Source organism: Lentzea sp. NPDC036955 (assembly GCF_055608005.1).
The window spans coordinates 559,231-1,020,603 of the sequence record NZ_JBVJRC010000001.1; the positions used below are offsets into that span (position 1 = coordinate 559,231).

Here is a 461,373-nt window from a genome sequence, read left to right on the forward strand (position 1 = left end):
GACGTGCTCCAGGCCGTGCGCGGCGACCAGCGGCACCAGCTCCCCCGGTTCGGACACCACGACCACCTCGTGCCCGCGGTCGCGCACGGCCGCGGCGAGCTGGAGCGCGTTCAGCTGGGAGCCCCCGAGCTCCATGCTGTGGGGGTAGACGACGACCCGCATGCTCACCTCTGCCGGGAACCTTCCGCGACGCGCAGGCCGATGGCGCCGGCCACCACCGCCGCGCGGGCCTGCCACGAGTGCTGCTCGGCGAAGCGCTGCCGGCGCGCGGGGTCCTGCGGCGCCCTGAGCGCGGTCAGCACCGCGCGGGCGAGCTCGACCGGGTCCCCCACCGCCACCACGTCGGGCGACTCGGCAGCGAGCCGGAGCGTCGCGGGCAGTGCGCTGCCGACGACAGGGCGCCCGGCAGCGAGGTACTCCAGCGTCTTCAACGGGAACGAGGCGCGGTTGAACGCCGTGTCCGCGTACGGGGTGAGCCCGACGTCCATGCGCCGCAACCACTTCGGCAGCTCGGCGAACGGGACCGCGCCGGGGTGGTGCACGTTCGGGCGGGCGACGAGGGCGGGGAACCGCTCCGGCTCCCACGCCGGGTCGCGCGGTCCGACGAGCAGCAGCCCGATCCCGGTGTCCGCCACGGCTTCGAGGTACCGGATGTCGATCCGGTCGGTCAGCTGCCCGACCACACCGGCGACCTCGTCCGGGAACCCGTCGGGCAGGCCGGCGGGGACGACGGACTCGATGCCGCGGTAGGCCGCCGTGTCGCAGCCGTTCGGCACGACCACGGGGTCCGCGCCGAGCTCACGCCAGCGCGCGGCCAGCTCCGGTGTCACCGCGAGCACCACGTCCGTGCGGGCCAGTGCCGCCTTCTCCTGCGCGCGCAGCCGGGACGCGTCCTGGTTCATCAACGCGGCACCGGAGACCCAGTCGTCGGTGCCGTACAACACGTTCAGCGCGTCCCAGCGGCCGAGCACGTCGTCGAAGGAGCACGCGATGACGGCGTGCGGCCTGCGCGGGAGGCGCTGCTTCACCTGGGCCCGCACCAGCGGCCACGTGGTCGCGCGGATGCCGGGCCTGGTGAGGCCCGGCAGCGCGATCGGGGTCAGGCGCGTGACGCCGGGGAGGGCCTCGCGCACGGAGGGACGCCACGACCGGCGGGTGCTGCCGATGCCCCGGTACCGCTGGGGCGTCACGGGTGAGACCGGCGGGTCCACCCACAGCACGTCCGCGTGGGCCGTGAGAGCTTCGGTGAGCTGGCGTTCGGAACCCCGAACGCCGTCCCACGTCACTCCCGAGAACAGCACGACCAGCGGTCGTGGCGTCACTCAGATCAACTCCTGTGTCAGCTTCCCGGGGTGAACACGACGTCCACCCAGTAGTTCGCACCGCCGAAGGTGTCACCGGGGAAGCCCGTGCCACCGCGGAACACACCGTTCGGAGATGCTGCCGCGGCCAGCGGCGGACTGCTGACCGCCGACCGGTTGAAGTACCCGGCGTCGGCGGAGTAGCGGCCGACGGTCGTCGTGTACGAGGCCACGTACGTCTGGCCGGCGGTGATCGGCACCGGGGTGTCGAACACGAGCGTCTGCCAGCCGGTCGCCGTCTCGTTCACGAACGTGCCCGTCGCGAGGCTGGTGCCGTTCGACGCCCACAGCGACCCGGTGTGCGTGCCGGTGTTGCCCGCGCCCTTGTAGAACTTGACGCCGGACACCTGGCCGTTGACCGCCGCGGTGAACCGCACGCCCAGCTCGTAGGCGTTGTTGTCGTTGGACGACGTCACCGCGGGCAGGGCGGCGGCGCTGAACAACGAGCACGGGCAGGTCGCGGCCGAGGTCGTCGTGAACGACCACGTGGCCGGGCTGGTCGTGGCGTTGCCGTTGACGTCCAGGATCCGCAGCTCGGCCGCGTACTGCGTACCCGGTGCGAGCGGGGCGTCCGGCGTCCAGGTCACCGTCTTGCCGTCACCGGAGACGGCGAACGCGCCGGAGGTGCCGGCCCCACCGGGGTCCTTGAGCGAGAGCTGCGCCGACGCCACGTCGACCGGCTCGTTGAAGGTGGCGGTGACGGTGGTGTTCAGCGCGACACCGGTGGCTCCCGGCGCGGGCGTCCTGGCGGTCAGGATCGGCGGCGTGCTGTCGCCGTTCGCGCCGTTGCGCCAGATCACGTCGACCCAGTAGTTCGTCGAGTTGTACGTGCCGGTGGGGAAACCACCGCCGGTGCCGTAGCGGTACACGCCGTTCGGGCCGTCCACACCGGACTTCAGCGCGTGCAGCGAGTAGTAGTCGTGGCTGGAGTTGAAGCTGCCGTTGGTGGCGGAGTAGCGGCCGTTCGGCGCGTAGTAGGACACCACGTAGGTGGTGTTCGCCTGCACGTCGACGGGCTGGTCGAACGTCAGCGTCTGCCAGCCGCTCGCCGTCTCCCCGTTGAACGTGCCGGTCGCGAGCCGCTGCCCGCTCGCCGACCACAGCGAACCGGTGTGCGTGCCGGAGTTGCCGAAGCCCTTGTAGAACCGGACGCCCAGCACCTGGCCGCGGCCGTCGAAGCGGATCTTGGTGCCCACCTCGACCGCGCCCGTGTCGCTCACCGCGTTGACGGCGGGCGCCGCGAAGTCGTCCCACACCGTGCACGGGCACGTGGCGCCGCGCGGGGTACCGGTGGTGAAGGACCACAGCGTCGGGCTCGGCGTGTTGCCGGACAGGTCGGTCGCCTTCCCGGACACGTCGTAGGTCGTGCCCGGCAACAGCGGGTTGTTCGGCGTGAAGGTGGCCTTCATGCTGTTGGCCGCCACCGAGATCGTGCCGGACACACCGCCGTTGGGGCCGTTGACGAGGATCTGCGCCGAGCTCGGCGTCACCGGCTCGTCGAAGGTGATGCTGACCGCCGGGGTCAGCGAGACGCTGCCCTGCTGGTTCAGCGGGTCCGTGGACAGCGTGCCGGGGGCGCGGGTGTCCGGACCGGGGTCGAGCGCGAAGATCGGGTCGACCCAGTAGTTGGCGTTGCGGTAGCTGTCGGTCGGGAAGCCGGACGACCCGCCGCGGAACACGCCGTTCGGGTTGCCGGAGACGCCCTTGGCCGCCGACAGCGGTTCCAGGCCCACCGCCGCGCTCGTGAAGTAGTCGGCGTCACCGGCGTAGCGGCCGTTGGGCGCGAAGTACGACGCGACGTAGGTGGTGTTCGCCGAGACCTGCACGGCGGTCGGGAACGTCAGCGTCTGCCAGCCGGTCGCCGTCTCCGCGCCGAACGTGCCGGTGGCCAGCCGCTCACCGCCGGCCGACCACAGCGAGCCGGTGTGCACGCCGGTGTTGCCGGTGCCCTTGTAGAACCGGACACCGCGGACGTACCCGTTCACGCTGGACTGGAACTTCACGCCGAGCTCGATCGCGCCGCCGTCGTTGGTCGACGGCACCGCCGGGGTGGCGTTCTCCGTCCAGATGGTGCACGGGCAGTCGCGGGCGAGCACGGTGACGTCGCGGCTCACCGCGGCCGAGAGGTTCGCGGAGTCGTCGACCGCGCGGACCTTCAGCGTCTTGGGACCGGCGGCCGAGAAGGTGTGCGTGTAGTTCCACGACGCCGTGCCCGCGGTCCAGTTGGCCGGGTGCCAGGTGGCGCCGTTGTCGACCGAGACCTCGACGCCGGCGACGCGGCCCGACGAGTCGATCACCGTGCCGTTGAACGTGTAGCCGGTGCCGACGGTCGGCGAGTTCGTGGTGCCGAACGCGACCGACGGCGGTGCGGTGTCGGTGCTCGCGGTCGTGGCGAAGAGGTTCGGTTCCAGCGTGGTGGGCTGGACGCCCATGTCCGCCAGCAGGTTCACCGTCGCCTGCTTGATCCGGATGTCCGAGGTCGGCTCGTCGGTGCGGAACGCGTGCTCGTCCTCCAGGCCCCACGCCCACTGCACGGTGCCCGCGCCGAAGACCAGCGCGCCGGAGGAGTGCCTGTACAGCGTCAACGCGTGCGTCTTCGTGCCGCTCCTGTAGAGGTCACCGTGGTTCTGCAGGACGTACTGGCCGTCCATCGTCACCGTCGTGCGCGACAGCTGCGCCACGCCCGGCGGCTGGAAGCCGTTGTCCTCGACGGAGTCCCACTCGTAGCCCAGGGTGCCCGGCTTGAAGGAGTAGGCGCCGGTCGTCATGGACGCGAGCGGGGTGTTGCGCCACAGCCGCATCTTGCCGTAGGCGGCGGGGACGACCAGGGAGTCGTCGCGGCGGCCGTTGACCGTGAAGATCTGGCCCAGCAGGGCGTTCTCCGGGTTCGCGCCGTTGGGCGAGGTGGTGAACCGCGGGTCGCGCCAGGTGCCGGTCCACTCAGGGCTCGGGTCGATCTTGGCGCTGGCCTTGGTCTCCTTGTAGGTCACCACGGTCCGCCAGTCCGTCGGCGAGGAGCCGAGGCTGGGGGCCCAGCGGTGCTTCCAGAAGACCTCGTTGCCGGTCATGAACGCGAGGTGCACGCCGGCGGCCCGTGCGTTCTCCACGGCGGTGCGCTGTTCCCTCGACCAGTACTCGTCGTGGCCGACGGCCATGAACACCTTGTGGTTGAGGATCAGGTTGCCGCGGCGAGCGGTGTCGGCGTTCGTGGTGTAGCTGACGTCGTAGCCGTTCTTCTCCAGCCAGGTCAGCATCGGCACCTCGGCGTTGAAGATGAAGTTCTCGTCACCGGTGTTCGCGATCGGGCGGTTGTAGCTCACCGCGTAGGCCGAGCCGCCGTCACCGGGACCGGAGCCGTAGTAGAGGCTGTTGCCGCCGTAGCGGTTGTAGGCGTGCCAGGTGGCGTCGGAGGTCTGGAAGAAGATCTTCGACCGGCTGGAGTCGTCGCGGATGACGAACGCGATCTCGTTCTCACCGCCGGTGTCGTTGCGGTGCAGCACGGCGTAGTAGAGGCCGGACACGGTGTCGGAGGGCACGTCCCAGGTGAGGGAGACGGCCCAGTTGCCGCAGTCGACCAGCGCGACGGCCGAGTCGGGCAGGCAGTCGACCGGCTGGCTCTGCGGGGTGGTGCGGTCGAGCTGCTTGACCAGGCGGGCGCCGGCACCGCCGTAGTAGCCGAGGCGGAAGATGTCGATCCGGTAGGACAACGCGTCCGTCTTGACCTTGAACTTGACCTGTCCGCCAGGAGTCGAGCTGATGTCGGTCGTGTAGCCGACGATCGAGTCGTCGAGCGAGTTGAGCGACCAGTTCGCGTCACCGGTCCTGGTGTTCTCGCACGCGACCTTGTTCACCACCGGTGCGTCGCACGGCGCTGCCTGCGCGGCCGGGGCGAGCACCACGGCCGGCACGACCACAGCGGTGGCCAGCACCGCTGCGGCTGTCACTTTCGCACCCATTGATCTCAGGCGACTCCTGGGATCGGACAAGGACATGGGCGTCTACCTCTTCTTCCTGGTTGCTGCCCCAGACGATGGTTGCCACGAGCACACCGCCGCCGCACCTCCAACCGGCTCTCCCACCAGCCCAGGGCGACTCTCCACAGTGAACTTCGGGACGATACCTGCGTTCGTTACAAGGAATTCCGCTGAGCGGCCCAACGGTCGCGATTAGTCCGATCAGCGGAATCACTTGTGTCACAACGCATTGACGGGGAGCGATCAACTACCGGCAGCTGACCAGGACCAGGCTGACGACTGTGCACTGTGTACTCGCGGCGTCATTGCCCGTGTTCGGGTCGATCGGGTCCGAACCAGTGCGGGCCGCGCGGAACTCGTAGTCCAGCCCGATGTTCAGCAGCCGCACCGGGACCGAGAACGCGAGCTTCGTGCTCGCACCGGGTTCGAGGCGCGGCACCGGGCAGGCCACCGTGTTGCCACTGGCGGTGCACGTGCCGTTCACCCCGGTGATGCCCGGCGGCAACGTCGTGGTCACCACGCCGCTGAGCAACGCGTTCGGGCCGTGGTTGGTCACGTCGACGGTGAAGTCGATGCGCGGCACCAGGATTCCGAGCCGGGGCGTACCGGTGACCTTGGCCACCTGCAGGTCCGCTTCCGTGTGGACGGTCAACTGTGGACCGTCCACGGGGAACGTCGCGTAGTTGCTGCCGGACAGCTGCGCCTGGAGCGTGCCGGTACCGCCGACCGCGTCCTGCTTCACCGCGAGGGTGAACGTGACGGTCGCGGACTGGTAGCCGCCGAGCGCCTCGGCCAGTGCCGCGCGGTAGCCCGTCGGGCCACTGGGTCCGGTCAGCGTCGTGCAGCTGGCCGCACCGGTGCAGCCCACCAGGGTCGTGTACTCCGCGATGGCCCGCGGGGCGCCGAACAACCTGGCAGAGGGCTGCAGGACCGTGAAACCGTTGATGTTGGTGAGCTTCACCGTCACCGTGAACTGCTCGCCCGGTCGCACCACGGCCGCGCTCGAGGTCAGTTCCACCTCGGGCGGGGCCGCCGTGGCCGGCACCGCCGCAGCGGCGCCGAGCAGTCCGGCGATCGTCGTGATCGCCAGCGTTCGCCGAAACATCGTTCTCCTCCGGCTCGTCGTTGTTCCAGACCGATCCACTCCCCTCCCCCCGGAGGCCTTGGGCACCTCAGTACGCGCCGTGGCCGCCGAAGACGGCCCTGAACGTCTTCCACAGGATCACCGCGTCCAGGGCGAGGGACCAGTCCTCGACGTAGCGCAGGTCCAACCGCACCGACTCCTCCCAGGAGAGGTCGCTGCGCCCGCTCACCTGCCACAGCCCGGTCAGCCCCGGCTTGACGAGCAGCCGGCGCCGCACGTCGGAGGAGTACCTCGCGCTCTCCTCCGGCAACGGCGGGCGGGGGCCGACCAGCGACATGGCGCCGGTGAGCACGTTGAGCAGCTGCGGCAGCTCGTCGATCGAGTAGCGCCGCAGGAACGAGCCAACCTTGGTGATGCGCGGGTCCTTCTTCATCTTGAACAGCAGTCCGTGGCCCTCGTTGGCCGCGGCGAGCCTGGTGCGCAACGCGTCGGCGTCGGTGACCATCGTGCGGAACTTGATGATCGTGAACGGGACGCCGTCCTTGCCGACGCGCTTCTGGCGGTAGAACACCGGACCGCGGCTGTCGATCATCACGAACGCCGCGACCGCGAACATCAGCGGTGCGAGCAGGAGCAGCAGGAGGAACGCGCCGACCTTGTCGACGACGCCCTTGACGAGGCGGCGGAACCCGGTCAGCGCCGGTTCGCTCACCCGGAGCAGCGGCATGCCGAGCACGGCGCTCATGTGCAGGCGAGGACCGGCGACCTCCATCAGGCCCGGCGAGACGACCATCTCGGTGCCGGAACCCTCCAGCGCCCAGGCGAGCTGCTGCAGCCTGCGCGGAGTCCAGTAGGCGTCGGGGGTGACGGCGACGATGCGGTAGCCGCCGCGGCGGACCTGGTCGGCGAGCTCGCGCAGCTGGCCCACGACGGGCACGCCGTCGACGTCGGGACCGACGCGGCCGCGGCCGTCGAGCGTGCAGACCGCGTCCACGCGCCAGCCCAGGTGGGCCATGCGGCGGGTGCGGTGGATGAGGTCCTCGACCGTTTCCAGGTTGCCCGCGGCCAGGACGGAGAGCATGAACCTGCCTTCACCGCGACCGCTGTGCAGCGGCCGGCGCAGGAGGTAGCGCAGGGGGAAGGCCACCAGGGCGATGGCGGGCACCACGACGAACACCCACAGGCGGGCGCCGGGGATGTCGACGGCGAGCGCACCCAGACCGAGTGCGACCACCGCCCCGAACAAGCCCCGGCCGAGCCGCCGGAACTCCTCGGCCCCCTGACCGAGCACGGCCGGCGTCCAGACCCGGTTGAGGGTGAGCGAGCCGACCACGACGACTACTGTGAGTATGTCCAGCAGGGCAAGGGAAAGCGGGCCGAAGGCGGCGTGCCGCGAGTGCATGACGGCGCCCACCGCCACGACGACCAGCACCGTCGTCAGCACGTCGGCCGTGATGACGGCGTAGCGGTAGCGCGTCTCCCACCGTGCGATCGGCGGGTGCGTCTGTCTGTGTTCGTGGCTGCGTTCAGGACTGAGCGTCGAGCCCCGCCCGTGCACAGCGTCACGGGCAGAGCGGACCTGCTCACTCATCGTTGTGATCTCCCCGGCTCAGCGGTGATTCCGGACGTGCAGGTGCGCAGGTCACCCCGAGGACCTTTGGTGCTCCGCGCAGACCGCACAGCCCCTCCCACAGGGCGGTGCCGGAAATCCCGGAGCTTGCAAACCGTGATTCGCCCGCTCCGGCGTCCGCGTTACAGGCTGTGGAAAAAAGTTTCCTCCGCGCCCGAATGGCGGACGTGACGTGCGTCTCACCATCTGGAAACCGAGCAGCCACAAGACGATTGGCCAAGTCCACAACGGACACAAATGTCACGCGCGGTATGAGCCGATGGTCGGAAAAAGGTCTTCAGACTCTGGTGCTTCGACCTGTTTTGAGCGTTGTATTACCGCCGAACGGAGCAATCACCTACGGCCGAACGGAAATGCGCACCTCTTCCCGGCCGACCACCACCACGTCACCCGCGCGCAGCTGCGCACCCCTGCGCAGCTCCACGGCACCGTTGACGTGGACCTCTCCGTCCTCGATGAGCTCCTTCGCGTGCGCGCCGTCGTCCGCGAGCTGGGCCAGCTTGAGGAACTGCCCTAGCCTGATCGGCTCTTCCGAGATCTCCACCGTCCGCATGAGCCGCATCATCCCAGTAGGGCCGTCCCCACTGCTCGCTCGGGGGCGCGCACCAGGGCGAACGGGTGACGTCGTTGACAGGCTCACGGTCATGAAAACTTCGTGGGGGTACACCGCCTGGTTGGCGGTGTCGGGACTGGTCGCGGTGGGCATCACGGCGTTCGCCGCGAGTGCCTACGTCACCCTGGACGTGGCGCAGGCGCGGCCGGAACTGCACGGGCCGGTGCATTACGGCCTGCTTGTCGCGCACATCTTCACCGGAACGGTCGCGGTCCTCGCGGGCGTCTCGCAGTTCTGGCCGCGGCTGCGGGCCAGGCACCCGCGGGTGCACCGGGTGCTGGGCCGCGTGTACTTCGGCGCGGTCCTGCCGTCGTCGGTGCTGGGCGTCGTGTGCGCGCAGCTGTCGTTCTACGGGCTGGCGTCCTCGGGGCCGCTGGCGCTGCTGTCCGTCCTGTGGTTCGCGAGCGCCGTCCTGGGCCTGCGGACGGCACGGCGGCGCCAGTTCGGCGCTCACCGCATCTGGATGATCCGCGGGTTCGCGCTGACGGGCGCCGCCGTGACCGGCAGGCTGTGGGGACTGCTGCTCGGCGGCCTGCTGCCCGAGGCGGACGGGCTGCTGGTCTTCGCCACCGCGAACTGGCTGTCGTTCGTGGTGAACCTGCTGGTCGCCGAGTGGTGGATCCAGTCGCGGGGCTACACCCGCGCCTTGCCCTCCACGGCCGACAGGCCGAGCATCTCGAGCAGGTCGGCGCAGTCCAGGGCGTCGGTCGCGTGACACGCCACGGTGCGCGCGGCCTTGCTGTTCTGGATCGTGCTGTGCTCCTTCTCCGCAGCCTTGGCCTCGGCGAAGGTGCCGGTGTCAGGCTCAGCCAAAGGGGTACGCGCCCAAGTCATGTCGTGCCTGCTTCCGCATCGGGGGATGTGGTCATCATGACAACGGGATCACCGAAACACCAGAACTAGTGCTTTCCGTAATCGATCGTCCACGGAGCGTGCAAAACGCGAAAACGCTTTCCGCGGCTGTTTTTGATCAATTACCGGGAATCAGCGCCCGTACCTGAGCACGGACTCCACTTCGGTCACGAATGCGACGAGGCGCTCGTCGTCCACGTCGTCGGGCGTGGGACCGTCCACGGCGAGCCGTTGCAGCGCAACGGATGCCGCGGCGTTCTCCCGCGCCAGCCGGCGGAAGCCGAACGTCGCCTCGTACGCGGTGACCGCGGTGGCAAGTGCCGCAAGGGTTGTGGCCGCGAAGCCCCACACCGCGCGGCGCGGTCCGTCCGCCATCCCGGCTGCGGCCGCTGCGGCGGCCGCGATGAACAGCGCGGCGGCGATCGCCACCGTCCACGTGCGAGCGCTGGAGTACCGCCTGCGGCCGCGTTCGAAGTGGTCGAGGCGGTCGGAGAACCGGTGCCGCAGGTACGCCTCGACGAACTGGGCCTGGCGCTGCTCGTCGCTCATGTCCGCACCACCTCGTGCTTGCGGTCGCTGACCGCGGCCTCCAGGTCCGCCACCCGGTCCTGCCGCTCCTCCTGCGTGCCGGGAGCGGGAGCGGCGAGGTGGGCGAAGTACAGCGCCCGCAACCGTTCCGCGCGGGCACGGGCGGTCAGGTACCTGTCGAGCGACTCCCGCTTGCGCGCCACGATCGTGATCGCCGCGGCGAACGCGCCACCGGCCACCACGAGCACACCGGGCCACGGCGTCTCGTTCAGCCACGTCTGCAGCGCGCCGAACACCGTGGTCGTGAGCCCGCCGGCGATCGCGAGGACCGCGAGCAGCCGGTAGCGGTTCTGCTCCGCCTCCGCCTCCGCGTCGAGCTCGTGGAACACCGGCGCCACGACCTGGTTCGCGTCGTGGATGGCGTCGGCGAGCAGCGGGTAGGCGACCACGAAACCGGGGTCGACGAGCGGGCGCGGTTCCGGTGCCCGGTAGCGGACCCGCGGCCAGATCCGCGGCGGCATGACGGGCTTCTCCTCGCCCAGCAACCGTTCCAGTGCGGTGACGACCTTGCCGGGTCCCTCGTCGGCGTGGACGACGGAGACCTTGCCGCTGCGCACCAGCACGGCGAGGTCGCCGGTCAGGTCACCGGTCGCGATCCGGTCGGCCAGCCCGCCGGTGCCCGCGACGACGAGCAGCGGGTGGTCGCCGCTGAGGTGCTCGACGACCTCCTGCTCGCTCTCGCCGCCGACGACGAGCGCGACGGTGGCCTTCTTGCCGCGGATCGCGTCCACCACGCGGAACAGCACCGGTGTGGCGTCCGTCCACTCCGAACCGGGGACGACGACGGCGACGCCGTGGTTGGGTTCCAGCGCGACCTGGTCACCGGTGGGGGTCTCGGTGCGGTCGTGCACCTTGCTGGAGGGTGCGACGCCGACCACGACGGGCCAGCGCCCCTCACAGGCCTGCAGGGCCAGGCCCAGCAGGTGGACCACACCCCTGTCGGTGCCTTCGGTGACGAACACGGCGCCGTTGCGCGCCGCGATCACCACCACGGATCTGAGCACCGGCAACAGCTTCGCGGCGAGATCCGTCTCGATGTCCGCTGTGGAGCCGAACACGGGGATCACCGCGCGGCCTCGGGGCAGACCGAGGGAACGGGGCCTTATGTCGGCGTCCGGCTGGGACAGCCGGGTGACCGTCGGGCCGCCTGCATTGGGCATGCCGCGCACCATAACGTCGTGATCGACCGCGGACCAGGGCCGTTCAGACGTCCTCGTCGAGCGGGACCTCGCGCTCGGCGTCGAGCGGCGCCGGCTCGACCGGCTCCTGGGGCACCACGTCCTGCTGCTGTTCGGCGCTGTCGGCTTCAGGCACTTCGGGGTTCATGCGGTGCGGGTTCCCCCGTCCAGGCCGGACCACACGTGCCGGCGCACCCGGTCGAGGTCGCTCAGGTCGTCGAGCACGGTCGTGGCACCGGCCGCGGCGAGCTGCGCGGCGGTGCTGCGCCCGGTGGCGACCGCGACGAGCCGCACCCCCGAGTCCAGCGCGGCGCGCACGTCGTGCGGCGTGTCGCCGATCAGCACGACCTCGTCGTCGGCGAACCGGCGGACGTGCCGGGCCCGGTCGCGGGCGAACGCCACCAGCTCGGCCCGGTCGGCGTGATCGTCGCCATAGGCGCTGACGTCCCAGTCGACCAGGTGCGCGAGCCCGAACTCCTCCAGCTTCACCCGCGCGACGCTGCCCAGGTTGGCCGTCAGCACGCCCTGGTGCACCCGCGGGTCGGCGGCGAACGCCTCCAGCGCCTCCCGCGCGCCCGGCAGCACCTCGCCGTGCCCGGTCAGCTCGCCGCGACGGGCCTCGAAGCAGCCGGCCAGCGCCGCCGCGAGCCGCGCGGAGGACTCCGGCGTGTGCTCGATGCCGTGCTGCCGCAGGCACTCGGCGATGATGTCCAGCTCGGTGCGTCCGCCCAGGTCGACGGGGCCGGCGAGGTCCCGCCCGAACGCGGTGCGGAACGCCTCCCGGTACATCAGCCCGCCGAAGCCCCTGGCCGAGATCAGCGTGTTGTCGATGTCCCACAGGACCAGCACGTCGGGACCCGTCACCGGACCGCCACCTCTCCACCCGTAAAATGCCTGCTCATGACCTCGATCGACCCCGCAGAGCTGGAAGTCTGCCTGCGCGTGCTGGCACAGGTCGAGGACCTGCCCGCGGAACACGACGACGCGGTGCGCGTCCGCCTGGCCACCGCCAAGATCTTCAAGGCCGCGAAGAAGCACCGGAAGTCCGAGCGCAGGGCCGCCATCACCGCGAACGACCGCGCGGTGACCTCGCTCACCGCGACCGGCTCACCGGACCGCATCGACGACGAGACCCAGGGCCTGCCGCTGGTCTCGACCGCCGCCGGTGCCACCGCGGGCACCCTGCTGCGCGCCCGGTCCTGCTACACCTGCCGCAAGCGGTTCGTCGAGGTCGACGCCTTCTACCACCAGCTCTGCCCCGACTGCGCCCGGTTCAACCACGGCAAGCGCGACGCGCGGACGGACCTCACCGGCCGCCGCGCGCTGCTCACCGGCGGCCGCGCGAAGATCGGCATGTACATCGCGCTGCGGCTGCTGCGTGACGGTGCCCACACCACGATCACGACCCGGTTCCCCAAGGACGCCGCGCGCCGGTTCGCGCAGATGCCCGACGCCGGCGAGTGGATCGACCGGCTGCGCATCGTCGGCATCGACCTGCGCGACCCCGCCCAGGTGCTCGGGCTCGCCGACTCGGTGGCCGACCAGGGGCCGCTCGACATCCTGATCAACAACGCGGCGCAGACCGTGCGCCGCTCCCCCGGCGCCTACGCGCCGCTGGCCGCCGCCGAGCACGAGGCGCTGACCGGCGACGCCCGCCGCCCCGAGCTGATCACGTTCGGCGGTCACGGCCAGCTGGCCCTGCCCGGCACCGCAGTCCCCGAGGCGCACTCGGTCACGACGCTCGCGTTGATGGCGGGCGGCAAGGAGATCGACGCGGGCGGTCTCGTGCCGGACACGGCGGCGACGAACTCGTGGATCCAGAACGTCGACGAGGTCGACCCGGTGGAGCTGCTGGAGGTGCAGCTGTGCAACTCCACGGCGCCGTTCCTGCTGATCTCCCGGCTGCGCGCGTCGATGGCGAAGTCGTCGTACCGGCGCAAGTACGTGGTGAACGTGTCGGCCATGGAGGGCCAGTTCTCCCGCGTGTACAAGGGTTCCGGCCACCCGCACACGAACATGGCCAAGGCAGCGCTGAACATGTTGACGCGCACCAGCGCCGAGGAGATGCTGCAGGCCGACGGCATCCTGATGACCGCCGTCGACACCGGGTGGATCACCGACGAGCGCCCGCACCCGATGAAGATGCGCCTGGCCGACGAGGGCTTCCACGCCCCGCTGGACCTGGTCGACGGCGCGGCCAGGGTGTACGACCCGATCGTGCGCGGCGAGGCCGGTGAGGACCTGTACGGGTGCTTCCTGAAGGACTACGCGCCCTCGGCGTGGTGACGCACGTGTCCGAGGTACCCGTCGGACGCACCCGAACGAGCTGTTTCGTCAGGTCATAGCGGTATTTGAACACCTGTTCGAGTACTCATTTGTCATGAGGACTGTGTGGCGGGGAGCACTTCGGTTCGGCATGACGACGATGGCGGTGCGGCTGGTGTCCGCGGCGTCCGAGCACCGCGGCAGGGTGCACCTCGTGCACCGCGAGGACAGCGGCCGCGTGCGGCACCAGCAGGTGTGCGGCGAGTGCTCGCTGCACCTGACACCCGACGACATCGGCCGCGGCTACGAGCTCGACGACGGCCGCATCGTGCAGGTGGACCCGCGGGAGCTGCCGGCACCCGAGGAGGGGGTCATCGACGTCCAGCAGTTCGCGCCGGTCGCGGACGTCGACCCGATCTCGTTGCACCGCAGCTACTACGTCGAGCCCGACGACCTGTCGGTGCGCTCGTACGTGCTGCTGCGCGAGACGCTGGAACGCACGAAGACCGCCGCGATCGTGAAGTTCGGGCTGCGCGGCAAGGACACGCTGGCGGCGATCCGGCAGCAGGCGGGTGTGCTCGTGCTGCACACGCTGCTGTGGCCGGACGAGGTGCGCGAGCCGCACTTCGCGTTCCTGCACCGCGACACCGAGGTGCGCACCGGTGAGCTGGCCGCGGCGGCCGCTCTGGTGCGGGCGCAGACCCGGCCGTTCCGGCCGCACGACTACCCGAACTCCCACCACGTGGCGCTGCTCAGGCTGGTCGAGGCAGCCGTCTAGTCAGCGGGCGGACGGGCCGCGTACCGGGGATGGACGCGGGCCGTCCGCCCGTGTCCGCCGGGTGGCGTTGCCGGGGTCCGCCGGTGCCGGCGGCTAGCATCGGCGGTCATGCTCGCCAGTCCGTCGGACCTCGTCGACCTGCTCGAGTGCGAGCACCGCAGCTTCCTGGGGCGTTCGGAGCGGCGGGGTGACCCGGAGGAGCTGCACCGCGCGGCCTCCCGCACGGCCGCCGACGTGCGCGCGGGTGCGGAGATCGTCGAGAACGCCGTCTTCTTCGACGGCGCCTTCCACTGCGCGGTGCCGAGCCTGGTGCGGGTCGGCACCGGCTACGAGCCGTGCTTCGACGGCTCTGAGGCAACTCCCCTGGCCGTGCTGAACCTGACGGCGGCCGCTCTGGCGTTGGGTGCCGAACGCGCGCACCTGCTGGTCAACGGCCGGCGGACGACGTTCCGGGTGGCCGACTTCGCACCGTTGCTGGGCCGTCTGCGGACCAGGCTGGCGAAGCCGGGACCGGCGCCGGCGCGCTCGTGGGGTGACGTGCGGGCGGCCTGCACCGGGTGCCGGTTCGCCCGTCATTGCGCCTCCGGGCGGGAGGAGGCCCGTGACCTGTCGCTCGTGGCCGGACTGCGCGCCGACCAACGGCGGAAGCTGGTTTCGGTTGGCATTGAAACAATCGATGCGCTAGCGGCGACCGAGGAGCGGCCACCCGCCCTGTCCCCCGCGAGCTTCGCCGCGCTGGCCGCGCAGGCCCGGTTGCAGGTGCGGCAGGAGCGCACCGGCGTGACCACCTACGAGGTCGTGGCCCCCGAGGCGTTGCAGACCCTGCCGGAACCGGCGGAGGACGACGTGTTCCTGGAGGTCGAGGGCGACACGTTCCGCACGCCGGGCTGGGAGGGCACGTTCGCGGAGTTCGTCGACCGCACGCCGACCGGCCGGGTCTACCACTTCACGCCGCACGACCTCGCCGGGCGTGCGGCGCGCACCGCGACCAGGGAGTCCGAGGTGGACGAGCTGGTGCGGCGCTGCGTCGACCTGGGTGCGTTGACCCGCCGGGTGCTGCGGGTGTCCACAAGGGAGTACACGCTGCCCGCGCTGCGCCCGTTGCTCGCGGACGACAACCCGACGCGCGGGGTGCGGGACCTGCTGGAGAAGGTGAAGCGGGAGCACGGCGTGCAGACCGCCGTGCGCGACGAGGAGCTGGACGAGGCGGCACGGGAGAAGGCCGCCGAGCGGGCCCGCAGGATGGCGGCGCTGACCGAGCCGCTGCTCGCGGAGGGCCACGCGTTGTTCGCGGCGACCGTCGGCTACCACCGGCGGGAGGCGAGCCCGGCCTGGGGCGACTTCTTCCGGCAGGCCGCGGCGCCGATCTCGGACCTGGAGACGGACTCGAACTGCGCGGTGCCGATCACGCTGCGGGCCGAGGACTGGGTGCCGCCGAGCGGGCGGGTGCGGACGTCGAAGCGGCAGGTGCGCGCGCGGATCGACCCGGAGCGGCCGCACCCGTTCGGCGCGGGCGAGCAGGTCAGGCTGCTCTACCCCGGCAACGTCACGCGCCCGGCCGTGGTGTCCGACGACAACCCGCACGAGCTGGTGCTGACCGAGAGCGCGGCGGCCGAGCACACCGAGCTGCCGCTGGCGGTGCTGCCCGGCAGCCCGGTGCCGGCGAAGCCGAAGGACGAGGCGGTCGCCGAGCTCGCGCAGCAGGCCGTGGAGCTGTTGCCGTTGCTGCCGCGCAGCCCCGGCATCGACCTGATGCTGCGCACGCCGCCCGCGCAGCCGCTGCCGCGCGACGAGGACACGGTGCGGGCGGTGATCAGGGCGGTCGACCAGCTCGACGGCGGCACGCTCGCGGTGCAGGGCCCGCCCGGCGCGGGCAAGACGTACCTCGCGACGAAGCTCGTGGCGCACCTGGTCGACCAGGGCAAGACGGTCGCGGTGACCTCGACGTCGCACAAGGCCGTGGAGAACGTGCTGCGGTCGTGTTCCGGTGACGTGCCGATGGCCAAGCGGCCCAAGGGGAAGCCGGAGGAGGACGTGCCGTGGGACCAGCCGAAGGACAACGGTGCGCTGGCCCGCTGGCGCGAGGAGCACCCGGCCGGGCACCTGGTCGGCGGCACGGCGTGGACGTTCTCCAACGCGGTGATCAAGGCGCAGCCGTTCGACGTGATGATCATCGACGAGGCCGGCCAGTTCGCGCTGGCGGACGCGGTGGCGGTGGGGACGGCGGCCCGCAACCTCGTGCTGCTCGGCGACCCGCAGCAGCTGCCGCAGGTCGTCCAGGGAGTGCACCCGCCGGGGTCGGACGCGTCCGCGCTGGGCCACCTGCTCGGCTCGGCGGACGTCATCCCCGGCCACCTCGGGTACTTCCTCGCGGAGACCAGGAGGATGCACCCCGCGGTGTGCCGCCCGGTGTCCGAGCTGTCGTACTCCGGGCTGCTCCACTCGCACCCGGTGGCGGCGCAGCGGTGGATCGAGGGCGTCGAACCCGGCATCTACCTGCGCGAGGTCGACCACCGGCACAACATCACGTCCTCGGCGGAGGAGGCCGACGCCGTGGTGGACACCGTGCGGTCGCTCGTCGGTCGCACGTGGACGGACAACGGCGAGACGCGCGAACTGACCGACGCGGACGTCCTCGTCGTGGCGCCGTACAACCTCCAGGTGCGGGTGATCCGCCGGCGGCTGGCCGACGCGGGGTTCGACGGGACGCGGGTCGGCACCGTCGACCGGTTCCAGGGCCAGGAGGCACCGGCCGTGGTGATGTCGATGACGTCGTCGTCCACCGTGGACCTGCCGCGCGGCCTGGACTTCCTGCTGTCGCGCAACCGGTTGAACGTGGCGCTGTCCCGCGCGCAGGCGGTGGCCGTGGTGGTCTGCTCACCGCGCCTGCTGGACGCCGACGTGCGCGGGGTGGAGCAGATGCGGCTGGTGGCGGGGTTCATCGCCCTAGCGGAAAACATGAAGGTTTGTTCGTGGTGACACCTCACCGTTGTCAGACGGTGACCTTTCGACTGCCGTCGGTTGCTAGCGTGGCGCGGTTCACCCGGTCGGGTGATTTGTGTTTTGAATGGTTTCCCCGCCACGCATCAACCCTGAGCAGGAGTTTCCGTTGGCAAGACGAGTTCTCGGCGCGTTCGCGGTGACCGCCACCGCGGCTCTGGCGTCAGTGGCGCTGGCCGCGCCTGCCTCCGCACACACCGACGTCGTGGACGCCGGGTGCAACGAGAAGGCCGGCAAGTCCTTCCTGAGCGTCGAGCTCACGAAGTACAACGGCCAGGCCGACAACTTCTTGACGATCACCGTCGACGGCAAGGAGCAGCCCGCTCAGCCGTTCCGCGAGTCGTTCAAGCAGACCTGGACGTTCCCCGCCGACGTCAAGCACGACTTCAAGATCAAGGTCGCCGCGCACGACGATCCCAACAACAAGCACGGCTACTCGAAGACCTACGACCGGTCAAGCACGGCGTGCGTCAAGTACGTCCCGCCGACGACCACCACGACCACGACGCCGCCGGTGACGACCACCACCACGGAGGCGCCCTCGTCCTCCGCCGAGGTGCCGCCGTCGACGACCTCCGCCGCCCCGGCCCCCGGTGGCAGCACCCCCGAGCCGCCGCTCGCCGCGACCGGCGCGTCCCCGACCTGGCTGCTGCTGTCCGGCCTGGGCCTCGTGGGCGCCGGTGCCGCCGCGCTCCTGGTCGTCCGCCGCCGCCGCGCGTGACCCGCTGAAGGGGCGGCCCGCACGTGGCGGGCCGCCCCTTCACGTTCCCAGGCGTCTGCAAGTACCAGTACTTGCAGACGCCTGTGCAGCAAGGGGGGCGGGCGGTCAGAGGGCGAGGGTCTTTTCGGGGCCGTGGCCCGCGCGGATGAAGTACTCCGTGCCGAACGCGTGCGCGAAAGTCTCGTCGTCCAGCGACAGGAAGAACGACTGCTCGGGGATCTGCGAGGCGTGCGCGCGCATGGCGGCCCGCTTCACCCCGAGGTACTCCGCGACGTCCACCTCGGTCGTGATCTCCGACTCAGGCACGGCTCCCTCCATGAGCGGCGGCTCCTCGGCCCCCGACCGCTTCATCGCCTCCCGGAACCGCGTCTCGCTCACCATCGCCTGGTACACGGCGGGCGTGCCGGCGATCTCCGCGGCCCGCATGCCCACCCGGTGCACCTGGATGTGGTCGGGGTGCCCGTACCCGCCGAAGCTGTCGTAGGTGGTGAACGCCTTCGCGTCCTCCTCCCGCAGGATCGCGGCCAGCTTGTGCGCCGCCTCCTCGACGTCCGCGGTCCAGAACGAACCGGGCCGGTCGTTGAGCTCGTCCCCCATCATCCCGGAGTCGCGGTAGCCCAGGAACTCGACGCGGTGCACCCCCAGCAGCTCGGCGGCGGCGTGCGTCTCCCGCACCCGGCGCTCCCACAGCTCCTCGCCCTCGTCGAGGAAGTCGGGAACCTCGCCGCTCTCACCGCGGGTGGCGACGACGAGCACGACCCGGTGGCCCTCGTCGGACGCCTTCCGCATCACACCTCCCGTGACGATGCACTCGTCGTCGGGGTGGGCGTGGAACGTCACCAGTGTTGCCATGGGTAGGACGTTACCCGCGGCGGGCGGCGGTGCTCCCGGCACGTGAAAGGGCGGCGCCTCCCGGAATCCGGTGGGAGGCGCCGCCCTCGGCGAACACGTGGAGCTATCGCAGGGTCAGGTTCCAGGAGTTGATGTACCCGGTGTCACCGGAGTACACGTCCTGGACCCGCAGCTTCCACGTGCCCGCCGCGACCTCGGACGAGGCGTTGACCGTGTAGGTCGCCACCACGTTGTCGGCGCTGTCCGAAGTGGACGAGTTCTTGAGTCGGTAGGCGGTGCCGTCCGGGGCGACCAGGTCGACGACCAGGTCTCCGCGGTAGGTGTGGACGATGTCCACGCCGACCTTGGTGGTGGTGGAGGCGTTGCCCGTCAGCGAGGACGTGATCGAGGACGTGATGGCGGTGCCGCGGTCCGGGATGGCCACGTCGGTGGTGTTCTCCAGGCCGCCCGACGGGGGCTGAGTGGAGTCGATGGCATTGACCGTCTTGGTGGCGTCGGCGAGGCCGGCGCCGCAGCCGCCCGAGCAGGTGCCGGGCAACGGGCGGACGTTGGCCTTGATCAGGTCCTTGACCTGGGCCGGGGTCAGCGACGGCTTCTTCGCGACCAGCAGCGCGGCGAGGCCCGCGATGTGCGGGGCGGCCATCGAGGTGCCCTGGTACGGCTTGTAGTTCTCCGCGCCGGGAACGGTGGTGCCCGCGTTCAGGGTGGACCAGATGCCGTTCTCCGGCGTGGTGATGGTGCCGGGGGTGTCGGTGCCGCGGCGGGTCTCGCCGCCGGGGGCCGCCACGTCGATGCGGGTGCCGTAGTTCGAGTAGAACGCCTTGTTGCCCTCGCGCGAGGTGGCGGCGACGGTGATGACGCCGGTGCAGTTCGCGGGGGTGAAGTTCGCGACGTTCATGTTCGAGTTGCCGGCCGCGACGACGACGGTGGTGCCGCGGTTGATCGCGCCGTTGATGGCGTTCTGGTAGGTCGTCGAGCAGGACGACTGACCGCCCAGCGACATGTTGATGACCTTGGCGGGCGTCTGGTTCGCCGGGACGCCGGTCACGGTGCCGCCGGACGCCCAGGTGATGGCGTCGGCGATGTCGGAGGTGGCGCCACCGCACTTGGCGAGCACGCGCAACGGCTGGATCTTCGCGTCGTAGGCGATGCCCGCGACGCCCTTGCCGTTGTTGGTGGACGCGGCGATGGTGCCGGCGACGTGCGTGCCGTGCCAGGACGAACCTTGGTCCGCGGCGGGCACCGGGTTGCCGTTGGCGTCGGTGCCGCACTCGCCGCGGGCGACCCAGTCGCCCTCGTCGGCCGGGTTGGAGTCGCGGCCGTTGTTGTCACGGGCGCGCGCCGAGTCCGACACGAAGTCGTAGCCCGCGACGACCCGTGCCGACAGGTCGCTGTGCGCGACGTAGCCGGTGTCGATCACGGCGACGGTGACGCCCGCGCCGGTGCTGCTGGCCCACGCACCGGGCACGTTCATGCCCGCGGTGGCCTCGAAGAGGTCCCACTGCCGGGAGTACTCGGTGTCGTTCGGGTCGGCGAACGGCTGCATCAGCAGGTCCGGCTCGACGTACGCGACGTCGGGGTCGTTCCTGAACGCCTGGATGGTGTTCTCGGCGTTGGCGGTCTTCTCACCCAGGTTGACGACGACGGCACCGCTCGACATGCGGCGGTGCACGGACTTGCCCTTCTTCCGCACGTCGTCCGAGGCGGCGGTGTCGGACGTGGCCTCGGCGGTGCCCGGCTTGTAGCCGACGATCAGCCGCTCGAAGGGGCGGTTCACCCGGGTCGAGTCCGGCTGGGACTGGATGGGGGCAGCGGTCGCCGACGGGGCGACAACGCTGAGCACGGCGGCGGACACTGCCGCGGCGCACACGCTCGTGCGTCGCAATCCGTTCACGTGAGGTCCTTCCACGCAGGGCCTTCGCGTGCCGTTGAGGGCGTCAGGGTTCTGAACCGGCTGCGGAGGTGGGGAGGACCGTAAGTCGGGTCGCAGCGGGGAGAACAGGTCTGGCGGAGTCCGAATGACGACACTGGCGTGTTCACGACAGGGCCGCTACCCCGAATGGCGCACAATGTGGCCGTGTTCGGACACTTGGGCGTCGCACCGGAGCTCTCCGCGGTCTACGAGCTGCTGGTCACGGGTGGCAGCCGCACCACGGAGGAGACCGGCGCCTCCCCCGCCGCGCTGGAGCGGATGCGCGAGCTCGGCCTGGTCAGGCACCTGCCCGGCGACGTGTGGCAGGCCGTCGCGCCCGACCTCGCCGTCGAGGCGCTGATCGCCGCGCGCGAGGAGGCCAACCGCAGGGCGCGCGCCGACGTCGGCCCGTTGATGGAGCTGTACCTGCGCAACCGCGACGAGGAGCAGGCCGACAGCGCGTTCGTCGAGGTGGTGTCCGGGGTGGACGCCGTCCGCGAGCTGTGGCACGCCCTGCTGCGCGGCGCCCGCGAGGAGGTGTGCGTGCTCGACCAGCCGCCGTACGTGACGCCGCTGGGCCAGCACGTGGCGCTGGAGGACGAGACCCGCGAACGCGACGTGCAGTGGCGCGTCGTCTACGACCGCTCCGCCGTCGACATCCCCGGCCGCGTCGTGGAGATCATCGACCTGGTCGCGGCCGGCGAACGCGCCCGCGTCACCCCGACGCTGCCGTTCAAGCTCGCGGTGATCGACACGCACGCGGCGGTGCTGCCCGTCGTGAACGGCGACGTGGTCGACGAGGTGCTGCTGATCCGGCCGTCGGCGTTGCTGGACGTGCTGCGCTCGACGTTCGAGCTCTACTGGGACAAGGGCATCCCGTTCAGCCCCGGCGGGATCTACGCCGCGGCGGCCGACGTGGACCCGAACCTGCTGGGCCTGCTGGCCGCCGGGCTCACCGACTCCTCGATCGCGCGGCAGCTAGGGCTGGCGCCGCGGACCGTGCAGCGGCGGGTGCGGCAGCTGATGGACCGGTGCGGGGCGCAGACGCGGTTCCAGGCGGGGGTGCAGGCGATGCGGCGCGGCTGGTTGTGACGACAGCACGGCCCCGGTGCGGTGACCGCGCGGCCGAAACGGGCGCTTCCGGTCATGGCGTCACCGGAAGCGCCCGTTCGATCAGCTGGCGACCTTGCGCGCGGCCACCAGCCGTCCATCCGCGAACCCCTCGACGCGCACCTCGCTGCCGGACGTGGTGAGCGGCACGGTGTGCGCGCCGTCGGTCACGTCGATCGAGGTGGCGGGGCGGCCGTCGACGTAGACGTCCACCCGGTCGAGGTTCGCGGTGTCCAGTGAGGCGGTCGTGCCCGCGACCGCCACCCCGAGCCGGCGCACGGGCTGCTCGGCCAGCAGCTCGGCCGCGCGGTTCAGCAGGTCCACGTTGCCCTGCAACAGGTCCGCGCGCGTGAGCTGGTGCCGGTGCGTCGGGCGCACGCCCAGGTCCTCCACCGGGGTGCCGGCGAGCTTGCCGACGCGCAGGGTGCGGCGGATGGAGACGCGCATGTTCGCCTTGCCGGGCAACGGCTTGTACGGCGTGTCCGGGTCTCCGGGCGCCGGGATGCTCAGCAGGGTGGACAGCAGGCCGTGCGTCCACACGTTCGCGCCGCCCGCGCCGGTGTTGTCGTCGACGCCGAGGATCGGGCCCAGCGCGTGGTCGGCCCAGCCCGCGGCGAAGATGTCGGTCGCGGAGTAGCAGCGGGCGTCGGTGACCAGCACGACCGGGCCGTGGTAGGTCTGGCCCACGGAGTTCGCGCCGTCGACCGGTGTGATCGTGTGGGCGCAGGAGAACGCCTGACCGGTCTCGGTCGAGGAGTCGAGCGAGGGGAACCACGGGCCGAGGTTGATCTGCCCGGTCGGGTCTTCCGCGTGGCGGCGGCAGATGCGCAGGTTCAGCGGCGTGCTGAGGAACTGCACGGGTTCGGGCTCGACGCGGCGCGGGGTCATCGTCTGCAGCAGGAACTCCGCGGCGAAGATGTGGCCGCCGCCGTTGTCGCGCACGTCGACGATCAGGCCGTTCTGCGGCAGCAGGGCCGCGAGCCGCACGAACTCCCGCAGGAACGCCTCCGGGTCGTCCACGCTGAACGTGAAGATCCGCAGGTGCCCGAACGTACCGGACGGCGTGGTGACCGGGCGGGCGCGGAACACGCCGGGCAGGGTCGTCGGCACGTCCTGCTCGCTCATCGCGACGGCACCGCCCGCGGCCTCGGCGGCCACGACCTTGGGCGCGTGCAACAACTTCTTGGCGCGCGCCTTCTCGTCGGAGTCGAGGTCGACGCCCTGCGCGGCGGCGGCCGGCGAGAGCGCGTCGACGTCGGTCATCGGCGGCAGGTTGTCGGTCACCTGCCAGTCCACCCGGACGTCCTCGCTCGTGCCGCCGGCGGTGCGGTGGGTCACGACGACCCAGTCCTCGTCCGGCGGGAGCTGGATCACCAGGGGGCGCAGCGTGAGCGACTCCAGGCCGCGGGCGAGGTTCGCGGCGGTGTTGCTGCCCGCGAAGATCGCGCCGTTCACCGCGACGGCGCGCGCGATCGCGGTGCCGTTCCAGTGCGTCACCTCGTCGCCGACGGCCAGGCCGGTGAACCCGGCGACCGTGCGGGCCACGAGGTACCGCTCGGTGCCGTCCGGGTCGAAGCAGCGCTCCAGCTGGAACGGCAAGAACGCGATCTTGCCGGCGAACGGGGCCGGCAGCAGGTAGTTGGTGTGCAGGTCGCGCACCGAGTGGAAGGTGCTCGACAGCTCGCGGTGGAACTGCCACTCGGGCTCGGCCGTGGCGTCGGTCTGCCGTTCGAGTCTGGCTCTGAGCACCCTGAGCCGTTGCACCGGGTTCACCGCGTGCATGGCGACCTTCAACGGCAGGTGCGCGTAGTTCTGCTCCAGCAGGATCAGCGCCTGGTCCACGACGAGCTTGCGCTGGGCGAGCGTGAGGGTGCCCGCGGTGGCGAGGAACTCGGCCAGGCCGATCGAGTTTGCGACGTTCGGGTGAGCGGTTGCGGTCATGGTGGGGCCTCCTTGCCAAGTAGAGGCTTCCCGAGGTGCCGGGATACACCTTTTTCACCCGGATGGCCGCTAATCGGAGCAGCTTCAGGGACGACAACTGGAGTAGAGGGAGGCTGCCATGCGTCCACGTGCCTTGGAACTGCGCATCCACGGGGTCAACAACACGCCCCCGGCCGCCGTGCTGGCGCTGCCCGAGCACGCCGTCGAGCAGTTCCGCGGCGACCGCTTCGGCAGCTTCTGGCGCCCGGTCCCCGCGAAGCTCGCCGACCTGCCGGCGAACGACCCCGGACGGCCCCGCGCCGACGTCGAGCGCGAGGCCTACTCGTGGGGCGGCATGGCGCGCAGCACACCGGGTGCGCCGGGCAGCGGGGTGGCGTCGGTGGTGGCGAACGTGGCCGGGCGCGTCGGGTGGGCGTTGCTGCTGCCGTTCGGGCTCGCGAACGTCGCGTACTGGAGCCGGGAGATCCCCAGGACGTGGACGGAGGACGACGAGCTGACGGACGTCGAGAAGGCAGCCGGGGGCACCGCGGCGGAAGCCGCGAAGGGCACGTGGTGGAACGCCGGCCGCGGCGCCGCCAGCACCCGGCTGTTCGGGCTCGGCCTGACGGTGCTGCTGGTGCTGTCGGTGGGCGTGGCGGTCGTCGACCTGTACGCGGTCCAGTGCTCGTTCGCCGACACGACCTGCCGCCGGCTGCCGGAGTGGCTCGACCTGCTCGGCGACCCCGCGCAGCACGTCCGGGTGCTCGCCGCCTCCGCGGTGCCGGTGGCGCTGCTGTTCGGGTTGCTGCTGCTGACCTCGTTGTCCCGCAGCAGGTACGAGTCGACGGCCACCGGTGACCGGCAGCCGTTCCGCGCCGGCGTGCTGCTCAGCAGGAGGTCGATGTGGCGGGGCAGCCCGCGGCTGCGCAGGCTGACCCGGCTGCACCTGGCCGCCGGGTTCTGCGTGGTGGTGTTGCTGACCGGCGCGGAACTCTGGCCCCAGGCCGCGGTTTTCCTGGTCACGACGGTGCTCGCCGGGGTGTTGCTGGCGCTCGTCGCGTACCGGGTCGTGCACACGGCGGCGGACTGCCCGGACGCGCCCAGGACCGAGAAGGGCGGCCTGTGGTCGTGGGCCCTCCTGGTGGCCACCGGGGTGGTGCTGGCGGTGCACGGGTTCGCGATCCTCTACGCCGAACCCGCTTTCAGCCGGTCGCTGTGGCTGGCGCGGTGGGGGCCACCCGCGGTGACGGCCTGCCTGCTGGGCATCGCGCTGTCGGGGTGGTCGTGGCGCAAGCGGGAGAAGCGCGTGCCGTGGCTGGCGGGCCTGGCGTTCGCCGCGGGACTCGTCCTCACCGCGGTGTGGCAGCCGCTCGGACTCGTCGCCGTCGTGGCCGGTGCGCTGCTGGTCGGGTACGCGGTGCGGGACAACCGGGAGTGGGAGGCGTGGGGCGGCACCGGACCCGGTGTGCTGCTGGGGTTGTCGCTCACCACGTCGCTGCTGCTCGCGACGGTGCTGGTGCTGACGGTGCGCGGCTGGCTGGCCGGTTCGGAGCCGCTGCGGAAGGTGCCGCAGGCGCCCTGGTTCTCCTGGTGGGCGAGCGGTGCGTTCACGGCGGCGCTCGCGGTGGTGGCGGGCCTGGTCGTGGTGCTGGTGGTGCTGCTCGGGCTGCGGGTGCGCGGGCCCGCCGACTTCGAGCGGGACACCAGCCCGGCGATCCCGGCCGGGCAGGAGGAGCTCGTCATGCGGTGGCGGCACGTGATCGCGAACGCGCACCGGGCCGAGGTCGTGGTGGGCGTGCTGTCCGCGGTGAGCACCGCGGCGGTCGTGCTGGCGGTGCACGTGGCGTTCGCGCGACCGTCCTGGGTGGACTGGGAGGTGCCGGCGTGGGTGTTCGAGCAGGGCGTCACGTACACCGGGCTCGCCGGGGTGGCGCTGGTCGGGTCGTTCGTCGGCGCCGGGGTGCTCGCCAACCGCAGACCGCTGGGGCTGCTGTGGGACCTGATGTGCTTCCTGCCGCGCACCGCCCACCCGTTCGCCCCGCCCTGCTACGCCGAGCGGGCCGTGCCGGAGATCGCCGAACGCGTGCGCGACTGGCTGGACCGGCACCCCGACGAGGACCTGCCGCCGCAGGAGCGCTCGGTCGCCGTGCTCTCCGCGCACAGCCTCGGCGCGGTGCTCGCCGTCGCCGCCGTCTACCAGCTTCCGGAGAAGCACCTCGCCCGCGTCAAGCTGCTCACGTACGGCGTGCAGCTGCGGCCGTACTTCGGGCGGATCTTCCCGGAACTGCTGGGCCCCGGTGTGCTCGGCACCGCGCGCAGCCGCAGGGGCGCGCTGTGGGCGCTGAACCCGTGGCACCGGCAGGACGACGACGAGCCGCGGGCGGAACCCGTGGTCGACGAGGCCGACACGCTGCGGGTGCTGCTGGCGGACCGGTGGGTGAACCTGTGGCGGCGCACCGACCACCTCGGGTTTCCCGTCATCGGGTACGGGCGGCCGGACGGCACGTCGGTCGACCAGTGGGCGGACGAGACCGGCGGCGGTCCCGGCGAGGTGGAAACCCACTCCGGCTACCACCGTTGTGCCGCCTACGCGTCGGCGTTCGAGCGGCTCGTCCCGGCCGACGTGCGCCGGTCACCCGATCGTGGTCAGGTAGGAGGTGGGAACCTGGACCGCAGCTGATCTGAGGAGAAACATGCGCACGACTGTGGCGGCCCTCGTGGGTGCCGCTCTGCTCACCGGCGGACTCGCGGCCTGCTCGGGCGGCACCGACACCGGCTCGACCAGCTCGACAGGGGCTTCCGGCACCACGTCCCCCGCACCGACGCCCGTCGCCGAGGCCGTTCTCGCCGCGCCGGCGGAGTCCGGCGACCAGCCGAAGGGCGTCACCTACACCGTCGCACGGGTGCCGCTGGGCGCGAAGCTCTCCACCTCGTCGTCCGTCGCGAATGGACGGACGACCGTGGAGCTGAAGGTGTCCGGGCTGCTGCCGGACACCCAGTACGGCTCGCACGTGCACACCAAGCCGTGCGGCGCCAAGCCGGCCGACTCCGGGCCGCACTACCAGAACGAGAAGGACCCGGTCACGCCGAGCGTGGACCCGAAGTACGCCAACGCGCAGAACGAGATCTGGCTCGACTTCACGACCGACGCGCAGGGTGCCGCCACGGCCAGCTCGGCGGTGGACTGGGAGTTCCGCAAGGGCGAGGCGAACGCCATCGTCATCCACGCCGCGCACACCAGCACCGAGCACGGCAAGGCGGGCACCGCCGGCGACCGCCTCGCGTGCCTGACCGCGGCGTTCTGACCCCGGCGCCCTGACCCCAGGCGCCCTGACCGCAGCGTCCTGATCCGGCGTCTGCAAGTACTGCCAACTCGCAGTTGGCAGTACTTGCAGACGCGTGCTCAGCAGGGCCAGGTCAGGGTTACGCCGCCGGTCAGCTGAGGTCCTGACACCGGTTCCAGCACCGCCGCGCGGACGAGGTTGAGCACCTCGTACCGGGGCCCGGTGCGGCGGACCAGCCCGCGGACGCTCAGCGCGTGCACGGCGTCCTCGTCCTCCCAGCCGATCCGGTCGACCATCCGCACCAGCACCTCGCGCTCACCGGCGTCCAAAGTGGACAAGGAGCGGCGCAGCGAGTCGCGCAGGTGCGCCGAGGTGGGGTCGAGCGGGTTGGTGCGCAGCCGCTCCAGCAGGTGCTGCGGCGAGTACACCATGAACCACCCGGCGGCGAACTCCAGCGCCGACGGCAGGCCGTCCAGCTCGTGCACCAGCCCCATCAGCGCGGCGTGGTTCGCGGGCTCCGGCCGGAACCCGGGCCGCACCCGGCGCACGTGCGTCACGAGCAGCTGCACCGCGGCGTCGTCGGCCAGCGGTGCCAGCGGGAACACGTGCTCGCCCGGCAGCCCGGTGGGCGCGAGCGCGGTGACGACGATCCGCAGCCGCGGGTGCAGCTCCAGCAGCCGCGGGTCGGGCACGTGGTCGGTGACGAGCAGGGTGTCCGTGCCCGCGTCGATCGCCGGCATGCGCGCGGCCGGCAGCCACAGCACCGACCAGCCGAGCCGGAAGTGCAGCTCGCCCGCGACCTCCAGGGCGAGCCGGGTCTTGCCCACCCCGCTGACACCGGTGACGGTGACCAGCCGGGTGCCCCCGACGAGCAGGTCCGCCAGCGCGCCCGCCTCCGCCTCACGGCCGACGATCGCCGACGACGGCGCGGGTGGCGCCACCGACACCTTGCGGGCCGGCCGTCCGCCCGCCTGCTGGAGATCTGCCCGGCTGGTGTCGTCCAGCCGCAGGCCGTCCGCGAGCAGGCGCACCGTCTCGGCGCGCGGCGACCGGGTGCGGCCGCATTCCAGATCCCGGATGGCCCGCACGCTGAGCATCGCGAAGTCAGCCAGCTGCTGCTGGGTGAGGCCGGCGTGGATGCGGTGCGTGCGCAGTAGTTCCCCGAACTCCTTCATGGTCCGTTCCTCCCTCTCCCGAGTGAGTTTCAGACCTCGCGCGCCTCGGAACATGGGTGCCGGTCCCCCATTTTCCCGTCGCGGGCGAATCTGGGTACTCGGCCCCCATGTGTTCTCCACCCGCACGTGCGAGGTTCGGCCTCGTGACCCCTGCAGCGGCGGAGTTCCTGGAACGCGCCACGGCCGCGTCCCGCCCCGGCGCCCCCTCCGACGACAGCTGGACCGCCGCGTTCGCGCACGCGCTGCGGCCCCTGGTCGACGCCGCGCGCACCGAGGTGGCGCCGCCGTTCGACGCCGCTTTCGCGCAGCAGCTCGGCCAGCGGCTGGTCCGGATCGCGGCCCGCACGCTCGTGCTGGAGCTGAACCAGGCCCGCGGCACGCTGGCAGGTCAGACACCGCAGGAGCGGTTCCTGTCCTTCACCCGCACGCTGGACCTCACGGCGTTGTTCGGCCGCTACCCGGTGCTGGCGCGGATGCTCGCGCAGGCGTGCGAGCAGGCGGTCGCGGCACACCACGAGCTGTCTTCGCGGTTCACCCGCGACCGCGCGGACGTGGTGCGGACGGTGTTCGGCGGGATCGACCCCGGTGCGCTGACGACGATCGAGACCGGGCAGGGCGACCCGCACCAGCAGGGCAGGACGGTGGCGGTGCTGACGTTCGCCTCGGGCGCGCGGCTGGTGTACCGCCCGCGCCCGGTCGAGCTGCACGCGCACTTCACCGCGCAGGTGGCGTGGTTCGCGCGGCGCACCGGCATCCTGTTCCGCTCGCCGCGGCTGCTGGTGCGCGACGGGTACGGGTGGCTGGAGCACGTCGAGCACCAGCCGTGCGCGGACGTCGCCGGGGTGGCGGAGTTCTACCGGCGGCTCGGGGCGCTGCTGGCGCTGCTCTACGCCGTCGACGGCACGGACATGCACTACGAGAACCTGATCGCGTGCGGCGACCAGCCGGTGCTGGTGGACGTGGAGACGCTGTTCCACCCGACGCTCACCATCGCGAGTGACCCGGCCGCGCTCGCGATGGCGCGCTCGGTGCACCGCACCGCGCTGCTGCCGCACATGCTGCTGGGCGACAACGGCATCGTCGACGTCTCCGGCGTGGGCGGCGACCGGGGCGTGCCCTCACCGCTGGACGTCGTGGACTGGGCCGACGCCGGAACGGACCGGATGCGCCTCGTGCGGCGCCCCAGCACGTCCACGGGGGCGTTGAACCGGCCGGTGCTGGGTGATGTGCCCGCCGAGCCCGCCGACTACCAGGACTCGCTGCTGGCGGGCTTCCGCGCGGGCTACGACGCGATTGCCGCCCATCGCGACGAGCTGCTGCGGCTGGTGCGGGAGTGCGCCGAGGACGAGGTGCGGTTCGTGGCCCGCCCGACGCGTCTGTACGGGACGCTGCTGGACGAGTCCACGCACCCGGCGGTGCTGCGCGACGCGCTGGACCGGGACATGGCGTTCGGCGTGCTGGTGGTCGACGACCCGCTGCTGGACGCGCTGGTGCCGCACGAGGTCGTGGAACTCTGGCGCGGCGACGTGCCGTTGTTCGTCTGCAGGCCGGGTTCGCGGGACCTGTGGACCGGGTCCGGGCTCCGGCTGCCGGGGATGCTGCCGGAGCCCGGACTGCACGCCGTGGAACGCAAGATCGCCGGGCTCAGCGAGGTCGACCGGCACGACCAGCAGTGGGTCATCTCCGCCTCGCTGGCCTCACGCCCGCGCCCGGTGTCGCACCGCAGCGGCGCCACCGTCTCCGGCCACGTCGCACCGGTCGACCCGGACCCGGCGCGGCTGCTGGTGGCGGCGTGCGGCATCGCCGACCAGATCCTGGCGCAGGCGGCGACCGGGCCGGACCGGGTGAACTGGCTGGGCCTGGAGCTGGTTGACGACCGGCACTGGACCGTGCTGCCGATGGGAGCGGGCCTGACCAACGGCTACACGGGGGTGGCGCTGTTCCTGGCGGAGCTGGGCGCGCTGACCGGTGCCGCGCGGTACGTCGACTTCGCCTCGGCCGCGCTGCGCCCGTTGCCGGCGCTGCTGGAGTCGTTCGCCGCGTCCCCGGAGCTGGTGCTGGCGGCGGGCGGCGGGCTGCACGGCCTGGGCGGTGTCTGCTACGGCCTGTCCCGGCTGGTGCCGCTGCTCGGGCTCGACCCGGCGCTGCTCTCCCTGGCCGTGTCGCTGATGCCGCTGACCGACACGTCGTTCACGGTCGCCGACGGCGTTGCCGGCTCCCTCGCGGCGATGCTCGCGGTCGGCACGCCTGACTCCCTCGTGCTCGCCGATCACTACGCGACCGTCCTACGTGCCGCGATTTGCCCCGCCAATGGGTTCGCCCGCGGCCATGCGGGAATCGGATGGGCTCTGCGGCGTTACGCGGCAGCGGTGGGCGACGAGTTATCTGATGTGGCAGGACGGACCTTCCTGGAGAGCGACACGACCGACCCGGCCGACACCGGCTGGTGCTCGGGCGTGGCCGGCGTGGCGCTGGCACGGCACGACGAACGCGTGGCCGGTGCGCTGGCCACGCGGGAACCGTTGCGGGACATGAGCCTGTGCCACGGCGAGCTGGGCGTGGTCGAGGCGCTGACGCCCCACCACCCGAACCTCGCGACCCGGCGCACCGCGCTGCTGCTCGGCAGGCTCGACGAACACGGCCCGCAGTGCGCCACCCCCGGTGGCGTCCCGTCGCCGGGGCTGCTGACCGGTCTCGCCGGCATCGGCCACGGTCTGCTGCGGCAGGGTTTCCCGGTGCCCTCCGTCCTGCTGCTCGAACCGCATCACCACACCGGATCGACCGACAACGAGGAGTCCACCAGATGAACGAGTCCCTGCACCGCCCGGCCGACCAGCCCGTGCCGGTCGAGCACGTGATCGGGGAGATGGAGCTCTCGCCGCGGTCGCGGGCGGGTGCGCGAGCGCGTGCGCTGGCCGGCGTGACGCTGGCGGTGGGCGCGTTCGCCGCGATCACGCCGGCGCTGTCGGACACGACGGTGAGCGTGGTCTGAGCCGGGGGTCGCGGGGGCCGGGCCCTGTCCGGGGTCCGGCCCCCGCGCCGTTCCCGGGGCCGGGCACGGCCGGTTCCGGCCGAACTTCCGAGGGCCGCACCCCCTCGCCCACCCGCTCACGCGACGCCTGCCGCGCCTGGCCGCGAGTGATCGCGGAAAGGTCCTTTCCTGATCACCGGGAATTGCTCCACTCCCCCAGGCCGAATACGCCTGAGCAGCCGTTACGGACCACACCACGCGGACGTTAGGGTCCAGCCATGCAGACCCGAGCGCCCCAGGTGGTCGGCCGCGACCGGGAGGTCGAGGCCGTCTCCACGGCACTCGAACGCACCCGCCGCGGGCAGGGTGGCGCTGTGTTCCTCACCGGAGAGGCGGGGATCGGCAAGTCGCGGCTCGCCCGGCTGGCCGCGGGGCAGGCGTTCGACGAGAGCATGCGGGTGCTCAAGGGGCGGGGGACGACGATCGGGCCGATGGTGCCGTTCCGGCCCATCGCGGAGGCGTTGCTGGGGTTGTTCCGGCACGAGCCGCCCGACGACAGCGCGCTGGGCCCCTACAAGCCGGTGCTGGGGACGCTGATCCCCGAGTGGCACGACCGGCAGTCGACCACGGAGTCCGTCGTCGTGCTGGCGGAGGCGGTGCTGCGGCTGCTGACGTCGGTGGCGCGCAAGACGCCCTGCCTGCTGGTGCTGGAGGACCTGCACGACGCGGACGCGGAGACGCTGGCGGTCGTCGAGTACCTGGCGGACAACCTGGAGGAGCAGCCGGTGCTGCTGCTCGCCACCATCCGCAACGACCCCGGCAACGCGCTGGAGCTCGTGCACCAGATCGTGCAGCGCGGGGCCGGGTCGCAGCTGGAGCTCAAGCGGCTCGACCGGCGGCAGGTGCGGGCGATGACGGCGGCGTGCCTGGAGAGCGAGCAGGTACCGGACGAGCTCTGCGATCGTCTGTGGACGGACAGCGCCGGGAACCCGTTCGTGGTCGAGGAGCTGTTGCACGGCATGGTGAGCGGCGGGTTGCTCGTGGCCGGCGCGCGCGGGTGGCAGGTGCTCGGGGAGCTGAAGCTGCCGGTGCCGGCGGCGTTCGTGCGCAGCGTCGCGCACCGCACGGACCGGCTGGGGCCGCAGGGGCGCGAGGTGCTGTCGGTGGCGGCGGTGCTGGGGCACCGGTTCCCGCTGTCAGTGGTGCAGAAGGTGACCGGGCACGACGACCGGGCGCTGCTGAGCCACCTGCACGCGGGGGTCGCGGCGCAGCTGGTCACGCCGGACGAGCCGGCACCGGACTGGTACGCGTTCCGGCACCCGCTGACGGCGGACGCGTTGCTGGCGCAGCTGACGCCGGCGGAGCGCGGGACGTTGTCGGAGCGGACCGCGGACGCGGTCGAGGAGCTGCACCCCGGGCTGCCCGGCGACTGGTGCCCGCTGGTGGCCAAGCTGCGGTTCGACGCGGGTGAACCGGCGGACGCGGGGCTGCTGTTCGCCGAGGCCGGCCGGCGCGCGCTGGGCAACGGCGCCACGAGCTCCGCGGTCAAGCTGCTCGACCGGGCGCACCGGCTGCTCACCGAGTCGGCCGCGCGGGCCGACGTGCTGGACGTGCTGCTGCCCGCGCTGGCCGAGGCCGGGGAGTTCGAGAGGGCGTTCCAGCTCGGCGGTGCGCTCAGCGAGCTGCGCGGGCTGGACGGGCCGCGGCGGGCCAAGCTGCACACCCGCCTCGCGCGCGTCGCCTACCTCGCGGGGCGCTTCACCGACGGCGCGGAGCAGGTGCGGGCCGCGCGCACGCTGCTGGGGCCGGGCGCACCGGACGAGCTGACGGCGCCGCTGGACGTGAACTCCGCCTTCCTCACGCTGAACATCCCGAGCCCCGACCGGATCTCCTCCGCGGCCCGGCTCGCGCACCGGGCGGCGGACGCGGCGGCACGGGCGCGGCTGCCGATGGTCGGGTGCGAGGCGTGGCAGCTGCTCGGGATCATCGCGCGCGAGCAGGACCTCGACGAGGCCAACGCGTGCTTCGACAAGGCGCGAGCGCTTGCGGACGCCCACCGGCTGCCGATCCAGCACATCTACGCGCTCGTGCGCATGGCGGGCAACGACTGGCTCGCCACCGGCAGCACCGCCTCCCTCGACAGCGCGCACGACGAGGCGTGCCGGGCCGGTGCGATCACGGTGGCCTACAACGTCGACGCCATCGTGGCGCTGCAGTCGGTGCTGACCGGCCGGTACACCGAGGCGAGCGAGCAGGTCGACCGCTGCCTGCTGGCCACGGCCCGGTTGCAGCTCAGCGCCCTCACCCGCTACCTGCTCATGGTGCGGGCGACGCTGCACGCGCACCAGGGCAACCGGCCGGCGACCGACCTCGCGGTGCAGGCGTTCGAGCAGAGCGCCAAGGGCGGTGCCCAGGAGGTGCCGCTGTGCTCGGGGCTCGCCAAGGCGTTCTGCGCGCTGCTGGAGGAGGACCGCGCGCTGGCGGTGCGGGAGCTCGACCGGGCGGCCGCGCAGGAGTCGCAGAACCCCACCACGTTCCACCTCTCCGGCACGCACGGCATGCGCGTGCTGCTGGGCGTGCTCGACGGCCGGTTCGGCTGGCCGGAGTACCACGCGCTGGCCGGCGCCTCCCCCGCGCGCATGCGGTGGAACAAGCAGTTCGCCGACCTCGCTCACGCCGTCCTGCTCGGCCGCGACGGCAGGTGCGCCGACGCGGCCGTGGCGTTCGACGAGGCCCAGGACGCCGCCGCGCCGTACCCGATGGCGCGGCACCTGGGGTTGCGGCTGGTCGCGGCCGAGGCGCGGCGGTGGGGCGACCCGGTGACGTGGCTGCGCTCCGCGGAGGAGCACTTCCACCAGGCGGGCAACACCGCCGTCGCCTCGGCGTGCCGCGGGCTGCTGCGCCAGGCCGGTGCGCCCGTGCAGCAACGCCGCAACGGCACCGACCAGGTGCCCAAACAGCTGCGCGGGTACGGGGTGACGGTGCGCGAGTTCGAGGTGTTCGTGCTGCTGGCCGACCGGATGGGCAACAAGGCCATCGCGACGCGCCTGCACATCTCACCGCGCACCGTGGAGAAGCACGTGGCGTCGCTGATCGCGAAGACCGGTCAGCCCGACCGGGAGTCCTTGTCGGCGTACGCGGCGGCGCTGAACCGCTGACGGTCGCGCTTGAGCCGGGCCTCCAGCTCGTGCCGCTTGCCGCCGGCCAGGTCGGTGCGGGCGGCGCGTTCGACGTCGCGGAACACGTCGTAGTACATGTCGTCGTACTCCTCGACGACCTGGAACGTCCACCGTCCCGGCAGGACGTTGCGCCCGACGAGCTCGCGCTGCACCCGGTCGGCGTGCTCGTGGTGGCCCGCCTTGCGCAGCAGCTCGATCGCCTCGTCGAGCATGAAGTCGGCGGTGCCGGTGAGCTGGTGGAAGGAGTAGAGGTGGCCGCGGGCGCGTTCGGTGGTCTCCAACGCGGCGCTGAGCTTGCCGAGCGCCTCAACCGTCTGGTCGTCCATGCCGCACCGGATACCCCGCACGCGTTTGCCTCTACCTTCGCCGGGTAGTCGCTCACTGACCGTGTCCACACAGAGCGAGGTGACCCCGATGGTCGACGTAAGGACACGAACGACCGTGCAGCAGGCCGCATTAGCGGTCGCAGCGGTGTTCGCGCTGGTCGGTGTGCTGGGCTTCATCCCCGGCATCACCACGAACTACGACACGATGACGTTCGCCGGGCACCACTCGGAGGCGATGCTGCTCGGCGTCTTCGCCGTCTCGGTGCTGCACAACATCGTCCACCTGCTGTTCGGCGTGGCGGGCTTCCTGGCCGCGCGCACGGCGAGTGGCGCGAAGGCGTACCTCATCGGCGGCGGTGCCGTGTACCTGGTGCTGTGGCTGTACGGGCTCGTCATCGACAAGACGAGCCAGGCGAACTTCGTCCCGCTGAACACCGCGGACGACTGGCTGCACTTCGTCCTCGGCGTTGGCATGATCGGACTGGGAGTGGCGCTTGGCCGGCGTGCCGCAGTGCGCTGACACAGTTGGCGTAGAAGAAGAGTTCCTGCTCGTCGACGCGGCGTCCGGACGCACCTCGGTGCGTGCCGACGCCGTGTTGGCGCGCCTGCGGGACACGGAGCTGACGAAGTTCCACGCCGAGCTCGCCGGCACGCAGGTGGAGGCGGCGACCGGGCCGTGCACGGACATGACCGCGCTCGGTGCGGCGCTTCAGCAGGCCCGTGACGCCGTCACCGCCGCGGCGCGCGAGGTGGGCGTGGACGTGGTGTCGCGCGGCACCCCGGTCAAGGCGTCGATTCACCCGGTCGTGGCCGACGGGCCGCGGTTCCGGCAGGTGCTCGACCTGTACGCGGGGGTCGTGGACACGTACGAGGCCTCCGGCTGCCACGTGCACGTGGGCGTGCCGGACCGGGAGACCGCGGTCGTGGTCCTCAACCGGGTGCGGCCCTGGCTGCCGACGCTGCTCGCGCTGGCGGCGAACTCGGCGGACCACGGCTACGCGAGCTGGCGGATGGTGCTCCAGTCGCGGTTCCCCGGCTCCGGCGTGCCGCCGGTGTTCACCGGTACGGCCGACTACGACGCGCAGGTGGCCCGGCTGGTCGCCTGCGGGACGCTCGTCGACGCGGCCCAGACGTTCTGGCTGGCCCGGCTGTCGCCGAAGCTGCCGACCATCGAGTTCCGCGCGGCCGACGCGGCGGCGACCGTGCCCGACGCGGTGCTGCAGGCCGCGCTCTGCCGCGCGCTCGTGCAGACGGCCGCGGTGGTGGAGACACCGCCGGTGCGCGACGACGTCTGCGCCGCGGCGGTGTGGACGGCCTCCCGGTACGGGCTGGACGGTCCCGCGGTGGACCCGTGGCGGGCCTGCCGGGTGCCCGCGACGGCGGTGCTGGACGACCTCGTGAAGCACGTGGCGCCGGCGTTGGAGGAGCGCGGTGAGTTCGCGCTCGTGCAAGACCTGATCGCTCGACGGAATGAGACGTGATGCTGCTCCCCTCTGCCCGCGGACCGCTGTCCGAGACCGTCGTCGCCGCGCTGCGCGGTGCTCCGGGCGGCGGCCCGATCCCGTTCACCGACGCCGACCCGTACGGCGAGGACCTCACGATCGCGCTGTACACGTTGTACGAGCTGCACTACTGCGGTTTCGACGGCGTGGACCCCGCCTGGGAGTGGGACCCGGAGCTGCTGAGGCTGCGGGCGCAGGTCGAACGGGTGTTCCTGGACGCGTTGCGGTCCGATGTGGACATGACCGACCTCGACACGGCGCTCGGCGCGTTGCTGGTCGAGCAGGTCCCCGGCAGCGGTGTGTCGCACTTCCTGCGCGACGACGGGACCTGGGAGCAGATGTGCGAGTACTTCGCGCACCGCTCGGTGTACCACCACAAGGAGGCCGACCCGCACGCGTGGGTGATCCCGCGGCTGCGCGGGCGGGCGAAGGCGGCGCTGGTGGCCGTGGAGTTCGACGAGTTCGGCGGCGGGCGGGCCGACCGGATGCACTCGCAGCTGTACGCGGACCTGCTCGAAGGCGCCGGGATGTCCGCGGAGTACCTGCACTACCTCGACGACGTGCCCGCGCCGGCGATCGCGATCGTCAACATGATGTCGCTGTTCGGGCTGCACCGGTCGCTGCGCGGCGCGCTGGTCGGCCACTTCGCCGCCGCGGAGATCACCACGGCCCCGAGCGCCCAGCGCATGGCGCAGGCGTTGCAGCGGCTCGGCGCCGACCCGAGGTGCGTGGAGTTCTTCACCGAGCACATCGAGGCCGACGCCGTGCACGAGCAGATCATGCGCCGCGACGTCATCGGGTCATTGCTGGAGCAGGACCCCGGCCTGACCGATGACGTCGCGTTCGGCATCCAGGCCACGGAGCTCCTGGAGGGCCGGCTGGCCGATCACCTGCTGTCGGCCTGGGGCGCGGGCGAGTCGTCGCTGCGCACGCGCTTGCGGTGGCTGGTGTCGCAGAACGGGTAGCGCTTGCTGCGCCGGCAGGCGCACACCGCGACCACGAACCGGTCGCTGGTGTGCGTCTGCCCGTCCACCTCCAGGCTCACCGGCCCCTCAACGAGCACCGGGCCGTTCGGCACCACCGTCACCCTGCGCACGTTCGGGTCGGTCACCTCGGATCACCACCAGTTCCTCGTCCTGCTGACCGGGTTCGATCAGGCCGTGCTCTTCCAGGAAGCCGACGCGCCCGCGCATCACCGGTCCGAACGGCACCCAGCGGCGCTGCACGACCGACGCCTTCAACCCGTTGTCGCGCAACTGCTGCAACGTGGTCTCCACGCCGCACAGCGCGGAGTGGACCATCAGCGTCATGCCGCCGGGCACGAGCAGGTCGAACATGCGCGCGCACAACGGGTCCAGCAGCTGCCGCCCGTCGAGGCCCGCGTCCCACGCCCGTGCGGGGCCCCTGGCCGCGCCGTCCCGCTCGGCCGGCACGTACGGCGGGTTGGCGAGCACCAGGTCGAACCGCTCACCGGCGACGACCTCCAGCGCGTTGCCCAGCCGCACCCGCAGCGGAAGCCGTTGCAGGGCAGCGTTCATCCGTGCCGTCCACACCGCACGGCGGGAAACGTCCACACCGGTCACCTCGGCGGCACCGGCGCGCAGAGCGGCCAGTGCCAGCGCTCCCGTGCCGGTACCGATGTCCAGGACGCGCGCGCCCGTGGGTATCGCCGCCGCGTTCATCGCGTCGACCAACAGCTCGGTGTCGTCCTGCGGCGCGTACACGCCCGGTGCTCTGAGCAGCCTCACGCGGGTGGAGTTGCCATGAGGAATAGCTTGAAACACCGTGTTTTCCCGCGGTTTTCGCGGGTAGACCAGGGTGTGCTGACGACTGCATTCCGCCTGCTCGCCCGTGCGCGGCGCGCTCGTGCGGTCCACCCGCGCGGCGTGCTGATGACCGGTGAGCTCACCGGTTCCGCGCCGTTCCCGGCCTCCGCCACCGTGATCGCCCGGCTGTCCAAGGGGGCCGGAACCGGGCGCGGCCTGCCGGACGTGCTCGGCCTCGCGCTGCGGATTCCCACCGGATCGGGTGACTGGGACCTGCTGCTGTCCACCACGGGCACCGGCCGGTTCTCCCGGTTGCTGCCGACGCCGGCGACCGGCTGGCAGCGCGCCCGGCTCGGTACGATCCTGCCGTACCGCCACCGGGGCGCGCTGCTGTGGCTCATGGCCGTTCCCCTCGACCCCACCGCGAGCGCACCGGGACGGCCGCCGACGCGGTTCAGCCTGCACGCGAGCGGAACGACCGCGGACTGGCGGCGGGTGGGCGAGGTGCGGTTGCGCGACCTGCGCCACGACGAGCCGGTGCCGTTCGACCCGGTGCTCAACCGGCCGCGGGAGCTGGAGCTGGCGCCGCGCTGGCTCGCCGCGCTGCGCGAACAGGCGTACGCGGGGAGCCGGCGCGGCCGCCGGGTGTCATGACTTGAGCTTGTCGTAGAGCACGTTCAGCACGTCCGACGCCGCCACGGCGGTGAGCGCGGTCGACACCAGCCGGGTGAGCCGCGGTGCGAAGACCAGGCCCGCGGTCAGCCCGCTGGCCGCCCAGACGCCGATGCAGAACGGGCACGTGAGCAGCTCGCCGATCGCGTGCTGCGCGGCGTTGTGCGCCCGCACGGACTCCTTGAGCTCCGCGTGCCCAGCAGGTTCCTCGTAGCGCGTGAAAGGCGCCCGCAGCGGGCTCGTCACGGCCTCCTTGGTCAGCAGCCTGCTCAGCTTGTGCGTCGCGATGGACACCAGCGCCGTGTCCGCGAGGGAGAACCGCTCCGGCAGGCGGACCCCGGCGCGGTGTCCCGCGGCGGAGACGGCACCGACGACGGCGGCATAGGTGCCCATGGCGAGGAGGTAGCCGGGCAGTGGCCGGCTCGCCCCGTACTGCTGCCTGATCCCACCCACGTCCTCGGAGCTCCCGCTGCGGCGGTGTTCGGACAGATCCGGTCGACTCATGAGGCGCGTGTACCCCTCAGGAGTCCGCTGAACCGGGTTCGGTCATCGACCGCATCACCTTGGCCTTGACCGGGTCCGGCGCGACGCGTCCGGCGACCGCCTGCACCTTGTTCCTCACCGACCCGGCCACGACGTGGTCGTCGCCCTTCATGAGCGCGTCGAAGCCCTGCTGGGCGACCTCGGCCGGGTCGTCCTTGTCCCCCGTCGCGACCTTCGTGTCCTGCATCCCGGCGCGGTCGAAGAACTCGGTGTCGGTCGGTCCCGGCATCAGCGTCGTGACGGTCACGCCGGTGTCGCGCAGCTCCTCGCGCAGCCCCTGGGCGAACGAGGCCAGGAAGGCCTTCGACGCCGCGTAGACCGAGTGGAACGGGCCGGGGGCGGTCGCCGCGATCGAGGACGTGTACAGGACCTTGCCCTGCCCGCGTGCGGCCATGTCGCCGACCAGCCGGTGCGAGAGGTGCACGGCCGAGCGGACGTTGAGGTCCACGACCTCCAGGTTGTCGTCCAGGGAGGTGTCGCGCACGAAGTCGCCGCCGACGCCCACACCGGCGTTCACGGCGAGCACCTCGACCGGCCGGCCCAGTGCGCGCACGCGCGACACGAGCGACTCCACGCCCTCGAAAGTCGCGAGGTCGGCCCGCACCGGTTCGACGTGCACACCGCCACTGCGCAGGGCGAGCTGTGCGGCCGTGTCGGTGATCCGCTCGTCCTCGGCGGCGACCACGACGTCGAAGCCGTTGTCCGCGAGCACCTTCGCGAGCTCGTAGCCTATTCCACTCGACGCACCGGTCACCACGGCAAGCGCATTCACAGTTTCCTCCAGGTCGTCGAAACGCGTTGAAATGCGTCGTCAACACCCCGTGTACCCGTGACCGCGCGGTCGATGCGGCATCGGCCGAAAGTCCGATGCAACCTCGGGCGGGGATGCGGTGTCCTTATCGGTAGGTTGGTCGAAACGACATGGGGGACATTCGTGCGCAACATTCTTCTCGCGCCGCTGTGCGCGCTGGTCACGGTTGCCGTGGCGGCGTGCAGTCCGTCAGGTTCGGAACAGGCCAATCCGGAGCTGGCGCCGCGCGGCACGACGATGACCAAGGTCAAGCCGGGCAAGCAGGACCTGACCACCACGATCAGCATCACCGGCAAGGTCGAGATGAACCCGACGTTCGGGCTGGTCGCGCCGGTCGCGGGCCAGGTGCGGTTCTTCGACCTGCAGCCGTCGGGCGCCACGCCGACGAAGGCCACGCGGGTCGCGACGGTGTGGAAGGACGGCGCGCCCAACTACGTCGAGATCCCGGCGGGAGCGGTGTTCGCCGGCCGCCTGGTGGACGACAAGTCGACCGTCACCGCCGGCATGCCGCTCGCCTCGGCCAAGCACGTGGGGTACGCGCTGGTCGGTGACATCGACGGGCAGCAGGCGTACAAGGTCAGCGGCGCGCTCGGCGAGGTCAAGGCGCAGATCAAGAACGGGCCGGGCCCGTTCCCGTGCGCGGTGCTCGGCACGATCGCCGCACTGCCGCAGGGCACCATCCCGGAGAAGCCGGTGCAGACGCCGGACCCGAAGTCGACGCCCGACGCGAACGCCCCCAAGAACCCCGACCAGCAGCAACAACCACAGCAGCAGCCGAGCGCGTCCACCGGCCTGCGGATCGTCTGCACCGCGCCCGCAGACACCAAGATGATCAACGGCGCGGCCGCGTCGATCGAGGTCATCACCGGCAAGTCGGCGCAGGCACTGGTCGTGCCGGTCGAGGCAGTCGCGGGCCAGCAGGGCAAGGGCAGGGTCGACGTGCTCCAGCCGGACGGCTCGCGCAAGACCGTCGAGGTGGAGCTCGGTCTCACCGACGGCAAGGTGATCGAGGTCAAGTCCGGTCTCACCGGCGAGGAGGAGCTCGCGGTGCCGGGCCCGAACCTGCCGGAACCGCAGCAGGGCGGCGGCGACCAGAGCAAGCCGACGGGTCCGTGATGACCGAGTCCGAGACGACCACGACGATGGCGGCCGTACCGCCGCTGCTCCAGCTGAACGGCATCACGAAAGTCCTGAAGGGCCAGGAGGAACCGCGGACGATCCTGTCCGGTGTGGACCTCACCGTCCACCCGGGGCAGAGCGTGGCGATCCTGGGCCGGTCCGGTTCCGGCAAGTCGACGCTGCTGAGCCTGATCGGGCTCTTCGACCGCGCCGACGAGGGGCAGTACCTGCTGCACGGCAACGACATCACGAAGCTCCCCGAACGCAGGGCGGCCGCGTTGCGCAGCGCCGAGTTCGGGTTCGTGTTCCAGCGCTTCTTCCTGCTCAAGCACCTCACCGCGGCGCAGAACGTGGCCATGGCGCTGGTGAACGGCCAGGGCTGGGCCGCGCGCCGCAAGCGCAGGCAGCAGGTGATGGAGGCGCTGGAGCAGGTCGGCATCGCCCACCTGGCCAAGAGCAAGCCCTCCCGGCTCTCCGGCGGTGAGCAGCAGCGCGTGGCGATCGCGCGGGCCCTGGTCCGCAAGCCGCGGGTGATCCTCGCCGACGAGCCGACCGGCGCGCTCGACACCGAGACCGGCAACCTGGTGGTCGAGGTGTTGCTCAACACGACCAGGCAGGGCTGCGGCCTCGTGCTGGTCACGCACGACCACGACCACGCGCGCAAGATGGGCCGCGTGCTGGAGCTGCGCGACGGGCGGTTCAACTGATGTTCTCCGGCAAGCTGCGGTCCGCCCTGATCATCGGCGGACAGGGCATCCGCGCCCGCAAACTGCGCACGTTCCTCTCGATGGTGTCGCTGTTCCTCGGCGTCCTCGCGGTCGTGGCCGTGCAGGCCGGCGCCGCGCTCGCCGAACGCGCCATGCTCACCGACGTGGAGCTGCAGCAGGGCAGGGACGGCACGTTCCAGCTCTACGTCTCCGGCGAGGGCAAGTCCACCTCGGTCGTCGAGACCACGCTGAAGGGCAACTCCCAGGCCGTCGGCATCGTCGGCATGAACGCGGTGATCGGCGAGCCTGGCGTGCGCCCGATCAACGAGGGCGCGACACCGTTCGAGCACGTCGGCCGCGGCGACTTCTACGGCGGCCCGTCGGTGTACTGCGACCAGAACGGCATCTGCACCGAGCAGAAGAAGCAGGAGAAGAAGCCCGACGGCCAGGCCATCGAGGTCCAGGTGAGCGCGCTGACCGGTGACCTCCGCCAGTTCCGGCCGTTCCGCCCGGTCTCCGGCTCCTGGCTGGACTTCGGCACCGCCCCGTCGCTGGCACCGAAGATCGTGCTGAACGAGGAGGCCGCCAAGGGCTTCGACCGCTACAAGGTCCCCGGCGAGATGATGCTGACCGGCGCGACGCACCACGTCTCGCCGCAGATCATCGGCGTGGTGTCCGACGGCATGTACCAGCCCACCGTCTACATGCGACTCGACGAGGTGCGCAACTGGCTGCCCTCGTCGGACAACGTCCAGGTCGACCGCTTCCGCGGCGGCCCCGGCCTGCAGGTCATGCTCGCACCGGGCACCCAGGACCTCCAGCAGCTGCTGACCGCACGCCTGGTCGGCGCGGGCATGCGCTCCGACGACGTCCGCTTCAACGAGATCCAGTCGAAGAAGCGCATGGAGAAGGAGCTGCTGATCATGCGCCTGATCTTCCTGGGCATGGCGGGCCTCGTGCTGCTGATCGGCGTCGCCGGCATCCTCAACGTCGGCCTTGCGACCGTCGGTGAACGCGTCGAGGAGTTCGCGCTGCGCCGCGCGGTCGGCATGTCCCGCATGCTGCTGGCCGGGATCGTGCTCGCCGAGACCCTCTTGACCGGCCTGCTGACCGCCGCACTGGCCATCGGCACCGGCGCGGCGGGCCTCCAGGTGGGCCTGATGCTGTTCGGTTCGAGGTTCCCGTCGCTGGCGGACGTCGCGTTCCCGTGGGAGGCGGGCGTCGCGGGCGTGGTCGCCGGGCTGGTGGCGGGTGTGCTCGGCGGGCTGATCCCCGCGATCCGGGCGGCGCGGATTCCGATCGCCACGGTGATGCGGGCGTGAGCCCGTGGTGGTGACAGACGTGCGGGCCCGATAGAGGCAGGTCCGTTGCCGGCGAAGCCCCGGTCCGCACCAAGGCGGGCCGGGGCTTCGTACTTCCGAGTGCGCGTTGCAGTCGGTCAGGCCTGGTTGAACTCGTCCGGGTTCGGCCCGATCCGCCCGCCGCGGTCCAGGGTGGACAGCGCGGCCAGCTCCTCCTCGGCCAGCTCGAAGCCGAACACGTCGATGTTCTCCCTGATCCGCGCCGGCGTGACCGACTTCGGGATCACGACGTTGCCGAGCTGCAGGTGCCAGCGCAGCACGACCTGGGCGGCGGACTTGTCGTGGCGGGCCGCGATCTCGGTGACCACGGGGTCCTTCAGCAGCTCGCCGCCCTGGCCGAGCGGCGACCACGCCTCGGTGACGATGCCGTGCTCGGCGTGGAACGCCCGCACCTCGGCCTGCTGCAGGTACGGGTGCAGCTCGATCTGGTTGACCGCGGGCACGAAGCCGGTCTCGTCGATCAGGCGCCGCAGGTGCGCGGGCTGGAAGTTGGACACGCCGATGGCGCGGACGCGGCCGCTCTCCCGCAGCTCGACGAACGCCTTCCAGGTGTCGACGTAGAGGTCGCGCTCGGGCGTCGGCCAGTGGATCAGGTACAGGTCGACGACGTCGAGGCCGAGCTTGGACTGCGAGGCGTCGAACGCGCGCAGGGCGGCGTCGTGGCCGTGGTCGGCGTTCCACAGCTTGGTGGTGACGAACACGTCCGCGCGGTCCACATCGGACTTGGTGATCGCCGCGCCGACGCCGGCCTCGTTGCCGTACGCGGCCGCGGTGTCGATGCTGCGGTATCCGGCGTTCAGCGCCTCGGTGACGGTGGGGATGGCCTCCTCGTCGGGCACCTGCCAGACGCCGAAGCCGAGCTGGGGCATGGTCACGCCGTTGTTGAGCTTCACGGTGGTCAAAGCGGTTTCCTCACGGTGGTGTCAGGGGATGAGCGTCGGGGCGGTGCCGCCGTCGACGCGCAGTGCGGCGCCGGTCGTGGCCGAGGACAGGTCCGACGCGACGTAGGTGATGAGGTTCGCGACCTCGTGCGGCCGGATCAGGCGGCCCAGCAACAGGGTCGGGCGTTCGGTGCGGACGAACTCCGCCTCGCCGCCGTCGCCGACCCGGTCGCGGATGAACTCCTCGACGCCGGGCGTCAGGGTCGGGCCGGGCAGCACCGAGTTCACGGTGACGCCGGTGCCCTTCACCGCCTGGGCCATGCCGCGCGCGATGGCGAGCTGCGCGGTCTTCGTCATGCCGTAGTGGACCATCTCGGTCGGGGTGAAGACGGACGACTCGCTGCTCACGAAGATCACCCGGCCCCAGCCGCGCTCGACCATGCGCGGCGTGTAGTGCCGCGAGAGCCGCACGCCGGACATGACGTTGGTGTCGAAGAAGCGCTGCCACTCGGCGTCGTCGATCTCGAAGACCGGCTTGGCGCCGTAGATGCCCAGGTTGTTCACGAGCACGTCGACGTCGGGCACCTGCGCGACGAGGTCCGCAGCGCCCTCTGCGGTCGAGATGTCGGCCGCGACACCGCAGACGTCGCCGGAGCCGTTGCCGCTGAGCTTGCCGACCGCCTCGGCGACCCGCTCCTCGCTGCGGCCGCTGACGACGACGGACGCGCCCGCCTTGAGCAGCGCCTCCGCCGTGGCGTAGCCGATGCCCGCGGTGGAGCCGGTCACAAGTGCCGTGCGTCCCGACAGGTCCATGTCTCTCCCCGGTAGACTTGTTGATGACGATTACAAGCGTACGCAATAGTTGCAGACGCTGTCTATTCGGAGGGGATGTACTTCATGTCACTGGACGACGACGCCGTCCAGGCGCGCGCGCAGGGCTGGCGCACGCTCGCGGCGCTGCACGCGCGCATCGAAGACCGCCTCGAACGAGCGTTGCAGAAAGCACACGAACTTTCCGTCAGCGAGTACACCGTTCTGGACGTCCTCAACCGCCAGGACGGCTTCCACCTTCGGATGAACCAGCTCTCCAACGCCGTCGTGCTGAGCCAGTCCGCCACGACCCGCCTGGTCACCCGGCTGGAGGACCGCGGCCTGTTGCAGCGCTACCTGTGCCCCACCGACCGCCGCGGCATCTACACCGAGGTAACCGAGAAGGGTCACGAGCTGCTCGCCCTCGCCCGCCCCACCCACGACCGCGCGCTGAGCGAGTCGCTGGACGAGGCGGGCGCCACGCCGGAGCTGAAGCCACTCGTTGAGGCGCTCGCCAAGCTGTAGCCGCTCCAGCAAGATCAGCGCATGCCCGCACCGGACCTGCACGCGTTGATCCGCTCCGAAGCCCACCTGGCCGAGCAGCAACGCGCGCTCACCGAGCCCGTGCTGACCGCGCTCCTCGACGCCGGCGTGCACCGCATGATCGCGCCCCGGCGCTACGCGGGCGCCGAGCTCGGGCTGCCGGAGTGGAGCCGGGAGATCGGCGAGCTGTCCCGTGCGGACGCCTCCACCGGCTGGACCGCCATGACGACCACCTCCTCGTCGTCGCTGGCCTGGTACCTCCCGGCCGACGCCGCCGACGAGGTCTTCACCGACCCGCGTGCCCTGATCGCGGGCACCGCGGCCCCGCACGGCCGCGCGGAGGCGGTCAGCGGCGGCTACCGCGTCTCGGGCCGCTGGGGCTGGGGCAGCGCCGTGCCGTGGTGCTCGTGGGTCATCGGCGGCACCCTCACGCCCAAGGGCCCCCGCCTGGCCGTGTACCCCCGCGCCGACGTGACCGTCCACGACACGTGGCACTCCGCCGGCCTGCGCGCCACCGGCTCGCATGAGTTCTCGCTGTTCAACGCCTTCCTCCCGTCCCGCCGCGCCATCTGGCCGGTCGGCACGACCCCCGGCATCGAGGGCCCGGTCACCGCCTTCCCGTTCTTCAGCTTCCTGGCCGTCGGCGTCGCCTCCGTGTGCCTGGGCATCGCCCGCCGCGCCATCGACGAGGTCGAGGCGCTGGCCGTGGAGAAGACCCCGCAGCACACCACCACCCGCCTCGCCGAGCAGACCGGCCTGCAGATCGACCTGGGCCTCATGGAGGCACGGTTGTCCTCCGCCGCCGCGTTCCTGCACGAGACGTTGAGCGCCGTCTGGGACATGGCCGTGCAACGCACGTACGTGCCCGACGACGCCAAGGCGCGTATGCGGCTCGCGTGCACGTTCGCGGCGTCGGAGTCCGCCGAGGTGACGCAGAAAGCGTTCGCCGCGGGTGGCGGCAGCTCGGTGTTCGAGTCGTCGGCGCTGCAACGTTGCTTCCGTGACGCGCACACGGCCGCCCAGCACACCGTGGTGTCGAAGCGGCTGCTGGAGACGTACTCGATGCACCGGCTCGGCCTGGAGCCGGACATGGCGCGGTTCTAGGTCCAGGGCTGGGTAGGCTCACCCGTATGGCCGACACGCAGTACGAAGACCTCCTCCGCCACGTCCTGAAGGAGGGCGTGCGCAAGGAGGACCGCACCGGCACCGGCACCCGGTCGATCTTCGGTCACCAGCTGCGCTACCCGCTCGCCGCGGGCTTCCCGCTGGTCACGACCAAGAAGGTCCACTTCAGGTCGATCGCGTACGAGCTGCTGTGGTTCCTGCGCGGCGACAGCAACGTGCAGTGGCTGCGCGACCACGGCGTGACGATCTGGGACGAGTGGGCCGCTCCCGATGGTGAGCTCGGGCCCGTCTACGGCGTGCAGTGGCGGTCGTGGCCCACGCCCGGCGGCGGTCACGTCGACCAGATCGCCGAGGTCCTCAAGACGCTGCGGACGAACCCGGACTCGCGGCGGATCATCGTGTCCGCGTGGAACGTCGGCGAGATCGCGCAGATGGCGCTGCCGCCGTGCCACGCGTTCTTCCAGTTCTACGTCGCCGACGGCAAGCTGTCGTGCCAGCTCTACCAGCGCAGCGCCGACCTGTTCCTGGGCGTGCCGTTCAACATCGCCTCGTACGCGCTGCTCACGCACATGATCGCCGCGCAGACCGGCCTCGGTGTCGGCGACTTCATCTGGACCGGCGGCGACTGCCACATCTACGACAACCACGTCGAGCAGGTCGAGCTGCAGCTCAGCCGGGAGGCGCGGGAGTTCCCGACGTTGCGGATGGCGCACGCGGACAGCCTCTTCGACTACCGCTACGAGGACTTCACGGTCGAGGGCTACGACCCGCACCCCGGCATCAAGGCACCGGTGGCGGTGTGATCGGCCTGATCTGGGCCCAGGCCGCCGGTGGTGTGATCGGCCGGGACAACGCCATCCCGTGGCACGTCCCGGAGGACATGAAGCGCTTCCGCGAGCTCACCACTGGCGCGGCGGTGCTGATGGGCCGCCGCACGTGGGAGTCGTTGCCGCCCCGGTTCCGCCCGCTGCCCGGCCGCCGCAACATCGTGCTCTCCCGCACGCCCCAGGACGGCGTGGAGACGTTCGCCGACCTCGGTGAAGCGCTCGGCGCGGTCGACGGTGACCTCTGGGTGATCGGCGGGTCGGCGGTCTACGCGGCCGCGCTGCCGTTCGCAGACCGGGTCGAGGTCACCGAGATCCGGGAGACCTTCGAGGGCGACACCTACGCGCCGGCGGTCGGCCGTGAGCCGAAGACCGTCGGCGAGTGGCAGCTCTCCACGTCCGGCCTGCACTTCCGTTTCCTGAGCTTCTGACCCCCTGCTGCTCCGGCATCAGCGGCGGCGGGCACGTGCGTGCCACGCCTCGACGATGAGCTCCTCCAGCTCGTCCACCGGGATGTGCTCCAGCCGCACCAGGATCGCCGGGTAGCCCTGGAAGTGCGGGGTCGTGAAGTACACCGACTCGTCCGCGGCCAGCAGCGCTTCCTTGACGCCCAGGTCCGGCACCCGCGCGGCCAGGATGGGCCCGTCGGGTGCCGACGGGCCCAGTGCCGCGAGGTCGGTCTTGCGCAGCGGCCGTTCCCAGACGAAGAGCTTGTCGCTGACCCGCCAGTCGACGACGCCCTCCCGCACCCGTTCCGTCACGTCCGGCATGGAGGTGGCGATCCTGCGCACGTCGTTCCAGGTGGCCATGGGAGCTCCTACAGGTGGTCCGGCGGACGCTGCTGCTCGGCCAGGAACCGCTCGAACTCGGCGCCCAGTTCGTCCGCGGAGGGCAGATCGGTGTTCCCGACAGTCTGGATGAAGGCGTCGTACTGCCGCTCGAGCGCTTCCACCACCTGGGCGACCTCCTCCGACTCCGCGACCTGCCGGTGGATCTCGGCGTCGGCGGCCTGGGCGGCGTCGATCAGCGCGCCGATGGGCAGCGCGAGACCGGTCGCGCGGGCGACGGCGTCGAGAAGGGTGACCGCGGCGGTCGGGTACGTCGACTGGGCCAGGTAGTGCGGCACCTGGGCGGCGAAGCCCATGGCGTCGTGGCCGGCCTGGCCGAGGCGGAGCTCCAGCAGGCCGGAGACGTTGCCCGGCACCTGCACCCGGTTGAAGAACGGCTGGTACTCCGAGACCAGCTCGGGGCGGGTCGCGTGACCGATGACGTTCAACGGCCGGGTGTGCGGCACGCCCATCGGGATGCCGTGGAAGCCCAGCGTCAGGCGCACGCCCCAGCGGTCGACCAGGTCGCGCACGGCCTGCACGAACGCCTCCCAGCCGCGGTCCGGCTCCGGGCCGTTGAGCAGCAGGAACGGGTGGCCGGCGCTGTCGTGCAGCAGGTGCACGACCAGCTCGGGCGTGGCGTAGTCCTCCCAGTGGTCGGTCGCGTAGGTCATCAGCGGCCGCCGGGAGCGGTAGTCGATCAGGCCGTCGACGTCGAATCGGGCGATGACGCGGCTTTCGAGGGTCTCCAGCAGGTGTTCGGCGAGCAGCCGTCCTGCGGCGCCCGCGTCCATGAAGCCCTCGAAGTGGTGCAGCAGCACCGCACCGGTCAGGTCCGGCACCTCCGAGTCCACCTCGTACAGGTTGTCCGGGTCCAGCACCGCACGCCTCCCAACATCGTTCCCGTGTCCATCAAGCCAACCATGTGGACACCGGACTGATTCCGCACGGGTCGATTACCCCATACGGCCCGACTGAGCGCATCACCCCACGGGTACTCCAACGCGGTGGAGAGGCGCTGGGTGACGCGGGGAGCACTGGTGGCGGTCGTCGTTCTCGCGATCGGCGCGACGATCGGGCTCCTGGGCCAGTTCCGGCCGTTCGGGGACGTGCTCGGCGAGCAGACGGTGGACCGCAGCCAGCCCGCTGTCCTCAAGGCGGTGCGCGACCTCAGCCAGTACCACGCCGCCTCCGGCGAGTTCCAGGTCGTGCTCGACATCGAGCAGGACGTGAAGTGGGTGCCCGCGGTGCTGGCCGGTGAGCGCACGCTGTTCGTGGCGGCCGGGTCGGTCAACGCCTACGTCGACCTCGGCACGCTCGCGGAGGACGGCCTCGTCGTGTCGCCGGACGGGAAGTCGGTCGAGCTGCGGCTGCCGTCCGCGCGGCTGGACAGGCCGAACCTGCACCACGACCGTTCGTACGTCTTCAGCCAGGAGCGCGGCCTGGTCAACCGGTTGAACGCGCTCGTGGAAGTGCCCGACCAGCAACGGTTCTACGTCGCCGCCGAGGCGAAGCTCGCCGACGCGGCGAAGGAGTCGGAGCTGACCAAGCGCGCCGAGGACAACACGCGCACGATGCTCACCGGAATGCTGCAGGGCCTGGGTTTCCAGGTCAGGGTGCAGCCCGGCTGAGAACCGGAACGCGCTCTGCTGCGAACGTCGTACGTGCAGCTCAACGGTTTCGCCGACCCCGCCGGGCACCCGGCCCCACCGGGTTAGGATCCGCTCGTGGACGACGACCTGATGGCCTGGGCTCCGGCGAGCGGTGCCGCGCAGGCACCGGGGATCGCGTTGCCGGGCTACAGCGGTTTCCGCGTGATCGCCCAGGGCGGCGAGGGCACGATCTACCGCGCCCGCCAGGACGGTCTGGGCCGCGACGTCGCCGTGAAGGTCCTCCAGGTCACGGACCCGGCCACGGTGACCCGCTTCCGCCGCGAGCTCGCCATCACCGTGGAGCTGGGCCGCCAGCACCCGCACATCGTCACCGTGCTCGACACCGGCACGTTGCCCGACGGTCGTCCGTGCATCGTCATGGAGTACTACGAACGCGGCTCGCTGCACGACCGTTTGCGCGCCATGGGCCCGTTGCCGGTGCCGGACGTGGTGGCCGCGGGCATCGCCGTGGCCGACGCGCTGGCGTTCGCGCACGGCCAAGGCATCCTGCACCGCGACGTGAAGCCGCAAAACGTGCTCGTGCTGCCCACCTCCTACGTGCTGGCCGACTTCGGCATCGCCCGCGGTGCCGACGCGGGCCACTCCGCGTCGCTGCAGATGGTCAGCTACCGCCACGCCGCACCGCAGATGCTGGAGGGCGGCGCGCCGTCGTTCGCCGACGACGTCTGGTCGCTCGGCTCGACGCTCTTCACGCTGCTGGAGGGCAAGCCGCCGTTCGCCTCCGACAACCCCGACGAGGACACGCTGCTGTCCTACGTCGGCCGGGTGAGCACGGCGGAACCGCGCTCGCTGACCCGGTTCGACGTGCCGGCGTCGCTGGCCGCGGTGATCTCCCGCTGCCTGCGCAAGGACCGCGCCGAACGCTTCTCCTCCGCGCTGGAGCTGCGCGACGCCCTGGTGAACGTGGCCTCCGGCGCCACCCTGGCACCGCTGTCCGTTGTGGACCCCGACTCGACGCAGATGATGGGCGAGCGCCCCGTCTTCTACCCCGAGGGCCCCACCGAGGCACCGGGTTTCGGGCCGCGCGGGGTGAAGGAGGAAGAGCCGGAACCCGAGGAGCCGCAGGAGGAACCCGACGACTCCTGGCAGGGCAGGCTCGCTGACCTCACCTACCGCCGCACCGACCTCCCGCCTCCCCCACCGCCGGTCGTCACGGCACCGCCGGTCGTGCTGCCCACCGTCGACCTGCCGCCGTACGAGCCGCCGGTCGAGCCGATGACCGCCCCGGTCCGCCGCCGCAACCGCGGTGGCGTGCTCGCGGTCCTCGCCGTGGTCGCGGTGGCGGGCGGCGTCACCGCAGGGGTACTGCTCAACCGCGGCCAAACCACCACCGCGGCCCAGCCGACGACCACGACCACGTTGCCCGTGCCCACCTCGGAGTCCCTCGACGCCGGGCCGCCCCCGAACGCCGACCCGAGGTTCGTGCCGGTGCTCAAGCGCGCCGAGTACGAGGGCAGGGCGATCGAGCTGGAGTGGAGCGACCCGAGCGGCGGGCAGGCCGAGTTCGTGGTGATCGACGTGACCGGGGCGAAGCCGCAGGCCGTGACGCGGGTGACCGGCGGCGGCACCACGTACGTGATCGAGGACGGCGGCGGGGTGCGGCGGTGCTTCCAGATCGCGGCGTTCGGCTACCAGGGTGAGCGCGGCAGCTCCTCGAAGGTGTGCGCGGCGAAGAACTGACCGCAGCGCCGTCGGCGACGACGCGCCCGATGTCCGATCGAACCCGAGTGAGCGGAGGCGTCCTTGTCGAGCAGGAACGAGGTGTCGGACGCCGGGGGCCACGTCGTCCAGGCCAGGACCATCAACGGCGGCGTGCACTTCACCGACGCCAAGCCCGCGCCGAACGTCAACGAGATCGGCGTCTACCTCAGACCCGATCGAGCCGAGATCCACTTCAGGGTCGGCACCACCGAGTGGTTCCAGCTCACGATCACCAACCGCACACCGCGCGACCGGCAGCTCTCGCTGCGGTTCGAAAGCGCGAGCACCACGAGCCTGCTCTGGCACCACGAGGACGCCGCGATCCCCGAGGTGCTCACGGTCCCCGCGAACCAGTCGCTCCCGCTGAGGGTGCGGGCCACCTGCACCGCCGCGGCCTCCGCGGGACCCGACGTGCTGAAGGTGTTCGCCAGTGAGCTCGACGCGCGAACCGGTGAGCCGGTCTGGTGGTCGAGCGACCCGCTGCCCGTCCAGATCGGCCGCGCACCCGGTCTGGACGCCGTGCTGGAGCAGCCGGACGACGTGCACGGCTCCGGCACCTACGAGACGGTCGTGACGCTCACCAACACGGGCAACACGAGCCTGGACGGCCGACTGCACCTGAGAACCGAGTTCGACGGCGCGGAGCACCCGGACTGGGTCAACTCCGGCAGGGTCACGATCATCGACGGACCGCGGTTCGACCTCCGTCCCGGCGCGCCGCCCACGGAACTGCGGGTCGCGGTCGTGCTGTCGGACCCACCCCTCCTCGAACGCACCTGGCGGGTGCCGCTGGCCGTGCACGTCGACTGCGACGACCTGCCACCGGTGGACCGCGAGTTCACGCTCACCCAGAGCGGTGAGCTGGACGCACTCAGGGAGTGGGGAAGAACCCCGGACGCCTGGAAGCGGCGCACGATCGTCGTGGGCGCGCTCTCCCTGCTGGTCCTCGGGATCACCCTCGGCGCGCAGCTCGGTGGCCCCTCCGACGGCGCCACGACCCCGTCCGCGCAGCCGAACACGGCCGCGTCGCCACCCGCGGACGCGCAACTCCCCTACTCCCGGATGCCCTGCGAACAGGGGAAGTCCGTGCTGGTGCTCCACTCGCTGGAGGAGTCGGCCGCGGCGGCCGACGTCAAGCTGCTGCTCGACTACGAGACGATGTGGCTCGGGCAGCGCCTTCCCGGCGACAAGCTGCCCACCGGCGCCAAGGTCCAGCTCAGCACCAGGCAGGACACCTGCCCCGGGGTTCTCCGGGGTTCCACCCCGGACAGGGACACGGACGAGCGGTACAGCCGGTTCGTCTGGATGGGCCCCGTGCCGTCAGACCGCGCCCGCGCGCTGTGCGACGACCTCCACAAGGTGCTCTGGAAGAACTGCAGCCCGGTCGGGGTGGCCTGAGCCTCAGCGGCGGCGGAACAGCGGGCGCGGGTCGACCGCCCACAGCAGCCGGCGCCACCAGGAAGCCTTGCGCCGCACCGCTTTCTCCACCTGCCGCGCGAGCCGCCAGCCGTGCTCGGCGCGGGCGGGTCGCGGTGCGAACGCCGCCTCGTCGACCATCGTGGCCAGCCGCGCGCCCGCCTCGCCCCACTCGCGGCCCACGTCGGGTGCGGTGCGGCTCGGGTGCGGGCGCAGACCGGCCAGCAGCAACGAGTCCAGCACCGCGTTCCACGCGCCCACCGGGCCGGCCGCGCGCAGGCGGACGCGGCGGGTGGTGCGGGCGGCGTACAGCGCCAGCAGCAGCACCACCGGGGTGAGCGCCCAGAAGGGGAAGCCCTGCCGGAGCTCGGGTGCGGCGACGTTCTCCTGGCCGACGGCGGACGGCTGGACGAGCGGCGGCACCGACGCGAGCGAGGTCGGGGTCGGCTTGGCGGTGCTGGAGGCGAGGCGGTTGAGGACCTCGCGCTTGGAGGCGGCGCTGGGGCCGCTGCCGTTGCCGGACACCGGGTCGAACGCCACCCAGCCCCAGCCGGTGAAGTAGACCTCGGGCCAGGCGGTGGCGTCGGCGGCGCGCACGATGCGTTCGCCGGACTGCTCCGGCACCGGCTGGAAGCCCACGACCACACGGGTCGGGAGGCCGACGGCGCGGGCCAGGACGGCGTAGGCGGAGGCGAACTGCTCCGCGGTGCCCGCTCCGGCCCCGGCCTCGCCGGGGTTGCCGAAGAGGAACGTCTCCAGGCGGGCGTAGGAGGACCCGACCGGTGCCTCGGCGTCGGGGCGGCGGTTGAGGCGCACGACCTGTTCCAGCGCAACGGCCTTCTCGTACGGGGTGCGCGCGTTCTGGGTGGCCTGCCGCGCGTACTCGGCGAGGGTGAACGGCAGCCGCGGCACGGCGGTGTAGCGGGTGTCGCCGGGGACGGCCGCCTCGGCCAGGTCGGTGTCCGCGGGGGTGTCGAGGATGCCGCGGACGGTGTAGCTGAGGCCGGTGCGCAGGCCGTCGGCCAGCACCAGCGAGCCGGTGTCGGGGTCGACCATGGCGTTGCTGAGCGACACGGACCGCGGTTTTCCGATGCCCGGCAACCACTCGCCGTCGAGGCCGGTGATCGTCAGGTCGACGCTCGTGTCCTGGAACTTGCCGCCGGTCGGGAGGTCCGGGGCGTCGACCACGCCGAGCGGCCCGTAGGTGGAGGCCGCTTCCCAGGAGGCGCCGGAGAACCGGCTCAGGGTCACCAGGCGGACCGGCACCTCGGGGCCGCGCATCCGGAACAGCTCCGCGTCGCCCTGCGCCGCCCACGCGGCGAGCCGCGGCATCGGGTTGGAGATCGCGACGTTCGTGATGGGTGGCGTGACGAGCTTGCGCGGCTCGAAACCGTTGGTGGGCAGCACGATCGTCAACAGCGTGAGCGCGGCCAGCACCGTGGCGAGCACCGCGGGCGGCACGACGGGGCCGCGCCGGTCGATGACCAGCCAGCCCAGCGCCAGCAGCACGACGAGGACGAGCGCGGTGATGCCGTAGCGGTCGGCCTTGCCCGCGGTGAGCAGTGCGGCGGACACGTAGAGGACGGCGGCACCGAGCGCGGGCACGAACAACGCGGTGCGCTGCCTGCCGATCGACAGGACGGTCGCGACGGACACGCCGAACACCAGCAGCAGCCCCGGCACCAGCAGCTCCGGTGTGGCCGGTGCGGGACGCGCGGCGGTGAGCAGCCGGGGCACGGTGTCGAGCAGCACGTGCATCGGGTCGCGGCCGGGCACCGCGCCACGGGCCGCGAAGTAGCCGCCGGCCATCGCCACGGTCATCAGCGCTATCCCCGCCAGCCCGGCGGGAACGAGGCGCCGCAGCGGAACCGCGAGGAACCCCAGCGCGGCGGCGAGTCCGAAGTAGACGACCGCGCCGTCCCAGGCCTGGGCCAGCTGCACCGCGGCGACCAGCAGGACGGCGGCGACCCACCCGTACCTCATCGCGCCACCACCGCGTTCCACTGGCCGACCAGGTCTTCGGCCTTGGGCCCGCTGACGACGAGCACCGACCCGGCGGCACCCGCGGGTTTCTCCTCGCCGACCACGAGCACGGTGCCGAACGCGGCCCGCCCGGCCTCCAGCACGAGCGCGGGACTGGTGTGCCCGCTGACCACCGCCACCACGTCGAGGTCGCGCACGGGCACGGTCAGCGCGCCGTCGAGCGCGGTCAGCTCCAGGTCGGCCAGCGTCGCGAGGAGCGGCGCCGAGTCCTGCGCCTCCTCCAGGTCCGCGCTGCCGGAGGTGGTCATGAGCCGCACCGGGTGCCCCTGCTCCAGCGCCGAGGTGACGAGCGAGGCCGCGACCTCCACCGCCTCCTCGAACAGCGCCGGGTCGCCGTAGGCGGCAGAGCTGTCGTCGAGCAGCACGGCGAGGTGCGGCCGGGCCGGATCGGCGTCCTCGCGGATCATCAACGTGCCGGTGCGCGCCGACGTGGCCCAGTGCAGCCGCCGCAGGTCGTCACCGGGCACGTACTCCCGCAGCCCGACCAGGTCCGTGCCGCCGCGCTCGACCCGTTCGTCCGCGCCGACCTGCCCCCGCCGGGCCCCGGACGGCAACCCGCGCACGGGCAGCACCCGCGGCACGACCCGCACCTGCACGACCTCACCGAGCACGGTCCGCGCCTGCGCGAGCCCCGCCACCCCCTTGCGCCGCAACGTCAACGGCCCCACGTCGAACACACCGCGCCGCTGTGTCGGGATCGCGTAGTCCACCGCCTCGGTGACACCGGGCTTCAACAACGGCACGTCGACCGCCATCGGCTCCCCCGCCACCAGGTCCACGGCGTCGAGCGCGACGGGCCACCGTCCGGTAGTCGACAGCTCCAGCCGCCCGCTGCACCGCGCGAGCCGCGGCACGGTGCGCGGCCGGACCGTGCGGGCCGTCGTCAGCGGGCTGGCGACCAGCACGGACACCGTCGAGGCCACGACCAGCGCCGTCAGCGCCAGGCCGAACCCGGTCATGCCCGCGTACCGCCACCACAGGCCCACGCCGGTCATGGCGAGGCCGAGGACCAGCACGCCGGTGCCGCGCAGGGTGAGCCGGAGCGCCTTCACGCCGCCCACCGCCGGGCGGGGCGGGATGCGGGCGATGCCGGGGGGTGGGAGTTGCGCGCCACCGTTTGGGAGGCGGTGGGGTGGAGGCCGGTGGGGCGGAGCCCGGCGGGGTGGAGTCCGGTGGGGTGGAGCCCGGTGGGGTGGAGCCCGGCAAGCCGGAGCCCGGCGGGACGAAGCCCGGCAAGCCCGAGCCCGGTGCCGCGAAGCCCGGTGCGGCGGAGGTCAGTGGTGCGAAGCCCGCAGGGGCGAAGCCCGCTGGAGCGCAGTCCGGCAAGGCGGAGTCCGTGCGGTGCGCGGTCCGAGACAGCACCTGGTCCGGCGAACCGGACCAGGGCGAGGTGAGCCGTGACCGACGGAGAGCGGCGCCGTGCCGCGCGGGTGAGCGCGGCGCGGGGTGCGAGCGGTCTCATTGCGTCGCGGGCTTGGGGACCGGCACGCGGGACAGCACGTCGGCCAGCACCTCGGACGTCGTCACGCCCGCCAGCACGCTCTCCCTCGTCAGCACCAGGCGGTGCGCCAGCACCGGGTCCGCGATGTCCTGGACGTCCTGCGGCACCACGAAGTGCCGGCCCTTCGAGGCCGCGTACACCTGGGCGCAGCGCACCAGGGTCCGCAGGCCGCGGGTGGACGTGCCGAGGCGCAGGCGGTCGTCGGAGCGGGTGCCGGTGCCCAGGGCCGAGATGTACTGCAGGATCGGGTCGGCCACGTGCAGCAGCTGCAGGCGGCCGCTGAACGCGCTCACCTCGCGCGGTGAGGTCACGGTGCGGACGTCGGTGATGCGGCCGGCGCCGCTGCCGGGGCGCAGCACGTCCAGCTCGTCGGCGACCGCGGGGTAGCCGATGGAGGTGCGCAGCATGAAGCGGTCGAGCTGGGCCTCTGGCAGGCGGTAGGTGCCGTCGAGGTCGATCGGGTTCTGCGTGGCCACCACGAGGAACGGGTCGGGCACGGTGTGGCCGACGCCGTCGATCGTGACGGTCCGCTCCTCCATCACCTCGAGCAGCGCCGACTGGGTCTTGGCCGCGGCGCGGTTGATCTCGTCGGCCAGCACGATGTTCGCGAACACCGGGCCGGGGCGGAAGCGGATCTGGCCGGTCTGCGGGTCGTAGACCGACGTGCCGGTCACGTCGGAGGGCAGCAGGTCCGGCGTGAACTGCACGCGCCGCGACACCCCGCCCAGCGCGCCCGCCACGGCGCGCGCCAGCGTCGTCTTGCCGGTGCCCGGCACGTCCTCCAGCAGCACGTGACCGCCCGCGAACATGGCCACCAGCACCAGGTCGACCACGTCCCGCTTGCCGCGCACCGCGGCCTCGACCGCGTCACCGAGGCGGGTGTGCAGGTCGCGGAAGGCCGAGACCTCGCCCGTGTCGATCACTGTTCCTCTTCCCTTCGCGGCTTGATCCGCAGCAGGAACGCCGCCGCGAGCAGGCCCAGGCCACCGGCGCCCATCGGGGCCGTCTCCACGCCGGCCGGTGCCATGCGCGGGATGCACGACGGCTTGCCGGCGCACTCGTCGTAGGTGAACAGCGTGGTCCGCGCGGCCGAGTCGACCTGGCCGCCGCCGGAGGCCGCGTAGGCGCGCACGACGATCCGGTTGCTGCCCTCGTCCACGTCGATCGTCGCCGACGTGGCGTTGCACGGGATGCCGACCGCGAAGCCGTACGTCACGTTGACGACCTCGCAGCGCCCGTTGTGGCTCGCCCAGTCCGGGGGCGGGGCCATGGTCACGCGGCGCGTCGGGATCGTCCGCGCACCGGTGAGGCCGGTGATCACCGTGGCACCCGCGCTCGGCAACGACGGCGGCGGCGGGGGCGGCGGAGGCGGAGGAGGCGTGGTCGTTGTCGTCGTCACGACCGGCGGCGGAGGCGGTGGAGGGGGCGTGGTCGTCGTCGTGGTGGGCGGTGGAGGCGGGGGCGGGGTGTTCGGCGGCGTCACCGTGAACGCGGCCATGCCCGCGGCACCGGCGGCGGTCGCCGTCGACGCGCGCACCGTCACGTCCAGCCTGCCGTTCGTGCAGAACGTCGAACCCGCGCACGGCAGCGACAGCTCGGCCGTCGTGCCCGCCACCTGGGCCGACTTCGACCCGCCGGTGAACGAGCCGGAGCCCGACACCGTGTAGCCCGCGATCGGCTCGGCCGACGCCGGCGCGGTCCAGCTCACCGTCACGACGAGCGCCGAGGAGCTGCGCGACTTCTCCCGCACGGACACACCGGCGGGCGCACCGGGAGCGGCACCACCCGCGGAAGGCGTCGTGGTGGTGGTCACCGGCGGCGGCGACACCTCGGTCGTCGGGCCGCTGCCGTTCGGGGTGCCGCCGGGGTTGCGCGGCGGCTTCGTCGGCTCGTTCGGGTTCGGCGGCGGGGGCGGCGGCACCGACGGCGGCGGCGAGCGGTCCGGGTCCTTCACCGGCAGCTCGGGCGAGCGGATCGTCAGCGAGCGGGTCGCGCCGTCGGCGTCGACCAGCACACCGGTCGAAGAGCCCGGCACGTTCACGAACAGCCGGCCGTCGTCGAACACCAGCTCCGGGTCGGACCCGCCGGCGGTGCGCACGTCGTCACCGCCGCGCTTGCCGCCGCGGTCGAGCACGATGACCTTGCCGGAGCCCTTGCAGGGCACGTAGACCTTGTCGCGGAACACCGCGGGACGACCGGGCTTCGGGCAGCCCAGCGAGCCGACGTCGACGCGCAGCACGTCGCGGCCCACGACCAGCACGACGACCGACGACGACGGGACCGAGGCGGGCACGAGGTCGAGCGGCGCGAGCTGCGCGGCGATCACCTCGGCGTCCAGTCGGCCGGTCGAGGCGGAGACGTCCTCGCCGGTGCCGTCGCGCACCACGACGCCTCCGTCCAGGCCGAGCAGCGTCACGCCCTGGTCGTGCGGCACGAGCACGGTGCGCGGCCCGGCACCGGTGACCTGGCGGTGCGACCGCTCCTCGAACTTCTCCTCGTCCACCGACCAGTCGAGCGCGCGCAGGGTGCCGCCGTGGTCCACGACCCACAGCACGCCGCGCTCGTCCACCACGGCGTCCGCGAGCGGCTGCCCCGCCTGCCACGTCTGGCCGACGTCGTCCAGCGTCAGCGGGTCGGCGGTGTGCACGGTGCCCGCCGCGCGGTCGACGACGAACACCAGCCCGTTCGCCACCAGCACCTTGCTCGTCGCTCCCGGCGGGGCCTGCCTGCGCCCGGAGGCGAGCAGCGTCGCGAGGTCGATGACGGTGATCTCGCCCGTGCGCCGGTCCAGCACGATCAGGCGCCCGTCCTCCTGGGCGATCTCCAGCTGCGAGTCCGGCCCGCTGATCTGCAGGCGGGTCTGCGGCTTGCCCGACACCGGGTTGACCTGCACGACCTCACCGCGCTGGTCGTCGCCCAGCCAGGTGAGACCGTCGGAGACGTCCACCGAGGTGCGCGAGATGCCCTGCCCGAGCGCGGCGCCCGCGAGCACCAGCACGCCGAGCAGTGCCGCGACGAAGCTCGCCGACTCCCGCCCTCCACCGGAGATGATCCGTCTGATCCGGTGCCACCAAGCCATCGCGCACCCTCCCTCGCCCGCCGGGGATGCTAACCCCCTGCTCTGACAGCTTCGGACGGTGCTCGGTTCCCGGATCGCCCGGTCAGCCACACGGCCGACATGGACAACGGTAATGACGGGGTCTGACAATTCCGGATTCCGAATGGCACTGGACCGAACCGCGCAGCGCGGAAGACCGAACGGATCAACGCGGACACACGGCGGACGCCCTGCCGCGGAGCGCTCTCCTGAATACAGTGGACCCATGGAGATCCCCGGCATGGGACTGGCCAGGCAGGTGCTGGGCACCGCCGTCACGACGACGACCGCGGTGGCCGCGGTCCCCGGCCGCGTGCTCGACCTGATCGGCGAGGTGGAACAGCTCGTCCGCAAGGTCAACGGCACGATCGACGCGGTCGACGCCGTCGTCGCGCGGGCGGACGGCCTGGTGGAGCGCACCGGCAACGTCATAGCCGACGCGGAGAAGGCGGTCGACCAGGTGCGCGCGATCACCGCGAGCGCCGCGGACGTCGCCGAGCGCGCGGGTGGCGTCGTCGCGACGGCCGGGAGGACGGCGGACACCGCCGACGAGCTGATCCACATCTACGAGCCGATCGCGAAGCAGGCCCAGCCGCTCGCGAAGCGGTTCGTCGACGAGCTGTCGCCGCAGGAGATCGAGGCCGCGATCAGGCTGGTCGACGAGCTGCCCGCCCTCACCGAGCACCTGACCAGCGACATCTTGCCGATCCTGGCCACGCTCGACCGGGTCGGACCGGAGGTGCACCAGCTGCTGGAGGTCACGAGCGACGTCCGCCAGGCCATCCTCGGCATCCCCGGTTTCGGGTTCATGCGCCGGCGCGGCGAGAAGAAAGAGGAGGAAGAGGGTGTGAAGGACGGCGAGAACGGGTAGCCGCTTCGACATGACCGGTCTGAGACATGAAGATCAGCTCACGTGGTGGCTGCTGAGCGGCATCTTCGCCCTGCTGGCCGCGGTGAACGTCGGCCTCGCCGTCACCGAGAGCGCGACCTGGCCCTACGCGCTCGCGACCGTGCTGCTCGCCGCGAGCGCGTGGAGCGCCCGGCAGGCGTTCAGGCCCTTCCCGTCTTCTGGTGCGTCAGGTTCGACGCGACCCCGAATCGGAACGCCCGCACCCGATACGTCGCGTTTTTCTCGTCTGGGAGTGTGATCAGCCCGAACGAGGTGACGTCCGGGTCGAGCTGCGCCGCGACGCGGTAGTCCGCCGCACCCGCGGGCCTGAGCTCGATCAGGTACCCCTCCTCGTCGGACGCGTGGTCCTCCCACGTGAACAGGATTCCGTTCGCGTGCTTGACCTCCGCCTTCAGCACGCCCGGCGCCGCCTCCGGTGACGACACCGGGTGCGTGCCCCCGCCGGTCCTGCGCGGTTCCGCCCACTCGTGGCCATCGGTCTCCGGCACCTCCTCCCCCGGTGGCAGCGCGACGTCCACGGTGTCCGTGGCCGGTCCGGTGAACGGCCGGACCCGGTAGTAGAACTGCGTCTCCGGGATCAGGTCCGGGTGCTCGTAGGTGTTCTTGCCCGGCGGCGCGAACTCCAGCACCGCATACTCGCCGTCGGCCGCGTTCGCGTACTCGATGACCTGCCCGGCCGCCCCCGCCTCCGGACGCCAGTGCAGCGTCACGTCGACCGGCGAGGTCAGCTCGGACGTCAGCGCGGGGGCCTGCTGCTCCTGGCCACAGGCAGCCAGGAGCAGCAGGACCGCCAACCACGTGTGCCGTCGGGTCACTTGCGCCAGAACCGGATGTTGCTCCAGACGACCGTGGCAGGTCCTTGGCCGCTGGAGGTCCGATAAGCGCCGAACTTGTCGTAGAAGCTCGTACCCGAGCTCGCATAGGTGTGCTTGCGCGAGCCGTTGATGTACGTGCGGTGCTCGGTCGCCGTGTTGTGCACGGTGTTCACCCGCACGGTCGTGCCCACGGTCGCGCCGGTCGCGATGGTGTCGCCTCCGTGCACGGCGTAGAGCCGGCCGCCGCGTTCCACGGCGAGCATCCAGAACGGTCCCGCGGTGGGCCCTTCCCGGAACGTCTGCTTGAGACTGACGCGGGTGCCGCCGAGACTGGTGATCCGGAAGCTCCCCTCGAACTGCCGCGTGCCGCCGGAGTAGGTGGCGTACCGGCGTTCGGCGCGCTGGTCTCCACTCGCGGTGGAGCAGGTCAGCCGGAACGTCAGGTCGTCGACCGTGCCGCAACCGCGTTCCTGGACGGTGAACGATGGTGAGTAACCGGTCCACGGACCGGTTTCCACCTGGGCCTGCGCGGGCGAACCCGCCACGAGCAGACCGGTTGCCGCTGCGATCCCCGCGACGGTGCGGAGTCGTGTGGACATACCGATTCCTCCTCAAGACGTGCTGAGGACAGCACGTTTTCTCAGGGGGCGGTAGCGGCAGCGTAGCCGATAATGATCGGATGTTCGACCTCCACCGGCTGCGGCTGCTGCGCGAGCTCTCCAGAAGGGGAACGCTCGCGGCGGTCGCGCAGGCGCTGAACTACAGCCCGTCCTCGGTCTCGCAGCAGTTGTCGTTGCTGGAGAACGAGGTCGGCGTGCCGTTGCTGGAGCCGGTCGGCCGCCGGGTGCGCCTGACCCCGCAGGCGGAGATCCTGGTGCGGCACACCGAGGAGGTCCTCACCCGGCTGGAGCAGGCCGAGTCCGAGGTCGCCGCGTCGCTGCACGAGGTGACCGGCACGCTGCGGGTCGCGACGTTCCAGACCGCGGCGCTCGCGCTGATCCCGGCGACCCTGGCGCGGATGCGCGACGAGCACCCGGCGCTGCGGGTCGAGTTCCAGGTGCTCGACCCGGCGGAAGCGCTGTCCGCCTTGAACGCCAGGGACTTCGACCTGGTGTTCGTGGAGGAGTGGCCGGACCAGCCGGAGGCGAGGTTCTCCGGCCTGGAGTACCGGGAGGTGTGCCGTGACCCGATCCGGCTCGCGGTCCCGCGTGGACTGCCCGCCGCCGAGGTCGCCGCGTTCCCGTGGATCATGGAGCCGGCCGGGATGCCGCAGCGGGTCTTCGGCGTGAACTGGTGCCGTCACAACGGTTACGAGCCGGACGTGCGGTTCTCCTCGACCGACGTGCTGGTGAAGCTGCGGTTCGTGGAACGGGGACTCGCGGTCGCGCTGCTGCCGGACCTGGTCTGGTACGACCGCGACGTCACCGTGGACCTGCACGAGCTGCCGGTGCCGCAGTCGCGGCTGCTGTTCACCGCGGCACGGGCAGGGCGAGGTCAGCATCCCGCGGTGCGGGCGTTCCGGGAGGCGCTGGCGCTGTCCACAGCGCCGCTCCGACCCCCGCGGTGATGACGAGCCCGACGGCGCACAGCGAGACCAGGTCCAGGTGCTGGCCGAGCAGCACCGCGCCGGCGAGCGCGGCCGCCGCCGGTTCCAGCGCGAGCACCACGCCGAACGTGCTGGCCTGCAACGTCTTCAGCGCCCTGATCTCCAGCGTGTAGGGGATCGCGGAGGCCAGCACCGCCACGAGCGTGCCCAGCAGCAAGATCCGCGGCTCGAACAACGCCGTGCCCGCCGTCGACAGCCCGTACGGCAGGGTCAGCGCCGCCGCGACGGCACTCGCGCCCGCGAGCCCGCCGGTGCCGAGGCCCAGCGTGGCGATGGTGCGGCCGGCGAGGACGTAGCAGGCCCAAAAAGCAGCGGCGACCAGCGCCAGCACGACGCCGACCAGGTCGAGGCCGGCACCGCTGTGCTCGCGCAGCCCCAGCACCACGACCCCGGCGAACGCGAGCCCGACCCACACGAAGTCCCTGGGCCTGCGGCTCAGGACGGCCGCGAGCCCCAGCGGCCCGAGGAACTCGATCGTGACCGCGACGCCGAGCGGGATGCGTTCGAGCGCGAGGTAGAACGTGCCGTTCATGCCGGCCATGGTCATGCCGAGCACGAGCGTCTCCTGGCGGAACTTCGGCCGCACCACCACTGCCAGCAGCAACGCCGCGATGCCCAGCCGCAGCGCCGTGGCCCCCGGCGCGCCGATCTGGCCGAAGAGCTGACTTGCGAACGCCGCTCCGAACTGCAGGGAGATGACCGAACCGAGGACCAGGAAGACCGCCATGGGCACAGCCTCGTTGACCAGGTCTCTTCGGTACAGCTCAAGTTTTCGAGCGATGTCGTTCGGTTTTTCCGAACGTTTAGACTGGCGGGTGCGATGAGACGCAAACCCTCCTCCCCACTCCCCCAGCGCAACGGCCTGGACGCGGCGCGCCTGAAGCTGCCGCCGGACGGCACGTGGCCGTCGCTGCGCGCGCACCTGGTCGAGCGCCTGCCGCGGGTGGCTCCCGAACGCATCGAGGAGATGCTGCGCGAGGAGCGGATCTGGGGTGTCACGGGCCCGCTGGGCGTCGACGCGCCGTTCGTGCCGGACAGCTACATCTGGTTCCACCGCGACCTGCCGGTCGAGGTGCCGGTGCCGTTCTCCATCGGTGTCGTGCACCGGGACGACGACATCGTGGTCGCCGACAAACCGCACTTCCTCGCCACGATCCCGCGCGGTCAGCACATCATGCAGACGGCGCTGGTGAGGCTGCGCGACGAGCTGGGCCTGCCCGACCTCTCCCCCGCGCACCGCCTGGACCGCGTCACGGCCGGGCTCGTGCTGTTCGTGGCCCGCCGGGAGCTGCGCGGCCGGTACCAGACCATGTTCCGCGACCGGGTGGTGCGCAAGGAGTACGAGGCGGTCGCGCCGGTGCGGCCCGACCTGGAGCTGCCGTGCGTGGTGCGGTCGCGGATCGTCAAGGAGCGCGGCATCATCACCGCGTTCGAGGAGCCCGGCGAGCCGAACGCGGAGACGCACGTGTCGCTGGTGGAGCAGCGCGGTGCGCTGGGGCGCTACCGGTTGCGGCCGCTGACCGGGCGCACGCACCAGCTGCGGCTGCACATGTCCGGTCTCGGCGTGCCGATCCTGAACGACGACTTCTACCCGGTGCTGCGGGAACGCCCGCTCGACGACTTCTCCTCGCCGTTGCAGCTGCTGGCCCGCACGTTGTCCTTCACAGACCCGGTCTCGGGCGTCGAGCGCTCGTTCACCTCGCGGCTGTCGTTGTCCGCCTGGTCATGAGACGTGCGTGCGCACGGCTGGAATGCTGTGCTCCGGCCAGATCTCGCACATCCGCTCGTGCAGCCGCCGTGCGAGCGCGCTCGTCTTCGGGTGCGTCTCGGTGAACGCCGCCACCACCCGCGTGCGGAACATCAACCGGTCACGCGCGGTCGTGGTCGTCCACGCCCAGTCCTCCTCCACCACCCTGGCGAGGTGGTCGGTGCCGTCGCGGTGCAGCCGCCGCACGAGAGCGTCCCCCTGCACCAACCAGCGCACGCACGCGTCCTCCAACGGCGCGGTGAACCCGCGTTCGGCGAAGTAGGCCTGTTCGGCGGCCTCCCACAACGGTGCCGGTGTCTCGCTGACGAGCGCGCACGTCGGAAAGCCGATGCGGAGGTAGACGAGCTCGCTGAGGCCGTCGCCGAGCGCCGCTCCTTCGAGGTCCACGAACCGTGCGCCCCGGTCGGTGTACAGGTCGTTGCCGGGACAGGGATCGCCGTGCAGCAGGTCGAACCCGCCGGTGTCGGTGAACACCAGCTCGTCCTCGGCGCCACCGGTCTCGACTCCAAGGGCGTGGACCAGCCGCAGGAACGGCTCCGGGTCCGGTACCCGCTGGCGTGGCAGCAGACCGGCGTGCCGCGGACCGGTGGACATGTGCAGGCGGGCCAACGCCCGCGCGTAGTCGACCACCCAGTCCTCTCGCGGCGGCTCGGACTGCAACCGTTCGAGCACCACGGTCTGTGCGGCCTCGTCGACGTCGAGGACGCGCGGCACCACGCCGGTGTGCGCGGCCAGCCGCAGCGCGGTGACCTCGCGGGTGAAAGCGGCCGGATCGCCGATGACGCGTTTGACGATCCGGTCGCCGTCAGCCCACACGCTGGACCGCGGGTTGTCGTTCAGCAGCTCCACGGTCCCATCATCCTCAGGCGAGCGTGAGCGCGTACAGCTCCACCCGCGGGTCGTCCGGCAGCGTCACCGACCGCACGGTCTTGGCCGGGTCCAGCCGCAGCGACTGCCCGAACAACCGCACCGGCGGCCCGTCCACGCCCTGGCCCGCCTTGATCCGGTGCGGCATCTCCAGCACCGCGAGCCCACCGCCGGCCCAGTCCGGCACGGTGGCGGCGACCTCGGCGGAGGTGCCGTCGGTGTACCAGACGGTGAAGCCCGCCGACACCGGCCCGTTGTGCGAGGAGCCGACGACGTGCAGCCACGAGAACTGACCGGACGGCAGCAGCAGGCCCTGGCCGCGGGCCTCGACGAAGTTCGCCGCAGTGCCCGTCGGGTCCGGTGCCTGGTAGGTGATGCCGCCCCAGGTCACGGGTCCGGCGGGCGGCAGCAGCGCCTCGTCGTAGCTCCAGCCGCCGCCGTCGAAGTTGCCCGACGAGGACGCGGTGACGGACGCGGTGCCGTCGTGGTTGCGCTCCGGTGCGATGTCCACCGAGCACGCCGAGAACGCGCACAGCGCGGCCTGCTTGACCTCCACGGTGGCCTTGAGCTGCACCGCCTCGACCTTCACCGCCACCTCGTAGGTGCCCACCGGCGTGCCCGCGGGCACGGAGACCGTCAGCGGCACCGTCTTCTGCGTCGGCAGGCCGCGCGAGACGATCGCGAACGGCCGTGCGCCGGTCACCGCCCAGCCCGCGGGCGCGGTCACCTCCGGCCGCACCGTCGTGGCCGACGGTGACTGCGCCAGCACGTCGAGCTGCAGCGTCAGCGACTGCGCCGACTCGGAGGTGGGCATGACGACCTCGGTGCCGCGCAGCGAGGCGTTCAGCGACCGCCGCGAGTCCACCTTGCCGTCGTTGAGCGACGGCGGCTCGTCACCGCGGCTCGTGCCCCACGACGACGGCTTCGCCGACACCTCGTAGGACAGCTTCCCGCCGCGCTGCACCGTGGACCAGTCGACCCATGTCTTGCGCACGTCGCGGCCGTTGAACGACGCCGACTTCACGTACCGCACCGAGTCGGAGACACCGGGCGCGGTCACCGTCAGCGTGCCGCCCTGGGAGCCGTGCTGTCCGATCCGGACGGTCGCGGACGGGAACTGCGGTGACGACAGGGCCAGGAAACCGGAGCCGCTGAACGTCGGGTACAGGCCCAGCGACGAGAACACGTACCAGGCCGACATCGTGCCCAGGTCGTCGTTGCCGGTCATGCCGTCCGGGCCGGTGGTGAACAACGTCATCGCGGCCCGCACGACGGTCGCCGCCTTCGACGGCGTGCCCGTCCACAGGTACACGTACGGCGCCAGCAGGTCGGGCTCGTTGTTCGGGTTGTAGGTCGGCTTGCCGTAGTAGTCGTACGGCTCGGTGATCCAGTCCTGCCGTGCCGTGCCCGCCGGGTCGACGAGCAGCTTGTCGTAGGCGAAGAACGCGTCGAGCCGCTTCTCGGCCTCCCTGCGCCCGCCCATCAGCGAGATCAGCCCGGCCGGGTCCTGCGGCACCAGCCACTGGTACTGGTAGGCGCCGCCCTCGTGGAACTGGTGCGCGGCGTCGACCGGGTTGTACGGCGACAGCCAGGTGCCGGCGGCGGTGCGCGGCCGGAAGTGACCGGTCGAGGCGTCCCACAGGTTGCGGTACCACTGGCCGCGGTCGGCGAACATCCGCGCGTCCGAGCGGTGGCCGAGCCCCTTCGCCATCAACGCCAGCGACGCGTCCGCCGCCGAGTACTCCAGCGTGGCCGAGGCCGGGTGCACGCAGTCGTTGTCGCCGCCCTTGTGCGCGCAGTCCGTGCCGAGCTTCAAACCGGACGGGATGTAGCCGCGCTCGTTGTAGTGCTCGACGCCTGAACGCCCGTTGTAGGGCGAGTCGGCCGGCGGCAACGTCAGCGCGTTCTTGCGCAGCAGCTGGTAGGTCTCCTCCTCGAAGCCCTTCAGCAGCCCCTTCTCCCACGCCTCGACCAGGAACGGCGTGACGGGGTCACCGGTCATGATGTTGGTCTCGGAGGAGGCCAGCGCCCACCGCGGCAACCACCCGCCGTCGCGCCCGCCGGCCACCACGGACAGCGCCACGTCCCTGGCCACCCGTGGTTCGAGGACCTGCAGCAGCTGGTTCTGCGGCCGGTAGGTGTCCCACAGCGAGAAGTTCTGGTACGGCGTGTAGCCCTCGGCGGTGCGCACCTTCCCGTCGAACCCGGTGTACCTCCCGTCGACGTCTCCGGCGACGTTCGGGTGCAGCACGGAGTGGTAGAGCGCCGTGTAGAACGCGACCTGCCGCTCGCGCGTGCCGCCGGTGATCCGCACGGCGTCGAGCTGCTTCCTCCACACCGCCTTCGCCGCGGCCACCGCGGCGTCGAAGTCGAACGCGGGCGCCTCGGCGGCGAGGTTCTTCCGCGCGCCCTCCAGCCCGGTGTAGGACAGGCCGACCTTCAGCACGACGTCGCGGTCGGCCGTGGCGTCGAACGTGACCCACGCGCCGTTGCCACCCGTGCCGGCCGCGTCCCGCGACCCCGGCGTGGGCACGTTCCCCCGCCACGAGCCGAAGGACGCGAACGGCCGGTCGAACGTCGCCGTGAAGTACACGGTGTGCTCGTCCTTGCCCGCGCAGAACCGCCCGTTGCGCACGCGGCCCTCGATGGTCCGGTCGCCGACGACGTGGATCTCGGAGTCGAGCACGGTCTGGTTGGACTTGCCGGTGTTGAACAGGACGTTCGCGGCGCCGTTGGACGGGAAGGTGTACCTCTGCCAGCCGGTCCGCTGGGTCGCCGTGACCTCGGCGTTCACGCCGTACCGGGACAGCCCGACGCGGTAGTAGCCGGGCTGCGCTTGCTCGTCCGAGTGGCTGAACTCGGACTTGTAGGCATTGATGTCAACGTTGTCAACGGACCCGACCGTCGGCATCACGGGCAGCTCGCCCATGACGCCGCACCCCACGCCCGAGAGGTGCGTCTGGGAGAAGCCGTAGATCGACGTGGCCTTGTAGTCGTAGCCGCCCTGACCTCCTGTGTCCGGGCTGACCTGCACCATTCCGAAGGGCACCGACGCTCCGGGGAACGTGTTGCCGAAGTTCTGCGTCCCCACGAAGGGGTTCACCAATGACGACGGGTCCTCCTGCGCCGGTGCCGCCTGCGCAGGAACTGTCAGACCCAGCAACAGCCCGGCTACAACCAGTGTCCGCATGGTCAGTCAGTATTGCCCGATCACCGCCACCCCGGCAGCTTCTGTCGTGTTTTGTCAGCCGGTGCGCAGCCGGCGAACCGCTTCCACCGACACGATCGCTGACAACTCCCCGGCACCGGGGTAAGCAGGAGGCATGCCCGTACAGCTCAACCACACCATCGTCCACGCCACCGACCAGGAGCGCTCCGCCCGCTTCCTCACCGACCTGCTGGGCCTGCCCGCCCCCGTGCGCTTCGGCCCGTTCCTCGTCGTCGAGGTCGCGAACGGCGTCTCGCTCGACTACGTGACCGCGCCCGGCCCGATCGCCGAGCAGCACTACGCGTTCCTCGTGACCGAGGACGAGTTCGACGAGGTCTTCGGCCGCATCCGGGAGCAGGGGCTCGAGCACTGGGCCGACCCGTTCCGCAGCCGCCCCGGCGAGATCAACCGCAACGACGGCGGCCGGGGCGTCTACTGGAGCGATCCGGACGGCCACACCCTGGAGATCATCACCCGGCCCTACGGGTCCGGCTCCTGACGGATCAGGCCCAAAAGGTATAGACCACCTCTTGTGCTCGGAGTGCCTGCCTGCCACCGTGAGAGCGGTAACACAGTGGGCGCGCAGATGCTCGGAGGAGTTGGTCCGCATGTTCTCCACACGCGCCGCCGCCCTGCTCGTCGCGCTGCTGGGCGTCTTCACGCTCGTGCAGCCGGCGACGGCGGCGCCGTTCATCGTCAGCGAGGCGCAGTTCAACCGGATGTTCCCGTCCCGCAACGGTTTCTACACCTACAGCGGCCTGCGGAACGCGATGGGCGCGTTCGGCTCGTTCGCGAACCAGGGCAGTGACACGGTCAAGAAGCAGGAGCTCGCGGCGTTCCTCGCGAACGTCTCGCACGAGACCGGCGGGCTCGTCTACATCCGCGAGATCAACCAGAGCGGTGACTACTGCGACGAGACCAAGCCCTACGGTTGTCCGGCGGGCACCAGGGCGTACTACGGCCGCGGCCCCATCCAGCTGTCGTGGAACTTCAACTACAAGGCCGCGGGCGACTACCTGGGCATCAACCTGCTGAGCAACCCCGACCAGGTCGCCACCAACGCCACCACGTCGTGGAAGACCGCGATCTGGTACTGGATGACGCAGAGCGGTCCCGGCACGATGACCCCGCACAATGCCATGGTCAACTCGCGCGGTTTCGGTCAGACCATCCGCAGCATCAACGGGTCGCTGGAGTGCGACGGCCGCAACCCGGGAACCGTCGAGAGCCGCGTCTCGAAGTACCGCTCATTCACCGGGATCATCGGCGTCACACCGGGTTCGAACCTGTACTGCTGAGGGCAGAAGAGGTCTAGACCCTTGACTGGTCTGGACCATTGATGCCAGGCTCAGCAGCACTGTTCACATCCTTGATCCCTCGGATGCGCTAAAGACTCCAGAGGTGGGTGACCTTGCTGAAAAAACGCATCTTGGCGTCTCTCGCGGCGGGTGTGGTGGCGGCTTCCCTCGCCGTCATCGCGCCGACCGCGTCCTCTCAGGCAGAAGTGTCCGCGCAGGCCTGCACCTTCACGGACTGGGTCCAGGGCAAGTGGTACACCACCGGCTCGATCGTGAGGTTCGAAGGCAACTACTACGTCGCCGAGCACGACAACCCGGGCTACAGCCCGACGGTCTCCACCTGGTACTGGGAGCCGACGGGCTGTGACGGTGGTGGCGGCGGTGGCGGCGGCACCACCTGCAGCAGTGCGACCGACTGGGTGGCCGGCCGGCAGTACTACACCGGCAACATCGTGCGCTACAACGGTTCCTACTACATCGCCGAGCACGACAACCCCGGCTACGACCCGACGGTCTCCACGTGGTTCTGGGAGCCGCACAACTGCGGTGGCGGCGGCAACCCCGGTGGCTTCCCCGTCACCGAGGCCCAGTTCAACCAGATGTTCCCCGGCCGCAACAGCTTCTACACCTACCAGGGTTTCGTCGACGCGGCCCGCACCATCCCCGCGTTCGCCACGACCGGCAGTGACACGGTGAAGAAGCAGGAGGTCGCGGCGTTCCTCGCGAACGCGTCGCACGAGACCGGTGGCCTGGTCTACATCGAAGAGATCAACAAGAACAACGACCTCTGCGACGAGAGCCAGCCCTACGGCTGCCCGGCCGGTACCTACGCCTACTACGGCCGCGGTCCGATCCAGCTGTCGTGGAACTTCAACTACAAGGCCGCGGGCGACTACCTCGGCCTGAACCTGCTGCAGAACCCGTACCAGGTGGCGCAGAACTCCACGACCGCGTGGCGGACGGCGATCTGGTACTGGATGACGCAGCGCGGCCCCGGCACCATGACCCCGCACGACGCGATGGTCAACAGCGCCGGCTTCGGTCAGACGATCCGCAGCATCAACGGGTCACTGGAGTGCGACGGCCGCAACCCGGCGCAGGTCCAGAGCCGCGTCTCGAAGTACCAGTCGATCACCGGCATCATCGGTGTGACGCCGGGCGGCAACCTGTACTGCTAGGACTTGAGCTGTCCTGGTTCGCTGTCAGCTTCACTGCATGACCATGGAGCTGGACGAACTGCTGCACGAGCTGAACGACCAACGCAAGACCTTCCGCGTCACCGTGCGGGGTCTGACCGCTGCGGAGGCCGCGAAGCGCACGACCGCCAGCGAGCTCACGCTGGGTGGGTTGCTCAAGCACCTCACCCGGTGTGAGCGCGGCTGGACGCACATCCTCACCGAGCAGCCCCTGCCCCCGCCCGGGATGCTGGACTTCGACCAGTACACCTGGACGGGCGGCGACTTCGACGCGCTGCTCACGTCTTACGACGAAGCGGTGCGCGCGACCGACGAGGCCGTGCGCACCGCTTCGCTCGACCACCCGGTGCCGTTGCCGTCCGCGCCCTGGGACCCGGACCCGCGCCCGATGTCGATCCGCCGGATCGTGCTGCACCTGATCAGGGAGACCGCGCAGCACGCGGGCCACGCGGACATCCTGCGCGAGTCGCTGGACGGCCAGTCGACCACGGCGTTCCTGTACGAGGACTGAGCACCTGGCCAGAAGCCTCGCCCGCCGTTGCTGCCCAGGCGTCTGCTCAGCCCCGGAAGGGGACTAGCTCGCGAGCTGTTCCTTCACCTGCGCCAGCGACGGGTTCGTGAGCGCCGTGCCGTTCGGGAAGTGGACGGTGGGCACCGTGCGGTTGCCGCCGTTCACGCTCATCACGAAGTCGGCCGCGCCGGGCGTCTCCTCGATGTTGATCTCCGCGTACTCGATGCCCTCGCGGTCGAGCGAGCTCTTCAGGATGCGGCAGTACCCGCACCACGAGGTGGAGTAGACGGTCAGCTGGTCCGGAGCCATCAGGCACTCCTCGTCGAGTCGTCGGACGTCACCGTTGTCAACGTGCGGCGGGAGCGCCTGATGCCGGGATGAGCGCCAGATCACTCCGGCGTGGGCCGCCGCGCTGCTCCGGCGAGGCGGCTTTCGCTCGTTCAGAGCAGCCGCGGCGATCGTCAGACAACCGTCAGGTCAATTCCGCCCGCGGTCGGCGAGCATGGTTCGCGCACCCCCCGAAATCATCCGGAAACGCGATCGGTTCCCATTCCGCCGCCGGTTCCGCACCCCAGGAAAGAAAGGCTGGCCATGCTGAAAACGCTGGCGGCTGCCGCCCTCGCGCTGTCCGCGGTCGTCGTTGCCGCGCCCGCCGCCCAGGCGGTTCCCGACGTCCCCGACTTCGTCACGATCGACGTGGTCACCGTGAACGGTTCCGGCTGCCCCGCCGGTACCGCCGCCGTCGCCTCCGCCGACGACCGCACGGCGTTCACGGTGACCTACAGCCAGTACCTCGCGCAGGCGGGGCAGGGCTCCGCGCCCACCGACTTCCGCAAGAACTGCCAGCTCAACCTGCGCGTCACCTACCCGCAGGGCTTCACGTTCGGCATCGCCCAGGCCGACTACCGCGGCTTCGCCCACCTGCAGGCGGGAGCCACCGGGACGGAGAAGGGGAACTACTACTTCCAGGGCATGTCCCAGACCGCCAGCCGCACCCACACGTTCACCGGCCCGAAGAGCGACAACTGGCAGGCGACCGACCGTGCGCAGGTGGCGGAAATCATTTACGCGCCCTGCGGTGAGGTCCGGCACCTCAACATCAACACCGAACTGCGCGTGAACGCGGGAACCGCGTCGAAGGCGAACAGCTTCATGACGATGGATTCCACCGACAGCAGCGTCAGCACCAAGTACCAGTTCTCCTGGAAGCGCTGCTGACAGCTGCGTCCACCGCCGCCGCCGGTCTTTGTCGGACTCCAGTCGGAAAGGTGCCCCATGCTCAACGCAGTGGCCGCGGCCGTGCTCGCGACGTCGACCATCATCATCCCGCCGGGAGGCGCACCCGGCACCACGCCTCCGCCGGACCACATCACCATCGACGTCGTGACCATCAACGGGTCGGGCTGCCGGGCCGGCACGGCCGCCGTCGCCGTGTCCCCCGACAACAAGGCCTTCACCGTCACCTACAGCGAGTTCATGGCCCAGGTCGGCCCGCAGGCCCTGCCGACCGACTTCCGCAAGAACTGCCAGCTCAACCTGCGCGTCAACGTGCCGTCCGGCTTCACCTACGGCATCTCCTCGACCGACTACCGCGGGTTCGCGCACCTCGAACGCGGCGCCACCGCCCTGGAGCGGGCCAACTACTACTTCCAGGGCATGTCGCAGACCGAGTACAGGCAGCACAACTACAAGGGCCCGTTCAGCGACGACTGGCAGGCGACCGACACGACCGACGTGGCCGCGATCGTCTACCACCCGTGCGGTGAGAAGCGGAACTTCAACATCAACACGGAGCTGCGGGTCAGCGCGGGCACGTCCGACCCGAAGAAGACCACCAGCTTCATCGCGATGGACTCGACCGACGGGTCGATCGAGACGACGTACCACTTCGCGTGGAAGCTCTGCACCCCCAGGACGTGACACCCGGTCAGGGAGCTCCGGGTCGCGCACCGACGCGGCCCGGGGTTTCCGTTCTCAGATCAGGAAGCGGTACGCGGTCGACCCCGGCTCCACGTGCTGGATCTTGAGCGGGGACTCCTTCATCCGCCCCCACAGCAGGTCGTAGTCCTCGCGCCGGCCCAGCTCGATGCACACGAGCGCGGCACCGGTCTCCCGGTTGTCCCGCTTCACGTACTCGAACTGCACGATGTCGTCGTCCTTGCCGAGCACGTCGTCGAGGAACCGCCGCAGCGCACCCGGCTCCTGCGGGAACTCCACCAGGAACCAGTGCTTGAGGCCGCGGTGGATCATCGACCGCTCGACGATCTCGGCGTAGCGCGACACGTCGTTGTTGCCGCCGGAGAGCAGGCAGACGACCGTCGCGTCCGGCGCGACCGAGATCTCCTCCAGCAGCGCCGCCGAGGCGAGCGCGCCCGCGGGCTCGGCGATGATGCCGTCGATCTGGTACAGCTCCAGCATCTCCGTGCAGACCGCGCCCTCGGCGACGGTGAGCAGCTCGGCACCGGAGTCGCGCACCATCGGGAACGTGACGTCGCCCGCGCGCCGCACGGCCGCACCGTCGACGAACGTGTCCACCTCGGGCAGCGTGACCGGGTGGCCCGCCTGCATCGCGGCGATCATGCTGGCCGCGCCCGCGGGTTCCACGCCGATGACGCGGGTGCGCGGGAAGCGCTCCTTGAACCAGGTGCCGACGCCGGAGAGCAGGCCGCCGCCGCCGACCGGGGCGATGACCACGTCCGGGGCGCCACCGAGCTGCTGCACGATCTCCAGGCCCACCGTGCCCTGGCCCGCGACCGTGCGCGCGTCGTCGAACGCCGGCACGAGGGTGGCGCCGGTGTGCTGGGCGTACTCCTTGGCCAACGCCGCCGCGTCGTCGTAGGTGTCGCCGTCGACGATGAGCTGCACCATGCCCTGGCCGAGCGCGGCGATGCGGTCGCGCTTCTGGCGGGGCGTGGTGCGCGGCACGTGCACGCGGCCCTCGATGCCCAGGCGGCGGCACGCGTACGCCATGCCTTGGCCGTGGTTGCCCGCCGACGCGCAGACCGCGCCGCCGAAGGCGAACTCGGTCTGGCAGAGCAGGTTGAAGGCGCCGCGCAGCTTGTACGAGCGGCCGACCTGGAGATCCTCGCGCTTGAACCAGACGCGGGCGCCGGTGCGCTCGGACAGCCGCTGGTTCACCTCCAGCGGGGTCGTGCGAGCGACTCCACCGAGCCGGGCTGCGGCCGCGGACACCTCATCAGCGAAGGACATGACACTACATCTTCCGTGAACGACTCGGGTCTGGCACGCGTACCCCTGGAAGACAGGGAGGTGCCGAATTGTTTCGCCTTGTGGGCGTGTCAGCGCTGCTCATGATGCTCTCCGCGGTTCCCGCGCACGCCCATGGCGCGCCCACCGACCCACCGAGCAGGGCTTTTCTCTGCTCACCGGGCCGGCAGACAGCATCATCCTCGCCGTGCCGGACCGCCATCGCAGCGGGGTTGCCGTCCACGGAGTGGGATGACGTCCGGCTGGCGAACGTCGCCGGGCAGGACACCGCGCGCGTGCCCGACGGCAAGCTGTGCAGCGCCGGGCTGCCGAGGTACGCGGGCCTGGACCAGCCGCGCGCCGACTGGCCGGCCACCCGGCTGACGAGCACGGCGTTCACCTACCGGGCGACGATCCCGCACCAGGGCTCGTTCCGGTTCTACGTCACCCGCGACGGCTACTCCCCGGCCCGGCCGCTGCGGTGGGCCGACCTGGAGCAGTTCCTGACCGTGCCCACTCCTCCGCTGGTGAACGGCGCGTACCGGTTCACGGTGCAGCTGCCGAAGCGAACGGGCCGGCACGTCGTCTACACGGTCTGGCAGAACACCGACACGCCCGACACCTACTACTCGTGCACGGACGTCGAGCTCGCGGCAGCACCCGCGACCGCTCCGGCGCGGAAGCCCGTTCCCGTTGCGTCGAGCACCGAACAACCTCCTTCCGCCGCAACGAGGATCGGGCTGTCGGCGGTGATCGGAGCGGTCGGCGGGCTCGGTGTCCTGGGCGGCTTCCTGTTGTGGCGCAGAAGAATTCTGTGAACGTCCCGGTACCCAACAGGTCTGGACCACCCTTACGATGATCTTCGGGCGCGCAACCCCTGTGAGATGGAGTGTGTGCCCCCATGGCCCGAAAACTGCTGGCGTTGCTGGCGATGCTCGCCGCGGCACTCGTCCCGGTCGCCGTCCCGGCACCGGCCCAGGCCGCCCCGTTCAAGGTGCTGGCGTTCTACAACGGCACGTTCGACGCGGCGCACGTCGCCTTCGTCAACGAGGCGAACCCGTGGCTGACCCGCGCGGGCCAGGAGAACGGCTTCACCTACGAGGCGACGCGGGACTGGAACCGCCTGGCCACCCTCACGCCCGCCCAGGCGCAGGTCGTGGTGTTCCTCGACGACGCGCCCACCGGTGCCGCGGCCCGTGCCGGGTTCCAGCGGTACGTGGAGGCCGGCGGCGGGTTCTTCGGCTTCCACGTCAGCGCGTTCACCCAGAACGCGAACGAGTGGTCCTGGTACCACAACACGTTCCTGGGCAAGGGCAACTTCGTGAGCAACACCTGGGAGCCCACCACGGCGGTGCTGAAGGTCGAGACCCGCACCCACCCGGCGACCCTGCGCCTGCCGGAGCGCTTCACGACGTCGGTCAGCGAGTGGTACAGCTGGTCGCGCGACCTGCGCACCAACCCGGACGTCCAGGTGCTGGCGAGCGTCGACCCGTCGAGCTTCCCGCTCGGCACCGACCCGAACCAGCAGTGGCGCAGCGGCTACTACCCGATCATGTGGACCAACAAGAACTTCAAGATGGTCTACGCGAACTTCGGCCACAACGCCATGGACTACGTGAACAACGTCCCGAGGTCCTCGACGTTCGCCTCCGCCACGCAGAACGACTTCCTGGTCGACAGCCTGCTGTGGCTGGGCGGCGGCACCCGGCAGCCGCAGCCGGAGTGGAAGACCCTCGTCAACCGCGGCAACGGCAAGTGCGTCGACGCCCGCGCCGCCGGTACCGGCAACGGCACCGTCGTGCAGCAGTACACCTGCAACTCCACCACCGCTCAGAACTTCCGCGCGGTGGCCACCACCGACGGCTTCTCCCGGCTGGAGTACCGCAACAACCCCGCGAAGGTGGTCGACGTGAGCGACATGTCCACCGCGGACGGCGCCGGCCTGCACCTGTGGGACTACGTCGGCGGCGCCAACCAGCAGTGGCGGGTGACCACCGGCTCCGACGGCTACTCGACGATCGTCGCGCGGCACTCGGGCAAGTGCCTGTCGGCGCCGACCGGGAACAACGCCGACGGGGTGCAGCTGGTGCAGGCGACGTGCACCGGCTCGGCCGCGCAGAGCTTCCGGATCGGCTGACCGGCCGGGTCGTCAGTCGGCGGTGCCCGGCTGCGGCCTGGCCGTCACGGTGACGCGTTCGGCCGGTCTCCGCGCCGCGGAGGCCGGGCCGGGCGCGGGGAGGAAGCCGTACATGTCGTTGAGCTGGTGCAACGCCGACACCGCGTCCCTCCACACCGGGCACGGCCAGGCGCGGTGGCGCCCGTACCAGGTGTGGCACGACTTGCACCGGTGCTTCTCGTCGGGCTCGTGCATCCGCAGCAGTCCGCGCCACCACGGCAGCGCCGAGCGCAGCTGTTCGCGCAGCTCGACGACCTCGTGCGGCGAGTCCGCCCGCGCGAGCCGGCCCATGGTGCGGTAGACGACGTCGATCACCGCCCGGTGGAACGGTCCCTGCCGTTCAGCGAGCGCCATGACCTGCTGCCTCCCAGGTCGCGGGTACCCCGGTCGCGGTTGAGACTCCCACGGTGGGAGTCTATGTTGGCCCACGGCGGCTTTCAACTGGTGAAAATCCAGTCACCCGCACAGCTCTTTCCGTGGGTGGAAATGCTCACCGCGCGCAACGGGAGGAGTCGGCAATGGCGGGGGAACGGTCCCTGGCTGACAAGCTCAACCACCTGTTCGCCGCTCACACCGCGCGGTCCGGGCAGGAGTACAGCAACGAGCACGTCGCGGCGGCGATCGCCGACACCGGGGTGACCATCTCGCAGAGCTACATCTGGCAGCTGCGCAAGGGCCGCAAGGACAACCCGACCTTCAAGCACCTCCAGGCGCTGGCGGGGTTCTTCGGCGTGCCGGTGAGCTACTTCTTCGACGACGAGGTCACCGACCGGGTCAACGAGCAGCTGCAGCTGCTCAAGGAGGAGCAGTCCAGGTTGAACGAGCTGACCGCCTCCAGCGACGCGCAGCTGATGGCCATGCGCGCGGATGCGTTGTCACCGGACCGGCGCCGGCTCGTCATGGAGCTGCTGGACGTCGTCTACCGGCAGGAACAGGCCGAGCGCGGCGAGGGCTGACCCGTGGCCGAACGAGAGCTGCGCAGGCGCTGCCGCCGGCTGCTGAACGAGCTCGACATCCAGCCGCCGCTGGACGTCGCCGAGCTGTGCCGCCGCGTCGGCAAGCAGCGCGGCAGGCCGATCCGGCTGCTCGCGCACCCGATCCCGGTGCCGGGGCCGTTCGGCGTCTGGATCGCGACCGCGCAGGCCGACTACATCCTGTACCAGCGGGAGACGTCGAAGGCGCACCAGAACCACATCATCCTGCACGAGCTCGGGCACCTGCTGGCCGGTCACACGACCTCCGAGCAGGACGACGGTCTGCTCGCCGGCCTGTACCCGGACCTCGAACCGGAGGCGGTGCGGCGCGCGCTGCGGCGCACCTCCTACGACTCCGCGCACGAACGCGAGGCCGAGACGGTCGCGACGATCATCCTCGAATGGGCGTCGGTGCTGGACCAGGTCGCGCCGCGCAGCTCGGAGGGCCCCGCGCGGCGGATGGCCTCCTCGCTCGCCGACCGGATCGGGTGGCTGTAGTGGAGTACCTGAAGGAGACGCAGGGCATCGTCGCGTTCTCCGCGCTCGCCGTGGTGCTGTACCTGCTGGTGCGCCGCCCGCACGACCCGCGGCTGCGCTCGGTGACCGGTCTGGTGGCCGGCTGGGCGGTCGGCTACCCGTTCGGGCGGGCGGCGGCGAACGGGCGGTGGTTCCTCGGGCTCGACCCGATGGTGTGCCAGCTGGTCCAGCACTCGATGCTGCAGGTCGGGGTGTTCTGCCTGATCTGCTTCTTCCTCTTCTCCGCGCTGGACGACGAGGGTGCGCGCCGGAAGGCGGTGCAGCACCTGGTGCCGCTCGCCGGGTGCATCGCGGTCATGACGTGGGCGGTGCTGTCGATCCCGGACGAGCTGCGGGTGGCGGCGGCGCGCGTGCCGAACTCGCTGGGCGGCGGGCCGACCGGTGTCCTCGCGATCACGGTGTTCTACGCGCTGGGCAACGGCTACCTGCTCTACGGGTTCGCGACGATGTTCGGGTGGGCCCGCCGGTACGCGCGCGGTGCCGAACCGCGGCTGCGCAGGGGCCTGCTGATCACCTCGACCGGCCTCGCGCTGCTGGTGCCCGCCGACGCGATCTTCGTGTCGTCGAACGTCTCGCGCTACTTCGGCGAGCCGCTCCCCCGCTGGCTGCTGACCGCGGCCGTGTGGTTCCTGCTGCCCGGGGTGCTGCTGTGCGTGGTCGGCGTGCTCTACCCGGTCGCGGCGATGCGGTTCGCGGCGACGAGGCTGTGGTTGCGGCACCTGCGCGCCTACCACCGGCTCGGTCCGCTGTGGACGCTGCTGCACCAGTCGTTCCCGGAGGACGCGCTGCACCGGGTGCCGTCGGGGCGGGACGCGTTCTCGTTGCGCGGCGTGCACCGGCGCTACTACCGGCGGGTGATCGAGTGCCGGGACGGCCTGGTGCGGATCAGCCCGTACGTCGCGCAGACGCCGGAGGACCTGCCGTTGGCCGAACGGCTGCGGGCCGGCCTGGAGACGCGCAGGGCGGGCGGGGTGGCGCAGCGCAGGCCGATCGCGCTGGCCGTGCCCGAGCACGACGGGATGGACGCCGACGTCGGGGAGCTGGAAAAGCTCGCGGTGGCGTTGCGCTGAGCTTATGGTCCGGAGGTGGACCTGCCCGTGATGCCTCCGGTGAAGCCGATGCTCGCGAAGTCCGTGCCCGAGCTGCCGCGCGGGGACGGCCTGCACTACGAGCCGAAGTGGGACGGCTTCCGCTGCATCGTGTTCCGCGACGGCGACGAGGTCGAGCTGGGCTCGCGCAACGACAAGCCGCTGACCCGCTACTTCCCCGAGGTCGTGGAGCTGCTGCGGGACGCGCTGCCGCCGCGGTGCGTGGTCGACGGCGAGATCGTGCTGGTCACCCCGGACGGCCTGAGCTTCGACACGCTGCAGCTGCGCCTGCACCCCGCCGCGTCCCGCGTCCGCAAGCTCGCCGCGGAGACGCCGGCGAGCTTCGTGGCGTTCGACCTGCTGGCCCTCGGCGACACCGACGTGACCGGTCTTCCGCTGGCCGAGCGCCGCGCGATGCTGGAGGACGCCGTCCGCGAGGTGCCCGGTGCCTACCTGACACCGTCCACAACGGACCCGGAGGTGGCGCAGGACTGGTTCACCCGTTTCGAGGGCGCGGGCTTCGACGGTGTGGTGGTGAAGGCGCTGGACGGGGTCTACGAACCCGACAAGCGGGTGATGTTCAAGGTCAAGCACGAGCGCACGGCCGACTGCGTGGTCGCGGGCTACCGGCTGCACAAGGACGGCGAGACCGTCGGGTCGCTGGTCCTCGGCCTCTACCGGGACGGCGAGCTGCACAACGTGGGCGTGGCCAGCAGCTTCACCGCGGCCCGGCGGCGGGAGCTGGTCGAGGAGCTGGCGCCCCTGCTCGACCCCGCGGAGCACCCGTGGAGCGCGTGGGCGACGTACGAGGGTCCCGGCATGAACAGCCGCTGGAACCCCGACAAGCAGCTCCAGGTCGTGCTGCTCGACCCGGTGCGGGTGGCCGAGGTGCGCTACGAGCACGTGCAGGGCGGCCGGTTCCGGCACACGGCGCGGCTGGTGCGGTTCCGCCCCGACAAGGAGCCGCGGGACTGCACGTTCGAGCAGCTGGAGGAGGTGCCGCCCGCGGAGCTGGACGCGCTGTTCGGGGAGGCGGAGCGGCGGCGGATGATCGAGCCGTGAAGGTGATCAGGCGGAACGGCACGCACGAGATCGAGATCGGGCGGTCGCGGTTCCTGTGCCACATCGCCCGCGTCACCTCCGACCAGGAGGCGTCCGAGTTCTTCGCCCGCGTCCGCAAGGAGCACTGGCAGGCCACGCACAACTGCACGGCGTTCCGCACCGCCGACACCCAGCGGTCCTCCGACGACGGCGAACCCGCGGGCACGGCCGGTGTGCCGATGCTGGAGGTGCTGACCCGGCGCGACCTGGTCGACACCGCCGTCGTCGTCACCCGCTACTACGGCGGCATCAAGCTGGGCGCGGGTGGTTTGGTCCGTGCGTACGGACGAGCCGTATCCGAGGCGGTCGACGCACTGGGCACGCTGACCCGCGAACGGCACGAGAGCGTGCTTCTGGCCGTCCCGCACGACCAGGCCGGGAAGCTGGAGAACGCGTTGCGCGCGGCCGGGTACCACGTCGCCGACACCGAGTACGGCCACGACGTCACCTTCACCGTGCTGACGAAGGACCCGGACGGCTTCGAGGTCTGGCTCGCCGCGCAGACCGGCGGTGCGGTCACCGCGATCAGGGGCGAGCCGGTCGACCTCGACAGCTAGGCCGTCAGGGCGTCCAGAGCGGACTGGCTCGTGGCGTCCGCGGCGCGGTGCACCACCACCAGCTGGGCCGGGGTCCTGCACCGGCCGCAGCGTCTCGAACCGGGTGGTGATGACGCCGGCGTCCGGGTGGTGCAGCACCTTGTGTCCGCGAGCGTTGACCCTGACCTCGCCCGACGCCCAGAGCCGGGCGAACTGCTCGTCCCCGGCCACGCACTCGGCGATGAGCGCGCCCAGCACCCGGTCGTCAGGGTGCGCGGCCCACGCCGTGCGCAGGTGCGCGACCCCGTCCCGCACGACCTGGTCGCGGTCGGCGTAGAGCGTGCGCATCCGCGGGTCCACCAGGCACACCAGGATCGCGTTCCGCCTGGCTGGCGGCAGCGTGCCGAAGTCGAGGAACAGCCGCGCCATCGCGTCGTTCCAGGCCAGGACGTCGTAGCGGTGGTTGAGGACCATGGCCGGGCGCGGTGCGAGGTCGGCGACCAGCGCGGCGAGCGCCGGGTCCGCGGTGGTGGCGGGCTCGGCGGTACCGCGCGGGCGCTGCCGGGTCAGGCCGTAGAGGTAGGCGCGCTCGTCCGGTGCCAGCCGCAACGCCCCGGCCAGCGCCTCCACCACGTCCGCCGACGGCCGCAGCCCGCGGGCCTGTTCCAGGCGCACGACGTAGTCGACGCTGATCCCGGCCAGCTCGGCGACCTCCTCGCGGCGCAGACCGGGTGTGCGGCGGGAACGGCGTTCGGGCAGGCCGACGGCGCGGGGGTCGAGGCGTTCGCGCCGGGTCCGCAGGAACGCGGCCAGCTCCGCGGTGGTGCTGATCACCCCTGGTCCAACCCGCCGGGTGGGACGGCTGTTCCCAGGAAGCGCCGTCCCTTACCCGCCGCTCGCCGCCGGCCGACCCTGGTCGCACGACGAGCACAGGAGGACCTGATGGCAACCACCCTCGACACCTACCGGCTGCTGGGCCGCTCGGGGTTGCGGGTCTCCCCGCTGGCGCTGGGCACGGCCACGTTCGGCAGCGAGCTGGGCTGGGGCGCCGACCGCGCCGACGCGCGGAAGCTGTTCGACACCTACGTCGAGCGCGGCGGCAACTTCATCGACACCGCGAGCGGCTACGGCGGTTCCGAGCGCCTGCTGGGCGAGTTCGCCGGGGACCGCCGCGAGAGCCTGGTGCTGGCGACGAAGTACGCGACGCTGCGCCGGCCCGGCGACCCGAACTCCGGTGGCGCGCACCGCAAGAACCTGGTCGCGTCGGTGGAGAACAGCCTGCGGCAGCTGCGGACCGGCTACCTCGACCTGCTGCACGTGCACGTGTGGGACTTCGCGACACCGGCCGAGGAGGTGCTGCGCGGCCTCGACGACCTGGTGCGCCAGGGCAAGGTGCTGTACGTGGCGGTGTCGAACACCCCCGCGTGGGAGATCTCGCGCATGCAGGCGGTCGCTGACCTGCGCGGGTGGTCGCCGCTGGTGGCGGTGCAGGTCGAGTACAGCCTGCTCAACAGGACCGCGGAGCGCGACCTGGTCCCGATGGCGCGGGCGCTGGGACTGGGCGTGACGCCGTACTCGCCGCTGGGCGGCGGGGTGCTGACCGGCAAGTACCGCCGCGCCGACCTGACCGCGCCGGACACGACCGAGAGCACCCGCAGGAGCTTCAACGCGGCCCTGGGCATGGTCACCGAACGCGCGCTGGGCATCGCCGGCGTCATGCGGGAGGTCGCCGCGGAGCTGGACCGCACGCCCGCGCAGGTCGCGCTGGCGTGGAACCTGCGGCAGCCGGGCGTGACCGCACCCGTCGTCGGGGCCCGCACCCCCGAGCAGCTGCTCGCGAACCTGGACGCGCTGGCGGTCGACCTCTCCGACGACCAGCTGGCCCGGCTGGACGCCGTGAGCGCGATCGACCTCGGCCACCCGCACGACCTGCTGGCCGGTGAGCACATCCGCGCGGTGACCACCGGTGGGCTGAAGGTCGAGGCCCGCCGCTGAGAACAGCAGCGGCGCGGCTCCCCCGCTCCCGGGAGGGCCGCGCCGCGGTCTGCTGACGAGCTACGTGCAGGGCAAGGCGTCCGGATCAGCCCCCGCCTTGGGCACCCACCGCACGTTCGCGAACGAGGCCTGGAACGTGCCGTCGGTGTAGACGAGGAACGGCGTGTTCACGGTCTCCAGGTCGAGCCCCTTGTCGGAGAAGCAGGAGACCGGGATCTTGACGGTCGCCTTCTGCCCGATCGGGAGGCTGCGGAACGCCTGCGTGGCGTCGAACTCCGCCAGGCACGGATACACGCAGTGCGCGCTGAGGACCGTGCGGTTGGCCGGGGCCTGGTGCACGATCACGTCGAACTGGACGGCCGCGTTGGCGTTGCCGTAGCCGCGCAGGTCGGCTGCGGCCGGGCTCTGCAGGTACACCTGCGCGGGGCCGGTGCCGGTCCACGTCGTCTTGAGCGCGTCCTGCTGGACGTTCACGTCGGACTGCACGACGTTGATCTCGGCGTGCGCGGCCTGGCCGTCGGGGCCGATGACCGTGCCGCCCCAGTTCTCCGCCGACCCGATCATCGACTGGTAGGGCGCGACGTCGGTGCGGTTGAAGACCTCCAGGTCCTCGGTGGCCGTGCCGCCGCCACCGCCGGAGCACAGGGCGCCGGGGCTGGTCTCGTCGAGCTTGCCGACGTTGCCGGTCTGCCAGTCGCGCAGGCCGTAGCCGAGCTTGAACAGCGGCGTCTTCGCGGGCTCACCGGGCAGCGCCGGGCAGGCCTCGGCCGGCCACGAGTAGGACAGCTTGCCGCTGAACCCGTTGTGCTTGCCGCGGATCAGCAGGTCCGCGATGCCCTGACCCTCGGTGCCCGGCAGCCAGGCGGCCACGAACGCGTCGGAGCGGTTGATCTCCTTGTTCATGTGCAGCGCTCGGCCGCCGACGTAGACGGTGATGACCGGCTTGCCCTTGCCGGAGACCTTGTCCAGCACGGCGATGTCCTGCGGGTGCAGGCGCGCGGCCTCGAACGAGCGCTTGCCGAGGTCGCCCACGCCCTCCGCGTACGGGGTCTCGCCGATGACGGCGATGACGGCGTCGAACTGGCTCGCGTCCACGCCCTCCGCGGTCTCGGCGAACGTGACGTTGGCGGTGCCCAGGGTGTCCTGGATGCCCTTGAGGATGCTGGTGGCGTTGGGGAAGTCGGCGTTGGTGTTGCCGGTGCCCTGCCAGGACAGCGTCCAGCCGCCCGTCTGGTTCGAGATGTTGTCCGCGCTCTTGCCGACCACGAGCACCTTGCTGCGCTTGGACAACGGCAGCACGCGCTTGTCGTTCTTCAGCAGCACCGCGGACTCGCGCACGGCCTCGCGGGCGAGCTCCTTGTGCAGCAACGCCTTCTGCTCACCCGCGTGCTCGCGCTGCGAGGGCTTGGGGGCGTCGAACGTGCCGGCGCGCAGCTTGACGCGCAGGATGCGGGTGACGGCGTCGTCGATGCGCGCCATCGGGATCTCGCCGGCCTGGACCTGCGCGATCGTGTTGGTGATGAACGCCTGCCAGTCGTTGGGCACCATGATGATGTCCATGCCGGCGTTGATCGCCTGCGCGCAGCTCGCGTTGGTGCAGCCGGTGACCTGGCCGATGCCGTTCCAGTCGGAGACGAGCAGGCCGTCGAAGCCCATCTTCTCCTTGAGGATGCCGGTCTGCACGTACTTGCTGCCGTGCACCTTGCCCTCGTTGATGACGTCGTTCGTCCAGCTGTTGAACGAGATCATCACCGTCTGCGCACCGGCGGCGAGGGCACCGTAGTAGCCCTGCCCGTGCACGTTGATCATCTTCTGCTCGGTGGACGGGTTGACGCCCTGGTCCTTGCCGCCGGTCGTGCCGCCGTCACCGATGAAGTGCTTCGCGGTGGCGATCACGCCGTCCTCGCCGATGCGCTTCTTCGCGTTGTCCTGCAAGCCCTTGACGGCCTCGTAGCCGTAGGCGCGGGTGATCCGCGGGTCCTCGGAGAAGCCCTCGTAGGTGCGGCCCCAGCGGTCGTCCTCGACGACGGCGAGGGTCGGCGCGAACGCCCAGTCCTGGCCGGTGGCGCGGATCTGCTCCGCGGTGGCCGCGCTGATGTCGCGGACCAGGCACGGGTCCTGTGCGGCACCGAGACCGATGTTGTGCGGGAAGACCGTGGTGCCGAAGACGTTGTTGTTGCCGTGCACCGCGTCGATGCCCCAGATGACGGGGATCTTGGTGCGCGTCTGCTTCGACGCCTCCCAGTAGGCGTCGGCCAGCTTCAGCCAGTCCTGCGGCGTGGCCCGCTTGTTGCCGCCGGGGAAGCTGCCGCCGCCGTTCAGGACAGAGCCGAACCCGTAGGTCGTGACGTCGGCCGGGGTGATCGCGGCGATCTCCGGCTGCGTCATCTGGCCGACCTTCTCGGCCAGCGTCATGTCCTTGAGGATCGCCTTGACGCGCGCCTCGTCCCTGCGGTCACCGTCGAGCTGGCTGTCGACCTTCGGCCAGTCCTTCAACGTCGGCAGGGACTTCTCGATGCGGGCGCACCCGTGCTCGGTCTTGGGCTGCCCGATGACCGTCTGCTTCGGCGGCCGGTGCTGCGCTTCCTGCGCGGTGGCCGCCGACGTCGCGCTGGCGGCGAGCGTCAACCCCAGCACTGCGGCGAGAGTGCTTCTCCAATGCATGCCGCCGATCCTCAACTCCGTGTTACACCCACGTCAATGGGAACGCTCTCATGACTTTGTTCCGGAACGGGCCTGGACGAGGTTCCACTGTCCGGGCTGTGCGTTCGTGTGGGATTTTGGTCGAGGATTTTGAGGTGGGGCGGGTGTGCACGTGCGCGCCCGGACAGCGAACGGCCCCCGGCTCCTTCCGGAACAGGGGGCCGTTGTCAGCCGAAGATCAGCCGGCGAGCGCGCGCACCCGCCGCAGCAACTCGTCCTTGCCCAGCGTGCGGGCGACGGAGTGCAGGTCGGGGCTGCGGGTCGACCCGGTCAGGGCGACGCGGACCAGCTGCGCCGCCTCCTTGATGGAGCCGGGGTAGGCGTCCGGGTTCTTCTTGAACTCCTTGGGGTTCGGCGCGAAGCCGTGCTTGCCGGCCAGCTCGCGGATCTGGCCGAACCACTCCTGCCCGTCCTCGAGGTCGGCGTAGCCGTCCGCGAAGTCCGCGGCGAAGGCCGAGATCAGCTCCGGGGACAGGCCGCCGAGGCGCTCGTCGGTGCGGTCGGTGACCAGCTCGAACAGCGACGGGAAGAAGAACCCGTAGGCGGAGCGGAAGTCGGACCACTTGCGGAGGTCCTTGCGCGGGTTCGAGACCTCCGGGCCGCGCTCGACCTGGAGGGCCGCCAGTGCCTCCTCGCGCGACGACGACAGCACCTCGACCAGCTCGGGGTCGTACGTGGCCGCCCACACCGAGATGCGCTCGACGATCTCCTCGCCGGACAGGGTCGCGACGTAGTCGGCGCAGATGTCGTCGAGCTTCACGAGGTCGACCAGCGGGCCGGCGACGCCGCACTCGGCCAGCATCAGGGGCGACTCGAGGGCCTCGGCCAGGGGCAGCTCGGCCAGGCGGGCGTTGACCAGTCCGCGCAGGTAGTACTGGACGGCCTGCGCCGGGAAGCCCGCCTCGATGAAGTACTCGACGGAGGCCTCGGGGTCCTTGCGCTTGGAGAGCTTGCGGCGGGAGCCGCCCTGCTGCTTCATCAGCGGCGCGATGTGGGCGTACTCGACGCGCTCGAAGCCCAGTGCGTCGAACAGCTGCAGGTGGGTGGGGACCGAGGAGATCCACTCCTCGCCGCGGATCACCAGGTTCACGCGCATCAGGTGGTCGTCGACGGCGTGCGCGAAGTGGTAGGTGGGCAGGCGCGGCGACTGGTCGGAGGCCTTGAGGACCACCACGTCGTTGCGGTTGGCGTCGTGCTCCAGCTGACCGCGGATCGCGTCCACGAACGAGGTGCGCTCCCCCGCCTTGCCCGGCGAGCGGAAGCGGACGACGTACGGGCGGCCGGCGTCCAGGGCCTCCTGGACCTCCTCGGCGGTCTTGTCGCGCCACAGCGCCCAGCGGCCGTAGTAGCCGGTCGGGAGCTTCGTCGCCTGCTGGCGGGCGGTGATGTCGGCGAGCTCCTCCTTCGTGGCGAAGCAGAGGTACGCCTTGTCCTGGCGCAGCAGTTCGCGCACGTAGGTCAGGTAGACCTGCTCGCGCTGCGACTGGTGGTACGGGCCGTAGGCGCCGACGGAGTCCGCCTCGTCGGGCTGGACGCCGAAGTAGGCGAACGCCCGGTTGAACTGGTCGACGGCGCCCTCGACCTCACGGGCCTGGTCGGTGTCCTCGACGCGCACGATGTAGGAGCCACCGGAGTGGGTGGCGATGTCGCGGTCGATCATGCCGACGTACAGGCCGCCGATGTGCAGGAAACCGGTCGGCGACGGCCCCAGCCGGGTGACCTTGGCGCCTTCGGCCAGCCCGCGGGGCGGGTACTGCTCCTCCCAGTGGGACGGCTCGGGCAGGTCCGAGGGGAACAGGGCGTCGACGACGGCACGGTCGAGCATCGCTGAGGGTCTCCAAAACCGGGGAAAGAGAGTCGTCCCAGGTTATCAATGCGAACGACCGGGGAACGCCCTGGGCATGAAGGCAGTCACTTGGCACGGCAAACGCGACGTCCGGGTCGACAACGTTCCCGACCCGGCGCTCAAGGAACCAGAGGACGTCATCGTCAGGGTCACGTCCAGCGGCATCTGCGGGTCGGACCTGCACCTGTACGAGGTGCTGGGGCCGTTCCTCACCGAGGGCGACATCCTCGGGCACGAGCCGATGGGCGTCGTCGAGGAGGTGGGCGCCCAGGTCACCGAGCTCAAGCCCGGCGACCGGGTGGTGATCCCGTTCAACGTCTCCTGCAACCACTGCTTCATGTGCGACCAGGGGCTGCAGTCGCAGTGCGAGACGACGCAGGTCCGCGAGTACGGGTCCGGTGCCGCCCTGTTCGGCTACACGAAGCTCTACGGCCAGGTGCCCGGCGGTCAGGCCGAGTACCTGCGGGTTCCGTTCGGCAACAGCCTGCCGATCAAGGTGCCGGAGGGCCCGTCGGACGACCGGTTCGTGTACCTGTCGGACGTGCTGCCCACGGCGTGGCAGGCGGTCGAGTACGCGGGCGTGCGGGACGGCGGCACGGTCGCGGTGCTGGGCCTCGGCCCGATCGGCGACATGGCGTGCCGGGTCGCGATGCACCGGGGCGTGCGGGCGATCGGCATCGACCTGGTGCCCGAACGGCTGGCCCGCGCCAAGGCCAGGGGCGTCGAGACGATCGACCTGCGGGGTGCCGGCAAGCGCATCGCCGAGGTGGTCAGGGACCTCACCGGCGGTCGCGGGCCGGACGCGGTGATCGACGCGGTCGGCATGGAGGCGCACGGCGCACCGGTCGCGAAGGCCGCGCAGCAGTTCACCGGCCTGCTGCCGGACGTGGTCGCGCAGAAGTTCATGCGCGAGGCGGGCCTGGACCGGCTCAAGGCGCTGCACACCGCCATCGAGATCGTGCGGCGCGGTGGCACCATCTCGATCTCCGGCGTCTACGGCGGCATGGCCGACCCGATGCCCATGCTCACCATGTTCGACAAGCAGGTCCAGCTGCGCATGGGCCAGGCGAACGTGTGGCGCTGGGTGCCGGAGATCCTGCCACTGCTGACCGACGGCGACCCGCTGGGCGTGGACGACTTCGCCACGCACCGGCTGCCGCTGGCCGAGGCGCCCCGGGCGTACGAGACGTTCCAGAAGAAGGCCGACGGCATGGTCAAAGTGCTGCTCAAACCTTGATCGGCCTAGACTGCGCGGCCATGGCGAAGTACCTGGACGTCCACCCGGACAACCCGCAGAAGCGCGCGATCGACCAGGCCGTGCGGATCTTGCAGGAGGACGGCCTGATCGCGTACCCGACCGACTCCTGCTACGCGCTGGGCTGCCGTCTGGGCAACAAGGACGGCATCGACCGGATCCGGTCGATCCGCAAGCTCGACGACAAGCACCACTTCACCCTGATGTGCGAGAACTTCGCGCAGCTCGGGCAGTTCGTGCAGGTCGACAACGCGGTGTTCCGCGCGGTCAAGGCGGCGACGCCGGGCGGCTACACGTTCATCCTGCCCGCCACGAAGGAGGTGCCGCGCCGGATGATGCACCCGAAGAAGAAGACGGTGGGTGCGCGCATCCCGGACCACATCGTGACGCAGGCGCTGCTGCAGGCGATGGGTGAGCCGCTGCTGACGTCCACCCTGCTGCTGCCCGACGAGGCGGAGCCGCTGGTGCAGGGCTGGGAGATCAAGGAACGGCTCGACCACGTGGTGGACGCGGTGATCGACTCCGGCGAGTGCGGCACCACGCCCACCACGGTGGTGGACTTCTCCGACGGCGAGCCCGAGATCACCCGCTACGGCGCCGGCGACCCGTCCCGCTTCGAGTGACGTGTCACGCGGGGCCCCCGCGTGCCCCCCAGGGGAACGCGGGACTCCCGCGTTCCCCGAAAAGGGAACGCGGGGCCCCCGCGTGCCGTCGCACGCGGGGGCCTTCCGTGCGCTAGGAGAGTACGAAAGCTCCCCGCGTGCACCTTGCGTGATGCCGCACGCGGAGCTTGCGTGATGTCGCACGCGGGGGCCTTTCGTGCGCTAGGAGAGTACGAAAGCTCCCCGCGTGCACTTTCTAGGAGACGACGAGGGCGTAGTCGGCGTCCGTTGAGGCCGTTTCGCGGTGGCCGTCGACGTTGACCGCCGTCGCGATCACCTCGACCGTCCAGGTGCCCGCGGCGGGCGTCTGGACGAGCACGTTCTCGACGGTGTCGACGGTGTTCGCGGACCCGCCGGGCGTCGACCAGTTGCCGGCCAGCAGGCCGTTGTTGCCGTAGTAGACGGTGCCGTCGGGCGCGGTCACCTTGAGCGTGAGGTCGTTGACGGTGGCCTTGGCCGCGGTCGGCGAGCCGGCCGGGTCGGTGTAGGCCAGGGTGGCCCGCAGCGGCGTCTGGCCGTTCGACGTCACGGTGTACTTGCGCGACTGGCCGGTCGTGAGCAGGTCGGTCTCGTTGACCAGCACCGGCAGCTTCCAGCCGCCGGCCTTCGCGCGGTCGTAGAGGTTGCGCACGGACGCGGTGCCCCAGCCCTGGTGGGTGCGGGTCTGGTCGTGCGTGGTGCCGGAGAACGCGTGCTGGTCGGCGGTGTTGATCAGCAGCGCCTTGGCCGTGGCCGCGTGCGGGCGCGCGGTGAACACGTCACGGCCCTTGCCGGGACCGCCGTCGAACACGCCGTCGGCCCACATCTGGAACAGCAGGCCGGCGTTGCCGCAGGTGATCGGCGTGGCGCCGGACGTGCCGCCGAACGACGTGGTGTAGGAGGTGTCCGAGGTGGACGACGTGGTGTCGATGCGGTCGTAGAAGTTCGACAGCTCCGGCTTGATGCGGCCGTCGGCGGCCGGTCCGATCGACGCGCCGCCGTTCCACTTGTCGTCGGCGCGCGAGGCGGTGTTGTAGTGGTAGTGGCCGCCGACCGACAGCACGTTCTTCGCCCACGCCTGCGGGCGTGAGCTGCGGGTGCCGGCGTTGCTCTGCGACTGGCAGATCAGGATGTCGTGGTCGAACACGATCCGGTCCATCTGCTGCGAGACCGACGTGTACGCGGTGGTGAGCGAGTCGCCCCAGCTGTTGCTCTGGAACACCGCCCGGTACTGCCCCGCCGGGTCGACGAGCTGCGCGGTGTGGGCGTAGCGGTCACCGGAGTTGTAGACGGCGAAGATGCCCTGGCCCTCCGGCAGCACGCCGCGCTGCGCGGCCGAGACGCCGGAGGCGAAGATCTGCCCGTAGGTCGACGTGCCGTGCGAGGTGCTCGACGAGTTGCCGGTGTGCATCAGCGGCGGGCGGGCCTTGAACTCCTGGTGCGTGGTGCGCAGCCCGCCGTCCATCACCTCGCCGCGCACGCCCTGGCCGCGGTAGCCGCCGGCGGCCTCGACGTAGTTGGCACCGGACGACTCTCGGGAGATCGCCATGTCGGTCTCCGGCGCGGACACCGGGTCGACGGCGAGCACGGCCGGCAGCTTCGCGACCTGCGCCGCCTGCCCCGCGTCCAGGTGGGCCAGGATGTGCTCGCGGCTCGCCGAGATCGAGTCGACGCGCGCGCCGATCGCCTTGATCTTGTCGGCGACGGCCCTCTGGTCGTCGGCGTTCTGCTCGACGAGCGTCACCAGGTACGCGGCGGACCCGGACAGCGCGGCCACCTGCGGCCGGGCCTCGAACGGGCGCAGGTCCCGCACGTAGCTCAACCGGGCGATCCGCGCCGTGTTCGTCATCCGCGCCACGTAGGTGCCGTCCTGCACGAACGCGCCGAGCCGGACCCCGAGGCCCTTGAGCTGGACGCGTTGCGCGTCGGACAACGTGTCGCGGAACTGGAGCAGATATGCGCCCTCGACCGGTGCGGCGACCGCGGGCGTGGCACCGCTGATCAGCGCGAACACTGATACGGCGGAGAGAATTGTGCGCAGCACTAAAGGAACCTCCACATCGGCAGGGATGCCCGGACAGGAGGTGCAGTCCAGGCCCGTGACCAGCACGTTACCGTGATCGACGAGATCAGGGCATCAGTCGTTCGGCGGGAGATGATCTGTCATAGGGTGTAGGTCGGCCACTTTGCCCGTCGATATCCACATTCACCCGGACGGGTGCGTCCGCAGTAACGCCGGAGCAGGTGGGCCCGACATGTCCGGCGAACTGAAATCCGCGCGGAGGATGGATGTCTGTCTCACCTGAGCAGTTGATGGAAGAACTGCGCACGTTGTGCCGCGGGCGCGGTGTGCAGACTCCCGGAATCGACGTGCACGTCGGTCCTGCGCTGCGCCAGGTGTGCGGCATCGCGGAGGCGGACGGCGCGGAGACCGTGCGCACGAAACTGCGCGAGTGGGTGACGAACGCGGTGCGCGGATTCCCGGTGGAGGTCCGCAACGCCGTTCTCGCGCCGCTCGGACTGCACGACGAGGCGCAGTACCGGTTCCTCAACGAACGCATCGACTGGCTCGCGCGGCAGCAGGACCGCGGCGCGCGCACGGTGCGCAGGAGGATGGAGTCCGGTTTGCAGCGCCTCGTGGAGGTGGCGCTGCAACCGGCTCCGGCGACGGCGCCCCCGGCACCGTCCGAGTCGTGGCACGTCAAGGAGTTCGAGGCGCTGTTGAAGCTGGACGGCCCGACGCCGGCCTGCACGGAGCGCCGGACCGTCGTGGCCGACACCGACGGCGTGAACGAGATCGCCTGGTCCATCACGATCCCCTCCCCGACCCCCGAGGGCGCGCCGGGCGACCTGGACATCGAGGTGTTGCACGGGGTCGAGCTCATCGGCCACGAACGACCGTCCCCGCGGCGCTTCCTCATGAAGCTGCGGTTGCCCCGACCCCTCAACACGGGGCAAACGCACCAGTTCGCACTGGAGGTGAGGGTGCCGCGGGGACAGTCGATGCGTCCGACCTACGTGTTCTGGCCGGAGCGGATGTGCGAGTCGTTCCGGTTGCGGGTGCGGTTCGACCGGAACGACCTGCCCGAGTCGGTGTGGCGCGTCGACGAGGCCTTGGCCCGCGACACCGACGACCTGACGCCCTGGCCCGCGAGGCTGCCCGTCGACGAGATCGGTGAGATCGACGTGGAGTTCTCACACCCCCGTCAGGGCCGCGGTTACGGCGTGCAGTGGGCACCACGTCCGCCGGTCTAGGCGAAGACGCCCAGCAGAGCGGACAGGAGCTCAACGAAGAAATGCGGTTCCACGGTTTCCACCTCCCTGTTTCGGCAAGGGAGAACCGCAGATCGAAGTCGGGTCAGATCACCGAGACGATGAGGAAACTACCGGCCACGAATCCCACCAGCAGGCAGATCGCGGCCACCTTCACCACGGTGGCGAGTGAGCACAGAACTCTCATCGCTAATTCACCTTCTCATTTCGACTGACTTCGGTCTGTTGTTCTCGCGTGCCACAAGAATGCGACCGGGCCGATCGGATGAGAACGGGTTTCCTGTTTCCTGGTGGATCAGGAAACACCTAGTGCGCGGTGGCGCGGCGCAGTGCCATCACGAGCACCGCGTGGGAGCTGCCGGCGTGCGGGAGCATGCCCTGCTGGACCAGTTCGAGCGCGTGCCGGAACGGGATCGTGCGCACCCGCAGGTCGGACTCGCCGGGTTCGAGGGACGCCTGGCCCTGGGTGAGGCCGGTGGCCAGGAAGATGTGGTCGACGTGGTTGCTCAGGCTGTCCGCGCCGTGGATCTGGCCGAGCCGTTCCCACCGCTCGGCGTGCAGCCCGGTCTCCTCGGCGAGCTCGCGGGCGGCCGCCTCGGCGGGACCCGCGTCGGTCTCGTCCACGGCACCGCCGGGTAGTCGCCACTGCGTGCCGTTGTGCGTGTAGATCCACTGCCTGGTCAGCACGACCTGGTCGTCGTCGCGGATCGCCAGCACCGTCACCGACGCGGGCGCCACCACGTGCGTGTACACGCCGTGGCCGCCGTCAGGTCTGACGACGTCGTCGCTGCGGACTTCGAACCACGGCGAACGGTGCACCACGTTGGTCGCCAAGCGCTGCCAGACCATCACCACACCAGCCGAGGAGGAGTCGGGACACGTCGTAGCCATGCCTCACATGGAACCATCGCCAACCGTCCCAGATACGCCCAGTTGATCGTCAATGAATGGCCAAATCGTGGACATTCGGCTCGGTGGGGCGCGCGGCGCGACACACTGGCGCGGGGAGGGGGTGAGCCCGGTGTCGCCCACGTTCGCCCAGGAGGTGCGCCGCCTGCGCACCGAGCGCGGGCTGTCGCTGACCAGACTCGCCGAACAGGTCCGCTACAGCAAGAGCTACCTGAGCAAGATAGAGAACGGCCAGGTCCGCCCGACGCCGGAGATGGCGCGGGTGTTCGAGGACGCCCTGCACGCCGGCGGCCGGTTGACGGCGCTCGCCGACGCGCCGGCCCGCCCGATCCCGACTGACGACACGGTGCTGCTGACGTTCGACGCGATGTTCGGCAACATCCGCATGCTCGGTCACCGCTCCAGCCCCGAGGCGGTGCTGCAGTGGCTGCGGCCGCAGGTCGACACGCTGGGCACGATGGCGCGCTCCGCCGGAGACCCCGGTCTGGGCCAGGGCCTGTGGCTGCTGGCCGCGCGGTACGCCGAGTACGCGGGGTGGATGGAGCAGGAGAACGGCGACGAGGCGGCGGCCGCGGAGCTGACCCGCCAGGCGGTGCAGTACGCGATCAAGGGCGGTGACCGGGAGCTGGAGGCCTTCGCGCTGGTCCGGTCCGCCGAGTTCGCCCTGTACCGCGGTGACGCGCGCGCCACGGTCGAACGCGCGCGCCGGGCCGGGCGGTCGCGGTCACCGGCGGTGCAGCGGGCGGCGGCGCTGCGGGAGGCGCAGGGCTACGCGCTGGCCGGGGCCGCCCGGCGGTGTGAGGAGACGCTGGAACGCGCGTTGCTGCTGCAGCAGCAGGGCGGCGAGATCCGGTACGGCTCGACGAGCCTGGTCGACCAGGTGGCGATCACGACGGCGTGGGCGTTCCACGACCTGGGCCGCCACGCGGAGGCCGCCGCGATCCTCGACCTGCAGCTGCCGCTGATCGCCCCGGCGGCGTTGCGCGCCCGCACCCGGTTCGGGCTGCGGCGGGCGCTGGCCCACGCGGCGGCGGGCGACCTGGAGCACGCGTGCGAGCTCGTGACCGCGTTGCTGGACGACGTGCGGCAGGTGCAGTCGGCGACCGTGCACATCGACCTGACGGCGTTCAGCAACCTGCTCACCCGCTCCTGTCCCGCGGTGGGCCGGGAGCTGGCGGCGGAGATCGCGGAGCTCCTCTTCGCCGGCTAGCCGTCCGGCGCGGGGTCACACAGCGGCGCGGTTTTCGCGTTCCAGGGCGTCGGCCATCTCGGTCCACGCCTCGGCGCAGCTGCGCGCCATGTCCGCGACCAGCTCACGGCAGTGCGACGGCACCCCGTTCACCACCACGGCCCACTCCCCCGACGACACGGCGTGCGCCTCCAGCCAGCGCAGCACCAGCCGGCCGTGCTCGGTGAACCGCAGCGACGGGTCACGGCGCAGGATCGGCAGCGTCACGCCCGGTGCCCGCACCTCGGTGCGCACCTGCGGCACCACGGCGTCGGCCCGTTCGGCGGCGCGCATGCGTTCGGGCACCGGGTCCAGGCCCTGGCTCAGCCGCCGCCGCACGTCCCGCACCGTCCCCGGTGACACCCCGGCGGCGCGGGCGACGTCGCGCAACGACGCCCCCGGCCGGTCCTGGATCAGCTGGCCCGCGAGCCGGCGGCCGGCGGCGCTGTTGACCGGGCGGACCTTGCCGTCGCGACCGACCCTGCTCGGTGACTGGCCGCCCACGGCCCTGCGCAGGACGCCGACGGACTTGGCCGCGAGACCGGTGACGGCGGCGATCGAGCGGTCGGACCACTGCGGGTGCGACCGCAGCACCCGCCGGGCCGCCGCCTCGCGGTCGGCGGTGGAGAGCGTGGCCTGGTTCAGCTCGACGGACAGGACGAACACGTCCTCGACCGTCCCGTCGACGTACTCGACGTCGACCGAACTCCAGCCGCGCAGTGCCGCCGCCCTGACCCGGTGCACGCCGTCGACGACCCTCATCGAGGGCCGGTGCACGACGACCGGTGGGATCGAGGCGTCCGAGGACGCCAGGTGGCGGACGAACTCGTCACTGCAGCCGCCAACGCGCGGAGAATCCGCGGGCTGCAGCACGTCGATGTCAACGCGCATGGCAGAACAAGCCCCCCAGGCTCAGTGTCCCCGAACCCCCAGGTGCCGGAGACGACTACAACGCAGGGTAGCCAAGGCGTCAGCGCGAGCGCCACTCGATCGCCGGGCAGACGTCCATGACCATCCGCAGCCCCGCGTCCTTGGTGCGCCGGAACGCCTGGTCGTCGACCACGCCGAGCTGGAACCACACGGCTTTGGCACCGATCTCGACGGCTTCGTCGGCGAACTGCCCCGCGTCCTCGGAGCGCCGGAACACGTCCACGACGTCCACCTCGAACGGGACGTCCTTCAGCGAGGCGTAGCCCTGTTCGCCGTGGACGGTCTCGGCCGACGGGTGCACGGGCACGATCTTCTTGCCGCGCTGCTGCAGGAAGCGGGCAACGCCGTGGGCGGCGCGGGACGGGTTGTCGGACAGGCCGACGATCGCCCAGACCTGGCAGTTCTCGAGAATCCACTCGACGTCGTCACGCATGCGCCCAGCCTAGCCCCGCATCGCAATTTGTGACGCCGGTCACAATGGAGTCCGTGCTGTCGAAAGCCACCGCCGCCCGATCGACGCGTGGGTAGAAACGCACGCACACCCGAGTTCACGAGGAGACCGACATGCGCTTCATGGTCATCGTCAAGGCGTCCGAGGAGTCCGAGAGCGGCGTCCTGCCCACCGCCGGCGAGCTCGCCGAGATGGGGGCCTTCAACGAGGAGCTGGTGAAGGCGGGCGTGATGCTCGCGGGCGAGGGACTCTACGACAGCGCGAAGGGCGTCCGCGTCCACTTCGACGAGAAGGGCGCGACGACCGTGGTCGACGGCCCCTTCGCCGAGACCAAGGAGCTGATCGCCGGCTTCTGGATCTGGGAGCTGCCCACGCTCACCGACGCCGTCGAGTGGCTGAAGAAGGCGCCGTTCCGCGGCGGTTCGGTCGAGATCCGGCAGATCCACGGCGCGGAGGCGTTCGAGGAGGTCATGACGCAGGAGCTCAGGGAGCAGGAGGACCGGCTGCGCGAGCAGATCACGGCGCAGAACCAGTAGCGGCGGCGCGTGGCGGGCCCACCCGGCCCGCCGCACCGTCCGGTGTGGACGCCGCGGGCCTAGCGGCGCCGGGTCTTCGCGCCCTTCTGGGCCGGCTTCTTCGGCTGCCGCTGCCCGGAGGACTGGCGCTGCCCGGAGGACTGCCGCGCCTGGGACTGCGACTTCGACTGGGCCGCCGCCTTGCGCGGCTTCTCGGCCGGTTCCGCGGCGGGACCGCGGGTGCTGTTGACCGTGCGGCCGCGCACGATGCCGATCAGGTGCTCGACCAGCTCGGGGTTCTCGTCCTCGATCAACCACGCCAGCGCGACCCGCGACTGCGGTGCGTCGTGCACCGGCACGTGCTTGAGGTCCTTGCGGTGGTGCAGGCGGGCCAGCGACTGCGGCACGACCAGCAGACCCACCCCCGCGGCCACGAGCTCGACGGCGGCCGCGGTGGTCTCCGGCCGTTCGACGGGCGCCTGTCCCGGCTGCTCGTCCCAGCGGAGGGTGTCGTCGGCGGGCTGCCACAGCACGTGCTCGCGCAGGTCGGCCAGGGACAGCTCCTCGGCGGCCGCGAGCTCGTGGTCCTTCGGGACGACGACGACCGTGGTCTCGGTGTAGAGCGGGATCGCGTGCAGGTCCTCGCGGTCGCCGGGCAGCCGCAGCAGCACGGCGTCGGCCTCCTTCGCGCGCGCCTTGGCCGCGGCCTCGGCGACGGGGACCTGGACGAGGTGCAGCGGGGTCTCCGGCAGGCGTTCCTGCCAGACCCGCGCCCACTTGCCCGGCGTCACACCTGGGACGTACGCGAGCGTGAAAGAGCCGGTCACCTCCCGAGAGTAGCCTGGTCCGCCGGGTGGCCGAACGACCCGGTTACCCTTTGCGCATGAAGTCGCAGCAGACGATGAAGCCCGCCACCGCCGCCAAGAAGCTCGGCGTGTACTTGGAGGCGACGCCCGAGGAGTTCCGGGCCGGCGTCGTCTCGCGCGACCAGCTGGACGAGATGCAGGCGAACCCGCCGGAGTGGCTGCGAGACCTGCGCCGCAACGGCCCGCACCCCAAGCAGCTGATCGCGCAGAAGCTCGGCATCTCGACGTCGGGCCTCGTGCGCGCGGGCATCACCGAGGCGCTGACCACCGAGCAGATCACCGCGATCAAGGAGGAGAACCCGGACTGGCTGGTGCGCGAGCGCGCCACCTACGCCGAGTTCAAGGCCGAGGAGGCGCGGCTGGCGGAGAAGGCCCGTCTGGAGGCGGACGCCGAGGCCTAGGAGCCGCCCCGCCGTTCCCGCTGAAGAAACCGCTCCGAGCGGTTAGGTTGAACGGCATGGGCAAGTCCCCGGCTGTGGAGCTCGAGGTGGAGGACCGCGTCGTGCGGATCTCCAACCCCGACCGCGTCTACTTCCCCGCACGCGGGGAGACGAAGCTGGACCTCGCGCGGTACTACCTGTCCGTCGGCGACGGCATCGTCCGCGCCCTGCGGGAACGCCCGTGCATGCTGCACCGCTTCCCCGAGGGCGTCACCGGCGAGAAGGTGCACCAGAAACGCCTTCCGCACGGTGCGCCGCCGTGGGTCCGCACGGTGCGGGTGCACTTCCCGCGCTACAACCGGCACGCGGACGAGCTGTGCGTCTCCCACCTCGCCGACGTCATCTGGGCGGTGCAGATGTCCACAGTGGAGTTCCACCCGTGGAACTCCCGCGCGGCCGACACGGAGAAGCCCGACGAGTGGCGCATCGACCTCGACCCCGGGCCAACGTGCCCGTTCGACCGCGTGCGCCGCGTCGCCCTGGTGGTGCAGGAGGTGCTCGCCGAGCTGGGCGCGGTGGGTTTCCCGAAGACGTCGGGTTCGAAGGGCTTGCACGTCTACGTGCGCATCAAGCCGTCCTTCGGCTTCCAGGACGTCCGCAAGGCCGCGCTGGCGTTCGCGCACGAGGTGGAGCGCCGGGCGCCCGACGACGTCGAGACCACCTGGTGGCGCAAGGACCGCGATCCGTCCCTGGTGTTCGTCGACTACAACCAGAACACCCGTGACCGCACGATCGCCAGCGCCTACTCGGTCCGCGGCCACCCGGAGGCCACGGTCTCGACCCCGGTCCGCTGGGACGAGATCCCGGACGTGGACCCGCGCGAGTTCACCATCGCCACCGTCCCCGCCCGGTTCGCGGAGCTGGGTGACCTGCACGCCGGCATCGACGACGCGGTGTGGTCCATCGAACCCCTGCTGGAGTGGGCAGCCCGTGACGAGCTCGAGGTCCCCGATGAGCAGTGACGCCGTGAAGTTCACGAGCCTCGACCAACCGCTCTTCGGCGGCACCGTCAAGGCCGACCTCGTCGACTACCTGGGCTTCGTCGCCGACCGCTTCGTCCCGGTCCTCGCCGGCCGCCCGCTGTCGGTGTGGCGGGTCCTGCGCGGCCAGGACCCCTTCATGCAGAAGAACGTCCCGAAGTACACGCCGTCGTTCGTCAAGACCACCTCGGTCTGGGCGGAGGCCTCCCACCGCTCGATCCGGTACGCGCTGTGCGACGACGAGCGGACGCTGATGTGGTTCGCCAACCAGCGGGCCGTCGAGTACCACGTCCCGCTGTCCGCCGGTGAGCACCAGACGCACCTGGTCCTCGACGTCGACCCGCCGGAGGACGCGGGCTTCGACGTGGTCGTGCGGTCGGCGTTCCTGATCCGCGAGGCACTGGCGGCGGCCGGTCTCTCCGGCCTGGTGAAGACGAGCGGTGCCAAGGGCGTCCACGTCTTCGTCCCCCTGCTCCCCCACGACCCCGACGACGTCGCCGCCGCCACCCGCGCCCTCGCCGCCCGCGCCGAGAAGCTCGACCCCGCTCTCGCGACCACGGCGTACATCCGCGCGGAACGCGGCGGCAAGGTCTTCCTCGACTCGACCCGCGCGTGGGGCGCCACGGTGGTCGCCGCCTACAGCCCGCGGTTGCGCGAGGGCCTGCCGATCTCGTTCCCGGTGCCCTGGGAGTCGCTGGCCGACGTGACCCCGGCCGACTTCACCGTCCGCAGCCGGTTCGAGGGCGATCCGTGGACGTCGCTCATGCCCGCACCGCAGCAGCTGCCCGCGGACCTCGTGGCCGAGGGGCACGAGATTCCGGTGGCCAGGGTCGTGGCGATGCACGAGGGGAAGCGGCGGAAGCGGGCGGCGGAGCAGGCGGGCGAGTAGCCGCGCTACGACGGGTCGGACCCGCGGAAGGCGCCCCACCACAGCCCGAGGGCCCCGGCGACCACCGTGGCCGTGACCCACCCGAAGAACCCGCTGTCGTCCAGGTAGGCCCAGAACAGCCCGACGAACGGTGCCGGGGCGAAGAACACCGAGTCGACCCGCAGCTGCGCCCACACCCCGCGCACCCCGACGGTCTCGGCGTCCGGCCGCACCGGGTTGTCCACGCGCCGTCCCCGCGGGTGCCGCGTCACCACCCGCCCCGACGGGTACACCGCCACCCCGTCCAGGAGGAACACCCGTCCGCGCCGCTCCCCGGCCGACGGCGACGGCAGCGTCACGAGCACCGGGTCGTAGTACACGGGCACCCACCGCTCGGTGGGCCCGTCGAGCTCCAGCCACGACCGCACCATCAGCCCTGACTGCACCCGGATCCGCCGCACGGTCACCGCTTCCGGCGCACCGCGGCGGGAGGCCAGCAGCACCCGCACCGCCCCGGCCAGCACGACCAGCACCGCCACCGCGGCGGGGAACGTCACGCCGCCCAGCGCGCGGTCCGTGTCCACCAGCAGGTCCGACCCCGGCAGCACCGCCCGCGACGGGTCGGCCGGGTCGTAGGCGACCTGCGCCTGCCGGCCGACCAGCTTGTCCCCCGAGGAGTAAGCCACCCGCGCCGAACCGGACGGCCAGCGGACGTCCACGTAACCGTCCGAATAGGACACCACGTCAGCGATGGCACGGGAGGTCAGCGACGCCAGCTCCGCGCGTTTGTCCGTGTAGGACAGCCACGAGAACAGGGCGACCACGCCGCACACGAGCAGCACCACACCGGTGGCGACGAGACCATGACGCAAAGCGCGGACGCGCACAGGAAACTCCTACGGGCAAAGCGAACGGCCCGGCGGGGAGACCCACCGGGCCGTTCGGGCCTTACTGCAACCGAGTACCTACAGCCGGGTCACTTCTGGATGAAGCCCATGTGGATGTAGTCGTACGGGCGGTTCGCGTACGCGACGGCACCGAAGTTCGCCACGGTGTCGCGGACCGCGACGGCGCCGGGCGACTGGTAGAGGGGCAGCTGGTGGCCCGCCTCCCAGATCTTCTTGTCCGCCTCGTTGGCGATCTCGAAGCGCTTGGCGTCGTCGAGCTCACCGTTGGCCTGCTCGAGCAGCTTGTTGATCTCCTCGGAACCGATGCGGCCGTAGTTCTGGTTGGTGCTGGCCTGGTCGAGGAAGTAGATGCCCTTGCTGTCCGAGATCGGCGAGGCGGAGGACAGCCAGCGGAAGCCGGTCATGTCGAAGTTGCCGACGTTCACGTACTGCTTGAAGTAGTCGGCGCTCGGCACGGCCTGGATGTCGACCTTGGCGCCGACGTCCTTCAGCTGCGTCTGGACCAGCTTCGAGATGTTGTCCGACACCGGGTTCGGGGTCGGGATGATGTACCGGATGACGAGCTCCTTGCCGTCCTTCTTCCGGGTCTCACCCTCGAGCTTCCAGCCCAGCTCGTCGAGCTGCTTCTTCGCGGCTTCCTTGTCGAACGCGGCGACGGCCGAGTTGTCCTTGTACTCCTTCGAGCCGATCAGGAAGAAGTGGTTGCCGACGACCTGCGGCTCGCCCTTGAGCATCTGGCCGAGCAGCGCCTTGGCGATCGTCTTGGTGTCGATGGCCTTCATCAGCGCGACGCGGAGCTTGGCGTCCTTGAGGATCGAGGTGTCCGCACCGTTGAACGTGATGTGCGAGTAGTCCGGCGACACGGCCTGGCGGATGACGGCGCCCGGCGTGGTCTTGGCACGCTGGAAGTAGTCGATGTTCGAGCCGATGTCGTAGAAGTCGATCTGGCCGTTCGCGAACGCGTCAGGGCCGGCGGTGCGGTCGACCTGGCGGAACGTGATCGAGTCGAGCTTCGGCTTCTCGCCCCACCAGTTGGCGTCGCGGACGACGGTCACGATCTTCGCGGTGCGGTCGATCGAGCCCAGCTTGAACGGGCCGGCGGTCGTCTGCGGCTGGTCGGCCCAGCCCTTGTTGAAGACCTCGGGCGAGTCGAACATCGCCTTCGGGTAGAGGGGCGAGAAGATGCCCTTCCACTCGGCGAACTTCTTCTTGAACGTCACCTTGACGTCCTGGTCGGTCGCGCCCTTCTCGACCTTCTCGATGTCCTCGTAGCCCGTGGTGGTCGACACCTCGTAGGCCTTGTTGGTGCCGTTGAGGGCCTTCCACATGGACTCGAAGTCCTGCCACGAGATCGCGGTGCCGTCCGACCACTTGGCCTTCGGGTTGATCTTGAACTCGAGGACCTGCGGGTCGGAGGAGGCGAGCTTCGCGTCCTCCAGGTAGTCCTTGTTGACCTCGATGGTCGAGTCGGCCTTCTGCGTGAACAGGCTCGGCATGAACGTGCGGAGCATGACGTCCGTGTCGGCGTTCGTGCCGTCGAGCTGCCAGTTGTTCCAGTTGTCCGCCAGCGAGGTGATCGGCCAGTTGAAGTTGCCGCCGTCCTTCACCTTGGACGCGTCCTGCGGGTTGATGTCCGCCTGACCGACGGCCTGGTCCGTTCCCTTGAGCCCGGTGTCGTTCTTAGCGGGCCCCCCACACGCCGTAAGCGTGAGGGCGACCGCGACCAGTGCGGCCGCTCCCACCTTGGTACGTCGACTCACTGTCGTGAACCTCCCTCGTGCCCGGACACCAGTTGCCGGGGACACTGTTCCTTCGTGCACGCAGGTCACCTGAGCCATCAGAGGACCTGTCGAATCTGGGCGAAGTGGCAGGCGGCCTCGTGGTCGGCTGCCTGGACCTCGCGCGGCGGTTCCAGCTCGATGCACGTGCGCTGCTTCTCGGGAGGCAGCGAGGCGTGCAGGAAGCACCGGGTGCGGAACCGGCAGCCGGACGGCGGGTTCGCCGGGCTCGGCAGGTCGCCGGTGAGGATGATGCGCTCGCGCTGGCGTTCCTTGACGGGGTCCGGGATCGGGATCGCCGACAGCAGCGCCTGCGTGTACGGGTGGCGCGGTGCGTCGAACACCGAGTCCACCTCGCCGATCTCGACGATCTTCCCCAGGTACATCACGGCCACCCGGTCCGCGATGTGGCGCACCACCGACAGGTCGTGCGCCACGAACAGGTAGGCCAGTCCGAGCTTGGACTTCAGCTCCTCCAGCAGGTTGATGACACCGGCCTGGATGGAGACGTCGAGCGCGGAGACCGGCTCGTCGAGCACGACGAGCTTGGGCTCCAGAGCGAGGGCGCGCGCGATGCCGATGCGCTGGCGCTGGCCGCCGGAGAACTCGCCGGGGTAGCGCGACACCACCTCGGGCCGCAGCCCGACGAGCGACATCAGCTCCGGCACCCGGCGGGCGATGTCGGACTTGCCGTAGCCGTGCACCTGCATCGGCTCGGCGATGATGTCGTAGATCGGCAAGCGCGGGTCGAGCGAGGCCATCGGGTCCTGGAACACGACGGACATGTCCCTGCGGATCTCGAAGCGACGCTTGGCGTCCAGGGACGCCACGTCCCGCCCGAGCACGGAGATGCCGCCGCTCATGGGCTTCTCGAGGCCGAGGATCTCCATCAGCGTCGTGGTCTTGCCGCAGCCCGACTCGCCGACGAGGCCCAGGGTCTCGCCCTCGCGGATGTCGAACGTGATGCCGTCGACGGCGTGCACGGTGCCGACGCGGCGCTTGAACACCACGCCCTTGGTGACCGCGTACTCCTTGACCAGCTCGTCGAGGCCCAGCACGACGTCGCGCTGCTCGCGCGGCACCTTGGCGATCTCGGCCTCTTCGACGACCTCGGCGCCGTAGATCTCCGCCGCGGCCTCCGCGCCCTCGGCGTCGGTCGCCGCGATCTCGCCGGTGCGGATGCACGCGGCCTGGTGCTCTGGCGAGCCGTCCACGTCGATCAGCGGCGGCTCGGCGGTGTGGCAGGCGTCAACGACCATCGGACAGCGCGGCGCGAACGGGCACCCCGGGGGGAGGTCCGTGAGCGCGGGCGGCTGGCCCACGATCGGCACCAGCGCCTGCTTCTCGCCGACGTCCAGGCGCGGGATCGAGCCGAGCAGGCCGAGCGTGTACGGCATGCGCGGCCGCTGGTAGATCTCGTCGACCAGGCCGGTCTCGACGGCGCGGCCCGCGTACATGACCATCAGCCGGTCCGCGAACCCGGCGACCACGCCGAGGTCGTGGGTGATGAGCACGATGCCAGCGCCGGTGACCTCCTGCGCGGTCTTGAGCAGTTGCAGCACCTGCGCCTGCACCGTCACGTCGAGCGCGGTGGTCGGCTCGTCGGCGATGATCAGATCGGGGTCGTTGGCGATCGCCATGGCGATCACCGCGCGCTGCCGCATGCCGCCGGAGAACTCGTGCGGGAACGCCTTGGCGCGCTCCGCGGCGTTCGGGATGCCGACCAGGTCGAGCAGCTCGACCGCGCGCTTGGCCGCGGCCTGCTTCGACACGGCGCCCCTGCGGTGCACCAGGATCGCCTCGGCGATCTGGTCGCCGACGGTGTAGACGGGCGTCAGCGCCGACAGCGGGTCCTGGAACACCATCGAGACGCGCCGGCCGCGGATCTTCGACAGCTCGGTGTCGGTGCGGCCGATGAGCTCGCGGCCCTGGAACCTGATGGAACCGGTGATGCGCGCCGAGGACGGCAGCAGGCCCATCACGGCGAGCGACGACACGGACTTGCCGGAGCCGGACTCGCCGACGATGCCGAGCACCTCACCGGGCGAGACCTGGTAGCTCAGGCTGCGCACGGCCTGCACGCGACCGGCCTCGCTGGGGAAGGACACGTGCAGGTCCTCGACCTGCAGCACCGGCCCGACGGCCGCCGGGCCGGCCGGCGAGTCGAACTGGATCTCCGAGGTGGTCATCGGGACGCCTTCTCCTTGCTGTCCTTCTTCTCGCGCTTGCGCACGCGCGTGGAGGTCGGGTCGAGCGCGTCGCGCAGACCGTCGCCGACCCAGTTGACCGCCAGCACGAACACGACGAGGAAGCCCGCCGGGAACAGGAACAGCCACGGGAAGGTGGTCGCGGACTGCGACGCGGAACCGATCAGGGTGCCGAGCGAGACGTCGGGCGACTGGACGCCGAACCCGAAGTAGCTCAGGCCCGTCTCGGCGAGCACGGCCGACCCGACGTTGATGGTCGCGTCGATGATCAGCAGCGACGCCATGTTCGGCACGATGTGCTTGGCGATGATCGTGCGCGCCGGCTGGCCCATGAACTTGGCCGCCTTGACGAACTCGCGTTCCTTGAGCGTCAGCGTCATGCCGCGCACGATGCGCGCGGTGATCATCCACTGGAACGCCGCCAGCATGAACACCAGCAGCCACCACGACTCGCCGCGGAACAGCGGGCTGAGGATCGCGATGATCAGGAACGACGGCAGCACCAGCAGCAGGTCGACGACCCACATGAGCGCGCGGTCGGCGACGCCGAGGAAGTACCCGGCGGTCGCGCCGATGATCGCGGCGACGGTGGTGGAGATGAGCGCCACCAGCATGCCGATGATCAACGACTTCTGCAGCCCGCGCATCACCTGCGCGAACATGTCGGTGCCGATGTTGTCGGTGCCGAAGATGTGCTCGTTGTAGGGCGGCTGCAGGAACGCGGTGTAGTCGCGGTCGGTGTAGCTCCACTGCGAGAAGAACGGGCTGACGAACGCCATCAGGTACAGCACCACGATGATGCCGAGCCCGACCAGCGCCAGCTTGTTGCGCTTGAAGCGGATGAACACCAGCTTGCCGCGGGTCATCGCCTTGCCGGGGTCCGGAGCGGCGTCCACCGGGCTGCCGGAGGCGGCGCCGGAGGTTCCCGCGGAGTCGCCCTCGTTGAGGATCACGGTCACGTCGTCGTCCTCTTCTAGTTGACCCGGATGCGGGGGTCGAGTGCGGCGTACAGGACGTCGGCCAGCCAGCCGGAGAACAGCACGCAGACCGCCACGAACAGGGTGACCGTCGCGGTGACGTTCGTGTCCTGCTTCGAGATCCCCTCGACCAGCCAGTGGCCCATGCCGAACCAGTTGAAGATCGTCTCCGTGAACGTGCCGCCGACGACGAGCAGGCCGAACCCGAACGCGAACAGCGTCGCCATCGGGATGAGTGCCGTGCGCAGGCCGTGCTTGAACAGCGCCCGCCTGCGGGTGAGCCCCTTGGCCTGCGCGGTGCGCAGGAAGTCGCTGCCCAGCACGTCGAGCATCGACGAGCGCTGGTAGCGGCTGTAGTAGGCGATCTGGCCGAGCGCGATCGTCAGCGTCGGCAGGATCAGGTGCTGCATCCGGTCCCAGAAGTGCTCGAACCAGCTGCCCTCGAAGTTCGGCGTCGTCTCGCCGACGAACAGCAGCACGTTGCTGCCGACCGCCTCGTTGAGGTCCTGTGCGCCGATCTTGAGCAGGTTGCCCAGCACGAACACCGGCGTGGACAGCAGTATGAAGCTGAAGAGGGTCGCGAAGTAGTCGCTGAACTTGTACTGCCGGATGGCGCTCACGACGCCCAGCAGCACGCCGAACAGGATGCCGATCGTGATGCCCAGCAGGAACAGCCGCAGGCTCACGCCGACGCGCCGGCCCAGCTCCTCCGTGATCGGCCGGTCGGTGACCGTCTTGCCGAAGTCACCCTGCACGACCCCGCTCATCCACGTCACGAACCGCTGCGGGATCGGCTGGTCCAGGTGGAGGTCTCTCTTCTTCGCCTCGATCGTGGCTGCCGGCGGCGGGGGGTTGCGCTGCTGCAGCACCCCGATCGGGTCGAACGTGACGGAGGCCAACGTGAACGCGAGGAACGTCGCCACGAGGGCGAGCACCACGTAGTTGACCAACCGCCGCAACAGAAATCCGGCCACCCGTGTTCAGTCCTCTCCCCGGTGGTTGCGACGTCGGCGCACTGGATTGCAGTGGACGAGTTGCACGAGATTAACCGCCGTTCTGGCGGACCGCCGCCCACCCCCACCATTCGCGGGGGTCCACTGACCGGGCCATAGTCGCCCACGTCAGCGGCAAAGGACGGCCGATCAGCCACATCAACAGTTGACTCTCAGCAATTGTGTGTCCAAGCGTGACCATTGTGCGTCCAGATCGCTGTATTCCCGGGCTTGTTCTGTCTCGGCACGGATCGACATGCCGCATCCGGGTGAATGCATTGACCGGAAGACGTGGGACAAGCAGCGCAATGTCATCGCAAACCCGGCATCACACAGCGGAGCTATTCGGGTGTCCGGAGTGACTGGATCGATCAGGCCCAGCGGGTGCCGCCGGGCGGCCCACCGGTGGCTCCGCCACTCCGCCCGCGAGCCGGTCGTCCCGTGGCCGCAACCGCACCGCCTCCAGGCGGGCCAGCGGTGAGGCGTGACGCGCGGTGTGGCGCGCGGGTCAAGCCAGCCGCCACAGGCGGTCGCCCGCGATCACGAACACCTGCCCGCCCGCCACGGCGGCGGCGCTGACCTTCCCGGTGGGCCCGTCGGCGGGCCGCTCGTCCCGTTCGGACACGAGCTTGACGCCGCCGTGGTCGACGAACAGCGTCGGGACGCCGTTGACCGGCACCGGTGGCGCGAGGTCGTCGCGGTCGCCCACCGGGACGTCGGGCGTGGAGACCTTCCGCCACCCCGCGGGCTCGGCCTGCGACCCCTGCCACCACGCGAGCTTCCCGCCGCTGCGGCCGACGACGTGGCAGGTGCCGTCCCAGCAGCGCGCGGCGAGCGCGGCGTCGCCGTCGGGGAGGGTCGCGGTGGTCCAGGTGCGGCCGTCGAACCGCCAGACCGCGGCACCGGTGCTGCCGCCGCCGGTCTGCCAGCCGACGACGAGCGCGCCGCCGTCGTCCGTCGAGGTTGCCGCCATCGGGAACTTCAGCAGCTCCTGCGAGCTCTCCAGGACCGTGCCCGCGCTGGGTTCGCGGGTCCACGTACCGGCGCCGTAGGTCCAGGTGGCGATGTCGAGACCGGCCTTCGCGCTCTGCCAGCTGCCGATGATCCGCGGGCCGGTCGCGGTGCCGACGACGGTGAGCAGCTCCCCCGCCCCGTACCCGCCGAACGTGCTGAAGCCCTGCGGCTGCTCGGCGATCTGGCGGCCGTCACCGGTCCACGCGCTCCACCGGACGTTGCCGTGCGCGCCGCCGCGTTCACCGCCGACGCCGAAGACGTCCCGGCCGTCGGACGTGAGCCCGTACCAGTGCGCCTCCTTGCCGTACGGGGTGGCCGGCGTGAGGCGGACGGCGCTCTGGGTGCCGTCCTTCGCGCGCAGCACCAGCTCGGGGTGGTCGCTGGGCCGCGTGCCGACGAGCAGCGCGTCCCCGTGCGGCGCCAGGGCTTCCGGGGTCGCGGTCAGGTCCACGCGGACCAGCTCGACCCCGTTCGCCGCGGTGCCGGAGCACCCGGTGAGCACCAGCAGAACCACGAGCACCAACCTGCGCATGGGCGTCAGTATGACCACATGCGCCCTGAACGCGGACAGGTTCTGCACTTCTCCGAGGACCCGGCGATCACGCGGTTCGTGCCGCACCTGGCGGCGACCGCGCGGCAGTCCGGCGAGTACGTGTGGGCGGTGGACGCGGAGCGGTCGCCGGACCACTGGTTCCCGCGCCAGTGCCCGCGGGTGCTGGCCTGGGTGGTGGACGGGACGACCGCCGGGGACCGCGACCGGGTCATCGGGCCCGGCTGCGGCGACCGGGTGCACGCCGTCGAGTACGGCTGGCTGGAGCGGATGCGGACGGTGGTGCTCTACGCCTACCGGTTCGACGCCGGGCCGTTCCGCCCGTTCGGCGAGCAGGGCGAGGGGCCGGGGCACGCGGTGGTGGCGACGGTCCCGGTCGAGCCGCTCGGGCCGCCCGAACGCGTGGGCGACCTGTTCGAGCTGCACGAGGAAGCGGAGATCTCGTTGCGGGTGCTGCCGGCGCTGCAGCCGTTCTGGGCCGCGGTGCGCGGGAGCACCCTCGGGTGGAGCGGCATCCGGTTGCGCAACGCCCGGCCGGTGGGGTGACCGGCGTGCGGACGAGTTCCCGGGAAGCCTGGTAAACGTGGACGCATGGGACTTCTCAGCGGGATGATGGGCAACGCTTCCAAGCTCGACCCCAGGGCGGCCGCGCAGGAGTTCGGCCGGCTGCTGGCCCAGGGCGAGCAGGTGCACGCGGCGTACCAGCTGCTGCGCGACGCGTTCGTGTTCACCGACCGGCGCCTGATCCTGGTCGACAAGCAGGGCATGACCGGCAAGAAGGTCGAGTACCACTCGATCCCCTACCGGGCGGTCACGCAGTTCAGCGTGGAGACCGCGGGCCACTTCGACCTCGACGCGGAGCTGAAGATCTGGGTCTCCGGCGCGGACGCGCCGATCGCCAAGCAGTTCGGCAAGGGCGTGGACGTGTACGAGGTGCAGGCCCTGCTGGCCGCTTTCGTCGCACGGTAGCCGGTGTCCTGTGTGGACACCGGCGGCGCGGGAACCCGTTCTGCGGTGAGCCCTAGCGGGCCTGCAGCATCGGGCGGAACCGGTCGCGGTACGCCCATGCCAGACCGATCTCGGCGGCCACGACGAGCAGCGCCGTCACCAGGCCGCCGGTCTCCAGGAAGACGTGGAACAGGAAGATGTTCACCACCACCGGCGCCAGCAGTGCGAGGGCCAGCGGCACGAACCGGCCGACCATCAGCAGCACGCCGGCGACGAGCTCGACACCGGCGGTCAGCTGCAGCATGTACCCGGTGGCGTACAACGCCCCGGTGAACGCGACACCACCCGGCGCCATGGTGCTCGGGTCCGGTGCGGGCAGGAACATCAGGAAGCCGTTCAGGCCGGTCGTCGCGAACAGCAACCCGGTCAGCACCCGCGTCACGGCGGTGGCGTAGCGGCCGACGGCGAACTTGCGGGTGGCGGTGGCGGTCGTGGCGCTCATGGTGATTCCCTCCAGGATGTCGTGTCCTTCCACTGATGCGTCGAACGGCACCGGCACCGGATCGACACGCGCCGCGAAAAATCTTGAAAGAGTTCTGTCGCCGGCCCGAGCACGAGGACCACGTCGTCTCCACGGTCCTGCCAACGTTGTCACCTCGGGCGCGGCACCTCGTGGCCACGTTCGCACGGCTGGCACGGTGCGGCGTGCGTCAGGTTGTCGGCCTGGCAGGGCTTTGCGAGTATGCGGGTCCGTCTCTTCGTGAGGAGCGATTCCGGTGGCCACTCGCCTCAACCCGTACCTGCGCTTCGACGGCTCGGCCCGCGAGGCCATGGAGTTCTACCACTCGGTCTTCGGCGGCGAGCTGAAGGTGAGCACCTTCGGCGAGTTCGGCATGCGGGACACGCCGCAGGCCGATCAGGTCATGCACGCCCAGCTGGAGACCGAGGCCGGTTACACGATCATGGCCTCGGACACGCCGCCCGGAATGGACCACCGGCCCGGCGACACCATCACCGTGTCCCTGTCGGGTGACGAGGAGGTGCTGCGCACCTACTTCGAGAGGCTGTCCGAGGGCGGCGAGGTCGGGACGCCGCTGGAGAAGCAGATGTGGGGTGACGAGTACGGCGACCTCACCGACCGCTTCGGCGTGCGGTGGATGGTCAACCTCGGCTGACCGGTCCGGCGAGGTCCTCCCGCCGGGTCGCGGCGGTGGCCCCGCCCGCCGCGCTGCCGCATCATGTGGACCATGAGCGAGCGTCTGCGCCGGGTGGTCGGCCGGCTCGGCGTCCGGCCCCGCGACCGGGTGCTGGAGGTCGGCTGCGGCCAGGGCGTGGCCGCCGGGCTGGTGTGCGAGCTGCTGTCCACCGGGACGCTCACGGCGATCGACCGGTCGGTGAAGATGGTGGAGGCCGCGACCCGGCGCAACGCGGCGCACGTCGCGTCCGGCAGGGCCGAGTTCCTGATCGCCTCGCTGGAGGACGCGGACCTCGGCGACCGCCGGTTCGACCTGGTCTTCGCGGTCAGGGTCGGGTTGTTCCACCGCGACCCCGGCCGTGCGCACGAGCTGGTGCGGCCCTGGCTGGCACCGGACGCGCGCGTGCTGTCGTTCTTCGACGAGCCCGGTGTCGCCTCAGCGCGGCTCCCCTGACGGGCCGCGCGGCGCGTCGAGGCTCTGCCGCAGGACCTCCTCGGCCCTGGCCCGCCAGTCCGCGGTCTCGTCGACCGCGCCGTTGAGCACGGCGACGGCCACCAGCGTGACGGTGCCCTGGACGTCCGCGGTCAGCGCCGGGACCACCGGGGCGGCGGTGAACGCGGTGCCCTGCGGTGCTTTGTGCCGTGCGGTGCCGGTCCATCCGGCGACCGGGACGAGCGCGGACGGCAGGTCGGTGGCCCAGCCGGTGAGCTCGGCGCGGGTGCCGGGCGGGGCGCCGACCACCCGGTGGATGCGCAGCTCCTGGTCGTCCCACACGGCGGTGACGCTCTCGACCCGCAGGCCGGGCACCATCGGCTGGTGCGCGTCGAACACCGGGCGGTGCGCGGAGGCGGCCCAGTTGTCCCGTGCGCCGAGCGGCTGGATGCGGCGGCGGACGCTGCGGTCGCCGTTGACCGTGAGGCAGAGGTGGTTGTCGGCGGTGTTGTGCCGCGCGGTCGGGCCCGTGGCGGTCGAGTAGGCGAAGCGGCCGTAGAGCGGGTCGTCGTCGGTCGCGTGCTCGCCCTCGAACGGGCGGACGTGGTCGCTGCCGTGGTTGTGCAGCCGGGTGATGCCGTTGTGCCGCTGGACGAGCAGCCCCGGTCCCGGGAGTGCGAGCACGCGGTCCTCCTCGTCGGCCTGCTCCTCCGGTGCGGTCCACAGCGGGTGGTCCGGTCCGGCGAGCAGGCAGACGAACGCCTTGCTGGCCCAGTACGGGGAGGCGGGACCGGAGTAGGGCTGCAGCGACGCCTCGTGCGGGCCGTGCCAGCCGAGGCTGAGCAGGCCGTCGGTGAGGGCGCCGCGGTCGAGGAAGTAGCGGAGGTTCCGGCCGATCAGGTCGCGGGACCGGCCTGGGCTCAGCGGCGTCTCGCCGGTGACCGCGCCGAGGGCGATCGCGGCCGAGGCGGCGAAGCGGTAGGTGAGCGACCGTCCGAAGTAGACAGGGGCGCCGTCCGCGCCGAACAGCAGGGCGAAGCTCTCCAGGTGCTCCCCGAGGTGGGTGGTGACCGGTGTGCCGCCGAGGTGCGCGTCCAGCGCCGGGTAGAGGTGCAGCGCCCAGCCGTTGTAGTGGTCGAACGCGCGGCCGTCGCCGTCGGAGTACCAGCCGTCGCCGACGTACCAGCCTTCGAGCAGCTCCATCGCGCGGTGCCGCGCCTGGCGGGTCTCGGCGTCTCCCCTGCCCACGGCGTCGAGGAACGACGCGACGGTGTACGGGAAGAAGTACCAGTTGTTGGCGGCGGGCACGTGCCGGAGCGCTTCCCGCAGCCACGCCTCGGCGCGGTCCTGCTGGGCTTCGCTCAGCCCGTCCCACAGCCACGGCTTGGTGAGGCGCAGGCCGAGCGCGACCGACGCCGACTCGACCATCGGCTGACCGACGTCGGTGATCGCGGGCCACTCCCCCGCCGTTCCCGCGGTGAGGCCGGCCGCGTAGCGCTCCAGCAGGTTGTCCGGGTCCTCGCCGTGGGCGGTGCGGAAGGCGGCGGCGAGGAACGTCCGCGCGTAGCCCTCCAGGCCGTCGGAGCGGACACCGCTGCGCGAGGGCCGTCCGGGCAGGTCGAGGAAGGCGTTGTCGGGTGAGGCGTGCCGCCAGGCGGCGGCCAGCAGGTCGTCGGCGGTGCGGACCCAGTGCTCGCGGCTGAGGCTCACGCGATGTGCTCCCGTCGTTCGGCCGGTACCGGTGTGGCGAAGGGTTCGCCGCCCGCCCACCTGCGGACCTCGGCGACGGCGTGCTCGGCGAGGCGGCCCCACTCGTTGCCCTGCGACCCGGCGAGGTGCGGGGTGATCAGCACGTTCTCGTTGCGCCACAGCGGGTGCTCCGGCGGCAGGACCTCGGGGTCGGTCACGTCGAGCACGGCCCGGATGCGGCCGGCCTCGTCGGCGAGCGCGTCCTGGTCGACCACGGCGCCGCGGGCGGTGTTGATGAGCACTGCGTCGTCGCGCAGGAGGCCGAGCAGCTCGCGGCTCACCAGTCCCCTGGTCTCGGGCAGCAGCGGGGTGTGCACGGTGACGACGTCGCTGCGGCGGAACAGGTCCTTGAGCGACACGGACTCGGCACCGTCCACGCAGGACACGAACGGGTCGTGCACCAGGACGTGGAAGTCGTGCGGGCGCAGCAGTTCGACCACCCGCCTGCCGACCAGCGAGGCGGACAGGACGCCGACGGTGGTGCGGAAGTTGCCGACGGTGCCCGGGACGTCGTAGAGCCCCATCTGCCCGGTCTCGCGGTAGTCGCGGGCGCGTTCGAGCACGCGTTTGCCGCTCAGCAGGATCATGGCGAGCGCGTACTCGGCGACCGGCACGGCGTTGGCGGGCGCGGCGCTGGACACGGCGATGCCGCGGTCCCAGCAGGCGTCGGTGACGAAGCCCTTGACGGACCCGGCGGTGTGCACGATCGCCTTCAGGCTCGGCAACCGGCGCAGCACCTGTTCGGTGATCGGCGGGCAGCCCCAGCCGGTGACGAGCAGGTCGACGTCGGGCAGCTCGTCGAGGTCCCCGGTGACCGGCCCGAAGTCGCAGAGCTGCCGGAGCCGGTCGAGCACGGGCGCGAGGACGGCGGCCTGCGCCTGCGCCGACATCGCGGCCGCGGCCCTCACTTGACGGCTCCCGCAGTCAGGCCGGCCCGCCAGAACCGTTGCAGCAGCAGGAAGGCGATGATCAGCGGCAGGACGGCGAGCAGCGATCCCATGATCACCACCGGGAAGTACTCGGGGCTGACGGTGGCGGAGCTGTTCCACTGGTAGAGGCCGAGGCTGACCGGGTAGAGCTTCTGGTCGGACAGCATGACCATGGGGAGGAAGAAGTTGTTCCAGATCGCGGTGAGCTGGAACAGGAAGATCGTGACCGCGCCGGGGCCGAGCATGCGCAGCGCGACCTTGAAGTAGGTGCCGAGGTCGCCGGCGCCGTCGATGCGGGCGGCCTCCAAGACCTCGTCGGGAACGTAGCCCTGGCTGAAGATGCGGCCGAGGTAGACGCCGAAGGGGTTGAACAGCACCGGGATGAACACCGCCCAGAACGTGTTGACCAGCCCGGCCTCGGACGCCATCAGGTAGAGCGGCAGCGCGAGCACGGTCTGCGGCACCATGACGGCGGCGAGGACGAGGGCGAACAGCTTCTCCTTGTGCCGGAACGCGTACTTGTCGAACGCGTAGCCGGCGGCGATGGAGACGAACGCGCTGACGGCGGCACCGACGACCGCGTACAGGACGCTGTTCAGGTACCAGCGGCTGTAGAGGCCCCTGTCCATCGCGAAGAGCTCCTTCACGTTGTCGGCGAAGGAGAAGTCGCTGAGCGAGAGCAGGTCGCTCTGGAACAGCGCGTCGACGTTCTTCGTGGCGGCGAGGACGAGCCACAGCACCGGCAGCAGGGTGTAGAGGACCGAGATGCCGACGACGGCGTTGACCGCGGTGCGGCCGAGGAGGGTCATCGGGCCGCCTTCCTGTTGGTCCAGCGGGTGATGGCGTAGGACAGCGCGACCGTGAACGCCAGCAGCACCACGGACGCGGCGGCGGCGAGGCCGTAGTTGTTGCGGGTGAAGGCGGCGTCGTAGATGTACATGCTGGGCGAGAAGCGGGCGCTGATCACCGGGGTGGACTGGCTGAGCAGCACCGGTTCGGTGAACAGCTGCAACGCCCAGATGAGCGTGAACATCGAGACGGTCACGATCGCGGCCTTGACCAGCGGTGTCTTGATCCGGATGGCCTGCTTGACCGGTCCGGCGCCGTCCACGACGGAGGCTTCGAGCACCTCGCGCGGCACGGCCTGGAGCGCGGCGTAGAAGATCACCATGTTGTAGCCGAGGTTCGACCACAGGGCGATGTTCACGATGGACGGCAGGACGGTGTGGATGCCGAGGAAGTTGATCCGGACGTCGGCGTGGGCGAACAGGTCGATGATCGGGCTGAGGCCGGGGGTGTAGAGGTAGAGCCAGATCAGCGCGGCGATGATGCCGGGCACCGCGTGCGGCAGGTAGAGGCCCATCTGCGCCCAGCCGCGCAGCTTCGCGACGCCGGAGTCGAGCAGGAGCGCGAGGGTGAGCGCGCCGACGACCATGACCGGGAGGTAGATCAGGCAGTAGAGGACGACGGTGAGCAGACCGGAGCGGAAGGTGGGGTCGCTGAGCACGGCGGCGTAGCTGCGCAGGCCGACGAACACGGTGCTCTCGGGGCCGAAGCCGAGGCCGGGCTGGTCCTGGGCGAAGAAGCTCAGCCAGACCGCGGTGCCGGTGGGGATGAGGAAGACGGTGGTCAGCAGCAGGAAGAACGGCGCCATCAGGACGGCGCAGGCGAGCTTGCTCCTCACCGGTCGACCTCCTCTGTGGACAGTCCGAGCGCCTTGAGGTCGGGCATGGTGCCGCTCTGCGCTTCCCTGACGGCGTCGAGCAGGGTGCCCTCGCCGGCGCCGGCCCTGGCGAAGCCGTCCTGCATGACCTTCTGGGTGGCGGTCATCCGCGGGCCCCACACCCAGCCGTCGAGGATCTTGTCGGCTTCCTGCTTGAAGAGCCGGTAGACGTCCTGGCCGCCGTAGTAGTCGCTCGGGAACGCCTTGGCGCCCGCCTCGACCAGGCCGGGTGCCACCGGGTACTGGCTGCTGGTGCCGCTCTTGAGGCGGGCGGTGAGCGCGTCGGGGTGGGTGGTCTGCCACTCAATGAACTCCATGGCGGCCTCGGGTTCCCGGCAGTCCCTGGTGACCGCGAACGTGGAGCCGCCGTGGGTGCCGACGTGCGGCCGGTCCCAGACCGGCATGGGGGCGATGCGCCACTTGCCCTTCTGCCCGGGGCGGGCGCGCATCTGGGCGCCGGCGTCCCAGGCGCCGCTGAGCCGCGTCAGCACGAGGTCCTGGCCGAGCTGGGCGTCGTGCTGCTTGCTGTCGGCGGCGTTGCGGAAGACGAGGTCCTCGTCGATGAGGCCCTGCCAGTAGCCGGCGACCTTGCGGGTGGGGCCGTCGGCGAGGCTGACCTGCCACCTGCCCGCGCTGGTGTCGAACCACTTCGCACCGGCCTGCCAGGCGAAGCAGGCGAACTGCGTCGCGCCGTCGGTGGGGAAGAGCGCGAGCCGGCGGTGCGGGTGGCCGGCCCTGACCTTCCGCGCCAGTGCGGTGAACTCGTCCCAGTCCCGCGGCGGCTGGTAACCGCTTTCCGCGAACAGGTCGGCGCGGTAGTGCAGGACCATCGGCTCGACGTCGAGGGGAACGCTGAACACGCGGCCGTCGAACGTGGTGAGCTTGAGGGCCTGGGGCAGCAGCTTCCGCTTGACGCGGTCGGTGACGAGGTCGGTGATGTCGCGGGCCACGCCGTCGATGGCGTAGCCGGGGACCTGCGGGTACTCGATGGTCGCGACGTCGGGCGCGTTGCCGGCGCGGGCGGCGTTGCTGAGCTTCGCGTAGCCGCCCTGACCGCCGGAGGGGATCTGCTGGAAGACCACCCTGATGCGGTTCTGCGAGGAGTTGAACGCGTCGACGACCTGCTGACTACCGCGCAGTGCCGACCAGAAAGTGATCTCTACCGGACCTCCGGCACCGCGGCGTTGCGGAGTGGAGCAGGCCGCCAGTGGTGCCGCGAGACCCGCCGCGAGGAGCGTGCGACGACTCAGGCGCATACGACGCATCCTGATCGCCTGATCGCTTTTGCGTCAAGAAACGGTCAAACGCTCAGTCGATGACCGGACCTTCAACTCGGGCAGCAGCTCGATCCGTTCGCCGGTCGTGCTCTCCCCGCGCAGCTTCCTCAGCAGCAGCTCGGCGGCCACCCGCCCGACCTCGGTCTTCGGTGGCGCGACGGCGGTGAGCGGGATGCTGCCGAGCGCCGCGACCACGTCGTCGTAGGCGACGACGGAGACCCCGCCCGGCACGCTCACCCCGGCGTCGACCAGCTGTTGAACCAGGATCAGCGCGTCCACGTCACCGTGCAGGACCATCGCGGTCGCCTTGCGGGCCTTCACGACCTCCACCAGGCCGAGCCCGGGGTCGCTGCCCATCGCGACCGCCAGGTCGAGCCCCTCGCGGGTGATCTCGGCAAACGCTTTCCGCAACGCCCGCGCCGTCGGGCTGTCGTCCCGCGCCGCCAAGACGACCCGCCGGTGCCCGAGCGCCCTGAGGTGCTCGACGGCGAGCTGCATGCCGTACCAGTGGTCCGAGCACACCGAGCTCATGGCCCGCAGCGCCCCGCCCGGCCGCCGTTCCATGAGGACGGTCGGCACGCCGGTGCCGGCCAGCCACGAGTCAGCGAGCTCCTCCTCGTGCGTCCGCCACCGCGGAGCGATCAGCAGGCCCTGCACGGGTTCCTGCAGCGCCCGTTCGACGATCGGCCGCTCCGCGCCCCTGACCTGCGGCGCGATGTGCAGCACCACCCGCAGGCCGGCCTCTTCGAGGGCTTTGCGGGCACCGTTCATCGTCTCGTACAGGTAGGTGTGCCGTTCCGGGACGACCAGCGCGACCGCGCCGTTGACCTGCTGGTGCACCACCGGCTGCGCGACCGGCACCAGTGACCGCACCACGCCGTGCCCGCGTCGCAGCCGCCCGCTCTGCGCGAGCTCCTCGACGTCGCGCCGCACGGTGACGACCGAGACGTCCAGTTCGGTCGCGAGGTCGCTCACCCGCACCGCACCGCGTGAGGCGACCACGGCCAGGATTCGCTGCCTGCGCACTTCGCCGACCTCGCGCATGGGCCTCCTACCGCGCCACTTCTCTGATCGTTTGACCGTTTGCCGGGAGCATAACCCGCGGTGTCGCGACCGCACCGGCAACCGCGCCGGCCGCCGTGACCCCGGCCGCCACGAACGCCGCCGTCCGCACGGACGTGCCCTCGGCGATCAACGGCCCCGCGACCGCACCCACGACCGTCGCAAACGCTTCCACCACCAGGAAAACGGCGCCGATCCGCCCGAGGAACCCGTTGGGCACGACCCGTTGCAGCACCGTCTGCGGCACGACCAGCGCCACCGACCCGCACACCCCGACCACCACCGCCGCCCCGGCCGCGCCCACCGTCCCGCCCGCCGTGAACAACCCGACGAACCCCGCCGCAACCCCGAGCTGCGCCACCGCCAGCACCGTCCGCGGCTGCACCCGGCCCACCCACCGGTTGACCACCGCTCCGGCGAGGAACCCGATCCCCAGCGCCGACAACACCACCCCGACCTGCGCCGCACCTCCCAGCTCCCGCACCCCGAACGGCACCAGCACCGCCGACAACGACGCGTTCGCCGCGAGGAACACCCCGCTCAACGGCAACAGCACCCGCGCCACCGGCACCCCGGCGAGCACCCTGATCCCCTCCCGCAGCCCAGGCTTCGCCACCCCTGCCACCGACCGCGCCCTCGTCAACGCGATCGCACCCGCCGACACCAGGTAACTGGCGACGTCGACGACCACCAACGCCTCGAACCCGGCCCACACCAGCAACACCCCACCCAACGGCGGCCCCACCAACCGCACGACGCCGTCGGTGGCGGCGTTCCACGAGTTGGCACTCGTCAGCCGCTCCCCCACCCCGACCACCGCCGGCACGAAGGCCTGCGCCGCAGGCCGAAAGGCCACCGCCCCGGCACTTTCCACGACCACCGCCACGTAGATCGCGGCCGGCGTGCCCACCACCATCCCCGCAACCGCACCGGCCCGCACAAGATCGGCCACGACCATGACCCGCCGCCGATCCCACCGGTCGACCACCACCCCGGCCCACACGCCGAGCAGCAATGCCGGCAGGTGCTCCGCCGCCAACGCCAGCCCGGTCGCGACCACCGACCCGGTCACCGCGTACACGTGCGCCGGCACCGCCACCACCAACAGCCACGACCCGAGCAGGCTCACCGCACGCCCACCCCACAACAGCCGGAAATCCCGAAGCCCCCAGGCGCTCATACTCACAAGATAGAGACAGTCTTGGAGTGTTCTGTCAAGATAGGCAGTGTGAACGCTTCTTCCGCGGACTCGCCGGAGTCGTTGGGCTCAACCCTGCGCGCCCTTCGCCAGGCCACCGGCCGCACGGTCGCGTCGGTGGCCGCCGACGCCGGCCTCTCGGTGCCCTACATCGCGAACCTGGAGAACGACCGCGGCAACCCCACAGCCGGCGCGCTGACCCGGCTGGCCACGGCACTGGGCACCACGCTGCGGATCGAGTTCGGCGCCCCGGACCCGGCAGTTCCGGGGCCGGCCGCCCTGCCGCCGTCACTGGTCCGGTTGCGGCGCACCGAGCGGTTCCGGCGGGCGGTGGCCGAGCTCGACGCCGATCCGGGCGACGTGATCACGGCGTTGGCGGGGCTTGCGCGGGTGGTGGACGGCGGTGAGCAGGACTGGTGGCGGGTGCTGGATGCGCTGGTGCTGATTGCGCGCCATCCGGCGTGAGCGGGTGTCACCTCGCTCGACACAGCTCCCACTTCCCCAACACGACTCCAACAGCGCAGAATCGCCCCCAAGCCCAGGAGGGAGCACAGATGCCGAGGCTCAACGACGTCGGCGGCCAGACCACGTTCGGCCCCGTCGAGGAGGAACTGGACGAACCGCCGTTCCACCACGACTGGGAGGCCCACGTGCTCGCCATGAACCGGTCGCTGATCGGGCGCGGCATCTACAACCTCGACGAGTTCCGGGACGCGGTCGAGCGGACGATGTCGCACGAGTCGTCCTACTACGAGAACTGGTTCCGGGCGATCGGGACGTTGCTGCGGGAGAAGGGCCATGTCTGAGCGGCACGGGGCTGAGCGGTACGGGATGGGCGCGCGCGTCCGCACGTCCACAGTGGACCCGGACCACCACACGCGGCTGCCGCACTACGCGCGCGGCAAGCGGGGGACGGTGGTCGGCAGTGAGGGTGCGCACCCGTTGGCCGATGACCGGGCGCGGGGGTTGGACGTGCCGCCGCAGCCGGTGTACGCGGTGCGGTTCACGGCGCGGGAGTTGTTCGGGCACGGCGATCACACGGTGACGCTGTCCTTGTGGGAGGACTACCTCAGCGATGACTGACCATCACGACGACGCCCCGATCGCGGCGCAGGTGCGCGAGCTCGAAGCGCTGCTGGAGGAGAAGGGGTTGCTGGACGCGCGGGAGCTCGACCGCGCGTTGGAGGCGTTCACGGCGAACGCCTCGCCGGCCAACGGGTTCCGGGTGGTCGCCAGGGCGTGGGTCGACGAGGACTTCAAGGCGAGGCTGCTCGACGACGCCAACGCCGCCCTGCCGGCGATCGGCCTGTCCATGAGCAGTGGTCTTCAGGTGCAGGCGCTCAAGGTCGTCGAGAACACGCCGGACGTGCACAACGTGGTCGTCTGCACGCTGTGCTCGTGCTACCCGATCGCGCTGCTCGGGCCGTCGCCCACCTGGTACAAGAGCCCGGCCTACCGCTCGCGAGTCGTCACGCACCCGCGTGAGGTGCTCGCGCAGTTCGGGTTCGTCCCGCCCGACGACGTCGAGATCCGGGTGTGGGACGCGACCGCCGAGACGCGGTACCTCGTGCTGCCTCGGCGCCCTGCGGACACCGAGCACCTCGGCGAGGACGAACTGCGGGCGCTGGTCACGCGCAACGGCCTGATCGGCACCGCAGCCGTCTGAAGTCCGCTCTAGTGCGACACGGGCTCGACGCAGCTGCCCTCACCGGTGGTGCCCTGCACGAACAACCGGATCACGCCCGCCGACAGGTCGCCGTTCAGGCACGTGACCCGTTGTCCCGCCCTGGTCTCCATCGAGAAGAACACCAGCGTCGGCCGCTGTTCGACGTGGGGCCGGTGCTCGGCGAGCGCCTTGCGGACGGGGGCGGCGGACAGGTCTCCGGCTGCGCAGATCGGTTCGAGTACCGGGAGGACCCGTTTGATCAGGTCGCGGCCGGCCTGCACCCCGTCGGCGGGCAGCGACTTGCGCTGCTTCCACCTGTTGTTCTCCGCGTTGTGCGGTGCGACGTCGGGGCCGACACCCGCGGTCGGCCCGTCGAGGGGCGCGGCGGGCGGCTGCTCGACGACCGGTTCCGGGATCTGCTCCTCGACCTTGCACGGCCCGGTCACCGCCACGGTCAGGCCGGGCGGGTCCGGCGGTGGTGTCGGCACGACCTCCACCGTCGGCGCGCACGCGGCGCAGAACAGCAGTCCGACCAGTGCCCCCAGCACTTTGCCCATGACCGCAGACTCTTGCACAAAACGCCGGCGCGCGCGTCCGATCGCCGCAAAGCAGTCCCCGGCCCGCAACGCGCGGAGCCGCCCGGCCCCTGCGGCCGAGCGGCTCCGCGTCACCGCACCCGCGAGTGCGATGAGGCGATGACCACCGCGGCGGCGACGGTCACCAGGTTCTTGAGGACGTACTGGGCCTCGAACGTCGGCTGCACCGGTCCCGCCCACATCTCCGCGGGGAAGAGCACCAGCGGTGTCGACACCACGACGACGTGACCGACGAGCAGTGCCGCGCTCACGAGGGGAACGCGGAAGCTCAGCAGCACCAGCGCGATCGCGATCTCCGTGAGGGCGGCCGTCACCCTCGCGAGGTCCCCGTGGACGATCCCGAACGTCAGTGCGGACACCGTGCGTTCGACGAGGTCCTGTGCGGGACTGCCACCGGGGAAGAGCTTCAGCACGCCGAACCAGAGGTACACGATCCCCAGTCCGATGCGCAGCAGCGGTGTGCCGGCCTCACCCGCGAACCGGGTGAGCCTTTCCTCCGCGCTGTGCCGGCGGGTCATTCCTGGACGCAACATCGATCTCCCTCTCCTGTCTGGCTGCCACCACCCGGCCAGACAGGAGGAACGAGGGGGATCAGGCGCCGGCCGGCCCGGCGACCGGGTCGCCCAGCGGGTTCAGCAGGTCCGCCTTGCCCTCGAACGCGAACAGCAGCAGGTCGACCATCCGGAACGTCGAGCTGTCCGGTCCGAGCGTGGGCCGCCAGTACGGCGAGCGCACGATCGAGATCCGGCTGCCCTCGATGGCCCGGTGGAACACCTCGGCGGTGATGCGGCCGCCGACGGGTCCCAGCCGCCCGCTGTTCAGCTCCGCCTCGCGCAGCACGTAGAACCACAGCGGCGTCGCCTCGACGAGCTCCGCCTTCTGCTCGTCGGTCAGCGCGTCGAGCGACACGCCTCCCGGTCCGCCGGTCAGGAGCTGCTCGGCGGTGAGCGGTTCGACGCCCATGAGCCCGGCCATCTGCTGGCCGCTCGCGAGGTCCATCATGCCGGCGCGGGTCAGGTTCCGGAACGCGAGGTTGCGCTCGACGTCCCGGAACTGCGTGCCGCGGCCGCCGAACGTGCCCGCCGGCAGTGCGGTGAGCGGGTTGACCAGCAGCGTGTCGATCTCCTTCGCGACGTTGCCGCCACCGATCTCCGCGGGCGGCACCAGGTCGTCGCGTCCGGCCTCGGCGAAGTCGTAGAGCCGCCGGAAGTCCGCGATCCAGTTGCTGGGCAACGTGAAGATCGGGCCCCGGTCGACGTCGTCGAGGTCGGCGGGCGTCTGCGAGCTCGGGTCGAAGTTGCCCGCCACGCCGGTGAACGTGAACAGCGCGAACAGCGTCGCGATCCCGCCGGGACCGGTCGAGTTGAACACCCGGTTCCACTGGTAGGCGCCGCGGATCATGCTGTGCCCCAGCCGGTACGACGCGACCGAGAACTCGATCGGCATCGTCGGCGTGTTGTCGCGGCCGTGGCAGCGGCCGGGCACCTCGAAGAACCGGCGGCCGTTGGTGAAGACGTCGTCCACGATCGCCGGGTCGACGATGCGCGGCAGGAAGTCCGTCTTCAGCATGTACTGGTAGTGCCGCACCACCAGCTCCTTGGCCGCGCGGAACAACCGCTCCCCGGTCAGGCCGGTGAGCGCGAGCTCGTCGACCACCCGGTTGTGGAAGCGGATGAACGCCAGGTGCGTCTGCGCCACCACCAGGTTCTCGTCGTTGCGCGCGTCCGGGATCAGCGGCAGCCGCCGGTCCGCCGCCGTGCCCGCGTCCCCGCCGCGGCGCGGCAGGTCGAAGCCCTCGAACGGCACGTTGGTGCCCTCGTCCGGGAACGGCACCGGCGTCGTGGTGCCGACCTTGAGCTTCACCCCGTCCTCGGCGTAGAACACCCGGTCGTCGCGGTCACGCGGCCCCCGCCCGTAGACCGAGTCGAGGTCGAGCGCCGGCGAGCGGCCCTGCAGCAGCTCGTCGAGGTTGACCTCGCTGCCCAGTTGCGCCTCGGTGCGGTCCATCGTGAGGTCGTGGTCCACGAACTGCCCGAGGTAGGTGAACCCCGCCGGCACGGCCGGGTCCTCCGAGTCGGGCTGCGCCACGGCCGGGCCGGGCGCCATCGCGGTCGCGAGCGCCACCCGCAGCTCCTCGCTCGTCCCGGTGCCCTTGGGCCCCAGGCGCGAGAACCGGAACCGCCGCAGCTCCTCCGTCGTGGAGGGCCGGCGGGTGGCGGCCTCGCCGTTCTCGCCGAATTCCAGCACACCTTCGCCCACGACGAAGAAACTGTCGCGCGAATGCCTTTTCATGTGTCCCCCTGTGTTCCCCTGATCCAGGCGACCTGTTCTCCCCAACAAGCACCTGCCCCAACGCCAGTCTCCAGACGGTGGAAAACACCGTCGAAGCTTTCGAGGAAACCCAAAACGTCGTCACGCAGCGGATACGAGGCGGTCGGAATGATTTTTTCGAAAGGATCTTCCGACAGCCACGCCGGGCGGCCTGGAATCTTTCCGGTGAATGGGGATTCGGAGCCCGCGGTACGGGGTACCCACAAGAATGCTCTCTGTCACGACCACGGCGTCGTCCGGCGTCTCCACGCTGCTCACGGTGGCCGGAGTGCTCGACAAGAACGGCGCGGAACGCCTGCTGTCCCGGCTCGACCGGCTCCTCGACCAGGGTCACCGGCGGCTGGTGCTGGACCTCGGCGGCGTCGAGTTCTGCGACTCCAGCGGGGTGAGCGCCCTCGTCCGCGGGCACGCGCGGGCGTCCTCGGCGGCCGGCGGGCTGCGGATCTCGGAGGCCTCGCCGCAGGTGCTGAAGGTGCTGGAGATCTCCGGTCTGGCACGGATGTTCGGACTTCAGTCCACTGTGGACTCACAGGCGGCGGCCGTCCGGTCCTGACCTCCCGGCCGGCGGGCGGGGAGCGGACCGCGCACATCGGATCGGCCGGGATGCCATGATGGCGGGGTGGAGTCCACGCGCATCGACCGCTGGCTGTGGGCGGTCCGGCTGACGAAGACCCGTCCCGACGCCGCCGCCGCGTGCCGTGGCGGGCACGTGCGCATCAACGACAAGCCGGCCAAGCCCTCCACGATCGTCGTGCCCGGTGACGAGGTGCGGGCCCGCGTGGGCGACCGGACGAAGATCGTCGAGGTCGTGCGGGTGATCCAGAAACGGGTCGGTGCCGCGGATGCCTCGACGTGCTTCATCGACCGCACACCGCCTCCGCCGAAGGACGTGCCGGTGGTGGCACAGCGCGAACGCGGTGCCGGGCGGCCGACGAAGCGCGAACGCCGGGTGCTCGACCGCTTCCGGTCACAGGGCTAGGCGCCCCACCGCGTCGGCGAGCTCGGTGAGCGCTGCGCCCAGCGGCAGGTCTACCCGCACGGTGGCGTACCGGTCGCCGCGGGTCTCGCCGCGGTTGATGATCGCGACCGGCAGCCCGGTTTCGGCTGCGCGGCGGACGAACCGCAGGCCCGACATCACGGTCAGCGAGGAACCCAGCACCAGCAGCGACTTCGCGCCGGCGACGAGGTCGTAGCACTGCTCGACGCGCGGGCGCGGGACGTTCTCGCCGAAGAACACGACGTCCGGCTTGAGCACACCGCCGCACGCCGAGCAGTCGACGACCGCGAAGCCGCGCACCTGCTCCTCGGGCAGGAACACGTCGCCGTCGGGGTTGATCTCGGTCGTGGTGGCGGCGAAGTCCGGGTTCGCCTCGCGCAGCCGCCGGTCGAGCTCGGCGCGCGGCGACAGCAGGCCGCAGCCCAGGCAGACCACCCGGTCCAGGCCGCCGTGCAGCTCGACGACGTCGCGGGTGCCCGCCGCCTGGTGCAGGCCGTCGACGTTCTGGGTGATCACGCCGGACAGCCGCTCGTCCAGCCGGGTCACGGCGTGGTGGCCCGCGTTGGGGTGGGCGCGGGCGATGGTGCGCCAGCCGACGTGGCTGCGCGCCCAGTAGCGCTGGCGGCCCGCGGCGCTGGTGGTGAACTCCTCGTAGGTCATCGGGGTGTGCCGGCGCAGGGAGCCGCCCTCGCCGCGGTAGTCGGGGATGCCGGACTCGGTCGACAGGCCCGCGCCGCTGAGCACCAGGACCCCGCCGCGTTCGACGAGACCCACGACCTCGGTGAGGTCGAAGGTGCGCGGCAACGGAGGGCCCGAAGGCGACCAGGTCAGCGTGGGCCGTGTCCGCACGTCACCAGCTTACGTGCCACTGGCGGAGCTCGGCCTCCGCTGCGGCCGCGTTGCCCGCCGACGGGGCCGTGACCAGTGCGAACTGCCGTCCGGGGCCGCCGGTGAGGAGCAGCTCGTCCCCGTTCACCGCGGCGTTCGCGGAGCTGACCACGAGCGGCGAGCGCAGCGACTCCGGCAGGTGCACCTCCGTCGGTGCGGGGCCGCCGGTCGAGTCCCAGACCAGGACCGCGAACGGCGCCGAGCCGACCAGCGCGCGCACGGCGGGCAACGGGATCTGCTGCCACGTCTGGTGCACGCGGTCCTCGTAGGTGAACGCGAGCGTGGTGCCCGCGACGGCCTGCGGGTAGACGCGGTCCACGACCGCGCGGTCGACGGTGAACACCGGGGTGCCGGCCGCGTCGAGCCTGATCGCCGAGAAGTGCTCGTCGTTCATGGCGTCGCCCTCGGTCTTGACCTTGTCCGGGTTGTCGTTCATCAGCTCGTGGTGGCGGTCGTAGTTGATGTCCCAGTGCCACTGGCTGCCCGAGACCACGGTGCCGCGCGGCGCCGACCACCACTGCGCGCCCGCCGCGGTCGAGTCGAGGGCCTGGTACATCGCCTTGAGCACCGAGGCGTTCTTGTCGGAGGTGAAGCCGGCGACCGGGTGCCCGAACTCCGACACGATGGCCGTGGTGCCGAGCGCGTGCGCGCGGGAGCGGATGGTGTTGAACGCCGCGACGTACTGGCCGTCCGACGCCTTGCCGGGCATGAGGACGCCGGACTGCGCTTTGCCGTCGTAGAAGTGCGAGTTGAACACGAACCGCTCACCGAGGGCGGGCACGAGCGTGAGACCGCCGGGTTCGGCGAAGAAGTCGACGTTCTGGTTCCAGAACACGAGCGGTTCGACGAACGCCGCCTTGTGCGCCCAGCCCTCGGCGTCCATCTCCGCGCGGAACCGGCGGTAGAACGGCATCAGGAGGTCGCGCTCCCACGTCTGCGAGGTCTGGCCCTGGTCGTACCGGCCGGCGTACGGCTCGTTGAGCGGGTCGACGCCGGCGACGAGCTTGAACTCGGCGGCGGGCAACGCTTCCCGCACGTGTCGCAACGCCTCGCCCGCGGCTGCGATGAACGAGTCCTGCACACCGTTGCGGTTGTGCCAGAAGTCGTGGGTGGCTGCGGTGACCGCGGTGTTGTTCTTCATGTTCTGCCCCCAGTGGAAGCAGAGGCCGCACGACTCCTGCGGGTACCCGCTCGCGGCCCACGCCGGTGCGCCGTCGCCGGTGTACCAGCTGCCGGGGTTGAACAGGTACCGCGAGTACAGGTCCTGGTGGAAGTCGAGGTAGACCCGGAGGCCCTGGCCGGTGAACGCGCGCAGCTGCTCGGTCATCCGCTGCAGGTAGCCGTGGTCGATCCGGCCGCGCTGCGGTTCGACCCACGCCCAGGTGAGCAGGAACCGCACGGCGTTCGCCCCGGTCAGCCGCTTCATCAGCTCGGCGGACCGGCGCGCGTCCGCGGTGGTGGCGAACGGCAGGCCGCGGTGCTCGGCGAGCTTGGCCGTGCCGGAGACGTTGAAGCCGCGCAACACCACCTCGCGGCCGTGCTCGTCGCGCAGGACCCCGCCGGAGACGCGCAGCTCGGTGCCGTCGAACGACTCCGCGCGCACGGGCGTGACCAGGGAGGAGAACAGGAACAGCACAGCCAGGAGAACCGATCGCCGCATCGCCGCCGCCTTTGCCGAACATGAACGAGGTTCATGTTGGACCGTAGCGGATGCGGTCGGACCGGACCAGCGGCCGATCAGCCCTCTGACAGCTGCCCGAGCAGCGGGGTGGCGCGGAACGAACGGCTCCGCGCCACCCTGGGTTCACCGAACCGCGGCCGGTCAGCTGAACGCGTCCGCGACCAGTCCCGCCACCTGGGCCACCAGCGGCTCGTCCGCCCCGGCCTTCGGGTCCTCCGGCTTGGTGACCAGCACGGCGATCACGATCGGCGCGCGGCCGGGCGGCCAGGCGATGCCGACGTCGTTGGTGGTGCCGTAGCTGCCGGTGCCGGTCTTGTCGCCGAGCCGCCACTCACCGGGCAGGCCGGCGCGGATGCGGTTGGCGCCGGTGGTGTTGGCGAGCAGCCAGTCGGTCAGCTGGCGGGCGTCCGGCCGTTCGAGCGCGTGGCCGACGGTCAGGCGGGCGTAGGACTGGCCGATCGCCCGCGGCGAGGTCGTGTCGAGCTCCTGCCACGGTTCGGCGGAGTTGAGCTCGGGCTCCCAGCGGTCCAGGCGCGTGACCGGGTCGCCGATCGAACGGCAGAACCGGGTGACGGCGCTCGGGCCGCCCAGCTCGCGCAGCAGGAGGTTGGCCGCGGCGTTGTCGCTGTAGGTGATGGTGGCCTCGCACAGGGCCCTGACGGTCATGCCGTTCGCGAGGTTCTCCGGCTTGCCGGTGATGGGCCCGTAGCCGGACTTCTCGACCTCCGCGGAGGTGTAGCGGACGACCTTCCCGAGCAGCGCGCCGTCCTGGTCGCGCCGCAGCACCGCCCCCGCGACGAGCGTCTTGAACACCGAGCAGATCGGGAAGCGCTCGTTCGACCGGTGCAGGACCGTCCTGCCGGTTCCCGTGTCGCTCGCGAAGACGCCCAGCCGGGCACCGTGCTGCCGTTCCAGGTCCCGCAGCCGGCCGGTGATCGGTGAGGCCTGCGCCTGCGCGGGCACCGCGACGGCCAGTGCGGCCCCCGCCCCCAACGCCAGCGCTACCCGACGGTTGACTCCCAACGCATTGTCCCCTTTCCACGTAACCCCTCGCCCACCAGGACGCGCTGGAGATCAACTGGTTGCCCGGCGGTCAGCAGACGCGCCGCCAGCAGGCCAGGAACGCGAGCGCCGCCGCGACCGACCCGGCCGACGCGAGCGACCCCGCGCCCAGGTAGATCACCCACTCGTCCGCGCCGAGCCCCTCCCTGGCCAGCGGCACCACCCACAGGAACACGCCGAGCACGAGCGACACCAGGCCGCCCAGCGCCCAGAACACGATCAGCACCACACGTGGTTTCTTGCTGGGCCCCTCATACCGTTCGAGTGCTCCCCTGCGGGCGAGCCACCAGGACGCCAGCGCCGCGACCGCCAGCGCGATCGCGTCCGCGGCCAGCGTGTCGCTGAGCCGGTGCCACTTCGCGACCAGCGTGTACTGCCCGATGCCGACCGCCCACGGCAGGACGAAGAACAGCATCACGCCCCGCCACCGGTACGGCACCACGATCACCGCCGCGAACAGCACCGTCATGGCGATCGTCGTGTGCCCGCTGGGCAGGCTGTTGTGCGCGTAGTCGCCGGTGACCTGCACCAGCGCCGGCCGCGGCAGCACGAACCGCTTGAGCACCTGCACCACGGCCTGCCCGGCGACGATCACCCCGACGGCGGCGACGGCCAGGTCCCAGCGCTTGCGCAGGACCCCGACGAGCGCCACGGCCACGACGGCCGCCGCGAGCGAGTAGACGGTGATGTCCCCCAGCGCCTGCCAGGCGGCGTCCGTTTCGGACACGTCGTCCTGGTCGGCGCCGCGCAGGGCGGCGTTCTCGATGGTCTGACCGGCTCTGGTCAGCACGGCGAGCACGTAGACGACCGCCGCCACCACGAAACCTGAGACCGCCACCACCGGCCAGCGTCGAGAGTTCACGCGCAGGAGTCTGCTGCTGTTCTGATCAACTCGCCTGTCGAAGATCGGCGATGCGGTCGAGCACGGCCGTGACGGCGAGCATCACGCCGTAGTCGAACTCGGCGCGCCGGTCGAACCGCGCGAGCTGCGGGGCGAGCGCCGCCACGGCGGGCAGACCGGAGCCGGCGAGCACCTCCGCGCGGGAGCCGTCCGGGTCGCCGAACGCGGGGGCCGCTGCCACCTCGCGCAGCAGGGTGCCGACCAGCGTCGCGAGCAGCATCCGCAGCAGGTGGACGGCCTCCGCGGCCGGTGCGCCTGCGTCGAGCAGCACGGTCAGCACCGCGTCCACCGGGGCGAGGCCCTCCAGCGAGCCGAGCTGCCGGGTCAGCACGAGGGGCGCGGCCTGCGGGTGCTCCAGGGCCCGCGTGCGGAAGCTGTCGGCGATGGCGTGCAGGTCGTGGCGGGGGTCGCCGGTGCGTGCGGGCAGTGCGAGACCGGCCAGCAGGTGCTCGGCGACCGCGTCGAGGAGGTCGTCCTTGCCGGCCACGTGGTTGTAGAGGCTCTTCGGGTCGACCCCGAGGACGCGCGCGACCGACCGCATGCCCACGGCCGCCGTCCCCTCCGCGTCCAGGACCTGCAACGTCGCCGCCACGACCGCCGCGCGCGACAGCACGGCGGCGCCCTTGGGCGGCCTGCCCCGACGGGTCATGCCCACCACCCCTTGCTCGAACCCACGCCGTGGACCTACTTTAACCCACACCGTGGGTAAATGGAGGAGAGACATGCGATCGCGGTTCGACATGCCCGGTGAAGAGGTCCTGAAGGCGCGCGAGAAGCTCGTGCTCGACCACTTCCACGACGAGGTGGTGCACGACTGGGACGCGACCCTCTCGACGTTCCCGCACCCGCACTACGAGCTCATCGCGCAGATGGTCGTGCACGACGGCGACGAGGACGTGCGGCGGTACTACGCCGACACGCGCACGGCGTTCCCCGACCAGGACCACGAGCTGATCGCGTTGCGGCACAGCCACGACGCGGTGATCGTCGAGTTCTGGCTGCTGGGCACGCACCTCGGGCCGCTGGGCAAGATCCCGCCGACGGGCGGGAGGCACCGCACGCGCATGACGGCGTACTTCGTGTTCGACGAGGACGAGAACCTGGTCACCGAACGCGTCTACTTCGACCAGCTGACCGTCCTCAAGCAGGTGATCAGCGGCATCGACCGGCGCTCACCGCGCGGGCTCGCGAAGCTGCTCAAGGTGGTGAGGGGCATGCTCGCGATGTCCGGCGGCAAACCCGACCCGCGCCTCACCGCCACCACCCCACCCGCACTCTGACCCCCTGCTTCTGGCAGATGCCTGGGCAAGTAGGGGTGGAGGGGTTAGAGGCGGATCAGTTTGCGTTCCACGGCGGTCGTCACGGCCGCCGTGCGCGTCTCCACGCCGAGCTTGTCGAAGATCCGCACCAGGTGGGTCTTCACGGTGGCCTCGCTGATGAACAACGCCCTGGCGATCTCCCGGTTCGACAGGCCCTTGGCCAGGTGCTCCAGGATCTGCACCTCACGGCGGCTGAGCTTCGGCGCCGGACGGCGGACCTGGCTCAGCAGCCGTTGCGCGATGTCGGGCGACAGCACGGTCTGGCCGCTCGCCGCGGTGCGCACGGCGGCGGCGAGGTCCTCTGGCGCGCAGTCCTTGAGCAGGTAGCCGATCGCGCCGGCCTCAACAGCGCGCACGATGTCGGCGTCCGAGTCGTACGTCGTGAGCACCACGACCTGCGGCGGCGACGGCAGCGCGCGAATCCTCGTGGTGGCCTCGACACCGTCGATGCCCTTGCCCAGCTGGAGGTCCATCAGCACGACCTCCACAGTGGACGCGAGCTCGACGGCACGTTCACCGGTCGGTGCCTCCACCACCTCGAAGTCGCGCGACAGCAGTCCGACCAGTCCGAACCGGACCACCGGGTGGTCGTCGACCACCAGCACCCTCACGGCGTCGGCACCGTCACGGCCACGGCGGTTCCCTCCCCCGGCGCGCTCTCCACGGACACCGTGCCACCCAGTTCGGTGATGCGCCCGCGGATCGAGGCCAGGCCGTAGCCGCGGCCCTCCACCGGCACGACCGCGGCCGGGTCGAACCCGCGGCCGTCGTCCACCACGTCCAGCGTCACCGCGTCCCCCAGGTACGACAGCGTGATCGCCACCCGCGCGGCACGGGCGTGCTCGGCGGCGTTGGCCACGGCGCCCTGCGCGACCCGCAGCAGCGCCACCTCGGTCTGCACGCTCAACGGGTACGGCTCGCCGTCGACCTCGACGTGCGGGCACAGCCGGTGCAGCGCGTCGACCAGCGTGCCGCGGATCGGCGCGAGGTCGCGGACGAACCGGCGCGCCTCGGCGAGGCTGTCCCTGGCGACGGTGGCCGCGCGGTCGTGCTCTCCCAGCTCCAGCAGCAGGGTGATGCTGGAGAACCCCTGCGCCAGCGTGTCGTGGATCTCGCGGGCGACCCGCTGGCGTTCCTGCAGCGCCCCCGCCTCGCGCAGCAGCCGCGCCCGGTCGAAGAACACCGCCGCCGTCAGCACCGCCACCCCGATCGGCCCGAGCACGAGGCTGAGGTCGAACGCCGCCGCCAGCCGGATCTGCGCCAGCACCACCGCGCACGTCAGCACGCCCGCGATCGGCAGCGCGACCCGCGGCCGCAGCTGCCGCAGGCACTGGAAGAACAGCGGGATCGCGCACCACCCGAAGCTCGGCGCGACCCACACGAGCACCAGCCACACCGCGAGCACGACCGGCAACGCCCGCGTCCACCGCACCCCCGCCGGGTACGCGAGCCCCAGCGCCGCGGTCAGGCCGAGCACCAGCACGCCGGCGCCGTGGTACGTCGCGTACCGCGCCGCCGACGCCGTCAACAGCACGTAGAAGCCCGCGTGCATCGCCCGGTGCAGCCACACGTCGGCGACTGTAGGCGAGCGGTGCCGGTGCGCGGGTCAACCGATGGGTTGAACGCCGGTTCAACCGTCACCACCAGGTTCCCGCTGCTCCCGTTCGCGATCGTGGAGCACATGGACATCAAGAAGATCGCAGTCGCCACCCTCGTCGTGCTGACCGTCGGCGGCGGCTACGCGGCCGCCGACCAGCGCACCACGACCCGCACCGAGAAGGTGCTGACCATCGACGCCGCCGTCCGCGCCGCCCAGGCCACCCTCGACGCGGCCGAGAAGGAGAACCAGCGGGTCACGGTCGCCGTCGTCGACCGCGGCGGCGACCTGGTCGTGCTGCTCGCGGGCGACGGCGCCGGCCCGCAGACCGAGGAGTCAGCGCGGCGCAAGGCGTTCACCGCGGTGTCGTTCGGCGCGCCGACCTCGGAGCTCGCCGGTCGCGTGACCGGGCAGGGCGCGACGCTGCGGGACATCCCGGGGACGCTGTTCCTGGGCGGCGGGGTGCCGGTGGCCGTGGACGGCACGCCGGTCGCGGGCATCGGGGTCGGCGGGGCGCCCAGCGGTGACCTGGACGAGAAGTTCGCACGGGCGGGACTTGCGACGCTGCGCTGACAGGGGGCGTCAGGGGTGCTGGCGGGGCCGCCAGTCCCGGCGCGTGCCGTGCCGAGCGGCCCGGTCAGTCCTGGTGTTCCCGTGCGTGGCGGGCCACGTGCCGCCCCGGTTCCGGCCGCTTCGCCATCAGCAGCACCACGACGGCGGTGATGAGCCCGAGCGTGGCCAGCACGGCGGCCACGGCGCGGGCACCGGGGTGGTCGAGGACCAGCGTGCAGATCGTCAACGCCAGCACCACGGCGGCGATCGGGCCGATGACGGCGATGTGGCCGGCGGGCTCGGTGCGGTCCTCGCGCTGGTCCAGCGGGGCGAGCGGCGGGAGCTGGGCGACGGGCTCGAAGGGCGCCATCGTCTCGACCGTCTCGAAGTGCCCGCGGGAGGGCAGGTGAGGAGGCGTCACGTACGCACCTTTGGTCGGGGGCCGAAAACCATCGTGCCCGACGCGGGCACGCCGGGGCAAACCTCGCACCGGCACCCGGCGCCGTGGTCCCATGTGCGGCGGAACGACAGGAGGTCGACATGTGCCGGTGGCTCGCCTACTCCGGTTCACCGGTGTTGCTGGAGGACATCCTCTACCGGCCGGAGAACTCGCTCGTCATGCAGAGCAAGCACGCCCGGCTCGGCGCGACGGCGGTGAACGGCGACGGGTTCGGCATCGGCTGGTACGGCGCGGTCACCGGCACGCCGGGGCTGTTCCTCAGCACCGAGCCGGCGTGGAACGACCGCAACCTGCGCGAGCTGGCGGCGCAGATCACCGCGGACCGGGTGTTCGCGCACGTCCGGGCGTCGACGGGGGCCGCGGTGCAGCGCACGAACTGTCACCCGTTCCGGTACAAGAACTGGCTGTGGATGCACAACGGGCTCATCGCGAAGTTCCCGCTGGTGCGCCGCGAGCTCGCGCTGGCCGTGACGCCGGAGCTGTACCCGCTGATCGAGGGGTCCACGGACTCGGAGGTCATGTTCTACCTGGCCGTCGGGTTCGGCCTGGAGCAGGACCCGACGGGCGCGGTGGCGCGGATGGTGGCGTTCGTCGAGGACGTCGGCCACCGCAACGGGGTCGAGTTCCCGGTCCAGATGACGGTCGCGACCACGGACGGCACGACCACGTGGGCGTTCCGCTACTCCAGCCGCGGCAGGTCGCGCAGCCTCTTCCACAGCGCGGACCTGTCGACGTTGCGCGACCAGTACCCGGACAACCCGGCGTTGCACGACCTCGCGGACGGGTCGCGGCTGATCGTGTCCGAACCGCTGGGCGACCTGCGCGGGGCGTGGCTGGAGGTGCCGGAGTCGACGTGCGTCGTCGTCCGGGCCGGGGTGGAGGAGTTCTTCCCGTTCCGGCCGGAGGCCTCGGCGCTGGTGCCGCGCGGCTGAGCCGGAGCAGGACCGCGCCGAGACCGTCAGTCACGCGACAACGGCTGCGCGCACAGACGTCCTACCGTCCCACCACCGCCGGCCCAGCGGTGAGCGCACGTGTCACCGCCGGGCCCGCCGGTCACCCGATCAGAAATCCCTGTTCCTCGATCGCACGGTCATACGACCACCGTTCCTCCTGTTCTCGAACGAACGATCAGCAGCGCTGCACGGTCGCGAGCGCCGCCGCCGCACCGAGTGCCCTGAGCACCGCCGCGAGGTGCGGTGCTTCTTCACTTCCCCGTCGCACGGCCGCGAACACGTGCCGGGTGGGTTGTTCCGCGTCGAGCACCCTGATCACCACGTCCTCGGGCGGTGCAGCGGTGATCAGCCGGGGCACCAGAGCGAGGCCCAGCCCGAGTCCCACCGCGCCCAGCGTCGTGTCCCAGTCGGCGATCTCGTGCACGATCTCCGGCGTGAACCCGGCGGTGACGCACGCGGCGAACGAGATGTCGCGGCACGTGCCGGGGGTGGGGAAGATCCACGCCTCGCCGGACAGGTCCGCCAGCCGCACCACCGGCGCGTCCGCCAGCGGGTGGCCCACCGGCAGCGCCACGTCGAACCGCTCGGCGAACAGCGCGAGCCGGTGGAACCGCCGGTCGGTCGCCGCCGGGCTCTCCTTGGACTCCACGCTCAGCACGACGTCGACGTCCCCGCGCACCAGCTGGTCGAACGAGTGCGGCGGATCGGACTCCACCAGCCGCACCACCACCCCGGGCAGGGTGTCGCGCAGCTCGCGCACCGCGGGCAGCACGAGCCCGGACAACGTGGCCGCGAACCCCGCGACCCGCACCTCGGCCACCGAGCCCTCCGAGTAGGCCGCGAGGTCGGCCTGCACCCGTTCCAGCTCGGCGAAGATCTCGTTGGCGCGCCTGAGCAGCACGCGGGCGGCGTCGGTGAGGCGCACCCGGCGGCCCGCGGGCTCGACCAGCCGGACCCCCGCCTCCTTCGACAGCGACACGAGCTGCTGGGACACGGCCGACGGCGTGAGGTGCAACGCCTGGGCCACCGCGGCGACGGTGCCCCGCTCGTCGAGTTCGCGCAGCATCCGCAGCTTGCGGACGTCCAGGTCTGCCATCACGCGGCCAGCGCGCCGGCTAGCTGGGCCCTGCGGTGGATCCCGAGCTTGCGGTAGATGCTCGTGATGTGCAGCTCCACCGCGCGGACCGACACCCGGAACCTGGAAGCGATCTCACGGTTGGTCCGGCCGTCCACGATGAGCGTGGCGATGCGCTGCTCGTGCGCTGTCAGCGCGCGGCTCCCCATCGAGGATCCGGATGGGCGGGAAGCCATAGGAATTCCCGATTGCTGCGGCTCCGCCTCCTTTCCGGACGGACCGGGAAGGCCGTCGAGGAACCCGCGCCATTCACGAATCCTGATACCGCGCAACAACTTTCCGCGAACGTACGGATCGGCGGCCACCAAACGGCGGACAGTGACGTCGTCCTCGGCCTCGCACAGCAGCAACCCACCGGACTCGTCGGCGTACGGGCCACCCCCCAGCAGGACCCCGCGCCCCGCCAGCTCTTCCCAGTACCGCCGGTGAGCGGGCCGAACGCCGGCTAACCGCTCGTGTTCCGGCCCGAACACCATCTCGACGACAAAGCGCGCCATGCCGATCCCCCCTGCCGAAGCGTTGACCGCACCAGTGAGTACGTCAGTACAAACTTGAACGCAAGACCTAGTTTGAGTGTAGGTGCCCCGGTTCCATCCTGCGAGACCGAGCTTCACCGCATTGCCCGAGTACACCGGCAATTGCGTACTTTCACTACCAGGAGGCGCGACGCAGCGGCTAAACTTGACTCCGGGTACATAGTTGTACTGGGAACCACTTTGAACCCAACTCGGGGGAAACTTGACACGCCGCAACGCCTCCAGCACCTCGGGAACCACTACCGGACCCGGTGCTCGGACCGGATCGGCGGGTGCCCCTGCACGGGACCGCGCGGTCGCCGTCGCCGGGATGGCCTGCCGCTTACCCGGCGCCGGGTCGGTCGGTGCCTTCTGGGACCTGCTGCTCGGCAACACCGACGCGATCACCGAGATCCCGCGCGACCGGTTCGACGTCGACGACCACTACTCACCGGAACCCGCTCCGGGTAGGACGATCTCGCGCCACGGCGGGTTCCTCGCAGATGTCCGCGGTTTCGACGCGGAGTTCTTCGGCATCTCCCCGCGCGAGGCCCGCGCCATGGACCCGCAGCAACGCCTGCTGCTGGAGGTCGCCTGGGAGGCCCTGGAGGACGCCGGAATCCGGCCGTCCGGGCTCGCCGGGCGCCGGGTCGGCGTCTTCGTCGGGCAGGCGACCGCCGAGTACGGCAAGGCCAGCCGCAGTGCCGGCAACCACGACGTGCGCCACGCGGCCGGCGGTGAGCTGCGCGCGGTGACGTCCGGCCGGCTGTCCTACGCGCTGGACCTGCGCGGGCCGTCGATCACGGTCGACACGGCCTGCTCGTCCTCGCTGGTGGCCGTGCACAACGCCCGGCAGGCGCTGCTCGCGGGCGAGTGCGACCTCGCGGTCGCGGCCGGGGTCAACGTGATCCTGCTGCCCGACGACGCGATCGCCTACTCGCAGGCCGCGATGCTCGCACCCGACGGCCGGTGCAAGTTCGGGTCGGTGAACGCGAACGGCTTCGTGCGCAGCGAGGGCGTCGGCGCGGTCGTGCTGGAACGCCACGCCGACGCCGTCGAGCACGGCGACCGGGTGCGTGCCCTGCTGCTCGGGAGCGCGATCAGCAACGACGGCAGGGGCAGCGGCCTGCTGCTGCAACCGGCGGTGCGCGGTCAGGTCGAGATGCTCCAGGCGGCGTACCGCGACGCCGGCCTCGATCCGTCCACTGTGGACTACATCGAGGCGCACGGCACCGGCACGAGCGTCGGCGACCGGGTCGAGCTGACGGCGCTGGCCGAGGTCGCGGGCACCGGCAGGGAGCACCCGCTGCTGCTGGGGTCGGTGAAGAGCAACATCGGCCACACCGAGGCCACCGCGGGCATCGCCGGGCTGATCAAGGCCGTGCTGGTCGCCGAGCACCGGACCGTGCCCGCCTCGCTGCACGCGCAGGTGCAGGCCGAGCAGCTCACCGGTGCCCCGATGCGGGTCGTCACCCGCAACCAGCCGCTGACCGCCGAGCACCCGGTGGTCGGCGTCAGCTCCTTCGGCATCTCCGGCACCAACGTGCACGCGGTGCTGACCTCGCCACCGCCGGGGGAGCCCGCGGCGGAACCCGACGGCCGTCCCCGCGTGCTCACGCTGTCCGCGAAGAGCGGGGCCGCGTTGCGCGAGTCCGCGCAGGCGCACCTGGCGCACCTGCGGGAGACCGACGCGGTGCGGGACGTCTGCCACACCGCGTCCGTGCGGCGCGACCACCACGAGCACCGGCTCGCGGTCTCCGGCGTGAGCACCGCCGAGCTGCTGGCCGGGCTGCGGGCGTTCCTCGCGGGCGCCGAGGCGAAGGGCGCGGTGGCGGGCCGGGCGGCCGACCGGCCGAAGGTCGTGTTCCTGTTCCCCGGCCAGGGGTCGCAGTGGCGCGGCATGGGCCGGGAGCTGCACGCGGTCTCCCCCGCGTTCCGGGAGGCGCTGCTGGAGTGCGACGCGGCCGTGCGCGAGGAGGCCGGCTGGTCGGTCGTGGACGTGCTGCTCGGCGACGCGCCGTGGCCGGAGGCGCTGTCGGTGCTGCAACCCGTGCTGTGGGCGGTGCAGGTGGCGCTGGCAGCGCACTGGCGGTCGTGGGGCGTCGAACCGGACGTCGTGGTGGGGCACAGCATGGGCGAGGTGGCCGCGGCCCAGGTGTCCGGCGCGCTCACGGTGCGCGCCGCGGCGGCGGTGATCTGCCGGCGCAGCGCGGCGATGCAGGAGACCGCGGGCAGCGGCGCGATGCTGTGGGCCGAGCTGTCAGCCGAACGCGCGGAGGGCCTGGTCGACCGGTACCGCGGCGAGGTGTGCGTGGCGGCGGACAACTCGCCCGGCACGTGCGTGCTGGCCGGGCCCGCGGAGCTGATGGCGGGTGTGGCGGAGGACCTGGACGCGTTCGGCATCGCCTGCCGGCCGGTGCGCGACGTCGACGTGGCGTCGCATTCGCCGTTGATGGACAAGGTCGCGACGGCGCTGCGCGAGCAACTGGAGGACCTGCGCCCGAACGCACCGCAGGTCGACTTCCGGTCCACCGTGGAGCACGGCAGGCGCGAGCTCGACGCCGCGTACTGGGCGGACAACGTGCGGCGCACGGTGCGGCTCAACGACACCGTGCGCCGGGTGCTCGCCGACGCCCGCACCGCCGTGGTGCTGGAGGTCAGCCCGCACCCGGTGCTGCTGACCGCCGTCGCGGAGATCGGGGAGGCGGCGGGCTGGACCGGCACGGGCGTGCCGACGCTGCTGCGCGACGAGCCCGAGCTGCGCGCGGTCACGGCGGCGCTGGGCGCGCTGCACGTCGCGGGCGTGCCGGTCGACTGGGCGAGCCGCCAGGGCGACGGCCGGTGCGTGCCGCTGCCCGCCTACCCGTGGCAGCACCAGGACTACTGGTTCGAGTCGTTCACCGCCGACACCGAGGTCGTCCGCGAGGTCGACGTGGCCTCCCTCGGCGTGGCAGAGGCGTTGCGGGGCCTGCGGTTCCGCGGTCTCACACCGCTGCCGGCGGCCGTGCTGTTCGAGGCCGTGCTATCGGTCGTGCGCGGCACCGGCACCACGCACACGTTGCGCAACATCCGCTTCCACGAGCTGTGCACGGTCGATCCCGACGCGCTGCCGTCCCTGACGGTCACGGTGCGGCCGGAACGCGGTGGCGTGCGGGCGTTCACCGTGCACACCGACGAGGGCGTGCGGTGCGTGAGCGGTGAGGTGGAACGCGGGGGCGCGGTCGCCTCGTCCGGGCTGGACTGGGCGCTGGCGCGGTGCCGGGAGTACGTGCGCGACAGCGACTTCCGCGACCTCGCCGCCCGGCAGGGGTACGAGTTCGAGGGGCCGTTCCGCGCGCTGCGGCAGGCGTGGCGCGGGCAGGACGCGGCGGTCGCCAGGTTCACGCCGGGAACGGCGGCGGGGCCGGTGGTGCTGGAGACCGGCATGCAGGCCGTGCTGCTGGCACTGGGCACCGCGGTCGTGCCGCTGGGCGTCGAACGGGTGCGGGTCACCGGCAGGGCGAGCGGCGAGTTCTGGGCGGTCGCCCGCAAGCGGCGTGGCAAGCCGGTCGTCGACGTGCGGTTGTTCGACGCCGAGCACGAGTGCTTCGCCGAGCTGAGCGGCGTCACCGTGCGCACCGGCACCGCCGGGCCGTTCGCGGGACTGGTCAACGGTGTGGCAGGTCTGCTGCGCACGGCCCGCACCCGGCGGCCGCGACCCGAGCCGGCCCGGGAACCGGTCCCGGTCGCCGCCACCGTCCCCGTCGTCCCGGCCGTCCCCGCCGTCCCGGCCCTCGCGGACGAACCGGCCGGGCAGACGGTGGACGCGGTGCTGGAGCACGTGGCGGCGGTGCTGGGCACGACACCGGACCGGGTGGACACCCGGCGGGCGTTGCGCGACCTGGGCCTCGACTCCCTGATGGCCGCGCAGCTCGCCGCACGCCTGAAGAAGGCGTTCGGGCGGACCGTGCCCGCCGCCCTGCTGCTGGGGCCGGAGGAGGTGGGCGCGCTCGCCGACCGCCTGCTGGCTAGCGGTCCGGCCTGACCAGAACGCCGTGCATCAGCACCCGCAGGGTCGTGACGAGCTCGTTCGCCAGCGTCGTCGGCTGCTTGCCGCGGCCGACGTACCGGTAGAGCGTGCCCAGGTAGACGTCCCGCAGCATGTTGCCGACGAGGATCGGGTCGACGTGGTCCCCCACGTCACCCGCGTCCTTGCCGGCGCTGACGATCTCGGCGAACAACGGCGTCGCGTACGGCTCCTCGAAGATGGGGTGGCCGCACCGCACCCAGGCCGCGAGCATGACCTGCGTGGTGCGCCACTCCAGCTTGTTGATCCGCGCGAGCGCGCGCATGCAGTTCTCCAGCGAGGACAGCACGTCGTTGCCGCCGCCCGCGATGGCACCGAGCTCCGCCCGCAGCGTCTCCCTGCGCCGCGTGCCCCACGCGGCGATGACCTCCTCCTTCTTCTCGAAGTAGTTGAAGAAGGTGCCCCGCGCGACATCGGCCCGTTCGGTGATGTCCTCGATCGAGGTCTCGTCGTAGCCCTGCTCGGTGAACAGGTCGAGCGCCGCCGTGTACAGCCGCTCGTACATGGCCCGCTTGTGCCGCTCACGCCTCCCGACGGCCTGAGTCGGCTCCGCGGGCTCGGCCACGCGTCGCGTCCCCGCCATACGTGAACCCCCGTCTAAGTGTGTACCGCAGTACAGGCTAGCGGTACGCCGCGCCCGGAAGTACCGCCCGATGGTGCGATCACACTCTGCTACGAATGCGTGCTCCAGTGGTGGATGCCGGTACCGCGAGTGTCGCAATGCCGCCCAACGTACGCACCGCCAGGAGTGTGTTGCCACCACGTCCGGCGCCTTTCCCGGTCACCTGTGCTCAGCGACCAGGTGAACGCAGAAGATCACGCGCACCGCCGTGAGCGCCAGGGGCGGTGTCCCGCCAGGGCCGTCGCGCCCCTCGCGGTGGAGCGGGTCTCAGGCCCTCCACCGGTTCCGTGCTCGCTGGAACGAGTCCTCTTCGTCCTCTTCGCACTTTTCGCCGTCGAGGTGGTCGTGCCCGGACCGGGCGGGAGCCCGCGCTCCCGCCCGGCGGCGGTCACTCCACCAGCTTGCCCGCCGTGTCGACCTCGCGCATCAGCGCCGCGATCTCCTCGGGCACCGGCGGGATCTCCTCCCGCTCCACCCGTCCCGGCCCCGACCACACCAGGTTGACCTGCAACGCGGGGTCGAGCTCCGGGTGGTCGGACCGGTTGTGGCAGCCGCGGGTCTCCCGGCGTTCCAGCGCGCACTCCAGGGTCGCGCGGGCCGCCAGCGCCGAGGCCTTGAGGTCGAACGCGTGCGCCAGGTCCTGGTGGCCGGCGAGGTCCGGGTGCACGCCGACCTGCTCGATGCGCGCCTCCAGCTCGTCGAGCTCCGCCAACCCCTTGCGCAGCCCGGCTTCGTCGCGCACCACGCCCGCGTGCTCGGTCATCGTGTTGCGCAGCGACCGTTGCAACGCGCGGACGTTCTCCGGGCCGTCGGCGGCCAGCAGCGCGTCCACCTCGGCCCGTGCCTCGGCCAGTGCGGCGTGCGAACGGTGTTGTGCCGTCAGGGAAGCCGAGTACTCGGCGGCGGCCTCGCCGACGATCCGGCCGTAGACCAGCAGCTCGATGAGCGAGTTGCCACCCAGCCGGTTCGCGCCGTGCAGACCGCTCGACGCCTCACCGATGGCGAACAGGCCGTCCACACCGGTCGAGTGGTCCGACGGCGACACCCACACCCCGCCCATGGAGTAGTGGGCGGTCGGCGCGATCTCGACCGGTTCGCGGGTGATGTCCTTCATCTGCAGCTCCAGCAACGTCTGGTAGACGCGCGGGAGGCGCCGCATGATCTGCTCGCGCGGCAGGTGGGACACGTCGAGCCACACACCGCCGTTCGGGGTGCCGCGGCCCTCCTTGATCTCCGTGTACGCGGCGAGCGCCACCCGGTCGCGGGTGGACAGTTCCCTCCGGGCCGGGTCGTAGCGGTCCATGAACCGCTCGCCCAGCGCGTTCGTGAGGATTCCGCCCTCGCCGCGCGCCGCCTCGGACACCAGCGTGCCGGCCGCGTTCTCCGGTTCCAGCAGGCCGGACGGGTGGAACTGCACGAGCTCGGGGTCGCGGATGCGGCCGCCGGCGAGCACGGCCAGCCGGAACGAGTCGCCGGTGTTCTCGTCACGGCGCGACGACGTGCGCCGCCAGATGCGGGTGTGGCCACCGGCGGCGAGGATCACGACGTCGGCGTGGAAGACGTACCGCGTGCCGTCGGTCAGGTCGAACCCGTAGGCGCCGAAGACCACGTTGTCCCGCACCAGGATGCGGGTGACATAACACGAGTCGAGGACGGGGACGCCCAGCTGCGCGGCCCGGTTGACGAGCGTGCGCTGGATCTCCAGCCCGGTGTAGTCGCCGGCGAACGACGTGCGCCGGAACGTGTGCGCGCCGAAGAACCGCTGCGAGATGCGCCCGTCGTCCTCGCGCGCGAACGGCATGCCCCAGCGTTCCAGGTCGGCGATGCCGCGCGGGGCCTGCTCGGCGACGACCCGGACGATCTCCGGGTTCGCGAGCAGGTAGCTCTCCTTGACGGTGTCCGCTGCGTGCTGCTGCCAGGTGTCGGCCTCGTCCATCGTGCCGAGCGCCGCGTTGATGCCGCCCGCGGCGAGCGCGGTGTGCGCGTCGGACTTCGGCCGCTTCCCGACGACCGTCACGTCCACGCCGCGTTCGGCGAGCTCGATGGCGGCGCGCAGCCCCGCGCCCCCGGTTCCGATCACCAACACCGATGTGGCGACTTGCTTTTCTGTCATCACGGCCTCCGTTGCCCGTTGGTTCCATTAACCAGGACCGGACAGCGCATGCGCTTGTGACTGTTAGCCGCGCGACACCGCGAGCCGCGTCACGTGTGCCGCCCTGAGCAGCTCGCCAACTCAACATCAACAGGCACTTCTCCACTGCCAACAGCGCCGCCGGCCGTCCGTGGTCCGGCCGGTGGCGGGGTGAGTTGGTGGTACTTGCAGATGCCTGAGCAACAGGGGGCGAGAGCATAGGATTGGGGTGTGTTCGTGAAGCTCTGCGGTCTGCGCACCGAAGCCGATGTCGACGTCGCGGTCGCGACGGGGGCCGACGCGGTCGGGTTCGTGCTGACCGCCAGCCCCCGCCGCATCGACGTGGACCTGGCCCGCCGTCTGGTGGCCGCGGTGCCGGACCACGTGCTGACCGTGGCCGTCGTGCGCGGCATCCCCGCCGGCGAGGCGGGTGAGCTGGCTCTGCGGACCGGCGTGCGCGCGTTGCAGCTGCACGGCGACTACCCGAAGGAGTCGTTCGACGAGCTGAGCGGCCACCCGTTCACGCTCGTGCGGGCGACCGCACTGGGCCCGGACACGGACGTGCGCACCGGCGCGTTCGGCGAGCAGCTGCTGCTGATCGACTCCCCGGTCGCGGGCTCCGGCGAGCAGTGGGACGTCACCCGCCTCGCGGACCGCCGCCCGGAGGGCACCTGGGTGCTGGCGGGCGGCCTGTCGCCGGAGACCGTCGCCGACGCGGTCGCGGTGGCACGGCCGTGGGGCGTGGACGTGTCCAGCGGCATCGAGTCCAGCCGCGGGGTCAAGGACCACGGCCGCATGCGCGAGTTCGTCGCCGCCGCCCGCGCCTGAACGCGGCGCGTCAGGCCGCGCGGTAGCCGGGGATGTCCTCGACCCGGTGGTAGACCGGCAGACCGCGTTCCCAGGCGATCCGCACGTCCTGGTCGGCGCCGGTCGACGCACCGGGCAGCCGCAGCACCGCGTCGCACTTCTCGAGCAGGCGCTGCGCCGTCGGGTACATGATCCCCTCGGCCACCGGATCGGCCGGGGAGCTGCCGCCCGCGCCGCGCAGCACCGGCAGCGCCACCCATTCACCGATCATCGGCACGTGGCCGCTGCGGAAGATCGGCCACGCGGCCTCCTCCAGGCGTTCGAGGTTGCGCGCCATCAGGTCCGGGTCGTCCCCGGTGCCGGAGCGGTAGGGGCCGGCGATCAGGATCAGCATGCCCCGACCATAATGTGCAAGACTCGGCAAAAACAAGGAGAAACGTGCATGCTTGCCGCTCAACGCCGTGACCTGCTGCTCGAACGCCTGCGCACCGACGGCCGGATCGTCGCCAAGGAACTCGCCGCGGAGGTCGGCCTGTCCGAGGACACGATCCGCCGCGACCTGCGCGACCTCGCGGCGGCCGGGCTGTGCCAGCGCGTCTACGGCGGCGCGTTGCCCGCCTCGCCCGCGGTCGCCGACTACACCACGCGGCAGGAGGTGTCGGTGCCCGGCAAGCAGCGGGTCGCCGCGGCGGCAGCGGCGCTGGTCGAACCGGGCAGCACCGTGATCATCGACGGTGGCACGACCGCACTGGCCGTCGTGCGGGCGTTGCCGTCGGACTTGCGCGCCACGGTCGTCACGCACAGCCCGACGGTCGCAAGTGCGTTGGAGCACCACGAGAACGTGGACGTCTACGTGATCGGTGGCCGGCTGTTCAAGCATTCGATGGTCGCGTGCGGCGCCGCGGCGGTGGAGGCCGCCCAGGGCGTGCACGCCGACCTGTTCCTGCTGGGCGTCACCGGTGTGCACCCGGAGGCAGGGCTGACGACCGGGGACGCGGACGAGGCGGCGATGAAACGCGCGCTGGCCCACCGGGCGGCGGACACCTACGTGCTGGCGAGCGCGGAGAAGATCGGTGCGGCGTCGCGGTTCTCGGTGCTGCCGCTGGAGGAGGTCGCCGGGGTCGTCACCGACGCGGACGACGACGTCGTGCGCGCCCTGCCCGTGCCGGTCATCCGCTCCTGACGGTGCGCAGGTAGGTCAGCACGGCCATGACCCGCCGGTTGACGTCGTCGTCCGGCGGCAGGCCGAGCTTCGCGAGGATGTTGCCGACGTGCTTGCCCACCCCGGCGTCCGACAACGTGAGCCGGCGGGCGATGGCGGCGTTGGAGTGCCCTTCGGCGAGCAGCCCGAGCACCTCGGTCTCGCGGGCGGACAGCGTCGCGAGCGGGGAGCGCCGGACGAGTCCGCGCACCACCTCGGGGTCGATGACCGTGCCGCCCGCGACGACGTGCCGCAGCTTCGCGACGAACTCCTCGACGTCGGCCACCCGGTCCTTGAGCAGGTAGCCGACGCGGTCGCCGCTGTCGATGAGGTCGGCGGCGTGCCGGTGCTCGACGTACTGGCTGAGCACCACGACCGGCAGCCCGGGGTGGTCGCGGCGCAACGCGAGCGCGGCCCGCAGTCCCTCGTCGGTGAAGTCCGGCGGCATGCGGATGTCGGTCAGCACCAGGTCCGGGCCGTGCTCGGTCACGGCGGCCCGCAGCGCCTCCGCGTCCCCGACCGCCGCCACCACCTCGAACCCGAACCGGCCCAGCAGACCGGTGAGCCCTTCGCGCAGCAGCACGCCGTCCTCGGCGAGGACTACTCGGATCGGCACGGGATCTCCACGCGCAGTCGGGTCGGGCCACCGGTCGGGCTGGACAGCAGCATTCTCCCGCCCACCACCGCGACCCGGTCGGCCAGCCCGGTCAGACCGGTGCCGCCGGCCGGGTCGGCACCGCCGTGCCCGTTGTCGACGACCTCGACGACGAGCGCGGGCCCCTCCTGCCGTGCCTGGACTTGCGCCTCGGTCGCCTGCGCGTGCTTGGCCACGTTCGTGAGCGCTTCGGACACCACGAAGTACGCCGCCGACTCGACGGCTGCGGGCAGGCGGGTGAGGTCCGCGCTGACGGTGACGGGCAGCGGCATCCGGTCGGCGAGGTCGTCCAGCGCGGCTGCCAGGCCGTGGTCGGTGAGCACCTGCGGGTGGATGTCGCGGATGAGCTCGCGCAGCTCCGCCATCAGCTCCTTGGCCTGCTCGTGCGCCGCCGCGACGTTCTCGTTGCCCGGCAGGTCGACGCGGGCCAGCCCGAGCTGGATCGTGAGGCTGACCAGCCGCTGCTGCGCGCCGTCGTGCAGGTCGCGTTCGATGCGGCGCCGCTCGGCCTCGAACGCGTCGACCAGCCGTGCCCGCGAGGCCGACACCTCGACCAGCTCGGCACGCAGGTCGCCGCGACCGCCGAGCAGCTCCCGCGCCAGCTGGGCCTGCACACCGGTGATCCCGGCCGCGAGGTAGGTGAGCGCCACCAGCCCGGCCAGCCCGACCGCGGTGCACGCCCACGCCTCCGCGGCCGTGCCGACCTCCCAGAACAGCACGGCCACCGGCCCGTCCACGACCAGGGCCGGCATCAGCGCGAACGCCACCACCAGCAGGAACAGCACGAAGAAGGCCGAGGACACCACCGGCACGACCGTCGCCAGCAGGCACGTGTGGGCGACCTCCCGCCACATCGCCGCCTCGCCGTAGCGGTGCAGGCCCGCCGCGCGGTCGCCGGTCGTGATCGGCCTGGTGTCGACGAGCCGCACCCGCGCCCGTTCCACCTTCGCGAGCTGCGTCGCCAGCACCGGGACAACGGTCGCGGCCAGCACGCCGAGCGCCGCCGACAACACCGCGGCGGGACTCGGCCCCTTGGTCGCGATCGGTTGCCACAGCAGCACGACGAGCGCGAGCGGTGCCCCCGCGACCAACGCCACCGGCAGGTTCGTGACCAGGTACCACAGCGACCGCCACGGCCAGCCGCCCAGCAGGAACCCGCGGCCGGTCACCGCGTCGAGCACCGTCACCGGCGCGCCCTCCCCCATGCGCCCAGGGTAGGCCCAGCCCCACCTCGATCCGGGCGCTGGACGTAGTGCAGGGACCCGGCCCCGCACGGTTGGCTCTGTCACCGTGAGCTACGGGGGAACCACACCGTTCGCGGTCGAGCTGCGCGCGGTGACCAAGCAGTACGGGGCCAAGTCCGCCACGGTGCGCGCACTCGACGGGGTCAGCCTCGGCTTCCCGTCCGGCACCTGGACGGCGGTCATGGGGCCGTCCGGGTCGGGCAAGTCGACGCTGCTGCACTGCGCCACCGGCCTGGACCGCGTGACGACCGGCCAGGTGCTGCTGACCGGCGCCGACATCACCAGGGCACCGGAGGCGTACCTGACGACGTTGCGGCGCCGGTCGATCGGCTTCGTCTTCCAGCACTTCAACCTGGTCGCCTCGCTGACGGCCGCGCAGAACGTGGCGCTGCCGTTGAAGCTCGCCGGCTCCCGTGCGTCCACACAGGACGTCGCGGAGGCGCTGGGCCGGGTCGGTCTCGCCGACCGGCAGCACCACCGCCCGCGCGAGCTGTCCGGCGGCCAGCAGCAGCGCGTCGCCATCGCCCGCGCGATGATCACCCGGCCGGCCGTGCTGTTCGCCGACGAACCCACCGGCGCACTGGACTCGCGGTCCGCGCGCACGGTGCTGGGCCTGCTGAAGGACCTCGTCACCGCCGGTCAGACGATCATCATGGTCACCCACGACCCCGCCGCCGCGGCCTCGGCCGACTCGGTGGTCTTCCTCTCCGACGGCCGGGTGGTCGACCGGCTCGACCGGCCCACCACCCACGCGGTGGCGGAACGCCTGGCACGCCTGGAGGAGTCGTGCTGACCCTGTCGCTGAGCACGTTGCGCGAACGCTGGCCGTTGTTCGTCGGCGCCGTGCTGACCGTGGCGCTGGGCGTCGCGCTCGTGCAGGCGGCCCTGCTGGTCATGGCCGCCACCGGGCGCGGCTGGGTGCCGCCGGGCGTCACCGAGGAGGAGGCGCTGCGGATCAACGAGGGTTACGTCGGCGCCGCCACGCTGCTCGGGATGACCGTGCCGCTCGCCGCGTTCCTCGCGGTGTTCATCGTCGGGTCGACGTTCGCGTTCACCGTCGCCCAGCGCAGCCGCGACCTCGCCCTGCTGGGCGTGCTGGGCGCGAACCGGCGTCAGCTGCGCCGCCTGCTGCTGTGCGAGGCGTTGTTCCTCGGCGTCTTCGGCACGCTGGTCGGCGTCGTCCTCGCGTTCCCCGCCACGCTGGCGCAGTCGGCCGTGCTGCACGGCTTCGGCTTCCTGCCCGACGGCTTCGAGGCGCCGTTCGGCCCGTGGGTGCTGGGCGCGTCGGTGCCGATCGGCGTGGGCGTGGCGGTCCTCGGCGTGCTGTCGGCGTCCCGCAGCGCCGCGCGGGTCCAGCCGCTCGACGCCTTGCGCGACACCGGTTCCGCAGCACGGGTGATGACGCCGGGAAGGTGGGTCACCGGCCTGCTGTGCGCTGCCGCCACGGCCGGGTTCATCGCGCTGACCCGCTCCGGCGACCTGCTGGTGGCGCTCGGAATGTCGTTGCTGATCTCGATGACCGGCTCAGTCGCCCTGAGCAGGCTGAGCCCGCTGCTGGTGCCCCTGGTGGGCCGGCTGTTCGTCCTTCCCGGAAGCACTCTCGCCGAGCTGGCACGGGCGAACCTGCGCGACGGCGTCCGCCGCAGCGCCTCGACCGCCGCACCGCTGATCGTCCTCGTCGCGCTGGTCCTGGGCATCGACGGCTCCCTCGGGTCGCTGGCGAAGCTCACCGGCGTCGAACAGGAGCGGTCCGTCCGCGCCGACCTGGTCGTCGACTCGACCGGCGCCCAGTCCGCCCGCCTCGCCGCACTCCCCGGCGTCGCCGTGGCCGCCCCGCAGACCCTCCTCCCGGTGTCGATCACGGCCCTGAGCGCCGAGTCCCCCGACGACCCGCCCCGCCCGCAGACCTACGACCAGCTCGTGTTCGCCGTCGACCCGGTGACCTACCTGGAGACCCACGTGACCCAGCCCCGCTCCGGCGACCTCGCCGCACTGACCGGCCTGACGGTCGCCGGCGGTTCCGCGGTGTGGGGCGACCGCCTGGTCGGTGAGACGGTCACCCTGCGGCACAACGGCCAGGAGACCACCCTCCGCTTCGTCGCCCGCCTGCCGGAGACGCTGGCGCTGGGCGAGGAGTTCCTGGTCTCCCGCGACGCAATCCCGGCGGACCTGCTCGCCACCTCCCCCACGCAGACGTTCCTGCGCCTCACCCCCGGCACCGACCCCGCCACCGTCCGCTCCGCCATCGCCGCCGGGGACCTCGGCACCGTCCGCACCGTCGCCGAGTGGGCCGGTGCCGCCGCGAAGGCCCAGCAGGGCGGCAACCTCGTCATCATGGCCGTCCTCATGGGACTGTCCGGTCTGTACGCGGCCATCGCCGCCGTCAACGCCGTGGTCATCGCCGGCGCCGAACGCCGCGCCGAGTTCGCGGTCCTGCGCCTGTCCGGCCTCACCCGCCGGCAGGTCACCACGGCCGCGTTGATCGAGTCGACCGTGGTGACCGTGGTCGGCCTGCTGCTCGGTGCCCTGGTGGCGGCGGGGGCGTTGATCGGGGTGGCCGGTGGGACGGGTGGCGTCGTGGCCGTGCCGTGGGGGTTGTTCGGCGTGCTCTCGGCGGGCGCGCTGGTGGTCACCGCGGTCGCTTGCGCGCTCACGACCTGGAAGGTCTCCTCAACCTCGTGAACCAGCGCCTACCCTGGGCGTCGTTCCCGTGCGAAGGAGGCGACCATCAAAACGGTCATCCGCTGGGGCTTGAACCACGGCGTGCCGAGGGTGGCGTTGCGCCTGGCCGCGCGCAAGGGCGACCTCCAGGGCCGCATCACGGTCGAGGCGAACAACGGCAACGACCTCACGGGGTTGTTCGACGAGATCAGGGCACACGGCCCCTTGGCGCCCACCGGCATCGGACACGTCACGACCAGCCACGCCGCCGTGCGCGAGGTGCTGGGCAGTGACGCCTTCCAGGCCAGCCGCCCCCGTTACGGCAACGGTGTGCTGGGCAGGATCGCGGACTGGGCGGCCACCGACGTGCTGCACCCGGTGCAGCCGCCGTCGTTGCTGGTCACCGAGCCGCCCGCGCACACCCGCTACCGCAAGCTCGTCACGCGCGTGTTCACCGTGCGCGCGGTCGAGCAGCTGCGGCACCGCACGCAGGAGATCGCGGACCAGCTCCTCGACGGCCTCGACCCGAGTGACCCGGTGGACCTGATCCAGACCTACTGCGGCCTGCTGCCGGTCACGGTGATCTCCGAGATCCTCGGCGTGCCGCAGGAAGACCGCGCGAGGGTGCTGGCGTTCGGCGCCTCCGCGGCACCGAGCCTCGACCTGGGCCTGTCGTGGCGGGTGTTCCGCGACGTCGAGACGACGCTGGCCGAGTTCGACGCCTGGCTCAGCCGCCACATCGACGCCCTGCGCGCCAGGCCCGGCACCGACCTGCTCAGCCGCCTGGTCACCGCGAGCGACGACGGCGTGGGCCTCACCGAACGCGAGCTCAAGTCCACGGCGGGCCTGGTGCTGGCGGCGGGGTTCGAGACGACGGTGAACCTGCTCGGCAACGGCATCTCGCTGCTGGCCGGCCACCCCGGGCAGCTGGAGGTGCTGCGCGCGCGGCCGGAGCTGTGGGCGAACACCGTCGACGAGGTGCTGCGCCACGACCCGCCGGTGCTGCTGACCGGCCGGACCTGCGTGAAGGACACCGAGGTCCTCGGCGTGCCGGTCCGCCGCGGGCAGCTCGTCGCGACCGTGCTGGCCGGTGCGAACCGCGACCCGGACGTGTTCACCGACCCGCACACCTTCGACGTGACCCGCACCAACGCGCGCGACCACGTGTCGTTCGGAGCGGGCCGCCACTACTGCCTCGGGGCGGCGCTCGCGCGGATGGAGGGCGAGATCGGGCTGCGGGCGATGTTCCGGCGGTTCCCGGGGCTGCGGCTGGAGCAGGGCGCCGGTCGGCGGCCGACGCGCATCCTGCGCGGGTTCGAACGGCTGCCGGTCAGCCTGGGCTGAGCGTCACGAGACCAGGGACAGACCGGGGCGCACCCCGGCCACCGGCTCGGCGGGCACCGCGGCCGGCACCACGACCTCGTCCCCGCCGATCTCCCGCGTGATCCACGCCCCCGACTCGACCATCACCTTCAACGTCCGCACGTCGAGCGCCTGGATGCGCCCCAGGTACCACTCGTCGGAGGCCAGCGAGCCCATCCGGTCTCCCATGCGCGCCTTGACGTCCTTGACGCGCTGGAACAGTTCGGCGACCAGCGGCTCGCGGTCGAACGGGCCGGTCAGGCCGTCGCGGATGCGGTCCTCGATGCCGCGCGGCACGCCGTCGGCGTCGGGCATCAGCATCGTGGTCCAGGCGCGGGACTTCTCGCGGTACTGGAGCTGCTGCATGATCCCCTCGTGCTGGGCGAAGTCGGCGGCGCGGAAACCGCGGCCCTTCCAGCGCTGGAACAGGTTCACCGCGAGCGACTGGGCGCTCTTCAGGCCCGTGTTGAGGCCGCGCCCAGGCCAGAAGTGCAGGGAGTTGGCGGCGTCGCCGAGCAGGAAGCCGTACGTGGACGGCGAGAGCTGCGCGGTGAACTTCGACATCTGCTGCATGCCCAGGGTGAACGACGTGATGCCCACGACGTCGGCCACGCCGGCGCCGAAGAACCGCAGACCGTCGAGAATCCGGGGCCACAGGTAGGAGAGCTTGTCCACGGACGGCTTGAACACCGAGCGGTGCCGGTCGCACACGAAGCGACCGCCCTCGGGGCGCATCGTGCAGCCGAACCTGCCGATGCACGCGATGGGGCCGTTGGCGCCCAGCGCGACGATCTCCGAGGCCTCCTCCGCGGTGAGGCGCATGTTGATGAAGCCGCCGCCCATCGAGTTGAACAGGAACCGGTTCTGCGCCACCGTCAACGGCACGGTGTGCTCGTCGGGCACCTTCGACGACACCACGCGGATGCCCAGCACGCGCTCGTCCAGCGGCGAACCGTCCACACTGAACAGTTCGCGTGACGGCGTGCCGAAGTGCGGCTTCAGGGCCTCGCGGGTCGCGGAACGGGCGCCGTCGGCGATGGCGAGCACGTGCAGGCCGTCCCACTTCGACGGAACGGTGTAGGCCTGCGGCAGCAGCTCGATGCCGAGGTCCTGGGCCAGGTCCAGCAGCGCGTCCTCGATCCAGCGGATCTTGATGTTGCGCGGACGGCCCTTCGACGCGGGTGAGTCGGGGCCGAGCGGCCACATCTCGGAGAAGCGGCCGTCGGCGAACAACCGCTGCCGCACCTCGGCGGGCAGGGCGGCCCAGACGTTGCTCTGCAGCGTCACGACCTGCTCGCGGCGGTTGTTGCCGTCGGAGGCGTCCTTCCACACGACGCGGCCCGCGTGGCGCTTCCAGCGGCGGTCGTGCACGCGCAGCGAGACCTGGTCGCCGAGCATCGTCTTCAGCGAGCACGCGAACGCCAGCCCGACCGGGCCGCCGCCCGCGACGTCGACGCGCATCGGGGTGCTGCGCCGCGGCAGGCGCACGAGCTGTGCGCCCTGACGCGGCAGCATCACCGTCGGGCCGGCCGCCTGGCCGAACAGGACCGTCTTCTCGTCGTCGCGTGCCATCGAACCGCTCCCCCTGCTCACCTGGTGACGGCGATGACACGTGGTGAGACGGGGAACGGTTCAACGAGTTTCGAGAAAGTTCTTCCACGCGCCGGGAGCGAACGTCAGGACGGCGCCCCCCGGGTTCTTCGAGTCGCGCACGAGGGCGTCGCCGGACAGCGCGACCTCGACGCAGTTGCCATCCTCGGTACCGTCGCTGTAGCTGCTCTTACGCCAACGGCGTTCCTCGGTCATCGAAGTCCCCTCGCGGTCGGCCGACGTACTCCGCCAGCTTGCTCCGCGATTGTTCCTCATCCAAGGCGACCTCAGCCAAACGGTCGAACAGCAACCGGGTGCGCACGATCGCCGCCGGGTCCTGCACGAACACCTTCGCCAGATCCGTCTCGGTGAACGCGACCGGCATGGCCTTGTCGTACTCCCACAGCACGCACCCCGACGACGTCACCGCCGCACCGGCCGGCACGATCCTGATCATTCGCACGGCGAACAGCAGCTGGAGGTACTGCTCCTCCATGACCTGACCGTTCCCCACCTGCAATTCCAGCGCATGCTCATGGATGTAGAACAAGCAAGTCGGCCGATCGTGTCGCCGCAGCAACGACTGGCGGTCCGTCCGCACCTGCACCAGGGCCGGAATCCGCTCCTCCGGGACGAACCCGGTCATCCGGTACAGCCCGTCGGCGTACTCCGGCGTCTGGACGAGTCCGGGCACTGACCGCATGTCGTAGCTGGTGATCGTCGTGGCTGTCGTTTCCGCCAGCGCGAGCGTGCGCATGTTGTCGGAGACCTGCACGACGTACTCGTCGAACGCGGTTCGGTAGCGCCGTTTGAAGTCCTCGAAGAAGTCGACGTCCTTGCCGCACATCGTCAGGTACTGCACGAGGTCGATCTCGCTGGCGCGGTACTTGCCGTGCTCGATGGTGGACACCTTGCTGGGGTCCCAGCCGAGCCGGACGGCGAGCGCGGCGCCGCTCAGGTTCGTGGAGGTCTCCCGCAACCGGCGCAGCTCGTCGCCCAGGTCGCGGCTGTACGCCGTGGATGGTGTGGTGGTGGCCATAGGCTGACGCTAGGGGTTGCTCGAAGAGCACGTACCGGCTCATTCGGGTGAAAATGATCAGCGGCCGATGTTGTGCGGTGGACCGGCTGCGAACGGCCGTGACCGCAGCGTCACGTGGCCATCGTCACGACAGCGCCATTCGGACGAACTTGAGCCTTCACGGGTAACTCCGGCTCGGTCGCCGAACGATAGCCAGGCGTCCCCCGCTGCCGAAAGTGGTGCCCATGGAGCCGGACCTCGACGGCCTGTTCGAGATCGCCGTTGACGCCCTTGACGAACCCGAACGCGGCCAGGTGCTGGCCTGGCTCGCGGGCGCCGTCATCGGATCAGGACACACCCAACGTCTCGCGCGCGGCGCGCGTGACGTCGTCCTGCTGCTGCCCGACCGCCTGGTGGTGGTGCGGCCAGACCCGTTCCAGTCGTGGTCGTACCCGCGCGAGCTGGTGGTGAGCGCGCTGTTCGCGGCCGACCACGCCCAGTTCGAGGTGGCCGACGACCAGGTGGAGGTCGACTGGGAGTTCTGGATCGACAAGCAGCTCACCGCGTCCGCGCCGTTCATCGAGGCGGTCGAGGCGTGGCTGGTGCAGGAGAAACCGCCGGGCAAGGGCGGACTCGCGCTCGGTCTGCTGATCATGACCCTGGTCGTCGGCGGCCTGTACTTCGCGGGCGGTGCCTCCGGGCCGTCCGACGGGCCGCTGAACGCGCGGTCGACGTGCAACGAGTTCCTGTTCGCCGGTGCCGACCAGCAGCTCGCGATCCTGACGAAGCTGTTCAAGGACGCGGGCAAGGAGGACGACGCGAAGAACCCCGAGGTGCTGCGCGAGTCCGGGCACCGCTGCGAGCAGAACGGCACGGCTACCTTGGACTCGCTCGTCGGCAACCGCTGACCACCGCGGCCGCCACCAGCACACCGGCCGCGATGAACCCGTTGTAGTTGTACACGCGCAGGGAGTCGTAGTCGTCCTGGGTGAGGAACGCCGTCCCCTGCTCCGCGGGGTGGTCCAGCCACAGGAACACGAGCAGCCCCGCGCACCCGGCCAGCACGACGGCGTCCCGCCGCCACCCGGCCACCACCGCCGCGACGACCACCACGGCGACCAGCTCGTACCGGGTGCAGAGCCGCAGCTCGTCGAGCAGCGGCAGCAGCCACCCCGGGTCCTGCCCGAACGGCACGGCGACCGGTTCGGCGAACCGGTCGGCCAGGCCGATGGCGACCGCGAGCACCGCGGCCACCACCGCGACGACCCTGCTCATCCGCCGGTCCGGTGCGGCAGCAGGCCCGGCCGTGGCGCGTCCCGCGCCAAGCCCGGCAACAGGCTCCAGTACTCGTCGTCGTTGTCGGCGCAGTCCACGCGGAGCGTCCGCGTGTACGCCGGACACGTCCCGTCCGGTTGCCGTGTCAGGTGTGAGGCCAGCGCGAGCATGCCCAGAGAGTGGTCCGAACGCGGCATGTAGCGGTCGCCGATCGACGACCCGGCCATCGCGATCAGCACGAACATCCCCGCCAGCGCGGCGATCCGCAGCGAACGCGCACCGAGCCACGGCCGCAGCTTCGGCAGGCCCTCCAGCCGTTGCACGCCGAAGTACAGCGCGAAACCGCACAGCAGCAACATCGTGTAGAGCAGCTCGGCGGTGCTGCGTGGGTAGAGCTGCACGGCGTCGCGTTCGTACATCGTCGAGGCGTAGTAGAACCGGACCAGCCACGCGCCGGCGAAGAGGCTCGTCAGCAGGATCACGGCGGTCCGGTTGCGCCCCACCGCGATCGCCGCGGCCACACCGACGAGCGCGATGATCGTGAACACGCCCACGCCGCCCAGCTCACCGGGCGGCGGCCACGGACCCGGTTCCGCGCCGGGCATGTCGCCGCGGGTCATCGCGATGTAGGTCGGTTCGGTGTGGACGTCGAAGTAGAAGTAGCGGTCCGTCATGCCGCTCGACGAGGACAGGATGGTGGACAGGTGGAGGTATGACACCGCGACGAACGTCACCGTCGTCACCGCCAGCAGCGTGAGACCGCGCCACAGGCCCGTGCGCCACGGGAACACCACCAGTGCCGCCACGACCGCACCGGGTGCCGACCACACGAACCAGCCCGAGTAGACGAGGAACACCACACCGACCACGGCGCCGACCCCGATGCCGCGCACCACGAGCGCGCGGTACGTGAACTGGTCGGCCCTGCGCAGGCGGTGCAGCAGGAACAACATCACCGGCACCAGCACGACGAGCATCAGGTTCGCGTAGACCTTGTACGGCTCGATGAGCACCATGCCCGGCACCACGCCCAGCACCAGCGCCCACATCGGCCGCAGCACCAGCCGCCAGGCCAGGTACGCGACCGGGCCGAACAGCGCGGTCCCGGTGATCTGCAGCACCTTGAGCGCGTGCTCGGGCGTGCTGCCGGTGAGTTCGCTGAACCACGCCATCGCGTGGATGAAGCCCGGCGGGTAGCTGTACGGCATCCCACCGGTCTCGATCAGCGACCGCGCCCACCCGACCACCACGCCCGCGTCGCCGTAGACCGCGAACAGGCCGAAGGTGGTGCCGCGCAACGCGACCACCACCGCACCCGCCACCAGCGCGCTGAACAACCCCGCCGCGGCGGCGGCAGCGAGCCGTTCGACGACGTGCGCGTACCGCTTCCGCGCGGCGACGACCACCGCGACGAGCACGGCCAGCGCGATCACCGCGAACCCCAGCTGCAGACCCGCCAGACCGCTGACCTGGCCCACCCGGTCCACCGGGTCGACCTCCACCCCGCGCGCCCACAGCAGCAGCACCCCGGCCGCACCGAGCGAGGTGAGCACCTCGCCGCCGATCAGCGACCACCTCCGCCGTCTCCACGTCCGGACCGGGTCGGCGTCGACCAGGTCGGGCACCGCGGACGGCACTAGCTCAAGAGACAACATCCCCCACGTCACTTCCTCGCCTGAGCGCTGTGCAGCGCTTCCCCCAGAAGGAAGAGAACGGGCCAACCCCAGGTACACCGACCGCACCGTCACAGGAGTTCCCAGGCTCCCGGCGCGGTCAGGCGGTGCCACGCTCCCCCGGTCCGAGGGTAGCCGCTGTGGCAGCACGCGTGCGCACGCCCTGGGCAAATCCGGTCGCGCCGGGTCGGTGGCGACCGGAGAATCACCCGCTGTGACCACTACCGCCGCCGCCCTGCTCACCGCGATCGACCCGCTGCCCGCACCCGCGCGGCAACGGCACATCGCCACGACCGCGCTCTCGCTGGCCGGCACCGCCGAGCTCGACGCCGTGCTGCGGGACCTGGCGGGGCGGGGCACGTTCGAGCGGCGGCTGGCGGTGCAGCTGGCGGCCATCGCGGGGCACCGCGAGCACGTCCGGCGGGAGCTCGCGGCACCGCAGACGGCGGTGCAGTGGACGGCGCTGCGGGCGGCGGTCCGGCTGGGCCTGCCCGCGGAGGTGTTCCTCGAACGCCTGCCGGAGATGGCGGCCGCGACCCGGCGGCGGCTCTACCGGCTGGTGCGCCGGGAGCAGGCGACGGCGCTGGCCGACGCGCTGCTGCCGGTCGTGTGGGAGCGGCACGGCGACGACGAGGCCGCGGCGCTGCTCGTTGCCTGCTCGGCGCCGCCGTTGCGGGAGCTGGAGCACGCGGCGGCGAACTGGTCGGCGATCGGCAAGCGGCACCCGGCGGCGTTGCTCGACCTGGTCGAGGCGGAGCTGGCCGCGGCACCGGTGTCGGCGTGGAAGCAGATCTGGTCCCACCGCGAGGTCGCCGTGCGCAGTGCGGCGGAAAAGCTGCCCATGCGCGTGCTGGACCTGGTCGAACGGGTGGCGCCGCACGTGTGGTCGGTGCGGCTGCCGTCGGTGCTGGCCCGCGTCGCGCCGGAGCGGGTCGCCGGTCTGCTCGCCCAGGACTCCGCGCACCAGCCCGCCAGCGGCCGTTTCTGGCGGCGCCTCGCCGGTGTCGACGAGCGGGCGCTGGTCGCCGTCGCACGCCGGCTGCACCCCTCCGGGCTGCGGCACCTGCTGCACGCGCTGCCGCCGTCGCGCCGGGCGTCCGTCTACGAGGGAGCCGTGGGCGAGCGGCCGGACGTGCCGTTCGCGGTGCTGGACGAGCTGCCGGTGGCCGACCGCGCGGTGCAGGCACGACGGTTGCTCGGGCTGCGGCGGGTCGCGGACTCGCCGTCCCAGCGGCTGGCGGTGACCGCGCGGCTGCCGTGGGAGGAGGCGCGGGAACCGTTGCTGGCGGCCACGAAGCGCGCCACGGCGGACGAACGCGCCGAGGCCTACCCGCTCTACGTCCAGGCCGCGGCGGCGAGCAAGGACCCCGAGGCGTTCGCCGCGATGCTCGCGACCCTCACCCGGCTGCCGAACGAGCAGGACCCGGTGCGCGCCCCGGCGCTCATGGCGCTGGCGAAGGTGCCGGCGTGGCTGTTCCGCGCGTCCGAGGCACCGTTGCTGGCCAAGCTGCTCCTCGACGCGACCCGTGCGCGGGACAGCTCGTGGAGCACCTGGCACGCGGTGCAGGAGCTCGCGACCGCACTGGTCCGGCAGGGCGCCGTGACGAGCGAGCCGGTGCTCGTGGAGACCGGCCTCGACGGCCTGAACCTGGTGGGAGAGCACAACTCCCACGTCCACCTGCCGGGCCTGCACCGGTCGCTGCCGCGCGGCGCCGAGCACCAGGTGTTCGCGGCCCTGCGGCCCAGGATGACCGCCGACGCGGGACGCGACCAGTACTCGCTCGTGCTCGCGCTGGCGGCGGGCCTCGAGCGCAGGGCGTGGCACCTGCCCGAACTGCAGGACCTCGTCGGACGGGCGCGGTTCGCGGCGCAGGAAAACGTTGCGCGCCAGGCGATCGTCCTGTGGCTGGCACCGACGGCCACCCGTGACGACCGGGTCGGGCAGGTGCTGTCCGACGACATCTCGTCGATCGTGCTCGGCGAGGTCCAGCGGGCCGTGTCGACGCGGCGCACGGACCTCCTCGACCTGGTGGTCGGCCGGCGCGTGCGCGGCCGGTTCTGGAACTCCGACGTCACCTTCGTCCCGCACTACACCCGGTGCTTCCACCTGTGGATGCCCCGGCAGATCGCGGAGCACGCGGCCCAGCTCGCGTCGATCGCGCGGTCGACCGGCCACGCGGTCCTCGCGCGGGTGAACGCCACCACCGCGCTCGGCCAGGTCCCCGGCACCGCAGCGACCCTGCGCACCCTGTTGCGCGACAACGAGGTCCGGGTGGCCGAGGCGGCGCTGAGCGCCCTGGCGTGGACCGACGAACCGGCCGACGTGCTCCCGGACCTGCTGGCGCTGGCCGACACCGACCGCGCCCGCGTCGCCGTGTACGCCGCAACCCGTTGCGCACGCTTCACCCCACCCACCCGCTTGCGCGCGCTGCTCGCACCGGTGTTGCGCGGCAAGAAGGTGACGTCGCGCAAGGAGGCCGTCCGCCTGCTCGCCGAACACCAGGTGCCCGGCACACTCCCCGAACTGGCGGCGATCTGGCCGGACACCCACCGCGACATCAAGCGCGCCATCGTCTCGGCGTGCCGCTACTTCCTCGACGACGAGGCCGCCTGGGACCTGCTGTCGGCAGCGGCCGAAGGCGAGGCCCCCGTGGCGCTGTCGGTGCTGGACCTGCCACCGCAGGACGTCGCCGACCGCCACCGCACGCGTTACGCGTCACTGGTCCGCGCGATCGCCGTGCGCCCCGAACCGGAAGCCGCCCGGCGGGCACTGGCCACCCTGCCGCTGTGGTCGCGCTGGGACACCGGCGGCACGGACCTGCCCGCCGACCTCACCACCGACCTCACCCGCACCGCGACCTGGCAGCAGGCCCTCACCGCCCTGGTCGCCGCCTGCGAGGACGACCTCACCCCGTTGCGCACGGCAGTGACCCGCCTGCTGTCCACACTGGACACCCACAACGCCAAACCGGACCGCGACCTCCCCGCACGCCAACGCATCCGCGCGGTCGTCCGCCTCCTAGCCGACGACCGCACCTCCCCCACCCACCGCGCCTTCGAACGCCTGCTGGCCCAGGACCTGGCCACCCCCATGCCGCGCGAAGCGATCCGCCTGGCCGCGAGCGCCGTCGACTGGCAGGCCGACGACGTCCTCGACCAGGTGCTGTTCACCGCCTCCCTGGCCACTCGCCCGACGCTCGCACTGGACGCCCGCACCGAACTTCAGCGCTGGCTGCGCCACAACGCCGCCAAGACCACCCCCGCACAGCTCCGCACCCTGGCCACCGCCCTGCTCGCCCCGGCGCCCTTGGTGGCCCTCGGTTTCGCCGACGTGGCCGGCGAAACCGAGGGCTGGCCGGAGTTCTGGCGCACCCTGCTGCGTGAGCTGCGCGCCCACCCCGACCCGGATGTTCGGGAGGCGGCCCTGGCACTGGTCACAACCCGCGAGTAGGTTCCGCGCCCGTTCGGGCACGCCGGAGCGGTCAGCGTTCGCGCATCAGCGAGCTCGCGTCCGAAAGGCCGCGCAGCACGAGGCTGAGGGCGCGGGCGAGGTGCTCCCTGTGGTCCTCGAGTGCCTCCGGTGTGATGCCGCCGGCGGTGGCGGCCGCCACGTCGTCGGTCGCGGCCTTCAGCACCGCGCTCATGGCGGCGGCCTGGACGCGGACGGCGATCGAGTCCGCGGGGAGGGCCATGCGGTGGGCGAGGACCTCGGCGAGGGCGTCCTCGTCGCGTTCGCGGAGCATCAGGTACGCGGCGCGCAGGGCGGGTTCGTGGTGGGTGAGGCGGACGACCGCCAAGACCGCGGCCACGTCGTCGTCGGAGCCCGCGTCGAGGACGGGCTGGTAGGCGGTGCGGAGGTGGTCGATCAGGTCGAGCTCGGCCGGCCAGGCGCGCAGCACGGCGCAGAAGGCGTCCACGCTGCGGGTGAGGAGGGGCTCGACGCAGCTCTCCTTGTGCGGGAAGTGGCGCCAGAAGGTGCGTTCGGAAACGCCGGCGGCCCGGGCGATCTGCTCGCCGGAGGTGGCGGCGACGCCCTGCTCGGCGAACAGGCGCACGGCGTGGCGGGAGATCTCCAGGCGCTGGCGGCGGCGTTGCTCGCCGCTCACCGGCGGCCGGCCCCTGCGGGGTGCCCCGTTTTCCGCCACAACGTCCGCCATCGGGTGATTCAAGCACGTCAGAGGCTCGAAAGTTTAATGGCAGCTAGTGCCAATAAACGGTACGGTCGGGGTCATGAGCCTTGCTCCCGAACGCATTCAGCTGCCTTTGCCCAGGCCGAACGTGCTCGAACTCGCCCCGCTCTACTCGCTGCTGCGCAGAGAGGCCCCCATCGCCCCGGTCACCACACCGACCGGCGACCCCGCGTGGCTCGTGACCCGGTTCGAGGAGGTGCGCCTCCTGCTCGGTGACAAGCGCTTCGGCCGTTCCCACCCGCACCCCGAGCAGGCCTCGCGGATCACGACCGCGGCCGTGCTGGACGGGCCGACCGGCGAGTACGAGACCGAGGAGGCCGACCACGCGCGGATGCGGCGCCTGCTCACGCCCGCGTTCTCCGCCAAGCGCATGCGGATGCTGTCCGACCACATGGAACGGTTGATCGAGGGGTACCTCGACCGGCTGGAGGCGGAGCACGAGACCGCCGGGGTCGTCGACCTGCACCGCGGGCTGGCGTTCCCGTTGCCGGTGGCCATGATCTGCCGCCTGCTCGGCGTCCCGGAGGCCGACAGCGAGCTGTTCGCGTCGTTGTCCGAGCGCATGGCGGGCACGGCGATCGGCGAGGAGGCGCACCGGGCGCGCGAGGAGTTCTTCCGCTACATGATCGGGCTGATCGAGACCAAGCGACCGGACCTCGGTGAGGACGTGATCTCCGACCTGGTCCGCGCGCAGGGCGCCGACTCGGCGTTCGACTACGAGCAGATGGTGCGGCTGTGCGTCGGGCTGCTGTTCGCGGGCCACGAGACCACGGTCAACCGGATCGGGCTCGGCGTGCTGTTCCTCATGACCAACCGCGAGCACTGGGACGCGCTGGTCGCCGACCCGGACGGGCACGTCGACGCGGTGGTCGAGGAGATCATGCGGCTCGGCGCGCCCGGTGACCTGGGGCTGCTGCGGTACGCGCACGAGGACGTCGACATCGCCGGCGTGACGATCGAGCGCGGTGACGCGCTGATCCTGTCGATCAACGCCGCGAACCGGGACGACGGGGTGTACTCCGACGCGGAGGTGTTCAACCCCGACCGTCCGGAGAGGACGCACCTCGGGTTCGGGCACGGCGCGCACTTCTGCATCGGCGCGTCGCTGGCCAGGACCGAGCTGCGGGTCGTGTTCGCCGCGCTGGCCAAGCGGTTGCCGCGGATGCGGCTGGCCAAGGACGTGTCAGAGCTTGAAATCAGGGCCACGCTCACGGGTGGCGTGTCCGAACTGCCGGTGACGTGGAGGTCGGAATGAGGGTCAGCGTCGACCAGGGCAGGTGCGTCGGGGCCGGGCAGTGCGTGCTCGCCGCCGACGACGTGTTCGACCAGCGCGACGAGGACGGGCTGGTGGACCTGCTGAACCCGAGCCCCGCGGAGGAACGCCGGGCCGACGTGCGGCACGCGGCCGAGGTGTGCCCGGCGTCCGCGATCAGCGTGGAGGACTGAGAACGGGTGCGGCGCGGTGCTCTCGACGCACCGCGCCGCGCCTCACTGCGCCATCAGCGGCTCGGTCAGCGGCGTGCCGTCCGCCCTGCCCACGAAGCAGTGGATGACGCGGCTGGAGTGCCGGTAGCCGTTCTGGGTCTTCACCTTCCACGACTCGGCGGTCGGGACCACCACCCAGTACCGCAGCGTCTTCTCCTTGTCCTGCCCGGTGACCTTGTTCGACAGGAACGTTTTGGTGCAGGCGGTGCCGCCGATCTTCGTCAGCTCCTCCACGCCTGGGTACGCCACGTCCTTCTCCATCTCGGAGTTGGCGAGCACGGTGTCGAGGACCTCGGTCGCGTGCTCCTTGTAACAGCCACCGCGCTGCTGCGGCTTGATCGGCGCGGCGTCCTTCGCGGGCGTCCAGGCCAGGCAGTCCTTCCTGAACGCCAGCAGGCTGTCGTCCTTGATGTCGCCGTCGATGCCCAGGGTCAGCACCGGTTGCATCGCCGCTGAGCTGGCGGGGCCGTCGCCCGTGTTGCCGGCACCCGTGTTGCCCAGGCTCGTGTTGCCCAGCCCCGTGTTGCCCAGGCCCGTGTTGCCGAACCCCGTGTTGCCGAGCATCGGCTTGAAGACGGTGAAGTACAGCAGGACGAACACTCCGACGATGAACAACGGCGTCAGCGTCGCCGACAGGTACATGCCGACCGAGCGGCGCTTGCGCGGCGGCACGAGGACCTCGACCGGTGGGGCCGCGGTGAACGGTGGTGGCGTGGTGAACGGTGGCGGCGTGGCGACCGGGCCGCTGTGGAACGCGGGAGGCCTGGGCGCTGGCATCGGCCCCGACACCGGTTCGAAGCGTTCCGTCAGGTCCGGCTGCACGAGCGCGCGGGTGATCAGCCGGCGGGCCTGCCCGGTGCCGAGGCGGCGCTGCGGGTCGGGCTCCATCAGGCCGGTGATCAGCTCGCCCAGCGGTCCGCTGACCCGCGGCACCGGACGTTCGCTCATCACCGCGAGGATCGTCGCCGAGGTCGTCGGGCGGTCGAACGCGCCGCGGCCCTCGACCGCGTAGAACAGCGTGGCGCCCAGCGCCCACAGGTCCCACGCCGGTGAGGCCTCCCCGCCCGCCAGGCGTTCCGGTGACATGTAGGCGGGCGAGCCGATCAGCGTCCCGGTGGCGGTGAGCCGCGGGTCGTCGAGCGACTGCGCGATGCCGAAGTCGGTGAGCTTCGCCGTGCCCCTGCCGGGCACCATGACGTTGCCCGGCTTGACGTCGCGGTGCACGATGCCCTGCTCGTGCGCGGCCTCCAGCGCGTCCAGCAGCTGGCCGGCGAGCGTGGCGGCCTCCCTCACGCCGAGCGGGCCGTCGCGGTCGACGCACGCGTCCAGGGTGGGGGCGTTGATCAGCTCCATCACGATGAACGTCTGGTCGTCCTCGGAGATCAGGTCGAAGACGGTCACCACGGCGGGTTCGGACAGCCGGCTCGCGATGCGCGCCTCGCGCAGCACCCGTTCCTGGTAGACGGCTCGCTCGTGGGCGGGCACGGTGCCGGGCAGCAGCAGCTCCTTGACCGCGACCTCCCGGCCCAGGACCGAGTCCTCGCCGAGCCACACGGCGCCCATGCCGCCCCGCCCCAGCTCGCGGATCAGCCGGTAGCGCCCGTTGCCCACCTCACGCATGCGGGAAGTCTCGCAAGCCGATCACCCGGTCCGGTGAACGGGGGGCACGATGACGTACACCGATGGCGTTGTCCGACGGGCGCGACCGGCGCCCTTCGCGCGTAGCGTCGCCCGACGTGAGACGACTGACGAAGCTGTTCGCCACGAGCGTGCTGCTGACCGCACTGGTGCCCCTCGCACCGCCGGCATCAGCGGGCCAGACCGGGTGCACGACCGTCCAGGTCACCGCTCCCGGCGGTGCGGCGGTCGAGGGCGTTGCCGCGACCCGCAGGCCCGGTGGGACCGTCGAGTTCCCGCAGACGCCGCTGTCGGCGCCGCCGCCCGTCCACGACGTGCCCGCGTACTGCGAGGTCACCGTGACGCTCACGCACGACGGCACCGACCACGTGAAGGTCGTCGTGGCACTGCCCGAGACCGGCTGGACGGGCCGGTTGCAGGGCGTGGGCGGTGGCGCCTACGCCGCCGGTGACTTCGGCGCGCCGTTCGTGCAGGCCGTGAAGGACGGCTATGCCGCCGTGTCCACCGACGCGGGCGTGCGCGACGGGCTCGACACCGGCTGGGCGCTCAGGAACGGCCAGGTCGACCGGACGCTGCTGACCAACTTCGCGTCGCGCTCGGTGCACGAGTCCGCGGTCGTCGGGAAGTCCGTGGTGCGCGAGCACTACCGGCGCCCGGTCAGCTACTCGTACTGGAACGGCTGCTCGACCGGCGGCCGCCAGGGCTACGCCGAGGCGCAGCGCCACCCCGGCGACTTCGACGGCATCGTCGCCAACGCACCGGCCGTCAACTGGGCGCAGTTCGCCGTCGCGACGCTGTGGCCGCAGGTCGTGCAGAACCAGGACGGCCACGTCGTCGGCAACTGCGTGCTGAACGAGTTCCGCAAGGCCGCGATCGAGGCGTGCGACGCGAACGACCGCGTCACCGACGGCATCGTCGACCGGCCCGACCGCTGCGGCTACGACCCGCGGCGCCTGGTGGGCAGGACGGTCCTGTGCGACGGCCGGGAGGTCACGGTCACCAGGGCCGACGCCGACGTGATGCGGAAGGTGTGGGACGGCCCGACCGACGAACGCGGCCGCAGCCTGTGGGCCGGTCTGCCCAAGGGCGCCGACCCGCTGTGGCTCGCCGGCACGCTGCCCGGCGCGTCCGGTCCCGGGTTCCCGGTGGCGGTGCTGTGGGTGCAGAGCTTCCTGCTCAAGCAGCCCAGTTCCGACACCTCGAAGCTGACCTACCAGCAGTATCGCGACCTGTTCCGCCAGTCGGTGCGCGAGTACGACGCCGTCATCGGCACCTCGGACCCGGACCTGTCGGCGTTCCGGCGCTCCGGCGGCAAGCTGCTGACGCTCGTGGGCACCAACGACCAGCTGATCCCACCCGGCGGCACGCTCGCGTACCGCGAGCAGGTGGAGCGCACGACGGCCCGTGTCGACGACTTCTACCGCCTGTTCCTGGCCCCTGGCGTCGACCACTGCGCCGGCGGCCTCGGCGCCGCGCCCACGAACCAGCTCGGCGCACTCGTCGACTGGGTGGAGCACGACAAGGCCCCGGCGACGCTCGCCGCCACAGCCCCCGACGGCGCGACCCGCGACCTCTGCCCGTACCCGCGGGTGTCGCGGTACGTCCACGGCGACCCGAAGGCGGCGTCGAGCTACCGCTGCACCCGCTAGCACCTGCCCGCCCCTCGTTTGCCCGCCGCATCTGCGAGTACCGCCAACTCTTGATCGAATCGCCGCTGACTACCACCCACATGGTCGCCATGCACCGAACCAGGCCCTGCACGCGCAGAGGGCCGGAGGTGCAGTTGGCAGTAGAGAAGTGCCTGTTGAGGTTGAGTTGTTGGTATTTGCAGATGCGGGCAGAGGCAGGAGGTGAGGGCGGCAACCGGTGGGCTTTGGGGAATCCGCGGGACAACGCGGAGCGGGGACCCGTTCCGTCAGGTGCGCTGCAACGCCTTCGGGTACAGCCAGCTGCCGGGCGTGTCCTCGGCCGGGTTCGTGTAGTAGTCGCGCACCGCCGCGATGTACTCCGGCACGCTGATCGCCCCGTCGCCGTCGGTGTCGAGGTGCGCGAACGCCACCCCGCACTCGTCGTCACCGAGCCCGCGCGCCTTGAGCAGCACGGTGAACTCGTCCACGTCGACCCGCCCGTCACCATCGGTGTCCGCGAGGGCCAGCAGCTCCTGCACCACCTCCAGGAAGTCCGCCTCGATCGGCCCTCCGGTCACGAACATCTCGATCATCGCCTCCCGGTACTCCTCCGGCGAGACCTGCCCGTCCCGGTCGGCGTCGCAGTGCACGGCCAGCATCTCCCAGAACCGGTCGTGCGCCTCCACCAGCTCCCGCCCGCGCTCCGACCCCGCCGGCTCCCCGAACGCCCGCAACAACCGCTCCGCCAGCGCGTAGACGTCGGCGAGCTCGATGACACCGTTGCCGTTCACGTCGTAGTGGGCGAACGTCGCGTCGATCCTGTGCTGCAACACCTGCTTCATGTCCGGCACTGTGTTCACGCGACCCCCTGGCGCGCAACGCAGGTCGCCCAGCCGGGTGGAGTTGTTCCACCGCTCCGGGTGATTGCGGGTTCAACGGCATCGGAGCGCGCGAGCGTGAACGTGATCTGCACGCCCTCACCTGGCCCTGGCCGGCAGGAACGTGCGGACGTCGAGCGGTGCGAGCCACCGCCGCCAGCGCGGCACGCCGGTGCGCATCCGCTTCCTGGCCTCGCGCACGTCCGCCCAGTACGCGTCCACGGCCGCCTGGTCCGGCTGTCCCGGCCCGAACACGTGGGCGTCGGCCCGCACCGCCAGGCCGCCCAGGTCGAACCCGGCCAGCAGGGTGGCCTCCTGGCGCCGGGTCAGGCCGCGCGGCACCCGTGCCCCGAGGTCGCGGGCGTGGTCCACGAGCTCGTGCCAGCCCGTGGCGAACCGGTTCGCGGTGCTGCCGCGCGTCTGGCGGCGGTGGCGGCGCACGGCCTTGCCCCCGACGACGAGACCGACCACCGCGGCGATCGGCAGCAGCACGGAGGCGGCGTCGGCCAGCAGGCCGGCGAGCCAGCCCGGCAGCCAGGACCCGCCGGGGTCGCCGATGCCGACGCCGCTCGCGTCGGTGCGGCTCGCGTCGACCAGCGAGCTGGGCATCTTCACCGTGTTCGGCGGCGGCACCACCGCGGCGTCGGTGTTCTCGATCTCCTGCGGCGGCTGGTGGTCCGGCTTCTTCGAGCGGTCCGGCATGAACTCGGTGTTCGGGACGACCGCCCACGTGCCGTCCGCGAGGTGCAGCTCCACCCACGCCTGCACGTTCTCGCCGCGCACCACACCGCCGCTGCCCGGCACCGCGCCCAGCACGACCCGTGCGGGCATGCCGATCTCGTTCGCCACCAACGCGTACGCGGCGGCGTACTGCTCATCGTTGCCCGCCGGGCGCTTGGCGTTGAAGAACGCCGTGAGCCGGCCCGCGCTGTGCCCCGGCAGGTACTCGGTCTCGCCGGGACCGCCGTCGGTGTAGGCGCCGTTGTCGCGCAGGTACGCGGCGGCCGCCTTCAGCCGTTCGGCGGTCGTCGTCGCGCCACCGGTCCACTTGGCGACCTTGCCGCGCACGAAAGCCAGCTCGGAGGTGCGCACCGACGGCCGTCCGAACGGTTGGGCGTCGTCCGGGATGCCCGCTGTGGTCAGGACCGTGCGCAGCGAGTAGGTGTCCCCCTCGCGCAACCGGTCGGCGACGATGCCGGACGCCGTGGCGAGGTTGTAGCGCAGGTTCTCGGTGTGACCGGCCCTGCGCTCACCGCTGAAGGCGATCTCCCGTGCGCGTCCGGCCGTCGGCAGCCACGCGCTCAGCTCGTCCGCCGTCGCGTAGGCGGCCTCGATCCGGATGGTCACGTCGGACTCGGTTCCGGTCCCGGTGGCCGAGATGCGCACACCGATGCGTTGGAAGTTGTTGCGCTGCACCGGGTCCACCGCACCGGCCGGGTCGTTCGTCGCGCCCCACACCCGGCCGTCGTACCCGTCGAGGGTGGCGATCCGGACGCGTTCGCCCTCCGGCAGCCCCCGCACGGTGAACAGCGTCTGGTCCCAGAGCTGGTTGGCGTCCTTCGTGTGCTTGCGGTAGCCGACCAGCGGGCTCGCGTAGGCGCCGATCTCGAACGGCGGCTCCACGTACTTGCGCAGCACCACCCGGTGGGCGCTGCCGGTGCCGGGCAGCACCGGCGACACCACCAGCGCGAACCCGGCCGCGACGCCGACGAGCGCCACGGCGGTCACCGCGCGCACCCGGCGCATCCCACCGGCACGCACACCGGTGCGGTGCCGGGCCGCGCGCACCGCGAGCCAGCCTGCCGCGACCGCGGCGAACACCGCGCCGAGCACCCCGGCCGCCTCACCGGTGCCGAGCAGGACCACCGCGGCGAGCACGGCGAGCGGCGCGCCGATCGGTGCCCCGCTGAGCGGCACGCGGCGGGCCAGCGTGAAGCCTCCCGACCCGCACAGCAGGCCGAGGATGTACGGGATCACCAGCAGCGGACCTGCGCCGTCGACCGGCGGCAGCGTGGTGAGCAGCTGCTTCCAGCCGTGCACGCCGAGGTCGAGCAGACCGGCGAGGACGTCGGGTGTCGGCAGTCCCCCGTCCTCGCGCAGCGCCACGACACCGCCGAGGAGGAAGAACACCGCGACCGTCATGGCGGCGACGGCGATCATCGGCCGGCGCAGCACCGACGCGACGTGCCCGGCCAGGACGCCGAGCAGGAGGCCGGTGCCGCCGGCGAGCAGGAAGCCCCAGCCGGTGTAGGTGGTGCGGAACCCCAGCAGCGCGACGACGAACAACGCGCACAGGAAGGCGGCGTCGACGAGGTCGTCGCGGCGGGGCACGAGTCCGGTCACTGCAGGGTCCCTCCCGCCAGCAGCACCGGCAGGTCGCCCAGCCGGCGCAGGGTGAGCACGGTGAACGCGGTGCTCGCCGACCGCGCGGTGCGCTGCCGCGGATCCACCCGCAGCACGACCTTGCGCACCTCGGCCGGGAACGCGGTCGCGACGGCGCGCAGGTCGCCGTAGCCGTGCCGCGCGCCGGTGACGAGCACGAGCAGCGTGGCGTCGGGAGCCGCGGCCGCCGCACGGGCGGTCACCTCGGCGAGCGACGGGCCGCCCAGCTCTGCGCGGGCGAACACGTCCAGCACGTGCTGGGCCCGGCCGGAGAGGTGCCCGGAGGCGACCACGCTGGTGTCGATCCCGTCCGCCACCGCGCGCTGCACCACCGACGCACCGGCGGACAGGGCCGTCTCGAACACCGAAGGGTCCGGATAGGACTGTTCGGCGCCGTCGACGACCACCACGACGTGCGCGCGCCGGGAGTCGAGGTACTGCCGCACCAGGAACCGTCCGTCCTGAGTGGACGCGGCGAGCTTCGCCGTGGAGCGCCAGTGGATGTGCCGCCGGTCGTCGCCCGGCGCGTACTCGCGCAGCGCGTGGAACGCGAGGTCGCTCATCGAGACGTCGTTGGTGGTGCAGCCCTCCAGGTCGCGCAGCAACCCGGTGCCCAGCGGCGCCAGCGGCACGGTCAGCGGGTGCACGAACAGCTCGACGACCTCGGTCATCGCGACCGTCCGCCGCACCAGGCCGAGCGGGTCGCCCCTGACCGTGGTGGCCGGTCCGACCGCGATCACCCCGCGCCGCAGCCCGGCGACCTCCACCTCGCGGCCGCTGTCGAAGACCTCGACCCGGTCCCGGCCGATCGGCAGCTCCACCTCGGGCGCGAACAGCGTCCTGCGGCCGTGGTGCTCGACCTCGACCGCGCAGCGCGTCGACTCGTCGGGCCGCAGGCGGCGCTTGGCGACGGACACGTCGATCCGCACCGCGCCGCGGCCCAGCGTCAGCCCGCACGCCAGCGCCAGCAGCACCAGCCCGGTGGCGCCGAGCAGCACGAGCTCGTCCCAGCCGAGCACGGCGCCGAGCACCCACCCCACCGCCGACGCGACCGCGAGCAACCGGCCCGCCGGCGAGACCACCTCCAGCAGCCGCACCACCTCAGGCCCCCCGGCGCACGGGCGGCTCGACGTCCGCGAACAGCGAGTCGACCACCTTCTCCACGGTGGCGCCGTCGAACTGCGCCTCCGGGTGCAGCAGGATCCGGTGGCCCAGCACGGGGTGCGCGAGCTGCTGGACGTCGTCCGGCACGACGTGACCGCGCCCCTGGGCGAGCGCCCACGTCTTGGCGCACCGCACGTACGCGAGACACCCGCGCACCGACACGCCGAGCCGCACCGCGGGGTGCGACCGCGACGCCTCGGCGATCCGGCTGACGTACCCGAGCACCGCCGGGTCGACGTGCACCTGGTCGGCCAGCGCGGTCAGCTGCGCCACCGCGCTCGCCGCGATGGCCGGCGGCACGGTCGCCGACCGGTCCCGCGTCGCCGCGTCGGCCAGCAGCGCCACGGTGGCGTTGTGGTCCGGGTAGCCGATGCTGGTCTTCATCAGGAACCGGTCGAGCTGCGCCTCCGGCAACCGGTAGGTGCCGGCCTGCTCGATCGGGTTCTGCGTGGCGATCACCATGAACGGCGACCCCACCGGGTGCGTCTCGCCGTCGACGGTGATCCGGCCCTCCTCCATCACCTCCAGCAGCGCCGACTGCGTCTTCGGCGAGGCCCGGTTGATCTCGTCGGCGAGCACGATCGAGCCGAAGATCGGCCCGGGGTGGAACCGGAACACACCGCGCTGCTGGTCGTAGATCTGCACACCGGTGACGTCCGACGGCAGCAGGTCCGGCGTGAACTGGATGCGGGCGCTGGTGCCCTGCACCGTGTTCGCCAGCGCCTTCGCCAGCGATGTCTTGCCCGTGCCGGGGTAGTCCTCCAGCAGCAGGTGGCCGTCGGAGAGCAACGCGGTGAGCGCCAGGCGGATCACGTGCTCCTTGCCGGAAATGGCCCGCGAGATGTTCAGCACCATTTGCTCGAAGGTCTGCGCGAACAGCCGAGCCTGTTCAGGGGTCACGGTCATGGTATTTCCTTCACTGTTCACCAACGGAATGATCCCTGGACGCCACCACAGGTCACGTAGACCTGTTCGCCCGGATATCCGTAGTAGTTCCTCGTCTGCCGGCGCTCGTTGGGGCCGAAGTTCTCGTTCACGAATCCGACCGGGCCGTGGTCGCTGTTGAACGTGCACGTCACGCTGCTGCTGAAATTCGCGGTCTGCACGACGACGTACGCACACGCCGAAGAAGTGCAGACACCTGATCCGTTGCACCCGCCCGCACCGCAGGCGGCTCCCTTCGACACCGTCACGGTGGGTGGCGGCGGAGGCGGTGGGGTGGCCTGCTGCCGGGACTGGCTCAGCGTCGGCCGGCCCGCGTCGGACACCGTCGCCGTCACGGTCACGTTCTGCGAGTAGCCGACGTCCTGGCTGCCCGACCAGCTCCACCCGCCGACACCGGTGGTGAAGGTCTGGTCGAAGCCGCGGCTCGTCGTCACGCGCACGGTCGCGGGCTTGCCGTTCGGGTTCACCGAGACGGAGAAGTTGATGACCGTGTTGTTGTTCGAGGTGTTGAGCGCGAGGTCGCGCATCGGCCCGTAGGTGGTCACGCCCGCGGTGGCCGCGCTGTTGCACGGGTTGCCCGCGTACGCACCGCCACCACTGCCGTTGCACGCCTGGAGGCTGATCGTGACCGGCTGCCCGTTCGGCAGTCCGTTGATCGTCTGCGTCGCGCCGGCCTGCCCGCCGACCGGGTAGGTCCAGGTGCCGCACGAGCCGCCGGACCAGGTGCAGCTCACGGTGTTCGACCTGCCGTGCGAGGCGCCGACGTCGAACCGCAGCGCCGCCTGCCCGTCCACGCCGGTGGGTGCCGCGGTGAACCCGGTGATCGGGTCCGGGGTCGCGGTCGCCTCCATCTGCGCGGGCGCGCTGGCCGGCGAGGTGTGCCCGGCCGGTTCGGCCTCGGCGGCGGCGTTCGCGGCGACGACGGTGTAGCTGTAGATCGTGCCGTCGTTCTGCAGGCCGTCGTCCAGGCACGTGGTGGCGGTGACCTTCGAGCACACCGTCTTGGTGCCGCCGCCGGTGCGGGTCAGCGTGTAGGTCGTGGGGCCGGGGCCGTTCGCACCGACCGCACCCCACGACACGGTGACCGCGCGGGTCTGGGCGTTCGCGGCGTTCGTCGCGGTGAACGCCGGCGCCGCCGGGGCGTCCGGGGCACCGGCCGACTGGCCCTCGACGGTGACCGCGGGGCCGGGGCCCTGCGAGTTGACCGCGATCACCGTGAACACGGTCTGCGCGTCGTTGTCGAGGCCGGTGGCCGTCACGCTCGTCGCACCGCCGGGTGCCGTCGTGCGGCCACCGCCGGACCAGCTGATCTCGTGCCGCAGCACGGGCGTGCCCTCGTTGGCGGCCGCGGCCCAGCTCAGCTTCAGCGTGCCGTCCCGCGGCTCGGACGTGCTGAGCCCGGTGACGGCGCCGGGCACCGTGTTCGGCTGGGCCGGCGCGGACGAGCCGCTCGGCTTGCCCCACCCGACGAGGTTGTGCGCCCGGACGGTGAACGTGTACTCCGTGCCGTTGGACAGCCCGGTGATCGTGCACGGCGACGCCGGGCACACCTGCTTGCCGCGGCCGTGGTCGACCTCGTAGGAGTCGATCGGCGCGCCGTTGCCCGAGGGCGTGCTCCAGGACAGTTCGACGACCTTGCTCAGCACCGTGCGACCGGTCACCGGGGTGCCGGGGGCGTCGGGCACGCCGAGCACGTTCAGCCTGATCCGGCCGGTGACCCTGCGGTCCTCCCGGCCGGTGTCGGCCACGTCGGTCACGACGACGTTGAACTCCATGGCGCCGTGCGCGTCGCCGTTCGGGGTGATGCGCACGGTCGAGCCCTCGTTGCTCACGTTCGCCCCGGCACCGTTGACCTGGGTGACCGCGACGACGGAGATCTTCGGGTCGCGCAGCTGCGAGCGCACGTAGGAGACGAGGTCGACGGTCGCCGTGTCGCCCGCCTTCACGCCGTCCACCGTCACCGGTGCGATGGCGGGCGGCAGTGCGGCGGCGACCTCCACCACGAGCTTGCCCTTCGGCCCGTCGCCCGCGCCGACCTCGATCGTGCCGGTCGAGCCCGGCTTCGCGCCGCCGGCCGCGGTGACGGTCAGCGTGCGTTCGCCGGAACCCTCCAGCGACACGCCGTCCGGCTGTTCGAGCCAGCTCGCCCGGTACCGGACGTCCCCGAGCCTCGACCGGTCGGCGACCCACACGTGGCACACGGACGTGACGTCGACCTTCACCGGAAGGCCTCCCTCGACGACCGCGAGCGCCGAGGACGGGCACCGCAGCACCGGCGTGTCGGGGCCGACCTGCACCGGCACCGTGATCAGGGCGAACTTGCCCTCGGGGTCGGTGAGCGAGCTGCCGTCGGTGACCTGGAACGTGACCGCGGCCGGTCCGGTGTAGCCGTCGCGCGCGGTGAGGACGAGCCCGGTGTCGCCCTCGTTGCGCACCGCCAGCCCGGTCGAGGGCGCGGCGGTGACCCGGTCGACCGTCGTGAGCTTGGGCTGCTTGCCCGACGGGACCTCGACGTAGTCCTCGACCTGCACGGTCACGGAACCGTCCGCGGGCACGGAGATCAGCTTGTCCGGGATGGCGCGCGGGGCGCCGGTGCCCTTCGACGGCACGTGCACCAGCCCCGCCGCCGTGGCTCCGGAAGCGTCCCTGACCTCGTAGACGAGGGTGCGCGGGTGGTCGCCGACCGGCACGGTCGCCTTGAGCCCGGAGACCTCGGCCCGCTCGTGGAAGACCTTGGTGACCTCCAGCTCGCCGGCCGGCCCGTCGGGGTCGGCGACCGCGCCGGCGAGGTCCACCTCGACCGTGCTGTCGCCCTTGCTCACCAGTGGGAACAGCTCGCCGGCGACCGGCGGGACCTGGAAGCCCTCCCGGCTGCGGACGGTGAGCGTGGCGACCGAGGGCTGGCCGAGTCCGTTGGTGACGGCGTAGGCGATCACCAGCGGCTTGCCGGTGAGGTCCGGCGCGGTCAGCTCGATGCGGCCGTCGGTGGCCTTCACGTCACCGGGCAGCGACGGGTTGCGCGCCTCCAGCGGTTCGACGGTCACCGTGTCGCCGAGTGCCCGCACGTCGTTGGCGAGCACGTCGACGGCCAGGCGCGCACCGGGTGCGGCGGTCACGACGTCGTCCACCGCGACCGGTGGCTGCGGGTCTCCCGGCGGCACCACGGCGACGCGGACCAGCGACTCGCCGGTGCGGCCGTAGGAGTCGGTGACGACGAACCCGAACGTGTCGGTCCCGTTCGAGGTCGGGAACGCCTCGTAGGTCAGCGAGGTGCCGGCGATCCCGACGACGCGGCCGATCGCCGGTGCGGACGCGATGCCGGTGACCGCGACCGAGTCGCCGTCGGGGTCAGCGCCGCTCGACGGCACGGTGACCGTCACCCGGTCGCCGGCGACGACCCGCACCTCGACGGGTTCCGGTGCCGGCGGCTGGTTCGGGTTGGCGGGCGTCGGCGCCGGGTTCACGGTCACGTGCGCGTGGCCGACGGCCTGGTCGCCGTCCGGGTTCTGCACCACGTAGGAGACGTCGGCGACGAACGGGGTGTCGAGCCGGTCCGGTGCCACGTAGCGGACCACGTCGCCCGCGACGTAAGCGGTGCCCGCGTCCTGGCGGCCGTCCCGCGTGGTGACGGTCAGGCGCCCGGTGCCCGGCGCGCCCTGCACGTTGGACTGCAGCGTCAGCGGGGCACCGGCCGGTGAGATGTCGTTGTCCAGCACCGGGATCGTCGCCGAGTCACCGGCGCGGGCCGCCGCCCGGTCGTCCTTGGGCACCGGGGTGTCGTCCGCGGGCGGCGGCAGCTGGGTGACGGTGACCTCGCCGGTCACCGGGCCGGTCACGCCGTCGGTCACGGTGTAGCGCACGACCTGCGGGTTGCGGTCGAGGGTGGGCGCGGTCGCGTTGATCCGCAGCCAGCGGCCCTTGACGACGGCGACCTCGAGCTGACCGGAGGTGCTCTCGGCGTGCTGCACGCCCAGCAGCGACCCCGCCGGGCTGAAGTCGTTGGCCAGCACGTCGGCGACGACGGGTTCCTGACCGCGCACCACCGCGTTGTCCGGCATGGCGACCGGCGGCAGCGGGGAGGCGGGTGCGGCGGCGACGTCGATGCGGATGGCGCCCTTGGCGAACGGCGCGTTGCCGAACGCCGCGGTGTAGTCCAGCGGGAAGGTGCCCGGCTTCGTCGCGGTCAGCGTGACCAGGCCGGTCTTCGTGTCGGTGGTGACCGTCGCGCCCGCGATCGGTGCCACGTCGGCGGCGAGCCGCAGTTCGGCGGCGGGGTCGACCGGGTCGGCGCCGGGCAGGTCGTTCTCCAGCGGGCGCACCAGGACCGGTGTGCCGACCTGGCCCCGTGCGACGTCCGGGCGCGCGACCGGGGGCAGGGCGGCCGGTGCGGCGGCGTCGAGCACCCGCACGCGTTCCGCTCCCGCGACGGCGTTCGCGATGCCGTCGGTGACCCGGTAGTCGACCGCCTGCTGACCGGCCTGGACCGGTGCCGCGTACTCGACGAACCCGGTGTTGGTCGTGGTCGCGACACCCGCCTTGGCCGCGGCCTCGGTCAGCACGACCGGGTCGCCGTCGAAGTCGCGCCAGTCCGCGAGCACCGGCAGCGTCAACCGGCCACCGGAGGCGACCGACCACTCGTGCGGCACGGCGCCCTTGCGCACGGCGGGTGCCTCGTTCTGCGTCGCGGTGCGCACCTGCACGGTGACGGCGGCCGTGGCGTTGAGGCCCTTGCCGTCGTCGACGGTGTACTTGAAGTGCGCGTCCTGGGCCTGCTCCGGCAGCGTCACCTCGACGGTCTGCCCGTCCGGGGCGATCGCGAGCGCCACGTCCTTGCGGTCGAGGTCGCTCACGGCCGTGACGGACAGGATGTTGCCCGCGGGGTCGGAGTCGTTGTCGAGCACGTGCAGCACCGTGGTGCGGCCGGGTCGTGCGCCGAGCGTGTCGTCGGAGGCCTTCGGCGGCTTGTCCTTGGCGGACTCGGTGGTGTTCTCGTTCTTGTCCTTGTCGCTGGGGTTCTGCTGGGGCGGCGGCTTCACCGACTGCCAGTCGTCGACCTTGCGCTGCGTGCTCAGGTCCCACACCGCGCCGGTCGCGACGTCGTTCAGCACGATCGCCTTGCGGTTCACCCGGAACACCGGCTGCACCAGCGCCTTCGCGTCCCGGATGTTGCCCGGTGCGGCCTTCTGGCCGCCGCACGAGCGGAAGTAGCCGCCGGACGCGCCGGCCCACGCGGCGTGCACGCAGTCGCCGAGCCGCACCGGTTCGGCCGGGGCACCGTCCACGCCCTCGTGCAGCACCACCGCGCCGTCGCCGTCCAGGTCGAACGCCTTCAGCTCGGTCCGGCCGGCCACGACGACCGCGGCCGCCTCCGGCCCGGCGTGCTGCAGCACGGACTCGCGCCCGGCCCGCGCGGTGCGGCCGCCGGGCAGGAAGAGGGTGCCGGACTCCGCGTCGAGCACGACGGCGTCGTCGCCGACGGCGGTGATCGCCGGTGCCTTGAGGGCGGTGGGGAGCTTGCCGTACTCGGGTTCGCCGAAACCGGTCCCGGCCGGGGTCACCCGCACCGTGCGGCCGTTGGCGGACACGGCGTGCACCGCACCGTCCAGCCCGACCGCCAGCGCGGCGGTGCCGGCGGCGTCCAGGCCGGCGAGCGGCGGGGTCTCCTGGCTCACCTGGTCGAGCGCGCTCACGCCGGCGGCGACGTCGACTCGGGTCGCCCAGACCTTGCCCGCGGCGGGGTCGAGCACGGCGAGCGTGCCCCCCGCGAGCGCCACCTGGCCGCCGCTGGGCAACGCCAGCCCGTGGTCACCGAGCGTCACCGAGCGGGCGACGTCGACCGGGTACAGCTTGCCGCCTGCCCGGTCCCGCGCGACCACCGCGGAGGCGTCCTGGACGACGTCTAGCTGATAGCTCTGCCGTGCCCCGCCGGGCGGGTTGAACGCGGCGTCGAGCGCTCCGACCGGTTTGTTGAGCCGGCCGAACAAACCGTCGCGGTCACTGGTGACCCAGACACCGCCGTCGTCGAGGTCGACCTGGCGGACCGGATTTCCGGTGGACGTGAACGCGTAGGCGACGAGTGAGGCGGCCGCGAGAACGAGCACCGTTCCGGACGCGAGCGTGGTCCGGTGCTTTCGGAAGAATCCCACTGTTCCCCTCGTTTGCGGTCGCGGCGCTCCCCGGCGGTTCCGTCAACCGCCTGTCGGGCCGATCCCTGAATCCGTTGCAGCTTTCACCCGAATGCGGGCGGAGAATTATCCGCAGCTCTCCTGCGACCAGTCGGCGGTCGCGTTGCTGCCGTCCGCGCGCACTACTTTCACCTGGAGGCACACGGGGTTCGCGCCCTCGACGACCACCTTCGGCGCCTTCTCCACACCGGTGCGGGCACCGTCGGACGTGCGCCAGGAGAACGTGTCCGTGGCCTGCTGGGCCGAGTAGCTCCACTCGAACCGGACTGTTCCCGCGTCCACGCGCGTCGCGGTGATCACCGGACGGCCCGGCGGGGCGCTGCCCGCGCCCGCGTTCTGGTCGGGGACGTCGTCGACGACGGTGGCCGGCGCCGGTCCGGTCGCGGGTTCCTCCCCGCCGGACAACAGGAACACGCCCACACCGATGATCGCGACCGCCGCGGCGGCACCGGCGGCGTACAGCGGCCAGCGCACCCGTTCCACGTGCTCCGCCGGTGTCAGCCGCGGTGCGGAGGCGGGCTCGCGGACGATCGTCGCCAGCTGCGGGTTTCCCTGCCGCACCAGGGTGTGCGGGGCGCGGGGCGCCGTCGGCGGCACCCGTTGCCGGGTCGGCGGCGCGGTGCGCGGAGCAGGCGGCGCGAACGACGGGACGCCGGCCGTGCGCACCGGGTGCCGCTCCGGCACGGTGCCGGGCATCAGCACCAGTTCGGTCCGGCCGAACCGGTACGTCACCTGGATCCGCTGCAGCTCGGCGGCGAAGTCGAGCAGGGAACCCGGCCGTGCCGCCGGGTCCTGGTCCATGGCGCGCAACAACAACCGCCGGAGCTCGTCGGGTGCGGCCAGCTGGTCCGGCCGCCACCCGCTCACGATCCGGTGCTGGACCGCCTCGACCGAGTGGTCGGTGCCGAGCGGCATGAACGGCGACCGTCCCACGAGGAGGTGCCACAGCGTCGCGGCGAAAGAGAACACCTCGGTGCGCACGCCGTACCTCGCCACGGCGTCCACGCCGAACAGCTCGGGCGCCGACCACGGCGGCGACAGCGCCACCTGCGTCTCCCGGCCGCGGTCCGCGAGCCGGCCCGCGATGCCGAAGTCGGTCAGGCACGCGTCGCCGGACTCGTTCATGAGCACGTTGGCCGGCTTGATGTCGCGGTGCAGCATCCCGCGCCCGTGCGCCGTCTCCAGCGCGCCCGCGATCTGCACCCCGATGTCGAGGACCTGCTTGACCGACAACGGCATCCGGCTCGCCATCTTCGCCAGGTCGCCGCCGGGGCAGTACTCCATCACCAGGTACGGGCGCCCGTCCACCGCGGTGCCGGTGCCGTACACCGTGACGACGTTGCGGTGCTTGCGCAGCTTCGCCATCGACTCGCCCTCGGCGAGGAACCGCTCGCGCACCTCGTCGGACAGGCCGGTCGTCTGCGGCACCTTGACCGCGACGTCGTCCTTGAGCTTGCCGTCGTAGTAGCGGTGCACCGTCGCGAAGCCGCCCGCACCGATGTCACCGCGGTACTCGAAGTCCGGGATCGCCGGTGGTCCCAGCGTCATCCGCCCACCTCGAACGTGAAGAAGACCTGCTCGCTCAGCGACACCCTGGTCCCGGGGGTGAGGAACTGCTCGATGTGCGGGGCCAGCTGCTCCGGCGGGCAGCCGGGGCGGGAGATCGTGGTGCCGTTGGTGGAACCGAGGTCGCGCACCAGCACGTCCCAGCCCTCCAGCCGCACCTCGACGTGGGTCCGCGAGATCTCCGCGTCGGTCTCGCTGCCGACCTGCACGAGGTTCGCGTGCCTGCGGTCACCACCGGGGTCGCGGCCCACCACCACGTCCCGGTCGAGCGCGATCGTGTCGCCGGTGGACATCCGCAGCAGGCCCAGCACGGGCCTGTCCAGCACGATGGCGACCTGGTCGGGCAGCAGGACCTCGCACACCCGGCAGTGCACCGCGTAGTCCGAGCTGAGGTGTCCCGACGGGCACCGCCGCGCCCGCACCCGGTGGTTCCCCGCGTGCAGCATCCGGGTGTCGCCGGGGGACGTGGCGTTCGTGCGCAGCACCGTGTGCGTCACCGGCTCGGCGGGTGGCGCCGCGGCGACCCGGGGCGCCCAGTCGAACGACTGGATCACGCCACCGGTCCGGGCGAGCGCGGGCACCGGCGGTGGTGCGACGTGGTCGCGGACGACGGGCAGGTCGACCGGTTCTTCCTGGCGCACAACGGTGTGCTCGACGACCTCGGTCTGCGGGGCCGGTTGCGGCGGCAGAGCTGCGGCGGCGTCGGACAGCGTCACGACGAGCTCACCCGCGAGGACCACGCCCCCGCGCAACGGCAGCGCGGTGCCTCCCGGACCGGCGGTGACCCGCAGCAGGGCCACGTCGTCCAGGCCGCGGTCCACCCACGTCGCGACACCGGTCGCGGTGATCTCCTCGACGGCACCGGACCCGGTGACGGCCTGCAGCTGGACCTCGCCGCGCACCACGGCGCGCTGTTCGGTCGCGGTCACGCGGACGAGCGCGAACCCGCTCACCGCGCGGAACCCCTCGTGCACGATCGCGGCGAGCACCTCGTCCAGCGGCTCGTCCGCGCGCACCAGCTCCCAGCAGCGGCGGACCAGGTCGGAGCCGGGTGCCACGGACAGCAGGAGCCACGTCCGCTCCCCCGCCACGGCGGTCCACGTGCCCGGCACGTACTCGACAGCGGTCATCGCGGACCCCGCGGTGCCGTGTCGCAGCTGGACGCGACCGCCTCGGTGTAGTCGACCACCAGCGCGGTGACGTTGTCGCGGGCCCCGGCGGCGACGGCGCGGTCGACGAGGTCCGCCGCGGCACCGGCCGCGTCGGCGTGCAGCCGCAGCACCTCGTCCAGCTCGTCGTCCGCGAGCTCGCCGGTCAGCCCGTCCGTGCAGATCAGGAACCGCTCACCGGCCCGCGGCGGGAACACCCACAGGTCCGGGTCACCGGCGCCGGTGCTGCCGAGCACCCTGGTGACGACGTGCCGACGGGGGTAGGTCCTGACCTCGTCCGCGGTCAGCACCCCGGCCGCCACGAGCTCCTGCGCCTCGGAGTGGTCGACGGTGAGCTGCGTCAGCCCCGCGCCGTCGAGGCGGTAGACCCGCGAGTCGCCGACGTTGAACACGACCCAGTGCGGCTGCCCGGAGAACGCGACCAGCGCGAGCCCCGCGACCGTCGTCATCCCGCCGTGCTCGGCCTCCACCAGCGACCGGCCGGCGGCGGCCAGCGTCGCCCGCACGTCCTCCACCCCCGGCAGCTCCAGCCCGTCGAGCTCCCGCAGCCGCGCGACCACGAGCCCGCTCGCGACCTCGCCGGCCGCGTGCCCGCCGACCCCGTCGGCCACGGCGAACACCTGCCTGCCCGCGACGGCGTCGTCCTCGTTGACCGTCCGCACCACGCCGGGGTGCGTGGTCAGCCCCGTCCGGATCACCGTGCTCCCACCACGTCCGGGAACAGCTCGCCGACGCGGGCGCACGCCTCGCCGGGACTGACCGGGGTGCTCCTGCCGGGGTCGTCCTCGGAGTCCGAGGGGTACCAGTCCCCTGCGGCGTCGTGGCCGCGCCAAGGCGAACCGAGGAGCACGACCGCGAGCTCGGAGCGGACGTCGTCCACCCGGTCGGCGCACGCGAGCAGCGTCGACGCCAACCGGTCGAGCCGGTCCGGATCGGACCCGATCACCGCGCACACCCGCATTTCCTCCGCTCACCCGTTCGGACCTCTCGTCGTTCGGCGCACGCTCGGCGTTAGCTGAAATTTGGGGACAAAAAGTGGTCAGCGGAAGGCGAAACGTTCCGGCCGCGGGAAGCGATGGAGTTCGACCGACCAAGGCACGGGCGCGGAAATCGACACTCCCGGCGTCGTGTCCGGTTTGCTAGCTTTGCCCGATGAGTCGTGTTGGTCGGCTGCTGCGCACGGGCTACTACACCGCCGGTTACGGGCGGCGGTTCCCCGGCCACGACCGCGTCGAGCGGTTCGTCCGCGACTTCGAGGCGCGGGAGGCCAAGGGGGACACGCCCCGGGAGCGGGCCGCGTGGGACGCGCAGTACGCCAGGGGCGAGTGGGACCACCTGGCGGGGCTGGGCGAGCAGGCGCACTACGCGGTGATCGTCGGGTATGGGACGTTCTTCGCGCCGGGTGGCAGTGTGCTCGACGTCGGGTGCGGTGAAGGGGTGCTGCACAGCCGGTGGCTGCCGCACGGGTACGAGCGGTACGTCGGGCTCGACATCTCCGAGGTGGCCGTGCGGAGGCTGGCGCAGCGGGTGGACGAGCGCACGGAGTTCCGGGCCGCCGACGCGGACACGCACACGCCGGACGGGAAGTTCGACGTGATCGTGTTCAACGAGAGCCTGTACTACCTCACCGATCCGCTGGCGGCGCTCGAACGGTACGAGCGGGCGCTCACGCCCGACGGTGTGGTGATCGTGTCCATGTTCCTGGGCTCCCGCCGGTCCCGCGCCATCCTCGGTGCGGTCCGGCGGGAGCGCCGGGTCGTGGACTCCACGCGCACCACTCAGGGTGCGACGTCGTGGGAATGCCTTGTGCTCAAACCCCTTCAGCCCGCGTAGTGCACGTCCGGCCACGGCGGGGTGGCCATGCCGGCACCGATGTGGAAGCTCGGGTGCGGGGGCTGGTTGTAAGCCGTGTTCTGCCACGCGATGGCGACGCGGTACATCGGGTCGTGCATCAGCGTCGGGATGCGGCGGTCGGTTTGCGCCGGCGTGCTGTAGATGCGGAGCGCGCGGTTGTCGGTCGTGGGCCAGATGACCTCTTCGCGCCAGTCACCGAGGATGTCGCCGGAGAGCGACGGGGTGGACTTGGTGCCGTTGTTGGAGTGCACGTCGGCCGCGGTGAGCAGGCGGGTGTCGGCGGAGGTGCCGTACTTGTCGACGTGCGTGCCGTCGAGGAGCTCGCGGGTGGGGTCACCGTCCCACCACAGCAGGAAGTTCGCCGAGGACGGTTTGCGGCCGACGGCCTGGCCCCTGGTGTCGCGGAGCTGGCTGTCGGCGCTGGACCAGGACTCGGCACCGGGGCTGCCGGGGTGGATGTCGCCGGAGACGCCGCGGCCGTTGTCGCCGGCGGCCGGGGTCTGCCAGAGGACCTGGCCGGTGCGGGCGTCGGCGAACCAGGACGCGGGTTTGCTGGCGTCCTCGGAGACCTTGTAGTACTCGAGGCCGGGGCGGGACGGGTCGAGGTCGCCGAGGTGGGCGGCGTCGCCGTGGCCGAAGCGGGTGTTCCAGAGGCCGCGGCCGGTGTCGTCCACGACCGCCGCGCCGTAGACGATCTCGTCGCGGCCGTCGGCGTCCACGTCGCCGATGGTCAGCGAGTGGTTGCCCTGGCCCGCGTAGGCGGTGTTGCTGTTCGAGTCGAACGTCCAGCGCTTCACGAGCTGGCCGCCGCGGAAGTCCCAGGCGGCGATCACCGAACGGGTGTAGTAGCCGCGGGCCATGATGAGTGACGGGCGGGCACCGTCGAGGTAGGCGGTGCCCGCGAGGAAGCGGTCGACGCGGTTGCCGTAGCTGTCGCCCCACGAGGACACGGTGCCGCGCGGCGGGTCGTAGCTCACGGTGGACACCGCGGCACCGGTGAGGCCGTTGAACATCGTCAGGAACTCGGGGCCGCTCAGCACGTAGCCGTCGCTGTTGCGGTAGTCGGCGGAGGCGTTGCCGATGACCGTGCCGCGGCCGTCACGGGTGCCGTCCGCGGTCTTCATCGCGATCTCGGCACGGCCGTCGCCGTCGTAGTCGTACACCTGGAACTGGGTGTAGTGCGCGCCGGAACGGATGTTGCGGCCCAGGTCGATGCGCCACAACCGGGTGCCGTCGAGGCGGTAGGCGTCGATGAACGTGTTCCCGGTGACGCCGGCCTGCGAGTTGTCCTTCGCGTTGTCCGGGTACCACTTCAGGAAGATCTCGTACCGGCCGTCGCCGTCGGCGTCGCCCACGCTGGCGTCGTTCGCGCTGTACCCGCCGGCCGGCGCGGAGATCGGCACGTCGAGGTAGCCTTGGGCGAACGACAGCGACGCCGGGGACGCGGGTTGCTCCACGCCGCCGGCGACCGCGCGCACGGTGTAGGACGCGCCCGCCGGGCCACCGGCGTCGAGGTAGTTCGTGGACGCCGTGACCGGTGCCGAGGTGAGCCTGGTGCCACCGCGGTACACGTGGAACCCGGTGTCGCGCGCGTCGCCGGCGAGCAGCCGCCAGCTGACCAGGTTGCCGCTGCCCGAACGGACGCTCACGACACCGCGGTCCAGCCGCTCGACCTGCTTGCGGCCGGTGGGGTCACCGGGCTCGGGTGCGGGAGTGGTGGTCGTGGTCGTCGTCGTGGTCGTCGTCGGCCCCACGCCGCCCGTGCACACCACGCCGTTCAAGGAGAACGACTCCGGCGTGCCCACCTCCGAGCCGGACACCGTGCCGTTGAACCCGAACGACGCCGTGCCACCGGTGGGCACAGCGCCGTTCCAGTCCACATCGGACGCCGTTACGCTCGCGCCGGACGCCGTGAACCGCGCGTTCCAGCCCTCGCCGTAGCGCTCGGAACCGGGGAACGTCCACGCCAGGCTCCACCCGGTCACCGGGTCGCCCAGGTTCGTGATCGTCACGTTCGCCGAGAACCCGCCCTGCCACCGGTTCTGCACCACGTAGTCGACTTTGCAGCCGGGGGCCGCCACGGCCAGTCCCGCCGCCGCGACACCCCCTGCCACCACACCGAGAGCCGCCGCCACGGCACCCACGCGCACACCAACGCTGCTGAGCACGTCTTCTCCCTCGAAGTCCGTTTTCTGGGAGCGCTCCCAGAAACCTGCCGTGCTTCATGACAGCACCGGACCGGAGAGGGGTCAAGGGCGGAAACGGGCCAACGCACCGCGCGAACGGCTTCTTTCGGTAAGCGCTTTCCACCCTTCACGGCGACGTGTCAGCACTTCACCCAGTAGTTCGGCGCGCTCTGCCGGACGCTGCTGGTGACGAACGTGTTCCACAGCCCGAGCGCCTGGTTGGAGCCCAGCGCGTAGGTCTGTCCCAGGTTCGCGTAAGCGCGGCCGGCGGTGGTGTGCGCGTAGTTGCTCGCGGTGACGCACTCCGACCCGGGTGACGTGGTGGTGGTCGTGGTCGGCGTCTGCCCGCTGGTCAGCGCCTTCACCATCGCCACGACGGCGGCCATCTGCGGACCGGACTTCAGCGGGTACGACGCGGACTGGTAGCCCCACCAGTCCCAGCACCCCCGCGGGTTGCCGGTCATCGTGGTGGCCTGCGGGTACAGCACGATCATGCGGTTGGTGTCGGCGTACTCGTTGAGGTAGCCCTTGTCCATCAACGCGTTCCCGACGAGCCCGTGGTACTGGTAGCAGCCGTGCAGGGTGACCATCAGCTTGCACGGCCCCGTTTCACACGCCCGCGGCACGTACGCGAACCCGTCACGGCCCAGGCTGATCGCCGCCGCGTTCCCGCCGGGCGCGTACCGGCCCTGGTCGAACTGCACGAGCTTGCCGGTCAGCGACGACGCGGGCGCGGCCACCGACCCGAACAGGTGTCCGAGCATCTCGCGCACCGGGTCCGCGGTGCCGCAGTTGTTGACGTACGGCGAGGCCGTCGAGCCGCAGCTGTTCGGTCCGATCGGGCTGACCCACGCGTGCCCGGCGGCGGAGGTGTTGTCGTACGCCACCCTCGCACCGAAATCGCGGTAGTAGGTGGCCAGGTCGTCGTTCACCGCGCGGGCGACGGTCTGGTCGGCGCTGCCGTGGAACAGCCACACCGGGTCGCCGGACAGGTTCGCGGGCGGGTCGACCGTGCCCGCCGACGCACGGGTCCTGGTCAGCTGTTCCAGCTCGGCGGGCGTCTTGCGCGGCTGGTAGGTGTCCATGCACGCGTTCAGCGCGGTGGTGAGGTTGTTCTGGGCGCAGTCGTAGGGGCCCGCGGAGAAGATGCCCGCGCCCTGGAACACCCCGGAGTAGGCCACGTGCAGCTGGTTGGCCATGAAACCGCCGGACGACAACCCGCTGACGTACGTGCCGGTGACGTCGTAGCGGGCGAGGGTGCCCGGTTGCGGCGCGGGGACCGCCGCCAGCGAGATCGACAGGGACGCGGCGGCCAGGCCGGTGGCCGCCGCGAGTGCCAGGAACACGTTCCCGAGTCGCATGTGTTCGCCTCCGTCGGTGCAGGCAGGGACATGACGACCCCAGTGAAGACCCGGCAGGACGAGCGCACCACGTGCGCGGCCACCACCTCGTGCCGCCGTCCGCCGTGGACCCGCACCATTGCCCCGGCCGGCCGGAGCTCACATGGCGGCGAGCGCAGCCACCGTGGCCGCGACGATCCGGTCCTGCGCCTGGTCCCTCGGCACCGTCGGCGTCCCGTCGCCGGGCTGGTCGCCGTAGTCGCCGAAGAACGCGTGCACGGCGCCCGGCACGACCTCGAACCGGGTGTCCGCCGGCAGCCGCCGCCGCGAGTCGGCGACGTCCTGCGGGGTGGTGAACCCGTCCCGCTCCCCCGAGATCGACCACGCCGTCAGCCCTGTCCGCCCGGACAGGTCGCCGACCGGGTACGACGCCCACAGCACCAGGCCGCGCACCGAGCTGTCGGCGAGCACGTCCCGTCCGGCGGCCACACCGCCCAGCGAGTGCCCGCCGACCGCCCACACCGGCACCTCGGGGTGGGCGGCGCGCACCGGTGCCGTGTCACCGGCCAGCAACGCCATGTTCAGCGGCTCGCGCACGACCACCACGAGGAACCCCTGTGCCGCAACGCGTTTGAGCAACGGCAGGTAGGCGCGGTAGTCGACGCGGGCACCGGGGTGGAACACCAGCCCGGCGCGCACGGCACCGTCCGGCCGCAGCACCGCGGCGTCGTCCTCCACCCGCGTGGCCGCGAACGGCTGCAGGTACACGGCGGGCGCGACCAGCACCACGGCGAGCACCACCACGAGCCACGACGGCACCTTCCGCCACAGCGCGAGCCCGCCGCCCACCACGGCCACCGCGCCGAGCAGCACCGGCTGCGCCGGGTGCCCCGCCGTCAGCGGACCCCAGCCCGCGACCAGGAGCACCAGCGGCACCACCAGGCAGGCGGTCCCGGCCAGCCGCCGCGCCCAGGTCACGACCGGACCAGCGCGGCCGCGCGGACGCCGGCCCAGATCAGCAGCGCCAGCACCCCCACCAGCAGGTACTCGATCAACGGAATCCGCACCACCTCGTCGATCCGGTCGAGCCCGCGCCACGAGTACACCGCGAGCGCCGCCACCACGAACGTCCCGCCGATCCACCAGCGGGTGCGGGCGCTCAACCCTACGCCGTGCATCTGGGTGAGCACGAAGATCGCCACGAACCCGAACAGGAACATCGGCCACACCCCGTCCGGCCCCGAGTTCATCACCGCGACCAGTGTGCCGTGGATCGCGACCATCAGTTCGAGGGTGAGCGTCCACCACCGGTTCGTGTGAGCGCGGCTGAACATCAGGCTGCTCTGCACCAGCAGCAGGAACATGTAGAAGAAGCCGATGAGGTGCCCGCTGGTCGACTCCATCGGGTGGTACCAGAAGGTGTAGATCGCGGCCCAGCTGAACAGGTAGCCGTGGTAGCGGCGGGCGAACGACACCACCTGCGCGGAGATCGGCGCCGACCAGGTGAGCGCCAGGCCGCGGCGGCGGTTCTCCATCAGCAGCACCCAGACCAGCAGCAGCACGACGGAACCCTGCGAGCTGAAGATCGACACGTCCTGCGCCAGGCCGTCGTAGAACAGCTGCGTCTGCACCGCGTGCAGCGCGATGAACCCGCCGTTCGCGGCCAGCGCGATCACGTTGATCCGGTGCAGGCCGTCGGTGTAGCGCCGCACCCTGGTCTGCGCGAAGTGGATGAGCCACCACGACACCAGCTGGTGCGCCGCGTAGCCCAGCCAGGCGGACGCCCTGGTCCAGGAGGTGGGGTCGGGCAGCTTCCAGTAGTACCAGGACGCACCCCGGTCGGGCAGCAGCTCGACCCCGTGCAGCCGCTGACCCAGCAGCCACACCAGGCCCGTGAGCAGCGCACTCGCCGCCACACCCCACACCAGCACCCCTCGGGAGGAGCGCCGCACATCGTTCAGCATGCTGAGCATTATGCACGGTTCGTCGTGATATGTTCAGCGCACTGAGCAACTCGGGAGGCAGCGCGGTGGCCCGATATCTGTTGCGCGTCAACGGTGAACGGCACGAGGTCGACGTCGAGGGTGACACTCCCCTGCTGTGGGTGTTGCGTGACGAACTGGGGTTGACAGGGGTCAAGTACGGGTGCGGGGTCGGTCTGTGCGGCGCCTGCACGTCCCATGTGGACGGTGAGGCGGCACGGCCGTGCGTGCGCACGACCGCCGACAGCACGAGAACGCGGATCACCACCATCGAAGGGCTCTCCCGCGACGGCGACCACCCCGTGCAACGGGCGTGGCGCGAGCTCGACGTCGCCCAGTGCGGCTACTGCCAGCCGGGTCAGGTGATGGCCGCGGCGGCACTGCTCGCGAAGAACCCCGACCCGGACGACGCGGCGATCGAGGAGGCCTTGCGCGACAACGTCTGCCGCTGCGGCAGCTACCCGCGCATCCGCGCGGCGGTGCGCCGGGCGAGCCGGCTCATCCGCGAGGAGGACCGGTGATCAGCAGGCGGACCCTCCTGCGCGGTGCGGGAGCGGGAGCACTCGTCGTGGCGGTGCCGGTGCCGGCACTCGCGCAGGAGAGCTCCGAAGGCGCCACGGGCCTGGTGCCCACCGTCTTCGTGCGACTGGACGACAAAGGCCGGATCACGGCCACGGTGCCACGGCCGGACACGGGCCAAGGCGTACGCACGGTCGTCGCGCTGATGGTCGCCGAAGAGCTCGCGGTCGACGCCGACGACATCACGTTGGAGCAGGCGCACGGCGACACGGAACGGTTCGGCTCGCAGGCCGTGGCGAACTCGTCGTCGGTGCGCCAGCTCGCCACGCCGATCCGCACGGCCGCCGCGACCGCGCGCTGCCTGCTGGTCACGGCCGCGGCGCAGCGCTGGAAGGTGCCGGTCGCCGAGTGCACGGCGAAGGACGGCACCGTGCGCCATCCACGCCGGGGCCGGCTCGCCTACCGGGCCCTCGTCCGCGCCGCCGCCGCACTCGACCCCGCCACGGTGCCGGTCGAGCTCACGCCGCCGGAGGAGTGGCGGCTGCTGGGCAAGACCCGCGGTGGCCGCGTGGACGCCCGCGACATCGTCACCGGTCGCACCCGGTACGGCATCGACGCCCGGCCGGCCGGCGGGTTCGTCGCGGTCGTGCTGCGCCCGCCGTGGCTCGGCGCGGTGCCGGACGCGGTCGACGACACCGCGGCCCGCGCGCTGCCGGGCGTGGTCGACGTGCTGACGCTGACCGCACCCGCCGAGGGCCAGGGCGGTGTGGCGGTCGTGGCGAAGTCGACCCACCAGGCGTTGCGCGGCCGGGACGCGCTGCGGGTCACGTGGCGCGGCGGCACCCCCGCGGCGGACAGCCGCGCGTGGCTCGCCGACCTGGAGGCCGCCCTCCCCGCGCAAAGCCCGATCGACGGCGTGCAGCGCGTCTACCGGATGCCGTTGCTCGCGCACGCGCCGATGGAACCGATGAACGCCACCGCGCACGTCCGCCCGGACGGGCTGACGGTGTGGGCACCGACGCAGGACCCCGGCGGCCTCCGCACGCAGCTGGCCCGCCAGCTCGCGATCCCCGCGACGTCCGTGCGGGTGGAGGCGACGGCGTCCGGCGGCGCGTTCGGGCGGCGCATCGAACCCGACCCCGTGCTGGAGGCCGTGGCCTGCTCGCGGAAGGTGGGTGCGGCCGTGCAGGTGCTGTGGACCCGCGCCGACGACATGCGCAACGACTCCTACCGGCCGATGTCGGTGCACCGGATGACCGCGCTCGTCGGACCCGACGGCCTGCCCACCCGGCGGTCGCACGAGGTCGTGACCTGGCCGTTGACCGTCCTGCCGATGTTCGCCAACCCGGCGCTGATCAAGGCGAGCGGCGACCACTTCCCGTACACCGTGCCCGGTGACATCGCGGTCGGCGTGCGGCCGGCGCCGCTGCGGACCGGGTTCTGGCGCGCGGTCTACGCCGGGCAGTTCCTCTACGCCGAGGAGAACTTCCTCAGCGAGCTCGGCGCGCGGGCCGGTCTCGACCAGATCGCCCTGCGCAGGGCGTTGCTGCCGGCGGGGTCTCGGTTGCACCGGCTGCTCGACACCGTCGCCGAGAGGTCCCGCTGGGCGAAGCCGCCCGCACCGGGCACGGCCCGCGGTGTCGCCTGCCACGAGGACTACGGCTCGGCGATCGCGGTGGTCGCCGTGGCCGAACCGGGGTCGCGCCGGGTGCTGCGCGTGCACGCCGCGGTCGACGTCGGCGTGGTCCTGCACCCGTCCGGTGTGCGGGCGCAGGTCGAGGGGTGCGTGGTCGACGCGGTGTCCACTGTGCTCGGTGCGCAGATCACCGTCCGGGAAGGACGCGTCGTGGAGTCGTCGTTCGGCGACTACCGGTGGGCGCGCATCGGGCAGACACCCGACGTCGACGTCACGATCGTGCAGTCGAACGCCCCGCTGGGCGGTCTGGGCGAGCTGGCCTACCCGCCGGCGGCCGCGGCCGTCTCCGCGGCGCTCGCGGCCGGTGACCCGGTCGCCGGCATGCCGTTCGGGACCGACGTGGGGTGATCGGGCGGGTCTGGGATGATGGGGTCGTGGCCGAGGGAGACGAGCTGGCGGTGGCGCACCGCCCGGACCAGGTGGGCGCGGACGTCGCCTCCTGGCCGACCGGCAGGCTCCTCTCGGTCGCGGCCCGCGTCGTCGAGAAGCGGTTCGACGACTTCCTCGCCGGCCGCGGCCTCACCCACGCCGGGATGATCACGCTGCACCACCTCGCCGACGGGCCGCGCTCGCAGCGCGAGCTGGCCGTGCTGTGCCGGGTCACCGACCAGACGATGAGCCGCACGATCGAGCACCTCGGCCGCGGCGGCCACGTCGTGCGCAGCCAGGACCCCACCGACCGCAGGCGCACGTCGGTGAAGATCACCCCCGCCGGTCGCCGCGCGCTGGCCGCCGCCCGCCGGGAGGAACGCGAGTCCGACGCGCTGCTCGGCGCGGTCGACGACTACGAGCACTTCCGCCGCCAGCTGATCGCCCTGATCGCGGCGGCCACTTCGACCACACAGGACTAGTCCGTGCGCTTCGCGGACGAATTCGCGGAGAAAGTTCTTGCAACGCTTCCCGGTGCACGGGTCGGCCTGGTACGACCATGGGGAACCCCTGCAACCTAGGAGACAACGTGGTTTCCTCGGCTCTTCGCGTCCTGGTCACGGCCGTGCTGGCCGTGACGCTGTTCGCACCGGTGCAAAGTTTTGCGGCACCGCCGGGCAACAGGGACGTCACCGTCACCCTGTTCCAGTGGCCGTTCGCCCGCGTGGCCTCGGAGTGCACGACCGTGCTGGGCCCCAAGGGCTACGGGTACGTGGAGGTGTCCCCCGCCACCGAGCACGTCCAGGGTCCCCAGTGGTGGACCACCTACCAGCCGGTCAGCTACCGCATCGCCGGACGACTCGGCGACGAGAACGCGTTCAGGAACATGATCTCGGCCTGCCACAGCGCGGGCGTCAAGGTCATCGCCGACGCGGTGGTCAACCACATGAGCGCGGGCTCCGGCACCGGCACCGGCGGCACCGGCTACTCGAAGTACAACTACCCCGGCGTGTACAGCGACTGGGACTTCCACTCGTGCCGCTCGCCGATCAGCAACTACCAGGACCGCTCCAACGTCCAGAACTGCGAGCTGGTCGGACTGTCCGACCTGAACACCGGCAGCGACTACGTGCGCGGCGCCATCGCCGGGTACCTCAACCGGCTCATCGCGATGGGCGTGGACGGGTTCCGCATCGACGCGGCCAAGCACATCGCGGCCGCCGACCTGTCCGCGATCAAGTCGAAGCTGACCAACCCGAACGTGTTCTGGGTGCACGAGGTCATCTACGGCGCCGGTGAGGCGGTGCAGCCGGGCGAGTACACCGGGTCCGGTGACGTGGACGAGTTCCGCTACGCCTACGACCTGAAGCGGATCTTCACCAACGAGAACCTGGCCTACCTGCGCACGTTCGGCCAGTCGTGGGGCTTCCTGCCCAGCGGCCAGGCCCGGCCGTTCGTGGACAACTGGGACACCGAGCGCAACGGGTCGACGTTGACCTACAAGGACAACTCGACCTACACACTGGCGAACGTGTTCATGCTGGCGTGGAACTACGGCGCCCCGCAGGTCTACTCCGGCTACGAGTTCAGCGACAAGGACGCGGGCCCGCCCGGTGACTGGGCCTGCTACAACGGCGGCTGGAAGTGCCAGCACGCGTGGACGCAGATCGCGAACATGGTGGCGTTCCGCAACACCGTGGCCGGCACCGACGTGAACAACTGGCAGGACAACGGGTACGACCTGATCGCGTTCGGGCGCGGCAGCAAGGGCTTCGTCGCGATCAACCGGGAGACCTTCGCGGTCACCAGGACGTTCCAGACCGCCCTGCCCGCCGGGAGCTACTGCAACGTGCAGGAGACCGGCTGCGTGCGCGTGACGGTCGACTCGAACGGCCGGTTCACCCACACCCTCGGTGCGGGCACGGCGCTCGCGCTGCACGTCGGCGCGAGGTAGGCCGGGGTGGTGCCCGCCGCGGGAGCCGCGGCGGGCACGACCTCAGGAACCGCAGGACTCCCTGACCACCAGGCGGGTCGGCAGCACCACGGGGTCCTCCCGGCCGGAGCCGGTGATCATCGCGAGGATCGCCTTGGCCGCCGCGACGCCGAACCCCGGCTTGTCCTGGGCGACCGTCGTCAGCGCCGGTTCGACCAGCGCGGCGACCTCGATGTCGTCGAACCCGACGATCGCCAGGTCGTGCGGCACCCGCAGACCGGCGGCGCGGGCGGCGAGCAGAGCGCCGACCGCCATCTCGTCACTGGCCGCGAACACCGCCGTCGGCGGGTCGTCGAGCGCCAGAAGTCGTTGCATCGCAACCGTTCCGCTGGTGCGGTAGAAGTCGCCGGCGACCACGTACTCGTCGCGCGCCGGCAGACCGGCGTCCTGCAACGCCGTGCGGTAGCCCGCGACCCGGTCCCGCGAGGGCTGGTTGCCGGGCGGACCGGTGATCGTGGCGATCCGGGTGTGGCCGAGCCCGGCGAGGTGACCGGTCGCCATCCGCGCGCCACCCGCGTTGTCCGACGTCACGTAGGTCGCCCTGGGACCGTCGACGGCCACGTCCAGCGCCACGCACGGAACACCCGACTGCGCGAAGGCGGCGAACGCCTCGGCGTCGGACCCGCTGTCGATCAGGACCAGCCCGCCGAGGTGGTGGCGGCGGGTCATGTTCACGTAGCCCACCGGGTCCGCGAGCGACGCGCCGACCTCGCGGGCGTCACCGCTGGTCGCGAGCATCAGCAGGTGGTAGCCGTGCGCGCTGAGCGCCGACTTCAGCCCGATCAGCAGGTCCTGCAGGTACGGGTGCCGCCAGCCGGGCCTGCGGTGGTCGGTGTCCCAGACCAGCCCGATCATCGTGGACTGCTTCGTCGACAACGCCCGCGCGGACTCGTTGGGCTGGTACCCGAGCTCCTTCGCGACCCGCAGCACGCGTTCACGCGTGTCCTCGTTGACCGTTCCCGGCTGGTTGAAGACGCGCGACACCGTCGCCACGGACACACCGCAGAGCTGGGCGATCTCACGCCCGGTCGGCATCGTCGGCCTCCGTTTCACCGTAAGCGGTTACATCACCGTACGAGCAGCACTTCTCCTAGTCAAACGGGTGCGGGAGTTGATCTGTTTATCATCTCGTTACTTGACGTACACCGCGTAACCCCGTTGTCATAGGCGCCACACCTCTTCGGCCGGCAGTTCCGCTCAATCGTCGGCCCATCCGCACCGGAACCACTTTTCTCTTCAGCGCGCCCAAAATTCGACGGAGGCCTGTACATGCGCCCCAAAGCACTCGCCCTCGGCTGTGCCGTGCTGGCGACCGCCGTGGTGCTCAGCGGTTGCGGCAGCAGCACCGCGGGCGGTGGCAAGACCAAGCTGTCCATCGGGTTGTTCGGCAACTTCGGTTACGCCGAGCTGCTCAAGGAGTACGCGGCAGCGCACCCGGACGTGGAGATCACCGACCGGACGGCGTCCTACTCCGACCACCACAAGAACCTCGCCGCGCACCTCGCCACCAGCAGTGGCACCGCGGACATCGAGGCCGTGGACACGGGTTACATCAACCAGTTCAAGGCCACGCCGGACAAGTTCGTCGACCTCAACACCAAGGGCGGTGACCAGCTGAAGGACCGCTGGCTGCCGTGGAAGTGGGAGGGCTCGCTGTCCAAGGACGGCAAGCAGATCGGCTACGGCACCGACGTCGGCGGCCTCGCGATCTGCTACCGCCGCGACCTGCTGCAGAACGCCGGGCTTCCCGCCGACCGCGACCAGGTCGCCGCGCTGTGGCCGACCTGGCAGGACTTCATGGCCGCGGGCAAGAGGTTCCAGGAGAAGGCGCCTGAGGGCGTGAAGTGGTTCGACGGCGGGCCGACCGTGCTCAACGCGATCGTCGGCCAGGCGTCGGTGGGCTACTACGACAAGTCCGACAAGATCGTCGTGGGTGAGAACAAAGAAATCAAGGACGCCTGGGACCTCGTCGTCGACGGCGTGAACTCGGGTCTGTCCTCGAAGCTGCTCTTCTCCACCCCCGTCTGGAACACCGGGTTCAAGCAGGGCCAGTTCGCGACCGTGACCTGCCCCGCGTGGCAGATGGCCAAGATCAAGGACCAGGCCGGTCCCGAGGCCGCGGGCAAGTGGGACGTCACGTCCGTTCCCGGCGGTGGCGGCAACTGGGGCGGCTCGTACCTCACGGTGCCGAAGTCGGGCAAGAACGTCGACAAGGCCGTCGAGCTGGCCGCGTGGCTGACCGCGCCCGAGCAGCAGGCGAAGGTGTTCAAGAGCGCCGGGCTGCTGCCGTCGATCCCGAAGCTCTACGACGACCCGTCGATCGTCGACTTCAAGAACCCGTACTTCAACGACGCGCCGATCGGCAAGCTCTTCACCGACGCCGCGAAGAAGCTGAACCCGCAGTACCAGGGCCCGAAGGCCGGTGACATCCAGACCGCCATCGGCAACGCGATGCAACGCGTCGAGCAGGGCAAGCAGAACGGCGAGGAGTCCTGGCGCCAGTTCGTCGGCGACGTCCAGAAGTGACGGGCTGACCCATGACCTCGATGGACCGGACGGCCAGAAGGCACCGGTGGGACACGAAGTTCGCGCCCTACGGGTACGTGGCGCCGTACTTCCTGATCTTCGGTGTCTTCGGGCTGTTCCCCCTGCTCTACACCGTCTGGGTGTCGATGCAGCACCGCAACCTGCTCGACGAGGGCGGCGCGTACGTCGTCTGGTTCGACAACTACGGCAAGCTGCTCGCCGACCCGTACTTCTGGAACTCCATGGGCAACACGCTCAGCCTGTGGCTGCTCACGACCGTGCCGCAGATCCTGTTCGCGTTGTTCATCGCCCAGCTGCTCAACCGCAAGGTCCGCACCCGCACGCTGTTCCGGATGGGCGTGATCCTGCCGAACATCACCTCGGTGGCGGCGGTGACGATCATCTTCGCGCAGCTGTTCGGCCGGGACTTCGGCCTGGTCAACTGGGTGCTGGGGCTGCTGGGCGCCGGTCAGGTCGACTGGCAGGCGGGCACCGCCACCTCGCACATCGCGATCGCGGTGATGGTGGTGTGGCGGTGGACCGGCTACCACGCGCTGATCTTCCTGGCGTCGATGCAGGCGATCCCGTCGTCGCTGTACGAGGCGGCCACGCTGGACGGCGCGAGCGGCCGGCAGCAGTTCTGGCGGATCACGGTGCCGCTGCTGCGGCCGCAGATCATCTTCTCGACGATCATCGCGACCACCGGCAACATGCGCCTGCTCGCCGAGCCGCTGCTGTTCAACCCCGGTGCGGCGGCCGCGACCGGCGGCTCGGACCGGCAGTTCCAGACCGCGGCGCTGTACCTGTACGAGCAGGGTTTCACGAACTACGACTTCGGCTACAGCTCGGCGATCGCGGTCGTGCTGGCCATCGCCACGATCATCGTCGCCGGGATCGGTTACCTGGTGACCAAGCGGATCCGGACGGAGTGACCCCATGACCGCTGTGCTGGAGCGTCCCGCACCGGCGCGCCCCACCGGGCCGTCGGCGCGGGCCCGCCGGCTGGCCCGGCGCGTGGCCGGTCCCTGGACCTACGCCGCGCTGATCGCCGTGCTCGCCGGGTCGGCCTTCCCCGTGTACTGGTCGTTCGTGGTGTCCTCGCAGACACCGGACGCGATCGACAGCGTGCCCCCGGTCCTGGTGCCCGGCGGCCACCTCTTCGAGAACATCGCCCGCGTCTTCGACACCACCGACTTCGCGCTGGCGCTGATGAACTCGATCATCGTCGCCGGCACGGTCACGGTGTCGGTGGTGCTGTTCTCCACGCTGGCCGGGTTCGCGTTCGCCAAGCTGAAGTTCCGCGGCCGCAACGTGTTGCTGCTGCTCATCATCGCCACCCAGGCGATCCCGACCGAGCTCGGCATCATCCCGCTCTACATGATGATGGCCGAGTTCGGCTGGGCGGGCGAGATCCACGCGGTGATCGTGCCGGGCCTGGTGACCGCGTTCGGCGTGTTCTTCATGCGCCAGTACTTCGAGCGCGCGATCCCGAACGAGCTGCTGGAGGCCGGCCGGATGGACGGCTGCCACTCGCTGCGGCTGTTCTGGCACGTCGCGCTGCCCGCGGCCCGCCCGGCGGCGGCGGTGCTGGGGCTGTTCACGTTCATGCAGGCGTGGAACGACTTCTTCTGGCCGCTGGTGGTGCTGGTGCCGGAGAACCCGACGGTGCAGACCGCGCTGTCCACCTTGGCCAGTGGCTACACCACGGACTACACGCTCGTGCTGACCGCCGCCACGATCGGCACGGTCCCCGTGCTGGCCGTGTTCCTGTTGTTCGGCCGCCAGATCGTCGGCGGCATCATGTCGGGCGCCGTCAAGGGCTGACCCCTCGCAGAGGAGACAAGCAGTGAACTTTCCGGCCGGCTTCCGCTGGGGCGTGGCGACCTCGGCCTACCAGATCGAGGGAGCGGCGGCCCTCGACGGCCGTGGTCCGTCCATCTGGGACACCTTCGCCGCGGTACCCGGTGCCGTCGCGAACGGTGACACCGGTGACGTGGCCGCCGACCACTACCACCGGTGGGCAGAGGACGTCCGCCTGCTCGTCGACCTCGGCGTCGACGCGTACCGCTTCTCGGTGTCGTGGTCGCGAATCCTGCCCGAGGGCCGCGGCCGCGTCGAGCAGCGCGGCCTCGACTTCTACCGCAGGCTCGTGGACACGTTGCGGGACAATGGCATCGAGCCGTTCGTCACGCTCTACCACTGGGACCTGCCGCAGGCGCTGGAGGACCGCGGCGGCTGGCGGGTCCGCGACACGGCCCTGCGGTTCGCCGACTACTCGGCGATCGTGCACGACGCGCTCGCGGACGTCGTCAGCAAGTGGACCACGCTGAACGAGCCGTACTGCTCGTCGGTCGTGGGCTACGCGGAGGGCCGGCACGCACCTGGTGCCCGCGAGGGCCACGGCGCCCTCGCCGCCGCCCACCACCTGCTGGTGGGGCACGGTCTGGCGGTGGAGGCCATGCGCACCAACGGCGTGCCCGGCCAGGAGTTCGGCATCGTCCTCAACCAGTCGCCGACCGTGCCGGTGAGCGACTCGCCCGCCGACGTGGCCGCGGCCACCCGGCAGGACGTGCTGCTGCGCCGCCAGTTCACCGACCCGCTCTTCGGCGGCACCTATCCCGAGGAGATGACGTCGATGTACGGCGAGCTCACGGACTTCTCGTTCCGCCACGACGGCGACCTGGCGGTCATCGGGCAGCCGCTGGACTACGTGGGCCTGAACTACTACTACCGGCTGCACGTCGCCGACGCACCGCACCGCGAGCCCGACCCGGCCAAGCGCACCGCGCACGACATCGGCGTCGACACGACCCGGCTGCCGGACGTGCCGCGCACCGGCATGGGCTGGCCGGTCGAACCGGTCGGGATCACGACCGCGCTGAGCGACCTCAGCGCCCGGCACCCGCAGCTGCCGCCGATCTACGTGACGGAGAACGGCTGCGTCTACCCGGACACCGAGGACCTCCAGGACACCGACCGGATCGCGTTCCTGGAGGGCCACATCGCCGCGGCACTGGCCGCCGGCGTGGACCTGCGCGGCTACTTCTGCTGGTCGCTGCTCGACAACTTCGAGTGGGCGCACGGCTACAAGCACCGGTTCGGCCTGGTCCACGTCGACTACGCGACCCAGCAGCGGACCCCGCGCGCCAGCTTCCACTGGTACCGCGACTTCGTCGCACGGGCGCGGGGCTGAGAGCGCCCGGCGGCACACCCCGGCTTCCGGGCTGCGATCACGCGGTACTTCGACGAGGTCGTGGACAGGCTCGCACGCAAGGGGGCCGACGCGCGCAGGTCGTGCTGGAACTGTCGCCGACGCACCCGAGGCGCGGTCAGGTCGTGACCGCGCCGGGGTCCGGTGCCACGCCGGCGCGACGACCTCGGCGGGAGCAACGGCCCGGCCGGGGTCCGGTGAGCCGTCACGGCACGAGGCCGGCGGCGTTCGTGCAGTAGGCCCAGAACGCGGCGATGTCGGCACGCCGTTCGGCCGTGGTCGGCAGGTAGTGCGTGGTCCGCTCGCGCCGGTCGTGCCAGAACCGGCCGGTGCGCGGGACCGGGCTGGTCGCGGCCAGCCACACGACGGTGTCCGCACCCTCCTCCGCGGTGCGCAGCAACGGCCGGGTCAGCCGGTGGAAACCGGGCAGCGAGCTCGCAACCCCCGGTGTGTCGGCCCAGCCGGGGTGCATGCCGTGCACGCCGATGCCGCCGGCCCGGTACCGCTCGGCCAGCACGGGGACGAGCGCGACCTGCATCCGCTTGGTCCGGGCGTACGCGGTGGCGCCGCGGTACTCGCCGTCGCGGTACTCGGGGTCACCCGCGCGCAGCCGCTGGGTGTACATGCCGCCGGAGGACACGAACACGACCCGCGCGTCCGGTGAGGACACCAGCAGCGAGCGGAGCAGCTCGGTCAGCAGCAACGGCCCGAGGACGTGCGTGGCGAGCGTCAGCTCGTGGCCGTCGACGCTGGTGGCGCGCTTCGCCGGCATGGTCCCGGCGTTGTGCACCAGCACGTCCACGCGGTCGAACTCGCCCAGCAGGTCGCTCGCGAACCGGCGCACCGAGGCCAGGCTCGACACGTCGCACAGCCGCACGAAGACCACGGCGCCGGGAACGGCGGCGATGATCTCGTCCCGCGCGGCCCTGCCCTTGACCTCGTCGCGCACCACGAGCACGACCGCGGCGCCGAGGCGGGCGAGCCCGAGCGCGGTGGCCTTGCCCAGTCCCGTCCCCGCACCGGTCACGACGGCGAGCCCGCCGCGCAGCGCACCGGGTTCGGGGTCGGTCGCGGGCCAGCCGGCGCGGCGCAGCCGGTAACCCCACCGCGAGTAGCCGGGGACCACGAGCCGGTCCATCGCGCTGTCGAGCACGCCGGGCAGTCCGCTCACCGGTTCCTCCTCCGCTGCCGTCCCGTGGTGGTTCGGTGCGCGGGGCCCGTCCGGTTCGGTCAGCCGTGGCGCAACGGCTTGCGCGCGGGCTCGGCGAGCACCCGCGACGCCATCCAGGCCAGGCCGTCGACCGTGGCCGCCGGGCCGCCGGTGGGCTGCACGGCGTGGCTGAGCACGGTCCGGGTGAGCACGTCGATGACGACCCCGGCCTGCTCGCCGGTCAGCGCGGGGCGGTAGGCCTCGACCCGTTCCGCGAGCACCGCTGACCGCCTGTCACGTCCGGGGCCGCTCCGGCGATCTTGTGGAGGAAGGAGGCGTCGTGGCGAAGAAGTCGATCACGGCCCGGGCGGTGTCCGGGCTCGTGCTGGCCGGTGCGGTCCTGGGCCTGGTGCTGCTCGTCCAGTCCGCGACCGAGCAGCGGTCGTGGGCCGGCTCGGAGGGCACCGTCCAGGAACGGCTGAAGTCGGGCAAGAGCGTCTCGGTCAAGGTCGAGTACCCGTTGCCCGACGGCACGAGGCAGGTCGCGACGCTGTCGGAGAACGGCCCGGCCCGCAACCCCGGCGACCGCGTGACGGTCCGTTACGACCTGCGCGACGGCCGGGTCGTCAGCGCCGCGCTGGCCGACAACGACCAGGCGCACTGGGTGGTGGGCGGCATGCTCGGGGTCGTGGTCCTCGGGGCGCTGTTCGCGAACCTGGTCGTGTGGGTGCCGCGCCGGCACGCGTGATCCGGGGCACGACTCCTGGAGCGGTCCGACCCCTTGAGCACCACACCGTCCACATCGGACTTGTTCGTCGAACGACGTACCGCATTCGTTGGTCACAATCTTGACGACCGTCACCGATCTGAATACCTTCGGGAACCTCCTGGGAGATCCCGAATCTCTGACCGGAGGTCGACGATGACCACACGTGCCACCACGTTCACAGCGCTCGTCAGCGCCCTGATCGCCACAGCCGCGCTCCTGCTCGCGTCCCCGGCGTCCGCCGCGTCGCTGGTGGAGGTGACCGGTTTCGGCGCCAACCCCGGCGGGATGCGCATGCACGTCTACGTGCCGGACAACCGGCCGGCCAAACCGGCGATCGTCGTCGCGATGCACGGCTGTGGCGGCTCGGGTCCCGGTTTCTACTCCGGCAGCGAGTTCGCCTCGCTCGCCGACCGGTACGGCTACGTCGTGATCTACCCGAGCGCGCAGCAGGAAGCCGGGTTCGGCAAGTGCTTCGACACCTGGTCGGACGCGGCGAAGCGGCGCGGCGGCGGCAGCGACCCGGTGTCGATCGTGTCGATGGTGACCTACGTCCAGCAGCGCTACGGCGGGGACCCGAACCGGGTGTTCGCGACCGGTTCGTCGTCGGGCGGCATGATGACCAACCACATGCTCGCGGTGTACCCGGACGTCTTCAAGGCGGGCGCGGCGTTCATGGGCGTCCCGTTCAACTGCTTCGCCAACGCCGCGGACTACCCGCCCGGCGGCAAGTGCACCAACGGCACCATGAACCGCACGCCGCAGCAGTGGGGTGACGCCGTCCGCCAGGCCTACCCCGGCTACACCGGCCCGCGGCCGAAGATGCAGCTGTGGCACGGAACCGCCGACAACCTCGTGCCGTACTCGTTGCTGCAGGAGGAGGTCGACCAGTGGACCAACGTGTTCGGCCTGAGCCAGACGCCGACGTCCACCGACACGCCGCGACCGGGCTGGAACCGCAGCAGGTTCTCGGACAAGGTCGAGGCGTACAGCATCCAGGGCGCGGGACACAGCCTGCCGTCGGCCGGCATGGCCGCGGTCGCGCTGGAGTTCTTCGGCATCACCGGTGGCAGCGACCCGAACCCGCCGGTGCCGGGACCGTGTGCCGTCAAGGCGAGCGTCACCGCCTGGAACAACGGCCTGACCGAGCGGATCACCATCACCAACACCGGGACCACCGCGGTCAACGGCTGGTCGCTCGCCTTCACGCTGCCCGGTGGTCAGAACATCGCCGGCGGCTGGAACGCCGGCTACTCGCCGACGAGCGGCCAGGTCACGGCGCGCAACGTGAGCCACAACGCCGTGATCGCACCGAACGGGTCCGTCGAGATCGGATTCCAGGCCACCCACAGCGGTGACGCCGCCGCGGCGTCCTCGTTCTCCCTCAACGGTTCCAGCTGCTCGAACGGCTGAGCGGCGCGGTGGCGGAGGAAGGCCCGGATGCGGCCCCGGCGTGCACCGCGCGCCGGGCCGGGCCCCTCCACTCCCGCTGCTGCGGACTAGCCGAAGTTCACGTCACTGCACCACATGTAGGCCTGGTCGAGGTGGGACGCCTGCCAGATGGTGAAGACGACGTGGTGACCCCGGTAGCCGGAGGTCGAGACGTTGAACTTGATGTCCTTCGCCGGGGCGAACCGGCCGGTCTGCGTGATGAAGTCGAGGTTGCCCCAACCCAGGCTCTGCGTGGTCGGGTCGAACCCGTTCTTGCTCACGTAGACGCGGAAGTAGTCGGCGCCGTGGCTCGCCTGGTCGTACAGGTGCATCGTGAAGTTGCTGCTCACGTTGGTGGTCCGCCAGCGGCCGGGCACGTTCAGCGAGTTGTTGCGTGCCAACCCGTTGCTGCACAGTTGCCCGTTCGGGGTGGCGCCCTGGAAGTTGCCTCCGAGCCCGTCCCGCAGCGCGCTCATCCAGTTCCACATGGTGTCGGCGTTGGCCTGGAAGGCCTGCCAGCACATGGGGTCCTGCTGCTGCATCGCGGGGTTGGTGTGCTGGCTGCCCCACGCCTGCCAGCACTGGTAGGCGCGAGTGGCCGGACTGATGATGGTTCCGTGCGCCTGAGCCGACGGGGCCCACAGGAACGTGCTGATCAGCACGCCGATGAGCACGATGGCGCCCCGCCGTCGGGTGACGGAACCGGAGGTGCTGCGCGTACGCATGTATGAGCCTCCATTAACCGGTGGTCGATCAACAGCGGCGGCGGATTGGGAGCGCTCCCAGAGCATTTACCGTACCGATGACTCTGCGAAATCACAAGGAAACACTACGTGATGATCAGTGATTAGCGGACTCGGTGCAGGTCATGGCGGTGGAAAAGTCACCCGGGAAAGGCGCTACGCCACCAGGCCGTGCCGGAACGCGTAGACCACGGCCTGCACCCGGTCGCGGAGGTCGAGCTTGGTGAGGATGCGCGACACGTACGTCTTGACCGTCTCGTGGCTGATCACCAGCGCGCCGGCGATCTCGCTGTTCGACAGGCCGTCCGCGATCAGCCGCAGCACCTCGAGCTCACGCGCGGTCAGCGGGACCTCCCGGGGCCCGCCGACCGGCCGGATCCGTTCGGCGTAGCGGCCGACGAGCTGGCGGGTCACCTCGGGCGCGAGCAGCGCCGCACCGGCCGCGACCGTGCGGATGCCGTGCAGCAGCTGCGCCGGCGGGGCGTCCTTGAGCAGGAACCCGCTGGCGCCGGCCCGCAGCGCCTCGTAGACGTACTCGTCGAGGTTGAACGTCGTCACCACCAGCACCCTGGCCGGGCTGGCCACGCCGGCGCCCGCGAGCAGCCGGGTCGCCTCGATGCCGTCGAGCACGGGCATCCGGACGTCCATCACGACCACGTCCGGGTTCAGCCGCGCGGTCAGGTCGACCGCGGCCCGCCCGTCCCCGCACTCGCCGACCACCTCGAGGTCGGGCTGCGCGTCGATGATCGTCGCGAACCCGGTGCGGATCAACGCCTGGTCGTCGCAGACCAGCACGCGCGTCACGGGCGGACCACCGCCGGAATCCGTGCGGTCACCACGAAACCGCCGTCCCTGCGGCCCGCGCTGAACTCGCCGCCGAGCACGCCGACCCGGTCCCGCAGCCCGGCGAGCCCCCGCCCGCTGCCACCCGGTGCCGCGGCGGCCGGCCCCGCGCCGTCCGTTCCGACCTCCACCACGACCTCGCTCTCACCGTGCCGCACGTGCACCGTCGTCCGGTTGCCGTGCGCGTGCTTCAGGGCGTTGGTCAACGCCTCCTGCACCACCCGGTACGCCACCACCTTCGCGCTGCCCGCCACCGGTGCGCCCTCCTCGACGAACTCCACCGGCTGCCCGGCCTGCCGGGTCTGCTCGACGAGCGCGCCCAGGTCGCCCACCGACGGCGCCCGCACGTCCCCGCCGTGGTCCGGGTTCAGCAGCTCCAGCAGCTGCCGCAGGTCCGCGATCGACCGGCGGCCGGTGTCCGTGATCGCGGTCAGCGCCTGCTCCAGCCGCTCGGGGGCGGCGGTCAGGTACCGCGCCGCCTCCGCCTGCACCACCATCGCCGTCACGTGGTGGGTCACCACGTCGTGCAGCTCGCGCGCGATCCGCGTGCGTTCCGCGACCCGCGTCTCGGCGGCGACGTGCCGCCGCCGTTCCTCCTCCGCGTCCTGCGCCAGCCGCAGCCACGCCCCGATCCCCCACGCCAGGGCGAGCGCCAGGTAGAACGTGACGAATCCGGCGACGCCCTCCTGCGACCCGTCCCGGTCGAGCGCGACCGCCAGCGGCACGTACGCCACCGACACCAGAACCGCTGTGGTGCGCCGGAACCGGCGCAGGTGCAGCCCGGTGCTCAGCAGCGCGATCGGCAGCGCCGTGCCGGCGACGGCGTGGTAGCCGAGGAGCTGGTCGGCGGCGAATCCCACGCACACCAGCGCGAGGCAGATGACCGGCCACCGCCTGCGCACGACCAGCGGCAGGCACTCCACCGCGATCACGACCAGCGCCAGCGCGTCCATCGGCCGGGTCGGCAGGTCACCCAGGTGCGTGCCGCGGTTGTGCAGCGCGGGCACGAAGGAGGCGAGCACCAGCGCCAGTGCCAGCGGGGCGTCCCTGACCGTGACGTCCCAGCGGCGCCACAGGTCCGGGACCCGGCGGAGGCTGATCACGCGGCGAGCGTAGTCGCGGTGACCGCGCGCTGGCGACGGGGCACGAGGTTCCCGCGCCGCTTCGCGAGCCACAGGAACACGACGGTCACCACGACCCCGCCCAGCACCGAGTACGCACTCGCCTCCGGCCCGAAGTCACCGCCGCTGAGCAGGTACGGCCCGGACGTGACGCCGTCCAGCAGCCCCTTCGGCGCGTCCGTGCCGGAGACGCTGGTGCTGAAGATGCCGCCCTGCGCGTAGTTCCAGCCGAAGTGCACCCCGATCGGCACCCACAGGGTGCGCGTGGCGGCGTAGACCGCGGCCAGCATGAACCCGGCCTCCACGGCGATGGCCACCGCACCCCACACGGTGGCGTGCTCGTTGAACAGGTGCGCCGCCCCGAACACCACCCCGGTCAGCACCAGCGAGAGCCACGTCCCGAGCCGCTGCTCGACGATGCGGAACAGCACCCCGCGGAACAGCAGCTCCTCCACGACCACCGCGACCGCCGTGAACCCCAGCAGCGCCACCGCACCCGACGCGGACCCGAACCCGCGCACCTCGTACCCGCCGAGCAGGGCGATGTTCAGGATGACCGCCCCGAACATCCCGAGCCCGATCGCCACTCCCCTGCCCAGCGCCCCCGCCGACCCGGCGAGCGCGACCTCGTCCGCCACCCGGTGTTCGGTCCGCCGCACCACCAGCGCGTACACCCACAGCGCCACCCCGGCCGCCACCAGCCCGAGCACCAGCGTCAACGGCGTGTTCCACCCCGCCAGCCCGACCACCGCGCTCCCGGCGAAAGCGACCAGCGCCACCGCCCCGAACTGCACCAACAGTCGCATGTCCCGTCCCTCACCAGCCGTCCGCGGCCGTCGTGCCGCGACTACCGGGAACGCTAGGGACCCGAGCCCCGCAAATCGTCACCACGCAGTGGACATCCGCAGGTAGCTCGCACGGGGGACAGCCCTCCACAGTGGAGCCTTTGCGCGGTCCCGGCACAGCGCCCCCACCCGTCGGCACGCGCTGCCGCCCGTCCGGCGGTTCCTCCTGACCCAACTAAGAGTTCACTTCGTTGGTCGTTGACAAACCGGACAGGCCCTCGACAGGCTGCACTCCCTGTGATCGAAAGGTAGCGCTTGCCATGAAACTCCGTTTGGTCTTACCGCTGCTCGCACTGCTCCTCGGCGCCGTCACCCCCGCCGTCGCGGCCGCGGCCCCCGTGGAGGCGGCCGACGCCTGCTACACCTGGAACCGCACCCTGTCGCAGGGCGCGTCGGGCGAGGACGTCCGCCAGCTGCAGATCAGGGTCGCCGGCTACCCCGGCTACGGCGCCGTGCTCGGCATCGACGGCCAGTTCGGTCCCGCCACCAAGGCCGCCGTCACCCGCTTCCAGCAGGCCTACGGCCTCGGCGCCGACGGCATCGCCGGCGCGGCCACCTTCTCGAAGATCTACGCCCTGCAGGACAACGACTGCACGCCGGTCAACTTCACCTACGACGAGCTCAACAACTGCAACTCCACCTGGGCCGGCGGCAACGTCTCCGCGGCCACCGCCAAGGCCAACGCCCTGGTCTCCATGTGGAAGCTGCAGGCCATGCGCCACGCCATGGGCGACCGCCCCATCGACGTGAACGGCGGCTTCCGCAGCGTCTCCTGCAACAACGCCGTCGGCGGCGCCTCGGGCAGCCGCCACCTCTACGGCGACGCCGTGGACCTCGGCGCCGGCCCGCAGGGCTTCTGCGCCCTCGCCAAGCAGGCCCGCAACCACGGCTTCAACGAGATCCTCGGCCCCGGCTACACCGGCCACAACGACCACGTGCACGTCGCGCACAAGTCGAGCCGCTTCTGGTCCGCACCGAGCTGCGGCATCTGATCCTCCCGGTCGCGTGGTGGTCAGCGAGCTGATCACCACGCGACCGGCCGTCATCACCACCGCCTTCACGCGCCGTGGTGCCCGACGGCAGTCCTGATCATGCACCACACAGTGAGAGCGGTGGTCACGGACAGCGATACCCCCTGATCCAGTACGTGTGATTTGCTCACGACGAGTACCTTTCTCACCAACCGCGGCGCCGTATCCGCACCGTCGCGCCCACCAGCCTGGTGGTGACCACGATCGACGAGGTGCGGCACCGCGCCGAGCTGTGACCGGACACCGACCCGCACGCGCGGAAACGGTCCCCCGTCACACCGCGTCGAGACGGCACAGGAAGCGGCGGATCACCGGGACGGCCTGCTCGAAATGCGTCTCGAGCAGCCAATGGCCGCCGTCCGTGAGCACCAGCTCCGCCTCCGGGATGTCGCGCAGGTAGGCGCGTGCGGATTCCTCGGGCATGTAGCCGTCCTTCGGCCCCCAGACGATGAGCGTCCGCGGCTGGTGTTCGCGCAAATAGGCCTGATAACGCGGAAACCATTCAAGGTTGTCCTTCAAGCCCTCCATCAGCTTCCGCATGATGTCCCGCCGCTGCGGCGTGTTCATCAACGGCCAGTGGAGCTTCCACAGTTCCGGTGGTATCCGCGCGGCCTGGTCAGCAGGAACCTCGCCGACGAACTCGTCGCGGAAACCCTCTTCGCACACCGCTTCTTCGAGCGCCGCGCGGTTGCTGTCCGACGGATCGCGCCAGTACTCCCGGAGTTGCTCGTACTTGGGTCCGAGCGTGTCCTCGTAGATGTCGCCGTTCTGGATGATGAGGGCGGTCACGCGGTCAGGACGCCGGATGGCCAGCCGCAGGCCGATCTGCGAACCGTAGTCGTGCAGGTACAGGGCATACCGGTCAAGGCCCAGCTCATCGCAGAAGGCTTCGAGGAAGCCCGCGTAAGCGTCGAAGTCGAAGCCGAAGGAATCAGCCGGTGGCGTGTCGCTCAGGCCGAAGCCGGGGTAGTCCGGGGCCACCAGGCGCCACCGGTCCGCCAGTGCCGGCATGAGCCGCCGGTACTGGTACGACGAACACGGATAGCCGTGCGGGAGCAACAGCACAGGCGCGTCACTCGGGCCTGCTTCGCGGTAGAAGACCTGCATTCCCCCGACGTCGACGAAGCGGTGAGCTGTCGCGTTCGCGTCGGCGGTCAGCGGAGAAGCGCCTTGCGCTGGCGTGGAACTGCGCTGGGTCATGCAGCCATGCTGCCCAACGAACCGGACGACCGCAGCTCAAGCGGTCACCGTGAGCCCGGCGGTGACGCCCGCGGGCCGTGCTCGTGGACCGTTCGGCTGGTCACAGGCGCGGCCGGCCGTGAAAAGGCGGTGACCGCACGACATAATGTCGCGCAGGCACCCGCCTCGATGGGAGGCACGATGGCAGAGGTCGGAGTTCCGCTGATCCGGCTGCGGGCGCTCAACGCGGTCACGGACCCGCCTCTCAAGCAGCTCGACCTCGGCAAGCTCATGGAGGTCCTGCTGGAGCGCACCCGTGAGCTGCTCGCCGTCGACACCGTCACCGTCCTGCTGGTGGACCGCAGCGGCACGCAGCTGGTCGCCAGGGCCACGTCCGGCTTCGAGGAGGAAGTGTTCCAGGGGGTGCGCGTGCCGGTCGGCAAGGGTTTCGCCGGCACCGTGGCGCAGCGCCGGGAACCTGTTCAGCTCCACCGCGTCGACGAGTCGACGGTGGTCAACCCGCTGCTGTGGGAGCACGGGCTGCGGGCGCTGCTGGGCGTGCCGATGATCGCCGAGGGCGAGCTGACCGGGGTCGTGCACGTCGGCAGCACCACGCCCCGCCGGTTCACCGGCGAGGAGGTCGAGGCGCTGCAGCTGGTGGCCGACCGGCTCGCCGTCGGGGTCTACGTGGACCGGACCCGCTCCGAACGCGCCGCGGCCGCGATGCTGCAGGAGAGCCTGCTGCCGTCGAGGCTGCCGAGCACCGAGGGCTGGGAGCTGGCGGCCCGCTACGTCCCCGGCACGGACAGCGGTGTCAGCGGCGACTGGTACGACGTGTTCGAGCTGTCCGGCGCGCGCATCGGCGTGGTGATCGGCGACGTCGCCGGCAACGGGCTGCGGGCCGCCGTCGTGATGGGGCGGCTCAGGAGCGCGTTGCGCGCCTATGCGATGGACTACCCCGACCCCGCGGACGTGCTCGGCAAGCTCGACCGCAAAGCCAGCCACTTCGAGACCGGCACCATGGCCACCGTCGCCTACGCCGTCATCGACACGGCGACCGACCACATGCGCATCGCCGTGGCCGGCCACCTGCCTCCGCTCCTCGCGACGCCCGGTCACGAGACCTGCTTCCTGCCCGCCCACATCGGCCCGCCCATCGGGTTCGACCTCGGGAGCACAGGCCGGCGCAGCATCGACGTCGAGGTGCCGCCGGGAGCCTTGATGATCTTCTACACCGACGGTCTCGTCGAACGCCGGGGTGAGGACCTCGACGACGGCCTGGAGCGGCTGTGCCGCGTCATCTCCGCGGTCGACCCGGAAGCGGCGTGCGCACAGGCCATGGCCACGATGGTCGGCGACCAGCCGGCGACCGACGACATCGCGGTGGTGGCGGTGCGCCACGGCACCTGAGCCGGCCGGGCGTGCACCGAGGCGTGCGGCGTCGCAGCCGTCGCCGGGTGTCGCGCCCCGGTCTCCCGGCGACCTGACAGCGGTGATTTTGACGTGCCCCGATCGGGTACACCGGAGGGACGCCCGTGCACACCGCACCTCCCGGGAGAACCCATGACAGGCGCTTCCGACGGGCATCCAGAGCTGATCTTGGACGTGGACCTGCCGGGAGTCGCGACACCGCCGCTGGGCGAGCTGCGGCGCTCGTTGCGGAAGGCACTGTCGCACCTGGAAACCGACTGCGTGGAGGACGCCGAGCTGCTCGTCACGGAGCTGGTCAGCAACGCCTACGACCACGGTCGGCCGCCGATCGGCTTGCGCGTGTGCCAGCTGCCGGACTCCACACTGCACATCGACGTCGAGGACGGCGACCTGACGACCCTCCCCCGGCTTGGCTCCTCCCGGCTGGGCGAGGACCGGGGCCGCGGCTTGCTCCTGGTGACGCAGCTGTCCCGCGGGTGGGGATGCGTCGTGACCACGACGAGCAAGGTCGTGTGGGCGGAGCTGAGCTGCCGCGCGGCGCAGAACTGAGGCGTCAGCTCGGTTCCGGCTCAGACCTGCCGAAGTCGTCGGCGTGCCGGACGGGGATGAGGGTGTCGGTTGCCGTCATGCGCAGCAGGCGGCTGAGGCGGTCCGGAACGGCGGCCAGCGCCAGGCTGCCGCCACTGGCGTTCGCCTGTGCCCACAGCGCGATGACGACGCTCAGGCCCGACGAGTCGCAGAAGTCGACTTCCGACATGTCGAGCAGCAGGTGCGGAGTTCCCTCAGCGAGCAGGGACAGACCTCGCTCGCGGAGGCGGGGTGCGGTGAGCGGGTCGAGTTCGCCGCTGACGGCGATCAGGGCGTGGCCGGCACCGGCGTGCCGCACTTCGAGGCGGAAAGCTCTGGTCATGGACGGTCGGTGCTCCCGATCGGCACCTGGTTCGGCTCGGACGCGGTGACCGGCACGGCGGCGGTGGACGACCCGGCGGTCGCCGCGCCGGCACCGGGGGCACCGAGGGCGAGCAGAGCGACGTCGTCATCGGTGCCGTTGGGCAGTCCGGCGAGGAAGGCGACGGTGTCGGCCACGACAGCAGCCGCGGTGCAGGGGCCGGTGCGCGCCGCCAGCATCGCGGCGACACCCTCGGTGTCGAGCAACTGGTCGTCGGCGTCCCGGGCCTCGGTCAGGCCGTCGGTGTAGAGCAGCAGGGCCTGACCCGGTTCGAGGTCGACGGTGGTCGTGACGAAACGCGCACCGGACAGCGCGCCGACCAGCATCGCTCCCGGCAGCTCGACCGGCCGCACCCCCCTGTCGCCACCGCCGTCGTCACCTGCCGAGAGGTGGAACGCCGGAGGATGCCCGCCGCCTGCCAGCCGCACGGTCACGCCACCGTCGTGGGCCGGGCGGAGGGTGCCGTACAGGACGGTGCAGAACCGGATGCCCACGCTCGGGTCGTGCAGCAGGGCCGTGTTGAGGGCGCTGAGCACCGCGACGGGGTCGTCGGGGTCGTGGTGCGCGGCGGCCCGCAGGGTGTAGCGGCTCAGCGAGGTCAGCGCCGCGGCCTCGACACCCTTGCCGCACACGTCGCCCAGGAAGAAACCCCACGTGTCGTCCGTCAGCGGGAAGACGTCGTAGAAGTCTCCGCCGAGCTGGTCGGGAGAAGCGGTGTGGTAGTGCCCGGCCAGCTCCACGCCGGGCACCGCCGGCAGTGACGGCGGCAGCAGGGTCTGCTGCAGCACCGCCAGCGTCGCGGCCAGTCGTTCCCGGTCGGCCTCGGCCTGCAGCCGGGCCTGCTCGGCCGCAGCGTAGGCCCGTTCGGCTTCCTGCCGGCGACGCAGGAGCTCCTCTTCGTAGGCCCGGCGGTCGGAGGCGTCGAACACCGTGGTGCGGATCAGCAGCGGCTCTCCCCCGTCACCGCGCTTGAGCGTCGACGAGACCAGCACCGGCAACCGCCTGCCACCGGACGCCTTCATCTCCAGGGCGATGCCCCGCAGCTCGCCCTGCATGCGCAGCAACGGCGCGAAGTGCGTCTCGTGGTACAGCTTGCCGCCGACGGTGAGCAGGTCGGCGAACCGCTTCCGGCCGACCACGTCCTCACGGGTCAGGCCCAGCCAGTCCAGCAACGTGGCGTTGATCTTCGCGATGGTGCCGTCCATCATCGTGGACAGGTAGCCGCAGGGCGCCGCGTCGTACAGGTCCTCCGCGCTGTCCTCCAGCAGAGCGGTGAACGCCGCGTCCGTGCTGCCGGTCTGACCCGGGTCCACACCGCTCCCGGTGTGGGCGGGCTCCGGCGCGTCCTCGGCGGACGCGCCGTCCGCGCGGCACATCACGGGCGGGTCCCGAGGAAGTCCAGGATCGCCTCTGCGGTGGCCTCGGGCGCGCTCAGCTGCGGGCAGTGCCCGGTGGCGTCGAGGGTGACCAGGCGCGAGGACGGGATGGCGGCGTGGACGAACGCACCGACCTCACGGGGCGCGATGACGTCCTCAGCGCACTCCAGCACCAGCGTGGGCACCGCGACACCGGCCAGGTCGGCACGGCTGTCGGTCAGGAACGTGGTGCGGGCGAACACCCTGGCGATGTCGGGGTCGGTGGCGCAGAAGCTGTTGGTGAGCTCCTGCCCGAGCTCCGGCCGCTCCGGGTTGCCCATGATCACCGGCGCCATCGCCGAGGACCAGCCCAGGTAGTTCGACTCCAGCGAGACCAGCAGCTCGTCGATGTCCTCGGCGGTGAACCCACCGCGGTAGCCGGCGTCGTCGATGTAGCAGGGCGAGGGCGCCACCATCACCAGCGACCCGATCCGCCGCGGCGCCATCCGCGCGGCCAGCACCCCGACCATGGCGCTGACCGAATGCCCCACCAGCACCGCCTGCTCGATCTCGAGCTCGTCGCAGACGTCCACGACGTCCTGGGCGTACCCCTCCAGGCTCGAATACCGCTCGGTGCTCCACGCCGACAGGTCCGAGCCGCCCGACCCCACGTAGTCGAACAACACCACCCGGTACCGCTGCGACAGCGCGGGGACGATCAGCCGCCACATGTTCTGGTCGCAGCCGAAGCCGTGCGCCAGCACCACGGTCGGGCCGCCGGTCGCGCCGGTGACCGTGACGTTGTTCCGGTGACGGATGTCCATCGCTTCTCCCTCGGACCTGTTCAAGCTGATCAGGGTAAGGCTTGGCGGCATCCGCACCTCCACCGACCGTGCCGCCGCACCTCGGCGACCGTCCGTGCGGGCCGGTGGTGGGAGCGGTTCCAGCACCGGCCGGGTCTGGCCGGTCACCCCGGCAGCTGCTCAGTCACGTCGGGTCCTGATTGACCCGACGTGACTGCTCACGGCTGAGGCGGCTCGTACCTGATCGGCATGCGGCGCTTGCGCCGAGGAGCATCGGGCCACACGTGACGTGCGATCCAGACGTTCAAGAAGAGGAACGCGATCGCGAAGCCGAAGGTGCACAGCCAGCCCAGGAAGACCTGCCCCTCCGACCGCACGTCCGGCTGCAGAGGCCTGCCGTGCCGCACGGTGTGGACGGCGTACTGCTCGCCGATGTCCTCGGGCGTGAGCCACCCCGTCACGGTTGACGTGTACATCTCCCCACTGGACCTGACTCGGACGTCGGCCCGGCACTCGTAGTAGAAGCCGAACCCCCGCAACGCCACCGGGCCGCGGCGTTCGCAGGACTTCGCCGTGGCCACCAGATCGGCTTTCGCCAGATCGCCTGGTTCCACCTGGTTCCAGAAGTGGTTGAAGATCGTGGCACCGAGCAGGTAGCCCAGCAGCGGAACGACCAGGGCGACGAGAACGCGCCGAAGGGTGTTCACCCGCCCCGCTCCTCTTCCTCCTGGTCAGCTTTCAGCTCGCGCCAGTCCTTCCAGCCCCGGTTGTCGACGATCTTCGCGCCGGCTCCCGCGTCCGTCAGCATGGCGCCGGCGACACCCTGGCTGAGCAGCTGCTCAGGATCGATCATGTTTCCCCCGGGGTCACCTCTTGCTCAACGCGAGCAGAGGGTAACGGACCACGCCGGGGCGCGCAGCTGGATCGAAAGAGGGTCCTCGCAGTATCTGACCTGCGAGAACCCTCTTGATCGTCACGACGGCAAAATCACCCTGCGAACCGTCGCGCCTCCTGGCCGCAACGGCCCCGGCCACCGGCGCGAGATCAGGACGACCGCACCTCCGGTTCGCTGACCGGGCCGGCCCCAACACCGACCGGTGCCGGCCGTCCCGCGCGGCGTTCCCCGGCCCCGCTGCCCAACCGCACCCGCGAGGCAGCGCGGAACTCCCGGCGGACCCACAGCGGTCCGAGCAGGAGCAGCAGCAGTGCGGCGACCGGCATCATCGAGGAGGCCAGCTGCTGGCCCGCGGTCATGTCCATCGGCTTCGCCGGGAACTCCGGCACGCCCACCCACCAGAACACCCGCAGCGTGAACACCGCCACGAGCAGCACGGCCACGGCGGACAGGCCGGCCGAGCGCCGTTGCCAGGCCCGCACCACCAGCCACACCAGCAGGGGGACCACGTACACCCAGTGGTGCTCCCAGCTCACCGGCGACACCAGCAGCCCGGTGAGCGCCGCGGCGCAGAAGCCCAGGAAGTCGGAGCCCCGGTGGTGGACGTACCTGGCCACCGCGAGTCCCAGCACACCGACCAGGGCCAGCACGACGATCCACCAGCCGGCGAACACCTCGCTGTGCGACACCCTGGCCATGGCCGCGGCCAGGGACTGGTTGGGGGTGCTGAACACGGCGCCCGCCCGCGACGACTGGAACACCAGGCCGCCCCAGTACTCCAGGGAGTCGGCCGGTGCCACCGCGAAACCCGCCGCGACCGTGCCCGCGAACGCCAGCACCGCCGTCCGCGCCGCCTTCCACTGGCCGGTGACCAGCAGGTAGGCGATGAAGATCAGCGGCGTCACCTTCAGCCCGGCCGCCACGCCGATGCCCACGCCGCGCCACCGGCCCGCGTCGCGGCGGAAGTCCAGCAGCACCAGCAGCACCAGGAACGCGTTGATCTGGCCGAAGATCAGGTGGATGCGGGTCGGCAGCAGGCAGAACACCAGGGCGAGGCCGACGACGGTCAGCACCAGGCGCGTCCTGGGGGCGCGGACGTCGGCGACACCGAGGGTGATCCACACGATCGCGCCCAGCGCGATCAGCGTCGCGGCGTTCCACAGCAGCCCGGCGGTGCCGAACGACAGGAAGGTCAAGGGGACGAAGAACAGCACGGCGGTCAGCGGCGGGTACAGGTACGGCATCGGCCCGTACAGGGGTGACATGATCACCACGTCGTACAGGGACTGGCCGTCGCGCACCGCCTGCCCGCTGGCGATGTAGACCCACAGGTCGGCCATGTAGCGCACACCCCAGTGCGCGTCACGGGTGTAGAGGACCTGGGCGGTCAACGCCAGGGCGAACGCTGTGATGGCAACCGCGGACCAGGTGAGCACCCTGGTCCTGGTGTCAGCGCGAGTGGACACGGTCGTCGACCTTCCTCGTGGGTTCGGTGGCCGGGGGCGGAGCATCTGGGCGGGGGCCGAGCATCAGGTCGTCGTGGGTGGCCAGCCGCACGCGCGCTCCCTCGATCCCGAGGCGGTCCAGGACGCCGACCGCGTCGAACTCGTCGCAGCCGTTGAGCAGGAGGCTGACCGACCCACCGGCCTCGACGACCTCGTCGGTCACGCGCAGCGCGCCCGCGGGCACGCGGGCACCCGCCGGCAGCCGCACCACGGTGGCGATGTCGAACCGGGCACGGCGGCGTGGACCGTCGCGGCGGGTCGCGCGCACCTCGTGCTCCACCGCGGCGGCCAGCAGCCCGGCGGTGCGGTCCCACCGGAAGCCGCCGGCCCAGTCGCGGCAGCGCCGGGCGAGCTCCTGCGCGTGCCGCGGGTCCGCCTGCGGGGCGAGGTGACGTGCGACGGCGGGGGCGAGGTCGTCCGGCGAGCCGACGACCTCGCCGACCCGCACGAAGTCACGGGCGCCGACGGCGTCGAGTGCCACGCACGGCACGCCGTGGGCGGCGGCCTGCAGAACCGCCTGCGCGGGCAGTTCGCCGGCCGCCGCGGAGACGAACAGCCACGCCCGGCGCAGCGCCGCCACCCGCTCGTCGGCGGACACCCGGCCGCGGAACTCGACCGCGTGCGCGACGTCGAAGTCGTGCGCGATGCGCACCAACCTGGGCAGTTCCGGCCCGTCGCCGAGGACCTCCACCCGCAGCCGCGGGTGCTGCGCCAGCACGAGCGGAAGACCCCGCAGCAGCGCGTCCAGGTGACGTTCGGGCGCGGGCGCCACCACCACGGGGTGGTCGGCGCGCTCACCGCTGCCGGTCGCGGGCGCGGCACCGGGCGGTGCGACGAGCACGGGGCCGCGCAGACCCACGCGGCACCGCAGTTCGTGGCGCGCCGACGGGGACAGCACGACCGTTGTGCGACGGTCGCCGGCCCACCGCGCCAGGCGCACCGGCACCGGCAGCCGCTTGCGCCCACCGCGGTGCGACCCCGGCTCCAGCCGCACGACGGGGATGCGCCCGCGCCCGGCCAGCCACGCCGTGGCCACCGCGCCGTCGGTCGCGTCCACCACCGCGTCGAAGCGGTGTGCGTGCCGCAGCACCCACACCACCAGCGAGGCCGGCCGCGCGAAGCGCCGGACCGCCACCCCCGTGACGGCCTCGTGGGCGGGCGTGCCGGTCACCGCCAGCGTGACCCGCGTTCCGCCGGCGGCCCAGCGCCGCACGACCTCGCGCACGTACCGCTCGCCCTCCGCCGCCGGGTCGTAGCCGGACACCACGAGCACCTGTCGCCGGGTGCTCATAGCGCCGCCTTCGCCCGGTACAGGCGCACCAGGTCCGCGAACGCCGCACGGCCGTCGTGCAGGGGGCGGAAGGTGGACCGCTGGTCGTCGGTCCAGGCCACGGGCACCTCGGCGATGCGCCCCCCGGCCAGCCGGATGCGCCGCAGCAGCTCCACGTCGAACGCGAACCCGTCGACCTGGCACCCCGCCAGCGCCCGCTGCACGGCCACCCGTTCGAAGAGCTTGAACCCGCACTGGGTGTCGTGCACCTCGGGCACCAGGCGGCGGGCCAGCGCGCGGAACACCGCGCCGCCGACCCTGCGGCTCAACGGCTGCGGGATCACCAGCTCGGCACCGGGAGCGTGCCGGGACCCGATCGCCGCCGCCGCGCCCGCTTCCAGCTCCGCCACCGCGCGGGTCAGCGTCCGCACCGGGGTGGACAGGTCCGCGTCGAGGAAACCGACGAACCGGGACGTGCTGCTCTCCAGGCCGCGGCGCACGGCCGCGCCCTTGCCGGGGCGGGCACAGCCGATGACCACCACGTCGGGATGACCGGCGACGGCGGTGGCGGTGCCGTCGGTGCTGCCGTTGTCCACCACCACGACCCGCGACCGCCACGGCCGGTCCGCCAGGAACTCGGTCAGCACGGCGAGCGTAGCGGGCAACCGGCCTGCCTCGTTGAACGCGGGCACCACCAGCTCCAGGTCCACTGTGGAGCGCAGCCGGGGGTCGTGGGCGGCGCGCTGCCGGGGCAGGACCACCGGGGGCGCTGTCATGACCGGTCCCCTTGAGCGGCCGCGTCGGCGACCAGCGAGCCGCGCGCGGTCGTGTGCCGGGAGGCGAACAGCTTCGGGTGGTTGGCCCGGATGCCGTCGACCACCACGTCGTACGGGAAGTCGTCGAACTCGCCGTGCTCGCGCAGGAACTCCATGTGCCGGCGGCCGTTCTCGTCGTACGGGTGGTACATGCTGTCGGTGCGGCCGTCGAACTCCAGCGGCTTGATCCGGTACAGCTTGCACAGCATCTTGTTGAACACCGGGGTGGCACGCACCCACCTGCCGTCGAGGAAGACGGTGGCGAGGCTGTGGTAGGTGAAGACGTTGCCGCCCATCAGCTCTTCCAGCTGCGGTGACGCGAGGTGGTTGCGCACGTCGCCGTAGTAGAGGCGGCTCGGGATGCCCACGGACCGCACGGCAGCGGCGTACACGATGGACTTGTGGACGCAGAAACCCGTGCCGCGCTGGATGATCGCGCTCGCCTTGAGGCCGTCACGGGTCAGGTCGGCGCCGTAGACCTCGTAGTGGATGCCGTCGCGCACCGCGTAGTAGAGGGCGCAGGCCCGTTCGACGTCGGTCATGCCCTCGCCACCGCCGGGCAGCACCCCGTGCACGAAGTCGCGGACGACGTCGCTGTCGTGGTCGAGGAACTCGGTGACGGCCAGGTTCGGGTGGAGCAGGCCGGTGTTGGCCGCTTGCACAGACATCTTCGGTCACTCTCCTCATAAACCCATCATGGAAGCGATGCGCTGCCGCTGGATGTCCGAGGTTCCGGAGTAGATCGTCCCGGCGACGGCGTTGCGCAGGTCCTTCTCCAGCCCGTACTCCGCGGTGTAGCCGTACCCTCCGAAGAGCTGCACCGCGGACAGGGCCGTGCTGACGTTGGCCTCGCTGGCCTGGAGCTTGGCGATGGCCAGGTCCGCGGTGACGTTCTTGCCGTTCTGGAGCTTCACCGCGGTGTCGTAGAGCCACTTGCGCGCGGTCTCCACCGCGATGCGCATCTCCACGACCCGGTTCGACACCGACTGGAACGACCCGATCTTCTGTCCGAACTGGACCCGCGTGCGGGCGTAGTCCACACAGCGCTCCAGCCGGTGCTGCATCTCGCCGACGTTGATGATGAAGGAGCACAGGATCTCCCACTTCATCACGTGGTCGAGGATGAGGAACCCCGCACCGGGCGAGCCGACGACGTTCGCCGCAGGCACCCGGCAGTCGTCGAAGTACAGCTCGCTCAGGGGCGAGGTGCGCAGCCCCATCTTGGCCACCGGTTTGCCCACGGTCAGACCGGGTGTGTCGCGGTCGACGAGGAACGCGGTGATGGCGGCGGGGCTGCCGCGCTTGCCGGTGCGGGCGTAGACGACGACCACGTCGGCCAGCGGCCCGTTGCTGATGAACGTCTTGCTGCCGTTGAGGACGTAGTGGTCGCCGTCGCGCACCGCGGAGGTGCGCATGGCCATGACGTCCGACCCGCCCTCGGGTTCGGTGATGGCGTGCGCGCCGATGACCGAGCCGTCGCACACCCCGGTGAGGTAGCGGTCCTTCAGCTCCGCTGAGCCGAAGCGCTGCAGCGGCACGCCGGTGCTGACCATGTGCGTGGACACCGAGAAGCTGAACCCGCCGTCGCGGCAGGTGTGGCCGAGGCCCTCCAGCACGTACATGGTGGTCAGCAGGTCCTGGCCGAGACCGCCCCACCGCTCGCCGAACGGCAGGCCGAGCAACCCCGTCTCGCACAGCACCTTCCAGGCGCCCTCGGCGAACTCGCCGCCGGCGTCGCGCTCGACGTGGCCCTCGCCGAGCACCGGGCCGAGCTCCTCGACCGCCGCGCGCAACGAGCGCTGGTCCTCGTTCCACTCGATCATCACGTCACACCCCTTCCGCGACCGCTGTCCGCCGCGTGCGCAGCGCGGTGCGGTCGACCTTGCCGGTGGAGGTGCGGGGCAGCGCCTCGTCGCCGATCTCGAACGCGCCGGGGATGGCGGTCCTGGGCAGCGCGGCGGCGCAGTGCGCCCGCAGGTGCAGTCCGTTGAGCCGCGAGCCCGGCGCGCGGCGGACCACCGCGCGCAGCACGGTCCCGGCCTCCTCGTCGGGGAGCGGGACCACGGCGGCCTCGACCACCTCGGGGTGGGCGAGCACGACGTTCTCGACCTCTTGGACGTTGGTGCGCACGCCGCGCACCTTCACCTGGTGGTCGGTGCGGCCGGTGAGGTGCACGAGCCCGGTCCCGTCGCGGCGGACCAGGTCGCCGGTGCGGAACCAGCCGTCGTGCCACCGGTCGCGGGTGAGCTCGGGGTCGAGGTAGCCCTCGGCGCGGAACGGGGTGCGCACCACCAGCTCGCCGCTGTCGGCGTCGCGGTCCTCGTCGTCGACGATGCGGAACTCGACACCGTCGATCGGGGTGCCGATCGGCGTCGGCGTGCGGGTCGGGTCGATGCGGTGCACGAAGCTGTCGTTGGTCTCGGTGCAGCCGTAGACGTTCCACAGCCGGGCCTGCGGGAAGGCGGCCGCGACGCCGGTGAGCAGTGCGGGCGGAGCGGCGTCCCCGGTGAGCAGGACCTCCCGCACGGCCGGGAGGACCCGCCCGGTCGCGGTGACCAGCCGGAAGAACAGCGGCACCGCCTGCACCACCGCGGGCGCCCACTCGGCGCACAGATCGGCCAGGTGGTCGCCGTCGGTCGCGCGTTCGGGGTCGACCAGGTCCGTGCGGGCGCCGACGGCCAGTGCCGCCCACAGGTCCAGCAGGCACAGGTCGAAGTTGAGCGGCGCGTAGTTGAGCACCCCGACGCCGGGGCCGATGCCGAACGTGCGGGCCGACCAGGCGAGGAACTCGTCCACGCCCCGTTCGGCGAGCACGACGACCTTGGGCGTGCCGGTGGAGCCGGAGGTGGTCAGCAGCAGACCGGGTCCGGGCAGCACGGCGGCGTCGGCGCCGGTCGTCCGCACGCCCTGCGGGGTGAGCACGTGCGAGCAGCCGACCTGCTCGCACAGCCGCAGCAGGGCGTCGTGGCCCAGCGTCGCGGAGGGCAGCAGCACCCGCCTGTTCTCGCGGAAGCACGCGATGAGCAGTGCGATGGTCTCCGGCGACTTGTGCGCGGGCACGCACACCGGCGCGTCGGCCGGGACATCGTGCAGCAGCGACGCGGACTCCCGCGCCAGCCGGTCCAGTGAGGCGTAGTCCACCGCGGCCCCGGCCCAGGACAACGCCGGGGCGTGCGGTCGTGCGTCCACCTGCGCGGCGAACGCGGTCACGAACGATGTGGTGGGCATGGTGGTTCCCCAGTCGAGGTCGGGCCGGCTCAGCGGCCGGCGGTCAGCAGTCCGCCACCGGGCACCCGCGCGTCCAGGCCGGTGAGGTCGAGCAGTCGCCACAGGCACGCCTGGTTGGAGGTCACGACCGGCACGCCGAGCCGGCGCTCCAGCTCCTCGACGGCCTCCCAGGAGCGGAAGCCGCTGCCGGGCAGCAGCAGCCCGTCGGCGTGCGCGGGGAAGGCCGCCGCGGCCTGGCGGCACACCTCGGCGGGGTGCACGTCCCAGCGCCCGCCGCGGTCGAAGAGCCGGTGGCGCTCGACGCCGTCCCACCGCTCACCCAGTCGGAAGGGCACCAGCGCGGCGGGTTCGAACCCGGCGGCCGTCAGGTAGGACTCCGCGGCGGCGAACGTCGGCGCGGTGAACCACGGCGGCGCGAGCACCATGGGACGGCGCACGCCGAGCGTGGTCAGCGCGGCGCGGATGGCCTGCCCGGCGGTGTAGACCGGGGTCCCGCCGGTCAGCTCGGCGGCCGCGGCGGTGAACCCGGTGTCGAACTCCAGGCCGCCGAAGAAGCTGGCCGACCCGAAGCACAGGCAGATCGCCGAGACGCCCAGCTCGCCGAGCTGCACCAGGCCGCGCCGCACGTCCGGGCTGGACACCACGCGTTCCCAGGACTCGCTGGTGTACTCGGCGCCGGTGCTGGTCGGGCTCTCGAAGCGGGCCGTGTGGACGGTGACGCCCGGCGGCGCCATGGCCCACAGCTCCGCCTCGACCACCGGGTCGTTGTGCACGACCAGCACCCCCAGCCGCGCGGTCCAGGCCTGCGCCCTCACGACCGGCTCCCCTCACGCCGGACCGGCCCGAACCAGGCCAGCAGCGCGCCTGCCGCAGCCGCCACGGCGGTGGTCACGAACGCCGCGGCGAACGCACCGGCGTCGGGCTCACGACCGAGCACCAGCACCAGCACGGCCACGCCGAGGGCGCCCGCCATGTACTGCGAGGTCGTCATCAGCGCGCTTCCGGTGCCCTGGTTGCGGTCCTCGACGTCGGCCGTGCCGGCGATGAACATCGACACGTAGGTCACGCCGTGGGCGAAGCCGGTGATCAGCAGACCCGGCAACAGGTGCACGACGTAGCTGTCGCCGTGCGCCTGGAACGCGAGCAGCAGCAGGCCGGCCGCGTCCGCGACGAACGCCAGCGCGAGCGTGGCCCGCACCCCGATCGCGGCCACGATGCGCGCCGCCACGGAGTTCGCCACCGCGATCGCCACCGCCATCGGCAGGAACGCCAGCCCCGCGGCCAGAGGGTCGTAGCCGCGCAGCTGCTGCACCAGCAGCGTCACCACGAAGAACTGGTTGCCGACGCTGGCCATGTAGAGCGCCGTGGTGCCGCAGCCGACCAGCAGCGAACGGGTGCGCCGCAGCACGGGGTCGACCAGCGGGCGTTCGCTGCGCCGCTCCTGGACCACGAACCAGGCGAGGAGCACCGCGGCCGCGCCGAACGCCGCCAGGGCACCGGGGTCCGTCCAGCTGCCGCCCGCCGTCAGCGTCAGCGCCAGCGCCGCGGACAGCACGGCACCGGTGCACAGCACGGCGCTGGGCACGTTGAGACCGCCGCGGTCAGCGGTGGTGATCTCGTTGCGGGGCAGGAGCTTCGGGGCGGCGAACGCGCAGATCGCCGCCAGTGGCAGGTTGATCAGGAACACCCACCGCCAGGACACCGTGGTCAGCAGGCCACCGATGACCACGCCCGCGGCCAGCCCGGACGCGCCGACCGTTCCCCACACGCCCAGGGCACGGTTGCGGGCGGGTCCGGCGGGGAACGAGGTGTTGATCAGGGCGATGACCGCGGGCTGGAGCACCGCGGCCGCGACGCCCTGGGCGGCGCGGGCCACCAGGAGCAGCGGTGCGCTCGGCGCGAGGCCGCCCAGCAGCGAGGCCACGCCGAACAGCAGGGTGCCTGCGATGAACAGGCGGCGCGGGCCGAACCGGTCCGACACCCGGCCGCCGACGACGAGGAACCCGGCGAAGAACACCGCGTAGCCGCTGACCACCCACTGCAGGGAGCTCTCGGTCAGCGCCAGGTCCGCGCCGACGCTGGGCAGTGCGATGTAGACGATGGAGTAGTCGAGTGCGATGAGGAACTGCGCCACGGCGAGGATCGCGAGTGCCGCGTTCGCGGTGCGCCCGCGTGCCGTGGCGTCTTCCGTACTGGTCATGGTGATCACCTCGAAGGGGTGCTGATCGGGAGGAGGACGGTGCCGAGCCCGAGCGCGTCGGCGTGCACGGCACTCGCCCCCGCGGCCAGCAGCTCGTCGGCGGTGGCGACGCCGGTGGCCACGCCCAGGGCGGTCATGCCCGCGGCACGGGCCATGGCCATGTCGTCGACCGCGTCACCGACGACGACGCAGTCGGCCGGGATGACGCCGAGCCGGTCGGCCGCCAGCAGGGCCAGGTCGGGGTGCGGTTTGCCGCGGTCGGCCATGCCGTGGCAGACGAGAACGTCGAAGTGGACCAGCAAACCGGTGGCCGCCAGCAGCTCCACCGCGCTGCGGTGCACCTTGCTGGTGACCGCGGCGACAGGCCGGCCGTCCGCGCGCAGGCCGTCGAGCAGCTCGGGCACGCCGGGCAGGACCAGCTCGCGCGCCGACGGGATGACCACCTCGGTGAACAGCTCACGGGCCCGGTCGGCGGCGCGCTCGGCACCGGGGTGTTCGGGCGGGAGGCCGAGCAGCAGCGCCAGGGAGGCGACCAGCGGGCGGCCGACGGTGGCACGCAGCCGCGCCTCGTCCGCAGAGCCGCCGTTCTCGGCCACCACCTGGCGCAGCACCGCCGTCATCCCGGCCGGCGTGTCGACCAGCGTGCCGTCGACGTCGAACAGAACGGCGGTGCTCACGCCTGCTCCTCCGGGCGGCTGCGCTTGAGCGCCGAGGCGAACCCGGCGGCCAAGGCGCTGGTGGACAGCAGGACCGACCGGTTGGCCTCGCCGGTGCGGCCGCTGGTGGCCTTGCCGACCGCGCTGAGGATGGCCGGCGTCACGTCCTTGCCCTGCACGCCCGCCGCCTCGGTCTCGGCCTGCTTCTCCCGCACCAGCGCGTAGACCTCGTCCGCGGGCAGGGCGTCCTCGGCGTGGATCGGGTGGGTGACGAGGAAGCCACCGGTGTTGCCCACCGCCCAGTGCAGGCGCACCGCGGCCGCCAGCTCGTCGAGGTCGTCCACGCGGCGCGGGTTGCGCTCGCCGCTGGAGACGCTGTAGTAGGCCGGGAAGTCGTCGCAGCGGTAGCCCACCACCGGAACGCCCTGGGTTTCCAGGTACTCCAGGGTGAGCGCCGGGTCCAGCAGCGACTTGGCACCCGCGCAGACCACGGCCACCCGGTGCCGGGTGAACTCCACCAGGTCCGCTGAGATGTCGAAGCTGCGCTGCGCTCCGAAGTGGACACCGCCGATGCCGGCGACCGCGAACACCTCGATGCCGGCCCTGGCGGCGGCGACCAGGGCCGCGGAGACCGTCGTGCCGCCGTGCCCACCGCCGGCCAGCACGGGACCGAGGTCGCGGGCCCCGACCTTCGGCACGGTCGGCGTGGTGGCGAACAGCTCCACCTGCTCGTCGGACATGCCCACCACGAGCCGGCCGGACACGATGCCGGTGCGGGCGGGCACGGCGCCTTCGGCGCGGATGGCCTTGTCCATGTCGAGCGCGGTCTGGAGGTTCAGCGGGTGCGGCAGGCCCTGCACCACACCGGAAGACTCCAGCGCCACCACCGGCCGGCCCTCGGCCAGCGCGTCGGCGACCTCCTCGGACACCGAGAAGAACTCGTCGCGTGCGGACACCGTGAACTCCTTCGCGTCGTGTCTTGGGGTCGGCCGGTGGCGTGGAAGCGGGAGCGCTCCCACGCCACCGGTCGCCGGTCAGTACTGGGAGAACTCGTCCGTGTCGAAGTTGTGCCGCTCGTCTCCGCGCAGCGGCGGGTTGAAGACGCTGATCAGCTCCAGGTCCTGTTCGGGGGAGGCGATCAGGAAGTGCCGGTCGTGCCGGTCCAGCGCGTACATCACGCCCGGCTCGATCTCGTGCGTCGTGCCGTCCTCGTCGATCACCTGTCCGCGCCCCGCGATGCAGTAGCACGCCTCCAGGTGGTTGCGGTACTCCAGCGGGGACTTCGACCCCGCCTTCACGACGGTGTGAGCGATCGTGAAGCCCATGTTGTCCTTCTGGACCAAGAGCCGGTAGCTGAGCCCGTTCCCCCAGTCGATGCCGTCGATGCCGGCCTTGTCGCGCACGATCATGTGCGTGAGCCCTCCCTCTCCTCGGTCTTTCAGACGTAGGTGTGTGCGTCCGCGATGAAGGCCGTGATGGCCTCCACCGAGCTGAACTGGGCCGGGGAGACGTCGCGCTCCTCGACCGGGATCTCGTAGCGCTCGCCCACCCAGGCGATGAGGCGGAGCAGGCCCAGGCTGTCCACCACCCCGTTGTCCAGCAGGTCGTAGTCGGACGGGAGCTGGTCGGGTGTGACGTCCGGGGCGAAGGTGGTCACGATGAACCGCTTGACCTCGTTCTCGATCGACACTCGTGGTCCTCCTCCTGGGTTTGTCCGTGCTGCCGTTGTTCGGTCAGCAGGTCGACGAGCAGCACGTGGTCCGCACCGGTGCGGCCGGCGCGCTCGCCGGTGACGACCTGCCGCAGGTCCGCCTCGACGGGACGGCCCTGCGGGCACGCCGCGCTCAGCAGCGCCAGGTCGTCGACGAACCGGCCGTCCACCGCGCCGGTCAGCGCCGCGGGCAGCTCGCCGCCGCTGGCGTTGACCAGCAACGCCCCGCGGGGCAGGTGCGTGGGCCACGTGTCGAGGCCGGCGCCGGAGGTGACGACCACGAGGTTCGCCCCGAACACCGCCTCAGCCGCCGTGGCGGCCACGTGCAGCCCGATGCCGGTCCGGTGGAGCCTGTCCACCAGGTCGCGGTCCAGCGGCGCGCCGTCGAGCACGCGGACCGCGACGTGGGTCAGGTCCGGCACGGAGCGGGTCAGCGACTCCAGCTGAGCCCGCACCGCCTGGCCCGTGCCCACGACCGACGCGGTGACCACGCCGGGTGCGAGCAGGTACCGGGCGGCCAGCGCGGTGAGCACCGCGGTGTGGTGCTCCTGCGCTACCGCCGACCGCAGCGCACCCGTCACGGCCGCACCGGTCATGAGCCGCTCGACCACGACGTCCACGAGATCGGGCGCCAGGTGTCGCCTGGAGCCCACCTGGGAACAGTTCACGTGCGCTGCCCTCCGTGGTCGCCGCAGCAGGTACGGGGACAACGGTGCGGGGCGGCGCTGTCGATGCGCTTTCCGCCCGCTATCGGTTGCGGGCCAGGTGCTGTGAGCGCGGGGAAGGCGCGTCGAAGGCGCGAGCGGGTCTGCTGGTCGCACCGAGCCAGAACGGCACGGACGGAAGGAGAATCCGGTGCTGAAGTCCCTGCTCACCGCGGTCGTGGTCGGTGTGTCCGTCATCGCGGGCCCTGCGGCGGCCGTCCTCGCGGACTCGACGGCCACGGCGGCCGTGCAGTGCCCGCCGGACACCCACTGGAGTGACAAGCTGCAGATGTGCGTGGACGACACGCACTGGTGAGCGGATCGATCGACGCAACGGCCCGGCCGGCAGCACCCGCCGCCGGGCCGTCACGCGGAAAGCCCGCTCACCCCACGACGGACCCGCACGCCGACCGCTCGCGCAACCGCGCCACGAGCTCGACCGCCTCGGCGGACTCGATGCCGTACAGGAGCACGAGGGCCTGCTCGACCCGCTCCCGCGACTCCGCGCCGTCGAAGTGCTCCGCCAGCAACGCGAGCGCCTTGGCCTGCCACAGCGCCGATCCGAGTTCGTCGAAGAGCCGCAGGGCCTCCTCCAGGTGCGCCGCGCCCCCGTCCACGTCGCCACGGGCGAGCGCGATCTCGCCGAGCGAGTACCGGGACCTGGCTTCGATCAACCGCTCCCCCACCCGCCGGGCCAGCTGCAGCGCGTTCACCAGCGTCGTGTCGGCGTTGTCCAGCCGCCCCTCGCGCTGCCGGAGCAGTCCCAGGCCGTGCACGGCGTAGACCTCGCCGATCCGGTCACCGTTGTCGCGCACGATGCGCAGCACGCGGTGCAACGCGTCCCTGGCGGCGTCGAGCTGACCGGTGGCCAGGTGGAGCTCGGCGAACCTGTGCTCCACCTGCGCCTCGACCCGCAGGCAGCCGGTCTCCCTGGTGATCGTCAGCGCCTGGTCCAGCAGGCGGGCCGCGCTCTCGGTGTCCCCCTCGTCGACCCGGTGCTTGGCGATGCTGCGCAGGACGTGCGCCTCGCCGATCCGGTCGCCCACCGCCCGCAGCACCGCCAGCGCTTCGAGGTACTTGGCCATCATCGCGGCGGTGTCGCCGCGGAGTCCGTGGACGTGCGCGTAGTTCCGCAGCACCAGCGCCCTGCCGTGCTCGTTCCCCACCGCGTCGAACAGCTCCAGCGCGACCGTGAAGCACCTCTCCGCGTCGTCGAGCCGGGCCTGGAACACGTGGAGCGTTCCGAGGGAGTACTGCGTCGCGGCCATCCCGAGCCGGTTGCCCGCCTGCCGAGCCGCCTCGTGGGCGAGCCCGGAGCACTCCAGCCAGTCGTCGAAGTACCCCTTGGCCTCGAACAGCGTGACGGAGGTCAGGGCGAGGTCCCAGCACAGCTCGTCCAACCCGGCCTCTGCGGCCTGCCGGACCGCCGCCACCAGGGCCCTGCGCTCCGCCTCCCACCAGTGCGCGGGTTCGCCGAGGTGGTCGTCGAGCTCGGCGGCGCCGGGGTGCCACCGGCGCGCGGTGCCGTGCAGGACGGTGTAGTCGCCGCCGTACTCGCGCCGGTGCGCCTCCTCGGCCAGCGCCAGCCAGCCGCCCAGCACCCGCCCGAGCGCGTCGGTCCGCTCCTCCTCCGTGGTGTCCTGCTGCAACCGTTCGGCGGCGTAGACCCGGATCAGGTCGTGCAGCCGGTAACGCGGTGACGCCTCCCCGTACTGGACGATGTCCACCAACTGGGCGTCGACCAGGCTCTCCAGCACCTCCTCGGCCTCCGCCGCGGTGGTGTCCAGCAGCGCGGCGGCCGTCCACCCCGGGAAGTCGGGCGCCGTGACCAGCGAGCACAGCCGGAACAGCCGCCGGGCCTGCTCGCCCAGCACCCGGTGGGTGATCTCGAACGTCGACCGCAGCTCCAACCCGTGGTGGGCGAACTCGTCCAGCCGCCGCGCCTCGTCGTGCAGCCGCCGGACCAGCCCGCTCAACCGCCAGTGCGGCCGGGACACCAGCCGCGCGCCCGCGATGCGCAGGGCGAGCGGCAGTCCGCCGCACAACCGGACCAGCTCCACCGCGGCGTCCGGCTCGGCCCCGGCCCGCGCCGGGCCGATGATCCGGTTCAGCAGTTCCAGCGACTTCGCCACGCCGAACACGCCGACGTCGAGCTGCCGGACCCCCGGCAGCCCGCTCAGGCGGACCCGGCTCGTCACGATCACCGCACACGACGGGCTGCCCGGCAGCAGCGGCCGCACCTGCGACTCGTCGGACACACCGTCCAGCACGAGCAGCACCCGCTTGCCGGACAGCTTGCTGCGGTACAGCTCGGTCCGTTCCTCCACGTCCTCCGGCACCGCCGAGCCGGCCACGCCCAGCGCCCGCAGGAACCGCGCGAGCAGCTTGGCCGTGTGGTCGTTGTCGCCGGCCGCCCCCATGTCGGCGTACAGCTGGCCGTCCGGGTAGCGGCTGCTCAGCTGGTGGGCCGCGCGGGCCGCGAGCGTGGACTTCCCGACGCCCCCCTTGCCGGAGATGGCGATGATCGGCATGCTCCAGCGCTTGTCCTCGTCCACGTCCAGCAACCGCATGATCTCGTCCAGCTGCTCCTCGCGGCCGGTGAAGTCCGCGATGCTGGCCGGCAGCTGCCGCGGCACCACGCCCAGGGCCGGCCGTTCACCGGCGGCGGGCGCGGGCGGGGCCGGCGGACCGAGCGGCAGCGGTGACTCCGGCACACCGAGTGCCGCGTCCCCGCGCAGGATCGCCTGCTCCAGGTCCCGCAGCTCCTGACCGGGTTCCAGCCCCACCTCCTCGATGAGGAGCGCGCGGGCGCGCCGTCCCACCTCCAGCGCCTCGGCCTGGCGCCCGGTCCGGTACAACGCGAGCATCAGCAGCCCGTACAGCCCCTCCCGCAGCGGGTGCCCGTCCACCAGCGCCCGCAGCTCGACGACCACCTCGCGGTGCCGCCCGAGCCCCAGGTCGAGCCGGATGCGGGCCTCGATCGCGGCCAGCCGCTGCTCCTCCAGCACGGTGGCGCTGCGCTGCACCAGGTCACTGGGCAGGTCCGCCAGCGCGGGCCCCCGCCACAACCCCAGTGCCTCGCGCAACGTCGCCGCCGCGTCCACGGGTTTCCCGCTCTCGGCCAGCTCCCGCGACGCCGCCACGAGCTCACCGAACCGGAGGCTGTCCACCTCCCCGGCACCGAGCCGCAGCACGTACCCCGGTGGGCGGGTCACGATCACATCCGACCGGCCGGCGTCGGCGAACAGCTTGCGCAGCAACGAGATGGAGATCTGGACCTGTCCCCGCGCCGTCGACGGCGGAGCCGTGCCCCACACGGCGTCGATCAGCTGCTCGACCGGCACCACCCGGTTGGCGTTGAGGCCGAGGACCGCCAGCACGACCCGCTGCCGCGGACCCCCCAGCTCCACCGACCGGCCGTCCAGGACCAACTCGACCGGCCCGAGCAGCCCAAGCCCCATGTCAAGCTCCCGTTCCCCCGTCACGGTGGCTCGATCGCCACGGCACGCCGACGTGCACGACGCCGCACGCCGCGGGCGACGTTGGATCTTCGCCGAGGCTACCCCAGGCGTGGGAGCGTTTTCTTCACAAAAATAGTGGTCCCGTGGAATACACCCGAACAGCCCAAAGGGCGAGTTTCTTCAGCATTGGGCCGAATTGCTCGGGAACCGAGCGATGAGCGTTCTGCGCACTCCGCAACCGGATAGCCCGTCTGGAGCAGTCGCGCAATACCGAACCCCATCCCCTGAAACCGCCTGCGGCATCAGACATCTCAATGGCCGGGCACGTTCCCCATCACAGTGCGCATGGGAGCACGTCTCGCCCTCGACCTCGCCGGTGCAGGTGAGAGACCTCCACCTCCCACAGAGACCGCGCGGGTGTCGGCAACGGGCTCGCGGGCAACTTCGACGACCTCGAAGCCTTTGTGGCGATGACCGCGACCGGCTCGTGCTTGAGCTGCACGCCCCCATGGCCGTGCGCATTGATGCCGCCGCAGCGCTCACCGTCCAGAGCCTGCCGCCAGGCCGTGAACCGAATTTCAGAATCGCCACGCCTCCCCCCGTCAAACCCCGGAGACGGTCAGGGCCCCCCTTGATTGGAATGGCCGCAATACAACCACATGAGGTGAAGAACCTCCAGTTCACCCATTCGGTTCGCTGAACGTTGACGCAGGTGGAACGCCTGGATGATAGGTTCACGCCAGATCGGCGACGGATTTCCGCACCCGCAATAGCCTGATCTTCGATCACCGTGGATCACCACCAAGATATGCCACTCGCGTTCCCATCTGCGAAAGCGATCGAACATGTCTCGCAGTCCCGAATGGCAGGCGCACCGCACGCTGCCGAGCAACCTCATGACCGCCCGGCCGAGGATGACCGTCCACGTCCAGGCCGTGTTGCGACTGCTGCTGTCCGACCCGGCCGCGGAGCACTTCGGGCTGGAGATCGCCAAGTCGGCCGGCATGATGCCCGGCACCGCTTATCCGATCCTGGCTCGCCTGGTGCGGCTGGGCTGGCTCGAGACCCGCTGGGAGAACGTCGATCCCCGCGCGGCGGGCCGACCCAGGCGCCGGTTCTACCGGCTCACCGAGACCGGTGTGCTCGCCGCGCGGCCGGCGCTGGCCAAGGCGGGGTCTTCGCGGCCGCTCGGCTGAAGCGGCCGCCGCTCGCCGAACCTCCACACCCCACCGCTCAACGGCGCAGCCGACGTGCACCGAACGGCAGGCGGCCGAACGAGTGACGTCCTCACCCCGGCGGGATGACGCCGTTGCGTCCGCACTGAAATCCTGTTGATCAACTCAGCCGAAGGAGTGGCTCCGCGTCCGGCCGAATGGCGGACATCGAACCGCACACCCCGGCGACGCCGTACAACCACACAGAGGACGTAGAGCGAGCGGTGAGCACGTTGCGCAGGAGCAAGAGCACGGTGGGACGAAGATGACCGAACGCGCGGAGTCGCCCGAACGTCCTCCCCACCCGTTGGCCGTCGGCGACCTCCCGATCGCCTGCGGCTACCTGCGGAGGGGAGAAGGCAAGCGGGTCTCCGTGCCGCAGCTGCAAGAACGGATCATGACGCACGCCAGGGAGCTCGGCTTCGCGCTCTACCACCCGATCTTCGTCGACCTGCGCCCCGGAAGCCCGCTGGAACGCAACGCGTTCAGGGTCCTGCTCGACGTCGTGTGGGAGCTGCACATCACCACCGTGATCACGCCGAGCACCTGGCACCTCTCCCAGGACGAGGCCGAGGCCGACGAGGTGCACCGGCGGCTGACCTCCTACGGCTGCCGGGTGATCTTCATGCGCTAGCCGTCCAGCTCCCGGGCCATGCCCGTCATGAGCGCGGCACGCAGGCGCCGGCTCAGGTCGAGCGCGTGGGACCGGAGCCGGTCGAGCTCCTCGAACCTGAGCGAGTGCGGAGGCTGTTCGTGCCGCGGCCACACCCGGCGGTGCATCCGAAGCACGTCACGGTTCAGCAGGTACACCCGTTCCCTGGTGTCGAGCAGTTCGGCAGCGAGCTCACGAGCGGCCCTGAAGTGCTTGCTCTCCGTCGCGAGCAGCCGCTGCGCCATCACCAGGGCGGGCACGTTGTGCGCGGCACGGCGGTTCTGCAGGCGTGAGATCCCCACGGCGTGGAGGAGGTCGAAGGTCGTGCTGCGCCTCCCGTCGGGCGCCAGCACCATGACCAGGTGCTGCGCCAACCGCAGCTCGTTGCCCCTGAAGCGACTGGCGCGGAGGTACCGGAAGCGCGTCCAGCTCAGCTCGACCCAGTTCTTCGGCGCCGTGAGGAACAGGTCGGTGAGGAACGTCTTGCGACGCTGCCCGCTCAGCTCGTTGAGCTGCGCCTGCATCTGTTCGAGCCACACGGGCACGTAGTGCTCCGGCATGCCGATCGCGACGAAGGTCAGCACCCAGTGACGCGTCTCGGCGTGGAGGTCGCGCACGTAGAGCCATGACCACAGGGCCAGCGCGGCGCCGCCCCACATCACCATGGCGCCCAACCCCACGACCAGCGAGGTCAGGAGCGAGAGTTCGAGAACCTGGCTCAGGGTGGTCCCGAGTGGAAGCGCTGCGAGAAGCGCCAGCCAGAAGCAGCGCTCGCCCGGCTCTTTCAAGCACTCCTCCGTTTGTCGGGAGTGCGGCGCACCCTCCAGCTCACCCCGGTATTCTCACCGAGATCATCCCGTGATGCTCTCGTTATCAGGCGACACCACTCCATCAGGGCTTCCCCTCACAGCGCCGCACCGCCGACGGCAGGCCTCCCGACTCCTCGTCGCCCTTGGCCAGGCGTGCCAGCTCGGTCACGCGGGCGAAGGGCTCGTGCCTCTTGGAGAACACGGCCAAGAACACCCCGCTGACCGCGACCAGCGCGATGAACAGGAGCCCGGCCACTAACCAGGACATCCAGGAGGCGAGGAAGACGCTCGCGAGAGAGCCTCCGCCACCCAGTACTGCAGCCACAGGGGTGACGCGCCTGCGGCGGCCGGCCCGCTGGACAGACGTGCGCCGAGGACGGTGCTGCGGGGACATTGAACGAAGTACCTCACGTGAAAGCCGACCGGGGAGAACGGATCAGGGCATGCGCAGGGCGCCCGCCGCAGCAAGGCGCTCACAATTGTCAGGGGTGTGCGGTAAGCCTTGAGCGGGACAACGCGCGGGACGAACGGGGGCACGCGGGCATGGACCTGTCGGCCAGGTCGGCGATGGCGGTGCGGACTCGCCACAGCTGCGTCATGGGCAGAACCTACACCCCTATAATGATCTCTATATAGGGTCAGCGCCTCAACCACCCGATCGTGTACTGGTCGGCGTAACCACTCAACGACGCGCTGGGAATGGACGTCTACGTCTGATGGCCCGATCGCGCCGTCCGAGTGCACGTAAGGGTGTTTCCACGCACATGGCCCTGCGGCGGCTCCACAACTCGATATAGGGTGCCTCGTTGTGGGAGCACTGCGGATGACCGTCCAGACGCAGGCCGTTTTGCACGCTCTTCTGGCTGATCCGACCGCCGAGCTGTACGGCCTGGAGATCGCCGACCGCACCCACCTGATGCCCGGCACGACCTACCCGATCCTGGTTCGCCTGCTCACGGCAGGCTGGATCACCGATCGCTGGGAGGACGTCGACCCGCACGAAGAAGAACGGCCGCGGCGGCGCTACTTCAAGCTCACCGAGGACGGCGCCGAGAAAGCCCGTGAAGCGCTCCGCACCGCGGCCACGAAGGGTTTCGCGCAGTCCTTCCAGCAGGGACGCCTCGCGAACGGCCTGAGCTAGGGCCTGTGTCGAAGTCCGTGTTCGCGACAGCCGGGCCTGAGGCGGCCCCCGGCGGCACGGGCGGACAGCCCACATAGAACACCGGTATGCGGGCTGTCCGCCCGCACCGCCAGGAACCACCTCAGGCGCGACTCTCATCGAACGGGACCTCGACACAGGCCCTAGGTCGCCCCGCCCACCTCACGCTTCCAGCCACGCCGTGACGTTGCCAGCCGCTCGACGAGCTGCGTGATCACCAGCGTCGTGTGGTTGATCTCCAGCAGGTAGGCGACCTCCAGCGGGGACGGCAGGCGGTCCTGCGGGCGAGCCCGGTCAGGCCGCTCCTGCTCCGCGAGCAGACCGGTGCAGCTCCTCGCCAGCCACGCGGCGTTGGTGACGATCTTCGGGTGGTGCCGCTCGCTCACGCCGCGCGCCAGCAACCACCCCCACAGCCGGAGCTTCCTCAGCTGCCTCTGGAGCTGGTGGAGCTGCTCCTCGTGCTTCGGCCAGACCGGCATCCTGGAGCGCAGCAGCGCGTTCACCCGGCCGATGCGGGGCAACATCCACACGGCGGTGAGCCAGCTGGACAGCTCGCGCAGGACGTCGAGCTTCTTCGCCACCCATGCCGCCCATGTTGCGCGCAGCAACACCAGGAACGACATCCCGATGTGCGAACGCACCGCATCACGTTGCCGCGGCGGGAGATCAGCGAGCTGTCCTTCGAAGTCCGCGATCCACGCGCGGGCCTCGCCGAGCGGCAGCAGCGGTGCGATCAGGAGGAGCCAGGCCACCTCACGCGGCTGCACCGACAGCGACCGGACGACAAGGCAGTAGCGCACCGCGTAGAGCACGGCGACCACGCCGGCCACAGCGCCGGCGCCGGCGGGAACCTGCGACGTGTGGTCGCCGCCTTCGATCAGCACCGCGTAGAGCGCAGCCGCTCTGTCATAGCCGCCATCAGCGATCGGCAGCCAGACGGTGTTCACTCGGCGGTCTTCCCATCGGCGGGCCACGAGGGGACGAACCGCGGACGGTGCTCGGCGGAGACCCACCGCCCGTAGACCGTTGCCCGGTGCAGCTGGCGCCCCGAGCGCCCGGGGGTCGCGGCCCAGCGGGTGGCGACCTGGTTCAGCCGGCGCAGGCGCACCAGGACGGGGTACAACCGCGCTGGACTGAGGGCAGCCGCCTCCGCAAGTGCTGCCGTGTCGAGCTCGAGGTCGGGTCGTGCTGTCAGGGCCCGCAGCACGCGACCGGCGTGACGCCGCCGTCGCCAGAACATGGCGGGACAGTACCGTGACCTGGGTTTCTTGTACTCTATATAGGGGCGCTGCTTCACACTAAAGAGATCAGCTGGAGCCGTTCCCCTCACCCTTTCGGTGCATGATCTGCGCGGTCTCGACGCCCGCAGTGAGCCTTTGCCGGTGGGGATGCGCCGTTCGAGTGAGCCAGCAGGCCGCGGCGAAGATCGCGAACGCTTCTCGCCGCACCGAAACTGCCGAGAGCGTGCACACGCGTCGGTGTCCCGGTTGTCCGGCAAGGCCGAACACGGGTTTCGACTGCGCGTTCTGGCCTCTATTTGTCCTCTTTTTGGCCACTGACGCCGCGCCCCGCGCTGATAACCTGCCGGAATCCGGGGGGTGACCGACAAGGTCGCGGACGGAGGATTTCGAGTTGGCTGACCGGGACGACCTGTCCCCCGTTTTCGACGTGTTCATCAGTTACGCGATCGCCGACGAGGACTTGGTCAAACCTTTTGTCACGGCTCTCAAAAGGGATGGGTTCCAGGTCTGGATCGACTACGAGCAGATGGCGGGCGGCGTTCCCGTCATGGAACAGCTGGCGGACGGGATCGCGCAGTCGGCGCACATGATCGTCTGCCTGTCCGACGCCTACCTCGGACGCGACTGGACCAAGGCTGAGCTGCACATCAGCCTCGCGCGAGATCCCGGCGCGCGGGAGGTGCGAACGATTCCGGCGATCTTCCGGCCGCTGACGATGAAGGTGCCGTCGTACCTGAGCCAGCTGACCATCTGCGACCTGACCAACCGGCGCCACGACTACGACCAGCAGTACCTGCTCGTCACCAGAAGAATTCGCCGGAGGGTGGAGCCGACGAGTCCGGGGAAAGACGCGCTCGGACAGATCTGCGCCACCCCGTTTGGTCACGTCGACCAACCGGAACGAGCGTTGTTCGAGGCGTACCGGGCCTATCGTGAACTGTGCCAGTATTTGTACCGCCAGGAAGTCGGCGAAATTCCAGGGCACGCGGAGTTCGGCTGGATCACCGACCGGCTGATGATGCGGCGGAGCCTGCCGACCGAGATCCGGGACGCGCTGGCGACCATGGAGGGCTACGGACGGCAGGTCGTACCCGGCTACGTCGACGGGCCGGCCGTGACGGCGGAGACGATCGAGTCCCCGCTCAAGACCCTGGCGATGCTGACGCAGTGGGTGTTCCCCGACTGGCACCGGCCGGACGAACAGGTGGCGGCCTGGGACGTCCTGCCCGCCGGTGAGGACGGAACCCGGCGGTTGCCCGGCACCGACTACCTGCTGCGCGGCCCCGCACTGGGGCGCACCACGCTCGGACCGCTCTACGGCGCGCACGACACGAGCCGCGACAAGCCGATGACGGTCGTCCTCGTCGAACCGCCACCGGCCGACGAACGCGCCTTCCGCCAGCACGTCGCCCGGTTCGCGAACGGGCGGCGGGGCGGCGTCCTGGCGCCCGACGACGGCGGCGACCTCGTGATCGCCGGTCGCCGGCTGCACTACCTCGCGATGCCCGCGATCGACGGTGTCTGGGCCGAGAACCTGGTCGAGCACGTGCGGGAGCTGCCACCCCGCGCCGCCTGCGAGCTGGCGCTGGGCGTCGCGGAGGTGCTGCGCGGACTGCACGAGGCGGATCCGCCGGTCGTGCACGGTGATGTCGTGCTCGCCAACGTGGTCGTCGGTGCGCTGGGCACCGTGGCGCTGTGTCCGGGCCGGCCGAGGACCACGACCAGGGCCGAGGACCTGAGCGCGCTCGCCGCACTGGTGGACGGTCCGCTCGCCGAGCGGCTGGCGTCCTGCACGACCGCGGTGCGGGCCTGCCGGATCCTCCGCGACGCGTGCCGCGACCTGCCGTCCGAGGACAGCCTCGGTTCGGTGTACCGGCGTTTCCGCGGCTCGACGCGAACGGCCCCGCGGCGGGACGGCCGGGCCACGCAGCTGGTGGAGACGTGCCGGATCGAGAGCCGGGCGGCCTGGCCCCTCGGCGACGGCCGGCTGGTGGTGTGGGAACGCGGCACCGACACCCTGGTCGTCCGGGAGGGCGAGCACACGGTCTGGCGGGACAGCTGTGCGGTCGTGGTGCGCCGGGTGGCCCGCGGACCGGATGGACGGCTGGCCGTCGGCGGCTGGGACGGAGCGGTGCGCTGCTTCGCCGACGGGGCTCCCGTGGTCACCGCGCGGATGGACGGCGCGGTCGGCGACCTGTGCTTCGTCGGTGACAACCTGGTCGCGGGGTCGTGGAAGCAGCACCTGTGGCTGTTCGCGCCGGACGGCCGGCGCCACGAGCTGCTTGAGGTCAAGGCCGGGGTGCACCGCATCGCGGCGGCCGACGCCCGTGACCGGTTCGCCGTCGCCGACCTGTCCGGCGGGCTCGCCATCTACTCCGACAACCGCCGCGTCGCCAACATGCCGGCGGTCGGCTTCGTGACCGATCTCGCCTACGCGGGCACCCGGCTGGTCCTGCTCACCGGTGAGGCGCTGACGAGTCTGCGGCTGGACGGCTCGATCGGCGTGGGCGAACCGCGACCCGGTGCGCGCGGGCTGTTGCCCGGTTCGGCAGCCGGCCAGTGCACGCTGCTGGTCGAGACGGCGGCCGGAACCGAGACGTGGCTGGTCGACGCGGCGGACCGGCAGGTGCGCGACCACGTCTTCCCCGCGGGCCACGCGCTGATCGGCACCTGCGGGGTGCCCGGCCGGTTCATCGTGTCCGATCCGGACGGTGGGTACGCCTACTGGCGCGACGGGGAGCCGCAGGCACTGTGGCCCAACGCGACCACCGCCACCATCTCGGCGAACGGCCGGTTGCTCGCCGTCTGCCGGCCCGGTGTCGTCGAGCTGTACGAGGACTTCACGTGACGGTCACGGCCACCGGCGGCAACACGAGGACATCGCTGCTGGCGGCGATCGAGGAGCTGCGCGCCCGCGACGCCACACCGGCCGTGCGGATCGCGCTGGCAGAGGCCGAGTTCCGGCTGGCCGTCGCGGAGGACACCGAACCGGCGGAGGCGATCGACCGGCTGCGCGCCGCCATCGAGCAGGACCCGTTCTGCCCCAAGCTGTTCCTGCACCTCGGGCGGTTGTTGCACAGGTCCGGCGGCGCGGTGGCCGCAGTGCCCGAGTACCGCCACGCCATCCGCCTGGCACCGAACAGCCGCCGGGCGCACCTGCTGCTCGCGCTGGCACTGCTGGACATCGGGAAGCACACCCGTGAGCTCGGCGACCGGGTGCTCGCGGGCCTGAACAGCGGCAGCCCGCAGGACCTGAAGGCCGCCGTCGCCGAGGTGGACTCGTGGCTGGAGGACCAGGGCACCCCCGGCGGTGACCGGAAGTCCCGCCGTCCCGCCCCCAACCGCGGCGTGCAGGGCGCGCCGGCCGCCTGGCGGGTCGCGCTGCACGAGCAGATCACCCGTGGCAAGACGCAGGCGAGCCAGCTTTCCGCCCTCCTGCAGGCGGGACTGCTGCGCGTGGGCGAAGCCGGTGAGGTCGGCGAGTACGCCACCGCGTGCGCGTTGCTGCTGGCGAACGGCCAGAAACCGCGTTCGGTCCGGGAGTTCGCCAAGCCCGTCATGGCCGGGCACTCGGACCACCCGGCGGTCAGGATGCTCGCCGCGGCACTGGACCTCGCCGAGGCGGGCGGTCCGGCGGCGTTCGTCACGACGGCGGCCGAGCACGTCGAGAACGGCACGCTGCCACTGGAACTGGTGTGCTGCCTGCATCTGGACCGGTACGGACCGGACCACCACAGCTCTGCCGTCGAGGCGCTCGCACTGCTGGACACCTACCCGCGGGCGCTTCGGGACTCCGACGGCTTCGACGAGCTGAGGCTGGCCGTGCTGGACGGGCACGCGCGCAAGGCGTGGGCGGCCGAACGGTTCGACGAGGCCAGGTTGTTGTGGCAGGAGGCAGGCTCGATCGACAGGTTCCGCGTCCCGGTGGCGCTCAACCTCGCGTTGCTGGCCGCCAAGACGAAGTCGGAGCAGGACTACGGCCCGGCCTGGGACCGGGCGAGCGAGCTGCTCTACCTGCACGCGGCCGGCGCCGGCGACGTCCAGCTGCTGCTGGAGGAGCGCCGGTCGTTGCACTCCGCCCTGACCCAGCAGGCCCACCAGCGGCACTGCGAGCGCACCGGACTCAGGGACACACCGAGTGCCGAGGAGATCACGGCGTGGCTGGCCGATCCGGACGCGCTGACCGAATGGCTGCACCAGTGGGACCTCCACTACGTCAACGCACGCCTCGGTTTCCGGTCACCGGCCCACCTGCTCGGGGTTCCCGCCGACGCCGGCCAGGAGGACCACGTGGCGGCCGAGGAGGCGTTCGTCAAGCACCTGCGGCTGGCCTTGAGCGGGCGGGACTGGGCCGGTGTCGGCGTTTTCGCGACCCTGGCCGCCGGGCAGGCCCGGCGCGCCCGCCTGTCGATCGGCGAGACCAGGGACGCCTACTACGAGCCGGAGCGCCAGGAGGCACGGTCGCTGGCCGAGCTGGCGTTGCGCCGCGGGCTGATCCTGCGGGAGATGATGAAGGAGCTGCACAGGAGACCGTCCGGTGCGCAGCTCCGGATGGGCTACGAGCTGGCACGCCGGCAGCTGGTGCTGCCCTGGCGGGCGCTGCGGCCGATCTGCGTCGCGATCGGTGCGATCGCCGACGACTTCGACCTCGTCCGGATGTTCGAACAGGACCTCGTCGCGCTGGCGACCTACTGGGACACCCCGAAGCCGCGCACCGACGAGGAGTCGGCCGATCGGTTGTCCCTCTTGGACGGTTGCGTCGAGGTGGTGCCGCACGACCTGACGCTGCGGTTGATGCGGTGCCTGGCGCTGCGCGCCGTGAACCGGCATGACGACGCGTACGCGGCCGCGGTGGCAGCACTGGAGCTCCCGCCACCGCAGGACGAGGACGACAACCGGCAGGCGACGGTCGACGAGCTGGTCGCCCTGGTCGACCTCATCGGCATGGAGGGCATCCCGCGGAGCCTGCCGAGCCGGGAGGCGGCGATCGCGGCGGCCCGGCGGGAGCTGGAACGGTTCCCGCGCTGCGGGCAGCTGCGGCGGGAGCTGGTGAAGCAGCTGTCGGCGACGGGCCGCGTGGCGGAGACGAACGAGGCGATCGCCCTGCTGAGCGAGGGCATCGAGCTGGCGCTGAGCGCGGGGCAACGGGCCGACTTCACCGAGCGGCTCGTGGCGCTGGAGCCGGTGGCGGCGGCCGCGCCGGTCCGCGCGTCGCTCCGGCAGCTGGTGGAGCCCGCCCAGGAGGCGGCCAGTGCCGCGATCGCCGAGTACGTGCGCGACACCGGCGACAAGACGAGGAAGTCGGCGCTGACGGCCGTGCGCGTGGCCGTCGACAAGGTGACCGAAGGGCTGCGGATCGCGGAGCAGGCGGGGCTCGACGCGGAACGCGCGTCACTGGACAAGGCCCTCGCCAGGCTGCGGGAGATGGCGGCCCGGCTGGCAGGCGAGCCGGAAGACGCTGGGAGATGACGATGTTCATGATCGACCTCGGGGGTGACTCCCACTACTCGCGGCTGGGGGTGTCACCGGACGCCTCCGCAGAAGAGATCCGGCAGGCCAGGGACCGGTTGATCCGCGAGCTGCGGGAACGGGTGCGCCGCGAACCGGGGCGCAAGGACGAGCTCACCGAACGGCAGCAGCAGATCAACGGTGTCGCGGACGTGCTGGTCCGTCCGGCGAAGCGGCAGCAGTACGACAGGGGGCACGAGCACCTGCGGTTCTTCACGATCCGCTCCGCGGCCGCGCCGGTGTTCACCAGCCAGGCGGACCGGATCGACGTGCTGCACCGGGTTATCAGCGCTCATCTGCGAGCGGCCGGAGTCGAGCTCCGTCCGCTGTCCGATGTGGACCGCAGCGACTTCGCGGCCGACGTGACCCCGAACACCCTCCTCGACGACCTGATCGGACAGTGCTGATGGACACGGCGCCGGACACCGACCGCACGACCGAACCGGAGCTCAAGACCGACCCGGAACCCACGACGGCCCCAGAGCTCACGACGGCCCCGGAGCACACGACGGACCACACCGCTGACCCGCCGGCCGGCACCGACCCCGCTGTCGAGCGGCTGGACCGGATCGGGGCGTTGCTGGAGGAGGTCGTCGACGACAACACCGCCGTCACGACGTCGATGAACCAGCTCGGCCACGCACAGCGCGCGCTGGGCGCCGACGTGCGGCGGGAGCTCGGCGAGCTGCGCCGGGACCTCGCGGCCGGCCTCGCCTACCGCACCCTCAAGGACCTGTGCGTCGAGCTGATCGGCCCGCTGGGCGCGATGGAGGCGATGCTGGACAAGGCCGACTTCACCGACACCGAGGCCGTGTCCGGGCACGTGCGCAGTCTCGTGATCACGTTGCACGGGGTGCTGAGCCGGATGGGTGCGGAGCGCATCGCCGTCTCGCTCGGCGAGGAGGCGTTCAACCCCAACCGGCACCGCTGCGTCAGCCTGGTGGCGCCGGACGAGTCGCCGTTCCCGGACGCCCCGCCCCGCACCGTCGTGCGCGTGCTCGAAGACGGCTATCTGCTCGATCAACGCCTGCTCACGCCCGTCGCGGTGGAGGTGCAGGCCGACCGTCCCGCCGCCGGTACCGAGCCGGAAACCGGCACGACCACGGACACCGACACCGCAGAGGCATAGGAGAGTCATGCCATTCCACAAGGTCATCGGGATCGACCTGGGCACCACCTACTCCGCGGTGTCCATCTACGACGGCAAGGACACCGTCGTCATCGAGAGCGCGCTCGGCACGAAGACGGTGCCGAGCGTCGTGGGGCTCGACCCGGAGGGTCAGGTGATCGTCGGGGCACCCGCGCAGAACAACCTGGCCAGCGACCCGGAGAACACCGTCATCGAGGTCAAGCGCGACATGGGCGCGTACCTCAGGGAGCCGACCGGGCCGGAGGACTCCGGCGAGCCCAAGCGGGTCCGGTTCCGCGGCAGGGACTACCTGCCGCAGGAGATCTCCGCGTTCATCCTGATGGAGCTCAAGCGGCAGGCCGAGGAGTTCGTCGGCGAGCCGATCCACGACGCCGTGATCACGGTGCCCGCGTACTTCCGCGAACCCCAGCGCGGCGCGACCGAGGACGCGGCCAGGATGGCCAGGCTGAACGTGCGCCGGCTGGTGAACGAGCCGACCTCCGCCGCGGTGTGCTTCGGCGCGGACAAGATCGAGGACGACCAGACCCACACCTACGCGGTGTACGACCTCGGCGGCGGCACGTTCGACGTGTCGATCATCCAGGTCAGCCCCGGCAACATCAGCGTCGTCGGCACCGGCGGCGACCCCCGGCTGGGCGGCGGCGACTTCGACGACCTCATCACCGGCTACGTGCTCAACCACATCAAGGAGAAGCACGGCACCGACCTCTCCGGCGACCGCGCGATCTGGCAGCGGGTGAAGCGGGAGGCGGAGATGCGCAAGCGCGAGCTGTCGGTCGCCAACGCCGCGACGCTCAACCTGCCGTTCCTCACCAAGGACCTGTCGGTGAACGTGCCGCTGACCAGGACCGTGTTCGAGTCGCTGATCAAGGACCTGCTCGACCGCTCGCTCACCTGCCTCGACGAGGCGATCGAGTCGGCGCGGGAGAGCAACGGCATCGAGCGCGACGAGATCGAGCAGGTGCTGCTGGTCGGCGGGTCCACCAGGATCGCGTGCATCCGCGGGATGCTCGCCGAGCACCTGGGCCTGGAGCTCAAGGACATCCGATCCGACATCAGCCCTGACGAGGTGGTCGCCCGCGGCGCGGGCATGGTCGCGCGGGACTACCCCGCCGCCGACGGTTACGAGGGCGCCGACATCGAGATGGCCCCGGTGGAGGACGAGAACGGCCTGGTGATCGGCGGGGCCTCGCCCGAGGGCGGGATGATCGTCCTGCAGGACGTCACCAGCCACACCCTGGGCATCCTGGCGAACAAGACGGACTTCGTGCCGATCCTGCCCAAGGACAGCCGGATTCCCGGCAGCGAGACGAAGGACCACTTCACCAACTCCGGTCCCGGCAAGCTGCTGATGGTCCGCATCTTCCAGGGCGAGAACCCGGTCGCCTACGAGAACGACCTGATCGGCAAGCTGCCCATCGAACTGCCCGAGTCGCGGGAACAGGGCTACTACAGGTTCGCCGTGACGTTCTCGATCGACGAGAGCGGGCTGCTGGCCGTCGGCGTGCGGAACCTGAACGACAACCGGTTGTGGGAAACCAAGCTGCAGTGCGACGTGCGGGCCACCCGCGAGCAGATCGAGAAGAGCGCGGCGCACCTGAAGGAAGCGATGGCCGGTCATCAGGGCGCCGGGCTGCCGGAACCGCCCGGTGGCACCGAGGTCGTGCCGGACGGGCTGCCGAAACCCCCTGGGGCACCAGGGGACCAGAGCGACGCCGCGGCGCTGCCCCCGCCGCCGGACGACACCCCGGCCGAGTTCAAGAGCGTGGTGAGGCGGTCGTACAAGCTGATCCCGCAGCTGCCGGAGGCGCGGCGGGCGGAGCTCACGTCGGCGTACCTGGCGTTCGTGATCGCCGTGCGCAACGGCTCCGCTGAGCTGGAGGACCTCGGCGACCAGCTCAGCGACGTCTTCTACCGGTACAGGTAACCGTGCAGGGACCACCGGGGGTCGAGATGGTGGCCGCGGTCGGCAGCACCGGCCGCGGCACCCTGTGGCGCGCGAGCAGGCGGCAGCCGGACGACCGGATCGTGCGCATCGTCGAGCCGCGGTTCGCCGACGGCGTCTTCCGGCAGGCCGTCGCCGCGCTCGCCAGGCGGCAGCCGGCCGGGATGGTCGCGATCATCGGGCACGACTGGACCCCCGACGGCTGCTACTACCTCGAGTACGCCACCGGTGACGCCTGGCTGACGCTGGCCGAGCGGCTGGCCGGGCTCGCGGACTGGCAGGACCGGGTGGTGCTGCTGGAACGGGTCTGCTCGCTGTTCTCCCGCTGGCAGCGCAGCCCGGTGCACCCGCTCGGGCTGAGCCTGCACGACATCGTGGTGGTGGCGGAGGACGACCGCTGGCTGCCGTGGTTGTTGCCCTGCCCGGAGATCACCCCGGCCACGCCGTGCGACCTGTTCGGAGTGGACACCCCTGCGGTCGCGGCGCTGGCCCCGGAGATCGTGCGCGGGCTGCGGCCGGACCACCGGGCGGTGGACTGCTACGCCCTCGGCACGGTGGTGGCGCAGGCTTTGTGCGACGACGACGTGCCGTCGTCCGTCGCCGCCGAGGACCAGGTCGAGGCACAGGCGCGCGGCATGCTGTGGCCCGCGCTGCGGTCCCGGACGCGGATACCGAGCGCGCTGGCCGCCGTTCAGGAGGGCGAGGACCTGTTCCGCGCGGTCGAGCACTACCGCCACGCCGTGCCGAGTGCCCGGCCCGCGGACGCGGAGGAGCTGCGGTCGGCGCTGGCGGCGCTGGCGGATCCGGTGTCGATCGCGACCCGGCTCCGCGACACCGATCCGCTGCTCGCGCTGGACGTCCTGCGGTGGGTGCGGGAGGACGGCGGAGCCGCGCACGTCCGCGCGGGCCTGCTCGGGGCGGAGATCGCCGCCGGCCGCGGTGACGACGAGACGGCCCTGCGCCACCTGAACGGGGTGGTCCGGTCCGCGCCGTACCGGTTCGACCTGCGCCGCCGCCGGTACGAGGCCGCGTGGCGGGTGTTCGCGGCACGACCGGCGGATCGCGCGCTGGGCGAGGTGCTCCTGGACGACATCGCCCTGCTCAAGCAGACGAACCCCGAGGACGACGACTCCGCGCTGCACCAGCGGGCCGCCGAGGTGCACCTGCTGCTCGGCGATCCGGGCGCGGCCGCACGGGAGCTCTTCACCGTGCTCGCCCGTGACCCGGGTGACCTCGACGCGCTGGTGGCGTACTGCCGCTGCTGGCTCGAACTGGGCGATGTCCAGAACGCCAGGCGGACCGGGGCCGAGGCACGGCGGCGCATCGAGCGCATGGTCGACACACAGCTGCTCACGTCAGGGGAGGCACAGCAGTGGTACGAGCGGTTCGCCCGGCTGTTGTCCTGATCATCGCGGTCGTGGCCGTGCTGGTCGCGGCACCGGCCCACGGCGCTCCACAGGACCCCGTGATCGTCCTGCCCAGCGGCACCGTGCTGCCGCCCGGCCGCCACCAGGCCAGGATCGACACGGGATCAGGGGTCGTGACGGCCGAGGTCGTCGTGCCCGGTGCTCCCGCGGTCGGCACGACCCAGCCCGCTGTCCCCAGTGGACAGCCGACGACGAACGGTTCGGCCGCGCCTTCGTCGGCCACCACCGGCCAACCGGCCGCGTCGTCATCCGGGTCGTCGTCGTCCGAATCGTCATCGGGGTTCTGGACGACATTGCTCGCGGTTCTCGCCGTCGTCCTGCTGCTGATCGGTGTCCTGGTCGGCTACCGCAGGCTGGTCGCGCCGCGCCGCCAGGTCCGCGAGTACCGCGACGCGGTGGGCATGGTCAAGCGCGGCGACCACGTGAAGGCGTTGCCCGCGCTCGAACGGCTCGAACACCGGCTGCCGGAGAAGCACCGGGCCGAGGCCGGGTTCTTCGCCGCCTTCGCACTGGTCAAGGCCGGCCTTCCGGAGGAGGCGGAGTACCGGCTGGCCGCGCTGCACCGGGAGAACCCCCGTGACGTCGACGTCGCGTACCTGCTGGCCTACCTGCGGGTGCAACGCCAAGATCACGACGGCGCGGAGCCGTTGCTGGAGGCGATCGAGGCGGCGGGCGGGATGGGCGAACCGCGGGCGCGCCGGCTCTACGGCATCGTGGAGTTCCACCGTGCGCTGGCGGCGTTGCGCGACGGCCGGGTCGATGCCGCGGCCATGTTGTTCCAGAAGGTGGAGAGGCTCGGCGACTTCGCCGACCGGGTGCCTGCCGACCTGCGCAACCAGCACGCCGTGCTGGGCGCGCAGGCGTTGTTCGACCGGGACCTGGTCGTGGCTCGCGGCCAGTTCGAGGACCTGGCGCGGGCGGCAGCGGACGCGGACCCCGACCGGCGGGAGTCGATGCTGGCGTCGGCGAAGATCGGCCTGGCGCTGGCGGCGTGGCTGGAGCACACGGTGGCGTCGACGGGCCAGGTGGACGAGTTGCTGGAGAGCGCGGCGAAGCACCTCGACCCGGACGCGGAGACCGAGCGGGAGTGGAGTTGCGTTCCCGACGACGAGAGCGTCACGGAGCGACTGGCCGCACTGGTCGCCCGCCAGGGCAGGGCGGCCGAGATCACCGAACGCGACATCACGTTGCGCGCCGTCCACCTGCTGCGCGCCGCGGCCGTGCTGCGCCTCTGGGCGGCGGGCAAACGCACGCGCGAGGGGGACGCCAAGCGGCTGGCCGAGGTGCTCGGGCGGCTGGCGTGCGCCCGCGAGTACGACCCGGAGCTCGGTGACCCGTACCTGGTCGCCGGTCTGCTCAAGTGCTACCTGGCGACGACGGCGCGGGAACGCGACGACGGGGTCGCCCTGCTGCGGCACGCCCAGCGACTGGGCGTGCGGGAACCGGAGGTCGTGCGCATCCTCAACGAGGAGGCCCGCCGGGGCCAGGCCCGCAGGGACGCGGCCGACCGGTACCTGCAGGTGCTCGACCAGTTCATCGAGGACCCGTCGGTCCGCCACGAGGTCCGGGTCAGCCTGCTCGAACGGTTGTCGCGGTTCAGCAAGGTGCGTTCGCTGGACCGCCGGCCGGAACTGGCCAAGGCGCGCACCGTGGCGCCGACGGTGGACGAGATGAACAGCCGCACCGAGCTGCTGCGGGAACGGGTGAGCCAGCTGATGAGCGCCCAGAGCGGCAACGAGAACCTGACCGCTGCCCAGCAGCTGGTGCACAACCTGGAGGACGACAGCCGGGTGCTGGCGGAGCAGGCGCATTCCGTGGAGGCGAAGGAAGCGGACCTGCTGGTGCTCATCGGGGACTGGCTGCTCGGCGACGACGAGAGGTGACCTGATGGCGAGAAAGCACATCTCCCCCGCCGACTGCCTGGACGAGCTGCCGGAGCCGGAGCTGGAGTTCACCGACGAGGCCATGGGCGACTCGATGCGGCGGATCGAGCTGCGCCGCTCGATCCTCGCGATCGCCGAGCTGGACCACCCCGCGGAGACGGCGCTCGTGACCGCGGTGGCGAAGAACCGCAAGGAAGGCAAGGCGAAGCGACGTGGATGACAACGGCGTGGACCACGGTGAAGACGCCGGTCTCGCCTTCCAGCCAGGCGAGGACTCGGACCTGACCTTCGTCAGGAAGACGGCCGAAGCGTTCGAGCCACTCGATCTCGGCCGCCGAGGCGCGTTCGCACCGGAGCCCGAGATCGGCCGGAAGACCCGTCTCGGTGAGATCGGCGACCGGTTCGAGCCGGCCGGCGACGGCCTGTGGATCGACGCGGACGACGACCGGTTGCGCGACGACCTGGCAAAGCTCGAGGAGCACCAGGCCGACCTGAGGCTGCGCGCCCTGCTGACCAACGCGGACCGCGCGCTGCGGGCCGGCCGTGCCGGCGAGGCGTGGGAGCACGTCGAGGCGGCGTTGCGGATCGCGCCCGCCAACGTGGCCGCACTCCTGCTCGGTGCCCGCTGCCACGACGCGCTCGAAGCGTTCGACAGCGCGCTCGACCTGCTGGCGACGGCACGGCAGCACGCCACCGACGCCGACGAGGTGACCGTCCTGCTGCGCCTGCGGGACGGCTGCCGGCTCAGGCTGACCAAACACGTCACCGTCCGCGCGGACGAGCTCCTGCGGGAGGGCCGCACGCCGGAGGCGGTCGAGTACACCGGGCAGCGACGGGCCAAGCACCCGGAGGTGCTCGGACTGCACTACGTCCACGGTTCGGTGCTGCTCATCGCCGACCGGCCCGCACAGGCACGCGAGGTGGTCGAGGCGGCGCTGGCCACCGCACCGGACAGCGAGATGTTCGCCGAGCTGCACCGGGTGATCCTGTCCAGGCTGTGCAAACCCCAGGTGGACCGCGCCTGCCGGTCGTTGCGGGCCGGTCAGCCCAAGGCCGCCATCGAACACCTCGAAGTCTGCGGCGACGCACTGCACAGCGAGCCCATGCACGAGTGGCTGTGGTCCTACGCGCACGAGCGGTACGCGAAGAAGGTGCCGATCATCGGCTGGCGCCGCGCACGCCGCGCGAACGTCGTGCCGCTGGACGCGGACAGCCTCCAGGAGGTGCTCGGGCGGCTGCTGACCGAGGAGTTCACCGAGGTGATGAAGGCCTTCGAGCGCGGCGACTTCGAGGCCGCCGGCGAACACTGCGAACGCGCCGAGGCCATCGACGGGCGCTACGGCACCATCGCCTACCTGCACGCCACAGCCGAGGCCCTCGCGGCCGACAAGGCACTCAGGACGATCAACCCGCGCACGCTGACGATCGCCGAACGACACCTGTCCGCAGCCGCGCGGATCGCGCCGAAGATGGCCTTCGACCCCGAGCTGACCGCCCAGCGCGACAAACTGACGGCCAGGATCGACAGCGAGCTCGCCGAAGTGGCCCGGCTCAAGAGGTTCATCACCTGCGTGTCCCGGTTCAACGACCTGATGTCGCGCTATGAACATCAGAGCATCACGAGCCGCTACGAGCTCCAGAACGTCCGGAGCGAGCTGATCTCGATCCGGAAGGCGGCCCACAGGTCCAGGCAGGAGCACCCGCCGAACTCCCCCGCCCAGCAAACACTGGACCGGGTGATCATCGCGGTCGACTCCAACCTGCGGTCGTTGCCGACCTGACGAAGCAAAATCGCCCATTCGCGGACGATCTCGCTCGACGTGGGCCAAAAAAGGAACCAGCGGGCTGGCTCAGACCGTCGGACGCCAGGATTTGAACCTGCGGCCCCTCGCCCTCAGGACGATCTGCGCCGACCGGCAAAAACAGCGGACACGCACGCCCGACATGCGGCACAAGCTGGGGCAAACCGAACAAGCACGACGACAAAGGAATGTTCGGCAGCAAGCCCTGCAAATGCGCACAAACAAGTGGGTGTGAATAAGTTAGTCCTTGTTAACGGTCGGTTCTCAACAGATCCTTGCCGTGCTCCGTAAACACATTCACCTCGACGAACATCCGGCTCTCCCTGCAACCGCAGAGCCGGGCCGTTCGCCCTGCAACGAGGAGAACGATGCAAGCGAGACGTAGTTTTGTGCTGGCCGCGGCCGGATCACTGGCCGTCGCCGTGCTCACCCAGACAGGTGCGCACGCGGCCCCGCAGCCCCAACCCGGCCAGACCGCTGAGGCGCTGGCGGTGGACGCGGCCGCGAGCCTCGTCGACAGCCGGCCCAGCCAGCTGCACGCCAGCGCGAGCGACCAGTTCGTGCGGCACGACGTCATCTCGTCCACCAACGGCCTCAAGTACGTCCCCTACGACCGGACCTACAAGGGCATGCCGGTGGTCGGTGGTGACTTCGTCGTCGTCACCAACTCGACCGGGCAGGTGCTGCACACCTCGGTCGGCCAGAGCTCCACGATCGACCTGGCGAACACGACCCCGTCCGTCACCAAGGCGCAGGCCGAGAAGACCGCGCGGACCGCCCTGTCCACTGTGGATGGTGTCGGCGCGCCCGAGCAGGTCGTCTACGCGCTCGACTCCACGCCGAAGCTCGCTTGGAAGGTCTCGGTCACCGGCCGGGGCTCCGAGGGCCCGAGCAAGCTCGACGTGGTCGTGGACGCGACGACCGGCCAGGTGCTGCACACGCAGGAGCACGTCCTGCACGGCACCGGCAACAGCGGGTGGAACGGTCCCTCCGTCCCCCTCGCCACCACGCAGTCCGGGTCGACGTACTCCCTGAAGGACCCGAACCTCACCAACGTCAGCTGCCAGGACGCGGCGACCAACACCACGTTCACCAAGTCCTCCGACTCGTGGGGCAACGGCAACGCGACCAACCGCGAGACCGGCTGCACCGACGTGCTGTTCGCAGCGCAGACCGAGTCGAAGATGCTCACGCAGTGGCTGGGCCGCAACGGTTTCGACGGCAACGGCGGTGGCTGGCCGATGCGCGTCGGCCTGAACGACCAGAACGCCTACTACGACGGCAGCCAGGTCCAGATCGGCAAGAACACCAACGGGCAGTGGATCGGCTCGCTCGACGTCGTGGCGCACGAGCTCGGTCACGGCATCGACGACCACACGCCGGGTGGCATCTCCGGTGCGGGCACGCAGGAGTTCGTCGCGGACGTCTTCGGCGCCACCACCGAGTGGTTCGCCAACGAGCCGTCGCCCTACGACACGCCTGACTTCCTGGTCGGCGAGACGATCAACCTCGTCGGCAGCGGCCCGATCCGCAACATGTACAACCCGAGCGCCATCGGCCACGCGAACTGCTACAGCAGCTCGATCCCGAACACCGAGGTGCACGCGGCGGCCGGGCCCGGCAACCACTGGTTCTACCTGCTGTCGCAGGGCACGAACCCGACCAACGGCCAGCCGACCAGCTCGACGTGCAACAACACCTCGATCACGGGTCTCGGCGTCGAGAAGGCCGTCAAGATCTTCTACAACGCCATGCTGCTCAAGACCTCCGGCAGCTCGTACCCCAGGTACCGCACGTGGACGCTGACCGCGGCGAAGAACCTCTACCCCGGCAGCTGCGCGGAGTTCAACACCGTCAAGGCCGCCTGGGACGCGATCAGCGTGCCCGCGCAGACGGCCGACCCGACGTGCAGCGCGACCGGCACGGTCACCGTCAGCAACCCCGGCAACCAGTCCAGCACCGTCGGCACCGCGGTGAGCCTGCCGCTGTCGGCGAGCGGCGGCACCGCGCCGTACACGTGGTCGGCCACCGGCCTGCCCGCCGGCCTGTCCATCAACTCCAGCACCGGCGCCATCTCCGGCACGCCGACCACCGCGGCCACGTCGAACGTCACGGTGACCGCCACGGACAGCGCGAACAAGAGCGGCACCGCGTCGTTCAGCTGGACCGTCGGCACGGGCGGCGGCAACTGCTCCGGCCAGAAGCTCGCCAACCCGGGCTTCGAGTCCGGCAACACCTCCTGGACGGCGACCTCCGGTGTCATCGGCCAGCACGGCAGCAACGGTGAGCCCGCGCGGTCCGGCACCTGGTCGTCGTGGCTGAACGGCTACGGCTCGTCGCACACCGACTCGCTGACCCAGTCGGTGACGATCCCGGCCGGCTGCAAGGCGACCCTCACGTTCTACCTGCACATCGACACCAACGAGACCGGCAGCACCGTGTACGACAAGCTGACGGTCACGGCCGGGAGCACCACCCTCGGCACGTTCTCGAACGCCAACGCGGCCTCCGGCTACGTGCTGAAGACGTTCAACCTGTCCTCGTTCGCGGGTCAGACCGTGTCGGTGAAGTTCAACGGCACTGAAGACGCCTCCCAGCAGACCTCGTTCGTCATCGACGACACGGCGGTCACGCTCAGCTGACGCGTGGTGCGGTTGCCGGCGCTGGAACATCAGCCCGGCAACCGCACACCCGTTTCGCGGTGGTGCGCAACGGCTTCGTCACCGCGGCCCAGCGCGTGCAGCGCGTGCGCCGACTCGATCCGCTGTACCAGCTCCACAGCGTGCCCAAACACGGCGGCAGTGTCGGGCGAGCCCAGGGCCCGTTGTACCGAGCTCTACACGTTTTACGCACTCGCTAGGCGGTCTATCAAGGAGCCGCGCCGCAAGCGATGCGCCACAGCTTCGTGTTGGAGCTCTCCGCATCCGCTGTGAAGTTGGAGGACATCGCGCGTTCGGTCGGCCACAACAGCACGACGGTCACGGAGACGGTGTACCGCCACCAGATCGTGCCTGTGATGCAGCACGCCGCCATCACGATGGACAAAATTTTCCACTGGCGGATTAAATCATTGTCACTCAGTTAGTCATTCAGGTCCCCGAATGATACACAGAAAGATCGCATCTACGATCAACCCGGCGACATGCGAAAGGTCCTCTGATCAGTAGTTATGCCACGACCAGAGGGCCTTTCACGACCGTCGGGACGACAGGGTTTAAACCTGCGACCCCTTTACTCCGGATACGGATTCACACGCCACTGACCTGCGAAAAAGATACACTAGACCCAATTTGACGCACTTGACTGCAATCAAGTTCATTAGGATTGTTGCGCCGCCAACCAAGATCCCCTTCCTCCCTCACGCGGCAGCGCATGATGCCGCGCACCACCAGCTGATTCAAGGGACGGACCTCCTACTGTTTTGACCGCACGCCAGCCCTGGAACCCTAGGATCCCTCAAGAGTCCTGGTTGGGCGCACCTTCAGCTTTTGGCTTCCGCCGGTCACTACCCCGTCGAGCACGATTCTGCCCTCCGACTCCATCCTCTTGATGAATTCACGCCAGACATCCAAGCCGAAAGACTCGACCCATTTCAGTCGCCTGTCGTCTTCCGGCGGAGAAAGGTCGCGCTGATTGACGTAAATCCCTCGACGATCAGCAGAAATATTGGATATAAAAAACTCGTCGCTCTCACTGGTGTCGACCACGTCGTCCCCCGGTATATCGAGCGCCTTCCTGATTTGGGACGGCCCGACCACCAGTTCGGTCTGCTTCAGTAGCTCACGTACCTGCTTGTAGGAGTCGTCGATTAGGGCGGCGCCGGACGACTGGGACAGGTCAAGCAGCACGACGCGGCAGGAGTAGAGGACAAGTTCGACGCCGGGCTCCAACGTCAGGTGGTCGACATGAGACTCCCGAAGTGTCACCCGTCCGACCCCACCGAGCACGAGGTTTGAGACCTTGATTCGCCGTGCGACACGAGGCCCGTCCTTGTTTGCGTTCGCTGCTGCCCAGAGCTCACCCAAGCTCGCAGCCGCCGGTATGTCGAGGCACGGGTGTTCCGACGCCTCCACGACCCTCCTCAGTGCCTCCAACAGCTGTGATGGCGGACCGCCACGCGTCGTCATCCACATCGACACGACGAGCCGCGCGCAGAGCTTAGAGATCGCGACCCTGGACAGCAGGGAAACTGCTTGGTCCAGAGAAAGCCTCACGATCTGCCTCGCGAGGAACTGCTCCGCGATCGCGAGGTGGGTGAACTTAAACGCGTATTCTCCTTCAGCCCATTCAGCACTCATCCCGCACAACGATTCCGTCCGGCGCCTCTCCTCGGGGGTGAGTTCACGCCCCAACGCTTGCGACGCTGCCGTCTCTAGATCCTCCGCTGAAACCTCCTGCAGGCTGCCTCGCGCAATCATCTCCGCGACCTCGGAGAAGATGTCCTCCAACGTTGCCGAGTCGAAGACGAGTCTGCCTCCGTCGCCCACCAGTTTGCGCCGTTCGCGTTGCAGATAGGTGTCAACGACAGAGGGAAGAAAATCCGTCTTCCGCTCGGACCGGATCCAGGCAGCGAACGCCAAGCAGAAAAACGGCGTTGTCAGCAGCTGACGAACCTCAGGCGGAATGCCGGCCTCCGCTGCTTCTACGGACAACTGACTCGTCAGCTCGCGCAGCTGCTCAGGTTTCCACGGTTGCAGTTCGAGATTGGTGACATGAGGACGCCAAGCGAGTGTGTCGTGCTGTTCGAGGTTCCCGCGCAGCCGGGTCTCAGCGTAGCTGGATCGCGCCGAGAGGATGATGGTTCCGCGGCCGCGCAGCTCGTTGAGGATTGGCGCCAGCCCGGCTAGCGGGGTGTCGTAGGTACGGAAGCCGAGCAGTTCGTCGAACCCGTCGATCACCAGAATCGCCAATCCCGCACGACACAGCGCCAACGCGGAGGTTTTATCCAAGATCAAAGTCCTAGACATCTTGTCGCCGAGGAACGACTCAAGGCTCTTCGCACTGGAACTGTTCGATGCCAAGTAGAAGACGAGGGGCGCGAGTCCCTGTCCGGCGGACAACGACTGCCGGGCGAACTGCAGCAGGCTGTGTGTCTTCCCCGACCCAGCCTCACCTGTCAACGTGAGAAGGCTGGTGTATGCGCTGTAAATTCCACTCTGCTGGTTGATCAGCTCGCACGTTTCGACCAGAGGAGCAACTCCACCGTCGCCGAACCGACCCTCATCCACCTGCACTAAGGCCGGCACATTGGGAATGTGCCGCTTCAGGTCCGGGAACAGCTCCTCGCTGATCTGGCTCTCTAGCTCCACCTGCTCCTCAAGCTGCTCGAGAAGCCTTTCCTTAAGCAACGCCCAGTTGCACACATCTGCGAGGAACGCCTGGTAAGGCTTGAGGCCGTCCTCGCTCTCCCACATCCGCGCGTGGTCCACACCTACGCGGAAACGATCGACCCGCCGCTTGACACCGTCCCGCGTCCGCATGTCCCAGCGAACGACGATTGGTTCTGGCGGATCCACGAGGGTGTGGATCGAGTTCTTCTCCGCGAAGCCGGCAAGATCTTTCTGAATGTCGAGAGCAAACCCTTCCAGCACCCGGTCACCTCCCTGCGGCCCCAGACGCTTGAGCGCGTCCAGGATCTTCGGAGTGGTGATATCCGTGGCAGTCCGACGACGCGGCCAATAAGTGGCGAATCCACTGGAATAATCGTTGAGAGCCGCGAGCTCATTATCGACTTGCACGAAGAACGGCTCCAACTGCCCCACGTGCCCGTGCTTGTAAACCTCCTCGATACCCGCCGCGTTCTCTTCCACGACGGAGTACAGCGTTTCGAGATCGACTACATCGGGATCAGGACCACCGTGGAAGATCTGATTGCGCATTTGCCGAATTGAGGTGTCCGATGCCACCTCGGCATTGATGCACTCGGCAATCTTCTCCGCGACGGACTCACACGACGCACACCGCAGAACATGCCGAGAGGTCAGGATGTAGCGGGACCATGATTCGAGCGACCCCGGCGTGTTCAGTCCCGTCGGCTGTTCTGCCGCAGCCGCACAAAGCAAGCCCAGCACGCGAAGCTGGAACTCCACGAACGCCAGCGTTCTCAGTGGAGCTTGCTGGCGGTCGGGTGGTGCAACCAGGTCCGCAATAGTCACGCGATCTCCTTCTAGATATGGTAAACGAGTGCTCACACGCAACGGAGCCGCTCGTCGACGTCTGCGATCCGACCGCCACGTCAGCGTGTCCGCATTGATTGCAACAGATGTGCCACCACATCTTGAACCCGTTGAGTATGAAGGTCCGCCTACACGGACGGACATCGCGGCACCCAAGATCGACATCCGACCTCACTACACGCAAAGCATCCTGCACACGCCTAGCGGCCAGCAACGGCCCGACGAAACGCGCGGAATCCCGATCGACCGCCACCCATGACCTCCTTGTCGCCAGCCAGCATGCCAGTGGCGCGCTGCCATGTCAGCGCCAACACGATCTACACCGGCTGTCGAGGCGGGAGGCGGACTGTCGGTGGTTCGTGAGATGCTGCCATATCGTGAAGCAGGCTGATCTCCGTGTAGGGACAAGTACGCGTATCCGACGTACAAGCCCATACGACGCCGCCCCTATGGTGGCCCGTGTCCGGGTGGTCTCAGGTCTGATGCACGAGCAGGTGACAGTGGTAGTCACGCAACTCGACTGGCTAGCGTGGCCATGATTACTTCGTATTCGATAGGGACCAGCCCGCCGACGGCAGCCCAGCGCCTGCGGCGGTGGCAGGTGCGTTCGATCCAGGTGACGATCGCGATCCGCAGTTTTTGCGAGTGAACCAGGTGCGCCGGTCGAGAACATTATTCTGCAGCGACGCGAAGGAGCTTTTCGTGGCCGCGGCACCGACCCGGCCCATCGACCCGGACAGGCCGTGACGAGCGAGCGCACGGACGAGTTTCCTGGAACGAAATTGCGAGCCGGGGTCAGTGTGGACCACGCAGCTGGCGACCTCACCGCGGTGGACGATGGCGTTGGTGAGCGCTGTGACAGTGAGGCGGGACTTCATCCGGGAGTCGATGGAGTGGCCGAGGAACCGGTTGGAGTAGGCGTCCTTGACCGCGCACAGATACAGTTCTCCCTCTGTGGTGCGGTGTTCGGTAATGTCGGCCAGACAGAGCCGGTTCGGCGCGATGGCGGCGAAGTCGCGGCGGACCAGGTCCGTCGTAGACCGGCGGGCCGGTTTTCTTACCGTTGCAGCCGCGTTTCTTGCCGAACCCGCTCCACCAGCCCATGGCTGAGCAGATCCGCCAAGCGATCCGATCCGTCATCGACCAGCCTGCGTCGCGGGCTTCATCGGCCAGGAACCGGTTGCCGAACTCCAGATCGTCGCGGTGCGCGTCGAACAACGCGTTCGCCCGATGAGCCCGCTCGGTTCCGAGTCGGTGACAGACCGGGAACGCCACCGCAGTACGGCTGCCGAGCGATGTTCAAGACCCGGCACGTCGCCGCGACCGGAACACCGTCCGCGGCGAGCTCGTTCACGAGCGAGCAGAGCCTCTCCCAGCAGGTTCGCCTGCAATAGATATGCCATCGCCCGTCGCAAGACTTCGTTCTCCTGCTCCAGCAGCTTGATCCGCTTACGCGCCTCACGCAGCTCAGCCGACTCCGCCCGGCTCGCACCGGACTTGATGCCTTCCTCGATCCCGTCCTGGCGCAGCCACGTGAACAACGTCATCGGGTACACCCCGAAGTCCTTCGCAATCTGCTCGACCGTCACACTAGGCCCACGGTCACGCGCGACACACGACATCGTCGCGGAACTCCTGAGGGTAGGGCTTAGGCACATGGACATCCCCCCAGCTCACCATCACGACGCGCCAACTCAGATGTCACCTGACGATGCAGCAGACCTCTCGTCCAGACGCCAGTCCGGACTCTCAAAAGGCATGCCTACTCCCCCACCATGGCGTGCCTACACGTCGGCCCGCATAACTCGTACATCGTCTTGCTCCCGCCCTGTGATCTCCACCGCCGGCTTCCGAGCCTGACGAGTGAAGTGTTGTGCCGATCATCTCCAGCCCCGCCGACGATGCACTGCGTGCGGATCTGTTGTCGCGATCGTGCCGCTCGCCGTTACTGAGATCTTTGCCCACAGCGTCGTACGAGTTCGCGCATCATCCGTTCGGCCCATCATGAGTCGATTACGACCAAACGGAATGCTGCGGAGTTAGGCTCCAGCGGCTGGAAGACGCGCACACGGCATCGCACCCGCTCTGGGTCTGCAGCCTACAGCAATCACTGACTAGCTCCGGGCTTCAGCACCAATGGAGAGCAGACGGTCAACACTACTCACCGAGTGGCTTGGTCACGCAGATCTGGCGGCAAGCGGACTGGAGAGAAGCGTGGAGCACCGTCTGGAGACCAAAGCAATGGAACGTTCCAGGCGAAGGTTCGTTAGTAGAAATCGACGATAAACTCTGGCAAAGAATCTTTAAAAAAGAATGGTTGAATGAAGTAAATTCTACCCCTGGATGACAGACTAGGAGCACATCTATCAACGGACTCGGCCGTTCGTGTCGCCGAGGCTGTTGTCGTCGCGATCATAACTTACAGCAAGCCGTCAGTCGCTCGAGCCGTCATAGAGGCGAGATCAATGCTGACATGAGGTCGGTCTCGGCCTGCTCTCGCAGTCGAGCGGCATCAGCAAGGACCGAACGAGCCTCTGCAATGCCCTCCTGCAGTTCTGTGACTAGTCGACGTTGGTCATCAACCGGCGGAACCGGGATAGGCGCCGTCGCGAGGACGCTGACAGGGATTGTGTAAAGAGTCCCGCTAGTCGTGCGGGCGTGGGAGCGAACATGGGATCCGCCCGGCTGAGAATTGAACCAGGCTTCCACGTACTCAGGGATAAGATCCGACGTGTTTAGGCGAGCCCGAATTACATGGTTCTGATGGATACAGGTGGAAATCTGCCCATCCCAGCGTGCGCAACGTCCAACTTCCTCGAGTGAGTTAGCTTCAAGGAACAGCAGGTCATGGCGCTTCAGGGCAAGTCGAGCGACAGTATCGGAGCTAATGTTCATCGTCTTTACATCGGCAAGGTCGATATAGCCGCGTTGAACATTGGCGACCCGAAGGTAGGGCACGTCCTGCCCTCCCCTATTCGAGCGCTGTAGCTGCACGCCGAGCTTCACATCGGCGACTGCATCAAGACGTACCAAAGGGTGCGGACTGGTGATGCCAATAGGAGTGACGTCGGTATCCCAACGATCGAGCGCGGAGAACCTGGTTACTGCGACCACGTCCGCAGAATCGACTATTTCCGAGACGTCCACCAATTGAGAGCCGAAGCGGTCCCAAACTTCAGCGCCGAGGGCGGCATACCTGAGTTCGGCCTCAGCAGCGCGCTGCCGCGCCTGCAGATAAGACACGACGAGGTGCCGTTGAACGTCGAGTGGCGGAATGGGAATCGGTGCACCAACCAACTTGCCGACGCCGATGTGGTAAAGCCCACTCGTTGTAGTGGCTTGTTCGCGGATGTAAGCCTTTCCACCACGAGAATTGAACCATATGACAACAAAGGCAGGGTCAAGTCGCTCGTCTTGCAGCCGTGCGCGCACCACACTGTTCTGATGCACAACCTTGGGGAGGCTGTCATCCCAGATCGCGGTACGCCCCACCTCGGTCACTGATCCGGAGCCCTCGACGAATAGGAGATCTCCTGCTTGAAGCTCAAGGTCCGATGCCTGGTTCTCTGATAGGTGCATTATCCTGACGTCGGATAGGTCAAGCCGGCCGCGACGCACGTTGACGGCGCGAAGATACTTACGCGCGACCCCGACGGCCCGGGCGTCCTTTCGGGGAACCTGGACACCAAGCCGAACCTCTGCAACATCCCCTAGAGTCACAACCGGCCATGCCATTGGTTCGGCCGTTGAGCTCTGTGGAGGATCCCAGCGATCAAGGGCGGAGAACTGCACGACACTGGTCATCGCGGGAGTCACCATGCCGCCGTCTCAAGCGTGGCGGTCTTGAATTCGTTCCACGCCTCAAGAATGGCGGGCAAGTCGTTGGGTACGTGCTTTCCAGTCTCACCCGTCGCGGTGATGCCAACACCCCTTGGCGTAGCCATAAATACATGGTAGTCGAAAGCTTCGCGAACATACTTCCACATCGCGACCGACTGTTTCTCATCAAGGCGCTTTAGCTCAGCCTTGAGCAATGCCATCGCCCGCTTAAGCCCAGGAATTTGAGCGGCACGTTCTTTGTACTTTTTTTTCAGGTCGCGTGCTGTTGAGTTGGCGGTACCAGACCAGGCGATCGGCCCAAGTACTGTGGCGGGCGCGACCCGTACCAAACCTTTCCTGGGTACCCGTGTGGGAGCGGGCACTACACGAGTGACCCCGAGCGCTTCGAGTTTATTACAAAGGTCTCGCAATTCTTCGTCGCCGCCGTGGAGCAGCTCTGGCGTTGCGTTCCGGATGGTGGTCGTGCGTTGGGGTTCAAACTCGGACTCGGTTACTTCGAAGGCATCAGTCCAGCACTGCTCCCAGCGCCGGGCGTCCTCGTCGGTGAACTTCTGCATGAATACAACGGACGCAGTCACCGATGCGCCGGAGAACTTAAAAGTTTCGGGAGGCAACGCAACAACCGCACGGAGAAACGCTTTGCCTTCAGCCCAGCGGCGCAGCCACGCTTGCGAATAGGCGTTAAGGTTGCCATTGGGTAGGACGATGCCGAGACGCCCACCTGGACGCAAGAGATTCATGCACCGTTCCAGGAACATTTGTTCGGTCTTGCGAGAGTTTGCGTCCTTACCGATCTCGAACATGTCGAGTATTTTGGTGCCCCGCGCGTTAACGAGCCGGTGGTGCGCTGCTACCCATTCTTCCCCGTGCTCTTGCCTCTGACGCCGGAAATAGTCACGGTTATCTGGGACATCTACTTCGGGTGCGGTCCCGATGCGTTGGGAAGAGTTAACCATCGCTCCGAACGGCGGATTGGTGATCACAACGTTGAAGCGGCCCTCGAAGATGCCGTTGGTATTGACGAGCCCGTCGTGCCAGTGGATTCCACCGTGACCGTCGCCATGCATGATCATGTTCATCTTCGCCGTGCGGGCTGCACGAGGCTCTTTGTCCGTGCCATAGATGCACTTCCATGCAAGCCGGCCCACGCGAGTATCGGTTGGGCCGCCGTCCGGTCGGCTCGGATCTAGTTGCTTGTTTAGGTCTTCGATCGCGGCTTCGATCCGGTCATCGCGCTCGTCGAGTGCGGTTTCACTAGCATTTTCTGGGTACTCAGCGGTGATGGAGGCGATCACGCGCTGACGCTGGGCAGCGATGTCCTCGGTGATCTGGTCGCGTACGTAGTCGAATACTCGAATTAGGAATCCGCCTGAGCCAGCAGCAGGGTCACAGATGAGCTCCCCTTCCCGCGGGGCGAGAACATTGACCATAAAATCGACCACGGGGCGCGGCGTGAAGTACTGTCCGAGGTTACCACGGAAGGTAGTACCGAGAAACTTTTCGAATGCAATTCCTTTGATGTCCTCGCCTGTCTTCGACAAGTTGAACCGTTCGAGCTTAGCGACCAAGTCGCGGAAGGTATCTCGGGAGATGTCGAGCCGGTCATCCTCGGGGAAGAGATCGTCAGTGGCGTAAGCTGCTTTCGTGTTCTCGAACATTTGCTCATGAATCGAGAACGTTGGATTGGTCAGATATCGAGATGCATCTTCTAGGTACTTTGTCGTGAAGGTCTCGTGCGTCCGGGACCGCTCGACGTGCAGTTTGATGAATAGCACCTTCGAGATAGTGTCGAAGGCACGGTCAGGGGTCATCGCGTGGTTATCGCGCAGCAGGCTGTGGCAGTCGAAGAGCACTCGCTGGAATTGCTCACGATCGAAGACTTCGAGCCGGTTGACCAACTCATTGAGGCGTTGCGGATCTGCGACGTCTGCAGCCGTAGGCCAGTCGTTGATCTGGCGTGCGCGCCCAGGCAGTCCCCTGGTTAGTTCGAATACGACGTGGCTCGTTGCGTTGGCTAGCACGAGGAACCGAGCGCCAGCGGCTCGCGCGTAGGACTCGCCCTGCCAGAAGTCAGCTGGACGCAGCGCTCCCTCGTCAGCCTTCGTTTCCACGACGAGAACAGGTTCACGTCCCTCGTGCTTCTCTGCCGCGCTGCGCCACACGACGATGTCGGCACGTGGGGAGCGCCGACCTGACTGAGTGCGACGCTCTTGGGCCATCTGATCGAGCGCGAACCCTCCGTCGCTGTGCAGGCGCCGTACCCAACGTTGCCGCACGAGCTCCTCAGGCTTGCGCCTCACGTCGACCCAGTCCGAGCGAAGCGGCAACCACACCAGGTCTCCGTATTGATGGAGACCCTTCTCGGGAAACGACGTCGTGGGAGCATTCGGATGCGGGCTTGCCATGACGAGAAGGCTACGGCAGGGGCTTCACGCGGCTGACGCACCCGTCGGTCTTCGGCCTGCCTAGGAGGTCCTAATGCAATGACTGTTGTCGTTGCAAGCGTCGCCAGTAGATGATCGAGCAGGCGAGGCTAAGGAAGGCTTCGTGGATGTCGTCGCGGATCTCCCAGCGGATGCGCAGGCGGCGGAACCATTGCAGCAAGGCAAGGGTCTGCTCCGACAACCCATCGGTGCACGCCGAGCCCGGAACCATGTTCGACGCCGCGGCGGGCGATGAGCGGCCGGATGTCCTTAGAGGTCCTAACAGAATGATCTTGCCTATACTTTGATCTTGTCGGGTTGGTTCGTGTCCGGACGGGAGGTTGGTGTGGCCGGCGTCGGCCTTGGGAGGTCGAAGACGAGCTGTGGGAGTTGATCGAACCGCTGCTACCGAAGGTTGAGCGGCGCTTCCGGTATCCAGGACGTAAGCGGCTCGGTGACCACAAGGCGTTGTGCGGCATCCTGTTCGTGCTCTACACAGGCATCCAGTGGGAGTTCTTGCCGCAGGAGCTGGGCTATGGCTCGGGCATGACGTGCTGGCGACGGCTGCGGAACTTGACCGAGGCCGGTGTGTGGCCGCGGCTGCACGAGTTGCTGCTGGCGAAGCTGCAGTCCGCGGGAGCGTTGGACCGGTCGCGGACGGCGGTGGTTCCTCGTCGATCAGGGCGGTGAAGAGTGGCCCAAAACCGGTCCGAGTCCGGTCGACCGCGCCCGGACGGGCTCCAAGCATCACCTGATCATCGACGGCGGCGGCGTGCCTTTGGCCGTGAGGCTGACCGGCGCCAACCGCAACGACGTCATCCAGCTGATACCGCTGCTCGACGCGGTCCCGTCGATACGCGGCCGACGTGGCCGTCCCCGGCGCAGACCTGACCGGGTCTACGCCGACCGCGCCTACGACCACGACAAGTACCGCAAACGGGTCCGCGCTAAGGACATCCGGCCGCTCATCGCCCACCGCGGCGTCGAACATGGTTCCGGGCTCGGCGTGCACCGATGGGTTGTCGGAGCAGACCCTTGCCTTGCTGCAATGGTTCCGCCGCCTGCGCATCCGCTGGGAGATCCGCGACGACATCCACGAAGCCTTCCTTAGCCTCGCCTGCTCGATCATCTACTGGCGACGCTTGCAACGACAACAGTCATTGCGTTAGGACCTCTTAAACCGTCCCAAATGGATGGGAAGCTCGCGTACAGGTACGACTCCATCGGTCAGCTGGTCGCCCTCTTGCCTGCGAGGTGTGAGCTCAGCCAGCATACCCTCGGCCACTCCCAGTTCCGTGCGGTCATGCACGACGGTGAGGCCCACATCGGCTGCATCGCCTGCATGACCAACGGCACCGACGTCTCCTGGCGCGTGGCCGCAACCGCGCCCGTTCCCGACCGCGTCGAGCTGTCCGAGGAGCGCTACTCCGAACTTGTTCTCCACCGCATGAACCGGGCTTTGACCACGGCAGGTCGACATGACGCTTAACAGTCCTTACACCACCTGGGAGGGCGACGACGTCCACGGCCGACAGCTTGTGCTCACCATCGTCGGAGTTCAACTGGGCCGCTTGTTCGCGCGCGTGCCTGCTGCGTCGCGGCACGTGATCGCGACCGGTCTGGACATGATCGGCGAGGTGCGCGGACGGCTTCACTGCCACTTCCCCAACGTTGAGGGCGACTGGTTCGGGTCGTCAACTACGAGATCGGCTACGCCGACAGCCGCCACTCTGAGTGTCTCGGGCGAATGGTGATGACCACCAGCCGACCCCGCGCGATCATGCGCGACGTCGCGCTGCGTCTGGCGACGATGGTGGCGCCGAGTCGCCGCCATTTGGCTGAGATGCGGTTTCGTCCGACCGCCCGCTGTCGTGATGGATATGTTCGCGGCAGGAGTCGGCTCACCGGAACGCTGCTGCCACAGCCCTGGGTGCTGCCGGCATCGTCCATGAGGGCGTGTCGGCTCGATGATGTGCTCGGCGCCGCCGGATGGCCAAATCGCTGTCGGACGTCCGGCTGGTGGCGGTGGTGCTCGGTGACCGGCTTCCACAAGCCGTGGACGGTCGCTTGGTCATCGCCGGCGTCAACGGCCGCTTGGAGAAGTCACCGGCCTCCGCCTGGGGCGCATCGCGTTGGTCAAGCCGGACCGGTTCGTGGCCGCGGTGATGCGGCCGACGGAGATCCTGAGAACCAATTGCGCGCACGCTTCGGCGCTCCCCCGACCCAGGCTCGAACGCCCGGTCAGGAGTGCGTCGTCCGGCTGGTCCGCACGAACCGGAGCGCGCAGCGGTTGAGCAGGCCTCGGCAGGGGGTGCCAGGGGTAGCCCCTGCCGAGACACGTTGCGAGATTCGTGGCATGAGCTCAGCTATCACCTCAAATGCTTGGTTGCGGCGGTTCCGGCCGCGGGACAGCGCCCCCGTGCGCCTGGTCTGCCTTCCGCACGCCGGAGGTTCGGCGACCTACTTCCTGCCCGTGGCAGCGGCGCTGGATCCCTCGGTGGACGTCCTGGCGGTCCAGTACCCCGGCCGCCAGGACCGGCGTACCGAGCCGTTCGTGCGCACCATCGACGAGCTCGCCGAGCTCGTCACCGAGCAGTTGAGCGGCTGGACGGACCGCCCGCTGGCGTTGTTCGGGCACAGCATGGGCGCGACGCTCGGCTTCGAGGTCGCGCGCAGGCTGGAGCGGGCGGGCACGGTTCCGGTGGCGTTGTTCGTCTCGGGCAGGCGGGCGCCCTCGTGCTTCCGCGACGAGCGCGTCCACCAGGAGGACGACGAGCAGCTGCTGGCCGATGTGCGCGCGCTCAGCGGCACCGACGCACGGCTCTTCGGCGACGAGGAGATCATGCGGATGGTGCTGCCCGCGCTGCGCGCCGACTACGAGGCGGCGGAGACCTACCGGTACGAGCCGGGAGAGCCTCTGCGGGCACCCGTCGTCAGCCTGGTCGGAGACGCCGACTCCAAGGTGACCGTGGACGAGGCGCGCGCGTGGGATCGGCACACGAGCGGGGAGTTCGACTTCCACGTGTACCCCGGCGGGCACTTCTTCCTCGACGAGCACGCCACCGCGGTGATCGACATGATCAAGCGGCGGCTGCTCGGCTGAACGAGCTCAGGTGTTGAGGTAGGCCAGCACCGCGAGCACCCGGCGATTGGTGTCCCCGGTCGCCGGGAGCACCAGCTTCGTGAAGATGCTGGAGATGTGCTTCGCCACGGCGCCTTCGGTGACCGCGAGGTGCTGGGCGATCGAGGTGTTCGAGCGGCCCTCCGCCATCAGCTCGAGGATCTCGCGCTCGCGGGCGGTGAGCGCGGCCAGCGGTTCGTCCTTGGAGTGGCTGACCATCAGCTGCGCCACCACTGTGGGGTCCATGGCGGTTCCGCCGCCGGCGACCCTGCGCACCGCGTCGATGAACTGCACGTCGTCGAGGACACTGTCCTTGAGCAGATAGCCGATCCCTCCCTTGCCGTCGCTGAGCAGCTCCCGTGCGTACATCTGCTCCACGTGCTGCGACAGCACGAGGATCGGCAGCCCGGAGTGTTCACGCCGCACCCTCAGCGCGGCCTGCAGGCCCTCAGTGGTGAAGGTGGGGGGCAGGCGCACGTCCACGATCGCCACGTCCGGCCGGTGCCGGGCGACGGCGGTCACGAAGTCGGCGCCGTTGTCGACCGCCTCCAGCACCGTGCACCCGTGCACCTCCAGCAGTTGAACAATGCCTTGTCTCAGGAGGAAGAGGTCCTCGGCGAGAACAACGCGCACGGCACCTCCATCTTTGTTCTCGTGGGACCGCCGGGCGGGCTGTCCAGGTCGAAACTTCCGTCGAACGCGGCAAGTCTGCGCCGGATCCCACCGAGTCCGCCCTCCTCGGTGAGGACCGCGCCGCCACGGCCGTCATCGGTGACCGTGACGTGGAACGTGCCCTCGTCGTACCCGCCGACGATGTCCACGTGGCGCGCATCGGAGTGCTTGAGCACGTTCGCCAGCAGCTCCGAGATCGAGAAGTACACCGCCGACTCCACCGGGTCGGGCAGCTTCCCCGGCAGGTCGAACGTCACCTCGACGGCCAGCGGACTGGCCAGCCCGAGCGCGCGCACGGCGTCGGCGAGGCCACGTTCGGCGAGCACCGGGGGGTGGATACCGCGCACCAGGTCGCGGAGCTCCCGCAGCGCCTGCACGGACGACGCACGGGCCTCGCGCAGCACCTGCCGCGCTTTCTCGGCGTCGTTGTTGCCGACGTGGCGGTCGGCCACGCCGAGCTGCAGGCCGAGGCTCACCAGCCGGGCCTGCACGCCGTCGTGCAGATCGCGCTCGATCCGCCGCAGCTCCGCCGCCTGGGTGTCCAGCGCGCCGGAACGCGTCTCGGCGAGGTGCCGCACGCGGGAGGCGAGCCGGCTCCGCTCGGTGGGGCCGAGCAGCAAGCGGACGAAGTGCGCATAGCCCGTGACGATCCACGGCGACAGCGTCAGCCACACCACGAACCCCACGACCGCGAGGCCCGCCACGGCCGCCGCGGAGCCCCAGCTGCCGACCTGGAAGAAGGCGTACCAGGTCGGAGAACCGTCCTCGGCCAAGGGAATCCAGAGGCCGCTCGCGAGCACGAGCCCGTGACCGACGTAGTAGAGCAGCGCCGCGGGCAGCACGGCCACGAGGCCGGCCACGCAGTTCAGCAGCAGCCACAGCAGGTCGCGCCAGGTCGCCGGGTCGGCGAGGATCCACTTGCAGCGGCGCGTCCAGCCGACGATGTCGCGCTCCACCTGCTCCGGCTGCGGGCGGTACGGGCGCTCGACCGGCACTCCGAGCCGGGTGGCCGCGCGGCGGTTGAGGTCGCACAACCACCGCACGGCCGCGGTCAGGTGCGGCAGCACGACGAAGCCGATGCCGATCAGGCACAGGATGGTGAAGTACGTCGTCGAGATGAACAGGACGATCGAGAGCAGCGCGCCGGCTCCGGCGGCCGCACCGATCGCGGTGTGCAGGACGGCACGGCGGAGCCAGGGGCGCCAGGAGGCCGCGATCGTGTGCACCCGAACATGATCCCATTCCCCGAGTGCGGCAGGCGGATCGCCCCAGTTCTGGAACGGGGGCGATCCGTGACCGGTGGTCGCGGTCATCCTTCCTTGACCGCCTCCACCGCCGGCGAGCGCATGCCCCGCCAGGAGGACGTCAGCGTCGCGCCGAACACCAGCAGCAGCGAGCCGGCGACGATCGCCAGGTAGATGCCGATGGAGCCGGACGGCAGCCAGTCGCCGGTCTTCACCAGGCTGTAGGGCACGATCGTGGTGGCCGACGCGATCGTGCCGAGCAGGATCGCCACCACACCGACCAGCACGCCCTCGGCCGTCAGCATCCCGAGCACCTGCCGCTTGGTCGCGCCGACCAGCTGCTGCAGCCCGAACTCGGCCTTCCGCTTGCGGGTCACCGCGATCAGCGTGTTGAGCACGGTGATCGCCGCGTAGCTCACGATCATCGCGACGATCGTGTAGTTGGCCGAGGCGAGGATCTGCTGGATCTGGTTGTTGCGAGCGGCCAGCGCGGAGCTGTCGACCAGCTCGGTGCCGGGCACGCCGGCGGCGAGGGTCGAGAGCCGGTCGCGCACCGCGCCCACCTGGCCCTCGTTGGAGCGAACCAGGATCTGGCTGACCACGCCTTCGGTGGTGTGCCGCGCGAGGGTGTCCGCGGGCAGCGTCAGGTAGTTCTGGTCGGGGTTGTCGGCGTACAGGGCGACCACGGTGGGCCGGACGCCGGTGCCGTCGCCGAGCTGCAGCGGCAGCCGGTCGCCGACCTTGACGCCCTGCTTCTCCGCGGTCTTGTCCGAGAGCGCCACCGCGTCACCGGTGAGCCTGTCCAGCGAACCCGCGACCAGCGGCAGGTCGAGGTTCCGCGCCACGCCGTCCGCGGAGACACCGCGCAGCTCGACCGAGTCGCCGCCGCCCCCCAGGTAGCCCGTGCTGGTGACGAAGTCCGTGGCCGCCGCCACACCCGGTGTGGTCCGCACCCGGTCGAGCACCTCGGGGGCGAAGCCGCCGGAGGAGGAGACGAGCAGGTGGTCCGCGAGCACGTTCCGGTCGTACGAGGCCTGCGACACGGTGTCCTCGGTGGCCTGCATGTACAGCGTGCCCGTGGCGATGCCGACGAGCAGGATGATCGGCGCGATGGCACCGGCCGTCCGCACCGACGAGGTCATCGCGTTCCGCACCGCGAGCCTGCCCGACAGCCCGCTGAGCAGCCGGACCGGCCACCACAGCACGGCGATCAGCGCCTTGGTGATGCCGGGGGCGAGCAGCGCGATGCCGATGCAGAACAGCACCGAGGCGGGTCCCGCCGTGCTGGCCAGCGTGGGACCGTTCTCCATCAGCGTCGCGGTGGCCACGGCGAGCCCGATGCCGTTGGCGAGGAAGAACAACGCGAAGATCAGCCGCCACTTGCTGAACCACTTGGCTTCCGACGCGCTCTCCGCGGCGGCCACCACCGGTTCGGTGCGCGCGGACTTCCGCCCGGCGAAGCGGGTCGCGAGCGCCGCGGCCAGGACGGTGACCAGCGCGCCGACGGCCATGGGCGCCCAGCCCGCGTGGTAGACCACCGAGGAGGACACCACGCCGCTCGAGGACAGCACGGCGAAGAGCGCGTTGCCGAGCCAGTACCCGGGGAAGAGCGCCAGGAGCACGGCCAGCACCGACAGCACGGCCGTCTCGGACCCGATCATCCGCCGCAGCTGCCCCGGCGTGGCGCCGACGCCGCGCAGCAGTGCCATCTCGCGCACCCGCTGCTGCAGGGACAGCCCGAACGTCGAGGCGACACCGAACATCACGATGAGCACGACCGCCGTGCCGAAGACCGCGGCGAGGATGACGATCGTCTCCCGGCTCGCGAGCGTGCCCGGCAGCTCGGCGAGCCCGCGGGTGTCCCCGGTGAGGACTTCGGCGCCGGTGCCGACCTTGGCGCTGATCGCGGCGGCGACCGCGGTCACGTCGGCGCCCGGAGCGAGCACGACGGCCACGGAGTCGATGCTGCCGCCCGCGAGCCGGCGTGCGGTGTCGTCGGTGAAGAACAGTGCGCCCGCGGGGTTCGCGTCGCCGTTCTGCCCGGCGACACCGGTGACGCGGAAGGTCTGGGTGACGCCGCGGACGGCGACCCGCACCGACGCACCCGGCTTGACCCCCGCGGCCGCTGCCAGACCGGAGTCGAGCACGACGTCGTCACGACCGGCGGGCGCCTTGCCGTCGGAGAGGGAGTAGGGCGTCAGGCCCGCACTCCCCCAGCCGTGGCCGTAGGAGGTGCCGCCCACGGCCTTGCCGTCGCGCAGCACGGCCGACTGGACCGAGACGTCGGGAACCACGCCTTCGACACCGGGCACCGACGCCACGGTGGCGGCCAGCTTCGGATCGAGGTGGCGGCGCTCGGTGAGCGCCCCCGCGTCGCCGGACTGCTGCCCGGTGACGACGATCGGCGCACCGCCGAGCCGCTGGGGCTCGGCGGACATCCGGATGCCGGTCTCCATCAGCGCGCCGCAGGCGATCACGATCGCGGCGCCGAGGAACATCGCGAGGAACGTCGCGACGAAGCTCGCCCTGCGGAACTTGAGCGTGCTCAGTGCCAGCCGGAACATCAGAACCCACCCCTCATGGGCGCGGCCGCCGTGTCGTCCTGCCAGGCGCCGAGCCGGGTCATCCGCGCCGCGACCGCGTCGGCCGTCGGCGACACCAGCTCACCCGCGATGGCGCCGTCGGCCAGGAACACCACGCGGTCCGCGTAGGACGCGGCGACCGGGTCGTGGGTGACCATGACGAGCGTCTGGCCGGCCTGGTTGACCGACTGGCGCAGCAGGGCGAGCACCGAGGAGGCGGTACGGGTGTCGAGGGCGCCGGTCGGCTCGTCGGCGAACACCACGGCGGGCCGGGTCACCAACGCCCGCGCGATGGCGACGCGCTGCTGCTGACCGCCGGAGAGCTCCGACGGCCGGTGCTTGAGCCGGTCGGCCAGACCGACGCGGTGGACGACCTCGCTGATGAGCGCCTTGTCCGCGCGCTTGCCCGCCAGCTGCAGCGGCAGGGTGATGTTCTCCATCACCGTCAGCGCGGGCATCAGGTTGAAGGACTGGAAGATGAAGCCGATCCGGTCGCGCCGCAGCTCGGTGAGCTGGGTGCTGTCCAGACCGGACAGGTCGATGCCGCCGACGGTCACCCGGCCCGAGGTCGGCGTCACGAGCCCCGCCGCGCAGTGCAGGAAGGTGCTCTTGCCGGAACCGGAGGGTCCCATCACGGCGGTGAAGGTGCCGTCGCCGAAGTCGAGGCTCAGACCGCGCAACGCGGCGACCTGGCTGTTGCCCTTGCCATAGGTCTTCGACACGGACTCGAGCCGGACCGCCTTCGTGCGGCCGCGGATGGCAGTTGTGGTCACTGCGGTCTCCTGACTGGATTCCCGCGCTCCTAGCACGGCGTCTGGATTCGAGATTAGTGATCGGGCCGGGAGGCCACATTGGCTCTAACCCGCCGATTGAAGGTAGACTTTTCTCCACCTCGACACGCTCAGTAGCCGCGCGGGGAGGAACCTCCCCGTCGAACCTCCAGTTTTCTCCACTGTTTCCGCTCCGGTTCGTACCACCGCATGAATTGACCTCAGCACCAATGCATTCGCACTTCAGGTCCGGTAACCTCCAGATGTCAAGATCAGTGCGGAATCCGCGGCGACGGCCGCGGACTCGGAGGTTCACGCCATGACGGCGCATGATGAGGAATTCATCGCACGTGTGCTGCCCGACGGATGTCTCGAACTCTTCTGCCAGAGCGAGCAGACCTGGCACAAGTGCAGCCGGCGCGGTACCGCGATGTGGATCGCACTGCGGCGCAGCGACTGGCGGCCGGATCTGGCAGCACACGAAATTGCGTGGCAGTTGAATGTGGACGCCGACTCCGTGCGGTGTGACGCGGAAGCCTGGCTGGCACATTTTCGCATGAAGACGAACTGAGCAACCCCGTCGCCGTTTCCCGTCACTTCCGGCCGCTGCTCTCACCGGCTGACTTCACGGGACGTGCGCACCCAGCGGTCGACGGCTTCGGCCGTCGACGTGGCGAAATCCTCCAGCACGGTGAAATGCGTTCCGGGAACCTCGGTCAGCTCGTGGTCGCCGGGCCAGGTCGCCCGCCACTCGGAATCCCCCTCGGCGAAGGACTCGGAAGGCCGCACGAACAGGACGGGCGCGGTCAGCGCGCCAGGGGGGCAGTGCTGGATCAGGTCGCTGTAGCGGCTCATCGCCGCGAGCCGGGAGGTGCCGAACCCGCCGAACGCCGACTCGCGGTCCAGCATCCCGCCGAACATCTGCTGCCACAGGTCGTCCCTGCCCTCGCCGCCGGGCAGGTACGTGTCCACCAGCACCACACCGCCGGCAGGCAGACCGGCCCTCTCCAGGGCTTCGGCGGCGGCGTGCGCGAACTGCCCGCCGGAGGAGTAGCCCACGAGCACGTAGGGCCGGCCGTCCTCACAGGCGGCGCGAACGCCCTCGACCACCACGTCCACCACCGCGGCCACCGAAGCCGGCAGCGGCTCACCGGCACCGAAACCGGGCACGGCGGGCACGAGGACGTCGCGCACGCCGTGGAAGTGCCGGGCGAACCGCGCGTACTGGTGCGCGCCGCCGAGGGCCATCGGCGAGGGCACGCACACCAGCCGGACGGGGGCGTCCCCGGTGGAGAGCCGGACCGGCGGCGGCACCACGCCGAACTCCTCGACGCCGTCGAACGCGGGCAGGACGTCCGCGACGCAGCGCAGCAGGTCGATCGCCGCGGACATCCGGCCGTCCGCCGCGGCCCTGCGCACCAACCCGGCGACCGACTCGTCCTCGGTGAGACCGCCGGAAGCAGGCTGCTCCCCCGCGACCAGCTGCTCCTGCAGGTGCGCGGCGAGCGCGTACGGGGTGCCGTGGTCGAACACGGTGCCGGCGGGCAGCGTCGTGCCGAGAGCGCCGGCGAGGGAGTTGCGGAGCTCGGCGGCCGAGACCGAGTCCATGCCGATCTCCAGGAACACCGCGTCCTCGTCGACGTCGCCGGGACCCGCGTGACCGAGCACGGCGGCGGTGTGCGCGCGCACCGCGTCGGTCAGCCGCGCCAGCTGTTCCTCGCGGGGCAGTCCGGAGATCCTCGCCCACAACGCCTTCTCGGGCGGGGCGTCGTCGACGTGACCGGGCAACGTGTCGAAGGTGAGCTGCGCCTGCGAGGCCAGCCAGTAGCGCTCGCGCTGGAAGGCGTACGTGGGCAGCGCCGCGCGGCGCGTGCCGGGGAACAGCCTCCGCCAGTCGAGCGCCACTCCGCTGACGTGCAGCCGCGCGAGACCGGCGGCCAGTGCCAGGGGTTCCTCGACCTGGCGACGTCCGAGGGCGATGAGCCCGGTCTTGCCGTCCTCGTCCAGACACTCGCCGGTCATGCCGGTCAGCACGGCGTCGGGGCCGAGCTCGACGTAGCGGGTGACACCGGAGGCGCGCAGGGTCGCCACCGCGTCCGCGAACCGCACGGTCTCGCGCACGTGGCGCACCCAGTAGCCGGGGTCGGTCAGCTCGGCCGCGGCCGCGCGGCCGGTGAGCGCCGAGACGATCGGGATGCGCGGCTCGTAGTACGTGAGCTTTTCCGCCACCACGCGGAAGTCGGCGAGCATGTCGTCCATCAGCGGGGAGTGGAAGGCGTGCGAGACGGTGAGCCGGCGGGTCTTCGCGAACCGTCCCGCGACCGCCAGCACGGCCGCCTCGTCGCCGGAGAGCACCACCGAACCGGGTCCGTTGACCGCCGCGACCGCCACGCGGCCGGGAGCGTCCGCCAGCAGCGGGAGGACGTCGTCCTCGCTCGCGGCCACCGCGACCATCACGCCGCCTTCCGGCAGCGCCTGCATCAGCTTGCCGCGCGCCACGACGAGCGCGCACGCGTCGGGCAGGTCGAGCACCCCCGCCACGTGCGCGGCGGCGAGCTCGCCGATCGAATGTCCCGTCAGGGCGGCCGGTTTCACCCCGAGCGAGGTGACCAGCCGGAACATCGCGACCTCGAAGGCGAACAACGCCGGTTGCGCGTACTCGGTCCTGCGCACCAGCTCGGGGTCCTCCGAGGCCAGCACCTCCGCGAGGCCGAGGCCGGACACGGCGTCGATCTCGTCGAACGCTTCCGCGAACACCGGGTGGTGCGCGCGCAGGGCCAGCCCCATGCCGGGGCGCTGGGCGCCCTGGCCGGTGAAGAGGAACGCCGTGCGGCCGCGGTTCTGCGCACGGCCGCTGACGGCTGCCGCGCTCGGTTCGCCCGCCTCGAACGCGCGCAACGCGTCGAGCAGCTGTTCCCCGGTGGAACCGAAGACGGCCGCGCGGTGCTCGAACGCCGACCGCGCCGTGCCGAGCGTCCGCGCGACGGCGGTGATCGGCTCCGCCTCCCGCTCCGCCAGGAAGGCGTGCAGCTTGCCGGCCTGCGCGGCGAGCGCGCAGGGCGACCGTGCGGACAACGGCCACACCACGACGGGTGCCGGGGGCTCGTCTCCCGGCTCGGGTGCCGAGGGAGGTGCTTCGAGCACCACGTGGGCGTTCGTGCCGCTGATGCCGAACGAGGAGATCCCCGCGCGGCGCGGACGGCCGGTCTCCGGCCACGCCCGTTGCCGGGTCAGCGGCCGCACGGCTCCCGCCGACCAGTCCACCCTGGTGGACGGGGTGCCGACGTGCAGCGTCCGCGGCAGGACCCCGTGCCGCATGGCGAGCACCATCTTGATCACGGCCGCCGCACCGGCGGCGGCCTGGGTGTGCCCGATGTTCGACTTGACCGAGCCGAGCCACAGCGGTTCGCCGCCCTCACGGCCCTGGCCGTAGGTGGCCAGCAGCGCCTGCGCCTCGATCGGGTCACCGAGGGTCGTTCCGGTGCCGTGCGCCTCCACCACGTCCACATCGGACGGTGTCAGCTCCGCCGCGGCGAGGGCCTGCGCGATGACGCGCTGCTGTGACGGCCCGTTGGGCGCGGTGATGCCGTTCGACGCGCCGTCGGAGTTCACGGCGGAGCCGCGCAGGACGGCGAGCACCTCGTGACCGCACCGCCGCGCTTCCGACAGCCGCTCCAGCACGACGACCCCGACGCCCTCGGCGAAGCCGGTTCCGTTGGCGTCGTCGGAGAACGACCGGCAGCGGCCGTCCGGGGACAGTCCTCCCTGCCTGCTGAACTCCACGAAGGTGCCGGGGGTGCCCATCACCGTCACACCGCCTGCCAGCGCCCGGTCGCACTGGCCGCCGCGGATGGCCTCGGCGGCGAGGTGCAGCGCGACGAGCGACGAGGAGCAGGCGGTGTCCACCGACATCGTCGGGCCTTCCAGGCCCAGCACGTACGACACGCGGCCGGAGACCATGTTGCCGGTGCCGAAGCTGCCGAAGTAGTCGTGGTACATCACGCCCGCGTAGACGCCGGTGCGGCTGCCCTTGAGCGAGTGCGGGTCGATTCCCGCGTCCTCCAGGGCCTCCCAGGAGGCCTCCAGCAGCAGCCGTTGCTGGGGGTCGAGCACGGCGGCCTCGTTCGGGCTGATGCCGAAGAACGCGGCGTCGAACTCCCCCGCGTCGTGCAGGAAACCGCCTTCCCAGGTGTAGGTGTGCCCTGCCTTCCCCGGTTCCGGGTCGTACAGCGCGGGGTCCCAGTCGCGGTCGGCGGGGAAGGCGGTGATGCCCTCCCGGCCCTCCACGACCAGCTGCCACAGCTCGTCCGGTGTCGTGACCCCGCCGGGGTACCGGCACGCCATGCCGACGAGCACCACCGGGTCGTCGGCCACCTCGGTGAGGGAGCGGTTGAGCTCGCGCAGCCGCTCGTTCTCCTTCAGCGAGGCACGCAGGGCCTCGACGAGTCTGGCGTCCGGTTTGCCGGCGTTGTCAGCCATCCGTGCCTCCATGTCACAGCCCTTCGCCGGCGAACTCGTCGCCGGTCTCGCCGAGGGCGAGACTGATGAGGGCTTCGGTGTCGAGATCGTCCAGCGCGTCGGCCACCGGGGCGTTCGTCCCGGTGGCGGCGGGACGGGGCTCGGCGAGCGCGAGCAGGGTGTCGAGCAGACCGGCCTCGCGGAGCCTGCCCACCGGGATCGACGCGAGCACCGCCCGGACGTCCGCTTCGGCGCCGTCGCCGCCACGCGGAGCGGGCGTCACGGGCTCGAGCTGTGCCGCGAGGTGCGCGGTCAACGCGTCCGGGTTCGGGTAGTCGAAGACGAGCGTCGCCGGCAGCCGCAGACCGGTGGCCTCGTTGAGGCGGTTGCGGAACTCGACGGCGCTGAGCGAGTCGAAACCGAGGTCCTTGAACGACAGGCCCTCCTCGATCCGCTCGACGCCGAGCGCGTACCGCACCTCCTCCTCGACGAGCCGCACCAGCCGTTCCGCGCGGCCCTCCTCGTCCAGCGCCGCCAGCTCGCGCCGCAACGCCGCCGCCGCACCGGAGCCGGACGCCGCCGCCTGCTGCTTCGGCACCCTGACGAGCCCGCGCAGCAACGGGGCCACGTGAGCGGCATCGCGCGGAGCCGAGGTGTCGAGCACGGCGGCGAGCAGCAGCGCGGACTCCCCCGCCTCCCCGGCCGTCGCGGTGTCGAACAACGCGAGCGCGGCCTCCCGGGCGAGCGGGAGCACACCACCCCTGCTCATCCGGCCGGCGTCGCCGTCGTCCAGCGAGGCGGCCATGCCGGCCCCCTCCCACGGTCCCCAGGCGAGCGACACGGCGGGGAGTCCGAGCGCACGGCGGTGTTCGGCGAGCGCGTCGAGGAACGCGTTGCCCGCCGCGTACCCGGCCTGTCCCGGGCTGCCGAGCAGACCCGCCGCCGAGGAGAACAGCACGAACCGCCTCAGGCCCCGGTCACGGGTCAGCTCGTGCAGGTGCCAGGCCGCGTCCAGCTTCGGGCGCAGGACCTCGCTCAGCCGTTCGGCGGTCAGGGAGGTCAGCACGGCGTCGGCCAGCACACCCGCGGTGTGCACGACGGAGGACACCGGGTGTTCGTCGAGCACCCTGGCCAGCTCCGCGCGGTCCGCGGTGTCGCAGGCGACGACGGTCACCTCGGCACCTGCCCCGGCCAGCTCGTCCCGCAGCGCCAGCGCTCCGGGGGCGTCGGGACCACTGCGGCTCACCAGCACGAGCCGGTCGGCACCGTGCGCGGTGACCAGGTGCCGTGCGACGGCGGCGCCGAGCGCACCCGTGCCACCGGTCACCAGCACACCCCCGGACCAGTCGGCCGGGTCCGCGGCCCGCTTCGGGGCACGCACGAGCCGGGGGATGGCGACGTGGCCCTCGCGCACGACGAACTGCGGTTCGCCGGACGCCACGGCACCGGGCAGCGCTCGCCAGGAGCTCCCCGCGGTGTCGGGGGCTTCGAGGTCCGCGAGCACCACGCGGCCGGGGTTCTCCGTCTGTGCCGAGCGGAGCAGCCCCCACGCGGCCGCCTGACCGGGACGGGTCGGGTCCGGCCCCGCCGCGCCGTGCGTGACCACCACGAGCGTCATGTCGGCGAACCGGCCGTCCGTGAGCCAGTCCCGCACCAGGGCGAGCAGCCGTTCGAGGGCGGCACGCGCGGAGTCAGGACCGTCGCCGCCGGGCTCGGCGAGCACGACGAGCGTGTCGGTCGTGCTGTCCAGCTCGCGGAGGTCCCTGGCGAGGACCACCTCGGCGACGGCCTCTTCGAGCACGCTCGCGACCTCCTTGCACCGCGAGTCCGGCACGTCGCCCTGGCCGAGCACGGTCCACCGTCCCGCGCTCGGAGCGGACGGCACGGCGAGCGGCGTCCACGCGAGCTGGAACAGGTGCTCGTGCCCGCCGGACGCGGCCGCGGAGAGCTGCTCGGGCCGGATCTCGCGCAGGGCGAGGGAGTCCACGGTGAACACCAGGCGGCCGGTCGCGTCGGTGGCCACGACCCGCACGGCGTCGCCACCGCTCGGGCTGATCCTGACGCGCAGCGCGGTCGCTCCCCGCGTCGCCAGCTCCACGCCGTTCCACGCGAACGGCAGCCGGATCCGCTCCGGCTCCTCGCCGGAGCGCAGGCCGATGCCGTGCAGCACCGCGTCCAGCAACGCCGGGTACAGCAGGAACGGCTCCGGGGCGACCGGCTCGCGCGGCACCTCCACCTCGGCGTAGACGTCCTCGCCGCGCCGCCAGGCCGAGCGCAGGCCCTGGAAGCGGGGACCGTAGTCCGCGCCCAGCTCGGCGAAGCGTTCGTACACGCCGTCGAGCGCGACGGGTTCCGCGGCCGGCGGAGGCCACGCACCGAGGTCGGCCGTCTGCCCATGCGCGGGCCGCAGCAGGCCGGACGCGTGCAGCGTCCACGGCTCGCTCCCGACCGCCGCGTAGCAGCGGAACTCACGACGTCCGGCGTCGTCGGGCTCCCCCACGGTGCACTGCACCCGCACCGCCGCGTGGTCCGGCAGGACCAGCGGCTCGGTGACCAGCAGCTCGTCGATCCGCGCACAGCCGAGCCCGGCACCGGCGGCCAGCGCCAGCTCCACGAACGCCGCGCCCGCGAGCAGCGGCACGCCGCCCACGGCGTGCTCGGCGAGCCACGGCTGCTCGGCCAGCGACAGCCGTGCCGTGTGGACCACGCCCTCGCTGCCCGCGAGGTCGACGGCGGTGCCCAGCAGCGGGTGCCCGCCCCCGGACGAGGCCGCGGCGCCGCTGGTGAGCCAGAACCGCCGGTGCTGGAAGGCGTACGTCGGCAGGCTCGCGCCGTCGCGGTGCGGCAGCAGCGCCGTCCAGTCGACGGCGGCACCGTGCACGTGCAGAGCGGCGAGCGCGGACACCAGCGACGCGGCCTCGTCGGAGTCCTTGCGCAGCAGGGGAACGACCGCGCTGCCGTCCTCCGGCAGGCATTCGACCGCGGCCGCGGTGAGGGCGTTGCCGGTGCCGACCTCGGCGAACCGGCGCACCCCCGCGTCGTGCAGCGCGCCGACCGCGTCGGCGAACCGCACCGCTTCGCGCGCGTGGCGCACCCAGTACCCGGGTGAGGCCAGGTCGGCGCCGGTGACCGCCGTCCCGGTCAGGCTGGAGACGAACGCGATGCGCGGCGTTCCGAAGCTCACCGACTCGGCGATCTCGCGGAACTCGGCGAGCATCGGGTCCATCAGGGACGAGTGGAAGGCGTGGCTGACCTTCAGCTCCCGTGTGCGGCCGAACCGCGCCGCGATCGCCCGCACCGGTTCCGCGGGGCCCGCCACGACCATCGACGACGGGCCGTTGACCGCGGCGATGCTCACGTCCCGGGTCAGCAGTGGCGCCACCTCGGCCTCGGTGGCCTTGATCGCGATCATCACGCCGCCCGCGGGCAGCTCCTGCATGAGCCTGCCGCGCGCGGCGACGAGGCGGCACGCGTCGGGCAAGTCGAGCACACCCGCGACGTGCGCGGCCGCGAACTCCCCGACCGAGTGCCCCGCGACGGCGTCCGGCCGGACGCCGAGCGCGGTGAGCAGCCGGAACAACGCCACCTGGTGCGCGAAGAGCGCGGGCTGCGTGTACCCGGTGCGGTCCAGCGCGGCGGCGTCGTCGAGCACGTCGTCCAGCGGCCGTTCGAGCAGCGGGTCGAGGTGCGCGCGGACCTCGGCGAAGGCTTCGGCGTAGACGGGGAACACCTCGCGGAGCCGCTTGCCCATGCCCGCTCGCTGCGACCCCTGCCCGGAGAACAGGAAGGCGAGCTTGCCCTCGGTGGCGGCGCCCGACGCGCCGGTGCGCGGCGACCGGCCTTCGGCGACCTCGCGCAGCCCGCCGGTCAGTTCCTCGACGGTGCCGCCGAGCACGGCGGCACGGTGCCGCAGCCTGGTGCGGGCGCTCGCCAGTCCACCCGCGAGCACCGCGATCGGCTCCCCGGTACCCCGGGTGACGTGGTCCAGCAGCCGGGCGGCCTGCGCGCGCAACGCCTCCGGTGTGTGGCCGGACAGCAGCCACGGGACGACACCGGTGTCCGGCGCGGCCGGTTCGCTCGCCGGTACCTCGTCTTCCGGCGCGGCTTCGATGATCACGTGCGCGTTGGTGCCCGAGATGCCGAACGAGGACACACCGGCGCGGCGGGGACGGCCGGACGCGGGCCACGGGCGCGACTCGGTGAGCAGCTGGACGTTGCCGCCCTCCCACTCCACGTGCCGGGAGGGGGCGTCGACGCCGAGGCTCGCCGGCATCGTCCCGGCACGCATCGCCTCGATCATCTTGATCACCCCGGCGACGCCCGCCGCGGCCTGCGTGTGACCGAGGTTGGACTTCACCGATCCCAGCCACAGCGGCGTGTCCGCGGACCGGCCGGCGCCGTAGGTGGCCTGCAGGGCCTGCGCCTCGATCGGGTCGCCCAGCGTCGTGCCCGTGCCGTGCGCCTCCACCACGTCCACATCGGACGGTGCAAGTCCTGCGGCGTCGAGCGCCCTGCGGATCACGCGCTGCTGCGCGGGCCCGTTCGGAGCGGTGATGCCGTTGGACGCGCCGTCGGAGTTCACGGCGCTGCCCCGCACGACGGCCAGCACGCGCCTGCCGTTGCGCCGGGCGTCGGAGAGCCGTTCGAGGACGAGCACGCCGGAGCCCTCGCCGAAACCGGTGCCGTCGGCACCGTCGGCGAACGGCCTGCACCGGCCGTCCCGCGAGAGCCCGCGGTGCTTGCTGAACTCCACGAAGGTTCCCGGCGTCGCCATGACGGTCACGCCACCGGCCAGCGCCAGCGCGCAGTCGCCCTGCCGCAGCGACTGCACGGCGAGGTGCAGCGCGACGAGCGACGACGAGCACGCGGTGTCGATCGACAGCGTCGGCCCTTCGAGTCCCAGCTCGTACGCCACGCGGCCGGACACCACGCTGCCGGAACCGGCACTGCCGACGTAGTCGTGGTACATCACGCCCGCGAACACACCGGTGTCGGAGCCGCGCAGGGTCACGGGGTCGATCGACGCGCGTTCGAGCGCCTCCCACGAGGTCTCCAGCAGCAACCGCTGCTGGGGGTCGGTGGTGAGCGCCTCCTCGTCGTCCATGCCGAAGAAGCCGGGGTCGAAGTCGGCGGCGCCGTCGAGGAACGAGCCGTGCTTCGTGTAGCTCGTGCCCGGCCGGTCGAGGGTGGGGTCGTACAGGTTCGCGACGTCCCAGCCGCGGTCCTGCGGGAACTCGCCCACCACGTCACGGCCTTCGGCGACGACCCGCCACAGGTCCTCGGGAGAGCCGATCCCGCCGGGAAGCCGGCAGCCGATGCCGATGACGGCGATCGGCTCGTCCGAGGCCCCGCCCGCCTTCGGGCGCGGCGCGCTGACCGCCGTGGCGATCGTGCCCGCGAACTCGTCCAGCAGGTGCCGCCCGAGCGCGGCGGACGTCGGGTGGTCGAACACGAGCGTCGCGGGCAGCCGCAGGCCCGTCGCCCTGGACAGGCCGTTGCGCAGTTCCACCGCGGCCAGGGAGTCGAACCCGAGCTCGCGGAACGCCAGCGTGCGGTCGACCTCCTGCGCCGACCGGTAGCCGAGGATGGCCGCCACGTGCTCGCGGACCAGGTCGACCAGCAGTGGTTCGCGGTCCGGCTCGGCCACGGCGGCGAGCCGTTCGCGCAGCCCGCCGGCGCCGGTCGTGCTCGCCCTGCCCGCCGCGACGCGGCGGACCGGCACGAGGCCGCGGAACAACGGCGCCAGGTCCTCGCCCTGAGCGCGCAACGCGGCCAGCTCCAACCGGACCGGGAGCACGACGGGCTCGCTGCCGCGCAGCGCGGCGTCGAACAGCGCCAGACCGTCCGCTGTGGACAGAGGCGCGACACCCCCGCGCGCGATGCGCGAGCGGTCGGTCTCGTCGAGCGTGCCGGTCATGCCGCCCGACTGGTCCCACAGGCCCCACGCGAGGGAGCGCGCGGGCAGTCCGAGTCCGTGCCGGTGCCGCGCGAGCGCGTCGAGGTAGCTGTTCGCCGCCGCGTAGTTGGCCTGTCCCGGCGATCCGAGGGTGGCGGCCGACGAGGAGAACACGACGAACTCCGCCAGCGCACTGCCCGCCGTCAACTCGTGGAGGTTCCACGCGGCGTCGACCTTGGGCCGGAACACCGCGTCCACGCGCTCCGGCGTCATCGACTCCAGCACGCCGTCCGCGAGCACGCCCGCGGCGTGGATCACCGCGGCCAGCGGGCGCTCCGGGGGCAGGCCCGCCAGCACGGCGGCGAGCGCGGCGCGGTCGGCGACGTCGCAGGCAACCGACGTCACCTCGGCACCGAGCGCGGTCAGCTCGTCGACGAACTCCGGCGCGGCGCCGCGCCGGCTGAGCAGCAGGAGGTTGCGGACGCCCCGCGCGGTGACCAGGTGGCGCGCGATCGCCGTGCCGAGTGCACCGGTGGCGCCGGTGAGCAGCACGGTCCCTTCCGCGAGGGACGCCGGTTCGGTGTCCTCGATCGTGCTCCTGGTGAGCCGCGGCACGAACCACGCGCCGTCCCGCAGCAGCACGTGCGGTTCACCGATCGCGACGGCCTGGCTGATCCGGTCTTCCGTCACGTCCGCGCCGTCGCTCTCCACGAGCAGCACGCGGCCGGGGTTCTCCGACTGCGCCGAGCGCACGAACCCGGCGACCGCGGCGCCCACGGGATCGGACCCGGTCACGACCGCCAGCAGACCGTCCGCGGCGAGGGCGTCCCGCAGCTGGGCGCACACCTGGTTCACCGCGGCGCGCGCTTCGTCCGCACTGCTGCCCGCCGCCGCCCGCAGGACCGCGACGGGTTCGCCGGTGGCGTCCGGCACGGCAACGGGTGTCCAGCCGACGCCGTACAGGGCGCCGTTCGCACCGGCCTGCTCGGCGGCGGCGAGTGCGTCGGTGCGCAACGGCCGCAGCGTCAGCGACTCGGCCGTCGCCACGACGCCGCCCGCGGGATCGGCGAGCACCAGTGAGACCGCGCCTTCGCCCAGCGGGCGGATCAGCGCGCGCAGGGCCGTCGCACCGGTGGCGTGCAGGCGCACACCGGACCACGCGAACGGCAGCATCGGGCCGGACCCGGAGCCGCCGAGCACCTCGCCGGCGAGCGCCACGGTGTGCAGTGCCGCGTCGGACAGCGCGGGATGCAGGCCGAACCCGTCGGCGGTGGCGCCGCGACCGTCGAGCACCAGGTCCGCGCAGAGGCCGTCCGCCGTGCGCCACGCGGCGCGCAGGCCGCGGAACAGCGGTCCGTAACCCAGCCCGATCTCGGCGAGCTCGTCGTAGAACCCTTCGAGCGGCAGCGGTTCCGCGTTCGCCGGTGGCCAGGCGGCCAGGTCCGCACCGGGGACGGCGGGCAGCGTGCCGGTCGGGGCGAGGACACCTTCGGCGTGCCGGGTCCAGCTCACCTCGTCGTCGCGGTCGGCCGGCCGCGAGTAGACACCGACCTCGCGCGTGCCGTTGCCCGGGTCCGCGGCGCCGACCACCACCTGCAGCTGGACCGCGCCCTCGTCGGGCACCACCAGCGGGGCGCCGAGGGTCAGCTCGGCGACGTCACCGGCGCCGACCTGCTCTCCCGCGCGCAGGGCGATCTCCAGGTGCCCGGTGCCGGGGAACAGCAGCCGGCCGGCCACGCGGTGGTCGTTCAGCCACGGCTGCAACGCGGGCGAGAGCCGTCCCGTGAACACGGCGCTGTCCTCGTCCGCGCGCAGGACCGCCGCACCGAGCACGGCGTGCTCCGTGGGCGCGAGGCCGAGCGAGGTCACGTCGGCGCCGGCGGCGGTGCTGTCGAGCCAGTACCACTCGCGCTGGAACGCGTAGCCGGGCAGCGCCACCCGCTTCGGACGCCCGCCGTGACCGTCGGCGACGGCGGCCCAGTCCACGGCGGCACCGTGCGCGAACGCCTCGCCGAACGAGGCGAGGACCCGGTCGAGGCCTCCGTCGTCGCGGCGCAGCGAGCCGACAGCGGCCACCGCGGCGTCGGTCTCCTGGATTCCCACGGTGAGAACCGGGTGCGGGCTCGCCTCCACGAAGAGCGTGTGCCCGGCGTCGACCGCCGCGCGCACGGCCTGTTCGAACAGGACGGTGCCGCGCAGGTTCGTGTACCAGTAGCCGGCGTCCATCGTGGCGGTGTCGATCGGCTCACCGGTCACCGTCGAGTAGAACGGCACGCCGGTCGAGCTCGGCCGCAGGCCGTCGAGCACCTCGGCGAGGCGTTCGCGCAACGACTCGACGTGCGCGCTGTGCGAGGCGTAGTCCACCGGGAGCCGCTTCGCCCGGACGCCGCCGGCCACCAGCTGCTCGTACAGCTCGTCGAGCGCGTCACCGTCACCGGAGACCACGGTCGAGGCGGCACCGTTGACGGCGGCGACCGACAGCCTCCCCTCCCACGCGCCGAGGCGTTCCCGGACGTCGTCCACCCCGGCACCGACCGACATCATGCCGCCGGTGCCCGCGAGCACCTCCGCGATGGCGCGCGACCGCAACGCCACGACACGGGCGCCATCGGCCAGCGACAGCGCGCCCGCGGCGCACGCGGCGGCGATCTCCCCCTGCGAGTGGCCGATGAAGGCCGCGGGGGTGACACCGGCCGCCTGCCAGGTGTGCGCCAGCGACACCATCACCGCCCACAGCAGTGGTTGCACCACGTCCACGCGGTCCAGCGCGCCGGAGAGCTCGGAGTCGAAGTCCCAGTCGGTGTACGGCTTCAGCGCGGCCGCGCAGTCGGCCATGCGCGCGGCGAACACCGGTGAGGAGTCGATCAGCTCGGTGGCCATGCCCCGCCACTGCGACCCCTGGCCGGGGAAGACGAACACCGGCTTGGCCCTGCCCGCCGCGGTGGCGGAGGTGAGCGCGGTGTGGGTGCCGCCGGCCGCGAGCGCGGCCAGGGCCTCGTGCCGTTCCGCGTCGGTACCGGTGATGGACGCGCGCTGCGCGAAGCGTGCCCTGCCGTGGGCGAGCGACCAGCCGACTTCCGGCGTGCCGAGCCCGGGATGCGCGTTCAGGTGGTCGCGCAGGGCGGCCGCCTGGCCCGCGAGCGCGTCCGGCGTCTTCGCGGAGAGCAGCCAGGGCAGCCGCGCTCCTTCCCCGGCGGCGCTCGCGGCGGGCACGGCGGGCGCCTGCTCGACGATCACGTGCGTGTTGGTGCCGCTGATCCCGAACGAGGAGATCCCGGCGCGGCGCGGACGGGACAGCGCGGGCCACTCCCTCGCCTCGGTCAGCAGCCGCACCTCGCCCGCCTCCCAGTCCACCTTGGACGAAGGGGCGTCGACGTGCAGGGTCTTCGGCATGATGCCGTGGCGCAGCGCTTGGACCATCTTGATGACGCCGGCGACACCGGCGGCCGCCTGGGTGTGACCGATGTTCGACTTGATCGAGCCGAGCCACAGCGGTTCGCCGTGCTCGCCGCGTTCCTGCCCGTAGGTGGCGAGCAGCGCCTGCGCCTCGATGGGGTCGCCCAGGGTGGTGCCCGTGCCGTGCGCCTCCACGACGTCCACATCGGACGGTGAGAGGCGCGCGTTCGCCAGCGCGTCCAGGATGACGCGCTCCTGCGACGGCCCGTTCGGCGCGGTCAGGCCGTTGGAGGCGCCGTCCGAGTTCACCGCGGTCCCGCGGACCAGGGCGAGGACCTCGTGGCCGTTGCGGCGTGCTTCGGAGAGCCGTTCCACGACCAGCACGCCGACGCCCTCTCCCCACACCGTGCCGGACGCCGAGTCGGCGAAGGCGTGGGTGCGGGCATCGGCGGCGAGCGCGCCCTGCCGGCTGAACTCCACGAACGTGTCCGGCGTCGCCATCACCGCGACACCGCCGACGAGCGCCAGCCCGCACTCGCCCTGCCGCAGCGCCTGCCCCGCGAGGTGCAGCGCCACCAGCGAGGAGGAGCACGCGGTGTCCACGGACAGGCTCGGGCCCTCCAGTCCGAGGGTGTAGGAGATCCGGCCGGAGATGATGCTGCCGGTGCCGAAGCTGCCGAGGTAGTCGTGGTACTGCACACCGGCGAACACGCCCGTGCGGCTGCCCTTGAGTGACTGCGGGTCGATGCCCGCCGCTTCCAGCGCCTCCCAGGAGGCTTCGAGCAGCAACCGCTGCTGCGGGTCCATCACCGCGGCCTCGTTGGGGCTGATGCCGAAGAACGCCGCGTCGAACTCGCCTGCCTCGTGCAGGAAGCCGCCTTCGCCGACGTAGCTGGTGCCGGGACGCCCGCCGGTCGGGTCGAGGACGCGGTCGACGTCCCAGCCGCGGTTGCGCGGGAACGGGGTGATCGCGTCGGAGGCGTCGTGCACCAGCCGCCACAGCTCGTCGGGCGAGGTGACACCACCGGGGTACCGGCAGGCCATGCCGACGATCGCGAGCGGCTCGTCCGCGGGGGCGGTGGAGGTGCGGCCGCGACGCTTGCGCCCTCCGCCGGTGACGAGGGTGCCGAGGTAGCTGCTGAGCACCTCGGACGACGGGTGGTCGAACACGAGCGTCGCCGGCAGGCGCAGCCCCGTCTCCTGGATGAGCGCGTTGCGCAGCTCGATCGCGGCGAGCGAGTCGAAGCCGAGGTCGTTGAACGCGCGGTCGGCCTCGATCCCCTCGGGTGAGGTGTGCCCCAGCACCGCGGCGACGTGCGTGCGCACGAGCTGCAGCAGCGCCTCGGCGCGTTCTTCGTCCTCGAGGGCGGCGATGCGGTCGGCGAAGGCCGTACCCGTCTCGCCCGCGGCGGCCCTGCGGCGCTCGGTCCGTCCGGCGAGCGCGCGGAACACGGGGGCGAGCGACTCACCCTGCGCGCGCAACGCGGTGAGGTCGAGCCGCACCGGTGCGAGCGCCGGCACGGCGGTGCGCAGGGCGCGGTCGAACAGCGCCGTCCCTTCTTCTTCCGTCAGCGGCGTCATGCCGCCGCGCGCGATCCGCGCGTGGTCGGCCGCCTCGATCGTGCTCGTCATCCCACCGGTGGGCACCCAGGGGCCCCATGCGAGCGACAGCGCGGGCAGACCGTTCGCGGCGCGGTGCGCGGCGAGGGCGTCGAGGAGGGCGTTCGCCGCGGCGTAGTTGCCCTGGCCCGGTGCGCCGGCGGTGCCGGCGATCGAGGAGAACAGCACGAACGCCGAGACCTCGCCGGCCAGTTCGTGCAGGTGCAGCGCGCCGAGCGCCTTCGGCCCCAGCACGGTGTCGAGCCGTTGCGGTGTCAGGGAGTCCACGACGCCGTCGTCGAGCACGCCGGCCGCGTGCACGACGGCGGTGAGCGGGTGCCCGGCCGGGATGGCGGCGAGCACGGCGGCGAGCGCGGCGCGGTCGGCCACGTCGCAGGCGGCGCTCGTCACCGCCGCGCCGAGATCGGTCAGCTCCGCCACCAGCTCCGCACCCGCGCCGCTCCGGCTGACCAGCAGCAGGTGCCGCACGCCGTGCTCGGTGACGAGGTGCCGGGCGAGCACCGGGCCGAGACCGCCGGTGGCACCGGTGAGCAGCACCGTGCCTTCGGGGTCGAACGCGGGCCGGTCGTCGTCCGCGGCGCGGTTCGCGCGCAGGAGGCGGGCCGCGTAGGTCCGGCCGTCGCGGACGGCGAGCTGCGGTTCGCCGGAGGCGAGAGCCGCCGGGACGAGCTCGGCGAGGTTGTCGGCGGCGCCGGGTTCGAGGTCGACCAGCAGGAACCGGTCCGGCTGCTCGGACTGGGCGGACCGCACCAGGCCCCACACCGCGGCACCGGCCAGGTCGGTGACACCTCCGGCGCCGGTGTGGTCGACCGCGCCGCGCGTCACGACCGCGAGCGGCCGCGCGTCGTCCTCCTGGAGCGCGGCCAGCGCGGCGTGCGTCGCCATGCGGACCGCCTCGGGCGTGGTACCGGGTGTCGTCATCAGCACCCGGTAGCCGGAGTCGCCGCCGGTCTCGCCGAGCGTCACCGGCTGCCAGCCGAGGGCGTACAGCGCGTCGGCGGTCGCGTCGTGCTCCCGGCGCAGGTTCGCCAGTGGCCGCGAGACGAGCGAGGCCGCGGTGGCGACCGGTGCGCCCTCGCTGTCGGCGAGCTCCACCGCGAACTCGCCGTCGGACAGCGGCAGCAGCCGCGCGCGCAGCACCGCCGCACCCGTGGCGTGCAGCGCGACTCCGGTGAACAGGAACGGCAGCCGCGCGCCGTCACCTCCCGGGGTGTCGCCGCCGAGCAGCGCGAGGGAGTGCAGTGCGGCGTCGAACGCGGCCGGGTGCAGACCGAACCGGCCGGCGTCGGCCGCCGGGCCGTCCGGGAGGCGGACCTCGGCGTACACCTCACCGGTCGCACCGCGCCACGCCGCCGTGAGCGCGCGGAACGCGGGGCCGTAGTCCAGCCCGGACTCGGCCAGCCGCTCGTAGAGGCCGGTGACGTCGAGCGGTTCGGCGTCCTCGGGCGGCCAGACGTCCAGCCCGGCCGGCCGCTCAGTCCGCCCGGAGCCGAGCAGGCCCGACGCGTGCAGCGTCCAGGGCTCGTCCGGCGCCGCCTGCTCGGGACGCGCGTACACCGCGACCTCCCGGAGGTCGTCCTGTCCCCCGCCGACGACGACCTGGATGCGCACGGCCCCGTCGGGTGGGAGCACGAGGGGCACCTCGAGCGTCAGCTCGTCGATGCTCCGCGCACCGACCTGGTCTCCCGCGCGGACGGCGAGCTCCACCATCGCGGTACCGGGCAGCACCACCGCGCCGCCCACGACGTGATCGGCGAGCCACGGGTGCGTGCGGGTGGAGAGCCTGCCCGTGAGCACCACCCCGCCCGAACCGGCGACCACCGTCACCGCGCCCAGCAGCGGGTGCTCGGCCGCGTCGACACCGAACGCGGCGACCGAACCCGTCGAGCCCGTGTCCCCGACCGTCTCCGGCCAGAACCGGTCGCGCTGGAACGCCGTCGGCGGCAGGTCGACCGGACGTGCGCCGCGCACCAGCTCCGTCCACTCGGGACCGGCGCCGGAGACGTGCAGCCCGGCCGCGGCGGTCAGGAGCGTCTCGGTCTCGTCGCGCTCACGGCGCGCCGTCGCGACCAGCACCACGTCCGCCTCGGTGCCGTCCTCGGCGACCAGGCACTCGCGCGCCATCGCGGTGAGCACCGCGTCCGGGCCGATCTCCAGGAAACGGGTGACGCCCGCGTTGTGGAGGGCGCGCACGCCGTCGTGGAAGCGCACCGCCTCACGCACGTGACGCACCCAGTAGTCCGGTGCGGCGAGCTCTTCGTGCCCGGCGAGCGCGCCGCTGACGTTGGAGACGACGGGAATCGTCGCGCGCCGGTAGGTCAGCGCGGCGGCGACCGCGCGGAACTCGGCCAGCATCGGCTCCATGAGCGGCGAGTGGAAGGCGTGGGACACGCGCAGCTGCCGGGTCTTCTCGAACTGCGCGGCAACCGACCGCACGGCGTCGGTGTCACCCGAGATGACCACGGACCGCGGTCCGTTGACGGCCGCGATGCCCACCCGTCCGCCGGTCCTGTCGAGCAGCGGCAGGACCTCGCTCTCGGTGGCGCGCAGCGACACCATGGCGCCGCCCTCCGGCAGCGCCTGCATGAGCCTGCCGCGCGCGGCCACCAGCCGGACGGCGTTGTCCAGGTCGAGCACCCCGGCGACGTGCGCCGCGGCCAGCTCGCCGATCGAGTGGCCGCCGACGTGGTCCGGTGCCATGCCCCAGGACTCGATCAACCGGTACAGCGCGACCTCGAAGGTGAACAACGCGGCCTGCGTCACCGCGGTGCGGTTCAGCGGTTCGGCATCGGTGCCGAACATGATGTCGCGCAAGCCGGACAGCGCCGCGTCCTCCTGTGCGAAACGCGCGCACAGCTCGTCGAACGCCGCCGCGAAGACCGGGAAGCCGGCGTGCAGCTCCCTGCCCATGCCGGGCCGCTGCGAGCCCTGTCCGGTGAACAGGTACGCGGTCTGTCCTTTCCGGACACGACCGGCCACGGCGGCGGGTCCGCCCTCGGCGACGCGTGCGACGGCGGCCAGCAGCGCGTCGCGGTCCGCGCCCAGCACCACCGCGCGGTACTGCTGGGCGGTGCGCGTCCCGGCGAGCGACCAGGCGACGTCCAGCGGGTCCAGGTCGCGGGCGTGCTCGGCCAGTCCCGCGGCCTGTGCGCGGACCGCCGCCGGCGTGCGACCGGACAGCACCCACGGCACGACCGCCGGCACGAGGCGGTCCACCGGTGCTTCCCCTTCGCCCGCGGGCTCCACGACCGGGGCTTCCTCGATGATGGTGTGCGCGTTGGTGCCGCTGGCGCCGAACGACGACACGGCGGCCCGCCGGGGACGGTCCGCCTCCGGCCACGGCCGGTTCTCGGTCAGCAGCCGGATCTCGCCGCCGCTCCAGTCCACCTTGGACGTCGGCTCTTCGCCGTGCAGCGTCTTCGGCAGGGTGCGGTGCCGCAACGCCATGACGACCTTGATGATCCCGGCGACGCCCGCGGCGGCCTGGGTGTGCCCGATGTTGGTCTTGACCGAACCGAGGAACAGCGGGGCCTCACGGGTGTGCTCCGCGCCGTACGTCGCCTGCAGGGACTGGGCTTCGATCGGGTCGCCGAGCGTGGTGCCGGTGCCGTGCGCCTCGACCAGGTCCACATCGGCCGGGGTGAGCCTGGCCGAGTCCAGCGCCGCGCGGATGACGCGCTGCTGCGACGGTCCGTTCGGGGCGGTGAGGCCGTTCGAGGCGCCGTCCTGGTTCACCGCGCTGCCGCGCACGACGGCCAGCACCTCGTGGCCGTTGCGGCGCGCGTCGGAGAGCCGTTCGAGCACGAGCATCCCGGCGCCCTCGCCCCAGCCCGTGCCGTCCGCGGAGTCGGAGAAGGCCTTGCACCGGCCGTCCGCCGACAGCCCGCGCTGGCGGCTGAACGCGATGAAGGCGTTCGGCGTGGCCATGACCGTCGCGCCGCCCGCGAGCGCGAGCGTGCACTCCTTCGCCCGCAGCGCCTGGATGGCGAGGTGCACCGCGACGAGCGCGGACGAGCACGCGGTGTCGACCGTGACCGCCGGGCCTTCGAGCCCGAGGGTGTAGGAGATGCGGCCGGAGAGCACCGCGGCGAGCACACCGGTCCCGAGCGCCGCCTCCCGGTCGCTCGGCATCCGGGCGAGCAGGTCCTTGTAGTCCTGCCCGTTCGTGCCCGCGAAGACACCGACGCGCGCGCCCCGCAGGGTGCCCGGCGCCACCCCGGACCGCTCCAGCGCCTCCCAGGAGGTTTCGAGCAGCAACCTCTGCTGGGGGTCCATCGCGAGCGCCTCGCGCGGGCTGATGCCGAAGAAGTCCGGCTCGAACCCCGCGGCGTCGTCGAGGAAGGCGCCGCGGGTGAGGTAGGTCTTCCCCTCGGCGTCGGGGTCCGGGTCGAAGAGCTGCCCGATGTCCCAGCCGCGGTCGGACGGGAACTCGTCCACCGCGTCGACCCCACCGGTCACCAGCTGCCACAGCTGTTCCGGCGTGGTGACACCGCCGGGGAACCGGCAGCCCATGCCGACGATCGCGATCGGTTCGGCGTCCTGCGTCTCGACCTCGCGCAGCCGCTGCCGCGTCGCGTGCAGCTCGCCCGAGACGCGCTTGAGGTAGGCGAGCAGCTTCTCGTCGTTGGTCATCGGTGTGTCGCCACTCCTGTGCGAAGCCGAGGGCCGCGGCCGGATCAGGCCGAGCCGAGTTCTTTGTCGATGAAGGCGAAGACGTCGTCCGCCGACGCCTCCTCCAGCCGTCCGGCCAGCACAGCCGCCCCGTCACCGACGAGGGCCTCGTTCAGGTCGGTGAGCAGCGCCTGCAGCCGCATGGTGATCCGGCCCTGCTCCAGGTCGGACGGGCTCATCGCGGTCAGCCGGGCGGCCATGCCCTCCAGCTCGGCCACCACGCCGTCCACGGTGCCCGCCGCGTCCGCGGCCGCGCCGCCGCCGATCTGCTCGTCCAGGTGCCGGGCGAGGGCCAGTGGCGTGGCGTAGTCGAAGATCAGCGTCGCGGGCAACGGGACGCCGGCCGCGCTGCTGATCCGGTTGCGCAGGTCCACCGAGGTCAGCGAGTCGAAGCCGAGGTCGCGGAACGCGGTGCCCGGCTCGATCGCGGTACCGCTCTCGTAGCCCAGCACCGACGCGGCCTGGGTGCACACGAGGTCCTGCAACGCCCGGTCGCGCTCACCGGCGGTCAGGCCGGCGAGGCTGTCGGCGAAGCCCGCGAGCTCGGCGGTGCCGGCACCGCCGCCCGCGCTGACGGTGGCACCGGGAAGCTCCGCCAGCAGCGGGCTCGGCCGCGTCGCGGTGAACGCGGGGGCGAAGGTGGACCACTCGACGTCCGCGACGGTCACCGCGCTGTCGCCTCCGTCGAGCGCACGGCGCAACGCCACCAGCGCTTTGCCGGGGTCGAGCGCCGTGATGCCCATGGCGGCCGTCGCGGAGCGCACCGCGCCGTGTGCCGCCATGCCCTCGCCGCCCCACGGTCCCCAGGCCACCGACGTCGCCGCGAGTCCCATGCCACGGCGGTGCTCGGCGAGCGCGTCGAGGTAGGCGTTGGCCGCCGCGTAGTTGGCCTGGCCCGCGCCGCCGACCGTCGCGGTCAGCGAGGAGAAGAGCACGAACGCCGAGAGGCCCTTGTCCTTCGTCAGCTCGTGCAGATGCCTCGCGGCGTCGGCCTTCGGCGCGAAGACGCCGCTGAACCGCTCGGGCGTGAGCGAGTCGAGCACGCCGTCGTCCAGCACGCCCGCGAGGTGCACGACCGTCGAGAGTGGACGGTCCGCGGGGATGCCGTCGAGCAGTGCGGCCACCGCGTCGCGGTCGGCCACGTCGCAGGCGACCAGGCGCGCCTCGACACCCGCCGCGGCCAGTTCGGCGACGAGCTCGTCCGCACCGGGTGCCTCCGCGCCGCGCCGCGAGATCAGCAGCAGGTGCTTCGCACCCTGGTCGACGAGCCAGCCGGTGACGGCGGCGCCGACCGCACCGGTGGCGCCGGTGACCAGCACCGTTCCCTCCGGCTCCCAGCGGGACGCGATCCGCGCGGGCGCGGGTTCGAGCCGCCTGCCGTAGGCGACGGACTCGCGGACGAGCAGCTGGTCCTCGTCTCCCGGGTCGGCGAGCACGGCCGCGAACCGCGCCACGGCGGCGGTTCCCAGCTCGGCGGGCAGGTCCACGACGCCGCCCCACCGGTCGGGGTGCTCCAGCGCGGCGACCCTGGCGAGGCCCCAGACCGCCGCCTGGTCGACCCCGGTCACCGCGGATGAGGCACCGTGGGCCATCGCATCCCGTGTGACGCACCAGAGCGGTGCGCCGTGGCCGGCGTCGCCGAGGGCCTGGACGAGGGCCGCGGTCACCGCGGCCGCCTCCACCGCGGTGCCGGCGGCCGGTGCGAGCAGCGACAGCACTCCGTCGGCGCCGGGGCCGGCCGAGGCGAGCAGCTCGGCGAGCGCGGTGCGACCGGTGCCACCGGGCACGGCGAGCACCTCGGTCCGCAACCCGGCCGCCGCGAGACCGTCGAGCACCGCGCGCGTCCAGTCGTCGGGGTCCCGCGGTGCCAGGACGAGCCAGGAGGCCGCTCCACCGGGCGTCGCGGGCGGTGCCAGCGGAGCCCACGTGACCCGGTGGCGCCAGGCGTCGGCGGCCGCGTCGGCGCGCTGCCGGTCGTACCACGAGGCGAGTGCGGGGAGCACCGGCGCGACCGAGTCCTCGCCGACGCCCAGCGTCGCGGTGAGAGAGGCCAGGTCCCCTTCGGACACCAGGTCCCAGAAGGCGGCGGTCACGTCGCCGCGGGTGCCTGCGGACCGTTCGGCCTGCAGGATCGGCGCGTCCTCCCAGTAGCGGTCGCGCCGGAACGGGTACGTCGGCAGGTCCACCTTGCGCCCGCCGGCGAACACGGTCCTCCACTCAGGACCTCCACCGGTGGTGTGCAGTGCGCACAGAGCTTCCACGAGGGTCTCGTCCTCGGCCCGGTCGCGCCGCTGCGTGCGGAGGACCGCGACCGTCTCGCCCACCACGGCCAGTGCCATGGTGGTCAGCACCGAGTCCGGCCCCACCTCGAGCAGCCGCGTCGCGCCTTCCTCGACCAGCGTGGAGACACCGTCGCCGAAGCGCACGGCCTGGCGCACGTGCCGCACCCAGTACTCCGGTGAGGTCAGCTCCTCCGCCGTGGCGAGCACGCCGGTGACGTTGGAGACCACCGGCAGCGAGGGCTCGTGGAACGTCAGTCCGGACAGGACTTCGCGGAACTGTCCGAGCATCGGGTCCATGCGGTGCGAGTGGAAGGCGTGCGAGACGGTCAGGCGGGTGGTCTTCTCGAAGTGCGCGGCCACCGCGGTCACGGCGTCCTCGTCACCGGAGATCACGACCGAGCGCGGTCCGTTGACCGCCGCGATGTCGACGCCCTCGGTCAGCAGCGGGACGACGTCGGCTTCGGCGGCCAGCAGCGACACCATCGCACCACCGGACGGCAAGGCCTGCATCAGCCTGCCGCGCGCGGCCACCAGCGCGACGGCGTCCTCGACGCTCAGCACGCCCGCGACGTGCGCGGCCACCACCTCGCCGATCGAGTGACCGCCGACGTGGTCGGGACGCACGCCCCAGTGCTCCAGCTGGCGGTAGAGCGCGGTCTCGAAGGTGAACAACGCCGCCTGCGTGTAGGCCGTGCGCGCGAGCGCCGTCACGGCGGCCGGGTCCTCGGGGTCGGCGAACATCAGGTCGCGCAGCGGTTCGTCGAGGTGCTTGCCGAACGCCAGGCAGAGCTCGTCGAAGGTCTGCGCGAACACGTCGAACCCGGCGTGCAGCGTGCGGCCCATGCCGGGTCGCTGGGAACCCTGGCCCGAGAAGAGGACCGCGAGCCCGCCGGGCGCCCCGGCGACGACGGCGGGGGTGTCCCCGGACGCGACCGCGCGCAGCGCCTCCAGCAGTTCGGCGCGGTTCCTGCCGGTCACGGCGGCGCGGTGGGAGAACGCCGCGCGCGTGGTGGCGAGCGAGAACCCGATGTCGAACGGATCGGCGTCGGCGTCGTCGCCGAACCTCGCGCGCAGCCGGTCGGCCTGACGCCGCACGGCGTCGGACCCCTTGCCCGACAGCACCCACGGCACCACCGGCAGCGCGGCGCGCTCCCGCTCCTGCCCGGCGGCGGGCTCGGGTGCCTGCTCGACGATCACGTGCGAGTTGGTGCCGGAGATGCCGAACGACGAGACGCCGATGCGGCGCGGGTGGTCCTGCTCCGGCCAGTCGCGGGTCTCGGTGAGCAGCCGGACGTTGCCCGCGGACCAGTCCACGGCCTTGCTCGGCTCGGTGACGTGCAGCGTCTTCGGGAGCACGCCGTGCCGGATCGCCTGGACCGCCTTGATGATCGAGGCCACGCCCGCCGCCGCCTGCGGGTGACCCATGTTCGACTTGATCGAGCCCAGCCACAGCGGCGCCTGGCGGTTCTGGCCGTAGGCGGTGATCACGGACTGCGCCTCGATCGGGTCCCCGAGCGTGGTGCCGGTACCGTGCGCCTCGACCGCGTCGACGTGGTGCGGTGCGAGCCGCGCGTCGGCGAGCGCCTGCTCGATCACGCGCACCTGCGCCGGGCCGCTGGGCGCGGTGAGGCCGTTGGAGGCGCCGTCCTGGTTGACCGCGCTGCCGCGCACGACGGCCAGCACCTCGTGCCCGTTGCGCACGGCGTCCGAGAGGCGTTCGAGCAGCAGCATCCCCGCTCCCTCCGACCAGGCGGCACCGGCCGCGTCGTCGGAGAAGGAGTGGCAGCGCCCGTCCGGGGACAGCGCGCGGCGCTCGCTGAACTCGAGGAACATCTCCGGGCTCGCCATGACCGCGGCGCCGCCGGCGAGGGCGAGCGTGCACTCCCCGCGGCGCAGCGACCCGATCGCCGAGTGCAGTGCGACCAGCGAGGACGAGCACGCGGTGTCCATCGTGACCGCGGGCCCCTCCAGTCCGAGCGTGTAGGCGATGCGGCCGGAGACGATGCTGCCGGAGATGGTGCCGCCGACGTAGTCGTGGTGCATCAGTCCGACGAAGACCCCGGTCGGGGTGCCCTTGCAGGCCCCGGGGTCGATTCCCGCGCGCTCGAACGCCTCCCACGTGACCTCCAGCAGCAGCCGCTGCTGCGGGTCGGTGCCCGGAGCGTCCTTGGGACTGATGCCGAAGAACGCGGGGTCGCACTCGGCGGCGTCGTGCAGGAAGCCGCCCTCGCGGACGTAGGAGGTGCCGGGCGGGCCGGGCTCGGGGACGTAGAACGACTCGGCGTCCCAGCCCCGGTCGGACGGGAACTCGCTCACCACGTCGACGCCGTCGGCGACGACCTCCCACAGGTCCTCCGGCGTGCGCACCCCGCCGGGGTACCGGCAGCCCATGCCGATGATCGCGATGGGCTCGCGGTGGCGGTCCTCCAGCTCGCGGACGCGGCGGCGGCTGCGCTCCAGCTCCGTCGTCGCCCGCTTGAGGTAGTCGCGGAGCTTGTCCGCAGTCGCCGAATCTGCCGTGGCATCCATCAGAGGGCTCCCAGTTCGTTGTCGATCCTCGCGAAGAGCTCGTCGTCGCTCGCCTCGCCGGCATCGGGCGAGGCGGGTTCGGAGCCGTCCGTGCGGCCGTCGCGCCAGGCGTGCAGCAACGCCTCCAGCCGTGCCGTCACGCGGGCCTGCCCGTCACCGTCGCCGTGCAACGCGCGCAGGGCCGCTTCCAGGCCGTCGATCTCGGTCAGCACCGCCTGGGCGAGGTCCTCGGGACCGGGCACGAGTGCGGCCTTGAGGTGCGCGGCGAGCGCGATCGGGTTCGGCTGGTCGAACACCAGCGTCGCCGGGAGGGTCAGTCCCGTCGCCGCGGCGAGCAGGTTGCGCAGCTCCACGGCGGCGAGCGAGTCGAACCCCAGCTCCTGGAACGCGCGGCCCGGGTCGATCGACTCGGCCGACGGGTGGCCGAGCACACCGGCCACGTGAGTGCGCACGAGGTCCAGCAACGCCTTGTCCCGCTGCGCTTCGGTGAGCGACGCGAGTCGCTCGCGCCAGCCCGCGCCGTTCGCGGCGCCGGCACCCGGCTCGGCTGCCCGCCGCGGTGCGCGCACGAGACCGCGCAGCAACGGCGGCACACCGCCCGCGCGGTGCCGCACGGCGGCCGCGTCGAGCCGAGTGGGGACGAGCACCGCCTCCTCGCCACCGACCGCGGCGTCGAAGAGGCGCAGACCCTGCTCGGCGGTCAGCGGCGGGAACCCGAGGCGCCGCAGGCGTTCGGTGTCCGCCTCGTCCATGTCGTCGCTCATGCCGCCGGTGCCCGTCCACAGGCCGTAGGCGAGTGAGACGGCGGGAAGTCCCAGCGCGCGGCGGTGCTCGGCGAGCCCGTCGAGGAAGGTGTTCGCCGCGGCGTAGTTGCCCTGGCCGCCCGGTACCAGCGTGCCCGCGGCCGACGACAGCAGCACGAAGGCCGACAGGTTCCGTTCGCTCGTGAGCTCGTGCAGGTGCCACGCGGCGTCCACCTTCGGCCGCAGCACCCGGTCGACGCGCTCGGGGTCGAGCCCGGCCAGCACACCGTTGTCCACCACGCCGGCCGCGTGCACCACGGCGCGCACGTCGTGCTCGGCGAGCAGCGCGGCGAGCGCCGCGCGGTCCGTCACGTCGCAGCGGGCGAGCGTCACCGACGCGCCGGCCGCCTCCAGCTCCGCGCGCAGCTCCTCGGCGCCGGGCGCGGCCGCTCCCCTGCGCCCGGCCAGGAGCAGCCGCCGCACACCGCGTTCCGCGACGAGGTGCCGCGCGAGCTGCGCGCCGAGGCCACCTGTGCCGCCGGTGATGAGCACAAGTCCGTCGGAATCCCAGGACAGCGGTTCGGCCGACTCGGCCCGTGCGAGGCGCGGCACCCACAGCTCACCGCCGGCGACGACGACCTCCGGCTCGCCGACGGTCAGCGCCGCGCGGACCGCGTCGTCGGCGGCGACCTGCTCGTCGGTCGCGGCCAGATCGGTGCTCACGACGAGGAACCGGCCGGGGTTCTCCGCCTCCGCGGCGCGGATCAGCCCGCGCACGGCCGCGTGGGCGAGGTCGCCCGTGCGCAGCACCACGGCCAGGCGGCGTCCGGCGGACAGCGGGTCGTCCAGCCACCCCCGCACCCGGTCGAGCGTCGTGTGCACGCGTTCCCGCACCATTCCCGGCACCTCGTCACCGGCGTCGGGCACCGGCGGGACGAACACGGGGTCGGTGTCGGAGCGGTCGGCCGCACCGGACGCCGCGACCAGCTCGATCCGGTACAGCGGCAGGTCCGCGGAGCCCGCGAGCGCCTCAGGGGACACCGGGCGCGCGACGAGGCTGCGCACACTGGCCACCGGGTGCCCGTGCTGATCGGACAGCTCGAGCGACACCGCACCCGTCCCGTCCGGCGAGAGCCGCAGCCGCAGCACGTCGGCACCGGCGCGGTGCAACCGCACCCCGCCCCACGCGAACGGCAGCACGGCACGTCCGTCGGGCAGGTCGAGCAGGTTGACGTGCAACACGGCGTCGAGCAGCGCGGGGTGCAGGCCGAACCCGGCGGCGGTGCCCCGGGCGGAGTCGGGCAGCGCGGCTTCGCCGAACAGCTCGTCGCCGCGGCGCCACATGGTCCGCAGGCCCTGGAACACCTCGCCGTAGCCGTAGCCGGTGCGCGCCAGCCGCGGGTACAGGTCGGCCAGCTCGACCGGCTCCGCTCCCTCCGGCGGCCAGACCTCCGGCGCCGCGGCCGCTTCCCCCGCACCCGCGGCCAGGGTGCCGCTCGCGTGGCGCGTCCAGGAGCCACCTTCGTCTGCGGCGTCACCCCGGCGGGACCAGATCGTCAGTTCACGGCGGTCCGGCGCGTCGTCGCGCGCACCGCCGACGACCACCCGGACGGCCACCGCGCCGTCGCCGGGGAGGAGCAGCGGTGCGTCGAGGGTCAGCTCCTCGACGGTGTCGCACCCGACGTGCTCACCCGCTCGCAGGGCCAGCTCGACGAACGCCGTACCGGGCAGCAGCACCGCGCCGTGCACCGAGTGGTCGGCCAGCCAGGTCTGCGCCGTCGGCGAGAGCCGTCCGGTGAGCACGGCGGCCCCGCTTTCGGGCACGTCGGTCGCCGCGGGCACCAGCGGGTGCCCGGTCGAGTGCTGGCCGAGCCCCTCCGGGTCGCCCGCCGGCGTCGTGCTCTCCTCCAGCCACAGCCGTTCGCGCTGGAACGCATAGGTCGGCAGCTCCACCCGCTGGGCGTTGTGGGCGGCGAAGAAGCGCTCCCAGTCGACTGTGCCCCCCGCGGCGTGCAGGGTCGCGGCGGCGCTGACGACGTCCAGTTCCTCGTCACCGTCGCGGCGGAGCCCGGCGATCGCCACGCTGTCACCGCCGAGTGCGTCGGCGGCGAGCGCGGTGAGCGCGGCGTCCGGCCCCAGCTCGACGAACCGGCGCGCGCCGAGCGCGTGCGCCGCCGCCAGCGCGGGGGCGAAGCGGACCGGTTTCACCACGTGCTCGACCCAGTACTCCGGTGTGGTCAGCGCGGTGGTCGCGAGCTCACCCGTCATCGTCGAGACGATCGGCACCCGCGGCTCCGCGTAGGAGCACCGTTCCGCCACCTGCGCGAACTCCGCGAGCATCGGACGCATCAGCGGCGAGTGGAAGGCGTGGGACACGGTGAGCCGCTTGACCTTCCCGAACCGCGCGGCGAGCTCGTCGACGGCTTCGGCCGTGCCGGAGATGACGACCGACCGCTCGCCGTTGACGGCCGCGAGTGCCACCTGGCCGGTGAGGAACGGCGCGACCTCGGCCTCGGAGGCCCGCACCGCGGCCATCGCGCCCCCGGACGGCAGTGCCGCCATCAGGCGACCCCGCGCACCGGTCAGCGCGACCGCGTCCTCCAGCGAGAACACACCGGCGACGTGAGCGGCGGCCAGCTCACCGACCGAGTGGCCGACCAGGTGGCCGGGCACGATCCCCCAGGACTCGAACAACCGGTACAGCGCGACCTCCACGGCGAAGATGGCGAGCTGCGCGTAGTCGGTGCGGTTCAGCAGCTCGGCGTCGCCGTCGATCACGGCGGCCAGCGGCTCGTCCAGGTACCGGTCCGCGAGCACGCACACGGCGTCGAAGGTTTCGGCGTACACGGGGAACGCCGCACGCAGCGCGCGGCCCATGCCGATCCGCTGCGAACCCTGGCCGGTGAACAAGAACGCCGTCGAACCCCTCTTGCCGGCCAACGGGGACGCGAGGGCGAGCCGGTCGAGCAGCTCCCCCTCGTCCCTGCCGACGGCGATGACGCCGTGCTCGAACCTGGACCGCGTGACGGCAAGGGACAGCGCGACGTCCGCACTGCGCAGTTCGGGGTGTTCGGCGAGGTGTGCTCGCAGGCGGGCACGCTGGTCCTCGAGCGCACGCGGCGTGCGCGCGGTGACGATCCACGGCACCGCGGAACTCGTCGGTGTCCCGGCCTCCGGGGGCGGTGCCGGCGCGGGAGGCTGCTCCAGCACCACGTGCGCGTTGGTCCCGCTGAGCCCGAACGAGGACACGGCGGCCCTGCGCGGCCGGCCGGTCTCCGGCCACGGCTGCCGCTTCACCGCCAGCTCGACGGCGCCCGCGGTCCAGTCCACCTGGTCGGTGGCGGTGTCGGCGTGCAGCGTCGGCGGAACCTCGCCGTGCTTCATGGCCAGCACCACCTTGATCACGCCCGCGATCCCGGCCGCGGCCTGGGCGTGACCGATGTTCGACTTCACCGAACCGAGCAGCAGCGGGTGCGCGCGGTCCTGACCGTAGGTGGCCAGCAGCGCCTGCGCCTCGATCGGGTCGCCCAGCGCCGTACCGGTGCCGTGCGCCTCCACGACGTCCACGTCCGACGGCTTCAGACCGGCACTCGCCAGCGCCTGCCGGATGACGCGCTGCTGCGACGGCCCGTTCGGCGCGGTCAGCCTGCTGCTCGCACCGTCGGAGTTGATCGCGGAACCGCGGATCACCGCGAGCACGGGGTGACCGTTGCGCTGAGCGTCGGACAGGCGTTCCAGCAGGACCATCCCGGCGCCTTCGCCCCAGCCCGTGCCGTCCGCGTCGGCCGAGAACGCCTTGCACCGGCCGTCGGGAGCAAGTCCGCGCTGCCGTGAGAAGTCCACGAACGTCTCGGGAGTCGACATCACCGTCACGCCGCCGGCCAGCGCGAGTGAGCACTCGCCGGACTGCAGCGCGCGCACCGCCCAGTGCAGCCCGACCAGGGAGGAGGAACAGGCGGTGTCGACGGTGACGACCGGGCCTTCGAGCCCGAAGGTGTAGGCGACGCGACCGGAGGCGATGCTCGCGGCGCTGCCGTTGGAGAGGTAGCCGTCGAGGTCTTCCGGGACCGAGGTGATCCTGGTGGCGTAGTCGTTGTACATGACGCCCGCGAAGACTCCGGTGCGGCTGCCCCGCAGGGACGACGGGGCGATGCCGGCACGTTCAAACGCCTCGAAGGACGTTTCGAGCAACAGCCGCTGCTGCGGGTCCATGGCGAGCGCTTCACGCGGGCTGATGCCGAAGAAGTCGTGGTCGAACTCGGCGGCGTCGTGCAGGAATCCGCCCGTGCGGGCGTAGGTGTGCCCGCGGCGCGACGGATCGGGGTCGTACAGCGCCGAGATGTCCCAGTTCCGGTTCGACGGGAACTCCGAGATCGCGTCGACACCGGAGGAGACCAGGTCCCACAGGTGTTCCGGCGCCGTGACGCCACCGGGGAACCGGCAGCCGATCCCGATGATCGCGACCGGGCCGCGTTCCCGCTCTTCCTGCTCGCGCAACCGCTTCCGCGCCTCCCGCAGCTCCGCCGTGGTCCGCTTGAGGTAGTCGAGAAGCTGATCTTCGTTGTTCACCAGCGCGCCATCCGATCACGATCGCCGTGCCTGTTCGGCCGTTGGCTTCCGCCCGCGGACCCCCTTGGCCGCTCTGCATCGGAGGCTAGGGAGACGGCATTCACGTCAGGTACCCCTAATGCCCCCAGGAGGGCGTCCTGCAGTGCAGGGGTCAGACGTGGGGACGGGCCGGCACACCCTGGCGCAGGTCGCTTGCCGGAGAGGGCCGGATGAGACCGGCACACACGCGCGACCAAGTGGTTTAGGAGAATTCCCAGGACGGTTCCGCGTTGATCCGCGAGTCAGTTAACAACGGTGTTACCGGCAGGTTCACCGTCCGGAAAGGATCTTGAACAGCCGGGCGCGAATTGAGACATGCGCCCTTCGTACACCGGCGAAAGTATCCCGAATCGTGCTAGCTTGGACCCATGCCGGGCAACACCGCTGCATGACATGAGCGACTCCGGAAGCAGTCATTGCGGAGTCGTTCCCCGTGAGGTCGGAGTGACCGCGGACGAACGGTCATCACCCTTCTCACCGGCGGTGGCTTCGCACCAGGGCGCGGCCGCACACAACGGCGAGTGCGAGTTCCCCGGCTCCCTGCGGGTACTGGGACGGAATACGAGGCGATGGCGCGCATATTCGGTCGAACGAGAGAACTGGCCAGTCTGCACGAAGCATTCGTCGAGAGCACCAGAGGAAACGGCCTGCTCGTACTGGTGAGCGGCACACCCGGTTCCGGAAAGACCCAGGTTCTCGACGAGTTTCTGATCAGCGTCCGGGAATCGGGTGCGCGGATACTGCACGCCACGGCAGACCCCGCCTCCCGGGACAGACCGCTGAGCCTCGCCCGGAATTTGCTGAAGAACAGCGGAACCGCCTGCCCGGAGCTGTGGAGCGAAAAGCAAGACCACATCGTTTCCGACCGCGTTCACCCTCCGCGAGAAAAAAGTGAAGAAGTCGATTTCCCCACGGCCGAGCTGGAAGCCTCTGCGGAGGCTCTGCTCGGCCGCGCGGACGAGGACTGCCCGCTGGTGCTCGCGGTGGACGACGCCCACCTGATGGACGCCTGGTCCACCACGAGCATCGTGCACCTGCTGCAGCGCGGCCGGTTCCGCAAGCTGCTCGTCGTGTGCACGCTCGGGATCGAGGACGACGCCTCGCGCACCGTCTCCTCCCGGCAGCTGAACCGCCATCCGCACCGGCGCATCCGGCTGGCGCCGCTGTCCGCCGCGGAGCTCGCCGAGCTGCTCGCCGCGGACGCCGGAGGACCGCCTTCCGAGGAACTGACGACCGGGTTCTCCCGGATGACCGCGGGTGTCCCGCTGCTCGCGCACGCGCTCCTGGACGACTGCAAGACGCGCGGCGCCCTGGTCGAGCGGCCGGTCGCGGGAGCCGCGTACCGCAACGCGGTCCTGCAACTGCTGCACCGCAACTCGTCCGAGAAGATCCACGTGCTGCGGCTGCTGGCGTTGTTCGGCGAGTCCGTCCAACACCTCAGCGACACCATCGACAGCGTCAACCTGTCCGAGACCATGGGTGTGAGCGACGAAACGGTCAGCAACGCCGTCGACCGGGGCAACTCGACCGGCCTGCTCACCGGTCGCCGTTTCCTCGACCCGGCCGCCGCGGCCGCGGTGCGCGAGGACATGAGACCGGACCTGCGCACGACCCTGCACTGCAGGATCGCCGAAGCGCTCTACAACTCCGGCGCACCGGCCGAGGTGGTCGCCTCACACCTGCTCGCCGCCGAGCTCGTGCCGGCGGGCTGGGGCACGAGCACGCTGCGCAGCGCCGCGGAGGCGGCGCTCGGGCGGGACGACCTCGAACGCTGTGCCGCCTGCCTCCAGCTCGCCTTGCGCGGCTGCTCCGGCACCGCGGAAAGCCACGAGATCACCGCGGCGCTCGCCAGGGTCGAGTGGCTCACCAACCCGGCCGCGGCAGGCAGACGCCTCGACCCGCTGCGGCAGGCCGCCGAGAAGGGCGAGCTGGACCTGCGTGATGCCACCACGGTGCTCCGGCACGTGCTGTGGCAGGGCGACACGGAGCTGGCCGGTCGGATCGCGGAAGCGCTGCCGCCGCCGGTCTCCTCGGCCGACGAGCTGGTGCGGCAAGAGGTCGACATGATCCGGCAGTGGTTCTACGGCGCGGGCGAACCCGCCGGCCCCTCCCGTTCGAACGGGCACCCCGACAAACGGCGCACCATGTACGGCATCATGGCGCCGCTGAGCGCCCTGCTCAACGGGGTGGACACGGCGGAGTCCACCACCGCGCTGGCGCAGTGCCTGCAGGGCCACCGGCTGGACGACCTCAACCTCGAGATCGTGGCGATGTCGCTGCTGGCGATCGCGTACGCCGGCCAGCCGGCGCTGGCCGGCGCCGCCTGCGAGGGACTGCTGGAGTCCGCCGTCGCGCGGCGTGCCAAGACGTGGCAGGCGATCCTGGGCAGCGTGCAGGCCGAGGTCGCACGATTACAGGGAGACCTGCCGGCCGCGCTGACAGGGGCGAGGGAGGCGGTGGAGCTGCTGGCCCCGCAGGGGTGGGGTGTGCTCATCGGCCTGCCGCTGTCCACCGCGTTGTTCGCCAACCCCGGACTGGGCGCGATCGCGCACAACGAGCAGCTGCTCAACCTCCCCGTGCCGAAACCGATGTACCGCACCGTGTTCGGCGTGCAGTACCTGCGCGCGCGAGGGCACCACTACCTGGAGACCGCGCAGCCGTTCGCCGCGCTGAACGACTTCGAGACCAGCGCACGGCTGATCCGGGAGGGCAACTCCCAGCTGCAGCGCGGCATTCCGTGGCGCACCGACCTCGCCATGGCGTACCTGCGGCTGGGCAAGACGCGCACGGCCCGCACACTGGCCGAGGAGGAGCTGCGACGTTCGCGGACCAGCAGCGCGAACGCCCAGGCCCTCGCGCTGAGGGTGCTGGCGGCGACCAGCAAGCCCTACCAGCGCGCACCGCTGCTCCACCAGTCGATCGACCTGCTCAAGGCTTGCGGCGACCGGCAGTCCCTCGCTCACGCGTACGCCGAACTGGCGTCCGCGCACTACGAGTTCGGCGAGTTCGCCCGCGCACGGCTGGTCGCCAAGCACGCCGCGCGCGAGGCGGAGGCGTGCCGGATGGTCTCCCCCGTCGACCAGCACCTGCTCGAGGACGCGGAACCGACGGCCTCCGACTCCGACCAGAGGGGGACCGTCCTGCTCAGCGACGCCGAACGCCGCGTCGCGCACTTCGCCGTGCTCGGCTACACCAACCGCGAGATCAGCGACCGGTTGCACGTCACGATCAGCACCGTCGAACAACACCTGACCCGCGTGTACCGCAAGCTCAACGTCGCCAAGCGCTCCGAGCTCCCGTCGGACATCATCGTCGGTGAGCAGGCGCAGCGGCAGAAGACGGCGGTGGACTGACAACCGCCCGGGGGACGAGCCCAGACGTGCCGAAGCGGCCCGCCATAGGATGGCGGGCCGCTTCGCGCGTCAGATGTGGCTTCCGAGCTCGTCGTCCAGGATGCCGAGCAGTTCCTCCACGGTCGCGGTCTCCAGCGCGCGCTCGTCGCTCACGACCGGTACGTCCGTGCCGTAGGTGGCGGCACCGTCCCAGCGCGCGCTCAGTGCGCGCAGCCGGGCGCCCACCCTGGCGCGCTGCTCGTCGTCCACCGAGGCCGGGTCCGCGGTGGAGTCCAGCAGCGTCTCCAGCCGGACCACCTCGGCCTCCAGGTCCACCGCCCCCGCGGCCGCTGTCGCCCCGCCCAGCTCGGTGAACAGGTGCTCGGCGAGTGCGTCGGCGGTCGGGTGGTCGAACGTGAGCGTGCTCGACAACCGCAGGCCGGTGTCGGCTCCGAGCCGGTTGCGGAGCTCGAGCGCGGCCAGTGAGTCCACGCCGAGGTCACCCAGGGAGCGGTCGGGTTCGACCGCGGCCGCGGAGGTGTGGCCCAGCACGCCGGCGACGTGACCGCACACCAGCTCGGTGAGCAGCTTCCTGCCTTCGGCCGCCGGGAGCTTCGGCAGCCGTGCGGACAGCGGCTCGGCCACGACCTCACCGGCGGCGTTCGCCACCCGGCGAACCGGTGCCGCCGCGGCGTGCCCGGACAGCGCGCGGACGAGGGCGGGAGCGTCCTCGGTGACGCGCACCCGCACCGGCAGGACGGCAGCGTGGTCGGCACCGAGCGCGGCGTCGAACAACTCCAGCGCGCGACTCACCGGCAACGGCAGGATGCCGTCGCGGGCGAGCCTGCTCCGCTCTGCCTCGTCCAGGCTCGCGCCCATGCCTCCCGCGCCCGCGGTCTCCCACAGGCCCCACCCGAGCGAGTGCGCCGGCAGGCCCAGGGAACGGCGGTACGCGGCGAGGGCGTCGAGGAAGGCGTTGCCCGCCGCGTAGTTGGCCTGTCCCGCGGCTCCCAGGGTGCCCGCCGCCGACGAGAACAGCACGAACGCCGCCAGGTCCAGGTCCTTCGTCAGCTCGTGCAGGTGCCACGCCGCGTCCGCCTTGGGCCGCAGCACCGTCTCGAACCGGTGCGGGGTGAGGTCGGTGAGCAGTCCGTCGTCGAGGACGCCCGCCGCGTGCACGACGGCCGTCAGCGGGCGGTCCGCGGACACCGATGCGACCAGTCCGGCCAGCGCGGCGCGGTCGGTGACGTCACAGACCGCCACCTCCACCCGCGCACCGAGCTCGTGGAGCTCCGTCAGGTCCGGCTCGCGGTGACCGCGCCCCACCAGCACCAGGTGACGGACCCCGTGGTTCGCCACCAGGTGCCGGGCCAGCAGCAGACCGAGGCCACCGGTGCCACCGAGGACGAGCACCGTGCCCGCCGGGTCGAGCGGCACGGGCGTGCCCGGACCGTCCACTTCGGACAGCTCGGGGACGTGGGCCACCCCGGCGCGCAACGCCAGCTCCGGAGCCCCGGTCGCGACAGCGGCCGCGAGGACGGCGTCCGACTCGGCCGTGCCGTCGGAGTCGAGCAGCACGAACAGGCCGGGGTGCTCGACGGCGGCCGCGCGCACCATGCCCCACACCGCCGCCTGCGCGAGGTCGGGGGTCTCGTCCGCGGTGACCGCCACCGCACGCCGGGTGCGGACCACGAGCGGACCGCTCGCGGTGCCGCCGGCCTCGCGTTGCAGCACCGCGAGGGTGGCCGCCACCGTCGCACGCGTCGCGGCCGTCACCTCGCCACCGGCGTGGTCCACGGTGTGCACCCGCGGTTCGGCGGTCGCGGTTCCGACCGGCTTCGGCGTCCAGTGGAGGCGCAGCAGGTCACCGGGCTCGGTCGTCCGCAGCTGGCCGGGGTCGATCTCGCGCAGGCTCAGCGCGGCGACGTCGGCGACCGGAGCGCCCACGCCGTCGTACAGGCGCACGCCGAGCCGGCCCTGCTCCAGCGGCGTCAACCGCACCCGGAGCGCGGTCGCCCCGGTGGCGTGCACGTCGACGCCCTCCCACGAGAACGGCAGGGCCATGACGTCCGGGTCCTGGCCATCGAGGAGGTCGAGCAGGTGCAGTGCCGAGTCCAGCAGTGCCGGGTGCAGGCCGAAACCGGTGCCCTTGCCGTCCGGCAGCCGCACTTCGGCGCACACGTCGGCACCGTCGCGCCACGCGGCGCGCAGCCCGTGGAACAGCGGCCCGTAGTCGTAGCCCTGTGCCGAAAGCCGGTCGTAGACGCCGCTGACGTCGATCGGCTCCGCACCCGCGGGCGGCCACTCGCCCAGCGCGGGCGGTTCCTCCGCCGAGGCCGTGCCGAGGACACCGGTGGCGTGCCGCGTCCAGGCCGCGTCCGTCCCTTCCGGACGCGAGTGCACGGCGAGTGCGCGACTGCCGTCCGATCCTGGTGCGGCAGCGGTCACCTGCAGCTGCACGGCCTCACCGGCGGCGAGCGTCAGCGGCCGTTCGAGCGTCAGCTCGGCCACGTGCGGGCAGCCGGCCTGGTCGCCCGCGCGCACAGCGAGCTCCACGAACGCGCTGCCGGGCACGAGCACGGTCCCGGCGACGACGTGGTCGGCGAGCCACGGGTGCGTCGCGATCGACAGCCGCCCGGTCAGCGCCACGGTGTCGTCGCCCGCGAGCGTCACGGCAGCGCCCAGCATCGGGTGCGCCGCGGGGGTCTGGCCGAGGCCGCGGGCGTCCACCACCGCGCCGGGCTCGTCGTGCAGCCACAGCCGCTGGTGCTGGAAGGCGTAGGTCGGCAGGTCGATCGTGCGCGCGCCGGTGCCCTCGAACGCCTGCGCCCAGTCGACGTCGATTCCTCGGACGTGGGCGGTGCCGAGCAGCGTGGCGAAGGTGCGCACCTCGTCGTGCCCGCGTCGGCACACCGGTGCGAAGGCCGGCGTGGCGTTCTCCGCGTTCCCGACGACCTCGCGGCCCATCGCGGTGAGAACCGCGTCGGGACCGACCTCGATGAAGGTGCTCACCCCGGCGTCGGCGAGCGTGCGAACGCCATCGGCGAAGCGCACGGCCTCGCGCACGTGCCGCACCCAGTACGCCGGCGAGCACAGCTCCTCGTCGGTCGCGCGCTCACCGGTCACGTTGGACACCAGGGGGATCGACGGCGCGGCGAACTCCAGTCCGGCTGCGACCTGCTCGAACTCCGCGAGCATCGGTTCCATCAGCGGCGAGTGGAAGGCGTGGCTGACCCGCAACCGCTTCGTGCGGCGGCCGGTCAGCTTGTCCGCCACCGCGGCCACGGCGGCTTCGGAGCCGGACACGACGACGGCGCTCGGCCCGTTGACCGCGGCGATCGCCACGTCGTCGGCCGTCAGGTACGGCAGCACGTCGGTTTCCGCCGCGTCGACGGCGAGCATCGTGCCTCCGGCGGGCAGGGCGGCCATGAGCCGTCCGCGTGCGGCGACGAGACGCGCGGCGTCCCGCAGCGACCACACGCCCGCGACGTGGGCCGCGGTCAGCTCGCCGATCGAGTGGCCCGCCACCCAGTCCGGCCGCACGCCGTAGGACGCGAGCAGCCGGAAGAGCGCGGTCTCGACGGCGAACAACGCGCACTGGGTGTAGTCGGTGCGGTCGAGCAACGCGCTCGTGTCGTCCGCATCGGCCCACACGACCTCGCGCAGCGGTACGTCGAGGTGCTCGTCCAGCGCCTCGCAGGCCTCGTCGAAGGCGGCGCGGAACACGGGGTGGCTCTCGTACAGCGCACGCCCCATGCCGAGTCGCTGGGCGCCCTGCCCGGTGAACAGGAACGCGACCTTGCCCGCCACTGGACGCCCGGTGACGACGGCCTCCGACGTGCGTCCCCCGGCGAGCGCCTCGAGCGCCGCGTCCAGCTCACCGGCGTCACGCGCCACCACGGCGGCACGATGGCCGAACGTGCTGCGCGTCGTGAACAGCGAGTAGGCGAGGTCCGGCAGCGACGCGCCCGCGACCTGCCGCAGTCGCGCGGCCTGCGCGGCGAGTGCGTCCGGTGTGGTCGCGGAGACCACGAACGGCAGCAGGGGGGCCTCCGCCGCGGGTTCCGGCGCGGGAGGGGCGGCCGGGGCCTGCTCCAGGATCAGGTGGGCGTTGGTGCCGCTGATCCCGAACGACGACACGCCCGCACGACGCGGGTGGCCGGACTCCGGCCAGGCGCGCTGCTCGGTGACCAGCCGCACGGCACCGGCGTCCCAGTCCACCTCCGCCGACGGCGCGGTGACGTTCAGCGTCGCGGGCAGGACGCCGTGGCGCATCGCCTGCACCATCTTCACCACCCCGGCGACGCCCGCCGCGGCCTGCGTGTGCCCGAGGTTCGACTTGATCGAACCGAGCCACAGCGGTTCACCGCGGTCCTGACCGTAGGTCGCCAGCAGCGCCTGCGCCTCGATCGGATCGCCGAGGGTCGTGCCGGTGCCGTGCGCCTCCACGGCGTCCACATCGGACGGTCCGAGGCCGGAGACGCGCAACGCCTCCCTGATCACGCGCTGCTGCGACGGGCCGTTGGGCGCGGTGAGGCCGTTCGACGCTCCGTCCGAGTTCACCGCGGAGCCGCGGACGACGGCCAGCACGTCGTGGCCGTGGCGCCGGGCCTGCGACAGCCGTTCCACCACGAGGACGCCGACGCCTTCGGACAGCGCCGTGCCGTCCGCGTCGTCGGAGAAGGCCTTGACCTTGCCGTCGGCCGCGAGGTTGCGCTGCCTGCTGAAGTCCACGAACGTGTCCGCGGTCGACATCACGCTCACGCCACCGGCGAGAGCACGGTCGCATTCGCCCCGTCGCACGGCCTCAGCGGCGAGGTGCAGCGCGACGAGCGACGACGAGCACGCGGTGTCCACGGAGAGCGTCGGGCCCTCCAGTCCCAGCGCGTAGGCGACGCGGCCGGAGGCGACACTGCCGAGACTGCCGTTGCCGAGGTAGTCGCGCACCTCCTCGGGCACGGCGCGCAGCCTGCTGCCGTAGTCGTGGTACATCACGCCCACGTACACACCGGTCCGGGTGCCGCGCACGGTGTGCGGGTCGACGCCCGCGCGCTCCAGCGCCTCCCAGGAGACCTCCAGCAGCAACCGCTGCTGCGGGTCCATGGCGAGCGCCTCCCGCGGGCCGATGCCGAAGAAGTCGGGGTCGAACCGGTCGGCGTCGTGGAGGAACCCGCCCACGGCCGTGCTGCAGTGCCCGGCCTTGCCCGGCTCCGGGTCGTAGAGGTGCGCGAGGTCCCAGCCGCGGTCGGTGGGGAACCCGCCCATGCCGTCGCGGCCGTCGGTGACGAGCTGCCACAGGTCCTCCGGCGTGGCGATGCCGCCGGGGAACCGGCAGGCCATGCCGACGATCACCACCGGATCGTCCTGCGCGTCCACGGTGACCGGCGCGGCCGGCACGGGCTCGTCCGCCTCGGCGCCGAACAGCTCCGTGCTGACGTATGCGATCAGCGCGTCGGCGTCGGGGTAGTCGAAGACGAGCGTGGCGGGCAGTCGCAGGCCCAGCGCCGTGCCGAGGCGGTTGCGCAGTTCCACGGCGGTCAGCGAGTCGAAGCCGGTCTCCCGGAACGGGCGGCGCGGGTCGAGCACGAGGTCGTCACCGAAGCCGAGCACGGCGGCGACGAGCGTGCGCAGGAGCTCGCGCAGCTCGGTGTCGCGTTCGGCGGGACCGAGGGCGGTGAGGCGGTCGACGAGCGACGACCGCGCGGCGGCGGCGAGGCCGGTCGCGGCGCGCTTGCCCGAGGGCACGAGGCCCCGCAGCAGCGGTGCCACCTCTCCCGCCCTGCGCAGAGCGGGGAGGTCGAGAGCGATCGGCACCAGCCGGGCGTCCGGCGCGGACAGCGCCACGTCGAACAACCGGAGTCCGTCGGCGGTCTGGATCGGGCGCACGCCCGCGCGGGCCATGCGCTCGACGTCGGCGTCGGTCAGGTGCTCGGTGAGCCCGGTGCGCTGGTCCCAGAACCCCCAGGCGAGGGAGTGCGCGGGCAGGCCGAGGGACCGGCGGTGCGCGGCGAGCGCGTCGAGGAACGCGTTGGCCGCCGCGTAGCCGGCCTGTCCCCCGCCGTCGACCGTGCCGGCGGCCGAGGAGAACAGCACGAACGCCGCGAGGTCCAGGTTCTTCGTCAGCTCGTGCAGGTGCCACGCCGCGTCCGCCTTGGGCCGCAGCACCGCGTCGAGGCGCTCGGGGGTCTGGTCGCTCACCAGGCCGTCGTCGAGCACACCCGCGAGGTGCACCACGGCGGTCAGCGGGTGTGCGGGGTCCACGGCGGACACCACGCGGGCGAGCTGGTCGCGGTCTGCGGCGTCGCAGGCGACCACCGACACGTCGGCGCCGAGGTCCGACAGGTCGTCCGCCGCCACACCGCGGCGGCCGGTGAGGACGAGCCGCCGCACACCGTGCTCCTGCACCAGGTGCCGGGCGACCAGGCAACCGAGGACACCGGTGCCCCCCGTCAGGAGCACCGTGCCCTCCGGGTCGAGGGTCACGGTCCGCGCGGTGGCCGGCACTCGCGCGAGGCGTGGCACGGACACGGTGCCGTCGTGCACGGCGAGCTGCGGTTCGGTGGTCGCGCCCGCGGCCGCGACCGCCGCCTCCACCCCGTCGCCGGAGTCGACCAGCACGAACCGGCCGGGGTGTTCGTCCTGGGCCGCGCGCACCAGGCCCCACACCGCGGCGGCGGCCACGTCGCGGACGGGTTCGGTGACTGCGCCCTCGGTGAGCACGAGCAGCCGCGCGGAGGGCTCCTCGGCGATCCAGCGCTGGATCGCGGCGAGCGCGAGTCCCGTGGTGCCGCGTGCCGCGGCAGCGGGGTCGAGAGCGCCTCCGGTGGTCCCGTCGATCGGCAGGACCACCCACTCGTGTGCGCCATCGGGCAGTGCGGAGTCACCGTCCCACACGACGAACGAGCCGGGTTCGGTCCTGGGCACCGGCAGCACCGGCCAGCTCAGGCGGTAGAGGTCGTCGGTGCGGGTGGCGACGGCACCCCGGTCGACCGGGCGTGCTACCAGCGCTTCCACCTCCGCCACCGGCGCGCCGGTGGGGTCGGCCATGCGCAGCGACAGGGTCTCACCGCGCCGGATCGCCACTCGCAGGGCGGTCGCGCCGGTGGCGTGCAGGGAGACACCGGTCCAGGCGAACGGCAGGCTCGTCTCGCCGGCACCGTCGGCGGCCAGGCCGTCCACGTGCAGGGCGGCGTCGAACAGCGCCGGGTGCAGGCCGAAGCCCGCCGCCTCGACGGGCAGCTCCACCTCGGCGAACAGCTCGTCACCCCGCCGCCAGGCCGCGCGCAGCCCCTGGAAGGAGGGACCGTAGTCGTAGCCGAGCGCGGCGAGCCTGTCGTAGGCGTCGTCGACGACCAGCGGTTCCGCGCCGCTCGGCGGCCACACCGCCAGGTCGAAGGCCGCGGCCGCGGGCTGGGGAGCGAGCAGGCCGGAGGCGTTGCGCGACCAGGGTTCGCCGGGATCGCCGTGCGGTCGCGAGTGGACGGTCAGCGCGCGGTGTCCGGTCTCGTCCGGCGCGTCGACGCGCACCTGCAGCTGGACGCTCCCCCGCCCGGCCAGCACGACCGGCGCGTGGAGGGTGAGCTCCGCGAGGTGACCGTGCCCGAGGTCGTGGCCCAGCGACAGCGCGAGCTCGACCAGCGCCGTGCCGGGGAGCAGCACCGTGCCGGCCACGGCGTGATCGGCGAGCCACGGTAGCGCCGACGTCGAGAGACGGGCGGTGAAGACCACCGCTCCCGCACCGTCCTCGTCCTGGGCCACGGGGACCGCGGCGCCGACGAGCGGGTGCGCGACGGTGTCGAGGCCGGCCGCCGTGACGTCGCCCGTCGCCCCGGACCGGCCCAGCCAGTAGCGTTCCCGCTGGAACGCGTACGTCGGCAGATCGGTCACGCGCGCGCCGGAAGCGCTGAACACCGCGCGCCAGTCCACGGGGACCCCGGCGACGAACGCCTCGGCCAGCGAGGTGAACAGCCGTTCGGGACCGCCGTCGTGCCGGCGCAGCGACCCGACCCCGGTGACGTCGACGCCGGCGGCGTCGGCCGTCTCCGCGATGCTGTGCAGCAGCACCGGATGCGGGCTGCACTCGATGAAGGCACCGTACCCGGCGTCGAACAGCTCGCGGGTCGTCTGTTCGAAGAGGACGGTCTGCCGCAGGTTCTCGTACCAGTACTGGGCGTCGAGGACCACCGTGTCGATCCGGCCGCCGGTCACGGTCGAGTAGAACGGCACGTCCGCCGTGCGCGGCCGGATGCCGGCGAGGTCGGTGAGCAGCCGCTCGTGGATCGCCTTGACGTGCGCGCAGTGCGACGCGTAGTCGACCGGCACGAGCTTGGCCCGGTGCCCGTCCGCGATCACCGCCGCGCGCAGTTCGCCGAGCGCCTCGGGGTCGCCGGAGACCACCACCGACAGCGGGCCGTTCACCACGGCGATCTCGAGGAGGCCGCCGTGGGCCGCGAGTCGTTCGCGCACCTGCTCGGCAGGGAGCGCGACCGACAGCATCCCGCCGCGGCCGGAGAGCTCGTCGGCGATGGCCTTCGCGCGCAGGGTCACCACCTTCGCACCGTCGGCGAGGCTGAGCGCGCCCGCCACGCACGCGGCGGCGATCTCGCCCTGCGAGTGGCCGATGACCGCCGCGGGCTCGACCCCGTGCGCACGCCAGAGTGCCGCCAGCGACACCATGACCGCCCACAGCACCGGCTGCACGACGTCGACGCGGCCCAGCTCACGCCGGGCGCGGACGGTGTCGAGCAGGTCCCATCCCGTGATGGGGTCGAGCACCGCCGCGCACTCCGCCAGCGCGGCGGAGAACGCCGGTGAGGAGTCGAGGAGGTCGGCGGCCATGCCGGCCCACTGCGAGCCCTGGCCGGGGAAGACGAACGCGACCCGCGACTCGGGGGCGCGGGCACCGCGCACGACACCGGTGGCGGTGTCGCCCGCGGCCAGCGCGGTGAGCCCCGCCGTCAGCGCGGCGAGGTCGTTCCCGACGACGACGGCGCGTTCGTCGAGCACCGCACGCGACGCCACGAGGCCGTACGCGATGTCGGCCGGGGAGTCCGGGGTCGCGGCGAGGTGGTCGAGCATCCGGCGGGCCTGCGCCGCGAGGCCGCGTCCGCTCGCTCCCGACAGCACCAGGGGCACCGGGCCCGACCACGGCTCGGCCGGTTCCACGACGGGCTCTTCCGCCGGCGGTGACTCGAGGATGACGTGGGCGTTGGTGCCGCTGATGCCGAACGAGGACACGGCGGCCCTGCGCCGCCCGTCGCGCGCCGGCCAGTCGCGCGCCTCGCGGAGCAGCTCGACCGCGCCCTCCTCCCAGTCGACCTTCGAGGTGGGCTCGCCGGCGTGGAGGGTCCGGGGCAGCCTGCCGTGCCGCATGGCCTCGACCATCTTGATGATCCCGGCGACACCCGCCGCGGCCTGCGTGTGCCCGATGTTCGACTTGATCGAACCGAGCCACAGCGGTTCACCGCGGTCCTGGCCGTAGGTCGCGAGCAGCGCCTGCGCCTCGATCGGGTCACCGAGCGGCGTGCCGGTGCCGTGCGCCTCCACGACGTCCACATCGGACGGTTCGAGTTCCGCGTCGGCCAGCGCCGCCCGGATCACGCGTTGCTGCGACGGGCCGTTCGGCGCCGTCAGCCCGTTCGACGCGCCGTCCTGGTTGATCGCGGAACCGCTCACCACGGCCAGCACCCGGTGCCCGTTGCGCCGCGCGTCGGAGAGGCGTTCGAGCAACACCATCCCGGTGCCCTCGCCCCAGCCCGTGCCGTCCGCGCCCTCGGCGAACGACTTGCAGCGCCCGTCCTGCGCGAGACCGCGCTGCTTCGAGAAGTCGATGAACGTGTCCGGGGTGGACATCACCGTCACCCCGCCCGCGAGCGCCAGCGAGCACTCGCCTGACCGGAGCGCCTGCACCGCGAGGTGCAGCGCGACCAGCGAGGACGAGCACGCCGTGTCCACCGTGACGGCGGGGCCTTCCAGCCCGAGCGTGTACGACACCCGCCCGGACGCGACGCTGCCCAGGTTGCCGTTGCCGAGGTAGCCCTCGACCTCCTCGGGCACCTCGGTGAGCCAGGTCCCGTAGTCGTGGTACATCACGCCCGCGTAGATGCCGGTCCGGCTGCCGCGCAGGCTGTGGGGGTCGATGCCCGCGCGTTCCAGGGCCTCCCAGCAGACCTCCAGCAGCAACCGCTGCTGCGGGTCCATGGCGAGCGCCTCCCGCGGGCTGATGCCGAAGAAGGCGGGGTCGAACCACGCGGCCTCGTGCAGGAACCCGCCTTCGCGCACGTGGGTCCTGCCCGGTGCGTCGGGATCGGGGTCGTAGATGTTCTCGACGTCCCAGTCGCGGTCGGCCGGGAAGTCCCCGATCGCGTCGGTGCCCCCGGCGACCAGCTCCCAGAGCTTCTCCGGGGTGTCGGCGCCACCGGGATACCGGCAGCTCATCCCGACGATCGCGACCGGTTCACGAGCCGCTTGGGCGTTCTGCGCGCGCAGCCGCTCGTTCTCGATCAACGACTGGCGCAGCGCTTCGACGATCTGTTCGACGGAAGTTTCCATGCTCGGTGTCGCTCCCCTGCTCGCTCGGCTTGGCCCTGCTTCCCCGGGTGGCCGGGCGGGCGGCTCAGGTGCCGCTGCGGTTCAACGCGGCGCGCACGAGGTCGGCCACGTCCATGGACTTGATGTCGGTGCCGGGTTCGCCGTCCGCTGTCCGCGGCACCTGCGGTTCGGCCGGCGGTTCCGGGGCCAGGCGGCCGAGGAGGTAGCCGGCGAGTGCGGCGGGCGTCGCGTAGTCGAAGATCATCGTGGACGGCAGCCGCAGCCCGCTGACGGCGTTGAGCCGGTTGCGCAGCTCCACCGCGGCGAGCGAGTCGAACCCCAGCTCGGTGAACGCGCGCCGTGGTTCCACGTCGGCGGGCCCTGCGTGGCCGAGCACCCCGGCCACCTCGGTGCGGACGGCGGTGAGCACGACGTGCTCGTGGTCGGCCTTCGGCAGCCCGGCGAGCCGGTCGCCGAGGGTGCGGGCGTGCTGGGCGGGTGCCACGGCGACGCCGGCGAGCGTCCGCAGCGGCGCGGGCACCTCCTCGCCTCGCCGCCGCAGCGCCCGGAGGTCGAGCCGGACCGGCAGCACGGCGGGCAGGCCGGTCGTCACGGCGGCGTCGAAGAGGGCGAGCGCGTCGTCCGGTTCGAGCACGCCGACGCCGGAACGCTCGATCCGGGCGAGCTCGCCCTCGTCCAGCGACGCGCCCATGCCGCCGCCCGCCCACAGGCCCCACGCCATCGACGTCGCGGCGAGCCCGAGGTCCGCCCGGTGCGCGGCGAGCGCGTCGAGGAACGCGTTGGCCGCCGCGTAGTTGCCCTGGCCGGAGGCGTCGATGGTGCCCGCGGCCGACGAGAACAGCACGAAGTGCGCCAGCTCGCGGCCGAGGGTCAGCTCGTGCAGGTGCCAGGCGGCCTCGGCCTTCGGGCGCAGCACGGTGTCCACACGCGACGGTGTCAGCGCCGTGATGACGCCGTCGTCCAGCACACCGGCCGTGTGCACGACGCTGTCGACCGGTGTGAGCGCGAGCAACGCGGCGACGGCCGCGCGGTCGGCGACGTCGCAGGCGACGACCTCGGCCTTGGCGCCCAGCGCGCTCAGCTCGCCGAGCAGGTCGGCGGCACCCGGCGCGTCCGGCCCGCGCCTGCTCGTGAGAACGAGCCTTTCGACGTCGTTGCGCCGTGCGAGGTGCTTCGCGACGAGCGCGCCGAGCCCGCCCGTCCCTCCGGTGATGAGCACGGTGCCCCACGGGCGCTGCGCCGTGCGGTCCACCGCGTCCGGTGCGCGGACGAGTCGCGGTGCGTGCACGTCGCCGTCCTTGAGGCGCACCTCCGGCTCACCGGTGTCGAGTGCCGCGCCGAGGGACGCGAGGTCCGGCCGGGCGTCTCCGAGGTCCACGAGCACCACGCGTCCGGGTTCCTCCGCGTACGCGGCACGGACGAGACCGCGCACCGCCGCGCCGGCGAGATCGTCGCGGGTCAGCACGACGAGCACCGCCTGCCGTTCGTCGGCGAGCCACGCCTGCACGACCCGCAGGGTCTCGGCGAGGGCTGACCGCACGGCGTCCGGCACAGCGGTGCCGTCCGGCACCGGTGCGGCGTACAGGACCGCGTCGGCGGTGCCCAGCGCGGCGGGCTCCGGTGCGACCGGGACGCCGAGTCCGAGGTCGTCGTCACCGAGCACCGCCCAGTTCCGGTGTGCCCGCACGACGGGCTTCGGCACCGGCTCGCCGGCCACGACGTACAGCTCCCGGGCCGGGACACCCAGCCGGTCGGCGGCGACGGGCCGCGTCACGTACGACGCCACGGTCGCCAGCGGTGCTCCGTCCTCTGTGGAGAGTTCGATCCGCAGGCCGCCGCCGGTGCCTGCGCGAGTCACGCGCACCCTGGCGGCGAGCGCGCCGGAGCCGTGCTGGGTGACCCCGGTCCACGCGAACGGCAGCTCGACCACGCCCGCGCCGGCACCGGCGGACTCGTCTCGCGGGTCGAGCAGACCGGTGACGTGCAGCGCCGCGTCGAGCAACGCCGGGTGCAGGCCGTAGCGGGCGGCGTCGTGCCTGGCCTCCGCGGGCAGTTCCAGCTCCGCGAGCACGGTGTCCTCGCCGGCCCGCCACGCGGCGCGCACGGCGCGGAAGACGGGCCCGTAGTCGTAGCCCTCGGCGTGCATCCGCTCGTACAGGCCGCTGACGTCGAGCCCGGTCGCGCCCGGCGCGGGCCACTCGGCGACCGGCGCCTGACCGGACGCGTCCCCGACCACGTCGAGAACGCCCGTGGCGTGGCAGGTCCACTCGCCGGTCGCGTCGTCGGGCCGCGAGTGGATCTCGACGGTGCCGTCGGCGGCGGCCGAGACGTGCAGCCGCACGGCCGACTCCCCCGGCACGACGAGCGGCGACTGCAGGGTCAGCTCGGTGAGCGCGGGGCGGCCGGTGAGGCGGCCGGCGTGCAGGGCGAGGCCGACCAGCGCGGCACCGGGTACCAGCACGGTGCCGAGGACGGCGTGCTCGGCGAGCAGCGGGTGCGTGGCGAGCGAGACGCGTCCGGTGAGCAGCAGGCCGCCGTCACCTGGCAGGTCCACGGCCGCGCTGACCAGCGGGTGGTCCACTGAGGACAGTCCGTGCGCGGTGACGTCGCCACCGGTCGCGGCCAGCGGCAGCCAGTGGTGCCGGTGCTGGAACGGGTAGGTCGGCAGGTCCACGTGCGCGCCGGTGAAGTCGCCGTAGAGCTGACGCCAGTCGACGTCGAAGCCCCGCACGTGCACCTCGGCGAGCGAGGTCAGCAGCGCGCGCACCTCCCCGGTGTCCTTGCGCGCGGTGCACGCGAAGGCCGGTTCGGCATCGCCCTGGGCCTCGACGAGGCAGTCGGGTCCCATCGCGGTCAGCACGGGGGCGGCGCCGAGCTCCAGGAACGTGTCGACGCCGCGGTCGGCGAGCGCGCGCACGGCGTCGGCGAAGCGCACGGTCCCGCGCACGTGGTCCACCCAGTAGCCGGCCGAGCCGAGCTGGGCGGCGGTCGCGGGCTCGCCGGTGAGCGTGGACATGATCGGCACCGCGGGCTCGTGCGCGGTGAGCCCGGCCATGACCTCGCGGAAGCCGGCCAGCATCGGTTCCATGCGCGGCGAGTGGAAGGCGTGCGAGACCCGCAGCCGCCGGGTCGTGGCGAACCGCGCGGCGACCGCCTCCACGGCGTCCTCGTCACCGGACACCACGACCGCGCGGGGCCCGTTGACCGCGGCGATGCCGCACCGCTCGCCGAGGAGCGGGGTGACCTCCTCCTCGGTGGCCTGCACGGCGATCATGGCCCCGCCGGCGGGCAGGGCCTGCATCAGCTCGCCCCGCGCGGCGACCGCGGTCACCGCGTCGGACAGCGACCAGACACCCGCCACGTGCGCGGCGGCGAACTCGCCGATGGAGTGCCCCGCGAGCCACGCCGGACGCAGCCCCGCCGACTCGAGCACCCGGTAGAGGGCCACCTGCGTGGTGAACAGCGCGGCCTGCGTGTAGGCGGTCTGGTCGAGCAGCGCGGCCGCCTCGCCGTCGCCGAACAGCACGTCGGCGAGCGGGTGGCCGAGGTGACCGGCGAACTGCGCGGCGATGCGGTCGAAGTGCTCCGCGAAGACGGGGTGGGTGCGGTACCAGTCGCGTCCCATGCCCGGTCGCTGGGCACCCTGACCGGAGAACAGGAACGCCAGCGTGCCGTCGGTGACCGAACCGGTCACGACGAGCCCCGGCGCGTCGGCGGCCAGGGCGAGCGCGTCGAGGCCCGCCGTGACGTCGTCGGAGGAGTCCGCGCCGGCGAGGACGACGGCGCGCTCGTCGTGCGCCGCGCGCGTGGTGGCGAGGGCGAAGCCGAGGTCGGCGGGGGCGGTGGTGGACGCCGCGGTGACCAGGTTGCGTGCCTGGTCGCGCAGCGCCGCGGTCGTCCGCGCCGAGACCGGCAGGGCGACGACCGGGGGCGCTTCTCCCCCGGCCACCGCCTCCTGCGCGCCGGGCTCCTCGATGATGACGTGGGCGTTCGTGCCGCTGATGCCGAAGGACGACACGGCGGCACGGCGCGGCCGGGCTCCGGGTTCCCACGGACGGGCCTCGGTGAGCAGCTCGACGGAGCCCGCCTCCCAGTCGACCTTCGAGGACGGCGCGTCGACGTGCAACGTCTTCGGGAGGACGCCGTGCCGCAGGGCCTCGACCATCTTGATGACACCCGCGACACCCGCCGCGGCCTGCGTGTGCCCGATGTTCGACTTGATCGAACCGAGCCACAGCGGTTCACCGCGGTCCTGACCGTAGGTCGCCAGCAGCGCCTGCGCCTCGATCGGGTCACCGAGGGTCGTGCCGGTGCCGTGCGCCTCCACGGCGTCCACATCGGACGGTGCCAGGCCCGCTGCGGCGAGGGCCGCGCGGATGACCCGTTGCTGCGACGGGCCGTTCGGCGCCGTCAGCCCGTTCGACGCGCCGTCCTGGTTGATCGCGGAACCGCTCACCACGGCCAGCACCCGGTGCCCGTTGCGCCGAGCGTCGGAGAGCCGTTCGACGACGAGCACCCCGACGCCCTCGCCCCAGCCCGTGCCGTCCGCGCCGTCGGCGAACGACTTGCAGCGGCCGTCGGCGGCGAGCCCGCGCTGGCGGGAGAAGTCGATGAACGTGTCCGGTGTGGACATCACCGTGACGCCGCCGGCGAGAGCGAGGTCGCATTCGCCCTGCCGCAGCGCCTGAGCGGCGAGGTGCAACGTGACCAGGGACGAGGAGCACGCCGTGTCGACGGTGACCGCGGGGCCCTCGAGACCGAGCGCGTACGCGACGCGGCCGGAGACCACACTGCCCAGGTTTCCGTTGCCCGCGTAGGCCGCGAGGTCCTCCGGCAGCTCGGGGAGCCAGGCGCCGTAGTCGTGGTACATCACGCCCGCGTAGACGCCGGTGCGGCTGCCGCGCACGGTGGCGGGGTCGATCGACGCCCGTTCCAGCGCCTCCCAGGACACCTCCAGCAGCAACCGCTGCTGCGGGTCCATCGCGGTGGCCTCCCGGGGGCTGATGCCGAAGAAGCCGGCGTCGAACCGCGCGGCGTCGTGGAGGAACGCGCCTTCCCGCGTGTACGTGCGGCCGGGCGTGCCCGGCTCGGGGTCGTAGAGCGCGTCGGCGTCCCAGCCGCGGTCGGCGGGGAACCCGCCCACCGCGTCGACGCCGTCGGCGACCAGCCGCCACAGGTCCTCGGGCGAGGTGACGCCGCCGGGATAGCGGCAGGCCGTGCCGACGATGACGATCGGATCGGTGGTGGTGCCGGGGTCGCGCACAACGACGGGAGCCACGGGCTCGGCGCTGCCGAACAGGCCCTCCTCAACGTGCTTGGCGAGCGCGCGCGGCGTCGGGTGGTCGAACACGAGGGTGGCGGTCAGCCGCAGCCCGGTCACCGCGTTGAGCCGGTTGCGCAGCTCGACGGCGGCGAGGGAGTCGAACCCGAGCTCGGTGAACGCGCGCGCCGGGTCGATGGCGGAGGCTCCGTCGTGGCGCAGCACGTCGGCCACCTCGGTGCGCACGAGGTCCAGCACCACGCGTTCGCGCTCGGCGACCGGAACGGTGGCGAACCGGCCCTCCTCGGAGGGCCGCGCACCGCCCGCGGCAGCACGGCGCACGGCGGGACGCACGAGCTCGCGCAACAGGTGCGGCACGCCGTCGGGACGGCGTCGCACGGCGGCCGCGTCCACCTCGACCGGCACCGCGGTGGACCGTCCTGATCGGACGGCGAGGTCGAACAGCCGCAGCGACCGTTCCGCCGGGAGTCCCGGCAGCCCGGCGGCGGCGATGCGGCGCAGCGCGGCGGCGTCGAGTGCGGCACCCATGCCGGTGCCCGTCGCCCACAGGCCCCAGGACAGCGCCGTGGCGGGCAGGCCGAGTGACGCGCGGTGCTCGGCGAGCGCGTCCAGGTAGGCGTTGGCGGCGGCGTAGTTGGCCTGGCCCGGCGCGTCGAGCACCGCGGCGAGCGAGGAGAACAGCACGAACCGCTTCAGCGGGCGGTCGAGCGTCAGCTCGTGCAACAGCCAGGCGCCGTGGGCCTTGGCGTGGAAGACCTCGTCGACCATCTCGTCGGTGAGCGAGCCGAGCAGACCATCGCGGACGACTCCCGCCGCGTGCACCACCGAGTCGGCGGGGTGCTCCGCCAGCAACCGCATGACGGCGTCGCGGTCGCCGATGTCGCAGGCCACCACGGTCACCTCGGCGTCCAGGTCCCCGACGAAGCCGGGCACCTCCCCGCGCCTGCCGGCCAGCACCAGGCGGCGGACGCCGTGCGCCTCGACCAGGTGCCGCGCCACGAGCGACCCGATCCCGCCGGTGCCACCGGTCACCAGCACGGTGCCCCAGTCGTCGGCGGCGGCGGTGGCCGGAACCGAGACCGGAGCGGAGACCGGAGCGGAGACCAGGCGCGGGACGAGGAACTGCCCGCCGGTCAGCGACAGCTCCGGCTCACCGCTGGCGAGGGCCTGGGCCAGTTCGGCCTCGGAAGGCTCGGCGTCGTGCTCGACGAGCACGAAACGACCGGGGTTCTCGGCCTGCGCCGCGCGGACGAGCCCGCGGACCGCGGCGTGCGCGGGGCTCGCGGGCGGCGTCACCACGACGAGCGGTGCGGTCGTGCTGTCGTCTTCCAGCCACGTGCGCACCAGGCGCAGTGCCGTGCCGGCGTGCTCGCGGGCGTCCCGCGCGTCCGCGCTCGCGGCATCGCCGAAGCGGTGCACGACAGCGCCCTGTGGAACTGCGGTGGGTGCCGGGGCACGGTGTGGCACCCACCGCACAGCGTGCAGGACCTCCTGGTCCTGCACGAGCCGGGAAACCAGTCCGCCGATGTCGGCCACCGGTGCACCGGTGACGTCGGCGAGCCGGAGCGAGATGCCGCCTCCGTCGCCGCGCGTGATCGCGACGCGCACAGCGGTCGCGCCGGTGGCGTGCAGCGTGACGCCGGTCCAGGCGAACGGCACGCTCACCTCCGACGGAGGCGCGTCCAGGTCCGCCGCGTGCAACGCCGCGTCGAGCAACGCGGGGTGCAGGCCGAACGCACCCGCGCTCTCCGCGATCCCTTCCGGCAACGCGACCTCGGCGTACACGGTCCCGCCCTGCCGCCACGCGGCGCGAAGACCCCGGAACGCCGGCCCGTAGCCGTACCCCTCGTCGGCCAGGCGCTCGTAGAGGTCGTTCGTGTCGACCGGGTCGGCACCCGGCGGCGGCCACTCGCCGAACGGCGCGGGATCGGCGGCGTCGGCCGGGGCGAGGACACCCGCGGCGTGCTCGGTCCACGGGCCCGCCTGGTCGGCGCGGCTGTGGACGGTGACCTGACGACGACCGTCCTCGTCCGCCACGCCGACCGCCACCTGGACGGAGACCTCCTCGTCGCCACCGAGGACGAGCGGTGCGCTCAGGGTCAGTTCCTCCAGCTGCAGCGGCGGGCCGGCGGGTACGTGGTCGGCGGCGCGCAGAGCGAGCTCCACGAACGCCGTGCCGGGGAACAGCACCCTGCCGCCGATGACGTGATCGGCGAGCCACGGCTGGGTGCGCGTGGAGATCCGTCCGGTCAGCACCGCGGCGTCCGCGCCCACGCCGGCGACAGCGGCGAGCAGCGGGTGATCGGCGGGCAGCTGTCCGAGCGCGCCGGCGCCGGCGGACGTGCCCTGGTCGAGCCAGAAGCGCCGCCGCTGGAACGGGTACTGGGGCAACTGGACCGGAGTGCCGCCGGACCCGGCGAAGTGCCGCCGCCAGTCGACGGGGACGCCGCGCGAGTGCACGGCCGCGAGCCCCGACATGGCCTCGTGCGCTTCGGGCCGGTCCCGGCGCAGCGCCGCGATGAAGGCCACTCCGCCGGCGTCCACGCACTCCGGTCCCATCGCCGACAGCGTGGCACCCGGTCCGAGCTCGAGGAACGTGCGCACGCCCGTGTCGGCGAGCAGCCGCAGCGCGTCGTGGAAACGCACCTGTGCGCGGACGTGGCCGACCCAGTACTCCGGATCGCACATCTCGACCGACACCGGCTGCCCGGTCACGGTCGACACGATCGGCAGGCGCGGCTCGCGGAAGTCGAGCACGCGCACGACGCGGCGGAACTCGTCGAGCACCGGCTCCATGAGCGGCGAGTGGAAGGCGTGGCTCACGCGCAGACGCCGGGTGTCGCGATCACGTGACGACAGCTCGGCGGCGATCCGCTCGACGTCGCCGAGCTCGCCCGACACCACCACCGACTCGGGGCCGTTGACGGCGGCGATCCCGGTTGCCGCGGTCAGCAGAGGGGTCACTTCGGCCTCGGACGCGCGAACGGCGAGCATCGCGCCCCCGGCGGGCAGCCGCTGCATGAGCCGGCCGCGCGCGGCGACGAGGATCGTCGCGTCCTGCAGCGTCAGCACGCCCGCGACGTGCGCGGCCGCGATCTCGCCGACGGAGTGGCCCGCGAGGTGGTCCGGCGTGAGGCCCCAGCTCTCGAACAGCCGGTACAGCGCGACCTCGACGGCGAACAGCGCGGGCTGCGCGTACTCCGTCGTGTCCAGCAGGGCGGCGTCGGCACTGCCCGGCTCGGCGAACATCAGCTCGTCGAGCCGGCGCGGCAGCTGGAGGTCGAAGTGGGCACAGGTCGCGGCGAGCGAGTCCGCGAAGACGGGGTAGGTGGCCGCCAGCTCGCGGCCCATCCCCGCGCGCTGGCTGCCCTGCCCGGCGAACAGGAACGCGATCTCGCCCGGCACCCGCTGCGGCACCGCGGTGGCACCGTTCGCGAGTCCCTCCAGGGCAGCGCGCAGCTCGTCCCGGCCGGTCGCGACGAGCACCGCCGAGTCGCGCAGCGCGGCACGCGTGGTGCCGAGCGCCTGTGCCAGCTCCACCGGTTCGACGGTGTCGACGAGGGGCAGCAGGTCACGGGCACGCGCGCGGAGCGCGTCCTCGCCGCGCGCGGACAGCGGGAACGCCAGCGGGCGGGCGCCGGCCGGGCTCGGCGCGGAGGTGTCCGGTTCCTGCTCGGGGCGTTCGAGGATGACGTGCGCGTTGGTGCCGCTGACGCCGAAGGACGACACGGCGGCGCGGCGCGGGCGGCCCGTCTCCGGCCACGGACGGGACTCGACGGTCAGCTCGACCTGGCCGGAGGACCAGTCGACGTGCGGCGTCGGTTCGTCGACGTGCAGCGTCGCGGGAACCTCGCCGTGCTGCATCGCGAGCACGGCCTTGATCACCCCGGCAACGCCGGCGGCGGCCTGGGTGTGCCCGAGGTTGGACTTCACCGACCCGAGCAGCAGGGGCCTCGCGCGGTCGCGTCCGTAGGTGGCCAGCAGCGCCGTCGCCTCGATCGGGTCGCCGAGCCGGGTACCGGTGCCGTGCGCCTCGACGACGTCGACGTCCGCCGGCGTGAGTCCCGCTGACGCGAGCGCACTGCGGATGACCCGCTGCTGCGCGGTGCCGTTGGGCGCGGTGAGGCCGTTGGACGCGCCGTCGGAGTTCACCGCGGAGCCGCGCACCACGGCGAGCACCCGGTGGCCGTTCTTCCGCGCGTCCGACAGCCGCTCCAGGACCAGGACGCCCACGCCTTCGGCGAAACCGGTGCCGTCCGCGGCCGCGGCGAAGGGTTTGCAGACCCCGTCCGGTGCGAGGCCGCGCTGCCTGCTGAACGCGGTGAAGACACCCGGTCCACCGAGCACGGCCACACCACCGGCGAGCGCGAGCGTCGTTTCCCCCGCGCGCAACGAGCGGCACGCCAGGTGCAGCGAGACGAGTCCCGCGGAGCACGCCGTGTCCACGGTGAGCGCGGGACCTTCCACACCGAGCACGTACGCGACCCGGCCGGACACGACGCTGGAGGCGTTGCCCGCCAACAGGTACGCGTCCATGCCGTCGGGTGCCTCGTGCAGGTGCGGGCCGTAGTCCAGCATCTCCGCACCGACGAAGACACCGGTCGCCGTGCCGCGCAACGCGGTGGGGTCGATCCCGGCGTTCTCGAGCGCGTGCCAGGTGGTCTCGAGCACGAGCCGCTGCTGCGGGTCCATGCCCAGCGCCTCGCGCGGGCTGATGCCGAAGAACTCGGCGTCGAAGTCGGTCGCGGTGCCGAGGAACCCGCCCTTGCGCACGTAGGCGCTGCCCGGCGTCTCGGGATCGTCGTCGAACAGGGCGCCGAGGTCCCAACCGCGGTCGGAGGGGAAGTCGGACAGCACGGTGCCGCCCTCGGCGAGCAGCTGCCACAACGCCGCCGGATCGTCGATGCCGCCGGGGAAGCGGCAGCCGATGCCCACGATCGCGACCGGCTCGTCGTCGACGGCGGCGGGGGTGGTGGGTGCGGCGGGCACGTCCGCGGCGTCGTCGGTTCCGTCGGCCGCGCGCAGCAGCCGGTCCACCAGCTCCGGCAGCGTCGGGCAGTCGTAGGCGAGGCTCACCGGCAGGGGAATCCCGGTGCGCTCGGTGAGGACGTGGTGCAGGTGGACGGCGGCCAGCGAGTCGAGCCCCTGCGCCGCGAAGGACTGCTCGGCGTCGAGCGCGCCACCGGCGGCTGCTTCGTCCGGCCGCGCCTGCGCGATGGCCTCCGCCACGGCGGCGCGCACCAACTCGGTGACCACCCGGCGGCGTCCGCCCGGCGCGGCCTGCGCCAGCCGTGTCGCCAGTGCTGATTCGGCTACGAGCCCGTTCATCCGCGCATCTCCCGACTGACCGGCGCGATCTCTGGTCCTTGCTTGGAACGTAACGAGAGCAGGAGGAGGGACCCCACCCTTAAAAGCCCCTAAGACACACCGGCGGCGGCCATGCCGTCGTAGCTGCGGCGCACGAAGGACAGCGACCGCAGCAGTTCCGACGACGTGAGTCCGCGCGCCGCGCGGCTCTCGGCGATACCGCGCAACGGCATCCGCCCGATCCGCGACCAGCGCAGGCTGCCATCGGTGTCGATGTAGCTCCTGCTCTCCCCCGCGTTGTCCGGGTGCAGGCAGTACGGCACGTCGAGCAGGCCCGTCGCGAACGCCGTCAGGAACGCCTGGCCGAGGTCGTCGTTCAACGCCAGCACGGCCTCCACCAGTGCGCGGGCTTCGGCGTGGACGGCGTTGCCCTCCAGCGGGGCCGGCGCGTACGGCGTGCGGGCGGCGACGTCGGAGGCCAGCTCCAGGGCGGCCACGTTCTCCTCGATCGACGGGATGCGTTGCGACTCCGCGACCGTCTTGACGATGATCCGCTCCGACCCCGTGCGCGACGCCAGCCCTGCCGCCGCGCCGAGCAACGCACGCGCGCCGTCCTCGGTCTCCGGGAACACTCCCATGTAGGCGTAGATGACGACGTGCCAGTCGACGTCCGGCAGGAGCATCGAGCACAGCGCGCGCAACGCGGCGACGGCTTCGGCGTCCTGCGCCTCGTTCGTCTGCTGCGCATAGCTGACCGAGATGCTGCGTATGCCCAGTCGCCGGAAGAACACCGCTTCCAGCACGCTGATCGCGACGAGCAGGCTCGGCGGGCACAGCTGCCCGAGCATGCACCCGCCGAACGTCTCGAGGTGCGGTTCCACGCCCGGCCCGCGCGCGGCCGCCATCAGCTCGGAGGCCGCCGTCCAGTGCGCCACGGACTCCCGCAGCGACACCCGCCCGTAGGGCAGGCAGTAGGAGATCGGCCCGCCCTCCGAAGCGTCCAGCCCGACCTCGAGCAGAGCGCGGATGATGTCCTCCGGTGCCGCCGAACCGTGCCGCACCTGGACCGGGAAGTCCGGTCCGCAGACGCCGTCGAGCACCGCCTCGGTGGTACGGCGTTCGTGGCTCACGATCGGGTAGCCGTTGAGCGCGGCCCCTTCGAGCAGGGCCAGGCGGGCCGACTCCAGATCACCGACGCGCGTGTAGCTGTCGATGGTCAGGGTGCCGACCGTGGTCGCGTCGGCCTTCCTGGTGGCCCGCAGGCCCGCGCGCATCCGCTCGGGATCGCTCATCCCCATGCGCGGTTGCACGACGAGCCTGCCGCGCTCGTGCGCCTCGCGGACGAAGGCGCCGAAACCGGTTCTCGCGCGGGTCATACCCGCAGCCGCTGGGGCAGTTCGAACAGCAGGCGGCTGAACTCGTCGATGCCCCCGCTGTCCACGCCGTCGGCGAACACCGCGTCGTAGCCCGCCGCCTTCAGCTCGGCGACCTGTTCGGCGGACGAGCTGCCGGTGATGCCGAGCTTGCCCCCGATCACCGCGGGGACGTCGGCGAGCTCCTGCCGCGCGCGCAGTCGGGTGACCATCCGGATGCCGTCGTGGAAGCCGTGGCCGTTGACGCTGCTCACGACCACGAGCGCGGGCTGCTCCGCCACCGCCTCTTCGACGAGCAGGTCCTCCGGCACGCACGGGCCGAGGTTGACCACCCGCCTGCCGTGCTCCTCGATCAGCAGCTGCAGGTAGACGAGGTTCCAGGTGTGCGAGTCCGACGTACCGCCCGCCACGAGCACGGGCTGGTCGCCCGCGTCGCCGGGAAGGAGATCGACGTTGTCGCGCTGCGGCGAAGAAATGGTCATCAGAGTGCCTCTCCGTGTTCATATGCTCGTGAGTGCTCGATGCGGGAGGCGGAGACGACATCGGCACCGCGGACGACGACTTCGGTGGGCGCGGGCCTGCCGAGGAACATCAGCAGGCTCGCGGTCGGGCCGTAGGACCCGGCGTTGGGCACGGTCAGCAGTTCACCGGGCTCCAGGTCGGGCAGCCGGACCCCCCTGCCGAGCAGGTCGCCGGGGGTGCACAGCGGGCCGGCGAGGTGCGCGCCGGCGCCCTCGGCGACGGCCTCGTGCGGCTCGACGGAGATCGGCATGATCCGCCCGAGCCCGGACATGCCGCCGAAGGTGTTGATCCCCGCGTCGAGGACCAGGTAGCGCTGTCCCCTGCTGTGCTTGACGTTGACGACCGAGGTCAGCAGCGTGCCGCTGTCCGCGACGAGGTACCGGCCCGACTCGCAGGCGATCCGCGGCGCGCCGTCCCGCCAGCCGGGGAAGTGCTCGTCGAGCGCCTCCGACATGGCCTTGCCCAGGTACTCGTAGACAGGGCGGTGGCCCTGCACGGCGTACGGCGCGGCGAAACCACCGCCGATGTCGACCAAGCGGAACCGGACGCCGAGAACGTCCTGCAGCCGTGCGGCGCTGGTGATGGTGTGCTGGAACTCCGCGATGAGGCTGTCCTCGTCCTGGGTGTTGCTCAACGGGAAGAAGTGCAGCCCGGCGATGGTCGTCCCCGGCACCTCGCGCAGAGCCGGGGCGAGGTCGGCCAGCGTCTCGCTGTCGAACCCGAACTGCGACGGCACACCGGTCATCCGGATGCTCGTCGCCGCGGCCCCCGTGGCGTTGTTGACGCGCAGGAGGCAGTCCGCAGTCGTGCCCGCCTCCAGCGCCACGGCGCCGACGCGGCGCAGGTCTCCGATCGACTCGACCGAGAACAGCCGTACGCCGTGCGCGATGGCCGTGGCGAGTTCGCCCGCCGTCTTGCCGGGGCCGGTGTAGAGCACCTCGTCACCGCGGAAACCGGCGCGCAGCACCGCGTCCAGCTCGCCGGTCGAGCTGATCTCCGCGCGGACGCCGCGTTCGCCGGAACGCAGCTCGCGCAGCAGCTCGGGGTGGGGGTTGGCCTTCGCCGCGTAGTACAGCACCACCTGCTCGGGCAACGCCGCGAGCAGGTCGTCCCTGGCCGCCACGACGCGGTCGAGGTCGTAGACGAAGGCAGGCGTGCCGAAGCGGTCCGCGATCTCCCGGTAGCCGGTCACGGTGCGACTCCTTCCAGGAGCTTGGTGAGGCGGGCCCTGTCGTACTTGCCGTGCTGGGTCAGCGGCAGTTCTTCGACGATCCTCGCCACCGAGGGCACCTTCGCGGGTTCGAGCCGGCGCGCGAGCTCCCGCAGCAGTGCGTGCGGTTCGATGTCGCCCTCCACGAACACGGCGAGCGCACGGCCGTCCTCGGGCGGCACCGCGGCTGCCGCGCGCACACCGGGCACGTCGGCGGCCGCGGCCTCCAGCTCGGTCGTGCTCATGCGCACGCCCTTGTGCTTGAACATGTCGTCGCGGCGGCCCTCGTAGTAGAGGAACCCGTCCTCGTCCACACGGCCGAAATCACCGGTGTGCAACCGAAGCCCGCCATCGGACCCGACGCGGAAGGAACGCGCGGTCTGCTCGGGGGCGCGCCAGTAGCCCGGCATCACGTGCGGTCCTTCGACCACGATCTCCCCGATCTCTCCCGGCGGCAACGGCTCACCGTGCTCGTCCACGACGAAGGCGCGGGTGCCGGGCAGTGGCCTGCCCACCGAGTCCGGCTTGCTGCCGGCGAGCTCCGGCGGCAGCACGGACACCCGCTTGCACTCGGTCTGTCCGAACTGGATGATCACCTCGGCGCCGGGGAAGGCCGCGCGCAACGCGTCGGCGGTGGGCTTCGGCAGCGCGGCACCGGTGTTGGTGAACATCCGCACCCGCGCACCCTCCGGGACACCGCGCTCCGCGAGCGTGCTGATCATGGTGGCCAGCGAGGGCACGATCGGCACGACGGTCGCGCCGGTGTCCACGATCCGGCTCAGCAGCAGCAGGTCCGACTCGCCGTCGGCGAGCACCAGCTCGCTGTGGCCGGCTGCGGTGAGCAGCACCTTGTAGAGCCCGTAGTCCCAGGAGATGGGGAACCGGCAGAAGACCACGTCGTCGGGCCGGTAGCCGAGCTCGGCGTTGATCGCCCCGGTGACGAACACCATCTGCCGGTGCGGGCAGATCACCGCCTTGGGCGCCGCGGTCGAGCCCGAGGTGTAGACGAGCACGGCGACGTCGTCGGGGTGCACGTCGGTGCCGGCGCCCCGCGCCTTCATCCGGTACAGGTCCTCGATCTCGGCCCACACACCGGAGAAGCCGCGCACGGCCACGCCGCCGGAGAACGCGGCGACGCGGTCCACCGCCTCGTCGGGCACGATGATGAGCGCCGGTTCGGCGTTCTGCACCACCGCGCGGAGGTGGAAGTCCTTCATCCCGGTGTTGACCGGCACCAGCACCGCGCCGCAGCGCGACGTGCCGTACAGCAGGGCCGCCAGTTCGCGGTTGCTCGGCAGCTGGACCAGCACGCGGTCGCCGCGGCCGATGCCGGAGAGGGCCAGCCAGGCGTCGACGGCGTGGCTGTGGCCGGCCAGCTCCCGGTAGGTCCACCGGCCGGCGGAGTCGCTGATCGCGAAGGAGTCGGGGTGGCCGGCGAGGGCTTCGTCGAGCAGGTCGTGGACCAGGGCGCCGGTGCGGGCCCCGGTGGTCTGGGTGGAGTTCACTTGTGGCTCGGGCCTTTCGTGCTGGTTCCCGGTCACCGGCCGCCGCGAGGGCGGGGCCGGCCTCTGACCGCGGCCCCGCTCGCCTCGGAGGTGAGCTTCGAGCGGTCGATCTTGCGGTTGCTGTTCAACGGGAACGCGTCGATGTGGTAGTAGGCCCGCGGCACGACGCCGGAGGGCAGCCGGTCGCGCAGGTGCCGCGCGAGCCGCGCGGGCGAGAGCGGTTCCCCGGTGTGGAACACGGCCAGCTCGACCGTGCCCTCCATCTCCAGCGCCACCGTGACGGCCTGGTCGACGCCTTCGCAGTCCCGGACCGCCGCGTCCACCTCGGCCAGTTCGACGCGGATGCCGTGCACCTGCACCTGGGAGTCCCTGCGGCCCAGGTACAGCAGCCCCGCGCCGTCGGTGGCGAGCCGCACGCGGTCGCCGGTGCGGTAGAAGCGCTTTCCCTCGTGCACCAGGAAGCGGTTCACGTCGTCGGCCGGGTCGAGGTAGCCCGCGGTCAGCTGCGGGCCCGCGACGCACAGCTCGCCCTCCCCGGTCCGGCTCGGCCTGCCGTTGTCGTCCAGCAGCACCAGGTCATGACCTTCGTGGAGCTCGCCGATGGGCACGACGTGGTGCCGCCGTTCCTCGTCGCACCAGCGGTAGGCGCTGACGGTGATCGTCAGCTCGGTGGGCCCGTAGAGGTTCTCCAGGGTGGACCTGGACGCGGCCTGCGCCCAGTCGGCGGCGTCGACGTCGTGCAGCGCCTCACCGGCGAAGAAGCTCCACCGCAGGGTGCTGAGGGACCCCGCCTGGAGACCGCCGGTCTTGCGCACCAGGGAGATCGCGCTCGGCGTGGAGAACCACACCGTGATGCCGTGCTCGCTCAAGAACTCGGGGAGCCGCGCGTAGGCTTGGGGCGGCAGCGGAACCACCGGCGCGCCCGCACCCCAGGCGCAGAACAGGTCGAACATCGCGCAGTCGAAGTTGAGGTCGAAGGTCTGCGAGAAGACGTCCTCGGGACCGAAGTCGTAGCGCTTGTCCTGCAAGGCGAAGTAGTGCGCCGTGTTGGCGTGCGTGACCGGGACGCCCTTGGGACGTCCCGTGGACCCCGAGGTGAACAGCACGTACGCGACGTCGTGCGGACGTGTCGGCATCGGGGCCGTCAACGCGCTGCCGGGGTCGATCCGCAGACCCGGCGCCGGGTGGACGCCCGGCGCGAACAACGTCGGCAGCTCGACCCCCTCGTCCGCCAGCGCGCGCAGTGCGGGCAGGGAGTCGTCGTCGGCGAGAAGTGCCTGCACACCGGCCGCCTCGATCATCTGCCGGGTGCGCGCCGCGGGGAACGCGGGCTGCAGCGGCACCACGGTCAGTCCACTGTAGAACCCCGCGAGCAGGGTCGCGTAGGCCGAGGTTCCCTTGCCCACCAGCACCCCGAGCGTCCGGGTGTCCTCGGCGAGGCCGGCGAGTGCGGAGCCGGCGAGCAGCAGTGCCCGCTCGTGCAGCTCGCGGAAGGTCGTCACGCCCCCGTCCGCGCGCACGGCCGGCCGCTCCGGTGACAGGGCGAGGCCGCGGGAGAACCGTCCCGCCAGGGTGCTGTCGGTGATCTGGACCAGGTTCGCCGTCATGGCTCAGCGCGCCGCGTGGTCGAGTGTGCGCTCCACGGTCGACCACAGCATGCCCGCCGTGCGGAAGGTCTCCATGCTCAGCGCGCTGTCGTCGAAGCGGACGCGGTAGGTGTTCTCCAGAACGCTGAGCAGGTGCACCGCGTTCAGCGAGTCGAGGCCGAGCTCCTTGAGGTCGGCCTCCGGTGCCAGGTCCTCGGTGTCGGGAAGGAACGGCAGAAAGCCGCGGACCAGGTCCTCGAAGTCATCGTTCCACATGGTTTCCTCCATCTGTCTGGCTCAGGCCGCGAGCACGCGGCGCCGGGGTGTCATCGCGAGCCGCGGCTGGGCGGCGACGACGTCGAACCGCTCCGCCGCGCACGGAACGCGGCCGAACAGGCTGTCCGGCCCGGCGACGCACAGCCGCCGCACGCCGGAGTCGCGCAGCGCGTCCGTCACGCTCGGCCAGTTCATCGGGTGGTCGAACCCGTCGAGCAGCATCGTGCGCAGCTGCTCACCGGTGTGCAGCAGCGAGCCGTCCTGGTCGGCCACGACGGGCAGCGAGGGGTCGGCGAACCGGTAGCGCGAGACGACCTCGCGCTCGGCCTTGTCGCGCAGCCCGCGGAAGAGTGAGGCGTGCATCGGCGGCCGCATCGTGTACAGCGGCATCCCGCCGATCCCGCGCACCCGTGCCGCCAGCCACTCGACCTCGCTCTCCGCGATCGACACCATGAAGAACCCGTCGTCGACGTAGCAGGAGATCTCGTGCCACTCGCCGCGTTCGGTGAGCTCGGCGAAGATCGGCTCGATCTTCGCCATGGGGGCGCGGACGAAGGACAGCGTGACGACATCGGTGTGCTCCTCGGCGAAGTACTCGTCGAGGCACCGGGCGATGTCGGCGGTGAGCCGCACCGCGTCAGGCAGTTCGAGCACGCCGGTGTAGGCGAGCACCGCCTTCTCGCCGAAACTGGGTCCCGTCACCACATCCGGTGTCACGCCGAGGTCCGCCTCTGCCCACCGCGCGCAGGCGAGGCAGTTCACGAAGAACGCCACCTGCGCGGCCTCGGTGTAGTCGCCGGGGTCCTCGCGCAGCGAGTCCACCAGCGAGTAGCCGAGCACGTCGTCGGCCACGGCGACCAGTTCCCGCGCGAACGGGTTGGCCACCATGAACCGGCCGATGTCGCGGAACGGCACCGGTCCCATGCCGGGGAAGACCATCGCCGTGGTGAACCCACCGCCGCCACTGGGCGCGCCCACCGTTCAGAGCCCCTTGAGGAAGTCGACGAGCACCTCGTGGAAGAGCTCGGGCTCTTCGAGGTGCGGAAGGTGCGCGGAGTTCTCGAAGATCTCCCAGCGCGCGCCCTTGACGTGCTCCTCGTAGGGCCGCATCACGGTCGGCGTCGCCTCGTCGTAGCGGCCGCTGAGCAGCAGCGTCGGGGTGTCGATCGCGGGGAGGTCGTCGATGACCGAGAAGTCCTTGAGCGAGCCGATCACGTGGAACTCGTTCGGCCCGTTCATCGCGTAGTAGACGGTGGGGTCGTTGTAGATCTCCATGTACGAGGAGACGAAGTCGCGCGGCCACGGCCGGGCGCGGCAGACGTGCCGGTCGTAGAAGACCCGCATCGCGGCGAGGTACTCCCGGTCGTCGTAGGTGCCGGCCGCCTCGTGGCGGAGCAACGCTTCCTGGGTCTCCCTCGGCAGGTCGGCGCGCAGGCGCGCCATCTCCTGCAACCAGATCGGGTACGAGGCCGGCGCGTTGGCCACCACCAGCCCGCGCAGCCCTGCCGGGCCGGCCGCGGCGTGCTTCGCGCACAGCGGACCGCCCCACGACTGTCCGAAGAGGACGTAATTGTCGGCGATCCCGAGGCCGGTCAGCAGGTTGTCCAGCTCCTCCAGGAAGAGCTCGACCGTCCAGAACGCCGGATCGGCGTCGGGCAGGTGCGTCGACCCGCCGTTGCCGAGCTGGTCGTAGTGCACCACCGGCCAGCCGTCGTCCGCGAGCCGCGCCAGCGGCAGCAGGTAGTCGTGCGTGCTGCCCGGTCCACCGTGGACCGCGACCACGGCCGGCCGGTCGCCGCCGAGCTCACCGGTCACGCGGTACCAGGTCCGGTAGTCGCGGAAAGCCACCGTTCCCTTGGTGCTGGCCAAGGGGACACGGGTTCCGAACGGCACGAAGACCACCTCCTCGGGCAGCACTCGCTGGAACGGCCGCGGCACCGGCAAAATGGCGCGCTGACCGTTGGGGACCGAACTTCCAGCCGAAAGCTATCGCCGACCCCGACCCCTAAAAGCCCCTACGCGGCGGGGTCGGGTTCCGGTGCTCCGTGAGGTGCGTCCCCTGTGTGGTTCGCTTCAGAAATGAGAACGCTCACAACGGAAAGCCCGCACGGCACAACCGAAAGCGTCTCACTACGGACAGCGGTTTCTAGGGGCGATTAGGGGTGGGAGCGCTCTCCCCCTCTCCCTAGGTTGCGGACAGTGGCGTGCACCGCTGCCATCCCGTCCGTCTACCCCAGCGACGAGGACTGCCCATGGCTACCCCCGACTCCCCCTCCGCACCGGTCGGCGACTCCGATCTCCCGGACTTCCCGATGCGCAGGGCCTGTCCGTTCAGCCCGCCCGCCGAGTACGCGCGACTGCGCGAGACCGAGCCCGTCTCCAAGGCGAAGCTGAAGGTCAACGGCAAGCACACCTGGCTGGTGACCCGCCACGACCTGTACAAGAAGCTGCTGTCGGACTCGAGGGTGAGCTCGAACCTCAAGCTGCCCGGCTACCCGCTCCAGGTCCCGGTGCCCGACGAGATCCTCCAGCAGGTCCCGCACACCTTCCTGTCGCTGGACCCGCCGGAGCACTCCGTGCAGCGGCGCATGCTCACGCCGGAGTTCAGCGTGCGCAGGATGCGCCAGCTGCGCACCCGCGTGCAGGAGATCGTCGACGAACGGGTGAGCGAGCTGCTGGCCAAGGCGGGTGACGGCCCGGTGGACCTGGTGTCCGTGCTCGCGCTGCCGGTGCCCTCGCTGGTGATCTGCGAACTGCTCGGCGTGCCCTACGCCGACCACGGTCGCTTCGAGGCCTGGGCGTGGGCGATCATGAGCCACGAGCTGAGCGAAGAGGAACGCGGCCGCGCGCACTACGAGCTGGACCGCTACGTCGACGAGCTGGTCACGCTCAAGGAGTCGGAGCCGGGCGACGACATGATCAGCCGGCTGATCGCGTTCAACCGGGAGACCCCGTCGGTCACGCACTCCGAGCTCTCCAGCATGGCCAAGGTCATGCTGATCACCGGGCACGAGACGACGGCCAACATGATCGCCCTCGGCGTGCTCGCCCTGCTGGAGCACCCCGACCAGCTCGCCGCACTGCGCGCCGAGCCGGAGCTGATGACGACCGCGGTGGAAGAGCTGCTGCGGTACTTCTCCATCTCCGACGCGGGTACCGCGCGCGTGGCGATGGAGGACATCGAGCTCGGCGGGGTCACCATCCGCGCCGGTGAGGGCATCCTGCCGCTCAACCACGCCGCGAACCGCGACGTGAACGTCTTCGAGGACCCCGACAGGCTGGACGTGCGGCGCGAAGCGCGCAGCCACGTCGCCTTCGGCTACGGGGTGCACCAGTGCGTCGGGCAGAACCTCGCCCGCATGGAGCTGGAGATCGTGTACTCGACGCTGCTGCGCCGCGTGCCGGGGTTGCGCCTCGCCGCACCGCTGGAAGAACTGCGCTTCAAGGACGACGCCATCGTCTACGGCGTCTACGAGCTGCCCGTCCACTGCTGAGACCGCCCACGCCTTCCGAGAGGCAGTCATGACCGAATCGCTCCAGTCCCCCGGCACCGTCGGCGCAGAGCCAGAGCTGCCGCAGTTCCCGATGCGCCGCGAATGCCCGTTCAAGGAGCCGGCTGCCTACTCGGAGCTGCGGGAACGTGAACCCGTCTCACGGGCGACGGTGAAGGTCACCGGACGACCCGCGTGGTTGGTCACCCGGCACGCCGACGTCAAGCAGGTTCTCGGCGACCCGCGCGTCAGCTCGAACCTCAAGCTGCCCGGCTACCCGCACCAGTTCCACATCCCACCGGAGCTGCTGGCACAGGTGCGGCTGATGATGCTGTCGATGGACCCGCCGGACCACACCGCGCAGCGACGGATGCTGATCCCCGAGTTCACCGCCCGGCGCGTCCGCGAGATGCGCCCGCGCATCCAGCAGATCGTGGACGAGCGGATCGACGCGATGCTCGCGGCAGGCGGTCCCGCGGACCTGGTCACGGCACTCGCGCTGCCGGTGCCGTCACTGGTGATCTGCGAACTGCTCGGCGTGCCCTACGCCGACCACGCGCAGTTCGAGGAGTGGTCGGCGGCCATGATGAACCACGAACTGAGCCCGGCCGAGTACGGCGCGGCCGTGCAGGCGCTGGACGCCTACCTCGACGGGCTGGTCACCGCCAAGGAGAAGGAGCCCGGCGACGACCTGATCAGCCGGTTCCTGGAGAAGAACCGGGTGGAGCAGGTCGCCGACCACCTCGACGTGGTCACGATGGCCCGGCTGATGCTCGTCGGCGGGCACGAGACGACGGCGAACATGATCTCCCTGGGCGTGCTGGCGCTGCTGGAGCACCCCGGGCTGTCCGAGGAGCTGCGCGCCGACCCGTCCCTGCTGCCCGGCGCGATCGAGGAGCTGCTGCGCACGTTCTCGATCTCCGACTCCGGCACCGCCAGGGTCGCGCTGGAGGACATCGAGGTCGGCGGCGTGACCATCCCGGCCGGCGACGGCGTCCTCGCCCTGAACGGCGCGGCGAACCACGACGCGTCGGTGTTCCCCGACCCCGGCGTGATCGACCTCCACCGCAAGGAGGCCCGCAGCCACCTGGCCTTCGGTTTCGGCATCCACCAGTGCATCGGCGCCAACCTCGCCCGCGTCGAGCTCGAGGTCGTCTACGGAACGCTGCTCCAGCGGATTCCCGGGCTGAAACTGGCCGTACCCGCCGACCAGCTGCGCTACAAGGACGACGCGATGGTCTACGGCGTCTACGAACTTCCCGTCACCTGGTGATGAACGGCAAGAGGAGCACCCTGATGCACGTCACCACCGACAGCGCCCGCTGCGTGGGCGCGGGTCAGTGCGCCATGGTCAGCCCCGAGGTGTTCGACCAGGACGACAACGGTCTGGTCGTCGTGCTCCAGGACCACCCCGCCGAGGACCTGCACGACTCGGTCCACCAGGCGGCGGACCTGTGTCCGGCGCGCACGATCGTCCTGAACACCGCGAGCGTCTGAAGTCTGGCGGCCGAGCGCTGTTCGAGTGGTTGCCCCAGCCACTCGAACGGCCGGTTGCACGGTTCCCGCGCTCCTGCCCGCACCGGAGGCGGTGACCACCCCGCCGCCGCTCACCTGCAGGTGTGGCGCGGCGGCTTTGTGCATCGCGGCGAACGTGCGTTCATTAAGTCCACAATGGACATACGGACGTGATCTCGGCAAAAGCCGTGGGGACTCGGCTCTCCTGCACCGCACGCCGCTCGCGCTGACCGGCCCCGGCACCCCCTAAGCGTTGTGGGATAGGGGTTGTCGAAGCCCGTAGTCGTGGAAAGACTCGACACATGATGGAGCTGGCAGCAGAGTTCCCAGCAGCGTCGTACGGACAGTGGCGCGATCTGGTCGACGCCGTGCTCCGCAAGTCGGGAGCGGACTTCGACTCACTGATCACCCGCACGCCCGACGGCATCGACGTTCAGCCTCTCTACACCGACGCACCGGCGAGCTTTCCCTGCCTGGCACCGGTGAAGCAGGGCTGGGACATCCGCCAGCGGCACTCCGTGCCGGACCCGATCGCCGTGCTGAACGACCTCGAGGGCGGCGTCACGTCGTTGTGGCTGTCCGTACCGGCCGATTCCCTCGAGACCGTGCTGGCGGACGTCCACCTGGACCTGGCGCCGATCGTGCTGGACGGCTCGCCGGAGGTGGCCGTCGCCATGCTGCGGCTGTGGGGCCGGATCGCTCCGGAGTCCGTCCGCGGAAACCTCGCGCTCAGGCCGACCGGCGACGCACTCGACTTGATCACGCGGGTTTCCCGCACGTTCCCCGGTCTGCGGACGGTCGTGGTGGACGCGTTGCCGTTCCACGACGCGGGCGGGTCGGACGCGGAGGAGCTGGGTGCGTCGCTGGCCTTGGCCGTGTCGTACCTGCGTGCTCTGGTTTCCGGTGGTCTGTCGGTCGAGTCGGCGTTCGCGCAGCTGGAGTTCCGCTTCGCGGCCACGGCGGACCAGTTCGCGACGATCGCGAAGCTGCGTGCGGCGCGCCGGTTGTGGGCGCGGGTGGGCGAGGTGTCGGGCGTGGACGTGCCGCAGGTGCAGCACGCGGTGACGTCGTCGGCGATGATGACCCGTCGCGATCCGTGGGTGAACATGCTGCGCACCACCGTCGCCACCCTGGCTGCCGGTCTGGGCGGTGCCGATGCGGTGACGGTGCAGCCGTTCGACGCGGCGATCGGGCTGCCGGACGAGTTCGCGCACCGGATCGCGCGCAACACGCAGAACCTGCTGCTGGAGGAGTCGCACCTCGGCGCGGTGATCGACCCGGCGGCGGGGTCCTGGTACGTGGAGCAGCTGACCGAGTCGCTTGCCGTGGCGGCGTGGGCGTGGTTCCAGCAGCTCGAACGCGCCGGCGGTATCGGTGAGGCGGGGGAACTGGTCGCGTCGCGGATCGCCGCCACGTGGGAGGCGCGGTCAGCTCGGCTCGCGAACCGGTGCGACCCGATCACGGGCGTCAGCGAGTTCCCGGACCTGGCCGAGAAGCCCGTGGTCCGCGAACCGGCGCCGCTGCCGGACGGTGAGTTGCCGCGGGTGCGTTATGCACAGGCCTTCGAGGAGCTGCGCGACCTCGCCGACGCCCAGCCCGAACGCCCCGTGGTCTTCCTCGCCACCCTCGGCCCGATCGCCGCCCACACCGCCAGGGCCATCTTCGCCGCCAACCTCTTCAACGCCGGCGGTTTCGCCACCCCCGACGCGGGTCCGACCACCACGCCGGACGAGGTCGCAGACAGGTTCACAGCCTCCGGTGCCAGGATCGCCGTCCTGTGCGGCAGCGACAGCAGCTACGCCGACCAGGCCGGGCAGACCGTCGAGGCCCTGCGTGCGGCCGGTGCCGAGCGGGTGCTCCTGGCGGGCAAGAAGACCGACGCGGACGTGGACGGATTGGTCTTCGCGGGCTGCCCGGCGCTGGAGATCCTGAACAGCACCTACGAGCTCCTGGGAGTGCAGCGATGATCCCCAGCTTCGCGGACGTCGACCTCGGCTCGCTCCCGTCGGCGAAGTACGAGACCGACTTGCCTGCATGGGAGACACCGGAGGGCATCGCGGTCAAGCCGGTCTACGACAGATCCGATGTAGACGGTCTCGACTTCCTGCGGACCTATCCCGGTGTCGCGCCGTTCCTGCGCGGCCCGTATCCGACGATGTATGTCAACCAGCCGTGGACGGTGCGCCAGTACGCGGGGTTCTCGACGGCGGAGGAGTCGAACGCCTTCTACCGGCGCAACCTCGCGGCCGGGCAGAAGGGCCTGTCGGTCGCGTTCGACCTGGCCACACACCGCGGGTACGACTCGGACCACCCGCGGGTCGCCGGTGACGTCGGCATGGCCGGTGTCGCGATCGACTCGATCTACGACATGCGCACCCTGTTCGACGGCATCCCGCTGGACCGGATGTCGGTGTCGATGACGATGAACGGCGCGGTGCTGCCGATCCTGGCGCTGTTCGTGGTGGCCGCGCAGGAGCAGGGGGTGCGGCCGGAGCAGCTCACGGGGACCATCCAGAACGACATCCTCAAGGAGTTCATGGTCCGCAACACCTACATCTACCCGCCGCAGCCGTCGATGCGGATCATCTCCGACATCTTCAGCCACACCTCCGAGCACATGCCGAAGTTCAACTCCATCTCGATCTCCGGCTACCACATGCAGGAAGCGGGCGCGACCGCCGACCTGGAACTCGCCTACACCCTCGCCGACGGCGTGGAGTACCTGCGCGCCGGCCAGGCAGCCGGGCTCGACGTCGACAGGTTCGCACCGCGGCTGAGCTTCTTCTGGGCCATCGGCATGAACTTCTTCATGGAGATCGCCAAAATGCGGGCCGCACGGCTGCTCTGGGCCAAGCTCGTCAACGAGTTCCAGCCGAAGAGCCAGAAGTCGCTCAGCCTCCGCACCCACTGCCAGACATCCGGCTGGTCGCTGACCGCGCAGGACGTGTTCAACAACGTCGCGCGCACCTGCGTCGAGGCGATGGCGGCGACGCAAGGGCACACGCAGTCGTTGCACACCAACGCACTCGACGAAGCGCTCGCACTGCCCACCGACTTCTCCGCCCGCATCGCCCGCAACACGCAGCTGCTGCTGCAGCAGGAATCGGGCACCACACGCGTGATCGACCCGTGGGGTGGCAGCGCCTACGTCGAACGACTCACCAACGAGCTGGCGGCGAAGGCGTGGGGGCACATCAGCGAGGTCGAGAAGGCCGGCGGGATGGCCCGCGCGATCGACGAGGGCATCCCCAAGCTGCGCATCGAGGAAGCCGCCGCCCGCACGCAGGCGCGCATCGACTCCGGCCGCCAGCCCGTGATCGGCGTCAACAAGTACCCGGTGACCGGCGACGAGCAGATCGAGGTCCTCAAGGTCGACAACGCCGGCGTACGCGCACAGCAACTGGAGAAACTGCGCCGCCTCCGCGAAGAACGCGACCAGTCCGCCGTGGACAGTGCCCTCGACGCCCTGACGAACGCGGCAGGCGGCGGGGGCAACCTGCTGGAGCTGGCGATCAACGCCGCCCGCGCCAAAGCCACCGTCGGGGAGATCTCCGAGGCGCTGGGCAAAGTGTGGGGCCGGCACTCCGCGCAGATCCGCACCATTTCCGGTGTCTACCGGCAGGAGGTCGGCCCAGTGTCCAACGTGGACGCCTGCCGCGAGGTCGTCGACACGTTCGCGCAGCAGGAAGGCCGCCGGCCGCGCATCCTGGTCGCCAAGATGGGCCAGGACGGGCACGACCGCGGCCAGAAGGTGATCGCCACGGCGTTCGCCGACCTCGGCTTCGACGTCGACGTCGGCCCGCTGTTCCAGACACCCGACGAAGTCGCCCGCCAAGCCGTCGAGGCCGACGTGCACATCGTCGGCGTCTCCTCCCTCGCCGCCGGGCACCTCACACTCGTGCCCGCACTGCGCGAGGAGCTGGCCAACCTCGACCGCGCCGACATCATGATCGTCGTCGGCGGCGTCATCCCGCCACAGGACTTCGACGAGCTGCACGCGGCCGGAGCGGCGGCGATCTTCCCACCCGGCACCGTCATCGCGGACGCCGCCAAGGACCTGCTCCAGAAACTGATCGTCCTATGAGAAACCAGAGGGTTCCGATGAACATCCAGATTCAGGCGCTCGACCAAGGCAACCACATCCACGTCGTGCTGGAGGGCGGTCCGGGGAACATCACCATCCCGGAACAGGTCACCGTCGACCGAGGGAAGATCAAGCTGCCGTGCCGCGGCGGTCACGAGCACTTCGAGCGGGTGTCCGAGGACAAGCCCTCGGTCTTCCGCTGGACCATGCGCACCTCGCTCGCCGAGTGAGCAGCGGTCTGAGGAAGTGGCCGTGCAGGGTGGACAAGAGTTGGGATGACCATGGGGTCGAAGATCGGCACGACTGACACGTCGAACCCAGGCGGCGGACCTGCGGGCCCGGGAACAGGTGCGACGCCGCAGCCGGTGGTGAATGCCAGGCTGGTGATCTGGCTGCTGGCCGGCTCGGTGTTCGTGATGATCCTGAACGAGACGATCATGAGCGTCGCGCTGCCGGTGCTGATCGTCCAACTGCAGGTGTCCACGGGCACTGCTCAATGGCTGACCAGTGGTTTCCTGCTGACGATGGCGGTGGTCATCCCGATCACCGGTTTCCTGCTGCGGCGCTTCCCCGCGCGGGCGGTCTACCTGACGGCGATGAGCCTGTTCTCGATCGGGACGCTGCTGGCGGCGCTCGCACCGGGCTTCGGTGTGCTGCTGGCAGCGCGGGTCGTGCAGGCGAGCGGGACGGCGGTGATGACGCCGCTGCTGATGACCACGATCCTGACCCTGGTCCCGGCCGAGCGCCGAGGTCAAACCATGGGCACGCTCACGATCGTGACCGCGGTGGCGCCGGCCGTCGGCCCGACGCTGTCCGGCGTGGTCCTTTCGACTCTGGGCTGGCGCTGGCTGTTCTGGGTCGTGCTGCCGATCGCGCTGGTAGCGCTCGCGGTGGGCGCCATCTGGCTGCGCCTGCGTGACGAGCGCACCGACCCGGTACGCCTCGACGTGCTGTCCGTGCCGCTGTCCGCGGTGGCGTTCGCCGGGCTGGTGCTCGGGCTGTCGCTGATCGGGGAGAGGGCGCACGGTGCGGGAAATGGGATTCCGCCATGGGTGCCACTGGTCCTCGGCGCGGTGTCGATGGTCGCGTTCGTTGCCCGCCAGCTGCACCTGCAACGCCGGGGACGGGCGCTGCTGGACCTGCGCCCGTTCTCCGATCGGCGCTTCACGGTGTCGCTGGTGCTGATCATGGTCGGGTTCATGTCGATGTTCGGCATGATCATCCTGCTGCCGCTGTACATCCAGAACGTGCAGGAACGCAGTGCGTTCGTGGCCGGGTTGATGCTCCTGCCGGGGGGCCTGCTGATGGGCGTCCTCGGCCCGATCATCGGGCGTGCTTACGACCGCTACGGCGCCCGGTACCTGGTCGTGTCCGGTGCGGTCCTGCTGAGCGCGGCGCTGTGGACGATGTCGACCCTCGACGCCGAATCCTCGATCTGGGAGGTCGTGCTCCTCTACACCGCGGTCACGGCCGCCCTGTCCGCGATGTTCACACCCCTGATGACCGACTCGCTGGCCACCCTGCCCACCGACCTGTACTCCCACGGCAGCGCGATCCTGGCAACGATCCAGCAGGTCGCCGGTGCGGCCGGCACGGCGCTGTTCGTGACCGTGGTGACGCTGTCGTCGGTCACCGGCGGGACACCGGACGTTCCTGGAGTGCAGACAGCGTTCAGGGTCGCCGCAGCAATCTCGGTGGTGGTCGTGCTGGCGTCGTTCCTGACCAGCCCGAAGCCCCGGGTTGATCGCGGAGACGCCGGCCTCTGACCGACAGAACGGTTGTGCGGGATGTCGCTGTGTCCAAACCCCGCTCCAGGAGCTCCGCGGCCATGTCGTGCGGGTCGCTCGTGACCGCGAGCCTGGTGTGACGGTCGAGCAGATCGCCGAAGATTTCGGGGTGCGCCCGACAACGTTGTTCAAGTGGCTGCGCCGAGCTCGGTGCGAGCCGGGCTGGTTCGGCTGAGCTGCGTGAGGCGTGTGCGCCGATCAAGCTGCTGGAGCAGGGGAACGAGGTGCTGCGCCGTCGCCGCCCTGTTGGGCGTTGGCCATCCACGTCGTCGTGCTGGTCGCGGAGATCTGCGTGCTGCTCGTCCTCGGGGCTTGAACTCATCGACGCCAGCACACTGGTCGCTGCGACGCTGGGGCCTGCTCGCACCCAAAAAGCCCACTGACCTGGGCTTTCATCCAGAATCAGCGGGCTGGTTCAGACCGTCGGGACGACAGGATTTGAACCTGCGGCCCCTTGATCCGCAGGGTGGATCGGATTATGTCGTGACCTGCGGATACGTTGAATCGGCAGGTCATGGCGGCACAGTTGGACGCACTTGAGTGCAGCTTGATCCTGTTGCCACGCCTTGACTTCTCCCAATTTGCTCCCATCTTTCCCCATGACGCGTCCGTGTCGACCGCGGTGGCGCGCGGTTGGTGGTCGACCTGATTCCCACGTGCCGCATGGCGCACCGGCCGAGATCACCGTGACGCATGACCTGGCCGGCACGCCCTTGAGGATCGTGCTATCAGCGAGCGTGTCGTAGAACCACTCCGACTGCGGGGGTCGGCCTCAGAGTCATCACCCGTGCTCGTCTTGCGACCTAGCGCGTCATAGGTGTACGGCCAAATCTGTCCTTCGCCCGGTTCGGCGGCAGACGCATCCAGCTCTGGGCAACGAATCCGGTTGGCCGGAACGACGAGAAAAGGTCAGCACTCGCGACAACGTGGACAGCGCCGGCTTGAGGTGGCACCAACGCTCGACGCGAAGCACTCAACCTGGACGCCGAGTTCGACGAGGCGATGGCGTTGTTCTGGTGGCGAGATGCGGTGTCGGCAGGCGTCTGGGACATCGTCACCGCGACCGGCCTCAACCGATCAAGGTCTTCGATGTCCGCGGAGCAGCTGCCGAGCATGAGCAGGTGCGCACCTGCCCGGGAGAGCCGCGGCGCCGCCAGATCCCACAGCACCCGCCGATGTGATCGCTAACATCACGTCGCCGAGCCAGTTCGTCCCCGTTTCAGTTGATCATCAGTTTTCGCAGCTCAACAGTGTTTCGAAACTTGCATGGTCGAAAAATTCGACATCACAACTACTGTTAGCGATAACAGAAGGTCTTGTCGACCGTGCCGGTCCTCGATATCGTGCTAAAAGCGCATCCGGAGTTATAGCCCGGAACACGACCGGTGGTGCACTCAGGTTCCCGCTCGCGAGGAGGCGAGGCATGGGCTCACTCCCGCGGACGACTTTCCGGGCTGCCGACGTCCTGGTCCTGCGCAGATCACCACACCGGCACCGGACGTTCTTCCGCTTGCGCTGACACCGCTCGACTCCACCAGCCGAGACCGCGCCGCTCCGGATCGGCAGGAACCCGCGCCGCCGCAACCACTCGCCAGAAATCGAGGACATCGTGGTCTCATCGATGAAACGCGTTCTGATACCCCTGCTGGCTTTGGCCGTCACCGTTGCGGTGACACCGTCCGCGTCGGCGGCCTACCCCGCCCCAGGCCGGGTCACCGGTGACATCGGCGTGCACGACCCGAGTACCGTCAAGCGCTCGGACGGCAGCTACCTGCTCGCGCACACCGGCAACGGAATCGCGCTCAAGACCTCCACCGACCGCACCGCGTTCCGCAACGCCGGCGCCGCCTTCCCCAACGGCACGCCATGGGCCAACACCTACACCGCGAACAGCCGCAACCTCTGGGCGCCGGACATCTCCTACCGCAGCGGCCAGTACTGGATGTACTACTCGGCCTCGACGTTCGGCTCGAACCGATCGGCGATCTTCCTGGCCACCAGCCCCAGCGGCAACTCCGGCACGTGGACCAACCGCGGTCTGGTCGTCGAGTCGCGCACCAGCGACAACTTCAACGCCATCGACCCCGACCTCGTCGTCGACGACCAGGGCCGCTGGTGGCTGAGCTTCGGCTCCTTCTGGTCCGGCATCAAGATGATCGCGCTCAACCCGTCGACCGGTCTGCGTTCCGACTCCACGATCCGCGCGCTCGCCGGTCGCAACGGCGGCGCGATCGAGGCGCCGAACATCGTGAAGCGCGGCAGCTACTACTACCTCTTCGTCTCGTTCGACCGCTGCTGTCAGGGCGTCGCCAGCACCTACCGCGTCATGGTCGGCCGCTCCACCAGTGTCACCGGCCCCTACGTCGACCGCAACGGCACGGCGCTGACCTCCGGCGGCGGCACCGAGGTCCTCGCCGGTCAGGGCAGCATCCACGGTCCGGGGCACCAGGACGTGCTGGCCGACAGCGACAGCGACGTGCTGGTCTACCACTACTACGCGGACAACGGCGCATCCCTGCTCGGCATCAACCTGCTGGCGATCGACTCCGCCGGCTGGCCCTACGTCCGCTGATCGAACGCAACCGACACCCGTGCAGCGGCCCGCAGGGGGAAAAGCATGATCTCGACCATCAGCCGCCGTGAACGACGGCGAACCACCCTCGTCCTGCTCGCCACCACCGCGTTGCTCGGCGGGATCACCTCCGCCCTGCCACCGGCGGTGTCGGCGGCCACAGTGGACACCAACGCGTCGTACGTGCTGGTCAATCGCAACAGCGGCAAGGCCATGGACGTCTATGACCTCGCTACGAACGACGGCGCCCGGATCGCGCAGTACACGCGCAACGACGGGGCGTGGCAGCAGTGGCAGTTCGTCGACTCCGGCGGCGGCTACTACCGGCTCAAGTCCAGGCACAGCAACAAGGTCCTTCAGTTCTCGGGCGGCTCGACCGCTGACGCCGCTGACCTGGTGCAGTGGACCGACAGCAACGCGACCAGTCAGCAGTTCCGGCTCGCGGACTCGTCCGGTGGGTACGTGCGGCTCCTCAACCGCAACAGCGGCAAGGCCGTGGAGACCTACGAGTGGTCCACCGCCGACGGTGCCAGGGTCGTGCAGTGGCCGGACACCGGGGGCGCGAACCAGCAGTGGCAGCTGGTGAAGCTGGGCGCTCCGGCGGCGGGAACGTTCACCAACCCGATCAAGCGCAACGGCCCTGACCCGTGGCTGCAGTACCACAACGGGTACTACTACCTGGCGACGACGACGTGGAACTCCACGATCACCATGCGGCGGTCGCGCACCCTCGCCGGGCTGTCGAGCGCCGCCGACCAAGTGATCTTCAACCTGGCAGGCCGCCCGAACGGGTGCTGCAACATGTGGGCACCGGAGTTCCACCTGCTGAACGGCCGCTGGTACTTCTACTACGTCGCCGGGCAGAACGTGCCGGACTACAACCCCACCCAACGGCTGCACGTGCTGGAGTCCTCCGGCACCGATCCCATGGGGCCCTACAGCTTCAAGGCCGACCTGGGCAACACCTGGGAGCTGGACCCGAGCATCCTGCAGCACGGCGGCAAGCTGTACCTGATGGGCAGCGCGATGGACGGCACCCAGTCGCTGACCATCACCCCGATGTCGAACCCCTACACGCTCAGCGGCGCGCGGCGCACGATCAGCCAGCCGACGCTGTCCTGGGAGCGGCAGACGGGTGCGGTCAACGAGGGCGCGGAGCCGCTGTACCGCGACGGGAAGACGATGATCGTGTACTCGGCCAGCGCGTGCTGGGGTCCCGACTACAAGCTGGGACTGCTCACGCTCACCGGCTCCGACCCGCTCAACCGGTCGCACTGGACGAAGTCACCGAACCCGGTGTTCCAGCGCAACGACGGCAACGGCGTGTTCGCCCCCGGCCACAACGGGTTCTTCAAGTCGCCCGACGGCACCGAGGACTGGATCGTCTACCACGCCAACGACAGCGCCTCCGGTGGCTGTGACATGAACCGGTCGACGCGTGCCCAGAAATTCACCTGGAACTCCGACGGCACGCCGAACTTCGGCACCCCGGTCCGCCTCGGCACGCAGCTCGCCGCTCCATCCGGCGAACCCGCGGCCTGACCGACCACCCCTCCGATGGCCGGCGGCCCTCGCCGCCGGCCATCCCCCACCGCTCCCGACAGGAGACGTCCGTGCTGCAACGACGCACTTTTCTCGCCGGTGGAGTGGCCTCAGTCGCCCTGGCAGGCGCGAACCGGCTCCCCGCGCTCGCCGCACCGGGTGACACCGCCTACGTGATGGGCTACTTCACCGAGTCGCCCGGCAAGGTCGCCGACCGGTACGCCCTGCACCTGGCGGTGAGCACCGACGGCCTGAACTGGATGCCGCTCAACCAGGGCAACCCGGTGGCCACTCCCACCGCGGGCACCAGGGGCCTGCGGGACCCGTTCATCATGCGCAAGCAGAACGGCGGGTTCGTCGTGCTGGCCACCGACCTGACCGGCACCGACTTCACCCGCCAGAACCAGTACATCCACGCCTGGGACTCGGCCGACCTGCGGTCGTTCACCGGGTACCGGAGGCTGAAGATGCACTCCATGCCGACCCACACGTGGGCACCGGAGGCGTTCTGGGACGCCTCGCGCAACCAGTACGGCATCCTCTATTCCGCCAACAGCGGCGGCCGTGACGCCTTCTACGTCAACTACACCACGGACTTCGTCAACGTCGGCACCCCGCAGCTGTTCTTCGACCCCGGCTTCAACGTCCTCGACGCCACCGTGCACGTCGGCAACGGGGTCAACTACCTGTACTACAAGAGCTTCAGCGACGGCCGCCTCTACGGCGCCCGGTCCGCCACGCTCACCCCGCGCAGCTTCGACCGGGGCACCTACACCGCCGGCGTGGTGAGCGGCGGAATCGAGGCCCCGATCGTGGCGAAGGCCCACGACCGCAACGAATGGTGGCTGTGGGGCGACTCGTTCTCCCCCGTCAACGGCGAGCTGTACGCTTGGCGCTCTGCCGACATCGCCACCGACTCGTGGTCGCCGCTGACCAAGGCCCAGTACACCCAGCCGCTCAACGCCAAGCACCCCACCATCTGCGGCATCACCGCGACCGAGTACAACGGCCTGGTCAACCGCTGGGGTGCGCCCGCCTGGAACCGGATCAAGTCCTACAACTTCTCCGATCACCTCATCCGGCACTCCGGTAACGCCGCCCGCATCGACCCCTATCCGTTCGACCCGTACCAGGACGCGATGTGGCAGCTCGTCCCGGGCCTGGCGGCCTCGGCCGGCATCTCGTTCCGCTCGGTCAACTACCCGGACCGCTACCTGCGCCACGCCGACTACGCGCTCGTCCTGGCGGCGAACGACGGCAGCGCGACCTTCGCCGCCGACGCCACCTTCCACCGGGTCGCGGGACTCGCCGACCCGGCGTGGACCTCGTTCCGCTCCCACAACTTCCCCGACCGCCACATCCGGCACTCCGGGTACGTCCTGCGCATCGACCCGATCTCGACCGGGTCGGCGGCGGCCGACCGCCAGGACGCCACCTTCCGCGTCGGCTACTGACCGCCGGTGAGGCGGACGGCGGTCCAGGACCTGGGCGGCAGGACCACGTGCAGGGCGCCGTCGGCGACGTCGGCTTGCCGCGGTCGTGGGACGACACGGTCAGGATCGGCCTCGGTGTTGGTCGCCGCACCGTCCTCGTCGTGCACGGACCACGCCTCGGCCACCGCCACCTCCCCGAACGCCGACAGGTCCGCACGGAGCTCCACCGGTTCGGTCTGGTGCCGGTTGACCGCGAACACCACCGTGTCGCCCGTTCCTGGGTCGTGCGTCGCGACCGCGTCCACGACGGGGACGTCACCGAAGCGCTTGGTCGAGTACACCGGCGAGGACGTCTCCACCCGCAGCACCTGCCCGCGCGCCAGCCGCGAGGTCAACGCGAACGGGTGGAAGATCGTCTGCCGCCACGCCGGCCCGCCCGGCTCGCTGCGGATCGGCGCGATCACGTTGACCAGCTGTGCCTGGCACGCCACGGCCACCCGGTCGCTGTGCCGCAGCAACGACATCAGCAGGTTGCCGACGACGACCGCGTCGTTCACGTCGTACTGGTCCTCGATGACCCGCGGCGCGACCTCCCACTCGGTGCGCGGCGTGTCGTGGAACCGCTGCATGTACCAGACGTTCCACTCGTCGAACGACAACGTGATCCGCTTGTCGCTCTTCAGCCGCGCGCCGACCGCGTCCGCCGTGGCGACGACCCTGTCGATGAACCGGTCCATGTCCACCGCGGAGGCGAGGAAGCTGTCCACGTCACCGTCCAGCACCTCGTAGTAGGCGTGCAGGGAGATGTGGTCCACCTCCTCGTACGCCAGCTCCAGCACGATGGACTCCCACTCGCCGAAGGTGGGCATGGCCGAGTTCGAGCTGCCGCACGCCACCAGTTCCAGGTCCGGCTCGGCCTGCCGCAACGCACGAGCCGTCTCGGCGGCCAGCCGTCCGTACTCGTGCGCGGTCTTGTGGCCGAGCTGCCACGGACCGTCCAGCTCGTTGCCCAGGCACCACAACTTCACCCCGTGCGGCGCCTCGGACCCGTTCGCCCTGCGCAGCTCCGACAGGTGCGTACCGCCTTCGTGGTTCATGTACTCGTGCACGTCGAGCGCTTCGGCGACACCGCGGGTGCCGAGGTTCACCGCGTACATCACCTCGACATCGGCCTTGCGTGCCCAGCGGACGAACTCGTCGATGCCGACCTCGTTCGTCTCGAGGCTGTGCCACGCGAGCTCGCGGCGCACCGGCCGCCCGGCGACCGGGCCGACGCCGTCCTCCCAGCGGTAACCGGAGACGAAGTTGCCGCCGGGATACCGGACCAGCTCGACCCCGAGCTCACGGGTCAGTTCCAGCACGTCGCCCCGGAAGCCGTCCTCGTCGGCGGTTGGATGCCCTGGCTCGTAGATGCCGGTGTAGACGCAGCGGCCCATGTGTTCGACGAACGACCCGAAGAGCCGGCGCCGCACCGGCGCGATGACGTAGTGGGGATTGAGGACCAGGGAAGCGTTGAGCACGGTTCTCCTACTTCAGAGCGCCTGCCGCCGCCCCGCTGCGCCAGAAGCGCTGCAACAGGACGAAGGCGATGACGAGCGGGACGATGGCCAGCAGAGAGCCGGTGACGACGAGGTTGAACAGCATCCGGTTCCCGGCGTCCTGCTGCGCGGTGTTGAACCAGGTGGTCAGTCCGACGGTCAGCGGGTACAGGTCGGCGTCGCTGAGCATCACCAGCGGCAGGAAGTAGTTGTTCCACGTCGCGACCAGGGTGAACAGGAAGACGGTGACGAGGGCGGGACGCATCATCGGCAGCACGATCTGCCAGAAGATGCGCAGCTCGCTCGCCCGGTCGATCCGGGCGGCGTCGATCAGCTCCGCCGGCACGCTCTCGTCCACGTAGACGCGGACCAGGTACGCACCGAACGGGCTGAGCAGCGACGGCAGGACGACCGCCCACATGGTGTTGACGAGGTCGAGCTCGGACAGGATCAGGTACGTCGGCAGCACCAGCGCGGTGGCCGGCACCATGATCATGCCGAGCAGCGCGGTCTCGAAGAACCGCTTGCCCAGGAACGTGAACCGCGCCAGCCCGTAGCCCGCGGCGGCGGCGAGCGCGGTCGCGCCCAGAGCGCTGAGCCCCGAGTACAACGCCGTGTTGACCAGCCACCCGCCGTAGACGCCGCCGTCCTCGTGGAACAGCTGCTCGATGTTCTCCAGCAGGTTGAAGTCGGCGAACCACAGCGCCGGGCTGTCGAGCAGGTCCGGCTGGCTCTTGGTGGCCGCGATGACCACCCAGAGCAGTGGCACCAGGAAGTACAGGATGCCCGCGCCCATCAGCACATGTGGAAGCCAGGTCTTCGCCGTCGTGTCGCCGGCTGTGCCGCTGGTCATGAGCGTGCTCCCCGCCTGCGGCTGACGAACACGAACGCGTAGGCCACCACGAACACCAGGAAACCGAGCGCGAACGAGAGTGCGGCCGAGTAGTTGAAGTCCGAGTAGGCGAAGGCCTGGTTGTAGGCGTAGAGGTTCGGCGTGTAGCCGGCCGAGACCTGCGGCGCGAACCGGGCCATGATCTGCGGTTCGGTGAAGAACTGCATGGTGCCGATGACGGTGAAGATCACGGCCAGCGAGATGGCCTGCCTGATCGCGGGAACCTTGACCCGCAACGCGATCTGCACCGGCGTCGCCCCGTCGATGACCGCGGCCTCGTACATCTCGCGCGGCACGCCCTGCAACGCCGAGTACAGGATGATCATGTTGTAACCGGTCCACGCCCAGGTCACGATGTTGCCGAGCGACACCAGCAGCAGCGAGGAGCTGAAGAAGTCGATCGGGTCGCCGCCGACGAGCGTCGGCAGATCCGCGAACGGACCGAACGTGCGGCTGTACAGGAAGCCCCACATGAGCGCGCCGACGACGGCCGGCACGGCGTAGGGCATGAACGCGATGAGCCGGAACGCCAGGGCGAACCTGGTCGTGACGGCGTCGAGCGTCAACGCTCCGGCCAGCGCGATGCCCAGCATGACGGGGATCTGCACCAGTCCGAAGAGGACGACCCGCAGCAGGCCGTCCAGCAGCACCGGATCGGTGAACGCGCGCACGTAGTTGCCGATGCCGGTGAACCGGGTGCCGAGCGCGAGGCTCTTGCTGGACAGGCTGAGCCAGAACGCGTAACCGAGTGGCACGACCAGAAACGCCACGACGACGAGGAAGAACGGCAGTACGAACAGCGCTCCGGCCACCGGGTGCTCGGTGACCCGGCGCGGCTTGCGCCGTGGCTGGTGCTCGACCGGACGGGGAGACGGCGGCAGGTCGTCGGCCGCGGGTGCCGTGATCGGTGATGACCGCGTCACGGGAAACCTCCTGGACTGGGGGTCTGCCGCGACCCGTGGGTCGCGGCAGACCTCGGGTGCACTAACGGCTGACCTTGAAGCCCTGCTTCTCGGCGTACGCGATGACGTTCTTCTGCGTCTCCCCCAGCACCGTGCTCCACCGCCTGCTGCCCGACATCGCCTCGGCGGTGCGGTCGTTCAGGTCCTTGAAGACGAAGTCCTGGAACGGCGTGTACTGGAACTCACCGAGCTTCTGCGACACCGGCACGAAGATCTCGTTCACCTTCTGCCCGTTGAAGAAGTCGTACGCCTTGCCGGTGAACGCCGGGTCGGCCGCGACCTCCTTCGCCAGCGGGTAGAGGAACGCCTTGTTCAGCCCGATGTCCCACGCGGCCTTCGAGCGGCCGAACAGCTCGCGGGCCACCGTGGTCGCTGCCTTCGGGTTCTTGGCCTGCTTGGTCACGATGAACGTCGAACCGCCCCAGTCGCCCTGCTCGTCGGCGCCCGCGGTCCACTGCGGCATCGGCGCGACCGCCCACTTGCCCGCGGTGTTCTTGAGCGAGCCGGCCACGTATCCGGGTGTCCAGCCGGCCGCGGCCCAGGTCCAGTACTTGCCGGAGTCGAGCGCCGCGGTGGCGTCGGCGGTGAAGAACTTGTCCTGGGCCATCTGCCCCTTGCTCACCAGGTCGCCGTGCAGGTTGACGACCTTCTCGCACTCGGGTGCGGTCAGGTTGATCTTCACCTGGTCCTTGGCCTTGGCCTGCGAGTAGCCGTACGGCCGGCAACCCGCCTGCCACATCAGCCCGTTGAGCCAGCCGCCGTCGCTGCCGAAGCTCGCGATGTAGGCGTTCGGATCGACGGCCTTGATCTTCGCGGCCGCGTCGGCGTACTCCTGCCAGGTCGTCGGCACCGGGATGCCGTGCTGGTCGAAGAGGTCTTTGCGGTACATCAGCGCCATCGGTCCGCCGTCCACCGGGATGGCGTAGACCTTGTCGCCGTCGGTGGCCTGGCTCCACGCCCATTCGGCGTAGAGGCTCTTGTCGTCGTTGGCGCCGTGCTGCCCCATGTCCACCAGTGCGTCGAGGATGACGAACGTCGGGATCTGCTGGAACTCGACCATCGCGACGTCCGGCGCGCCCTTGCCGGCGGTGAACGCCGTCTTCAGCTTGGCGTACTGGTCCGGGCCGGTGCCGACGTTGGTCCAGTCGACCTGGATGTCGTCGTGGGAGGCGTTGAACGCGTCGACCACGGCCTTGAACTCCGGGTACCAGGCCCAGACCGACACGCGCACGGGTCCGTCGGCGTCGTCCACGGCACCGCCGCACGCGGCCACGGCGAGCAGGCCGGTGGCGACGAGCCCTGCACGGAGTTTCGCCATCCATCTGGTGCCGAGCATGAGTAGCGCCTTTCCGTCGCGGCATGCGTCAGTGCATGCTCGATCGCCGTCACGGTGAGTGATCGGAAATGCGGTGACCCCGTGAGGCACGAACCGAGGACCGCTGAGGTCGTGAGGTGCTGCACCACGGTTGGCGGGAGGGAGCGGATCGACCGGTACTGCCACCGTGGCGGTTGGGTCTTGCTGCGCTGCAAAGCACTATGTACTGGCTTTTGCCGCGCTGCAAGACCCAATCTGACGTAGTTCGAGCCAGATGCGGGTGCGGTCCCACGACACTCGGAAGACCGGGACTTGTCGTGGCGGGGATCGGCAGGCACACTGCGCTGCAGCGCTGCAGCGGTGGGCCGCCGCGCCGGTCTCGACGGAGTGAGTACATGCGCGATGCCACGCTGCGTGACGTTGCTGAGCTGGCTGGTGTGTCCGCACGCACGGTGTCTAACGTGGTCAACGGCTACGCCCCGGTCACCGACCCCACCCGCGAGAAGGTCGAGAAGGCGATCAAGGAGTTGGGCTACCGGCCCAACGTGCTGGCCCGCAACCTGGCGAACGGCCGGTCAGGGCAGATCGCGGTGGTGGTTCCCTTCCTGGACGTGCCCTACTTCTCCGAGCTGCTGCAGGCGATCATCCCGAAGGCCCGTGAGCGGGGCTACCACGTGCTGATCGACCAGACCGACGGCGATCCCACCCACGAGCGAGAACTGATCCGGCGCGGCGCACGGGCGGCCCTGTTCGACGGGATGATCTACAGCCCGCTCGGCCTCGCGCAGGAGGACCTGGCCGAGAGCGACCCGACGTTCCCGCTCGTCCTGCTCGGTGAGCGGTCGTCCAACGCTTTCTTCGACCACGTCGGCATCGACGACGTCGAGGCATCCCGTGCGGCCACAGCGCATCTGATCGGCCTGGGCAGGCGCCGGATCGCCGCGATAGGCGATCAGCCGTACCCGACCGGCGAGGCGGCGCAGTTGCGCACCCTCGGGTACCGGCAGGCCCACGCGGACGCCGGTCTCCCGGTCGACGAGTCGCTGATCGTCCAGACGCGCCGGTTCAACCGCGCCGCCGGTGCGGCCGCCATGCGGGCGTTGCTCGATCGGGACGACCCACCGGACGCCGTTTTCGGCTACAACGACACCGTGGCGCTCGGCGCGTTGCACGAGGTGCTGGAACGCGGGCTGCGCGTGCCCGAGGACATCGCGGTGATCGGCTACGACGACATCGAGGAAGGCCGTTACGCCAACCCGGCGATCAGCACCATCTCGCCGGACAAGGACGCCATCGCCACAACAGCGGTGGAACGGCTGCTCCTGCGCATCGGCAGCACGGATCCACTGCCCGGCATAGAGGTGCGCGCCCCGCACCGGTTGATCGCCCGCCACAGCACGCTGGGGCGCGCACCTCGCGTCAAGTGATGGACGAGCCGTTGCCGGTCGCGAAGCAGCCGTTCGGCACATCGGCGAACGCGGCTCCTGGCCGGAAGGCCTCCGGGAGGTCCGTCTCCAGGAACTCGGCAGCCTCGTGCGGAGTGGCGAACCTCGGCTGGCTCGGTCACGGCGATCCACTGCTCGCACAGGCGCCAGAACGCGTAGAGGAACCGCATCGCGAAGCTGTCGTCGTGGTCCTCGATCTCGCTGCCCAGCGTGTGCTCACCGATCACCCGATCCTCATCGATTCCCAGCTGGTGCCGGGGTCGGCTGTCACGCGCGCGAGACCAAACCACCCCTGGACGACAGCACCGCTGCTCCGCCTCATCCTTCGGTGGTTCCGAACCGTGCGTGGACACGGCGGAGCCGGGCGGGACACCGCACAGGGCGGCACCGTCCGCTACCCGACCTCGGGCTTCCTCGACCGGGTCACCAAGGAACTGGTCATCAACGTCGTCAGCCTGCTCAACCGCAGCCGCTACTCCATGACCCACCACACCGTCATCGGCTACAACACCCTGTCCGAGCTGCTGCCCCACCCCGACCCCGACACCCGCGCCGAGCAGGCCGAGGCCATGCCGCTGCACCTGGTCGACGACCACGGCAACCCCACCTTCGACCGCCCCGGCGCACCGCCCTGCACCGACACCCCCGCCTACCCCACAACGCCTACGCCACCGGCATGCTCGTCGAGCTGACCTGGCTCACCGTTCACTTCAGCGGCCTGCTCAACGTCTGGTTCACCGTCCTGCACACCTTCGACGAAGCCAGCGCCGCCGACGACGAAATCGACTTCATCACCGTCTACAACACCACCGTCCCCGCCGCCATCCGGCGCCGCAACAACGCCCTCCTCGGCGCCACGGGCTGGGGCGACCGGCCACTCAACGGAACCGGACCGGAGCCGGCGGTGTCGTCCGTCGAAGCGCTGACGCCGTGATCTTGAGGGCTGTCCGCACTGCCCGGTTCTGTCCCCGCTGCTCTCGGTGATGTCCGAGGCGGCCGTGGTGAAGCTTCACGATCGACGTGGTCAACAGTGGGCTGTGACAGCCATGACTCGCCTCTGCCGCGACGAGGAAGCCGCTGTGCGGTCCGGCGGAAGCTGCGATTTCTGCGTCGATCTGATCAACGCAGGATTGGATCAGCGCCGCAGGGGTATGGAAGGGGCGCCGTAGCACGTGCGCGTGAACACGGTGGGCCGCTTTCGGGCGGGCCGGCCGGCTCCGGCGCGGGGACAGTTGAAACTGTGCAGCTTCCCCGCGCCGGTTCCGGTTCGCTCGCGCGGCCCGTTGGCCGTGGTTGTGTCGTGATCATTGCGTACCATGCCCTGACGACGTCAAGCAGCGGCGCCGTAGATCAGTTCCTCTGAGCTACGAGGTGCGGCGGCATGGCCGATGAGACGAACGCGTCCGAGACGTCCGCGGCCGGGCCGGGCGACAGTGGTCGTCCTGATGCCCTGAGCAGACTCGACGAGACCGCCGAGGCGCTGACGGTGCTGCGGGACTACTTCACCGACGAGGAGCCGCTCGACAGCGCGTTGCAGAGGCTGGCCGACACCGCGAGCAGGGCGATCCCGGATGCCGACTCGGTGACGGTGTCGCTGATGGATCCGGCGCGGCCGCGCACTGCCGCCTCCACGAGCCCCGAGTTGATCGAGATCGACGAGAAGCAGTACGCCGCTGACCGGGGCCCGTGCCTGGAGTCCGCCCGCACCCGGCGGCCTGTGCGGGCTGTCGTCGGCGAGCACCTCGACGAGTGGCCGGAGTTCGAGGCAGCCGCCGCGGCGCACGCGATCCGCGCCTACCTGTCCGTGCCGGTGCTGCTGCCCTCCTCGAACTCCTCCGACGAGAAGCACCTCGGTTCACTCAACATCTACAGCCACACGGCCGCGGCCTTCGACCCCTTCGACGAAGGGCTCATGCGGCTGTTCACGACAGCCGCATCGGTCACGATCACCAGCGCCCAGCGCTGGCAGCGCTCACGAGACCACATCGACAGCCTGGAGAAGGCTCTCGCCTCCCGGGCCGTCATCGACCAAGCAAAAGGTGTGCTGATGGCCGTGCACTCCTGCAGCGCCGACGAAGCCTTCACGATGCTCGTGCAGCGCTCACAGCACGAAAACGTCAAACTCCGCGACATCGCCAAGAACCTCCTCGACTCGGTCGCCGGTTCCTGAACGGTCGGCGCCGTTCGCGGCAGACGGGCAACACCTCGCCCCGCCAGCTATTCGTCCTGGGTTCTCAAGCGTTCTGAGGCGCCGCTGATGAAGCTCTCCGCCGTCGACCGTGGCCTCGAGTGATGTGCGGCGGCGGCGCCGGGAAAGCGGGGATCGTGGACGCGCGAACTGTTCGCCCGCATGCGGTGCGCTGGTGGGCGTGTCAATGAGCAAGGCGACGTCTGGGCGCACGTCGCCGACTCCGTCCACGCTGAAGACGCAACTCGCCGGTTTCGTGGGAGCTCCACCTCAAAACTCAGCATACTGATGGGGCTCTGCCGAAACATCGGGCCGACCGCTATCCGCACCTGGGCCGATTACCTGATCAAGGTTGCGTGACGCAGCACTAGCTGGGTCTTTCAGCTCAGGCTGAGGCGCGTTGACGGAGGTTTCTGCGAGGGCTTCCCATCCCGCAGAGCCCAACCGTGGGGCGGACCCGGTCGGCGCGGTGCTCATGGCTCATCCGTGCCGCGCGGTGCGTGGTCCCCCTACCCTTCTCGGTTCGACCAGGACAGGAAATCCGACCAGAACGCTGCTGTGGCGGCAACGACGTGCCGCTCCTCGTCGGCTCTGCCCTGCGGGCCGCCGAACTCCTGGTGCACGTAGTCGATGAGGTCGTACCCGTAGGGGATGATGTCGGCGCCGCGGATCGACAACACCGGGTGAGCGAATGTCGCCTGGCCCGCGGGCAGGTAGCGATGGGAGTAGACCGGAACCAGCTGCGGCACTGACGCCAAGTGCGCCCTCGCGCCGGCTACGGCGTCGGTCCGCCGGGCAGGGCGCGTGCCCCAGCTCGGATGCCAGAAGTCCGCCTCCGCCACCGCGAATACCACGTCCTCGACCGGTCTGTCGAGCCAGGAACGAAGCTGCGCGGCGTTGCCGTGACGCCAGTCGGGCCATGCCCCTCCCGTGGGCAGCCCCGCCGCGAGAAAAGCGCGGTGGTCGTCGGCGAACGCGAACCCGAACCGCGCTTCGATACCGGTCAACTCCTGCTCCGTCAACCCTGGGCGGATCTCGGCGCGTCCGAGCCGGGCCAGCAGGCGTGCGGCCTTGGCGCCGAGACTCACCCCGAACGGATTGATCATTTGTGCAGGTTACAGCCCCATGGCGTGCAATCAGGGCCCAAGAGCTGCGAGTTCGTCGACGCGCAGAAGATGTACGACGCGCATCGGAGCGATCGTCAGCACCGCACTCGCCCCGCTCGACATGGGAGGACCAGCCTGGACCGTCAGCAGACCGAGCCGATCACCGGGTCAACGTTCCGAGATGCGGCACCAGTAGTGTCGCTGCTTAGTTATGGCGCGTTTGGCTGGGAGGCTGTTGTCATGGCCTCCCAGTTGAAGCGGCCGGTGACGTTGTCGGCGCGGGATCGTGAAGAGCTGATCCGGCTGACCACCACTGGTGTGCACTCAGCCTCAGCGATCAGGCGGGCGCGGGTACTGCTCGCGCTGGACACCTCGGCAGGTGAGCCCGATCCGAAGGAAGTGATCGCAGATCGGCTCGGGGTCTCGGGTGAGATGCTGCGGCTGGTCGCCAAGCGATTCGCCGAGACCGGCGGTGATGTCCTGGCCACGATCGGACGCAAGAAGCGTGACCTTCCGCCGGTGCCCTCGCCGGTCACCGGTGAGGTCGAAGCCCGGTTGATCGCCCTGGCGTGCTCGCAGCCGCCGGCGGGGCATGCTCGATGGTCGTTGCGGCTGCTGGAAAAACACGTCGAGCTCACCGAGGACATCCCGAACCTGGACCACTCGACCATCGGCCGGGTTTTGAAAAAACGGAACTGCGTCCTCATCTGAGGAAGTGCTGGAACATCCCGCCGAAGGCGAACGCGGAGTTCGCAGCCCGCATGGAAGACGTCCTCGCCGTCTACGCCCGCCCGCACGACCCTGCCCGCCCGGTCGTGTGCATGGACGAGAAGCCCTTCCAGTTCCTTGGCGAGGTCCGCGACCCGCTGCCGGCCCGGCCGGGCCGCGATGCCCGCCAGGACAGTGAGTACGTCCGGTGCGGCACCTGCTCGATCTTCGTGTGGGCAGAACCGCTGCGTGGCTGGCGCCGCGTGCATGCCCTGGCCCAGCGCACCAAACTCGACTGGGCAGGGCAGGGCAGGTCAAACACCTACTGACCGTGGACTATCCCGACGCCGAGACCGTCGTGCTGGTCATGGACAACCTCAACACCCACGGCATCGCCTCGCTCTACGAAGCCTTCGACCCCGGCGAGGCCTTCGCCCTGGCTCAGCGACTCGAGATCCACCACACACCCAAACACGGGTCCTGGCTGCTCCTGCCACCGGTTCGCAAGCGCCCTCTCGTCCAACGCCAGTGCCGACGCCGCCGGCCGCACCGGCGCCACCGATACCACCGGCACCCGCGCCACCGGCGACGAGACCGCTGTTACCTCCGAGGCCGCCAAGACCGCCGTTGCCGCCCTTGCCCGCGGTGAGCACGACGGTATCGCTACCGGCGCCGCCGGTGACGGTCCCGGCGTTGCCGGTAAAGCCGTCCCACCGCGGTGCCCAGGTCGACCAGGGCCCGGCCCGTCGTACTGGTACGTGCTGTCGATCCCTTGACCGACCTTTCACTCTGAAGTGAGCCCGGGACTGAGGTCTCCTCTGCCACCGCCTGCCTTGCTTTCGCCCGCCTGACCACCCACACGCCACGAAAATATCACCGAAACAGCGGACGGAAATTACGGAGGCGCGAATTACGAGAACAGCGGCAACGATCAACCGGTACTAGCCTGCGATCTTCATCGGGACGTTGACCAAATCTGTGGGACAACCTCGGTTCCAAGCCATGAGAAAATATGTGTTCCATAGTGTCTGATCAGGTTTTTTGCCAAGCCCACCACAATCAAATTCCGCACAGGTGGGCCATTTAGGGGACGGCGGTACCGGTCGGCGCATCTGAAGGAGTACACTTCGGTCTGTTACCCCGGACCTCGGTGACGTGACATGACCCGCGATGATCATGGGTACAGATCACGAGCCGAGGTTTTCGCATGTGCGAGTAGCCGCACAGGCTGCTTCGGCAAGGTCTCCGCGCGTCGCTCGCGCACTCTTCTCCGCTGGCGCGTCCGCGCTGTGCGGCTATGAACAAATCGTGTTCGGGAAATGAAGACATGAGGATCCAGCAGAGTCAGATCCGCCGGGTGATCGTCGCCGCGGTGACCGGAGTTCTCGCGGTCCCCGGCTTGTGGGCGGTCGCTCCACTGACCGCCCAGGCCGCCGTCAACTGCGTCGTGAGCGCCGGTGTGACCCAGACCGACACCGTCGTGATTGGAAGTCCCGGCAACGACACGATCGACTGCGGCGGAACGGATCCCGCCAAGACGATCCGCGGCAACGGTGGCAACGACACCATCACCGGCTCAGCGCTCGACGACACGATCGACGGCGGCGACGGCAACGACACCCTCACCGGCGGCACCGGCAACGACACCCTCACCGGCGGCCTGGGCATCGACACGATCTCCGGCAGCGCGGGCACCGACACCCTCATCGGCGCTTCCGTCGACGGCAGCCAGGACAGCCTCGACGGTGGCCTCGGCGTCGACACCTGCCAGGGGCCCGCACCGGACCCCGACATCCACGCCAGCTGCGAGAACACCAGCACCCCGCCGGCAACGGGCCCCGGCTCGGGCACGGGAAACGCAACCGCACTGTGCATCGCGACCGGCGGCGTGCTCACCCTCACCGTGAACCCGGTGGGATATGTCTGCGTGTTCAACCCCCTCAGCCCGGCGAACCGCCGCGTCCAGGAAGCCCGCAGCATCTGCACCGGAGCCGGAGGAACGTTCGTGAGCCTGCTCCCCCTGAGCTACACCTGTCTCCTACCGACCACGCCATGAGGTATCCGCCCCACGAACTGATCCAGTCGCTGGGCATCCGAGCGAGGAGAGAAGTCAGGCCCTGATCCCGTCCCGAGAGGGCCCCGGGCTCCGCGGAGGCCAGGGTCCTCGTGCCGAACGCACCTGTCAGCCCCGGAACGCCGCTCGTGGCGTCTTCGACCAGTTGCGAACTCTCTCAGCAGGTATCGCAACCGGGTGAAATTCCAGACCGAAGTGTCCTGCCCAGCAGAATGTAGTCCGATGTGGACATACTGATCCCCAACCTCCGACAAGGCACCTCGCCGGTCGGGCCCGCCGCTCATGCAACGAAACGCTCCTCCGTTTGGACATCGTCACAACCATCGGCCAGTCGATCGTTGCGCAGGCCGAGCGCAACCGGGCCAAGACGCCACACCTGTCCGCCGCGGTCTGCTTCTACCGCTCCGTGCACGGGTTCGGCACGAGTTTCGTGTACTGAAGGGCGTGGGTCGAGGGCGGGGAGAGAGTCGATGGAACATCGTCTGTTCACCGTCATGCGGGTAGCGGATCTTTCCCGCCGCAAGGAGTTCTTCACCGCGATCGGGCTTCGGTTCGACCTCGATCTCACGCGTCGTCGACACCCGGACCGAAATCGAAGCCGTGTTCGACATCTTCGCCAACGACCGCGGCGATGTGGAGCTCATCGTCGACCGAGCCATCATCGCTGGCGGCCAGGAGTACTCGCCACCGTGGGATGCGGACTTCTTCCATCAACGCGTCTTCGAGGACCTCGACGGCCACCAGCGGAAGATCTGCTGGGTCAAGAACGCCCCGGCATCATGAGATGACACGTGCGCGACCTCGCACCGTCCGAGAGGTAATCACTCTCCCGGGTGTCTCAGCAACCGCCTGAACGGACGGCTCGGGTCGCGGCCATTCGTCGGTAGTGCCCGATGCGATGATCACTATCTGCAACTCGTACTGGATTCACGCTGAACGCCAGGCAGGTCGTGGGCTGCCCGACACGGCCTGGTCAGCGAGGGCGAGCAGGCGCGGCGGTTGGGTCGCATGGGGCACGGGCGCATGGCCGGATGGCTGACTCCGCATGCGGACCCTGCTGAGCTGGGGTCAAAGCCGAGTGGGGTGCGTTCGTCGCGCTGGTCGACGACAGGTTCGACCAGGAAGGGCAGTCACCGGCCGAGGTGCGGAAGCTGCTGCAACAGCTCCTTGAGGTGCTCAGCGGCGCGGACCGAAGTGAGCACCCGGTGGCAGCGGTGCGCGCACTCGGCGACCTGTGGGGCCGCACGAAAGCGGCGGCTCGGCCGGGATGAAGCGACCAGTTCATCGGGCTGTACCGGGACTTTGCCGAGGCCATCTGCACGGAGGCGGAGCTGCGGGCGTCTGGTGAGCGGCTCGGGCTCGACGATTACGTGGTGTTGCGCCGACGCACCATCACGGTGTTGCCGGTGCTGGCCGTCATCGAACGCGCTCTGCCCGAGGCCCGTCAACTGGACGGGTTGCGCAACGCGACCGCCGACATCATCGCCTGGACCAACGACCTGCGTTCCGCGCGGCGGGAGTTGGAGGAGGGCACGGACAATCTCATCACTGTGCTCGCCCGGCACCACCGGTGCAGCCTGGTCGAGGCTGCGGCGAAAGCTCGCACGATGCTCGCCGGGCGCATGGACGACTTCGAGCAGGGCGGTGCCGGCGGCGACCGGGCCTAGCTGATCCGCCGGGCGCGGGACGGATCCCTCGCCTGGCAACGCGAAACCCGTCGAAACACGACGGGCTCGGTGACTTCGGGCGAGCCTCGGAGGGGTGTGCGGGCGCTGGCCAGACATCTGGCTGTCGAGGTGGACGCCACCGGTGTCGTGGATGACCGGTGATGGCCGCGATCCACCGACGCTCGGCTGACCTGCACGAAACGTATTCCCGGCATGCACGAACTCGCTTTGATCTGATCTCGATCGGGTTTCCGGGCAGCGGCTTCCGAACCTGATCTGCGCGGGCACGCTGCACAAGGCCCGCACGACGGGCATCTCGACCAAGCGGCGCGACCGATCGGCTCGCGGAGGGCAAGCGGTGTGACAGCCGGCGCCAGCGGGTACTCGGAAGGTCGAACCTGCGGGGAGTGAGCCCATGCGTGGCGACATCGAGACCTACTTCGAAAACGGCCGGTGGAAGAACAAGGTCGAGGGGAACGACCTTCCTTCCAGCATTCACCTGTCCAAGGAAGATGCGCGCACGAACGGCCGTGAGATGGCCATCTCGCACGCGGTGGACCACGTCGTCCGCGACCGGGACGGTTCGGTCGCGGAGCACGAGGTGTACCCCCGCGGGCGCGACCCGCGCACTCTCTCCCGCTGAGTCTCTGGCGGCCGCCGGCAACGCGACTGTCCTGTGCTGGTGGCGTTCCGCCGTCCTGCTGAACGAGGCCGGCCCAATTCGCGACAACATCCACAGTGGACTTCGAACGCCACGGTCGGATAAGCGGCAGACAGTGTTCAGAAATTGAAGAATCGGTGAACGGCGAACGGCCGCACAACGGATCCCCCAGAATCACGGGAAGGGTTCGAACGGGTGCCGTCGTGGTGGCGTGCTTGCTCGCGCTGCTCGCGGCGGCTCTGATCGCGGGGCAGACCCATCCGAAGGTGCTGGCGCACGGGGGCGAGAGGTACCGGACGCACCTGCGCGACCGTGCCGCCGCCCACGGCGTCGGGGACCTGGTGGAGTTCGATCCGACCTACCTCGAGGCGAACGCGCTGGCGGACCTCGTGGGCCGGGCCGATGTCGTCCCGCTCCCCTACGACTCCTCCGAACAGGTCACGTCGGGCGTGCTCGTCGAAGCGCTCGCGGCGTGCGGACTGGTCGTCACCACGGTGTTCCCGCACGCCGTCGAACTGCTGGCCGGCGGAGCCGGTCTGCTGGTGCCGCACCGAGACCCTGCGGCCATCACGGCGGCGCTGCGGCGCGTGCTGACGGAGCCCCAGCTCGCCGCGGGAATGCACGACCGCTCCACCGAGCTCGGTCCGGCGCTGAGCTGGCCCGCGGTGGCCGGCCGGTATCTCCGCCTCGCCGAGGACCTGCTCACCACCCGAGTCGTCCTGACACGATGAGGGAACCCGACTTCTCCCACCTGGTGCGGCTCAGCGACGACACGGGTCTTTACGAGCACGCGGAAGGCCCCTTGCCGCGGCGGGAGCACGGCTACTGCCTCGACGACGTCGCCAGGGGTCTGGTGGTCCTGAGCCGCGAACCGGAACTGCCCGCCGAACTGGCCGGGCTGGCTGAGGGCTATCTGGCCTTCATGGCCTACGCGCAGAACGAGGACGGGCGCTTCCACAACCGTCTCGGGCCTAGGCCGCGACTGGCAGGACGAGCCGGGACTGGGCGACTGGTGGGGCCGGGCGCTGTGGAGACTCGGCACCGCCGCCGCCCGCTGCCCGGTGCCCTCGATCCGCCGGACAGCACTGGAGTGCTTCGACCGCAGCGCCCACCACCGGCCGCCGTCGGTGCGCTCGATGACGTTCGCCGCGCTCGGCGCCGCCGAGGGCCTCAGCGCCGATCCGGTCCACGCCTCCGCCGCCGCGCTGCTCGGCGATGTCCCCTCGTACGTTGGTGAACCACGTCCCGACCCGACGTGGCCGTGGCCCGAGAACCGGCTGTTCTACGCCAACGCCGCGCTGGCCGAGGCGCTGATCGCCGCGGGGATCTCCTCGCCGACGACAAGGTGCGCGATGACGGCCTGCGGCTGCTGGAGTGGCTGCTGGGCGTCGAGTCCACGGACTTCCACCTCTCACCGGTCCCAACCGGTGGGTGGTTCCTCGGCGAGCAGCGCCCGGCGTTCGACCAGCAGCCGATCGAGGCGGCCGCGATGGCCGACGCCTGCGCCCGCGGCTACCGCTGCACCGGCGACCCCACCTGACTCGCGGCATCCACCGTTCGATCGCGTGGTTCAACGGTGACAACGACCTCGGCTCGTCGATGCGCGACGATCAGACCGGCGGCGGTTACGACGGGCTGACCCCGCAAGGCCCGAACAACAACCAGGGGGCCGAGTCGACCCTGGCTCTGATCTCCACCCGCCAGCACCTGCGCACGCTCCTGAGGAGCACCGGATGAACGCACGCGTCACCCGAAGCCGGCTGCGGCTGCGTCCGGACCCGCGCCGGGTGATCACCAGGCTGTTCGTGCCCGGCGAGAAGGTTCCCGAGCACGAGTCGCGGTCCGCAGCCGTGATCCGGCGGGTCATGGCACTCGACGACGGCGTCGTCCTCGCCGCGCTCGAGCGCACGGTCCGCCTGTTCGCGGAACGGCACCAGGACATCCGCGCGACCTTCGCGGACAACTTCGCGAGCGTCAGCCACCGCCTGCCCGCGGACGTCGACCTGGCCGAACCCCGCCGGTTGCTGATCGGCGCGTACTTCACCCACGTGTGCACCCGAAGCTCCTCGCCAGGCAGGCGGCACACCGGACCGTCGAACTCGTCAGGTGGATCGCCGCGTACAACTACACGACCGAGTTCCCGGAGAACTCGATCGTGGGCGGGCGGGTGCTCTGGCCGTCCGGGGTGGCCGCAGGGTCGCGACGCGAGCGCTGCCGACCGCCTTCGTTGTCGTGGAACCGCTTCGCGTGGCCGCCGGGCTGGTACGGGCCTTGGAACACCCGGTCACCACATCGATTCGTCGTCCTCGCCTTCGCGGCACTCTCGCCGACACCTCTGCGCCGTACCATTCGCTGCGCGTTGAGCACGAGCGCCGCGAACTCGTTCCCCGCGGAAGGCGATGCGGCATGGACAACCTGGCTACCGTCCTCGGACGGAAAACGCGCACACCGCCGAAGCCGACCCGCAGGGACGCGGTGGAGTGCCGGGACGAGGCGGCCGTGGCTCTGACCACGCTGAGGGACGGGATGTCCGTCGAGGAGCCCCTCGACGGACATCCTCGAGCGGCTCGCCGACACCGCGACGAAAGCGATCCAGGACGCCGACGCGGTCACGGTCACGGTCACGGTGAGCGCCCGAGGACCGCCGCGGCCAGCGACAGCACTTTCGCCGGAGCCGACGAGAGGCAGTACGACGCCGACCGCGGCCCCTGCCTGGAATCCGCGCGCTTGCCTTTCCGTGGCCATCGAGCTTCCGGCATCGGACAGCAACGACGCCGTCCACATGGGATCGCTCAACATCTGCAGCTACAGCGCGCCGACCTTCGACCCGTCCGACGAGAGCGTGATGTGGTTGTTCACCACGGCGGCCAGCGCGGCGATCAGCAACGCCCACCAGCGGCAGAGATCGCGTGAGCACATCGGCAACCTCGAGACCGCGCTGGCCTCACGTGCAGTCATCGAGCAGGCCAAGCGGATTCTCATGGCGGTGCACGCCTGCACCGCCGACCAGGCCTTCGAACTGCTCGTCCAGCAGTCGCAGCACAACGACGTCAGACTCCGTGACGTCGCCAGGCACCTCCACGGCAGCGTCGCCGGGCGGTGAGCAGGTCCGGTCGGTCCGCCCAGGTACATGGCGACCCGAGTCATGTGCACCCGAACAGCGGCGGATCACGACGTGGGTGCCGTACTAAGATCGATGTCGATCCAGCCGCCCCGGACCCCGGCGGCACCATCCGCCACTCAAGGCTCGGGGTGCCCGTCATGATCGGACTTTCCAACGCCACACGCCCGGAAGAACACACTCGGGCGTTGCGCGAACTGGACCACCGCAGTGGCGGTGAGAACTGCCTCGATGACATCCGGCGCCAGGTCCGTGACAGCCTGCCGTTGCTCACCACACGCGTGCCGGCGCACGTACGGCAGCGACTGCACGCCGCTGTGGCAAATCTGCGGAACATCGCGGGGTGGGCCAGATTCGACGCGGGCCTGGTGAGCTCCGCGCACCACCACTTCGGCCACGCCCTCGCCCTGGTCGGGCTCGCGCGTGCGGACGGGTTGACGGCCAACGTGTGCTACCGGCTGGGGCGCGTGTTCCTGCACCACGGGCAGATCGACAAGGCGTTGCGCCACTTCGACATCGGCCGGCTCGCGGCTGCCAAGGCCGGCGACGACCTCGCGGCCGGCATCCTCTCCGTGAACGCGGCGTGGGCGTACGCCAAGAAGGGGGCCGAGCACGGCGCCCTCGCGCTGCTCGATCGCGGCCAGGACGAGTTCGCCGCCGTGAACCGCGTCGACGTGGCCGGTTGGGCGGCTTTCTTCACCGAGGCGGAGCTCTCCGCGATCGCAAGAGCCGTGCACACGGACCTGTCGGTCACGGTGGGACGACGGCACGCGCGGACCGCCGTTCCCCTGCTCACCACGGCAATCGGCGAGTACGACGAGATACTGGTCCGGGGCCGAACGTTCAGCTTGATCCTGTTGTCCACCAGCCATCTGGTCGAAGGAGACGTCCAGGGCGTGGTGGACTGCGGGATGCGGGCCCTCACGATGTCGGCACTCGTCGACTCGGCCCGCGTGCGCGACCGCTTCCGCCCGCTCGCGTCCCTGGTACGCAGGCATGAGGACTACGCAGGGGCGTGGGGCCTCGCCGACCACATCGACGCGGGTCACGGTACTTCCAGGGCGTCGTGAGCGGTCCGGTGTGGCCCGGCCTTCGGCACCTCGCGGCACTCACCGAAGATCAGCGCGAAGTCCTGCGCCTGCGGGTCGTTCGAGGCCTCTCCGCGGAGCAGACGGCACACGTGCTCGGGTCCACGCCAGCAGCGGTACGCCTGGTGCAGCACCAGGCGCTCGAAACCCTCCGTGCTGTGATCAGGCTGTCCTGACCTCGGTGCCGTGAGGCGCAATCACTGCATCGGTGCTTCCGCCACTCGCCAAACAGACGCACGAGCGTCGATACGTTTGTGAGCCGCACCGCGAAAAATCGCGACAAAAATCGTTGACCACGAGATGGTCCAATTTTTCCTAAGGGAGATTGTTTCAGAACAAACCCCCGGAAACCGTTCTGGCGCGACCATGCGGAGCGACACCAGGGCCCTACTGCAGCCCACCCTTCGACAGAGAACGCTGGTCACGTGCACTTTCAGTCCGGCACCAGGTCACGCGCACGCCCGTCCCGCAGCACCGGCCGCCCGGCGCGGCCTTCGCACAATGAGTTGAAGAAGTTTGAGAACGACCGCGCAGGGGCTACTCTGATATTGATCCGCCCGGACCCCGCGGTCGCTCTGATCTCACGAGGAGATTTCAGTTGAGCACCGTATGCGGCAAAGCATGAACGCGGTCCCGGCCGACGCGTCAGTGATCGTCCAGCGCCTGCATCTCTCCGCCGGCTTCCACGCCACCGGACGCGACTGGGTCGTGGGGTGTCTGGCCGCGCTCGGCACCCGCCTGCGGTCGTACCGCGACGACCAGGTGGACCTGGAGATCAGCCTGAAGGACCGCGACGGCGACGAGCAGCGGGTCGTCCCGCAGTGCTGGATCAGCAGCGCGCACCGCGTGCACTTCGTCGCGACCTCGTCGAAGCAGCGGTTGTTGTCGTAGGCACTCGGCGAGGCCAGGGACGACCTGATCCGTCAGGTCGACGAGGCGAAGACAGACCCGCACCGAACCGCGTCACAACCGATCGCTGCGGCCGGTGGCGCCCGAACCCGGGATCGGCTAGCGACATGAGCACCGAGCAGCACCGCCAGGTGGCCGACGTGGAGACCTACGAGAACGAGGACGAGCACCGGCAGGTCGCCGTTCGCCACGTCTGCATCGCCTGCGGCGTGCGGACGAACGCGGTCGGCAGCGCGATCTACCTGCGGACCACACGAGATGGCGTCCAGCCGTTCGAGACCGCCGGCTTCTGCGGGGTGGAAATCGCTGAATTGCAGACCATGCTCGCGGAGGGTCCGGCTTTCACGGCGACGCGGCAGAACTGGCCCGTGCTGGTGCCGGACCTCGCCGCCACGAAGCACTGGCCCGTCTTCGCCCCCGCTGCCATCGCGATCGGGGTGGCGGCGATGTTCGCGTTCCCATTGGTGCTCAACGCGCACTCGCTCGGCACTCTGGAGATCCACCGGGACGCCTGCGGCGCCCTGCTCCCGGACGAGATCGCCGACGCGGTGCACCTGGCCGACGTGGCCACGGCCCTGTTGCTCGACCGGCCCGCGGGCCGGAGCGCGGAGGACGAGCACGGCGGAAAGGCGTCCATCCGCACGCGTGGACCGTCCGGCCCTGCGGTCCGCCACCTCTTCTCGGTGGCGAACGACCGGGCCGAGCGCGGACTCATGTGCACCAACATCGACAAGTAGAGGTGGCGTGAATGTCGGACCGGGTGGCCCAGACCTTCGTCGCGCTGGCCGACGAACAAGGTGCTCAAGCTGATGGCCGTCTCGACCAAGATGACCCGGCCGCTGGAGCACCACCTGGCACACGACGGAGAAGGCCCTTCCGAGGAGTGCTTCCGCTCAGGTCAGAGCGTCCGGTGTGACGACCTGCGCGCGGGGCCACCGCGGTGGCCCCGGTTCAACGCCGCCTCGGTGCGCCTCGGGTTCGTCGCGGTCGACGCGGTGCCGATGCGGCTGCGGAGCGAGGTCATCGGCACGCTCAACCTGTTCCGGACCTCGCCGGATGCACTCCCCCCGAGGCGACGACGTTGGCGCAGTCGTTCGCGAACGTCGCGACGATCAGCCTTCTCCAGGTGCGCGCGATCCGGCGGAACCGGGTGCTCGCGGAACAGCTGCAAGCCGCACTCACGAGCCACATCACCATCGAGCAGGCCAAGGGCGTGCTGACGGAGCGCCCGCAGATCGACGTGGAGGACGCCTTCTCGCTGATGCGCACCCACGCCCGCAACACCAACCAGCTGCTCTCCGAAGTGCCCCGAGGGCGAGCCCGGCAGCGAACTCGTCCGCGACGAACCGCTGAGCTTCGATCCCCGCGAACGCCGCTACGGGTGGCGCACCGTGCGACACGGCCGGGTCACCATCCCCAACCCGGCCCACCGGCCGGTACCCGCGGCTGCCGCCGGCGATCTCCTCGACCCGATGACTGTGTTCGAGGAGATCTTCTGATGCACCTGACCCGGTTCGAGATCAACCCGGCCCGCCGCGCCGCCCGCGATCTGCTCGCCTCACCGCAGAAACTCCACGCCGCCGTGCTGGCCGGTTCCCCACCCTGGCCGCGGCACCGGCCGGGAACGGGCGGGTGTTGTGGCGGCTTGATCAGCGTGACTACCAGACCCTGCTCTACATCGTCAGCCCGCACAAGCCCGACCTCACCCATCTGGTCGAGGACGTCGGCTGGCTCACCACCCGCGGTTGGGACACCCGTGACTACACCCGCCTGCTCGACCGGCTCAACGCCGGCGACGAGTGGGCGTTCCGGCTCAAGGCCAACCCGGTGAGCAACCGGCGCAAAAGCGACGACGCCGCACGATCACAGCGTTTCGGTCACGTCACCGTGGCCCAGCAGACCGACTGGCTGCTCAACCGGACCGAACGCCACGGCTTCACCATTCCCCGCGGCGAGCACAAAGAACCCGACGTGGCCGTCCGCGGTCGCGAACACCTCAAGTTCCAGCGCCAAGGACGCACCGTCACCCTGGCCACCGCCGTGTTCGAGGGCCGCCTGGAGATCACCGACCCCGACGCGCTGCGGCACAGCCTCACCCACGGCATCGGACACGGCAAGGCCTACGGCTGCGGGCTGCTCACCCTCGCCCCGGTGAAGCGTGCCTGACATCCCCGGCGCGAGGCCGGTCCCGCTGTCGCAGCTGGTTCAGCGCAGCTCGACCCTGTTGCCACACCTCGACTTCTTCCAGTGTTCTCCCCCGGTCAGTCGGCACATGCCGACCGCTGCGGAGCGCGGACGCCCGTGCGCAAACCAAGTGAAAAGAGCTGACGCAGGTACCAAGAGCGCTGCGGCGACGCCAGTGCCGCTAGCCGGAAGGACGTCGCCTCACCGCTGCGATACGGCGGCGCCATTTGTCGAGTTCCACCAGCACGTACGTCAGGGCGCTCAGCACCAGGACGGAAGTCCAGGTGTGCCAGGGCATTGGCGCGGTGTGGAACAAGGTGTTCATCGCGGGCAGGTAGGTCAGCAGCAGTTGCAGACCGATGGTCAGCGCGATACCACCGAGCAGCCATCGGTTGCTCAGCAGTCCGGCGCGCGACCGCAGGTTTTCCAGTGATCGGCAGTTCATCAGGTAGGCGATCTGCGCGCCGACGAACACGTTGACCGCCACGGTGCGGGCGAGTTCGAGTGACGCCCCGGAGGAGAGCTGCCAGCGGAACGCTCCGAACGAGCAGGCGAGCAGGACCGCGGAGACGAACGCGACGCGCCCCACCAGCGATCTGGTCAGCAGGGGCAGGGTCGGCGGCAACGGCGGCCGGCGCATGACGCCTGGCTCGCGGGGTTCGAAGGCGAGGGGCAGGCCGAGCGCGACGGCGGTGGTCATGTTGATCCACAGGATCTGCACCGGGAGGATCGGCAGGGCTGTGCCCAGCACGATCGCGGTGAGGATCACCAGGCCTTCTGCCATGTTGGTGGGCAGGGTCCAGATGATGAACTTGCGCAGGTTGTCGAAGACCGCGCGGCCTTCCTCGACGGCGGCGCGGATCGAGGAGAAGTTGTCGTCGGTGAGCACCATGTCGGCCGCCTGCTTGGCGACCTCGGTGCCTCCCTTGCCCATCGCCACACCGATGTCCGCGCGCCGCAGGGCGGGTGCGTCGTTCACACCGTCCCCGGTCATCGCGACCACCTCGCCTCGTGCCTGGAATTCCGTGACCAGCCGCAGCTTCTCCTCCGGTGACACTCTCGCGTAGACGTCGTCGATGTCGAAGTGGGCCGCGATCGACCGTGCGGTCGCCGGGTGGTCACCGGTGATCATCTTCACTTCGATGCCGGCGGCCTGGCAGGCGTGCACGGCCTCGATCGCCTCGGGACGAGGTGGGTCCTGCATCGCGACCAGTCCGAGCAAGGTCACCTTGCCGCGCAGTGCTTCCTCGGTCAGCTCAGCGCCATGGGCGGTTCCGATCGCGAGCACTCGCAGGCCGTCGCGTGCCAGTTCTTCGGCTTCGACGCCGTGTTCCAAGCCTGCGAGTTCGAGCACGCGTTCCACCGCGCCCTTGACGTACACGGCGCCGCCGGTGTGCTGGGTCGCCATGAACAGGCGTTCCGAGCTGAACGGCAGCACGTCCACCCGTGCCGGCACGTCGGCGGTGCCGAGTCCTGCTTTGCGGGCCGCGACGACGAGTGCGGCCTCGGTCGGGTCGCCGACAGGCTGCCACTCACTTTTCTCCTCGATGATTCGCGCGTCGTTGCACGCCCACGCGGCGAGCAGGCATTCTCGGACCGCCGCGTCCGCGGGTGGCGCGAGGTCCCCTTCTGGGGAATAGCCGATACCGGTTAGCTCGTGGTGCCGGGTGCCGACGACGACCGTCCGCACGGTCATGGCGTTTGCGGTCAAGGTGCCGGTCTTGTCGGTGCAGATCACCGTGGTGCTGCCGAGGGTTTCCACGGCGGGCAGCCGGCGAACGATCGCGTTCCTGCGTGCCATCCGCGCGACGCCGATCGCGAGCGTCGCCGTCACCGCCGCGGGCAGGCCTTCCGGAATCGCGCCCACCGCGAGGGCAACCGCCGCGGTCACCATGCCCGCCAGCGGTTCTCCTCGCAGCAGTCCGACCGCGACGCTGGCCACGGCCAGCCCGAGGATCACCAGTGTCAGCACCTGGCTGAACCGTGCGAGTTTGCGTGTCAGCGGCGTCCGGACCGTCACCGTCGTGCCCACGAGGCGGTGCACTCGGCCGATCTCGGTGTCGGTGCCCGTCGCGGTGACGACGCCTCGGCCGCTGCCGGCAGTGACCAGTGTGCTGGAGTAGGCCGTGTTGGCCCGGTCGGCGAGCGCGGTGTCCGGTGGCAGTGCCAGTGGGTCTTTCGACACCGGCGAGGATTCGCCGGTGAGTGCGGACTCGTCGACGCTGAGCTCCTGCGTGTCGACGAGTCTCAGGTCGGCGGCCACCTGGTCGCCCGCTTCCAGGAGAACGACGTCACCGGTCACCAGTTGGGCGGATGGGACACGGGACGTGACGCCGTCGCGCAACACCGTGGCCTCGGTGCGTGTCATCGCCGCGAGGGCGTCCAGTGCGCGTTCGGCCCGCATCTCCTGCAGAAACCCGATGATCGCGTTGATCACGACGACGGCGAGCACGACAGACGCGTCGACGATCTCGCCGAGTGCGGCGGTGAGCACCGCGGCCGCGAGCAGGACGTAGATAAGCGGGTTGTGCAGCTGTTTCAGCAGCCGCACAACCCAGTTCGACCCTCGGCTGGGCGGCAACTCGTTCGGTCCGAGCTCCGCGAGCCTGCTCTGCCAGTCTGAAGTGGACAGTCCGGTCATCGCATCGGAGCGGGCCTGTCGCACGACCTCGTCGGCCGGCTGCGCGTGCGGAGTGGGAGCCTTGGGATCAGCTCTGGTCAGCGGCATGGCTCTGCTCGTTGCGTGCCTCTCGTTGCACGGGGATCACGAGGACGGGTGCGGACGAGTGCCGCACGCAGTGCGTGCTGGTCGATCCGAGAACGGTCTTGCGCAGCCAGTGCCCGCTGTGAGTGGCCACGACGAGCATGGTCGCACCCACCGACTGCTGCTCCAGCACTTCGGCGGCGTCGCCTCGAACGCTTCGCCGGACGATCACAGGGATGTCGGTGCGCCCTGCCAGGGTGGCACGCAACGCGTTCTCCACCAGTGCTTCGGACGCCGGCATCCCTCGGGCCGCGTCTGTTTGCGTCCAGTCCGCGAGCGGCTCGTAGTTCCACGCGTGCACGACGTGCAGCGGGCAGTCGCGGACGAGAGCCTCGTCCATCGCCCACTGCAACGCTCGCTCTGACACCGACGTTCCATCGACCCCGACAACGATCGGGTTTGCTGTGCTCATGACTCCACCTCGTCGACTCCGAGCCTCGACCGGCGGCGGGCGCCGGCACGCGTTGCCTGTCCTTGACCCGCGTCGGAAAGCGCTGCCACGAGCAGCACGGCGCTGCGCGAGGCCTCGATCAGCACCGACTTGGGATCGCCCTCGGCGAGGGTCCTGCACACCCCGGAGCCGTTGCCCGCCCTCACCGCTTTGTCGAGTACGGCCTGGTGTCCCGCGCGCACGCGTTCGGACGTCCACTCCATGCCGAACTCGACGGGAATCGGACCGATCATCAGGGCGTGGTGCCGGTGCCAGGCGAAGATCGCGACGACCGGGTAGCCGTGGTGCCGCGCCTCCGCCGGAGCCCAGCCCGGTGCCGCCTCGCTGGAGGGAGATCCGTCCACGCCAACCACGATGGTCCCGGTCGCGATGTCGCTCATGGCCGTACGATCGCGAGCGGGCAGGGCGCGTGGTAAACCAGCGCCTGGCTGGTCGAGCCGATCAGCATTCCGGCGAACCCGCCGTACCCTCGACTGCCCACCACCAGCAGCTGGGCCTGCTCGCCGAACCGCGTCAAGGCTCGTACCGGCCGGTCGTGCAGCACGACGCGGTCGACCTGCACGTCTGGGTACTTCTCCTGCCAGCCGGCGAGTTGTTGTGCCAGCAGGCGTTGTTCCTGCTCCTCGACACGGTTCCAGTTGATCGCGAACTGCGAGTCGTCGAAGTCGCTGCCGATCATGAGGTTGTGCCACGACATCACCGCGGTGAGCGGCGCGCGACGCACCGATGCGGCCTCGAACGCGAACGCCACCGCTGCCTCGCTCGTCGGCGACCCGTCGACGCCGACGACCACCGGCCCCTCAGAACGCGGTGTCCCACGCACGACCACGAGCGGGCATTGGCCGTGCGACGCCAGTGCGAGCGCGGTCGAGCCGACGAGCAACCCGGTGACGCCGCCGAGTCCTTGCGATCCGAGCACCATCAGCCGGGCCTCACGCGACTCCTCGATCAGCGATGTCGCTGCACCCCCTGCGACGACGTGCGTCGTCACATCGATGTCGGGCGCACCAGCCAGTGCGGCTTGGGCGGCCTCGTCCAGCCATGTGCGCGCTTGTGCTTCGATCGCCTGGTGGACCTCGGTGCCCGTGAGGATGACCTCCGGATAGCCGCGGCTCGGCAGGAGGTAGCCGTGCACCAGGCGCAACGGTGCGTGGTGGCGGGCGCAGTCGTCGGCTGCCCACCTCACCGCCGCGAGCGCAGAGGACGAGCCGTCGATACCGACCACGACGGGTGCCGCAGGTCCCTTCATCACGAGTTCTCCTCATACCAAGAGTCGTACGTGGGCATCACAATCCACTCAGGACACACCCAAGTGGCGCGCGGAGACGCGGAACCCTCGCGAGCGAGGTTCCGGCGATTCGGTGCACGGCGATCACGTTGCGCGACAATTCGGCGACTTAAGAGGGAACATCCCACGACCTCCTCGGCGCGTCAGCGATCCACGCGTGCGCCGCCGAGGTCCGGGGCGGATGTACCACTCAGCGTAGAGGGCCTCGGAGAGGAGCGCACCTTGTGCGGGAAGGATGCTGGTCTCTACGCTCGCGCAACCTTCCTCCACGCCCGCCCGACCCCGCGGTCGCCACGGTCTCGTGAGGAGACGTCCGTGAACATTTTCATCGGCTGGCGCCGGTCAACCGACCACCGGCACGCAAGACGATGAACCCGTCCCTGTCCGGGACCGCGGATCCGAACCAGCCGGTGACCGGCCGATCTGCTCAGCACAGCGGCCGCGCACGCCTCCATGAACGTGCCGGTCGTGGCGGCGACCGACATCGCGGACGAGGTGCACGCCGGTCTGCGGGGGCGGAAGTTCGACAGCGCGGCGGTGCTGGCCGTGTGTCGTGGCGACGCCCTGATCGGGCTCGTCACGATCGAGCAGCTGCTCGCGGCCTCGCCTGACACGCCGATGAGCGCGATCATGGATGCCCGGCCTCCTGTGGTGCACCCCCACGTCGATCAGGAGAAAGCGGCCCGGCAGGCGGTGCAGAACCGGGAACCCGGGCTCGCCGTCATCACACCGGACGGCCGGTTCCGCGGGTTGATCTCGGCACAGCGCCTGCTCGGCGTCCTCATCGAGGAGCACGACGAGGACCTCGCCAGGCTCGGCGGTTTCCTCACGACATCTGCATCTGCGCGAAGCGCGAGCACGGAGCGGGTGGCAAGGCGGCTGTGGCACCGTCTGCCGTGGCTGCTCGTCGGCTTGGCGGGAGCACTGCTGGCGGCGGGAATCGTCGGGTCCTTCGAGGAACTGCTGGCCCGCCAGGTCCTCGTCGCGCTGTTCGTGCCGGGAGTGGTGTACATCGCCGACGCGGTCGGCACCCAGACCGCGGCCCTCGTGATCCGAGGGCTGTCCGTGGGCATCGGGATCGGACGTGTCGCGCTGCGCGAGGTCGTCACCGGCGTGCTGCTCGGCACCCTGCTCGCGGCGATCGCCTTCCCGCCGATCCTGCTGGTGTGGGGTGACTTCCAAGTGGCGCTGGCCGTGTCGGCCGCGTTGCTGGTGGCTTCGTCGATCGCGACCGCCATCGCCATGGCCCTGCCGTGGCTGCTGCACCGGCTGGGCCGCGATCCCGCGTTCGGTTCTGGCCCGCTGGCCACCGTCGTCCAGGACCTGCTCTCGGTCTACGTCTACTTCGTCATCGCGACCGCTCTGCTGTGACGATACCGCGCGCCTCGCGAGCAATCTGGAGGTCCTCCCGAGCGGTGATCACCAGTGTCCTCACGTCCGCACCGGCGGCGGTGATGTCCTGATCGTCGCGCACGGTGTCGTTGCGGTCGAGATCGATGGCCGCGCCGAGGAACCGCAGCCGCTCGACCGCTCGACGTCGCACCGCGGACGAGTGTTCACCGACCCCACCGGTGAACACGAGAACGTCCATCCCCCCGGTTGCCGCCGCCATGGCGCCGATGCCACCCACCAGTCGATGTGTGTAGACGTCCAGAGCGAGGGCCGCGTCCGTGTCTCCACGATCCGCCGCGGCTTCTACTTCGCGCATGTCACCGGTGCCGGCGAGCGCGGTGAGTCCGGAGCGCTGTTCCAACGCCGTGGCGACCTCGTGCGGTGACAGGTGTTCGTGCTCTTCCAGCCAGAGCACCAATCCGGGATCGACGGTACCGGACCGGGTCGCCATCACGAGACCTTCCAACGGGGTGAAGCCCATGGTGGTGTCGACGCTGCGTCCGTCCACCACTGCCGCGAGCGACGCTCCCGCGCCCAGGTGACAGGAGACGACCCGCAGTCCGGCCTGCGGCCGGTCGAGCAGTTCTGCCGCGCGGCGCGAGCAGTAGCCGTGCGAGAGGCCGTGGAATCCGTAGCGCCGGATCGCGTAGCGGTCCCGCCATTCGCGTGGCACCGCGTAGGTCGCGGCCGCCTCCGGGATCGTGGCGTGGAAAGCGGTGTCGAAGCACGCCACCGCGGCGATACCGGGGAATTGTCCGGTGACGGCGTCCAGAGCGGCGAGCGACTTGGGTTGGTGCAGCGGGGCGAGGCCGGTCAGATCGTGCAACCGCTCCCGCACCACGTCGTCGATCCGTACCGGACCGGTGAAGCCGGTTCCACCGTGCACGACACGATGCCCGACCACATCCGGTTCGTCCCAGTCACGCAGGACTCCGGCGAGGCGCGACGTGTCGAACCCGTCCGCTCCGGCAGGCAGGTCAGCGGTGTGCCGCACCGCGTCGTGCTCGTCGAGGAAGCGGAGCTTCAGGCTCGACGAGCCCGCGTTGACGACCAGCACTCGCACTGCTCAGTCCTGTTCCGGCCAGGTCCAGCCGGAGATCGCCGGGTCGTCCTCGCCGTGTTCGCGGGTGTACCGGCGTGCCGCCAAACGAGCGTCCGTCATCCGCTGGCGCAGCGTCGCGGCGTTGCTGCCCAACGACGGGACGCGGTCGATGACGTCCATGACGAGGTGGAAGCGGTCGAGGTCGTTGAGCATCAGGACGTCGAACGGCGTGGTCGTGGTGCCTTCTTCTTTGTAGCCGCGCACATGGAGGTTGTGGTGGTTGTTGCGCCGGTACGTGAGCCGGTGGATCAGCGCCGGATAGCCGTGGAATGCGAAGATCACCGGTTTGTCCGTGGTGAACAGCGCGTCGAAGTCGCCGTCGGACAGCCCGTGCGGATGTTCGCTGGCGGGCTGCAGCCGCATCAGGTCCACGACGTTGATGACCCGCACCCTCAGCTGGGGAAGGTGGGCGCGCAGCAAATCCGCGGCGGCCAAGGTTTCCAGCGTCGGGATCTCTCCCGCGCAGGCGAGTACGACATCGGGCTCGCCGTCGGTGTTGCTCGCCCACGGCCAGATCCCGAGACCGCGCGTGCAGTGCGCGACCGCCTCGTCGATGCTCAGGTAGGTCAACGCGGGCTGTTTGCCGGCGACGATGACGTTCACGTAGTGCTTGCTGCGCAGGCAATGGTCGGTCACCGACAGCAGCGTGTTGGCGTCCGGCGGCAGGTACACCCGGATGATCTCGGCTTTCTTGTTGACCACGTGGTCGATGAACCCGGGGTCCTGGTGGGAGAACCCGTTGTGGTCCTGGCGCCAGACGTGCGACGACAGCAGGTAGTTCAGTGACGCGATCGGTGCTCGCCACGGAATCGCGCGTGTCGTCTTGAGCCACTTCGCGTGCTGGTTGAACATCGAGTCGATGATGTGGATGAACGCCTCGTAGCAGTTGAACAAGCCGTGACGGCCGGTGAGCAGGTAGCCCTCGAGCCAGCCCTGGCACAGGTGCTCGGACAGCACCTCCATCACCCGTCCGTCCGGAGCGAGGTGATCGTCACCGGGCTCGGTGATGGCGTTCCACGTGCGGTCGGTCGCCTCGAACACCGCGGAGAGGCGGTTGGACGCCGTCTCGTCCGGCCCCATGACGCGGAACCGGTCGGGATTGCGGATGATGATGTCGCGCAGGAACGCGCCCAGCACCTTGGTCGCCTCGGCGGCTTCTGCGGCAGGACGCTCCACCGGTACGGCGTGGTCGCGGAAGTCGGGCATGACGAGGTCGCGCAACAGCAGGCCGCCGTTGGCGTGCGGGTTGGCGCTCATCCGCCGGGTCCCTCGCGGGGCGAGTGCCTGCAGTTCCGGGATCAGTCGCCCGGTGCGGTCGAACAGCTCGTCCGGGCGGTATCCGCGCATCCACTGTTCCAGCAGTTCACGGTGCTCGGGGTTCGCGCGGGTCGCGGCGACCGGTACCTGGTGGGCGCGGAACGTGCCCTCGACCGGCAGGCCGTCGACCACCTTGGGCCCCGTCCAGCCTTTCGGCGTGCGCAGCACGATCATCGGCCACAGCGGGCGCTTCCCCGTGCCGGATCCTTCGCGGGCCCGGTGCTGGATGGCGGCGATGTCATCGAGCACGAGGTCGAGCGTGGCCGCCAGTTGCTCGTGCACGTCCATGGGATCGTCACCCACGACGAAGTGCGGGACATAGCCGTACCCGCGCATCAACGCGGTGAGCTCGTCGTCGGGGATCCGTGCGAGCACGGCCGGGTTGGCGATCTTGTAGCCGTTGAGGTGCAGCACCGGCAGCACCGCGCCGTCCGTCGCCGGGTTGAGGAACTTGTTTGAATGCCAGCTGGCCGCCAGCGGACCGGTTTCCGCTTCCCCGTCCCCCACCACGCACAGCACCAGCAGGTCCGGGTTGTCGAACGCCGCACCGTAGGCGTGCACCAGCGCGTAGCCGAGCTCTCCGCCCTCGTGGACGGAACCGGGTGTCTCGGGCGCGACGTGGCTGGGAATGCCGCCGGGGAAGGAGAACTGCCGGAACAACGCCCGCAGCCCGTCCTCGTCCTGCCCGATCGAGGAGTAGACCTCGCTGTAGGTGCCTTCCAGGTAGGCATTGGCGACCAGTCCTGGACCACCATGACCAGGACCGGTCACGTACAGCGCGTTGAGGTCACGAGCGTTGATGACCCGGTTCATGTGCGCGTACAACAGGTTCAGCCCGGGAGTGGTTCCCCAGTGCCCGAGCAGGCGCGGCTTGACGTGTTCGGTCCGCAGCGGATCGCGCAGCAACGGGTTGTCCAACAGGTAGATCTGACCGACCGACAGGTAGTTCGCCGCCCGCCAGTACGCATCGATCAGCTCGAGGTCGTGCCGGGTGAAGGCCGGTGCCAGGTCGGTGCGTGTCACGAGCGTGACTCCTCATCAGGTTGTAGCGATCGTCTGTTATGGACGGTGTTCGACGAACCGGTCGTCCAGGCCGCGTCTCCTCGGATCGTGGTGTCCGTCACCGCGGTCGGCGCCGCAACCGGTTGTCCGCCGCGGTGGTGCCAGATGTCGCGCAGGACGACCTGGATGACGCCGACGACCGGGATGGCGAGCAGTGCGCCGAGTATTCCGGCGAGTTCGGTCGCCAGGAGCAAGGCGACGAGCACGGTCAGCGGGTTGAGCTTGACCGTCCTGGAGAAGATCACCGGTTGCAGCAGGTGGTTCTCCAGCTGCTGGTAAACGATGAAGAAGATGACCACGGTGATGGCCGCGGGCAGCGAGTGGATGAGCGCGGCGACACCCGCGACCACCGCGCCGAGGGTGGCGCCGACCAGGGGGATCAGGTCTGCGATCGCGACGAAGATCGCGATCAGCTCGGCGAACGGCACACCGAAGATCTTCAGCACGACGTAGGTCAGCACACCGCAGATCGCGCTGATGAGGAGATTGCCCGAGATGTAGCCGGTGACGGTCTTCGCGCAGTCGCCGCCCACCCTGCGGATGTGCTCCGCCCGCTGTGAGGAGAACAGCGCGAGCGTTCCCTCGACGACCTTCGGACCCTCCAGCACCGCGAGGTAGGCGATCACGAAGATGGAGATGGTCGCGACGATGCCGGTGACCGCGCTGCGCAACAGGCCCAGCGCCGGGGTGCCGAGGCCGGTGGCGAACTCCCGGATGCGTTCTTCGTTGTCACGGGCGAGCTCCAGCGCGTTCGTGCGCTCCAGCAAGATCCCGACGGGGCCTCTGCCACCACGTGCGTCCGCGATCATGTCCGGCAGCGCCGCCGCCAATCGTGTGCCCTGCTCGGCCAGCGGCACGGCGAACAACGTGAGAATGCCGCCGAACGCCAGCACGACGACGAGGAACACGACCAGGGTCGCCAGCGGGCGGCGGCACCACCTGACATGGTCTTGCAGCCAGTTCACCGCCGGGTAGAGCGCGACCGTGAAGACGACCGCGATGAGCATCCACACCAGAACTCGCTGGACGTGCATCACGAACACCACCGCCACGACCGTGGCCAGGGTCAGCCCGATAGTCGCGAGGATGGTCCGCACAGGAACCTTATGGGCGCGCTGGCTCGGCATCGTGTTCACCACTCCCGTTCCGGCCGTACGACGACCGTTTCCGGGGAACACCGAGGACAGCGCCAGTCCGGCTTCCGACGCGCGAAGTGCCCTCGGCACCTCGAACTTACGCCGGTGGGCTGTACGCCGCTTTTTACGGGCGTCGGGGGCTGCTGTCCCTCATCAGCTCGGTGATCTCCGGTGATCGCGATACGACGTGCTGCGCAACCTCTGACAGGAGCTGGTTGCTGTTGCGGGCGTGGGTGCGCATGAGGGAGAACGCGTCCGCGACATCGATCTGCAGGCGCTCGGCCAGGATGCCCTTCGCCTGCTCGATGACGATGCGGCTGTTGAGCGCGTTCTGCAGTTGTTCGGTGACCATTTCGCTGTGCCGCAGCGCCCGGACCTGGAGGATGCTGATCGTCGCGACGTTGGCAAAGGACTGGGCCAGTTCGACCGCGTCCTGCGGGATGGCGCCGGGCGAGGTCCGGAACAGGTTCAGCGCGCCGACGACCTGCTCGCGCAGCCGCATCGGCACCGCGTGCACGGCGGCGAATCCCTGGTCGCGCGCCGCGGCCGTGAACCGGGGCCAGCGCTGCGGTTCCTGCTCCAGGTCGGCGCACTCCACGGGCTGCCCGGTGTGGAAGCAGTCCAGGCAGGGGCCTTCCTCGTCCTGCAGCTGGAACAGTTCCAGCATGCGGGCCTGTTCGGTGGACGCGGCCACCAGGTTCAGCGCACCGCGCTGGTCTGCCAGCAGGATCCCGACCGCGTCCAACTCGAGCAGTTCGACGCAGCGTTCTGTCAACGTCTGCAGGAAGTCGATGGCGTCGAACCGCAGCACGAGCGTGTCCGCCAGCTCGACGAAGGTCTGGGTGATCCGCCGGTCCAACATGTGACTCACCTCTGTTTCTCGAAATCGGTGTCCGGGGTGAATCTCAGTCTGCGCGCGACCACGTCGGCCGCCACCTCCGACAGACGCAGGCCGGCGAGATACGCGTGCGCCCGCAATCTCAGGAACGCTTCCCCGAGATCGGTGTCCAGCTGCACCGACACCATGCCGGTGGCCTGGTGCACCACGCCCCAGCGGCGTTCCGGCTCGGTGGCCCACAGGTCGCCGCCGTCCAGCGCCTCCGGCGCCGCGGTCCGGCCGAGCAGCAGCGCCGTCGCCGTGTCCGCGAACAGCAGCGCGTCCGCGAGCTCCTCCGCCGACAGCGGGCCGTCGACATCCCGGCAGATCTCCAGGGCGCCCAGCGCGATCGCGCCGAGCGTCAAGGGGATCACGAAGATCGCCGCCACTCCCGCGGCGGCCGCAGCCGGGGCGAACACGGGCCAGCGCCGCGCACTCCACCCGCCCGCCAGATCGGATGCGAACACCGGCTGGTTCTGCCGCAGAGCCTCCGACACAGGCCCCTCGCCCACCGTTGCCTGGAGCTCGGCGATCTCGTCACCGGCAGTTCCGGCGACTTCGAGCGGTTGCGCGGTACCGACCAGGTAGACCGCGACACCGGCCGCGTTCAGACCGGTCCGGCAGGCGAGGCAGACATGGCGGACGCCGACGGGCTCCCGCTCGGCCACGGCGATCTTGTTGACCACCGCGAGGATGTCGAGATGCCGATTCGTGCCCATGCCGGTCACTCCTCGCCATTGTGATCCAGAACGAACCATAGCCCTTCACGCCACCGCCCACCGCCTCGGTTGCCGAACCACGGGGACCGGCGCAGAGGTGGAGCTGGGCCGAGCGCGGGAGCTCCGACGGAAACGAGTCAGTGTTGCCGGTGCGGGAGGCCGGCGTATTCGGCGATGCGCGCGATGAGCTCCCGCGCACCGTGTGGGAGCGGTGGCGCGCCGCTTGCTCGCCGAGTGGCCGGATGCGATCGCGGACGCGTGCCGAGGTGAAGGTCTCGGCGGGCGCCAGCGCGCGGAACCCGACAGCTACGCCGTGACCGAGGTCCCGGTCGAGCAGGTGGTTGATCGACAGCAGGACGAGGCTGAACACACGGCTGCGGGCCATGTCGTCGCCGTAGTCGTCGACCGCTCCGGTGAGCAGCGGAATCGCGGTTCGGGCGTGGCGAGGGCTCGTGGTGCGGGCCAGGTCGGTGTGGACGGCGCCGACCATGGCCGACAGATCCGTCTCGGTGAAGAACCCGGCCCAGCTGGGCACATCGGTGTGGCCGGCGGCCGCGAACCGGTCCCTGCCGCGATCGAGCTCGGCGAGCGCCTGACCACCGTCGCCCTTCCTGGCATGGGTCCAGGCCGAGTTCATCGACAGGATGCCGGCAGCGATCTCACCGCCCGGCCCGGCCGCGGCCAGCTGACCCAGCTCGAAGTAGTCCAACGCCTCGGCGAGGCTCCCGTGGTGCAAGCACACGCGGCCGAGCCGGTAGCAGATGTTGGCCACCAGGCCGTTGTGCCGGCCCCGACCGGCGAGCACGAACGCTTGGGCGAAGTGGACACGGGCACTGCCGGCCAGGCCGACGTCGAAGCACACCCAGCCGGCGAGGTTGTAGAGATCGCCCAGCGCCACGTGCAACCGGCGCCGCACGTACTCGGCGGCTGACGCGTCGAGCATCAACCGCCCCTCCCCCATCCGGCGGCGGATCGCGTCGAGACACGCATCGCCGCCTTGGCGGTAGTGCACCAGGCGCAGGGCGTGCGTGTCCGCCTTCAGCTGTTCGACGTCGGGCAAACCGATCGTGCGGGGCGCACGTTCCGCGCCGGGGAAGGATTCCGCGGTGGCCATAGCGGCACTCCTGACAGTAAAACTGGAGAAGTGGTCGCCGCCGGGGTCCAGGACGGTCACACGCCCTCGATGTCCAGCGGCTCACAGGCCACCGAACCGGCGAGGGGACTGCACATTCGTCGGCGTGAGCCGACTGCTACCCGAACACAGCCGAGCTCTTTCCCCCAATGCTGCCACCGAACAGGGCGGCACGCGAACGGGTGAACAGGCGTGGTGCCCGGAGTGGATCGCTGCTGCGCGCCGGCCACGGCGGGCGTGGGTATGGGTGTGAGCAGTGTGAGCCGCACCAGAACCGCAGGATGATGTGCCGTGGACGGAGTTGTCGGCGGCTACAGCGTCCCTGGGATCGCCGAGGGCAGCGGCAACACCGTTGCCGCTGGTGTTGCCGCTGCCCGTTGATACCGCTGTCAGCAGGTGCAGATGCCGCCGTTGTTGACCCCGGCGGCGCCGTTGCCGCCCGCGAGGCCGCTGGCGCCCGACGGGGTGGTGATGATGTCGAGCCCGTCGTTGATGGTTCCGGAGTTCCCGAGACCGCCGGCACCCGCGGCACCGCCGATGCCCCCGGGACCGCCGGGGCCACTGCAGCCGGTGCCGCCGTTGCCGCCACCGGCACCGTTGCCACCCTTGCCACCGGTCGCGGTGATGGTGTCCACGCCGGTTCCGCCGGTCAGGGTGCCGGAGTTTCCGATCCCACCGGCGCCACCGGCACCGCCCACGCCACCAGCGCCACCGGGCTGAACGGCCGCCAGACCGTTGCCGCCCTTGCCACCGACGCCACCGTTGCCGCCGAGACCACCGTTGGCCTTGAGCGAGTCAGCACCGGCACCGCCGCTGATGGTCCCGGAGTTCCCGACCCCACCCGCACCGCCGGCACCGCCGACGCCACCGGCGCCGCCGCCGTAACCGCAACCACCCACGCCACCGGCCGCACCGGTACCACCGGCACCACCGTTGGTGGTCACGTTGTCGAGACCGGCATCACCGAGATCACCGGTGAAGGTTCCGGAGTTCCCGACGCCACCGGCCGCGCCCGCGCCACCGATACCCCCGGCACCCGCGCCACCGGCGACGAGACCGCTGTTACCACCAAGGCCGCCAAGGCCACCATTGCCGCCCCTGCCCGCGGTGAGCACGACAGTGTCGCTACCGGCGCCACCGGTGACGTTCCCGGCGTTACCGACGCCACCGATCCCGCCGACGCCACCATCGCCTCCGGCGCCACCGGCACCGGAGGCGAACCCGGCCCCGCCCTGGCCGCCGTTGCCCCCGTTACCCCCGGCGCCACCGGTGACGATGATGCTGTCCGTGCCCGCACCGGCGTCGATGACACCGGTGGTCCCCACGCCGGCGCCGCCGACGTTGCCGGCTCCGCCGTTGCCGCCGGCATTTCCCGCAGGAGTGCCGGCATTGCCGTTGGCGCCTGCCGGGCCGCTGATGCCCGCCGTACCGACGACGCCGGTGACACTGATGGTGTCGCCACCGGCAAGGCTGTTCACCGTGCCGTTCACGGCACCGCCGGTGATGGTGATGATGTTGTTGCCCGTGGTCCCGGTCAGCACTTGACCGGCGGGGATCCCGGCGGTGCAGGTGAAGTTGGCGCCGCTCTGGGTGCATCCCGGCGGGAGCGCCAACGCCTGCGCGGGAACCAGCAGGGAGAACCCCGCCGCGGTGCCCAAGGCGATGAGGGCCCGACCGGCCCGGCCTGCCGTGCTGATGCGTTCTGTCGATCTCATGATCAACCTTCCACCCGTGAAGAGAATCTGCAGCTGACGCCACGAACTTGCGAGGTGGTGTGATGACCGGGGTCTGGAGCCATTGTCCGATGCCGGAAGATGAGGGCACCGGCACCAAGCAACCCTCGATACGACCGAGCTTTCACGCATTCGACACCGCTGGCAACAGAAGGAGCGGCCGGTCACCCATATGCGGTCAAGTCCCCACTGATGCCGCCACCGACGAGGGCCTCACACCTGGACGACAAAATGCGTTCCGCAAAATGCGTTCCGCAAAATGCGTTCCGCAAATTGCGCAACACCCGTTCGCAGAGGTTTTCGCATTTCTTTTATCACCTGCAAGCGGCGCGACCCCCACCAGCCCGCAAAGGCCTGGTGGGGGTCGCGCAGGTCTGGCTCCGTTATCAGATGATGGGGAGGAGCGCGCCAGCGGCACCGAGGATGCCGGCCACGGCGCCGTTGACGATGCCGATGACAGAGTCGATCAGGCCGCCGATGATGATGATTCCCATGACGAGATCTCCTTGCTGTTGAGTAGAGCATTTACTGGGTCGTGTGCGGTTCGTCCGCGCGATGGTCAGCCGGTGCAGCCGGGCACAGCCGGAACACTGCCGACGCAGTTGTTGGGGGTGTTGGCGGTGATGGGCGAGTTGGTTGCGGTCATGGTGCCGCCGAGGCGGTAGACGCCACCGGCGGTCAGCACCGCGGTGTTAACCGTGACGGCGGTTTGGGTCATGGTGGTCGCGGTGGAATTGACGGCGGCGACACCACCCCCCTCGGAGCCGGTGTTGTTGAGGATGAACAGCGGGCTGCCGGACACACCTGTGGTGCTCAACGTGCCGCGCAGGCCGTTGTAAATGCCACCACCGCGCAGCAGCGCGGTGTTGCCGGTGACGTTGCTCCTGGTGAAGGTCGCGGCGGGCGCGGTGTCCGAGGCGGTGTCGGCGTTGGCCAGTCCACCACCGTTGAGCGTGGCCACGTTCCCGACGAGGCCGCTGTTGGTGAGGGTGACCGCACCCCGGTTGAGGATGCCGCCGCCGTCACCGACGGCGCTGCCGTTCGTGAACACGACCGAGGTCGTCAGGGTCAGACTGCCGGTCGAGCCGACTTCGGCGATCCGGAACGGCAGCGCGGAGGAACGGGTGATGACCGCCGGGCCGATCATCTGGATCGGGGTCGTGATCACCGGCAGCCCGGTGGTCAGACCACCGTGAGCGGAGGTCAACTGATAGGTGCAGCCGCCCGCCAGCACGAGCGTGTCCGAGGCGGGAGTGCCGTTGGCCTGGTTCACCGCCGCGACCAAAGCGTTCTCACTGCACGCCACCGGAATGGTGATGGCTTGCGCGACGGGGGCAAGGGTGACCAGACCGGCAGCCACGATCGTGGCTCCGATCATGGCGTGGAGAGTGGTGCGGATGCGTTGCATGACGAGTTCATTTCCTGAAACGAAAATTGGGGAAACCGCCGACACGAAGGCGCCAACGGAGAAAGACAGAAAGACTGCGGGCAGGGCACCCGATCAGAACGGCCTACACATCGGGCCGTCCACACAAAAGCCTCGGCCCGTGATCTGTGTCCACAATTGTTGTGAACAGGTCACGTCACCGAGGTCCGGGGCAACAATGTTCAACCTACTCCTTCACCGAAGCGATGGGTACCACAGTCCCCCAAATGGCCCCTCCGTCGTACCTCTGATTGCCCCGGCCACGCCGAAGCCAGCTGATCAATGACAGCTGTGCCCGCGACTTCTGCACAGTCTCGGTTTCACGAGTAGCGCAAGAGTCCGCGCGACCCGCGACGCGCGGCAAACACTCGGCTCGACACGGACGTGAAAATCGTGTCTCATAACGCCCGCGTGGTGTCGAAGTCCGCACTGTGCCGCTGAGCACAGAATTCCACATAGGCGATCCCAGGGCATGCTCATCTTACGCCTGTTACATCTGGTCCCCGTCCGCCTCATCGGCTGGCTGATCTTGCTCAGCCGTCCCCAACGTCGAAGGACATCGAACTACTGGTGATGCGGCACGAGGTCGCGGTACTGCGCTGAACCAACCCCGACCGCGCGGTGCTCGCCGCGCCGCCGTCCCCCCGCGCTACGCACGAGACGGCTGGACCCTCAAGGTCAAGCCGGCGGAACACGAGAGGTCGCTCCTCGACAGCGACGCGCAAGCCATCAAAGACTGTGGGGTGCCAGAGCTCTGGACTCGCCGCTGAGCTGCGGTAATCGTGCGTCATCGCCATAGCGGCGGCATGATCGTGAACGTGGCGTTGAGGCTGCTGTACTTCATCTTCGTCCGACTTGTCGGCTGGCTGGCTCTGCTCGGCCCATCCTCGGCGGCCAAAGATGTCGAGTGGGTCTGCTGCACGAGTAGGTGACAGTGGTAGTCACGCAGCCCGGCTGGCTGGCGTGGCCATGATTGCTTCGTATTCGATCGGGGTCAACCTGCCGAGAGCTGCCTGGCGCCTGCGGCGGTGGTAGGTGCGTTCGATTCAGGTCACGATCGCGATCCGCAGTTCCTCGCGCGTGGTCCAGGTGCGCCGGTCGAGAACATTGTTCTGCAGCAACGCGAAGAAGCTCTCCATCGCGGCGTTGTCTCCGGCGGCGCCGACCCGGCCCATCCAACCGGACAGGCCGTGACGAGCGAGCGCGCGGACGAATTTCCTGGATCGAAATTGCGATCCGCAGTCGGTGTGGACCACGCAGCCGGCGACCTCGTCACATCTCGCGACGGCCGTTGGTGAGTGCGGTGACGGCGAGGCGGGACCTCATCCGGGAGTCGATGGAGTAGCCGACGATCCGGTTGGAGCAGGCGTCCTTGACCGCACACAGATACAACTTTCCTTCAGTGGTGCGGTGTTCGGTGAGGTCGGCCAGCCACAGCCGGTTCGGTGCGGTGGCGGTGAAGTCACGGCGCACCAGGTCGTCGTGCACCGGCGGACCGGCTTTCTTGCCGTTGCGGCCGCGTTTCTTGCCGAACGTGCTCCACCAGCCCATGGACGAGCAGATCCGCCACGCGGTCCGGTCCGCCATCGACACACCGGCGTCACGGGCCTCGTCGGCCAGGAACCGGTAGCCGAACTCCGGATCGTCGCGGTGCGCGTCGAACAACGCGTTCGCCCGCTGAGCCCGCTCGAGCTCGATCCCGGTGACCGGCCGGACGCGCCACCGGTAGTACGGCTGTCGAGCGATCCCGAGTACCCGGCACGTCACCGCGACCGGGATCCCGTCCGCGGCCAGCTCGGTCACGAGCGGGTAGAGCCTTTTCCCGACAAGTTCGCCTGCGATAGATACGCCGTCGCGCGGCGCAGGACCTCGTTCTCCTGCTCCAGCAGCTTGATCCGCTTACGCGCCTCACGCAGCTCAGCCGACTCGGCCCGGCTCGCACCGGCCTTGGCGCCTTCCTCGACCTCAGCCTGGCGCAACCACTTGAACAACGTCATCGGGTGAACCCCGAAGCCCTTCGCGATCTGCTCGACCGTCACGCCGGGCTCGCGGTCACGGGCGACCCGCACAACATCGTCGCGGAACTCCCGGGGGTAGGGCTTGGGCACAGCGACATTCTCCTCGGCCAGCTCGTGGTCGCCAACTTCTCTGACGATCTCTGCCTCCACCAGTGTCCACCCGTCGACGCCGCCCCGGCCCCGCCAGCATGGTCTGACACCGGTCGCCCATCGACGAAGACGACCTGCCCCGACAAACCCGTCACCGCCCCAGATGACCGCCGCGCGCGAGGAACGCCGCGATGTCACCCCACTGGCCACAGCCCAGCTCCGCAGGTGCAACTTCCACGATCCATGAGATCACCAGGCTCTGCCGCACTTGGACAACGCCGTCACACGCCGATCATGACCAGGAAGAACACCCGAACGGAGGACACGATTCGCTTAGCCAACGCGACCCCATTTCGCCCCGCGCAAACCGATTCTCCCAAAATCCTCCCAAACACCGGGTTACTGACCAGTACAGACCACTGTGGACAGTCACTTCAAGATCGAAAAATGCGCACGAAAAAGCCCGCTGAACTGGGCTTTCACCCAGAATCAGCGGGCTGATTCAGACCGTCGGGACGACAGGATTTGAACCTGCGACCCCTTGACCCCCAGCGGGACAACGGGTGTCCGCAGCCATCCTGACAGTCCATTTCGGCTGGTCGAGTCTGATGAAAGTCCAGGGCAGGGCCTCCAGTCCCGCCTCGTCCCACCTGTCCGTGAGACATGTGTGAGACAGGGCCCGACCATCTGAGGCCTTCTTCCATGAGCAACACCGTCCGTCCAACCGTTGTCCTGGCGCCGCTTCACCGCGAGCCACGACGCATCCGTCCGCCGTTCAACGTGGAAAGCCACAAGCCTGACGATCACCGTCCTGGCGAGACCAACAATGAATGGCGCGCCCGCAACCGCGCTGACCAAGTCGCCGCGCTTCTTGAGGCACTGGACGGCATCGAGCTAGGCGCACACGACCGCCGGATCGTCGAGTGGCTGGCGGGCTGGGATACGTCCGTGATCGGCACGGTCGCCAGCCTCTTCTACCGCGCTCGCGGCATGGGCGGTGACAGGTGAGCATCGAGGCAATCAACTGGGCGCTCAACCACGCTCCAATCCCCGCCGACCGCAAGGACGGGTCGACGTTGGCGATCACTCTGATCGCGCTCGCCAACCACGCCGGCCCCGATGGCCGTGACGCGTTCCCCTCGGTCGAGCGGATGATGCGCTACACGCGCTTGTCCCGACGCACCGTCCAGCGCTCGCTGCGGTCTTTGGAAGAGCTGGGTTTGGTCCGCAAAGGCAACACCCGCGTGCGGGACGCCCACATCGAGGAAGCCAACTTCCGGCCACAGGTCTACAACCTCGTCCTGTCCGCCCGGCAGTCCACAGGTACCGAGGACGGGCGCCAGGATGACGCCCCATCGACCAGCATGGGGCGTCAACAGAGGCGATTGGGGGCGTCAGCATCAACGAGTTGGGGCGTCATCACGACGCCCGAAACGTCCTTCAACCTTCCAAGGAACCGTCCGTCGTCGAGCGTGTCCGCTGGGCGCTCGACGACACGGCCGGAATGCGGACAATGCGACGCCCGTCCCGGCGACCCAATCTCCGCCCGCGTGATCTGGACCGACATAGACCACACGAGTTCGACTCCTTGCCCTCGCTGCGCTCCACGGCGGTTCGGAGACACCCGATGAACACCGCCATTCCGATGCCCGGCCCAAGCGACGACGAGGTGGAGCGCGCAGTGGCGCAGGTGGAGAAGTACGTAGCTGGTCATGCCTCGATCGCCGAGGTCGCAGTCACCAAGCGAGTCCGCGAGCTGCGTGCCGAAGTCAACGAAGCCCACGCCTTGCTGGCGCTCCAGGCTGACGACGCACCGCTATTGGTCGACACCGACCGCGTTCGGCGTACCCGAAAGCGCTCTGCAGAGGCTGCCCGGCTGCACGCGCTCGCCCAAAACCCTGCTGCACGAGCCTGGCAGGCCGCACGAGTGCGTCGTTCCTTGACCATCGTCGCGCTTACCGCTCTTGTTGGCGCGCTGGGTTGGTCTACGACGGGCGTGCACCACACGCTCACCCGAACCATGACCGAGCGGGACGCGGCGTGGTGGGGAGCATGGGCTGTGGAGCCGGTCATCTCGGCCGTGCTCCTGGTCGCTGTGGCCGCCAAGGCGTACCTCGCAGCACGCGGCCGGACGCTGAAGCACCGACACCTGGCCGCGGTGGAAATCAGCGCCCTTGCGGTGACGCTAACGCTCAACATCTGGCCGTACACCCCGTGGCAGGTCGACCGCTTCGAGCCAATGCAGCTCCTGGCTCACGCCATCGGTCCGTTGGTTGCCATCGGCGTTGTCACCATCATGCCGATCATCTGGACCTCGTTCGCCAGCCTCGACCACGGCCCCCTACCAGTAGGCCCTACTCCTGCCCGGTACAGCCAAAACGCTTCTTACGAGCCGACCACGGCGAAGCAGGCTACCGATGTTCGTACCGCCCTACTTGTGAAGCATGCTCGACGGCTAATCGCCGATGGGCAGCTACCAATCGCACCATCCGCCACACGCTTGCGTGAAGCTCTGCAGTGCGGCACCGACGCCGCTCGCGAAGTCCGCGATGCGCTCCGTTCAAGTGATGCAGGGTGACGGAGTCACCAGTGACGTGCCCTGCTGATCGTTGCCTGCTTTAGGCTCCATCTTCATAGACGACTTGATCGCCTGTGGCACCAACGATCAACATGAAGGCTGGCCACGGAGCTCGCGACCACGATGTTCATGGATGAACACCGTGTGGTGGTCACCCTGGTGAGCGCTTACTCGAGAACAGAGAGCGATGAGAACCGATGATCAGGCACATGTCAGACACGCTGGTCGGGGCTAGCCGGCACTTGCAGAGTGTGTTTGTCGCCATCCTGCTGACTCCGGTGCTGCCCGATGTAGCGGTCGACCTGTTCGGGGATGCAGCCAAGCCAGAACGAGATGCGCTTCTGCGCATCGGGGCGGTCGCAGTCGTCGTTGCGATCTGTGTCGTGGTCTACGCCATCCAGGCAACGCGCGCTCGCCGAGATCTCGCGCGCCGAGCTCGTGCTCCCCTTGGAGCACTTGACCGTGCAGACCTGCTGATCGTCGCGATCAGTCTGCGCCGAGGCGGCCACCTGCCGTACGAACGTGTGTCGCGACGTTCGCGTGCGATGGAGGTCGTGGAGTTTCTCGTTCATTCCGTTCGCCCTCAGACTGTTCTGGGTGTCGTGTCACCGGACGTTGACAGAGAAATCGTCGACAATCTATCCAACGAATTCGATGCTGACGGCATTGCTTTTGTACCGGTGTACATCACGGATGCATACGACCCTGCGGTTGTGATCCGCGAAGCGGCCGGCGTCACGGCGGCCGCTCGCGAGCTCAAGATCGAAGGCACACATATCTTGGTCGATGTCACCTCAGGAACCGTCGCGATGAGCTTGGCAATGATGCGCGTCGCTAATGGGCTTGGTGCACGCTGCGCAAGCGTGTCGTCCCGTTTCCGCAACGGAGCCAGGGTGCCCGGCGAGGTGTCTGGCCATCAGTTTGATCCACGGCTGGTCATCGAACCGTCGTGACATCCCGTTTTAGCGAACGCGAACTCTAAGCGTCGACGCAGAACGCAGGCGTGTACCCATGTCCTGGACCGAGGTGCTCGTAGACGGTAGTCGGGGCTAGCCGGTTCCATCGATGTCCCAGCAGAAGCGCCAGTCCCCCTGGACCCGCAAGGAAAAGGTGTATGCGATCAGCAGGACACTGCTCAAGCTCAAGTCGGACGGTGTTTCGGACGGCCTGAGCATAAGCAACAGCTTCGCCGGCACTGCCAATCGCCTGATCATGCGCGCCGCCAGCAGGAGTCAAAGTGATCAAGCCTGCTACATCGATCGATTGGCCACGAATGTAGTCGACGACAGCGCGCGTCGGATCAACAGCAATCCCAACCGCAACGGCCAACGCGCGCCCAGGTCCGATCTCCGTCCTCTTCAGACCCAAACCCGGCACGGGCACGAAGGAAGCGTTGCTAGCCCACAGGTCTCGTTGTTGCAGGTAGCTGACTGTGCGACCCGTGACTTGAGCGAGTTTGGCGCCTACAAGGAAGAAAGTTGCCTGCCTCATGGCACCACGCACGAGCACATCGCGGACACCATCGTCACGAAGTCGCCTAACCGCCACCTCAAGCTCGCTGTCCATATCAGTCCATTGATTCTGCGAGATCGGCGCAGCACGACTCATTGGACTGACGCCACGGTGACAATCAACCCAATCAAGGACCTCCGTTGCGTCTTCGGGATGCGGGTCTCGATCGATGGCTTGAACCAGCAATATCGCGCTTCGCTGACCTCGCTGAAGACCCAAAGCGGCGATCTCCTGCCTGATCTCCTCTGCGGTCAAAACGCGTCGACCAGCGCGTACCCAGCCAGCGGCCGCCGCGATTCCTACTTCAAGGGCAGCATCGTCATGACGGAGTCCCGCAGCAAGCATGAGCACTTGCGCTCGATCGCGCTCTCCCCCCACAGTGAAACCTGTGCGGAACACAAGGTGGTCGAGCATCTCCAGGAGCTCTTCCTGTTTCGCCGCTACGTGGTCAGCCCACGCCGCCAACTGCATGCCAGCCGCGCTCTCGTTAGAGGCGAGACGTGCATACGGCACGACAAGATCGGTCCGCCCGTCGATCTTGCTGAGCAAGGAATGCTGCGGGTCAAGAACTCTGTTCGTGAGCAGTTCAAGCCTTGGTGGCCGACTCGGGTCTCGCAAGAGTTTGTAGCTGGAAAACAACTTTTCCAGAACCGACCTACCCTTGCGAGGGCGGGATGTAAGAAATCCTTCATCCACCATGAGAGACGTAGTCGTCGCCCACTTCACCTGCGTGAAATGATCACCTAGTCCAAGTCGGCGCAGAACAACATCATCAACGTTGCCAGCCCCGTTGATCTCGATTTCCAGCTGAGTGAAGGAGCCATGAGGTTGAACAACCCGAAGCGCTGAACACCACGTCACGAGATCCTGATAGTGGTCACCACTTCTACGCACGCCGCTACGGGATGGTGGGCCTGCCGACGGAGACGGAAGCGTCAAAACATCGCCCCCTCAACAGGATCGGGCTCGTCGGCTACGGCGACAGGAACAGGCCGAATACTGGTCGGCGTGCAGACCCAGCCGATCATGGAGAAGCCACTTAAGCAGTCAGCGGCCGGCCTTCCCAGGATGATCGCTAGTACGACATCGAATCGGAGCTCCGGGTCTGCAAGCAAAGACTGATAAGTCTGGATATCAAGCGGGCTTGGCGTCGAGCCCGAGTACGGATGCGTATGCCACTCACCTACCCATACACTTCCATCGCGCTCGTACGCCGCCGCAGCAAGGCTTTGAGCATGCGCCAAGTCACGAAGAAAGTAGTGGGCCTCGCGAACTGCTGCTGGCCCTGGAGCACCCGCGTGGCGCACATGCGCGATGCTGCTGCTCACTTCCCCAAGGAGTATCCCTCCTGTCTCCAGGCCGTCGTCGTAGTCTTGGGCCATCCTGACGATTGTTGTTGCCGCGTCTCGGGAAAGCGTGATCGCCCGAAGCAACGGCTGCCCCTCAGCCTTCATGCGGCCTCACACGTTGGGCACCCAGCCCTGGGCGGCGTCTGAGGTAGCCAACGGATCTCCGTGTTGCGATGAATGTCGAATGGCGGAGCCCAGCCGAACTGTGGTCGCAGGCCTATTAGCGCGTGCTCACCGAGCAAAGTCTGACCAGACGCGCCACATCGCTCAAGAAGAGTTGCCACCGCCACCTTGGCTGCAAGTTGTCCGACAAGGTGAAGGTCGCCACCGACAGCGGTCATAGGTCGATGCGTTGTACCAGTACCGTATCCAAGGTCTAACGCCGGCTCGGGGTCCATAGCGCCTGATTCGACCAACGCTTCTCGTCGGCAGGTGAGACAACCATGGTCCGGCCAAGGACGCAATCGAATGAGTTCTCCGGTTACACCGTCCTGCAACACACAAGCCATGAGTGCATCTACCTTGGCCCGGCGCGCAAGGTGGCTAACCACGCGGCGTGGAGCCACACCATCGGCGGCACAGAGCACCAACCGAGAATTCTGCAATAGAGGGCGCACTTGATCAGCGTCGACGATGACGTTCAAGGGCAACGCTTCGACGTGTGTATCAGGCCAAGCTTCGCTGAGCTGTTCCCTCACGACATCGACCTTGAGCTTGCCCACATGCCGTGAAGAACCAACATGGCGAACCACGTTGTGACTGAGTAGGCGGTCTGGATCCAGCAACACCAGCTGACCGACCCCGTAGCTCGCGAGCGCGTGAGCCGCGGCACCTCCGATGCTGCCAACACCAATGAGAACCACCGTTAGGTCCGCGAGTTTCTCGACCGGCCAATGCGCTGACAGCTGAGAGAGGCCGTATCCGGCAGACTGAACCTCGACATCGACAGCCGTGACGGCAGACTCGGAGATCCACCAGGCAGCAATCTCAGGCACACCAACGTCTGGAAATGTAGTCGGCGCTTCCGGCGAGTAGGTCACGGCCACGTAAGCGCCAGTCGATGACGGGTTTTGCCACCCGCTTTGAACTGCGGATTGAAACGCCTCCACGGGCAGTGCGCCGGCAACACGTCGCATTCTCCACCAACAGGCGTGAAGGTCGGCGCCGACGCGGTACCAGCGATGGCCACTTCGCTGATCACCGCTACGAAGGAAGTGGTTGGCCGGAGACAGCGGAGTCGGCATCACAGGATCATTGCCGTTGGACACAGCGATCACAGCGCCGACTCCATCCGGGTCTGACGCCTGGTACGTGACCTTTCCCCAGTTGCCGCCCGCGCACATCCGGCTTACAGCTTCATCAGGAACCAGCACAAGCAGACGGCCGCTCATGCTCGCTCCTCCTTGTTAGCATTTGCTTCGAGGGCCTCATCGACCAGACAGTCCCGACTGTCATCGCTGACGATGCCGTTGATGGTCATCGCCTCAGCAACCCCGCTCTTCAAGAGGGCGTACTCGACGCGCCAGCCGGCCGCCTTCTGCAAGAGGTCCACAACAGACTCACGGCCAGTCCACACCGAGTTGTCTTGGAACAAACAGAGGCTTCCATCTCCGAGGACGTGAAACCTGGTTTGCGTGTACTCGAACAGTTCTGGACGCGGATCCAACGGGTAGATGGCAGGCGGAACCATCGGATATGCCTGCCCGTATAGCACCCGGATCAGCATGCCCTGGCCGCCGATCAGGTCACGAAGCCGCGGTGGCTCGGGTCGATCAAACGGCCACAGAGGCAGGAACCCCTGCCACCCTCCAGCCCCCAGTGGATCCCAAACCAGCTTTGGACATGCCGCTTGGATCTCACGCCGGTCACGTTCCAGCCGACGCGGCTCGCACTCCCACCACGCCGTCGAGCGATTGTCCGCGTTGCTCATGATCAACCCTGCGGTGCGTCCTTCACAGTCCGGAAACCCAGTAGGTAAGGTCCGCCTGCCGTGGCAGCGCTGCTCTTGGCTTCAGGAGCCGGAAAGTCATCGCCGAGGACCTTGCGCCACAGATCAGCTGCCTCATCAGTGTCACCGGCACTAGCTGCGGCACATGCCTGCTCGGCGATGTCACGAGCTCCCTCTAGCGCGGAGCGCAACACTTCGATGTCCAAGTCAGGCTGGATGGCACCACAGTGCCCCGCAGGATCTTCGACGCCGTAGCCAACCTCGACGGCCGCAGATGTGAAGAACTGCTTGAGAGCCTCCGGGCGGTTGCGATCGACCGGCAAGCACTTCAACGCAAGTACCTCAATCACAAGCGACTTGACCTTGGTCGGTACGCCGTGTCGCCACTGCTTCAGCACTCGCACCATTGGGCGAAAGTAGGACCATTTTCCCTGAAGCACCTCCACCTCATTGATCAGGTACTCAGGGTCCGCAGTGCTCCACTCCTCATCCAGCTTGCTCGGGAGCGATAGCGTGCCGTCTTCCTGCCTGAGAGCCGGCATCACGTCCACGGTAAACGCGTCATCCTGCTCAGGCGGGTCAACGAAGCACTTCACCGCTCGGTCGCGTGGCTTCGCCAGGCGAACGAGCTTGTCGACGGTCCCGTTGGTAGCTCCAAGCAGGGAATTGACCCGCCCTCGCACGTGATCAAGCGCATCGTCCGAAGAGGAGCCGGGCGAGCCCCACTCAGGGTGATCATCGCCTTCGAACACAACAACAAGATCGACATCGTGTACCGGCTTGAGCTGCGTACTGCGCCGCAACGACCCAGAGCCGAACACCTCGACGACGTCTGATTCGCCCTTCAACGCCTTCTTGAAGATGTCTCGACGATCCCTAGCGACGACAACCTGGTCATGATCGGCATCTACCGTCTTCTGGTAGTCGTCGAACGCCTTGTTAAGATCCATTTACACACCTCAGTCACGTGCCACGACAGTTCTCGGAGCTGTCGGGCCTGCACCTGGTGTGACATGTCGTCCACATTCGAGTGATCAGCTCGCACCGCACCGTGCACACCACGATAAGCACATGCACCGACAATTCCGCGCACTCCCACGGCGTGTCGAACATGTGTTCAACACGACGAGCACTATGAGTGATCTAACGATTACCCAAGGCGATAGGCGATGGGGGGTTGATGTCTAATGTGCAGGCCTCGAACACAGACTGACCTGCACGAACCGGCGTGCGGCAGTTTCGCGGTCAATGATCGCAGCAGGTTCGCCGACACCGCAGCCATGCAAGTCATGCCGCGACTTTGATCGCGCCTGGACAGCCAGCACGGCGCGGCGCGGTGGCTCAGAGAGCCGTCAGTTGCCATCGTCGTGTGACCACCGTGCTGCGAGCGACAAGACCACCCTGCAAGCTCGGCGACGCAAGCTCGGCGGCGTTGTAAGAGCACGTCATCGAACTAACCAGGTGGAGCGCGGCGGCGGCAGCCGAGACACCCAGCGACCTGCGGTTCGGTCCTGTGTTTGTCGAGCTGACGGCACCGGTGCGCCCCCGTCAACCCCTGGTGATTCGCCGAGTCTCTACCCTGCAGGACTTCGACCGGTGATCTCACCGCGGCCGGCTGACCTGGCGTCAGCCTGCGGTGATCCACTCTGCCGGGACCAGGGCGCCTTGGCCGTCACGCCACCGCCGGATCACCGCAGATGCGAAGACTGGTTGCTCCAGGTCTGCGTGTTCCATGGCGATGACCTGGAGCTTGCCGTCCGCGGTAGTGATGGTGTTGGCGATGGCTTGGTACGCGCGCAGGAGAGCTGTCCGGTCAGACTCTGCGGCTGGCTGTAGGTCTGTTCCTTTGTAGTCGGCGGGGAAGTAGACCTGGGAAGGCTGGTCGAGAACGAGCAGCTGCGGCACTGGCCGATTATGGTCGATGAACCACTCGTGCAGGCTCAAGAACGCGGCCAGGTGGTAGCCCAGCCAGTTTTGCCCGCCGCCGATCTCCTTGAGGGGGACTGGTCCGTCGTCGGTGTCGGCCACGACGGTGAGGCGACGCAGGTCGAACCGGATGGGGGCGTCCGAGTGCTCGAGGACGAGTGCGCGGGCCTTGGCGGTGATCTTCTGGTTGATCAGTGACAGGCTGCTGTTGACCCGGTCGGCCTGCACGTCGTGGCCAAGAGCCTCCTCCAGTTCCTCGATGGCCGCGCGCATGTTTTCGCGCTGGTCGCGGATGCGGGGGGCGACTGTGTAACGTGCGGCGTTCTCCAGGAACAGGCTGATGCGCCCGCGGACGGCGGCGGCGCGTAGCGTGGTGTCGCGGTACCGTGCGGCCTCGCGCATGCCTGCCTCAAGTGCGCCGCGTTCGTCGTGGTTGGCGCCGAGTGCGCGGCGGTGCTCGCGGAGCAATTCTTCTTGCTCGTTGATTAGGGCCTGGATCTGCGGGGTGTCGTCGCTGACGTGGACGACGTTGGCGTTGAGCTCCTCCAGGTCTGTCCGCAGTGCGGTCGCGACGGCGCTCGGGGCGGTCACTTCGCTGTTGCAGACCGGGCATGCTTCCAGAGAGGTGTCAGGGCTGACTTTGAGCAGTGACAAAGAAGTCAAGCGTTCGCGGTGGTCGAGTGCTTGTGTCAGGAACTCGCTGCGGTCGCGGAGTGCGCTTCTGAGTTCAGTGAGCCGGGCGCGCGTCTGCTGGAAGGCGATGCGCAGTCGATCCCGCTCCTGCGAGAGGGTGGCCAGGGGATCGTCTTCGTCCTCGGGGGTCTCGGGCAGGCCGGGCAGGGGTGCCGAGGCGGCGGTGCCGAGCAGCGCGAGCGCGTCGTCCAGCGTGAGGTCGTTGGTGTTCAGAGGGTCGAGCAGCGAGGTCTCGACCGCTTCCCTTACCAGGGCACGGGCCTGTCCGGACGCGGGCGCTGCGGATTCCTGCTGGTTGAGATCTCGCTCATGGTTCCGCAGTTCGGACTTCATCCGCTGCAGTTGTGCACGCTGCAAGGCCTGTTCGGGATCCACTGCCCCGATGAAGTAGGGGAAGATGTCGCGGATCGTCCTGGGGCCGTGGTCCTCCCCCTGCGAGTGGAACAGGTGGTCGGGATTCGCCACCACGTTTTGGGCTTGAATGCAGAAGTACAGGGCATGGCGGATGGACGGGGCCATGGTGTTGCCCCGGGTGGTTGGCATGCGGATTGAGAGGTCGATGCCCGTGAACTCGGCGAGCAGCCGGCGCGCGGCCTCGATGGTGAAAGTGAACTGCATCTGCTCTGCAGCCAGCGGGAGATCCCCTGGCTGCTGGAAGACCAGGCAAAGCTGGGGGGATGGGGTGGTTCCGCGCGCTGCAGGGCGGGCCACGAACAGCTGGCGGTCGCCGCGGACGATCTGCACAGCGAAAACGTCGACGTACTCACGCAGCTTGCCCGCGCTGATGGGGTAGTTGTCGCCGCTGCTGGCCATGCAGTAGTTGGTGACATCCCAGATGGAGGTCTTGCCCGTGAGGGAGTCGCCAGTGACGATGTTGAGTTCGCCGAGGTTGAACTCCAGGCTGCGCACCTGACCGGGCTGCTTGCCGTACAGGGTCAGGGACTTGAGCTGCCAGGTCACGGTCGTACTCCAAGCAGGGTGAGGACGGTGGCGGTGGGTCCGCCGGTGGGCAGCCACCGGCCGAGCATGTGGGCGGCCTTCTGGATCGCGGCGGCTTCGGGTGACCGGTTCCGGATCCCCTTTGGAATGGCCTTGTCGCGCAGGGTGAGTGCGGCCCCATCTAGAACGAGGACCTGGGTCTGCAGTGCGAACAGCAGTCCGGGTCGCACCACGGTGAGAAGTCCGGGGGCGTTGGCGGACATGTGAACTTTGATGGTCCCGTTGGTTTCTGCCCACTGGGCCATGTTGGCGTTGGCGTTCGGTAGCAGGTCCCGGACCGCAGGTTGTAACGCCATGACAGCGGAGGCGACCACGAGGGGCAACGGACCGGGGCGTTCGTGCGCGTCCAGGTGGCCTTGGACGACGCGGGCGCAGACCAGGGCGGTGAAGGCCGGGTTGTACAGCGCCCGCTCTTCCCTGCTCCACTCGACAGGGCTGCTCATTTGCTCGACACCGACCCGAGCAGCGCAATGAGGCGCTCCTGGAACTCGGGGTGCCAGCCGATCCGCTGCTCGTCAGCAAGGATCTGGTACGAGCCCTTGGTGACAAACGGCTCGTCGCATCCCGGCCGGATGGGGAACCGGGCATCGCGATCGACCCACCGGTAGATGGCGCGGGCCTCGCGGACCTTGGCCTCCTCTGCGGCCCCTTGCCCCAACTCCTCGCGCATCTCCTCGAAGCGGCTTGACCACTCCTCGACGAGGAGCTTCTCGTACTTGCCCAGCTCACCCGGCCGAAGCAGGTTGTCGTTGACCCACCTCGACCGCTGGGTGAACGCCCGTAGGTAGTCGCTGACCGCCTGCTGGATCCTGTTGTCGCCGACATTCACGAGGCGCAGTTGCCGGACGTAGACCTGTTCTCCGCCGTCGGGGTTCGTGCCGCCTGTCTCAGGCAGGTCGTCGTCGATGGGCAGGCTGTCCGGGGCGAAGCCTTTGCGGCGTTCGCTGAACACTACGTCGAACTCCAAGCCGGTCACCGGTCCCGACGCAGGGTCGCGCAACTGGGCGACGACCCTGCGGAAGAACCACCCGTCCAGGCGCTCTAGAAAGACCTTGGCGTGTTCGTGGCCCACGGCGAGGCCCGCCAGGCGCTGGAGGCGCTCGGTCGTCTCGTCGATGTCGGGCGCCGCGTCGAGCACGCGAATCCGCTCGAGCAGGGATCGACGCTGGTCTGCCGTTAGCTTGTCCCAGGCCTTGTACGCGGACTTGTTGGTTTCGTTGCTGGAGGTGCGACGGGCTTCATCGAGCAGTCTGAGCGCCTTCGCTTCGTCCCGGGGGCTGCCAGGGCCCGGAGGCCGGAGGTGGTAAGCGGCGCCCTCCGCGGCAGCCTCGGCGGTCGTGAGCAGGAAAAAGGTGGGGTGATCCTGGCTGGCTGAAGACTCGGCCCAACCGGTGGCCCAGATCCGCAGGCTCTTCCACAGGTCAGTGGCCTTGTCAGTCATCTTGGTGCCTGGGGCGCGGTGCTTGAGCTGGTAGAGCTCCGGCCCTGCGTCCTCGTGGACCTCGATGTCGTCGCCCGCTTCGATGGCCACGGACCAGTCGGGACCGGCTCCTGTCTGTTCGACGCAGAAGTAGAGCGCCTTGCGGAGCTGATAGAGGTAGCCGACCGCCGAAGCCGACGCCTCGAACAAGTCGATCTGCTCACCCATCCCGAACCTCCCCACTGCGTCGCCCGCCGATCACATGATCAGGCCGTCCCACCGTTAACCGTGGCGAGGCAATCGCGTGTTACACGGCGTTATAGCAGCGATGCACGTGAGAATGGTGCGGACAGGCGTCCAGGACGGCCCCGCCCAGGTTCGTGGCCTGCAGGCACGCGGTTGACGAGGCAATCGGAGATCGTTGCCGCTGGCTGCTTGCTCGCCGCGACGGCGCGTTCGGCATCGACGTCGCGGCGCTGGTTCTCGGCCCTGACGCCTGGCCACCACCGCCTACCCCGCAGGGGCCGCGCCTGGCGACCAAGCCAGCTACCCCCGCGCCCAAGCCCACCGGCACGCCCGTTACCTCAGCCCTGGCGACCACGCCCCACCTTGCCCTTCAGCACATGAACATCATGTGCCACCCGAGCACACATCGATTAACTACCGAACAAGCGAATCCGCTTCTGCCGCTGAGCGGTCGTTCAGGAACGCGGCGGCCCAACGGACCGCGTAATAACCCGTTCCACTTCCGTGCTGGTGTCGGCTGCTCCCAAGACGGGCGAAAGTGGTGGTCCCTCGGCCTCAGCAAAACTGACCGAAGCCACTCCAGCCGATGGGCGGGCAGCTCTCCGCAGGCCAAGGCCACGTCGGCCGAGAGCCACGCTACGTAACCGTGTAAATGTCCAGGTTGAGCTCCCCACTTACTGGCCGCCAGTGGGGAGCTCAACCTGGCCACCAACAGAAATCTGCAGCTTCAGCACGCCGGCATCGATGGATCACACCGACACGGTAAGCACAGCCCATCTCTTCGTGATTACGCGTTCCACATCGACCTGATCGCAAGATGTATCTGCTTGGCAGGCCGTGATGATCGGCTCGAAGGCGCGGGCGTTGCCCCATGCGCGAATCTGGTGACAGAACCGCTCTCCAAGCTGCTGGGCAGCTGGCCCATGGCCGATCGCGCCGAGCTCCGCGCCGCCATCAACCCGGCGGTAGGTGAGGTAAGCCAGCGAACTGCCCTCGACAAGGGCAGGGCTGCGGTCACGGATAGCTGGATTGCAGAAGTGCTCGGCGACTGCGGTGGTGTCGGCGGCAATTCGGCAGGTTCCCGCCTCCGTTCCCGTCATACGCAGCCAGATGCCGTCGAATGGCTCTTCTCCCCTAACGGTGACACCCGACCAGACCGGCGTCTTCGGCTGGCTGAGCACGCCGTAAAGGTCGACGAGAGTTATGTCCTGATCGGAGTCCCAATACAGGGTGACGTGCCCTGCAGCATCGACGTTGCCTGACACTTCGTTGTCCTGACCGATCATGGGCACGAAGCCGCACAACCGCATCGAATCCGAGACCAACAGGTCGGCGTCGCGAACGAAGGCGACGCTACGGGTCTGGCCCCGCCAGCGTAGCGGCACGATGAGCCGACCGCCGGGCTTGAGCTGGTCACGCCAGGCGGCCGGGATGTCGAAAGCGCCGACAGTTACGACGATCCGGTCGTACGGAGCATTCTCGGATGCACCAAGCGATCCATCCCGGGTGATCACCTCAACCTGTGGAAAGCCGTTCTCATCAAGTGCGCGCCGTGCCCCCGAGGTGACCTGGGGATCGATGTCGACGGTCGTGACGTGACCGCTCGGACCGGCCTGCTCGGCAAGGAGGGCAGCGTTGTAACCGGTGCCTGCGCCGATCTCGAGGACGTTGTGGCCGGGCTGGACATCGAGCTGGTCGAGTTGCATGGCGACCACGGTGGGGACAGAGGCACAGCTGAGCGGTGTGCCGTCGTCATCCCGTTTGGTGATCACTGCGACGTTGGCGTAAGCGTCCTCGGTGGTCGCCTCCGGGACGAAGAGGTGGCGGGGAATGGTGCGAAGCGCATGTTCCACCGCTGGGGTTCGGGCGTGGCCGGCCTTCTTGATGCGGTCGACCATGGCGGCGCGCAGCGCCTCGGGCGTGGTGTCGGTGGTGGCGTTCATCGTTTCCTTCTGTGCGGGCGGCCGGATGTTAGCGGGTTGCGATTGGTCAAGAGCGGGTTCTGAGGTGCGGGTCAGCCCTCCAGCAGCAGGCAGGCATCCCATCGGGTGACGAGGTCTGAGGTCGTAGTCGCGTGCAGTGCGAGCAGCACGCCAGCCGCGCCTTCCAGCAGTCCGGGCACGGTGGATTGGCCGTTGTCGTGCAGGTGCTTGGTCAGCCGTGCATGCAGTGCGGGTAGCTGCTCGGCGAGGCGGTCGTCGATGGCATCGGCGGCTGTGCGGCGGGTGGCCTGCAGAAGTCCGGCCCAGCCGTGACAGAGCGACGGATCGCTCAACAGCGCGAGTTGTCTCTCGTCGCTGATGCATCCGGCGAGGGCATGCTCGGCGGCGCGTTGCCGTGTTGGCTCGCCAAGCGCGATCGCCGCGAGTTGTTGTGCCCGTGCGAGACCAGGGGTGCCGTAGCACCAGGAGGGGCGTTGGGGTCCCGATTGCCACAGCGCCTGGTCGTGCCATTCGGCGCGGGAAATCATGCCTGGCCACCATGCGTCGTAGCCGGAGCCGTTGCGCCACCGGTCGAACCAGGTCGCGATGTGGCTGATCGTCTCGGTCTGTCCGGTAACCGAGATTCCTCGCCTGCTGGCGGTGGCCAGCAGCGCCAACGGCCCGGCGACGCCGTGCGCGATCCCTAGGTTGGCGTGGCCGCCAGGCCAATCGTTGGAGGGTTGCCCGTTGGGGCTGTCCTCGCTCCACCATCCAGGCAGGTGCTCGCCGTTGGTGGTGATCGGCTCGGTGAGCCGCACCAGGTAGGCGAGGACATCACGCAGCAACTCGGGGTGACGGTCTCGGTGTAGCAGCCCGACGCCGAGGCCAGTGAGTCCGCTCATCAGGTCGAACTCTCGAAGCCGTGGGAGCTGTCCGCGGTCGATGCGGTCGTGTGCCTGGCGCAGCCGGTGGCGCGTAATCGTGGCGATGTGCTCGTCGAGTGCGCGAAGAACTTCGGCGTAGGCAGGTTGCCGCGCCGAGTGCAGAGTGAACGCGACGGCGGGTACTCCTCGGAAGAGCGCCGCAGTGTCAGGGTCGGCGGTCACTGAGTCGCGGATCATGGCACGAGCCCACTGGTGAGCCACGCTCCAGTCACCCGCAGCTGTGTGCACGTTCTCCAGGTGCAGCAGGGTGATTCCGGCTGCACCAGTGGACAACGACTGGCCCCAGCCCGGCGCGGCGTCGCCCGGTGGAAGGTCGAGTTCAGCGAGGTTCATCGGCTGGCCTCCGGCTGACGGGCGTGGACGGCCTGCGCGAGGTGCCGTGCCATGCGCCGCGTTGCGTTCTCAGCGTCACGGTCGATGCCGGCTGCACGGTTGTGGTGCATGTGCAGCAAAGATTCCAAGACGGCGTCGGTATCGGTGTCGGCTGATAGTTGCGTCCGGTACGCGGCAAGCGCGGCGGCGCGGCGTGCCCAGGTCTCGGCGACTTGTCCGGTCCATCCAGGCCGGTCGCCGACATCGCCCTGGACGAGGCGGATCGCATCGGAGAGCACGGCGCGGTCAGCTGGACCCGTTCCTGGAAGGGCGGGCCGGGTGCGAAGCCAGGTCATCGCGGCGGTCTGGTCACCGAAGAACCCGGCCACGATGTCCACCAGGCCGAGTAGCAGTCCGACGGCGGTATCAGCGCCCAGGCTCGAGTTGTGCCGCAACTGAGCGGCCACAGCGGCAGAGTCTGCGGCGAACACGTTCTCGGCGGCGATCATCTTCGCGCCGCAACCGTAGCGGCCGATCTCCGGCAGGTAGGTGTCGACAGCCAGCCGACCGGCCACGCCGTCAACGCGGAGTTGCTGTCCCCAGTCGCCGAGCGCGGCCAGGCTGCGGGCGTAAGCGTCACGATCAGAAATGGCCAGGCGGAGGCGGATGTGGTCGGTTTCATGCGGGCTGCGGTAGCGCACGAACCACCAGCGGGTGTCGGAGCCAATCGCCTGTAGAAGGTGTGGGATCCGGCCGGCGATGATCTCGTTGATTCGGTCGGGGTGGGTGAAGACCTTGGCATAGAGCCAGGTGCTGTTCGCTGCCCCTGGTGGCTGGCCATGGCCGCCATTGGTCAGCACAGGCCTGCTCGCAACCGGTGGCGATGGTGTCTGCGGCTGGTCGGAGAACAGGGGCACGGCGATCTCGTGAACGCGCCCGCCCGCCCATCCGAACGCCTCCGCGGAGGCAGCTTCGAGCAGCAAGGCGTGGCCGTGCTTGCGCAGGTGGGTGTGAAGAATCGCCACGTGGGCTGGTTCGTCGAGAGTGAGTCGCAAGGAGCGGTCGGCATCGCGTAGTTCCACCGTGGCAGGGCATCGCCACCGACGACGCCACTGACCGAAGCGCGCCGTCCACTGGTCATCGTCGAGGCTGGCGGGAAGGTCTGTGACATCGAGCCGCCAACGGGCTGGGCTGAGTACCGCGCGGCCGTGCCGTACACGCGGCAGCACCGGCAGTTGCTGAGCGTGCGAGCCCCAGTCGAACTCGTGCCACGTGGCTCCCAGCGCGCGGGTGAGATTGGCGAGGAATCGAGCCAGTGGCGGCGCCTGCTTGTCCAGGGCGAGTGCGTGAAAGACCTGGGGCTCGATCACCCTCCCCATGGAGAGACTGACCAGGTGCAGTCCGTCGCGGGTCGCGATGATCGCCAGATCGTCTGGTGCGATCACCAGCTGTTCGGGGTGCTGTGCCCGGTGTTCTCCCAGGGACAGCAGGTGAGGCAGATAGGCAGGGACCCGGCAGACGTTCTCGCCGGTCGCGTAGATCGGCGAGAACGACAGCTGCACAGGCAGCGCTCCACTGGCGCTGGCAGGCGCGTCGGCGTACAGGCACTCCAGCCCGGAGTCGGACGCGATGGTGGTGAAGCGCGAGGTGAAGGTTCCCGCTGATCGGGCGGGCGCGACGGTGAAGCTGTAGTCGCCGCGGCGCAATGCGTCCGCGCTGGCTGCGTGCACTCGGGCAGCGAGTTCGACGTGTGCAGGAATCCGTCGCTGCGAGGCAGGGTCACCCACGGTCAGCGCAACGATGGTGTCCTCGGTGAGGACGATCTCACCGGTGCCATCGGACCACGCGGTCCAAGCAAGTGCGAGGAGCTTCTGCTCGCGTTCGGACGATCCTTCTGACGGTAGCGGGAGAACGCTGCCGGGATAGGTGTGTGGGAGGCCAAGTCCCGCATCCGGGTCGACGACATCGGCCAACGGCACGAGAGCACCGGTGCCGAAGCGTTCGCAGAACGCGATGTAGAAGTCTCGCCAGACCGGGTTCCCGGTCGGCTGGTTCGACAGGCGCGCCAGCACGCTGGCAGCCTGCTCGACCTCGTGCGCAAGCTGTTCGGGAAGCCGTACTTCGGCGTCCAAGCGGAGGTCGAGAGACAGTGGGACGCGCCCGGCCCTCGACAGTGTCCGCATCAGTCCGGTCAATGCCTCCCGCAGGTCGCGCTGGGCCGCCTGGTCTGTGCCGGGCTGGTTGTGGCTGCGCAGGTCTTCCTGCACCCGCTCCAGCTCGACGAGGATCGCTGTTACAGAAGGGATCGCGCCGGCGTTGGCGGTGCGCAGGCGATCAACCAGGTAGCCAAGGGAGTCGGTGATGGTCAGCGGCGCTCGTAGGTTGGTGGTAAGAAAACCTTGGCCCACAAGGGTTGTGAGCATGGCGCTGATGGTGTCGTGCTCTACAGCCGGAAACTCCGCGGCCAGCTTGTCAATGAGGTCAGCAACGTGGATGGGTGTGCTTGCAGCGTTCTGGACCGCTTGCAGGGCAAGGGTGTTGCGTGCGGTCACCGTGTTGGGTCCTTGGGGGACCTCCAATCGCCCGCCACGAGTGGTCGCGAGGTTGGTGAACACGACGTCGAGCCGACACAGAAGCTCGGGGCACGCTTCAAGTCGGTCGATGAGATCTGCGAGCCACACCGCGTCGACGCGAGCGAAGGCCTGGTGTTCTGAACCCCATCGGCTCTCAGTGGCTGGCCCACCGACAGCGACCGGCGCGACTCCTGCGAACAAACCGAACGGGGTGTGGCGACCAGTGATGCGCAGCAAGTAGCGGATCACGGACAGGGTGACGCGTCGGACCTGCTTGGACTCAATTGTGCCGGTGTCGGTCAGCAGTTGAGCGGCGAGTCCTGGGCTCGCATGGCCGATCGCGTCGGCGAGTTCGGTGTGCATTGACATCTCCAGCAGCCATTCGCGGCACGCCTGGGTGTCGGACAGGTCTGGCCACTGTGCGGGCAGTCGGTGAAGCGGGACTGCCGCGGCGCGAAGCAAGGCAATTCCGCGGTGCCTGTAGGTCGACGCGCTCTTCCGAGTACTCATCCTGTCCTCGCGTTCGTCATCCGGTGGCGAAGCTGGGGCACGGACAGCGCGGCCCGTGCCCCAGCTCAGGTGCAGTCAGGTCAGACGGCGCTGATGCACGAGGACGCGCACGTCGGATCGCAGCCGTCGCTCGTGTCGCAGGCGGATGCCACGCCTGGAGTGGCCGTGGTGGTGATCCGCAGGTCGAGGTCGAAGTCCGAGTCGGCGACGGTGTCGATGGTTGGTGCAGACATCAGTGGTTCCTCCATGTGCCTGCTTGCTTGTCAAGCAGGGGTTTCCCTTAATACGAAACGGTTGCGGCGGCACTACAGCCGGTCATAGTGGTGGGACTTCGCCTCCTTGAGGGGTATGGACATCGGTGGCTCAGTTCCCCGCGGCGTCGTGCCCAATGCAGGGCAGGTAGCCGCCGGTGACGGGATCGCGAACATCGGTCTCGTCGCGATCGCAGCCAGATCGAATGCAGCGCGGGACCACTCCGTGGGGCAGGTACTTCCACACGAACCAATGGCCGGCTCTGCACGGCCAGCACACCGGGCAGTGCGGCCAGGCCGGTTGCATCACGTCGGGTATTGGAGGTCGGACGGCGAACTTGCAGGCGGCGAATTGGACAGTCCTGCCGTCTCGCGTGACCAGCGTGCGCGGAAACACCCGGTCCACTAGGTGCAGGTAGTGCTGGAACCAGCCAGCGGCGATCTTCGAACCGTTGTCGTTCGCTTGTTGATTGGCCACGGCTGGCAGTACGACCGTCTGCTCAACGTCTCCGGCGGCGGCGATCATGACGCGAGCTCGCTGCACCGGCCTGTGCGACGTCTGACGGCCGCTGCCTTGTCTGCTGGATCCTCGTAATCCCAGCCCAGCGGCATGTCCTCGTGGCTGGTGCACAACGACCCGTGCACGCCGTGGTCCCACCTGACGGGGAAAGAGTGCTGGTGTGGCCAGATTCCCTCGTAGTACTGCACGGTCCCGGCCTGACGGACGTCCCCGTCTCGGTTCCGGACAAGTACACGTGTGCCGGGGCGGGGACGGCCTTGAGTACCTTCCGCATGGGTGTCCCACCACTGAGTCGGGTGTTCACCCAACTGGCCAGGTTGAGGCCTCTCGCTCATGGCCGCTCCCTTGTGGACGAGCTCAGACACGTTGCCCGTGCAAGCGAGGTGTCACACGGCGTCATCGCAGACGCTAGGTACGTCCAGCGGCGTGAACCGGGAGGATTTCTCTGGGGTCCTCACCTGCATGGATGCGAGGGTGGACGCCATGCGAGGAATGACCGACGGCATGACGATCGGGGAACGCGTCGCGTTCTACCGGCAGCGGCGGGGCCTGACCCAGGTCGTCCTGGCCGGGCTCGTGGGTCGCACCGAGGACTGGCTGCGAAAGGTTGAGCACGACGTGCTCCCGCTGGACCGACTCTCGGTGCTGCGCCGCCTTGCCTACGCGCTCGACGTCGCCCTCGGCGACCTGATCGGCGAACCGGTACTGATGGCCTGGGCAGACGAACCCGGTCGGCGGACTGTCCCCGCACTCAGGGTGGCGCTCATGGACCACCGCCAGTTCCTGACCGGGCCACGGCCAGGAGAGCCGATCCGGCTGGACACTCTGGCCCTCAACATCGATGAGCAGTGGAGCGACTACCAGAACTCTCGCTACGCCCGGCTCACCCAACGCCTGCCGCTCCTGATCACCGATGCCCAGGCTGCCTGTCAGCACTACGGCACCACCAGCGACGACGGGCTCCGCGCGCACGCACTCGCGGCTGCTGCCCACCAGTTGGCCACCGCGTTGCTGACCAAGCTCGGCGAAGCCGATCTCGCGGCAATCTCTGCGAGCCGTGGCCTTGCCGCCGCCAACACCAGCGGCGACATTCTGATGATCGGCTCGCTGTATCGGTCGGTGGCACACGCGCTGTTGTCCATCGGCGAGTTCGAGCAGGCCATCGCGCTGACCCGAGCCGCCGCAGATCATCTCGAATCCGGCCTCGGCATTGCGACCCCGGAGTACCTCTCGGTCTATGGAATGCTGCACTTGGCCGGCGCGGTCGCCTCATCCCGCCGAGACGACCGCGCCGGCACCACGGCATTCCTCACCGAGGCAGACCAGGCCGCAAACCGACTGGGCCGCGACGCGAACTACCTGTGGACCGCGTTCGGCCCCACCAACGTCAAGATCCACCGGGTCACCGCCGCGATGGAACTCGGTGATGTTCAAGTCGCGGTCGACCTCGGTCCCCGCGTCGACACCCGCAGTCTTCCGACCGAACGGCGCGTCCGCCACGCCATCGAGACCGCTCGCGCCTACGTCCGGTGGAACCGCGTTGACGAAGCACTCGCTGTGCTCCTTGCCGCTGAGCAGGACGCACCTGAACAAGTCCGGTACCACCGGCTGTCCCGCATCCTCGTCCGCGAGATGATCAGACTGCCCCGTCCTGCCACCCGCGCCGTCGAGCTGGCTTACCGGATGGGTGTGCGCGGCACCGACCCTCGTCAGCCGTAAGGTGCCTCGGCATGGCGACCACCATGCTTCCCCCAGACTTGCGCGCGGATGTCGAGACCTTGTGGGCATACCACGACATGGGTCACGAACCTCGCCGCTGCGACGTTGGCATCGGCCTGGGCAGCCACGACCTCGGTGTCGCCACGTACACCGCCGAGCTATATCACCAGGGCATGTTCCCGCGCATTGTGTTCACCGGCGCCAATGCGCCCACCACTATCGAACGATTCCCTCGCGGTGAAGCCGTGCACTACCGCGAACACGCCATCACTCTCGATGTACCCGCCGAGGTGATCAGCATCGAGACCCAGGCCACCAACACCAGCCAGAACCTCACCAACAGTCGCCGGATCCTTGCCGAGGCGGGAGTCCGACCGGAGTCGGTCATGCTGATCTCTCGGCCTTACCAGCAGCGACGAGCCTATGCGACCTGCCGCAAGGTGTGGCCTGAGATCAACGTCGTGTGCTCGTCTCAGCCGCTACCGCTCGATGAGTACATCGCCGGCATCGGCGACGTCGACCGCGTGATCAACATGTTGGTCGGCGACACCCAGCGCATCACCGAGTACGCCCGACGAGGATTCGCCATCGAGCAGGACATGCCCGGCAACGTGGACGACGCGTTCCAGAGGCTCGTTGCGGCTGGCTACACCAGTCGGCTGATCTAACTGCCGCTGACGCGCAACCGCCGCTTCGACACTCCATTACCGCGCCCGACCGCGATCCGAGCCTCGTGGTTGTTCATGTCCTCCGATCGTGGGGCGACCTGCCCTGGGCTGCTGGTTCAGTCGCCTGCCCAGGGCCGGCCTCTCGGATGAAGGCATCTGCGAGGAACCGAGTTGCGCTGTGGAGGAACGCTGCACCTGGACAATGCTGTGCGAGTTCAAGAAACCGGCAGCCTGACGCGCCTCAGCAGCTTGCCGGAGCTGTCCTGCCTGCTCGCGCCACGCCGCGATCTCGGCTACAAGTGCAACAAGAGCGAGCACGAGGGCTACCGCCCCTGGGCCGGTTCGAGCGCGCCTCGACAACACACCTGCCTTGAGCAGTGAGCGCGCCGCTCGGCGCAACTCGATGGCAACGCCCTTCCAATGAACGGGCTGAACGCGATGAGGCGTTACAGCGACCCACTCATAAGCTGCCACCGCATCACTCAACGGTCCCGATACTGGTCCGTCGATTGCTTTCGACACCGCGATGACCATGTCGGCCGCCGCATGAGCGACGTCGTCGCCGCCACTTCCAGCCGACGTGTCTTCGGCTTCAACGAGCGCCTTCATGTGGCGGCAGGCGCTGTGCGTCGCCTCCGCAGCCATGTCCAGTACATGAGCGTTGCGCGACAAACCTGTCGTGTCGTTCAAATCGGCCGGCCCGCGGGTGCTGGCCCATCTGTGCATCAACTTCGGCGCGGACAGATCGTGGGCGAGTCGGCTGCCGCCGAACCAGACCCGGCCGTCTTCCGAGCTCGCGCTCAAGTCCGCGAACAACGCCACGCGGTAGCCGGTCAACCGGTTCTCCGAATCCCAGCGTGCGTGCACAGACACCAGCGGCTCGCGCTCAAGCAACCCGATGAACTCCGCCGCTGTGGAAGCTTCAGCCGCTACACCACGGACCACCAGGCGCAGAAAGTCACGGCTAGGTCGAGGCTGTGGCCCGCGGGCTGCCTTCTCTACCTCGGCGCGTGATGGACGCACTGCCGCTGTTTTGTTCGCTGGCGACGTCGGAGTGAGTCCAAGACGCTGTTCGACATCCATGCACCACTGTCGCCAACGGGGCCAGTCCCGGTAGGTGTCGGCAACGGTGCCGTCGCCCCGGACCAGATTCACCGCGAGGTGGATATGATCGTTGCCGTCCTTGCTCAGGCCATGGTGCACTGCGACCCATCGGCAGCCGGCGCGGCCCTCACCGTCGGGGCTGAATCCAAGTCGGGCAACAGCGTCCTCCGCGAGTTCACGCCAGCGGCCGTCGCCGAGTTCTCCGTCTTGGCGCGGGATCGACAATGCGACGTGGTAGACGTGCCCGCCAGGCAGCATCACGCCGTGTCCCGTCATCGGCGCATCGATCTCACGGGCCAAGCGAGCCATCCAGCCTCGGCGTCGAGCCGCAAAGATCCCGCCAGAGAGCCATTCGGGATCCCACGACGCCACGAGGTGCGGGTTGGTGTGCTCGTTCTGTTTCCCCGGACCGAAGAGGTACCGCAGGAGTCCGTACGTGTCTGCTCCGTACTTGCCTTTCGCCGGCGCCTTGGCGATCACGTCTTCGGATCCCGTGACGAGTCGGCAGGGTCGATTGCAGCGAGGATCGTTCGGAGCTCTTCCAAGGTCGCGGTGAAGTAGGCCAGCGCTGCTGGAAGCCCGCCTGGTACTTGCCCCGTGCTGTTGGTCCGTGCGGCCATCTGGTTGAGGTTGGTACCGATCCGGATGAGCCTTGTCTCGACGGTGTCGAGTCGTTCCGCCCACCAACGTTGTTCGCGCAGACTCCAACCGTCAGCTGACTCACGCAGCGCTGATTCGACCAGGTACCGCGGAATCGACAACCTTGCGAGCTCAGCCTGGGTCTCGAGACGGCTGTAGGTCGTCCTGGTGGTGCGGACGTGGATGCTGACAGCTGAGCCACCCTGCACCCGCCGCTGCCGCCGCTTCTTGTTGTGCGTCATCAGTTCCCCCGAGATGATGCGCGGCGTGTCCCCAGGCACGCCGCTGGTGCTGCCACGACTTCTTGTCGTGGCAAGGGATCCGGTTACCGGATTTCTAACTTGCTGACCGCGGCTGGTTGCCATATTCGGCCTCCGAAGCGCGCACCAAGGGATCGAAGGAAGCGGCGCTCTCGGCACCGCACCCTTCGCGCTCTTCTGCACCCCCTTCGAGCCTGATCCGCCACACCCAACCGCCACCGAAGCTGGCTTTCTGCGAGCGAACCTTGGCCTTCGACTTCGCACGTTTCAGCGTGTCCTTGGAGAAACCGGCCTGGTCCCCGTTGGACAACACGTCGGCAACTGCGGCCTCGCCTCCGCAGTCGACGAGGTACTCGCTGAGCCACGCGACGGCGTCCGCACGGTCGTCACCGTCGTCGTGTGCGGGATGTTGGAGAAGGTCGGCGACCGATGTCGCCGACTCTCCCAACCAGTGAATCCTGCCGACGGTGGCCTCGCCTCCGTCGTCAGCGGAGACCGAAACCGCCTCGGTGCCGTATGCAAGCGACAGGACAGTTGGGACCGACACGATGTTGGATTTGATGACCGAGAGGACGAAGTTGTCCTCGTCCGCTCCGCACGCCAACACGTGTCGAACAACCTGCGTGTACGCGCCAGCGCCGCCGATAGCGTCGACTGGATCGACGCCTGCCGTTGCCTTCCGGAAGTGTCCGACTCCCAGAATCGCCGCGCCCGTGTGGTGCGCCAGCAGCTTCAGCTTCTCCAGCTGCGGGCGCACGACGGAGTTGTCGTTGAGTTGGCCGGACAAGGACGAGTTGAGCGCATCCAGCACGAGCAAGACCGACTGCCATGCCGCGATCGCTTCACGTGCTGCGTCCAGGTCGAGGTTGACGATCAGCGGTGTCCCGTCGATCGATTCGCCGTAGACGACGTCGACCAGGTGTAGGTAGTCCGGATCTCCGCCGGCTGCGACGAAGCGGGCCTTCAGAGTGGACGGTGAGTCCTCGGTGGTCGAGTAGAGGACATGGTGCGGCTCGTCTTTGAAGGCGCCGTCCAGCTGTCCCGTGGTCAGTTTGGCGGCGAGGTCCACGACAACGGTGCTCTTCCCGAGCCCTGGTTTGCCGACCAACAAGGACACCTCGCCAACAGGCAGGTAGTCGTTCCACACGTACCGCGTCTGCACGATCTCGACGTCGCGAATCGCTCGCACCCGCAAGCGCCGGCTCGGCGGTTCATCTGTCATGGCAGGTCCCCCGAACGTGGCCATCGCGTCAGTCCGTTGCCGACAGCTTGCGGATGATCGACTCGGTGTATGCGACGTAACGGCTCCCGAACCTGTCCACTCGTGCGGGGAACTCTCCGCGTGCAACGAGTTCGTAGGAGTAGCTGCGACTCAGGCCGAATGCCTCTCCAGCTGTCGGCACATCGACGGTCGGCGGCCACTCTGCTTTGATTTCCGCCAAGGTCGGGCGCTTCTTGTGCTGTCGCCTAGTCATCGCGCTCCCCCAGCCGCTCGCGCTCGACCAGACGAGCCAGGAAGCTGTGGTACGCAAAGATGTTGCGTCCACGAGGCAACCGATCACCTGTTTCCCAGCGGTGCACAGTGGACGCCGTGACCTCACAATCCTGGGCGACCAGCGCCTGACTGAGACCGGCAACGACGCGTAGCTGACGCGCCCTCCCGGTCCTGATCCATTCACGAAGCTCTGCGGATCGCTCCGCCAGAGCCATTCCCCCGATAGCCATGCCATGCACGATAGACTCAAAGACATTGACTATGCCACCACGATGACATAGCTTGTAGTCGTCCGGTCACTGACGATGAGGGAGGTCGTATCGTTCTGCCGTGCCTCGCCTGCCGAAGAACTTCGAGATCGCCTGGGTCAGCATCGACGAACTGGCCCCCGGCGGCTATCTGTCCACGGGGCCGAACACCGCGATACCGAACCGCTTCCAGGCCAACTTCCAGTTGGAGAATCCACCGGCGGCGGTGGTCCTCGAGGTGTTCGTCGGGGCTGACCTTCGCCCCGTCGCGATCTCAGTAAAGGTCCAAGCGAGCACCAAGACTCCAGTCACGACGTCGGTGATGAGGCAGATCCTCATCGACCAACTCGTGCAGCGGGCGGTGGAGGAAGCCACGGTGCCGGCCTCCAAGCGAGAGGAATGGCTCGCCACGCTCCCGCCTGGCGCTGTACAACCAACGGACCGCAGCGACGCCGCACCGAGCGCAGATCAGCGCACTCGCACGCAAGCTGATGACGATGCCCGGCGCGCCGCATTGATCTACGCGGAGGCCGTGTCCAGGGGCAACAGGGCACCCGCCGTGGCGGTCGCCAACGTCATGAACCGTTCACGCACGCAGGTCGCTCGGTACATCCGCCGAGCTCGCGAGCTAGGAATCCTTCCCCCTCTGGGCGAGACCGAGGGGGACTGATCGCCAAGGGGAGACATGGGGGATCCGATCAAGAAGATCGAGCTGAAAGACGGGACCATCAGGTACCGGTTCGTGATCGACATCGGGCGTGACCCCGACGGCAAGCGCAAGCAGCTGACCAAGACCTATGACACTCGGAAGGAAGCCCGCGCCGAGTACGCGAAGATCAAGCACCAGACCGACGAGGGAACGTTTGTCGGGCCGGACAAGATGACCGTCGCGGAGTGGCTCGACACCTGGCTGACGTCGGCGACGATCGATGTCGAGAAAGCCACGGCGTCGAACTACGCCGATGCGCTTCTGCCGGTGCGGGAACGACTTGGCCATCAGCGCCTTCAACAGCTCAGCGAAGAAGACGTAGACGGCCTGGTGAGCTGGATGCTCACTTCCGGTCGCAAGCGTGGCGGCAAAGTCGGCAGTGGACTCGGCGTCCGGTCGGTCCAGCTGACTCTCGGCCGCTTCAGGGCCGCGTTGAACATCGCGGTGCGACGGAAGTTGGTCGTGCGCAACGTCGCCCAGTACACCCAGATTCCCTGTGAGGCACGCCGGAAGGCCGCAGCGGCTGCAGCTGAGCGAGTGCCCTGGAGTGAGATGGAGGTGAGACAGTTCCTCGCCGCGATCCGGGACCACAGACTGCACGCCCCGGTCCTGCTTTCGCTGATCGGGATGCGCCCTGCCGAAGTGTGCGGACTCCGCTGGTCAGCCGTCGATCTCGAAGCCGGGACGTTGTCCGTGGAGCTCACCCGGACGCTCGTCGACGGCGAAGTCGAGGAGAAGGGCCCGAAGTCCGAGAAGGGCAAACGCAGGTTGCCGCTGCCCAAGCCGCTCCACGCAGCTTTGAAGGCCATCAAAGCCCGCCAAGCGCGCGAGGCGATGAGGGCAGGCGACGCCTACGACCGCTCAGGGTTCGTGCTCGTCGACGAGCTGGGTGCGGCATGGAAGACGGACAAGTTCAGACGGGCGATCTACAAGCTGATGGCCCAGGCGAAGGTCCGGAAGGTCCGGCCTTACGACGCCCGGCACGCCTGCCTGACCTATCTGGCCACCTCCGGCGTCCCCGACGTCATTGTCAGCGCTTGGGCAGGACACGCTGACCTGAGCTTCACCAAGCGGGTCTACATCCACCCCAACGCCGAGCACCTGAAAGAAGCCGCGAACCAACTGGACGAGTTGCTCGGCTGAGAAGCAGTACAAGCGTTCGTGAGAAATTGTGAGATAGCGGCCCTCAAAACGCAGTCAGGGCCTTGTCTCACCGTAGTGATCCAAGGCCCTGACCTGGGCTTTCGCCATACTTCGACCGTCGGGACGACAGGATTTGAACCTGCGACCCCTTGACCCCCAGATCATGTGGTTAGACGTTTCTGCACGTCATACGCGGTATGACACGGTGCGGGGCGTTCAAGTTCGCGCAGGTCGTGACGTCTCACGTGGGGCGTGTGGTCCCCAACTGGTCCCCGCCTGGCGCCGCCGTACCCTGGCGCTGCGGCTGCCCGGCCGCTACACCGAACGGGGTGCGATGTAGCACGTTGCATTGCGACCCTCTACACTTGCGGGGTGCGAGGGATCCACTGGACCGACAGGTCTGAAGAACACATCTGGACTCGTCACCAGGTGACCCCTCAAGAAGTTGAAGATGTGGTCTACGGCCGACCACGTTGGAGCGCGCCAGGCAGGGATGGCACAACCTTCGTGCTCGGTCGGACAGCCGCCGGTCGGTACCTCACTGTGATCCTCAGCGAGAGTGAGGACCAGCCTGGCGACTACTACGTGGCGACAGCACGCAACATGTCGAAGTCGGACCGCGGCACTTACGACCGAAAGGCAAAGTAGCCACCCTGCCCGCACCGGAGGGCGCCCACCATGAAGAAGATCGAAGAACTGCGCGAGTACTACGACACCCACGACATCGGCGACGAGCTGGAACATGGCCAGTGGGAGACGGACACTGTCGAAGACCCGATGATCACGACCTCGCTTCGCTTGCCTAAGTCGTTGCTTGACTGGGTCCGTGAGCAAGCGAGCGATGAGCACGTGAAGCCGACAGCTTGGATACGCGCGCTCATCGAGAAGACTCGGGACGGCGGCCAAGGCCTCGAAGACCGAGTGCGCGCTCTGGAAGCAGCACTGGCGGCCCTCGTAGGGCAAGAGAAGCCTATCGTCGCCGTTGTACAGGCACCTGCGGCGCCCAAGCCGCCAACAGGCCAGAAGACGATGCCTTTCCGTGGTGCAGTGAAGACACCAAAAAGCTCAAGTTTCCCTGTCACCACGGGACGTCCCAACCCGGCGACACGGACAGTTGCCGCCGCCGCTAAGTCCGCCCGTGGCGCGCGGAGTACTGCGCTCTCCCAGCAAGCAATGAAGCCCTCAAAGAGGTCAGACAAGAGGTGAGCAACCTGCACTGCCCGATGTCGGCGGGCTAGCAGTGCCATCGGCTCGTCTCTTAGGAAATGCCGACCACTCCTCCCCCGTCCCCTCGTCCCTGCTGCGCTTAGCTCCAGGAGACCCGTGTCGAGAGTGGCCGAAGGCCATCGCGTAGCGACGCGAAGCGCTCTCGACGCGGGTCTCCTGGTGTTAAACGATGGCCGGGACAGGGCGGCGGTGGAGCCTCCCGTGGCTACCTCAGCGCTATGCCGGCCGAGTTCTCCTCCCGCTTGCGGGGGCTGCGGGGCCGCTCAGTCGCTGTCCCGTTCGGTCGGAGTAGGCCGCCTCCGTCGCCGGGCGCGGGTGGGTGGCCGAAGGCCGGGCCCCGCCCGCTTGCCCGAGCGACAGGAAAAAGGGCCGTTAAGCTCCTGCCGAACGGGATGCACGCGGCGACTGAGCGGCCCCGCAGGGGCCGCCTTGATGAAGAGAAGAAACTTTGGACACCGGTGGTTGAGTGAGCTAGATGGAGCGAAGCTCGTCAAGGTACGACCGCGCTGCGGGCTCGTTGCCGAACCGGCTATTCAGCACAACCGCAAGATCGCGAGACACCATCTTCAACGAAGGCAACGACTTCCGGTCACCTGCGAGTGCGCGGCGTCCAAACGCGACTGCGCTATCGAGGTCACCTTCACGTGCTGCCGCAACGCCAAGGGTCACTCTCGCCTCTGCGATCCGCATAGGAGCACGCTCAAAGCCTCCAAAGTCAGTGCTCGACTTGATGACCTCTTCGGCGAGGCCGCTCGCAAGACGGTCATCCCCGACGTGGCGATAGCAGTCCATGACGTAAAAGTCGAACTTGTCCGGATCGACCACGAAGTGGTTCTCGGTGTTGTCCGGATACGGCATGGAGTCCAGCAATGACCGGCCACGATCGAGCGCGCGTTCCATCTCATCCTGCTTGCCCATCCGAGCCCAGGCCTTGGCCTCCTGCGCGATGAGTTGCACTGCGACAGAGTGCGACCCGGCGGCACCCTGCCCTGACTGTGCAGCCGCCACAACTCCGCGGTAGTCCCCTGTCGTCAGGGCGAACCACGCACGCATCTCGTGTGCCCACCCGAGAATGCCGGCGCTACCGACCTCTGTTCCGAGACTCAGAGCTGCCCTGCGCGTCGCTTCGGCACTGCCCCGGTCGCCCATGTCGTACTCAAGGCAACCCACCAGCAGAGCTAGCCACCCAGCCAGTTCCAACGTGTCGCGCCGCTGGCTGAAGCTCAGACGCTGCTCCTGCATCTCCACAATGCGCCGAAGCCACCGACGCCCCTCTTGAACGAGCTCGTCGGGACGGCTGTGGGCGTACTCGGAGCACAGACGGTCGACGGTGATCCGCAGGGCTTCCAGGGTGGCATTGTTGACAGAGGACGCCTGCAGTCGAGTCACGATCTCTAGCGTGTCCATACCTGTGGCGTCGACGATCTCCAGGCCGGACTCGGTGCGGTTCTCAGGCGGAAACAGGCTGCTGGTCACAGTACGGAGCGTCGCGGCGATGATCGGCGCATAGTGGCTGCTCGGCTTGTTCTCACCGCGCTCCCAGGCCTTCCAACGGCGAACAAGGTGGTCAGAGTCCGGCAACGTTTCATCGGTGTGCCGGCGCATCTCAGCCACAGCTTCGACTTGGGACCACCCGCGCGCTTCCCGCAACGCCCGAATACGCCGCGCCCAACTCGGGACGTCACCTGGCATCGTTCCGCCTCCCCTGGTCTGCGCCTTCCACCTTCGAGTGTGTCACTGAACGACTGGTGACGAGGAGGTGCGGAGGTGGTGACACGGTCTCGTCACCATGTCACCCCGGCAACACCAACCGTGACACTGTGACCCCGCGACGTGATATCCGATGCTTGAGTTATGAGCGGAATGCACCGGGTAGGCGGGATCACCGGCCGGTCCCCTCCAGGTCGTCGACTCGGCCGCGCAATGCACTGACCTCAGTGCGAAGCTCCTCAACCTGCCGGAGCACATCAACCATCGTGACGGTCGCTGACTGATCTTCACTGGGCGGCTCGTTGACATAGACGCCTACGGCGGGGGTCACGGTCACCCAGCCTTCGTCATGGAGTGCCTTCAGAGCCTTCTGGAGGGTCGCCAGCGCCACACCCTTGGTCTCCGCCAACGTTCGGTTGCCGGGAAGCTTGTCGCCTGGAGTGAGTCGCTCACTGCGAATGTCGTCCTTGATCGACTCGACGACCCGTTGATACGCGGGCAAATGAGGCGCTGTCATGCAACCAATTCTATGACACCGACTCAATCCGACATAGGTCACCCGATCGGACTATAGCCCACCAACCTATGCCGACATATGCTGACTATGTCAGAACGTACTGCTTAAGAGCGGAAGGAACTACGCCATGAGGAACATGAGGATCGACCTCAGCGACCGTCGTTTGATGCTCACGGAGCTGCCGGGCGCCAAGACCCGCGAGGTTGACGGCCAGGTGGAACTCGTGGTCCAGGAGGGCGTCCAGCTCTTTCAGGCCGTGGTCTTCATGAAGTCCAAGGGGCAGAAGGGTGAGGAGATCAAGGTGACGTTGGAGACCGACCCCGGCGAGTCGTTCGAGGAGGGCGACATCGTGGACCTCGTGGACCCACGCGCCTCGTTCTACTCCTTCAAGAACGGTAAGGGCGAGACCGTGTCCGGCATCGCCTACCGCGCAACGGGTTTGGTCAAGATCGCCTGACTCGGGGCGCTGCCCGGTGACGCCTGGTGCGTCGCGCTCGTGTGGCCTCTGTGACCGTCGAACCACCTTCGCGAATCCGCTTCGGTAGGCGACGCCGTCGAATAGCAGGGGATTCCTTTCGAACTTTGAGAACTACACAGTGGGCCAATCCATGCCTTTTTCCGGCGCAATAGTGGCGCCGGGGATTCACGTTGACCTCCGGCCGATGGCTTGTCCGGCGGTCTTCGTGGTTCCCATGAGGAAAGAGGAGGTGCACGATCGTGGCGATTCAGATGATCGAGGACTACAAGACGAAGAAAGCCCTCGAACGGTACGGCCACTTCATCGGCGCGATGGACACCCTGGAGGAGGGGTTGATCGCGGCCGAGAAGCTGATCGAGCGCGTGGACGACTCCAAGGCCGGCGCCGGGTTCTCGCTGCCGACCAAGGATGAGCTGGCCGCGCAGCTCAAGAAGGTGTACGAGCAGGTCGGGACGCTGCGGACCAGGGCCAAGAAGCACGAGGCGGACCTGGTCTCGCGCGAGTGGGCGGTGAAGTGACATGTCGTACGCGGTGGACAACGTGCTGGACGAGATCACGATCGGGATGAAGCTGCTGCGCGACACGACCAAGGGCATTCCGGATGTCGGCGGAATCCGTGCCTCGCACGAGCGGGCACGTAAGGCTGTCGGCGCTCTGGTGGTCGCGCTGGAGGACGTGCGATCGAAGATCAGTGACAGTTAGGAAATAGACGATGCGTGGAGGTGGCCCGGCTCCGCGCGGACTGTGAACGCATTTCTCCTGGGGCTGGGCTTCTCCCAGGAAGGGCGATTCACGATGAGGTATTCCAACCGCAGGACGGGCGTTGAGTGGCGGGCTCTGCTGTGGACGGCCCGGCACCCCGGCATGGTGGTGGTGCCCGGTGCCCTGGGGACCTCCGCGGTCATGCTCGGTCCCTCGACCACGGGCGCGATCACCGGCGGTGCGCTGACCGCGCTGGGGAGCTGGTACCGGGCGCACCCGGACAGCTTCGACTACTTCGCGGCGCCGGTGCTGCGGGCGTGGCGTCGCCGCTGGTTTTCCCGCTACACGGGCCGCTGGTGGAAGGACACCATGCTGGCGGTCGACCTGGCGCCGGCGCACCGCAAGACCGGTGAGCACCAGGTCCCGCGTATCACGAAGTTCCGCTCTCCGGCGTCCTCGGTGGACACGGTGTACGTGCGGATGATCCCCGGCCAGACGGCGAAGCTGTGGGAGAGCAAGACCGAGGAACTCGCCATGGCGCTCAACGCCGAACGGGTCGGTATCGAGCGGATCCGGCCGCAGATTGTCGCGCTGGTGGTGCAGCGGCGGGAGTCGTTCACCGAGGTTCTCGAAGCTCCGGAGATGCCGTGGGACGCGGACGCGGTGGACCTGATGAACGTCGTGATCGGTGAGGACGAGTACGGCAACGACTGGCGCGTGCCGGTGGTCGGTCAGCACATCTTCGGCGCGGGCGCGACCGGTTCGGGCAAGGGCTCGCTGGTCTGGTCGCTGCTCCGTGCGCTCGCTCCGCTGATCCGTGACGGCCTGGTGCGGCTGTGGGTGCTGGACCCGAAGCGGATGGAGCTGGTCAAGACCGAGTCGATCGCCTACCGCTACGCGGCCGAACCCGAGGACTGCGTCGAGGTGGTCGAGGAGTTCGTCGCCGACCTCGAACGCACCCAGAGGGTGTTGGCGGAGCAGGGAAAACGCAAGTTCTCGATTTCGCATGAGACGCCGTTGAACCTGTTGATCGTGGACGAGATGGCGGCGCTGCTCGGGTTCGGTGACATGGTCGTGATCCGGGCGATGCGCAAGGCGTTGTCCTACGTCGGTACTCAGGGCCGCGCGACCGGACACAGCATGTGCGGCTTCGTGCAGGAGCCCTCCAAGGACGTCGTACCGGTCCGCGACCTGTTCACGATGCGGATCTGCCTGCGCGTCACCAGCGCATCGCACGTGGACATGGTGCTGGGTGAGAACGCCCGCCTGCGCGGTGCTCTGGCTGACGAGATCCCCAACGACGCGAGTACGGCCGGTATCGGCTACGTGGTGAAGGAGAAGTCCCGCGTGCCGCTGCGCATCAGGGCGTCCTATGTGGACGACTCCGAGATTGACCAGTTGATCGAGTTCGTGACGAGTGGCCGCACGGGCGGCCTGAAGGTGGTGGCCTGAAATGTGGAGGTTCGGTTTCGCTCTCTGGGCGACGTGGCAGATGGTCCGCTGGGCCGTCGTCGGTGCGGCTGTGCTGTTCGTGCTCTACCTGTGGGGTGGTGTCAACGGCGCGTTCATCCTCGCGGTGTTCGGCGTCGGCCTGGGCCTGTTCGGTCTCAAGCGGACGCTGGCCAACCTGTACCGCCGCGAAGACGCGGAACGGCGGTGATGACGATGCCTACGCCGCTTCGTCTCGCCGGCCCCGGTTCCCGCGCCTCGTGGCTGGCCCGGTGCCGCGACCTTGACCGTGACCGGGTGCTCCGGCTGCTGACCGAGGTCGACGGCAACGCGCTGGGGTTCTCGCTCACCGTGGATCGTGCGTACCGGCTGGCAGACGCCCGTCATGGCGTCCGGGTCGACTCCGAGGACCAGCACGCGATCACGGCCCTGATCGGCGCCGGGGTGCTGGTGCCCGGACGGGGCGACTGGCTGGAAGTGGATGCCTGGCCTCCGCGTGACTACGTGCTGACGCTGTTCATCAGCTCCACTACCGGCCGCACGTTTCACGCGGAGCTGCGGGAGGTGATCGGCGATGGCACGGCGCAGTGACCCCGGTCAGCTCGACCTGTTCGGCGGCACGCCACAAGCCGCCGACATCGTGCCTGTTCCCCGTTCGGAGCCGAAGACCGGGTTCGGTGGCAAGGCTGACGCGGTCGTGGAGATCCTCGACGAGGTCCACAACGGACGCTTCGGCCTGCTGGAGAACAACGACCGCGTCGTCCACATCGACGGAGAGGGCCACTGCCGGCACGCCTGCAACGCGGACGCCTCGACGGTGGAGAGCTTCATCGTCCAGAAGTACGCGAAACCGGCCGCTGTCGAGTCCATGCGGCACGGAGCGGTCCGCCGCAACGTCGTCATCCTCGCGCTCACCCCCGGCGGGCGCGCGCTGCTGCGGCGGTCCTCGATGTTGCGGACCCGGCGGCCCCAGTGACCGCCGCCTACGACGTCGCCGTCCAGTCCGAGGTCATGCGGCTGACCGACGACTACGACGCGATCATCCGCCGCTTCGCCGACGACAACGGCGAACTGCCCGGCCCGCACGCGGTCGACGCCGCCGAGATTGCACACCGCCTGCACCTCGTGCACGCCGACCAGGCCGAGCACTGGCGGCGCCTGTCCTGCGAGCACCGAGAAGGAAGGACGCAGCGATGAACACGTTCCGGATGACCGACCCGCCCGAGTGGAACGACTTCCCGCCGGACTGGATGAAGGCCGACGTCGAATCGGTCCTGAGCATGATCGCCTCCGGCGTGCTCTACACCCGAGAGGGCCTGGTCCACGACTACGGCTGGATCAGGCACGACCTCGGCCCGGCTGAGCCGATCGCCGACGACGAGTCCTCGGCCACGCACATCATGGTGGAGCGCGGGTTCGTGATCTGGGCCGAGTCGGCCACCCTCACCACCGAGTCCGGCGAGAGCTTCACCGCCGCGCGCATGGTGTTCACCCCGGCCGGCCGCGATCTGCGCGACAAGCTGAGCCGGGGGAAGTGACCGCGATGGCCGGGGTTATCTTCCCACCCGCCTGGGTGCTGCCGTACTGCGACTACGTGCTGGGCTGCGTCGCGCAGCACACCCTGTTCGTCAACATGCGGGACGACTACGAGTTCGCCTGGGTCCGCGATGACGGGTTCCAGCCCGCGCGACTGATCGAACTCGACCGCGCACTGTCCACCGAAGCGTTGCTGGTGAACAACTTCCTGGCCCTCGGCGACCGCGCGATGCTCCGCGACGAGACCGGCTCCGAGGTCCCCGCCGAACGGCTGATCTTCCAGCCGACCGGCCGTCAGCTCTACGAGTACATCAACACCGGGAGGTGAAACCAATGCAGGCCGACGACTCTGACGAGATCAACGAGGCGGCCGGGGTCACGAAACGAGTTGTCGACCTGCGCCGTAAGAAGGCCGAATCCGCTCACCTGCGGGGCTTGGTGGACGACCCTGACATGGTCGCGGTCCGTATCGAGTCCCAACGGCGGACGATCACGCGCGGCATGTGGTTCTTCCTCACGCTTGGCCTCGCGTTCACCACCGCCGGCGTCCAGGACTTCCTCGCCGGGCACCGCGAACCCACCGACCCGCTGTGGTGGGCCGCATGGCTCGCAGAACCGATGCTCGCCGGAATCCTGATCATGCTGCTGATGTTCGAGGCCGAGATCCTCTCGCGCGGCCTCACCATCCCGGACGGATGGGTCGGCAAGCTCAAGAAAGTGCTGCTGTCCTCCACGCTGGTGATGAACGTCTGGCCCGCGCTCGCCCCCTGGCTGGCCGGTGATGAGCCGTTCGACGGCGGCAACCTCGCCATCCACATCATCGTGCCCGTGGTGGTCTACGGCGTCGCCGAAGTCATGCCCGTCATCCAACACAAGTTCAACGAGGCCATCACCCGCGCTTACCGCGACGCCGGACGCACAGCCAGCGCCGCACCGCCGGCACCTGTCGCACCGCCGGCGCCTGTCGCCGACCAACCGGTACAGCAGGCGCCTCCCACCGCCACGGCGGCTCTGGCCACCGGAACGCGCATCCGGTTGCCCGAACCGATCCTCAACCAGGTCAAGGCGAAAGCCGCCGAACTCGCCAACGAGGGACGCGCCCTGACCGCCGACGACGTGCGATCCGTCGTCCGAGTCACGCCCGAGATGGCCGCTCAGATCGCCGCAGAAGTCCAGCAGCGCAACGGGCACGCGTTCACCTGAACCCGGCAGCACAACCCCTCTGCTGCCCACATGAGCGGGGCACGACCACTCCCCTGGCCGTGCCCCGCTTCTCATGTCACCACAACGAAAGGAGACGCTCGTGCAACCGACCATGCTCGACCTGTACAGCGGAGCGGGTGGCGCGGCCTACGGCTACCGCATGGCCGGCTGGCATGTCACCGGCGTCGACATCAACCCCCAACCGCGCTACGCGGGCCACGTCTTCCACCAGGGCGACGCGCTCGAATTCCTCGCCGCACACGGCCACGAGTTCGACGCCGTCCACGCCTCCGCCCCCTGCCAGGGCTACTGCACCCTCACCACCGGCACCAACCAGGGCCGCAACTACCCGCGCCTCATCGCTCCCACCCGCGAGGCGCTCGACTGCCTCGGCAAGCCCTACGTGCTGGAGAACGTCGTCGGCGCCGAGCTGCGCCCCGACCTCGTTCTGTGCGGACTGATGTTCGGGCTGAAGGTGTTCCGCCACCGCCTGTTCGAGCTGGGCGGCTGGATGACTCTGCAAGCCCCGCACCCGCCCCACCGTGGGCACCGCGTGGCCGGCTGGCGACACGGCCGCAACCACACCGGCGACATGGTCGCGGTCTACGGCGACGGTGGCGGCAAGGGCTCCGTCACCGACTGGCAGACCGCGATGGGCATCGACTGGACGGACGTCCGGCACGAACTGGCTGAAGCCATCCCACCCGCCTACACCGCGTTCATCGGCGAGGCCCTGCTCGCCCAACTCCCCGCCCTCACCACCGCCGCCTGACCGAAGGGAGACGCCTCGTGCTGCCTACGGACCCGACTACCAGCCTGGAAGACCGCATCGTCCGCAAGCTGCGCTCGGTCGACTACCGCGACTGGCGCGACAAGGTCACCGCCATCGGCGGCTGCGCTCAGCCCATCCGCATGTTCGGCGCCTGGCAGCTCCACGACCACGCCGGCAAGGTGCTCGAGCACAAGGGCGGGGACATCATGGTCCCGTGCGGCAACCGCCGGCAGAGCGTCTGCCCGGCCTGCTCCGACCGCTACGCCGCCGACGCCTACCACCTCATGCACGCCGGACTCGCCGGTGGCAGTAAAGGCATCCCGACCACGGTCACGGAGAAGCCCCGCGGCTTCGCCACCCTCACCGCGCCGTCCTTCGGCAAGGTCCACTCGGCACGCCAGAGCAGCCGCGGCAAGACCATCCCGTGCGCCTGCGGGGCCTGGCACCACTCCGACGATCCGCGCATCGGCACCCCGGTCGACCCCGACACCTACGACTACGTCGGCGCGATCCTCTGGCAGGCCAACGTGGGCGAGCTGTGGAGCCGGTTCATCCGCAACCTCAAGCGCGCTCTGATGAAAGCCGCCGGCCTGCGCGCCGATGACTTCAAGCACCACGCCCGCCTGTCCTACGCCAAGGTCGCCGAATACCAGCGACGCGGCCTCGTCCACTTCCACGGCGTCATCCGCATCGACGGCCCCGAAGGACCCGACGACCCGACACCCCGGTGGGCCACGGCCGAGCTCCTCGCGGACGCGATCCACGCCGCCGCACGCTCGGTGAGCCTGGAGGTCCCACGGCCGGACGGTGAAGTGCTGGTGCTGCGCTGGGGTGATCAGGTCGACTGCCGCTCCATCCGGCCCAGCAACGCGGCAGAGGTCGAACAGGCCGGAGAGATCAGCGAAGCCCGGCTGGCCGGCTACGTCGCCAAGTACGCCACCAAGGGCACCGGCAAGAGCGAAGCCGCCGACCGCCGCATCCTCTCCGAACTCCACATCGCCCACCTCAAGGTCTCCGACCACCACCGGCGCATGATCCAAACCGCCTGGGACCTCGGCCACCTCGACACCTACGAGTCGCTCAACCTGCGCCGTTGGGCGCACATGCTCGGCTTTCGGGGCCACTTCCTGAGCAAGTCCCAGCGCTACAGCACCACCTTCAAAGCCATCCGCGAGGAACGTCACGCCTTCCGCACCCTCCAGGTCCTCGACCGGCTCGGCTACGACCCCAACGCGGTCACGGTCATCAACGACTGGACATACACCGGCTCCGGCTACAGCACCGACGCAGAACGAACCCTCGCCCTGGCCATTGCAGAGGGCCGCAAGGAACAACGCCAACGCAAGTACGAACAGGAGGTAGCAGCATGAGCGAAAGCCTGTTGGACGGCAGGTGGTACACGACCGACGAAGTCGCCGAGATCATCGGTGTGGACGCCTCAACACTGCGCCGCTGGCGGACCGCACGGCCTCCGAAGGGTCCGGCGTTCGTTCCCCTGTCCGACCGCAACACCAAGTACCACTCGCGTGACGTTGAAAGCTGGCTGGTCAGCAAGCGCGTCGATCCTGGAAAGGTGGCGTGATGGTTCGCCTCGCCGCGCCGATCGGAATCAAGCTGTCGACCGACATCGAGTATCGGGCGAACCGCGCGAGTCCGTACCGTGCAAGGGTTCGATGGTCCGACCCGTCCACGAAGACGCGTCCATCCAAGTCGGAGTCTTTCGCGACGGAGGATGAGGCCAAGGCGTGGCTTGCCTCCCTGCGCAGGCTCGCTGACCGGGGCGTGACGCCACAGACCGCCACCCTGCCGATCGAGGCGTACGGCGAGTCGGTGATGTCGCTGGCGTTGCGTGGTCTGGAGAAGAAGACGCTCGACCCGTACATGGCGGGGTGGCGCAAGCGTGTCGTGCCCGATCTCGGTCACCTCCCGCTGTCCATGTGGACGCCCGGCGTGTCGGATCGAGCGGTACACGGCTGGATCGCTGACGGCTACGGCCTGTCGACCGTGAAGAACACGATCGGCATTCTCGTCAGGATCGCGGAGCAGGCTGTCCGAGATGGCATTCTCGACACCAACCCGGCGCGCGTCACGGGCTGGCAAGCCGAGTACAGCCAGGCACAGGACGAATTGGACGATCCGCGTTCACTGGCGTTGCCCGACTGGGCGGCGCTCGAACGTCTGTCCACTGCGTTGGTGGAGCGCTCGGCCGACAAGTTCCAAGGCTGGGGCGACCTCGTGAAATTCATGGCGTCCACGGCCGCGCGAATCGGAGAGGTCTCCGGGGTCCGCCGCTGCGACATCAATCGCAAGACGTGGATGTGGCGGGTGTGCCGGCAGACCACTCCCGGTCCCGGTGGGCTGATCGACAAGGGCACGAAGGGCAACCGGGCACGCTGGGTGCCGCTGATCGAGGAGATCCGCCCGGTGGTCGATCGCCGGTTCGAGCTGACGCCGAACGACCCGATGGCTCGACTCTTCACCGGCCCTCGCGGTGGACGCGTCACCACAGCGGTGCTGCGGGACGCTACCCACTGGGATGAGGTCGTGGTGACGTGTGGCCTGGAGCACCTCGTGCGCCACGACCTCCGGCACACCGGCATCACGTGGATGGCAGACGCCGGCATCCCGGTGCACGTCCTGCGACTGATCGCTGGCCACGCGAACCTGGCCACGACACAGCGGTACATCCACACGGATCTGCGGCTGATCGAGGAGGCAGGCGAACTGCTGAACGGCTACGTGACGGGCGTCTGGTCCCCAACTGGTCCCCAACTGAAGATCGTCAGGGACAGCGCTTGATCAATTGATAAAAGAAAAGAGCCCCGCTGACCTGGTAAATTCCAGATTAGCGAGGCTCTTTCAGACCGTCGGGACGACAGGATTTGAACCTGCGACCCCTTGACCCCCAGTCAAGTGCGCTACCAAACTGCGCCACGTCCCGGCCACACTCCCGGTTCCCCGGCGTGCAAGAAGAATCCTACAACACCACCAACGGAGATCAAAAACGGGCCCCCGCACCCACAACGACCTGCGGAAATGCGGAGATGCGACGGGGATCCGAAGCCGGGTCCCCTCGGCCCGACCGATCCCCCGATCCTCAACCGACGAGGAGAACTATGCGGTGGCCGGGTCCCGGGCGCCACCGCCGAAAGTCGAGTCCCGGTCGTCGGCCTTCGGAGCGCCGGGTGGCAGGACGGCGGTGACGCTGAAGCCGCCGTCTGCGCGGTAGGAGGTGGTGAGGGTGCCGCCCACCAGGCGGATGCGTTCGGACAGGCCGTGGAGGCCGGCGCCGCCGCCGTCGGCTTGGGTGGGGAGGTCGCTGGGGCCGTTGACGACGGTCACGCGGAGTGGGGAGCCGCGGTCCACGGTCACGGTCACGGGGGCGCCTGGGGCATGTTTCGTCACGTTGGTCAGGGACTCCTGGACGACGCGGAACAGGGCTCTGGACACGGCTGGGGTCGTCACACCGTCGCCGGTTTCGGTGAGGGTCACGGAGACGCCGGCCACGCGGGCGCGGTCGACCAGTTCTTGCAGGGAGGGGTAGGTGGTGTCGGAGTTCAGGAGGCCCAGGGCCGTGCGCATCTCGGAGAGGGACTCCTTCGCCAGGGCGCGGAGGCGGAGGGCGGTGGCGCGGACGGTGTCGTCGGGGGCGGTGGCGGCCAGGGCGGCGGACTCCACCGCGATGAGGGTGGCGTGGTGGCCCACGGCGTCGTGGATCTCGCGGGCTATGCGGGCGCGTTCTGCTGCGCGGGCGGAGGTTTCGAGGGCTTCCAGTTCTGCTGCTCGGGCCCTGCGGGTTTCGTAGAGGGACTGGGTCAGGTCCTTGCGGGTGGTGACCAGGGCGCCGAGTGCGGTGGGGGCTGCGGAGAGGCCGAAGGAGAACGCCGTCGCCAGGAGGAGGGGGCCCAGGGGGACGGTCTCGGTCAGCACGGCGGGGAGGACGGAGGCCGCGGTCAGGAGGACGACCCACAGGAGCTGGACGGGGACGGACTTCTCCTCGCGGCCCAGGCGGTACTGGGCGACGAGCGCGGGGGCCCAGCCGAGGCCGCCGGCGACTGCGGGGACGCAGATCAGGGAAGCGAGCCACGGCCAGCGCAGGCGCACCGGGAGCAGCAGTGCGGCGAGGACGGCGGTCCAGAGCGACCACGGGAACGGGCGGTCCTGGGTCAGCAGCACGACGCCGGTGGTGGTGCCGACGGTCAGGAGCTCGCGCAGGAGCTGCTTCACCACACACCGACCTGGTGGGCGACGAGGGCCGCCTGCACCCGGTTCTCGACGCCCAGCTTGGTCAGGACGGTGGAGACGTAGCTCTTCACCGTGGCCTCGGAGAGGCAGAGCTCCTCGGCGATGGCGTGGTTGGAGCGGCCGCCGGCGAGGAGCTCCAGGACCTGGCGTTCGCGGGCGGAGAGGGAGTCCAGGCGGCGGTTCGCGCGGAAGCCGCGCAGGCGTGGGAGGAGGCGGGCGGTGATGCGGGGGTCCAGGACCGCGCCGCCGGCTGCCAGGTCGACGACGGCGCGGACCAGGGTGTCGGGTTCGGCGTCCTTGAGCAGGAAGCCCTGGGCGCCCAGGTCCAGTGCCGTGGCGACGTAGTCGTCCAGGTCGAACGTGGTCAGCACGGCGATGGCGGGTGGGGTGGCCCACGTGCGCAGGCGCCGGACGGCCTCCAGGCCGTCGACGCCCGGCATCTGCACGTCGACCAGCACCACGTCGGGCAGGTGGGTCAGCGTGACCTCGACGAGCTCGGCGCCGTCGGCGGCCTCGCCGACCACCTCCACCCGGCCGTCGGCCTCCAGCAGGACCTTCAGGCCCCGCCGCAGCAGGGACTCGTCGTCGGCAAGCACCACTCGTACGGCCACGAACCCAACCAACCGCACCCCATGGCAAAGAGCAACCGTGGGGCTGAAGAACTACTTCTTGCCCGCGCCGGCCTTCTTCTTCTCGCGCACGCGCACGGAGATGCGGACCGGGCTGCCTTCGAAGCCGAACTCCTCGCGCAGCTTGCGCTCGATGAACCGGCGGTAGCCCGCCTCCAGGAAACCGGTCGTGAACAGCACGAACGTCGGCGGGCGGGTCGAGGCCTGGGTCGCGAACAGCACCTTGGGCTGCTTGCCGCCGCGCACGGGCGGCGGGGTCGCGGCGATCAGCTCGGTCAGCCACTGGTTGAGGCGGCCGGTGGGGACGCGGGTGTCCCACGAGTTCAGCGCGGTGCGCAGGGCCGGGGCGAGCTTGTGCACGGCGCGGCCGGTCAGGGCCGAGATGTTGACCCGGTCGGCCCACGGGACGCGGACCAGGCCGCGTTCGAGCTCGCGGACCATCTCGTTGCGGCGGTCCTCGTCGACGAGGTCCCACTTGTTGAACGCGAGCACGCACGCGCGGCCGGACTCGACGACCATGGTCAGCACGCGGAGGTCCTGTTCGGACAACGGCTCGTGCGAGTCCAGCAGCACGATCGCGACCTCGGCGGTCTCGATGGCGGACTTGGTGCGCAGCGAGGCGTAGTACTCGGCGCCGCTCTCGAACTTCACCCGCTTGCGCAGGCCCGCGGTGTCGACGAACCGCCAGATCTCGCCGTCGAGCTCGACCAGCGAGTCGACCGGGTCGACGGTGGTGCCGGCGACCGAGTCGACGACCGAGCGGTTCTCGCCGGTCAGGCGGTTGAGCAGCGAGGACTTGCCGACGTTGGGCTTGCCGACCAGTGCCACGCGACGGGGGCCGCCGCTGCGGGCGCCGAAGTCGTCGCGCGGGGTCTCGGGCAGCCGGTCGAGGATCACGTCGAGCAGGTCGCCGGAGCCGCGGCCGTGCAGGCCCGACACCGGGAACGGCTCGCCCAGGCCCAGCGACCACAGCGACGCGATGTCGGCCATCAGCCGCTCGTCGTCCACCTTGGACGCGCACAGGATCACCGGCTTCTTGGACCGGCGCAGCACCTTCGCGACGGCTTCCTCGGTCGCCGTGGCGCCCACCGTGGCGTCCACGACCACGAGGATCACGTCGGCGGTCGCCATCGCGAGCTCGGCCTGGGCGGCGACGGCGGCCTGCAGGCCCTGCGCGTCGGGCTCCCAGCCGCCCGTGTCGACCACGGTGAACTTGCGGCCGTTCCACAGCGCGTCGTAGGTCACGCGGTCACGCGTCACGCCCGGGACGTCCTGCACCACGGCCTCCCGGCGGCCGATGATGCGGTTGACCAGCGTGGACTTGCCGACGTTGGGTCGCCCGACCACCGCGAGCACCGGCTGCGGCGGAGTCGACTCGCCGTCCTCGCCGGAGGAGAGGTCGTCGAAGGCTGACCAGTCGGCCTCGTCCTCCCAGGTGCCGTCCAGGTCCGTCATCGTCCTTCAACCTCACTCACACGAAGTCCATCGAGTTCGGCGACCAGTGTCGCCAGGCGGTCGCGCACCTGCTCGGTGGCAACGCCCAGTGCGGCCCGTCCCTTCCCTTCCGGGAGGTGGAACGGCTCACCGATCAGCACGTCGACCGGCGGACGCCAGCCCGTGGCCCGGTAGGTCCCCCGGCAGGCGACCGGCAGCACCACCGCGCCGGAGGTCTTGGCCAGCCACGCCGCACCGTTCTGCGCGCTGGTGACGCCGCCTTCCCCGCGCGTGCCCTCGGGGAAGACCCCGATCACGCCGCCCGCCCGCAGGACGGACAACGCGCTGGTCAGTGCCGTGCGGTCGGCTTCTCCCCGCTTCACCGGGATCTGGCCGATCTTGCGCAGCAGGTGGCCCACCACGGCGTTGGCGAACATCTCCTGCTTGATCAGGAACGTCACGCGCCGGGGCAGCACCCCGAACAGGATCGGGCCGTCCGCCATCGAGCTGTGGTTGGCGACGACGACCACGCCGCCGCTCAAGGGTACGCGGTCGAGGCCGCGCACCCGAATCCGGAACTGCCACGCGTAGGGCACGCGCCCGATCCAGCGGCCGAAGTCGAACATCCAGGGCACGGTGCCCTCGGGATGGCTCACCCGGTCACCCGCAGCCCGCGCCGTTCGACGAGGTCCAGCAGCGCGTGCACGGTGCCGGCGAGGTCGAGGTCGGTGTTGTCGAACTCGACGGCGTCGTCGGCCGCCTTCAACGGCGACACGGCGCGCGACGAGTCGTAGGTGTCCCTGCGCTGCACGTCCTTCAGCACTGCGTCCACAGTGGACACGCGACCGGCCGCGTTGTCCTGCTTGGTGCGCCGCTGCGCCCGCGCGTCCGCCGACGCGGTCAGGTACACCTTGAGCGGGGCGTCCGGCGACACGACGGTGCCGATGTCGCGGCCCTCGACCACGATGCCGCCGACGGTGTCGACCGCGTCCGCGATGATCGCCCGCTGCTGGGCGACGAGCAGCTCGCGCACGTGCCTGGTCGCGGAGACCGGCGACACGGCGAGCGTCACCTCGGGGCCGCGGATCTCGGCGGAGACGTCGTCGCCGTCGAGCGTGATGCCCGGCCGCTCCGGGTCGGTGCCGACGACGAGCACCGCGGCGTCGGCGACCCCGCCGACGGCGGCCTCGTCCGCCGGGTCGACGCCGGCGCGCAGCACGGCGACCGTGACCGCCCGGTACATCGAGCCGGTGTCGAGGTAGCGCGCGTCGAGCGCCGACGCGAGGCGCTTCGCGACGGTGGACTTGCCGGTGCCCGACGGTCCGTCGAGTGCCACCACGCCGCGCAACTGACCCTGGCCCACCACAGCTCCCTCCGAGACACCCACGGCCCTCATTGTGCCTGGTGCGGACGTCCGCACCGGCAGCGGGACGGTCCAGGCGCGTGATCGGCCGTCACCGCGGGGGTGTCGATCGGGGGAATCCGCACCAGCACCGGGCCGGTGGCGCCGATCAGGTCAGCGCAGCACCGACCCGTGTGGAGGACCGATGACCACGACCGAACGCAACCCCGCCGTCCAGACCCTGCTGGAGTGCACGCTCGCCAGGCACAGGACGATGTTCCTGGCCACGTCCGGCTCGGACGGGTCGTGGGTGAGCGGCGTCTACTTCGCCGAGGACGGCCCGCAGCGGCTCGTGCTCGTGCTGGAGGAGCGGGGCCGGACGCTGAAGGCGGTCGAGGAGAACCCCGAGGTCGCCGTCGTCGTGTCAGCCGGGTCGCCGATGGAGCCGTTCCTGCAGGCGCGGGCCGTGGCCAGGGTGGTCGGGGGCGCGGAGGGCGAGGCGGTGCGGGAGCGGCTCGTGGCGAAGGTGCCGGAGGCGGCGCCGTTCCTGGCCGCGCCGGTCCGCCCGGTGGTGCTGACGGTGCCGCGGTGGCGCGTGACGGACATCCCCAACGGCTGGCTGCCCGGCCGGGAGTTCCCCGGCTGACGCCGCCGGCCCGCCGGAACCGGTGACCGGTTCCGGGCGGACATCAGAACTCAGGAGCTCTCCAGCCGGCGTTGCAGGTCCGGGTGACCGGCGAGCAGGTCGCGGACCACGCCCCGCGGTGCCGGGTCGGACGGGCGGGCCTTCATCTCGTGCAGTGCCAGCATCACGCGGAAGTACGTCGACTCGTCGAGCAGACCGGCCTGGGCGGCGGCGGTCAGCGAGTTGTTCAGGTCCTCGTCGCGGGCCGGGGTGGCGGAGCCGTGGGTGTGGACGCCGCCGTTGATGTTGCCGGCCTGGATGACGATGCCGTGGCTGTTGCCGGTGTGGACGTTGTGCACGCTGTGGACCACCGGGCGCTCCTCCTTGGGCTTGCGGGTGTCCTGGCCGGCGGGCAGCTCGGCGATGAGGGCGGCCACGAACGCGGCGGCGGGCGCCGGGGTGCCGATGGAGCGGACCGTCAGCACGGGCGTCGCGTTGTTCAGGTGGGCCGCGCTCGCGACCCCGGCGCTCTCGGTGTCGACGGCCGCGGCGTCGTTGTAGCCGGCGTCGAGGAACGCCGCGGTCGACGAGCCGGGGGTGAGCAGGAGCTCGCCGGCCGCGACCGGTTCGAAGTGCACCTTGGCCGGGAACGAGCGGTGCACGTAGCGCGCGCGTTGCTCCAGGGCGTGCGGTGCGGGCCAGGCGTTCGGGCGGGCCTTGAGACCGGCGTCGTCCTCCTTGCCGCCGTGGTAGCCGTAGACCTTGGTCGCGACGACGACGTCACCCTGCTCGACCCACGAGTGCAGCGCGCCCGCCTCGCCGACGATGAACGCCGCGGACGGCGCGAACTCGGTGAGCACGCGCTCGGTCAGCGCCGCCGCGTTCGGGTTCCCCTTGCCCACCAACGCGAGCGCGACCGGGCGACCGGCCACCTCGCCCACGTCGTAGAGGGAACCGGCCGGCCCCTCGTACATGCGCGGACCGGACAGCAGGGCTCGCACCGAACCATATGCGGTCTCGGTGGCCGTTAAGACAACGATCATGCGGTCACCTCCAGGGACCCTCGGGAACGCAACAGCGCCGGGTGCAGCAGCGTGGCGGGACCGCGGCGGTAGAGCAGGGCGGGACGGCCGCCGTTGCGGATCGTCTTCTCGCCCGTGGGCACCAGGAAGCCCTCCGCGCCGGTGACCTTGCGGTGGAAGTTGCGGGGTTCGAGCTGCTCGCCCCAGACGATCTCGTAGACGCGCCGCAGCTCGGTGACGGTGAACTCGGCCGGGCAGAACGCCGTGGCCAGGGTCGTGTACTCCAGCTTCGAGCGGGTGCGTTCGAGCGCGTCGGCGATGATGCGGGCGTGGTCGAACGCCAGCGGACCGGCCAGCGCCGCCTCCACCGGCACCCACCGCGCCTCGTCGGCGTCTCCCCCGGCGACGGGCACCGGCAGGTTCGGCAGCACCGCGAGGTAGCACACGGTGATGACGCGCCGCCGGGGGTCGCGGTCGGGGCTGCCGTAGGTGCGCAGCTGCTCCAGGTGCAGCCCGTCCGCGGCTAAACCGGTCTCCTCCGCGAGCTCTCTCCTGGCCGCCTTCTCGATGTCCTCCAGAGCAGACGCGAGGAAGCCGCCCGGCAGCGCCAGCGCTCCCCGGAACGGCTCAATCCCCCGCTCTACCAGCAGGATCTGCAGTTGCTCCGCTCGGACGGTGAGCACTGCGAGGTCGACGGCCACCGCGACATCCGGGATCGTCCACTCCTCCTCGGTCATCCCACGAGACTAACCCACTATCCGTCATGTTGACGGAAACTCACCCCGTCGGCTACCGTCTGGAACTCGGATCCAAACGACCGGAGCGACACATGATCGTGATGCTCACCGCGCTCGAAGTGGAGTACGCCGCGGTGCGCGCGCACCTGTCCGGCACCGCCCTCCACCACCACGCGTCCGGCACCCTGTTCGAGGTCGGCACCACCGGTGGTGGGCAGCAGGTCGCCATCGCCCTCACCGGCATGGGCAACTCCAGCGCCGCCACGATGACCGAACGCGCCATCACCGAGTTCGACCCGGACGTCGTGCTGTTCGTCGGCGTCGCCGGCGGCCTGCGCGACTGGCTGCGGCTCGGTGACGTCGTGGTCGCGAGCCGGGTCTACGGCTACCACGGCGGCCGCGAGACGGAGGACGAGTTCCTGGCGCGGCCGCGGGCGTGGGACGTCCCGCACCACGTCGAGCAGATCGCCCGCTCGATCGCGCGTGCGAAGGAGTGGAGCGCGAACCCGCCGAACGTCCACTTCGAACCGATCGCGGCCGGCGAGGTGGTGCTCAACTCGACCGAGTCGACGCTGGCCAGGCAGATCCACCGCAACTACAACGACGCGGTGGCGGTCGAGATGGAGAGCGCCGGGGTCGCGAACGCCGCCCACCTGCACATGGCCACCCCGTCGGTGACCGTGCGCGGCATCAGCGACCTGGTCGACGACAAGGACCTCACCGACAAGCAGGGGTGGCAGCCCAAGGCCGCTGCCAACGCCGCCGCGTTCGCCGTCGCCCTCGCCGGCGCACTCGCGCAGCCCCGCCGTCACAAGGGAAAGGCCCGGCCCGTGGGCGACACGACGAACAACTTCCACAACTACAGCGGTGTCGGTCAGCAGATCGGCATCAACAACGGCGTCGTGAGCGCGGCGCACCCGGCGGCCGCACCGCGCGACCGGCTGGACGCCATCACGGCGGCGGTGGTGCACGCGCACAAGAACGGCCAGATGGACACCGCGTGGTTCACCACGGCCATGGTGGCGCTGGACAACCTGCGCAACTCCTCCGCACCGCTCGACCTCCGCCCCCTCAAGGCACTGCTCGGCGGCGTGCCCGCCCTCCGCCCGGTGCTCGACTCCATAGTGGACGACTAGATGACCGCTGCAGCGACCAACACCTTCGACAACCACGGCGACGTCGAGACCCAGGTCGGCGTCAACAACGGCGTCATCCACAAGACGTCGATCTACAACAACAACGCCGGCGAGCCGCCGGAGACCAAGTTCGAGAACGCGCTGACGTACTTGCGCGGTGGCCAGCCGCGGATGGCCGAGCGGCTGCTCGAACAGGTGCGGCAGGCCGGTCTGGTCACCACCCGCTTCCACTACTACTACGTGCTGGCGCTGCTGAGCGACCGCACGCTGAACGAGCTGCCGCCCAGCGAGTTCAAGAAGATCGTGTTCGAGCTGTCCAGCGCGAAGACCTCGCCGGAGACGCCGGGCGAGTACCACCGGGCGCTGTGGGTGGTCGAGCACCTGATCGCCTACATCGAACGGCAGGACCGCGCCGCTGACCCGAGCGGCGGCGAGCTGCACGAGGTGTCCACGGCGTTCCGGGAGCTGCCGGCCGCACGCCAGCAGGAGATCGCCCGGCACCTCGACATGATCCTCGACGGCGCGGTGCAGGACTCGCTCGACGCCTCGATCGCGGCCCTCGCCGAGCAGCGCCGGATGGACAACCGGCGCGAGCACCGGGCGTGGCTGTACTTCCAGCCGGAACCGGCGCCGCCGCTGCTCGCGGAACCGGTGAAGGCGCCGGTGGACCTCAAGGCGTGGGCCATGTCCGTGCTCGGCGGGCTCGCCGGGCTGTGGGGCCTGGTGCGGCTCTTCGACTTCCTCACCGGCGCGGCACCGGGTGCGGCGTGGCTCGCGGTGCTCCTGGTGCTGGGCGGGGCGTTCCTCTTCGTGTGGTTCCGCGTCCAGGCCAAGGTGCTGGACCGCCGCCGCGGTGTGCGCGAGGCGCGGCTGCGCGGCTGGAACGAGGGCCCGCCGCGGGAGGTGCCCGACTGGAAGGTCGAGGAGATCTCCTGGCGCGTGCACGCGGCGTTCGACGCGGAACGGCCGCCGAAGCGCACGGTCCGCCACCACGTCAACCCGAAGAACCCGGAGCCGCAGAAGGACTGGGACGCCGACACCGCGGGTCTGCGGGTGTCGATGGTCGACTGGTTCGTGCGCATCTACGGCGCCACGCACACCGAGCCGTCCGGGCTGATGTGGCTGATCCGCTGGCACACCCGGCGGCTCAGGGAGCAGTGGCAGGCCGACGGGCTGCACGCGTTCCGCAAGGAGCTCAAGACCCCGTGGTACGCCAAGGTGCTGCCGGTGGCCGGGATCGTGCTCGTGGTGCTGTTCGGGCTGTCGCTGATCGGGATGCAGCCGGGTCCCGGCTCGTTGTTCGCCCTCGGGCTGGGCGTGTGCGCGTTCGGTGCGAGCGAGGTGCTGGCGGCGTTCCGGGTGCGGGCGGCGCTGCGGGCCGACTACGCCGAGCAGCTGCGCGAGGAGACCGAGGCCTACCGCGGCTGGCTCGACCTGCTGCGGGACCGGCCCTCCGACGACGAGATCGCGTACTGGCTGCGGTTCGACGTGCTGCACCTGAAGTGCCGTGCGATGCGGCGCAGCCAGCTGTCCAGCAAGGACATCATCTGCCACGTCGAGCTCACCGAGGGCGCGCCGGGGGCGTTGCGGGCCCGCGACAAGATGGCGCCGGTGCGGTACTCCGAGTACTGGGTCAAGGTCTTCCTGCTGACCAGCGGCGGTGTGCACGAGACCGAGTACTGGCTGGACTTCTTCAACGGCAACGTGCACGACCCGCACGACATGTCGTTCCGCTACGACGCGGTGGCCTCGGCCACGCTGAACGAGGTCGGCGTCCAGTTCTCCGGCAAGCGCAGGCACATCGTGCGGATGGGCGACAACGTCCAGGTGGGCGACCAGTTCACGTTCCGGCAGGCGATGCAGCTGTCGCTGGTGAACAGCCAGGACATCTACGTGCTCGTCGACGACTTCCGCGGGATGACCGACGAGAGCGAGGACGAGGCGAAGCTGCGGGAGATCGCGCAGCAGTCCTCGGGTGTGCAGAGCGCGTTGCACATCCTGCAGGCCGTGGCCCGCGAAGGCCGTGAGTGGATCTCCCGGCAGCGCGACCGCCGGCAGCGCCGCTGGCAGGACTTCGCCGAGCAGCAGCAGTTCCGGGAGCTGCAGAGCAGCTGGGAGCAGCGCCGGGAGATCGGGTGATGGACCCGCGCCGGTTCGTGAAGCGGCTGCCGGTCGCCGACGCGCTGCTCGACCGCATGGCCTACACCGGGGCGCGCGGCGACCGGCGGGCGGCGCTGCTGAACGCCTTGCTGCCCTCCGGTGCCCTGGCGCACTCGCTCACGTTCGCCGTGGCACCGGCGGGCGAGGAGGTGCTGTCGTGGCCGGCGCGGTTGCCGCCGCTGACCGCGCTGCTCGCCCCCGGGTCGCCGTTGACCGGCGCGCAGGTCGTCGTGCACACGCGGCCACCGGCGCCCGGTGCCTACCGCGAGCTGATCCAGCACGGTGTCCCCGCGCACCGCTGGACCTACGTCGCGGTCTCCTCCGACGACCCCGCCTCGGCCTCGGTCTGGACGCAGAACGTGTTGCGGCAGCACGGTTTCACCGCCGCGCAGCTGGACCAGGACGAGCTGCTGGACGTCGTCGCGTTCCTCGGCGGCCTCGACGGTGCGGCGGCGTCGGCGAAGCTGATCGAGCGCGGGTTCGAGGCGTGCACGATGGGCGCGGAGCTGCACGTCTGCTTCACCTGGTCGGAGGCCCCGGTGCTGGAGCTGCTGAGCCGGTTCCCCGCCGTGCCCGCCACGGTCGGGGTGCGGGTCGCGCGGACCGGCGGCGAGTTCGTCGCGGAACGGGTGCTGCGGCTGAGCGGTCCCGACGTGAAAGCCCTGCAGAGCGCCGAGACGTGGCTCGCGAACGGTGTCCGGCACGCGGGGCGGTTGCAGCGGCTGAACGGGCACCACGCCTCGGCGGCCGCGGTGACGGTACCGGTGTGCGTGCCGCCCTCGTTGCCCTCCAAGCAGTCCTGGACGCACGTCGAACCGCCGCACGTCGCCGGTCGGGCCGCGGCGTGGACCGGTGGCGCGGGCGTGGTGCTCGGGTGGGACGTCGTGCGGCAGGCGCACGCGCCGTTGCGGCTGTTCCGGGAACGGCCGGTGGTCGGCGTGGTCACGAGCGCACGGCTGGCGCACCTGGTCGCGGCGCGGTCGGTCAGCTGCGGTGCGGGCGTGACCGTGCAGTCGGAGGCGCCGTGGCCCGGTCCGTTCGGGCACGCGCGGCCGGGTCCGCCCGCGGTGGCGCTGGGCGGTCCGCGGTTGCCGCACCTGCTCGTGCTGGACCGCCCGGCCGAGGTGCCGGGGCTCGCGGGCCTGCCCGGCTCGCACCACGCGGTGCTCGTGGTCGCCGACCTCGGGCCGGAGCACGTGCCGTTGCTGGAGGTCGCGGACTTCGCGGTGGCCGGCGACCTCGGTGCGCCGCAGCAGTCGTTGCTGCGCGGGGTGTTCGGCACGTGGCTCGACGACCTCCCGCTGGTGCCGGGGCAGGTGACGGTGATCGGGCGCGGTGTCGCTGCCCGCGTCGGCATCACCCTGACCGGCCAGGAACACCACCTGCTGGGCTGACGCGATGCCGACGGTCTTCGTCAACTACCGCGTGCGGGAGCAGCCCGGCTACGCGACGCTGCTGCACCGCGAGCTCGCGCAGGCGTTCGGCGCGGACCGGGTGTTCCTCGCCTCGCGGTCGCTGCGGGCGGGCGACGACTTCGTCGAGGAGGTCTTCGCCCACCTGCGCCGCTCGCAGGTGCTGCTCGCGGTGATCGGGCCGCGCTGGCTCGACCACACCGGCGACCCCGGCGAGGACTGGGTGCTGCGCGAGATCGCCGAGGCGTTCGAGCTCGGCATCCGCGTGGTGCCGGTGCTGGTCGAGGACGCCGAGCTGCCCACCGGCCTGCCCGCGGGCGTGGAGGCGTTGCACCGCTGCCAGTACGTGCGGCTGCGGCACTACTCGGTCGACAGCGACATCTCCGCGCTCGTCACGCACCTGCGCGGCATCGCCGGCGACCGCCCGTCGCCGTCGGTGTTCCGGCTGGGCGACCGGTCGTGCCGGATCGCGATCCACGAGGGGTCGATCCGCAGGGTGTACGACTGCGACGCGTGGGTGAACAGCGAGAACACCGACATGCGGATGGCGCGGCACACGGACTTCTCGGTGTCGGCGATCATCCGGTACTGGGGTTCGGCGCGCGACGAGACCGGGCGGATCGTCCGCGACCTGGTGGCCGACGAGCTGGAGGAGCTCGTGGCACCCCGCCGCCCGGTGGCGCCCGGAACGGCGCTGGTGACCGGGTCGGGGGCCCTGGCGGCGACGCACAACGTGCGGTTCGTCGTGCACGTCGCCGCGGTGCAGGGCGAGCCGGGCGCGGGGTACCGGCAGGTGTCGGACATCGGCGGGTGCGTCACGACGGCGCTGGACCGGGTCGAGCCGCTGGGGGTGCGGACGATCCTGTTCCCGTTGCTGGGCACCGGGGTCGCGGGCGCGGACGTCCCGCACACGGCGCGGATGCTGGTGCAGGCGGCGGTCCACCACGTCGAACGGCACCCGGAGACGGCGCTGGAGCGCATCTCGTTCCTGGCCTACGACGACCACGAGCGGCTGGCGCTGGAGCAGGCGGTGCGGATGCTGCCGCTGATGCCCGAGCGCTGAGCCGGTGGCGCCCCTCAGTGGTCGAGGTCCGTGCGCAGCGCCGCCGCGCCGCGCAGGTGCACGTGCTTGACCGACGCCCGCGGCAGGTCCGTCCGTCCTCACGTGCGCGAGCAGCCGGACCACCCGCGGCATCGCCCCCGGCACGGCGATCTCCGTCGCCGACAGCAGCGGCACGTCCGGCAGGGCCTAGGGAACCCACTCGGCGGGGTCCTGCGGGGTCAGGTCCGCGAGCAGCAGCCCGCTGCGCGGTTTGGGGGTGAAGTAGGTGCTCTTGCGCGGCATCTTGGCCCCGGCCAGCACGGCGGGCAGCGGCACCGGCGCGATCAGCAGCACCGCCTCGGCCTCGACCCGCGGGTCGACCACGGCCTTCACGCACGGGCTCTCCGGGTCCAGGTCCAACGCCTCGTGCAGCAGCACCGACTCCACCACGGCGTGGTCGACGCCGCGTCCCGCGGGCAGCTCGACGCGCAGCACGGTGTCCGGGGTGCGCACGACGACCACGCCCGGTTCCGGGTCGGTGACGAACGGCAGCTCGCCGACGCGCAGCCCGACCCGTTCCCACGCCGCCACCAGGTCGGCCGTGCCCAGCCCGGTGCCGACGACCGCGCGGTGGAACGGTCCCACCCGCAGACCGGGCCCGGAGGTGACGAGCGCGAGCAGCCCGGCGAGGCCCGCCTCCCTGGCCGCGGCGACCCGGTGGTTGCCGTCCGCGACCAGCAGCCGGTGCGCCCCCGCGGCCGCCAGGAACGCGTCCTGCCGCTCACCGGGGCCGACCAGCCACACCCAGTGCCGGCGGCCACCGGAGTCCACGAGTGACACGGCCGGGTCCTCGGTCATGCCGTGCACCAGCTCCGTGAGCCCGTCGTGCGGCGTCATCGGGACCAGCATCGCCGCGCTCGTGGCGATGCCGAGGGTGGCCAGCACCTCGGCCCGTTCGGCGACCACACCGGGGTAGACGTCCTCGGTGTGCGCGATGGCGTCCGGGTCTACCAGGCACAGCAGCCCGCACGCCGTGCCGTCCGGCCCGTCCACCCGGTAGGGCGCGACCACGTCGGTCACCTCGCGGTAGGCCCGCCGGATCAGGGCGGCGAGCTCGGCGCGGGCGGCCGGCAGCGCTTCGAGCAGGCCGGTGCCCGCCGCGAGCGCCCGCGGCGTGCGGTGCGGGTGCTGGACGGCCAGCAGGGTGCCGTGCGGGGCGCGGGCCAGGGCGCCGATGACCTGGCCGGGCTCGGCGAACTCGTCGACGTCGGGGCCGGGCACGCGGTCGCGCACCACCCACCCTCGTCGCACCGGGCGAACTGGGAGAGACATCCACGTATCATGATCTGTGTGAACGTGGAGATCACGCCCCTTCCGGGCATCGGGACGCGTCAGGACTTCACCATCCGCGCCGGGCGCCGGGTCGGTGTGATCACCTACCGCGACGGCAGGTTCGAGCTCATCCTGTCCAAGGCGAGCGACCCCGACTCGTGCGCGGCGTCGATACCCCTCTCACCGGAGGAGGCGAACACGCTCGCGGGCCTGCTCGGCGCGCCGCAGCTCGTCGCCCACCTGCGCGAGGAGACCCGTGACATCGCGGGCATCACGACCCGCCAGCTGCCGGTGACCGCGTTCGCGAACCACACCCTGGGCGAGACCGCCCTGCGCACCAGGACCGGTGCGTCCATCGTGGCCGTGGTGCGCTCGGGCAACGCCCACCCGTCGCCAGGACCCGACTTCATCTTCGAGAACGGTGACCTCGCGGTCGTCGTCGGCACCGCGGAGGGCCTCGACGCCGCCGCCGAGATCCTCCACGGCGGTTAAGCACAGTGCATGAGACAACCATCGCCATCATCCAGCTCGGCGCGGTGTTCTTCGGTCTTGGTCTGCTCGGCCGCGTCGCCTGGAAGATCGGCATCTCGCCGATCCCGCTCTACCTCGTCGGCGGTCTCGCCTTCGGCGTGGGCGGCTTGGTCCCGTTGCACGGCATCGACGAGTTCACGCACCTGGCCAGCGAGATCGGCGTCGTGCTGCTCCTGCTGCTGCTCGGCCTGGAGTACTCGGCCTCCGAGCTCACCACCGGCCTGAAGCGCTCGTGGATGGCCGGCGTGCTCGACCTGGTGCTGAACGCGGCACCGGGCGCCATCGCGGCGTTCCTGCTGGGCTGGGGGCCGGTGGCGGCGCTCGCGATGGCGGGCGTCACCTACATCTCCTCCTCCGGCATCGTCGCGAAGGTCCTCGGCGACCTGGGCCGGCTGGGCAACCGCGAGACACCGGTCGTGCTGTCGGTGCTGGTGTTCGAGGACCTCGCGATGGCGGTGTACCTGCCGGTGCTGACCGCGGTGCTGTCGGGCGTGAGCTTCCTCGGCGGCCTCACCTCGGTCGGCATCTCGCTGCTCGCGATCACCGTGGTGCTGGTGGTGGCGCTGAAGTACGGGCGGTTCATCTCGGCCATTGTGGACAGCCCGGACCACGAGGTGTTCCTGCTGAAGCTGCTCGGCTCCGCGCTGCTGGTGGCCGGTGTCGCCTCGCAGCTGCAGGTGTCGGCGGCGGTCGGCGCGTTCCTGCTCGGCATCGCGATCTCCGGGTCGACGGCGGAGAACGCCACCCGGTTGCTGGAGCCGTTGCGCGACCTGTTCGCGGCGATCTTCTTCGTGGTGTTCGGCCTCAACACCGATCCGAAGTCGATTCCACCCGTCCTCGGAATCGCGGTGGCGCTGGCGGTGATCACGACCGCGACGAAGGTCGTCACCGGCTGGTGGGCGGCGCGGCGGCAGGGCATCGGCAAGATGGGCCGCATGCGTGCGGGGGCGGCGCTGGTGGCGCGCGGTGAGTTCTCCATCGTCATCGCCGGCCTGGCGGTGGCGTCCGGTCAGGTGAACGGGGAGCTGGCGGCGCTCGCGACCGCGTACGTCCTCCTGATGGCGATCCTGGGGCCGATCGCGGCCAGGTACGTTGAGCCGATCGGTGAATTTTTCCAGCGACGTCGGCAGATGGCCTGAAACAGACGCCTCCGGATGACGACTCTCTCTAATAGGGCTACAGGAGAGTAGGGGCGATCATCATGACCGAACCAGCGGAAGTGGAGACGACGGGCCGATTCCTGGTGCTGCTGCGGGAGGACGCCGTCGACGAGGGGGTGGCCGAGCTCGGCGCGATCGCCGGGTTCGACCCGAACAGCGGAGACCTGGACCCGGACACCGTGCAGGTGTTCCCGGAGCTGGGCGTGGCCGTGGTGACCGCGGACCCGGCCCTGCTGGCCGAGCTGAACGGCGCCGCCGAGGGCCCCGGCCCGGTGCAGGTCGTCGAACCGGAACGCGTCGTGCACGTGTTCGCCGCACCCGTGCCCGACGACGAGCCGGAACCGGCGGCGGACGAGTCGGTGCTGACCTGGGGCCTGCAGGCGGTGGGCGCGGACGTCAGCACGGCGACCGGCAAGGGCGTCAAGATCGCCGTGCTCGACACCGGCTGGGAGCAGAACCACCCGGACTTCACCGGCCGGACCATCACCACGAAGTCGTTCATCACCGGCGAGGACGTGCAGGACGGGCACGGCCACGGCACGCACTGCATCGGCACCGCCGCGGGCCCGCGCAAGCCGGCGACCCCGCCCGGCTACGGCGTGGCGTTCGAGGCGGAGGTCTTCGCGGGCAAGGTCCTGTCGAACGCGGGCTCCGGCTCCGACGGCGGCATCCTCGCGGGCATCGACTGGGCCGTGGCCAACGGCTGCGCGGTCATCTCGATGTCGCTGGGCGCGGACGTCCCCGCGGGCACCCCGTACTCGCAGATCTACGAGACGGTCGCCCAGCGCGCGCTCGCGAAGGGCACGCTGATCATCGCCGCGGCCGGCAACGCCTCCACGCGCCCCGGCCGGGTCGCACCGGTCGGTCACCCGGCGCGCTGCCCGTCCATCATCGCGGTGGCGGCGATCGACGTGAACCGCGCGATCGCGTCGTTCTCCTCGGGCTCGGCGGACAAGATCGGCCAGGTCGACGTGTGCGCCCCCGGCGTGGACGTGCACTCGTCGTTCAAGCTGCCCGAGAAGTACCGCCGCCTGCGCGGCACGTCCATGGCGACCCCGCACGTCTCCGGCGTGGCGGCCCTGGTCGCCGAACGCACCGGCGCACGCGGCTACGAGCTCTGGGCCCGCCTGGCCGGCACCGCCCTGCGCCTGCCCCTGCCGTCGACCGACATCGGCACCGGACTCGTCCAGGCGCCATGACCGGTTCGGTGGACCAGGTGATGGTCTCCGTGACCGAGGGCTCCCTCCCGCAGGTGCTCGACGACCTGCGGGAGGCCGGCCTGGTCGTCGACACCGTCCTGGAGGCGCTGGGCGTCGTCACCGGTACCGCCGAGATCCGCGCGATCCCCACGCTGCTCGCGGTGCGCGGTGTCGTCGACGTGGAACGGCAGTGGCGCGTGCAGCTCCCACCCTGGTGACTAGGCTCTGCGCTGACCCCATTCCTGCTCGATCGAACACGTGTTCTACGATTGTGCGCGGGGTCACGTCGTTGCGCAGAGAGGAAACCTGATCGTGTCGGACACGCTCACCGAGGTGCAGGCAGTCGAGAAGACCGTGGTGGAGGGCACCCCGGCGCCCGCCGCCGGGCCGGTCGGCGCCGTGAAGCCCGCTGCGGCTGACGCTGCAGCTGCTGTGGTTGATGCCGCGGCCGACCCTGCGGTCGACGCTGCCAAGCCGGTCGAGGCCGCGAAGCCCGTCGAGGCGGCTCCCAAGGCCGAGAAGCCCAAGGCGGCCGCCCGCACCAAGAGCACGGCGAAGAAGACCCGCACCGTCGAGCTCACGCTCACGGTCACCGGCACCGCCGAAGGCGAATGGCAGGCCGACCTGGTCCACGGCACGCAGCGCGTGGTGTCGGGCCTCGTCATCCCCGCCATCGCCGTGGCGAAGGCCGCCAAGGAACTGCACGAGGACATCGCGGAGGGCATCGAGTCGGTGCTCGAGGCGGCCCGCGACCAGCACCGCACCCGCATGGAGGAGCTCGAAGCCGAGCTCGCCAGGGTGAAGGCGCAGCTGGCGGAGCTGTCGGAGTAACAGCGCGTCGTTGTTCCGCAGTACGGCCCTGGGGGCGGTCCGCGTGTGGCGGGCCGCCCCTTCGGCGTTCCGCATGTGACTGTCAATCGCAGGGTTACTGGTTCGAGTCCGGTACCGGCCAGCGCGAGACACGTCACTCGGACGGGTGAAGCTTGTCCGGATCTGCGCCTGGGCTCGTCTTGTTCACGTCCGGATCTCATGGGCTCGCGCGCCCCGGAATGAGGAGGTGCGGCGGCCGGCCCTGGGTGACACGTCCGCGGTACCGCGGAGGCACGCCCTGGCCGAGGAGAGCCACGCGGAGCCGAGCCGGGCCGTGCTGGACGGAGGCGAGGCCGCGCAGGGCGGGTGACGCGGGCGGGGTTGGGCAGGGCCGTGCCGGGCCTGAGCCACATCGGGCCAGCCAAGCTGAAGCCCCGAGGCCTGGGGCCGCGCCGGACCGAACCGAACCGCGCCGCGAGCCGCGAGCCGCGAAAAGCAAGGGGGCGGCCCGCCGCAGCGAACCACCCCCCTCACCCTCAGCCGGCGCTACCGCGACGGGTCCAGCAGCAGCTTGCCCGCCGTCCGGCGGGACCGCAGGTCCTCGTGGGCCTGCCGGATCTCGCCCATCCCGTACTCGCCGCCCGGGATCGCCTTCAGCTTGCCGTCGACCACGAGCTGGAACAGCTCGGCCATCGCGCGGTGGGCGAGGGTGCCGTGGTCGGCGTCGCGGACCTTCAGGGCGTGGGGCAGCCACATGCCCGCGACGGTCGTGGAGTGCACGAGCAGGGCGCCGAGGTCGACTGGCTTCGGCCTTTCGCGTGAGGCCATGCCGTAGAACGCGAGGCGGCCGAACGGGGCCAGCGCGGCCAGTGACTGGTCGGTGGTCGCACCGCCGGTCATGTCCAGGACGACGTCGACGCGGCGTCCGTTGTTCGCCTCGATCAGGGCGGCCGTCATGTCTTCCGCGCGGGAGTCGACTGCCACGTCGGCGCCGAGGTCGAGGGCCAGTTTGCGCTTGTCGTCGGACGACGCGGTGGCGATGACGCGGCCGGCGCCCCAGAGTTTCGCCAGCTGCACGGCGATGGTGCCGACGCCGCCCGCGGCGGCGTGGACGACGACGGTCTCGCCGGGTTCCTGGTGCGTGGACTTGCGCAGCAGCAGCCAGGCGGTGGCGCCCTGCACGATCAGCGAGAGTGCGGTCAGGTCGTCGACGCCGTCGGGCACGTCGAACGTCGTCAGCGCGGGGGCCACGGCCTTCTCGGCGTAGCCGCCGGAGTTCTTCGTCAGTGCCACGACCCTGCGTCCGTCCTCAGTGGACCCGACGACCTCGCCGCCGGGGACCAGGGGCAGGGTCATCTTCGCCAGGTAGGAGTTCTCCGCCTGGTGCGTGTCGGCGTAGTTGAGGCCGGCGCGGCTGACGTTGATCAGCACCTCGCCCTCGGCCGGTACGGGGTCGGGCAGCTCCACCTGCTGGAGCACCTCGGGGCCGCCGAACTCGGTGATCTGGATGGCACGCACGTCAGTTCTCCTCGAGCGCGATCGAAACGGGGTCCTTGCGGGCGGCGTCGATGCGCGAGCCGTCGGGGTTGCGCGGGCCGGGCGGGTTGCGGAAGCCGAACGGCTCGGAGGGCCGGCCGGACTGCACGAACCACGCCTCGCCGGTGCCAGAGCCCTCCACAATGGACATGAAGGTGTCCACGACGGCCGACACGGGCAGGATCGGCATGCCGATGTCCTGCAACGTCGAACGCAGCGGCGTGATGATGTCGGTGTCGGCGAACGCCGGGCAGAGGGCGTTCACGCGGATGTCGGGGTACGCGCCGGCCAGGGAACGGACCAGACCGACCACGGCGGCCTTGTTCGCGCCGTAGACCGGGTCGCCGGGCATCGGCATGAGGCCGGCCATCGACGCGGTGGCGATGATCTGGCCGCCCGACGCGCGCACGTAGGACAACGCGGCGTGTGCGCCGTAGACGACGCCGTCGAGGTTGATGGCCATCGCGCGCCGGTACACGTCGGCGTCGAAGTCGTCGCCCAGTGAGCAGCCGGTGCCGATGCCGGCGTTCAGGAACGCGATGTCCAGGCCGCCGAACTCGCGCACCGCGACCGCGACGGCCTCGGTCGAGTCGGCGGGCTGCGTCACGTCGCAGCGCACGAACACGCCGCCGGCCTCGTCGGCGACGAGCTTGCCCCGCTCGACGTCCACGTCGGCGACCACGACCCGGACACCGAGCCCGGCCAGGCGGCGGGCGGACGCGGCGCCGATGCCGTTGGACCCGCCGGTGATGAGCGCGACCTTGCCGGTGAGCTCCACTGGCACCTGCCTCCTCGAAGATGTGCAACATTCCGACCAGTCGGTATGGTCGTCCGCACGGCGCTGGACGTCAAGCGGACTGATGGGTACGTTACTAAGCGCTTGCTTAGCTCACAATTGGAGGAGGACCCGTGGCCGACAGGGTTGCCATCGTCACCGGCGCGGCGCGTGGCATCGGTGCCGCCGTCGCGCAGCGCCTCGCCGCGGACGGCCTGGCCGTCGCGTTGCTCGACCTCGACGAGCAGGGCGTGCTCGAAGGCGCCGACAAGATCGTCGCGGGCGGTGGGCGCGCCATCGGGCTCAAGGTCGACGTGGCCGACGAGGAGCAGGTCAACGCGGCCGTGGCCAAGGTCGCCGAGGAGCTCGGCGCGCCGACCGTGCTCGTCAACAACGCCGGTGTGCTGCGCGACAACCTGCTGTTCAAGATGTCCGCGAGCGACTGGGACACGGTCATGAACGTGCACCTGCGCGGCGCGTTCCTCATGAGCAAGGCCGTGCAGGCGTTCCAGACGAAGGAAGGCTTCGGCCGCATCGTCAACCTGTCGTCCACGAGCGCGCTGGGCAACCGCGGCCAGGCCAACTACTCCGCCGCCAAGGCCGGTCTGCAGGGCTTCACGAAGACCCTCGCGATCGAGCTCGGCAAGTTCGGCGTCACGGTCAACGCGATCGCGCCCGGTTTCATCGCCACCGAGATGACCAAGGCGACCGCCGAGCGCATGAAGATCTCGTTCGAGGACCTCGTCAACGGTGCCGCGCAGACGATCCCGGTCGCGCGCGTCGGGCAGCCGGAGGACATCGCGCACACCGCGTCGTTCCTCGTCAGCGAGGGTGCGGGCTTCGTGTCCGGTCAGGTCATCTACGTCGCCGGCGGACCGAAGGACTGAGGGCAGCCCCATGCGCGCGTTCGAGAGCATCGACGAGCTGGTCGCCGCGAAGGGCGAGCACCTCGGGTTCGGCGAGTGGCACGAGGTCACGCAGGAGCAGGTCAACCTGTTCGCCGACGCGACGCTGGACCACCAGTGGATCCACATCGACGTCGAGAAGGCCGCACAGGGCCCGTTCGGCGGCCCGGTCGCGCACGGCTACCTGACGTTGTCGCTGGTGCCGTACCTGGTGCGCGACGTCTACACGGTCAAGAACATCAAGATGGGCGTGAACTACGGCAGCAACAAGGTCCGCTTCCCGCAGCCCGTGCTCGTGGGCGCGCGGGTGAGGGCCGGGGTGGAGCTGCTGGACGTCTCGGACATCGCACTGGGCAAGCAGCTCGTCACGAAGGTCGTCGTCGAGATCGAGGGCAGCGACAAGCCCGCGTGCGTCGCCGAGATCGTCAGCGTTATCGTGCCGTGATCGAGTGGATCAGCAGGTCCGCGTAGTGCTCCGCCAGCCGCCCGGCCGGGATCTCCCCGTCCGGGCGGTACCAGGTGCCCAGCTGGTGCAGTGAGCCGAAGAAGTAGTGGGTGGCGACGTCGGCCGGCACGTCGGAGCGGAACGACCCGTCGCGCTGCCCTTCTTCGACCAGGCCGCGGAACCGCTCGTGGTAGCGCCGCCGTTCGGCGCGCACCTCCTTCTGCTTCTCGGCCGAGAGGTGGTTCATCGACCGGAAGAACACCTTGGCGGCGTCGAAGTCCTCGATGCTCGTGATGATCACGTCGACCGCGGCCTCGCGCAGCCGCGCGGTGACCGGCCCGTCGCCGGAGACGATCTTCTCCAGGTGTTCGGTCTGCAGGCGCAGCAGCCGCCCGTAGATCTCGTGCAGCAGGTCGTCCTTCGACCCGAAGTAGTGGTACATGGCGCCCTTGGTGACGCCGGCGTGTTCCACGACCTCCTGCACGGCGACCCGTTCGTAGCCCTTGTCCGCGAACAGGCGGGTGGCGGCGTCGATCAGTCTTTCAGGCACGGTCACGCCCGGAGCGTACCGCCAGGGCGTCGGGAACCCGGGCAATGACCAGCCGCTGGACGGTTGCCGTCGAATCCACAGTGGACTCCCCGCCGGTGTGATCACCTCCTGAGCAGCCCGGCCAGCAGGCCCGCGATGTTGTGGGCGTCGTCGTGGCCGCGGTGGTGCGTGCCGTCGAGGCGCTGACCGGCGATCCGCAGCGCCTCGGCCATCCCGACCTCCCGCGGCAACGCGTGCGCCAGCGCGAACAACGTCTTGACGTTGAGGTGCCGGGGCCCGAACGGGTACTCCACCCCCAGTGCGGCGCACTGCTGCTCGAACATGATGCGGTCGTAGTTGCCGTACGACGCCCAGACGCGGTCGGCGGAGCGGTACTCCTTGCGCAGCAACGCACACGCCTCGGCGAACGGGACACCGCCCGCGACCTGCCCCGCGGTCAGCGTCGTGAGCCGGGTGCAGAAGGGGCTGACGGACGACAGCACCGGCCGCACGAGCACGCTGCGCCGCTCACCCCGCTTCCCCGAGCTCACCTCGAGCGGGCTGATCCCGATCTCGATGATCTCCGAGACCTCGCCGGGCGGCGGCGTGCCCTCCCAGCAGGTCGACTCGACGTCGACGACCAGCACGTGGTCCAGTGCGATCACGTGTCGATCATCCCCGCCCCGTCTACTGGAACACGACGACGGGCAGCACGACGACCTCGCCGGCCTCGGCGTTCCACGACTGCACCTTGCCCAGGCAGCGCGCGTTGAACTGCCCCGGCGGCAGCGTGTCGCGCAGGCTCGCCCGGTCGCACTCCACCCGCACCCGGTGCTCGCCCGCGGAAGCGAGCAGCACCGCCCGGTCACCGGCGTCGTCGCCGAGCTCGAACCGGCCGTGCAGCGACACGTAGTCGCGGATGTCGTTGAGCCGGGTGGCCCGGCCACGCCGCCACGCCTCGTCCGCGGTGATGGTCCGCGTGGTCAGGTCGACGTCCACGACGCCGTGCGCGGCCCGCAGCCCTGCCAGGACCACGCCGATCACGTCGATCTCCGTGGCCGGTTTCTCGTAGGTGTCGGTGTTCTGCTCCACCACCGACCCGTCCACACCGATGCCGAACTCGTTCGGCCCGACCTGGAGCTTGCCGTTCTTGGTGACGGTGATCTGCTTGACGAACTGCCGGGTGACGGCGTCGTCGTAGCGGCCGACCTTGCACAGGTTGATCATCCGCTGGCCGTGCACGTAGAACAGCAGGCCCGGCACCTCCGGCTGCGGGTCGCGGCGGCGCATCCAGTGCACGGCCAGCGCGACGACCACGACGAGCGCGGCCAGCGTCACGCCCCACAGCAGGAGCCAGCCCCACAGGACCGACCACCAGAGCCCTCTATCGACATCCACGGATCTCCCTCACCGCCTGCGGCAACGACGTCGCGCCGGCGTCCACGAGCCGGCCGCCACTGGCCTGCGCCACGCGGTCGAGCTCCGCGCGGTCCGCCTCACCGAACCGGATGGGGTACACCGGCACCTCGCCCCGCCCGACCCGCAGGAACTCGTCCACCGACGGGCCCGCGTTGTTCTCGCCGTCGGTCATCAGCACGACCGCCGTCTCCCCGCGGGCCAGCCGCAGCGCGTGGTCGAGCGCACCCCAGATGGCTGTGTTGTCGCGCAGGTCATCGGACGCGACGACGGCGAGCAACGCGTCGAGGTCGGCCCTCCCGCGCACGGTCACCGAGCGCTCTTCCAGCACGGTGCCCGCGAACCGGACGATCGTGACCGTCTCGCCGACGTAGAAGCGGTCGAACCCGGTGAGCGACGCGAACGCCTCGCGCAGCGCGGTGATCCGCTCGCCGCGCATGGACGTCGAGTAGTCCAGCACGAACACGACCTGGCGGCCCTCGCCCGCCCGGTCGTGGAACACGAGCAGCCGGTCGAGCACCTCCTGCCGGTCCGGGAAGTACAGGGCGGTGCCGATGTCGGCGGTCAGCCGCCGGTCGCGCGGTGCGGCCGGGTCGACCGGGCGCCGCCAGGTGCGTTCGGCGATCATCCGCTGCGCGGGCGGTGACCGCAGCCAGTCCACGACCCGGTCGTAGGCGGTCCGGTGCGCGGGGTCGACCAGCATCAGCGGGTAGTCCGACAGCACGATCCCGTCGCGCGGGTACACGAGCTCCAGCGGTTCGGGGAGCCGCCCGGAGGCGTTGAGCGCCAGCAGCTCCGACTCGTGCGCGACGACGCCGTCGACGGTGTCGTCGGCAGAGCGCCGGACGAGCTCGGCCACCGGGTCGGGCACGTCGAACGCCCGCCCGGCGAGGAACCCCTGCAGGCGGTCGCAGCTCACGTCCTCCGGCCGCAGCGCCGCACCGGTGCCCGCGGCCGCGGTGGCCACCCCGATGAGCGCGGCCATCCCGCCACCGGACACCCGCGGGTCGGCCATGCCGTAGCGGAACTCCCCCACCGCCGCCCGGTCCGCGACGTCGGCCCACGTCGGCCGCTCCCCCAGCACGGCCCGCCGGCCCGGCCGCACGCCCAGCACCACCGGGGAGGTCATGATGCTCGCCGACAACGCTGGCTCGGCGCCGCGCAGCCGCAGGAACCGGTTGCTGGACAGCCACGCCAGGTCGAACTCGGCGAGCGACCGGCTGGCCTCGACCGTGCCGCGGTGCTCGACCGCCAGCTCGACACCGGTGGCGCGCCTCAGCTCGGCCAGCACCGGGGCGAGGTCGGCGAGCTCGGGGCTCGCCAGCACCCGCAACCGCACCGGCGGAGGTGAGCTGGAGGTGCACGCGGTCAGCACGAGCAGCAGCACCGCGGCGACGACCCTCACCGGCAGTCGCCGACGACGTCGAGCATGCGCTCGAAGAACTCGGCCTTGGGCAGCGGCACCCGGCCGGCCTGGCCCACCGGTGGCTGCGGCAGCCCGTGCTCGGTGATGACGCGGCCGAAGTCCTGGTCGGTCTCCCCGCTCCAGCCCAGCGGGTGGAACCCGAGCTCGACGGCGCGGCGGCGCAGCTGCGGGTCGTTCATCATCAGCTCGCCGATCCGGTCGCCCTCGGGCGTGAACGAGATGAGCTCGGGCGTGCTCTGGTGCTGCGCCGTCGGGTAGAGCAGCACGCGGTCGCGGTCGAGCTGTTCCCGCCGCAACTGATATGCGATGTACTGGTGCTCGTACATCACCGCGATGACCGCGTGCGTGCGTCCTTCCGGCACGAAGAACTTCGGCGACATGTCCTCACCGGCCTGGCCCTGCGCGGCGATGTGCGGTTTGACCAGCAGCCCCAGCTCCTCCGCCTCCCGCAGGCTCTGCACCGGTTCGTCGCGCAGCGCGGCCGCGTAGAACCCGACGAGGGCCGCGCCCGAGTAGGCCTTGCACGGGTCCGGTGACTGGGCGACAACGAGGTTGTTGTTGCTCAACCCGAGGTCGCTCCACCTCTGCTCGGACAGCGCCATGAACTTGTCGAGGTCGAGGTCGTAGAACAGCGGCGCGGGGTTCTCGTCGTGCGCCACGGCGGCGCCCGCCCGCCTCAGCGCCTCGGCGTGCTCGCGGAAGGTGGCGAGCACGACCGGGGTGAAGAACGGGCGGAACGGCACCGCGTGCTTGCCCTCGCGGCGTGCCTTGACCCGTTCGTTCGCCACGTGCCCCGACGGGAACACGAAGTGGTAGCTGTCCAGGTCGGGGCTGTCGGCGAGGTCGCGCGACCCGATCGGGGTCACGTGCACCTGGTAGCCGCGCGCCATCAGGATCTGCTTCACCTGCTCGTCCTGGAAGAACTCCCGCTTCGACGCGAGCATCACCCGCACCACGGTGGTGCTCCGGAACGGCCCGGTGACGTGCCCGGTGACCAGCAGCACCACCAGCCCGGCGACGAACACCACGAGCGGCGGCGCGAACCACAGCAGGAAACGTCTTCGCGGGTCGACCGCCTTGAACTCCGGCTCCTGCACGACTCCCCCTCATGCCGAAAAGCCCCCGACGAGGATTAGACGCGTCGAGGGGGCTCTTGGCACTAGGCCGTTCAGGCAGTGGTCACGGGCTCAGACGATGACCGCTCCACCGTCGACCACCAGCGTCTCACCGGTCACGTAGCCACCGGCGGGCGAGGCGAGGAACACGACGGCCGCGGCCAGCTCCTCCGGGTCGCCGATGCGCCCCGCGGGCAGCGCCGCCCGCATCTTCTCCAGGTAGCCGGGCGGGTACTGGTCGGTCATCTCCGAGGCGAAGAACCCGGGGCAGATCGCGTTGACCCTGATGCCCTTGCGCCCGGTCCACTGCTGCGCGAGGTCGCGCGTCAGGCCGAGCAGACCGGCCTTCGACGCCGAGTACGCGGCCTGCGGGATGCCGCCGGTCACGAGTCCGAGCACGCTGGAGATGTTGATGATCGAACCACCGGCGGTCATCACCGCGGCGGCGGCCTGCGCCATCCAGTAGGCGCCGTTGAGGTTCACGTCGATCACGCCGAGGAACTGCTCCGGCGTCTCCCGCGAGGCCGGCACCGCCGACGCCACACCCGCGTTGTTGACGAGCACGTGCACCGGGCCGAACTCGGCGGCGGCACGCGCCACCTCCCGGCAGTCGTCGGGCTGCGAGACGTCGGCCTGCACCACCAGGGCACGGCGGCCGGTCGACTCGACCAGCGCGGCGGTGTCCTTCAGCCGGTCCGCGCGACGGGCCGCGAGGACGACGTCCGCACCCGCCTCCGCGAGGCCCTTGGCGAACGCGACGCCGAGGCCGGAGGACGCGCCGGTGACGATCGCGACCTTCCCGTCGAGGCGGAACTTGTCGAGGATGCCCACTTGGCCAGAACCCTTCAGCTCAGTCGTTCCAGGACGATCGCCATGCCCTGGCCGCCGCCGACGCACATCGTCTCCAGCCCGAACTGGGCGTCGCGGGCCTGCATGCCGTTGATCAGCGTGGTCATGATCCGGGCGCCGGTCGAGCCGAACGGGTGGCCCAGCGCGATGGCGCCGCCGTGGACGTTCAGCCTGTCGAGGTCGATGCCCAGTGCGCGCTGGCTGCCTAGCACCTGCACGGCGAACGCCTCGTTGATCTCCACCAGGTCGATGTCCGAAATGGACATACCGGCGTGCGCAAGCGCTTGCTGCGTCGCTTCCACCGGTCCGAGGCCCATGATCTCCGGCGAAAGCCCGGACACACCGGTGGACACGATGCGTGCCAACGGGGTCAGGCCGAGCTCACGGGCCCGCACGTCGCTCATGACCACGACCGCGGCGGCGCCGTCGTTGAGCGGGCAGCAGTTGCCCGCGGTGACGGTGCCCCCGGGGCGGAACGACGGCTTGAGCGCCGACACCGCCTCGTAGGTCACGCCGGCGCGCGGACCGTCGTCAGTGGACACGACGGTGCCGTCCGGCAGCGTCACCGGCGTGATCTCGCGGGCGAAGAACCCGTCCGCGATGGCCTTCTCCGCGAGGTTCTGCGACCGGACCGCGAACTCGTCCTGGTCGTGCCGGGAGATGCCCAGCTGCGTGGCGACGTTCTCCGCGGTCTGCCCCATCGCGATGTAGTAGTCGGGCAGCTTGCCGTCCGACCGCGGGTCGGTCCACGGGGCGTTGGACGCGGCGGTGTCCTGGGTCCGCTGCTGCGCCTCGTCGAAGAGCGGGTTGGACGACGGCACGCCGGAGTGCAGGTACCGCGAGACGCACTCGACGCCGGCGGAGATGAACGCGTGGCCCTCGCCCGCTTTGATCGCGTGGAACGCCATGCGCGCGGTCTGCACCGAGGAGGCGCAGAACCGGTTGACCGTCGTTCCCGGCAGGGTGTCGTGGCCGAGCTGCACGGCCACCCGCCGCGCGATGTTCTGGCCGTGCTCGTCCTGCGGCTCGGCGCACCCGAGGTGCAGGTCGGTGATCTCGGTGGCGGGGACGTTCGCCAGCGCCGCGGCGATCACCTGCGCGGCGAGGTCGTCGGGCCGCAGTGAGGCGAGCGACCCCTTGCGCGCACGGCCGATCGGCGAGCGGGCGGTGGAAACGATGACGGCTTCAGCCATGTCGCACTCCCCTACAGGCCCAGGTCGCGGCCGATGAGTTCCTTCATGATCTCGTTGGAGCCCGCCCAGATCTTCGTGACGCGGGCGTCCATCCACGCGCGGGCGACGCGGTACTCGGTCATGTAGCCGTAGCCGCCGTGCAGCTGCACGCAGGCGTCGATGACCTCGTTCTCGATGTCGGCGCTCCAGTACTTCGCCTGCGCCGCCTCGACCGCGGTCAGCTCCTTGCGCACGTGCTGCACCGTCAGGTTGTCCACGAACGCCTGCGTGACGTCGAGCTTGGTGCGCAGCTCCGAGAGCAGGAACTTGTTGTGCTGGAACTTGCCGATCGCCTGCCCGAACGCCTTGCGCTCCTTCACGTACTCCAGGGTCTCGTCGAAGATGCCCTGGGCGTGCGCGAGGTTCGAGATGGCGGCGCCGATGCGCTCCTGCGGCAGGCGTTCCATCATGTAGATGAAGCCCTGGCCCTCCTCACCGATCATGTTCTCGGCGGGCAGCCGGACGTCGGAGAAGAACAGCTCCGCGGTGTCGGAGGGGTGCTGGCCGACCTTGTCGAGCTTGCGGCCGCGCTCGAAGCCGGGCATGCCGGTCTCGACGGCGAACAGCGTGATGCCGCGCGCGCCCTTGGCCGGGTCGGTGCGGGCAGCGACGACGATCAGGTCGGCGGTGTAGCCGTTGGTGATGAACGTCTTGGAGCCGTTGAGGACCCAGTCGTCACCGTCGCGCACGGCGTTCGTCTTCAGCGCGGCGAGGTCGGAGCCGCCGGACGGCTCGGTCATCGCGATGCCGGTCTTCAGCTCACCGGTGCACATGCCGGGCAGCCAGCGCTGCTTCTGCTCCTCGGTGCACAGGTCGACCAGGTACGGGGCCACGACGTCGCCGTGGATGCCCAGCGACGACGCGACGGCGGCGTTGACCCGGCACAGCTCCTCGGCGAACACGGCGTTGAAGCGGTAGTCGTTCGCGCCGCTGCCGCCGTAGGACTCCGGGATCTCCAGGCCGAGCAGCCCCTGACGGCCTGCCTCCAGCCACACGTCGCGGTCGATCACCCGCTGCTCGATGAACTTCTCGACGTTCGGCGCGATCGTGCGGTCGACGAACTCCTTCGCCGACTCGCGGAACGCGACGTGGTCCTCGTTGAACAGCGTCCGCTGCACGATCTTCTCCTCCATACTAAGCGGTTGCTTAGCGCTAAGCGCACGCTTAGCGTGCAGTACGATCGATCACCTGTCAACACGCGAGGAGCGCCCGATGACGACGACCGGCCTGGAGGGCTTCGCGCTGCTCGACGAGACGTGGCGCTCGATCACCCCGGACGCCGCCCGCAGGATGCTCATCGCCGCCGTGCACGCGTTCGCGGACAAGGGATACCACGCCACGACCACCAGGGACATCGCCGCTCTGGCCGGGATGTCGCCGGCCGCGGTGTACATCCACTACCGGTCCAAGGAAGAGCTGCTGTTCAACATCTCGCGGGTCGGCCACGAGACGTCGCTGGCGCTGCTGTCGGGCATCCGCGGCGACGACCCGGTGCAGCGGCTGCAGAACGCGGTCGCGGCGTTCGCGGGGTGGCACGCGGAGTTCCACACGACGGCACGCGTGGTGCAGTACGAGCTGGGCGCGCTCTCCCCGGAACACCACGCGGAGGTGGCGGAGCTGCGCAGGCAGATCGACGGGCGGATGCGGTCGTTCATCTCCGACGGCATCGACGCGGGCGTGTTCGACGTGCCGGACCCGCGGGGCGCGACGCTCGCGGTGCTGTCGCTGTGCATCGACGTCGCGCGGTGGTACCAGCCGGGCGGGCGGCGCACACCGGACGAGATCGGCGCGCTGTACGCCGACCTCGTCCTGCGGATGCTCAGGCCCGCTAGCTGACCCTGTTGCGGCCGTACAGCCCGGCCACGAGCGACACGCCGATCGCGGCGACCACGATCTGCACGATCACCTCGATCCAGTCGATGCCGGGCGTGTCCTCCACGCCCAGCAGCCGCGCGATCCACGAACCGATGAACGCGGCCGCGATGCCGACCAGGATGGTCAGCCAGACCGGGATGTTCTGCTTGCCCGGCGCGAACAGCTTGCCGAGCAGGCCCAGTACCAGGCCGATGACGAGCGCGCCGATGACACCGCCGATGGTCATGACCGCCTCCTCCTCGATGGTGTTCGGATCTCCTTCGATCATCCCTTCGGACGCCGAGATCCGCAGCACGAGGAGCAGTGCGGTGGGCCTTTCGGCCCTATCGGGTTACCAGCGGCTGCCGGAGACCTGGCTCATCCACTGGGCGATGGTGGCGGTCCAGTCGGTGCCCACCGACTGCTCGTGCGTGACGGCGAACCGGCCGTAGGCGTCGCCGCCGGCGCGCAGCAGACCGGCGCGCTTGTCGGCCTCCAGGATCACGTGCAGGTGCTGCGGGGTAGTGACGAAGGTCAGCTCGACCTGCTTGAGGCGGCCCGCGAACTGCGGCGGCGGGTAGAACTCGATCTCCTGGTAGAACGGCAGCGTCTGCGGCACGCCGTGGATGCGGCCGCGCTCGTTGTCGGCCTTGGTGAAGCGGAAGCCCATCTGCCCGAACGCCTGCAGCACCACGTCCTGCGAGGGCAGCGGGTGCACCCAGATCGGGTCGAGGTCGCCGGGGTCGACCGCGCCGCGGACCTCCAACTCGGTGCGCAGGCCCAGCTGCATGCCCGCGAGCTGCATGCCGCCGACGACGTTCAGCGGGCACTCGACCGGCACCGGGATCTGGAACGGCAGCGACAGGTTCTGGTGCGGCTGCGCCAGGATGCGCTGGCCCACGGAGAACTTGTGGAACTCCATGTTGGTGTTGTACTCGTTGTCGCCGCTCTCGACCTCGACGCGGGTGAGCAGCGCCAGCGTCACGTGGTCGATCTCGGCCGGGTGGTCGCCGCCGGCGATCCTGACCTCGCCGCTCAGCACCTCGCCCGGCCGGACGTTCGGGTTGGTCAGGACCGTGTCGACAGTCGGCCCGCCCACGCCGAACGCGCGCATCATCCTCTTGAACACCACTGCGGCCTCCTGAAGCCCTTCGCACCTGTGCGGCGAGTCTGCCTGCTGGATCGTCCGTTCGCGCCGAACCGTTCCGTGGACGTCCCATTCCCCCGATCGGTTCCGTGTGGACTTCTGTTGACCTCAGATGGCAACATGCGACCGCCGTCACATACTAAGCGGTCGCTCAGGAGGTTGCAGTGCTGTTGGTCGCCAACCGGGGCGAGGTCGCCGTGCGCGTCCTGCGCGCCGCCGCTGACCTGGGAATCCGCACCGTGGCGGTGTACGCCGAGGACGACGCGTCGTCGCTGCACGTGACGCTCGCGGACCGGGCCGTCGCGCTGCGTGGACCGGCCCCCTACCTGGACGCCGAGCAGCTCCTCGACGCCGCTGAGGGCTGCCGGGCCGTGCACCCCGGCTGGGGGTTCCTGTCGGAGAACGCGGCGTTCGCACGGGCGTGCCGGGACCGCGGCCTCGCGTTCGTCGGGCCGTCACCGGAGGTGCTGGAGCTGCTGGGCGACAAGCGGCGGGCCCGCGAGCTGGCCGCGTCGCTGGGCATCCCGGTGCTGGACGCGGTGCCCGGCGAGTTCCCGGTGATGGTGAAGGCCGTCGCGGGCGGCGGTGGCAAGGGCATGCGGGCGGTGCACGACCCGGCGGACCTCGACGCCGCGATCGAGGCGTGCCGTGCGGAGGCGCTGGCGGCGTTCGGCGACGACGACGTCTACTTCGAACGGTTGCTGCCCTCCGCACGGCACATCGAGGTGCAGCTGGTCGGCACCGCGGTCCTCGGCGACCGCGACTGCTCGCTGCAGCTGCGGCACCAGAAGGTCGCCGAGATCGCCCCCGCGCCGCTGCTCGACCCCGCGCTGCGCCGGGCGCTGCACTCCGCGGCGGCCGCGATCGCCACCGCCGCCGGGTACACCGGCGTCGGCACGGTGGAGTTCCTGGTCTCCGGCGACGAGTTCGCGTTCCTGGAGGTCAACCCGCGGCTGCAGGTCGAGCACACGGTGACCGAGGTGGTGTCCGGAGTGGACCTCGTGCGCACCCAGCTGCTGCTGGCGCAGGGCGGCGACGTCGACGTCACGCCGCTGGACCGGGGCAGCGCCGTGCAGCTGCGGGTGAACCAGACCTCCGGCGGGACGCTGTCGGTGTTCCAGCCGCCGTCCGGGCCGGGCATCCGGGTCGACACGCACGCCTACCCCGGCTACCGGGTCGGGACGCGCTACGACGGGCTGCTCGCGAAGCTCGTGGTGCACGGCGAGGACCTGGGCGTGGCGCTCACCCGTGCACGGCGGGCGCTGGGCGAGTTCCGGGTCGAGGGCGTCCCGACCAACCTGGAGTTCCTGCGGACGCTGCTGACCCGCGACGTCGTCGGCGTGCCGACCGACTTCCTCGTCGAGGAACCGGCCGATGGCATGCGGGCCCCGCTGGCGGGGACCGTGGTCGCGGTGGCGGCGGACTCCGTCGTGCTCGAAGCGATGAAGATGCAGCACGTCGTGCGCGTGTCCGGCGAGGTGCTGGTCGCCGTCGGGGACACGGTCGCCGCCGGTCAGCCGCTCGCCTCCGGCGCCGGTGAGTCCGCTGAGGACGCCGCACCGGCTGACCCGGCGGAGGTCCGGCCCGACCTGGCCGAGGTGCTGCACCGGCACTCCTTCGACCGGCCCGAGTCCGCGGCACGGCGGCACGCGGCCGGTGGCCGCACCGCACGGGAGAACATCGCCGACCTCTGCACGGACTTCGTCGAGTACGGCGGTCTGGCGATCGCCGCCCAACGCGCGCGCCGGTCGTTGCCCGAGCTCATCGAACGCACGCCCGCCGACGGCATGGTGGCCGGCATCGGTGTCGTGAACGGGCAGCGGATCGTGGCGATGTCGTACGACTACGCGGTGCTCGCCGGTACCCAGGGCCTGCGCAACCACCAGAAGAAAGACCGGCTCTTCGCGTTGGCACGGCAGGAGAACCTGCCGGTGGTGCTGTTCGCCGAAGGCGGTGGCGGGCGGCCCGGCGACACCGACCACAGCATGGTCAGCGGGCTCGACTGCGGCTCGTTCCACGCGTTCGCGCAGCTGAGCGGCCAGGTGCCGCTGGTGGGCGTGGTCGCGGGGCGGTGCTTCGCCGGCAACGCGGTGCTGCTGGGCACGTGCGACGTGATCATCGCGGTCGAGGGCGCGAACATCGGCATGGGCGGCCCGGCGATGATCGAGGGCGGCGGGCTCGGCACGTTCCGCCCGGAGGACATCGGGCCGTTGGACGTGCAGGTGCCCAACGGTGTCGTTGACGTCGTGGTCGGCTCCGAAGAAGAAGCCGTTGCCGTGGCCCGCCAGTACCTCTCGTACTTCCAGGGGCACCAGTCGTCGTGGGAGTGCGCGGACCAGCGCCTGCTGCGCCACGCCGTCCCGGAGAACCGCCTGCGCGCCTACGACGTGCGCCCGATCATCGACACCCTCGCCGACACCGGCTCCGTCCTGGAACTGCGCAGGGGCTTCGGCAGGGGCGTCGTCACCGCGCTCGTCCGCGTCGAGGGCCGTCCGCTCGGCGTCATCGCCAACGACCCGCACGTCCTCGGTGGCGCCATCGACGCCGACGCCGCCGACAAGGCCGCCCGCTTCCTGCAGCTGTGCGACGCGTTCGACCTCGCCGTCGTGAGCCTCTGCGACACCCCCGGCTTCATGGTCGGCCCGGACGCCGAGCGCACCGCCACCGTCCGGCACCTCACCCGCATGGTCGTCACGGGCGCGAACCTGTCCGTCCCCTTCGGACTCGTCGTGACCCGCAAGGCCTACGGGCTCGGTGCCCAGGCCATGGCCGCCGGCAGCCTCAAGGTCCCCCAGTTCGCCGTCTCCTGGCCCACCGGTGAGTTCGGCCCCATGGGCCTCGAAGGGGCGGTGAAGCTCGGGTTCAGGCGCGAGCTCGACGCCATCGAGGACCCGCAGGAACGCGCCGCGCGCTACGACCACATGGTCGCGGCGGCGTACGAACACGGCAAAGCGCTCAACGTCGCGTCGGTCTTCGAGATCGACGACGTGATCGACCCCGCGGACACCCGCCGGTGGGTCGCGACGGCGCTCGCCCCCTCAGCTTCCCGCCCCCAAGGGAAGAAACGCCCGTTCGTGGACACCTGGTGAGGAGCACCCCCGTGGTCAGTGTCGCCCCGGAACAGAAGACCTTGCGCAGGCTCATGGCAGCCGGTCTGGCCGGATCCAGCATCGAGTGGTACGACTTCTTCATCTACGCGACCGCGGCAGCGCTCGTCTTCCCGAAGCTGTTCTTCCCGGAAGCGACGCCGCTGGTCGCGCTGCTGCTGTCGTTCAGCACCTTCTGGGCGGGCTTCGTCGCCCGCCCCATCGGCGGCCTGGTCTTCGGGCACGTCGGTGACCGGTTCGGCCGCAAGCCGGCGCTGGTCATCTGCCTCGCCATGATGGCCGGTGCCACGTTCCTGATCGGCCTGCTGCCGACCTCGGCCAGCATCGGCGTCGGCGCTCCCCTGCTGCTCGTCGTGCTGCGGTTCCTGCAGGGCATCGCCGTCGGCGGCCAGTGGGGCGGTGTCGTCCTGCTGCTCACCGAGTCCGCAGGACCGCGCCGCCGCGGGTTCGCGGGCACGTTCGGGCAGGCCGGTGTGCCGATCGGCGTGTTCCTCGGCAACGTCGCCTTCATCGCCGCCACCACGACGATGAGCCAGGAGGCGTTCGCCTCGTGGGGCTGGCGCGTGCCGTTCCTCGCGAGCGCCCTGCTGTTCCCGGTCGTGCTGTTCATCCAGCTCAAGGTCGAGGACAGCCCGGTGTTCCGCGAGCTGCAGCAACGCCGCGCCGCCGGTCCCGCCGTCGTCCACGCTCCCCTGAAGGAGGCCCTGCGCTCGCACCGCAGGCAGATCCTGCTCGGCGCCGGCCTGATGTTCGCCTCGAACGCCATCTTCTACGTCTCGATCGCGGGCGTGCTGTCGTACGCGACCACGACGCTGGGGCTGGCGCGCGAGTCCGTGCTGATGGTGAGCCTGCTGTCCTCGCTCGTCGGCATCCCGGTGATCCTCTACGCCGGTGCGCTGTCGGACCGGCTGGGCCGCCGACCGCTGATCATCGCGGGCACGGTCGGCATGCTCGTCTGGGCGTTCCCGTACTTCCTGCTGGTCGACACGGGCTCGCTGCTGTGGATGTTCGTGGCCACGACCGTCGGCGGCATCGCGACCTCGCTGGTCTACGGGCCGATCGCCGCCTACCTGGGTGAGCTGTTCGCGCCCGAGGTCCGCTACTCGGGCGCGTCGCTGGCCTACCAGCTGGCGTCGATCCTGGTCAGCGGCGGTACGCCGGTCATCATGACGGCGCTGCTGGGCGCGACCGGGACCTCGCTGTCGGTGTCGGCGTTCCTGCTGCTCATGGCGGTGGTGACACTGGTGTCGGTGCTGCGGCTGCCGGAGACGCACCAACCGGAACAGGCCTGATCACGGCTGTGGAGGCCCGGATGAACCCGACAATCCGGGCCTTCACAGTCAAGACCTCTGCGGAACCTCGCGGCAATGCCGTACGTTGCTGCGTCGTGACCACTCTCATGGCGCGCTTCAAGCAGCGGATGCGCCGGTTCGCGCAGAAACCGGCGTCGATCGACCTCGCACCGTTCTCGGCCCGGCTCGCTGACGTGGACAAACACGCCGAGGCGTTCAAGGCGTTCAGCGACGAGGAGCTGACGGCCCACGCCGTGAAGCTGCGCGAGGAGTGCACCGACACCGAGCTGGTCGCGCTGACCAGGGAGGCCGCGGACCGCGCCATCGGGCAGCGGCCGTTCGACGTGCAGGTGCTGGGCGCGCTGGGCCTGCTCAACGGCCTCGTCGTCGAGATGGCCACCGGTGAGGGCAAGACGCTCGCCGGCGCCATGGCCGCGGCCGGGTTCGCGATCAAGGGCAAGCGCGTCCACGTGGTCAGCGTCAACGACTACCTGGCCCAGCGCGACGCCGAGTGGATGGGGCCGCTGTACCGGCTGCTCGGCGTCAGCGCCGGGTGGCTCAATGGCAGCTCCAAGCACGAGGAGCGGCGCGACGCCTACCAGTGCGAGGTCACGTACGCACCGGTCAGCGAGATCGGGTTCGACATCCTGCGCGACCGCATCGCCACCCGGCCGGAGGACCTGATCGTCCCCGAGCCCGAGGTCGCGCTGATCGACGAGGCCGACTCGGTGCTCGTCGACGAGGCCCGCGTGCCGCTCGTGCTGGCCGGTTCGACCAGCGCGGAGGCCGCCGACCCGGTGATCGC

The 461,373-nt window shown here is 70.6% G+C and carries 383 protein-coding genes, 2 tRNA genes and 7 pseudogenes (2 of these 392 cut by a window edge); 181 read left to right on the forward strand and 211 right to left on the reverse strand.

The features are described 5' to 3' along the window. From ACZ7CF_RS02725 to ACZ7CF_RS02750, 6 genes are all read right to left on the reverse strand, one after another. Positions 1–162: the 5' portion of a glycosyltransferase family 4 protein gene (locus tag ACZ7CF_RS02725; RefSeq protein WP_458434445.1), read on the reverse strand. The gene continues 1,035 nt to the left of window position 1, outside the view; 162 of the gene's 1,197 nt are visible here — the first part of the coding sequence; its start codon is at positions 160–162; its stop codon lies beyond the left edge, outside the window. A 2-nt stretch (positions 163–164) separates the two neighbouring features. Next, positions 165–1,322 carry a glycosyltransferase gene (locus ACZ7CF_RS02730; protein ID WP_470368634.1) on the reverse strand — a complete coding sequence of 386 codons (1,158 nt, stop codon included), beginning with the start codon at positions 1,320–1,322 and terminating at the stop codon, positions 165–167. A gap of 17 nt (positions 1,323–1,339) precedes the next feature. Beyond that, complete coding sequence (locus ACZ7CF_RS02735) at positions 1,340–5,305, reverse strand: DUF4082 domain-containing protein (RefSeq protein ID WP_470368635.1); 3,966 nt, start codon at positions 5,303–5,305, stop codon at positions 1,340–1,342. Positions 5,306–5,582: 277 nt separating this feature from the next. Beyond that, positions 5,583–6,440, reverse strand: coding sequence for a COG1361 family protein (locus ACZ7CF_RS02740; RefSeq protein WP_360386821.1), 858 nt, complete (start codon positions 6,438–6,440; stop codon positions 5,583–5,585). A 67-nt stretch (positions 6,441–6,507) separates the two neighbouring features. Next, the gene (locus tag ACZ7CF_RS02745; RefSeq protein ID WP_360386819.1) at positions 6,508–8,010 is read right to left on the reverse strand and encodes a sugar transferase; all 1,503 of its coding nucleotides are present in this window, start codon (positions 8,008–8,010) and stop codon (positions 6,508–6,510) included. A gap of 376 nt (positions 8,011–8,386) precedes the next feature. Continuing rightward, positions 8,387–8,602 carry an RNA-binding S4 domain-containing protein gene (locus ACZ7CF_RS02750; protein ID WP_360386817.1) on the reverse strand — a complete coding sequence of 72 codons (216 nt, stop codon included), beginning with the start codon at positions 8,600–8,602 and terminating at the stop codon, positions 8,387–8,389. Positions 8,603–8,693: 91 nt separating this feature from the next. Here ACZ7CF_RS02750 and ACZ7CF_RS02755 point away from each other — a divergent pair, with 91 nt between their 5' ends. Next, positions 8,694–9,377 (forward strand): DUF2306 domain-containing protein, encoded by a 684-nt coding sequence (locus ACZ7CF_RS02755; RefSeq protein WP_470368636.1) that lies wholly within the window; start codon positions 8,694–8,696, stop codon positions 9,375–9,377. A gap of 269 nt (positions 9,378–9,646) precedes the next feature. Here ACZ7CF_RS02755 and ACZ7CF_RS02760 read toward each other — a convergent pair whose 3' ends face one another. Genes ACZ7CF_RS02760 through ACZ7CF_RS02775 form a run of 4 tightly spaced genes read right to left on the reverse strand, consistent with a single transcriptional unit; the run spans position 9,647 to position 12,144 of the window. Beyond that, the gene (locus ACZ7CF_RS02760; protein ID WP_360386813.1) at positions 9,647–10,063 is read right to left on the reverse strand and encodes an SLATT domain-containing protein; all 417 of its coding nucleotides are present in this window, start codon (positions 10,061–10,063) and stop codon (positions 9,647–9,649) included. Continuing rightward, entirely contained in the window at positions 10,060–11,262 is a 1,203-nt protein-coding gene (locus ACZ7CF_RS02765; protein WP_470368637.1) for a hypothetical protein, read from the reverse strand. The genes ACZ7CF_RS02760 and ACZ7CF_RS02765 overlap by 4 nt, the downstream gene beginning before the upstream one ends. A 43-nt stretch (positions 11,263–11,305) precedes the next feature. Beyond that, the gene (locus ACZ7CF_RS02770; RefSeq protein ID WP_360386808.1) at positions 11,306–11,428 is read right to left on the reverse strand and encodes a hypothetical protein; all 123 of its coding nucleotides are present in this window, start codon (positions 11,426–11,428) and stop codon (positions 11,306–11,308) included. Beyond that, the gene (locus ACZ7CF_RS02775) at positions 11,425–12,144 is read right to left on the reverse strand and encodes a haloacid dehalogenase-like hydrolase (protein ID WP_360386805.1); all 720 of its coding nucleotides are present in this window, start codon (positions 12,142–12,144) and stop codon (positions 11,425–11,427) included. The genes ACZ7CF_RS02770 and ACZ7CF_RS02775 overlap by 4 nt, the downstream gene beginning before the upstream one ends. A gap of 36 nt (positions 12,145–12,180) precedes the next feature. On the opposite strand from ACZ7CF_RS02775, the gene ACZ7CF_RS02780 reads away from it, so the two are divergent. From ACZ7CF_RS02780 to ACZ7CF_RS02795, 4 genes are all read left to right on the forward strand, one after another. Then, positions 12,181–13,566 carry an SDR family NAD(P)-dependent oxidoreductase gene (locus tag ACZ7CF_RS02780; RefSeq protein ID WP_360386802.1) on the forward strand — a complete coding sequence of 462 codons (1,386 nt, stop codon included), beginning with the start codon at positions 12,181–12,183 and terminating at the stop codon, positions 13,564–13,566. A 94-nt stretch (positions 13,567–13,660) separates the two neighbouring features. After that, positions 13,661–14,323 carry a non-homologous end joining protein Ku gene (ku, locus tag ACZ7CF_RS02785; protein WP_360386799.1) on the forward strand — a complete coding sequence of 221 codons (663 nt, stop codon included), beginning with the start codon at positions 13,661–13,663 and terminating at the stop codon, positions 14,321–14,323. A 108-nt stretch (positions 14,324–14,431) separates the two neighbouring features. After that, complete coding sequence (locus ACZ7CF_RS02790) at positions 14,432–17,302, forward strand: DEAD/DEAH box helicase (RefSeq protein WP_458433393.1); 2,871 nt, start codon at positions 14,432–14,434, stop codon at positions 17,300–17,302. Positions 17,303–17,432: 130 nt separating this feature from the next. Continuing rightward, positions 17,433–18,044 (forward strand): LPXTG cell wall anchor domain-containing protein, encoded by a 612-nt coding sequence (locus ACZ7CF_RS02795; RefSeq protein WP_470368638.1) that lies wholly within the window; start codon positions 17,433–17,435, stop codon positions 18,042–18,044. Positions 18,045–18,149: 105 nt separating this feature from the next. On the opposite strand, the gene ACZ7CF_RS02800 is transcribed toward ACZ7CF_RS02795, so the two are convergent. Both ACZ7CF_RS02800 and ACZ7CF_RS02805 read right to left on the reverse strand, forming a co-directional pair. Next, positions 18,150–18,896: a PIG-L family deacetylase gene (locus ACZ7CF_RS02800; RefSeq protein WP_470368639.1), complete on the reverse strand. Its 747-nt coding sequence runs from the start codon at positions 18,894–18,896 to the stop codon at positions 18,150–18,152. A 103-nt stretch (positions 18,897–18,999) separates the two neighbouring features. Next, positions 19,000–20,790 carry a S8 family serine peptidase gene (locus ACZ7CF_RS02805; protein ID WP_470368640.1) on the reverse strand — a complete coding sequence of 597 codons (1,791 nt, stop codon included), beginning with the start codon at positions 20,788–20,790 and terminating at the stop codon, positions 19,000–19,002. Positions 20,791–20,973: 183 nt separating this feature from the next. On the opposite strand from ACZ7CF_RS02805, the gene ACZ7CF_RS02810 reads away from it, so the two are divergent. Next, complete coding sequence (locus tag ACZ7CF_RS02810) at positions 20,974–21,900, forward strand: TrmB family transcriptional regulator (protein WP_470368641.1); 927 nt, start codon at positions 20,974–20,976, stop codon at positions 21,898–21,900. Positions 21,901–21,981: 81 nt separating this feature from the next. Here ACZ7CF_RS02810 and ACZ7CF_RS02815 read toward each other — a convergent pair whose 3' ends face one another. Beyond that, complete coding sequence (locus tag ACZ7CF_RS02815; protein WP_470368642.1) at positions 21,982–23,859, reverse strand: S41 family peptidase; 1,878 nt, start codon at positions 23,857–23,859, stop codon at positions 21,982–21,984. Positions 23,860–23,977: 118 nt separating this feature from the next. Between ACZ7CF_RS02815 and ACZ7CF_RS02820 the strand changes: the two genes are divergently transcribed. Continuing rightward, positions 23,978–26,518 carry a hypothetical protein gene (locus tag ACZ7CF_RS02820; protein ID WP_470368643.1) on the forward strand — a complete coding sequence of 847 codons (2,541 nt, stop codon included), beginning with the start codon at positions 23,978–23,980 and terminating at the stop codon, positions 26,516–26,518. Positions 26,519–26,531: 13 nt separating this feature from the next. Beyond that, on the forward strand, positions 26,532–27,143 hold the full coding sequence (locus ACZ7CF_RS02825) for a superoxide dismutase family protein (protein ID WP_470368644.1): 612 nt from the start codon (positions 26,532–26,534) through the stop codon (positions 27,141–27,143). 98 nt (positions 27,144–27,241) lie between these two features. On the opposite strand, the gene ACZ7CF_RS02830 is transcribed toward ACZ7CF_RS02825, so the two are convergent. Beyond that, complete coding sequence (locus tag ACZ7CF_RS02830; RefSeq protein ID WP_360386775.1) at positions 27,242–28,297, reverse strand: helix-turn-helix domain-containing protein; 1,056 nt, start codon at positions 28,295–28,297, stop codon at positions 27,242–27,244. Between the two features lie 143 nt (positions 28,298–28,440). On the opposite strand from ACZ7CF_RS02830, the gene ACZ7CF_RS02835 reads away from it, so the two are divergent. The 3 genes from ACZ7CF_RS02835 (at position 28,441) to ACZ7CF_RS02845 (ending at position 34,426) form a co-directional block, all read left to right on the forward strand. Continuing rightward, positions 28,441–31,104 carry a type 2 lanthipeptide synthetase LanM family protein gene (locus ACZ7CF_RS02835; protein ID WP_360386772.1) on the forward strand — a complete coding sequence of 888 codons (2,664 nt, stop codon included), beginning with the start codon at positions 28,441–28,443 and terminating at the stop codon, positions 31,102–31,104. Continuing rightward, a complete protein-coding gene (locus ACZ7CF_RS02840; protein ID WP_360386770.1) occupies positions 31,101–31,289 on the forward strand; it encodes a hypothetical protein in 189 nt (62 codons plus the stop codon). Before ACZ7CF_RS02835 ends, ACZ7CF_RS02840 begins: the two co-directional genes overlap by 4 nt. 257 nt (positions 31,290–31,546) lie before the next feature. Then, the gene (locus ACZ7CF_RS02845) at positions 31,547–34,426 is read left to right on the forward strand and encodes a helix-turn-helix transcriptional regulator (RefSeq protein WP_470368645.1); all 2,880 of its coding nucleotides are present in this window, start codon (positions 31,547–31,549) and stop codon (positions 34,424–34,426) included. On the opposite strand, the gene ACZ7CF_RS02850 is transcribed toward ACZ7CF_RS02845, so the two are convergent. Continuing rightward, a complete protein-coding gene (locus ACZ7CF_RS02850; protein WP_360386765.1) occupies positions 34,375–34,773 on the reverse strand; it encodes a hypothetical protein in 399 nt (132 codons plus the stop codon). The two genes, ACZ7CF_RS02845 and ACZ7CF_RS02850, sit on opposite strands and share 52 nt — an antisense overlap. Positions 34,774–34,861: 88 nt before the next feature. On the opposite strand from ACZ7CF_RS02850, the gene ACZ7CF_RS02855 reads away from it, so the two are divergent. The 3 genes from ACZ7CF_RS02855 to ACZ7CF_RS02865 are packed head-to-tail and all read left to right on the forward strand — an operon-like array spanning position 34,862 to position 37,240. Continuing rightward, entirely contained in the window at positions 34,862–35,293 is a 432-nt protein-coding gene (locus ACZ7CF_RS02855; protein ID WP_360386763.1) for a DUF4383 domain-containing protein, read from the forward strand. Beyond that, positions 35,277–36,254 (forward strand): carboxylate-amine ligase, encoded by a 978-nt coding sequence (locus ACZ7CF_RS02860; RefSeq protein ID WP_470368889.1) that lies wholly within the window; start codon positions 35,277–35,279, stop codon positions 36,252–36,254. The genes ACZ7CF_RS02855 and ACZ7CF_RS02860 overlap by 17 nt, the downstream gene beginning before the upstream one ends. After that, positions 36,254–37,240 carry an iron-containing redox enzyme family protein gene (locus tag ACZ7CF_RS02865; protein ID WP_470368646.1) on the forward strand — a complete coding sequence of 329 codons (987 nt, stop codon included), beginning with the start codon at positions 36,254–36,256 and terminating at the stop codon, positions 37,238–37,240. Before ACZ7CF_RS02860 ends, ACZ7CF_RS02865 begins: the two co-directional genes overlap by 1 nt. Here the strand turns inward: ACZ7CF_RS02865 and ACZ7CF_RS02870 are convergent. Beyond that, positions 37,162–37,386 carry a CDGSH iron-sulfur domain-containing protein gene (locus ACZ7CF_RS02870; protein WP_458433403.1) on the reverse strand — a complete coding sequence of 75 codons (225 nt, stop codon included), beginning with the start codon at positions 37,384–37,386 and terminating at the stop codon, positions 37,162–37,164. The genes ACZ7CF_RS02865 and ACZ7CF_RS02870 overlap by 79 nt on opposite strands. Continuing rightward, entirely contained in the window at positions 37,328–38,023 is a 696-nt protein-coding gene (locus ACZ7CF_RS02875; protein ID WP_458433404.1) for a HemK2/MTQ2 family protein methyltransferase, read from the reverse strand. The genes ACZ7CF_RS02870 and ACZ7CF_RS02875 overlap by 59 nt, the downstream gene beginning before the upstream one ends. A 72-nt stretch (positions 38,024–38,095) precedes the next feature. Here ACZ7CF_RS02875 and ACZ7CF_RS02880 point away from each other — a divergent pair, with 72 nt between their 5' ends. After that, on the forward strand, positions 38,096–38,695 hold the full coding sequence (locus ACZ7CF_RS02880) for a hypothetical protein (RefSeq protein WP_458433405.1): 600 nt from the start codon (positions 38,096–38,098) through the stop codon (positions 38,693–38,695). Here ACZ7CF_RS02880 and ACZ7CF_RS02885 read toward each other — a convergent pair. After that, positions 38,690–39,217, reverse strand: a complete 528-nt coding sequence (locus tag ACZ7CF_RS02885) for a DUF1360 domain-containing protein (RefSeq protein ID WP_360386749.1) — start codon at positions 39,215–39,217, stop codon at positions 38,690–38,692. The two genes, ACZ7CF_RS02880 and ACZ7CF_RS02885, sit on opposite strands and share 6 nt — an antisense overlap. A 16-nt stretch (positions 39,218–39,233) precedes the next feature. Continuing rightward, on the reverse strand, positions 39,234–40,028 hold the full coding sequence (locus ACZ7CF_RS02890; protein WP_470368647.1) for an SDR family NAD(P)-dependent oxidoreductase: 795 nt from the start codon (positions 40,026–40,028) through the stop codon (positions 39,234–39,236). Between the two features lie 162 nt (positions 40,029–40,190). Here ACZ7CF_RS02890 and ACZ7CF_RS02895 point away from each other — a divergent pair, with 162 nt between their 5' ends. From ACZ7CF_RS02895 to ACZ7CF_RS02905, 3 genes are read left to right on the forward strand one after another with little or no spacing between them, the layout of a single operon-like run. Continuing rightward, entirely contained in the window at positions 40,191–41,183 is a 993-nt protein-coding gene (locus ACZ7CF_RS02895; protein ID WP_360386743.1) for an efflux RND transporter periplasmic adaptor subunit, read from the forward strand. Beyond that, complete coding sequence (locus tag ACZ7CF_RS02900; RefSeq protein ID WP_360386741.1) at positions 41,183–41,893, forward strand: ABC transporter ATP-binding protein; 711 nt, start codon at positions 41,183–41,185, stop codon at positions 41,891–41,893. Before ACZ7CF_RS02895 ends, ACZ7CF_RS02900 begins: the two co-directional genes overlap by 1 nt. Continuing rightward, on the forward strand, positions 41,893–43,215 hold the full coding sequence (locus ACZ7CF_RS02905) for an ABC transporter permease (RefSeq protein ID WP_360386739.1): 1,323 nt from the start codon (positions 41,893–41,895) through the stop codon (positions 43,213–43,215). The genes ACZ7CF_RS02900 and ACZ7CF_RS02905 overlap by 1 nt, the downstream gene beginning before the upstream one ends. 116 nt (positions 43,216–43,331) lie before the next feature. On the opposite strand, the gene ACZ7CF_RS02910 is transcribed toward ACZ7CF_RS02905, so the two are convergent. Together ACZ7CF_RS02910 and ACZ7CF_RS02915 are read right to left on the reverse strand one after the other, a co-directional pair. Next, a complete protein-coding gene (locus tag ACZ7CF_RS02910) occupies positions 43,332–44,123 on the reverse strand; it encodes an aldo/keto reductase (protein WP_470368890.1) in 792 nt (263 codons plus the stop codon). Between the two features lie 54 nt (positions 44,124–44,177). Next, positions 44,178–44,948 (reverse strand): SDR family NAD(P)-dependent oxidoreductase, encoded by a 771-nt coding sequence (locus ACZ7CF_RS02915; RefSeq protein WP_470368648.1) that lies wholly within the window; start codon positions 44,946–44,948, stop codon positions 44,178–44,180. 84 nt (positions 44,949–45,032) lie between these two features. Between ACZ7CF_RS02915 and ACZ7CF_RS02920 the strand changes: the two genes are divergently transcribed. From ACZ7CF_RS02920 to ACZ7CF_RS02935, 4 genes are read left to right on the forward strand one after another with little or no spacing between them, the layout of a single operon-like run. After that, positions 45,033–45,470 carry a MarR family winged helix-turn-helix transcriptional regulator gene (locus tag ACZ7CF_RS02920; protein WP_360386734.1) on the forward strand — a complete coding sequence of 146 codons (438 nt, stop codon included), beginning with the start codon at positions 45,033–45,035 and terminating at the stop codon, positions 45,468–45,470. A gap of 21 nt (positions 45,471–45,491) precedes the next feature. Continuing rightward, complete coding sequence (locus ACZ7CF_RS02925; RefSeq protein WP_470368649.1) at positions 45,492–46,592, forward strand: acyl-CoA dehydrogenase family protein; 1,101 nt, start codon at positions 45,492–45,494, stop codon at positions 46,590–46,592. 26 nt (positions 46,593–46,618) lie between these two features. Beyond that, positions 46,619–47,416, forward strand: a complete 798-nt coding sequence (locus ACZ7CF_RS02930) for a thymidylate synthase (protein WP_360386729.1) — start codon at positions 46,619–46,621, stop codon at positions 47,414–47,416. Further along, complete coding sequence (locus tag ACZ7CF_RS02935; RefSeq protein ID WP_470368650.1) at positions 47,413–47,868, forward strand: dihydrofolate reductase; 456 nt, start codon at positions 47,413–47,415, stop codon at positions 47,866–47,868. Before ACZ7CF_RS02930 ends, ACZ7CF_RS02935 begins: the two co-directional genes overlap by 4 nt. 18 nt (positions 47,869–47,886) lie before the next feature. Here ACZ7CF_RS02935 and ACZ7CF_RS02940 read toward each other — a convergent pair whose 3' ends face one another. Together ACZ7CF_RS02940 and ACZ7CF_RS02945 are read right to left on the reverse strand one after the other, a co-directional pair. Further along, positions 47,887–48,246 (reverse strand): MmcQ/YjbR family DNA-binding protein, encoded by a 360-nt coding sequence (locus ACZ7CF_RS02940; RefSeq protein WP_458433409.1) that lies wholly within the window; start codon positions 48,244–48,246, stop codon positions 47,887–47,889. A gap of 8 nt (positions 48,247–48,254) precedes the next feature. After that, complete coding sequence (locus tag ACZ7CF_RS02945; protein WP_360386720.1) at positions 48,255–49,145, reverse strand: proteasome assembly chaperone family protein; 891 nt, start codon at positions 49,143–49,145, stop codon at positions 48,255–48,257. Between the two features lie 159 nt (positions 49,146–49,304). Here ACZ7CF_RS02945 and ACZ7CF_RS02950 point away from each other — a divergent pair, with 159 nt between their 5' ends. From ACZ7CF_RS02950 to ACZ7CF_RS02960, 3 genes are all read left to right on the forward strand, one after another. Beyond that, positions 49,305–49,895 carry a DUF4230 domain-containing protein gene (locus ACZ7CF_RS02950; RefSeq protein WP_470368651.1) on the forward strand — a complete coding sequence of 197 codons (591 nt, stop codon included), beginning with the start codon at positions 49,305–49,307 and terminating at the stop codon, positions 49,893–49,895. A gap of 96 nt (positions 49,896–49,991) precedes the next feature. Continuing rightward, entirely contained in the window at positions 49,992–51,617 is a 1,626-nt protein-coding gene (locus ACZ7CF_RS02955; protein ID WP_470368652.1) for a serine/threonine-protein kinase, read from the forward strand. Between the two features lie 63 nt (positions 51,618–51,680). Continuing rightward, a complete protein-coding gene (locus ACZ7CF_RS02960) occupies positions 51,681–53,036 on the forward strand; it encodes a hypothetical protein (protein WP_470368653.1) in 1,356 nt (451 codons plus the stop codon). A gap of 3 nt (positions 53,037–53,039) precedes the next feature. On the opposite strand, the gene ACZ7CF_RS02965 is transcribed toward ACZ7CF_RS02960, so the two are convergent. The 4 genes from ACZ7CF_RS02965 to ACZ7CF_RS02980 form a co-directional block, all read right to left on the reverse strand. Continuing rightward, positions 53,040–55,037 carry a transglutaminase TgpA family protein gene (locus ACZ7CF_RS02965; RefSeq protein ID WP_470368654.1) on the reverse strand — a complete coding sequence of 666 codons (1,998 nt, stop codon included), beginning with the start codon at positions 55,035–55,037 and terminating at the stop codon, positions 53,040–53,042. After that, on the reverse strand, positions 55,034–56,149 hold the full coding sequence (locus ACZ7CF_RS02970) for a DUF58 domain-containing protein (protein ID WP_458433412.1): 1,116 nt from the start codon (positions 56,147–56,149) through the stop codon (positions 55,034–55,036). The genes ACZ7CF_RS02965 and ACZ7CF_RS02970 overlap by 4 nt, the downstream gene beginning before the upstream one ends. A 406-nt stretch (positions 56,150–56,555) precedes the next feature. Continuing rightward, positions 56,556–57,521 carry an AAA family ATPase gene (locus ACZ7CF_RS02975; protein ID WP_360398617.1) on the reverse strand — a complete coding sequence of 322 codons (966 nt, stop codon included), beginning with the start codon at positions 57,519–57,521 and terminating at the stop codon, positions 56,556–56,558. Continuing rightward, complete coding sequence (locus tag ACZ7CF_RS02980) at positions 57,518–59,677, reverse strand: NHL repeat-containing protein (RefSeq protein WP_470368655.1); 2,160 nt, start codon at positions 59,675–59,677, stop codon at positions 57,518–57,520. Before ACZ7CF_RS02980 ends, ACZ7CF_RS02975 begins: the two co-directional genes overlap by 4 nt. Positions 59,678–59,921: 244 nt before the next feature. On the opposite strand from ACZ7CF_RS02980, the gene ACZ7CF_RS02985 reads away from it, so the two are divergent. Continuing rightward, on the forward strand, positions 59,922–60,566 hold the full coding sequence (locus tag ACZ7CF_RS02985) for a hypothetical protein (RefSeq protein ID WP_360398621.1): 645 nt from the start codon (positions 59,922–59,924) through the stop codon (positions 60,564–60,566). 179 nt (positions 60,567–60,745) lie between these two features. Here the strand turns inward: ACZ7CF_RS02985 and ACZ7CF_RS02990 are convergent, their stop codons facing one another. Together ACZ7CF_RS02990 and ACZ7CF_RS02995 are read right to left on the reverse strand one after the other, a co-directional pair. Then, positions 60,746–61,420, reverse strand: coding sequence for a fibronectin type III domain-containing protein (locus tag ACZ7CF_RS02990; RefSeq protein ID WP_470368656.1), 675 nt, complete (start codon positions 61,418–61,420; stop codon positions 60,746–60,748). Next, positions 61,417–62,019, reverse strand: coding sequence for a polysaccharide lyase family protein (locus tag ACZ7CF_RS02995; protein WP_360398625.1), 603 nt, complete (start codon positions 62,017–62,019; stop codon positions 61,417–61,419). Before ACZ7CF_RS02995 ends, ACZ7CF_RS02990 begins: the two co-directional genes overlap by 4 nt. An 80-nt stretch (positions 62,020–62,099) precedes the next feature. Here ACZ7CF_RS02995 and ACZ7CF_RS03000 point away from each other — a divergent pair, with 80 nt between their 5' ends. Further along, positions 62,100–62,987: a LysR family transcriptional regulator gene (locus ACZ7CF_RS03000; protein WP_458433416.1), complete on the forward strand. Its 888-nt coding sequence runs from the start codon at positions 62,100–62,102 to the stop codon at positions 62,985–62,987. Here the strand turns inward: ACZ7CF_RS03000 and ACZ7CF_RS03005 are convergent. Beyond that, positions 62,890–63,753 carry an EamA family transporter gene (locus ACZ7CF_RS03005; protein ID WP_470368657.1) on the reverse strand — a complete coding sequence of 288 codons (864 nt, stop codon included), beginning with the start codon at positions 63,751–63,753 and terminating at the stop codon, positions 62,890–62,892. The two genes, ACZ7CF_RS03000 and ACZ7CF_RS03005, sit on opposite strands and share 98 nt — an antisense overlap. Positions 63,754–63,846: 93 nt before the next feature. On the opposite strand from ACZ7CF_RS03005, the gene ACZ7CF_RS03010 reads away from it, so the two are divergent. Then, a complete protein-coding gene (locus ACZ7CF_RS03010) occupies positions 63,847–64,755 on the forward strand; it encodes an RluA family pseudouridine synthase (RefSeq protein WP_458433418.1) in 909 nt (302 codons plus the stop codon). On the opposite strand, the gene ACZ7CF_RS03015 is transcribed toward ACZ7CF_RS03010, so the two are convergent. Together ACZ7CF_RS03015 and ACZ7CF_RS03020 are read right to left on the reverse strand one after the other, a co-directional pair. Further along, positions 64,750–65,643, reverse strand: a complete 894-nt coding sequence (locus tag ACZ7CF_RS03015; protein WP_470368658.1) for a phosphotransferase family protein — start codon at positions 65,641–65,643, stop codon at positions 64,750–64,752. The two genes, ACZ7CF_RS03010 and ACZ7CF_RS03015, sit on opposite strands and share 6 nt — an antisense overlap. Positions 65,644–65,656: 13 nt before the next feature. Next, complete coding sequence (locus tag ACZ7CF_RS03020; RefSeq protein ID WP_470368659.1) at positions 65,657–68,851, reverse strand: GH92 family glycosyl hydrolase; 3,195 nt, start codon at positions 68,849–68,851, stop codon at positions 65,657–65,659. 133 nt (positions 68,852–68,984) lie between these two features. Between ACZ7CF_RS03020 and ACZ7CF_RS03025 the strand changes: the two genes are divergently transcribed. From ACZ7CF_RS03025 to ACZ7CF_RS03040, 4 genes are all read left to right on the forward strand, one after another. Then, entirely contained in the window at positions 68,985–69,368 is a 384-nt protein-coding gene (locus ACZ7CF_RS03025; RefSeq protein ID WP_360398637.1) for a VOC family protein, read from the forward strand. Between the two features lie 109 nt (positions 69,369–69,477). After that, the gene (locus ACZ7CF_RS03030) at positions 69,478–70,167 is read left to right on the forward strand and encodes a chitinase (RefSeq protein ID WP_360398639.1); all 690 of its coding nucleotides are present in this window, start codon (positions 69,478–69,480) and stop codon (positions 70,165–70,167) included. A 113-nt stretch (positions 70,168–70,280) separates the two neighbouring features. Continuing rightward, positions 70,281–71,345 carry a glycoside hydrolase family 19 protein gene (locus ACZ7CF_RS03035; RefSeq protein ID WP_360398641.1) on the forward strand — a complete coding sequence of 355 codons (1,065 nt, stop codon included), beginning with the start codon at positions 70,281–70,283 and terminating at the stop codon, positions 71,343–71,345. Positions 71,346–71,382: 37 nt separating this feature from the next. After that, positions 71,383–71,874: a DinB family protein gene (locus tag ACZ7CF_RS03040; RefSeq protein WP_470368660.1), complete on the forward strand. Its 492-nt coding sequence runs from the start codon at positions 71,383–71,385 to the stop codon at positions 71,872–71,874. Between the two features lie 63 nt (positions 71,875–71,937). Here the strand turns inward: ACZ7CF_RS03040 and ACZ7CF_RS03045 are convergent, their stop codons facing one another. Continuing rightward, on the reverse strand, positions 71,938–72,183 hold the full coding sequence (locus ACZ7CF_RS03045; protein ID WP_360398645.1) for a mycoredoxin: 246 nt from the start codon (positions 72,181–72,183) through the stop codon (positions 71,938–71,940). Positions 72,184–72,465: 282 nt separating this feature from the next. Between ACZ7CF_RS03045 and ACZ7CF_RS03050 the strand changes: the two genes are divergently transcribed. Together ACZ7CF_RS03050 and ACZ7CF_RS03055 are read left to right on the forward strand one after the other, a co-directional pair. Then, positions 72,466–73,092, forward strand: coding sequence for a DUF4360 domain-containing protein (locus ACZ7CF_RS03050; protein WP_360398647.1), 627 nt, complete (start codon positions 72,466–72,468; stop codon positions 73,090–73,092). Positions 73,093–73,149: 57 nt separating this feature from the next. Further along, positions 73,150–73,794, forward strand: coding sequence for a DUF4360 domain-containing protein (locus ACZ7CF_RS03055; protein ID WP_360398649.1), 645 nt, complete (start codon positions 73,150–73,152; stop codon positions 73,792–73,794). A gap of 54 nt (positions 73,795–73,848) precedes the next feature. On the opposite strand, the gene ilvA is transcribed toward ACZ7CF_RS03055, so the two are convergent. Beyond that, positions 73,849–75,084, reverse strand: coding sequence for a threonine ammonia-lyase IlvA (gene ilvA / locus ACZ7CF_RS03060; protein WP_360398651.1), 1,236 nt, complete (start codon positions 75,082–75,084; stop codon positions 73,849–73,851). Between the two features lie 104 nt (positions 75,085–75,188). On the opposite strand from ilvA, the gene ACZ7CF_RS03065 reads away from it, so the two are divergent. Continuing rightward, positions 75,189–75,899, forward strand: coding sequence for a lytic polysaccharide monooxygenase auxiliary activity family 9 protein (locus ACZ7CF_RS03065; RefSeq protein WP_470368891.1), 711 nt, complete (start codon positions 75,189–75,191; stop codon positions 75,897–75,899). A gap of 83 nt (positions 75,900–75,982) precedes the next feature. After that, positions 75,983–77,218 carry a ThuA domain-containing protein gene (locus tag ACZ7CF_RS03070; RefSeq protein WP_470368661.1) on the forward strand — a complete coding sequence of 412 codons (1,236 nt, stop codon included), beginning with the start codon at positions 75,983–75,985 and terminating at the stop codon, positions 77,216–77,218. Between the two features lie 12 nt (positions 77,219–77,230). Here ACZ7CF_RS03070 and ACZ7CF_RS03075 read toward each other — a convergent pair whose 3' ends face one another. Beyond that, positions 77,231–77,611, reverse strand: coding sequence for a hypothetical protein (locus ACZ7CF_RS03075; protein WP_360398655.1), 381 nt, complete (start codon positions 77,609–77,611; stop codon positions 77,231–77,233). A 164-nt stretch (positions 77,612–77,775) separates the two neighbouring features. Here ACZ7CF_RS03075 and ACZ7CF_RS03080 point away from each other — a divergent pair, with 164 nt between their 5' ends. Genes ACZ7CF_RS03080 through ACZ7CF_RS03100 form a run of 5 tightly spaced genes read left to right on the forward strand, consistent with a single transcriptional unit; the run spans position 77,776 to position 81,514 of the window. Next, positions 77,776–78,213: a helix-turn-helix domain-containing protein gene (locus tag ACZ7CF_RS03080; RefSeq protein ID WP_360398657.1), complete on the forward strand. Its 438-nt coding sequence runs from the start codon at positions 77,776–77,778 to the stop codon at positions 78,211–78,213. Positions 78,214–78,216: 3 nt separating this feature from the next. Next, positions 78,217–78,729: a hypothetical protein gene (locus tag ACZ7CF_RS03085; protein WP_470368662.1), complete on the forward strand. Its 513-nt coding sequence runs from the start codon at positions 78,217–78,219 to the stop codon at positions 78,727–78,729. Continuing rightward, on the forward strand, positions 78,729–79,838 hold the full coding sequence (locus ACZ7CF_RS03090; protein WP_470368663.1) for an MAB_1171c family putative transporter: 1,110 nt from the start codon (positions 78,729–78,731) through the stop codon (positions 79,836–79,838). Before ACZ7CF_RS03085 ends, ACZ7CF_RS03090 begins: the two co-directional genes overlap by 1 nt. Positions 79,839–79,853: 15 nt before the next feature. After that, positions 79,854–80,918 (forward strand): ATP-dependent DNA ligase, encoded by a 1,065-nt coding sequence (locus ACZ7CF_RS03095; RefSeq protein ID WP_470368664.1) that lies wholly within the window; start codon positions 79,854–79,856, stop codon positions 80,916–80,918. After that, positions 80,915–81,514: a YigZ family protein gene (locus ACZ7CF_RS03100; RefSeq protein WP_360398665.1), complete on the forward strand. Its 600-nt coding sequence runs from the start codon at positions 80,915–80,917 to the stop codon at positions 81,512–81,514. Before ACZ7CF_RS03095 ends, ACZ7CF_RS03100 begins: the two co-directional genes overlap by 4 nt. A gap of 126 nt (positions 81,515–81,640) precedes the next feature. On the opposite strand, the pseudogene ACZ7CF_RS03105 reads toward ACZ7CF_RS03100, so the two are convergent. After that, positions 81,641–82,327: pseudogene (locus ACZ7CF_RS03105) on the reverse strand (helix-turn-helix transcriptional regulator); the annotation flags it as partial. Positions 82,328–82,435: 108 nt separating this feature from the next. Between ACZ7CF_RS03105 and ACZ7CF_RS03110 the strand changes: the two are divergent. Further along, the gene (locus ACZ7CF_RS03110) at positions 82,436–83,488 is read left to right on the forward strand and encodes an aldo/keto reductase (protein WP_470368892.1); all 1,053 of its coding nucleotides are present in this window, start codon (positions 82,436–82,438) and stop codon (positions 83,486–83,488) included. Between the two features lie 60 nt (positions 83,489–83,548). Here the strand turns inward: ACZ7CF_RS03110 and ACZ7CF_RS03115 are convergent, their stop codons facing one another. Together ACZ7CF_RS03115 and ACZ7CF_RS03120 are read right to left on the reverse strand one after the other, a co-directional pair. Beyond that, a complete protein-coding gene (locus tag ACZ7CF_RS03115; RefSeq protein ID WP_470368893.1) occupies positions 83,549–86,122 on the reverse strand; it encodes a glycoside hydrolase family 3 protein in 2,574 nt (857 codons plus the stop codon). Positions 86,123–86,369: 247 nt separating this feature from the next. Continuing rightward, a complete protein-coding gene (locus ACZ7CF_RS03120) occupies positions 86,370–88,016 on the reverse strand; it encodes a glutamate--tRNA ligase (RefSeq protein WP_470368665.1) in 1,647 nt (548 codons plus the stop codon). 76 nt (positions 88,017–88,092) lie between these two features. On the opposite strand from ACZ7CF_RS03120, the gene ACZ7CF_RS03125 reads away from it, so the two are divergent. Both ACZ7CF_RS03125 and ACZ7CF_RS03130 read left to right on the forward strand, forming a co-directional pair. After that, positions 88,093–89,274 carry a zinc-dependent alcohol dehydrogenase gene (locus ACZ7CF_RS03125; RefSeq protein WP_360398673.1) on the forward strand — a complete coding sequence of 394 codons (1,182 nt, stop codon included), beginning with the start codon at positions 88,093–88,095 and terminating at the stop codon, positions 89,272–89,274. 20 nt (positions 89,275–89,294) lie between these two features. Next, a complete protein-coding gene (locus tag ACZ7CF_RS03130; protein ID WP_458433427.1) occupies positions 89,295–89,915 on the forward strand; it encodes an L-threonylcarbamoyladenylate synthase in 621 nt (206 codons plus the stop codon). Positions 89,916–90,150: 235 nt separating this feature from the next. On the opposite strand, the gene ACZ7CF_RS03135 is transcribed toward ACZ7CF_RS03130, so the two are convergent. Beyond that, entirely contained in the window at positions 90,151–91,977 is a 1,827-nt protein-coding gene (locus tag ACZ7CF_RS03135; RefSeq protein WP_458433428.1) for a S8 family serine peptidase, read from the reverse strand. A gap of 245 nt (positions 91,978–92,222) precedes the next feature. Here ACZ7CF_RS03135 and ACZ7CF_RS03140 point away from each other — a divergent pair, with 245 nt between their 5' ends. Continuing rightward, on the forward strand, positions 92,223–93,188 hold the full coding sequence (locus ACZ7CF_RS03140; RefSeq protein WP_360398679.1) for a hypothetical protein: 966 nt from the start codon (positions 92,223–92,225) through the stop codon (positions 93,186–93,188). A gap of 324 nt (positions 93,189–93,512) precedes the next feature. Here the strand turns inward: ACZ7CF_RS03140 and ACZ7CF_RS03145 are convergent, their stop codons facing one another. Then, positions 93,513–94,097: an NUDIX hydrolase gene (locus tag ACZ7CF_RS03145; RefSeq protein WP_360398681.1), complete on the reverse strand. Its 585-nt coding sequence runs from the start codon at positions 94,095–94,097 to the stop codon at positions 93,513–93,515. A gap of 130 nt (positions 94,098–94,227) precedes the next feature. Between ACZ7CF_RS03145 and ACZ7CF_RS03150 the strand changes: the two genes are divergently transcribed. Then, entirely contained in the window at positions 94,228–95,325 is a 1,098-nt protein-coding gene (locus tag ACZ7CF_RS03150) for a helix-turn-helix domain-containing protein (RefSeq protein WP_458433431.1), read from the forward strand. Between the two features lie 15 nt (positions 95,326–95,340). On the opposite strand, the gene ACZ7CF_RS03155 is transcribed toward ACZ7CF_RS03150, so the two are convergent. Together ACZ7CF_RS03155 and ACZ7CF_RS03160 are read right to left on the reverse strand one after the other, a co-directional pair. Then, positions 95,341–96,234, reverse strand: coding sequence for a ParB/RepB/Spo0J family partition protein (locus ACZ7CF_RS03155; protein WP_470368666.1), 894 nt, complete (start codon positions 96,232–96,234; stop codon positions 95,341–95,343). A 79-nt stretch (positions 96,235–96,313) separates the two neighbouring features. After that, positions 96,314–96,706: a CoA-binding protein gene (locus ACZ7CF_RS03160; RefSeq protein ID WP_470368667.1), complete on the reverse strand. Its 393-nt coding sequence runs from the start codon at positions 96,704–96,706 to the stop codon at positions 96,314–96,316. A gap of 131 nt (positions 96,707–96,837) precedes the next feature. On the opposite strand from ACZ7CF_RS03160, the gene ACZ7CF_RS03165 reads away from it, so the two are divergent. After that, positions 96,838–97,260, forward strand: coding sequence for a YciI family protein (locus ACZ7CF_RS03165; RefSeq protein ID WP_360398689.1), 423 nt, complete (start codon positions 96,838–96,840; stop codon positions 97,258–97,260). Between the two features lie 59 nt (positions 97,261–97,319). Here the strand turns inward: ACZ7CF_RS03165 and ACZ7CF_RS03170 are convergent, their stop codons facing one another. Beyond that, entirely contained in the window at positions 97,320–98,066 is a 747-nt protein-coding gene (locus tag ACZ7CF_RS03170; RefSeq protein ID WP_470368668.1) for a LysR substrate-binding domain-containing protein, read from the reverse strand. A 74-nt stretch (positions 98,067–98,140) separates the two neighbouring features. Here ACZ7CF_RS03170 and ACZ7CF_RS03175 point away from each other — a divergent pair, with 74 nt between their 5' ends. The 3 genes from ACZ7CF_RS03175 to ACZ7CF_RS03185 are packed head-to-tail and all read left to right on the forward strand — an operon-like array spanning position 98,141 to position 100,414. Continuing rightward, positions 98,141–98,506, forward strand: coding sequence for a DUF5997 family protein (locus ACZ7CF_RS03175; RefSeq protein ID WP_360398876.1), 366 nt, complete (start codon positions 98,141–98,143; stop codon positions 98,504–98,506). A 56-nt stretch (positions 98,507–98,562) separates the two neighbouring features. Further along, entirely contained in the window at positions 98,563–99,507 is a 945-nt protein-coding gene (gene ligD, locus ACZ7CF_RS03180; RefSeq protein ID WP_360398693.1) for a non-homologous end-joining DNA ligase, read from the forward strand. Further along, on the forward strand, positions 99,497–100,414 hold the full coding sequence (locus ACZ7CF_RS03185; RefSeq protein WP_360398695.1) for a DNA polymerase domain-containing protein: 918 nt from the start codon (positions 99,497–99,499) through the stop codon (positions 100,412–100,414). Before ligD ends, ACZ7CF_RS03185 begins: the two co-directional genes overlap by 11 nt. A gap of 5 nt (positions 100,415–100,419) precedes the next feature. Here the strand turns inward: ACZ7CF_RS03185 and ACZ7CF_RS03190 are convergent, their stop codons facing one another. From ACZ7CF_RS03190 to ACZ7CF_RS03215, 6 genes are all read right to left on the reverse strand, one after another. Next, on the reverse strand, positions 100,420–101,280 hold the full coding sequence (locus ACZ7CF_RS03190) for a hypothetical protein (protein ID WP_470368669.1): 861 nt from the start codon (positions 101,278–101,280) through the stop codon (positions 100,420–100,422). 89 nt (positions 101,281–101,369) lie between these two features. After that, positions 101,370–103,061, reverse strand: a complete 1,692-nt coding sequence (locus ACZ7CF_RS03195; protein ID WP_360398699.1) for an ABC transporter family substrate-binding protein — start codon at positions 103,059–103,061, stop codon at positions 101,370–101,372. A gap of 77 nt (positions 103,062–103,138) precedes the next feature. Continuing rightward, the gene (locus ACZ7CF_RS03200) at positions 103,139–105,268 is read right to left on the reverse strand and encodes a dipeptide ABC transporter ATP-binding protein (protein WP_470368670.1); all 2,130 of its coding nucleotides are present in this window, start codon (positions 105,266–105,268) and stop codon (positions 103,139–103,141) included. Further along, positions 105,265–106,245: an ABC transporter permease gene (locus tag ACZ7CF_RS03205; RefSeq protein WP_360398703.1), complete on the reverse strand. Its 981-nt coding sequence runs from the start codon at positions 106,243–106,245 to the stop codon at positions 105,265–105,267. The genes ACZ7CF_RS03200 and ACZ7CF_RS03205 overlap by 4 nt, the downstream gene beginning before the upstream one ends. 14 nt (positions 106,246–106,259) lie before the next feature. Then, complete coding sequence (locus ACZ7CF_RS03210) at positions 106,260–107,237, reverse strand: ABC transporter permease (RefSeq protein ID WP_360398705.1); 978 nt, start codon at positions 107,235–107,237, stop codon at positions 106,260–106,262. Positions 107,238–107,763: 526 nt separating this feature from the next. Further along, a complete protein-coding gene (locus tag ACZ7CF_RS03215; RefSeq protein ID WP_360398707.1) occupies positions 107,764–108,801 on the reverse strand; it encodes a hypothetical protein in 1,038 nt (345 codons plus the stop codon). Positions 108,802–108,819: 18 nt separating this feature from the next. On the opposite strand from ACZ7CF_RS03215, the gene ACZ7CF_RS03220 reads away from it, so the two are divergent. Next, positions 108,820–109,365, forward strand: coding sequence for a DUF6886 family protein (locus ACZ7CF_RS03220; protein WP_470368671.1), 546 nt, complete (start codon positions 108,820–108,822; stop codon positions 109,363–109,365). A gap of 45 nt (positions 109,366–109,410) precedes the next feature. Then, positions 109,411–109,788, forward strand: coding sequence for a PH domain-containing protein (locus tag ACZ7CF_RS03225; RefSeq protein ID WP_360398711.1), 378 nt, complete (start codon positions 109,411–109,413; stop codon positions 109,786–109,788). Between the two features lie 52 nt (positions 109,789–109,840). Here ACZ7CF_RS03225 and ACZ7CF_RS03230 read toward each other — a convergent pair whose 3' ends face one another. Further along, positions 109,841–110,269: a hypothetical protein gene (locus tag ACZ7CF_RS03230; RefSeq protein ID WP_360398713.1), complete on the reverse strand. Its 429-nt coding sequence runs from the start codon at positions 110,267–110,269 to the stop codon at positions 109,841–109,843. Positions 110,270–110,543: 274 nt separating this feature from the next. Between ACZ7CF_RS03230 and ACZ7CF_RS03235 the strand changes: the two genes are divergently transcribed. Next, positions 110,544–110,942, forward strand: coding sequence for a VOC family protein (locus ACZ7CF_RS03235; protein ID WP_360398715.1), 399 nt, complete (start codon positions 110,544–110,546; stop codon positions 110,940–110,942). 72 nt (positions 110,943–111,014) lie between these two features. Next, positions 111,015–111,416: an SAM-dependent methyltransferase gene (locus ACZ7CF_RS03240; protein ID WP_470368672.1), complete on the forward strand. Its 402-nt coding sequence runs from the start codon at positions 111,015–111,017 to the stop codon at positions 111,414–111,416. On the opposite strand, the gene ACZ7CF_RS03245 is transcribed toward ACZ7CF_RS03240, so the two are convergent. Genes ACZ7CF_RS03245 through ACZ7CF_RS03275 form a run of 7 tightly spaced genes read right to left on the reverse strand, consistent with a single transcriptional unit; the run spans position 111,399 to position 119,315 of the window. After that, on the reverse strand, positions 111,399–113,105 hold the full coding sequence (locus ACZ7CF_RS03245; RefSeq protein WP_470368673.1) for a DUF2264 domain-containing protein: 1,707 nt from the start codon (positions 113,103–113,105) through the stop codon (positions 111,399–111,401). The genes ACZ7CF_RS03240 and ACZ7CF_RS03245 overlap by 18 nt on opposite strands. Then, on the reverse strand, positions 113,102–114,052 hold the full coding sequence (locus ACZ7CF_RS03250) for a hydroxyacid dehydrogenase (protein ID WP_470368674.1): 951 nt from the start codon (positions 114,050–114,052) through the stop codon (positions 113,102–113,104). Before ACZ7CF_RS03250 ends, ACZ7CF_RS03245 begins: the two co-directional genes overlap by 4 nt. Then, entirely contained in the window at positions 114,049–114,882 is an 834-nt protein-coding gene (locus ACZ7CF_RS03255; RefSeq protein ID WP_470368675.1) for a carbohydrate ABC transporter permease, read from the reverse strand. The genes ACZ7CF_RS03250 and ACZ7CF_RS03255 overlap by 4 nt, the downstream gene beginning before the upstream one ends. Then, positions 114,879–115,757 (reverse strand): carbohydrate ABC transporter permease, encoded by an 879-nt coding sequence (locus tag ACZ7CF_RS03260; protein ID WP_360398730.1) that lies wholly within the window; start codon positions 115,755–115,757, stop codon positions 114,879–114,881. Before ACZ7CF_RS03260 ends, ACZ7CF_RS03255 begins: the two co-directional genes overlap by 4 nt. Beyond that, positions 115,754–117,052 (reverse strand): ABC transporter substrate-binding protein, encoded by a 1,299-nt coding sequence (locus ACZ7CF_RS03265; protein ID WP_470368676.1) that lies wholly within the window; start codon positions 117,050–117,052, stop codon positions 115,754–115,756. The genes ACZ7CF_RS03260 and ACZ7CF_RS03265 overlap by 4 nt, the downstream gene beginning before the upstream one ends. Before the next feature lie 33 nt (positions 117,053–117,085). Further along, complete coding sequence (locus ACZ7CF_RS03270; RefSeq protein ID WP_470368677.1) at positions 117,086–118,117, reverse strand: substrate-binding domain-containing protein; 1,032 nt, start codon at positions 118,115–118,117, stop codon at positions 117,086–117,088. A gap of 7 nt (positions 118,118–118,124) precedes the next feature. Next, positions 118,125–119,315 carry an MFS transporter gene (locus ACZ7CF_RS03275; protein WP_470368678.1) on the reverse strand — a complete coding sequence of 397 codons (1,191 nt, stop codon included), beginning with the start codon at positions 119,313–119,315 and terminating at the stop codon, positions 118,125–118,127. A 48-nt stretch (positions 119,316–119,363) separates the two neighbouring features. Between ACZ7CF_RS03275 and ACZ7CF_RS03280 the strand changes: the two genes are divergently transcribed. The 4 genes from ACZ7CF_RS03280 (at position 119,364) to ACZ7CF_RS03295 (ending at position 120,999) form a co-directional block, all read left to right on the forward strand. Further along, positions 119,364–119,798 (forward strand): helix-turn-helix domain-containing protein, encoded by a 435-nt coding sequence (locus ACZ7CF_RS03280; RefSeq protein ID WP_470368679.1) that lies wholly within the window; start codon positions 119,364–119,366, stop codon positions 119,796–119,798. 89 nt (positions 119,799–119,887) lie between these two features. Then, the gene (locus ACZ7CF_RS03285) at positions 119,888–120,139 is read left to right on the forward strand and encodes a hypothetical protein (RefSeq protein ID WP_360398745.1); all 252 of its coding nucleotides are present in this window, start codon (positions 119,888–119,890) and stop codon (positions 120,137–120,139) included. Beyond that, on the forward strand, positions 120,132–120,416 hold the full coding sequence (locus ACZ7CF_RS03290; RefSeq protein ID WP_470368680.1) for an SH3-like domain-containing protein: 285 nt from the start codon (positions 120,132–120,134) through the stop codon (positions 120,414–120,416). The genes ACZ7CF_RS03285 and ACZ7CF_RS03290 overlap by 8 nt, the downstream gene beginning before the upstream one ends. Continuing rightward, on the forward strand, positions 120,409–120,999 hold the full coding sequence (locus tag ACZ7CF_RS03295; RefSeq protein WP_470368681.1) for a nitrile hydratase subunit alpha: 591 nt from the start codon (positions 120,409–120,411) through the stop codon (positions 120,997–120,999). The genes ACZ7CF_RS03290 and ACZ7CF_RS03295 overlap by 8 nt, the downstream gene beginning before the upstream one ends. Positions 121,000–121,007: 8 nt before the next feature. Here the strand turns inward: ACZ7CF_RS03295 and ACZ7CF_RS03300 are convergent, their stop codons facing one another. The 3 genes from ACZ7CF_RS03300 to ACZ7CF_RS03310 all read right to left on the reverse strand — a co-directional run bounded on the left by ACZ7CF_RS03300 (position 121,008) and on the right by ACZ7CF_RS03310 (position 123,854). Beyond that, on the reverse strand, positions 121,008–121,556 hold the full coding sequence (locus ACZ7CF_RS03300; RefSeq protein ID WP_470368682.1) for a hypothetical protein: 549 nt from the start codon (positions 121,554–121,556) through the stop codon (positions 121,008–121,010). A 110-nt stretch (positions 121,557–121,666) separates the two neighbouring features. Beyond that, complete coding sequence (locus tag ACZ7CF_RS03305; RefSeq protein WP_360398757.1) at positions 121,667–122,128, reverse strand: hypothetical protein; 462 nt, start codon at positions 122,126–122,128, stop codon at positions 121,667–121,669. 58 nt (positions 122,129–122,186) lie between these two features. Further along, positions 122,187–123,854 carry a peroxidase family protein gene (locus ACZ7CF_RS03310; RefSeq protein ID WP_470368683.1) on the reverse strand — a complete coding sequence of 556 codons (1,668 nt, stop codon included), beginning with the start codon at positions 123,852–123,854 and terminating at the stop codon, positions 122,187–122,189. 280 nt (positions 123,855–124,134) lie between these two features. Here ACZ7CF_RS03310 and ACZ7CF_RS03315 point away from each other — a divergent pair, with 280 nt between their 5' ends. Together ACZ7CF_RS03315 and ACZ7CF_RS03320 are read left to right on the forward strand one after the other, a co-directional pair. Beyond that, the gene (locus tag ACZ7CF_RS03315) at positions 124,135–124,479 is read left to right on the forward strand and encodes an STAS domain-containing protein (protein ID WP_470368684.1); all 345 of its coding nucleotides are present in this window, start codon (positions 124,135–124,137) and stop codon (positions 124,477–124,479) included. A gap of 66 nt (positions 124,480–124,545) precedes the next feature. Next, positions 124,546–124,905 carry an RNA-binding S4 domain-containing protein gene (locus ACZ7CF_RS03320; protein ID WP_470368685.1) on the forward strand — a complete coding sequence of 120 codons (360 nt, stop codon included), beginning with the start codon at positions 124,546–124,548 and terminating at the stop codon, positions 124,903–124,905. On the opposite strand, the gene ACZ7CF_RS03325 is transcribed toward ACZ7CF_RS03320, so the two are convergent. From ACZ7CF_RS03325 to ACZ7CF_RS03345, 5 genes are all read right to left on the reverse strand, one after another. After that, positions 124,894–125,772, reverse strand: coding sequence for an NAD-dependent protein deacetylase (locus ACZ7CF_RS03325; protein WP_470368686.1), 879 nt, complete (start codon positions 125,770–125,772; stop codon positions 124,894–124,896). The two genes, ACZ7CF_RS03320 and ACZ7CF_RS03325, sit on opposite strands and share 12 nt — an antisense overlap. 1 nt (position 125,773) lies before the next feature. Then, on the reverse strand, positions 125,774–127,471 hold the full coding sequence (locus ACZ7CF_RS03330; RefSeq protein WP_470368687.1) for a cellulase family glycosylhydrolase: 1,698 nt from the start codon (positions 127,469–127,471) through the stop codon (positions 125,774–125,776). A 162-nt stretch (positions 127,472–127,633) separates the two neighbouring features. After that, entirely contained in the window at positions 127,634–128,491 is an 858-nt protein-coding gene (bla, locus tag ACZ7CF_RS03335; RefSeq protein ID WP_470368894.1) for a class A beta-lactamase, read from the reverse strand. 94 nt (positions 128,492–128,585) lie between these two features. Next, positions 128,586–129,416, reverse strand: coding sequence for a phosphatase PAP2 family protein (locus ACZ7CF_RS03340; protein WP_470368688.1), 831 nt, complete (start codon positions 129,414–129,416; stop codon positions 128,586–128,588). 25 nt (positions 129,417–129,441) lie between these two features. Then, positions 129,442–130,104, reverse strand: coding sequence for a TetR/AcrR family transcriptional regulator (locus tag ACZ7CF_RS03345; RefSeq protein ID WP_360402159.1), 663 nt, complete (start codon positions 130,102–130,104; stop codon positions 129,442–129,444). A gap of 73 nt (positions 130,105–130,177) precedes the next feature. On the opposite strand from ACZ7CF_RS03345, the gene ACZ7CF_RS03350 reads away from it, so the two are divergent. Next, entirely contained in the window at positions 130,178–130,735 is a 558-nt protein-coding gene (locus ACZ7CF_RS03350; protein ID WP_458433456.1) for an ester cyclase, read from the forward strand. 44 nt (positions 130,736–130,779) lie between these two features. Here ACZ7CF_RS03350 and ACZ7CF_RS03355 read toward each other — a convergent pair whose 3' ends face one another. After that, positions 130,780–131,385: a response regulator gene (locus ACZ7CF_RS03355; RefSeq protein ID WP_458433457.1), complete on the reverse strand. Its 606-nt coding sequence runs from the start codon at positions 131,383–131,385 to the stop codon at positions 130,780–130,782. Beyond that, positions 131,382–132,344: a sensor histidine kinase gene (locus tag ACZ7CF_RS03360; RefSeq protein ID WP_360402168.1), complete on the reverse strand. Its 963-nt coding sequence runs from the start codon at positions 132,342–132,344 to the stop codon at positions 131,382–131,384. The genes ACZ7CF_RS03355 and ACZ7CF_RS03360 overlap by 4 nt, the downstream gene beginning before the upstream one ends. 111 nt (positions 132,345–132,455) lie before the next feature. Here ACZ7CF_RS03360 and ACZ7CF_RS03365 point away from each other — a divergent pair, with 111 nt between their 5' ends. Continuing rightward, positions 132,456–132,944 carry a GlcG/HbpS family heme-binding protein gene (locus tag ACZ7CF_RS03365; RefSeq protein ID WP_470368689.1) on the forward strand — a complete coding sequence of 163 codons (489 nt, stop codon included), beginning with the start codon at positions 132,456–132,458 and terminating at the stop codon, positions 132,942–132,944. A gap of 64 nt (positions 132,945–133,008) precedes the next feature. On the opposite strand, the gene ACZ7CF_RS03370 is transcribed toward ACZ7CF_RS03365, so the two are convergent. Further along, entirely contained in the window at positions 133,009–133,344 is a 336-nt protein-coding gene (locus ACZ7CF_RS03370; protein ID WP_360401780.1) for a hypothetical protein, read from the reverse strand. A 119-nt stretch (positions 133,345–133,463) separates the two neighbouring features. Here ACZ7CF_RS03370 and ACZ7CF_RS03375 point away from each other — a divergent pair, with 119 nt between their 5' ends. Continuing rightward, positions 133,464–134,315, forward strand: a complete 852-nt coding sequence (locus tag ACZ7CF_RS03375; protein ID WP_360401777.1) for a class II glutamine amidotransferase — start codon at positions 133,464–133,466, stop codon at positions 134,313–134,315. 196 nt (positions 134,316–134,511) lie between these two features. On the opposite strand, the gene ACZ7CF_RS03380 is transcribed toward ACZ7CF_RS03375, so the two are convergent. Beyond that, the gene (locus tag ACZ7CF_RS03380; protein ID WP_360401792.1) at positions 134,512–135,432 is read right to left on the reverse strand and encodes a LysR family transcriptional regulator; all 921 of its coding nucleotides are present in this window, start codon (positions 135,430–135,432) and stop codon (positions 134,512–134,514) included. Next, positions 135,432–135,968: a LuxR C-terminal-related transcriptional regulator gene (locus ACZ7CF_RS03385; RefSeq protein WP_360401774.1), complete on the reverse strand. Its 537-nt coding sequence runs from the start codon at positions 135,966–135,968 to the stop codon at positions 135,432–135,434. Before ACZ7CF_RS03385 ends, ACZ7CF_RS03380 begins: the two co-directional genes overlap by 1 nt. Before the next feature lie 241 nt (positions 135,969–136,209). Between ACZ7CF_RS03385 and ACZ7CF_RS03390 the strand changes: the two genes are divergently transcribed. Further along, positions 136,210–140,010: a type I polyketide synthase gene (locus tag ACZ7CF_RS03390; protein ID WP_470368690.1), complete on the forward strand. Its 3,801-nt coding sequence runs from the start codon at positions 136,210–136,212 to the stop codon at positions 140,008–140,010. Here ACZ7CF_RS03390 and ACZ7CF_RS03395 read toward each other — a convergent pair. Next, positions 139,994–140,617, reverse strand: a complete 624-nt coding sequence (locus tag ACZ7CF_RS03395) for a TetR/AcrR family transcriptional regulator (protein ID WP_360401768.1) — start codon at positions 140,615–140,617, stop codon at positions 139,994–139,996. The genes ACZ7CF_RS03390 and ACZ7CF_RS03395 overlap by 17 nt on opposite strands. 445 nt (positions 140,618–141,062) lie before the next feature. Further along, positions 141,063–142,754: an L-aspartate oxidase gene (locus ACZ7CF_RS03400; protein WP_360401765.1), complete on the reverse strand. Its 1,692-nt coding sequence runs from the start codon at positions 142,752–142,754 to the stop codon at positions 141,063–141,065. 282 nt (positions 142,755–143,036) lie between these two features. On the opposite strand from ACZ7CF_RS03400, the gene ACZ7CF_RS03405 reads away from it, so the two are divergent. Continuing rightward, the gene (locus tag ACZ7CF_RS03405) at positions 143,037–143,633 is read left to right on the forward strand and encodes a phosphoribosylanthranilate isomerase (protein WP_360401762.1); all 597 of its coding nucleotides are present in this window, start codon (positions 143,037–143,039) and stop codon (positions 143,631–143,633) included. Between the two features lie 10 nt (positions 143,634–143,643). Here ACZ7CF_RS03405 and ACZ7CF_RS03410 read toward each other — a convergent pair whose 3' ends face one another. Further along, positions 143,644–144,006, reverse strand: a complete 363-nt coding sequence (locus ACZ7CF_RS03410; RefSeq protein WP_470368691.1) for a DUF4406 domain-containing protein — start codon at positions 144,004–144,006, stop codon at positions 143,644–143,646. A gap of 48 nt (positions 144,007–144,054) precedes the next feature. On the opposite strand from ACZ7CF_RS03410, the gene ACZ7CF_RS03415 reads away from it, so the two are divergent. Then, positions 144,055–144,795 (forward strand): DeoR/GlpR family DNA-binding transcription regulator, encoded by a 741-nt coding sequence (locus ACZ7CF_RS03415; RefSeq protein ID WP_470368692.1) that lies wholly within the window; start codon positions 144,055–144,057, stop codon positions 144,793–144,795. On the opposite strand, the gene ACZ7CF_RS03420 is transcribed toward ACZ7CF_RS03415, so the two are convergent. Both ACZ7CF_RS03420 and ACZ7CF_RS03425 read right to left on the reverse strand, forming a co-directional pair. Then, positions 144,782–145,423, reverse strand: a complete 642-nt coding sequence (locus tag ACZ7CF_RS03420; RefSeq protein ID WP_360401789.1) for a response regulator transcription factor — start codon at positions 145,421–145,423, stop codon at positions 144,782–144,784. The two genes, ACZ7CF_RS03415 and ACZ7CF_RS03420, sit on opposite strands and share 14 nt — an antisense overlap. Continuing rightward, on the reverse strand, positions 145,414–146,673 hold the full coding sequence (locus ACZ7CF_RS03425; RefSeq protein ID WP_470368693.1) for a sensor histidine kinase: 1,260 nt from the start codon (positions 146,671–146,673) through the stop codon (positions 145,414–145,416). Before ACZ7CF_RS03425 ends, ACZ7CF_RS03420 begins: the two co-directional genes overlap by 10 nt. 85 nt (positions 146,674–146,758) lie before the next feature. Here ACZ7CF_RS03425 and ACZ7CF_RS03430 point away from each other — a divergent pair, with 85 nt between their 5' ends. From ACZ7CF_RS03430 to ACZ7CF_RS03440, 3 genes are all read left to right on the forward strand, one after another. Beyond that, on the forward strand, positions 146,759–147,505 hold the full coding sequence (locus ACZ7CF_RS03430; RefSeq protein ID WP_470368694.1) for an ABC transporter ATP-binding protein: 747 nt from the start codon (positions 146,759–146,761) through the stop codon (positions 147,503–147,505). Continuing rightward, entirely contained in the window at positions 147,499–149,394 is a 1,896-nt protein-coding gene (locus ACZ7CF_RS03435; protein WP_470368695.1) for an FtsX-like permease family protein, read from the forward strand. The genes ACZ7CF_RS03430 and ACZ7CF_RS03435 overlap by 7 nt, the downstream gene beginning before the upstream one ends. Positions 149,395–149,484: 90 nt before the next feature. Continuing rightward, a complete protein-coding gene (locus ACZ7CF_RS03440; RefSeq protein ID WP_470368696.1) occupies positions 149,485–150,717 on the forward strand; it encodes a cytochrome P450 in 1,233 nt (410 codons plus the stop codon). Between the two features lie 3 nt (positions 150,718–150,720). Here ACZ7CF_RS03440 and ACZ7CF_RS03445 read toward each other — a convergent pair whose 3' ends face one another. Genes ACZ7CF_RS03445 through ACZ7CF_RS03455 form a run of 3 tightly spaced genes read right to left on the reverse strand, consistent with a single transcriptional unit; the run spans position 150,721 to position 153,364 of the window. After that, a complete protein-coding gene (locus ACZ7CF_RS03445) occupies positions 150,721–152,307 on the reverse strand; it encodes an FAD-dependent monooxygenase family protein (protein ID WP_470368697.1) in 1,587 nt (528 codons plus the stop codon). 60 nt (positions 152,308–152,367) lie between these two features. Next, positions 152,368–152,541: a DUF397 domain-containing protein gene (locus ACZ7CF_RS03450; RefSeq protein WP_458433468.1), complete on the reverse strand. Its 174-nt coding sequence runs from the start codon at positions 152,539–152,541 to the stop codon at positions 152,368–152,370. Beyond that, positions 152,516–153,364, reverse strand: coding sequence for a helix-turn-helix domain-containing protein (locus ACZ7CF_RS03455; protein WP_360401738.1), 849 nt, complete (start codon positions 153,362–153,364; stop codon positions 152,516–152,518). The genes ACZ7CF_RS03450 and ACZ7CF_RS03455 overlap by 26 nt, the downstream gene beginning before the upstream one ends. A 224-nt stretch (positions 153,365–153,588) precedes the next feature. Here ACZ7CF_RS03455 and ACZ7CF_RS03460 point away from each other — a divergent pair, with 224 nt between their 5' ends. Then, positions 153,589–154,251 carry a hypothetical protein gene (locus ACZ7CF_RS03460; protein WP_360401735.1) on the forward strand — a complete coding sequence of 221 codons (663 nt, stop codon included), beginning with the start codon at positions 153,589–153,591 and terminating at the stop codon, positions 154,249–154,251. Here the strand turns inward: ACZ7CF_RS03460 and ACZ7CF_RS03465 are convergent. Continuing rightward, positions 154,220–154,618 carry a hypothetical protein gene (locus ACZ7CF_RS03465; protein ID WP_458433469.1) on the reverse strand — a complete coding sequence of 133 codons (399 nt, stop codon included), beginning with the start codon at positions 154,616–154,618 and terminating at the stop codon, positions 154,220–154,222. The genes ACZ7CF_RS03460 and ACZ7CF_RS03465 overlap by 32 nt on opposite strands. Further along, positions 154,615–156,273, reverse strand: a complete 1,659-nt coding sequence (locus ACZ7CF_RS03470) for a hypothetical protein (RefSeq protein ID WP_470368698.1) — start codon at positions 156,271–156,273, stop codon at positions 154,615–154,617. Before ACZ7CF_RS03470 ends, ACZ7CF_RS03465 begins: the two co-directional genes overlap by 4 nt. A 232-nt stretch (positions 156,274–156,505) precedes the next feature. Here ACZ7CF_RS03470 and ACZ7CF_RS03475 point away from each other — a divergent pair, with 232 nt between their 5' ends. After that, complete coding sequence (locus tag ACZ7CF_RS03475; RefSeq protein WP_470368699.1) at positions 156,506–159,742, forward strand: hypothetical protein; 3,237 nt, start codon at positions 156,506–156,508, stop codon at positions 159,740–159,742. A 31-nt stretch (positions 159,743–159,773) separates the two neighbouring features. On the opposite strand, the gene ACZ7CF_RS03480 is transcribed toward ACZ7CF_RS03475, so the two are convergent. Beyond that, a complete protein-coding gene (locus ACZ7CF_RS03480) occupies positions 159,774–160,448 on the reverse strand; it encodes a TetR/AcrR family transcriptional regulator (protein WP_470368700.1) in 675 nt (224 codons plus the stop codon). A gap of 73 nt (positions 160,449–160,521) precedes the next feature. On the opposite strand from ACZ7CF_RS03480, the gene ACZ7CF_RS03485 reads away from it, so the two are divergent. Together ACZ7CF_RS03485 and ACZ7CF_RS03490 are read left to right on the forward strand one after the other, a co-directional pair. Continuing rightward, entirely contained in the window at positions 160,522–161,736 is a 1,215-nt protein-coding gene (locus ACZ7CF_RS03485) for a cytochrome P450 (protein ID WP_360401630.1), read from the forward strand. Then, positions 161,733–161,927: a ferredoxin gene (locus tag ACZ7CF_RS03490; protein WP_360401627.1), complete on the forward strand. Its 195-nt coding sequence runs from the start codon at positions 161,733–161,735 to the stop codon at positions 161,925–161,927. The genes ACZ7CF_RS03485 and ACZ7CF_RS03490 overlap by 4 nt, the downstream gene beginning before the upstream one ends. Before the next feature lie 42 nt (positions 161,928–161,969). On the opposite strand, the gene ACZ7CF_RS03495 is transcribed toward ACZ7CF_RS03490, so the two are convergent. Continuing rightward, positions 161,970–163,586: a protein kinase domain-containing protein gene (locus ACZ7CF_RS03495; RefSeq protein ID WP_470368701.1), complete on the reverse strand. Its 1,617-nt coding sequence runs from the start codon at positions 163,584–163,586 to the stop codon at positions 161,970–161,972. Positions 163,587–163,702: 116 nt separating this feature from the next. Here ACZ7CF_RS03495 and ACZ7CF_RS03500 point away from each other — a divergent pair, with 116 nt between their 5' ends. After that, positions 163,703–165,253, forward strand: a complete 1,551-nt coding sequence (locus tag ACZ7CF_RS03500; RefSeq protein ID WP_470368702.1) for a tannase/feruloyl esterase family alpha/beta hydrolase — start codon at positions 163,703–163,705, stop codon at positions 165,251–165,253. A 266-nt stretch (positions 165,254–165,519) separates the two neighbouring features. Here ACZ7CF_RS03500 and ACZ7CF_RS03505 read toward each other — a convergent pair whose 3' ends face one another. From ACZ7CF_RS03505 to ACZ7CF_RS03545, 9 genes are all read right to left on the reverse strand, one after another. Then, entirely contained in the window at positions 165,520–166,074 is a 555-nt protein-coding gene (locus ACZ7CF_RS03505; RefSeq protein WP_360401621.1) for an EF-hand domain-containing protein, read from the reverse strand. 135 nt (positions 166,075–166,209) lie between these two features. Next, on the reverse strand, positions 166,210–168,453 hold the full coding sequence (locus ACZ7CF_RS03510; RefSeq protein ID WP_470368703.1) for a transglutaminase domain-containing protein: 2,244 nt from the start codon (positions 168,451–168,453) through the stop codon (positions 166,210–166,212). After that, positions 168,450–169,592, reverse strand: a complete 1,143-nt coding sequence (locus ACZ7CF_RS03515; RefSeq protein WP_470368704.1) for a DUF58 domain-containing protein — start codon at positions 169,590–169,592, stop codon at positions 168,450–168,452. The genes ACZ7CF_RS03510 and ACZ7CF_RS03515 overlap by 4 nt, the downstream gene beginning before the upstream one ends. A 1-nt stretch (position 169,593) precedes the next feature. After that, positions 169,594–170,562, reverse strand: coding sequence for an AAA family ATPase (locus ACZ7CF_RS03520; protein ID WP_360401612.1), 969 nt, complete (start codon positions 170,560–170,562; stop codon positions 169,594–169,596). Between the two features lie 17 nt (positions 170,563–170,579). Continuing rightward, the gene (locus tag ACZ7CF_RS03525; RefSeq protein ID WP_470368705.1) at positions 170,580–176,747 is read right to left on the reverse strand and encodes an Ig-like domain-containing protein; all 6,168 of its coding nucleotides are present in this window, start codon (positions 176,745–176,747) and stop codon (positions 170,580–170,582) included. A gap of 105 nt (positions 176,748–176,852) precedes the next feature. After that, on the reverse strand, positions 176,853–178,334 hold the full coding sequence (locus tag ACZ7CF_RS03530; protein WP_470368706.1) for a serine/threonine-protein kinase: 1,482 nt from the start codon (positions 178,332–178,334) through the stop codon (positions 176,853–176,855). Then, positions 178,331–179,482, reverse strand: coding sequence for an FHA domain-containing protein (locus ACZ7CF_RS03535; protein WP_470368707.1), 1,152 nt, complete (start codon positions 179,480–179,482; stop codon positions 178,331–178,333). The genes ACZ7CF_RS03530 and ACZ7CF_RS03535 overlap by 4 nt, the downstream gene beginning before the upstream one ends. Further along, positions 179,479–180,219: a PP2C family protein-serine/threonine phosphatase gene (locus ACZ7CF_RS03540; protein WP_360401600.1), complete on the reverse strand. Its 741-nt coding sequence runs from the start codon at positions 180,217–180,219 to the stop codon at positions 179,479–179,481. Before ACZ7CF_RS03540 ends, ACZ7CF_RS03535 begins: the two co-directional genes overlap by 4 nt. Continuing rightward, positions 180,216–180,467 (reverse strand): hypothetical protein, encoded by a 252-nt coding sequence (locus tag ACZ7CF_RS03545; RefSeq protein WP_470368708.1) that lies wholly within the window; start codon positions 180,465–180,467, stop codon positions 180,216–180,218. Before ACZ7CF_RS03545 ends, ACZ7CF_RS03540 begins: the two co-directional genes overlap by 4 nt. A 206-nt stretch (positions 180,468–180,673) precedes the next feature. On the opposite strand from ACZ7CF_RS03545, the gene ACZ7CF_RS03550 reads away from it, so the two are divergent. After that, the gene (locus ACZ7CF_RS03550) at positions 180,674–181,354 is read left to right on the forward strand and encodes a class I SAM-dependent methyltransferase (protein ID WP_470368709.1); all 681 of its coding nucleotides are present in this window, start codon (positions 180,674–180,676) and stop codon (positions 181,352–181,354) included. Here ACZ7CF_RS03550 and ACZ7CF_RS03555 read toward each other — a convergent pair. The 4 genes from ACZ7CF_RS03555 to ACZ7CF_RS03570 form a co-directional block, all read right to left on the reverse strand. After that, a complete protein-coding gene (locus ACZ7CF_RS03555; protein WP_470368710.1) occupies positions 181,342–183,543 on the reverse strand; it encodes a rhamnogalacturonan lyase family protein in 2,202 nt (733 codons plus the stop codon). The genes ACZ7CF_RS03550 and ACZ7CF_RS03555 overlap by 13 nt on opposite strands. A gap of 158 nt (positions 183,544–183,701) precedes the next feature. After that, positions 183,702–184,922, reverse strand: a complete 1,221-nt coding sequence (locus ACZ7CF_RS03560; RefSeq protein WP_360401588.1) for an extracellular catalytic domain type 2 short-chain-length polyhydroxyalkanoate depolymerase — start codon at positions 184,920–184,922, stop codon at positions 183,702–183,704. A 138-nt stretch (positions 184,923–185,060) separates the two neighbouring features. Next, positions 185,061–185,879 carry an alpha/beta hydrolase gene (locus ACZ7CF_RS03565; protein ID WP_360401585.1) on the reverse strand — a complete coding sequence of 273 codons (819 nt, stop codon included), beginning with the start codon at positions 185,877–185,879 and terminating at the stop codon, positions 185,061–185,063. After that, positions 185,876–186,865 (reverse strand): hypothetical protein, encoded by a 990-nt coding sequence (locus ACZ7CF_RS03570; RefSeq protein ID WP_470368711.1) that lies wholly within the window; start codon positions 186,863–186,865, stop codon positions 185,876–185,878. The genes ACZ7CF_RS03565 and ACZ7CF_RS03570 overlap by 4 nt, the downstream gene beginning before the upstream one ends. A 65-nt stretch (positions 186,866–186,930) precedes the next feature. On the opposite strand from ACZ7CF_RS03570, the gene ACZ7CF_RS03575 reads away from it, so the two are divergent. From ACZ7CF_RS03575 to ACZ7CF_RS03590, 4 genes are all read left to right on the forward strand, one after another. Next, on the forward strand, positions 186,931–187,404 hold the full coding sequence (locus ACZ7CF_RS03575) for a (2Fe-2S)-binding protein (protein ID WP_360401579.1): 474 nt from the start codon (positions 186,931–186,933) through the stop codon (positions 187,402–187,404). Further along, positions 187,401–189,446: a xanthine dehydrogenase family protein molybdopterin-binding subunit gene (locus tag ACZ7CF_RS03580; RefSeq protein WP_470368712.1), complete on the forward strand. Its 2,046-nt coding sequence runs from the start codon at positions 187,401–187,403 to the stop codon at positions 189,444–189,446. Before ACZ7CF_RS03575 ends, ACZ7CF_RS03580 begins: the two co-directional genes overlap by 4 nt. 26 nt (positions 189,447–189,472) lie before the next feature. Next, positions 189,473–189,949: a MarR family winged helix-turn-helix transcriptional regulator gene (locus ACZ7CF_RS03585; protein ID WP_360401573.1), complete on the forward strand. Its 477-nt coding sequence runs from the start codon at positions 189,473–189,475 to the stop codon at positions 189,947–189,949. A gap of 107 nt (positions 189,950–190,056) precedes the next feature. Next, positions 190,057–191,421 carry an alpha-amylase gene (locus ACZ7CF_RS03590; RefSeq protein WP_470368713.1) on the forward strand — a complete coding sequence of 455 codons (1,365 nt, stop codon included), beginning with the start codon at positions 190,057–190,059 and terminating at the stop codon, positions 191,419–191,421. Positions 191,422–191,463: 42 nt separating this feature from the next. Here ACZ7CF_RS03590 and ACZ7CF_RS03595 read toward each other — a convergent pair whose 3' ends face one another. Continuing rightward, positions 191,464–192,495: a LacI family DNA-binding transcriptional regulator gene (locus tag ACZ7CF_RS03595; protein ID WP_360401996.1), complete on the reverse strand. Its 1,032-nt coding sequence runs from the start codon at positions 192,493–192,495 to the stop codon at positions 191,464–191,466. A gap of 234 nt (positions 192,496–192,729) precedes the next feature. On the opposite strand from ACZ7CF_RS03595, the gene ACZ7CF_RS03600 reads away from it, so the two are divergent. The 4 genes from ACZ7CF_RS03600 to ACZ7CF_RS03615 are packed head-to-tail and all read left to right on the forward strand — an operon-like array spanning position 192,730 to position 197,179. Then, on the forward strand, positions 192,730–193,986 hold the full coding sequence (locus ACZ7CF_RS03600; RefSeq protein WP_360401999.1) for an ABC transporter substrate-binding protein: 1,257 nt from the start codon (positions 192,730–192,732) through the stop codon (positions 193,984–193,986). An 11-nt stretch (positions 193,987–193,997) separates the two neighbouring features. Further along, on the forward strand, positions 193,998–194,918 hold the full coding sequence (locus tag ACZ7CF_RS03605; protein ID WP_360402002.1) for a carbohydrate ABC transporter permease: 921 nt from the start codon (positions 193,998–194,000) through the stop codon (positions 194,916–194,918). A 4-nt stretch (positions 194,919–194,922) separates the two neighbouring features. Further along, the gene (locus ACZ7CF_RS03610) at positions 194,923–195,810 is read left to right on the forward strand and encodes a carbohydrate ABC transporter permease (RefSeq protein WP_360402005.1); all 888 of its coding nucleotides are present in this window, start codon (positions 194,923–194,925) and stop codon (positions 195,808–195,810) included. Positions 195,811–195,832: 22 nt separating this feature from the next. Then, positions 195,833–197,179, forward strand: a complete 1,347-nt coding sequence (locus ACZ7CF_RS03615) for a GH1 family beta-glucosidase (protein WP_470368714.1) — start codon at positions 195,833–195,835, stop codon at positions 197,177–197,179. 223 nt (positions 197,180–197,402) lie between these two features. On the opposite strand, the gene ACZ7CF_RS03620 is transcribed toward ACZ7CF_RS03615, so the two are convergent. Then, positions 197,403–198,368: an SDR family NAD(P)-dependent oxidoreductase gene (locus tag ACZ7CF_RS03620; RefSeq protein WP_470368715.1), complete on the reverse strand. Its 966-nt coding sequence runs from the start codon at positions 198,366–198,368 to the stop codon at positions 197,403–197,405. Positions 198,369–198,427: 59 nt separating this feature from the next. After that, positions 198,428–198,628 carry a hypothetical protein gene (locus ACZ7CF_RS03625; protein WP_360402014.1) on the reverse strand — a complete coding sequence of 67 codons (201 nt, stop codon included), beginning with the start codon at positions 198,626–198,628 and terminating at the stop codon, positions 198,428–198,430. A 59-nt stretch (positions 198,629–198,687) separates the two neighbouring features. Between ACZ7CF_RS03625 and ACZ7CF_RS03630 the strand changes: the two genes are divergently transcribed. Both ACZ7CF_RS03630 and ACZ7CF_RS03635 read left to right on the forward strand, forming a co-directional pair. Beyond that, positions 198,688–199,095, forward strand: coding sequence for a DUF3592 domain-containing protein (locus ACZ7CF_RS03630; RefSeq protein ID WP_360402017.1), 408 nt, complete (start codon positions 198,688–198,690; stop codon positions 199,093–199,095). Positions 199,096–199,269: 174 nt separating this feature from the next. Further along, complete coding sequence (locus tag ACZ7CF_RS03635) at positions 199,270–200,526, forward strand: extracellular catalytic domain type 1 short-chain-length polyhydroxyalkanoate depolymerase (protein ID WP_458433505.1); 1,257 nt, start codon at positions 199,270–199,272, stop codon at positions 200,524–200,526. Between the two features lie 86 nt (positions 200,527–200,612). On the opposite strand, the gene ACZ7CF_RS03640 is transcribed toward ACZ7CF_RS03635, so the two are convergent. The 4 genes from ACZ7CF_RS03640 to ACZ7CF_RS03655 all read right to left on the reverse strand — a co-directional run bounded on the left by ACZ7CF_RS03640 (position 200,613) and on the right by ACZ7CF_RS03655 (position 204,057). Then, positions 200,613–201,269, reverse strand: a complete 657-nt coding sequence (locus tag ACZ7CF_RS03640; protein ID WP_360402023.1) for a lytic polysaccharide monooxygenase auxiliary activity family 9 protein — start codon at positions 201,267–201,269, stop codon at positions 200,613–200,615. A 174-nt stretch (positions 201,270–201,443) separates the two neighbouring features. Further along, positions 201,444–202,091 (reverse strand): response regulator, encoded by a 648-nt coding sequence (locus ACZ7CF_RS03645; RefSeq protein WP_470368716.1) that lies wholly within the window; start codon positions 202,089–202,091, stop codon positions 201,444–201,446. Beyond that, the gene (locus ACZ7CF_RS03650) at positions 202,088–203,233 is read right to left on the reverse strand and encodes a sensor histidine kinase (RefSeq protein ID WP_360402029.1); all 1,146 of its coding nucleotides are present in this window, start codon (positions 203,231–203,233) and stop codon (positions 202,088–202,090) included. The genes ACZ7CF_RS03645 and ACZ7CF_RS03650 overlap by 4 nt, the downstream gene beginning before the upstream one ends. Continuing rightward, positions 203,230–204,057, reverse strand: coding sequence for a lysostaphin resistance A-like protein (locus ACZ7CF_RS03655; RefSeq protein WP_470368717.1), 828 nt, complete (start codon positions 204,055–204,057; stop codon positions 203,230–203,232). Before ACZ7CF_RS03655 ends, ACZ7CF_RS03650 begins: the two co-directional genes overlap by 4 nt. A 299-nt stretch (positions 204,058–204,356) precedes the next feature. Between ACZ7CF_RS03655 and ACZ7CF_RS03660 the strand changes: the two genes are divergently transcribed. Further along, positions 204,357–205,088 (forward strand): D-Ala-D-Ala carboxypeptidase family metallohydrolase, encoded by a 732-nt coding sequence (locus ACZ7CF_RS03660; protein WP_360402035.1) that lies wholly within the window; start codon positions 204,357–204,359, stop codon positions 205,086–205,088. A 312-nt stretch (positions 205,089–205,400) separates the two neighbouring features. Here ACZ7CF_RS03660 and ACZ7CF_RS03665 read toward each other — a convergent pair whose 3' ends face one another. Then, positions 205,401–206,327, reverse strand: a complete 927-nt coding sequence (locus ACZ7CF_RS03665) for an alpha/beta fold hydrolase (protein WP_360402038.1) — start codon at positions 206,325–206,327, stop codon at positions 205,401–205,403. Positions 206,328–206,507: 180 nt separating this feature from the next. On the opposite strand from ACZ7CF_RS03665, the gene ACZ7CF_RS03670 reads away from it, so the two are divergent. Both ACZ7CF_RS03670 and ACZ7CF_RS03675 read left to right on the forward strand, forming a co-directional pair. Further along, the gene (locus tag ACZ7CF_RS03670; protein ID WP_470368718.1) at positions 206,508–207,716 is read left to right on the forward strand and encodes a PP2C family protein-serine/threonine phosphatase; all 1,209 of its coding nucleotides are present in this window, start codon (positions 206,508–206,510) and stop codon (positions 207,714–207,716) included. Between the two features lie 153 nt (positions 207,717–207,869). After that, entirely contained in the window at positions 207,870–208,286 is a 417-nt protein-coding gene (locus tag ACZ7CF_RS03675) for an ATP-binding protein (protein WP_470368719.1), read from the forward strand. 4 nt (positions 208,287–208,290) lie between these two features. Here ACZ7CF_RS03675 and ACZ7CF_RS03680 read toward each other — a convergent pair whose 3' ends face one another. The 18 genes from ACZ7CF_RS03680 to ACZ7CF_RS03765 form a co-directional block, all read right to left on the reverse strand. Beyond that, positions 208,291–208,647: an STAS domain-containing protein gene (locus ACZ7CF_RS03680; RefSeq protein WP_360402047.1), complete on the reverse strand. Its 357-nt coding sequence runs from the start codon at positions 208,645–208,647 to the stop codon at positions 208,291–208,293. Then, entirely contained in the window at positions 208,644–210,062 is a 1,419-nt protein-coding gene (locus ACZ7CF_RS03685; protein WP_470368895.1) for a PP2C family protein-serine/threonine phosphatase, read from the reverse strand. The genes ACZ7CF_RS03680 and ACZ7CF_RS03685 overlap by 4 nt, the downstream gene beginning before the upstream one ends. Next, positions 210,062–210,865 carry an alpha/beta fold hydrolase gene (locus tag ACZ7CF_RS03690; protein ID WP_360402050.1) on the reverse strand — a complete coding sequence of 268 codons (804 nt, stop codon included), beginning with the start codon at positions 210,863–210,865 and terminating at the stop codon, positions 210,062–210,064. The genes ACZ7CF_RS03685 and ACZ7CF_RS03690 overlap by 1 nt, the downstream gene beginning before the upstream one ends. Before the next feature lie 197 nt (positions 210,866–211,062). After that, entirely contained in the window at positions 211,063–211,551 is a 489-nt protein-coding gene (locus ACZ7CF_RS03695) for a DUF6346 domain-containing protein (RefSeq protein WP_470368720.1), read from the reverse strand. Continuing rightward, positions 211,548–211,697: a hypothetical protein gene (locus ACZ7CF_RS03700; RefSeq protein ID WP_470368721.1), complete on the reverse strand. Its 150-nt coding sequence runs from the start codon at positions 211,695–211,697 to the stop codon at positions 211,548–211,550. Before ACZ7CF_RS03700 ends, ACZ7CF_RS03695 begins: the two co-directional genes overlap by 4 nt. 191 nt (positions 211,698–211,888) lie before the next feature. Continuing rightward, complete coding sequence (locus tag ACZ7CF_RS03705) at positions 211,889–213,205, reverse strand: glycosyltransferase 87 family protein (protein WP_470368722.1); 1,317 nt, start codon at positions 213,203–213,205, stop codon at positions 211,889–211,891. Then, positions 213,189–214,535 carry a glycosyltransferase family 4 protein gene (locus tag ACZ7CF_RS03710; protein ID WP_470368723.1) on the reverse strand — a complete coding sequence of 449 codons (1,347 nt, stop codon included), beginning with the start codon at positions 214,533–214,535 and terminating at the stop codon, positions 213,189–213,191. The genes ACZ7CF_RS03705 and ACZ7CF_RS03710 overlap by 17 nt, the downstream gene beginning before the upstream one ends. Continuing rightward, the gene (locus tag ACZ7CF_RS03715) at positions 214,532–215,290 is read right to left on the reverse strand and encodes a glycosyltransferase (protein WP_360402099.1); all 759 of its coding nucleotides are present in this window, start codon (positions 215,288–215,290) and stop codon (positions 214,532–214,534) included. Before ACZ7CF_RS03715 ends, ACZ7CF_RS03710 begins: the two co-directional genes overlap by 4 nt. After that, entirely contained in the window at positions 215,287–215,997 is a 711-nt protein-coding gene (locus ACZ7CF_RS03720; RefSeq protein ID WP_360402102.1) for a transglutaminase-like domain-containing protein, read from the reverse strand. The genes ACZ7CF_RS03715 and ACZ7CF_RS03720 overlap by 4 nt, the downstream gene beginning before the upstream one ends. A gap of 15 nt (positions 215,998–216,012) precedes the next feature. After that, positions 216,013–217,152 carry an acyl-CoA dehydrogenase family protein gene (locus tag ACZ7CF_RS03725; RefSeq protein WP_360402105.1) on the reverse strand — a complete coding sequence of 380 codons (1,140 nt, stop codon included), beginning with the start codon at positions 217,150–217,152 and terminating at the stop codon, positions 216,013–216,015. Positions 217,153–217,156: 4 nt separating this feature from the next. Beyond that, positions 217,157–218,557 carry a class I adenylate-forming enzyme family protein gene (locus tag ACZ7CF_RS03730; protein WP_360402108.1) on the reverse strand — a complete coding sequence of 467 codons (1,401 nt, stop codon included), beginning with the start codon at positions 218,555–218,557 and terminating at the stop codon, positions 217,157–217,159. Between the two features lie 29 nt (positions 218,558–218,586). Then, positions 218,587–219,372: a maleate cis-trans isomerase family protein gene (locus ACZ7CF_RS03735; RefSeq protein ID WP_360402111.1), complete on the reverse strand. Its 786-nt coding sequence runs from the start codon at positions 219,370–219,372 to the stop codon at positions 218,587–218,589. Then, positions 219,369–220,757, reverse strand: coding sequence for an MFS transporter (locus ACZ7CF_RS03740; RefSeq protein WP_360402114.1), 1,389 nt, complete (start codon positions 220,755–220,757; stop codon positions 219,369–219,371). Before ACZ7CF_RS03740 ends, ACZ7CF_RS03735 begins: the two co-directional genes overlap by 4 nt. Before the next feature lie 5 nt (positions 220,758–220,762). Next, a complete protein-coding gene (locus ACZ7CF_RS03745; protein WP_360402117.1) occupies positions 220,763–221,434 on the reverse strand; it encodes an HAD family hydrolase in 672 nt (223 codons plus the stop codon). Beyond that, positions 221,431–222,369, reverse strand: coding sequence for a pseudouridine-5'-phosphate glycosidase (locus tag ACZ7CF_RS03750; RefSeq protein WP_360402120.1), 939 nt, complete (start codon positions 222,367–222,369; stop codon positions 221,431–221,433). The genes ACZ7CF_RS03745 and ACZ7CF_RS03750 overlap by 4 nt, the downstream gene beginning before the upstream one ends. A 78-nt stretch (positions 222,370–222,447) precedes the next feature. After that, complete coding sequence (locus ACZ7CF_RS03755) at positions 222,448–222,822, reverse strand: ectoine synthase (protein WP_360402123.1); 375 nt, start codon at positions 222,820–222,822, stop codon at positions 222,448–222,450. A 29-nt stretch (positions 222,823–222,851) separates the two neighbouring features. After that, positions 222,852–223,103, reverse strand: a complete 252-nt coding sequence (locus ACZ7CF_RS03760) for an acyl carrier protein (protein ID WP_458433515.1) — start codon at positions 223,101–223,103, stop codon at positions 222,852–222,854. Continuing rightward, positions 223,067–223,777 carry a hypothetical protein gene (locus tag ACZ7CF_RS03765; protein WP_470368724.1) on the reverse strand — a complete coding sequence of 237 codons (711 nt, stop codon included), beginning with the start codon at positions 223,775–223,777 and terminating at the stop codon, positions 223,067–223,069. The genes ACZ7CF_RS03760 and ACZ7CF_RS03765 overlap by 37 nt, the downstream gene beginning before the upstream one ends. Before the next feature lie 202 nt (positions 223,778–223,979). Between ACZ7CF_RS03765 and ACZ7CF_RS03770 the strand changes: the two genes are divergently transcribed. After that, entirely contained in the window at positions 223,980–224,144 is a 165-nt protein-coding gene (locus ACZ7CF_RS03770; protein WP_360402132.1) for a hypothetical protein, read from the forward strand. 67 nt (positions 224,145–224,211) lie between these two features. Here ACZ7CF_RS03770 and ACZ7CF_RS03775 read toward each other — a convergent pair whose 3' ends face one another. Next, on the reverse strand, positions 224,212–227,289 hold the full coding sequence (locus ACZ7CF_RS03775) for an AfsR/SARP family transcriptional regulator (protein WP_470368725.1): 3,078 nt from the start codon (positions 227,287–227,289) through the stop codon (positions 224,212–224,214). A gap of 845 nt (positions 227,290–228,134) precedes the next feature. Between ACZ7CF_RS03775 and ACZ7CF_RS03780 the strand changes: the two genes are divergently transcribed. Together ACZ7CF_RS03780 and ACZ7CF_RS03785 are read left to right on the forward strand one after the other, a co-directional pair. After that, positions 228,135–228,485, forward strand: coding sequence for a PadR family transcriptional regulator (locus tag ACZ7CF_RS03780; protein ID WP_470368726.1), 351 nt, complete (start codon positions 228,135–228,137; stop codon positions 228,483–228,485). A gap of 283 nt (positions 228,486–228,768) precedes the next feature. Beyond that, positions 228,769–229,137 carry a hypothetical protein gene (locus ACZ7CF_RS03785; RefSeq protein ID WP_360402141.1) on the forward strand — a complete coding sequence of 123 codons (369 nt, stop codon included), beginning with the start codon at positions 228,769–228,771 and terminating at the stop codon, positions 229,135–229,137. Here ACZ7CF_RS03785 and ACZ7CF_RS03790 read toward each other — a convergent pair. After that, positions 229,134–229,943, reverse strand: a complete 810-nt coding sequence (locus tag ACZ7CF_RS03790; protein WP_360402144.1) for a hypothetical protein — start codon at positions 229,941–229,943, stop codon at positions 229,134–229,136. The two genes, ACZ7CF_RS03785 and ACZ7CF_RS03790, sit on opposite strands and share 4 nt — an antisense overlap. A gap of 103 nt (positions 229,944–230,046) precedes the next feature. Beyond that, the gene (locus ACZ7CF_RS03795) at positions 230,047–230,232 is read right to left on the reverse strand and encodes a hypothetical protein (RefSeq protein WP_470368727.1); all 186 of its coding nucleotides are present in this window, start codon (positions 230,230–230,232) and stop codon (positions 230,047–230,049) included. Positions 230,233–230,787: 555 nt separating this feature from the next. Here ACZ7CF_RS03795 and ACZ7CF_RS03800 point away from each other — a divergent pair. Beyond that, positions 230,788–231,105 (forward strand): PadR family transcriptional regulator, encoded by a 318-nt coding sequence (locus tag ACZ7CF_RS03800; RefSeq protein ID WP_360402150.1) that lies wholly within the window; start codon positions 230,788–230,790, stop codon positions 231,103–231,105. Between the two features lie 161 nt (positions 231,106–231,266). Here ACZ7CF_RS03800 and ACZ7CF_RS03805 read toward each other — a convergent pair whose 3' ends face one another. Together ACZ7CF_RS03805 and ACZ7CF_RS03810 are read right to left on the reverse strand one after the other, a co-directional pair. Then, positions 231,267–232,070, reverse strand: coding sequence for a hypothetical protein (locus ACZ7CF_RS03805; RefSeq protein ID WP_470368728.1), 804 nt, complete (start codon positions 232,068–232,070; stop codon positions 231,267–231,269). Further along, positions 232,067–232,363, reverse strand: a complete 297-nt coding sequence (locus ACZ7CF_RS03810; protein ID WP_360402174.1) for a hypothetical protein — start codon at positions 232,361–232,363, stop codon at positions 232,067–232,069. Before ACZ7CF_RS03810 ends, ACZ7CF_RS03805 begins: the two co-directional genes overlap by 4 nt. A gap of 392 nt (positions 232,364–232,755) precedes the next feature. Here ACZ7CF_RS03810 and ACZ7CF_RS03815 point away from each other — a divergent pair, with 392 nt between their 5' ends. The 10 genes from ACZ7CF_RS03815 to ACZ7CF_RS03860 all read left to right on the forward strand — a co-directional run bounded on the left by ACZ7CF_RS03815 (position 232,756) and on the right by ACZ7CF_RS03860 (position 248,721). Next, positions 232,756–235,212: a TIR domain-containing protein gene (locus ACZ7CF_RS03815; RefSeq protein WP_470368729.1), complete on the forward strand. Its 2,457-nt coding sequence runs from the start codon at positions 232,756–232,758 to the stop codon at positions 235,210–235,212. Further along, positions 235,209–237,833, forward strand: a complete 2,625-nt coding sequence (locus tag ACZ7CF_RS03820) for a hypothetical protein (RefSeq protein WP_470368730.1) — start codon at positions 235,209–235,211, stop codon at positions 237,831–237,833. Before ACZ7CF_RS03815 ends, ACZ7CF_RS03820 begins: the two co-directional genes overlap by 4 nt. Next, positions 237,830–238,279, forward strand: a complete 450-nt coding sequence (locus ACZ7CF_RS03825; protein WP_360398778.1) for a J domain-containing protein — start codon at positions 237,830–237,832, stop codon at positions 238,277–238,279. The genes ACZ7CF_RS03820 and ACZ7CF_RS03825 overlap by 4 nt, the downstream gene beginning before the upstream one ends. Then, positions 238,279–239,001 (forward strand): nucleotide exchange factor GrpE, encoded by a 723-nt coding sequence (locus ACZ7CF_RS03830; protein WP_470368731.1) that lies wholly within the window; start codon positions 238,279–238,281, stop codon positions 238,999–239,001. Before ACZ7CF_RS03825 ends, ACZ7CF_RS03830 begins: the two co-directional genes overlap by 1 nt. A 7-nt stretch (positions 239,002–239,008) precedes the next feature. Continuing rightward, positions 239,009–240,949, forward strand: coding sequence for an Hsp70 family protein (locus ACZ7CF_RS03835; protein ID WP_360398784.1), 1,941 nt, complete (start codon positions 239,009–239,011; stop codon positions 240,947–240,949). A gap of 2 nt (positions 240,950–240,951) precedes the next feature. Then, positions 240,952–242,373 carry a tetratricopeptide repeat protein gene (locus tag ACZ7CF_RS03840; protein WP_360398787.1) on the forward strand — a complete coding sequence of 474 codons (1,422 nt, stop codon included), beginning with the start codon at positions 240,952–240,954 and terminating at the stop codon, positions 242,371–242,373. Further along, a complete protein-coding gene (locus ACZ7CF_RS03845) occupies positions 242,340–244,277 on the forward strand; it encodes a tetratricopeptide repeat protein (protein WP_470368732.1) in 1,938 nt (645 codons plus the stop codon). Before ACZ7CF_RS03840 ends, ACZ7CF_RS03845 begins: the two co-directional genes overlap by 34 nt. 4 nt (positions 244,278–244,281) lie before the next feature. Then, entirely contained in the window at positions 244,282–244,497 is a 216-nt protein-coding gene (locus tag ACZ7CF_RS03850; protein WP_360398793.1) for a hypothetical protein, read from the forward strand. Between the two features lie 7 nt (positions 244,498–244,504). Next, positions 244,505–246,058: a tetratricopeptide repeat protein gene (locus tag ACZ7CF_RS03855; RefSeq protein WP_470368733.1), complete on the forward strand. Its 1,554-nt coding sequence runs from the start codon at positions 244,505–244,507 to the stop codon at positions 246,056–246,058. Positions 246,059–246,447: 389 nt separating this feature from the next. Next, positions 246,448–248,721, forward strand: coding sequence for a M4 family metallopeptidase (locus ACZ7CF_RS03860; RefSeq protein WP_470368734.1), 2,274 nt, complete (start codon positions 246,448–246,450; stop codon positions 248,719–248,721). 29 nt (positions 248,722–248,750) lie between these two features. On the opposite strand, the gene ACZ7CF_RS03865 is transcribed toward ACZ7CF_RS03860, so the two are convergent. Next, complete coding sequence (locus ACZ7CF_RS03865) at positions 248,751–248,873, reverse strand: hypothetical protein (protein WP_470368735.1); 123 nt, start codon at positions 248,871–248,873, stop codon at positions 248,751–248,753. Positions 248,874–248,969: 96 nt separating this feature from the next. On the opposite strand from ACZ7CF_RS03865, the gene ACZ7CF_RS03870 reads away from it, so the two are divergent. Continuing rightward, positions 248,970–249,164: a hypothetical protein gene (locus ACZ7CF_RS03870; protein WP_470368736.1), complete on the forward strand. Its 195-nt coding sequence runs from the start codon at positions 248,970–248,972 to the stop codon at positions 249,162–249,164. A 361-nt stretch (positions 249,165–249,525) separates the two neighbouring features. Here the strand turns inward: ACZ7CF_RS03870 and ACZ7CF_RS03875 are convergent, their stop codons facing one another. From ACZ7CF_RS03875 to ACZ7CF_RS03895, 5 genes and pseudogenes are all read right to left on the reverse strand, one after another. Beyond that, positions 249,526–252,234, reverse strand: coding sequence for an NACHT domain-containing protein (locus ACZ7CF_RS03875; protein ID WP_470368737.1), 2,709 nt, complete (start codon positions 252,232–252,234; stop codon positions 249,526–249,528). A gap of 528 nt (positions 252,235–252,762) precedes the next feature. Continuing rightward, positions 252,763–253,911 (reverse strand): annotated as a pseudogene (locus ACZ7CF_RS03880) (IS3 family transposase). Positions 253,912–254,703: 792 nt separating this feature from the next. Then, the gene (locus ACZ7CF_RS03885; protein ID WP_470368738.1) at positions 254,704–256,059 is read right to left on the reverse strand and encodes a restriction endonuclease subunit S; all 1,356 of its coding nucleotides are present in this window, start codon (positions 256,057–256,059) and stop codon (positions 254,704–254,706) included. Positions 256,060–256,067: 8 nt separating this feature from the next. Next, positions 256,068–258,500, reverse strand: a complete 2,433-nt coding sequence (locus tag ACZ7CF_RS03890; protein ID WP_470368739.1) for an N-6 DNA methylase — start codon at positions 258,498–258,500, stop codon at positions 256,068–256,070. A gap of 70 nt (positions 258,501–258,570) precedes the next feature. After that, positions 258,571–258,790: pseudogene (locus ACZ7CF_RS03895) on the reverse strand (IS5/IS1182 family transposase); the annotation flags it as partial. A 46-nt stretch (positions 258,791–258,836) separates the two neighbouring features. Here ACZ7CF_RS03895 and ACZ7CF_RS03900 point away from each other — a divergent pair. The 3 genes and pseudogenes from ACZ7CF_RS03900 to ACZ7CF_RS03910 all read left to right on the forward strand — a co-directional run bounded on the left by ACZ7CF_RS03900 (position 258,837) and on the right by ACZ7CF_RS03910 (position 261,621). After that, positions 258,837–259,687, forward strand: a pseudogene (locus ACZ7CF_RS03900) (IS5 family transposase). A gap of 134 nt (positions 259,688–259,821) precedes the next feature. Continuing rightward, positions 259,822–260,007 (forward strand): hypothetical protein, encoded by a 186-nt coding sequence (locus ACZ7CF_RS03905; RefSeq protein ID WP_470368740.1) that lies wholly within the window; start codon positions 259,822–259,824, stop codon positions 260,005–260,007. A gap of 867 nt (positions 260,008–260,874) precedes the next feature. Continuing rightward, complete coding sequence (locus tag ACZ7CF_RS03910; protein WP_470368741.1) at positions 260,875–261,621, forward strand: thioesterase II family protein; 747 nt, start codon at positions 260,875–260,877, stop codon at positions 261,619–261,621. Positions 261,622–261,627: 6 nt separating this feature from the next. On the opposite strand, the gene ACZ7CF_RS03915 is transcribed toward ACZ7CF_RS03910, so the two are convergent. The 4 genes from ACZ7CF_RS03915 to ACZ7CF_RS03930 form a co-directional block, all read right to left on the reverse strand. Next, positions 261,628–262,272: a response regulator transcription factor gene (locus ACZ7CF_RS03915; protein WP_360398804.1), complete on the reverse strand. Its 645-nt coding sequence runs from the start codon at positions 262,270–262,272 to the stop codon at positions 261,628–261,630. Then, complete coding sequence (locus tag ACZ7CF_RS03920; RefSeq protein ID WP_360398807.1) at positions 262,236–263,537, reverse strand: sensor histidine kinase; 1,302 nt, start codon at positions 263,535–263,537, stop codon at positions 262,236–262,238. The genes ACZ7CF_RS03915 and ACZ7CF_RS03920 overlap by 37 nt, the downstream gene beginning before the upstream one ends. A gap of 83 nt (positions 263,538–263,620) precedes the next feature. Then, a complete protein-coding gene (locus ACZ7CF_RS03925; protein ID WP_360398810.1) occupies positions 263,621–266,119 on the reverse strand; it encodes an ABC transporter permease in 2,499 nt (832 codons plus the stop codon). Further along, positions 266,119–266,910 (reverse strand): ABC transporter ATP-binding protein, encoded by a 792-nt coding sequence (locus ACZ7CF_RS03930; RefSeq protein ID WP_360398813.1) that lies wholly within the window; start codon positions 266,908–266,910, stop codon positions 266,119–266,121. The genes ACZ7CF_RS03925 and ACZ7CF_RS03930 overlap by 1 nt, the downstream gene beginning before the upstream one ends. Positions 266,911–267,226: 316 nt before the next feature. Here ACZ7CF_RS03930 and ACZ7CF_RS03935 point away from each other — a divergent pair, with 316 nt between their 5' ends. After that, positions 267,227–267,478, forward strand: a complete 252-nt coding sequence (locus ACZ7CF_RS03935) for a hypothetical protein (protein WP_360398816.1) — start codon at positions 267,227–267,229, stop codon at positions 267,476–267,478. 41 nt (positions 267,479–267,519) lie between these two features. On the opposite strand, the pseudogene ACZ7CF_RS03940 reads toward ACZ7CF_RS03935, so the two are convergent. The 4 genes and pseudogenes from ACZ7CF_RS03940 to ACZ7CF_RS03955 form a co-directional block, all read right to left on the reverse strand. After that, positions 267,520–271,353 (reverse strand): annotated as a pseudogene (locus ACZ7CF_RS03940) (type I polyketide synthase); the annotation flags it as partial. A 46-nt stretch (positions 271,354–271,399) separates the two neighbouring features. After that, a complete protein-coding gene (locus tag ACZ7CF_RS03945; RefSeq protein WP_470368742.1) occupies positions 271,400–286,909 on the reverse strand; it encodes an SDR family NAD(P)-dependent oxidoreductase in 15,510 nt (5,169 codons plus the stop codon). A gap of 44 nt (positions 286,910–286,953) precedes the next feature. Beyond that, a complete protein-coding gene (locus ACZ7CF_RS03950; RefSeq protein ID WP_470368896.1) occupies positions 286,954–291,762 on the reverse strand; it encodes a type I polyketide synthase in 4,809 nt (1,602 codons plus the stop codon). Beyond that, positions 291,759–297,071: pseudogene (locus tag ACZ7CF_RS03955) on the reverse strand (type I polyketide synthase); the annotation flags it as partial. The pseudogene ACZ7CF_RS03955 and the gene ACZ7CF_RS03950, both read right to left, overlap by 4 nt. Positions 297,072–297,679: 608 nt before the next feature. On the opposite strand from ACZ7CF_RS03955, the gene ACZ7CF_RS03960 reads away from it, so the two are divergent. Continuing rightward, entirely contained in the window at positions 297,680–300,463 is a 2,784-nt protein-coding gene (locus ACZ7CF_RS03960) for an AAA family ATPase (protein WP_470368743.1), read from the forward strand. 69 nt (positions 300,464–300,532) lie between these two features. Here the strand turns inward: ACZ7CF_RS03960 and ACZ7CF_RS03965 are convergent, their stop codons facing one another. The 10 genes from ACZ7CF_RS03965 to ACZ7CF_RS04010 form a co-directional block, all read right to left on the reverse strand. Then, positions 300,533–310,972: an SDR family NAD(P)-dependent oxidoreductase gene (locus ACZ7CF_RS03965; RefSeq protein WP_470368897.1), complete on the reverse strand. Its 10,440-nt coding sequence runs from the start codon at positions 310,970–310,972 to the stop codon at positions 300,533–300,535. An 85-nt stretch (positions 310,973–311,057) separates the two neighbouring features. After that, a complete protein-coding gene (locus ACZ7CF_RS03970; protein WP_470368744.1) occupies positions 311,058–321,602 on the reverse strand; it encodes an SDR family NAD(P)-dependent oxidoreductase in 10,545 nt (3,514 codons plus the stop codon). Positions 321,603–321,691: 89 nt separating this feature from the next. After that, positions 321,692–322,957 carry a methylaspartate mutase gene (locus tag ACZ7CF_RS03975; protein WP_360398837.1) on the reverse strand — a complete coding sequence of 422 codons (1,266 nt, stop codon included), beginning with the start codon at positions 322,955–322,957 and terminating at the stop codon, positions 321,692–321,694. Beyond that, positions 322,954–323,436: a cobalamin B12-binding domain-containing protein gene (locus tag ACZ7CF_RS03980; RefSeq protein WP_360398840.1), complete on the reverse strand. Its 483-nt coding sequence runs from the start codon at positions 323,434–323,436 to the stop codon at positions 322,954–322,956. The genes ACZ7CF_RS03975 and ACZ7CF_RS03980 overlap by 4 nt, the downstream gene beginning before the upstream one ends. Beyond that, positions 323,436–324,668, reverse strand: coding sequence for a type III PLP-dependent enzyme domain-containing protein (locus ACZ7CF_RS03985; protein ID WP_360398843.1), 1,233 nt, complete (start codon positions 324,666–324,668; stop codon positions 323,436–323,438). Before ACZ7CF_RS03985 ends, ACZ7CF_RS03980 begins: the two co-directional genes overlap by 1 nt. After that, entirely contained in the window at positions 324,665–326,191 is a 1,527-nt protein-coding gene (locus ACZ7CF_RS03990) for an AMP-binding protein (protein ID WP_470368745.1), read from the reverse strand. Before ACZ7CF_RS03990 ends, ACZ7CF_RS03985 begins: the two co-directional genes overlap by 4 nt. Positions 326,192–326,223: 32 nt before the next feature. Further along, a complete protein-coding gene (locus ACZ7CF_RS03995; protein WP_470368746.1) occupies positions 326,224–327,798 on the reverse strand; it encodes an AMP-binding protein in 1,575 nt (524 codons plus the stop codon). 3 nt (positions 327,799–327,801) lie between these two features. After that, positions 327,802–328,053 carry a phosphopantetheine-binding protein gene (locus ACZ7CF_RS04000; RefSeq protein ID WP_470368747.1) on the reverse strand — a complete coding sequence of 84 codons (252 nt, stop codon included), beginning with the start codon at positions 328,051–328,053 and terminating at the stop codon, positions 327,802–327,804. A gap of 21 nt (positions 328,054–328,074) precedes the next feature. Then, positions 328,075–329,031 carry an ACP S-malonyltransferase gene (locus ACZ7CF_RS04005; protein WP_360398855.1) on the reverse strand — a complete coding sequence of 319 codons (957 nt, stop codon included), beginning with the start codon at positions 329,029–329,031 and terminating at the stop codon, positions 328,075–328,077. Between the two features lie 3 nt (positions 329,032–329,034). Beyond that, the gene (locus ACZ7CF_RS04010) at positions 329,035–329,991 is read right to left on the reverse strand and encodes a proline iminopeptidase-family hydrolase (protein WP_470368748.1); all 957 of its coding nucleotides are present in this window, start codon (positions 329,989–329,991) and stop codon (positions 329,035–329,037) included. A gap of 314 nt (positions 329,992–330,305) precedes the next feature. On the opposite strand from ACZ7CF_RS04010, the gene ACZ7CF_RS04015 reads away from it, so the two are divergent. From ACZ7CF_RS04015 to ACZ7CF_RS04065, 11 genes are all read left to right on the forward strand, one after another. After that, a complete protein-coding gene (locus ACZ7CF_RS04015; RefSeq protein WP_470368749.1) occupies positions 330,306–331,547 on the forward strand; it encodes a cytochrome P450 in 1,242 nt (413 codons plus the stop codon). 28 nt (positions 331,548–331,575) lie between these two features. Next, positions 331,576–332,817 carry a cytochrome P450 gene (locus ACZ7CF_RS04020; protein ID WP_470368750.1) on the forward strand — a complete coding sequence of 414 codons (1,242 nt, stop codon included), beginning with the start codon at positions 331,576–331,578 and terminating at the stop codon, positions 332,815–332,817. Positions 332,818–332,840: 23 nt separating this feature from the next. Further along, entirely contained in the window at positions 332,841–333,041 is a 201-nt protein-coding gene (locus tag ACZ7CF_RS04025; RefSeq protein ID WP_360398867.1) for a ferredoxin, read from the forward strand. Positions 333,042–333,361: 320 nt separating this feature from the next. Further along, positions 333,362–335,026, forward strand: coding sequence for a methylmalonyl-CoA mutase family protein (locus ACZ7CF_RS04030; protein ID WP_470368751.1), 1,665 nt, complete (start codon positions 333,362–333,364; stop codon positions 335,024–335,026). Continuing rightward, entirely contained in the window at positions 335,023–337,143 is a 2,121-nt protein-coding gene (gene scpA / locus ACZ7CF_RS04035) for a methylmalonyl-CoA mutase (protein ID WP_470368752.1), read from the forward strand. Before ACZ7CF_RS04030 ends, scpA begins: the two co-directional genes overlap by 4 nt. 17 nt (positions 337,144–337,160) lie before the next feature. Next, positions 337,161–337,373, forward strand: coding sequence for a DUF5988 family protein (locus tag ACZ7CF_RS04040; protein WP_360402063.1), 213 nt, complete (start codon positions 337,161–337,163; stop codon positions 337,371–337,373). 51 nt (positions 337,374–337,424) lie between these two features. Then, the gene (locus ACZ7CF_RS04045) at positions 337,425–338,909 is read left to right on the forward strand and encodes a DHA2 family efflux MFS transporter permease subunit (protein ID WP_470368753.1); all 1,485 of its coding nucleotides are present in this window, start codon (positions 337,425–337,427) and stop codon (positions 338,907–338,909) included. Beyond that, positions 338,884–339,105, forward strand: a complete 222-nt coding sequence (locus tag ACZ7CF_RS04050; RefSeq protein WP_360402069.1) for a helix-turn-helix domain-containing protein — start codon at positions 338,884–338,886, stop codon at positions 339,103–339,105. The genes ACZ7CF_RS04045 and ACZ7CF_RS04050 overlap by 26 nt, the downstream gene beginning before the upstream one ends. A 1,446-nt stretch (positions 339,106–340,551) precedes the next feature. Further along, entirely contained in the window at positions 340,552–341,502 is a 951-nt protein-coding gene (locus ACZ7CF_RS04055) for an arabinan endo-1,5-alpha-L-arabinosidase (RefSeq protein ID WP_470368754.1), read from the forward strand. Between the two features lie 45 nt (positions 341,503–341,547). Next, entirely contained in the window at positions 341,548–343,044 is a 1,497-nt protein-coding gene (locus ACZ7CF_RS04060; protein WP_458433543.1) for a family 43 glycosylhydrolase, read from the forward strand. Positions 343,045–343,115: 71 nt separating this feature from the next. Further along, entirely contained in the window at positions 343,116–344,498 is a 1,383-nt protein-coding gene (locus tag ACZ7CF_RS04065; protein WP_470368755.1) for a glycoside hydrolase family 43 protein, read from the forward strand. Here ACZ7CF_RS04065 and arfA read toward each other — a convergent pair. From arfA to ACZ7CF_RS04085, 4 genes are all read right to left on the reverse strand, one after another. Next, a complete protein-coding gene (gene arfA, locus ACZ7CF_RS04070) occupies positions 344,492–345,997 on the reverse strand; it encodes an arabinosylfuranosidase ArfA (RefSeq protein ID WP_360402081.1) in 1,506 nt (501 codons plus the stop codon). The genes ACZ7CF_RS04065 and arfA overlap by 7 nt on opposite strands. A 7-nt stretch (positions 345,998–346,004) precedes the next feature. Further along, positions 346,005–346,868, reverse strand: a complete 864-nt coding sequence (locus ACZ7CF_RS04075) for a carbohydrate ABC transporter permease (protein ID WP_360402084.1) — start codon at positions 346,866–346,868, stop codon at positions 346,005–346,007. After that, on the reverse strand, positions 346,865–347,830 hold the full coding sequence (locus ACZ7CF_RS04080; RefSeq protein ID WP_470368756.1) for a carbohydrate ABC transporter permease: 966 nt from the start codon (positions 347,828–347,830) through the stop codon (positions 346,865–346,867). The genes ACZ7CF_RS04075 and ACZ7CF_RS04080 overlap by 4 nt, the downstream gene beginning before the upstream one ends. A gap of 61 nt (positions 347,831–347,891) precedes the next feature. Next, positions 347,892–349,187 (reverse strand): ABC transporter substrate-binding protein, encoded by a 1,296-nt coding sequence (locus ACZ7CF_RS04085; RefSeq protein ID WP_470368757.1) that lies wholly within the window; start codon positions 349,185–349,187, stop codon positions 347,892–347,894. 392 nt (positions 349,188–349,579) lie between these two features. On the opposite strand from ACZ7CF_RS04085, the gene ACZ7CF_RS04090 reads away from it, so the two are divergent. From ACZ7CF_RS04090 to ACZ7CF_RS04105, 4 genes are all read left to right on the forward strand, one after another. After that, entirely contained in the window at positions 349,580–350,611 is a 1,032-nt protein-coding gene (locus tag ACZ7CF_RS04090) for a LacI family DNA-binding transcriptional regulator (RefSeq protein WP_360402093.1), read from the forward strand. A 359-nt stretch (positions 350,612–350,970) separates the two neighbouring features. Next, the gene (locus ACZ7CF_RS04095; RefSeq protein ID WP_470368758.1) at positions 350,971–351,321 is read left to right on the forward strand and encodes a hypothetical protein; all 351 of its coding nucleotides are present in this window, start codon (positions 350,971–350,973) and stop codon (positions 351,319–351,321) included. Beyond that, positions 351,306–351,563 carry a hypothetical protein gene (locus ACZ7CF_RS04100; protein WP_470368759.1) on the forward strand — a complete coding sequence of 86 codons (258 nt, stop codon included), beginning with the start codon at positions 351,306–351,308 and terminating at the stop codon, positions 351,561–351,563. Before ACZ7CF_RS04095 ends, ACZ7CF_RS04100 begins: the two co-directional genes overlap by 16 nt. A gap of 447 nt (positions 351,564–352,010) precedes the next feature. After that, positions 352,011–352,799: an ANTAR domain-containing protein gene (locus tag ACZ7CF_RS04105; protein WP_470368760.1), complete on the forward strand. Its 789-nt coding sequence runs from the start codon at positions 352,011–352,013 to the stop codon at positions 352,797–352,799. A 527-nt stretch (positions 352,800–353,326) separates the two neighbouring features. Here ACZ7CF_RS04105 and ACZ7CF_RS04110 read toward each other — a convergent pair. Next, entirely contained in the window at positions 353,327–353,923 is a 597-nt protein-coding gene (locus ACZ7CF_RS04110; RefSeq protein ID WP_458433547.1) for a hypothetical protein, read from the reverse strand. A 240-nt stretch (positions 353,924–354,163) separates the two neighbouring features. On the opposite strand from ACZ7CF_RS04110, the gene ACZ7CF_RS04115 reads away from it, so the two are divergent. The 4 genes from ACZ7CF_RS04115 (at position 354,164) to ACZ7CF_RS04130 (ending at position 357,144) form a co-directional block, all read left to right on the forward strand. After that, the gene (locus ACZ7CF_RS04115) at positions 354,164–354,634 is read left to right on the forward strand and encodes a helix-turn-helix domain-containing protein (protein ID WP_470368761.1); all 471 of its coding nucleotides are present in this window, start codon (positions 354,164–354,166) and stop codon (positions 354,632–354,634) included. A gap of 50 nt (positions 354,635–354,684) precedes the next feature. Next, positions 354,685–354,960: a hypothetical protein gene (locus ACZ7CF_RS04120; protein WP_470368762.1), complete on the forward strand. Its 276-nt coding sequence runs from the start codon at positions 354,685–354,687 to the stop codon at positions 354,958–354,960. A gap of 998 nt (positions 354,961–355,958) precedes the next feature. Next, positions 355,959–356,687, forward strand: a complete 729-nt coding sequence (locus ACZ7CF_RS04125) for a calcium-binding protein (RefSeq protein ID WP_470368763.1) — start codon at positions 355,959–355,961, stop codon at positions 356,685–356,687. A gap of 322 nt (positions 356,688–357,009) precedes the next feature. Then, positions 357,010–357,144, forward strand: a complete 135-nt coding sequence (locus ACZ7CF_RS04130; protein ID WP_458433552.1) for a hypothetical protein — start codon at positions 357,010–357,012, stop codon at positions 357,142–357,144. 125 nt (positions 357,145–357,269) lie between these two features. Here ACZ7CF_RS04130 and ACZ7CF_RS04135 read toward each other — a convergent pair whose 3' ends face one another. Then, positions 357,270–357,446 (reverse strand): hypothetical protein, encoded by a 177-nt coding sequence (locus ACZ7CF_RS04135; protein ID WP_360401474.1) that lies wholly within the window; start codon positions 357,444–357,446, stop codon positions 357,270–357,272. Positions 357,447–357,994: 548 nt separating this feature from the next. Here ACZ7CF_RS04135 and ACZ7CF_RS04140 point away from each other — a divergent pair. The 5 genes from ACZ7CF_RS04140 (at position 357,995) to ACZ7CF_RS04160 (ending at position 360,770) form a co-directional block, all read left to right on the forward strand. Continuing rightward, positions 357,995–358,372, forward strand: coding sequence for a terpene synthase family protein (locus ACZ7CF_RS04140; protein WP_470368898.1), 378 nt, complete (start codon positions 357,995–357,997; stop codon positions 358,370–358,372). A 415-nt stretch (positions 358,373–358,787) separates the two neighbouring features. After that, positions 358,788–359,015: a DUF2188 domain-containing protein gene (locus ACZ7CF_RS04145; protein WP_360401480.1), complete on the forward strand. Its 228-nt coding sequence runs from the start codon at positions 358,788–358,790 to the stop codon at positions 359,013–359,015. Positions 359,016–359,236: 221 nt separating this feature from the next. Next, positions 359,237–359,764, forward strand: coding sequence for a glycosyltransferase (locus ACZ7CF_RS04150; RefSeq protein WP_470368764.1), 528 nt, complete (start codon positions 359,237–359,239; stop codon positions 359,762–359,764). Positions 359,765–360,378: 614 nt separating this feature from the next. Next, positions 360,379–360,573 carry a hypothetical protein gene (locus tag ACZ7CF_RS04155; RefSeq protein WP_360401486.1) on the forward strand — a complete coding sequence of 65 codons (195 nt, stop codon included), beginning with the start codon at positions 360,379–360,381 and terminating at the stop codon, positions 360,571–360,573. Between the two features lie 59 nt (positions 360,574–360,632). Next, positions 360,633–360,770 (forward strand): hypothetical protein, encoded by a 138-nt coding sequence (locus ACZ7CF_RS04160; RefSeq protein WP_360401489.1) that lies wholly within the window; start codon positions 360,633–360,635, stop codon positions 360,768–360,770. A 387-nt stretch (positions 360,771–361,157) separates the two neighbouring features. Here the strand turns inward: ACZ7CF_RS04160 and ACZ7CF_RS04165 are convergent, their stop codons facing one another. After that, positions 361,158–361,313, reverse strand: a complete 156-nt coding sequence (locus ACZ7CF_RS04165) for a hypothetical protein (RefSeq protein ID WP_470368765.1) — start codon at positions 361,311–361,313, stop codon at positions 361,158–361,160. A 457-nt stretch (positions 361,314–361,770) separates the two neighbouring features. On the opposite strand from ACZ7CF_RS04165, the gene ACZ7CF_RS04170 reads away from it, so the two are divergent. The 7 genes from ACZ7CF_RS04170 to cas6e all read left to right on the forward strand — a co-directional run bounded on the left by ACZ7CF_RS04170 (position 361,771) and on the right by cas6e (position 366,317). Continuing rightward, entirely contained in the window at positions 361,771–362,136 is a 366-nt protein-coding gene (locus ACZ7CF_RS04170) for an ANTAR domain-containing response regulator (RefSeq protein WP_470368766.1), read from the forward strand. A 206-nt stretch (positions 362,137–362,342) separates the two neighbouring features. Further along, a complete protein-coding gene (locus ACZ7CF_RS04175; RefSeq protein ID WP_360401501.1) occupies positions 362,343–363,224 on the forward strand; it encodes a tetratricopeptide repeat protein in 882 nt (293 codons plus the stop codon). Between the two features lie 8 nt (positions 363,225–363,232). Then, positions 363,233–363,418, forward strand: a complete 186-nt coding sequence (locus ACZ7CF_RS04180) for a sigma factor-like helix-turn-helix DNA-binding protein (RefSeq protein WP_360401555.1) — start codon at positions 363,233–363,235, stop codon at positions 363,416–363,418. Positions 363,419–363,863: 445 nt separating this feature from the next. Further along, positions 363,864–364,133, forward strand: a complete 270-nt coding sequence (locus ACZ7CF_RS04185; RefSeq protein ID WP_470368767.1) for a hypothetical protein — start codon at positions 363,864–363,866, stop codon at positions 364,131–364,133. 125 nt (positions 364,134–364,258) lie between these two features. Then, complete coding sequence (locus ACZ7CF_RS04190; protein ID WP_470368768.1) at positions 364,259–364,888, forward strand: GAF domain-containing protein; 630 nt, start codon at positions 364,259–364,261, stop codon at positions 364,886–364,888. 90 nt (positions 364,889–364,978) lie between these two features. Next, the gene (locus ACZ7CF_RS04195; RefSeq protein WP_360401558.1) at positions 364,979–365,371 is read left to right on the forward strand and encodes a GAF domain-containing protein; all 393 of its coding nucleotides are present in this window, start codon (positions 364,979–364,981) and stop codon (positions 365,369–365,371) included. Positions 365,372–365,783: 412 nt separating this feature from the next. Beyond that, the gene (gene cas6e, locus ACZ7CF_RS04200) at positions 365,784–366,317 is read left to right on the forward strand and encodes a type I-E CRISPR-associated protein Cas6/Cse3/CasE (protein WP_470368769.1); all 534 of its coding nucleotides are present in this window, start codon (positions 365,784–365,786) and stop codon (positions 366,315–366,317) included. Positions 366,318–366,516: 199 nt separating this feature from the next. Here the strand turns inward: cas6e and ACZ7CF_RS04205 are convergent, their stop codons facing one another. The 4 genes from ACZ7CF_RS04205 to ACZ7CF_RS04220 are packed head-to-tail and all read right to left on the reverse strand — an operon-like array spanning position 366,517 to position 370,799. Beyond that, positions 366,517–369,063, reverse strand: coding sequence for a cation-translocating P-type ATPase (locus ACZ7CF_RS04205; protein WP_470368770.1), 2,547 nt, complete (start codon positions 369,061–369,063; stop codon positions 366,517–366,519). After that, complete coding sequence (locus ACZ7CF_RS04210; RefSeq protein WP_458433562.1) at positions 369,044–369,466, reverse strand: universal stress protein; 423 nt, start codon at positions 369,464–369,466, stop codon at positions 369,044–369,046. The genes ACZ7CF_RS04205 and ACZ7CF_RS04210 overlap by 20 nt, the downstream gene beginning before the upstream one ends. Positions 369,467–369,507: 41 nt before the next feature. Then, positions 369,508–369,930, reverse strand: coding sequence for a universal stress protein (locus ACZ7CF_RS04215; RefSeq protein ID WP_360401516.1), 423 nt, complete (start codon positions 369,928–369,930; stop codon positions 369,508–369,510). Then, entirely contained in the window at positions 369,927–370,799 is an 873-nt protein-coding gene (locus ACZ7CF_RS04220) for a universal stress protein (RefSeq protein ID WP_470368899.1), read from the reverse strand. The genes ACZ7CF_RS04215 and ACZ7CF_RS04220 overlap by 4 nt, the downstream gene beginning before the upstream one ends. 492 nt (positions 370,800–371,291) lie before the next feature. Between ACZ7CF_RS04220 and ACZ7CF_RS04225 the strand changes: the two genes are divergently transcribed. Continuing rightward, positions 371,292–372,209, forward strand: coding sequence for a magnesium transporter (locus tag ACZ7CF_RS04225; protein ID WP_470368771.1), 918 nt, complete (start codon positions 371,292–371,294; stop codon positions 372,207–372,209). Here ACZ7CF_RS04225 and ACZ7CF_RS04230 read toward each other — a convergent pair. From ACZ7CF_RS04230 to ACZ7CF_RS04270, 9 genes and pseudogenes are all read right to left on the reverse strand, one after another. Next, the gene (locus tag ACZ7CF_RS04230) at positions 372,187–373,287 is read right to left on the reverse strand and encodes an acetate/propionate family kinase (RefSeq protein ID WP_470368772.1); all 1,101 of its coding nucleotides are present in this window, start codon (positions 373,285–373,287) and stop codon (positions 372,187–372,189) included. The two genes, ACZ7CF_RS04225 and ACZ7CF_RS04230, sit on opposite strands and share 23 nt — an antisense overlap. A 9-nt stretch (positions 373,288–373,296) precedes the next feature. Beyond that, positions 373,297–375,672: a phosphoketolase family protein gene (locus ACZ7CF_RS04235; RefSeq protein ID WP_470368773.1), complete on the reverse strand. Its 2,376-nt coding sequence runs from the start codon at positions 375,670–375,672 to the stop codon at positions 373,297–373,299. Continuing rightward, positions 375,669–376,808 carry an AI-2E family transporter gene (locus tag ACZ7CF_RS04240; protein WP_360401528.1) on the reverse strand — a complete coding sequence of 380 codons (1,140 nt, stop codon included), beginning with the start codon at positions 376,806–376,808 and terminating at the stop codon, positions 375,669–375,671. Before ACZ7CF_RS04240 ends, ACZ7CF_RS04235 begins: the two co-directional genes overlap by 4 nt. A 163-nt stretch (positions 376,809–376,971) precedes the next feature. Beyond that, complete coding sequence (locus ACZ7CF_RS04245) at positions 376,972–377,709, reverse strand: GAF and ANTAR domain-containing protein (RefSeq protein WP_470368774.1); 738 nt, start codon at positions 377,707–377,709, stop codon at positions 376,972–376,974. A gap of 5 nt (positions 377,710–377,714) precedes the next feature. Then, complete coding sequence (locus tag ACZ7CF_RS04250) at positions 377,715–378,335, reverse strand: GAF and ANTAR domain-containing protein (RefSeq protein ID WP_360401567.1); 621 nt, start codon at positions 378,333–378,335, stop codon at positions 377,715–377,717. Then, positions 378,262–379,617, reverse strand: a complete 1,356-nt coding sequence (locus tag ACZ7CF_RS04255; RefSeq protein ID WP_470368775.1) for a transcriptional regulator — start codon at positions 379,615–379,617, stop codon at positions 378,262–378,264. Before ACZ7CF_RS04255 ends, ACZ7CF_RS04250 begins: the two co-directional genes overlap by 74 nt. Positions 379,618–379,964: 347 nt before the next feature. Next, complete coding sequence (locus ACZ7CF_RS04260; protein WP_470368776.1) at positions 379,965–381,290, reverse strand: hypothetical protein; 1,326 nt, start codon at positions 381,288–381,290, stop codon at positions 379,965–379,967. A 577-nt stretch (positions 381,291–381,867) separates the two neighbouring features. Next, positions 381,868–382,761 (reverse strand): hypothetical protein, encoded by an 894-nt coding sequence (locus ACZ7CF_RS04265; RefSeq protein ID WP_458433570.1) that lies wholly within the window; start codon positions 382,759–382,761, stop codon positions 381,868–381,870. Between the two features lie 914 nt (positions 382,762–383,675). Then, a pseudogene (locus ACZ7CF_RS04270) lies at positions 383,676–384,842 on the reverse strand (IS3 family transposase). 702 nt (positions 384,843–385,544) lie between these two features. Here ACZ7CF_RS04270 and ACZ7CF_RS04275 point away from each other — a divergent pair. The 4 genes from ACZ7CF_RS04275 to ACZ7CF_RS04290 all read left to right on the forward strand — a co-directional run bounded on the left by ACZ7CF_RS04275 (position 385,545) and on the right by ACZ7CF_RS04290 (position 388,373). Continuing rightward, positions 385,545–385,850, forward strand: a complete 306-nt coding sequence (locus ACZ7CF_RS04275; RefSeq protein ID WP_470368777.1) for a hypothetical protein — start codon at positions 385,545–385,547, stop codon at positions 385,848–385,850. Next, positions 385,847–386,473 (forward strand): helix-turn-helix domain-containing protein, encoded by a 627-nt coding sequence (locus ACZ7CF_RS04280; RefSeq protein ID WP_470368778.1) that lies wholly within the window; start codon positions 385,847–385,849, stop codon positions 386,471–386,473. The genes ACZ7CF_RS04275 and ACZ7CF_RS04280 overlap by 4 nt, the downstream gene beginning before the upstream one ends. Further along, positions 386,470–387,420, forward strand: coding sequence for a hypothetical protein (locus ACZ7CF_RS04285; protein ID WP_470368779.1), 951 nt, complete (start codon positions 386,470–386,472; stop codon positions 387,418–387,420). Before ACZ7CF_RS04280 ends, ACZ7CF_RS04285 begins: the two co-directional genes overlap by 4 nt. Positions 387,421–387,629: 209 nt before the next feature. Next, the gene (locus ACZ7CF_RS04290; RefSeq protein ID WP_470368780.1) at positions 387,630–388,373 is read left to right on the forward strand and encodes a hypothetical protein; all 744 of its coding nucleotides are present in this window, start codon (positions 387,630–387,632) and stop codon (positions 388,371–388,373) included. Between the two features lie 25 nt (positions 388,374–388,398). On the opposite strand, the gene ACZ7CF_RS04295 is transcribed toward ACZ7CF_RS04290, so the two are convergent. The 13 genes from ACZ7CF_RS04295 to ACZ7CF_RS04355 all read right to left on the reverse strand — a co-directional run bounded on the left by ACZ7CF_RS04295 (position 388,399) and on the right by ACZ7CF_RS04355 (position 404,551). Beyond that, a complete protein-coding gene (locus ACZ7CF_RS04295; RefSeq protein ID WP_470368900.1) occupies positions 388,399–389,631 on the reverse strand; it encodes an SAVED domain-containing protein in 1,233 nt (410 codons plus the stop codon). 236 nt (positions 389,632–389,867) lie between these two features. Then, a complete protein-coding gene (locus tag ACZ7CF_RS04300; protein ID WP_470368781.1) occupies positions 389,868–390,386 on the reverse strand; it encodes a Mov34/MPN/PAD-1 family protein in 519 nt (172 codons plus the stop codon). Beyond that, positions 390,383–391,672, reverse strand: a complete 1,290-nt coding sequence (locus tag ACZ7CF_RS04305; RefSeq protein WP_470368782.1) for a HesA/MoeB/ThiF family protein — start codon at positions 391,670–391,672, stop codon at positions 390,383–390,385. Before ACZ7CF_RS04305 ends, ACZ7CF_RS04300 begins: the two co-directional genes overlap by 4 nt. Then, positions 391,669–392,211, reverse strand: coding sequence for a hypothetical protein (locus ACZ7CF_RS04310; RefSeq protein WP_470368783.1), 543 nt, complete (start codon positions 392,209–392,211; stop codon positions 391,669–391,671). The genes ACZ7CF_RS04305 and ACZ7CF_RS04310 overlap by 4 nt, the downstream gene beginning before the upstream one ends. Before the next feature lie 2 nt (positions 392,212–392,213). Further along, positions 392,214–393,179 carry an SMODS domain-containing nucleotidyltransferase gene (locus ACZ7CF_RS04315; RefSeq protein WP_470368784.1) on the reverse strand — a complete coding sequence of 322 codons (966 nt, stop codon included), beginning with the start codon at positions 393,177–393,179 and terminating at the stop codon, positions 392,214–392,216. Between the two features lie 676 nt (positions 393,180–393,855). After that, the gene (locus ACZ7CF_RS04320; protein ID WP_470368785.1) at positions 393,856–395,808 is read right to left on the reverse strand and encodes a DUF3732 domain-containing protein; all 1,953 of its coding nucleotides are present in this window, start codon (positions 395,806–395,808) and stop codon (positions 393,856–393,858) included. Continuing rightward, complete coding sequence (locus ACZ7CF_RS04325; protein WP_470368786.1) at positions 395,805–396,290, reverse strand: three component ABC system middle component; 486 nt, start codon at positions 396,288–396,290, stop codon at positions 395,805–395,807. Before ACZ7CF_RS04325 ends, ACZ7CF_RS04320 begins: the two co-directional genes overlap by 4 nt. Next, positions 396,287–397,495, reverse strand: a complete 1,209-nt coding sequence (locus ACZ7CF_RS04330; RefSeq protein WP_470368787.1) for an ABC-three component system protein — start codon at positions 397,493–397,495, stop codon at positions 396,287–396,289. Before ACZ7CF_RS04330 ends, ACZ7CF_RS04325 begins: the two co-directional genes overlap by 4 nt. Before the next feature lie 767 nt (positions 397,496–398,262). Beyond that, positions 398,263–399,456: a methyltransferase, FxLD system gene (fxlM, locus tag ACZ7CF_RS04335; RefSeq protein ID WP_470368788.1), complete on the reverse strand. Its 1,194-nt coding sequence runs from the start codon at positions 399,454–399,456 to the stop codon at positions 398,263–398,265. A gap of 71 nt (positions 399,457–399,527) precedes the next feature. Further along, a complete protein-coding gene (locus tag ACZ7CF_RS04340; protein WP_470368789.1) occupies positions 399,528–400,712 on the reverse strand; it encodes a lanthionine synthetase C family protein in 1,185 nt (394 codons plus the stop codon). After that, complete coding sequence (locus tag ACZ7CF_RS04345) at positions 400,709–403,627, reverse strand: lantibiotic dehydratase (protein ID WP_470368790.1); 2,919 nt, start codon at positions 403,625–403,627, stop codon at positions 400,709–400,711. The genes ACZ7CF_RS04340 and ACZ7CF_RS04345 overlap by 4 nt, the downstream gene beginning before the upstream one ends. Positions 403,628–403,854: 227 nt before the next feature. Then, on the reverse strand, positions 403,855–404,007 hold the full coding sequence (fxlA, locus tag ACZ7CF_RS04350; protein ID WP_211335582.1) for an FxLD family lanthipeptide: 153 nt from the start codon (positions 404,005–404,007) through the stop codon (positions 403,855–403,857). Positions 404,008–404,137: 130 nt separating this feature from the next. Next, positions 404,138–404,551 (reverse strand): hypothetical protein, encoded by a 414-nt coding sequence (locus tag ACZ7CF_RS04355; RefSeq protein WP_285647308.1) that lies wholly within the window; start codon positions 404,549–404,551, stop codon positions 404,138–404,140. Between the two features lie 486 nt (positions 404,552–405,037). On the opposite strand from ACZ7CF_RS04355, the gene ACZ7CF_RS04360 reads away from it, so the two are divergent. Both ACZ7CF_RS04360 and ACZ7CF_RS04365 read left to right on the forward strand, forming a co-directional pair. Beyond that, a complete protein-coding gene (locus ACZ7CF_RS04360; RefSeq protein ID WP_470368791.1) occupies positions 405,038–406,264 on the forward strand; it encodes a helix-turn-helix domain-containing protein in 1,227 nt (408 codons plus the stop codon). Positions 406,265–406,275: 11 nt separating this feature from the next. Next, positions 406,276–406,932 carry a YdcF family protein gene (locus tag ACZ7CF_RS04365; RefSeq protein ID WP_470368792.1) on the forward strand — a complete coding sequence of 219 codons (657 nt, stop codon included), beginning with the start codon at positions 406,276–406,278 and terminating at the stop codon, positions 406,930–406,932. Positions 406,933–406,968: 36 nt separating this feature from the next. Here the strand turns inward: ACZ7CF_RS04365 and ACZ7CF_RS04370 are convergent, their stop codons facing one another. The 5 genes from ACZ7CF_RS04370 to ACZ7CF_RS04390 all read right to left on the reverse strand — a co-directional run bounded on the left by ACZ7CF_RS04370 (position 406,969) and on the right by ACZ7CF_RS04390 (position 410,660). Then, positions 406,969–408,516, reverse strand: a complete 1,548-nt coding sequence (locus tag ACZ7CF_RS04370; RefSeq protein ID WP_470368793.1) for a relaxase/mobilization nuclease domain-containing protein — start codon at positions 408,514–408,516, stop codon at positions 406,969–406,971. Further along, positions 408,513–408,917: a plasmid mobilization protein gene (locus ACZ7CF_RS04375; protein ID WP_470368794.1), complete on the reverse strand. Its 405-nt coding sequence runs from the start codon at positions 408,915–408,917 to the stop codon at positions 408,513–408,515. Before ACZ7CF_RS04375 ends, ACZ7CF_RS04370 begins: the two co-directional genes overlap by 4 nt. A gap of 94 nt (positions 408,918–409,011) precedes the next feature. Next, positions 409,012–410,157 carry an AAA family ATPase gene (locus ACZ7CF_RS04380; protein ID WP_470368795.1) on the reverse strand — a complete coding sequence of 382 codons (1,146 nt, stop codon included), beginning with the start codon at positions 410,155–410,157 and terminating at the stop codon, positions 409,012–409,014. 28 nt (positions 410,158–410,185) lie between these two features. Continuing rightward, positions 410,186–410,410, reverse strand: a complete 225-nt coding sequence (locus ACZ7CF_RS04385) for a helix-turn-helix transcriptional regulator (protein ID WP_090069411.1) — start codon at positions 410,408–410,410, stop codon at positions 410,186–410,188. Beyond that, on the reverse strand, positions 410,403–410,660 hold the full coding sequence (locus ACZ7CF_RS04390; protein WP_470368796.1) for a helix-turn-helix domain-containing protein: 258 nt from the start codon (positions 410,658–410,660) through the stop codon (positions 410,403–410,405). The genes ACZ7CF_RS04385 and ACZ7CF_RS04390 overlap by 8 nt, the downstream gene beginning before the upstream one ends. A 100-nt stretch (positions 410,661–410,760) precedes the next feature. Between ACZ7CF_RS04390 and ACZ7CF_RS04395 the strand changes: the two genes are divergently transcribed. The 3 genes from ACZ7CF_RS04395 to ACZ7CF_RS04405 all read left to right on the forward strand — a co-directional run bounded on the left by ACZ7CF_RS04395 (position 410,761) and on the right by ACZ7CF_RS04405 (position 413,736). Next, positions 410,761–411,348: a hypothetical protein gene (locus ACZ7CF_RS04395; protein ID WP_470368797.1), complete on the forward strand. Its 588-nt coding sequence runs from the start codon at positions 410,761–410,763 to the stop codon at positions 411,346–411,348. Between the two features lie 15 nt (positions 411,349–411,363). Then, on the forward strand, positions 411,364–412,530 hold the full coding sequence (locus tag ACZ7CF_RS04400; protein WP_470368798.1) for a tyrosine-type recombinase/integrase: 1,167 nt from the start codon (positions 411,364–411,366) through the stop codon (positions 412,528–412,530). A 678-nt stretch (positions 412,531–413,208) separates the two neighbouring features. After that, the gene (locus ACZ7CF_RS04405) at positions 413,209–413,736 is read left to right on the forward strand and encodes a hypothetical protein (RefSeq protein WP_470368799.1); all 528 of its coding nucleotides are present in this window, start codon (positions 413,209–413,211) and stop codon (positions 413,734–413,736) included. Positions 413,737–414,228: 492 nt separating this feature from the next. On the opposite strand, the gene ACZ7CF_RS04410 is transcribed toward ACZ7CF_RS04405, so the two are convergent. After that, entirely contained in the window at positions 414,229–415,362 is a 1,134-nt protein-coding gene (locus ACZ7CF_RS04410) for an XRE family transcriptional regulator (RefSeq protein WP_470368800.1), read from the reverse strand. A gap of 277 nt (positions 415,363–415,639) precedes the next feature. Next, the gene (locus ACZ7CF_RS04415) at positions 415,640–415,984 is read right to left on the reverse strand and encodes a winged helix-turn-helix domain-containing protein (RefSeq protein WP_470368801.1); all 345 of its coding nucleotides are present in this window, start codon (positions 415,982–415,984) and stop codon (positions 415,640–415,642) included. Positions 415,985–416,111: 127 nt separating this feature from the next. Between ACZ7CF_RS04415 and ACZ7CF_RS04420 the strand changes: the two genes are divergently transcribed. From ACZ7CF_RS04420 to ACZ7CF_RS04490, 15 genes are all read left to right on the forward strand, one after another. Next, positions 416,112–416,441: a hypothetical protein gene (locus ACZ7CF_RS04420; protein ID WP_470368802.1), complete on the forward strand. Its 330-nt coding sequence runs from the start codon at positions 416,112–416,114 to the stop codon at positions 416,439–416,441. A 260-nt stretch (positions 416,442–416,701) separates the two neighbouring features. After that, positions 416,702–416,980: a hypothetical protein gene (locus ACZ7CF_RS04425; protein ID WP_470368803.1), complete on the forward strand. Its 279-nt coding sequence runs from the start codon at positions 416,702–416,704 to the stop codon at positions 416,978–416,980. A gap of 1 nt (position 416,981) precedes the next feature. Next, the gene (locus ACZ7CF_RS04430) at positions 416,982–417,164 is read left to right on the forward strand and encodes a hypothetical protein (protein ID WP_470368804.1); all 183 of its coding nucleotides are present in this window, start codon (positions 416,982–416,984) and stop codon (positions 417,162–417,164) included. A gap of 93 nt (positions 417,165–417,257) precedes the next feature. Continuing rightward, positions 417,258–418,616 (forward strand): FtsK/SpoIIIE domain-containing protein, encoded by a 1,359-nt coding sequence (locus ACZ7CF_RS04435; RefSeq protein ID WP_470368805.1) that lies wholly within the window; start codon positions 417,258–417,260, stop codon positions 418,614–418,616. A 1-nt stretch (position 418,617) separates the two neighbouring features. Next, complete coding sequence (locus tag ACZ7CF_RS04440; RefSeq protein WP_470368806.1) at positions 418,618–418,824, forward strand: hypothetical protein; 207 nt, start codon at positions 418,618–418,620, stop codon at positions 418,822–418,824. 86 nt (positions 418,825–418,910) lie between these two features. Beyond that, positions 418,911–419,204, forward strand: a complete 294-nt coding sequence (locus ACZ7CF_RS04445) for a hypothetical protein (protein WP_470368807.1) — start codon at positions 418,911–418,913, stop codon at positions 419,202–419,204. Further along, positions 419,188–419,589, forward strand: a complete 402-nt coding sequence (locus ACZ7CF_RS04450) for a hypothetical protein (protein ID WP_470368808.1) — start codon at positions 419,188–419,190, stop codon at positions 419,587–419,589. The genes ACZ7CF_RS04445 and ACZ7CF_RS04450 overlap by 17 nt, the downstream gene beginning before the upstream one ends. Next, positions 419,586–419,810 (forward strand): hypothetical protein, encoded by a 225-nt coding sequence (locus tag ACZ7CF_RS04455; RefSeq protein ID WP_470368809.1) that lies wholly within the window; start codon positions 419,586–419,588, stop codon positions 419,808–419,810. Before ACZ7CF_RS04450 ends, ACZ7CF_RS04455 begins: the two co-directional genes overlap by 4 nt. Continuing rightward, positions 419,807–420,151: a hypothetical protein gene (locus ACZ7CF_RS04460; protein WP_470368810.1), complete on the forward strand. Its 345-nt coding sequence runs from the start codon at positions 419,807–419,809 to the stop codon at positions 420,149–420,151. The genes ACZ7CF_RS04455 and ACZ7CF_RS04460 overlap by 4 nt, the downstream gene beginning before the upstream one ends. A 5-nt stretch (positions 420,152–420,156) precedes the next feature. Further along, entirely contained in the window at positions 420,157–420,477 is a 321-nt protein-coding gene (locus tag ACZ7CF_RS04465) for a hypothetical protein (RefSeq protein WP_470368811.1), read from the forward strand. 5 nt (positions 420,478–420,482) lie between these two features. Beyond that, on the forward strand, positions 420,483–421,352 hold the full coding sequence (locus tag ACZ7CF_RS04470; RefSeq protein WP_470368812.1) for a hypothetical protein: 870 nt from the start codon (positions 420,483–420,485) through the stop codon (positions 421,350–421,352). Positions 421,353–421,452: 100 nt separating this feature from the next. Further along, positions 421,453–422,124 (forward strand): DNA cytosine methyltransferase, encoded by a 672-nt coding sequence (locus ACZ7CF_RS04475; protein WP_470368813.1) that lies wholly within the window; start codon positions 421,453–421,455, stop codon positions 422,122–422,124. Between the two features lie 17 nt (positions 422,125–422,141). Continuing rightward, positions 422,142–423,494 (forward strand): replication initiator, encoded by a 1,353-nt coding sequence (locus ACZ7CF_RS04480; protein WP_470368814.1) that lies wholly within the window; start codon positions 422,142–422,144, stop codon positions 423,492–423,494. After that, positions 423,491–423,706: a helix-turn-helix transcriptional regulator gene (locus tag ACZ7CF_RS04485; RefSeq protein ID WP_470368815.1), complete on the forward strand. Its 216-nt coding sequence runs from the start codon at positions 423,491–423,493 to the stop codon at positions 423,704–423,706. The genes ACZ7CF_RS04480 and ACZ7CF_RS04485 overlap by 4 nt, the downstream gene beginning before the upstream one ends. Continuing rightward, positions 423,706–424,923 carry a tyrosine-type recombinase/integrase gene (locus tag ACZ7CF_RS04490; protein WP_470368816.1) on the forward strand — a complete coding sequence of 406 codons (1,218 nt, stop codon included), beginning with the start codon at positions 423,706–423,708 and terminating at the stop codon, positions 424,921–424,923. The genes ACZ7CF_RS04485 and ACZ7CF_RS04490 overlap by 1 nt, the downstream gene beginning before the upstream one ends. A 68-nt stretch (positions 424,924–424,991) precedes the next feature. On the opposite strand, the gene ACZ7CF_RS04495 is transcribed toward ACZ7CF_RS04490, so the two are convergent. The 6 genes from ACZ7CF_RS04495 to cmk all read right to left on the reverse strand — a co-directional run bounded on the left by ACZ7CF_RS04495 (position 424,992) and on the right by cmk (position 429,828). Continuing rightward, positions 424,992–425,065: transfer RNA gene (locus tag ACZ7CF_RS04495), tRNA-Pro, on the reverse strand. Between the two features lie 173 nt (positions 425,066–425,238). After that, positions 425,239–426,354, reverse strand: a complete 1,116-nt coding sequence (locus ACZ7CF_RS04500) for a sensor histidine kinase (RefSeq protein ID WP_470368817.1) — start codon at positions 426,352–426,354, stop codon at positions 425,239–425,241. After that, positions 426,348–426,980, reverse strand: coding sequence for a response regulator transcription factor (locus ACZ7CF_RS04505; RefSeq protein WP_360398895.1), 633 nt, complete (start codon positions 426,978–426,980; stop codon positions 426,348–426,350). Before ACZ7CF_RS04505 ends, ACZ7CF_RS04500 begins: the two co-directional genes overlap by 7 nt. Positions 426,981–427,031: 51 nt before the next feature. Then, complete coding sequence (gene der, locus ACZ7CF_RS04510; RefSeq protein WP_360398898.1) at positions 427,032–428,453, reverse strand: ribosome biogenesis GTPase Der; 1,422 nt, start codon at positions 428,451–428,453, stop codon at positions 427,032–427,034. Continuing rightward, complete coding sequence (locus ACZ7CF_RS04515; RefSeq protein ID WP_470368818.1) at positions 428,450–429,088, reverse strand: lysophospholipid acyltransferase family protein; 639 nt, start codon at positions 429,086–429,088, stop codon at positions 428,450–428,452. Before ACZ7CF_RS04515 ends, der begins: the two co-directional genes overlap by 4 nt. Next, complete coding sequence (gene cmk, locus ACZ7CF_RS04520) at positions 429,085–429,828, reverse strand: (d)CMP kinase (RefSeq protein WP_458433598.1); 744 nt, start codon at positions 429,826–429,828, stop codon at positions 429,085–429,087. Before cmk ends, ACZ7CF_RS04515 begins: the two co-directional genes overlap by 4 nt. A gap of 151 nt (positions 429,829–429,979) precedes the next feature. On the opposite strand from cmk, the gene ACZ7CF_RS04525 reads away from it, so the two are divergent. Then, entirely contained in the window at positions 429,980–430,420 is a 441-nt protein-coding gene (locus ACZ7CF_RS04525; RefSeq protein ID WP_458433599.1) for a pyridoxamine 5'-phosphate oxidase family protein, read from the forward strand. A 50-nt stretch (positions 430,421–430,470) separates the two neighbouring features. Here ACZ7CF_RS04525 and ACZ7CF_RS04530 read toward each other — a convergent pair whose 3' ends face one another. Together ACZ7CF_RS04530 and ACZ7CF_RS04535 are read right to left on the reverse strand one after the other, a co-directional pair. After that, positions 430,471–431,442, reverse strand: a complete 972-nt coding sequence (locus tag ACZ7CF_RS04530) for a 5'-methylthioadenosine/S-adenosylhomocysteine nucleosidase family protein (protein WP_470368819.1) — start codon at positions 431,440–431,442, stop codon at positions 430,471–430,473. Next, the gene (locus tag ACZ7CF_RS04535) at positions 431,439–432,158 is read right to left on the reverse strand and encodes an NUDIX hydrolase (protein ID WP_458433601.1); all 720 of its coding nucleotides are present in this window, start codon (positions 432,156–432,158) and stop codon (positions 431,439–431,441) included. Before ACZ7CF_RS04535 ends, ACZ7CF_RS04530 begins: the two co-directional genes overlap by 4 nt. 92 nt (positions 432,159–432,250) lie before the next feature. Between ACZ7CF_RS04535 and ACZ7CF_RS04540 the strand changes: the two genes are divergently transcribed. Genes ACZ7CF_RS04540 through ACZ7CF_RS04555 form a run of 4 tightly spaced genes read left to right on the forward strand, consistent with a single transcriptional unit; the run spans position 432,251 to position 437,929 of the window. Continuing rightward, positions 432,251–433,294 (forward strand): 5'-methylthioadenosine/S-adenosylhomocysteine nucleosidase family protein, encoded by a 1,044-nt coding sequence (locus tag ACZ7CF_RS04540; RefSeq protein WP_470368820.1) that lies wholly within the window; start codon positions 432,251–432,253, stop codon positions 433,292–433,294. Continuing rightward, entirely contained in the window at positions 433,295–435,433 is a 2,139-nt protein-coding gene (locus tag ACZ7CF_RS04545; RefSeq protein ID WP_458433602.1) for a hypothetical protein, read from the forward strand. It abuts the gene before it with no gap. After that, a complete protein-coding gene (locus ACZ7CF_RS04550; protein WP_470368821.1) occupies positions 435,430–436,848 on the forward strand; it encodes a hypothetical protein in 1,419 nt (472 codons plus the stop codon). The genes ACZ7CF_RS04545 and ACZ7CF_RS04550 overlap by 4 nt, the downstream gene beginning before the upstream one ends. A gap of 4 nt (positions 436,849–436,852) precedes the next feature. After that, positions 436,853–437,929, forward strand: coding sequence for a TIR domain-containing protein (locus ACZ7CF_RS04555; protein WP_470368822.1), 1,077 nt, complete (start codon positions 436,853–436,855; stop codon positions 437,927–437,929). A gap of 186 nt (positions 437,930–438,115) precedes the next feature. On the opposite strand, the gene ACZ7CF_RS04560 is transcribed toward ACZ7CF_RS04555, so the two are convergent. Then, the gene (locus ACZ7CF_RS04560; protein WP_470368823.1) at positions 438,116–439,240 is read right to left on the reverse strand and encodes a DUF1015 family protein; all 1,125 of its coding nucleotides are present in this window, start codon (positions 439,238–439,240) and stop codon (positions 438,116–438,118) included. Between the two features lie 18 nt (positions 439,241–439,258). On the opposite strand from ACZ7CF_RS04560, the gene ACZ7CF_RS04565 reads away from it, so the two are divergent. The 6 genes from ACZ7CF_RS04565 to ACZ7CF_RS04590 all read left to right on the forward strand — a co-directional run bounded on the left by ACZ7CF_RS04565 (position 439,259) and on the right by ACZ7CF_RS04590 (position 443,082). After that, entirely contained in the window at positions 439,259–439,732 is a 474-nt protein-coding gene (locus ACZ7CF_RS04565; RefSeq protein WP_360398934.1) for a cation:proton antiporter regulatory subunit, read from the forward strand. A 5-nt stretch (positions 439,733–439,737) separates the two neighbouring features. Beyond that, the gene (locus ACZ7CF_RS04570; RefSeq protein ID WP_360398937.1) at positions 439,738–440,910 is read left to right on the forward strand and encodes a cation:proton antiporter; all 1,173 of its coding nucleotides are present in this window, start codon (positions 439,738–439,740) and stop codon (positions 440,908–440,910) included. A 62-nt stretch (positions 440,911–440,972) separates the two neighbouring features. After that, positions 440,973–442,130, forward strand: a complete 1,158-nt coding sequence (locus tag ACZ7CF_RS04575; protein ID WP_360398940.1) for a S8 family peptidase — start codon at positions 440,973–440,975, stop codon at positions 442,128–442,130. Continuing rightward, positions 442,127–442,348, forward strand: coding sequence for a hypothetical protein (locus tag ACZ7CF_RS04580; RefSeq protein ID WP_360398943.1), 222 nt, complete (start codon positions 442,127–442,129; stop codon positions 442,346–442,348). The genes ACZ7CF_RS04575 and ACZ7CF_RS04580 overlap by 4 nt, the downstream gene beginning before the upstream one ends. A 94-nt stretch (positions 442,349–442,442) precedes the next feature. Further along, positions 442,443–442,961, forward strand: coding sequence for a DUF6319 family protein (locus ACZ7CF_RS04585; protein ID WP_470368824.1), 519 nt, complete (start codon positions 442,443–442,445; stop codon positions 442,959–442,961). 32 nt (positions 442,962–442,993) lie between these two features. Next, positions 442,994–443,082: transfer RNA gene (locus tag ACZ7CF_RS04590), tRNA-Asp, on the forward strand. Positions 443,083–443,486: 404 nt separating this feature from the next. Here the strand turns inward: ACZ7CF_RS04590 and ACZ7CF_RS04595 are convergent. Next, positions 443,487–444,458 carry a quinone oxidoreductase family protein gene (locus ACZ7CF_RS04595; RefSeq protein WP_360398949.1) on the reverse strand — a complete coding sequence of 324 codons (972 nt, stop codon included), beginning with the start codon at positions 444,456–444,458 and terminating at the stop codon, positions 443,487–443,489. A gap of 1 nt (position 444,459) precedes the next feature. Continuing rightward, positions 444,460–445,260 (reverse strand): SDR family NAD(P)-dependent oxidoreductase, encoded by an 801-nt coding sequence (locus ACZ7CF_RS04600; RefSeq protein ID WP_470368825.1) that lies wholly within the window; start codon positions 445,258–445,260, stop codon positions 444,460–444,462. A gap of 125 nt (positions 445,261–445,385) precedes the next feature. Between ACZ7CF_RS04600 and ACZ7CF_RS04605 the strand changes: the two genes are divergently transcribed. Both ACZ7CF_RS04605 and ACZ7CF_RS04610 read left to right on the forward strand, forming a co-directional pair. Next, entirely contained in the window at positions 445,386–446,138 is a 753-nt protein-coding gene (locus ACZ7CF_RS04605; protein ID WP_360398955.1) for an SDR family oxidoreductase, read from the forward strand. A 10-nt stretch (positions 446,139–446,148) separates the two neighbouring features. Continuing rightward, a complete protein-coding gene (locus ACZ7CF_RS04610; protein ID WP_360398958.1) occupies positions 446,149–446,601 on the forward strand; it encodes a MaoC family dehydratase in 453 nt (150 codons plus the stop codon). Here the strand turns inward: ACZ7CF_RS04610 and ACZ7CF_RS04615 are convergent. From ACZ7CF_RS04615 to ACZ7CF_RS04650, 8 genes are all read right to left on the reverse strand, one after another. Beyond that, positions 446,588–447,157 carry a TetR/AcrR family transcriptional regulator gene (locus tag ACZ7CF_RS04615; protein ID WP_470368826.1) on the reverse strand — a complete coding sequence of 190 codons (570 nt, stop codon included), beginning with the start codon at positions 447,155–447,157 and terminating at the stop codon, positions 446,588–446,590. The genes ACZ7CF_RS04610 and ACZ7CF_RS04615 overlap by 14 nt on opposite strands. Before the next feature lie 95 nt (positions 447,158–447,252). Then, positions 447,253–447,795: a 3'-5' exonuclease gene (locus ACZ7CF_RS04620; protein WP_470368827.1), complete on the reverse strand. Its 543-nt coding sequence runs from the start codon at positions 447,793–447,795 to the stop codon at positions 447,253–447,255. Positions 447,796–447,817: 22 nt separating this feature from the next. Continuing rightward, the gene (locus ACZ7CF_RS04625; RefSeq protein WP_360398967.1) at positions 447,818–448,528 is read right to left on the reverse strand and encodes a hypothetical protein; all 711 of its coding nucleotides are present in this window, start codon (positions 448,526–448,528) and stop codon (positions 447,818–447,820) included. Further along, the gene (locus tag ACZ7CF_RS04630; protein WP_470368828.1) at positions 448,515–449,951 is read right to left on the reverse strand and encodes a vWA domain-containing protein; all 1,437 of its coding nucleotides are present in this window, start codon (positions 449,949–449,951) and stop codon (positions 448,515–448,517) included. The genes ACZ7CF_RS04625 and ACZ7CF_RS04630 overlap by 14 nt, the downstream gene beginning before the upstream one ends. Continuing rightward, entirely contained in the window at positions 449,948–451,069 is a 1,122-nt protein-coding gene (locus ACZ7CF_RS04635; protein ID WP_470368829.1) for a hypothetical protein, read from the reverse strand. Before ACZ7CF_RS04635 ends, ACZ7CF_RS04630 begins: the two co-directional genes overlap by 4 nt. A gap of 90 nt (positions 451,070–451,159) precedes the next feature. Further along, entirely contained in the window at positions 451,160–451,918 is a 759-nt protein-coding gene (locus tag ACZ7CF_RS04640) for an SDR family NAD(P)-dependent oxidoreductase (RefSeq protein ID WP_360398976.1), read from the reverse strand. 14 nt (positions 451,919–451,932) lie between these two features. Continuing rightward, positions 451,933–453,129, reverse strand: coding sequence for an acetyl-CoA C-acetyltransferase (locus tag ACZ7CF_RS04645; protein ID WP_470368830.1), 1,197 nt, complete (start codon positions 453,127–453,129; stop codon positions 451,933–451,935). Between the two features lie 11 nt (positions 453,130–453,140). Then, positions 453,141–454,286 (reverse strand): acyl-CoA dehydrogenase family protein, encoded by a 1,146-nt coding sequence (locus ACZ7CF_RS04650; RefSeq protein WP_360399273.1) that lies wholly within the window; start codon positions 454,284–454,286, stop codon positions 453,141–453,143. A 94-nt stretch (positions 454,287–454,380) separates the two neighbouring features. Between ACZ7CF_RS04650 and ACZ7CF_RS04655 the strand changes: the two genes are divergently transcribed. After that, a complete protein-coding gene (locus ACZ7CF_RS04655) occupies positions 454,381–455,004 on the forward strand; it encodes a TetR/AcrR family transcriptional regulator (RefSeq protein ID WP_360398982.1) in 624 nt (207 codons plus the stop codon). Here ACZ7CF_RS04655 and ACZ7CF_RS04660 read toward each other — a convergent pair. Both ACZ7CF_RS04660 and ACZ7CF_RS04665 read right to left on the reverse strand, forming a co-directional pair. Next, positions 454,997–455,269 carry a GlsB/YeaQ/YmgE family stress response membrane protein gene (locus ACZ7CF_RS04660; RefSeq protein ID WP_360399276.1) on the reverse strand — a complete coding sequence of 91 codons (273 nt, stop codon included), beginning with the start codon at positions 455,267–455,269 and terminating at the stop codon, positions 454,997–454,999. The two genes, ACZ7CF_RS04655 and ACZ7CF_RS04660, sit on opposite strands and share 8 nt — an antisense overlap. 105 nt (positions 455,270–455,374) lie before the next feature. Beyond that, positions 455,375–456,154 carry a sporulation protein gene (locus ACZ7CF_RS04665; protein ID WP_470368831.1) on the reverse strand — a complete coding sequence of 260 codons (780 nt, stop codon included), beginning with the start codon at positions 456,152–456,154 and terminating at the stop codon, positions 455,375–455,377. Between the two features lie 179 nt (positions 456,155–456,333). Between ACZ7CF_RS04665 and ACZ7CF_RS04670 the strand changes: the two genes are divergently transcribed. From ACZ7CF_RS04670 to secA2, 3 genes are all read left to right on the forward strand, one after another. Next, complete coding sequence (locus ACZ7CF_RS04670; RefSeq protein ID WP_470368832.1) at positions 456,334–459,258, forward strand: carboxyl transferase domain-containing protein; 2,925 nt, start codon at positions 456,334–456,336, stop codon at positions 459,256–459,258. Between the two features lie 11 nt (positions 459,259–459,269). Beyond that, positions 459,270–460,568, forward strand: coding sequence for an MFS transporter (locus ACZ7CF_RS04675; RefSeq protein WP_360398991.1), 1,299 nt, complete (start codon positions 459,270–459,272; stop codon positions 460,566–460,568). Between the two features lie 95 nt (positions 460,569–460,663). Continuing rightward, positions 460,664–461,373 carry the 5' end (the start) of an accessory Sec system translocase SecA2 gene (gene secA2, locus ACZ7CF_RS04680; RefSeq protein ID WP_360398994.1) on the forward strand. The gene runs 1,576 nt beyond the window's last position, so 710 of the gene's 2,286 nt are visible here — the first part of the coding sequence; its start codon is at positions 460,664–460,666; its stop codon lies beyond the right edge, outside the window.

Excerpts from the sequence above, each read along its gene's own strand:
- ACZ7CF_RS03675 (WP_470368719.1), top strand. The coding sequence starts at position 207,870 with ATGACAGGCGCTTCCGACGGGCATCCAGAGCTGATCTTGGACGTGGAC.
- ACZ7CF_RS04015 (WP_470368749.1), top strand. The coding sequence starts at position 330,306 with ATGGCTACCCCCGACTCCCCCTCCGCACCGGTCGGCGACTCCGATCTC.
- ACZ7CF_RS04300 (WP_470368781.1), bottom strand. The coding sequence starts at position 390,386 with ATGAAGGCTGAGGGGCAGCCGTTGCTTCGGGCGATCACGCTTTCCCGA.
- ACZ7CF_RS04085 (WP_470368757.1), bottom strand. The coding sequence starts at position 349,187 with ATGGCGAAACTCCGTGCAGGGCTCGTCGCCACCGGCCTGCTCGCCGTG.
- ACZ7CF_RS04090 (WP_360402093.1), top strand. The coding sequence starts at position 349,580 with ATGCGCGATGCCACGCTGCGTGACGTTGCTGAGCTGGCTGGTGTGTCC.
- ACZ7CF_RS04385 (WP_090069411.1), bottom strand. The coding sequence starts at position 410,410 with ATGACTAGGCGACAGCACAAGAAGCGCCCGACCTTGGCGGAAATCAAA.
- ACZ7CF_RS02750 (WP_360386817.1), bottom strand. The coding sequence starts at position 8,602 with ATGCGGACGGTGGAGATCTCGGAAGAGCCGATCAGGCTAGGGCAGTTC.
- ACZ7CF_RS04025 (WP_360398867.1), top strand. The coding sequence starts at position 332,841 with ATGCACGTCACCACCGACAGCGCCCGCTGCGTGGGCGCGGGTCAGTGC.
- ACZ7CF_RS04365 (WP_470368792.1), top strand. The coding sequence starts at position 406,276 with ATGGCGACCACCATGCTTCCCCCAGACTTGCGCGCGGATGTCGAGACC.
- ACZ7CF_RS03995 (WP_470368746.1), bottom strand. The coding sequence starts at position 327,798 with ATGACGGCGAACCTGGTCCAGATCACCGACAGCACCCTGGCGGGACGG.
- ACZ7CF_RS03570 (WP_470368711.1), bottom strand. The coding sequence starts at position 186,865 with ATGCTGAACGATGTGCGGCGCTCCTCCCGAGGGGTGCTGGTGTGGGGT.
- ACZ7CF_RS03890 (WP_470368739.1), bottom strand. The coding sequence starts at position 258,500 with ATGGCAAGCCCGCATCCGAATGCTCCCACGACGTCGTTTCCCGAGAAG.
- ilvA (WP_360398651.1), bottom strand. The coding sequence starts at position 75,084 with ATGTCCTTCGCTGATGAGGTGTCCGCGGCCGCAGCCCGGCTCGGTGGA.
- ACZ7CF_RS04460 (WP_470368810.1), top strand. The coding sequence starts at position 419,807 with ATGAACACGTTCCGGATGACCGACCCGCCCGAGTGGAACGACTTCCCG.
- ACZ7CF_RS02745 (WP_360386819.1), bottom strand. The coding sequence starts at position 8,010 with ATGAGTGAGCAGGTCCGCTCTGCCCGTGACGCTGTGCACGGGCGGGGC.
- ACZ7CF_RS03165 (WP_360398689.1), top strand. The coding sequence starts at position 96,838 with ATGCGCTTCATGGTCATCGTCAAGGCGTCCGAGGAGTCCGAGAGCGGC.
- ACZ7CF_RS03230 (WP_360398713.1), bottom strand. The coding sequence starts at position 110,269 with ATGAGCGCCACGACCGCCACCGCCACCCGCAAGTTCGCCGTCGGCCGC.
- ACZ7CF_RS03690 (WP_360402050.1), bottom strand. The coding sequence starts at position 210,865 with ATGGACATCCGTCACCGGAACAACGTCACGGTCACCGGCGCGACCGGC.
- ACZ7CF_RS03480 (WP_470368700.1), bottom strand. The coding sequence starts at position 160,448 with ATGGCGGACGTTGTGGCGGAAAACGGGGCACCCCGCAGGGGCCGGCCG.
- ACZ7CF_RS02840 (WP_360386770.1), top strand. The coding sequence starts at position 31,101 with ATGAACGAGTCCCTGCACCGCCCGGCCGACCAGCCCGTGCCGGTCGAG.
- ACZ7CF_RS04105 (WP_470368760.1), top strand. The coding sequence starts at position 352,011 with ATGGCCGATGAGACGAACGCGTCCGAGACGTCCGCGGCCGGGCCGGGC.
- cmk (WP_458433598.1), bottom strand. The coding sequence starts at position 429,828 with ATGAGGGCCGTGGGTGTCTCGGAGGGAGCTGTGGTGGGCCAGGGTCAG.
- ACZ7CF_RS04340 (WP_470368789.1), bottom strand. The coding sequence starts at position 400,712 with ATGAACCTCGCTGAACTCGACCTTCCACCGGGCGACGCCGCGCCGGGC.
- ACZ7CF_RS04260 (WP_470368776.1), bottom strand. The coding sequence starts at position 381,290 with ATGAGATCGACAGAACGCATCAGCACGGCAGGCCGGGCCGGTCGGGCC.
- ACZ7CF_RS03605 (WP_360402002.1), top strand. The coding sequence starts at position 193,998 with ATGACCTCGATGGACCGGACGGCCAGAAGGCACCGGTGGGACACGAAG.
- ACZ7CF_RS04405 (WP_470368799.1), top strand. The coding sequence starts at position 413,209 with ATGAAGAAGATCGAAGAACTGCGCGAGTACTACGACACCCACGACATC.
- ACZ7CF_RS04420 (WP_470368802.1), top strand. The coding sequence starts at position 416,112 with ATGAGGAACATGAGGATCGACCTCAGCGACCGTCGTTTGATGCTCACG.
- ACZ7CF_RS03665 (WP_360402038.1), bottom strand. The coding sequence starts at position 206,327 with ATGACCCAGCGCAGTTCCACGCCAGCGCAAGGCGCTTCTCCGCTGACC.
- ACZ7CF_RS04295 (WP_470368900.1), bottom strand. The coding sequence starts at position 389,631 with ATGGTGGATGAAGGATTTCTTACATCCCGCCCTCGCAAGGGTAGGTCG.
- ACZ7CF_RS03270 (WP_470368677.1), bottom strand. The coding sequence starts at position 118,117 with ATGCGCGAGGTCGGCGAAGTGCGCAGGCAGCGAATCCTGGCCGTGGTC.
- ACZ7CF_RS03670 (WP_470368718.1), top strand. The coding sequence starts at position 206,508 with ATGGCAGAGGTCGGAGTTCCGCTGATCCGGCTGCGGGCGCTCAACGCG.
- ACZ7CF_RS03980 (WP_360398840.1), bottom strand. The coding sequence starts at position 323,436 with ATGACCATTTCTTCGCCGCAGCGCGACAACGTCGATCTCCTTCCCGGC.
- ACZ7CF_RS04020 (WP_470368750.1), top strand. The coding sequence starts at position 331,576 with ATGACCGAATCGCTCCAGTCCCCCGGCACCGTCGGCGCAGAGCCAGAG.
- ACZ7CF_RS03730 (WP_360402108.1), bottom strand. The coding sequence starts at position 218,557 with ATGCCCACCACATCGTTCGTGACCGCGTTCGCCGCGCAGGTGGACGCA.
- ACZ7CF_RS03365 (WP_470368689.1), top strand. The coding sequence starts at position 132,456 with ATGGACATCAAGAAGATCGCAGTCGCCACCCTCGTCGTGCTGACCGTC.
- ACZ7CF_RS03000 (WP_458433416.1), top strand. The coding sequence starts at position 62,100 with ATGTTCGACCTCCACCGGCTGCGGCTGCTGCGCGAGCTCTCCAGAAGG.
- ACZ7CF_RS04450 (WP_470368808.1), top strand. The coding sequence starts at position 419,188 with ATGGCACGGCGCAGTGACCCCGGTCAGCTCGACCTGTTCGGCGGCACG.
- ACZ7CF_RS03550 (WP_470368709.1), top strand. The coding sequence starts at position 180,674 with ATGAGTCGTGTTGGTCGGCTGCTGCGCACGGGCTACTACACCGCCGGT.
- ACZ7CF_RS04045 (WP_470368753.1), top strand. The coding sequence starts at position 337,425 with ATGGGGTCGAAGATCGGCACGACTGACACGTCGAACCCAGGCGGCGGA.
- ACZ7CF_RS04125 (WP_470368763.1), top strand. The coding sequence starts at position 355,959 with ATGAGGATCCAGCAGAGTCAGATCCGCCGGGTGATCGTCGCCGCGGTG.
- ACZ7CF_RS03775 (WP_470368725.1), bottom strand. The coding sequence starts at position 227,289 with ATGGGGCTTGGGCTGCTCGGGCCGGTCGAGTTGGTCCTGGACGGCCGG.
- ACZ7CF_RS03055 (WP_360398649.1), top strand. The coding sequence starts at position 73,150 with ATGCTCAACGCAGTGGCCGCGGCCGTGCTCGCGACGTCGACCATCATC.
- ACZ7CF_RS02920 (WP_360386734.1), top strand. The coding sequence starts at position 45,033 with ATGTCACTGGACGACGACGCCGTCCAGGCGCGCGCGCAGGGCTGGCGC.
- ACZ7CF_RS03535 (WP_470368707.1), bottom strand. The coding sequence starts at position 179,482 with ATGACCGCTGTCGAGTACGTGCCGGGCACGTGGACCGCCGTGGCGGGG.
- ACZ7CF_RS03110 (WP_470368892.1), top strand. The coding sequence starts at position 82,436 with ATGGCAACCACCCTCGACACCTACCGGCTGCTGGGCCGCTCGGGGTTG.
- ACZ7CF_RS04325 (WP_470368786.1), bottom strand. The coding sequence starts at position 396,290 with ATGAGCAGCCCTGTCGAGTGGAGCAGGGAAGAGCGGGCGCTGTACAAC.
- ACZ7CF_RS03485 (WP_360401630.1), top strand. The coding sequence starts at position 160,522 with ATGAGCCTTGCTCCCGAACGCATTCAGCTGCCTTTGCCCAGGCCGAAC.
- ACZ7CF_RS03700 (WP_470368721.1), bottom strand. The coding sequence starts at position 211,697 with ATGATCGATCCTGAGCAGCTGCTCAGCCAGGGTGTCGCCGGCGCCATG.
- ACZ7CF_RS02825 (WP_470368644.1), top strand. The coding sequence starts at position 26,532 with ATGCGCACGACTGTGGCGGCCCTCGTGGGTGCCGCTCTGCTCACCGGC.
- ACZ7CF_RS02800 (WP_470368639.1), bottom strand. The coding sequence starts at position 18,896 with ATGGCAACACTGGTGACGTTCCACGCCCACCCCGACGACGAGTGCATC.
- ACZ7CF_RS03240 (WP_470368672.1), top strand. The coding sequence starts at position 111,015 with ATGAGCGAGCGTCTGCGCCGGGTGGTCGGCCGGCTCGGCGTCCGGCCC.
- ACZ7CF_RS04440 (WP_470368806.1), top strand. The coding sequence starts at position 418,618 with ATGTGGAGGTTCGGTTTCGCTCTCTGGGCGACGTGGCAGATGGTCCGC.
- ACZ7CF_RS03225 (WP_360398711.1), top strand. The coding sequence starts at position 109,411 with ATGGGACTTCTCAGCGGGATGATGGGCAACGCTTCCAAGCTCGACCCC.
- ACZ7CF_RS03960 (WP_470368743.1), top strand. The coding sequence starts at position 297,680 with ATGGCGCGCATATTCGGTCGAACGAGAGAACTGGCCAGTCTGCACGAA.
- ACZ7CF_RS03050 (WP_360398647.1), top strand. The coding sequence starts at position 72,466 with ATGCTGAAAACGCTGGCGGCTGCCGCCCTCGCGCTGTCCGCGGTCGTC.
- ACZ7CF_RS02820 (WP_470368643.1), top strand. The coding sequence starts at position 23,978 with ATGCGTCCACGTGCCTTGGAACTGCGCATCCACGGGGTCAACAACACG.
- ACZ7CF_RS03795 (WP_470368727.1), bottom strand. The coding sequence starts at position 230,232 with ATGTCCTGGTTAGTGGCCGGGCTCCTGTTCATCGCGCTGGTCGCGGTC.
- ACZ7CF_RS03490 (WP_360401627.1), top strand. The coding sequence starts at position 161,733 with ATGAGGGTCAGCGTCGACCAGGGCAGGTGCGTCGGGGCCGGGCAGTGC.
- ACZ7CF_RS02740 (WP_360386821.1), bottom strand. The coding sequence starts at position 6,440 with ATGTTTCGGCGAACGCTGGCGATCACGACGATCGCCGGACTGCTCGGC.
- ACZ7CF_RS03350 (WP_458433456.1), top strand. The coding sequence starts at position 130,178 with ATGCGATCGCGGTTCGACATGCCCGGTGAAGAGGTCCTGAAGGCGCGC.
- ACZ7CF_RS03660 (WP_360402035.1), top strand. The coding sequence starts at position 204,357 with ATGAAACTCCGTTTGGTCTTACCGCTGCTCGCACTGCTCCTCGGCGCC.
- ACZ7CF_RS02865 (WP_470368646.1), top strand. The coding sequence starts at position 36,254 with ATGCTGCTCCCCTCTGCCCGCGGACCGCTGTCCGAGACCGTCGTCGCC.
- ACZ7CF_RS04120 (WP_470368762.1), top strand. The coding sequence starts at position 354,685 with ATGGAAGACGTCCTCGCCGTCTACGCCCGCCCGCACGACCCTGCCCGC.
- ACZ7CF_RS03345 (WP_360402159.1), bottom strand. The coding sequence starts at position 130,104 with ATGACCCGTCGGGGCAGGCCGCCCAAGGGCGCCGCCGTGCTGTCGCGC.
- ACZ7CF_RS04530 (WP_470368819.1), bottom strand. The coding sequence starts at position 431,442 with ATGATCGTTGTCTTAACGGCCACCGAGACCGCATATGGTTCGGTGCGA.
- ACZ7CF_RS03425 (WP_470368693.1), bottom strand. The coding sequence starts at position 146,673 with ATGGGGGAGGGCGCGCCGGTGACGGTGCTCGACGCGGTGACCGGCCGC.
- ACZ7CF_RS04075 (WP_360402084.1), bottom strand. The coding sequence starts at position 346,868 with ATGACCAGCGGCACAGCCGGCGACACGACGGCGAAGACCTGGCTTCCA.
- ACZ7CF_RS02930 (WP_360386729.1), top strand. The coding sequence starts at position 46,619 with ATGGCCGACACGCAGTACGAAGACCTCCTCCGCCACGTCCTGAAGGAG.
- ACZ7CF_RS03305 (WP_360398757.1), bottom strand. The coding sequence starts at position 122,128 with ATGTTGCGTCCAGGAATGACCCGCCGGCACAGCGCGGAGGAAAGGCTC.
- ACZ7CF_RS04275 (WP_470368777.1), top strand. The coding sequence starts at position 385,545 with ATGAGCAACACCGTCCGTCCAACCGTTGTCCTGGCGCCGCTTCACCGC.
- ACZ7CF_RS03185 (WP_360398695.1), top strand. The coding sequence starts at position 99,497 with ATGAGCAGTGACGCCGTGAAGTTCACGAGCCTCGACCAACCGCTCTTC.
- ACZ7CF_RS03505 (WP_360401621.1), bottom strand. The coding sequence starts at position 166,074 with ATGAAGCAGGTGTTGCAGCACAGGATCGACGCGACGTTCGCCCACTAC.
- ACZ7CF_RS03045 (WP_360398645.1), bottom strand. The coding sequence starts at position 72,183 with ATGGCTCCGGACCAGCTGACCGTCTACTCCACCTCGTGGTGCGGGTAC.
- ACZ7CF_RS02755 (WP_470368636.1), top strand. The coding sequence starts at position 8,694 with ATGAAAACTTCGTGGGGGTACACCGCCTGGTTGGCGGTGTCGGGACTG.
- ACZ7CF_RS03910 (WP_470368741.1), top strand. The coding sequence starts at position 260,875 with ATGAGCTCAGCTATCACCTCAAATGCTTGGTTGCGGCGGTTCCGGCCG.
- ACZ7CF_RS03415 (WP_470368692.1), top strand. The coding sequence starts at position 144,055 with ATGCTTGCCGCTCAACGCCGTGACCTGCTGCTCGAACGCCTGCGCACC.
- ACZ7CF_RS03830 (WP_470368731.1), top strand. The coding sequence starts at position 238,279 with ATGGACACGGCGCCGGACACCGACCGCACGACCGAACCGGAGCTCAAG.
- ACZ7CF_RS04645 (WP_470368830.1), bottom strand. The coding sequence starts at position 453,129 with ATGGCTGAAGCCGTCATCGTTTCCACCGCCCGCTCGCCGATCGGCCGT.
- ACZ7CF_RS04610 (WP_360398958.1), top strand. The coding sequence starts at position 446,149 with ATGCGCGCGTTCGAGAGCATCGACGAGCTGGTCGCCGCGAAGGGCGAG.
- ACZ7CF_RS03140 (WP_360398679.1), top strand. The coding sequence starts at position 92,223 with ATGTCTGTCTCACCTGAGCAGTTGATGGAAGAACTGCGCACGTTGTGC.
- ACZ7CF_RS04380 (WP_470368795.1), bottom strand. The coding sequence starts at position 410,157 with ATGACAGATGAACCGCCGAGCCGGCGCTTGCGGGTGCGAGCGATTCGC.
- ACZ7CF_RS04315 (WP_470368784.1), bottom strand. The coding sequence starts at position 393,179 with ATGGATCTTAACAAGGCGTTCGACGACTACCAGAAGACGGTAGATGCC.
- ACZ7CF_RS03200 (WP_470368670.1), bottom strand. The coding sequence starts at position 105,268 with ATGACCACCTCGGAGATCCAGTTCGACTCGCCGGCCGGCCCGGCGGCC.
- ACZ7CF_RS03905 (WP_470368740.1), top strand. The coding sequence starts at position 259,822 with ATGCACGACGGTGAGGCCCACATCGGCTGCATCGCCTGCATGACCAAC.
- ACZ7CF_RS03330 (WP_470368687.1), bottom strand. The coding sequence starts at position 127,471 with ATGCGGCGATCGGTTCTCCTGGCTGTGCTGTTCCTGTTCTCCTCCCTG.
- ACZ7CF_RS03530 (WP_470368706.1), bottom strand. The coding sequence starts at position 178,334 with ATGACGCTGGGACCACCGGCGATCCCGGACTTCGAGTACCGCGGTGAC.
- ACZ7CF_RS04205 (WP_470368770.1), bottom strand. The coding sequence starts at position 369,063 with ATGCCGCTGACCAGAGCTGATCCCAAGGCTCCCACTCCGCACGCGCAG.
- ACZ7CF_RS03945 (WP_470368742.1), bottom strand. The coding sequence starts at position 286,909 with ATGACCAACGACGAGAAGCTGCTCGCCTACCTCAAGCGCGTCTCGGGC.
- ACZ7CF_RS03145 (WP_360398681.1), bottom strand. The coding sequence starts at position 94,097 with ATGGCTACGACGTGTCCCGACTCCTCCTCGGCTGGTGTGGTGATGGTC.
- ACZ7CF_RS02765 (WP_470368637.1), bottom strand. The coding sequence starts at position 11,262 with ATGCCCAATGCAGGCGGCCCGACGGTCACCCGGCTGTCCCAGCCGGAC.
- ACZ7CF_RS04310 (WP_470368783.1), bottom strand. The coding sequence starts at position 392,211 with ATGAGCAACGCGGACAATCGCTCGACGGCGTGGTGGGAGTGCGAGCCG.
- ACZ7CF_RS04375 (WP_470368794.1), bottom strand. The coding sequence starts at position 408,917 with ATGACGCACAACAAGAAGCGGCGGCAGCGGCGGGTGCAGGGTGGCTCA.
- ACZ7CF_RS03715 (WP_360402099.1), bottom strand. The coding sequence starts at position 215,290 with ATGACAGCGCCCCCGGTGGTCCTGCCCCGGCAGCGCGCCGCCCACGAC.
- ACZ7CF_RS03010 (WP_458433418.1), top strand. The coding sequence starts at position 63,847 with ATGAGACGCAAACCCTCCTCCCCACTCCCCCAGCGCAACGGCCTGGAC.
- ACZ7CF_RS03065 (WP_470368891.1), top strand. The coding sequence starts at position 75,189 with ATGCTCTCCGCGGTTCCCGCGCACGCCCATGGCGCGCCCACCGACCCA.
- ACZ7CF_RS04195 (WP_360401558.1), top strand. The coding sequence starts at position 364,979 with ATGACCCGGCCGCTGGAGCACCACCTGGCACACGACGGAGAAGGCCCT.
- ACZ7CF_RS03870 (WP_470368736.1), top strand. The coding sequence starts at position 248,970 with ATGCGCCACAGCTTCGTGTTGGAGCTCTCCGCATCCGCTGTGAAGTTG.
- ACZ7CF_RS04355 (WP_285647308.1), bottom strand. The coding sequence starts at position 404,551 with ATGATCGCCGCCGCCGGAGACGTTGAGCAGACGGTCGTACTGCCAGCC.
- ACZ7CF_RS03080 (WP_360398657.1), top strand. The coding sequence starts at position 77,776 with ATGGCGGGGGAACGGTCCCTGGCTGACAAGCTCAACCACCTGTTCGCC.
- ACZ7CF_RS03970 (WP_470368744.1), bottom strand. The coding sequence starts at position 321,602 with ATGAACGGGCTCGTAGCCGAATCAGCACTGGCGACACGGCTGGCGCAG.
- ACZ7CF_RS03030 (WP_360398639.1), top strand. The coding sequence starts at position 69,478 with ATGTTCTCCACACGCGCCGCCGCCCTGCTCGTCGCGCTGCTGGGCGTC.
- ACZ7CF_RS03835 (WP_360398784.1), top strand. The coding sequence starts at position 239,009 with ATGCCATTCCACAAGGTCATCGGGATCGACCTGGGCACCACCTACTCC.
- ACZ7CF_RS04000 (WP_470368747.1), bottom strand. The coding sequence starts at position 328,053 with ATGTGGAACGATGACTTCGAGGACCTGGTCCGCGGCTTTCTGCCGTTC.
- ACZ7CF_RS02910 (WP_470368890.1), bottom strand. The coding sequence starts at position 44,123 with ATGCCCCAGCTCGGCTTCGGCGTCTGGCAGGTGCCCGACGAGGAGGCC.
- ACZ7CF_RS03520 (WP_360401612.1), bottom strand. The coding sequence starts at position 170,562 with ATGACCGTGACCCCTGAACAGGCTCGGCTGTTCGCGCAGACCTTCGAG.
- ACZ7CF_RS03800 (WP_360402150.1), top strand. The coding sequence starts at position 230,788 with ATGACCGTCCAGACGCAGGCCGTTTTGCACGCTCTTCTGGCTGATCCG.
- ligD (WP_360398693.1), top strand. The coding sequence starts at position 98,563 with ATGGGCAAGTCCCCGGCTGTGGAGCTCGAGGTGGAGGACCGCGTCGTG.
- ACZ7CF_RS03720 (WP_360402102.1), bottom strand. The coding sequence starts at position 215,997 with ATGTCTGTGCAAGCGGCCAACACCGGCCTGCTCCACCCGAACCTGGCC.
- ACZ7CF_RS03680 (WP_360402047.1), bottom strand. The coding sequence starts at position 208,647 with ATGACCAGAGCTTTCCGCCTCGAAGTGCGGCACGCCGGTGCCGGCCAC.
- ACZ7CF_RS03465 (WP_458433469.1), bottom strand. The coding sequence starts at position 154,618 with ATGAGCAGGGTCGTCGCGGTGGTGGCCGCGGTGCTCGCGGTCGCCATC.
- ACZ7CF_RS04415 (WP_470368801.1), bottom strand. The coding sequence starts at position 415,984 with ATGACAGCGCCTCATTTGCCCGCGTATCAACGGGTCGTCGAGTCGATC.
- ACZ7CF_RS03810 (WP_360402174.1), bottom strand. The coding sequence starts at position 232,363 with ATGTTCTGGCGACGGCGGCGTCACGCCGGTCGCGTGCTGCGGGCCCTG.
- ACZ7CF_RS04190 (WP_470368768.1), top strand. The coding sequence starts at position 364,259 with ATGAGCACCGAGCAGCACCGCCAGGTGGCCGACGTGGAGACCTACGAG.
- der (WP_360398898.1), bottom strand. The coding sequence starts at position 428,453 with ATGACGGACCTGGACGGCACCTGGGAGGACGAGGCCGACTGGTCAGCC.
- ACZ7CF_RS03155 (WP_470368666.1), bottom strand. The coding sequence starts at position 96,234 with ATGCGCGTTGACATCGACGTGCTGCAGCCCGCGGATTCTCCGCGCGTT.
- ACZ7CF_RS03710 (WP_470368723.1), bottom strand. The coding sequence starts at position 214,535 with ATGAGCACCCGGCGACAGGTGCTCGTGGTGTCCGGCTACGACCCGGCG.
- ACZ7CF_RS03740 (WP_360402114.1), bottom strand. The coding sequence starts at position 220,757 with ATGACCAGTACGGAAGACGCCACGGCACGCGGGCGCACCGCGAACGCG.
- ACZ7CF_RS02850 (WP_360386765.1), bottom strand. The coding sequence starts at position 34,773 with ATGGACGACCAGACGGTTGAGGCGCTCGGCAAGCTCAGCGCCGCGTTG.
- ACZ7CF_RS03215 (WP_360398707.1), bottom strand. The coding sequence starts at position 108,801 with ATGCGCAGGTTGGTGCTCGTGGTTCTGCTGGTGCTCACCGGGTGCTCC.
- ACZ7CF_RS03785 (WP_360402141.1), top strand. The coding sequence starts at position 228,769 with ATGACCGAACGCGCGGAGTCGCCCGAACGTCCTCCCCACCCGTTGGCC.
- ACZ7CF_RS03925 (WP_360398810.1), bottom strand. The coding sequence starts at position 266,119 with ATGTTCCGGCTGGCACTGAGCACGCTCAAGTTCCGCAGGGCGAGCTTC.
- ACZ7CF_RS02780 (WP_360386802.1), top strand. The coding sequence starts at position 12,181 with ATGACCTCGATCGACCCCGCAGAGCTGGAAGTCTGCCTGCGCGTGCTG.
- ACZ7CF_RS02980 (WP_470368655.1), bottom strand. The coding sequence starts at position 59,677 with ATGGCTTGGTGGCACCGGATCAGACGGATCATCTCCGGTGGAGGGCGG.
- ACZ7CF_RS03175 (WP_360398876.1), top strand. The coding sequence starts at position 98,141 with ATGAAGCCCGCCACCGCCGCCAAGAAGCTCGGCGTGTACTTGGAGGCG.
- ACZ7CF_RS02995 (WP_360398625.1), bottom strand. The coding sequence starts at position 62,019 with ATGTCCACACGACTCCGCACCGTCGCGGGGATCGCAGCGGCAACCGGT.
- ACZ7CF_RS04485 (WP_470368815.1), top strand. The coding sequence starts at position 423,491 with ATGAGCGAAAGCCTGTTGGACGGCAGGTGGTACACGACCGACGAAGTC.
- ACZ7CF_RS03285 (WP_360398745.1), top strand. The coding sequence starts at position 119,888 with ATGCCGAGGCTCAACGACGTCGGCGGCCAGACCACGTTCGGCCCCGTC.
- ACZ7CF_RS04575 (WP_360398940.1), top strand. The coding sequence starts at position 440,973 with ATGACCGAACCAGCGGAAGTGGAGACGACGGGCCGATTCCTGGTGCTG.
- ACZ7CF_RS04145 (WP_360401480.1), top strand. The coding sequence starts at position 358,788 with ATGCGTGGCGACATCGAGACCTACTTCGAAAACGGCCGGTGGAAGAAC.
- fxlM (WP_470368788.1), bottom strand. The coding sequence starts at position 399,456 with ATGAACGCCACCACCGACACCACGCCCGAGGCGCTGCGCGCCGCCATG.
- ACZ7CF_RS04465 (WP_470368811.1), top strand. The coding sequence starts at position 420,157 with ATGGCCGGGGTTATCTTCCCACCCGCCTGGGTGCTGCCGTACTGCGAC.
- ACZ7CF_RS03445 (WP_470368697.1), bottom strand. The coding sequence starts at position 152,307 with ATGGCACGCGACGACGAGAAGACGGTCCTGTTCGGCCAGGCGGCCGGC.
- ACZ7CF_RS03380 (WP_360401792.1), bottom strand. The coding sequence starts at position 135,432 with ATGGCAGACCTGGACGTCCGCAAGCTGCGGATGCTGCGCGAACTCGAC.
- ACZ7CF_RS03300 (WP_470368682.1), bottom strand. The coding sequence starts at position 121,556 with ATGGGCAAAGTGCTGGGGGCACTGGTCGGACTGCTGTTCTGCGCCGCG.
- ACZ7CF_RS03025 (WP_360398637.1), top strand. The coding sequence starts at position 68,985 with ATGCCCGTACAGCTCAACCACACCATCGTCCACGCCACCGACCAGGAG.
- ACZ7CF_RS03635 (WP_458433505.1), top strand. The coding sequence starts at position 199,270 with ATGACCACACGTGCCACCACGTTCACAGCGCTCGTCAGCGCCCTGATC.
- ACZ7CF_RS03725 (WP_360402105.1), bottom strand. The coding sequence starts at position 217,152 with ATGATCGAGTGGAACGAGGACCAGCGCTCGTTGCGCGCGGCGGTCGAG.
- ACZ7CF_RS04330 (WP_470368787.1), bottom strand. The coding sequence starts at position 397,495 with ATGGGTGAGCAGATCGACTTGTTCGAGGCGTCGGCTTCGGCGGTCGGC.
- ACZ7CF_RS03935 (WP_360398816.1), top strand. The coding sequence starts at position 267,227 with ATGACGGCGCATGATGAGGAATTCATCGCACGTGTGCTGCCCGACGGA.
- ACZ7CF_RS04525 (WP_458433599.1), top strand. The coding sequence starts at position 429,980 with ATGACCACGACCGAACGCAACCCCGCCGTCCAGACCCTGCTGGAGTGC.
- ACZ7CF_RS04540 (WP_470368820.1), top strand. The coding sequence starts at position 432,251 with ATGATCGTGATGCTCACCGCGCTCGAAGTGGAGTACGCCGCGGTGCGC.
- ACZ7CF_RS03685 (WP_470368895.1), bottom strand. The coding sequence starts at position 210,062 with ATGTGCCGCGCGGACGGCGCGTCCGCCGAGGACGCGCCGGAGCCCGCC.
- ACZ7CF_RS03470 (WP_470368698.1), bottom strand. The coding sequence starts at position 156,273 with ATGTTGTCTCTTGAGCTAGTGCCGTCCGCGGTGCCCGACCTGGTCGAC.
- ACZ7CF_RS03850 (WP_360398793.1), top strand. The coding sequence starts at position 244,282 with ATGGCGAGAAAGCACATCTCCCCCGCCGACTGCCTGGACGAGCTGCCG.
- ACZ7CF_RS03655 (WP_470368717.1), bottom strand. The coding sequence starts at position 204,057 with ATGCGACTGTTGGTGCAGTTCGGGGCGGTGGCGCTGGTCGCTTTCGCC.
- ACZ7CF_RS04055 (WP_470368754.1), top strand. The coding sequence starts at position 340,552 with ATGAAACGCGTTCTGATACCCCTGCTGGCTTTGGCCGTCACCGTTGCG.
- ACZ7CF_RS04545 (WP_458433602.1), top strand. The coding sequence starts at position 433,295 with ATGACCGCTGCAGCGACCAACACCTTCGACAACCACGGCGACGTCGAG.
- ACZ7CF_RS03560 (WP_360401588.1), bottom strand. The coding sequence starts at position 184,922 with ATGCGACTCGGGAACGTGTTCCTGGCACTCGCGGCGGCCACCGGCCTG.
- ACZ7CF_RS04290 (WP_470368780.1), top strand. The coding sequence starts at position 387,630 with ATGTCAGACACGCTGGTCGGGGCTAGCCGGCACTTGCAGAGTGTGTTT.
- ACZ7CF_RS02855 (WP_360386763.1), top strand. The coding sequence starts at position 34,862 with ATGGTCGACGTAAGGACACGAACGACCGTGCAGCAGGCCGCATTAGCG.
- ACZ7CF_RS03450 (WP_458433468.1), bottom strand. The coding sequence starts at position 152,541 with ATGACCGAGGAACGCCGTTGGCGTAAGAGCAGCTACAGCGACGGTACC.
- ACZ7CF_RS04185 (WP_470368767.1), top strand. The coding sequence starts at position 363,864 with ATGAACGCGGTCCCGGCCGACGCGTCAGTGATCGTCCAGCGCCTGCAT.
- ACZ7CF_RS02900 (WP_360386741.1), top strand. The coding sequence starts at position 41,183 with ATGACCGAGTCCGAGACGACCACGACGATGGCGGCCGTACCGCCGCTG.
- ACZ7CF_RS02790 (WP_458433393.1), top strand. The coding sequence starts at position 14,432 with ATGCTCGCCAGTCCGTCGGACCTCGTCGACCTGCTCGAGTGCGAGCAC.
- ACZ7CF_RS04430 (WP_470368804.1), top strand. The coding sequence starts at position 416,982 with ATGTCGTACGCGGTGGACAACGTGCTGGACGAGATCACGATCGGGATG.
- ACZ7CF_RS04410 (WP_470368800.1), bottom strand. The coding sequence starts at position 415,362 with ATGCGCCGGCACACCGATGAAACGTTGCCGGACTCTGACCACCTTGTT.
- ku (WP_360386799.1), top strand. The coding sequence starts at position 13,661 with ATGAGGACTGTGTGGCGGGGAGCACTTCGGTTCGGCATGACGACGATG.
- scpA (WP_470368752.1), top strand. The coding sequence starts at position 335,023 with ATGATCCCCAGCTTCGCGGACGTCGACCTCGGCTCGCTCCCGTCGGCG.
- fxlA (WP_211335582.1), bottom strand. The coding sequence starts at position 404,007 with ATGTCTGCACCAACCATCGACACCGTCGCCGACTCGGACTTCGACCTC.
- ACZ7CF_RS04400 (WP_470368798.1), top strand. The coding sequence starts at position 411,364 with ATGGGGGATCCGATCAAGAAGATCGAGCTGAAAGACGGGACCATCAGG.
- ACZ7CF_RS04435 (WP_470368805.1), top strand. The coding sequence starts at position 417,258 with ATGAGGTATTCCAACCGCAGGACGGGCGTTGAGTGGCGGGCTCTGCTG.
- ACZ7CF_RS04305 (WP_470368782.1), bottom strand. The coding sequence starts at position 391,672 with ATGAGCGGCCGTCTGCTTGTGCTGGTTCCTGATGAAGCTGTAAGCCGG.
- ACZ7CF_RS03860 (WP_470368734.1), top strand. The coding sequence starts at position 246,448 with ATGCAAGCGAGACGTAGTTTTGTGCTGGCCGCGGCCGGATCACTGGCC.
- ACZ7CF_RS04115 (WP_470368761.1), top strand. The coding sequence starts at position 354,164 with ATGGCCTCCCAGTTGAAGCGGCCGGTGACGTTGTCGGCGCGGGATCGT.
- ACZ7CF_RS03220 (WP_470368671.1), top strand. The coding sequence starts at position 108,820 with ATGCGCCCTGAACGCGGACAGGTTCTGCACTTCTCCGAGGACCCGGCG.
- ACZ7CF_RS03780 (WP_470368726.1), top strand. The coding sequence starts at position 228,135 with ATGTCTCGCAGTCCCGAATGGCAGGCGCACCGCACGCTGCCGAGCAAC.
- ACZ7CF_RS02815 (WP_470368642.1), bottom strand. The coding sequence starts at position 23,859 with ATGACCGCAACCGCTCACCCGAACGTCGCAAACTCGATCGGCCTGGCC.
- ACZ7CF_RS03160 (WP_470368667.1), bottom strand. The coding sequence starts at position 96,706 with ATGCGTGACGACGTCGAGTGGATTCTCGAGAACTGCCAGGTCTGGGCG.
- ACZ7CF_RS04030 (WP_470368751.1), top strand. The coding sequence starts at position 333,362 with ATGATGGAGCTGGCAGCAGAGTTCCCAGCAGCGTCGTACGGACAGTGG.
- ACZ7CF_RS02905 (WP_360386739.1), top strand. The coding sequence starts at position 41,893 with ATGTTCTCCGGCAAGCTGCGGTCCGCCCTGATCATCGGCGGACAGGGC.
- ACZ7CF_RS03375 (WP_360401777.1), top strand. The coding sequence starts at position 133,464 with ATGTGCCGGTGGCTCGCCTACTCCGGTTCACCGGTGTTGCTGGAGGAC.
- ACZ7CF_RS04580 (WP_360398943.1), top strand. The coding sequence starts at position 442,127 with ATGACCGGTTCGGTGGACCAGGTGATGGTCTCCGTGACCGAGGGCTCC.
- ACZ7CF_RS03385 (WP_360401774.1), bottom strand. The coding sequence starts at position 135,968 with ATGGCGCGCTTTGTCGTCGAGATGGTGTTCGGGCCGGAACACGAGCGG.
- ACZ7CF_RS02940 (WP_458433409.1), bottom strand. The coding sequence starts at position 48,246 with ATGGCCACCTGGAACGACGTGCGCAGGATCGCCACCTCCATGCCGGAC.
- ACZ7CF_RS03495 (WP_470368701.1), bottom strand. The coding sequence starts at position 163,586 with ATGCGTGAGGTGGGCAACGGGCGCTACCGGCTGATCCGCGAGCTGGGG.
- ACZ7CF_RS04490 (WP_470368816.1), top strand. The coding sequence starts at position 423,706 with ATGGTTCGCCTCGCCGCGCCGATCGGAATCAAGCTGTCGACCGACATC.
- ACZ7CF_RS04100 (WP_470368759.1), top strand. The coding sequence starts at position 351,306 with ATGCTCGTCGAGCTGACCTGGCTCACCGTTCACTTCAGCGGCCTGCTC.
- ACZ7CF_RS03295 (WP_470368681.1), top strand. The coding sequence starts at position 120,409 with ATGACTGACCATCACGACGACGCCCCGATCGCGGCGCAGGTGCGCGAG.
- ACZ7CF_RS03040 (WP_470368660.1), top strand. The coding sequence starts at position 71,383 with ATGACCATGGAGCTGGACGAACTGCTGCACGAGCTGAACGACCAACGC.
- ACZ7CF_RS04345 (WP_470368790.1), bottom strand. The coding sequence starts at position 403,627 with ATGCACACCGAACTCGCCGACGCGATCGGCCATGCGAGCCCAGGACTC.
- ACZ7CF_RS04390 (WP_470368796.1), bottom strand. The coding sequence starts at position 410,660 with ATGGCTATCGGGGGAATGGCTCTGGCGGAGCGATCCGCAGAGCTTCGT.
- ACZ7CF_RS04220 (WP_470368899.1), bottom strand. The coding sequence starts at position 370,799 with ATGAAGGGACCTGCGGCACCCGTCGTGGTCGGTATCGACGGCTCGTCC.
- ACZ7CF_RS03070 (WP_470368661.1), top strand. The coding sequence starts at position 75,983 with ATGGCCCGAAAACTGCTGGCGTTGCTGGCGATGCTCGCCGCGGCACTC.
- ACZ7CF_RS04160 (WP_360401489.1), top strand. The coding sequence starts at position 360,633 with ATGCGCGACGATCAGACCGGCGGCGGTTACGACGGGCTGACCCCGCAA.
- ACZ7CF_RS03885 (WP_470368738.1), bottom strand. The coding sequence starts at position 256,059 with ATGACCAGTGTCGTGCAGTTCTCCGCCCTTGATCGCTGGGATCCTCCA.
- ACZ7CF_RS02985 (WP_360398621.1), top strand. The coding sequence starts at position 59,922 with ATGGAGATCCCCGGCATGGGACTGGCCAGGCAGGTGCTGGGCACCGCC.
- ACZ7CF_RS03275 (WP_470368678.1), bottom strand. The coding sequence starts at position 119,315 with ATGAGCGCCTGGGGGCTTCGGGATTTCCGGCTGTTGTGGGGTGGGCGT.
- ACZ7CF_RS02830 (WP_360386775.1), bottom strand. The coding sequence starts at position 28,297 with ATGAAGGAGTTCGGGGAACTACTGCGCACGCACCGCATCCACGCCGGC.
- ACZ7CF_RS03315 (WP_470368684.1), top strand. The coding sequence starts at position 124,135 with ATGCTCTCTGTCACGACCACGGCGTCGTCCGGCGTCTCCACGCTGCTC.
- ACZ7CF_RS03125 (WP_360398673.1), top strand. The coding sequence starts at position 88,093 with ATGAAGGCAGTCACTTGGCACGGCAAACGCGACGTCCGGGTCGACAAC.
- ACZ7CF_RS02845 (WP_470368645.1), top strand. The coding sequence starts at position 31,547 with ATGCAGACCCGAGCGCCCCAGGTGGTCGGCCGCGACCGGGAGGTCGAG.
- ACZ7CF_RS04225 (WP_470368771.1), top strand. The coding sequence starts at position 371,292 with ATGAACGTGCCGGTCGTGGCGGCGACCGACATCGCGGACGAGGTGCAC.
- ACZ7CF_RS03610 (WP_360402005.1), top strand. The coding sequence starts at position 194,923 with ATGACCGCTGTGCTGGAGCGTCCCGCACCGGCGCGCCCCACCGGGCCG.
- ACZ7CF_RS03595 (WP_360401996.1), bottom strand. The coding sequence starts at position 192,495 with ATGCCGACCGGGCGTGAGATCGCCCAGCTCTGCGGTGTGTCCGTGGCG.
- ACZ7CF_RS03640 (WP_360402023.1), bottom strand. The coding sequence starts at position 201,269 with ATGCGTACGCGCAGCACCTCCGGTTCCGTCACCCGACGGCGGGGCGCC.
- ACZ7CF_RS04110 (WP_458433547.1), bottom strand. The coding sequence starts at position 353,923 with ATGATCAATCCGTTCGGGGTGAGTCTCGGCGCCAAGGCCGCACGCCTG.
- ACZ7CF_RS03460 (WP_360401735.1), top strand. The coding sequence starts at position 153,589 with ATGGAGCCGGACCTCGACGGCCTGTTCGAGATCGCCGTTGACGCCCTT.
- ACZ7CF_RS04470 (WP_470368812.1), top strand. The coding sequence starts at position 420,483 with ATGCAGGCCGACGACTCTGACGAGATCAACGAGGCGGCCGGGGTCACG.
- ACZ7CF_RS03075 (WP_360398655.1), bottom strand. The coding sequence starts at position 77,611 with ATGGCGCTCGCTGAACGGCAGGGACCGTTCCACCGGGCGGTGATCGAC.
- ACZ7CF_RS02760 (WP_360386813.1), bottom strand. The coding sequence starts at position 10,063 with ATGAGCGACGAGCAGCGCCAGGCCCAGTTCGTCGAGGCGTACCTGCGG.
- ACZ7CF_RS02915 (WP_470368648.1), bottom strand. The coding sequence starts at position 44,948 with ATGGACCTGTCGGGACGCACGGCACTTGTGACCGGCTCCACCGCGGGC.
- ACZ7CF_RS03005 (WP_470368657.1), bottom strand. The coding sequence starts at position 63,753 with ATGGCGGTCTTCCTGGTCCTCGGTTCGGTCATCTCCCTGCAGTTCGGA.
- ACZ7CF_RS04660 (WP_360399276.1), bottom strand. The coding sequence starts at position 455,269 with ATGACCATCGGCGGTGTCATCGGCGCGCTCGTCATCGGCCTGGTACTG.
- ACZ7CF_RS03020 (WP_470368659.1), bottom strand. The coding sequence starts at position 68,851 with ATGCGGACACTGGTTGTAGCCGGGCTGTTGCTGGGTCTGACAGTTCCT.
- ACZ7CF_RS04555 (WP_470368822.1), top strand. The coding sequence starts at position 436,853 with ATGCCGACGGTCTTCGTCAACTACCGCGTGCGGGAGCAGCCCGGCTAC.
- ACZ7CF_RS04215 (WP_360401516.1), bottom strand. The coding sequence starts at position 369,930 with ATGAGCGACATCGCGACCGGGACCATCGTGGTTGGCGTGGACGGATCT.
- ACZ7CF_RS03975 (WP_360398837.1), bottom strand. The coding sequence starts at position 322,957 with ATGACCCGCGCGAGAACCGGTTTCGGCGCCTTCGTCCGCGAGGCGCAC.
- ACZ7CF_RS04060 (WP_458433543.1), top strand. The coding sequence starts at position 341,548 with ATGATCTCGACCATCAGCCGCCGTGAACGACGGCGAACCACCCTCGTC.
- ACZ7CF_RS02885 (WP_360386749.1), bottom strand. The coding sequence starts at position 39,217 with ATGAGTCGACCGGATCTGTCCGAACACCGCCGCAGCGGGAGCTCCGAG.
- ACZ7CF_RS02925 (WP_470368649.1), top strand. The coding sequence starts at position 45,492 with ATGCCCGCACCGGACCTGCACGCGTTGATCCGCTCCGAAGCCCACCTG.
- ACZ7CF_RS03755 (WP_360402123.1), bottom strand. The coding sequence starts at position 222,822 with ATGATCGTGCGCGACAAGGCCGGCATCGACGGCATCGACTGGGGGAAC.
- ACZ7CF_RS03255 (WP_470368675.1), bottom strand. The coding sequence starts at position 114,882 with ATGACCCTCCTCGGCCGCACCGCGGTCAACGCCGTCGTCGGCATCTCG.
- ACZ7CF_RS03410 (WP_470368691.1), bottom strand. The coding sequence starts at position 144,006 with ATGCTGATCCTGATCGCCGGCCCCTACCGCTCCGGCACCGGGGACGAC.
- ACZ7CF_RS03265 (WP_470368676.1), bottom strand. The coding sequence starts at position 117,052 with ATGCGCCTGAGTCGTCGCACGCTCCTCGCGGCGGGTCTCGCGGCACCA.
- ACZ7CF_RS04360 (WP_470368791.1), top strand. The coding sequence starts at position 405,038 with ATGACCGACGGCATGACGATCGGGGAACGCGTCGCGTTCTACCGGCAG.
- ACZ7CF_RS04655 (WP_360398982.1), top strand. The coding sequence starts at position 454,381 with ATGACGACGACCGGCCTGGAGGGCTTCGCGCTGCTCGACGAGACGTGG.
- ACZ7CF_RS04245 (WP_470368774.1), bottom strand. The coding sequence starts at position 377,709 with ATGTTGGACCGGCGGATCACCCAGACCTTCGTCGAGCTGGCGGACACG.
- ACZ7CF_RS04285 (WP_470368779.1), top strand. The coding sequence starts at position 386,470 with ATGAACACCGCCATTCCGATGCCCGGCCCAAGCGACGACGAGGTGGAG.
- ACZ7CF_RS03120 (WP_470368665.1), bottom strand. The coding sequence starts at position 88,016 with ATGCTCGACCGTGCCGTCGTCGACGCCCTGTTCCCCTCGGACCTGCCC.
- ACZ7CF_RS04560 (WP_470368823.1), bottom strand. The coding sequence starts at position 439,240 with ATGTCTCTCCCAGTTCGCCCGGTGCGACGAGGGTGGGTGGTGCGCGAC.
- ACZ7CF_RS02965 (WP_470368654.1), bottom strand. The coding sequence starts at position 55,037 with ATGAGGTACGGGTGGGTCGCCGCCGTCCTGCTGGTCGCCGCGGTGCAG.
- ACZ7CF_RS03825 (WP_360398778.1), top strand. The coding sequence starts at position 237,830 with ATGACGATGTTCATGATCGACCTCGGGGGTGACTCCCACTACTCGCGG.
- ACZ7CF_RS04040 (WP_360402063.1), top strand. The coding sequence starts at position 337,161 with ATGAACATCCAGATTCAGGCGCTCGACCAAGGCAACCACATCCACGTC.
- ACZ7CF_RS03600 (WP_360401999.1), top strand. The coding sequence starts at position 192,730 with ATGCGCCCCAAAGCACTCGCCCTCGGCTGTGCCGTGCTGGCGACCGCC.
- ACZ7CF_RS03290 (WP_470368680.1), top strand. The coding sequence starts at position 120,132 with ATGTCTGAGCGGCACGGGGCTGAGCGGTACGGGATGGGCGCGCGCGTC.
- ACZ7CF_RS03130 (WP_458433427.1), top strand. The coding sequence starts at position 89,295 with ATGGCGAAGTACCTGGACGTCCACCCGGACAACCCGCAGAAGCGCGCG.
- ACZ7CF_RS02770 (WP_360386808.1), bottom strand. The coding sequence starts at position 11,428 with ATGAACCCCGAAGTGCCTGAAGCCGACAGCGCCGAACAGCAGCAGGAC.
- ACZ7CF_RS03455 (WP_360401738.1), bottom strand. The coding sequence starts at position 153,364 with ATGGCCACCACCACACCATCCACGGCGTACAGCCGCGACCTGGGCGAC.
- ACZ7CF_RS04535 (WP_458433601.1), bottom strand. The coding sequence starts at position 432,158 with ATGACCGAGGAGGAGTGGACGATCCCGGATGTCGCGGTGGCCGTCGAC.